This window comes from Sphingobium sp. (assembly GCA_035196065.1).
Lineage (GTDB): Bacteria > Pseudomonadota > Alphaproteobacteria > Sphingomonadales > Sphingomonadaceae > Sphingorhabdus_B > Sphingorhabdus_B rara.
Window position 1 is genome coordinate 1,931,018 of sequence record CP136575.1, and the last position, 461,373, is coordinate 2,392,390.

The following is a 461,373-nucleotide window of genomic DNA, read 5'->3' on the forward strand; positions in this document are numbered from 1 at the left end:
GGTTGCGCGATGTTGACGATAACGATCGGGAATTCGATGTCCGGATCGTTCTGCACCTTCATTCCGCTGAACGAAACGATGCCGGCAAGGATCAGTCCGACAAACAGGACGATCGGGACGACTGGATTGCGTATCGACCAGGCGGAAATATTGCGCATCGCGTTTCCTCTGTCTCAGGCCGGATCAGCGCGCGATCACGCCGGGCTTGACGAGTCGGGGATTGACGGTTTCGTCAGGGTTGAGGAAGCCGCCAGCATAAGCGACGACGCGCTCATTGCCCGTAAGGCCTTCCTGAACGATCAACCCGTTCGGCGTCACGTCACCGATTTTAACCTCTCGACGGACCACCTTGTTCTTTGCATCGATCAGATAGACATAGCTTCCCTTCTGATCGTTCTGTACGGCAGATTCCGGAAGCAGCGGCGCGGTGGTAGAGCCGGCCTTGATTTCGACATTGGCAAAACCACCCGGCTTCAGCGCACGATCAAAAGGCAGTGAAATGCGGGCGATGCCCTGGCGGGTTTGTTCGTTGATCATCGGCGCAATCTGCCAGATCGTGCCGTTGAAAACACGCTCTGTACCGACGGGGGAAACGCTGGCGGTAACGCCTGTCGAGAGGTTGGCAAGGTCGGCTTCGCCCAGTTGCGCCTGAAGTTCGAACTCGCCGCCTTGCGCAAGGCGGAACAGCATGCCGCTGCCTTGGCCAACGGTCTGGCCGGTTTCCACATTGCGTTCCAGAACAAAGCCGCCAACCGGCGCGCGAATATCAAGGCGAGCCGTGCGGGCCTGCATTTCGCGCAGTTGGGCATCAGCTACGCCCAGCCGCGCGCGCGCGCTGTCACGGTTGGCAGTTTTGCGATCGACGTCAGTTTTGGAGACAAAGCCGCGTTCAACCAGTTGCAGTGCACGGTCGAGTTCATTTTGAGCGAGGTTGAGATCAGCCCGAGCAGCGTTGATTTGAGCCTGCATGCCCGCAATCTGCTGTGTTTGGACCGAACGTTCGATACTGGCGAGAACCTGACCCTGCTGAACCCAATCCCCGGCATCAACATAGACGCGCAACACTTGGCCGCCTTCGCCGACGACCCCCACGGGAATTTCTCGGCGTGCGGCAAGAATGCCGGTCGCATTGATCTTACGCTCAACCACGCCGTTACCCGGTATGAGCACTGAAACCGTTTGAGCCTGCGACTGTTTGCCCTCAGCACCCGAGTCAGCACCGCTGCCGGCAAAAAAGAAATAATAGACGGCTGCGGCCAGCGCGATGACAACGACCAGCGCTACCGCAATGTTGCGACGCTTTTTGCTGTCGTCCAAGTCGCCGGAGCCGACATATCCATCGGCTGTTGAAATGGTAGTTTCAAAGTTCATCGTCCGGTCCAATCGGATCGCCCTTCGGGAGATTCTGGTTTTTGTTTTTGACAGGCTGTATTAGGTAAATAAATCACCCATAGCAAGCTAGGTTTACGTCCGTAGCTAGCGAACCTTAGCCGCTACGACGGCGCGAAAACATTAGAAAAAGCCACTGGACCAGAATTTTCGATGAACTGCATCAGAATGGCCGGCAATGCTCGACACTACCGGCCATAGATGTTCTACCCTAGAGTAGGGTCTTCAGGTTGAAGGTGGTGTACCACCCTTGTTATTGCGGACAATGCGATATCCGATCAGCAGGATAATTGAACCGATCACTGCGGCGATGAAGTCTGGGCCTTCGCCGGACGAATACCAGCCGGTCAGCCCGCCCAAAAGGCCCATCAATAGGGCACCGGCTATCCCAAGAATGATGGTGATGATAACACCGCCACCATCATTGCCAGGCATGAGAAATTTGCCAACCATACCGGCAAGGCCGCCGATGATGATCCAGCCGATCCAGCCATTTTCTGCAAAGAAATCCATATGTTTTCCTTCCTTCCCGTTGAAGGAGGCATCGTCCGGTTTTCGGGTAACGTAGGCAAGCGCAAAGTAACTGATTTTGGCGTGCAAATGTAAAAAATGCTCCCGGCATTTCTACCGGGAGCATGGCTTTTTTGGACTGGAATTGCAGATCAATATTTCTGCTGTCGCTCGTAAAGATCGCGATAATGCTGGATGCGTGTTACGCGCAGGCCCGGCATTCCCGAACGGTCAATTGCGCGCTGCCACGACGCAAATTCTTCAAGTGTCAGGCCATAGCGTTCGCATACTTCACTGACCGAAAGCAGTCCGCCGTTAACTGCGGCCACGACTTCAGCCTTGCGACGCACGACCCAGCGTGTCGTCGATGGCGGTGGCAGACTGTCGACCGTCAGGGGTTCGCCTAGCGGACCGATAACCTGCGCGGGGCGGATTTTCTGGTTTTCAATCATTCTGTCCTCGATGTTCCATGCCCCGCAAAGCGCCCGGATATTCCGGCTGGTCCGAATCTAGGAAACTGTCTTTGCCATTCGCTGAAGCGTTTCGGTTAACCGCGTCTTTATTGTTATCCGAAGCAAAGCCTTTGTCCGGAAAACCGGGAAGGAATGCGCCGCTAACAAAGCCGCGATCACGCTGCGAAAGCCCACTGAAAAACATGATCCGTCCAGCAATGCTGTTGCGATTTACCGAGGCAGGTGCTGGTACACCTGTTCCGGCGAGAGCGGTGGACCCGACCTGCCGATTGGCTGCATTCGCAACCAACGCGGCATAACGCCCTCGCGCAGCATCCCTCGCGGATGGAGCATGATTATGTGGAAAATCCAGTTTCATCGTCGACCGGATTACACACAGAGATATAACGTCTGGTAAAAAGGCGGTTCAAAAAGCGTTAGTCGAGGTTAACGGAAATTAGCATTTGCCACCTGATTTTCCGCTGTTTTCGGTCGAAATGCGGTCTGCGGTTCCCAAATCGGCAATTTCCGCCTATCGGGCGCACATGTCTGTTGATTTTTCTCCCGCCGATTTTCAACTGGGCGCCGACCTTCGGGGCAAGCGAATCGTTGTCGCCATGTCGGGCGGCGTTGATTCGTCGGTTGTTGCTGCGCTTGCGGCGCGTTCCGGTGCGGAAACGATTGGCGTAACACTGCAGCTTTATGATCATGGTAGCGCGGTCAAGCGCGCGGGAAGTTGCTGTGCGGGGCAGGACATTCGCGATGCGCGGTCCGTTGCCGACCGGTTAGGCATCAACCATTATGTCTTCGACCATGAGAGTCGTTTCCGCGATTCCGTGATCGATCATTTTGCGGACGAATATATGCGTGGTCGCACGCCCATCCCTTGCGTGCGCTGCAATATGGGGGTGAAGTTTACCGATCTATTCCGACTGGCAAAAGAACTGGGCGCGGATTGCCTCGCGACCGGCCATTATGTCAGACGGGTAAATGGAACGTCTGGACCTGAACTGCACCGTGCGCTCGATCCTGCGCGCGACCAGAGTTACTTCCTTTTCGCAACCACGATCGAGCAACTCTCTTATCTGCGCTTTCCACTGGGTGGAATGCCCAAGCCGCAGGTGCGGGCGATTGCGCAGGAACTAGGGCTCGTTGTTGCGAACAAGCCGGACAGTCAGGATATTTGCTTCGTGCCGGAGGGCGACTATGCATCGGTCGTTCGCAAGGTTCGGCCCGAAGCGGACAGCGATGGACCGATTGTCGATCTTCAAGGGCGAGAGCTGGGCCGGCACAAGGGCTTGATCCATTATACCGTCGGGCAAAGACGCGGTCTGGAGATAGGGGGCCTTGCCGAGCCCCTTTATGTTGTCCGGCTTGACCCTGAGAAGCAAGCTGTGGTCGTCGGACCGAAACGGGCGCTCGCAGTGTCGGCTGCCCGCATAATTGAGCCAAATTGGCTTGGCGCGGTTGAGGGCAGGGCGGTGATGGCTAAGGTACGCTCACTCGCAAAACCTGTGCCCGCAAGGATTGATGGCGAATGGCTGCGTTTTGATGCGGACGAATATGGTGTCGCGCCGGGGCAGGCGGCTGTGCTTTACGATGGCGATCGTGTGTTGGGCGGAGGCTGGATCGAGGAAACTGCCTCCGCGCTGGCGGATATTGCCGCCTGATTAATCGATCGCGTCAATTTCGGCCTGATTAAGCTGCAAACAACCGAAACTTCCCCGACGCTCGGCATAGGCTTCTGCAAGCAGCGGGATAGAAGCGCGAATACGCTGATTTTCGTCGTCGGCGGATAGACGCACCATTTCCATCCCCGGTTCGAAATCGCTTTCGCAGGAGGCAAGCTGTCGGCCTTCGATATAGCGGCAAGAGCAGGCAATATGTGCGCCATAGGAAGCGCCCAGTTTTGCCTGCGACTTGATGTGCGCAAAATTGAGGGCAAACCAAAGCCCCGCCAGCCCGATTAGCGCGGCGGCGGCATAGCCGATTTTCTTGCGCAGTGGCATCGGTATGTTCGCGCCGTGGTTTGAACTTGCGGTTGCCATTACATTCCTTCCTGGTGCATTCACCGTTCACGATGCCTAGATTCAAACTGCTGTACCATGCAACTGCGATTTCATTCATGCTTTCGGCGTGCGGGGAAAATGCGGATGTCGATCCGCTGCCAGCGGGGCCCGGAATCGAAACAATTGCTGCTGATGCTGCGCCCGGCCAGGAACGGCTCCGCTCGGCTATCGCACCGTTTTTCGAGGACCCGGCGCTGGCGGAAACCCGTGCGCTTGTTGTGATGCAAGGCGGGCGGATTGTCGCCGAACGCTATGCATCTGGTTATGGTCCCGAAACCCGGTTGATCAGCTGGTCAATGGCAAAAAGCGTTACCGCAACGCTGGTCGGCCTCATGGTTGCCGACGGGCTACTCGTTCTGGATGATCCGGCACCCGTTCCCGAATGGTCAAGCCCGGGGGATCCGCGCGCAAAAATAACATTGCGGCAGTTGCTGCACATGGCGTCAGGCCTTGATCACACCGAAATGGCCGAGGGCGAAAAACAAATCTACGATGCAGATACCACAAGATTACTATTCCTCGATGGGCGCGAAAATGTCGCCAGTTATGCTGAGAAACGTAATCTTGAGGCCCAGCCGGGTGGCAAATTTGAATATTCGACGGCCACTACGCATATCCTTGTAGACATCATGACACGGACATTGACCGACAGCCGGGATCCTGTCGTGCGCAAAAATACGATGCTCGATTATGCCCGTGGCCGTCTGTTTGAACCGCTGGGAATGAATAGCGCAGTTCCTGAATTTGATCGTAGCGGGACGATGCTGGGTGGAAGCATGATCCATGCAACGGCGCGCGACTGGGCCAAGTTTGGGGAATTTCTGCGTAACAACGGCTCGGTCCGTTCGGCGCAGATCATGCCAACCAGTTGGGCCCGCTTCATGAAAGCGTCAAGCGCGACGGACGCAGCTTATGGCGGGCAGCTTTGGCTGAACAAGCGTCGGCCTGCGGGAAGCGACCAGGTGCTGTTTCCCGGTAAGGCCCCGTCGGATGTGTTTGCTGCGCTAGGCCATCTTGGCCAGTTCGTAATCGTTTCGCCGCAGCATCGGCTGACCATTGTACGCCTCGGCAAAACGCAGGACGACCAACTCGATCCGATCAATGATCAGTTGGCGAAGTTGATTGCAATTTTCCCGCGATATTGAGGGGTGTCAGGCTTTGGCAACCGGTGCGTCGTCGCCTAGGTCTTCAAACCAGGCTTCAACCGGGCCCTTCAACATCAACTGCATGGGCTTTCCGTGACGATCACGACTTTTGCCGGCGGATACCTTGATCCAGCCTTCGGAAATGCAATATTCCTCGACCGTGGTCCGTTGCTGGCCCTTGAAGCGGATTCCGATGCCGCGCGAAAGTGCGGTTTCGTCGAAAAATTCGCTAAACGGGTGGATCGAAATCCGGTCGGGCGGCAGGTTGTTGCTGTCTGTCATTCCGCGCCTTTACCGTCCCGGCGCGGATTTTCAATAGGGGCTCAATCGAATGGCCACTTGGGCTTCACAAATTGCCGACGCGAAACAACCCCGTTTCAGTTCGTCACCGACGGTATGATCCACATTAGCGACATTGCGACAATCGCCAGAAACAGCGAAATGCCAAGAACATAGCGGACGCCATGTTCTTTCACACCGCCGCTGGCTTCGGTTTCTGTTAGTTCGTCATGATCATCTAAACGCTTCATGGTGCAGGGTCCTTCCCGAAACTGTCATCCAGAAGTATCAGAGCTATGTAGCAGCTTATTGGATCATTTGCGAATCGCTCGCAATATGCGCGATTACAAGGCGTTAGGGTCGCAAAATTCGGCGAACGGGATCTGGATGTCGCGGGTCGGATCAAAGTTGGATTTGCGCACCTCAAAGCGAGTCGAGCCGATTTTCTTCACCGCGTCCATGCAAAGACTGACCAGTTTGCAAGGCTTGTCCTTGCCGACGATAAGGACGCTGCTGTCATTGGCAAAAGATGGTGCGGCGCACGCACCCAAAGCGACAAAGGCGATAAACTCCTTCATGTTATTGCGATGCCATGCCAAGGGCGTGCAATGAAAGCTGGAAATTATGATGCAATAATATTGGGTGCAGGCGGCGCGGGATTGATGGCTGCCTTGACAGCAGGGCAGCGCGGGCACCGCGTGCTGGTGATCGACCATGCCTCTGGCCCGGGTAAGAAAATCCTGATTTCCGGTGGCGGCCGGTGCAACTTTACCAATGTGCACGCGACCAGCCAGAATGCGCAGGATCGCTATATTTCTGCCAATCCGCATTTCGCCAAATCGGCGCTGGGGCGTTATGAACCGCAGGATTTTATCGATCTTGTCGCGGCGCACGGCATCGCCTTTCACGAAAAGACGCTCGGCCAGTTATTCTGTGATGGCAGCGCGCGGCAGATCGTCGCGATGCTGATGGATGAATGTGACAAGGCAGTCGCCATGGGTGGCCGCGTTGATTTTGCCTTCGGCCTTGATGTGCGCGCGGTGTCGCATGATGGCAGCAATTTTGCGGTCGCCTATGGCAATCTGTCCGCAAGCGCGCCGCGTTTGATTGTTGCGACCGGTGGGCCAAGCATTCCCAAGATGGGCGCAACGGGCTTTGCCTATGATCTTGCGCGCCAATTTGGCCTGAAAGTTGTCGAGCCGCGGCCGGCATTGGTGCCGCTTACGCTGGGTGGTGACGATGTTTTGTTTCGCGAGCTTTCGGGCGTATCGGCAGAGGTGATTGCAGGTGCCGGCAAATCAGCATTTCGCGAAGCCGCACTTTTCACGCACAAGGGGCTGTCCGGCCCTGCCATTCTGCAAGCCAGCAGCTATTGGTCGAATGGTGATCCGATCCTGATCGATTTTCTGCCCGATGCCGATGCAGCCATGCTGCTCGCCGATGCCAAACGCGCCAATCCCCGTGCAACGTTGCGCTCGACGCTTGAACGGCATCTGCCTGCACGTCTGGCCGAGGCGCTGGCAGGGCAACTGGCAATGGCTGGTAATCTTGCAGATCAATCTGATCGCAAACTGGCGGATGCAGGCGCAAGGCTGGATAGCTGGATGTTCCACCCCAATGGCAGTGAAGGCTATGCCAAGGCCGAAGTCACCCGTGGCGGTGTATCCACTGACGGGTTGTCACAAAAGACGCTGGAAGCAAAAACGGTCCCGGGCCTCCATTTCATCGGGGAGGCCGTCGACGTTACCGGCTGGCTAGGTGGCTATAATTTCCAATGGGCCTGGGCGAGCGGTGTCGCCGTAGGCCAGGCCTTGTAACAGACGTCTGGTATCTTCGGCTGGTCGCCTCGCAAGGGCGCTTCAGCAACTATCATCGATCATCAATGCATCATTTCGGCGCCCTGAGGGTTGGCATCGCCACCACAACAAAAAGGGATACCGATATGAAACGTCTCGGCTATCAAGCAATATTTGCGTCTGCCCTATTGGGCGTCGCCATTACACCCGCTGCAGCTCAGGATCCGGATGAACATTGGGAAGGCGCCTATATCGGAGGCTCTTTTGGGCTTGGTGCCCAAAATAATGACCGTGGCGAGACCATATTGTTCGACACCAATCTTGACGGAACTTTCGGCGACACTGTGTCGACGTCGACCAGCGCTGCGGCTTTCGCACCCGGATTTTGCAACGGCGCGGCGGTAGGGACAGCGCCTATCGACTGTCGCGGCGATCGTGACGGTCTCGAATATTATATCAGGGCCGGTTACGACGCTCAAAACGGCAATATGGTTTATGGCTTTTTGGTAGATGGTGGCCGATCGGAATCCCGCGATAGCGTGAGTGCCTTCAGTTCGACCCCCGCATCCTACACTTTTACGCGAAAGCTCGACTATTCGCTCGGTGCACGTGCGCGCGTTGGTTATGCAGCACGCGGCGCCTTGTTTTACGTCACGGGCGGAGCGGCCTATGGCAAGATCAAAAACGGCTTCACTACGACCAATGCGGTCAACAGCTTCGCAACCAGCGGTAAGAACAGCAGTTGGGGCTATAGCTATGGCGGTGGGGCCGAGGTGAAAATTGCCCGCAATTTCTCTATGGGCCTCGAATATCTCTACACCAATTTCGTTGACGATAAATTTCGCGTCAATGTGGGTGCGGGCTCTGCGCCAGCAACCAATCCGTTCCTACTCATTAATCCGGCGGGAACAGCCATGCGCCGCAGTGACAGCGACTTTGATCAGCAGAACATCCGATTGACGGCTTCGCTGCGTTTCTGAAGCTGCGATACTGGTAAAACAAAAGGGCGCCGCACTGCGGCGCCCTTTTTGATATCAGGCCGCTTCCTTCTTCCGGCTGGCCTTCTTGCGCTCATGCGGGTCGAGTAGGGCCTTGCGGATGCGGATGTTTTTCGGCGTCACTTCGACCATTTCATCGTCATCGATATAGGCGATCGCCTGTTCCAGCGTCATGATCTTGGGCGGGGTGAGGCGGATGGCGTCGTCCTTGCCGGTCGAGCGGAAGTTGGTCAGCTGCTTCGACTTCATCGGGTTGACTTCAAGGTCTTCGGGCTTCGCATTCTCGCCGATGATCATGCCTTCATATAGCGCTTCGCCGGGCGAGACGAACAATATGCCGCGCTCTTCCAAGGGGCCGAGGGCGTATGCAACCGCTTCGCCATTGCCGTTCGAGATCAGCACGCCATTTTTGCGGCCTTCAATCGGGCCGCGATAGGGACCGTATTTTTCGAATAGACGGTTCATGATGCCCGTGCCGCGCGTGTCGGACAGGAATTCGCCATGATAGCCGATCAGGCCGCGCGAGGGAGCGCTGAACGTGATGCGGGTCTTGCCGCCGCCCGAGGGGCGCATATCGGTCATTTCACCTTTGCGCAGCGCCATCTTCTCAACGACGGTGCCCGAATGCTCATCATCCACGTCGATGACGACAGTTTCATAAGGTTCGGTGCGGTTGCCGTTTTCGTCTTCGCGATACAGCACGCGCGGGCGGCTGATACCGAGTTCAAAACCTTCGCGGCGCATCGTTTCGATAAGGACGCCGAGTTGGAGTTCGCCGCGACCGGCGACTTCGAACGAATCCTTATCTTCGCTTTCAGTGACCTTGATCGCGACATTCGATTCGGCTTCGCGTTCAAGCCGGTCACGGATCATGCGGCTGGTTACCTTGGTGCCTTCACGGCCCGCCATAGGGCTGTCGTTGACGGCAAAACGCATCGACAGTGTTGGCGGATCGATCGGCTGCGCCTGAATCGCCTCGGTGACAGAGGTGTCGGCGATGGTGTTCGATACTGTGGCCGTGGTCAGACCTGCGATCGAAATGATGTCGCCCGCGCTGGCTTCGTCGGTTGGCACGCGATCAAGCCCCTGGAAAGTCATGATCTTCGAGGCGCGACCGGTTTCAATAACCTTGCCATCCATATCAAGCGCGTGGATCGGCTGGTTGACCTTCACCGTTCCCGACTGGACACGGCCAGTGAGGATACGTCCCAGGAAATTGTCGCGGTCGAGCAAAGTCACAAGGAAGGAGAAGGGGGCGTCCACCTCCAGAGCCGGCGGCGGCACATGCTCGACGATCTTCTTGAACATCGGAGTCAGCGTGCCTTCGCGCAAATCCGGATTTTCGTTGGCATAGCCGTTGCGGCCCGAGGCATAGAGCACGGGGAAATCAAGCTGCTCGTCGGTTGCGTCCAATGAGACGAACAGGTCGAACACTTCGTCGAGCACTTCCTGGATGCGCTCATCGGGGCGGTCGATCTTGTTGACGACAACGATCGGGCGCAGGCCCAACTTCAATGCCTTGCCGGTCACGAATTTCGTCTGCGGCATCGCACCTTCGGATGAATCGACCAGCAGGATGACGCCATCGACCATCGACAGGATTCGCTCCACCTCGCCGCCAAAGTCGGCGTGACCCGGGGTGTCGACGATATTGATGCGCGTGCCTTCCCATTCCACCGAGGTCGGCTTGGCCAGAATCGTGATCCCGCGTTCTTTTTCCAGATCGTTCGAATCCATCGCCCGCTCTTCGACGCGCTGGTTATCGCGGAATGTACCGGACTGGCGGAAAAGCTGATCAACAAGGGTGGTCTTGCCATGATCGACGTGCGCGATGATGGCGATATTACGCAGGGACATTATCTTGCCTTTGGGAATAGGGGTGGTCAAAGCCACCGGATTGGGCGGGCCCTTAGCTGTTATTTCGCTGCGGCGCAACAAGCGTGCGATTCTGCAGGGCCATGACGGGCCCGGTTGCCAGCCCGGCAGGACTGGTTCATCAGGCCGACATGATCGCCCGCCTGTTCCCCGACCGTTTTGTGCTGATGCTTTTGGGTGCGATACTGCTCGGCTGGCTGATGCCGGCGACGGGCGGCGCCTTGGATGTCGCGCAGCGGATAAGCAATGTCAGCATTTTTGCGCTATTCTTCCTCCACGGCCTGCGTTTGCCGCGCAAAGAGGTTTTAGCGGCGCTGAAAAGCTGGAAGCTGCAGGTGGGGATGCTGGCATTCACTTTCCTGATCTTTCCGCTTGCAGGCTGGGGCCTTGCGCAAGCGGCTGGGTCCTTGCTGCCAGTCGCGCTGCTTAGCGGGGTGATGTATTGCGCGATGCTGCCCTCTACGGTGCAATCGGCGATCAGCTATTCCGCGATGGCGAACGGCAATATTGCAGGATCGGTTGTCGGCGCGGCGATATCCAATCTTCTTGGCATCATTGCTACGCCCTTGCTGGTCGCCGTCGTGATCGGGGCGGCAGCGGGCGTGTCGCTGCATAGCGAAACCATCATGCGCATTGCCACAATGCTGCTATTGCCATTCGCGCTTGGCCAGATTGCCCAATCCTGGATGGGTGCATGGGCAGTTCGGCAGAAAAGGCTATTGTCCTTTTTCGACCGGCTTGTGATTGTGATTGCGGTCTATGTGGCCTTTGCCGCGGCAGTTGCCTCGGGCAGCCTTGCAGCGGTCGATGGTGGCACTTTGCTTGTTCTTACGGTGGTGATCGGGCTGCTGCTGCTTGCGGCCTTTGCAGGATCTTGGGCCCTCGGTCACCTTCTCGGCCTGGATCGTGCCGACCGCACCAGCCTGATCTTCGCAGGCGCGCACAAGAGCATCGCGACCGGCGCACCTATGGCAGCGATCCTTTTTGGCAGCGGCGCAGGGCTGATCCTGTTACCGGCCATCCTTTACCATATGGCGCAGCTTTTGGTTTCAGCCCCGATTGCGGCCCGACTGGCTAAAGGCTCCTAAGCGCCTCTGCCGGACGCGCGGCGAGGATCGGCAGTGATCCTGCGATACCAAGGAGGAAGGTCAGCCCAGCCCCTCCCACAAGCGTCAGTGCCAATATCGCCGGGTCTGGGGCGAAATTGAAATCGAAAATCTGCACGACGACATACCAGGCCGCGCCCAACCCCAAGAGTAATGACAAAAGGCCGAGAATGACCGCGAGCAGACCATATTCAATCGCTTGCGCGCCCAATATCTGGCGGCGGGTCGATCCCAATAGCTTCAGGATCACACTGTCATAGATGCGCGACTGGCGCGCGGCGGCAATTGCGCCGACCAGCACCGCAATGCCTGCGAGGATCGCAATAGAGGCCGCCGCAGCGATTGCCTGCGCCATTTGCGTTAACAGGATCGACACTTGCCCCACAACTTCGCCGACTTCGATCAGCGAGGAGGATGGAAAGGCCGGGGGGATAGATTTGGCAAGCCGATCCTGCGCGGCTTTATCGACCGTCAGCGTTGCCACCATGTTGTGCGGCGCTGCATCAAAGGTTCCGGGCGAAAAGACCAGCGCATAGTTGAGGCCGAAATTTTCCCATTTCACTTCGCGGATCGAGGCGACTTTGGAGGCGATCTCTACCCCAAATACACTCACCGTCAGACTGTCGCCGACCTTGAGGCCCAGGGCGTCAGCGACATCCTTATACACCGACACCAACGGCGGACCGCTATAATCGGCGCCCCACCATTGACCTTCGGCAACAGCGCTGCCTTCGGGCACGGCGGCACTGTAGGTCAGCCCGCGATCACCCCGCAAAATCCATGCACCTTCCGGGATTTCGGAGAGGTCGGCGACCCGTTTGCCGGCAAATTCGACCACGGTACCGCGAAGGGCGGGGATCATGTTGATCTCGGCCTTGCTGTCTGCAGCGCGTACCATCGCTTCAAATTCGGCGCTGCGTTCACGCGGGATATCCAGCGCGAAGAAACTCGGTGCCTTTTCGGGAACCTGCGTCCGGATTTCGCTGGTAATGCTTGTCTGGATGGCCGCCAGCGTCACAAACAGCGTCAGTCCAAGCCCCAAGGCGACGACAAGCGCGCGGGTCTGCGCGCCCGGCCGGTGCAGGTTTGTCAGCGCAAGGCGGGGAAGCGGGGCCTTGGGCCGCGGCAGGCGCCGGGCAATGGCTGCCAGTGCCCAAGCGAGCAGCGACAGCAGAAGCAGCAAGGCGAGCGCCGCCCCGATGAAGGCGAGCGAAAATAGCGGCTCACGCGCCGTCACAACGGCGAGCAGGACAATCGCCGAAATGGCTGCTGCAACCATCAGGACTGTGCGCCGGTCGGGTCGCTGGCCAGCCTCGACGACCGAACGGAACAATCCCGCAGCTGGAACCGTGCGCGCCCGGGCCAAGGGGGGCAGGGCAAAGGCAAAGGCGATCATCAGGCCATAAAGCGCGCTGACTGCCAATGGGACAGGGTGGAATGAAAAGCCGGGAGCAACAGGCAATATGTCGCCTGCGACCCAGCCAATGACTTGCGGCATTAGGCTTCCAGCGGCCAGGCCCAGAATTATGGCACCGAGCGCTACAGTGAAAATCTGCAACATATAGATGCGGAAGATGACGCTGCTGTCTGCCCCTGTGACTTTGAGCGTCGCAATGCTGGCGCGCTTGCTTTCCAAATAGCTGCCGACGCCGTTTCCGACACCGATTCCTGCGATCACCAGCGCAGCCAGACCGACCAGCGTCAGGAACTGGCCCATACGTTCAATGAAGCGGCGGGTGCCCGGCGCGCCATTCGATCGGTCGGTGATTTCCCATCCTGCAGTTGGAAAGGCGGCCTCAAGCCGCTTTGCAACTTCGGTCGGGTCAGCGTCGACGGGCAGGCGGATGCGATACTTGCTTTCAAACATGCTGCCGGGCTGGATCAGGCCGGTGGAGGGGAGTGACGGCAACCCGATGATCGCGACAGGGCCAACGGTAAAGCCTTCGCCAAGGCGATCAGGCTCTTCTGCAATGATCCCGTTCACGCGAAACGGAGCTTCGCCGAACCGCACGGTGCCGCCGGGCTTGATGTCCAACCGGTTGGCAAGCGACGGACCGATATAGATTTCGCCTGCGCCGGGCCCGCTGACCGTGCGTCCATCGGTAAGGCGCAATTTGCCATAAAGCGGATAGGCGCCATCAACCGCCTTTAGTTCGGCGAGCACGCTGTCGCTGCCAATCGCCATGGCCCTCAGGCGTACCGTGTCCGAAACCCTGCCTTCGGCGGCAAATGCCTGTTTCTCTGCGTCGGTTGCTTCGCGTTGTGCGATGCCGATTTCGATATCGCCGCCCAATATGGTCTGCCCGCGGCCGGCCAATTCCTCGGCTATGCTCGCCGTTAGGCTGCCAATGGCAGCAAGCGTGGCAACGCCCAGAAACAGGCAGACTGCCAGCAACCTAAGCCCGCGTATACGCGCTGAAAGGTCACGTCGGGCAATCCGCCACAGCGCAGAAAATTTCATGCGTCCACCACCAGGCCATCCTGCATGGATATTACGCGGTCGCAGCGCGCGGCCAGTGCGGGGTCGTGGGTAATCATCAGCAAGGTTGAACCCAATTCTGCGCGCCGTTCAAACAAAAGGTCCGCAATCGCTGCGCCGGTTATCCCATCGAGATTTCCGGTCGGTTCGTCTGCGAATATGATCTTCGGATGCGCGGCCATGGCGCGTGCTATCGCCACCCGCTGCTGTTCGCCGCCTGATAGTTGCGATGGATAATGGGTCAGGCGATGGCCCAGGCCGACCGCTTCCAATTCGGTTGCAGCGCGACCGAACGGATCGTCAATCCCGGCCAGTTCCATGGGTACGGCAACATTTTCCAGCGCGGTCATGGTCGGTAGCAAGTGAAAGGCCTGCAATACGATACCGATCCGCCCGCGCCGCGCCCGCGCCAGCCCGTCTTCGTCAAGCTTGGTAAAATCCAGCCCATCGACCTGCACGGTTCCGCCGCTTGCGCGTTCAAGCCCGGCCAGCACCGCCATCAATGAACTTTTCCCCGAACCTGACGGACCAAGCAGTGCAACGCTTTTGCCGTAAGGCACGTCGAGGTCGACGCCGCGTAATATGTGAACGGGCGCTTCGGAAGAACCAAGCGTGAGGGTGACATTCGACGCGCGGATTGCCATATCCGCTTCATTATTGATTGGGGCGTGCAAGGAAGGAACCCTCATGCTGAAAAGACTAGCCCGATATGGGGCGTGTATAGCGCTTATCCAAGGGCTTGCCGCATGCGGGCAATCGCCCGTAGCGAACGAAGCCAAACAGGCTGAAAAGCCGGTGGAACAGGCGCAATATGACCAACTGGTCGTGGCTTTTGGTGACAGCCTTTATGCCGGATATCAGCTTGGCCCCAATGAAGGCTTTGCTCCGCAGTTGCAGGGGGCTTTGGGTTCAGCCGGTATCAATGCCCGCGTTCATAATGCCGGCGTTTCGGGTGATACCACTGCAGCAGGGCGCCAGCGTCTAACCTTCGTGCTCGATAATTTAGGCGAAAAGCCAGATCTTGTTGTTCTTGGCCTTGGAGGAAATGACATGCTGCGCGGCATCAAGCCGGAAGAGACGCGTACCAATCTGAAGGCGATGCTGGATGAACTGAAGAAGCGGAATATTGACGTGATCCTGACAGGGATGCTTGCGGCACCCAATCTGGGGCAGGACTATGCCCGCGCCTTTAATCCGATTTTTCCAGAGCTATCGAAAGCATATGGCGCCCCGCTTTATCCCTTTTTCCTCAACGGCGTGGTCGCCGATAGTGCGCTGATGCTGCCTGATAATATTCACCCAAATGCCAAGGGGATAGCGAAGGTTGTCGCCGGAATTGCGCCGTTGGTCGAAGCGGAACTGAAATAGCTGTTGCGAAGGTGTATTAAAAAAATAACACACCCGTAGCGGATTTGCTTGAAATCACTTTATTGCCAATCCATCTTTCTCCCCAGCTTTCCCAACAGGAGGATCGACAATGTCGACCGACACGCTGACTGCCACCGAAACCGAATTGAAGCTGACACCGCCTGATCCGGTTGCCGCGATCCAGGCCGAGCGCGCAGCTGGGCTGGTGCCCGTTGCCGACGAAGTGCAGACAAAACTGCAGGAAAAGGTCGAGGGATATATTAACGATCTGCTCGCACAGGATGTTAACAGCCCCGAATTCGGCAAGCGGGTCGATCAACTGACCAATATGGGTCGCAAGGAAATCATGGAGGCCGCAGGCCAATCCAACCGTTTCCTTGATCGGCCGATCCGGCAGATGGACGACCAGACCGGCGTGGGTGCGGATCTCGCCGAATTGCGGCGCACGGTTGAGGATCTTGATCCTTCCAAGCGCGGCAGCCTGACGACCAAGCAGAAACTTTTCGGCATCATCCCCTGGGGTAACAAGCTGCGAAACTATTTCGACAGCTACCAGAGCGCGCAGGGCCATATCAGCGCGGTCCTCGGCCGGCTTGCCAATGGCAAGGATGAATTGCTGATGGATAATGCCGCCATCGACGTGGAGCGGCAGAATCTTTGGAAAGCGATGGGCAAGCTGGAACAGATGATTGTCATTTCCAAACAGCTTGATGCCCGGTTGGAGGAAAAGGCCGCCGAACTCGAACTGTCGGATCCTGCCAAGGCAAAGGCGTTGCGCGAAACCGCGCTATTTTATGTGCGCCAGCGCCATCAGGATCTGCTGACGCAAATGGCAGTGACGGTCCAGGGCTATCTGGCGATGGACCTTGTGAAGAAGAATAATATCGAACTGGTCAAGGGCGTTGACCGCGCCTCTACCACTACGGTTGGCGCGTTGCGTACCGCAGTCACGGTTGCGCAGGCGATGACGAACCAGCGGCTCGTCCTCGACCAGATCACCGCACTCAACACGACCACAGCGAACATCATCGATGGTACTGGCCGGATGATGCGGGAAAATACAGCCGCGATCCACGAACAGGCTGCGGCGGCGACGATTCCGCTCGAAACGCTCAGCCGGGCCTTCCAGAACATCTATGACACGATGGACGCCATCGACACATTCAAGGTCAAGGCGCTGGAAAGCATGAAGCAAACATCGGATGCGTTGGAAAAGGAAGTCGAAAAGTCGAAGGGCTATATCGCGCGAGCCGAGGGCCAGAATCAGGCAAAGCTTGCCGCACAGGATCCCGGCCTGTTGAGCGCGCTGGAGGCCTGATTTGACCAGCCCAGCCTCGCAATCTGACGAAATCCTCCAAAGCGCGCGTCGATCGCTGCAAAATGTGCGGATGGGGCCGCCAATCGGCATGAAGTCGCGCGCGCTGCGCCGTGCCCATTTTTATGGGAAAGTTGCACGTGCGGCGATGGCGGTTGGCGTCTTGCTGGTTGGTGCAGGCATTGTCGGTGCGATTATTGACGGCATCGGTTTCTGGGGTGTGATGATCACCGGGGTGCTAGGTGCGGCGGCGGCCTATGTGTTGCTACGCTATCCCGACATGCCGATGCCGACGGTGGAAAGCCTGCGCCAGACCGATCTTGGCACGCTGGCGGGCAAGACGGAGATATGGCTGGAGGCGCAGCGGCCGGCGCTGCCTGCACCTGCCATCCCTATTGTCCAAGCGATTGGTCTGCGCCTTGATGCGTTGGCCTCCCAATTGCAGACGCTTGAAGAAACCAACCCCGCCTCGCGCGAAGTGCGCAAACTTGTGGGTGAACATCTTCCCGAGCTCATCAACGGCTATAAACGCATTCCGGAAACTCTGCGGCGGCAGGATAATGGCGGCAAGACGCCTGAACAGCAGCTGGTTGACGGCTTGACGCGCATCGATCGCGAGATTGAAACGATGACGAGCCAGATTGCGCGGGGCGAACTCGACAAACTCGCGACACGCGAACGCTTTCTCGAAATTCGGTATGATGGCGCTGGGGAGACGGCCTGAGGCCGGAATAATGGTTCCCCGGTAAGGATTCGAACCTCAATAGACGGAGTCAGAGTCCGTAGTCTTACCGTTAGACGACCGGGGAATGTGGGGGCCGCCATTAGGCAGAACGGGCCATGCTGTCAATGCGATCTGGCGATCAAAATGATCCTTTCTTTGGCTGTGCTTGAAAATTTAATCCTTTCGCGGTAGAGCGGTGCCTAGGTACCGACCTCACCTTTGGTGGTCGGATAAAAGATAAGAGAAGTAACGGCCATGGGCGATAGAATCGCACCATCGCCGCACAAGGGCGGAAAGGGCAAGGCTGCTCGAAAGAGAGGGCCAAACCGCCGGAAATCCGCCGATGCGGCACCAACGGGCGGAGCCTCGTGCGAAAAAAGCACGAGTAGCACTCCCAAATATTCTCACGACAATCGTTTTGATGGCTTTCCCGGTCGTGGAAGCTGGATCGGCAAAACCGCCTTTGCCGCACTCGATTTGGGGACCAATAATTGTCGCCTGCTGATTGCCCGTGCATCGCAGGATGGATTTACCGTTGTTGATGCTTTCTCGCGCGTTGTGCGCCTTGGCGAAGGGCTGGCAACGACCGGCAAGATGAGCGACGAGGCGATGGACCGTGCCATTGAGGCTTTGTCGGTTTGTGCTGACAAGTTGAAACGGCGTAATGTCGTGCTTGCCCGTTCTGTTGCGACCGAGGCTTGCCGGCAGGCTGTAAACGGCGCGCAATTTATCGAGCGGGTCAAGAAGGAAACCGGCATCGTCCTTGATGTGATCAGCCCCAAGGAAGAGGCGCGGCTTGCCGTCATGGGGTGCCATGCCCTTCTTGAACCGGGTGAGGGGCCCGCGCTGATTTTTGACATTGGCGGCGGTTCGACCGAGCTGGTGCTGGTGTCGACCAATGGTCTGGTGCCCGAAATTCTCGATTGGGCCAGCGTGCCCTGGGGCGTGGTATCCTTGACCGAAAGCGAGCCGCTGGAGGGCGAAGACGATGTTGCGCTGGGCGATGCCTATGCGCGTATGCGCCGCAAGGTTTCAGATGCCTTCGCGCCCTTTGCGGCGCGCTTGCCGATAGGCGAAGGGAGCCACCGGCTTCTTGGAACGTCGGGTACGGTTACAACGCTTGCCAGCGTCTATCTCAAGCTGCAGTCCTATGATCGAAAGCAGATTGACGGCCTGCATCTGCCCACATCGGCGATGCGCGATATCAGTCAGGAATTGGCTGCCTTGCCGCCCAATGGGCGCGCGAAATTCCCGACGATTGGCCACGAGCGGTCGGATCTGGTGGTCGCTGGTTGTGCAATCCTGGAATCGATTTTCGACATTTGGCCGGGGGAACGCCTGGGCGTTGCCGATCGCGGTATCCGTGAGGGTATCTTGCGGGCCTTGATGGCGAGTGACGCCAAGCGTCGCGACCGGCGTTGAAGCACGAACGGAGCCTTTCATGACCAAATTCACCTTTGGCGGTAACCTTTCGGGCCGCAGCGTTACCGGCAAAGAGCGGGTGAAAACCGCAAAGCGGCGCACGGCGCAATCTGCTCGTTGGCTCGAGCGGCAATTGAACGATCCCTATGTCAAACGCGCCCATGCCGACGGCTATCGCAGCCGGGCCGCTTATAAGCTGATCGAACTGGATGAGAAGTTCGGTTTCCTGAGAGGCAAGAAGGCCGTGGTCGACCTTGGCATTGCGCCGGGTGGCTGGGCGCAAGTTGTCCGCAAACGTTTGCCCAATGCGCGTGTGGCCGGAATCGACCTATTGCCGGTTGACCCGATACAGGGCGTCACCATCTTCGAGATGGACTTCATGGACGATGCCGCGCCCGATGCGCTGACTGACGCGCTGGGGCAGGCGCCAGACCTTATCATGTCCGATATGGCCGCCAATACCGTCGGGCATAAACAGACGGACCATTTGCGCACTATGGGGCTTGTAGAGGCTGCTACCGATTTTGCGGTGCAGGTGCTGCAGCCCGGCGGTGATTTTATCGCAAAGGTGTTCGCGGGCGGCACCGATCCTGAATTGCTAGCAATATTGAAGGCCAATTTCACCACGGTGAAGCACGCAAAGCCGCCTGCCAGCCGCAAGGGATCGGTCGAATGGTATGTCGTGGCGCAGGGGAAGAAGGGCTAGCCCTTTTTGCGTACCTTCTCGACTGCTGCCTTCAGCGCATCATAACCAACTGCGCCCTCGATCATTTGGTCGCCGATGAAGAAGGTGGGCGTTCCACCGAAACCGATTTGCTGCATCATCGACAGATTTGCATCAAGCTCCGCCTTGATCTCGGCCGAGGCGGCGTCCTTTTCGGCTTGGGCGATGTTCAGGCCTGCACGGGCGGCGGCTGCTCGAATGCTTTTCTCGCTCACCGGTCCGCCGGCAAAAAGGGCATCGTGAAAGGCTTTATACTTGCCTTGACGGGCCGCTGCTAAGGCCCAGCGCGCACCGTCGCGGCTGCTTTCGGCCAAGATCGGCACTTCGCGGAATATCACGCGAACATCTTTATTGCCTGCAATCAGGCGATCAATATCGGCCAAACTCGCCCGGCAGAAACCGCAATTATAGTCGGTGAATTCGACAATCGTGATTGCACCATCCGGGTTGCCTGCGACTGCGCCGGGAAAAGCCTTGGTCAATGCGCCACCGGCGGATTCGACCCGCTGCAAAACTTCGCGTTTCTGGAGGATCTGCACTGCCTCGGTGATGATCTCCGGGTTTTCGAGGATATAGGCGCGAACAATGGCTTCGGTCGCCGCGCGCTCGCTCTTGCTGATCCCCGCCGCTGCAATAGCCGCCTCTGCGTCGGATGAAGCGTCAGCGGCGACGTCATTTGTGTCGGACGCGCTGTTGCCCGCGAAGAGATAGACGCCGACGGCGGCAATGATGAGTACAGCAATCAGGCCCAGAAAAAGGGGTTTTCGATTGCGATCTTTGGGCTGTTCCATAAACTGAGCTTAGTTGATTTGACGCCGTGAAGCCACTGATATCGCCGACTATCTTTGGCGTTTGGACAGTCTTTGCACTTGCGCTTCGGCCACCAGCTTTACATCTTGCGCGCGGATCCAGTCATTGGAATATTCGGGCAGGCCTGCCATCGCCTTGGCCGCATTGGGCAGCGCAAGTTGTGGCGCACCCATCATCAAATAGCGTTCGGCACTGGCCAATGCAGCGCGCGGTTCGTCCCCCAACGCCTGATAGACCACACCCAGCTGGTACCAGGCAAAGGGGTTATTATTGTCCCGTGTAACTGCCGACTTCAGAACGCGCTCCGCCTCTTGCAACTTGTCAGGGTCTTCTGTTGCGATCAGTGCATGGCCCAGAATAGCCGCGATCAGGGGCTGGTTTCCGGTCAGTTCCGTTGCACGGCGTAGCGATGCCAGCGCCTCGGTCGGCTTTCCGGATTCGAGCAATATTTGGCCGCGTAGCTCAAGAAAATAAGGGTCATCGGGGTTTTTGGCTACCAATGCGTCGGCTTCGCGCAGCGCCTTGTCCGGATAGGCCGCCTTGTGCCAGGCATAAGCACGCGCATAATGGCCCGGCACAGTCAGGTCCGATTCCGGATAATCGCGCAAAGTGGCATTGGGTTCGGCGATATAGCCGAGCAGTTTGGCCTTCACTCGCTTGAAGTCAGCCTCCCATTTCGGGTGTAAGGGCGCCTCCCATGCAGGGTCTGCCTTGTAGGTGTCTTCCAATACGGTGATGCGTTCACCCGAAAGCGGGTGGGTGCGATCATAGCTATCAGTCTGAGGGATGCCGAGGCGAAATTCAAAATTTTGCAGCTTTTTAAAGAAGCTGATTGACCCACGACCGCTAATGCCGGCCGCTGAAAGATAGCGCGCGCCGGATGCATCGGCGACGCTTTCCTGAACCCGGCTGAATGCGAGGAATTTGCCCAGTGCTGCCTGTTGGCCCGCCTGCATGATCGCCATGCCCGCTTCGCCTGCGCCGGCGGCGACGGCTGCCGCTGCCAGAATCAGGCTGGCGATCGAGATATTGCCCGCCGCTTCGGCACCCTCGCTATAACGGATGACATGTCCGCCCTCGATGTGGCCAAGTTCATGCGCGATTACGCCCTGAACCTCATTCGCGGTTGTGGCCGCATGAATCAGGCCGGTATGTAGATAAACAGTCTGACCGCCGGCAACAAAGGCGTTGATCGATTTGTCGTTGATCAGGACGATATCGACATTGGCCGGTTCAAGCCCGGCCGCGCGGATCAGCGGTTCGGAAATTTCATCGAGAAAAGCCTCGGTTTCGGCATCGCGGAGGATCGACTGGGCATGGGCTGGCTGGAGTGCAATTGAAAAAAGCGCAAGCAGTGCCAGCAGGCGCGCAGTGAATTTTGCAGTTCCAGATTTAGACAGCATGGCTACGCTCTGATCGACGCCGGATGAATGACTGATGAAGCGTATAGGCCCGGCGCTGCAGATGCAATGCGCCGGGCCATATACCAGGCCCCTCAGCCAAAAGTGCGCTGCCACCAACCACGGCGTGGGCCGGACGTTTCATCGTCGGCTTCGGCCTCGTTTTCAGTCGCTGCAGCTTTCTTTGCAGAAGCGCGCGGCTTGCGTGTCCGCGTAGCGGGTGCTGCGGCAACTTCTTCTGCTTCCCCAGTTGCTTCGGCAGCAGGTTCCGCCGGAACGGGTGTTGCTTCATCCGTGTCCGCTTTTGCCTTGCTGCGGCGACGTGGCTTGGGCTTTTCTTCGGTCGGAGCAGCGACGGCTTCGGCAGTCTGCGGCTCCTCAGCGACAGCCTCGGTCTCGGCAACAGCCTTGCTCTTGCGTCCGCCGCGCCGCGGCTTGGCAACCGCAGGGACGGCCTCTTCGGCTTCAACAGCAGGTTCAACTGCTACTTCTGCCGCATCTGCATTCGCATTTTCTGCAGTCGCATCAGCCGCCACATCGGCATCGGCTTTCCTGCGGCGACCGCGCGACCGGCTCGGTTTGGCAGCAACCTCGCCTTGTTCGGGACCTTCGGCAACGGCGTCACCTTCCGGTTTGTCGCTAGCGACGACCTCTTCGGCTGCATTCTCGCCATCATTGTCGAGGGCAGGGCGGTCGTCACGATCGCGGTTGCGTCCGCCACGACGACCCCGACGACGGCGCTTGCGCTTTGCGTTGCGATCTTCGCGGCCACGATCATCCGCGCGATTTTCCTCGGCTTCGGCGTCCTCACCTTCAGCCTCATCCTCGAACTCTTCAACCTCGTCCTCATCATCATATTCGATGATAGGCGTCAGCAGTGTCGGGCGTTCGGGGCGGGGACCGGAAGCGGTGACAGCCATTTTCGCGCCTTCAACTTCGGCGTTCGGAAGTACTTCGACCTGAACATGATAACGGTCTTCGATCTCGGCGAGTTCGGTCCGCTTGTTGTTCAAAATATAGATTGCGGCTTCTTGGCTCGCCTGCAGCGAAATCTGGCTGCCATGGCCGCGTGCAGCCTCTTCCTCGATCAATCGTAGCGCTGAAAGTGCCGAAGAAGATGCGGTGCGCACCAGTCCGGTGCCTTCGCAATGCGGGCACTGCCGTGTCGAGGCCTCGAGAACGCCAGTGCGCAACCGTTGACGGCTCATTTCCATCAGGCCGAAGCTTGAGATGCGCCCCACCTGGATGCGCGCCCGATCGTTTTTCAGGGCTTCCTTCATCGCCCGTTCGACCTTGCGGGCATTGGAATGGTGATCCATGTCGATAAAATCGATCACGACCAGTCCTGCCATGTCGCGCAGACGCAGTTGTCGGGCTATTTCGCGCGCGGCTTCCAGGTTTGTCGAAAGCGCCGTCTGTTCAATCCCGTGCTCCTTGGTCGATCGTCCTGAGTTGATATCGATCGAAACGAGCGCTTCGGTGGGGTTGATGACGATATAGCCGCCCGATTTCAGCTGGACGACCGGATTGTACATTGCATTCAGTTGGTCTTCGACGCCATAGCGCTGGAACAGCGAAACAGGGTCGGCATAATGCTGCACCCGCTTTGCGTGGCTCGGCATCAGCAGCTTCATGAAATCCTTGGCGGCCTTATAGCCGTCGGTGCCTTCAACCAGAACATCATCAATGTCCTTGTTGTAGATATCACGGATAGCCCGCTTGATCAGGTCGCTGTCCGAATGGATCAGCATCGGTGCGGCTCCGCGCAACGTCCGCTCGCGGATTTCGTCCCACAGACGGGCAAGATAATCGAAATCGCGTTTGATTTCCGGCTTGGTGCGGGCAAGCCCTGCGGTGCGGATGATGCACCCCATGGTTGCCGGCAGGCTGAGATCGGAAATGATCGACTTGAGACGCTTGCGATCCGATGCGCTCGAAATCTTGCGGCTGATGCCGCCGCCATGCGACGTGTTGGGCATCAATACGCAGTAACGGCCTGCAAGGCTGAGATAGCTCGTCAACGCTGCGCCCTTGTTGCCACGTTCTTCCTTGACGACCTGGACCAGCAATACCTGGCGGCGATGGATAACGTCTTGGATCTTGTAGCGGCGGCGCAGGTTCATGCGGCGGGCACGTGCCTCGTCGCTGGCCTTGGGCGCATTGCCGCGGCCGCCCTTTCCACGCCGGCGACGATTGCCGCCGCGCCGACCGCGATCGCCATTATCATCGTCACCATTTGCGTCGGCGCCATTTTCGCCGTCCTCGTCGCCATGGGCTTCAAGGTCGGGTTCCTCGCCTTCGGACATGTCGATCGTGTCGATGCGGTCATCGCTGTCGACTTCGATGAAATCGGCGTCCTCGTCTTCGCGCATGTCCGAACGCATGATATCAGCCGGTTCGTCTTCCTCGGCTTCTTCCTGTTCGCGCAGTGCCGCTTCTTCGGCAGCTGCGGCAGCTTCCTCGGCGAGAAGGCGTTCGCGATCTTCCTTCGGAATCTGGTAATAGTCGGGATGGATTTCGCTAAAGGCAAGGAAACCATGGCGGTTGCCGCCATAATCCACAAACGCCGCCTGAAGCGACGGTTCAACGCGCGTCACCTTGGCGAGGTAGATATTGCCTTTTAGCTGTTTGTGTTCGGCCGACTCAAAGTCGAATTCGTCAATTACATTCCCGGTGACAACGGCGACCCGGGTCTCTTCCCGGTGGCGCGCGTCGATGAGCATACGCGTTTTCATTTTTAATTCTCCAGGCCGCAAAGCGCGCTCCTCCAAGGGGGCGCTGGGCGGCGATATTCACTGAAAGTGGAACGACGTCGGCTGCCGCAGCAACGTCTGACATCGTGATTGGTGCGAATGTGTCTGCTCCATGGGCACCGCGGGCGCGTATCGCGCGGGCGTAATTTACCGCCAACACACCGTACCCCGAAAGGCCGGCGGAAGGGGAAATTTCATGCGACATGTAACATCAACCTGTATTTCTGCTGTCAGGCAAGGCTGACGGCAAGTGCGAAGCAAATGCATTCATAATGATACCTTTGCTAATTGCTAGTGCTAGCAGGCGGCTGCAGCATCGGCAAGTGCATCATCATAATTTCTTGAAATGGCGCAAAAGGCCGGAAAGCCTGAACAGCCCGTTAACCGTTTCCGAAAACGCGATTTTTCGGAAGGGTGTTTAACGACGGTTTTATCATGAATTTTATAACGTGCCCCAATTCTTGCTCGACCGACGCCCGTCTTTTGAGACATATAGGAGTCATGTCGGTTCTATTCTTTTTGGCCGCTGCTATGGTGCCCGGATCTTTACAGGCCGGCCGGATCGAAAATGTCGCTGCTGAAGGCAATGCAGTTACGATCAAATTTGACGATAATGTAGCCGAAGCAAAGCTGTTCTCGCTCACAGGGCCGGAGCGCATAGCCGTTGACATCAGCGGTGCTACTATTGCCGCCGGCGCGCCGATGGCCAGTGAATTCGGATCGATCCGCCAGGCACAATTTTCGCCTGAGACCGCGCGGTTGGTTTTCGATCTAAATGGTCCTGCGGTCGTTTCCGATGCGCGTTTTTCTGCAGATGGCCGCAGCCTGACCATCGCTCTGCGTCCTGCCACCGAAAGCGAGTTTTCAGCAGCGTCGGCCCGGATGCCGCGTCGGATCGCTCCGATTGCGCAATTCCGTTCCGAACCGCCCAAGCGCCGTTATGAGGTTTCGGCCCCGATCGGTAAGGGGAATGCGCGCGGCTTGCCCAAAATCTCGGGTCCTGCCGACTCGCGTTTGCCGCTGGTGGTCGTCGATGCCGGGCATGGCGGCCATGACCCCGGTGCGATCAGCCCGGACAATGGCGCGCGGGAAAAGGATGTCACTTTGGCGATCGCCCGCGCAATCCGCGACGAACTGACCAAATCAGGGCGCGTACGCGTGGCCCTGACCCGGGACGGCGATCGATTTCTTGTGCTGCAGGATCGTTATGGAATTGCGCGGCGCATGAATGCCGACCTGTTCATTTCCATTCATGCCGATGCCGCGGAAAACCGCGAAGCCCGCGGCGGTACAGTGTATACGCTTTCCGAGGTCGCCTCCGACCGGGAAGCGCAGCGTCTTGCTGCACGCGAAAACAAGGCGGATATCATCAACGGTGTCAATCTGGGTGGGCAGGATAATGAGGTCTCGTCGATCTTGATCGACCTGACCCAGCGCGAGACGATGAACGTGTCTGCCGGCTTTGCCAAATTGCTGTTGCGTGAAGCACGTCCCAATATGTTGCTGCGCGGTACTTCGCATCGATTTGCGTCTTTCGTGGTGTTGAAGGCGCCCGATACACCGTCGGTTCTGTTCGAGACCGGCTATATCAGCAATGCAGAAGATGCCGCCTTCCTTGCCTCACGCGATGGCCAGCAAAAGGTTGCCCGTTCGGTGTCGAACGCGATCCAGGCGCATTTTGCGCGGCGCCTTGCGCAAAACTGACAACAGAGTGAATTAGACCTTCGACAAAATCGTCTGCCCGGCTTATCGGGATGCTATGGACGATTCCACAGAACCCGGCCTGACTTTGCGTGATCCGGATATGCCGGACGATGCACTTGGCCTCGGTCTGCCTGCCGCGCCGCCGCCAGCTGCCGCTGCATCGCCCTATCGTGTACTCGCCCGCAAATATCGTCCGCAGAATTTCGCCGAACTGATCGGCCAAGATGCCATGGTGCAGACACTGGGCAATGCGATCAAGCGCGGCCGCCTAGCGCATGCCTTTTTGATGACCGGGGTGCGCGGGGTCGGCAAGACGTCGACCGCCCGCCTGATTGCAAAGGCACTGAACTGCGTCGGATCAGATGGACAGGGCGGGCCGACAATCGATCCTTGCGGTGTCTGCGAACCCTGCCGTGCCATTGCGGAAGGCCGCCATATTGATGTGATCGAAATGGACGCGGCCAGCCATACCGGCGTCGATGACGTCCGCGAAATCATCGAAGCGGTTCGCTATGCGGCGGTATCTGCGCGCTACAAGATATACATCATCGACGAAGTTCACATGCTCTCCAAAAATGCGTTCAACGCGCTTTTGAAGACGCTTGAAGAACCGCCAGCGCACGTCAAATTCCTGTTCGCCACGACAGAGGTGAACAAGGTGCCGATCACCGTATTGTCGCGCTGCCAGCGTTTCGATCTGAAGCGGATCACCGTCGAGCTGCTTGCCAGCCATTTTACCGGAATTTGCGAAAAGGAAGGCGTAACGGCAGAGCCGGAAGCATTGCGCCTGATTGCGCAAGCCGCCGAAGGTTCGGTGCGTGATGGTCTTTCCATTCTCGATCAGGCGATCGCGCATGCTGATTTGGCGGCTGACGATAGTGGTGCCGAAGCGCAGGTCGAGGCCGCGCAGGTCCGCAATATGCTTGGTCTGTCCGATCGGGCCGCGGTGCGGCGACTATTTGCCTTGCTATTGGAGGGTGAGGCGCAGGCCGTTCTTGCGGAGGCGCGCCAGCAATATCAGTTGGGGGTTGAGCCGGCAGCAACGCTTTCTGGCCTGTTGCGCGAAGTTCACTTGGTTACGCTGTGCAAGATTGGCAGCCCGTCGGACCCTACGCTTCCCCAAGAGGCGCGCGCGCAAATCGAGGAATGGGCGTCTGCCTTGTCCTTCCCAAAGCTGCACCGCCTGTGGCAATTGCTGTTAAAGGGGCATGAGGAAGTACGCCATGCAAGCCTGCCGCTAGAAAGTTGCGACATGGCGCTGCTGCGTGTGCTGCATGGCGCGTCGATGCCCGATCCGGGTGAGCTTGCGCGTTTGTTGCAGGAAGGCGCGGGCCATGCCGCTCTTGCGCCGGCACCGGCAACCACGGCCAACATTCACGCCGATAATGGATCAGCGCCTGCATCGCAGATTCCAGCAGATTTTCGCACGCTCGTCGATGCGCTTGATCGGGGCGGGCACCCCAATATAGCAGCAACACTGCATGATGTTGTCAGGATTGTGGATTATGCGCCGCCACGGCTTGCCTATCAATTGGCCGGCCCTGTTCATCAGGGATTTGTTTCCGAACTGAACGATGCTCTTTTCCGTGTCACGGGTGCGCGCTGGGAAACGGCGCAGGAGGCGGGAGACGCTGCGCCCAGTCTTTACGAGCAAGAACAGGCCGAGCGCGCGGCACATGACAGGGCGATCCTTGGATCCCCGCTTGTCATGGCTGCGCTCGCTGCCTTCCCCGATGCGGAAGTGCAGGTCGAAGGCCGCAATATTTTTTCTCCCCATGAAGCAGAAGTCCGGAGCTTGAGAGCATGAAAAGCATCGAAGAAATGATGAAAGCAGCGCAGGAAGCCGCGCAAACCATCCAGAAGCAGATGGAAGAAGCACAGGGCAAGCTGGATACCATCGAGGTTGAAGGCGTGTCGGGTGGCGGCCTCGTCAAGGTGCGCGCAACGGCCAAGGGACGGATCATTGGCATTTCGATCGATGACAGCCTTGTTGTGCCTGCCGACAAGCAGATGATGGAAGACCTTATTGTCGCCGCTTTCAACGATGCGCGCGAGAAGGCGGATCTGGCCGGCAATGCCGAAATGGGCAAAATGACCAGCGGCCTGCCGCTGCCTCCGGGTTTCAAAATGCCTTTTTGAGGCGCTTTTCCCCAGCTTTTCTCCGATTCTGCCGGTTCCGCCGTTGAAAGCGTGAAAAAGGCGCTCATATTCACAACAAATGACCGCGCCGCCTTTCGGCGCGTTCCGGAGTGAATATGACCCTATCTATGCCCCTGTTGCCCCTGCGCGACATTGTTGTCTTTCCGGGGATGGTTGTGCCGCTTTTTGTGGGGCGCGACAAATCGGTCGTGGCTCTCGAAAAGGCGATGGCTGCAGACAAGGAGATTTTCCTTGTCACGCAGTTAGACCCTGCCGAAGACGATCCCGGTTATGATGATCTTTACACCGTCGGCGTGTCGGCCACGGTGATGCAATTGCTGAAATTGCCCGATGGCACAGTTCGTGTGCTGGTTGAGGGCAAGCAGCGTGCAAATCTGTTGCGCCTGCATGAGCGTTCGGCAGATTATGTCGAAGCCGAAATTGAAATGATTGGTAACGACCCGGTTGACGGGCCGGAAGCGACAGCTTTGATGCGTTCGATTGTCGAGCAATTCGAGAATTATTCGAAGCTGAACAAGAAGATACCAGCTGAAACCGCTGTCCAGCTTGCCGAAATTGACGATGCGGCCCAACTGGCCGATGCGGTTTCTGCGAACATCAATCTCAAGGTTTCGGACAAGCAAGCGCTTCTTGTTGAAACCGATCCGCTCAAGCGGCTCGAAATGGCTTTTGCCTTCATGGAAGGCGAGTTGGGCGTATTGCAGGTTGAAAAGAAGATCCGTGGCCGTGTGAAACGGCAGATGGAAAAGTCGCAGCGCGAATATTATCTGAATGAGCAGTTGAAGGCGATCCAGCGTGAGTTGGGCAATGCTGACGAAGACGGTTCGGATGAGTTGACCGAACTGCAGACCAAGATCGACACGCTGAAGCTTTCCAAGGAAGCAAAGACAAAGGCCCAGGCGGAAATCAAGAAGCTGCGTGGAATGGCACCAATGTCTGCAGAGGCAACGGTCGTGCGCAACTATCTGGATGCTTTGCTGAACATTCCTTGGGGCAAGAAATCGAAGCTCAAGCGCGATATAGCCAAGGCGCAGGAAGTTCTGGATGCAGACCATTTCGCTCTCGAAAAGGTCAAAGACCGGATCGTCGAATATCTGGCGGTGCAGGCCCGTACCAATAAGCTGAAGGGTCCGATTCTGTGCCTCGTTGGCCCGCCGGGTGTGGGTAAAACGTCGCTTGGTCAGTCGATTGCCAAGGCAACCGGCCGTGAGTTTATCCGGCAAGCGCTGGGCGGCGTTCGCGACGAAGCGGAAATCCGGGGGCATCGCCGAACCTATATCGGTTCGATGCCGGGCAAGATTGCAAGCAACCTGAAGAAAGCGGGTACGATGAACCCGCTGTTCCTTCTCGACGAGATTGACAAGCTGGGACAGGATTTCCGCGGCGACCCCGCGTCGGCTCTGCTCGAAGTGCTCGACCCGGAACAGAACAGCAAGTTCAACGATCATTATCTGGAGGTCGACCTTGATCTGTCCGACGTGATGTTCGTGACGACGGCAAACAGCATGAATTTGCCGCAGGCATTGCTTGACCGCATGGAGATCATCCGGCTTGAAGGCTATACCGAGGATGAAAAGCTGGAAATCGCCAAGAGGCACCTTTTGCAAAAGCAGGTTGACGCTCATGGGCTGAAGCCGGGCGAGTTTGAGGTAAGCGACGATGCACTGCGTGATCTGATCCGCTTTTATACCCGTGAGGCTGGCGTCCGTACGCTGGAGCGGGAGATTGCGAAGCTGGCACGCAAAGCGCTGCGCCGTATCTTGGAAGGCAAGGACAAGGCTGTGACAATCACGCCCGAAAATCTTGCTGATTTCTCCGGCGTCCGCAAATATCGCCATGGCGTGGGTGAGGAAGAGAACCAGATTGGCGCGGTGACTGGTCTGGCATGGACCGAGGTTGGCGGCGAATTGCTGACGATCGAGGCGGTGACTGTCCCCGGCAAGGGCCAGATCAAGACGACTGGCAAGCTGGGCGAGGTGATGAGCGAATCGATCCAGGCGGCGCTTTCATTCGTGAAGGCGCGTGCGCCCACCTATGGGATCAAGCCATCGATCTTCAACCGTAAGGATGTGCACATTCACTTGCCCGAAGGCGCTGTTCCCAAAGACGGACCATCGGCGGGTATCGGAATGGTCACGGCGATCGTCTCTACGCTGACCGGCAATCCAGTGCATCGCGACGTCGCGATGACCGGTGAGGTGACGTTGCGTGGACGGGTGCTTCCCATTGGCGGTTTGAAAGAGAAGCTGCTGGCGGCGCTGCGTGGCGGTATCAAGACGGTCCTAATCCCGATGGAAAATGAGAAAGACCTCGCGGAAATTCCTGCGAATATCAAAGAAGGTCTGGAAATCATTCCGGTCAGCCATGTTGATGAGGTGCTGGCTCGGGCGCTGACTGAGCCGCTTGCGCCAGTCGAATGGACCGAGGCGGACGAATTGGCGGCATTGCACCCGCCAACCGCTGCGATAGGGCCGATCGCACCGGTAACGCACTGAGCAGTAACGCGATTTTTGAAAGGAGGCGCATGGCTGAAAAGCCCGCGCCTCCTTTTTTACTCGGGCTCGCACATGCCTTCTGCCCATAGCTTTGGTCGGTTCGATTTGTCGGTTCGAAGCACTTATCGACAGAATATGCGTAAAATCGCGAAAATGCGCGGTTTCGTGCCGATTTTTCCTTTGACACGATAGGTGTTATCCTCCTTAGTCGAGGTCCGGACCGGCTGCGATTCAAACGCGGAGCAAGGTTCAGATGTTTTATAATGAGAGGGGGATCCCGAAATATGAATAAGAATGATCTCGTCGGCGCCGTTGCAGATGCAAGCGGTCTCAGCAAAACCGATGCGGGCAAGGCTGTGGAAGCAACCTTTGACGCCATCACCAGCGCCCTGAAAAGTGGCGGTGAAGTTCGCCTTGTCGGTTTCGGCACCTTTGCAGTTGCAAAGCGCAAGGCTTCGACCGGTCGCAACCCGCGCACTGGTGAAGAGATGAAGATCCCGGCTTCGAACCAGCCCAAATTCAAGGCTGGCAAAGCTCTCAAGGATGCCGTGAACTAAGCTTCACGCATTGGCGAAAACAAAAGGCGGGCCCGCAAGGGTTCCGCCTTTTTTTTGTTCGAAAAATTCAGGCTACCCGGGGAAGTTGGAACGCAAAGCTCCGCTGGTGAGCTTCTGTCTCCAGCGGATTGACCACGACCAGCCTAACCCGTTGTCCGGTGTAACGGACTTTGCCGACGCGGATCACACGCTCCGCAGCTTTGCCACGCGATGCGAGCACTTCTTCAATCCGCGAGCGATATTGCCCCATAGTGAGGGCGATTGCATAAGCTGAAAACAGAAATGCTGTGACGAACAGTGAGGCGACGAGCAGCGACATTATATTCTCCGAAATCTCTTATCTGGAACCAATGTTCTATATATGTTCTGTTCTGTCAACAACAAATTTTGTGGTTGTGCAGGCGGGCATGGGTCGATTACGGCCAGTTAAACCAATTCAGAGGGGAAATGGGCTCATGGGTATCGCTAAATTTATGATTGCGGCAGCGGCGGCTGTCGTTGCAACAGCCAGTGCGCAGGCGCAGGAATTACGCCCCGATCAGGCGGAGTTCCGCGAGTTATATGCCGAACTGGTGAACACCAACACCGCATTTTCGAACGGCAATTGCACCATTGCGGCCGAGCAATTGGCCAAGCGCATGTGGGATGCCGGCTATAGCAAGGATGATGCAAGGGTCATCGTCGTTCCCGGCTTTGAACGCGAAGGCAATCTTGTCGCTATTCTGCAGGGAACCTCGAAAACGCTGAAGCCGATGCTGTTGCTGGCACATATCGATGTGGTCGAAGCCAGGCGCGAGGATTGGACACGCGATCCCTTCACGCTGGTGGAAGAAGACGGTTTTTTCTACGCCCGTGGCGTGGCTGATGACAAGGCGCAGGCCGCCATGTGGATCGACAGCCTGATCCGCCTGAAAAAAGAAGGTTACAAGCCAAAGCGCACGATCAAACTTGCGGCGACATGTGGTGAGGAGAGTAATGCTGAGGCGCTGAACGGTGCGGAATGGCTGGCGCGGAACATGCCAGATGCGATTTCGGCCGAGTTTGCCCTGAACGAGGGCGGTGGCGGCCGCGTCGACAAAAATGGCAACCGTCAATTTCTGGCCATGCAGGTTGGTGAAAAGGCCACCCGTACCTTCGACCTTCAAACGACCAATCCGGGCGGCCACAGTTCGGTGCCCCGACCTGACAATGCTATCTACGATCTGGCCGAGGCCGTGGTTGCCATCAAGAATCTCGGTTTCCCGGTTCAACTCAATGCGACCACCCGGGCCTTCCTGCAGCAATATTCGGCCACCGCACCCGCAGCTGCGCAAAAAGCCATCGCTGATCTGCTGGCAGATGAGAGCAATGTTGCAGCGGGTGGCATTTTGTCAGCCGAGCCGGTGATGAATGCCACTTTGCGCACGACCTGCGTCACGACAATGTTGGAGGCCGGCCATGCCGCCAACGCCCTTCCGCAACGCGCGAAGGCGGTGGTCAACTGCCGTATCGTTCCGGGTATGTCGACCGAGGAGACCCAGGCTGCGATCGAAAAGGCCATTGCCAATCCGCGCGTCAAGGTAACGCTTCGCAAGCCGCATCGCCCGATGGCGGTGGCACCGCCACTCGACAAGCGCATCATGGACCCAGCGATGAAGGTGGCAGGCGAAATGTTCCCGGGCGTGCCGCTGATTCCGATCATGGCTACTGGTGCGACCGATGCAACGATGACAGCACTGATCGGCATTCCGACCTATGGCATCCCCGGCATTTTCTATGAAGCCGATGGCGGCGGTGTGCATGGTCTCAATGAACGGATCCGGACGAAATCAGTCTATGACGGCCGCGATTATCTGCACCGGTTGGTGAAGCTTTACGCGGAGAAATGATTGCGTGCCCCGGCAGGCTTGGTTTCAGGCGTGCCGGGTTTTCGCCATTAGCGGAAAGCCAGTTGTTTCCCGCCCAGATGTTAGTGACCTTGGTCGCCGGGCCGATTTTGGCTGTTCCGCAAGCAATATCGGCAGGGCAGTATTGACGTCGATACTTGACCTTTTGGTCGACTCCCGCTAACCGCGCGGCCATTCCACATGGAAGGCGCACATACCGGTGCCTGACGCAGTCTTAGGGCCAGTGTCGGGTTCTTGCCTTTCAGAGGACAAACCGGAAGGAGAAAGACTATGGCGGCACCTGTCGTCACCATGCACCAATTGCTTGAGGCCGGAGCACATTTCGGCCACCAGACCCATCGTTGGAACCCGCGCATGAAGCCGTATATTTTCGGCGCACGCAACGGTGTCCACATTCTTGACCTGTCGCAGACGGTTCCGCTTTTTGCACGTGCGCTCGATTTCGTATCGGCCACAGTTGCTCATGGCGGCAAGGTTCTGTTCGTCGGCACCAAGCGCCAGGCGCAGAGCCCGATTGCAGACGCAGCCCGCGCTTCGGGCCAGCATTTCGTCAACCATCGCTGGTTGGGCGGCATGCTCACCAACTGGAAGACGGTTTCGAACTCGATCAAGAAGCTGAAGACGCTTGAAGAGCAGCTCTCGGGCGATACTTCTGGCTTCACCAAGAAGGAAATCCTTCAGATGACGCGCGAGCGCGACAAGCTGGAGATGAGCCTTGGCGGTATCCGCGATATGGGCGGCGTTCCCGACGTGATGTTCGTGATCGACGCCAACAAGGAAGAGCTGGCGATCAAGGAAGCCAATGTTCTGGGTATCCCAGTCGTTGCAATCCTCGATTCGAACGTTTCGCCCGATGGTATCGCATTCCCCGTTCCCGCTAATGACGATGCGGCGCGTGCGATCCGACTTTACTGCGATGCCATTGCCACTGCGGCAACGCGCGGCAATGTCAGTGCAAAACAGGCTGCTGGTGTTGACCTCGGTGCCGAGGTTGAGCCTGTTGCCGAACCGGCGCTGGCTGAAGCAACTGAAGAAGCTTCGCCGGAAGCCTAATTCCATTGCGTCTCACCCCTGCGAAAGCGGGGGTGCATGGCCCGGTTAGTTCAAATCTACTGGCTGGCCATCAAGGGATAAATTAGTCGCCGGGCTGTGTAACCGCACCCGGCGCAATCACATTCGAAAGGACACAAAATGTCTGCAGTAACAGCCTCTGCCGTCAAGGAACTGCGTGAGCGTTCAGGCGCCGGCATGATGGATGCCAAAAAGGCTCTCGAAGAAACCAACGGCGATATGGAAGCCGCAGTCGATCTGCTGCGCGCCAAGGGCCTTGCCACCGCTGCCAAGAAATCGAGCCGCACTGCGGCCGAAGGTCTTGTCGGCGTAGCCGTCGACGGTACCAAGGGCACCGCGGTCGAAGTCAACAGCCAGACCGACTTTGTTGCCAAGAACGAACAGTTCCAGGATTTCGTCCGCAAGGTTACTTCGGTTGCGCTGGGCCTTGGTGCCAATGACGCCGAAACCATCCTCGCCGCAGCCTATCCCGAGGGTGGCAGCGTTCAGGAAGTTCTGACCAACAACATCGCCACCATCGGTGAAAACCAGGTAATCCGCCGTGCAAAGACCGTTTCGGTTTCGCAGGGCCGCGTGGTTTCCTATGTTCACAATGCAGCAACGCCCGGCATGGGTGCAATCGGCGTTCTCGTCGCGCTTGAAAGCAATGCCGACACAGCGACGCTCGACGGCCTTGGCAAGCAGATTGCAATGCACATTGCCGCTGCCTTCCCGCTGTCGCTCGACGAAAGCGGCCTTGATGCCGACACGCTGAAGCGCGAAGCTGCGATCGCCCGTGAAAAGGCAGCTGAGAGCGGCAAGCCTGCCGACATCGTTGAAAAGATGGTCGAAGGCGCGATGAAGAAGTTCGCGAAAGAAAACGCGCTTCTGTCACAGCTGTTCGTGATCGACAACAAGACTCCCATCGCCGACGTTATCGCGCAGGCGGCAAAGGGTGCCGGTGCCGACATCAAGCTGGTCGACTATGTCCGCTTCCAGCTTGGCGAGGGCATTGAAAAGGAAGTGTCTGACTTTGCTGCCGAAGTGGCAGCTGCGGTCGGCGCATAAAATTCGGGCTATCCCTGCTTTCGCAGGGATAAGCTCTTGGCGATATGGCGCTCCGCTCCTATAGCTGGGCGCCATAATTGCATCTGAAACTGCTTTGATGCACCAGCATGCCGGTGTTCAGCGCAAAGCCACATGCTGCGAACGGGATGAGGGATCATATGACCAAAGCCGGCTATCGCCGTGTTCTGCTGAAGCTCTCGGGCGAAGTGTTGATGGGGGATCAGCCATTCGGTATCGACCCTGATACCGTCGCCCGCGTTGCCGCCGAAGTGAAGGCTGCAAAGGACACGGGCCTTGAAATCTGCCTTGTCATCGGTGGCGGCAACATCTTTCGTGGCATGGCGGGGGCGGCCAAGGGCATGGACCGGGCGCAGGCCGACTATATGGGCATGCTCGCCACCGTGATGAATGCACTGGCGATGCAGAATGCGCTGGAACAGCTTGGCGTGCAGACACGCGTCCAATCGGCAATCGAAATGGATAAGGTATGCGAACCTGTGATCCGCCGCCGTGCTGAAAGGCATCTGGAAAAGGGTCGGGTCGTCATTTTTGCTGCCGGCGTCGGTGCGCCTTATTTCACAACCGATAGCGGCGCGGCACTACGCGCAGCAGAAATGAAATGCGACGCGTTGCTGAAAGGCACTTCGGTCGATGGTGTTTATGACGCTGATCCGAAAAAAGTTGCCACTGCAAAACGTTATCAAACATTATCTTATGATCGGGTATTGTCGGACAATCTGAAGGTAATGGATGCCAGCGCAGTGGCCTTGTGCCGCGATAACAGCATTCCGATCCTCGTATTTTCGATCCGCGAAAGCGGCAATATTTTGAAGGTGCTCGACGGAAGCGGCACCTATACCGTTGTATCAAGTGAAGGGAATTGAACCATGCCGCAATATGACAAGGCCGATGTCGAACGCCGCATGAAAGGTGCACTCGAATCGCTGAAAGGCGATCTTTCGGGCCTGCGCACCGGTCGCGCGAATGTGACGTTGCTCGATCCTGTGGTGGTTGAGGTTTATGGCGCGAATATGCCGTTGAACCAGGTGGCAACTGTCAGCGCGCCCGAACCGCGGATGCTCTCCGTGCAGATATGGGATCGTTCGAATGTGACGCCGGTTGAAAAGGCGATTCGTTCGGCCGGGCTGGGCCTCAACCCTATCACCGATGGCCAGACCATCCGTCTCCCTATTCCTGATCTGACCGCTGAACGCCGCAAGGAACTTGCAAAGCTTGCCGGCCAATATGCAGAAAAGGCGAAAATCGCCGTTCGCAACGTGCGCCGCGACGCCAATGACGCGCTGAAGACTGACGAGAACAAGAAGGAAATCAGCGAAGACGATCGCAAGCGCCTCGAAACCGAGGTGCAAAAGATGACCGACGATCAAATAAAGGCCATCGATGAGGCAACCGCTGCCAAGGAAAAGGAAATCCTGAGCCAGTGATCGGTTTCCGGTCCTCAAAGGCGAGGGCCGTTAAGGCCGCCGATCCCCAAACCAGCGGGGGCGGTGCTCATGGCGCGCGCCATGTTGCCATCATCATGGACGGAAATGGCCGCTGGGCGAAGAAAAAGCATCTTCCCCGTGCACTGGGCCACAAAAAGGGTGTAGAGACCGTCCGTGATATCGTGCGTCATGCGGCAACTACAGGCCTTGAGGCGCTGTCGCTTTACGCCTTTTCCAGCGAGAATTGGAAGCGGCCGGAGGACGAGATCAATGATCTGATGGGGCTGCTGCGCGGCTTTATCAAATCGGACATTGATGAATTCGCGGCCAATGATGTGCGGCTGAAAATCATTGGCAATTACAAAGCGCTGGCGCCCGACATTGTCGACATGATCGATGATGCACTGGCGCGCACCGCGCACAATCGGCGCACCACTCTTGCGGTGGCACTGAATTATGGCGCGCAGGATGAACTTGTCCGCGCGGCGCAGGCTGCTGCGGCAGAAGGCGTAATCAGCGCAGAGGCAATCGAACGGCATCTCGATACCGCGGATCTGCCGCCGCTTGATTTGCTGATCCGCACATCAGGCGAGCAGCGGCTATCCAATTTCATGCTCTGGCAGGCGGCCTATGCGGAACTGTGGTTTACCGGTACGCTTTGGCCGGATTTCTCTACAGCCGAATTTGATGCCGCGATTGCCGAGTTCGCACAGCGCGAAAGGCGTTTTGGCGGGCGATGATCGACGAGGTTAAACCGCGTTCCGACCTTGGGGTCCGCACACTTTCGGGTGTCGTGATGATGGGTGTGGCAGCGCTTGCGATCTGGATAGGGGGATGGGCTTTTCGCCTGTTCATCCTTCTTGTTGCTGTTGGGCTTTTGCGCGAATGGTTGCGCCTTGCCTGGAAGCTGCGCTCCGATATTGCAGGCCGCCTGGTCTGGGCATTTGGCGGGGTGCTCTATATTGGTCTTGCGACCGCAATCCTCGCCTTTTTGCGGGAGACGAGTGAACTTTACATGGTGTTGACCATCATCGGCGTCGTCATTGCAACGGATACTGGCGCCTATTTTGCGGGTCGCGCGATCGGCGGACCGAAAATTGCACCGAGGATCAGCCCGTCAAAGACTTGGGCAGGCCTTGCCGGCGGCATGGCAGCGTCGGCCGGGCTGATTACAGGTGTCGGCAGCTATGTCGAAAGCTTCGCGCTGTGGCAGCCCCTGCTTGGTGCGGCGCTCGCGATGATCGCTCAGGCAGGCGATTTTTTCGAAAGCTGGATGAAACGTAGGGCAGGCGTCAAAGATTCGGGCAGTCTGATACCGGGGCATGGCGGCTTGTTTGATCGGGCAGACGGTCTTTTGGCGGTTCTTTTCGCGGTCGCGTTAATCCTCGGCTTTGTGCATTTCGACCTTTTGTGGACTTCACTGGCGTGACGCGTTCGCTTTCCATTTTCGGCGCGACCGGTTCGGTCGGTCTTTCGACGCTTGATCTGGTGCGCCAGCATCGTGACAAATATCGCATTGTCGCACTGACGGCCAATGGCAACGCCGCCGATCTCGCCAAGCTTGCGCGTGAATTTGATGCTGAAATTGCGGTGGTCGCCGATGAAACGGCCTATGCCGCATTGGTTGAGGCCTTGGCGGGCAGTTCCACCAAGGCAGCAGCCGGCCCTGCCGCTCTCGTCGAAGCGGCGCAAATGGGCGCTGATTGGACGATGGCGGCGATTGTCGGCTGCGCAGGCTTGCCGCCCACCATGGCCGCGATCGAGGCCGGCAAGACGGTTGCTCTCGCCAATAAGGAAGCCCTGGTTTCTGCGGGCGATCTGATGATGGCCGCGGTCGAACGGTCGGGTGCAACTTTGCTCCCGGTCGATTCAGAGCATAACGCAATCTTCCAATGCCTTGCTGGCGGCCATATCGATCAGGTGCGAAAGATCACGCTGACCGCAAGTGGCGGTCCGTTCCGCACCTTCAGTCTGGACCAGATGCGTGCCGTCACGCCGGCCCAAGCCGTTGCCCACCCCAATTGGGATATGGGTGCGAAGATTAGCGTAGATAGCGCCACGATGATGAACAAAGGCCTCGAATTGATCGAGGCCCACCACCTGTTCCCGGTTGGCCTCGACCGGCTCGATATTGTCGTTCATCCGCAATCGGTCATCCATTCGATGGTGGAATATGTTGACCGATCGACGCTGGCGCAGCTTGGATCGCCGGACATGCGCATCCCGATTGCGAGCACGCTTGCCTGGCCGGCGCGGATAGAGACAAATAGCGAGCCGCTTGATCTGGCGCGCATTTCAAAACTCGAATTTGAAGTGCCTGATCTTGTGCGTTTCCCGGCCTTGCAGCTGGCGCGAACCTCCGCCGAACAAGGCGGGGCGGCCCCCGCCATTCTGAATGCCGCCAATGAAGTGGCTGTCGCGGCTTTCCTCAATGGCCAAATCGGTTTTCTCGACATTGCCAATGTGGTTTCGTCGACGCTCGACGGCTATTCGCCGAACGCCCCCCATTCGCTCGAACATTTGTTCAGCATTGATGCAGCAGCCCGCAGCTATGCGAAAAGCCTGATGGAAAAATTACCACATGCAGCTTGAATCGCCGAGCCTTCTCGTCACCATTTTCGCATTCATGATCCTGCTGGGAACGCTCGTCGTGGTCCATGAACTGGGCCATTATTGGGTGGGCCGCTGGTTCGGCGTGAAGGCAGATAAATTCTCGATCGGTTTTGGCCCGCAACTGTGGGGCCGCGTTGACAAGCGTGGCACGCTCTGGCGGATCGGCGCGCTGCCCCTTGGCGGATATGTGCAATTTGCAGGCGACATGAACCCGGCGAGCCAGCCCGACGCTCAATGGGCCGAATTGCCGCAGTCAGAACGCGACCAGACATTCCAGTCAAAGGCGCTGTGGAAGCGTGCACTGATCGTTTTTGCCGGGCCTGCGGTCAATTTCATTCTGGCGATCCTGATCTTGGCAGGCTTTGTCTATGTTTATGGTCAGGCCGTGAACCCGCCGGTGGTTGAATCTGTTGCTGAAGGAAGCGCCGCCGAGAAGATCGGCCTGCAACCGGGGGACCGTATTCTAGCTGTGAACGGCGTTGCCGTTGATAACTTCCCCGAACTGGCAACCGAAATTTCGGTCCATCCGGGTGAGACAATTCCGCTGCGAATTGAACGTGATGGTGCCGCCCGTACCGAACTGGCTGAAATCGGGACGCTGCGAGAAGTCGACCGTTTCGGCAATGAATATCGACGCGGCGTGCTTGGTTTGCCGATACCGCCGCCGGTGATCCGTGAAGTCAGCTTGATCGAGGCACCGTTTATCGCAACTCGAGAAACCGCCAACATCGTGCGTTTGACCGTAAAGACGCTTGGTCAGATCATCTCCGGCCGGCGGCCGATTACCGAACTGGGCGGCCCGTTAAAGATCGCAAAGGTATCGGGTGAACAGTTTGTTTTGGGGCTCAGCGCCTTTTTGTGGCTGACTGCGATGATATCAATTAACTTGGGGTTCATCAATCTGTTGCCAATCCCGATGCTCGACGGTGGTCACCTGCTGCTTTATGCCATTGAAGGCATAAGGCGGCGTCCCACGACTCCCGTCGTCCAGGAATGGGCTTTCCGCGCGGGTTTTGCTGTGCTGGTCAGTTTTATGCTGGTGGTCACGTTCAATGATCTCGCCTCATTCGGCCTGTTCGGCAAATGAGGCGTGGATAGAATATACAGATTGCTTGATTGCGAGCGGCGCTTGGGGCAATGCCCCAGAATATTTACCGTATGCGGGGCCAGAGGGAAGGTCGTCTTTCTATGAATAAATCTACGGTTACCGGCGCCAGGATGACTGCGTCGATCCTGGCGATCATGGTGGCAATGCCGATCTCCGTCGCATCAGCGCAGACCTCTGCGCCTGCACCTGCGCCCGCGGCACAGAATGAAACCATCCGTTCGATCAACATCGTCGGTACTCAGCGGCTCGAGGCGGATACAGTCCGGTCGTATATCCGTTTGCGCACCGGTCAGGTGTGGACGCAGGCGGCCGGCGACCAAGCGCTGAAAGATCTATACGCGACGGAATTGTTCGCTGACGTGAGTGTTCGCAACAGTGGCGGCGACGTGACGATCGAGGTGCGCGAAAATCCGGTAATCAACCGCATCATTCTTGAAGGCAATAAGCGGATCAAGAATGACAAGATCGAGCCCGAGATCAAGCTGGCACCGCGCCAGATCTATTCCCGGTCGAAAGTGCGCGCTGACGTTGCCCGCATTGTCGAACTGTACAAGCGGCAGGGCCGCTTTGCCGCACAGGTCGAACCGAAACTGGTCCAATTGGATCAGAACCGCGTCGATATCGTGTTTGAAATCACCGAAGGGCCGAAGTCGAAGGTTCGCCAGATCAACATCATCGGCAACGATCAGTTTTCCGATAATGATCTGCGCGGCGAAATGGTCACCAAGCAAGCGCGGCTGACGAGCATTTTTAGCTCGGGCACCAGCTATGATCCTGATCGCCTTGCCTTTGACCAGCAGAAATTGCGCCAATTCTATCTGACGCAGGGTTATGCCGATTTCCGTGTTGTTTCGGCTGTCGCGGAACTGACGCCTGACAAGCGGGACTTCATCATTACTTATGTGGTGGAGGAAGGGCAGCGTTACAAATTTGGTGACGTCAAGGTCGACAGCAAGATCCGCGATTTCAACTCGGACGCGCTGACGAAGAACCTGCGGATCAAAAAGGGCAGCTGGTATAACGCCAAAGAGGTGGAAGATACCGTTGAGGGGCTGACCGAGAGCGCTGGCCTGTTCGGCTATGCTTTTGCCGATGTGAGCCCGAATTTCCAGCGCGACAAGGACGCGCTGACGATGAGCATCACCTTTGAGATCGCGGAAGCGGAACGTGTGTTTGTCGAGCGGATCGACATCAACGGCAACACCGTGACGCAGGACAAGGTGATCCGCCGCGAATTCCGCCTTAACGAAGGCGACGCGTTCAACAGTATCCAGGTGAAGCGCACAACCGACCGCATCAAGTCGCTTGGCTATTTCCAGGAAGACCTTGAGGTTGAGCAGGAGCAGGGCAGCGGCCCGGATCGCATCGTGCTGACCACCAATGTCGAGGAAAAGGCCACCGGCGAATTGTCGCTTTCGGCTGGTTTCTCGTCGATCGAGAATTTCATCTTCCAAGGTGCGATCACGCAGCGCAACTTCCGCGGGAAGGGGCAGGAGCTGCGCGCGAACGTATCCTATTCCAGCTATTCAAAGTCCGTCGAACTGGGCTTCACCGAGCCTTATCTTTTCGATCGCTCAATCGCGCTGTCGGGCGATATCTTCCGCCGCGACCTGTCTAGCTTCAACTTCTTCAACAATGATCGCAACACGACTTACAAACAGGCGACGACCGGTTTCCAGATCCGCACGGGTGTGCCGGTTACCGAATATCTGTTCTTCCAGGCGCGTTATGGCATCAACTATGATGATATCTCGCTCGACCGGAACCTGTTCTTCAGCGATCCGGATGGCACCGGGCCATTGCCGCTCACCTGCGATCCTATTCTTGCAGGCCGCTTCTTGTGCGATGCCATCGGTAATCGCCTGACTTCTTCAATCGGCTACACGCTGGTCTATGATACCCGCGACAGCCGTTTGCGCCCGACGCGCGGTCACAGCGTTAGCCTGAGCCAGGATTTTGCCGGCCTTGGCGGCGATGTGAAATATATTCGGTCGCGTCTGTCGGCGAATAAATATTGGCGCGTGACCGACGGCGGCTTCATCTTCTCGATTTCGGGTGAGGGTGGATATATCCATCCGCTGGAAAATCGGGGATCTGCCGTGCAGGGCATTGATGATGTTCGTCTGACCGACCGTTTCTATCTGGGTGAACCCCAGATCAGAGGCTTTGACATTCGCGGCGTCGGTCCGCGGGTGCAGCGTATTTTCTTTGATGGCGCGATTGAGAATGGCGTCGCTGCGAACGTGCCGCGTTTGCAACGCAACCAGATCCAGGATGATTCCATTGGCGGCAGGGTTTATTATCTCGCCCGCGCTGAACTGGAAATCCCGCTGGGCAGCGGGGCCAAGGAACTGGGCTTGAGGCCATCGCTCTTCGTTGATGCCGGCGCGGTGTTCGATGTGACCCGTCCGCTGCTGCAATCGGTGCAGCGGCGCACTCAGGCGACTCTAACCGACCCCGGTCAGCCGCTTTACTATTTTGTAGATGCTACCGGCACGACGCCGGTGCTTCGCGAGTCGACGGACCGGCTCAACGCGGATGGTTCAGCCCGCTTGCCGGCGCTGCAATTTGAAGAACGCTTTTTCGGTGACAGCTGGAAGCCGCGCGTTTCGGTTGGTGTTGGCGTGAACTGGAATTCTCCCTTCGGTCCGTTCAGGATCGATCTCGCCAAGGCTCTCGTAAAGGAGCCGGGTGATGACACCAAGCTATTCACATTCAATGTAGGAACCCAATTCTAATGAACTTCAAATCAAAAAAGGTCGCCCTGTTGCTGGCTTTGTCGTCGGCTGCCACTCCTTTTGCTGCCAATGCCCAGGTTGCCGGTATCGGCGTTACTGAGCCCGTTGCTGTGATTACCAGTGCCAAGGCGTTGCAGCAGGGTTACAAGCAGATCGAGACGACCTTTGCATCGAACCTCGACCTGATCGACGCCCGCACGGCCGAATCCCAGCAGTTGCAGCAGCAGCTTGCAGTGCAGTTTGATGCCAATAAGGATAATCAGCTTTCGCCCGAAGAGCAGCAGAAGATGCAGGCTTCGAACAGCCCGTTGATCGCGCAGATCAATGCAAAGCAGGAAGAAATCGCAAAGCTGGTCCAGCCGATCCGCGCTGCGCAGATTTTTGTCGTCGATTCTGTCGATAAAAGCTATTTGCAGGCGCTGAAAGATGTTGTTGCCGCGAACAAGATCAATGTTGTTCTGGCGCCTGACGCGGTGCTGTGGGCCCCTGACGCGATCAATATCACGTCAAAAGTAACGCAACGTCTGGATGTGCTTGTTCCTGCGGTCTCGATTACGCCACCCGAAGAATATTCGGTCTCGCGCCGGGTGATGGCTTTGTATGAATCGGTGACACAGGTGCTGCAGGCCCGCGCGATGCGTGCAATGCAGCAGGCCCAAGCTCAGCAGGCTGCACAGCCTCAGGCACCCGCTGGAACGGCTGCGCCCGCACCTGCGCCGCAGGCCCCGCAGCCCGAGAGCCGCTAATCCAATATGGCCGGGTTCGAAAATTACGACGTCCGCCGGGTGATGGCGGTGCTGCCGCACCGCTATCCGATGCTTTTGGTGGACAGGGTAGAGCGGCTGGAAAAGGATGAACGCATCGTCGCGGTTAAGGCTGTGACGATGAATGAAGGCTTTTTTCAGGGGCATTTCCCCGGTCGTCCGATCATGCCTGGTGTGATGATCGTTGAGGCACTGGCACAAGCCGCCGGCGTGCTGGCGATGGAAAGCTTTGACCTCGCTGGTTCAGGAAAGCTGGTCTATTTCATGGCGATTGACAACGCCAAGTTCCGTGCGCCCGTTGAACCAGGCTGTCTGCTGCACCTTCATGTTGAATTCACTCAGAAGCGCCCGCGTGTCTGCAAATTTGCTGGTAAAGCAATGATCGGTGATCAGGTGGCTGCAGAAGCGGAATTCATGGCGATGATTGCCGATCCGCCTGCCTGATCAATAGGTTTTTCAGAAAACTTGCAATATCCGGCGACCGCCGTTAAGGGCGGCGCTTTCCATATCCTGGTCCGGTCGGAAACCGGGCCGCAACGGAGCCAAAGACATGAAAAGCGATATCCATCCCGACTATCACATGATCAAGGTGCAGATGACTGACGGCACCGTGTTCGAAACCCGCTCCACCTGGGGCAAGGAAGGCGACACGCTGCAACTTGACATCGATCCGACGTCGCACCCGGCATGGACCGGCGGCAACCAGCGCCTTTTGGACGCAGGTGGTCGCGTCGCTCAGTTCAACAAGCGTTTTGGCGGCCTTACGCTCAAGAAATAAGCTTGATTGCTACACTTTCGAACGGTGCCGGGTTGACGCCCGGCCTCGTTCCTACCTAAGGACGCGTCTGCCTTTCTTCAGGCGCTATGGCGACCGTAGCTCAGTTGGTTAGAGCGCTGGTTTGTGGTACCAGAGGTCGCGGGTTCGGATCCCGTCGGTCGCCCCATCATTCCCATTTTTAAGCTGACAAAGGCGCTGCGTAACTTTATTGCGCCGCCTTGTAATTTGACGCGACTCGCGAAGGAAAGCGACATGCCAGCGCTTTGGGACCTCCCCGATTTCGATGCCCATGAATCGGTGCATCTGTTCGATGACCTGAAAACGGGGCTCCGCGCCGTTATTGCAATCCATTCGACCCATTTGGGCCCCGCTGCCGGCGGAACCCGTTTCTGGCATTATGCAGACACGCAACTGGCTTTGACCGATGCGCTGCGTCTGTCGCGCGGTATGAGCTATAAGAACGCCATGGCAGGTTTGGCTGCTGGCGGCGGCAAGGCTGTGATTCTTGCCAATCCTGCCAAAACCAAGGCGCAGGACATGCTTGATGCCTTTGCCCGCGCAGTCGATTCGCTGGGTGGCCGCTATATCACTGCGCAGGATGTCGGCATGTCAGAGGCGGACATGGTCGCGCTGTCCGCCAATACCCGCCATGTTGCGGGGCTTCCGGGGCAGGGTGGCGATCCCGGCCCTTATACTGCGCGTGGTGTTTATCTGGGCATCAAGGCGGCGGCAAAACGTGCCTTTGGAAGTGACGATGTCACCGGGCTGCACATTGCGATTCAGGGTGTTGGAAGCGTCGGTGGCGGCGCCGCTCGCTATCTTGCAGTTGATGGCGCGAAATTGACGCTGGCAGATGTTGATACGGCACGTGCGGTGGCTCTTGCTGATGAGCTGGGCGCGCAAACCGTCGCCAGCGATACCGTGATGGCGGTCGAGGCCGATATACTCAGCCCGTGCGCGCTTGGCGCGATCCTGACTGAGGCAAGCGTTTCAGCGCTTCGTGTGAAGGCGGTCGCTGGTGGTGCAAATAATCAGTTGGCAACGATTGCTCAGGGCCGCCAGCTTGCCGAACGCGGAATTGTCTACGCGCCCGATTATGTGATCAACGCGGGCGGCATCATCAATGTGCTGCGGAATATTGACGGCGCAGACGATACCGCGATCAACGCCCGGATTGATAGCATTCCGGGGCGTCTGCATCAGATCTGGGACGAGAGCGAAGCCACTGGTGCCACGCCCGCTGAGGTGGCGGACCGGATTGCACAAAGACTTATCGGTCGTTGAGTCAAATCAATTGGCGACGGGTGCGGGCAATGCTAGAGGCTCACTCCGAGACATAAACATGCACCGCTTCGCAAATCCTGCTCGCTTTCTCGGCATCGCCAAGCCCCTGACTCCCCTGCTTTTGTGGGCGGGACTGGTGCTTGCTATTGGTGCCTGCGCCTGGGGTTTGACTATGGTTCCTGCCGAACGGCTTCAGGGGCATAGCGTCAAGATCATATTCGTCCATGTGCCTGCCGCCTGGCTCGGCATGGCGGGCTGGACGGGAATTGCCATTGCCAGCATCATTCAGCTTGTCTGGCGTCATCCGCTGGCAGGGGTTTCCGCGCGGGCCATCGCCGTGCCGGGTGCCATGTTCGCTGCGCTTTGCCTGATTACCGGTTCGATCTGGGGACGACCGACATGGGGCGTCTGGTGGGTATGGGATGGCCGATTGACGTCGATGCTCGTCCTCTTTTTCCTCTATCTCGGCTATATCGCGCTTGCCAATGCATCGAGCGAAAAAGGCAGTGTCAGCCGCACGGCTGCCGTTTTCGGGATCATCGGTGCCGTTAACATCCCGATCATCAACCGCTCGGTGGTCTGGTGGGAAAGCCAGCACCAAAAAGCGAGCATCACGCTTTCCGGTTCGACCATCGATGCCACCTATCTTTGGCCGCTGTTCGCCAGCGCGCTGGGCTTTTCACTATTGTTCGGTGCAATAACGTTGATGCGGATGCGCGCACAATTGGCCGAAATCCGGATCGAGGCGCGGATGCGCCGTCTGGCGGAGGATTGATATGGCTCATGGACCCTTCATTGCCGCTGCGTTTTTGATTACCGCAATCGGCGTTCTCGGGCTTTTGGCGCAGAGCTGGCTTGCGATGCGCAAAGCCGAGGCGTTGGCCGACGATTTGAAGAAATCCCGATGAAACCCAAGCATCAAAGGCTGCTTTTGGCGGTAATCGCCTTGCTGGCGTTGATCGGGGCAGGGCTGCTGGCGGCGTCTGCCCTTCGTGAAGAAGCGAGCTATTTTTACACGCCAACCACGCTTGCCGAGGCGGATGTTCCGGCAGGCCGTGCGATCCGGCTCGGTGGCATGGTGCAGCAGGGCTCGATCAAGCGTGAAGCCGATGGCGTGACCGTTTCCTTTGTCGTTCAGGATCGCGACAAGACACAGAATGTCCGGTACCGCGGCATTACGCCCGATCTTTTTGTTGAAGGATCCGGGGTGGTCGCCGATGGCAGGTTGGCCAGCGATGGCGTGTTTGTCGCGGACAGTTTGCTGGCACGCCATGATGAAAATTACGTACCGAGAGAGCTGGAAGATATCGACATGAGTGCGGCCCAGCATAGCAAGGATAGTCTAGCAGAATGATTGCCGAACTCGGTCTGGCCGCCCTTTGGCTTGCCGCGGCTTTTGCCGTGCTTCAGGCATTTGCAGGGATCGGGCATTGGCGCGGGCTATCGCCTGCGCTGGCGTCGCTGACCAAACCCGTTGCGGTTGTGCAAGGTGCGCTTTGCCTGTTGTCTTTCGGATGTCTGGTTTGGCTTTTCGCGATCACCGATCTTTCGGTCCTGCTCGTTGCAACCAACAGCCATGTCGATAAACCGATGATCTTCAAGCTGGCGGGCACATGGGGCAATCATGAAGGCTCTATGCTGCTTTGGGTCAGCGTATTGTCGCTTTCCGGCGCCGCTATCGCATTGTTCGAACGGCGCCTTGATCAGCAGACATTGGGAGCGGCACTTTTCGCGCAGGCCCTTGTTGCGCTAGGCTTCTTCGCATTCCTTTTGTTTTCGTCGAACCCGTTTGAGCGGCTCGACCCCGCACCTGCCAGTGGAGCAGGTCTGAACCCGTTATTGCAGGATATCGGTTTGGCGTTCCATCCGCCGACGCTCTATATCGGCTATGTTGGCCTTTCAGTCGCCTTTTCCTTTGCTGTCGCTGCATTAATGACAGGTCGGATTGGCCCTGCATTTGCGCGCGCGATGCGGCCTTGGGTGCTTCTAGCCTGGATTTTCCTGACCATCGGAATCGCTGCCGGCAGTTATTGGGCCTATTATGAACTGGGCTGGGGCGGATGGTGGTTCTGGGACCCTGTTGAAAATGCCTCGCTTATGCCCTGGCTTGCCGCAACTGCGCTGCTGCATTCGGTGGCCGTTCTGGCGACCCGGGATGCGTTGCGGGCATGGACGATCATGCTGGCGCTGGTTGCCTTTGCCATGGCAATGGCTGGAACCTTCCTCGTGCGTTCGGGGATATTGACCAGTGTCCACGCTTTTGCGGTTGATCCGGAACGCGGTGCCTTCATTCTTGGCTTGCTGCTGATCTATGTTGGTGGTGCCCTCGCGCTCTTTGCATTGCGTATCGGTGTCGTGCGTGAAGGCAAGACTTTCACCCTGTTGAGCCGCGAAGGCGCGATTGTGGGCAATAACATCCTGCTTAGCGTCATTCTCGCGATCGTATTGGTAGGAACGCTCTGGCCGCTCGCAGCAGAGGCGATGGGCGACCGTATTTCGGTAGGGCCGCCCTATTTCAACCGCACGACCGTGCCGATCGGTCTTGCGCTGATGGTCTTGTTGATAATCGGCCCGATGCTGCGCTGGCGCGGGGATGAGGCCCGCAGACTAAAAACGCTCGCGCTTCCTGCTCTGGCCTTTGGTTTGTTGACTGCCGGCCTGTTTGTAACGTCGCCCAGTGCCGGTTTCTGGTCGGTGTTGGCCCTTGCAGTGGCCATCGCGACCGCAGTCGGATCCTTATTGCCGCTTTATGGCAGAAACCTTCTGCGTACCCCGATCACCATGTGGGGCATGATCATTGCGCATCTGGGGATGGCGGTCAGCATTACCGGGATGGCAACCGAATCAGGCTGGAGCAGCGAAAAGCTGGCAGCAATGCGGCCCGGAGAAACGGTGACGATTTCGGGATGGCAGGCGCGGCTTGATGAAGTCCGCCCTGTCGTTGGCGAAAACTGGGTCGCACTTGAAGGCGTGTTGCGTGTCGAGCGGGATGGCAAAACGTTGATCATGAGGCCGCAATCGCGCCAGTTCATCGATCCTGAACAGCAGACGACTGAAGCCGCACTGCTCACACGTTGGGACGGGCAGCTTTATGCGGTGATAGCGGCGCCGGCAGAGGGTGAAATCCCTGATCGCTGGCAAATCCGGCTGTGGTGGAAGCCTTATGTGACCTTGATCTGGTATGGCGGGATATTGATTGCGCTGGGTGGAGCAATGGCTCTGGTCGGCCGATCGGGGCTGTTCGCCCGTTTGCGCCGCCGCCGCAAAAGCAATCCATGGAGCAATGCATGAAGCGCAACTGGCTGTTATGGGCGCCGTTCGCCGTTTTCGCCTTTCTGGGCGGGATTTTTCTGTTCGGCCTCGTCGAACCGAAGGATGAATATGTCCGGTCGCAACTGGTTGGAAAACCTTTACCGGAATTTGTGCTGCCCGCAGCGCTTGAGGGGGTACAAGGCCTGACGCATACCGATTTCGCCGATGGCAAGCCTCGGATGCTGAACATTTTTGCCAGCTGGTGTTTGCCGTGCCAAGCAGAAGCGCCGTTTCTGGAACAGATAAAGGAAGCTGGCGTCGAAATCCACGGCATCGCGGTGAAGGATAAGCCCGAAGATGTCAGCGCGTTTCTGGTTGAACATGGCAATCCCTTTGTCCGCATCGGTGCCGATATGGACATGCTGATGCAGTTGAAACTTGGATCGTCGGGTGTACCGGAAACTTATTTGATCGACGGTAAAGGGCGGATTATCCACCAGCATATCGGCGATATTCGCGCCGAGCATGTCGCGCCGCTTATTGAAAAGCTGAAGGCCGCAAAATGAAGCGGGGCATCGTCATCGGTGGCCTTATACTGTTGACGGCCCCGCTTGCCGCGCAGCAGGGTGCGCCGCCACCAAAGGCGAATGTGCAGCTTGAAGATCCGGTGCAAGAAGCACGCGCCCTTGAACTGATGGAACGACTGCGTTGCATCCAGTGCCAAGGCCAATCGATTCATGACAGCGACGCGCCGATCGCAGGCGCAATGCGCCATGAGGTGCGCGTGCAGATCGAAGCGGGCAGGAGCGATGCTGAAATCGAATCCTGGCTGGTGCAGCGTTATGGCGAATGGATAAGTTTCGTCCCACCAACGCATGGCAGCGGTCTGTTCCTGTGGATTATGCCTCTTCTTCTTCTGGCTGCGGCGTTGCTGGTGGCGCGCGGCCGTTTCCGGAAAGAAAAAAAATGAGTGGTTGGATCGCCATGGTACTGCTTGCCGCAATGGCCGGTGGGCTTGTATTGTTTGCGTCCAAGGCTCGGAAGCTGGTCTGGCAGCCATTGCTTGCGACTTTGTGCCTCGCGATGGCGGGTTTTGCCTGGCAAGCACGCCCGGCCTTGCCTTCGGTGCCAGCGAAATCCATCGAAGCAGAACGCGGCGCTGCCGATGCACTGTTGAAAATCCGCAGCGACATGGATGTTGGATTTGGTGTTGCGAAAATGTGGCTCGTCACTGCCGACGGCTTTGCGCGGAACGGCAATTACCGTGCGGCTGCAGGTTATCTTCAGGCAGGACTACGCGAGCATCCCGAGAATCCGGACCTATGGTCTGGCCTTGGGGTGGTGCTGCTTCTGGCAAGCGATGGCGAACTGACACCACCCGCGCAATTTGCCTTTGCTCGTGCGCGGGCGCTGGGCCCAGCCTATCCTGCGCCTGACTATTTTGAGGGTCTGGCGGCGCTTTTTGCACGCAAACCCGATGAGACGCTGACGAAATGGAGGGCCGTACTGGAGCGCGCGACTCCGAAAGCCAAGTATCGCACTGCTCTGGAGTCGCAGATTAGGGGGCTTGAAGCCATGCTGACGGCCTCCAACAATGCAGATTCTATGAATAGACCTTAAATAATTCAGATATTTAAGTGGAATTTATGGCCGCTTGCTTTCGTTTGTAAGTGTGGTGGAGAAGTGCTATTCGCCCGCGCTCGCTGACTTCTTATTGAATTTGGCGGTTGGACCATTGGTATCGCCTCGGGGGGCGCATGGCAGAAACACAGATCGAAACCGCCGATAATGGAAATGGTCAGCAAGGCCATGGCGGGCATGGCCAGAAAAAAGCTTCGATACTGACGCTTTGTGTCGGCACGGTCGGTGTTGTTTTCGGCGATATCGGCACCAGCCCGATCTACGCTTTTCGCGAAACCTTTGCCGGGCATCACCCGATCAATCCGGATCCCGTACATATTGTCGGCGTTCTCAGCTTGGTCTTCTGGTCGATGATGCTGGTGGTGACGTTCAAATATGTTTTCACGATCATGAAAGCTGGCAACAAGGGCGAGGGAGGTAGTCTGGCCTTGCTCGCGCTTATCAGTCGAAAGACCGAGGGCGAGAAATGGACCGCGCCGATCATCATGCTCGGCGTGTTCGCGACCGCCTTGTTCTACGGCGACTCCATGATTACGCCCGCAATGTCGGTGCTCTCCGCGACTGAAGGGCTAAGCTATGTCCATCCCGGGTTCCGCGAATGGGTGCTGCCGATCGCCATTGCCATATTGGTGAGCCTGTTTCTCATCCAGGCCCGCGGCACGGCCAAGGTTGGCGCCTTATTCGGCCCGATCATGCTGGTCTATTTTGCGACGCTGGCCGCGCTGGGGCTGGTCTACATCGTTCACATGCCTTCCATCATTTTGGAAACGCTGAACCCGCTCAACGCCATCTACTTCTTCTATATTGATGGCTTCCGCGCCTTTGTGGCGCTTGGCGCTGTCGTGCTCGCTATCACCGGCGCCGAGGCTTTATATGCCGATATGGGCCATTTCGGGCGCCGTCCGATCAAGATTTCCTGGCTGTGGTTCGTTCTGCCGGCACTGATGCTGAACTATATGGGGCAGGGTGCGATGGTGCTGTCACTCAGCCCTGCCGAAGCGCAGCAGGTGATCAAGGACCCGTTCTTCCTGATGCTGCCCGATGCACTGCGTCTGCCGATCGTTCTGCTGGCAATCATGGCGACGATCATTGCCAGCCAAGCGGTCATCTCGGGGGCATTCTCCCTGACGCAGCAGGCGATCCAGCTTGGCTTCATGCCCCGCCTTAGTATCCGCCACACCAGCGAGAGCGAGGCAGGGCAAATTTACATTCCGACGATCAACTGGGCGTTGATGGTTATGGTCCTCATGCTTGTGCTGGTATTCCAGTCGTCGAGCAATCTTGCCGCCGCTTATGGCATCGCAGTGACCGGGGCGATGTTCATCGACACCTGCCTGATTTCGGTCGTGCTGTTGTCGTTGTGGAAATGGCCGAAGTGGAAGGCACTCCCAGTGCTGGCGATTTTCTTCATCGTCGACATCGCCTATTTCGGGTCTAACTTGATGAAGGTGCCCAGCGGCGGATATTTCCCGCTCGTCGTAGGCCTTATCATTTTCACATTGCTGACGACTTGGTCGCGCGGTCGGCAATTGATGCGCGAGCGCATGGCAGAAGCGACCATGCCGATGGAAATTTTCATCAAGTCTGCTGCAGGAAGCGCACAGCGCGTGCCGGGTACCGCGATCTTCATGGCATCAGCCAGTTCGGGTGTTCCGTCGGCCTTGCTGCACAATATCAAGCATAACCGCATCTTGCACGAAAGGGTGATCATCCTGACTGTGGAAATTGCCGAAGTGCCTTTTGTAGACCCTGCCAACCGGACGAGTTGCAAGACCTTGGGTGAAGGCTTCTATCGTGTGATCATGCGCTTTGGTTTCCTTGAGGAAACCGATGTTCCAGCCACGCTGTCGACCGTCGATCTGTGCGGGCCACCATTTGACATGATGCACACCAGTTTCTTCCTATCGCGGCAGACTCTTATCTCTTCCAAGGTGCCGGGAATGGCGATCTGGCGTGAAAAAGTCTTTGCATGGATGCTACGCAACGCTGCCAATGCGATGGAATTTTTCAAATTGCCTACGAATCGTGTCGTTGAATTGGGCAGTCAGGTAGAGATTTGATCCATTTTGGATTGAACAGCGCCAAGCCGGTTGCAATAGATATATGCCAGCGATAAGAACAAAGATAGAACTATCGCTTGGATTATGACAGTGACATCTGCACCTCTCCTCAGTCTTTGCTTTGGCAAGTCCGAAGAGGAAGTGAGAAAAACTATATTGGCTGCTGTTGCCCGCAATCCTCTGCTGTTTCTGGATGAACATGCAGGGCGCGCTGGTCGCGATCAGACAGTCATATTTGAGGGTCTATCGTTCAAGCTGCAAATCGCGCGATCTCGCAAGCCAGCTTCGGCTCCCAAGACAATATTCATCTCGACCCAGCCCGATATGATCGCAACCAGTGTCGCTATCGAGCTCGGTCCCAATCTCGCTGGTGGCCTTCGCATCCCTGCGATTGTGAAGGCATATCTTGAGTTTGCCTCGATCCTGGCGTCGGAAATTGATGCTGCCGCTGTTCGTGTTCATGCTGCCAACCTGATCTGTGGCGTTGATTATTTTCTAGAGGCGGTAACCTCTTATGTTGCCGGCGGACCGTTTCCGGCACTGGCGCTCATTGCTTTTGATCCATTGGAAAGCGGTAAAGGGTTTCAAACCACCGGGCTTGCGGCTTTTTCTGGTCAGGAGCTTGCATTTGAGGCCGACACCATGCCCAAAAGCGAGATGATGCGCAGGGTTGTCCGGTTGGTGCATGATATCGCTGCCAATGGTCCAATTGCCCATGCTGAGACATTGCCCGATATCGACGAGGGTGCCTATATTGACGTGGTACCTCCTGATGCAGGCAGTTTGATGGTGTCGGCTTATCTCCGTTTTGGAGCAAAATAGGGATTCATCGCGGGACTGTTAACGCGCACAAGTTGGTTGTGAGCAACCAACACGTCCGTTCGCCAACAGCGATTTCCTTCCGCGAAGTGCGGGGGCGTTTTCCGGTTAGCGGGTTTCATTGCCATCACATCATTCCGATCGAGATTGTCGAGCGGCGCAGCCTTGCTGTTTTTTTCGGCCATGTCCGCGCCCACGGCTTTGATCCCAATGATTTCAGCATAAACGGCACGCATCTGCCCAGCACCGAACTGCAGGCGGCGGCTTTCGGGCTGCCGCTCCACAGGGGCGGGCACCCCCGCTACAATGAAATGGTCGGTGATATGATTGCGCCTTTGACGCGCATGGATCCGATGCTTGCCAGTGCTGGACTGCGGCAATTGCAATTCAGGCTGCGCACGGCACTCCGCCCGAATCGTGCAACACCCGTCATCAGGAGCAGGGGATGCTTCCCCGCAAATGCGGACTTCCGTCGCCTAGATGCCGCAGTGGACATGTTGTGGGGGACAGCAGCGCCAGTATTGGGTGCGCCTGACCCCGCAGTACTTTCCCGCTTGGCGATGCCTTAGCTGCGCAACCGCTCGATCGCTTGGGCGAGCGCGACGTAGAGTTTGCCAACATCCGAGGACAGGATGGTAACGCCAATGGCATTGCCGTCCCTTGTGCTCAACAAAACGCGCATCATGGCTTCAAAATCATGGATATAGCGGTTCACATTCTCGCGAAACTCGGCGTCATCATCATAATGGGCGCCGACCGCCTTTACTTCACCGCTATCGAGCAGACGCACCGCGCGGCGGGTGAACACTCCGCGATCACCTTTCAGATAGGCCGCCCATGACGTATCGGTGACATCGTTCGAGAGGATCTTGGCGACATCAATTGCCGCTGAATTTAGAGACTCTGTCAGCAGAGCCATACGCCGGGTAAAGCCTTCATCGTCGATCCCGGCAAAGCTGCCATGGGCCTGAGCAATGCGCTGTTCAAGATTGCCGACCATTTCCTGAAGCTGGGCAAGCTGGTCATGAATGCGTGTATCAATGGCATCAGAGAGCGTCAGATTGCGCTGCAACGCATCCTGCATAGCCGAATCCATCGCCTGCACTTGTTCGGCGACCGCCGCGGCGAGGGCGTCTTTATTGCGCTCACTGATCGAGCCTGCAATTTCATTGAGCTCATCCTCAACAATCTTGCGACTGGATTCGGCTGCCTGCCGCGTCGTTTCGCGCACACGCAACAGAGATGCGACAAGCTGGCCATTGGCAGTTTCGACCATGTCGTCGATGACCGTGCTTGTATGGCCAAGTGCGGCCGACAATGCATCAAGCTGCTCATGCCGCTGCCCCAATGCGGTATCGGTGGCCACTGACAGGTTTTCCACCGCGCTTTGCTGCTCAGCAACAAGCCCTTCGATGGCCGCAATGCGTTCCGACAGGGTAATGGTTCCTTGGTCGGCTGCCTCTATCTCGTCAGTCAGGGCGGCGAGGATGGAGCGGTTGGCATCAAATTGTTCGGCAATTTTCTCGATGGCTAATGGCACGACGCCGCCTGCATCCGCAGCAATGCGTTCCAATAGATCGATCAGGTTTTGCGAGGTCTTGATCAACTCACTGCTATGCAGCCGGTTACCTTCCAGCGCGCCGGACAGTTCGGTATTTTTCTCAACGAGCGCGCTGACCGCAAAGGCCAGTTTGGCAATGCGATCGGTGGCGTCACTATCCAGATCAGACAGGCTTTCGCGGCTTTGATCGATGAGTTCCGAAAGCCTTGCGGCTGCCTGGATCGACGCTTCATCTTGTTGAACGACCGTCGCGGTCAACCGTTCGCAAGCCGCCTGCATCGACGCCAATATGGCATCAAGTTGCTTTTCACTTTCTTCGAGGCGCCGGTCGACATTCCGCGTCGCATCGGAAAGCCGGCGCTCGATACTGGTGATATTCTTGTCAAAACCGTCGAATAGTGGCTTGGCCGCTGTCCGGCTGTTATCGACACTTGCCTGCAAACGTGCCGCAGCAATGGTCAAACGGCTTTCCAGGTCGACCGCAGACTTTGAAATATGGCTGCCAAGTGCCGTCATGGCGTCATTCGTTGTCGCTGTCTGACTGGCAACCTGCTGAAGCGTCGTCAATATCGCCTGAATTTGGGTATGGGCACTGTTGCCCGCGATGCCGATCTGATTGGTCGCGTCTTTCGCGGCGCTGGAAACAACCGGCAAATGGTTGCGCAATTGCTCCAGATTGGTGACCGCAGCATTGCTGGTAGCCTCAAGAATTCGGGCCTTCTCGTCGGCATCGCCAAGCGCGTGGCTCAATGTCTCAGCCGCTTCGGTCAGCCGCTGTGCAGAGACGCGGCCGACGCTTTCAAGTTCACGGGCATTTTCGGCAAGGAAGGACCGGGCGAGCGAAATCTCTCCGTTGATACGCTGCATGCGTTGTTCAAGCTGTTCGCTCTCAATCCGCAATTGCAACGCCGCATCTCCAAAACGGCGAACCTCGCGCCTACTCATGCGCATGGCAATCAACCAGCACACGCCAACCAGCGCCGCCGGCACCGACCATGATACGATCAGTTCGGATATCCGCGCCGGCGCGGGTATCGCACGCAATTCGGGAAAATGTGCCCAGATGAAGAAGCCGGTCCAGCCTAAAGCGGCGACGGTCAGCACTGTAATCAATAAGATCGTCGGCCAGTTGCGCGGCTGCGGTTCATCGACAGCCTCCCAGTCGATCGCATCCAGATCGGTCGTGAAAGCCTCGTCCCGATCGAGGTTCTCGATGCTTTGATCAGCTTCACTGGCGATCAATGCTGCGTCGTGCGAAGCAGTTCCATTGCCGGAACGGCTGAGATCGATGATTTTTGACCGAGCTGCCATGGTTGGTCATTTACCATATTTTTGGCGTATCGAAACGCAAAGTTAACGGCATGGGCGATATTGATCGATTATGTCGATGGATTATGGCGCTTTTGACACAGCCTTGAATCAGGCTTCGGGTAATGACCCGGCGCTTGCCGATGAATTGCGGCAGGTGTTTCTGGAAAGCGCATGGCGGCAGCTAGATCTTCTCGGCAGGGCGCGGTGCGATGCCAATTGGCAATATAGTTGCTATCGCCTGAAGGGGCTGGCGGCGAGTTTTGGTGCCATTGAGTTAATGCGGCTTGCCGATGCAGGCGGGGCGGGAGCGCCCGGCGATCCGGTTGTTATTCGCAGAATTGGAAAATGCATCACGGAAATTGAGGACTGCATGCCGGCTGGCCGCTGACGTCGTTGCGAAGTCCATCCATCGGATTTCGCTTGGCATTTCCGACTGTGTCGCCATATCGGGCGAATGTTTGACGAAATCGTCTCGACGTCCAAAATTGAAAAGGCATTGCTCTGCGTTGATGCAGCAACCGCGCAGGAACTGGCCGGTCGCACGGTGTTAGGACAGTCCGTTCTGTTCCATCAGATCAAGTTACTTGAACGCATTGGCGTCGAGGAAATTGCAATTGCAGTAGAGACGATACCTGCCGAATATCCGGGGTTGGTAGACCGACTGCGCGCCGAAGGGATGCATGTGTCGTTGCTGCGCAGTGGGGCAGAGGTTGCAGCCTATGGCCAGTCTGCGGGGCTTTATCTTGTTCAGGATGCCGCGATTTGGGCGAGCGCAGATATTCTTTCGGGATTCATGCAATGTAGTGCGCCTGTGGTCGCTGTTCTGCAGGAGGAGCCGGGTTGGGCCGCCTTCGAGCGAATCGACCTAAACCGTCGTTGGGCAGGCATCGCGGTCGTTGATGCGACATTGCTGAAGAACAGCAGCGCATTGCCTGATGGCTGGAGCCTTGGCTCCTTCCTGATGCGCAGCGCTTTGCAGGCTGGCTATCATGATACGATGATATCAGGCCAGGCCGGCACTATCTTGCTGTATCGGGCTTCGGCAGCCACGCAATCCGATCTGGAAATGCTCGCGCGTCCGAAACGCGCAACCAGCGGAATGGTTGAAGCTGCACTGGGCCAAGTTGCCGACAAGGGGCTATCGGTTCTGGGGCACCATGGCTGGTATCGCCCGCTTGCCCAATGGACAGGTGCCACAACTGCAGTTCTGGCGTTGGTTGCTAGTATATTTCACTATGTAACAATAAGTTATATTCTTGCCCTCATATCTGTTGTCGGGCTTTATTGGCGACGGCATTTGCAATCGTCGGAATACCGCAAGGAAGAGCCTTTGTGGCAAAGCGTCGCTGTGATCGCTATCTTGCTCGCAACCTTCGCTGTCCTTCTGTCCGCGGAAACTTACATCGGCGATGCCATTTTCCACTGCGCAGTCGCCGCCGGTCTGCTCTGGTTGCATCAGCGCAGCGTGCAATCGCGCCTCGGCGCTGAACTGTCGCCATTGGTGATCGTAGTTCTGCTGTTAGGCGGCCATCTTGCGGGTTTTGGTCTGTGGTCGGTGAAACTGGTAATTGCAGCCATGCTGGCGGCATTGTTGGTGTCGCAGAAGTTAAATCCAAATTAACTGTAAACCGCTAACGAGCACCAACGAAGATGCGGAAACGGAATCTGCCTTGATCCATTCCGAAGACAGGAATTGGCTGGCCGCGGGGCTAAGCGGTGCTGCGGCGATTCGGCTGCAGGCTGGCGATGTCGGCTGCGCACTGTTTCCGCAAAGCGGCACTGCACCCAATGAGGCGCTACTCGCGACCGTCAGGTTGACGCTCTACAGGTTGGTGGCGGGTGTGGAAACGCAGCTTATCGATGCTTCGGCGGCCGAGTATCTGCCCGCGAGTTGGGAGCCTTTGTGCACGGCAGGGTTGCTGCGCGACAATGGACTGATCGATTTTTGCCTCGCGCGGCATGCAGAGCGCCAGATCCGCCTGCGATTGGGCGAGGTGGCTTGGGGTTTTGAACGGCAACTGGCGGCAACCTTGCTACACGATGCCGACCCGATACTTTCGGAAGCCGCGGCGAATGTGTTGCGCGGCGAAAATCTGGAGTTGCAGGAAAGCCCGGAGGCGCTGACTTCACAATTACCAATCGATCTTGCCCACGCGCTTGCATGGAAAGTCGTAGCAGGTCTCCAATTTACAGATAGTCCGGTTTCGGCAACGCGCGGCGAACTTGTTAAATCCTGTCAGAAATTCCTGGCGGGCCATAATGAAGGCGCAACATTGCAGAATGCTGCTGCAAAACTTGTCTTTTTCCTGCCCGAAACACGCTTGCCCGATCTGCTTGATCCGTGCCGCTCTGGGCTTGCCATATTTGTAGCATCACTTTCCCGCACGACAGGCCTGCCGCAAGATCGGCTCTACCGCCTGTTGGATCATGATCATCCGGCAGCTGCAATGCTGGCATTGCGGGCATCCGGCCTGTCTGCCGATGCAGCGATTCATGCTCTTCAAGCACTTCGACACGGCCGCTTTGGCGATGATCGCTATGCCGTCAGCTATGATGAGCTTGCCGGAATAGCGCAGGCTGATGCGTCGGCTGCACTTTCCCAATTCATGTCTGGCGGATCGGATATCTGATGCGTCGGCCAGGCTTTCTCGCTTTCAGTATTGAGGCGCAAGTAGACGCCCACGGCAAGTTGTTGTCGGCTGATCCGCACCTTGCAAGGTTGCATCTGGCCAATGGCGGCATTGAGGGCGGCAAGCTTGCCATTCCGGGGCTCTTCAATCTTACTCAGCTCAGCTGGCGAACCGGGTCAACGCTGGAACGGCCGGTGCGTGCCGCAGACGGCGAACGTGACTTGATGCTTTGGACCAAAGCTGTTCGGAAAGACGACATCGTCCTGCTTTCGATTTCAGGCTGGCAGGAACAGGCCCCGTCTGCTGCCGTCCCATCTATGTCACATCAGGCGCACATTCGCGAACCAGCCGAGAGGCAGCGCGCCGACATGGCGCTAGATCAAAAGGGATATGTTCTTCAGGCGGCACCTTGGCTGACCAGGCAGTTCGGCGTCGCGATGGTTGCGCGCGAACTAGCGGATAGTTTCGAACGCGTTGATGGCGAGGCCAAACCGATCTGGGAAGCGGTGGCAGATCCGGTCCGCATTCGCTCTCGCCATACAGGCGAGGTCTATGATGTTTCGGCTTCACCGATCGAGACGGCTGATGGACGTGTGACAGGCTATGGGCTTACTTTTGCCGACATTCCCCATCAGGCCGAAGGTCAGGACTCGCCCGCTGCGCCAAAGCAGATCGGGTTTGGACGACATTTCGCAAACGCCGTGCGCCAGCCACTCAGCCGGATCATCGCGAACGCCGAAACCATCCGTTCGGTATCTGACGGACGGCTTCAGGAGAATTACCTCGCTTATGCGCAGGATATTTCGGCTGCAGCAACGCACCTAAACGAGTTGATTGGCGATCTGGAAGATCTGGACGCCATCGATCGCGAGGATTTTCGCGTCGCATCCGAACGGGTTGAATTGGGCGATATTGCCCGGCGTGTGGCAGGACTGCTGGCACTAAAGGCGGCGGATCATCATATCCACCTCGTCCTGCCTGATCCGGTTGCAAAGGTTGAAACAGTTGGCGAGTTTCGCCGAGTTTTACAGATTGTGCTAAATCTTGTCGGCAACGCAATCCGTTACGCGCCGGGAGGAAGCAGCGTTCATATCCGTTTGAGTAATCAGCCGCCGTCCATATCGGTTTGTGACGAGGGCAGGGGCGTTCCCATGGACGACCGGGAGCGGATTTTCGGGAAGTTCGAGCGTCTCGGCCGCAGCGGCGATGGCGGAAGCGGGCTTGGCCTTTATATTTCGCGGCGGCTTGCGCGCGCGATGAAAGGCGATATCGAGATCGCCGAGGCTCCGGAAGGCGGAGCGATGTTTACGCTCCACCTTCCGGCTTATTCGGCAAATTAGCGGCTTTCGACCGGGATATAGCTGCGCGGGGCAGGGCCGGTATAAAGCTGGCGTGGACGGCCGATCTTCTGACCGGGGTCCGAAATCATTTCATTCCACTGGGCCACCCAGCCGACGGTGCGGGCGAGGGCGAACAGAACGGTGAACATCGTGGTCGGGAAGCCGATCGCCGACAGGATGATTCCCGAATAGAAGTCGACATTCGGGAACAGCTTTTTCTCGATGAAGTAGGGATCGTTGAGAGCCATTTCCTCAAGCTGGAGCGCCACGTCGAAGATCGGATCACTGACCTTAAGGGCAGTCAGCACTTCGCGGACGGTTTTCTGCATCACAGTCGCGCGGGGATCATAGTTTTTGTAAACACGGTGGCCAAAGCCCATCAGGCGGAACGGATCATTCTTGTCCTTGGCGCGCTCGATATAATGCGGAATCTTGTCAGGTGTGCCGATTTCACGAAGCATATTCAGGGCCGCTTCGTTTGCACCACCATGGGCCGGGCCCCAAAGGCAGGCGATGCCGGCAGCGATGCAGGCAAAGGGATTCGCACCCGACGAGCCGGCAAGACGCACGGTCGAGGTTGAAGCGTTCTGCTCATGGTCTGCATGGAGGATGAAAATGCGGTCTAGCGCCTGTTCGACCGCCGGATGCACTTCGTAGGGCTCCGCTGGAACGCCGAACGTCATGCGCAGGAAGTTGCCGGTGTAGGACAGGCTGTTGTCAGGATACATGAACGGCTGACCAACCGAATATTTATAGGCCATGGCGGCGATGGTCGGCATCTTTGCGATCAAACGGTGGCTGGCGATCTTGCGCTGCACCGGATCGGCAATGTCGGTGGAGTCATGATAAAATGCTGAGAGCGCGCCGACTACGCCGCACATGATAGCCATCGGGTGCGCATCACGGCGGAACCCGCGATAAAATGTCGCCAGTTGTTCGTGCAACATCGTATGGCGCGAAATAGTATGGCTGAATTCGTCCAGCTCCGATTTCGAAGGCAGTTCGCCGTTCAGAAGAAGATAAGAAACTTCCATGAAGTTCGACTCTTCGGACAGCTCCTCAATCGAATAGCCGCGGTGAAGCAGCACGCCTTCGTCGCCATCGATATAGGTCAATTGGCTTTCGCAGCTTGCAGTCGAAGTGAAGCCCGGGTCGAAGGTGAAGCAATCGGATTGTGCATACAGCTTGCGGATATCGAGCACATCCGGCCCGACAGTACCCGAAATAACCGGCAGATCGATATTGGTGTTACCGATGCTGAGAGTTGCAGCCTTTTCAGTCATTATCATTCCATTCGCGAACCCGGCCGGGGAAAGCCGATAACCAAATCTGGCCAGTGGTGCAGTGCGATTCTATTTGCTTTTCATCGACTTGCATTCGCCACAGGCGGTGGGAGACGAAGACCGCATCATGCCCGGTTGATACCTGTCAAAAAGCGGTTGTCGGCGCTTCCATTGCGCAGTTTTGTGCGGCGCGTCAAGGGCGTCTGAAAGCGCTTGTTTATCGTTGAAAGACAAGGATAATGGGCGGGGTGGTGGCGTTTCGGTTTCCGGATGGATCGCGCCATGCCCAGCATCAATGAGACGGTTGAATTGGAGGCAGTGGGCATAAAGCCCTCGTCCTTCGGTCAACCGTTTCCAGCGGTGGATGATTGGCTCGATAGCGAGCGAGAGCAATTGCCGCTTTTCATTCCGGTGGCACTCGGCCTTGGCATGGCGCTTTGGCAGGTTCAGGGCGCAGCCGCCGCGCTCCCCCTGTTTCTGGTATGCGCAGGTTGCCTGTTTTTTGCAGCGTCAGCCGGCCACGAAACCCGCTTCGGATACTGCCTCGCCGTAGCTGCACTGCTGGTCGGCCTCGGCTTTGCGATAATCTCAGGAAAAGCGCACATGGTTGGTGCAACGCCGCTACAAAAACCATGGGTCGGCACCGTCATCGGAAAGGTCGAAAATGTTGAGGAAGTCTCGGCACGGGAGATGGTTCGTTTCCGGTTGCGCTTGAGTGAACATGGCGATTTGCCGGAGGTGGTGCGCGTCAATGTTCAAGAGGATGCGATAGGTTCAGATTTTGCGCCTGGAACGATCATCAAAGTGAAAGTCCGTTTGATGCCGCCGCCTGGCCCGCAACTGCCCGGCAGTTATGATTTTGCACGCACCGCCTGGTTTGCGCAGATCGGAGCGACCGGACGGGCTATCGGACCAATCACGCTTGTTGCCTTGCCCGAACGGGTTAGCAATTTCTGGAATGTTGCACGCAATGCCACGGCGGCGCGGATTGAACGCTCGCTTGGCCCCGAATCGGGTCCGGTCGGAGCGGCGCTGCTTGTCGGTGCCCGCGGGAGCATCAGCGAAGCCGACGCTGAGGCCTTGCGCAATTCTGGAATGGCGCACCTGCTATCAGTAAGCGGACTGCATGTAACGGCGGTTGTGGGCGCTGTCTTCATTCTGCTGTCCGGGCTGCTGGCGCTTTGGCCATGGCTCGCGTTGCGGTTGCCGGTGCCATTATTGGCCGCTGGTGGATCAGCATTGGTGGCAGTGCTTTACACGCTTTTGACCGGTGCGGAGGTTCCTACTGTGCGGGCCTGCATCGCCGCACTGCTAATCCTTATTGCCATGGCGCTTGGCAGAGAGGCGTTATCGATGCGCCTGCTCGCTGCGGGCGCAACCTTTGTTCTGCTCTTTTGGCCTGAATCGCTCGCTGGGCCGAGTTTCCAGCTGAGTTTCGCTGCGGTCGGCACGATCATCATGCTTCACAACAGCGGTTTTGCGCAGCGGTTTTTGGCCGGACGGGACGAAGCGATGCTGTTAAAACTTGGGCGCGGGCTTGTGGCGCTTTTGCTCACTGGATTGGCAATAGAGGCAGTGCTCGCCCCGATCGCGCTGTTCCATTTTCATAAGAGCGGTCTTTATGGGGCACTTGCGAACATCATTGCGATACCTGCGACGACATTTGTCGTGATGCCGGCAGAACTGCTGGGGCTGTTGCTCGATGCGATCGTGCCGGGGGCGGGTTCCCCATTCTGGTGGGTTGCATCGCAGGGAATCCAATTGATTCTGTGGATCGCCCATAGCGTCAGCGCTGCGCCAGGCGCGGTTGCGCTGCTGCCTGAAATGCCGCTTTGGTCCTTTGGTGTTGCCGCGATCTGTTTGCTGGTAATGGCGCTGCTCAAGACCCGGTGGCGTTGGGTGATGCTGATACCATGCAGCGTGGCGATTGTGGCGATGGTTTCGGCGCCGCGACCCGATCTGTTGCTCACCGGAGATGGCCAACATTTGGCAGTAAAAACCGACAAAGGCCAATTGGCGCTGCTGCGTGCGGGGGCAGGGGACTATGCGCGCTCAATTTTGGGTGAGACCGCGGCGATCGCAGGCGACGCTGTTCCACTTGATGACATGCCGGGTGCGCGCTGCAATGGCGACGGTTGCAGCTTCGTCCTAGAACGCGGGGGACGAAGCTGGCGCATCATCGCCATCCGATCTCGCTATATGCTGCCGGCAATGGAACTGGCGGCGGCGTGTCGGCGCGCAGATATTGTCATTAGCAGCCGGCGTTTGCCGTGGAGTTGCAAACCGCTTTGGCTGAAGGCTGATCGTGCAATGCTCGAACAAACGGGTGGTCTCGCCTTTTATCTTTCCCAAGGTCGAGTCACCACCGTCGCATCCGAAAATGCACACCACCCATGGTCGGCTTATGCGCCAGTCCGTATCGCGGAACGGGAAGCGGCGCGCAAAAAAGAAAGGGCGGCGAGAAATATCCCGCCGCCCAAAAGCTCACTCGAGATTATTGATCAGTGATAGCGGCGCAGCAGGCCGGCGAGACGTCCCTGAACCTCAACTTCATGCGGATCATAATATTGCGGATCATAGCTGCTATTTGCAGGATCAAGACGGATTTTCTGACCTTCGCGGCGCAGATATTTGAGCGTTGCTTCTTCGCCGCGGACAAGGGCGACTACGATTTCACCATCACGCGCAGTCTGGGTTTTGCGGATGAGCGCATAGTCGCCGTCGAGAATGCCAGCCTCGACCATGGAATCACCGGATACCTCAAGAGCATAATGCTCTCCGCTGCCGAGCAATGCCATCGGAACTGAGAGCGAATTCTGACCTTCCAACGCTTCAATCGGAACGCCGGCAGCAATTTTGCCATGCAGGGGAATTTCAATGACGTCGTTGGCGGCAACCGGAATGTGGCGCGCAGGTTGTGAATTGGCACGACGGTCTGCCAGACTGACAATCTTGCTGTTGACCGCCTCATCCTTGGGAAGAGGTCTGCTGCTTCCGCCTTCGGGCATTTTCACCACTTCAAGTGCGCGGGCGCGATTGGGAAGGCGGCGCAGAAAACCGCGTTCTTCAAGTGCGCCGATCAAACGGTGGACACCGGATTTGCTCTTGAGATCGAGCGCCTCTTTCATCTCTTCGAATGAAGGCGAAACGCCTGACGCCTCTAGCCTTTCGTGGATGAATGTAAGGAGGGCATGCTGTTTCGAGGTCAACATCATTTGTTCCTGCGCTGTTGAACAGATGTGGAACGATTAGGAAACAAAAGGGGTGGCTGTCAAGCCTTTCATCCAGAAGAACCAGAGCTATATTATCGGGTAATAGCCGACCTTCTGACCCGCTTGCACGGCGGGCGCAGAAATATCTCTTATTATCAGTGCATTAGATAAAGATAGCGCGGCCAGCATGGCGCTGTCATTTGCACCGACAGGCAGCAACTGCCCATCGACCAGACAGGCGCGCAAATGGTCCGTTCGCGGCCCGTTTGCGGGCAAATCCACACCCACAGGCGCGCTGAGTCGGAGTGGAAGCGGTGCAGCGCTGCCAGCCAGATGACGCACCAATGGCAGCAGCAGCAGGAATGCGGTGACAAAGGCTGATACCGGATTGCCCGGCAGGCCCAGCATGATGGCATCGCTCAACCGACCTGCAATGACCGGCTTTCCCGGACGCATCGCAATTTTCCAGAAATCGATATTGCCGCCTGCAGCCTTGAGAGCGGGAACGATCAGATCATAATCGCCCACCGACGCCCCGCCGGTGGTGACAATGATGTCATGGCCGGCAAGCACGGCAAAATGCCGGGTGAGCACCGCAAGATCATCGGGCACGGACGAAAATTCGGTGATATCAACCGGAAGGTCACGCAACATCGCGGCCAGCATGACGCCATTGGAAGAGGGTATCTGGTCATCGGCGCAGGGCAAGCCGGGCGCGATCAGTTCATCGCCTGTTGAAAGCAGCGCAATCTTCAGTCGCCGCCTAACCAGCAATTCCCCATGCCCCGCCATAGCCGCCAGCGCTAGGTGGCGGGCGTGCAACTCCGCCCCGCCAGGCACCAGGACCGCACCTTTTTGAAAATCACCGCCGGCGTGGCGCACATTATGCCCCGCCTTTTTGGAGGGTTCGCCAGTCAGCAGCACTTTATCGCCGTCGCGCGTGACATTTTCCTGAATGATAACTGTGTCGCAGTCATCGGGCATCACCGCGCCTGTGAAGATGCGCACAGCATCGCCTTGCCCGATCAAACCGGTAAAGCGCCGACCGGCGGCACTTTCACCGATCACCCGCCATGGGCCGTCGCCATCGGCAAAGCGTACTGCATAACCATCCATTGCCGAAAGATCGCAGGCTGGCTGGGTACGCAGCGCCAGCACATCCTCCGCCGCCCACCGCCCCGCGGCCTCTGCAAGGGGAACGCGCTCGGTTTCGACCGGGTCTTTCAGCGCAAAAATCCGCGCCTGCGCCTCTTCCAGCGCAATCATTCCGCGCGCCAGTCGCCCGATTTGCCGCCGCTTTTCGAAAGCAACCGTACATCTGAAATCACCATGGCTTTGTCGATCGCCTTGGCCATGTCATAAATGGTGAGGAGCGCGATCGAAGCTGCTGTCAGCGCCTCCATTTCCACTCCGGTCTGGCCGGTCAGCCGGGCAAGGGCGGTGACGCGGATGCCAGCTGCCTCAAATTCGAAATCGACCGCAACTTTGGACAGTGCGAGCGGATGGCATAGCGGGATCAACTCGCTCGTCTTTTTAGCCGCCATGATGCCCGCGATTCGCGCTGTCGCCAGCACATCGCCTTTCTTCACCGCGCCGTCACGGATAGCCGCCAAAGCCTCTGCCGACATGGTGATGCGTCCTTCGGCAATCGCTTCGCGCATCGTGGCATTTTTGGCGGAGATATCGACCATCGCGGCATTGCCGGCATCATCAAGATGGGTCAATTTGGTCATGCGCCGTTCAATAGCATATGGGTCGCATATTCAACATCATCTTGCCGCATCAGGCTTTCGCCGACAAGGAAGGTCCGCACCCCGCTTTGGGCCATGCGCATACAGTCGGCATGATTTGAAATGCCGCTCTCGCATACCAGCAGCACATCGTCCGACACCATGCCTGCCAAGCGCTCCGTGGTAGCCAGATCGACCTCAAAGGTCTTGAGATTGCGGTTGTTCACCCCGATCAGACGCGATTGGAGCCGCGTTAGCGCGCGCTCCATCTCTGCCTCGTCATGCACCTCCACCAGCACGTCTAGGCCCTGATCGCGCGCTGCCGCCTCGATCTCCGACATTTCAGCATCTTCCAGCGCAGCGACGATGATCAATATGGCATCGGCCCCCATCGCACGCGCTTCGGCGCATTGCCATGGATCGACCATGAAGTCTTTGCGGATCACGGGCAGGTCGCACGCCGCACGCGCCGCGATCAGATAATCCTCATGCCCTTGAAAATAGGGCGCATCGGTGAGCACTGAAAGACAAGCCGCCCCACCAGCCTGATAAGCGCGGGCATGGGCGGGCGGATCAAAATCGGCACGGATAAGGCCCTTGCTGGGGGAGGCTTTCTTGATCTCCGCGATCAGGGCGAAGCCGCTGGCGGATTTTGCGCGCAAGGCGGCCTCAAAGTTGCGCACAGGCATGGGCACAGACCAATGCGCCAAGCCCTGCAGCTTCCGCTGGGCAACTTCAAGGCGCTTTGTCGCGCAGATTTCGCTTAGCTTATCGGTCATTCAGTTTCGTCTGCCCATAGAATGATGCCGCGCACCACAAGTGCAAGGCCACTGAAAAAGCTAAGCCATGTCAGCCAGTTCAATTCGAGTCCCTGCGGCATATTGATACTGACAACACCGGCAATGTCAGAAATGGTGAAGATTATCGCACCAACAACCAAGGGCCAGAACGGGAATCTGCTCAGCATTGCAAGCCCCGCAACCACCAAAGAAAAAAGCGGAAATACCAGCTCAAGGGCAGACATATCCAATCCCTGTGTAGCATAAAAATGTATCGCCATCCCGACCAATGGAATGGCCAAGGCCCCTAGAACCGTGGTGAGGGTGCGCTTTTCGACAGACTGGCACTTCAAATAGCCAATAGCCGCGATGCAATGTGCAGTGGCGAAGATAAAGCCTGACACGAAAGCATATCCCATGGCCAATACTATGTCCGCAAGCCAAATGACCGCAAGGGAGAGCGTCAACAGCCGAACCGCCCGAGATTGCGCGACGACCCATGCGCTGATCACCAGTAGGCCAGTTGCGACTGCTTTCAATCCGATGATTATCGGCTTCGACCAGCTTGCAAATTCGTGCAATGCAACGCCAGATCGTCCTAGCGCTCCAGCCCAATAGATCAGGCCAAAGACGATGGCTGCAAACCAAAGATAAAGAGCGACGCGGTTGGCCTTACGCAATGGGATAGGGGTGCTGGTCATGCTTCGCCGTAGAATAGCGGATGAAAACTGACAATCGTCGCTGGCTCGGCTACGCCAAGCGGCAAAATCTGGTAAAATTCGGGAGGCTCTCCCTCGGGGGCAATGTCAGGGAAGCCCAACCAACCGAAACGGCTGTAGTAGGTGGGGTTGCCAACCAAGACGCAGCCAGCGGCGCTTTTCTCGCGCATCCATGCTTTGGCGGCTTCGATCATTTTTGTGCCAATGCCCTGTTTCTGTGTCTCTGGGGCAACCGATATTGGCCCAAGTGCAAACCAGCCTGGCGACTCGTCCGCTGCAAAGGCAGGCGTCAAAGTAAGCTGGCCGACGATTTTGCCATCCAGCTCTGCCACCAATGAAAGCGCCAGGGCCCCTGCTTTCCGGAAACGTGCAGGCAACAGTTGCTCGTCACCCCCCGCATAGGACATTGTCGCAAATGCGCGCTTTGTAACGTCGTGAATTGCCTGAATATCTTCCGGGCGCTCAGAGCGAATGAGGACGTCGGTCAAAACCGCACCCAGCAATCGAGCAAAGCTTTGGCCAAACCCTTGTCTATCACTTCCCGCGCTTCTTCTACACCCGAATGCCAGTCATCTGCATGGCCGGCGACCATCAGCGCCGCGGCGCTGTTGAGGAGGACGGCATCGCGATAGGCGGCATCTTGCGCAGTTTCCTGCATGCCGGCCAGCAGGCGGCGGAGAGCTAAGGCATTATATTGTGCATCCCCGCCCTTCAGCGCTTCGGCTTCATGGCGGTTCAGACCTGCGTCTTCCGGGCTTATCCTTGCTGCCATTTGGCCTAGCCGCACGACAGTGCTGGGCCCCGATATGGAGATTTCGTCCAGCGGTTCGTCGCCGGCCACAAGCATGGCATCCTCATAGCCCAGAAGTTCCAGCGCCCCGGCATAGACCGGCAGGAAATCGGGTCGGGCAACGCCGATCAACTGGCGTTTGACGCCAGCAGGATTGCAGGCGGGACCGCAGAGGTTGAAGATGGTACGTCGCCCGATGTCTTTGCGGATCGGGGCAAGGCGACCAAGGGCAGGGTGGTATTTCTGCGCAAAAAGGAAGGCGATGCCAAGGTCGGCAAGTGTTGCCTCGGCCGTTTCAGCAGCGCGGTCGAGATTCAGGCCCAAGGCCTCCAGCGTATCCGCGCCGCCCGCCTTGCTCGATGCCGCCCGGTTGCCATGCTTGGCAACTGGCACGTCGCAGGCGGCCACAACGATGGCGACTGCGGTCGAGACATTCAGACTATGCGCCCCGTCACCGCCCGTACCACAGACATCGATTGCACCTTCGGGTGCGGTGACACGGATCATCCGCGCACGCATCGCCCGGATTGCCCCTGCAATCTCTTCGGGCGTCTCGTTCCGATCTGCCATTTCGATCAAGACGTCCTTGATCTCTGCATCGGGCATTGCGCCGTCGAGCATCTGTCCGAACAGCGTTTCGGATTGGGTAAGGGAAAGGGTCATGCCGTCACACCCGTTCCTTTGGCGTCATTCCGGCGGCGCGCATGAAATTGGCCAACATCGCATGGCCATGTTCGGTGGCGATACTTTCGGGATGGAATTGCACACTGTGGATGGGAAGGTCGCGGTGGCGGAAACCCATGACATGGCCGTCGTCACTGGTCGCATTGACGATCAGACATTCAGGCACATCCTCTACAATCAGCGAATGATAGCGGGTGGCAATGAAGGGTGAGGGCAGGCCGGTGAAAAGCCCGCTGCCATCATGGCTGACGGGGCTGGTCTTGCCGTGCATCAACCCGCCGCGAACGACCTTGCCGCCAAAATGCTGGCCGATCGTCTGATGGCCAAGGCAGACGCCGAGCAACGGCATTTCCGCCTCGGCACAGGCGGCGACCATATCGAGGCAAATGCCTGCTTCATTGGGTGTGCAGGGGCCGGGGGACAAAAGAAAGGCCTGCGCGCCACTGGCAAGCGCCTCGGCAGCCGAAATCGCGTCATTGCGTACCACTTCCACCTCGGCGCCCAATTCGATCAGATAATGGACAAGGTTCCAGGTGAAGCTGTCATAATTGTCGATGACGAGGATTTTGTTGTTCATTGTCCGAAACCCGATTCTCCGGCGACGCGCACAGCTTCGCGCGCGGCGGCCATCAGAGCGCCTGCCTTGGCTTCGCATTCGCGTTGTTCATATTCGGGGTCGCTATCGGCGACGATGCCCGCGCCAGCCTGTACATGCAGCATGCCGTCCTTGACGATTCCGGTGCGCAAGACGATGCAACTGTCCATGTTACCGTCGGGGCTGAAATAGCCGACGCCGCCGGCATAGGCGCCGCGGGTTTCGGGCTCCAGTTCGGCAATGATCTCACAGGCGCGCACCTTGGGCGCGCCGCTGACCGTGCCTGCAGGGAAGCCTGCGAACAGCGCGTCGAGCGCGTCTTTGCCCTTGGCGAGCTTGCCGACTACGTTCGAAACAATGTGCATCACATGGCTGTAAAATTCGACCATATAGCTATCTGTAACAGTCACGCTGCCGCCTTCGGTGACACGGCCGACATCGTTGCGGCCGAGATCGAGCAACATCAGATGCTCGGCCCGTTCCTTTGGATCGGCGAGCAGGCTGTCGCGATTTTCGGCATCTTCCAGCGCAGTCTTACCGCGCGGGCGCGTTCCGGCGATTGGGCGGATGGTGACTTCATCATCGCGGACGCGGACAAGGATTTCCGGGCTCGAACCGATAAGGGCAAAGCCCGGCATATCCAGGAAATAGAGAAAGGGCGACGGGTTGATACGGCGTAGCGCGCGGTAAAGATCAACCGGCGGCAAGGTGAAGGGTAGCGAGAAACGCTGCGCCAGCACGACCTGAAAGATATCGCCTGCGGCAATATAGTCCTTTGCCTTCAGCACCATGTCGCGATAGCGCCCCGCGCCTAAAGCAGGCCGCGGCTCGGGCAGCGATGCAAGGCTTGCCTGTCTTTGGCTTGCGGGAACGGGCTGCGCCAGTTTCGCGGCGGTCGCATCGATCCGGTCATAGGCCGCCGCAATCGCACGATCCGGTTCACCGCTCTCGGGCCAGATCGGCGCTGCGATGTAAAGCCGGTCTGCAAGCCGATCGAACACCAGCACCACGGTCGGCCGCACAAACATCATGTCGGGCACGTCAATGGGATTGGCAGGCGGGCGAGGCAGTTTTTCAACGAGCCCGATCGTTTCATAGCCGAAATGGCCGACAAGGCAGGCAAAGGCCGGCGGCAGCCCTGCAGGCATGTCGATACGGCAGGAAGCAACAAGTGCACGCAGGCTGGCCAGCGCGCCTTCGCCGGTTGCTGTGAAACTGGCGCGATCGGTCTGCCAGTCGCGGTTGATTTCTGCCTTGTCGCCCTCGGCCCGAAACACAAGGTCGGGTGCCAGACCGATCAGGCTGTAACGGCCGCGCACCGCGCCGCCTTCGACCGATTCCAGGATGAAATCACCGCGTCCGGCTTCGAACAATTTGAGCGCTGCGGATACCGGAGTTTCGGTATCTGCGATCAATTCGCGCCAGACGATCGCGGCCTTGCCGCTGACAAGCTGTCTGCGGGCGTGGTCGATCGGGCGGTCAGGCTGAATATCGGTCATGCCCGCCCGTCAGCCTTACTGCACCGCGTCGCGATTGGTGAGGCGATTGCGCAGATCCTTGAGCGCATCGTCATTCTTGCTGACGCCGACTTCGGCGCGCGCGGCATTGATCAGCTGTGCGGCATATTCCTGTTGCAACAGGTCGAGCAGCTCCTGCTGGCGTGCGGCAAGCAGTTCCTTATTGCCGCTTGCATCGCCCTTGATCACCTCGTTCAGCTTGACAACGAACCAGCCACGATCACCACCGGCGTCGAGCGTTTTGGCCGTGCCCTTCTTCATCGCGAACATCATCGCGAGCGGCGGCGGCATTTGCTGGCCTTGGCGGTTAAGATCAGCGCGGCTGCCTGCAACCGATTCGACCTTGGGCAGCGCCACACCAACGGCCTGCATCGCCTCGGCAAGACCCTTGCCCGACAGCACGGCTTTTTGAACCTGTTCAGCCACCGACTTTGCCTTTTTCGCGCCTTCAGCCAGCGCCCATTGCTGCACGATGATATCGCGAACATCCTTGAGCGGCGGCGGTGCAGCTTCCTGGAAATCGGCAATGGAAATCATCGCAAACTTCTCGCCGGGCACGATCTCGATCAGCTGCGCTTCGCCATCGCTGTCCATTTCGAACGCGGCGGGAAGGATGCGCGCCATTTCGGCAATGGGCTTGTAACCGGGGGCAGCCGGGTTCTGGCCATTGGCAAAGAGCAAAGGTGTTGTTTCCACCTTCAGGCCATTGGCCTTGGCCATATCGGCAATGGTAGATCCGCCGGCAAATTCATCCTCGATTTCCGATGTCAGGTCAGAAAGCACCTCAACCCGCTTTTCCGCAGCGATGGTGCGCGCAATTTCCGCGCTGACCGAGGCCAGCGTGCGCGCCGGGATTTCCTTCACGGCATTGACGCGGACGACATACCAGCCAAGCCCGCCGCGAACCGGGGCCGCAGTCTTGCCGGCGGATGTGGCGAACACGGTGTCGGCGACGGCCTTGGAGGCGTTCGACGTCAAGGTTTCGCGGTCAATCCCATTGCTGACCGTAACGCTAAGGCCAAGCTCACGGGCGACGGCGTCCATTGACTGGCCAGCATTGATCTTGGCGAGCGCAGCCTTTGCCGCCGCTTCGGTCGGGAATACCAATTGGCTAAGATCGCGGGTCTGCGAAGCGGCATATTGCTTGGCATTGGCCTTGTAATAATCGGCAATTTCCTTGGTCGTGGCATCAGCCTTGTCGCCGATGATCGACGCGTCGAACAGAGCGTAACTCACGGCACGCTTTTCAGGAATGGTGAAGCGCGCGCTGTTCGCTGTGTAATAAGTCTGAAGCTGGGCGTCGGCAGGTGCGGTCCTGGGCAGGAATGCCTGTGCCGGAATTAGCGCCACATCGCCCGCCCGCTTTTCGAGGAGCAGCGAGGCATAAGGCAGGACATAGCTTTGCGAAACCGGTGCACCTGCACCTGCTGCGGGCAGGATTTGTTGGGCAAACAGATTTTGGCGGAAATCGTCACGAATCATTTCCTCGGTCAGATCAAGACCTTGCAGAAACGACGTGAAGGCTTGCTGGCTGAAACGGCCATCCGGGCCGTTGACGCCGGGCAGCTGGCGGATTTCGGAATCGACCAGTCGCTTGCTGACTGAAATGCCATGTTCTTCACCAAAGATTGAAAGTGCATAACGGTTGATCAGCCGGTCAAGCGTTGCATCCAAACCGCCGCTTTCGACAAATTGTGTCATGTCGAGCGTCGGATTTTCACGCCGCTCGGCGCGCAGTGCGTTCTGCAGCATATCGTCAAATTCGCCGAGGCCGATCTTGCGGTCGCCCACTTTGGCAACATGGCCGCCGCCAAGTCCGCCAAAGCTGCCCGAACCGGTGACATCGCTCAGCGCAAAGGCAAAACCCATCAAGACGACAAAGGCAAGCGCGATCGCTGCACCCCAACGCGAGGCCAACATTCTGCGGAAGGAACTGATCATGTCTGTCCTGACATTCTGGTTAAGGCGGAAACCGCGACGCTTTAGGCGGCGCGCGCGGGTCAATCAAGCGGAGAAGGGCAGAAGCAGAACAGCATTTGGTATCGGCGCGCCAATTTGCTAGCGCCACAGAATCAAATGAACGAAGCTGCTGGAGAGCTTGAAATGCGCAAATTGATCGCCGGAAACTGGAAAATGAACGGGTTGATGGCGGATGTCGCCCAAATCGAAGCCATTGCTGCGGCAGTCGCGCCGCATTCGGGAGTCGATACTGCGCTGTGCCTGCCTGCAACTTTGATCGGTCCTGCGGCGCAGAAGGTGCCATCCATGGTTATTGGCGGTCAGGACTGCCATATGTCGGTATCGGGCGCACACACTGGCTGCGTCTCGGCTGCCATGCTCAAGGATGCAGGCGCGGCGGTTACCATTGTCGGCCATAGCGAGCGCCGCGCAGCCCAGCACGAAAGCGACGCCGATATTCGCGGCAAGGCATTGGCGGCCAAGGCAGCAGGGCTATCGGCCATTGTCTGCGTTGGCGAGACAGAGGCAGAGCGCGATGCCGGATCGGCCGTTTCCGTGGTATTGAGCCAACTGGACGGTTCGCTTCCCGATGAGGCTGCATCGGCCTGGCTCGCGGTTGCCTATGAACCTGTATGGGCCATCGGCACCGGTCGAATCCCCTCGGCTGAGGATGTCGCCGAAATGCACGGCGCGATCCGTGCCAATCTCGAGGCACGTTTTGGCGCAGACGGTTCGGCCGTCCGCATTCTCTATGGTGGTTCGATGAATGGTGATAATGCTGCCGGGCTGCTTGCGATCCCCAATGTTGACGGCGGCCTTATCGGCGGCGCCAGCCTTGGCGCTGAAAAGTTTCTGCCGATCGTTGCTGCTGCTGCTGCTGCGGTTGGGGGCTGACTATGTCGAGCGGCGGCGGCAAGGGATGATAATGTTTGAAAATAGGTGCTGCCGCCCCTATGTGCGCTTCAACCGGGGCGTTTCCCCAGCTTAACATTCGGACAGGTTCATGGGTCTTTTTCACTTCCTACTCGTCGTTTTCGCCATCAACGCCGCCGCACTGGTGGGCGTGATCCTGATGCAGCGTTCAGAAGGCGGCGGTCTTGGAATGGGCGGTAGCCCTGCAGGCCTGCTGTCCGCGCGTGGCGCGGGCGATTTCTTGACAAGGACAACAGCGATCCTCGCGACGACGTTCATCCTGCTTGCGATTGCACTGGCTTTTGTTTCTGCAAAGCGTGGCACGCCCGGTGAGATTGACGAAAGCCTGCAGCGCGCGCCGGTGACCCAGCAGGCACCTGCGGGTCAAAACACACCGGCACAGGCTGCTCCTGGCCAGGCGGCACCCGCCGCTGCCCCGGCTGCACCGACCGAGGTCCCCCTCGACAAATAAGCGGGATAGGCGGAGCCCTCCGCCTTTTCCCCAGATTAATTGGGCAAATGCAGATTCATGCACTTGCCTAATCCCTGAAACACGTCTTAGGCCTTTTCTCCCATGGCGCGGTATATTTTCATCACCGGCGGCGTGGTCTCCTCGCTTGGCAAAGGTTTAATGGCTGCTTCTTTGGCGGCCCTTTTGCAGGCGCGTGGCTACAAAGTCCGCATTCGTAAATTTGATCCCTATCTCAATGTCGATCCGGGCACGATGTCGCCCTATCAGCATGGCGAAGTCTATGTGACTGACGACGGGGCGGAAACCGACCTCGATCTTGGCCATTATGAACGCTTTACGGGCGTTTCGGCGCGGCAGTCGGACAATGTGACATCGGGGCGAATCTATCGCGATATCATCGCAAAGGAACGGCGTGGCGACTATCTGGGCGCGACCGTGCAGGTCATTCCGCATGTCACGAACGAGATAAAGGCATTCGCCCAGGCCGATACTGACGGCCTTGATTTCGTGCTGTGCGAGATCGGTGGAACTGTGGGCGATATCGAATCGCTACCGTTCATTGAGGCGATCCGTCAGATGCGCAACGAACTGGGACGCGAGCAGACGGTTTTCGTCCATGTCACGCTCGTGCCCTACATCGCTGCCGCTGGTGAGCTTAAGACGAAGCCCACCCAGCATAGCGTCAAGGAACTCACCGCGCTTGGCGTGCAACCTGATATCCTGCTTTGCCGCTGCGAACATCCGCTGCCCGAGGGCGAGCGCGCGAAGATCGCAGCCTTTTGCAATGTGCGCAAAGAAGCCGTCATCCCTGCGCTGGATGCGAAATCCATTTATGCCGTGCCGCTTCAATATCATGCAGAAGGGCTCGACTATGAAGTCTTGCGTGCCTTTGGCATCACGCCAGGCATCGCGCCGGATCTGCGCCGTTGGGAAGATATTCTGGACCGGCAGCAAAATCCTGAAGGCGAAGTCACCATCGGTGTTGTCGGCAAATATGTCGGGCTGGCAGATGCCTATAAATCACTGAACGAGGCCTTGGCGCATGGCGGGTTTGCCAACCGGGTCAAGGTCAACATCAAATGGATCGATGCCGAACTCTTTGAAAAGGCCGATAGTGACATTGCGGCCGCGCTTGAGCCGATGCACGCGATCCTCGTCCCCGGCGGCTTTGGTGAGCGTGGTTCGGAAGGTAAGATTGCCGCTGTCCGTTTCGCCCGCGAACGCAAGGTGCCCTTTTTCGGCATTTGCCTGGGGATGCAGATGGCCTGTATCGAGGGTGCGCGGAACACCGCCGGCATAGCGAAGGCATCGAGCACCGAATTCGGCCAGACCGACGAACCTGTGGTCGGCATCATCACCGAATGGATGACCGAGGAAGGCCTGCAAACACGCGAAGCGGGCGGGGATCTGGGCGGCACGATGCGGCTCGGCGCCTATGACGCGCAGCTTACCGGAAACAGCCATGTGGCAGGGGTTTATGGCACCAGCGCCATTTCAGAACGTCACCGCCACCGTTATGAGGTGAACGCCGCCTATCGTGAGGCGCTGGAAAAGGGCGGTTTGATTTTCTCCGGCATGTCGCCTGATGGCCTGTTGCCCGAAATTGTCGAGCGCCCCGACCATCCATGGTTTATCGGCGTGCAGTTCCACCCCGAACTCAAGTCAAAACCCTTTGATCCGCACCCGCTGTTTGCAAGCTTCATCGCTGCGGCGGTTGAACAGAGCCGACTGGTCTGATCCCGTAAAGATTTAGCGCCATGGTCCTTCCCTTTGGCGGGTTCAGGACCATGGCGTCATGCTGTTTTGCGAAATTTGTTGGCTGCTCAGGCAGCTTCGCCAGCTTGCTTGTCACTGCCTTGCTCGACAAGCGTTGGCGTTGAAGATCCGATGGAGATTTTGCGCGGCTTAAGCTGCTCGGGAACTTCGCGCTCAAGGTGAACTGTCAACAGCCCGTCGGCAAGGTCTGCCGCTTTCACAAAAACATGATCTGCCAGCTGGAAACGGCGCTCGAAATTGCGGTTGGCAATGCCAAGGTGCAGGAAATCGCGGTTGTCATTGCCATCCAGCTGTTTCTTGCCGGCAACGACCAGCAGATTTTCCTGCGCAGTGATGTCGATCTCGTCGGGCTTGAAGCCGGCAACGGCAATCGTGACCAGATATTCGGTATCGGAGGTCCGCTCGATGTTGAACGGCGGGTAATTATCGCCCTGCGCGGCGCGCGTATTTTCCAAAAGATCGAACAGGCGGTCGAAGCCGACGGTTGTGCGGCGATAGGGCGTGAAGTCAAAACGTGTCATTCCAAATTCTCCAATCTGAGCAATTTGCGGTTTGAAAGCCTGCCTGTGCAGCGCTTTCTGGGTTGGTATTGAGGGACCGATTGGCTCCCTCAAACCGGGAAATGGGTTGGTGCCGCAAAAAAATCAAGGCCGCCCAACTGAAATTGGACGGCCCGATCGACGAAAACTCGTCTGGATCCTGCTGCCTCGCATCATGGCAAGGTCGTTGCGGGATCTATCCCCCTGAACCACGGCCATTCAGCGATGAAACCTTAGTCAGCGAGGTGAAAATGCCGGAAACTGGGGTATCCGCAACGATTCTCTGGATCGGATCAACGCTTTTTTGCCGACTGTGGCGTGGCTGCAACAATAGTGTAACAGGCGCGCGCCCCTTGCCTCGCCGACGGGGGCCGCCTAAAGACAGGGTCCTCATCCTGATGCCGGAACCGGACCGACATGATCCTCAATCGTTATGAACGCATGATTGCAAGGCGTTATGTGCTGCCGGGCAAGGGCGAAGGCTTCATCTTCCTCGTCGCCACGATCAGCCTTGTCGCTGTCGCACTCGGCGTTGCCGCGCTCATTATCGTGATGAGCGTGATGAACGGTTTTCGCGCCGAATTGTTTGACAAGATCGTCGGGCTAAACGGCCATGCCGTGGTCCAGGGCTATGGCGGTCGGCTGAACGATTGGCGCGACGTGTTGAAAGAGGTTCGGGCAACGCCGGGCGTGACCGAAGCCTCGCCGCTGATCGAACAGCCACTATTGGCGACGCATGAGGGGCGGGTCGAGGCCATTCTTGCCCGCGGCATGCAGGTTTCGGATATACGCTCCAATCCCACGTTGAAGGGCAAGACAGTGGCAGGCGACATGCGGCTGTTGCAACCGGGCAGCGAACGTGTCGCCATTGGCTCCCGGTTGGCGCAGAATCTTGGTGCGCGCGTCGGGCAAAGGCTGACGATCATCAATCCTGCAGGCCGAACAACGCCCTTTGGCACGGTTCCGCGCGAGATATCCTATGAAATTGCCGCTGTCTTTGAGGTCGGCGTCTATGACTATGACAAAGCCTTTGTCATCATGCCGATCGAGGATGCGCAGATATTGATGTTGATGGGTGACCAGATCGGGATGATCGAACTGACGACCACCGATGCCGATAGGGTGAATGATATATTGGCGCCGTTGCAGCCCAAGATAGCCGACCGGGCGTTGATCGTCGATTGGAAGAGCATGAACGCCTCCCTGTTCGAGGCATTGGCGATTGAGCGGGTAGCGATGTTCATTGTGCTGTCGATCATCGTGCTGGTTGCGGTGTTCAACATCCTGTCGTCGCTGATCATGCTGGTGCGTGCCAAGACCCGCGATATTGCAATCCTACGCACCATGGGTGCCTCACGTCAGTCGCTGCTCAAGATTTTCGTGACCGTTGGCCTGCTCATCGGTGCAGCGGGAACGGCAGCGGGCATGGCCCTTGGTTTTATTTTCCTGTTTTTCCGCCAGTCGATCGTGGCTGCAATCCAGTTTGTGACGGGGCTGGAATTATGGGATCCGTCGATCCGTTTCCTCACCGAACTGCCATCGCGCACCGACCCGTTTGAGGTGCTGGCGATTTGTGGCCTCGCGCTTTTCTTTAGCTTCCTTGCAACGCTCTATCCTGCGTTTAAGGCCGCCGGAACCGATCCTGTGCAGGTGCTTCGTTATGAATAAGACTGTCGCAGAAATGCGCGATGTCCGGCGCAGTTTCACCCAGGGCGAGGTGACGATCGAGGTGCTGCGCGGCGTCAATCTGTCGATCCGGGAGGGCGAATTGGTCGCCTTGCTCGGGCCTTCGGGGACAGGCAAATCGACACTTTTGCAAGCATTGGGGCTGCTCGAGGGCGGCTTTACCGGGTCGATCATGATTGACGGAGAGGAAATGCGCGACGCAGGCCCCGACCGGGCGACCATCGTGCGCCGGGAAAAGTTGGGCTTTGTTTATCAGTTCCACCATTTGCTGCCCGATTTCGATGCCTTCGAAAATGTCCTGCTGCCGCAACTGATTGCAGGCGTTGATCCGGAAGAAGCCGGCACCCGTGCTCGAGAACTATTGTCGACATTGGGGCTTGGAGCGCGGCTGGAGCATCGGCCTTCGAAACTTTCCGGCGGTGAGCAACAGCGCGTGGCCGTGGCTCGCGCCCTTGCCAACAAGCCCCGGCTTGTGCTGGCGGATGAACCGACCGGAAATCTGGACGAACATACCGCCGATATCGTGCTGGGTGAATTTATGGGTCTTGTGCGGGAACAGGGCTCAGCCGCGCTGGTCGCGACGCACAATGAACGGCTGGCAGCCAAGATGGACCGGATCGTCCGGTTGCATGACGGCATTCTGGCATAAAATTGCGGAGAGGAAGAGCAGATGAACGTTCATGATTTCACGGTCGATATGCCCGGCGGGGGCAAGCAGGATATGTCCGCCTATAAGGGCAAGGTTCTTCTGCTGGTAAACACGGCATCTAAATGCGGCTTCACCCCGCAATATAAGGGGCTGGAAGAACTGCACCGCAAATATGCCGATAAGGGGTTGGTCGTCATGGCCTTTCCCTGCAACCAGTTTGGTGCGCAGGAACCCGGCGATGAAGAAGAGATTAAGAATTTCTGCTCGCTCACTTATGATGTCAGCTTTCCGCTCGCCAAAAAGGTTGACGTCAATGGCGATGCTGCCGACCCGTTGTGGAAACATCTGAAAGACCAGCAGGCGGGGCTGTTGGGCACCCGCGCGATCAAGTGGAATTTCACCAAATTCCTTGTCGATGCCGATGGCAAAGTAGTGGGCCGCTATGGTCCGCAGGTTGCGCCGACTGCACTTGAAAAGGATATCCAGCGCTTGCTGGGCTGATACCGCTGTCGACCCCTGCTTTGTCCACAAAATAGCCGCGCCTTTTGATTGCAGAATCGGCGGCGCTGCACCACCTTGCCACCATGGCTTTCGCACCCTTCGTCCCGTTGCGGGTTTTTTCCGCTTACACCATGCTCGAAGGTGCGATTGAACCAAAGGCAATCGGCAAATATGCCAAGGGTCTAGGCTTTCCCGCTGTTGCGGTCACCGATCGTAACGGTCTTTACGGGGTGATGCCTTTTGAGGATGGCTGCCGCGGGGTTGGCGTGCAGCCGATCATGGGCTTGATGCTCGGCGTGGCCCGCCCGCCCGAATATAGCGGCGGTCAGGCGGTGCGCGATTGGATCGCGCTTTATGCGCAGAATGAGGTCGGATACCAGAATCTGTGCAGACTTACGTCGTTCGCGCATCTTGAAAGCCCGACCGACGGCGAAGCCCAGATCCGTTTTTCACAGCTGGAAGACCATGTTGATGGGCTGATCGCGTTGACCGCTGGCGGCGAAGGTGCGCTCGCCCGGCTGTTCGCCGATGGCCAGCTGGATAGCGCAGCCGAATATTGTACCCGGCTTGAACAACTGTTCCCCGGGCGGCTTTATATCGAGATTGCACGGCGCGGTAATGCGGTTGAAGACGCGGCCGAAGAGGCATTGATCGCGCTGGCCTATGAACGCGGCCTCCCTTTGGTTGCGACCAACCCTGCATGTTTTGCAGAGCCTGATTTCTACCCTGCGCATGACGCCATGCTCTGCATTTCCGACGGCGAATATGTTGAAAATAGCGATCGCCGCAAAAGCTGCCCCCACGCCTGGATAAAGACTTGGCAGCAAATGTCGGAATTGTTCGCCGACGTGCCAGAGGCGTTGGCCAATACATTGGTCGTGGCGCAGCGATGCGGAGTCGGCGCGCCGAAGCGCAAACCTATTTTGCCCAGCCTTGCCGGTGATCGCGCGGCGGAGGATGCGCAGTTGCGCCGGGATGCGCGTGAAGGGCTGATTGCTCGACTGGATCACGCCGGCATAGCCGCGGAGGATGCCCGAAAGCCTTATTTTGAACGGCTCGATTTCGAATGCGACGTCATCTGTTCGATGGGCTTTCCGGGCTATTTTCTGATTGTTGCCGATTTCATCAAATGGGCCAAGGCACATGATATTGCTGTGGGTCCGGGGCGCGGTTCAGGCGCAGGTTCGGTGGTGGCATGGGCGCTGACGATCACTGATCTTGATCCGCTGCAACTGGGATTGCTGTTCGAACGCTTTCTCAATCCCGAACGTGTGTCGATGCCCGACTTCGATATCGACTTTTGTGAAACGCGGCGCGGCGAAGTGATCCGTTATGTGCAGGAAAAATATGGCACGGGGCAGGTCGCGCAGATCATCACCTTCGGTAAGCTGAAGGCGCGTGCCGTGCTGCGCGATACTGGCCGCGTATTGCAGATGAGCTATGGCCAGGTCGACCGGTTGTGCAAATTGGTGCCAAACCACCCGACCGATCCGTGGGATCTGGAACGCGCCTTGGGCGGCGTTCCGGAACTTCGTGAAGAATATCGCCGCGATGAGCAGGTGAAGCGTCTGTTCGACCTTGCGATGAAATTGGAAGGGCTGCCGCGGCACAGTTCCACCCATGCTGCAGGCGTGGTGATCGGTGACCGCCCCTTGTCAGAACTGGTGCCGCTCTATCGCGATCCGCGGTCCGATATGCCGGTGACGCAGTTTGACATGAAATTTGTAGAGGCGGCGGGGCTCGTAAAGTTCGACTTTCTTGGGCTCAAGACGCTGTCGGTGCTGCAAAAGGCGGCACAGATGCTGGCGAAACGCGGCATCATCATAGAATATGACAAGCTGACGCTCGACGATACCGCGACCTATGAATTGCTGCAATCGGGCGATACCGTCGGTGTGTTCCAGCTTGAATCCGAGGGTATGCGGCGCACGCTGGCGGCGGTACGGCCGACCAATTTCGGGGACATTATTGCGCTCGTCTCCCTTTATCGTCCGGGTCCGATGGACAATATCCCGATGTTCGGCCGTCGCAAAAATGGCGAGGAGAAGATCGAATATCCGCATCCGCTTCTCGAAGGCATATTAGCGGAAACCTATGGCATCTTTGTTTATCAGGAACAGGTGATGCAGGCCGCGCAGATCCTTGCCGGCTATTCGCTGGGCGGTGCAGATTTGCTGCGCCGCGCGATGGGCAAGAAGATCAAGTCCGAGATGGACGAGCAGCGTACGATCTTCGTCAAAGGCTGCGCCGAGCATAATGATATCGATGCGACCAAAGCGAACGAGCTTTTTGACTTGATCGACAAGTTTGCAGGCTATGGTTTCAACAAGTCGCACGCGGCGGCCTATGCGCTATTATCTTATCACACCGGTTGGTTGAAACGGCATCATCCAGAAGCATTTTACGCAGCCTCAATGTGTTTCGATATGCACCAGACTGACAAGCTGGCGATATTTGTCGACGACATGCGCCGGTTGGGAACTGCGTGCCTGCCACCCTCGCTCAACCATAGCGAGGCGGAATTCAGCATAGAGGAAAGTGATGCCGGGCTTGCTGTGCGCTATGCGCTGGCCGGCCTCAAAAATGTCGGCGAAAAGGCGATGGAGGGTTTGGCGGCTGAGCGCGTGGCCAACGGACCCTATCGTGATCTTGATGATTTTGCCAACCGGACCGACCCTTCGCAGATCAACCGGCGAAGCCTTGAAAACCTTGTATCAGCCGGCACCTTTGATGCGTTTGAATCCAACCGTGCATCACTTTTCACGGGGATCGACACAATCCTTGCGACCGCACAGGCGGCTCGGGACCAGCGCGAAAGCGGGCAGGGCGGTCTGTTTGGCGGCGATGCTTCTGTTGGTGTAGGGCAGATGCGGTTTTCCAATGCCGAAAAATGGAGCGTCGCAGAAACTATGGAGCATGAGCGCGAGGCGTTCGGCTTTTACTTTGCGGCCCACCCGATCTCTCAGTTCACCCAGATTGCCAACAGTCATGGTGCGCAAAGCTATCTTGAAATTATCGACTGCGGCCCGATCCCGGAAGGCAGCCGCAAATCTGGAACAATGGCTGCGATGGTACAAGCGGTAAAATGGCGCGAATCGCGCCGCGGCAACCGCTTTGTTCAGGCCGAATTTTCAGATAGCAGCGGCCAGTTTCAGGCGAGCTGTTTCGATGAGGGCGTATGCGCCAGCCTTGCCGAATGGGCAAAGAGCGGTGAATGCATTTTGCTGACGGTTGAAATGGACCTGCCTTCAGGTGAGGAAATTCCTCGCATTGCCGTGCGCAGCGCAAAGCCGCTGGCGGGTCTTGTCGCCAACACCCAGTTCAAGATGTTGCTGGAGGTTGAGCATGTCGATGTCTTTGCCCGGCTGCAGCAATTGATCCTGCCTTTGAACGGCGGGCGCGGCGAAGTGGTGGCGCGGACGAAATTGCCGGATGGGGTGACCGCCGATATTGTGCTTGGCCGCAAATTCCGTCTTGACGTGGAACTGGTCGACAAGGTGAAAGGGATTGAGGGAGTCAGCCATGTCGAGCTGGCGCCGATCAAGCCGCATTTAATGAGTGTTCGCTAAGCAAAGCGAAACAGGGAGAGTGACTATGTTAGGTGGAATGCAGGACTGGGATCTTAGGGTCTCCCATCTGATAGATTATGCCGCGCGGGAGCATGGCACGCGCGAGATTGTGACGCGCTGGTCGGACGGCCGGATCGAACGTACCAATTGGGCAGGCGTCGCTGGCGAAGCGCGGCGCATGGCGCAGGCCTTTGTTGCCATGGGCATCAAGCCGGCTGACCGGATCGCTACTTTTGCCATGAACCACCATCGCCATCTGGCTGCATGGTATGGCGCGATCGGGTGCGGCGGCGTCATCCACACGGTCAATGTCCGCCTGTTCGACGAAGACCTGATCTACATCATGAACCATGCCGAAGACCGGGTGCTGATGTATGATGCCATGTTCCAGCCGATCATCGACCGTCTGAAACCGCATCTGAAGACGGTTGAACATTATATCGTTTTTGACAGCCCTGAATATGAGGCGTTGATTGCCGCGCAGGACGGCAATTTCGACTGGGTGTGGGGCGATGAGCGCGATCCGTGCATGCTCTGTTATACCAGCGGCACGACGGGCAATCCCAAGGGTGTGCTTTACCAGCATCGTTCGACGATGCTGCACGCAATGGCAGAGGTTGCGCCGACCATCTTCAGCCTGGCTATGACATCGGCCTTGCTTCCGATCGTGCCGATGTTCCATGCGGCAAGTTGGGGTCTGCCTTTTGCAGGGGCACTGGCCGGTGTGAAGTTCGTCTTTTCGACTACCAATGAAGCCGCCGTGCTGCACCAACTCATGCTCGAAGAAGGCATCACCCACAGTGCGGGCGTGCCGACCGTCTGGCTGGCGATGTTCCAGCATCTGGATGCAGAACAGGCGGCAGGACGTCGTTCCGATTTGGGCAAGCTGCAATTGGTCACCATTGGTGGCACAGCTGCGCCGCGTATGATGATCGAGCGGCTGATGAAGCAAGGTGTGCGCGTTTCCCATGCCTGGGGCATGACGGAAACCTCGCCCATCGGAACCATGGGTGCGCCCATTCCGGGCTGGGACGAGATGAACCTCGATCAGCAGATCGACGTTGTTTCCAAGCAAGGCAAGATTCCCTTTGGCGTCGAATTGCGCGTGATCGACAAGGACGGCAATGTCGCCCCGCGCGATGGCAAGACCGAGGGCGCGTTGCAGATTCGTGGGCCTTGGGTGATCAAGCGCTATTTCAAGGCAGAGGCGGATGCGACCGATGCCGACCAATGGTTTGATACCGGCGATGTCTCGGTGATCCACCCGGATGGCACGATGCAGATCACCGACCGCGTCAAGGATGTGATTAAATCGGGCGGCGAATGGATCAGCTCGGTTGAGCTGGAAAATGCCGCAGTGGGTTGCCCCGGTGTGGCACAGGCGGCTGCTATTGGCGTCTATCACCCGAAATGGGACGAGCGGCCGATCATCGTTGCCGTGAAAAAGCCCGGATCGGATTCACTGACCGAAGGTGATGTGATCGACTATTTGAAAGAACGGATTGCCAAATGGTGGCTGCCTGACGAGGTGCATTTCGTCGACAGCATGCCGATCACCGGGACAGGCAAGATCCAGAAGGCTGAATTGCGCAAGCTGTATAAGGATTATAAGCTGCGGAGCCTTGGCTGATGGCGGCCGAGGCTCATGTCGATCCAACGCGCGCGGCGTTCGATGCCTTCAAGGCGTTGCCGCGTGACGTGCCGATCAACATGCTGAACCTCATCCGCTATCGCGATCTTGCCGCCTATCCTGACGGCCATGACCATGCGGGGAAGGGCTGGAGCGGCGAACGCGCTTATCAGGAATATGGCAAGACAAGCGGGCCGATTTTTACCCGGGTGGGCGGTCATGTGGTCTGGCGCGGCGCGTTCCAGACCGTGTTGACGGGGCCGGCTGACGAACATTGGGATGCGGCCTTCATTGCCTTTTATCCGAATGCGGGTGCTTTCCTGGAAATGGTGACCGACCCGGATTACCGCCTTGCAGTCGTCAACCGTCAGGCGGCGGTGCAGACAAGCCGTCTCATCCGCTTTGCCCCGCTGGAAGGCGATCCAGACAGTTTTGCCTGATCAAAAGAGGGCCAACTGACCGTCGCTGCGCGGCGGCACGAACTGATCGCTGCGAAGCTGTATCTTAGTCTGATTGAGCCCATATTTGCGTGCGGCGATCCTGAAACGGGTCTGGATAAGATCTGCCCATGGCCCGCTGCCGCGCATCCGGCTGAAGAAGTTGGGGTCATTGTTCCGCCCTTCGCGGATTGAGCGGACGATCGCCATCACCTTGGCCGCACGATCGGGGAAATGGCATATCAGCCAGTCCTGGAACAGTGGCGCGACCTCATGCGGCAGGCGAAGGGGAATCCAGCTTGCGGTTTGTGCGCCCGCCTCTGCCGCGCGCTCAAGGATCGCTTCGATTTCATGATCGTTGATTGCGGGGATAACTGGCGCGACATTGACATGGGCAGGGATGCCCGCCTCGGCGAGCGCCCTTAACGCCGCCAACCGCTTTTCGGGTCGAGCGGTGCGCGGTTCCAATTTGCGATGCAGTGCCGGATCGAGCATCGTCACCGATATGGCGACCGTCACCAGACGCTTGGCCGCCATCGGGGCGAGTAGATCCAAATCGCGCAAGACGCGGTCGGATTTGGTGGTGATCGTCAACGGATGGTTCGCCTCTGCCAGCACTTCAAGGCATTGCCGCATGATCCGCCAATCCCGCTCGATTGGTTGATAGGCATCGGTGTTGGTGCCAAAGGCTATGGGCGTAGGGACATGGCCCTTTTTGCCTATTTCGATGCGCAACAGCCGGGCCGCATCCGGTTTCGCAAATAAACGGCTTTCGAAATCGAGTCCCGGCGACAGATCATGATAGGCATGGGAGGCGCGCGCATAGCAATAGATGCAGCCATGTTCGCAGCCGCGATAGGGGTTGACCGACTTGTCGAACGGAATGTCGGGTGAAGTGTTCCGGGCAATGATGGTCTTTGGCCGTTCTGTCGTAACCTCGGTTTTCAGAGGTTGGATATCCTCGTCAATCTGCGATCGTTCATCCAGCCAGTCGCCGTCATCTGTGCGTTGTTGCAGGTTGAAGCGGCGTGAAAGGCCGTTGACGGGCGCTCCGCGTCCAGCGACGAAATCGGGATAGCAGCTTTTTGACATGCCATGAGAATAGCAATCAAAAGAGAACATATAAAGAACATATTTCCCGACCTAGGCTATTGCGATTTCATATTCGCTGGGTGATATCCAAGGCAGAAAAGGGGGCACTATGTACAAACTAATTCTGGCCGCTGCGGCATCGATCAGCGTTTCAGGCGCCGCATATTCCAATGATGACAATATTTGCGAAAAAGGCCTGATCTGCGCTTCCGAGCCGGCAACGATCGTCGCTGCGATGCAGGAAGAGGGCTATCGCGCCAAGCTGGAAAAGGACAAGCGCGGTGATCCGATCATCCGCAGCGAAGTGAGCGGATATGAATTTGAGGTTTATTTCTACGGTTGCGTAGAGGGCAAAAACTGCAACACGATTCAATTCTACACCGGCTTTAGTGCAGAGGACGACAATACGCCTGACTATGCGAACAAGTGGAACACCGAAAAACGGTTCATAAAGGCTTATACGAACGAGAAAAAAGAACTGTTGCTAGAATATGATATTTCGACCGTGGGCGGAGTGAACAAACGCAATTTTGCCGATACACTCGACTGGTGGGCAACAATGCTGGGCGAGTTTTCCCAATTTGTTAAAGCGCAGAAGTCCAATACGAAATAAGGTGGCCGACCGGGCCGGCTCAGATTTCGCGCAGGCGCGGCATCAGTTCGACAAAGTTGCAAGGCCGGTGGCGGCTGTCGAGTTGGTGAACCAGGATTTTCTCCCATCCGTCGCGCACTGCGCCATTTGATCCGGGGAGTGCGAAGATATAGGTCCCGCGCGCCAGCACAGCACAGGCGCGGCTCTGGATCGTCGATGTACCAATGGTCTCGTAGCTGAGCATTCGGAACAACTCGCCGAAACCCGGAATATCCTTGCTCTTCACGCGGTCTAGCGCTTCTGGCGTGATATCCCGCCCGGTCAGCCCGGTGCCACCGGTAAGGATCACGCAATCGACATTTTCGTCATCGATATGCACGTGCAGGCGTGCCACCAGTTGCGATGTTTCGTCACGTTCGATCGCGCGATCGACAAGAATATGGCCTGCTGCGCTGATGTAATTGGCCAACAGATCGCCGCTGGTGTCGGTTTCAAAGTTGCGCGTGTCGGATACAGTGATCAGCGCGATGTTGATCGGCTTGAACGGGCGGCTTTCATCGAGCGGCATTGCTGCCTCCTGAAATACTGGCGGTACGGGGGATTCGAACCGAGGCGACGCGGCCATTTTGTGGCACTTTCGGCCAGAGATATTGGGCAAGCCCGGTCTTGCTGCCACCATTCTTGCCTGTCTGGATTTCATACATCCAATAATTGCGTAGGATCACCGACACATAGCCACGGGTTTCCCAGAATGGGATGGATTCGATGAACAATAGTGGATCACCATTGTCGCGAATTTCGCTGTTCCACCGCGTCACTGGCGTCGGCCCCGCATTATAGGCTGCGATCACCTTGGGCAGCAGTCCGCCGGTTGCGCTCATGTCACGCAGCCGTTCGATATAGCTTTGCCCATATTCAAGATTGACCGTCGGCCGGTCGAGATCGGAGGCGTTGAAAAAAGCGCCACGCGCGCGCGCCATTTCCTGCGCCGTTCCCGGCTTTACCTGCATCAGGCCGCGGGCACCTGCGCTGCTGATGACCGAGGTGCGGAACGCCGATTCCTGCAATGCGTGGGCATAGACCAGCGTCGGTTCAATCCGCCATCCCCCGGTCGGCGTCCAGCTTGGCATCGGATAGCGCGCCATCGGATCCAGATTTTCGCCCCGCGGGCCATAATGGCCTAGCCACAATTGCGTCGCGGGCAGATTAAGCGCACCGGCGAGCCGGGCGAGGGGGGCATGTTGGCCGGCATCGGCAATTCGGGCCTGATGGCGCAAGGCTTGATCGGAAAGGTCGGTCTTGCCGATAGCGGCAAGCGCGATGGCGCTGCGCACATTTTCTTTTGCGGTCAGCGCCTTCCAATCGGGTGCCACACGCTTCTGGACCTTGGCGGCAACCGCCTCCATGCCCAATGCTTCGGCAGCTAGAAGGCCGTAAAAGCTCTCCTGAAAGCGGGCTGCAGCCTGAAGCCGCGGTTGCACTTGCTGCGGCTGGCGCGCCGCCATGGCTGCGCGGCTGCTCCAGAACAGTGCAGCAGCACGCAGTTCGTCATTGTCGGCAATGCGCGATACGCGGTCAAAACCGGCAAAGGCTTCGCGATGATCGCCCAGCCGCCAGTTGGCGAGGGCGTGGACCCATTCGGCCTGCGTGCCCCATTCGCCGGCGATTGCGCGGGCAAGGCCGGCAACACGGCGAGCATTCACATCGTCATTTTCGATATAATAGGACCAGGCGACCCGGTAGCGCAGTTCGGCGATAGCTGCCTCATCAAGCAGTGCGACCTGTTCGTTCAGCAGGGCTTCTGCACCGGCAGGATTGTCCACCTTGATTTCCGCCTGCAGTTTTTCGCGTAAACCAGCAGCTGTGGCAACGCCATCAGGCAGGCCGCGCTTGGGTGCGCTGCCAAGGAAGGAAAAACGCCGCGTGCCGGGGCGCAACGGCAGGTCGGTCGCACCGCGCTTTGTCGCCATCCGTTCCAGCTGTTCGGCCTGGGGCAACCAAGGCGCATCGTTGAGTAAAGACTGAAGCTGTGCAGCCTCCACCTTGGGCGAACCTGCGGCGAGATATAGTTCCGCACGCGCCACATGCTGCATCGGACCGCGCGGGGCAGTATCGATCAAGCGCACCGCATCGGCCCATTTCTTGGCATCGATAGCGGCGAAAATGGCGGCAAAGCTCTCCCGCTCCTGCGCGCTCGGTTGACCACCAATATTGGCAAGTAAGTCGGGAGATACCGTTTGGCGGAAACTGTCGGTCGTTCCCGCGATTGCCGGCGTTGTGCACAACAGCGCAACAGCGGTAAGCGCGCAGCGGAAGGAGGCAGATTTGGTACCGATCACGGACGATCTTTCTTCACTATCGCCTGCAAATCCTGCCATGCTTGCGCTTTCAAGACAGGGCGCGCCAGCAGGGTCCGCGGGTGGAATGTCGCGACTGTCGCCATAGTGCGGCCATCTTGGTTAAAATCGGGTAAACCTGCACGCGCCGCCATCAATTCCTGACCCGTAAGCGCCGTGCTCACCGCAGTGCCGAGCAACAGCATGCGTTGCGGGCGCACGAGCGAAATCTGGTGCTGCGCGAATTTGGCGAGCAGGGGTAGGTCGGCAGGCGGCAACGCTCCGCTTGCAGGGCGGCTATGCGCCAGTGCCGTGATGTGCACTTGTCCGGAAAGATAGCCGCAGGCGGCAAACATTGCCTTCAATAATTTTCCTGTGGGGCCGTTACCCAATTGACCGGCAGCGATATCGGCCTCCTCCGGCAGATCGTAAATCACCATCAATTCCGGCTGAGCGATGGAAATGGGCGCGGCGATTTGCCGCCCATAGGCATTTCCGGGTAGCGCGGAATCACTGGATATTGCCGCCATCAACCCTTCAAATTCTGCGGGCCAAGCAATGGTCGGTGCTGGTATAGCGGGTGCAGCAGGAGGCGTTTTGGTCGATGCGGTTGCGCGAGCCACCTGCGCGGGTGCTGGCTCGCTTACTTCGGCAGCGTCATCCAGCCAGGACATCGGGTCATCGCCGCACAGATAATCAACCCCGGCGTCGCGCCACCAGGCGATGATCGAATCTGCAAGGATTTTTTCCCTATTGGGCTTTGCGACCTGCATATCGTTTTACAGTCACTGGTTGACGCGAAGGTCAATTGCTTGGCATGGCGAATCCTGCCAGTTGAGGCATATTCGAGACAGCCCGAAAGCAACGGGCAGAGAAGGAAGATCGGACATGAGCGAGCGGGAGTCGATGCCCTATGATGTGGTGATTGTCGGTGGCGGGCCGGCGGGCCTTTCAGCGGCCATTCGCCTGAAACAGATCAATCCCGATATCGCGGTCTGTATTCTTGAAAAAGGATCGGAAGTAGGCGCGCATATCCTTTCGGGTGCGGTCTTTGATCCCAAGGCCATTGATGAATTGCTGCCTGACTGGAAGGAACAAGGCTGCCCGATGGCCGATGTTCCTGTGACCGAGAACCATCACTGGGTGATGACCCGCACCGGCAAATATGCGATCCCGCACATCGCGACGCCGGGCTGGATGCACAATAAGGGCACCTATACCGGTTCGCTTGGCAATTTGTGCCGTTGGCTTGCTGGCCAAGCCGAAAATCTTGGCGTTGAAATCTTCCCGGGCTTTCCGGCTGCCGAAATCCTTTACAATGACGACGGGTCGGTAAAGGGCGTTGCGACCGGTGATATGGGTATCGCGCGCGATGGCAGCCACAAGGGCGACTATCAACCGGGCATGGAACTGCACGCAAAATATACCCTGTTTGCAGAGGGTGCGCGCGGACATCTTACAAAACAGCTGAAGTCCAAATTTGATCTTGAGCGTGATTGCCAGCCGCAGGTGTATGGTCTTGGCATGAAGGAATTGTGGGATATCGATCCCGACAAGCATGTTCCTGGCCGCGTAATCCACAGCCAGGGCTGGCCGCTTTCGGAAAGCGAAAGCTGGGGCGGCGGTTTTCTGTATCACCAGGCGAATAATCAGGTTGCCCTCGGCTTTGTCGTTGCGCTCGATTATCAGAACCCACACGTTTTTCCGTTCGAGGAATTTCAGCGCTGGAAGCAGCACCCCGAGGTCCGCAAGATCCTCGAAGGCGGAAAGCGTGTTTCTTATGGGGCGCGTGCCATTAACGAAGGTGGCTGGCAGTCGGTTCCGAAGCTTGCATTCCCGGGCGGCGCGCTGATTGGTTGCTCTGCCGGTTTCGTCAACGTGCCGCGCATCAAGGGCAGCCATACTGCGATGAAATCGGGCATGCTGGCAGCGGAAAGCATCGCAGTGGCGCTTTCGGCCGATCGTGCGCATGACGAATTGTCGGATTATCAGGCCAATCTCAACGAAAGCTGGATCGCCACCGAACTGAAACTGGTCAAGAACGCTCAGCCGGCGGTTGCCAAATATGGCGAAGCTTATGGCACGATGCTTGCCGGTGTCGATATGTGGATGCGTACCTTGAAAATCGGCCTGCCGATCGAGATGAAGCACCATGCCGATTATCAGGCGACTGGCCGCGCGGATATTTATCGCCCGATCAACTATCCCAAGCCTGATGGCGTGATCAGCTTTGATCGCCTGTCGTCGGTGTTCTTGTCGAACACCAACCATGAAGAAGATCAACCGGTGCATCTGCAAGTCCGCGATCTGGAATTGCAAAAGGTGAGCGAGTTGGGTGTGTTTGGCGGGCCTTCCACCCGTTATTGCCCCGCCGGCGTCTATGAATGGGTGACCGAAGCCAATGGCGATGCGCGTTATCAGATCAACGCGCAGAACTGTGTCCATTGCAAGACATGCGACATCAAGGATCCCAACCAGAACATCAACTGGGTGACGCCGGAGGGCGGGGGTGGCCCCAACTATCCCAACATGTAGGCTGCTGCTTGGCATCGCCGCCTTGGCGCTTTCGGGCGCGGCGGCGCATGCCGCGGCTGAAGCGCCCACCGACCTTTACTGGCATGGACAAAGGGCCGAAATTGCGCGACAGGATGAGAAGGCAATAGCCGCGTATCGGCGGCTGCTTTCCCGTTTGCCTGACAGCGCGGTGGCGTCTAGCCGCTTGTTCGATGCGGCGCTGCGCACCGGCAATATCGCTGAAGCCTTGCGTGCCCAGCGCGCTGCGGTCTTGGCCGGCAGCGCCGATGGGGACGCCCAGTTGCTGTTTTTTGTCGAGGCTTTTCGTGGTCGCAAATGGGATGTGGCCTCCAACGTGATCACCCAGTTGGAACGCGAAGGCGATTTTGCCTTCATGGTTCCGGTGATGAAGGGCTTGCTGGAACAACGACAGACGCGCAGCGGCGGGCTGGACCTTGATGATTTGCGAGAATCGCCTCTCGCCGCCTTTTATGCAGATGATCAGCTCATTTATGCCGATTTGGTGGCCGGTCGGCTGAAGCAGGCGCAGATGCGGCTACGTGCGTTTCGCGGATTTGACGAACCGCATGGCCGCGCGCTTGCGCTTTATGCGATAGCGGCGATGAAAAAAGGCGGTGAGGACGATTTTGCAGCCGCGCTGGAACGGCAGATCGGCGTTGAACCCGATCATCCGCAGGCAGGGCCTGTGACCCCCGAAATTGGCCTGGCTGCGCAATTTTCCCGTTTGGCACATGCGCTGGCTGAACAGAAACAGCCGGAAAAGGGCCTCTATTTCGCGCGCCTTGCCTATTGGGTCGCGCCCACCGATGACGCCGCGAAGCTAGTGTTGGCAGAAATGCTGGCAAAGCAGGGTGCGGTTGATGCGGCGCAGGCGATGCTTGCGTCGATAACTGAAAGCTCAGCTTTCTGGATGGCTGCGGTCGGCGTGAAGTTAGAGATAACGGCTGATCCCGCAAAGGCATTGGCGGTTGCGACTGCGGCAAGCACAGCCCGTCCGGCGGCGCAAAACCTCAAACTGTTTCGGGCACGCGCTCTGGAGCAAGCCGGTGACCGTAGCGCTGCGATCGCCATCTACCGCGAACTGACGGCACCTGCCGGCAATGGGGGTGGTTTGCGGCCGCGCGCTTATGTCTATCTGATGCTCGCCTCGGCGCTTGATGCGCAGGGGCAATGGCCAGACGCGCGCGCCGCATTGGAACAGGCGTTGCAGATTGAGCCGGTTAATCCGCAGACGCTGAATTATCTTGGGTATAGCCTGTTGGAAAGGCGCGAGGATATAGCGCGAGGTTTTGCGCTGGTTTCGCGCGCACACCAACTGGCCCCGCAATCTGCAGCGATCGCGGATTCGCTCGGATGGGCCTATTTCCTGACCGGAGACATAGAAAAGGCGATTCCGCTGCTTGAGGCTGCCGCCCAAGCTGAAGGTGGTGACGTCGCGATCAACGAACATCTGGGCGACGCCTATTGGCGCGTCGGTCGGCGGATCGAGGCGCGCTTTGCCTGGCGCGCTGCGGTCGTGCAGGCAAGTGGCGCAGCGAGTGATAGGCTGACCCGCAAAATTGACCTTGGCTGGAGTGAAGAGGTCGCCGCGCCTTGACCCCATCGCATGCGAGCGAAACGGCCTATGCCAAGATCAATCTGGCGTTGCATGTGCGCATGCGCCGGGCCGACGGTTATCATGAGTTGGAGACAGTCTTTGCCTTTGCCGAAGATGGCGACCGGCTGACCGTTGCCCCCGCCGAGGGCCTGTCACTGACGATCACTGGCCGCTTTGCCACAGGGCTGTCTGCCGATGCCGATAATCTGGTGTTGCGTGCCGCGCGCTTGCTGCAGCAACGCTGCGGTATAGGGCAGGGGGCAGCCTTCACCTTGGATAAGCAGCTTCCAGTTGCTGCTGGCATAGGTGGTGGCTCGGCCGATGCGGCGGCCGCGTTGCGGCTAGCGGCCCGCCTGTGGGGCCTTGATGCCACGCAGCTATTGACCGCCGATCTTGGCGCGGAACTGGGGGCGGATGTGCCCGCATGCATCGCGTCACAAACCTGCATTGGGACAGGGGTGGGCGAACAACTTCTGCCTTTCGCCGATGCCGCAATTTCGGGGCGTGCCGTCCTTCTCGTCAACCCGTTGATTGCCTGCCCGACAGGGCCTGTGTTTCGCCAATGGGACGGCATGGATCGCGGGCCTTTGGATTTTGCTTGCTGGCTTCATGGACGCAATGACCTGGAAAAGCCGGCGATAGCGCTCCACCCCGAAATTGCAGAAGTGCTGCGTCAGCTGGATATGACTAAGCCTGATCTGGCGCGCATGTCCGGCTCGGGCGCGACCTGCTTTGCACTTTATGCAAGTGTAGAGGCGCGTAATGATGCTCAACAGGCGATTGCGGCGGCTTGCCCGCAGTGGTGGACAATGGCATCATCGCTGAGATGAGCGAACCTTGGAATATCGTTGGAACGCCCCAGTCCGGCGGCATATTGATCATATGCGACCATGCGTCAAACCATGTGCCGCAGGATGTCGCGCTTGGCATCGATCCGGCTTTGCTGGAACAGCATATTGCCTATGACATTGGCGTTGCTGGCGTAGCCCGCTATCTGGTCGAACTTGTAGGGCATGCTGCCTTTCTGGCAGTCCATTCCCGTCTGGTTGTCGATCTGAACCGCTATCCGGGCGATGCGAGTGCGGTGCCCGCGTCAAGTGACGGACACATCATTCCCGGCAATGATCTGTCCGCCGAAGAACGGCAGCGGCGGCTTGATCATTATTTCCATCCCTATCACCACCGGCTTGAACATATTTTGGGAGAGGCGCGACCCCGGCTGATCCTATCGGTACACAGCTTCACCCCGCGTCTGGAAACCGATCCGCTTGCGGAACGGCCTTGGGAAATCGGCATACTCTATAATGATCATGCAACCGCATCGAGCTTTGCTATCGCCCATCTGGAGGGGGAGGGGCTGATTGTTGGCGACCAATTGCCCTATTCTGGCAAAATGCTGAATGCGACGATGAATCGACATGCTGAGGCAAATGACATTCCCTATGTCGGTGTCGAAATCCGGCAAGATTTGATTGTCGACGCCGCCGGACAGGAAAGATTCGCAGCAATTCTTGACGAAATGGCGCAACATGTTGCGGAAAGGCTTGCGTCTGAAGGGCTAAGCTGAATAGAGCCGAGCAGATATTGGCATCTCCCTGCCAGTCGGTTCTTCACTCCAGCGAGGCCCCATGACGCACACTTTCGACAAATCCAAACTGCCCAGCCGCCATGTTTCGGTGGGGCCTGAGCGTGCACCGCATCGCAGCTATTATTACGCCATGGGTCTGACCGAAGAGCAGATCATGCGCCCCTTTGTCGGGGTGGTGTCTGCCGGTAATGACAGCGCGCCTTGCAATACGGCGCTGGATCATCAGGCCGATGTCGCACGGCGGGGTGTTGATCAGGCAGGCGGGCTGTCGCGCCGCTTCAACACGATCACCGTCACTGATGGTATCGCCATGGGCCATCAGGGGATGAAAAGTTCGCTGGTTAGCCGTGAGGTGATTGCCGATTCAGTCGAGCTTTCAGTACGTGGCCATTGCTATGATGCGCTGGTCGGCTTTGCAGGTTGCGACAAATCGCTTCCGGGTATGATGATGGCGATGTTGCGGCTGAATGTTCCGTCGATCTTCGTTTATGGCGGGTCGATCTTGCCGGGCCGCTATCACGAAAAGGATGTGACCGTCGTTGATGTGTTCGAGGTTGTCGGCAAATATGCTGCCGGTGCCTGTCCGCTCGAGGAAGTGCATGCGCTGGAAAAAGTTGCCTGCCCCGGTCATGGCGCATGCGGCGGACAATATACTGCCAACACCATGGCCTGCGTGGCCGAGGCAATCGGGCTTTCGCTGCCCAATTCGAATATGGCACCCGCGCCTTACACCACGCGCGACCAGGTGGCCCATGCGGCAGGCACACAGATTATGGAATTGCTGGCACGCAATCTGCGCCCGCGAGAAATCTGCACGCGTGACGCGTTCATCAATGCGGCCCGTGTTGTTGCTGCAACCGGCGGTTCAACCAACGCTGCGCTGCATTTGCCGGCAATGGCAAGCGAGGCAGGCATTGATTTTGACCTGTTTGATGTCGCCGAAATCTTCAAAAGCACGCCCTATATGGCCGATCTGAAACCCGGCGGAAATTATGTCGCAAAGGACATGTATGAAGCGGGGGGCGTCTATATGCTCATGAAATCGCTTTTGTCCGAAGGTTTGCTGCATGGCGACTGTATGACGGTTAGCGGCAAGACATTGGGTGAAAATATCGACCAGATTACCTGGAACCCGGACCAAAAGGTCATTTACCCGGCCACCGCCCCGCTGTCGCCGACAGGCGGAGTAGTCGGCCTACGCGGTTCGCTTGCCCCCGATGGCGCGATTGTGAAGGTTGCAGGGATGAGCCGCCTGCAATTCACCGGCCCGGCGCGCGTTTTTGAATGCGAGGAAGAGGCCTTTGCTGCGGTTGAAGAACGGTCGATCAAGGAAGGCGAAGTCATCGTGATCCGCTATGAAGGGCCCAAGGGCGGCCCCGGCATGCGTGAAATGCTCTCGACCACTGCCGCGCTCTACGGGCTTGGTATGGGCGAAAAGGTGGCGCTGATCACCGACGGCCGCTTTTCAGGCGCAACACGCGGCTTCTGTATCGGCCATGTCGGCCCCGAAGCAGCCGAATGCGGGCCGATCGCGCTGGTCGAAAATGGTGACGAAATCGCTATCGATGCTGAAAAGGGGACAATCGACCTCAACGTTGCCGAAGAGGTGCTTGCGGAGCGGCGTAAACTTTGGAAGCCGCGATCGTCCGATTATGGGTCAGGCGCTTTGTGGCGCTATGCACAGACTGTCGGCCCTGCCTATAAGGGGGCTCTTACGCATCCCGGAGGCAAGGAAGAAAGGCATGTTTACGCGGACATCTAGTCTGGCAGCACTTGCTGCCGTCGCAACGCTTACGGCATGTGGTGAAGGCAACAGCCTTGCCGATGCAGAGCGTGGTGCTGCGGGCGATGCGGCGGCCGCGGGCAGGATAGAATGCGCGCTTGCAGGCGGCGCCGATTTTGAGCGCGTGTGCACTACGGAAACGCTTGCAGGCGAAAGGGGACGAATGCTGGTCATCCGGCATCCCGATGGCGGCTTTCGTCGTTTCGATATCCTGACAGACGGCCGTGGGCTCGCCCCGGCCGACGGTTTTGATGAAACCAGGATCAAGATCCTTGAAGGCGGCATGATTGAGGTGAAATCGGGCGACGATGCCTATCGCCTGCCTGCCGCGATCAAGGGGGCCGAGGAAAAGCCTGCCGCAAAATAGGCAAAGTCACCGCTTGCTAGTCGCGGCCTGCACGGGCAAGGCGCGACGATGGCTGAAGCACTAGATATCATCCGCATTGCGGCCCGGGGCGACGGCGTGACTGCCGATGGCCGGCATGTTCCCTTGGCAGCGCCGGGCGACCGATTAAATCCTGATGGCGGGCTGGTCCATGGCCCGCACCATGTAGAGCCACCCTGTCGCCATTTCCCTTTGTGTGGCGGCTGCGAATTGCAGCATATTGACGAGGAAAGCCTTGCGGTTTTCGTGCAGGAAAGGGTGCTCCACGCGCTTGCCTCCCAACAGGTGGAGGCCGAATCCGTGATGCCGGTGCATCTGTCGCCAGCGGCGACGCGCCGACGGATTGCGGTCCGTTCAGCATGGGCCGGTCGGAATTTCCAACTGGGGTTCAGCACGGAAAAAAGCCACCGCATAATCGATCTGCAGCAATGTGAGGTGATGGCGTCGGAGCTTTTCGCGCTGATGAAGCCATTGCGCGCCTTTCTTGCTCCACGCGTCGCGCAAAAGCGCAATGTCCAAGTGAAGCTGGCGTTGATCGATCAGGGCGTTGATCTGCTGATCGAAAACCTGACCATAGAGGGTCTGGAGGCGCATGAAGCATTATCCGCATTTGCGTCGGAAAACCGGCTTGCCCGTCTGTCACTTGATGATGGCTTTGGTCCCACGACATTGTGGGAGCCTGAGCCTGCAACGATCACGCTGGGCGGTGCGCCGGTCGCCTATCCACCCTATGCCTTTCTGCAGGCGACGCGTGATGGAGAGGCGGCGCTGATTGCGGCGGCACATGACGTGATTGGTGATGCGAAACTGGTTGCGGATCTGTTTGCCGGTCTTGGCACCTTTGCGCTGTCGATTGCCGAGGGACGTAAGGTCTACGCAGCGGAGGCTGATCGCGCGGCAACACTGGCGTTGAAAAGTGCGGCAGGCCATGCGCAGCGCAGCGTCTTTGCCGAGCATCGCGATCTTTTTCGCAGGCCGCTTGATAGTGCGGAATTGAACCGGTTCGGCGCGGTTATTCTTGATCCGCCGCGGGCAGGGGCCCGCGAACAGATTGGCCAGTTGGCATCATCACAAGTCGCCAAAATCGCCTATGTGAGTTGTAACCCCGGCAGCTTTGCCCGCGATGCCAAGCAGTTGGTCGATGCAGGTTATAGGTTGCAGCGGATCTGGCCCGTGGGCCAGTTCCGCTGGTCAACCCATGTCGAGTTGGTTGGCGAGTTCAGCCGTTAGAAGACCGCCAATATCGCGTGCAGTACCAATGCCATCAGCGCGAGGCTGGACAGCGTGAACAGCAAGAAGCGGCCTGCAACCTTGTTGACAAGCGACTGCCAGAGGCTGTGCGCAATGCGCAATCCAACATAGACCCATGCAATCGACGCATTAGCTCCACCCCCCTGGCCGATCATCGCCAGTACGATCGCCACCGCGTAAAACACCGTCGGCGCTTCGTGAAGATGGTTGTAATTATGTGCTTTCCATTGCGCACTGCCCGGAAGGATCGCGTCCAGCTTTGCCCCTGTCCAGCCCACATCGGCACCGGGCGCTCCATCCTTGGGCAATTTGCCAATGGCAGGAAGACGCGTTGCGTACATCCAGAGCCACATCAGCATCGTCCATCCCGCCAGGACGACGACCGGTTTCAAAATTTCAGCATTTTCCATAAATTCTCCTCCCCTTCGTTTGAATTCAGATTGTTGCGATCACCGCATGGATCGCCAAGGCGACAAGGCACAGCGATGATGCAAGGAATAAGGCAAAGCGCACGGAAACCTTGTTGATGCTTGCCTGATAGACCGAGTGGACGACGCGGATTGCGACATAGGCCCAGGCGAGGTTCACCATCAGAGGTGTCGCCGCATCGGCGAGATGCAGAATGATCACCGCAGCATAGAAAACTGTCGGCTGTTCCATCAGATGCGCATAATTATGCGAGGCCCATGCGGCCTGTGGTGTCAGCAACGGATCAATATCCTGACCGCGCAGCCCGGGCGCTGGCGGCGGGCGCTGCCCCAATTTGGATACTGCGCTAAAGCGGGCATAGGCCAGCCAGAACATCATCACCATCGACCATGCGACAAGTACCGCCGCAGGCGCAAGAATTGTACCACCCATATGAAAAACCCTCCCCGTTTTTGATACGGGAAGGGTGCTTCACTGACTGTAAATTGTCAAATGCAACTTGTTGCCATTGCAGGCCTTATTGGGCGGACCTTTTGCCTATCGCAACCACATTGCCGGCATCATTTGCCGCAATGCGGGTGTAGAGGCTGGCCATGGGCTCATCCTCGACGATGATATCTTCGGTGTCGCCAAAGCCGTTAAATTCGGTCCGCATTGCGCAGCCATAGGCGCCGAGCATGCCGACCTCAATATAGTCGCCTGCTTGCGTATCGGCGGGCAGGATGAACGGCCCTGCCATATAGTCCATGTCGTCGCAGGTCGGGCCGTAAAAGGCGAACTCGGCCATGTCGTCGCTGGCATTATCGCGGACAAGGTTGACCGGAAAACGCCAGGCAACATGGGCTGCATCAAATAAGGCGCCATAGCTGCCATCATTGATGTACAGTTCGTTCCCACGGCGCTTTTCCACGCGCACAAGTAGCGAGGCATATTCGGCGCACAGCGCACGGCCCGGTTCGCACCACAACTCTGCCGAATAGCTGATCGGCAGGTCTTCAAAACAGCGGTGGATCGTTTCGAAATAGCCTTCAAGCGCAGGCGGTTCCATGCCCGGATAGACCGAGGGGAAGCCGCCGCCAACGTCTACTACGTCAACGGTAACCGATGCCTCTACAATCGCGGCACGCACAAGTTCCATTGCCTCTGCATAGGCGGCAGGCGTCATCGCCTGGCTGCCGACATGAAAGGCAATTCCGAGGCTATCGGCCACCTGGCGGGTGGCGACGAGAAGGTCGGCAACCTCCGACGGATCGGCACCGAATTTCGCAGCCAAGCTTAGCTTTGCATGATCCGACGACACGCGGATGCGCACGCACAGTTCAAGGTCGGTCGCCAGCACGCCATCACTGGCGGTCGCGCGCACGATCTTTTCCAGTTCCTCGCGGCTGTCGAGGCTGAAGGTACGCACGCCGTGATTGTGATAGGCTTGGGCGATGGCACGCTCTGACTTCACCGGATGCATGAAGCACAGCTTCGCCTCTGGCAGGAATTTGTGCACCAACCGCACTTCGCCGAGCGAAGCCACGTCAAAATGCGTGATTCCAGCCGCCCACAGCGTTTCGAGAAGCGCAGGCGAGGGATTGGCCTTCACGGCATAAAGCGACTTGCCCGGAAACTTCTCAACAAAGAAGCGGGCGGCGCGCGTCGCAGCATGCGGGCGTAGGAGTGTTACGGGCTCGTCCGGGCGCAGGGCGCGGACTAGGGACGCAGCATCAGGATGTTCGTACAACTCAAGGGACCCCCAATAGTCTGTTAAACCGATAAAAAGCGAACAAGGCTGCCTTGCGGTTATTGGAAGTCCCCCTGGGGCAGCGGAGCGTGCCTATATGATTCGGGGGGGTATTTGTAAAGGGATAATAGACCCGTGTTGCGATCGGTAATTCGTCAGGAAAGTCGATCCCTGAACGTCTCCCACCCGAATTCCCGCACGCAGCGCAACTCGTCGGTTCCGCTGTTCCACAGCCAGATTGAGGGCAGGGGCACGCCGTTAAAGGTCGTGGTCTTCACCATCGAATAATGCGCCTGATCGAGGAAGGCAAAGCGCTGGCCGGGTTCTGCCGGGACAGGTAAGTGGTAATCGCCGATGATGTCTCCGGCGAGGCAGCTGGGGCCACCCAAGCGGATCGCGTTGCCATCCGCCAATTCACCCAGCATGGCGGGGCGGTAGGGGGCCTCTATCACGTCGGGCATGTGGCAGGTGGCGCTGATATCGGTGATGCCGATGGGCATGCCATTGTCAAACACATCGAGCAGTTCGCCGACCAATATCCCTGCGTCGAGGGCAATGGCTTCGCCGGGTTCCAGATAGACATCGCAGCCGGTTTCGGTGCGCACGGCCTTGATGAATTCGACCAGATCGTCGCGTTGGTAATCGGCGCGGGTGATATGGTGGCCACCGCCGAAATTGAGCCATTTCAGTTGGCCGAAATAGGGTGCGATCTCGGGCTTCAGGCTTTCCCATGTGCGTTTGAGAGGTTCGAAGTCTTGCTCGCACAATGTATGGAAATGCAGGCCCGATACGCCCTCAAGATGCTCTGGCCTTAACTGGCTTACAGGAAAGCCAAGACGCGAGCTGGGCTGGCAGGGGTCATATTTCGCGACCTCGCCTTCGGCATGTTCGGGGTTGATGCGCAGGCCGACGTCAGTTGTTTCGTCCAGATACTCCGTAAAGCGGACATGCTGCATCGGGGAATTGAAGATGACATGGTCGGAAATCGAAACGATCTCCGCCATGTCGGCGGCCTTGTATCCGGCGCAATAGGTTGCAATCTCGCCCTTGTAATAATCCCGGGCGAGCCGCGATTCCCAAAGGCCTGAACTGCACACGCCATCGAGATATTCGCCGATTACCGGTGCCAGCGACCACATGGAAAAGGCCTTCATGGCGCACAGCACCTTGGCCCCGCTGCGCGCCTTTACATCGGCAAGGATCGCAAGGTTCCGCCGCACCGCCGCCTCGTCCACGACAAAGGCGGGCGTTGGCACGCGGTTCAGGTCAAATCGGGCAAAGGCCCCGGGATCGCCGGCTCTGGTTTCCATCAGAAGTCCAGCGGCCCGTCCAGTTCCTTGATCTGCCAGGGAAGGCCGTGCTTGTTCAGCATTTCCATGAAGGGATCGGGATCAAACTGCTCCATGTTCCAAACGCCAGCGCCGGCCCAATTGCCCTGCACGACCAGCGCCGCGCCGATCATCGCGGGGACGCCGGTGGTGTAGCTGACTGCCTGATTGCCGGTTTCATCATAAGCATCTTCATGGTCGCAGATATTATAGATGTAGAGCGTCTTTTCCTTGCCATCCTTGCCTAGGCCAGTGGCGATACAACCGATGTTGGTCTTGCCCTTCGTCGTCGGGCCAAGGCTGGCGGGTTCTGGCAAAACGGCCTTCAGGAACTGCAGCGGAACGATTTCGACGCCATTATAAATCACCGGGTCGATTCGCGTCATGCCAACATTCTGCAGCACGGTGAGGTGCTTGATATATTCATCGCCGAAGGTCATCCAGAAACGAATGCGCTTGATTTCAGGCAGGTGCGTTTTCAGGCTTTCGATTTCCTCATGATACATGAGGTACATATTTTTGGGGCCGACGGCCTCAAAATCGAATTGCTGCTTCACCGACATGGGTGGGGTTTCAACCCAGTCGCCATTTTCCCAATGGCGGGCAACCGCAGTCACTTCGCGAATGTTGATTTCCGGATTGAAATTGGTGGCAAAGGCCTGGCCATGGTCGCCGCCATTACAATCAAGAATATCGAGTGTGTCGATCCGATCAAAATGATGCTTTTTGAGGTAGGTGGTGAATACGCTGGTCACGCCCGGGTCAAAACCCGACCCCAGCAGCGCCATGATCCCGGCGTCCTTGAAACGGTCCTGATAGGCCCATTGCCAGTGATATTCGAACTTGGCTTCGTCCTTGGGCTCATAATTGGCGGTGTCGAGATAGTCGGTCTTGGTCGCAAGGCACGCGTCCATGATCGTCAGATCCTGATAGGGCAGCGCCAGATTGACGACGAGGTCGGGGTTGATCGCCTCGATCAGCCGGATCAGCGCGGGAACCTCTTCGGCATCGATTTCATAAGTGTCGATTGAAACGCCCGTGCGCTCCTTTACCGATGCGGCGATGGCATCGCATTTGCTTTTCGTGCGGCTCGCAAGGCTGACATGCGAGAAGATATCGGCGTTCATTGCCATTTTGTGCACTGCGACCGAACCAACGCCACCTGCGCCGATTACCAAAACCTTGCTCATCTGATACGTCCTTCGACTTAAGATTCGTTATGGCGACGGCATATAGAGGGCTTTGATGACAGAACAAGAATTGCGCGATCCCAAACGCACACCCAGCCGTGCCGGCGTGTTGCGCGCGATGGAGAAAATCGCGCATATCCTTCCACCGACGCCATTATTGCCGCTAGAGGTTGATGGACGTACCCTTTGGTGCAAGGCAGAGATGCTGCAGCCCATTGGCGCCTTCAAGATACGCGGCGCTTGGCATCGATTGTCTGACCTGACCGAAGAAGAGTACAAGCGCGGCGTTGTTGCAGTGTCGAGCGGCAATCATGCGCAAGGCGTTGCTTGGGCTGCGCGCAGGCTGGGCATAATGGCAACGATCGTGATGCCGGAAAATGCGCCGCGCGCGAAGATTGAGGCGACGCGTGCGCTGGGTGCCCATGTCGTGCTCTACCAGCGTCCTGGACAGGATCGTGACGAAATTGCCAGGGGCATTGTCGCAGAAAGCGGCGCAACGATGGTACATCCCTTTGGTGATCCATGGGTGATTGAAGGGCAGGGGACAGCGGGCATCGAGGCCGAGGTGCAGTTGAAGGCACGCGGCATCGACGGGCCACTCCACATTATCGCCTGTTGCGGCGGCGGCGGCTTGTCAGCGGGGTTGGGGCTTGCCTGCCCTGATGCGACACTATCGATCGCAGAACCAGAAGGCTGGGATGATATCATTGCCTCAATCGCTGCCGGTGAGATAATCGGCGTTACCGATCAAGCGCATCCGACACCGTGTGATGCGTTGCAGACGCCGCGCACCTTCCCGATCAACTTTGCGGTGTTGAAAGAACGGGTGTCGAGCAGCGCGGTCGTCACCCCTGCGGAGGTTGCCCGGGCTATGCGTCTGGTATTCGAGCGTTTGCACCTGGTGGTCGAACCCGGCGGAGCTGCAGCGCTCGCTGCCGTGCTTGCGGGGAAAATCGAGCTTGTTGGAACGCCTGTCGTCACATTGTCAGGCGGCAATGTTGATCAAGGAACTTTTGTTCGCATGATCGGGGAAGTAGCATGATTGATAGACCGGTTGTTCAAGCCACCACCGCAGAGCATCAGGCAGTGATTGCTACTCTCGCCAATGCTTTCATGACCGACCCAGCGCTGAGCTATATCGTCCCGGACAAGGCAGCACGCGCGAAGATGCTACCAAAACTCTTTGAACTGTTGGTGCCGGCCGACGCAAAAGCAGGCACAGTCATGCGGTCCGGCAATGATGAAGCAGCAGCGCTTTGGCGCAATCCCGGGATGGCAAAGGATGCGGTTGGAACAAGCCTTGCTTTGATATGGAATATGTTCCGGATTTTCGGCCTTTCTATCGCACGAGCCAACAGCGTGGCGGATGCGATCGAGGCCCACCTACCGGAGGGGCGATATCACTATCTGCATTTTGTAGGCGTCCGCAGCGCGCATCAGGGCAAAGGCTGGGGCGGCGCAATCATTCGAGAGGGATTGGCCCGTGCTGATGCCGATGCTTTGCCAACGTGGCTCGAGACAGCAACTCCCGAAAACGTCCCGCTCTATGAGGGTCTCGGCTTTGTCACGCAGGTCGAATGGGATATCCCCAAGGGCGGGCCGCATTTTTGGGGAATGATGCGACCGGCGTAACAACTCCAGTTGCGGTTTACGCCGCCTCGGCCAACTGCAATTCCATCCGGCCCCAGATTTCGATCAGGGCCTCGGTCAGTTCGCGCATCATCTCTTCGCTATGCTGCGGGCCGGGCGTGAAGCGCAGCCTTTCGGTACCACGCGGGACGGTGGGATAATTGATCGGCTGCACATAGGCGCCATATTCGGCGAGCAGCGTATCGCTGATCTTTTTCGCCTTCACAGGATCGCCAATCATCAGCGGCACGATGTGCGTCTCGCTCATCATGACCGGCAGGCCGGCGTCGGCGAACAGTTGTTTCAACCGGGCTGCATTGGCCTGCTGTGCCTCACGCTCTTCGCTCGATTGCTTCAGATGGCGCACGGCTGCAAGCACGCCCGCAACCAATACCGGCGATAGCGAGGTTGTGAAAATGAAGCCGGGTGCATAGCTGCGGATGACATCGATGATTTTCTGATCGGCCGCGATATAGCCGCCCATCACGCCAAATGCCTTGCCCAGCGTTCCTTCGATGATCGTTACACGGTCTGATGCCTCATCGCGCTCGGTAATGCCACCGCCATGATCGCCATACATGCCAACCGCATGGACTTCGTCGCAATAGGTCAGGGCGTTATATTTGTCGGCAAGGTCGCAGATCGCATGGATCGGGGCAACGTCGCCATCCATTGAATAGACGCTTTCAAAGGCGATCAGCTTTGGCGCTTCTGGATCGTCAGCGGCCAGCAATTCTTCGAGATGCGCGACATCATTGTGCCGCCAGACGCGCTTTTCGCATCCGGCATTGCGGATACCCGCGATCATTGAGGCGTGGTTCAGTTCATCCGAATAGATGATGCAACCGGGCAGGACCTTGGCGAGCGTCGATAGCGTGGCTTCGTTCGAAACATAGCCCGAGGTAAAGAGCAACGCCGACGATTTGCCATGCAGGCTGGCCAGTTCGGATTCGAGCTGCACATGATAATGGGTGTTGCCGCCGATATTGCGCGTGCCGCCGGAGCCTGCGCCCACATCGTGCAGCGCTTCTTCCATCGCGGCGATGACTTTGGGATGCTGGCCCATGCACAAATAGTCGTTCGAACACCAGACGGTGATCGGCTTCGGCCCGTTATGCCCGGCAAAGCAGCGCGCATTGGGAAATTTTCCCTTGTTGCGCAAAATATCGATAAACACGCGATAGCGGCCTTCGGCGTGCAGCCGGTCGATCGCTTTGTCGAAGATCTGGTCGTAGTTCATGGCTGCCTTCGCCCTGTAGTTAAACGCCCCATAATGCCGGAAAGATTGGAAATCCAGCGCGAACGATTCGCATTTTTCGATCAGAGAGATGCAATATTCGCAACATTGTATTGCAGCAGTTGCGGGCCATAGGGTTTGAGCTGGATCAAATTACCGGTGGTGACAAACAATCCTGCGGCCGCATTTGCGGAAAATGTCTGGCCATTTAGAAGGTGGACGACGCGCCGCGCGATGCCGTCAGAGCCATCGACCAGTTCCAGATCCGGCGTCAAACCTTGGGCCATTGCCGCGCGGTGCAGTTCATCTGCGACGAGCGGGAAATGGGTGCAGCCCAACACAATGCGGTCCATGCGCTCTCCGCCCGCTTGGCTGGCCAGCCCTTCTATCGCTCGATCAAATATGGCGGGATCGGGTGTTTCGCCACGTAATTTTGCCTCTGCCGCTTCAACCAGATCGGGTGCGGCATGGCGAAGAAGCGTCTTGCCCTGCGCAAATTCGGATTCCAGCCGGTCGACATAGGCCTGCCTTATCGTGGCGCTGGTGCCGAGCAACCCGATCACGCCGGTACGGCTCTGTTCGGCCGCTGGCTTGATTGCAGGCACTGTGCCGACGACAGGGACACCCAAGACTGCCCGAGCATGGGAAAGCGCGATGGTCGATGCCGTGTTGCAGGCAATCACGATCAGACGTGGACGATACCGTTCGGATAACCGGCCCAAAAAGGCACAGACCCGCGTTGCCACCTCCATCTCGCTTTTCTGGCCGTAAGGCAGCCCTGCATAGTCGGCGGAATAGACAATCGGCGCGGTCGGCAGGGCAGCGCGGATTTTTGCAAGAACGGATAAGCCGCCAATGCCGGAATCAAAAATCAGGATGGGGGCGTCGCAATTGTCCATCGCAGGGCGGAATAGACCCGCGACCGGTGTGAGGCAACCGGCCTTGAGTGCATCACGCATAAGCGATAACCAGTTGCCAACAACAGGGAGTCGAACATGCCATCAGTCTGGATTGAAACGGGGACAGCCTTGGCGCTGGGTTATCTTCTGGGCTCCATCCCCTTCGGTTTGTTGCTTGCGCGTTTTGGCGGTGCAGGCGACATCCGCGAAGTCGGTTCGGGCAATATCGGTGCGACCAATGTGTTACGGACCGGCCGCAAAGGGCTGGCCGCCGCGACACTGCTACTCGATCTGCTGAAAGGTACGGTCGCCGTATTGCTTGCCGCGCATTTTTTCCCGGGGCTTGAAGTCATTGCCGCAGGTGCCGCCTTTTTCGGGCATCTTTACCCGATATGGTTGGGTTTCAAAGGCGGGAAGGGCGTTGCTACCTATGCGGGCATTTTGTTCGGGCTGAACTGGCCGTTGGGGCTGATTTATGGCGTGTGCTGGATCGGAGTGCTGCTTGCATCGCGGATATCCTCCTTGGGCGGACTGGTCGCAGCCGCCGTTGCTCCCATCGCCGCCGCATTCCTAGGGCAGACCCATTTGGTGATCCTGCTGGTGGCATGCAGCCTGATCGTGTTCTGGAAGCATCGCGAGAATATCCAGCGGTTGATGGCTGGCACCGAACCCAGAATCGGAAAGAAGTAAGGCGGCGCGGCGGATGGCCGAAGGCGATATCTTTGCAAGGCTGCGGCTGATCCGCACCGCGCAGATTGGGCCCGTCGGCTATCGTCAGTTGATCTCCCGCTTCGGTTCTGCGGCGAAGGCGCTCGACGCATTGCCCGAACTGGTCCAACGCAGCGGTGGCCGCCGTTTTACCATCGCGCCGGGGGCAGCCATCGAGGCGGAGATTGAACGTGTCGCGCGGCTTGGCGCACGCCATCTGTTTGTCGATGATGAGGGCTATCCCGGCCTGCTTGCCGAACTGGATAATGCGCCCCCCGTGATAACCCTGCGCGGTGATTCCGCCCTGTTGCAACGCCGGTCGGTCGCCATGGTCGGTGCGCGAAACGCATCTGCAGCGGGTTGCCGCATGGCGCAGACGATCGCGCAGGGGCTTGGCCAAAATGCCATCGTGGTTGTTTCCGGTCTTGCGCGGGGCATTGACGCCGCCGCGCATCGCGGCGCGCTAGCCACCGGTACGATCGGCGTGATCGCGGGCGGGATCGACTTTGTCTATCCGCCCGAACATTCGGAATTGCAGGAACGGGTAGCAGCCGAAGGATTGCTGATCGCCGAAATGCCGCCCGGCACGGAGCCGCGTGCCCGCCATTTCCCCTATCGCAACCGGATTATCGCGGGGCTGTCCGCCGGCACGGTGGTGGTCGAGGCTGTTCCCAAATCGGGTTCGCTGATTACCGCCCGGCTTGCCGGAGAGGCGGGGCGCGAAGTCATGGCTATACCGGGTTCCCCGCTTGATCCCCGCTCGCGCGGTTGCAATCAATTGATCCGCGAGGGCGCAACGCTGGTGCAAGACGCTTCGGAAATTGCAGAATTGATCGCGCCGCTCGATCATCGGGTGCAGCCCGCGCCCATGGCATCACCCCAGTTCGACTTTGTGAGCGATGCCGGCGATGCCGAACGCAGGGCGGTTTACGAACTGCTCGGACCCAATTTCGCAAGCGTTGATGATCTGGTGCGCATGTCCGGCCTTCCGACAGCCCAGGTGCAGATGGTGCTGCTCGAATATGAACTGGCCGGAAGGCTTGAACGTGGCGCGGGGGCAAGGGTGCGTTTGACAGGGTAATTTTTACCCGCTTGACGCAGCCAGAAGGGCCCCGCCATCATCGCGTGTACGTGAGAGCCAAGAAAAGAACAAAAAATCCATGAAGTTAGTTGTTGTCGAATCACCCGCCAAAGCGAAGACCATCGAGAAATATCTGGGTAGCGGATACAAGGTCCTCGCTTCCTATGGCCATGTGCGCGATCTGCCGCCCAAGGACGGTTCTGTCGATCCGGACAACGGCTTTGCGATGATCTGGGATAATTACCCCGACAAGGCCAGGCAGTTGAAGGCGATTGCCGACGAGGCGAAGAAGGCCGACAGCTTGATCCTTGCAACCGACCCTGACCGTGAGGGCGAAGCGATAAGCTGGCATGTTCAGGACGTGCTGCAAAACAAGAAGGCGCTTCCCAAAAATGTCGCGCGCGTAACCTTTAACGCGATCACCAAGGCGGCCGTCACCGAGGCCATGGCCAATCCGCGCGAGCTCGACCATGATCTGATCGACGCTTATCGCGCGCGCCGTGCGCTGGATTATCTCGTCGGTTTCACGCTTTCACCGGTTCTTTGGCGCAAGCTGCCCGGTGCAAAATCCGCCGGTCGCGTGCAGTCTGTCGCGCTGCGGCTGATCGTCGAGCGGGAGCGCGAGATCGAGGCATTCCGTGCGCAGGAATATTGGTCAGTTACTGCGCAGATGGAACATAAGGGGCAGGGCTTTGAAGCCCGCCTCATCCGTTATCAGGGCGAAAAGCTCGACAAGATGGCGTTAGGCAAGGAAGGCGAGGCAGAGGCCGCGCGTTTGGCTGTAGAGGCGGGGCATTTCTCGGTTGAAAGTGTCGAGACCAAGCCGGTAACGCGCAATCCCCAGCCGCCCTTCACCACCTCGACGCTACAGCAGGAGGCCGCCCGCAAGCTGGGTTTTTCGGCGAGCCACACGATGCGCATTGCTCAGAATCTCTACGAGGATGGCGCTATCACCTATATGCGTACCGATGGTGTGCAGATGGACGGCAGTGCCATTTCCGCGGCGCGCGGTGCGATCGCAAACCGCTATGACGCCGGATATCTTCCCGACAAGCCAAGGGTTTACCAGACAAAGGCGAAAAATGCCCAGGAAGCGCATGAAGCGATCCGCCCGACCGATTTTAATCGCGACAAGGTGGGGTCTGGCGATCATGCGCGGCTTTATGATTTGATCTACAAGCGGGCCTTGGCCAGCCAGATGGCCTCGGCACGGATGGAGCGGACCACTGTCGATCTGTCTGACGGCACGGGCAAGTTGGGCCTGCGTGCGACTGGGCAAGTCGTGAAATTTCCCGGATTTCTGGCGCTTTACGAAGAGGGCATGGACGACCGTGACGATGAAAATGGCGCGCTCCTCCCCGCGATGGACAAGGGCGATGTGCCTGCCAAAAAGGCCGTTGAAAAGGCGCAGCATTTCACCCAGCCACCGCCCCGTTATTCAGAGGCAAGCCTTGTCAAACGGCTTGAGGAATTGGGAATTGGCCGCCCGTCGACCTACGCATCCACCATTCAGGTCCTGAAAGACCGCGCTTATGTTCGAGTGGAAAAAAATCGTTTCTTTGCAGAGGAATCGGGGCGGTTATTAACAGCGTTTCTGGAACGTTTCTTCGACCGCTATGTCGCCTATGATTTTACCGCAGGTCTGGAAGACCAGCTTGATGAAATCAGTGCCGGCGATGCCAATTGGCAGCGTGTGCTTGAGGCATTCTGGCGCGATTTCAAACCCAAGACCGCAGAGGTCATGGAGCAGAAGCCGTCTGACATTACGGCCGAGTTGGACAAGTTCCTCGCGCCCTATCTCTTTCCCGAGCGCGAGGATGGAAGCGATCCGCGGCTTTGCCCCAAATGCGGCAAGGGCAAGTTGGCGCTACGTGGCGGCCGTTTTGGCGCTTTTGTTGCCTGTTCGGATTATCCGGAATGCAAGTTCACACGCAAATTTGCCCAGCCCGGCGGCGCCGACGGCATGACGTCAGATGGCCCGGAAGTGCTCGGCACGCATCCAGAAACCGGGCTTGAAGTCAGCAGAAAATCGGGACGATTTGGCCCTTATGTCGAAATGGGTGAGGGCAAGGAAGCGGCGCGCGCCTCCATCCCCAAGGATATTCCGGCTGAGGATTTCGGGCTGGAATGGGCGGTGAAGCTTTTGTCATTGCCGCGCACTATCGGGATGCATCCTGAAAGCGGGGAGCCCGTGACGTCCAGCATCGGTCGCTATGGGCCCTATCTCGCGCATCAAGGCAAATATGCCCGGCTGCAGTCGACCGCCGATGTTTTTGAAACGGGGATGAATGCTGCGGTGGTTAAGCTGGCAGAGGCTGCCTCTGGAGCAGGCCGTGCACGCGGCGGCGCATCGCGTGAGCCGTTGAAGGTGCTAGGCAAACATCCGCGAACCGATGCCGAGATTAAGGTGATGGAAGGCCGCTACGGCAATTATGTTACCGATGGTACGACGAACGCAACCTTGCCCAAGACAGTGACGGCCGATGCGCTGACGCTTGAAGAAGCGGCGCAGTTGATCGACGAGCGGGCTGCAAAAGGGCCGGCCAAGGGCAAAGCGAAAAAGAAAGCTGCACCCAAAAAGGCGGCACCTAAAAAAGCTGCGGCGAAAAAGCCGGCAGCCAAGAAAAAGGCAGACTAAGGCGTCAGGCCTGCTGAGATCGGGGCACCTTAGGGCCTACGCTTTGCCCATGAACAATTTTGCGGCCGCCCGGTTTCGATGCCGGGCGGCGGCAAATCAATCCACCCAGTCGAGCCCCATATCGCGGTAAACACCGCGATCTTCGTCCCACCCTGCCTTGACCTTGATGTGCAAGTAAAGGTGAACGGTGACACCCATAAGTTCAGAGATTTCCTTGCGCGCAGCGGCGCCTATGGCTTTAATCCGGCTGCCGCCCTTGCCAAGAACGATGGCACGCTGACTTTCGCGTTCGACAAAGATTTGCTGGTAGATTTCGACGCTACCGTCTGCGCGTTCCGAATATTTTTCGGTTTCGACCGTGCTGGCATAGGGCAATTCGTCATGCAACTGCAGATAGAGCTGCTCGCGCGTGATTTCGGCTGCGGCCAAGCGTTCGGAGGCGTCGGACACCTGATCTTCGGGGAAATGCCATTGCCCCTCGGGCATCACGCCTGAAATCGCGGTCTTCAATTCGGCAAGGCCGTCTGACGTCGCTGCGCTAACATAATAGACCTGCTCAAACGGGCACATGCCAAGCAATTTTTCGGTCAAGGCGAGAAGCTTTTCCTTCGCCGCAATGTCGACCTTGTTCAGAACCAGCCATTTCCTCTCCGGACGATGGACAAGGCCTTCAAGGATTTTTTCGACCTTCGGCCCTGCACCGCCGCGCCCGTCCACGACCATCAGGATCAGGTCGGCATCCGACGCGCCTTCCCATGCGGCCGCAACCATGGCGCGGTCGAGCCGTCGGTTGGGCGCAAAAATGCCGGGCGTGTCGACAAGGATGATCTGCGCATCGCCTTCAAGGGCAATGCCCATGAGCCTTGTGCGGGTCGTTTGCGCCTTGGGGCTGACAATGGCGACCTTCTGGCCAACCAGCGCGTTGGTAAGCGTCGATTTGCCCGCATTGGGGGCACCCAATATGGCGACATGGCCGCAACGCTGGCTCATGCGTTTTTCTCCAGAAAGGCTTTCGCTGCGGCGGTTTCGGCGGTTTGCTTGCTATTGGCCGTTGCAGCCACAGGTGCAAATCCCTTCACGCTTACCGTTACTTCAAACCGCATGGCGTGCGGGGGTCCTTCTTTTGCAGTCACTTCGTACACAGGCACCTTGCGATTATTGGCCGCGCACCATTCTTGCAGTGCGGACTTGGGATGTTTCGGGGCGGCTTTGGCCGATTCGAGCAGCGGACGCCAGTTGCGTTCGATGAAACTGCGCGCCTGATCGATGCCCAGATCAATGTAAATGGCGCCAATCAGCGCCTCGGCCATGTCGCCCAGGACATAATCGCTTTCGCGCGCACCATCATCGCGGGCCTGTTTCCCCAGCCGCATATGCGTTTGCAGGCCAATTGCGCGTGCGACATCTGCGCAGGCGCTGCCCGAAACAAGATTGTTGAAACGGTGCGAAAGCCGGCCTTCGGGCTCATCAGGAAAGCGGGCATAGAGCATTGATGCCACGATCAAGCCGAGAACCCGGTCGCCCAAAAATTCCAGCCGCTGGTAATGTGCCTCTCCGGTGCTTCCGTGCGTCAATGCGCGCTCGTAAAGACTGCTATCGCCGGGCTGTGCGCCGATCGTATCGGAAAGCCAGCGTGTAAAATCATCCATGGTCAAAGCTTCATCCCGATACGTTCCCAGCGCGCAGCCGAGAACCATGTCCAGGGAAGCAGCCAACGGGCCGAACCGTCGGTTGAAAAGACGATCCATTGTGCACGACCGATTAAATTATCGACCGGAACGAGCCCGATCCACACGCCGTCTGCGGGATAGCGACTGTCGGCACTGCGATCACGGTTGTCGCCCATCAGCAGAAGCTGGCCTTCGGGGACCATGATCGGGTCGGTATCATCGCCGCGCTGATACGGTTCGATATCAAGTGTGAGGATTGATTTGCCTTCGGGCAATGTCTCGCGAAACTGCGGGTATCGGCATTGCGAACCGCCATTTTTGGCAGGCTCTTCATATTGCGGTTTCCAGCAAGGGAAGGGCGTACCTTCCAATTCCGCTGCATTACGCATTCCCTGCGTCACCGGCGTAACAAAGTTGGCCACCGGCTGTTTCTTCACCGCCTTGCCATTAATCTCAAGTCGGCCAGCGCGCATTTGGATAACGTCACCGGGCAGTCCAATCACCCGCTTGATATAGTCGACATTCTTGCCCCCCGGGGCACGCACCACAACAACATCGCCGCGATCCGGCAGTCGTCCGAAAATCCGGCCCTCGAACAGATCGGGCGATAATGGAAAGCTGTAGCGGGAAATGCCATAGGGCCATTTGGAGACGACAAGATAGTCACCGATTAACAATCGGGGCTGCATCGATTCCGACGGGATACTGAACGGAGCAAAGACAAAGCTGCGGAAAAGAAGCACCAAAGCGGCAAGTTTTAGCAGGAATAGCCCATATTCACGCCATTCTGCGGCGCTGTTGCGGCCAGCGTCGCCGGCATGATTGGATGTTTCGTTAGTCAATGCTAATGCCCCGGCATTCGATTTCATAAGGCTGGTGCCTTCCAGCACTGGCCTTCTAATGGCCGACCACGCTAATGACCAGTGCCGAGATTCTCCGATCCAAGGAACATATATGACTGCTGCTAATTGGGCCGCCATTGATGGCGTAGCCGTAAAGCCCCTTCAAATACTGTTTGAAGAGGATGACGGTCGTGTCGAACGGATGACGATCGAGCAATCTGGACTGCATTTCGATTTCGCCAAGACCCATCTCCATCCGGCAATGATTTCTGCCTTTGCAGAGCTTGCGTCGGTCGTTGACCTCGATGGTGCGCGTGACCGACTTTTTTCGGGTGCTGTGGTCAATGTTACTGAGGGCAGATCTGCTGAGCACACCGCAGAGCGCGGAAATGGAGCAGCAGAGAGTGTTGCCCAGGCAAGGGCTTTGCAGGCCCGGATGCGCGGCCTGATTGATGTGATCGAAGCCGGAGCGTTTGGCGACATTCGCCATATCCTGCATATCGGCATTGGCGGGTCGGCTCTGGGTCCGAAATTGCTCATCGACGCGCTGGGCCGTGATGGTCTGCGTTTCGATACCAAAGTTGTCTCCAATGTCGATGCTTCGGCGCTGGCAGAGGCGGTACGCGGCATGGACCCGAAAGCGACGCTGATCGCCATCGCGTCCAAGACCTTCACAACCACCGAAACCTTGATGAATGCGGAAAGTGCGCTGGAATGGCTGCGCGATGGCGGAGTGGAAGATCCTTATGGTCAGGTCGTGGCTCTGACTGCGGCGCCCGACAAAGCGATCGAATGGGGTGTTGATGAAAGCCGCATCCTGCCCTTTGCCGAGAGCGTGGGTGGCCGTTATTCGCTGTGGTGCTCGATCGGCTTTCCGGTTGCTGCAGCGCTGGGCTGGGCGGCGTTTGAGGAGCTGCTCGAAGGTGCGGCCGAGATGGACCGGCATTTCCGCACCGCGCCCCTCGATCGCAATGCGCCCGTGCTCGCAGCCTTTGCCGATCTGCATTATGCACAAGCACGTGGTTGCCAGACACGGGCAATTTTTGCCTATGACGAGAGGCTGCGGCTCCTTCCCGATTATCTTCAGCAGTTGGAAATGGAATCCAACGGAAAGTCCGTGACCGCCGATGGCGCGCCGCTCGGGCGGCCCAGCGCGCCCGTCAGTTGGGGCGGGGTGGGTACAGATGCGCAACATGCGGTGTTCCAATTGCTGCATCAAGGAACGCACCTCATCCCGGTTGAATTTCTGGCGAGCAAGACGCCCGGGCATGATTTTGATCCGGGCCATCATGAAGCGCTGCTGATCAATTGCTTTGCGCAAGGCGCCGCCTTGATGCAGGGCCGTGCCAGCGATGACGGCGCGCGGTCCTATCCGGGTGACCGGCCATCAACGACCATCCTGATTGATGACGTCACGCCATCGATTGTCGGTGCGCTGATTGCATTTTACGAACATCGCACCTTTGCCAACGCCGTGCTGCTTGGCATCAACCCCTTTGATCAGTTTGGCGTTGAATTGGGCAAGGAAATCGCCAAGGGCATCGCACAGAACGGACCTGCAGGCTTTGATGCCTCGACAAGCGCGTTGATTGCGGCTGCAGGTCTGTAACCAGCTTAGGATGCTCAAGCGATGAACTATGACTTTGACCTTTTCGTCGTCGGTGCCGGATCAGGTGGCGTCCGTGCGTCGCGTATCGCCGCCAGCCATGGTGCGCGGGTTGCCGTGGCGGAAGAGTATCGCGTCGGCGGAACCTGCGTCATCCGCGGCTGCGTTCCCAAAAAACTGCTGGTTTATGGTTCGCATTTTGCAGAGGATCTGGCGGATGCCCGCCGTTTTGGTTGGGATACGACCGGCGCCACATTCGACTGGCCGACATTGCGCGACAATGTTGCCGCCGAGGTTGATCGGCTCGAAGGGCTGTACGGACAAACACTTGGCAATAACAAGGTGGAGATATTCCTCCAGCGGGCAACGGTCGCCGCGCCAAATCTTGTTCGCCTTGCCGATGGCCGTGAAATCAGCGCGAAGCATATATTGATCGCAACCGGTGCCTGGCCGGCAATCCCTGCGATACCGGGCGCCGAATATGGGATTACCTCGAATGAGGTCTTCCACCTCGAAAATCTGCCGAAACGCGCGGTTATTGCTGGTGCCGGCTATATCGCCAATGAATTTGCGGGCATCTTTCACGAATTGGGTGTCGAAGTGACGCTGGTGACGCGCGGCGACAAGATGCTGCGCAGCTATGATCAGGAAATTGTCGAAAAACTTGTCGGGATCAGCCGTGGCAAGGGCATAGACATCCGTTTCGATTTCAAATGCCCCGCTGTGCGCAAGCAGGCCGATGGATCATTGCTCATCGAAAGCGGCAATGGCGACGATGTTGAAACCGATTTGTTGCTTTTTGCCATCGGACGCGTGCCGAAAACCAAGGATCTGGGGCTGGAGGCTGCGGGCGTCGCGCTTGATGCTGATGGGGCGGTGATCGTTGACGCCCACAACGCCACCAATGTACCAAGCATCCATGCCGTCGGCGACGTCACCAACCGCGTTCAATTGACGCCGGTGGCGATCCGCGAAGGCCATGCCTTTGCCGATAGTGTTTTTGGCAACAATCCGCGCACGATCGATTATTCCGCCATCCCGACAGCCGTCTTTTCCAACCCGCCCATCGCCGGGGTGGGCCTGACCGAAGAAGAAGCGCGTGCAACGCTGTCCGACGTCAAGGTGTATAAAAGCGATTTCCGGGCAATGAAAAATGTCCTCGCTGGGCGCAATGAACGTGCGCTCTACAAGATGATTGTCGATGGTGCGACGGACAAAGTGATCGGGTTGCACTTGATCGGACCCGATAGCGCCGAAATCCTGCAGGCTGCCGCGATTGCGGTTAAGGCCGGTCTGACCAAGCAGGATTTTGACGATACCGTAGCGCTCCATCCCAGCATGGCCGAAGAACTGGTATTGATGAAATAGGCTTAGGCTATGCGGTAAGGCACCACGCTTCGCCGGTCAGGATCGACGATGATGTCACGGTCGCTGGGCGGAAAGGCGCGTTGATCGCAATCAGGGCGCGGGCAAAGCCGGCAACTGACGCCGATGCGCGTTGCGTTGCGTCCAGTAAGGTCAAGTCCGTCGGCATAGATAAATTCGCGCGCATGGTCGATTTCGCACCCCAAAGCGACGGCGTAGCGGCGCGGTGCACGTTCATAGCTGCCTGATGGTTTCACCAACCCCTTGGCCATTGAGACATAGCGCACGCCATCCGGCGTTTCCGCCAGCTGGACGAGGATGCGGTCGGGTATCGCGACGGCTTCATGCACGATCCATAAAGGGCAAGCGCCACCGAAACGGGCAAATTGCAGGCGGGTTGCCGAATGGCGCTTGGTGATGTTGCCGGCCATGTCGACCCGGCAAAAGAAAAAGGGGACGCCCCGGGCATTGGGGCGTTGCAATGTCGATAGCCGATGGCAGGCCTGTTCGAAACTGACGCCAAAGGCCTGACAAAGCCGGTCAATATCGTGGCGCATCATCCGCGCCTCTTCACGAAAGCGCGCATAGGGCATCAGGATTGCTCCAGCCGCATAATTGGCAAGGCCGACCGAAAGCAATTGGCGCGATGCCGGGCTGCGTAGCCGTGCAGCCTCCACCACGGCGCTAATTTCCTCGCGAAGCGCAATCGCGGCGAGTTGGTGCGCCAGTTGAAAGCGGCGGCTTTCGGCAGGTTGGCTCTGGTCGATCACAAGATGTCCCATTTGTGGATCGAAATCGCGCAAGCCTGAATTGTGCGAATAGAGCAATGAGATGGAGAGGGCGTTGCGGAGATAGAGTTCCAGCCCCTCAATGGCGGGCGTGAGTTGTGCGCCGCGCAGTCTGTCTCCTAATGCTTCGGCTGCCCGATCAAGCGGATCAACATAATTGCCGGCATTATGGAACCAGTCGCGCACCTCTTCCCATGGCAGGCGCGATCCGCCGGCATTTTCGCTGGATAGCGCCTCGTCCACAATCTGCAGGCGCTGACCGGCCTGCACATAGGCCTGGTGTAGTGCGACAAACTGGTCAGCCAATGCCGGTTGCTGTTCAGCGATGCGGGTGAGTTGATCTGCGGACAGGGGTTGGCTGAACAGTGGATCCGCCGCCGCTTCACGTAAAGCGGCAAAGCGACGGGTGGAGCTATCATCCTCATCGACATTCCAGTCGAGCGGAAAATGCCGCGCCAATATGTCCAAAAGGGCAGGGGTAAGTGGCCTGTCGTCATGTTCGATCTGCGAGAGATAGGAGACAGAAATGCCCAGCCGCTCTGCCATTTCGGATTGGCGCAGGCCATGTGCGGCGCGCAGAGCCTTTAGCTTCTCGCCGGCAAATAAGCGCCGCTTTGCCATGTCGCCTCTCCTTTGGAACTGAGCGTGTGTGACTGCGTTTAGCATTGCGGGAGCAGTTTTGCAAAATGAGAGTTTGCAACTTTGCAAATTCACATTGGACAGCGGTGATGAAATGCGCTTTCGAAACGTCAGTCACAGACGATGTGGGGTAAGAATGTCCGCAAATATCGCCGAATTGGAAAAACGTCGCGCTCAGGCCTTGTTGGGCGGCGGACAGAAACGCATCGATGCGCAGCACGCCAAAGGCCGCCTTACTGCGCGGGAACGGCTGTCGATCCTGCTTGATGAAGGCAGCTTTGAAGAGATCGACATGTATGTCGAACATAACTGCACCGATTTCGGCATGGAAGCGACCAAGTTTCCCGGCGATGGCGTGGTCACCGGCAGCGGCACGATCAACGGTCGCCTCGTCTATGTCTTCAGCCAGGATTTCACCGTTTTTGGCGGTTCATTGTCCGAACGCTTTGCGCAGAAAATGTGCAAGGTGATGGACATGGCGATGAAGGTTGGCGCGCCGGTGATCGGCCTGAACGACAGCGGCGGTGCCCGCATTCAGGAAGGCGTGGCGAGCCTTGGCGGCTATGCCGAGGTGTTTCAGCGCAATGCGCTGGCATCGGGCGTGGTCCCGCAGATCAGCGTGATCATGGGCCCTTGTGCGGGCGGTGCAGTCTATTCACCTGCGATGACCGACTTCATCTTCATGGTGAAGGATAGCAGTTACATGTTCGTCACCGGCCCTGACGTGGTGAAAACGGTGACCAATGAGGTGGTGACGCAGGAAGAGTTGGGCGGCGCAGTCACGCACACCAGCAAATCGGGCGTTGCCGACAATGCGTTTGAAAACGATATCGAGGCACTGCTTGCGGTGCGCGATTTCTTTGACCTTTTGCCCGAAAACAACCGCAGCGGCGTTCCCGAGCGGCCGACAATGGACCCGTGGAACCGTGAAGAGCCAAGCCTCGACACGTTGATCCCGGCCAGCGCGACCCAACCCTATGACATCAAGGAGCTGATTTCCAAGGTCGTTGATGAGGGCGATTTCTTTGAACTGCAGCCCAATTATGCTGCGAACATCGTGATCGGTTTTGGCCGGATCGAAGGGCGCACAGTGGGTATTGTTGCCAACCAACCGCTCGTGCTCGCGGGCGTTCTTGATATCAACAGCTCCAAAAAAGCCGGCCGCTTTGTGCGCTTCTGCGATGCCTTCGAAATTCCGATTATCACTTTTGTTGATGTTCCCGGCTTCCTTCCGGGCACGAGCCAGGAATATAATGGCATCATCAAAAATGGCGCGAAGCTGCTTTTTGCTTATGCCGAGGCGACCGTGCCAAAGATCACCGTGATCACGCGCAAAGCCTATGGCGGCGCTTATGACGTGATGGCGTCAAAGCATCTGCGCGGTGACCTCAACTATGCCTGGCCGACCGCAGAAATTGCGGTGATGGGGGCAAAGGGTGCGGTGGAGATCATCTTCCGTTCCGACATCGGCGACCCTGAAAAGATCGCCGAGCGGACCAAGGAATATGAAGATCGCTTCGCCAACCCGTTCGTGGCCGCGAGCAAGGGTTTCATCGACGAAGTGATCTACCCGCATTCCACGCGTCGGCGGATTGCGCTGGGGCTTCGTAAACTGCGCAACAAGCAGTTGGAGAACCCATGGAAGAAGCACGACAACATTCCGTTGTGAGGTATGGCGATGGAATGGCTTTGGGCGTTCTTTGGCTTTGTATGGACATATCTGGTTGGTGGCGCTGCTTTGTGGAGTTGGAGAGCGCCTGACCGCTGGGCGGAACGAGGTTTCGTAAATAATGGACTCGGCAACACGATTGTAATGAACGACAACCCTAGAGCCTTCCGTTGGGTAAGTTTTCAAATGAAAGTCTTTGCTTGTTTATTGGCAGCGATGGCGGTCGGCGGGGTAATTGTAACGATAGGATGGGTTTGGAAAGCATTATGAAACTAGGCCGTCTCAACCATATTGGCGTCGCAACGCCCTCCATTGCCGACAGCATCGTCTTTTACCGCGATGTAATGGGCGCGACGAAGATCCATGATCCGTTCGACCTGCCCGAGCAGGGCGTGAAGGTCTGCTTTGTTGATACACCGGGTGCCGATGGCGCGCTCAACGGCACGCAGATTGAACTGGTCGAGCCGCTGCCTGGAAACACCTCGATCCAGGGCTTCCTCGACAAGAACCCTGCGGGCGGGCAGCATCATGTCTGTTACGAAGTGCCCGATATTCATGTCGCGAAGGCTGAGTTTGAGGCGTTGGGTAAGCGCGTGTTGGGCGAACCCCGCATTGGCGCGCATGGGACGCTGATTTTCTTCGTCCATCCCAAAGACATGGGCGGGGTTTTGACCGAGATTATGGAGACGCCGAAGGAGCATTGATCCTTCACCCTCCCTTCCAAGGGAGGGACTTACAGTTTGGAGAGGACAGGAGAACGAGATGACCTACGAAACGATAACGGTGGATGTCACCGACAAGATTGCGACCATCACCCTCAACCGTCCGGAGCGGATGAATGCATGCAGCCTCGACATGGCGGGCGAAATCAATGACGCACTGTCAACTTTGGGTGATGCGCGCTGCCTGATCATCACAGGCGCGGGTCGGGGCTTTTGCTCCGGTGCAGACCTTCAGGCGCGCGGAGGCAGGTCAATTTCAGGCGGTGAGGGCAGCTACATTGCGCTGACTCGTCATTATAACCCCTTGATGGTCAACCTTGCCCGGCTGAATATGCCGATCATCACCGCCATCAATGGTGCAGCAGCCGGTGTCGGATGCTCGATCGGCCTTGCAGGCGATTTTGTGATTGCGGGTAAGAGCGGTTATTTCCTGCAGGCCTTCGTCAACATCGGCCTCGTCCCCGATGGCGGCGCAAGCTGGATGCTGCCGCGCATGGTCGGCAAGGCGCGCGCGACTGAGATGATGATGCTCGGCGAAAAAATCAGCCCGGAAAAGGCGCTTGATTGGGGCATGATCTACAAGGTCGTTGAAGATGCGGACCTGCTGGCTGAAGCCCGTGCGCTGGCCACCCGTCTCGCTAATGGCCCGACGCTTGCCTACGCCACGATGCGTAAGAACATCCTTGTCGCCATGGAAAACAGCTATTCCGAACAGCTCCTCGCTGAGGCTGAAGGGCAGCGGATTGCAGGTTCTTCGGAAGATGCGGTCGAGGGCGGCATGGCGTTCCTTCAGAAGCGCAAGGCTGAGTTTAAGGGACGTTGAATTGAATGATCCTTTCCCTTCCGGGGGAGAGGGAATTGAGGGTTAAGATGGCAAGCTACGACGACTGGAAAAAAGCGGCAGACAAAGAGGTCAAGGGCAAGGACCTGACCTTCCACACGCCCGAAGGCTTTGCGATCAAGCCGCTCTATACGGGTGAGGATGTCAGCGCCGATCCGGGACTGCCCGGCTTTGCGCCCTTCACCCGCGGCGTGCGCGCGTCCATGTATGCCGGGCGTTCTTGGACAATCCGCCAATATGCGGGCTTTTCCACTGCCGAGGAATCCAACGCCTTTTACCGGCGCAACCTAGCAGCCGGGCAAAAGGGACTGTCGGTTGCCTTCGATCTCGCCACCCATCGCGGCTATGACAGCGACCATCCGCGCGTCGTTGGCGATGTTGGCAAGGCAGGCGTCGCTATCGACAGCGTTGAGGATATGAAAATTCTGTTCGACGGCATCCCGCTCGACCAGATGTCGGTTTCGATGACAATGAATGGCGCGGTAATCCCGATCCTCGCCTTCTTCATTGTCGCGGGCGAAGAGCAGGGGGTGTCACAGGCGCAGCTTGACGGCACCATCCAGAACGACATCCTCAAGGAGTTCATGGTCCGCAACACCTATATCTATCCGCCCGAGCCATCGATGCGGATCGTTTCGGACATTATCGCTTATACCTCGGCCAACATGCCGAAATTCAACAGCATTTCGATTTCCGGCTATCATATGCACGAAGCCGGGGCGACGGCGGTGCAGGAACTGGCCTTCACCATTGCCGACGGCAAGGAATATGCAAAACGCGCCATGGCGTCGGGGCTGGATATCGATGCCTTTGCCGGGCGCCTCAGCTTCTTCTTCGGCATTGGCATGAACTTCTTCATGGAAGTCGCCAAGCTGCGCGCGGCGCGCACGCTCTGGTGGCGGGTTATGGACGGGCTGGGTGCCAAGGACGAACGATCCAAAATGCTGCGCACCCATTGCCAGACGTCGGGCGTGTCGTTGCAAGAGCAAGACCCATATAACAATGTCATCCGCACCACGGTGGAGGCGATGGCAGCGACCTTGGGCGGAACCCAGTCGCTCCACACCAATGCGCTGGACGAAGCGATCGCGCTACCGACGGACTTCTCCGCTCGCATTGCGCGTAACACGCAGATCGTACTCGCCGAGGAAAGCGGGATCACCAAGGTCGTCGATCCGCTGGGCGGTAGCTATTATGTCGAGGCGCTGACCCAGATGCTGGTCGATGATGCCTGGACAATCATCGAAGAGGTCGACGCCGCCGGCGGGATGACCGCCTATGTCGCCACCGGTCGCCCCAAGGCCATGATCGAGGAAGCCGCCGCTGCGCGGCAGGCGCGTGTCGACAAGGGCGAGGATGTGATCGTCGGCGTGAACAAATACCGCCTCGAAAATGAAGATCTGCTCCAGACGCTAGAGGTCGATAACCATGCGGTTCGGGATGCTCAGATTGCGCGGATCAAGCGGGTGAAGGCGGAACGGGATGCGTCGAAATGCCAGGCGGCACTCACAGCGTTGGCAGAAGGGGCAAAGGATAGCTCCAACCTCCTCGCACTTGCCGTCGATGCCGCCCGTGCCCGTGCCACGCTGGGTGAGATTTCGGATGCGATGGAGGCTGCGTTCGGCCGCTATGGCACCACGCCAACACCTGTGAAGGGCATTTATGGCAGCGCGCATGAATTCGACCGACGCTGGGCGCAGGTGCTTGATGGTGTAGCGGCCGTTGAACGCCGGCTTGGCCGCAAGCCCAAGTTGCTCGTCGCCAAAATGGGTCAAGACGGACATGATCGCGGTGCCAATGTGATTGCATCGGCCTTTTCAGACATGGGCTTTGACGTTGTCAGCGGGCCATTGTTCCAGACACCGGAAGAAACCGTGGTTCTCGCGCTTACCGAAAATGTCGACATTGTTGGCGCGTCCAGCTTGGCTGCCGGGCACAAGACGCTGATCCCTGAATTAATCCTATTGTTGAAGAATGAAGGCCGTAGCGACATCAAGGTGATCGCAGGCGGCGTCATTCCGCCGCAAGATTATGACTATCTGCGCGATGCGGGCGTGCAGGGCATTTATGGCCCCGGAAGCAATGTTGTCGAGTGCGCGGCAGATGTGCTGCGGTTGCTGGGGCACAATATGCCGCCTGCGGGAGAGGATGCTTGACCGTAAGAACCGACTGGACCCGCGAAGAGATCGCCGCCCTTTTTGATCTGCCGTTTGACGAGCTGGTCTTTCAAGCGGCGACCGTCCACCGCGCGCATCATGCCGTGGGTCAGATCCAGCTATGTACCTTGCTCAGCATCAAGACCGGCGGCTGCCCTGAAGATTGCGGCTATTGCAGCCAGTCGGTGAAGGCCGATAGCGGTGTTGAGGCGACCAAGCTGATGGAAGTGCAGGCTGTGCTTCAAAAGGCCGCACAAGCCGCTGACGCCGGTTCGCGGCGCTTCTGCATGGGTGCGGCATGGCGCAACCCTAAGGACCGCGATATGCCCGCGATTGTCGAGATCGTGAAGGGCGTGCGCGCGATGGGGATGGAAACCTGCATGACGCTTGGCATGCTTTCGCCAAAACAGGCGGATATGCTCGCAGAGGCGGGGCTCGATTATTACAACCACAATATCGACACATCGCCCGAGCGCTATAATGATATCATCACCACGCGGACGATGGACGACCGGCTCGATACGCTGGCCGAGGTGCGTCGCGCTGGCATCAATGTGTGCAGCGGCGGCATTGTCGGCATGGGCGAAACCCGCGCCGACCGCGTGGGCTTCATCCACACGCTGGCGACCTTGCCAGCCCATCCCGAAAGCGTGCCGGTCAACGCGCTGGTGCCGGTGAAGGGCACCGTGTTGGGCGACATGCTTGCCGACACGCCTCTGGCGAAGATTGACGATATCGAATTCGTCCGCACAATTGCGGTGGCGCGTATCACGATGCCGATGAGCATGGTGCGGTTGTCGGCGGGGCGTGAGTCAATGTCCGAGGCAACGCAGGCTTTGTGCTTCATGGCGGGTGCGAACAGCATCTTCACCGGCGACAAGTTGCTGACCGCCGCCAATGCAGGCGACGACAAGGACGCGGCATTGATGGCGAAACTGGGGCTGGTGCCTATGGAGGCAGAGGAACCGCTTAGGGCGTGTAAGGCGCTGGAGGCAGCGGAGTGATCGCAAAACTTACGAAATTGCTTGTTCTATCGGTTATTTGGTGGAGCTTTTCCGCGTTTGCCGTCCTGATTACAATCGTTGGACCCTGCGGTATGGGCCCTGACGCAACCTGCGCTACCCGCAGCTTCGTTCCAATCTGGCTACCGTTAATTGCGGCAGTTTCAGGATACGCCGCTCTTATATTTCTTATGTTACGACGTTGGAGTCGCTGATGTTCAAAAAAATCCTTATCGCCAACCGTGGCGAAATCGCTTGCCGGGTTATCAAGACTGCGCGCCGCATGGGTATTGCCACCGTCGCCGTCTATTCGGACGCCGATGCCCGCGCACCCTTTGTTCGCATGGCGGATGAGGCGGTGCATATCGGGCCTTCGCCTGCCGCACAGTCCTATCTGATCGCCGACAAGATCATCGAAGCCTGTAAGGCGACCGGAGCGGAGGCCGTGCATCCCGGCTATGGTTTCCTGTCGGAACGCACCAGCTTTGCCGAGGCGCTGAAGGCTGAGGGCATCGCCTTTATCGGCCCGCCGGTGAATGCGATTGCCGCGATGGGCGACAAGATTGAATCCAAGAAACTGGCGATGGCGGCGGGCGTCAATGTCGTCCCCGGATTTGTCGGCGAGATTGAAGATACCGAACATGCCGTGCGCATCTCGAACGAGATTGGCTATCCGGTGATGATGAAGGCCAGCGCCGGCGGCGGTGGCAAGGGCATGCGGCTTGCCTATAGCGAGCAGGAAGTGCGCGAAAATTTCGAGAGCGTGAAGCGCGAGGGCCTGAATTCATTCGGCGATGATCGCGTCTTTATCGAGAAATTCATCCTCAACCCGCGTCATATCGAAATCCAGATATTGGGCGACCAGCATGGCAATATCCTTTACCTGAACGAGCGTGAATGTTCGATCCAGCGCCGCCACCAGAAGGTAGTGGAGGAAGCGCCTTCGCCTTTCGTCACGCCCAAGATGCGCAAGGCGATGGGTGAACAATGCGTCGCGCTCTCTCGTGCGGTAGGCTATTATTCTGCCGGCACGGTTGAACTTATCGTTTCCGGCGCAGACCCGACCGGTGAAAGCTTCTACTTCCTTGAAATGAACACCCGTTTGCAGGTGGAGCATCCCGTGACCGAAGCGATCACCGGCATCGACCTTGTCGAACAGATGATCCGTGTGGCCGCCGGCGAGAAACTTGCCCTCACGCAGGATGATATCAAGATCGATGGCTGGTCGATCGAAAACCGCGTTTATGCAGAAGACCCCTATCGCGGTTTCCTGCCTTCCACCGGTCGGCTTACCCGCTATTGCCCGCCTGTCGAAGGCTGGACTGACGATGGCAGCGAGAATGGCCGTCGCGGCATTGATGGTATCCGCGTTGATGATGGCGTCTATGATGGCGGTGAAGTGTCGATGTTCTACGACCCGATGATTGCAAAGCTGATCACATGGGGCAAGACACGTGATGAAGCCGCCGACCGGCAGATTGAGGCGCTTGACCGCTTCGAAATTGAGGGGCTTGGCCACAATATCGACTTCGTCAGCGCGATCATGCAGCATCCGCGCTTCCGCTCCGGCGAACTCACCACCGGTTTTATTGCCGAGGAATATCCAGAAGGCTTTGTTGGTGCGCCTGCTTCTGAAGATCTGGTGCGTAAATTGTGCGCAATTGCAGGCATTGTCGCGACCCGCAATTCGGAACGCGCGCGCCATGTAGATGGCCAATTGGGCACGGTTCTTCCTGCGATCCGTCACTGGCAGGTGTCGGTCGATCAGCAGAAGCATGACGTCTTCGTCCATAATGGCGAAGTCACCGTAGATGGCGTCAAGATGGAGCTGGATACCGACTATGCACCGGGCGCACGGCTCATAAAGGCAGTGGCCGATGGCGAAAATATTGCGGTCAAGCTGGCTAAATCAGGCTCGGGTTTCAAAATGACCGCCCGGGGAGCAAGCCACAAGGTCGTCTGCTTGCCCGAACATGTCTCGCCGCTCGCCGAATATATGATCGAGAAGATCCCGCCCGATCTTTCCAAATATCTAATTTGCCCGATGCCTGGCCTGATCACCGCGATCCATGTCGAGGCTGGCGATAAGGTCGAGGCCGGGCAGCCGCTGGCAATTGTCGAGGCGATGAAGATGGAAAACATATTGCGTGCCGAAAAGGCAGGAACGGTGAAGAGCGTCAATGCAAAGGCTGGGGAAAGCCTTGCTGTGGATGCGATCATCCTGGAGATGGAATAACCGCGTGGCAGATGAGGTGCTGGCGATCAGAGCCGGTAACAGCATCTGCCATGTCGCGCCTGGCCTGGGCGGGGCGCTTGCATCGTGGGAAGTCGATGGGCAGCAAATGTTTCGCGCTGCTGCGGAGCAGGATATAGCCTCGGGCAATATTGCTGGCTGCGCATCCTTCCCCTTGGTTCCTTATTCAAACAGGATCGGCTTTGGACGGTTCGACTGGAATGGGCGGACCGTAAAGATTGAAGAAAATGCGATTTCGCGGCCACACGCCATTCATGGCGTTGGTTGGCAAGAGGCTTGGGCACCCGTTCATCATGGGGCGGCCGATCTAACGCTTCAGCTGGATTTCGCCGGCGATGCGCGCTGGCCTTGGCCGTTCCGTGCCGAACAGCAGATAGAGTTAATCGAAGACAGCCTCATTCTCCGCATGAAGGCGACAAATCTCGCCGACGAAATCGCCCCACTCGCCTTTGGACATCATCCCTATTTCGATGCCAAGGCCGCCAGTCTTCAGTTTTCGGCAGGCTTGTTTTACCAAAGCGGTGACGATCATTTGCCAAAGAGGGCGATCGCCCCCGCCGGCGAAGTGGATTTTTCTTACAAAAGAAGCGTTGGCGCATCCGCGATAGACAATGCCTATGCCGACTGGAGCGGTGTGGCGAGGGTTGCCTGGGAAGGGCGATCACATATGCTTCAAATCACATCGTCCCTTTCCAATGCCGTGCTGTACACGCCAAAGGGAGCCGATTTCTTTTGTTTCGAACCCGTGCCACATATCAATAACGCGCTTAACAGAGCCGATTGCACGATGCCGGCTATCGAGCCCGGATCAGCCTTTGAAGGTCATATCCGCTTCACAGCCATCCGGGTTTGAGCGCGTTTCCAACCCCGCAGATTGGAAAGAAAGCGGCGGGAAAGCCCGCCCCATGCACCGATCTAGCTATCGAGGATAGCTACGGCCCTGATCCAGCCTGCGCTGGCGCGTTCAATTTTCACGGGAAAGCAGCTGAACATGAAACCGGTTGCGGGAATTGCGGATAGGTTCGCCAGCTTCTCAATCTGATAATAAGGTTGGATGCGGCCTGCCTTATGCCCCTCCCAGATGATGGATGGATCGCGCTTTTCCGCCCAGCGTTTTGCAGTATGCGAAAAGGGTGCATCCCAACTCCAGGCATCGGTGCCTACCACCTGAACGCCGCGCTCGGTCAGGTAAAGCGTTGCCTCGGCGCCCATGCCGCAGCCCTGATCGGTGAAGTTGTCGGTGCCATATATTGCGCCGGACTGAACGAGAACGATATCGAGCGGTTGCAATTGATGACCAATCCGCGCGAGCTCCGCCTCCACCTCAGCAGCGCTGATGACATGGCCGTGCGGGCGATCCGAAAAGTCGAGTTTTACGCCGGGGCGGAAGAACAGGTCCAGCGGTGCCTCGTCGATCGACGGGGCAGGGGTGGCGCCACTATCGGTCGTCGAATGATAATGCCACGGCGCGTCCATATGCGTGCCATTGTGCGTGGAAAGCGTCAGCGTTTCGACCGCCCAACCCTCGCCATCGGGCAGGTCTTCGCGGGTTAGCCCCGGGAAGAACATCGCGATCTGCTCCCATGTGCTCTCATGCGTCATATAGGTCACTTGCGGACGCATGACGGGCGGGTCGGAAATCACATCATTGGTGATCGGGATCGACAGGTCGATGAAACGGCTCATGCAGGCAGCGCCCTTTCTTTATGATAGAGGACCATCGCGGCAGAGCGGCGCGCCATCGCAAGGAACATATCGTCGCCGCGATCAGTGCGCTCGACAACCATGGCTGCCGTTACGCCCATCAGAAAACCTGCAACCGAGGAACGGCAATAATCATCCTCGATATGGACCAGATCCTGTTCTCCTATGCCGCGTGCGAGCAGGCCATCGCGGTAGCGTTGTACCAGTTCGGTCTCGAGCAAGCCGCGGTTTTCCGGCTCAAATGCTGTGCCAGCATAGTAAGCAATATCGCCGACGCCCACACCGACGCCCGTGGTTTGCCAGTCGACAATGACGATAGGCTTTGCGGAATCGGCAGGGTTGAACAGCATGTTGTCGGGGCGGAAATCATTGTGCGTCAGGCAACGCGGGCTCAGTCGCCGCTCTGCATTGGCGTTGAGTTTTCCCAAAAAAGCCTCACCAACACGGCGCATGTCAGCGCTCACCCGATCGCCATAACGGTCGCAAAAGGAAGGCCAGAGCATGTTGAGCAGAACATCGCCATCAAGCGCGGGCGGCACAGCTTTGGTCCCATTGGGCCAGTCAAGCGTGTCAAGCATGGGGTCGCCCCACCAACCCGCATGGATGCTCGCGGCTGCATCAACAGCCAACAACGCCTCTGCGCGGGTCGGTTCGGCCAACTGGTTACCCTGCACATGATCAGGCAGGTCATGCATGATCAGGGTGAAGGCGTGGCTTTCATCGTCAAAGGCGATGTAGAGATGGTCAGGAACCGCCATCGGCCGCTTGCCCGCAAAGCTTTGGTAGAAGCGGCTTTCCCGCAAATAGGTAAGGTGCGATTTGCCGGTTGTGCGGCTGAGCTCGTCTTCGGATGGCAGCTTTGCGACCAGCGTCGGCGGGCAATTGCCGTGCTCGCCGGTGAAGCCCAATGTCAGGCGGTAAGTCGCGCCAACCTGGCCGGTGCCAATTCTGCGCGCCTCGACGGAGGACACTGTGACATCATGACCGCGCCCTCGGAGCAAATCGCTCAGCCATTCAGGAGTCAGATCTGTGAGCGTAAGGACCGGTTCGGTCATGCGCTCGCCCCGTCGATCAATCCCTTGAAGCCGCTGGGGCCATGCACGCCGATGACTAGCTGTTCGACAATGCCGATGCCATCCGCGCTTGCGCCGCCGCCTTCATGCCGGGCGCGTGCGACATGCTGGATGTGAAGGTGGGGCAGCAAGAGCGGATCGAGATCGGCGGGGCGGAAATCTTCCCGCGCAACCGCCAGCTCTCCCTTGAAACCTCCATGTGTCCATTCTGGGTGGCCATAGCCAAGACCTTTCATCATGAAGAGGTCGATCGGTTCCCAAGTAACGCAATGTTCACGCCCGCCATCGTCGCGCACATCCATTCGGGCTTGTGCGGCATGCCGCTTGCCCGGCTGCCAGCCGATATGGAAACGGTCATCATGCAGATGTTGCCCGCCTTCCTGATTGGCACCATCCATCATCAATGTCGCGCGCCGGTTCCATGGAACGCCTTTTTCGTCTTCATTGACATGGGCATAGAGGGACAGGTTTGGAAAATTGGTTGGTGCCCAGAGCCAGTAAAATTGCGGCATGACAGGCGGGACGACGGGTTGGGGATCTTGCGCACCGATTGGCCGGACGCCCCAGCTGCGATCACGCGTGCCAAATGCGCCTTCATAGCTTTCGCGTTTGCCATCAACCTCAACCCATCCGCTGACATGGCAATTCACGGTAAAACGGGTGAGATCCATGAACATGCGCGTACCGTTGCGCCGGGTGAAGCGGGGTTCCTGAATTGGTGCCGAACGGCCTTCGAACAGCAGATCGGCCGAAATGCCGTCATGGTTGTTGACTACCAGCCGGACCGATTTCAGCGGCTCAACCACTTCAATTCGGATAGGCCCACAATCCATGTCCATCCGCTCATATCCAAGGATGCGTGAGGCATGAACGCAATGCTGGGTGCCATCACGAATGATCGAAAAATGCGCGTCGGCAATATTGAGGTGGGGATAGACGCCAAATGCCGCGCCGAAATAGCCGGAGCCGTCGGATCGATACCCGCAAAAGAAAAAGCGATCGTAGAAATTCCGGTCGGTGCCCGAAAAGGCGATCGGTTCGGCTGTCTGGTGGATTGGATATTCGTCGCCCTTGGTCAGCATCATACTCTCCCTCGTTCTCCACAACGAACGTTAATCGCTCACTTAAACAAGCGCAACAAGGCTTGAACCGCGAAGCGTTGCAACTAAGAAGGAGACCAAGCAAAGTTTTAGGAGGGGCGAAATGGCGACCGCACAGACTGCGAATGAGGGCGTTATTGATCCTAAGCGGGACAGGCTGGTCATCACCGCCTCGTCGCTTGGCACTGTTTTCGAATGGTATGACTTTTTCGTCTACGGCATTTTGAGCGCGTTGATCGCCAAATTGTTTTTCCCTTCCGACAACCCGACTGCCGCCATGCTGGCCAGCCTAGCGGTGTTCGGCGCGGGTTTTGGTGTGCGTCCGCTTGGCGCGATTATATTCGGCTATCTGGGTGACAAGATCGGACGGAAATATACCTTCCTCGTCACGATCTCGCTGATGGGCGTTGCGACTGCTGCGATCGGCCTGCTCCCGACATTTGAAACGGCGGGTCTTTGGGCCGCAGGGCTGCTGTTGCTGCTGCGGTGCCTGCAGGGATTGGCGCTGGGCGGTGAATATGGCGGCGCGGCGATCTATGTCGCGGAACATGCGCCCAAGGGCAAGCGTGGGCAATATACCAGTTGGATCCAGGCATCGGTTGCGGGTGGCTTCCTCCTCGCTGTTGTTGTCGTACTGGCGACCCGCTCGATCATGACGCCCGAAGCGTTTGAGGCATGGGGATGGCGCGTACCCTTTCTGATCTCGGTCCTGCTTTTGGCCATATCGCTCTGGATCCGCTTGCAGCTTTCCGAAAGCCCGGTGTTCAAGGCGATGAAAGAAGCCGGCACGACATCGAAAAATCCCTTTGTCGAAAGCTTCCAATATCCCGGCAATATCAAGCGCATTTTGGTGGCGCTGTTCGGCGTCGCTGCCGGCCTGACGGTGATCTATTACACCTCTCAATTCGGTACGCTCTATTTCCTTACCGGAACTGCGCGTGTGCCGGAAACCGATGCGCTGGGCTATATGGCCGTCGGCGCGTTGCTTGCCGCCCCGCTCTATGTCGCGGCAGGCTGGCTGTCTGATCATTATGGCCGCAAGAAGATGCTGCTCATCGGCTACGCCTTGACCATGCTGCTCACCTTTCCGTTGTTCCACGCCATGGCAGATGCGGCAAATCCGGCTTTGGCCAAGGCAAGTGCAACATCACCGGTAACGATTGTGATGCCCGAATGCGACTGGAGCATCGTTGCCACCAAACAGACAACCGAATGCGGAAAGGCGCTTAATTTCCTTTCAAAGCGCGGGATCAGCTATGCAAAGGAAAGCGGCAGCGAGATTATTTTGAAAGTGGGCGCTGCCGAGGTCAAAGGCTTTGACGAAAAAGCCTATGTCGCAGCACTCGAAGCAGCCGGTTATCCTGATAAGTCTGATCCTGAACAGCGCAATCCCTGGATCATCATTGGCGCCGTTGCGGCGCTGGTTGCACTCTCGGCAATGACCTATGGTCAGGTTGCCGCTATCCTTGTCGAACTGTTCCCGGCCAAGATTCGCTATACCTCCATGTCGATCCCCTATCATATCGGCACAGGCTATTTTGGCGGATTCCTGCCCTTCATCTCGCAATATATCGTGGTGAAGACCGGCGGGGCGTTTAATGGGCTTTGGTATACCATCGGCGTAGTCGCGATGGCCTTCATCGTTTCGCTGTTCTGGCTGCCCGAAAACAAGGACAAGGAACTGGATTGAGCTTTTCTTCGCCTATCCGGCTGAGGCTCGATGGCGGGGCTCTGGCTGAAAACTGGAGCACATTGGCAAGGCTGAGCGGCAATGCGGCGACCGGCGCTGCCGTGAAGGCCAATGGCTATGGCCTTGGCGCGCGCGAAGTTGCTGCGCGGTTGTGGAAGGCCGGCTGCCGGGATTTCTTCGTCGCCCATTGGGCCGAGGCAGAAGCCATTGCAGACATCATACCCGCAGAACGGATCGCAGTGCTTAATGGTGCGGGTGCAGCGGATATTTCCGCAGCCATGCAATTGGGTGCGATTCCCGTGCTCAACACCCCCGCCCAGCTTTCTGCTTGGCGTCAGGCTCGCGGGGGGCGTTGCCATGTGATGCTCGACAGCGGGATCAACAGGCTGGGTATTGGTCCGGAACAGCTTAAGGCAGGGCTGTTGGACGGGCTTGATATCGACATATTGATGTCGCACCTTGCGTCCGCGGACGAGGATAGCCCCCAGAATCCCGCCCAATTGGCGCGATTTCAGAAAATGACCGCCGGCTTGCCCTACAAACGGAAGAGCTTTGCCAACAGCGCGGGTATCATTCTGGGTAGCGATTATCATTTTGACCTCACCCGGCCCGGTGTTGCGCTTTATGGCGGCATCGCGCGCGCCGAACTCGCCGGACTTATCCGTCCCGTTGTCGGCATCGAGGCCCGTGTACTTCAGCTCCGCTGCCTTCAGGCCGGCGATGCGATCGGGTATAATGCAACCCATAAATGCAATGCGCCCACACGGGTTGCAACAATCGCGATGGGCTATGCCGACGGCTATTGGCGGGGCTTCTCGTCAAAGGGCAGGGTGCGGACTGGCGAACATTGGCTCCCCGTGTTGGGCAGGGTGTCAATGGACCTTGTCACGATTGACGCCAGCGCAGCGCCCGGTCTTGCCGAGGGCGACTGGGTGGCAGTGGACTTTGATCTGACGGCTGCGTCAGCTGTGACCGGCAAGTCACCCTATGAATTGCTAACCGGGCTGGGGCAACGGGCCGAGCGGATCTGGGCCTGACCAACTGACATCGTAATTTCGGGTTTGAATGGGGCAGGTTGCTCCGCCGCGGCTTTTTAAATCTCCGGCGTTTAAGGACACAAAAAAAGGGCGCCACATGGGCGCCCTTTCTTTTTCAGGTTTTAAACCGCTTACCAGTTGGCGCTGAAGCCAAGGAAGAAGTTGCGGCCGAAGCTGTCGAACGGATCGCCACCAGCGGTACCGAGCAGGCCGAGCGGCGGCTGACGGTCGAGCAGGTTGCTAACACCACCGTACAGACGGAACTTTTCAGCAACGCTGAAGCCCACGCGGATGTCATGATAGATGACGTCCGGATACCATACCCGCGGGAAGGCGTCGGCATTGTTCGGCGCAATCTTGACCAGCGAACCGGCGGTGCAAGGCACTGCTGTACCGTTCAAAGTGCCACCCGTGTTCGGCGTCACACCCGAAGCCGGGCAAAGACCGGTGTAGGAGTTCTGCGTTTCGTAAGACGCAATCGTCTGCTTGCCGATGTAGCGCGCAGAATAGCGGATGTCGAAATCACCGAAATCATAGTCAAAGATGAAGCTGCCGGCCCACTGCGGGTCGCCAAGTTCGCTCAACTGACGGTTCGGTTCAGTCGGACGGGTCGGATCGGTGAAGTTGTTCAGCGCTTGAACGCGGGTTGCGATCAGGCTGAGACGGATCCGGTCACCATTGTCGAAGGTCTTACGATAGTCGAGATCGAAGTCCATGCCCTTGGTGCGCTGAGCCGCAAAGTTGACGCCGCCCGAAATCACAGCCGGTTCAGCGAACAGGCCGGTCGAGGGGTCACGATTGACGGTGGAGCAGAAGGGATTGGCAAGCGTTTCGCTATCATAGCAGAGGCTGATGATCGTCTGCGCACCGAGCGTAGCAATCAGGTCCTCAACCTTGATGTTGTAATAGTCGACGGTGAAGGTCAGGCCAGGGATGAACCGCGGCTTGATGACTGCACCAATGGTCAAGCTCTTGCCACGCTCTTCGGTCAGGGTCGGGTTGCCGCCTGATTCAAAACCGGTCGAGAATGCACGCGCCGTGCAGTTCACCCAAGGCGTACCGACAGTGGTACCGAAGGACGAACCGGCGCAAGCTGCTGCGGTTGCTGCAGTGATCGTGGTCGGAACGCCAGCGGCAGCACAGTTGGCTGCACGGTTCGGACCTGCGACGATGTTCACCGAGTCACAAGGATCGCTGATGAAGGCGAAGTTCTGCGACAGGGGCGAGAACAGGTCGCTCTGCGTCGGCGCACGGACCGAAGTCGCGTAAGCAGCGCGGAAGCGGATGTCCTCGATCGGAGCGTAGATGCCCTGGATGTTGTAGGCATAGACGGTTCCAACGCTGGCGCCAGCACCGCTATAGTCAGACACACGACCAGCAACATTGACCGACAGTTCCTGCGCGAACAGGGTGTCCTTCAGAAGCGGGAAGAAGACTTCACCATAAGCTTCCTTCACCTTCAGCGCAGGCGGACGGAAATCCTGGAGCGCGTTGAGGAAGGTACGGCCATCCGAGGTGATGTCGTCATAATCGACATTCGCCTTTTCTTCGCGATACTCGGCTCCAGCCGCGAATGCGATCGGACCGCCGGGAAGTTCGAACAGTTGCGACAGGTCACCACCGACAAATGCCGAACCAACCATCTGGCTGGCGAATTCGGTGTTGATGCTCGGACGATGCGAGAAAGCAATTGCTTCCGGCGTAGCGAGACCCGAACCGAAGATGTTGATCGGAACGCAATCCGGGCGAACGTTGGTCACGGCGTTGACGGCGCAGACCACATTCTGACCGGCAGCGTTGCGGGCAACGTTGGTGCCGGTGAAGCCGGCAGGTGCACGAACGGCATCAAGCGCGAGCAGATAGCCATCGGGGTTGCCGTTTTCGTCGAACAGATAGAGGTTGCGATCGTTGCGGCCAACGGCTTCGAAACGGCCATAGTTGAACGCGACTTCATATTTCCAGTCGTCGTTGAACGTGCCTTCAACACCTGCAACTGCACGATAGGTTTCGCGGGTTCCGAAGAACTTACGACCACCGAAATCGACGTTGAAGCGCGAAACGTTCAATGTGCCGGTTGCGGTGTTGGTGCAGACGCCGAAGCTTTGCAGCGTTGCGAGTGCAGCCGCGCTCAGGAAAGCGTTGCTGCAGCGCAGGTTGTTGCCGCCACCGAAGAAGCCGGGGATGGTGCCCTGCTGGAAGCTGGGCTGGCCTTCGCCGGATGCATTCACGCGAACATATTTGGCTTCGATGAACGGACGGAACGCATCCGAAACGTCAAAATGGCCGAGCACGTTGAACGCGTAACGATCAACTTCTGCAAGAAGGCTGCCGGTGTCGCGCAGGGTTGAGCCGATGCCGCCAATCTGGTTGCCGCTGCCGAAAGCAGAGAAAGCCTGGGTCGGGGTGTCGATGACAACATCACCAGCATCGTTGAAGCGCAGGTAACGGCGCGTTGCGCTCGAAGCTGCGTCAAGAGCACCGATGGTGCCAGCGTTGCTGATTGCAGCATTCTTCACGCCGCAGAAGAAGGTGTTGTCGGGGATGCCATCGCCCGCTGCCGGTTCGCCAGTTGCGATTTCCGAAGCGTTATATTGGCAACGACCGCTCAATGCACCGGTCAGCTCATCGCGCTGGCGGAAGTAAAGCGGCTGCTGACGGGTATATTCAACTGCACCCGTGATGTTACCACGACCGTCGGCAAAGTTGGTGCCGGCGAGTGCGCTGACAAAATAAGTTCCACGATCACCACGTGAAGAAAGACCGCTCTGGCCGTTCAGCTTGATGCCGTCGAAATCTTTCCGCATCACGAAGTTGACGACGCCTGCAACAGCGTCCGAACCATAAATGGCCGAGTTGCCGCCGGTGACGATGTCGATACGCTCAACAAGATCGATCGGAATGGTGTTGACGTCAAAACCATTGTCGCCGGGCGACGAAGTGACATGGCGGCGGCCATTGACGAGAACGAGCGTACGGTCAGTGCCGAGGCCGCGAAGGTCAAGAAGGCTGAGGCCCGCAGTACCGATGAAGCGGCTTGAGTTACCAGCCGAGAAGGTCGAGCGGAGCGACGGAAGGTCGTTCAGCGCGTCACCGAGCGAAACTTCACCCGTACCGGTGATGTCATCGACGGTTACCGAAGTCAGCGGAACCGCTGATTCGAGTGTCGGACGCGAAATGCGCGAACCGGTGACGAGAATGGGGGCGCTGCCCTCTTCCTCTTCGGCTGCGTCTTCGTCATCGTCACTGGACGACGCCGGAGGTGTCTGGTCGTCGGCCGACTGAGCCAACGCCGGAACGGCGGTAAACATTGCAAGACCGAGCAAAGAGCCGGTCACGAGCAAACGCGACTTCTTCATTCTTAGGAACTCCCCAGTTCGAGAATCAAATTTCCGTAATTTTTCGCCCTAAGACTAGAGCATGGGCGCGTGCAAGCGTCTTGGCCACTGCGATGGCCTTTTTGCAACGATGTTGCCAATGCGCCACACAGCAATAACACTGTGTGGATTTTGCGTGAGACAAGAAAGCTTCGCAACATCCCTGCCTGACGAAATTTCGTTTCAAATGATACGATAATGATATTCGGATGTTTCATTTGGTCGTTTGGGCATCCGTTCAGCGCAAATTCATTTTTTCTGCTCGAAAAAAAAGTGCTCTCAGCAAAGTTGCAACATTTGCGCCTTGCATGCGGTAATCGAGCCGGGTTTTGACGCTTTTCAGCGTTTTTGTTGCAGTGCACCACCGTCTGGTGCTAGGTGCCGCGCTCTTCGAGGGAAAACTGGAATGGCACGCAAAAGCGCAACCGTTGCGGATGGCGATCCGATCATCATCAAGAAATACGCGAACCGTCGGCTCTACAACACGCAATCGTCGAAATATATCACGCTGGACTTCTTGGCCGAGCTGACGCGCAAAGACGTTGAATTCAAGGTTGTCGATGCAAAGACGGGTGATGATATCACCCATAGCGTTCTGACCCAGATCATCATGGAAGAAGAAACCGGCGGGCAGGGAATGCTCCCCGTCAGCTTCCTGCGCCAGATCATCGCGCTCTATGGCGACTCGATGCAGGGGTTGGTTCCCCAATTTCTCGAAAGTTCGATGGACAATTTCCGCAAGAACCAGAAACAGGTTCAGAATGTGATCGAAACTGCGCTGACTTCTGGGCCTTTCGGACATATTGCCAAGCAGAATATCGAAATGATGCGCGCCGCACGCGATGCCTTCATGCCGAACCTTGGCGGTGGCAAGCAGGCCGGCGACGACAATATCGATGATCTTAAGCGGCAGATGGCCGAACTTCAGGCGAAGATCGACAAGCTGTCGCAACGCTGACACCTCGCCAGTTGCGATTGCGGCGGTGACCCGCTAGGGCCGGCGCCATGAAACACGCCTTATCCGTCACCCGCCAACAAAATTTCGCCGCCTGGTATCAGGAGGTCATATCCGAAGCCGATCTTGCCGAGGAATCGGGGGTTCGCGGCTGCATGGTTATCCGCCCATGGGGTTATGGCATTTGGGAACGCATCCAGAAATTGATGGATGCCGAAATCAAGAAGGCAGGGGTCGATAACTGCTATTTCCCCCTATTCATCCCGCTGTCTTTCTTTGAAAAAGAGGCGGACCATGTCGAAGGCTTTGCCAAGGAGATGGCTGTCGTAACACATCACCGCCTCGTCGGTGACGGCAAGGGCAAACTGGTCCCCGATCCGGAATCGAAACTGGAAGAGCCCTTGGTCGTGCGGCCGACATCGGAAACAGTGATCGGTGCCGCCATGAGCCGCTGGGTGCAAAGCTGGCGTGATCTGCCGCTGATGGTCAACCAATGGGCAAATGTCGTGCGTTGGGAAATGCGCACCCGTATGTTCCTGCGCACCAGCGAGTTCCTCTGGCAGGAGGGGCATACCGCGCATGTCGACCGCGACGACGCGATGAATGAAACCATGCGCGCCCTGGAAATGTATCGCGCCTTTGCCGAAGGCCCGCTGGCCATGCCGGTCATGGCGGGTGAAAAGCCCGAAAATGAACGTTTTCCGGGTGCCGTTGCAACCTATTCGATAGAAGCCATGATGCAGGATGGCAAAGCACTTCAGGCTGGCACCTCGCATTATCTTGGCACCGGCTTTTCTGAAGCCGCTGGCATTAAATATCAGGACAAGGAAGGCGGGCAGCAATTTGCCCATACCACCAGCTGGGGCGTATCTACCCGCCTGATCGGCGGCGTGATCATGACGCATGGCGATGATGACGGCTTGCGCTGTCCCCCGCAAGTTGCGCCTTGGCAGATTGTGATCGTGCCGATGTTGCGGGACGATGATGGCGATGCCGCCGTGCTTGAATATTGCCGTAACCTCTCGCGCGAACTTGGTTCGCTCAGCGCCTTCGGAGAGCCTGTGCGCGTCCTTTTGGATACCAAGGCAACAAAAGCGGCGAACAAGCGTTGGTCATGGGTGAAGAAAGGTGCGCCCCTGATCGTCGAGGTTGGCCCGCGCGATGTCGCCGACGGCAAGGCTGCGGTGCTGCGCCGTGACCGGCTTTACAAAGATGACGGTAAGCTTGCGACGGCCTTCACGCCGCGCGCCGAATTTGTTGCCGCTGCATCGGCAATGTTGGAGGATATCCAGTCCAATCTGTACAATGAGGCAAAGGCACGGCTTGACGGGAATATCCGTCGCGATGTCTCCGACCTTGCGGCGCATTATCAAGGCGATGAGGCCAAGTTTGCAGGCTGGGTCGAGGTGCAATGGGCCCGCCCTAGCGGCGACGCGCTCGACAAGATTGTCGAACAACTGAAAGCGCTGAAGTTAACGATGCGCAACGCGCCTTTGGATGCAGCGCCGGCCGACGGACCCTGTTTCTTCTCAGGCGCGCCAGCGGTGGAACGTATCCTTATTGGCCGGACTTACTGATTTGGCGCGAAAGCCGCGCCACCAGCCGGGACTTCCCACCCGCGAGCAGATACTCGAATTTATCGAGCAATCGAAAGAGCCGGCAGGCAAGCGGGAGATATCGCGCGGATTTGGCCTGCATGGCAGCGACAAGATCGCGCTTAAGGCTTTGTTGCGTGACATGACCGACGAAGGGCTGATCGATGCAGCTCCGGGCAGGGCCTTTCACAAGATGGGCGGGGTCCCGCGCGTTACTGTCCTCAAAATCGTCGATGTTGATGGCAATCAGTTGATCGCAATACCCGAACGGTGGGAAGCAGAAGGTGTGCCCCCACCCAAATTGCGGGTGATCGAACGCGGCCGCAGGGGCGCGTTGGGTATTGGCGATCGTATCCTTGCCCGCACTGAAGAGGCCGGCTCCAGCTGGATCGCCCATCCGATGAAGAAGCTTGCCAAAGCGAGCGAACAGATATTGGGCGTTGTCGAGGATGGAGGAAACGGCCGTTTCTGGCTGAAATCGACGGACAAAAAGGCCCGTTTTGACACTCCCCTTTTCGAATTGGGTGAAGCAAAGCCTGGCGATCTCGTCTTGGCGGAACTGGGCGGGCGCGCCGGACAGAAAAAGGCGAAGGTAACTGAACTGTTGGGTGATCCTTTTGCCCCCAAAAGTTTCAGCCTGATCGCGATCCATAAATTCGGCATTCCATTCGAAATTCCACAAGAAGTCGAGGATGAAGCCGCGACTGTCCACGATCTGCCGGTCACGGCTGAGCATCGTGAAGATCTACGTCACCTGCCCATTATCGCGATCGATCCACGCGATGCCCGCGATTTTGACGATGCTGTCTGGGCAATTGCTGATGACGACCCCAAAAATCCAGGTGGCTTTAACGCGATCGTCGCGATTGCTGATGTCAGCTACTATGTCCGTCCGGGAAGCGTACTCGATCGGGAGGCGGCTAAGCGCGGTAACAGTGTCTATTTTCCCGACCGCGTGGTGCCGATGTTGCCGCACGCACTATCATCGGATAAATGTTCACTGCGGGCAGGAGAGGATCGTGCAGTCCTAGCCTGCCATATGCAGATCGATGCTGGCGGTCATGTGACGTCATGGCGTTTCGCGCGCGCTATCGCCTGCATTTCTGCCAATATTCCTTATGAAGATGCGCAGGCTGCGATTGATGGCACATTGGATCACCCGATGCTCGAAAGTGCGCTCAAGCCATTGTGGGCCTGCTGGGCGCTTCTCAAAAAGGCTCGCGACAGTCGCAATCCACTTGGCATTGATATGCCCGAAAGGCGGATCGCGCTTGATGATAAGGGCAGGGTGATCGGCGTTGCTGTGCGCGCCCATCTTGATGCGCATCAGGTGATCGAGGATTTCATGATTGCCGCCAATGTGGCCGCGGCAAAGGCGCTGGAAGGCAAGAAATCGCCGCTTATTTATCGTGTCCATGAACCACCGGCGCGCGAGAAACTGGTCGCGCTGAAAGATTATCTCAAAACCTTCGATATTGAATTCACGCTGGGCCAAGTGATCCGCCCGTCCACCTTCAATGCGATTATCGCGAAGGTGCGGGATTCTGACGAGATATTGCCGCAAATCATGGAGGCGGTGCTGCGCAGCCAGACACAGGCTTATTATACTCCGCAAAATGCGGGCCATTTTGGCCTCGCATTGGGCAGCTATGCGCATTTCACATCGCCGATCCGCCGCTATGCCGACCTCATTGTTCATCGCGCACTCGTCAGCGCCTATGAACTTGAAATGCCGGCGCCGAAAGACAAGGTAATCAAGTCTGTTACAGGGCTTTCCTCGAAAGATTTCGAGCGGCTTGACGTCACATCGGAAATGATCAGCCGCGCAGAACGCAGGGCGATGGAGGCCGAGCGGGAGACGGTAGATCGCTATGTTGCAGCCTATCTTGCTGCGCAGATTGGCGAGATCATTGATGCCCGGATCACGGGCGTCCAGAATTTCGGCTTTTTCGCGACAGTGGAAGCGATCGGTGGCGACGGGCTCGTCCCTGTCTCGACGCTGGGTGCCGAACGGTTCAATTATGACGAATCCAGTCAGACATTGACCGGCGAAGAAAGCGGAGATGAGTATCGCCCGGGCATGCGTCTGAAACTCAGGCTGGCCGAGGCAAATCCGGTTTCCGGAGCGCTGCGTTTCGAATTGCCCGAAGGCGGAAGTTATGCCCCCTCCCGAATGGAGCGTCCGTCAGGTGTCAGGCACAAGGGTAAGCAGATAGCTGGCAAGCATATGGCAGGGAAGCGTGGACGGCCGGGTAACATCCGCCATCAGGGCAAGAAACGCCGCTAAATCAGCTTAGTTCGTCAATCTGTTCATCATTGAGCGACCCGGGAATGACCATTACCGGGCAGCGCATCGTGCCTGCATTATTGCCGGTGAAATGTGCTACCATCGGGCCGGGGTTACCCTGCGCCGCCGCACCCAGAACGAGCGCGGCGATTTCCGGATGGGCATCCAGCATGTCTTTCACGACCTCGACGCCTTCACCATCGCGGATCGTGATCTGTGGCTGCAAACCAAGTTCGTCAAAGATTGTACCCGCGGCTGTAGAGACAAGTTCTTCGGCCTTTTCGCGGTTTTCAGCCTCCATCGTGGCCTGCACGCCGCCCCATGCGACGAAATCCGCCTTTTCGATTAACGCAAGGATGTGCACTGCGCCGCCGGTTTTTGCCGCACGGCGCGATGCAAAGCGCAGCGCAAGACGCGCTTCTTCGCTTTCATCGATAACGACCAAATAGGTGCGCATGGTTGTTTCCCCGAAACCCCGCCCAATGTCATAAGACGTGAATTCGTATAGCCTGCGCGAAAATGGCTGGCTGTGCAAGCACAAGCCGCTTGACGCTGGGGAAAGCAAGCCCTTATGCCGCCCCGATATTCGAGACCATATTGACAGGATTCCTGCATGCCAATCGAGCTCAAAATGCCCGCTTTGTCCCCGACGATGGAAGAGGGCACGCTTGCCCGCTGGCTCGTTAAAGAAGGAGACAGCGTTTCGTCGGGCGATTTGATCGCCGAGATTGAGACTGACAAAGCCACGATGGAGTTCGAAGCGGTCGATGAAGGCGTGATTTCGAAGATCATGGTTGCTGAAGGTACCGATGGCGTGAAGGTCGGCACCGTTATCGCGCTGATTACAGGCGAAGATGAAGACGCCGCGCCCGTAAAGCCTGCAGCGGCTCCTGTTGCAAAGGCAGCAGCGCCAGCGCCCAAGGTTGAAGTGGCCGCCCCGCCGCCGACGCCCGCTCCAGTCAGTGCACCGGTTTCCGCAGCCTCTGCGGATGAACGTATCAAAGCCAGCCCCTTGGCGAAGCGTCTTGCGGCGGAACGCGGTATCGATCTCGCGACGCTGACTGGAACCGGTCCCGGCGGCCGTATCGTGAAGGAAGATGTCGATGCAGCCGGTTCTGGAACTGCATCTGCAGTTCAGGCAACGGCATCGCAGGCGCCAGTCGCGGCTGCCGCACCAGTCGCGCCAACTGTGGCGGCTGCACCTGCTGCAATCCCCGATTTCGGCATCCCGCACGAGGTGGTCAAGCTCAGCAATATGCGCAAAACAATTGCGCGCCGCTTGACCCAATCGATGCAAGAGGCGCCCCATATCTACTTGACGGTCGATATCCGCCTCGACGCGCTCCTGAAGCTGCGCGGTGAGCTCAACGCCAGCCTTGAAAGCCGCGGAGTGAAGCTGTCGGTCAACGATATGCTTATAAAGGCGCTCGCACTTGCGCTTATCCAGGTGCCTAAGTGCAATGTCTCCTTCGCGGGAGACACGATGCTGCAATATAGCCGCGCCGATATCAGCGTCGCAGTATCGATCCCCACCGGCCTGATCACGCCGATCATAGTCGATGCTGCGAACAAGTCGCTCTCAACGATATCGACCGAAATCTCTGCACTTGCTGCCAAAGCCAAGGACGGCAAATTGCAGCCGCATGAATATCAGGGCGGCACTGCCTCCATCTCCAATATGGGCATGATGGGCATCAAGCATTTCACCGCCGTCATCAACCCGCCGCAGGCGATGATCATGGCAATCGGTGCCGGCGAGAAGCGCCCCTATGTGGTCGACGATGCGCTGGCGATTGCGACCGTGATGAGCGCCACTGGCAGCTTCGACCACCGTGCAATCGATGGCGCCGATGGCGCCGAATTCATGAAGGTATTCAAGGAGTTGATCGAGAAGCCGTTGGGGTTGGTGGCGTAATATGGCAGATAATTACGACCTTATCGTCCTGGGCTCCGGCCCCGGTGGCTATGTGGCCGCTATCCGGGCTGCGCAGCTTGGGCTGAGAACCGCGATTGTCGAGCGCGAAAATCTCGGCGGCATCTGCCTCAACTGGGGCTGTATCCCGACCAAAGCGTTGCTGCGTTCGGCGGAAATCTATCACTATATGCAACATGCGGGCGATTATGGCTTGAAAGCGGAAAAGATCACCGCCGATCTGGATGCCATTGTCAAACGTTCGCGTGGTGTGGCGAGCAAGCTCAATCAGGGCATAGCCCATCTGATGAAGAAGAATAAAATCGACGTCCATATGGGCGATGGCGTGTTGAAGTCCCCCACGTCGGTTGCCGTGACCAAAGATGGTACTACAACCACGCTTGCAGCCAAGAATATCATCATTGCCACAGGCGCAAGAGCGCGGGATCTGCCGAAGCTGAAAGCCGATGGAAAGCGGGTATGGACCTATCGCCACGCGATGGTGCCCACCGAATTGCCGACAAAGTTGCTGGTCATTGGTTCGGGTGCCATCGGTATCGAATTTGCCAGTTTCTACAATGATCTGGGCAGCGATGTGACGGTTGTCGAGATGATGGATCGCATCGTTCCCGTCGAAGACGCCGATGTCTCAGCCTTTCTTGAAAAGGCACTGGCCAAACAGGGCATTAAAATCATGACCAAGGCGAGCATCAGCACTATTGCGGCGGATGACAGCGGCGTAAAGGCGACGATAAAGGACAAGGATGGCAAGGAAAACAGCCATGAATTCAGCCATGTCATCGTCGCAATCGGTATCGTGCCCAATGTCGAAAATATCGGGCTGGAAACGCTGAATATCGAGCCGGATCAACGTTACCACATCAAAACCGACGCGATGTGCCGTACAAATGTTCCGGGCGTCTATGCTATTGGTGATGTGATCCAGGGTCCATGGCTGGCGCACAAGGCGAGCCATGAAGGCGTGATCGCGGCCGAAGCCATTGCCCAAAGTCTCGGTAATATGGACGCGCACCCACATCCTATGGACCCGCGCAACATTCCGGGTTGTACCTATTGCCATCCGCAGGTTGCTTCCGTCGGGCTCACCGAAGCCAAGGCCAAGGAAGCAGGCTATGATGTGCGCGTCGGCAACTTCCCGTTCATCGGTAATGGCAAGGCCATCGCGCTGGGTGAAGCCGAGGGCTTCATCAAGACTGTGTTTGATGCAAAGACGGGTGAGCTTTTGGGCGCTCATATGGTCGGTGCCGAAGTTACCGAGCTTATTCAGGGCTATACCATCGGCAAGACCGCCGAACTGGTTGAAGAAGACTTCATGCATACCGTCTTCCCGCATCCGACGCTTAGCGAGATGATGCACGAGAGCGTGCTCGGAGCCTATGGCAAGATGCTGCATATGTAGGCCGATTTGACCGCCGATCGGTGTGTCACCCTGAACTTGATGCAGGGTCCACTTCGTCTCTCTGCGCTTCTGTTTGCGTTGCAAGATGGATGCTGAAACAAGGTCTGCCTGACGATTCTTGAGTTTGGGGGAAAGCATTGGCCAAAGGTACGCAGGATTTCACAGCCGATCCGCGCAACGAGCGCATATTGATCAACGTCAATGGCGTGCTGACACCGCGAGCTGAGGCGGTTGTTTCTGTGTTCGACAGCGGCTTCATGCTGGGCGACGGGGTTTGGGAAGGCATCCGGGTTCACAAACGCCGCATGGCCTTTTTGAAGGAACATCTCGACCGCCTTTGGGAAGGGGCCAAGGCGATCGCAATGGATGTCGGGATCAGTCGCGAGGAGATGGTGGCCCGGCTATATGATACCATCGAAGCGAACGACATGGATAGTTGCCATATCCGCTTGATGGTCACGCGTGGGGTGCGCTCAACACCCTATCAAGACCCCCGCGTAGTGGTTTCTCCCGCGACCATCGTGATCATCGCCGAGCATAAGGAACCGCACGCGGAGGTGATCGAAAAGGGCATCACGCTATTCACCGTTCATGTCCGACGCGGCGATCCAGCGGTGCAGGATCCTAAGCTCAATTCGCACTCCAAGCTCAACTGCATCACCGCCTGCATTCAGGCGACCGAGGCAGGCGCGAATGAGGGGCTGATGCTCGATCCCCACGGCTTTGTCGCCACTTGCAATTCAACGCATTTCTTCATCGTACGCAAAGGCGAGGTGTGGACCTCCACCGGCGATTATTGTCTCGGTGGCATAACGCGCGGCAATGTGATCCGCATCTGCCGCGAAGAAGGCATTCCGGTGTTTGAGAAAAACTTCTCACTGACAGAGGTCTATGGTGCGGAAGAAGCCTTTGTCACCGGCACCTTTGCGGGCGTTGTGCCTGCACATACCATTGACGGGCGCAGAATAAGTGAGGGCAGGGGCGCGATGGTCGAACGCCTGCAAACACTCTACAAGGCGCTTGTCGAGCGGGATATTGCGGGGTGAGCGTGCGGATCGCGATGTGGTCGGGGCCACGCAATATCTCCACGGCGATGATGCGAAGCTTTTCATCGCGCGCCGATTGTGCCGTCACCGATGAACCCTTTTACGGTGCCTATCTCAAACTGACCGGCGAACCCCATGCCATGGCGGATGACATCATCGCCGATATGAATTGCGACTGGCAGTCGGTTAGTGCGACCATGCGCGGGGCGATACCGGGCGGCAAGCCTGTCTGGTACCAAAAGCATATGTCACATCACATGGAGGGGCCGGTTGGCATCGACGACTTTCCCGATCATGTTCATGTTTTCTTGGTGCGCGATCCCGACCTGATGGTGGCTAGCTATCGCCAAAAGAATGAGCTGAAAAGCGCCGACCAACTCGGCTTTGCGCGGTTGGTGGAATATCATGACCGGATTTCAGATCGCCTGGGACGTGCCGCCCCCGTGGTCGATAGCAACCGGCTGCTCGTCGATCCGGAAAAAGGATTGCGCGCGTTATGCTCGGCAATCGGCATCGAATGGGATCCAGCAATGCTCAGTTGGCCCCAAGGGCCGCACCCGTCCGATGGCATATGGGCCACGCACTGGTACAATGCCGTATGGAACAGCAGCAGTTTTGGCCCGCCCACCAAGCCTACCGAATTGGGTGCGCGCGAACGGGCGATCGCCGATCAGTGCCGTGCGCATTATGAAACGCTTTGCCGCCATTGCATCTGACGCCTGATTTTCTGCTGTCCTATTCCAGACAAAATTGGCATCTGCTTGGGCATAATCTCTAAAATGAGGATGAATATATGAACGGCCGCAGCAAAGGAAAGCCGAGCTTTTTGGCGAAATGTCTGGGGGCATCATTTTTGACGCTCGCGCTGCCAATTTCGGCAGCCCAGGCACAGGATGCGGCGACGCAAGGCACCGTCATCACAGGTGCACGCATGCTAGACGTGCTGACCGGTAAGATGATCGACAACCCTGCGATTTTCGTCGGAGCCGATGGCCGTATCACGGGCATCGCCGACGCACGTACGGTCAAATGGGGCGGAAATGTTACCCATATCGACCTGGGCGATAAAACCTTGCTGCCCGGCCTGATCGACATGCATGTTCACCTCGACAGCCCGGCCGATATTGGCGGTTATCGCGGTCTGGAATTTACAGACAGCTTCTGGGGCATGACGGCAGTTGGCAATGCCCGTGCAATGCTTGACGCAGGCTTCACAACTGTGCGCAACGTCGGCTCCGACAATCGCAACGACATTGGCCTGAAACAGGCAATCGATAGTGGCTATGCCGTGGGGCCACGGATCGTTCCCGCCGGCTATGCCATTGGTGCCACCGGCGGCCATTGCGATTCGACCTTTCTTCCCCCCAGCCTTGAAAAACCGCAAGAAGGCATTGCCGACAGCGATGACGGCTTGCGTTATGAAGTTCGCCGCCAGCGCAAATATGGCGCCGAAGTGATCAAGGTCTGCGCGACAGGTGGCGTTTTCTCTCGCAATACCGAACCTGGACAGCAGCAATTGTCCGAGGGCGAATTGCGTGTGATCGCGGACGAAGCGCATCAATGGGGCTTGCGTGTCGCAGCCCACGCCCATGGCGCAGAGGGGATCAAGGCCGCGATCAAGGCGGGGATTGATACGATTGAGCATGCAAGCTTGGTCGATGATGAAGGAATCAAGCTGGCTGCGGCCCGTCCGCGCCCTGTCTGGTTTTCGATGGATATCTTCAACACTGAATATACCCAGGCCGAGGGCGCAAAAAACGGTGTGCTTGAGGATAATTTGCGCAAGGACCGCGAAGTCGCGCAGATCCAGCGTGATAATTTCCGCAAGGCCCACAAAGCCGGCGTGAAAATGGTCTTCGGATCGGATGCCGGCGTGATGCCGCACGGACAGATTGGCGGTCAATTCAAGACCATGATTGATTACGGCATGACGCCGCTAGAGGCGATCCAGGCCGCAACTCGCAACGGCGCACAAGCATTGGGCCGCGAAAAGGATGTCGGTGCAATTGCCGTTGGCCGTCTTGCTGACATTATCGCGGTGGATGGTGATCCGCTGGCCAATGTTCGCGAACTTGAGACTGTGGACGCCGTTGTAAAAGGTGGTAAACGGGTCCGCTAACGCATCAGGTTCAGGGCGCATTCAAGCGCAATCTGCATCATTGCAGGCTGCCCGTCCGCTGTGATATCGGATGTCCGGGAAGAATATCGTTCGCTAGAAACTGGGGAGCAACCGCATGTTTACAACTCTGGCGCTGGCCATGGCGCTCAACATGGCTGCAGCTAAGGGCGATCCTATGGATGACGCCCGCAAAGCATTGAACAACTGCCTTGTGAAAGAACATAATTCGGCTGTGCAGGCAAAAAAGGGGCCTTCTGAATTCAATGATGCAATTCAGGCCGCCTGTTTAACAGAGCGCAAGGCCTATTTCGACATATTGGTGAAGTCGGAGCGCGGCTACGGTTCCAAGCAAGCCGACGCTGAAAAATATGCCAATGAAGAAATCCAAATGATGGTCGACGGTGTTACCAGCGCTTTTGGCGAAAACCGCGACAATGGCGGGCAGCTCGCCGAAGAAAAATAAGGCCGCAAGGGGGCAGGGCGGTGTTCCGGATGAACCCGCCCGATGCTCCGTTTCCCTCGTTTAGGGTTCCGGTGATTTGCCGTTGGCAATCGCATTCGCAATAATTAGCATATTTGCCTGACCGGTCTTCCACCGCGCCGCGTCTTTGTTGCTGTTTCCGATGGCAAAAATGCAGGAATAAATGTTCCTGCGTCCTTTGTGTTTGCACGAATTATTAGTGTTTTCGTGAGATGGATCCAGAGAGACGACTGGTGGGTCCGTACCGATGGAAATGCTAATCACGGCAAGATCGATTGACGCAGCGCGGGCGGCATCAGAAAGCCGTGCCACAGAGGCTGAAGTCGACCAGCTTTCGCAGCGGAATTTTCTTCAGCACATTGCTCTAGCCAATGTCATCAACATCATACCGTTCGCTCTGGTAGCCATTTGCAGCCTTTATCTGCGTAACTGGGGTTTGATGACGATGTTGATTGCCCTCAACGCCGGATCGGTATTCGCAATGTTTCTGGTCAGTCGACGTCTCCAACGTTGCGCAGAAGAGAAACGCCAGGCCCTTTGGAACGTCTATGATTGTCTGGCATTTGTGTCAGGCGCGATCTGGGCAGGCATGATGTATCCAGTGATGGACATGCTGGGACGCGACATCGTGTCGCTTTTCGTCTGTGTCGTGATCATCGTGTCAATCGCTGTAACCAGCATCGTCGTCGCCTCTCAATGGCGCACATTCCTTAGTTTTCTAGCCGGCGTAATGCTCTGCCTGACCCCGCAAACGCTGGCCTATCTCGATACAATCGGACCGATACCGTTGATCGCCACAATCGGCCTTGCCCCCGCACTTATTGCTCTGGCCCATAGTATGCGGGTTCAGAACCGTCTGATCATCCGAACGCAGTTGGAAAAGCAGCAACTTGCGGATGATCTGGCGCACGCGTTGGCAGCTGCGGAATATCTGGCAAACAGGGATAGCCTGACAGGGTTGTACAACCGCAGGGCATTTGAGGATTTGGCTGGAAGGATCAGAAATGATGGTGCTGCAAATCCGTTGAGTCTCATCCTTGTGGATCTGGACCACTTCAAGAGCATCAATGATCAACATGGCCACGCCATTGGGGATAGCGTTTTGAAAAAGACTGCTGAACTGATGTCTAACGCAATAGGTCCATTTGATCTGGTCGGACGAGGCGATGGTGCGGCGGCGCGTTGGGGGGGCGAGGAGTTCATCCTTTTGCTGCGAAATTGCGCATTGGAGCAAGCGGCGGAATTGGCGGAGAAGCTTCGCCAGAACCTATCCGGTTTGCGCGACCCGTCATGGTCGGATGGTTTGTTGGTCACCGGTTCGTTCGGCGTTGTGCAATGGCAGGAAGACAGCCCATTGCACATGGCGATTAATCAGGCTGATGCCGCGATGTATGAAGCGAAAAATGCCGGCAGAAACAGAGTTCATCTCGGTGCAAACCGTTTGGCAGCGATGACCCTCTGACCACATATTGGCAGACCATAGTTGCGGATTCAGCGCGGGCCTCGCATCATCCCCCAAAATTGCGGACCGTCCGGCACCTGCCAGCTATGCATGATATGAAATCCGAGGGCGCGGTAGATCGGAATGTTATTCTCGTCCGCTGTCTCGAGATAGGCCTTGCACCGCGCGGCATCGGCCTGCTCCAGCCCCGCCCGAATGGCGGCCCCGCCAAAGCCTTTAGACCGGTGGCTCGAATGGCAGCCCGCATAATGCAGGTACCAATATTCCTCGACCGGTAGATGGGATTTGATCAGTTTCGCAACGAGCGAAGCGCGGCCAATCGCTGTGCCAAAGGCAAGCAGATAAGGCAGGCCAGTGCGGATTGCATCCCATTGGCTGTCCCTGACCAGGCCTGGCGTCCGCCATGCAGTGGCGGCTTCGGCGCCCGACGTCATCATGATGCTGCCAATTTTATGATCTTCGTCGACTATGATCCGGAACGCCTTTTCTAACGCCCGCTTTCGTGCGGTTGCATCGGGCACAATGAAGGAAAAGGCCGGCTCGTTAAAAAATGCATCTGATAGCGTTGAGACAATAGCGGGCTTGTCTATCGCGTTGGCGCGCCTGCATGTTTTTGCAGGCTCTGTTTCAACCGTTTGTTTTGTTGGGACATCGTGTCTGCCTGTAGCGTTGGGACACGTGCGTATTTTTGTAGTTGCTGCTTCAACCGAAGGCGTTGAGACAATGAGGGGGATACCCACTGCGTTGGCAGGGCTGCGTGGTTGCGCAGATGCTGTTTCAACTACCATCGGATCTCCTTTACTGAAGCCGCCGCATGATGCGTTTGTTGACACTGTCTACTGACTAACTTATGTGCGTAGACAGTGTCAACATCTTGGACATATCGATGGTACGTTTTTTTTCGGCAGTAACCGGGGTGGCACTCACCGCTTCGCCGATCATGGCACAGGAAATTGTCGTTACCGTCACAGGTGCCGAAGGTTCTACCGGCACGATCGGATGCAGGCTTTTCGCAGGGCCGCGTAACTTCCCCAACGGCCGTGCAACCGCTGGGGAACAGAGTGTTGCGCGTGGACCTGGCGGAGAAGCCTGCCGATTCAAAAATCTTGCACCAGGCACTTATGCGCTGGTTGTTGCAGCCTTGCCCGAAGGTCAGGAAGAAGTTACACGCGACATTCTTGGTCGGCCGAAGCAACCTTGGGGTGTTTCCAATAATGTGCGGCCTGCCATGCGTGCACCCCGTTTTCAGGAAGCTGCGTTTCAAGTGACTGCAGGACGGGTGACGCGTTTGACCATAAAGCTTTCGCGGTGATGTTATGGATGTAAGGCGCACGCCCGGCGATCTACGAGAGGCCTGCCTTGCCGAAGCCTTGGCGATTATCGAACAGGAAGGACTTGAAAAGCTCAGCCTGCGCGATGTGGCGCGGCGCTTGGGCGTTTCGCATCAGGCGCCCTATCGGCATTTCCCCAGCCGTGACCATGTCCTTGCCGAGATTGTTCGCCGGGCTTATGCCGATTTCGCTGCGGCGCTACGATCGGCGCCCGTAACGGACAATCCGGCGGGTGATTCCCTGGCGATGGGCTTCGCCTATGTTCAATTCGCCTTATCGCACCCGCTTCAATATCGGCTGATGTTTGGCGGCGCGTTGCCGGATCCGCATCAACATAGTGAAATGATGCACGGCGCCCGAGACGCCTTTGACGTGCTTAGGCACACGCTTGGTCGTGTATTTGCAGAGCGCCCGCAACCCTACGACCAGGAAGCAATTGATCGCGAAGCCATGTTTGTTTGGTCCAGCTTGCACGGTCTGGTCAGCCTGTTGCGCTCAGACGCGTTGAACACATTGGAACTCAGTCAGGAAACGCGCAGCGGCATTACAATGCATGCGCTGCAACGGATCGGCTTTGCAGTGGGGATAATACCAGCCGTGCCAACGTAGCTGAAAGGAGAGGTGAACGCATGAGCGAGATATTGAAGGGTCGCTGGACGGCCCGTCTTGACGAACCATTTGTCCTGTTCATCATCGGCATGCGTATCAACAAGCTTTGGCTGGTTCACCGGTGGTTGCCACTCATCATTCAAATGTCAGCGATGCTGCGCGAATTATACCCCCGCCCGGAGCTTGGTTTCATGGGGGGCAAGACTTGGTTCGGGCGCACAATCGTGCTGATTCAATATTGGCGCTCCTTCGAAGAGTTAGAGGCCTATGCAAAAGCCAAGGACAACAAGCATCTTCCTGCCTGGGCGGCCTTTAATCGCTTGATTGGCAATAATGGCGATGTCGGCATTTATCACGAAACCTATCGCATCGAGCCGGGGCAATATGAAAATGTATTCGTCAACATGCCGCCGACGCTGATCAATGCAGTTGCCCCAATGTCAGAGGCAAAAGGCGTGCACGCCTCTGCGCGGGGACGGATGGAACCGAGTAGGCCAAGCTGATGCCCGAATTTTCGCAGATGACGAACTGATTGCGCGGGCAAGCGCGACATTCCGTATCATTCAACCAGCGACGGGCAACCCGGGCTAACGCAAGCGGATAATTGCGTTGAAAAAAACCAAGGATAGCTGTCGGAAGCGACAGCATTTTTCGCAACTCAGTTTGCTGGCGGACAGGGTGGGATTCGAACCCACGGTGAGCTTGCACCCACGGCGGTTTTCAAGACCGCTGCCTTAAACCACTCGGCCACCTGTCCTTGCGCACGCCCGTTATGCAACTATTTGCGGTCTGGCAAGCGCTTGCGCGATGTCGGCGGTAGATTTAGGCGTCCCAACGTCATGTAACTTCTTGATGGCGCACGGCAGACTGGTGCAGTGATGCGACGGGCGGAGCGGCATTATTGGCGAGCCGGCTGCATCGATGCTATGCTCCGGCTATATTATGATGGGAGCGGCATGGGCGTGGCGAAAAACAGGCGGTCTTTTCCTTTTGGCGGGGCTTTGGCGGTTGCAGCATTTGCATTGGCCGGTCCGCCTGCAATGGTGAGCGCGCAAACTCCAACGGCCAGCCCTGCACAAAATGACAGCCATTCGCATGCCTTTGAGCAATATCTGCAGACGGTTCGTGCGCGTGCTGCGCGGGAAGGTGTGAGCAAGGCAACGCTCGACAGGGCGATGCCGTCGCTGGTCTATCTCCCCCGGGTGGTGCAGCTTGATCGCGGACAGCCCGAAACCACATCGTCAGCGCCGGCACCTCCGTTCGAACCTTATAAGCGGCGGCATGTCGATGCCGCGCGGATTAGCCGCGGGCGCGCCAAATATACCGAGCTGCGTCCATTGTTGCAGCGGATCGAAAATGAAACCGGTGTTCCCGAAGAGGTGATGATCGCGATTTACGGCCATGAAACCAATTATGGTGCGGTCATGGGCAATTTTCATGCCCCCGATGCGCTCGCTTCGCTGGCGTTTGAAGGTCGGCGGCGCGAGTTGTTCGAGGCGGAACTGATTGCTGTTCTTAAAATGATCGATCGCGGGGTTCCCTCTTATGCGATCACGGGAAGCTGGGCCGGAGCATTGGGTAAGCCGCAATTCCTGCCTTCGGTTTATTTGCGCCTTGCCGGCGACGGCGATGGCGATGGCTATGCCGACATCTGGAAGAGCGAGGTCGACGCCATGACGTCAATCGCCAATTACCTGCTTAACGCCGGTTGGCGGCGTGATGAACCTTGGGGTTTTGCCGTTGATGTGCCCTCATCGTTCGATCGAGGAAGCGTCAGAACCAATCTGGTCGCGCCTCGATGTGCCCGTGTATTTGCACGGCACAGCCGCTGGATGCGTGTTTCTGAATGGAAAAAATTGGGGTTGGTTCCGCAAAAAGGAGCCTGGCCCAATGACAATATGCAGGCCGCGTTGATCGAACCTGATGGTGAAGGGCGGACCGCTTATTTACTCGGAAGCAACTATCGCGCGATATTAGACTATAATTGCTCGAATTTTTACGCACTGTCTGTGGGATTGCTTGCCGATGAGGTACGGAATTAAAGTTGCACTCGCTGCCGGTTCAGCCCTGATGTTGGCTTCCTGCGGCGGGCGGGAAGAGGATATTGGTGCCATCCCAGTCGGCCAAGGCGGGCAAAGCGCTGCCGTGCAGGATTTTCCGGTAAAGTTGGGTGCGCCGTTCAACGTCGGCAACATTAGCTATACGCCCGAAGACACACCAAATTATGACGATGTCGGCTATGCCAGTTGGTATGGTTCCGAAATGGAAGGGCGGCCGACAGCGAATGGCGAGCCATTTGTGGCCGCCGGTATCAGCGGCGCGCACAAGACCCTGCCTTTGCCCAGCTATGTTGAAGTCACCGCCCTCGACACCGGGCGAACCATTCTTGTGCGGATCAATGATCGCGGACCCTTTGCCAACGATCGGCTGATTGATCTTTCCGAGGGTGCGGCGCGTCAATTGGGTCTGGTGGGGCAGGGCGTCGCCGGTGTGCGCGTCCGCCGGGTCAATCCGCCTGAACAGGATCGCTCTGCGCTTCGCGGCGGGTCTCCAGCAGCATCACGCATGGATACGCCTGAATCGCTGTTGAAGGTGTTGCGCGACAGGCTTTCAAAACAACCGCGCCCGGCTGCCATGGCACGGGCATCAACACCGGCAAGAACTGCTGGGCAATCTGTGTCACCCGCTTCGGCAGACAGTGGCGCGGGTAGTGATCGTTTTGTGCGAGAAGTCGCGGGAAGCCGCGCATCGGCGAACAGGCCTCCGGTTGCAGCAGCGCCTGCGGGCTATGTCGTCCAGATCGCTGCCTTTTCTTCGCGCGCATCGGCGGAAAGGCTTGCACGGCAATCGGGCGGAACGGTTTCGGCAAGCGCCGATGGACGTTTGTTCCGCGTGCGATATGGGCCATTTGAGAGTGAGGCAGAGGCCGAGAATGCGCTCAACGATGCGCGCCAGCGCGGCTATCCACAGGCGAGGCTGTTGCGCGACTAGCAAGCACTGGCGAAGCCGCCTTTGCCCCGCTAACAAGGCGACATGCGCGCATGTCTCTTCTTGCCCCTTTTGGCGATTGCTATCCCGGTAAAGGCCAACGCCCCCCTGCCGCAATCGACCGCGCCGATCGCCTATCTTGTCGATCTTAATTCGGGCACTGTATTGGTTGATCGAAAGAGTGGGAGGCAGGTGCCAACCGCTTCAATGGCCAAGATGATGACCGCCTTTGTCGCCTTTGAAGCGATCAAGGCCCGCAAAATCAGCCTTCAGACGGAGTATAAGGTCAGCGGCGCGACATGGATGCGCTGGAACAATCGGGGTTCGACCATGTTCCTGAAGGCGAACCAAAAAGTCTCGGTCGAAAACCTGCTTCATGGCGTACTTACGCTTTCGGGTAATGACGCATCCGTTGTTCTGGCTGAAGGCATCAGCGGCAGCGAAACCGCCTTTGCTGGTGAAATGAACGCGGCAGCGAAGCGGCTTGGCATGAAAGATAGCCGCTTTGGTAACGCCAGTGGCTGGCCTGATGGCGGCAAGACTGTTTCGACGGCCCAGGATCTATCGCTGCTCGCTGAACATATCATCGAAGACCATCCGCAGTTGTTCGAAATGTTTTTCGGACAGCGCAGTTTCCGCTGGGGCAATGTGGCGCAATCGAACCGCAACCCTCTGCTGGGTGCGGTGGCAGGCGCAGACGGCATGAAGACCGGGCATAGTTCAGAGGCGGGCTATTGCCTGGTGGGTACGGCCAAGCAGGACGATCGGCGTTTGCTGATGGTGATTGCGGGCCTGCCTTCTGCACAAGCGCGAATAGACGAGGCGCGGCTGCTGATGCGCTGGGGTTTTGACAATTGGGTCGAACAGCCCTTGTTTGCGCCGAACCAAATGGTCACCAATGTGCCGGTTCAATTGGGGGAGGCAATGGTTGTTCCTGTAGCAACGACGCAGCGCATTGCTGCGCTTTCACGCAAGGGGGCGATCGAGCGCCCTCGGATCAGCGTCAGTTATGACGGCCCCGTCAAAGCCCCAATTCGCAAAGGGCAGAAAATCGCGGAGCTCTCGCTGCTTTATGAAGGGGGCAAAGTACAACGCTTTCCGCTAGTCGCAGCGGATAGTGTCGAGCGTGCGAATTTTCTCGGTCGAGCCTTGAACGGCATGCGCCTTTTGGCAGAAAAGTTGTGATCATGGGTCGCTTCATATCGATCGAGGGCGGAGAAGGCGCCGGCAAGTCAACCCAGATCCGCATGTTGGCAGAGCGACTGGCTGCACATGGGCTTGCAGTTGACATCACGCGCGAGCCGGGCGGCACAGAGGGGGCAGAAGCGATCAGGGGATTGCTATTGGGCGGCGGTGACGACCGCTGGGGCGCAGAAGCCGAAGCGCTTTTGTTCGCCGCAGCGCGCAGCGATCATGTCGTCAAACGCATCAAGCCGGCGCTGGCAAAGGGTATTTGGGTAATATCCGATCGTTATCTGGATAGCAGCCGCGCGTATCAAGGCGCGAGCCTGGGGTTAAGCGATGCTGCCATCATGCAGTTGCACGCCATTGGCAGCGGGGGTTTTCTGCCTGAACGGACGATCATCCTTGACCTGCCCTTGGCGGATGCCCGGGAAAGGACGCAACAGCGCGACGGCGGCGAGAGCGACCGCATCGGCGGCCGTGATGATGCATTTCACCAGCGCGTACGCGATGCCTTTCTGGCAATTGCCGAGGCCGAACCGCATCGGATCCGCGTCGTTGACGCCCGCGGCACTGCAGACGACGTTGGCGACCGCCTGTTTGCGCAGATCGCGGATCTTCTGCCATGAGCCGGTTATTCGGGCATGACCGGCAATTGGCGCAATTCGTCAAGGCCGCTAGTAGCGGCAGGCTGCATCATGGCTGGATATTGTCGGGCCCGCGCGGGGTGGGAAAGGCCAGTTTTGCACGTGAAATGGCGCGCCAACTGGTCGATCCGCTGAACCATCACAGTTCAATGATAGAACAGCGAAGCCATCCCGATATTGTCTGGGTGCAAAGATTGCCCAAGGAGTTGCCGAAAGACGGCGAGCCCATAGATCCGGATGCTGAGCTGAAGCGAAGCATATCCATTGATCAGATACGCGAGGTTCAGCATCGTCTGACGACACGGCCGTCGATGGCGGACAAGCGCATTGTCATCATCGATGCTGCCGATGATCTGGAGCGGGGAGGGGCAAATGCCCTTCTAAAATCGCTCGAAGAACCGCCGCAGGGCACATATTTCCTGTTGATCAGCCATATGAGTGACCGTTTGCTGCCGACCATCCGGTCGCGCTGCCAGATGCTTCGGTTCGACCCGCTGAGCGACAATGACATGACATCGGCGCTGAACATCTTGTTGCCAGATGCGGGCTCAATCGAGATTGCGGCGCTGGTGCGAACCGGGCGCGGCGCACCGGGCGAGGCAATCCAGCTTTCGGGCATCGGTTTTGATGCCATTGAGCAATTGGCCGAAGACATATTGACCAAGGGTGACAGCAGCAACCAGATCCGCATGCAGATTGCCGAGAAGTTGTCGGTTAAGGCCGCACAATCGAGCTATGAAGCCTTTTTGCGCTATGTTCCGGGACGGATTGCTCGGGCGGCTTCTGATCTGCCGGTAAGTGATTTGCCGCGCGGTGTAGAGGCCTTCCAGGAAGCCGACCGCCTTGCTGCAAGAGCCATCGGGCTTTCGCTTGATAAACAGGCGGTCCTCCTCCAAATGGGCCATCTGCTCGCCAGCTTGGCGCAGCGCGGATGACATTTTGAACCTATTTTAAAAGCGGAACGATGCGCGAACCTTATTATCTGACTACTGCGATTGCCTATCCCAATGGTCGGCCGCATATCGGCCATGCCTATGAAGCGATAGCGACTGACGCAATTGCCCGTTTCCAGCGGTTGATGGGCCGCGATGTCTGTTTTGTGACCGGCACCGACGAACATGGTCTGAAAATGGCGCAGACAGCGCGCGATGCAGGGCGCGATACCCTTGAATTTGCAGATGAAATGTCATCCTATTTCAGGCAGATGTGTACAACTTTGAATATATCAAATGATGTATTCATGCGCACTAGCGACGCCGCGCACCATGCTGCCAGCGTGGCCTTGTGGAAAGCCATGGAGGCCAGCGGTGACCTTTATCTGGATCGTTATGAAGGTTGGTATTCGATCCGCGACGAAGCCTATTATGGCGAAGAGGAATTGGTCGACGGGGAGGGGGGCGTGCGTCTGTCGCCGCAAGGAACGCCGGTTGAATGGACCGTCGAGGAAAGCTGGTTTTTCCGCCTGTCGAAATATCAGGAGCCGCTGCTCGCGCTTTATCGCGACAATCCCGACTTTATCCGGCCTGAAAGCCGCCGTAACGAAGTTCTCCGTTTTGTCGAAGGTGGACTCAAGGATCTTAGCGTGTCGCGCACCAGCTTTGACTGGGGCGTGCCGGTGCCGGGTTCGCCCGGACATGTCATGTATGTTTGGGTGGACGCGCTGACGACCTATTTGTCGGGTATCGGCTTTCCGGATCGTGAGGGTAGCTTCGCCCGTTACTGGCCTGCCAATGTCCACATTATCGGCAAGGATATTGTCCGTTTTCATGCAGTATATTGGCCTGCTTTCCTGATGTCGGCCAATCTGCCATTGCCACAACAGATTTTCGGCCACGGCTTCCTTTTAAACCGCGGCGAAAAAATGTCGAAATCGCTTGGCAACGTCGTCGATCCGATCGAGTTGGCCAATCAGTTCGGGGTGGATGCGCTCCGCTATTTCCTGCTGCGCGAAGTCAGCTTCGGGCAGGATGGCACCTATAGCGCCGAGGCCATTGTCACCCGCGTAAACGCCGATCTTGCGAACAGTTTCGGCAATCTTGCGCAACGGACCTTGTCCTTCATTGCGAAAAACCTTGTGGGCAGGCTGCCGCAAAATGACGTCAAGACGGCAGAGGATTACGCGCTGACGGCTTTGATCGACGACGCCTGCATGAACGACGTTCCCGCCAACTTTGCCGCATTCAATTTTTCCGCCGGCCTCGATTGCTGGATGCGTGCGGTATTTGCCTGCAACCAATATATTGATGCCCAGGCGCCTTGGGCGTTGCGGAAGACCGATCCAGAGCGGATGGAGGCAGTGCTCGAAACGCTGGTTCGGGCGCTACGCTCGCTGGCGCTTGCGGTACAACCCGTGATTCCGGAATCCGCCGCAAAGTTACTTGATCAGTTGGGTATTGGCCCCAACGACCGTGATTTTGCGACTATCGCCAATCAGGATTATTATACTGAATTGGCCGCAAACGGCTTTCGCATTGCACCGCCAGCCCCCATCTTCCCCCGACTGGAATTGCCGCAGGAAGGTTGAGGTAGATGCTGATCGATTCCCATTGTCACTTGAATTATAAGGGTTTGGTCGAGCAGGAAGCGGATGTCTTGACGCGCGCCCGGGCCGCTGGCGTATCGGCAATGCTGAACATCTCAACCCGCGAGAATGAATGGGACGCGGTGATTGGCCTTGCAGAGCGTGAGGAAGACGTTTGGGCGTCGGTGGGCATTCATCCCCATGAGGCTGACCATCATGGCGATGTGACGGCGGATAAATTGATCAAGCGCGCCAGCCACCACAAGGTGATCGGGATTGGCGAGACAGGTCTTGATTATTATTATGACTATAGCGATCGCGAACAGCAGAAATCCTGTTTCCGGCAGCATATTATTGCCGCGCGTGAAACCGGCCTGCCGATCATCATTCACACACGTGACGCCGAAGAAGATACCGCGGATATACTTGCCGAAGAAATGGGGAAGGGGCGCTTTACCGGGGTCATCCACTGTTTTACCGCGAGTGCCGATTTCGCCCGCAAGGCGCTAGACCTTGGCCTTTATATATCGCTGTCGGGGATCGTGACCTTCAAAAATGCCCGCGATCTTCAGGATGTAGCCGCATGGCTACCCGCAGATCGTTTGCTGGTTGAAACCGATTGCCCGTTCTTGGCGCCCGTGCCGCATCGAGGAAAGACCTGCGAGCCGGCCTTTGTTGCCAGCACTGCGGGCTTTCTGGCAGATCAACGAAATATGTCTGTTGAGGAACTGATCGAGACAACCGGTCGGAATTTTTTCGATCTTTTTGCGAAAGCACGGCGCACTGAGGGCAAGGTAAGCTGATGGACGCGCTGGCTTCTCCCGAAGCTGTCTATGCGCTGCTTTTGATTGTGCTGATTGCTGCCGGTCTGATCGCGCGCCGTTTGCCTTTGCGGCAATATGCAAAGATGATTGGCGCCTGGATCGCAATATTTTTCCTGATTTTCGTGATCTTCAGCTTTCGCCCCGAAATGGCGATGATGTGGGATCGCGTTAAGGGTGAACTGACCGGCGCGCCACGGCAAAGCATGGAGGGCGATAAGCTGCGTCTGGTTCGTCAGGATGATGGGCATTTCTGGCTGCGGGCGTCAATCAATGGCGTCAATGCGGACTTCATGGTTGATAGCGGCGCTACGGTAACCGCCATGGGCGACGCTTTGGCGCGAAAGACCAATGTTGAACTCGATGGACGCAAGATCCTATTGGAAACCGCCAATGGCCAGATTGAGGCACGGACTGGTAACGTTGCCGAGTTCCGAATTGGTGATTTTCAAGTTGATGATCTTGACGTCGTCGTCGGGGACAATTTTGGTGACGTCAATGTTGTAGGGATGAACTTCCTTGACAGCTTTTCGAGTTGGAGGGTGCAACGTGACGTCATGGAGTTGACGCCTTAGGGAGAGCTCTCCTTAGGCATCGCGATTTTTGACTTAACATAATATATATTATCGTACTGAAAGATCGGCTTGATAACGATGCCCCCCCAGATTGAAAAACTTGCCGACATCATGAAGAAACTGCGCGATCCCAATGGCGGATGCCCTTGGGACCTTGAACAGAATTTTTCGACGATCGCGCCTTATACCATCGAAGAAGCCTATGAAGTTGCCGACGCCATTGAACGTGACGACATGGCCGCGCTGAAGGACGAACTGGGCGACCTTTTATTACAAGTCGTCTTCCACAGCCAGATGGCCAGCGAACAAGGCCATTTCTCGTTACAGGATGTCATCGATGCGATCAGCGACAAGATGCTCCGCCGACATCCGCATGTGTTTGGCGATGGTCGAGCGACCAATGCCAGCACGGTGACCGCCAATTGGGAAGCCATAAAGGCGGCCGAGCGTGCCGGAAAATCTACCGATACCAGCGCGCTTGCCGATGTGGCAGTGGCGCTGCCTGCCCTGATGCGTTCACAAAAATTGCAGAAACGTGCGGCGCGAACCGGTTTCGATTGGCCCGATATCGAAGGTGCAATTGATAAGGTGAATGAGGAAATTGACGAAATTCGAGCCTCTTCAACAGACGCGGAACGGTTTGAAGAGGCTGGCGACCTGTTGTTCGCAGCCGTTAATGTTTGTCGCCTGGCCGGGGTCGATGCCGAAGAAGCCCTGAAAGCGGCCAACCGCAAATTCGAGCGCCGCTTTCGTTCGATGGAGGCGCTCGCCGAAGGCCACTTCGAGCAGCTTGATCTCGACGGCAAAGAGGCACTGTGGCAGCGTGTTAAAACGGCCGAGAAAGCTTAATCTAAAACTATTTCAGGGAATTGCTTGCGGAACTTGCCCCATGATCTGGGCGGAAGCGAGGCCTGAATAATCAGCTTATCCCTGTCTTCCTTGACATTTTCAACCCGTCCGCGGGCATGAAGCCATGCAAGAATTTCGCCATTGCCACTATCGATTTGGAGGCAATGTTCCTCTCGACCTGTACCAATCCCATTGGCAAGCGCCGAAATGAACCGGTCAATCCCCTCGCCGGTCTGCGCTGAAATCAGGAAATGGCGGGGTGAATGGGCGGCCATCTGTGTCAGATCGTCATGCTGTTCGCTATCGAGCTTGTCAGCCTTGTTCCACAATTCGAATATGGGGGCAGCGTCTGGCTCATCGCTGTGGAGATCAAGGCCAAGGTCGCGCAAAATCGCCTCAACATCAGCCTTTTGCGCCTCAGTCGAAGGATGTGCGATATCGCGGACATGGATGATGATATCCGCGCTGGTCACCTCTTCCAGCGTCGCGCGAAACGCAGCGACGAGCTGCGTCGGCAAGTCTGAAACAAAACCCACCGTGTCGGAAAGGATCGCTTTTTCGATACCCGGCAAGCGCAACTCGCGCATGGTCGGATCGAGCGTTGCGAACAACATGTCTTCAGCCAGCACTTTGGCTTGCGTTAACCGGTTGAACAGCGTCGATTTTCCCGCATTGGTGTAGCCCACGAGCGCAATGGTCGGCCAGGGCGCCTTTTTCCGGCGTGCCCGATGGATGCCCCGGGTACGCTGAACCTCTGCCAGTTCACGGCGCAATTTCGCCATGCGGTCGCGTATCATGCGCCGGTCAGCCTCGATCTGCGTCTCGCCTGGGCCGCCCAGAAAGCCAAAGCCGCCCCGCTGGCGTTCAAGGTGGGTCCAGCTGCGAACCAGCCTGCCCGCCTGATAATCGAGATGCGCAAGTTCAACTTGCAGCCGCCCTTCGGCAGTTGCTGCACGCTCGCCGAAAATCTCCAGGATGAGGCCCGTCCGGTCAATGACCTTAGCCTTCACCTTGTCTTCGAGATTGCGTTGCTGGATCGGAGTCAGAGCACCATCGACGATCAGCAATGCGATTTCCCGCTCAGCAATGATCGAGGCAATTTCCTCTACCTGGCCGCCACCCAACAGCGTCGCCGCCTTGGGCGAGCGAACCCGATAATGTCGGCTTTGCAAAACATTAAGGCCGATAGCGGCGGCAAGGCCTGCAGCTTCTTCCAGTCGATATTCTGCGCTTTGCGAGGAGGTTCCCGCAATTTCAGGATATACAAGCAGCGTTGGCGTGCCGCGCGAAAAACCATCTTCCTCACTACGGTTGAAAAGGCTCAATCCCCTTCCCCGTCGGCTTCCTTGTTATACTCGGCGAGATTGACCGGACGCATCGGCTGAATGGTTGAAACGGCATGTTTGTAAACCAACTGCATCACGCCATCCCGTTCCAGCAATAATGAGAAGAGGTCATAGGCCGCGATCGAACCCTGCAGCATGACACCGTTTACAAGAAAGGTCGTCACCGGCTCCTTCTTGTCAAACATAGCATAAAGGAAAACATCCTGCAGCATGCCGGGCCGTTGATGTACATTGGCCATCATCTGCGTAAAGGCTGCGGAATCGGGCGATTGCGAAGGCATGATCGTCGAAATACTGTGCTTGTAGACCAGTTGCGACTGGCCATCGCGGCGCAACAGCAGCGAAAAATTGTCGAACCAAGTCACCACGCCCTGCAGTTTGACACCTTTGACAAGGAACATCGTAACGGGCGTTTTGGATTTACGCAGCGAGTTCAGGAACAGGTCCTGCAGGCCATTATTTTTTTCAGTCATTATCTTATCCTATTATGCTTTTGGGCTTGGATTTTTATTGCCTACAACGCCTTAGGCGGCGTCTGTTACAGTTATACCATCATCAAAGGCCGCAACGAACAGGAAAGTTGCGCCTAATACCAAAAATCCATCGGAACGTTTTGGCGTGTATCCGTCACATCTCCTCGTCGGCAAATTCTTCGCCATTTTTCCGTACGACGATCCCCAGCAGCTTCAGTTTGCGATGAAGTGCCGATCTTTCCATGCCGACAAAGGTAGCGGTTTTTGAAATATTCCCGGAAAAACGGCGGATCTGGACTTGCAGATATTCGCGTTCAAACGCCTCCCGCGCCTCCCGCAGCGGTGCACCCATCAGGGATTGGGCGGCATTTTCGGGCGATGAATAATTGCCGCTGACCTCGGTTGGAAGCATATCCGCCTCGATCTGCCCAAGGCGTTCGGCGGGTGCCAATATGATCGTTCGCTCGATTATGTTGCGCAATTGACGGACATTGCCGGCCCAGTCGCACGCCTGAAGCGCCGCAATCGCATCGTCTGCAATTTCCGGCGGTGGCACACGATGTTCTACCGCGAAACGCGCGGCATAATGCCGGGCAAGCGACGGAATGTCTTCTCGACGTTCAGACAGAGGAGGGATTGCGATCGGGACGACATTAAGCCGATAAAAAAGGTCTTCACGAAACCGCCCCAGTGCAATTTCATGCGCCAGATCGCGTGCCGTCGATGATACGAAGCGCACGTCGACGCGGACCGGACGCGTGCCGCCCACGCGGGTGAAGCTTTGATCGGTGAGCACGCGCAATATCTTGCCCTGCGTCGTTGCAGGCATATCTGCGACTTCATCAAGGAATAATGTGCCGCCATGCGCGCGTTCCAACATACCGGCCTGCAGCAACTGGCCATTTTCCTCGATACCGAACAGTTCCTCTTCAAACCGTTCGGAGCCAAGGCGGGCCGCACTAACCGACAAGAACGGGAACTCCGCGCGTGGGCTCCAGCTATGCAACAGGCGGGCCGCAACTTCCTTGCCGACACCTGCAGGGCCGGTGATCAGCACCCGGCTGCCTGTGCCTGCCACCTTTTTGAGCGTTGCGCGCACCGCATTGATTGCGGTTGATGTGCCGGTCAATTCCTCGGCCTGGCCAACCAGTGCTTTCAGCGTCGCATTTTCGGCCCGCAGTCTTTGCGTTTCGGTTGCCTTGGCAACCAAGTGAAGCAGCTTTTCCGCTTCAAACGGCTTTTCGAGGAAATCGACGGCCCCAGACGATATCGCCGCAACGGCGGTGTCGATATTGCCATGCCCCGAAAACACCACCACCGGGACGTTGGAATCCCGAGCCTTAAACAGTTTCAGCAGTTCAAGACCGTCCATCGACGAACCGCGCAACCATACGTCAAGGAGAACCAGTGACGGCAAACGGTCATCAAATGCGGCAAGGGCATCTTCAGCTGTGCCGGCACTTCGGGTTTCATAACCGTCATCGGAGAGCACGCCAGAAACAAGGTCGCGTATATCCTTTTCGTCATCGATTATGAGGATGTCGAGCGCCATTGAGGGTTCACTCCTGGTCGGGTTCGTTGGAAATGGTGATGGGCGGGTTTGCGAGGATCGAGAGCTTTTGCAGGTCGAACGTCATCCACAAGACCGCCCCACCGGCAAGATCATCTTCGAACCGCAGTTCGCCCATATGTTCTTCGACAATCTTGCTGACGATGGCGAGGCCAAGCCCGGATCCGGTTGCCCGCGTTGTCACATAAGGTTCGAAAATACGCTCACGCGAGTCAGGAAGCCCCTGCCCGTTATCCGCAAAGCGTAACAACAGTTTTTGCCCATCGCTGGAGATGTCGACGCTAATCCGCCCCTGAGGCCCGTCCGGCGCGTCTGCCAACCTACCACGGATCGATTCAACCGCGTTTTTAAGGATATTGGTTGCCGCCTGCCCGATCTGTCGCCGGTCCGCATAAAACAGAACCGGCTGTTCTGCGCGGTTGACGGTAAAATCGATGTCCGGATTTGCCACCTCGAACAAAAAGGCTGCATGGCCGACGATATCTCCAATATCCTCCTCACGGAAGACCGGTTTCGGCATTCGCGCGAAGGAGGAAAATTCATCAACAATGTTGCGCAAGTCACCAACCTGGCGGACAATTGTCCCAGTCAATTGGTCAACAATCTCGGCTTCTTCGCCCTCACCCTTGCCGAAACGTCGGCGCAGCCGTTCGGCGGCGAGTTGGATCGGGGTCAGCGGGTTCTTGATTTCATGCGCGATCCGGCGCGCAACATCAGACCATGCCGCCCGGCGCTGGTCCGATAACTGCTGGGTTATGTCCTCAAACGTCACAACCAGACCATTGCCGACGGCGTTCAGTTTGACCGCGAGTGTCTGCGGTTCGGCGCCATCACCGATCTGCACCACAGCCTGACTTTTTGCCTCTCGTCGCAGATCTTCAATATGGGGCGCAACTTCGGCAAAGGGTCGACCGACTATTGACGGACCATGCGGTGCCAACAGACGTTCAGCCATCGGATTGGCAAGTTGCACCATCCCTGCATCATCGACGCTCAAAATTGCAGAGGAAACCGATCCCAAAATGGTTTCGATGAAATTCTTGCGATCTTCGATCTGACGATTGGCGCTGATTAGGTTGCCCGTCTGGGTTTGCAACCGTTCGGTCATGCGATTGAAAGTGAGCGAAAGAAAGCCAACTTCATCCTTCGCACGCAGTTCTGCCTCTGGCACACGAACCGACAGGTCTCCATCGGCGATTTTTTGCGCGGCGCGGACAAGGTTGTTGACCGGGCTGACCAGCCGGTCGGCGACGAGCAGGGCAATCCAGACGGCAAGCGCGATGATCGCGAGCGATACGATATAGAGCGCTGCATTGAACTGGAACTGGAGCTTTCGTGACCGCGCCTCCATCGCGCGATAGTCCGAAAGGACGCTTTGCGCCTTTTCTCCCAACATGAATGACGGCACGGTCACCGTGCGGCTGGCATAGAGATAGGTGCGCGGCGCATCGAACAAGCGTTGCACCGCGACGATCCTGTCTGAATGTGCAGTGACAACCAGATCCTCACCCGCTTTCAACTTGGTCAGGTCAGCGCCGCTAATCCACTGCCTTTTGCCGCGATCATCGGGCGCGACGACGGCGATTGTTTGTTGCTGGCCCGATGGATCGACCTCGACAATGGCTGATTCGCTTAACTTGCGAAACAGCAACTGGTCATAATAGAAATTGAGAAACGCCGGATTGTTAGGTTTTGTGCGCTCCAAAGTGTAGCGGATGTCGCTTGCCATGGTGACAGTTTCGTCACCCACATCGCGCAGTTTTTCCTCATAATAGCCTTTGGCGAGCGCGCCTGCATTTTCGAGCATGCCCTGCGCCGAGTTCGAAAACCAGAATTGCACGCCGCTTTGGAACAAGACTGATGCGAAAATGGCGAGCACCAGCGCGGGTACCGCCGCAAGGAGCGAAAAGATAACGACAAGCCGCACGTGCAACAGTCCACCCTGCCCTTCGCCCAGCCCGGCCGCTCGTTTCAGCGCAACGCGGCGGCCGAACAGCATCAGTGCAATCGCAGCCGGCAGCAGATTTGCTACCAGCAACATGGCGGCGGCCAAGGGACTTAGCGGCTCGGCCTTTGGCGCCGCACTTGTCAGAACGAAGGTGGTCACGCCCGCCATCACCAAAAGCGCCGAAAAGCTGAAAAGCTCTAGGATGCGGATACGGCGTTCGTCGCCTAGCCAGCCCGCTGCGTCAGACAGCCGGCGACGCCAACTGGTATGTGCTTCCAAGGAACCGGGCTGAACCGTTGTTGCCATTAAGCAACTAATGCCAGCTTATGCGTTGCGCGAAAAGCACATTGTTGCAAAAATAACTCGCTTTGTCCGTTCAGGAGCGCGTTTCGCCGGTACGCGTCGCTCCAATCCCATAGTCAGACAGCTTTTTCCGAAGCGTGTTGCGATTGATACCGAGCATCGCAGCGGCGTGCAATTGATTGCCCTTTGCCTGCCGCATCACAGCCTGCAGAAGCGGCCTTTCAAACGCTGCTAGCGCGCGTGCATAAATTCGCTCGCGGCTTGAACCGCGCTGCTTCTGCTCAGCCATAAACTGCAAAACAGCTGCGTCGAAGGTGCAACCACCAATTGTCGGTTCCTGACCTTCGGCTTGCGGCAAGGCTATCTGACGAATGCTTGCTTCTGAAATCCGATCCTCACGTGTGTTGAGGGCGATGCGATAAACAAAATTCTTCAGTTCGCGGACATTGCCACGCCAGGGCATGGTGGTCATCAGTGCAATCGCATCATCGTCAATCTGCTTCGATGGCAGCCCTTCAGACGCCGCCAGCGACAAGAAGTGCCGGGTCAGCAGGCCAATATCCTCGGGCCGTGCGCGCAATGGGGGGAGTGCGACAGGAACGACGTTCAGCCGGTAATAGAGATCTTCGCGGAATTTGCCTTCCGCGATCAACGCCTCCAGATCCTGGTTGGTCGCAGCGATGATCCTGACGTCAAGCCGGATGCTTGCCTTGCCGCCAATACGGCTGATTGTGCCGCTTTGAAGGGCGCGCAGCAGGCGCGTTTGTGCATGATAAGGCATATCGCCTATCTCATCGAGGAACAGCGTCCCGCCCTGCGCTTGCTCAAACCGTCCAATTCCCTGCCCGACCGCGCCTGTAAACGCGCCTTTTTCATGGCCAAAAAGTTCAGCTTCGATCAGTTCAGCGGGAATGGCGGCCATGTTAACGGCCACGAATGGGCCAGTCTTGCGTTGCCCGAGGCTATGGATAGCCTCTGCCACCAATTCTTTGCCTGTACCGGACTCGCCAAGGATCAACACGCTAAGATCATTGCGCAACAGCCGGGCGACCATGCGGTACACATCCTGCATCGCGGCGCTTCGGCCAACCATCGGCATTGTCGCTTCGAGCAAGGTAGCGTTGTCGCTGCTGCTTTCGCTGCGACGTTTGGCAATGCCCTGTTTGACTGCCAGGATCAGCTCGTCCAGATCGAAGGGCTTGGGAAAATATTCAAATGCGTTGATTTCGCTGGCACGGACTGCGGTATCGAGTGTGTTTTGCGCCGACATAATGATGATCGGCATGTCAGGACTTAGCGCAATGACCTGATCAAGGCTCGATATCCCGTCGCGGTCTTTCAGCACGACATCGGTCAACATCAGATCATAGCGATTGGCTGAAAGCGCCGCATCGCGTGCACTTGCGCTTTCGCATATATCGACTTCTATTCCCTCGGATTCGAGCGCCGATCGCACAACCATGCCGATTGACGGATCATCTTCGACAATCAGGACCCTATCCGAATTCATATGTCATTCTTTCTGGCTGCAACGGGCAGGAATATCCGGAAAACTGTGCGGGCAGCCGCAGCGTCGCGCTCCACCGATATGCGCCCATGCATTTGGGAGAGATATTTGCGCACAATAGCAAGGCCGAGCCCCTGCCCCTCGCGTTTGGTTGTTACAAAGGGCGAGAAAATTTCGTTCTCAATATGCGGTGCGATGCCCGGGCCATTGTCGCTGATGGCGACCTCTACAGGCAATCGAAGCCCCTGATCGCCTTCGCTGCGAAGTGAAGCTCCCATAACAAAACGCGTGGTGATCCCGATCTGCGGGGCTTCCACGCCCGCCATGGCGTCAATGGCATTCTGGATCAGATTGATCAGCACCTGTACCATGGCGTCAGCCTCAATCTGCACGTCGGGCAAGGAGGGGTCATAGCTGATATCAATCAGCGGCATTTGGCGGTTCGCCGCACGTACCGAGCGAATTGCCCGTTCGATCAACTCATGGATGTTTTCTGCGCCCAATTGCCCCGGCATCACGCGCCCCAGATTCTGCATCTGGTCAAGCAATCGGGCTATCCGGTCGACTTCCTGCACAATCAGGTCAGTAAGCGGGGCCTGCTGGGGCTCTACGTTGCGGCTGAGCAATTGCGCGGCCCCCTTGATCCCGGCGAGCGGGTTTTTGATCTCATGCCCCAATATAGCCGGCGTCCCCATGGCCTGCATCTTGCCAGCGTCGGTCTGTTCACCGATCTGGTCGCGAACCGCTTGCCGAGGTACAAGCAGATAGAGCCGGCAATCCGGGTAACCGAGCGGTGTCGATATCATCAAGTCAACATAATTGGCCTGCGCGCCAGTCGTCTGAAAACGCATATTTTGCGCGCTGATATCGCTTTCGCGAACAGCGATCGCTCCATTAAGTCGATCGCTGGCAAATTGCAGCAGCGCGGGTGCAGGTTCACCGATCAATCTGCGGCGGCTGCGCCCGAAAAAGGCTTCTGCGGCTTCGTTGGCAAAAAGGATCGCATTGTCGGCACCAGAAAGCAGTAAGGGCAGCGATATGGTTGACAGCAAAAGCCCGTCTGGCGGGCGATCTGCCGCAGTCATAATGCTTTCAGGCGGCATCGCGCATCAGCAATGGTTCATAAAAACGGGCAAGTTCACCGAGCACTTGATCAGCATCTTCGATGCGGTTGACGTGGTTGCGAAACTCTGCCGACCCGACCAGTCCGCGTGTATACCATCCAATATGCTTGCGCGCGCACGGCACCCCGACCTGCCGGCCATAATGGTCCAACATCGCACGATAATGTTCAACGATCAGGGCATATTGAACGTCCAGCGATGGATCGGAAAGCCGCGTGCCGGTGTTGAACCAATGCATGACCTGTCCCAACAGCCATGGCCGGCCATAAGCGCCACGACCGATCATGACACCATCGGCACCACTTTGATCCAGTGCAGTGTCAGCGTCCTCGACATTGCAAATGTCACCATTGACGATGACGGGGATCTTCACCGCGTCCTTGACCTTGCGGACAAAGGCCCAGTCAGCACTGCCCTTGTACATCTGGTTGCGGGTGCGTCCATGCACGGTCACCAACTTCGCGCCAAGATCTTCGGCAATATGCGCAAGTTCAGGGGCGTTGAGGCTGCCATGGTCCCAGCCCATACGCATCTTGACTGTAACCGGCACTGAAACGGCTTTGACAGTGGCCTCGATCAGGCTTGCGGCGAGCGGCAAGTCGCGCATCAAGGCCGATCCGGCGTCGCCATTGACCACCTTCTTGACCGGGCAACCCATGTTGATGTCGATGATCGCCGCACCGCGATCCTCATTCAGCTTTGCCGCCTCCGCCATTTCCTTCGGCCCACATCCCGCGAGCTGCATGGAGACCGGTTCCTCGGACATGTGCCAAGCGGCCTTTTGCAACGATTGGCGCGTTTCGCGGATCATCGCCTGGCTGGCGATCATTTCGGTGACGTTCAAGCCCGAGCCAAAACGGCGGACAATCGTGCGAAACGGCATATCGGTGACGCCCGTCATCGGTGCCAGGACAACTGGACAGTCGATTTGTAGCGGGCCGATCTGGATCGGTTTAAGTCTCATCATGATACTCTGATGCTGTGACAGTCGGACAGACTGCCTAAAAATTAGGCAGCGCCCTAACGATATTCGGCTTGGCGTGCAAGGGGCGAGCGACTAAGCGCGCTGCATGATCAACGACAGGCCAATTGCTGCGATCATCGTTGCTGCCGGGACCGGAAGCCGCAGTGGCAGCGATGTGCCGAAACAATATCGGACGGTTTCTGGCAAGCCTATGCTTCGGCACAGTGTCGAAGCTTTTGCAGCACATCCAGCAATATCGCGCATCATCATTGTTATCTCTGATCGTCAAGCGCCTTTGGCGGAAGAGGCGCTTGCAGGGCTCTGCGGATTCGACCTGGTCATTGGAGGGGCCGAACGCAGGGATAGCGTAAGAAATGCGCTTCAACATCTTGAAAATAAAGAATTCACTGGATCAATCATGATCCATGATGCTGCGCGACCTTTTCTTTCTGCTGCCGTTATGGACCGATTGATCGCTGCCTTGGAAGAAAGCGAGGGCGCCGTACCAGCACTTCCCATCGTTGATAGCTTATCGCGCTGCGACAGTCATTTTCTGCGAGAAACCGTGGAGAGATCGGGACTTTACCGGATCCAGACCCCCCAGGCATTCCGTCACGAAGTCATTTTTGATGCTCACCGGCGCTGGAACCCCACTGAACCGGCAACTGACGATGCCCGCATGGCAATGGCGGCGGGCTATGACGTGGCGATTGTGGAGGGCGATGAGCGGCTGGCGAAATTCACTTTCGCCGATGACTTCATACGGGAAATAGGGCAATCGGCTCCCATGCAGGACGTGCGCACCGGAATGGGTTATGATGTTCACCGCCTCGCGGTAGGTGAAGAATTATGGCTGTGCGGGCTTCAGATAGCGCATGATAAGGGGCTTGCCGGGCACAGCGATGCCGATGTTGCGCTCCATGCGCTGACCGATGCAGTACTGGGCGCGGCCGCACTCGGTGATATTGGCGACCATTTTCCGCCCAGTGACGCCCAGTGGAAAGGGGCCAGTTCCGACCGTTTTCTGGCCCATGCTGTTCAGCTTGCCTCTGCTCAGGGTTTTGCATTGTGCCATCTTGACGTCACGATCATCTGTGAAGCGCCCAAGATAGGGCCGCATAAACAGGGAATGCGTGCCCGGGTCGCGGAAATCTGCGGCATCGCAATCGATAGGGTGTCGATTAAGGCGACAACCACAGAAAAGTTGGGCTTTACAGGGCGCGGCGAAGGCATTGCGGCGCAGGCTGTCGCAACATTGATCCGCGGTCAGACGGAGCAAACAGCATGATCAACCTTCTCCCGCCTGAAATTGCCGATCTTGCCGAGCATGTTATCGCCGAAAACAAGGCATCCGGACGCATGGTAAGTACCGCCGAAAGCTGCACTGGCGGATTGGTTGCCGCCGCACTGACGGAGGTGGCCGGCAGCAGCGCAGTTCTGCAATCGGGATTCGTCACCTATTCAAATGAAGCGAAGATAAGCCTTCTGGGCGTCAATAGCGAATTGATCGACACATTTGGCGCAGTGTCCATCGCGGTTGCCTGGGCAATGGCACAGGGCGCATTGAAGCGCAGCAGCGCCGACGTCGCGGTTGCGATCAGCGGCGTGGCAGGTCCGGGCGGCGGCACGCCCAACAAGCCCGTCGGAACAGTCGTTTTTGCATTGGCTGAACGGGGCAAGGACCCAGAGGATGTCGTTGCCGACATGATCCGTTTCGGTGAGGACAAAAGCCGCGCGGAAATCCGCATGGCGGCAACGCTGCGCGCGCTTCAGCTGCTCTTGCCGTCGCCGTAAAGAACGTCCGCCCGCTCGATAAAGGCTCCGGTCATCTTGCGCAGCGCATGATCGAAAAACTGGCCAGCCAGCGCTTCGAAAACACGGTTGCGGAATGAAAAGTCGACGGTGAAATCGACTATGCAACCTGTCGGCGTCGGTTCAAACAGCCATTGATTGTGCAGATGCCGCATTGGCCCGTCGAGATAATCAACCTCTATCTTGCTGTGCGGGTGCCGGATCACGCGCGACGTGAAGGATTCGCGCAAGGATTTGAAACCGACGACCAGATCGGCAAGCATTTCGGTTTCATTGTCAGAACGGATACGCACCGCTGCCACCCAAGGCAGGAATTCACCATAGCGGCGGACATCGGCAACAAGATTATACATCTGCACCTGGCTATAGGGCAGCGCGCGACGTTCGTGATGGTGCGGCACGCCCCTGCCCTGCCTCAACCGGCCTTGGCGAGCTGCGCCTCACGCGCGGCCTTCATTTTCGCAAAGTCATCGCCCGCATGATAGCTTGATCGGGTCAGTGGCGTGGCCGCCACAAGCAGGAAGCCCTTGGCGCGGGCAATTGCCGCATAGGCATCAAATGCCTGCGGGTTCACAAATTCGGCAACCTTAGCGTGTTTTGGCGTTGGCTGAAGATATTGCCCCATGGTCAGGAAATCGATGTCCGCACTGCGCATATCATCCATGACCTGATGAACTTCCATTCGCTCCTCGCCAAGCCCAAGCATCACGCCTGATTTAGTAAAGATCGAGGGATCATGGCGCTTCACCGATTCAAGAAGCCGTAGCGAGGCATAATAGCGCGCGCCGGGCCTGATGGTCGGATACAGTCTCGGTACTGTTTCGAGATTATGGTTATAGACGTCGGGGCGCGCCTCGATAATCGCCTCGACCGCGCTCTGCACCTTGTTGCGGAAATCCGGGGTCAGAATTTCGATCGTTGTCTTTGGCGTCATGAGGCGCAGGGCTTCAATCACCTTCACAAACTGGCTGGCACCGCCGTCGGGCAGATCGTCGCGATCAACCGAGGTAATGACGATATGTTCAAGCCCCATCTTCGCCGCAGCGATGGCAACATGTTCAGGCTCCATCGGATCAACTGCGCGCGGCATGCCCGTCTTGACGTTGCAAAAGGCGCAGGCGCGCGTGCACACATCGCCAAGGATCATCACCGTCGCATGCTTTTTGGTCCAGCATTCCCCGATATTCGGGCAAGCGGCCTCTTCGCACACAGTGTTTAACTTGAGATCGCGCATCAATTTGCGCGTTTCGTTAAAGCCGGCACTGGTGGGGGCCTTTACCCGGATCCAGTCAGGTTTGCGTTCGCGTTGTTGCGTGCGGACAGGCTTGGGATCGTTCATCGTCGTGCAGATAGCGATGCAATCCCGCCTTGCCAACAATTTCGCAGCGTCATAAGGCGCGTGGGCTAGCGGCTGAACGAAAAAGGGGGCGCCATGATCGTCGATACGTTGACTTCACCGGTCATCCTGTTCTTCGTGCTTGGTATCTTCGCCGCACTGATCAAATCCGACCTTTCGATACCCGAAGCCTTTGCAAAGGCGATGTCGATCTATCTGATGGCCGCCATCGGGCTGAAAGGCGGGATCGAGGTCGCTGAATCGGGTTTCACGGCCGAACTGGCTGCGGCCGCGGTCGCCGGCCTTGCCCTCAGTTTTTTCATCCCATTCTTTGCCTTTGCATTGCTGACACGTTTTGGCGGGTTAAGCCGCATCGACGCTGGCGCGGTTGCGGCACATTATGGGTCTGTCAGCGTGGTGACCTTTGTGACAGCGAAGGAGATATTGACCGGTCAAGGACTGTCACCAGCAGGTTATATGGTTGCCGTGCTAGCCTTGATGGAAACGCCGGCAATCATCAGCGGCCTTTTGCTTGCCCGCAAAGGACAAAATACGGCATCGGGCAATGGCAGTGGCGGGCTGCTTCATGAAGTTTTCGCAAATGGCTCGGTCGTCCTGCTGGTCGGTGCATTCGTGATCGGCTTGATCGCAGGCAAGGATGGGTTCGAACCCGTTCGTCCCTTGTTCGATACAGGTTTCCGCGGCGTGCTGTGCCTCTTCCTGCTCGACATGGGGCTAATCGCGGCGCGGCGGCTTACCCAGTCCAAGAAACTCAATGCGCGGCTAGTCTCGCTTGCGATACTGCTGCCTTTGATCAACGGCGGCCTTGGCGTTGCGATCGGCACGCTGATCGGCCTTGATATTGCCTCTGCGGCGGCCCTCGGAATACTGGCGGCAAGCGCGTCTTACATCGCCGTGCCCGCCGCGATGCGCATGGCCCTGCCAGAGGCGGACCCCGGCATTTATCTCGCCATGTCGCTCGGCATTACTTTTCCGTTCAACATCATCATCGGCATCTCGCTTTATACCCAGCTTGCCACTGCGATAGGATAATCCATGGTTGAAACCGTTTCGCGCAAGCGCATCGAAATCCTTGTCGACACGCCCCTCGTTCCGCGTGTTGTGAAACTGGCGCGGCAGGTTGATATTTCAGGCTGGAGCCTGATCCATGTAGACGCAGGCGAAGGCCGCGATGGCGCGTGGCAGCATGATGATGTGACCGGCGCAGGTGCAAAGACGATCGTGCTGATGATCGCGTCCGAGGCAAAATCGGCGGCCCTGGTTGACGCAATCGCGCCGCTGCTTGACAGTTATCGCCTGTTGCTGACCGTGGGCGATGTCCAGGTGGTGCGCGGAGAGCGTTTCTGATGCCTGAATTTGCCCATCTGGTAGACGGCTATCGCCGGTTTCGCAGCGGTTCCTATGTCGATCAGAAACAGCGTTATGACCAGTTGGCAAGTGACGGTCAGGCCCCGCCGGTCATGGTCATTTCCTGCTGCGACAGCAGGGTCGATCCAGCGACCATATTCGATACCGTCCCCGGGCAAGTCTTCGCGCTTCGCAATGTTGCCAATCTGGTGCCGCCCTTTGAAATCGGCGGCGGCTTGCACGGCACATCTGCGGCAATCGAATTTGGCGTACTCGGTCTGAATGTTAAGCATATCGTGGTTCTTGGCCACGCTCAGTGCGGCGGGATCAAGGCTGCGCTAGAGGGTGGCGATCTGGGCATGCCAGGCCACAGCTTCATCGATGGCTGGGTCGACATTGTTCGAGACGCCCGTGATGCCGTGGTCGCCAAGGCACCTGAAGATCCGCAGACCATGCTGGAATTGGAGGCAATCAAGGTCAGCCTCGACAATTTGCGCAGTTTTCCCTTCATTGCCGAGCGAGAAGAAGCGGGGCTTTTGAAGCTGCATGGTGCCTATTTCGGGATTGCACGTGGCGTGCTGTTCATATTGGATCGGGAAAGTGGCGAATTTGTTGCTGCTTGAGCCAAACCTGCGAAATAATCGCAAGGCCCCGATTTGTGATGAGTGCTTGATGTGACGGAAACCGGTTCTGTTCTGCCCGGCTTTTATGACGACCTGGCCGCTAGCCTGGAAGAGGCGCGATCATTGCTGGCAGAAGGTGCGAATAGCCGTCATTGTGCAGCACACACACCGGTGGTTGCCACGATCGGGTGTGACGGCATCCCGGCACAGCGGGTGATGATCCTGCGTGCCATGGATTGGAACGCAAGATCACTTCGCTTCCACACCGATCCGCGTTCCCATAAGACCGCGGAAATCATTACGAACGGCGCTGCATCGGTGCTCGTCTATGACCCGGGACCGAAAATACAGCTCAGGCTATCAGGTATTGCCCAAATCGAAACCGACGGCGCGGACGTGGATCAAGCTTGGCAAGAATCGACCTTGTTCGCGCGTCGTTGCTACCTGAGCGAAGCCGGACCGGGAACGGCGGTTGGACAACCTGTCTCGGGCCTCCCCTCATGGGTTGAGGGCCGCAGCCCCGTGGAATCGGAAATAGGATCTGCCCGAGCGAATTTCGCGATATTGCGCTTCAACTTTGCCCGGATCGAATGGCTTTATCTGGCCAATGCCGGCCACAGGCGCGCAATCTGGAACTGGGACTCAGTCGCCGGTCAATGGCAGGGCAGTTGGCTGATCCCCTAGCGGCGCGCAACCTTTCATATAGGCGTCGATCATCTGCCGCTGCGCCTCCGCAGCCGGAGCCAGATCATCACCACGTTGCGCCTCAAAATTGACATAGGCCTGCAATGGAAGGTTAAGCGCGACGTAATTGGATAGCGATCCATCGCTACGCCTAACCTTTTCGTGCCAGACATTGATGTTTTCGGCGTTAAGCGCAGCGCGGCATTTCTGATCGGCCGCCGCGATATCAGTCGCTGCGATATAAGGCAGGATCGCATAAACATCAGGATCGTCGAGCAATGGGTCTTCGCCTTGCCCGGCATGGCCATCTTCGCGGATGTCCAAACGTCCCCGCCGAAAGGCTGCAGCGTCCAGCATAGTTATATCGCCACGACCACCCTTGCCATCGCCCGAAAATCCGTCGTTATTGGTGTGCAATGCGATGATCGGCTGACCTTTGGGCAGTGCACTGAGGATTGCACTTGTGAAAAGCGGGGTACGTGCATCGAAATTACGATTGGGATCGCATGCGGCCACTGGCTTTGCGCGCACGCCGCATGGACCAAAACCTGTCTGGCGGCGCAAGCTTCCCGGACCGCTATTCACCGCTATTCCGACACCCCCATGCCGTTTCAACGCCGCGATCATCGCATCAAAGGCTGCGTTTTCGTCATCATGTGGAACCGCCCATAAAGGACCGACTGGTTGCGCCACATTTTCAAAGCGCAGCAAATGCCATTCAAAACCATTTTCAGAAAAGCGGCTCTCGCTGACATTGACCCCAGTCAGAAATTCGGGATCGGCGCGATGCCGATCAAGATCATCATCCTGAAGTGCCGCAATTTCAGGCTTAGCCAGCGGTTGCCAGTCTACGGCGACGCCCGCAGCCGATCCGAAGAAGAAAATGGCGGAAAGAGATACTGCAAAGCGCATGAACTCCCACTATAGCATCGAGACAGGGACAGAAAGCCTGAACAACAGGCACATATTTGGGGGATCGGATAATGTTGCAGTCAGGCGCTATTGCAAGTCTTGCCGTTTATTTTGCATTGATGCTGGGTATCGGCATTTATGCATGGCGCAAATCGACCGCCAGCAGCAGCGAATATCTGCTATCTGGGCGTCAATTGGGCCCGGCTGTAACGGCGCTGGCAGCCGGTGCATCGGACATGTCGGGCTGGTTGATGCTGGGCCTTCCCGGCGCGCTTTATGCGAGCGGCCTCGTCGAGGCATGGATAGCGATTGGTCTGTTCATTGGTGCGCTCGCCAACTGGATCATTGTTGCCCCCCGACTGCGCGAACAAACCGAACGTTTCGGCGACGCCCTCACCATCCCAGAGTTTCTGGGCAACCGGTTCAATGACAAGAGTCACATGCTACGTTTGACCGCAAGCATTGTGATCATCGTCTTTTTCGCGCTCTATTCTGCGTCAGGCCTCGTCGCCGGCGGAAAACTGTTTCAGAGCGCATTTGGCGCCGATTATCAAACCGGCCTATGGATCACCGCATCGGTGGTGGTTGCTTATGTCGTTTTGGGCGGCTTTCTTGCGGTCAGCCTCACTGACTTTGTTCAGGGCACGATCATGGCAATCGCACTTATTGTCGTTCCATTGATGGCATGGCAGGGATTGCCGGCGGGGCTTTCGGTCGGTGACACGCTGCGGGTGATCGATCCCAACATGACCAGCCTGTTTGCCGGAACCACTGCACTTGGCATCCTATCGACCGCTGCATGGGGTCTGGGCTATTTCGGGCAACCTCACATCATTGTCCGCTTCATGGCGATCCGTTCGGTCAAGGACATACCAATGGCGCGGAACATTTGCATGGCGTGGATGGCAATCACGCTTACGGGTGCGGTGCTGGTCGGGCTTATCGGTCGCGCTTATGTCGAGAGTAGCGGGCTAAGCGTTGCCGACCCGGAAACAATCTTCATTCTGCTGGCAGGCGAACTTTTCGCGCCCGTGGCAGTGGGCTTCCTTCTCGCTGCCATCCTTGCTGCGATCATGAGTACGATTTCGGCGCAGCTGCTCGTCACTGGCTCATCGCTGGCCGAAGATGTCTATCGCCTGTTCGTGCGCCGCGAAGCGAGCGAGGGTGAAATTGTGACTGTTGGCCGCCTTTCGGTGGTTGCCGTCGCGGGGCTTGCGATGCTTTTGGCAAAAAATCCGGAGAGCAGCGTCCTCAGCCTTGTCAGTAATGCCTGGGCCGGTTTCGGTGCGGCATTCGGCCCTGTAATCATTCTTGCGCTGACATGGCAGCGAATGACATTGGCCGGCGCAATGGCTGGGATGGTGACCGGTGCGTTGGTGGTGATAGGCTGGATTGCACTAGGCTGGAGCAGCGCGATGTATGAGATTGTCCCTGGATTTGTTGCCGCGATGCTAGCCATTGTTGGCGTCAGCCTTGCCGGGCAACGCTCCTAATCCAGTTCAGTTTCGATTGCTTCCATCTGTTCGTCCGAAAGGCCAAAATGATGGCCGATCTCATGGACCACGACATGGTTGACGAGTTCCGCCAGCGATAAGCCGGATTCCGCCCACTCATCCAGCAGCGGCCGCCGGAATAAAGTCACTGTGTCAGGTAATCCGGCAAAATCATCGAGTGATCTTTCACAGACCGGTCGTCCTTCATAAAGACCGGAGAGATCATAGCGGTTGGCGATGCCCAAATCATCGAGCAGTTCGGCCGATGGCCAATCCTCAACCATCAGGATGATGTTGGGCAGATGACTGGCAAATGGCTCCGGAATGCGCGTCAGCGCATCCCGAGCAAGCCGTTCGATATCTTCAAGGTTGGGCGCTCTTTCGCCCACCGACCTTAGCGCGTCAGCTTTTTGTAGCTGGTGCGATGAGGCTTCAGCGCATCTTCGCCCAATCGGCGGATCTTGTCCTCCTCATAGGCATCGAAATTGCCTTCGAACCATTCGACATGGCTGTCGCCTTCAAATGCAAGGATGTGCGTTGCCAAACGGTCGAGGAAGAAGCGGTCGTGCGAAATCACCACCGCGCAACCCGCAAAGCTTTCGATGGCTTCTTCAAGCGCAGCAAGCGTTTCAGTGTCGAGGTCGTTTGTCGGCTCGTCAAGCAGCAGCACGTTTCCGCCCTCTTTGAGCATCTTGGCCATGTGCACGCGGTTGCGCTCACCGCCCGAAAGCAGGCCGACCTTTTTCTGCTGATCTGCACCCTTGAAGTTGAAGGCGCCGACATAGGCGCGGGTCGGCGTTTCATGCTTGCCGACCTTCATATAATCGGCTCCGCCTGAAATTTCTTCCCAAACATTCTTGTTGGGATCCAGTGCATCACGGCTTTGATCAACATAACCCAGATGCACGGTTTCGCCTATGACGACTTCGCCGCTGTCGGGGGTTTCCTGTCCCGTGATCAACCGGAACAATGTCGATTTACCAGCGCCGTTCGGCCCGATGACGCCAACAATGCCGCCGGGCGGGATAGAGAAGGTCAGGTTCTCAAACAGCAATTTGTCGCCATAGGCTTTAGTCACACCGTTGACCTCGATCACCTTGCTGCCAAGGCGTTCTGGGTTCTGAATAACGATTTGTGCTTTGCCAACCGGGCGATTTTCGGCTGATTCAACAAGTTGTTCGAAGCTTTTAATACGGGCCTTGGATTTTGTCTGACGCGCCTTGGGCGACTGCCGGATCCATTCCAACTCGTCCTTGATGGCTTTCTGGCGGCCATGCTCCTCACGGGCTTCCTGCTCCAGACGCTTCGCCTTCTTTTCCAGATAGGTCGAATAATTGCCTTCATACGGGAAATAGCGGCCGCGATCGAGCTCGAGGATCCAGTTCACGACATTGTCGAGGAAGTAGCGATCGTGGGTGACGAGGATCACATTGCCCTTGTAATCGACCAGATGCTTTTCAAGCCATGCGACGCTTTCGGCGTCAAGGTGGTTGGTCGGTTCGTCGAGCAACAGAATGTCGGGCTTTTCGAGCAGCAGGCGGGTGAGCGCAATCCGGCGTTTTTCACCGCCTGACAGATTTTCCACCGACCAATCGCCCGGGGGGCAACGCAGCGCGTCCATCGCAATTTCCAGCTGGTTGTCGAGTGTCCAACCATCGACAGCATCGATCTTTTCCTGAAGGGTGCCCATTTCCTCCATCAGCGCGTCAAAATCCACGTCTTCCGGGGGATCAGCCATAATCATCGAGATTTCGTTGAAACGCTCGACCAGATCGGCGGTTTCGCGGACGCCATCCATGACATTTTGCTTGACCGTCTTGCTCGGATCGAGCTGCGGTTCCTGTGCCAGATAGCCGACCGTGATGTTCTCTCCAGGCCATGCCTCACCGGTGAATTCAGTATCGATACCGGCCATGATCTTCATCAGCGTCGATTTACCGGTACCGTTGGGGCCGACGATGCCGATCTTTGCATCCTGGTAAAATTGCAGGTGAATGTTGTTCAGAACGGGTTTTTGTGCGCCAGGGAAGGTTTTGGTCATCCCCTTCATGACAAAGGCATATTGTGCGGCCATCGGTCGTTTCTTTCGGTATCGCGATAAAAAGGAATTGCTCGGCCTCTAGCCAAGCATAACTCTTGCTGCAAGGTGGGAGATTGGCAGGCGCGCAAAAGCCGGTTAAGCGATTACGATGAACAACAGATATTTCGCGCTTTCGCTCGCCACGCTTTGCCTTTCCACCTCCGCCATAGCTGCATCAGATGATGCCAGCCCTTCGCAGAATGCGATGCGCGATACGCTGGCTTATGAAATCACCGAAGGGTTGACCACCGAGGTCGGCCAGCGTCAGGGCGGAACCGAAGCAGAGCAGCGCGGCCGTGACTGGGCAGTGGCGAAGCTGAATGCGCTGGGCTTTGCCAATGTCCGCGAAGAAAAGTTCGATATGCCGACATGGGTGCGCGGAGAGGAAAAGGCCTGGGTCATCAGCCCGTTCCAAAATGTGATGGCTGCCGCTGCCCTTGGCAATTCAGGATCGACCGGCGCAAAGCCTTTTGAAGGCGAAGTCATCTATTTCCGTACGCTTGACGATCTTGTCGCTGCGTCAGATGCGGGGGTTGCTGGAAAGATCGTGTTTGTTGATCACCAGATGAAGCGCGCGCAGGATGGCAGTGGCTATGGCCAATTTGGCCGCGCCCGCTTCATCGGCCCCAACATTGCTGCGAAAAAGGGTGCCGCGGCGATCCTGATCCGTTCGATCGGTACTGATAGTCATCGTGGACCGCATACCGGTAACACCAATTTCGAGGCCGGGGTAAAGCCCATTCCTGCTGCGGCCATTTCCAACCCCGATGCTGACAATCTGACCCGTCAGTTGATGCGCGCAAAAACGCCTGTGAAGGTGCGCCTGCTTTTGACTCCCCAGAATCTGGGGCAGCAGAAATCGGGCAATGTCATCGCCGAAGTGCCGGGCAGCGACCCCTCACTCCCGCCGATCGTTATCGCCTGCCATCTGGATAGCTGGGATCTTGGCACCGGCGCGATCGATGATGCGTCGGGCTGTGGTATCATTACTGCTGCGGCCAGCTATCTTCAAAACCGCCCTGCCCCCAAGCGTACCGTTCGTCTGCTTTGGGCAGGTGCCGAGGAGGTCGGCATCTGGGGCGGGAAGGATTATGCAGAAAAGCATAAAGGCACACCGCACGCGCTTGCGATGGAATCCGATTTCGGAGCCGATCGGGTGTGGCGAGTCGATTTCAAACTGCCAGATAGCGCAAAGCCGCTGGCCGACCGGATCGCATCAAAACTTGCTTCGCTGGGCATAACGCGCGGGAAAGATCCGGCAAGCGGCGGCGCCGATGTCGCGGCAATCATCGCCGCACAGGACCTTGCGGTAATTGACCTGCAGCAAGACGGCACGCGTTATTTCGATCTGCACCACACACCAGATGACACACTGGACAAGGTTGATCCCGAACAGATGCGCCAGAATGTCGTTGCCTGGACAATGGTGTTGGAAGAAGTCGCCAATTATGCGGGCGATTTGTCGATGGCACCGAAATCATGAAGATGCTTGCACCGCTTGTGCTGTTCCTGCTTGCCGGATGCGGCGTGCAATCCGCTTCGGACAAAGCCGGAACTGGAGAGGAAACCAGCACCGAAGCAGCCACTGACGAAGATCTGGATGCAGAGCAGAAAGATATTGAGGAAGCCGCCGACGAGGCCGCAAAGGTCGTGGAAGCTGATGCGGAGGAAGAAGTAGAGGCCGCCAAGGGCGAAGCCGAACAATAGCATTTTCCCTATATTCGCTCTTCAACCCTTCGCTTTAGAAGCATTTTGGGGGATGAGTTGGAGGGAAGATGACGCCGGCTTATCGAGCTGAGTTTAGCGCCAATTGGCGTGCCGTTATGGCAACAGCGCTAGGCCTTGGGGCCGGTGTTGCGCTCAGCATTTATCTCAACAGTCTTTTCCTGCCGCATCTCGCCCAAGAGTTTGGCTGGACCGAAGGGCAACTCGCTCTAACCGGCGTTGCCGCATTGGGCGCAACCGTTGGCGTGCTGATTTCAGGTCGTATGGCTGATCGCTATGGCGTGCGCCGTGTTGCGCAGATCGGTATCGTTGGAATGCCGCTGGTTTGGATCGCTTTTTCGCTAATGAGCGGCAATATCTACGCTTATTATGCGCTGTTCACACTTAAGATGTTTGTGGGAACTACCACGACATCGGTTGTTTACGCTCGGGTGACGGCCGAGCGTTTTACATCAGCGCGTGGCATGGCGCTCGCACTCGCCATTGGCGGTGGACCGTTGATAGGCGGGTTGTCCGCGCCGTTGGTCAACGCGGTCATCTATGCCGAAGGCTGGCGCACGGGCTATCTGGCCATCGCGGCGCTTAGCGCATTGCTGGGGATTGCGGCATGGTTGATGCTGCCCAAGGACCGTGGCGCGGCATTTCAGGGGACAACCCCTGCGTTGATTTCAACACGGCAAAGCTATGCGCTTCTAAGCAAGACACCGATGTTGTGGCTAATCTTAGTCGCAATGCTGCTCTGCAATTTGCCGGCATTGATGGTCAGCCTGCAAACGAAGCCGATGCTCGTTAGCCTCGGCGTTAATGCCACAGCCGTTGGCTACCTTGTTTCGGTTTACGCAGCTGGCGTGCTCGCCGGCCGACTGGGGTGCGGTCTTGCACTCGATCTTTACCCTGCGCATCGGGTCGCGACAGTAGCTATGGGGCTGCCGGCAGTCGGGCTTGCCTTATTGGTGATGCAACCTGACGCTCTATGGATCGTCGTGTTGGCGATGCTGCTTCTGGGGCTTAGCCAAGGCGCGGAAGGCGATATTGTTGCTTATCTGGTTGCAGGGCGTTTCACTTTTGCCCTTTTCGGCACCGTGGCCGGAATCATCACCGCCGCCATAGGTATTGCAGCGGCAATGGGCGGGTTGATATTGTCAGCCATGCTGAACGCAGGCGGCGGCTATGTTGGCTTTCTTATGCTTTCGGCGGCAAGCGTTGCTATCGGGGCGCTATTATTCCTCGCATTGGGATCGCCGGGCATGACTAGGAGGATCGGAGAGAATCTGCACTGACCGCCCTTGGCACATTCAGTTTGGGCTGCCATGCACCACCACATGAAACGCTTTTCGGCCGCTGTCCTTACAATTTTACTGGCCCTGAACGCCTGCGCGCATCCGCGACAGCAAGGGTTACAGGCGCAGTTTGAAAAGGGATTAGCCGCGCAGGCCAGTGCCACCGAAGCATTGCGGCTTTGGTGCGAAACGCGCGGCCTTGCAAAACCGGCGCAGATTATTGCGGAAATGGTACCGGGGAAGCAATTTGCTCCACCGGAAGACATCCATAACCTTCTGGACGTGCCCGTTAGCGAGCCTCTCGGCTATCGCCATGTGAAGCTAATCTGCGGGGATAAGGTAATGTCGCAAGCCCATAATTGGTATGTGCCCTCGCGGTTGACGGCGGAAATGAACCGCCAACTTGCTGAAACCGATACGCCATTTGGCAGGGTCGTATCCAGTCTCGGCTTCAAACGGAGGGGTATCGCCTCAACGCGACAGCGCGATCCGGCCTGCCCGAAAGGCACGATTCTCGCTAACCGTGCGATTCTCACTTTGCCCGATGGACGTGGATTGGCGATGGTTGTCGAATGCTACACGGAGGTCAATTTGCGGTGACGAGGCTTAACATTCGCGCCTGCGTCAACGTTACAAATTCAGCTCCAACCACCCGAAAAGGTGAGCCGTAAGCTGCAAAATAGAAAATAAGTGGTCGGGGAGACAGGATTCGAACCTGCGACCCTCTGCTCCCAAAGCAGATGCGCTACCAGGCTGCGCTACTCCCCGACACGGGAAAAGACTATAATCTGCTTCCAAACACTGGCGTTCAAAAGCGTGGTGGGCCCGGAGGGACTCGAACCCCCGACCTAGCCGTTATGAGCGGCCAGCTCTAACCAACTGAGCTACAGGCCCCCTGAGAACAGCGCCGATAGCGGAAGGCCGGTCTGAAAGGCAAGAGCCAAATGCGTCAGGCAAAGGCCAACTGTCGCAGTTGCGTCACCGTTACCGGTGTCACACCGCACTTTTCGAGATGGACGAAGACGGTTTCCCACCAGGAATAAAATTGCTCGAGGTCTGTATTGTTGCGAACATAGGGCGTGTGGCCGGGCGCGAGCGATGGTGAATGGAAGGAAAAGACCAACAGCGGCAGCTGCATCTTCAGCGCAACATCGATCGCCTGCACCGCCTTGCTCGCCGGGATCCCTTCAGGTGTCAGCGCGATCCGTTCCAAAAGACCGCTGCGCGCGAGCAAGGCCCGCATCGACGGTGTTTCAAAATAGCGGTCAAACATTGCCGTACCAATGGGACGCAACAATCCCCCGAAAACCGAAGTAAGGGGCAACTCCACCAGTTTACGGTCAATCGCCCAATAGGGCCGCAATGCCGCAGAAGTGAAATCGGGCCCACCCTGTGCCGAATAATCAAACAGCGACCGCACCGACGTATCGAAGGCAATATCGAGATCGATCAGCATCTCCGCAGTATCGGGACCGATGCCGTAGCGCCCGGCGCGATAGGCAACCGGCTTGGTCGCAAGGCGTTCCCGCACGATATCATGGAGCGCGCGCAGCTTTGCCCGCTCCAGCGGTTCGGGCAGGTTGCAGGCGTAGCTGTTATGACTGCTGACAACCTCGTCAAACGGCGGCGTCACCCAAGGATGGAGTTGCAGGCCGATCTCGGCCTTGTCGCGGCGCGCCAGATCACCGAACAGTTCAGCGCCCATTGGGTCGGCAGCGATCGGATAATCGACAAGGTAAAGCGGCTTCACCCCTCGGCCTTCGCACATCGCCTGAAAGCGCGGGATTGACGCGAGATGGGAAACCCCATGGGCGTCGCGGGAAAAAGGCCCGCTCCAATCAAATTCCTCTTCGGTGTCAACGGTTACAAGAAAGCGCGGGCCTCCCGCACCCATAAGGTCAAGCTTCGGGCCACCCCGAGGAAATGCCGGGGTTTCGACAATGTCTGCCGCCCCGCTATTTCCGATCATATCAGTCGCCCCCGGTGCCTTTGACATTGCGATCGCCATTCTGGATCGTAGGCAGGGTTAATAAGACTTGTTCCTTTTGAAAACGTAAATCGCCGCCTGCCTTACGTGCCAGATTGCGCACCAGCCGCAATGAAAAGCCAAGGCCGAGTAACGGCGACAGGTCAGAATTATCATAATGATCGTCGGCGGTCGCACCTGTACCCAGCAATTCCTCCTCGCTGAAGTGACGCAGCTTCTCAGGCAGGTCGAGGGTGAGGCAGTTCATCACCTGCGTTCCCAACAGCGTTTTGCAACGGCCATTAATAACCTCACCAGGCAAACCAGCGACGATGATGGCAGATATCAGGCGCGAGAACACCCGTTCGGCAAAATCGCGGTCGATCGCGAAGGGACGCACGGGATCGGCAAAGATCAGATTGACGATGACGCCGCTGGATTCGCTAATCGCAGCAAGCCGCTGGCGCAGGGTGCTGGCAAGCCATGCCCCATCGGTTTGCCCGGGATCGATTTCGAAATTACCGCTGTCGAGACGCGCGGCCGTCGAAATATCATCAAATCCACCAAGCAACTTGCGCGAATCAGCCAGTATTGCGCCGGCCAGCGCGCGATATTCTTCATCTACCGGGCCAAATAACTGCTGCTCGATAATCTCGGCAAAGCCCGAAATTGCCCCTAGCGGTGTGCGCAGTTCATGCACGATCTGCTGCATGCTTTCGCCCTGCCGTTTGCGATCGTCGATCGAAGACACAGCCTGTTCGTGAAGTTTCGGGCGGCGCATGATACCGCGAAAACCCCGGAAGCGCCCGGTCAATGCGTCAAAGAAGGGCGATGCCGTGATCCGCCAGTCGCCGTCGATTAACGGGCTGCCGCGCAAATTCATGCGCGCATTTTCCATCGGCATCCGCTGGGCAAAGGCAGCCGCGCCATAGGCGTCAGGGCCAGGCCCATGGTCATAAGCGGGGCGGGCGATATCGGTGCCAACAATCGCCCCACGCGGAGCACCCTCGACCCAAATGATCGTGCCGGAATCGTCGGTTTCGAAAGTGATTTCGGTTATGGGGCTAGCATAACCCTCTAATTCATCGTCACCGAGCGGCAACCGCGGAGACTCGCCCTGTCCGCGGTTCCGTTTCCATTCTTCGATGCGCTGAACGATCGCACCAATCTGCGAAACGGCCGGCCGTTCGACAGTCTGAATCGGGGTATCTGCAATCGGTTCTGGCAAAGACTGAGGTACTGATGCCGCAGCGGACAGTGGATCTGCAGATAGACGGAAATCGGCGCCGCCCCATGCGGCCAATGCCCTGCGGGTTTTTTGGCCAAGGTCTTTGCGGGCGCGCAAGAAACCACGCGCCCTAACGGGCAGTTCCGGTACCAGATCGCTCCATTCGTCGTCGCTAAGCCGCGCCGAGCGAATCGCTTCAGCAGCCACAGGCGGAGCATCGCCTGCGAGTAGTTGCAAAAGTGCTGGAGAACGTAGTCGCCCCGAAAGCATTGCTACGCCGGCGGCACGGTCCGCGACGCTGATCTGCAGGCCCAACCTGTGGGTTGCAACCAGACCCGCTGCAATTTTTTGCGGGGCGTGCCCGCTCGAATTTTGAGATATAATATCAATGAGTTGTCGCCAAACGCCGACGCTGGACGGGCCCGCTGATGCGGCCGCTCCCCGCAATGCCGTTTCTAGGCGATCGTCAATGCGCAACTAGCCTCTACCCGTGTTATATCCGACCCTGTCCGATATTTCGATAGCGCTCGGCAAACACTTCCAAAAGGCCGATTTTTGAGGCGTCACACTATGGGACACCAGTGTTTTTCCCAGTGCCGGTCGAGAACCAATGTCGAATTAAACAATTGCAAACTGCTATAATAATATTATTCAAAAGCGCCGGAAACTAATCGGGAAATATCAAAACATGGTAGCAATTGGTTTCGATGCGATCGATCTCAAGCTTTTGGCCGAACTGCAGGCGAACGGTCGCATAACAAATGTCGATCTGGCATCGAAGGTGGGGCTTACCGCGCCGCCATGTTTACGCCGGATGCGCACTTTGGAACAGGCTGGCGCGATCAAGGGCTATCATGCGGATATTGATCCGTCTGCGCTCGGCTATTCCATCATGGTGTTCGCGATGGTTAGCCTGAAAAGTCAGGCGGAGGCCGATCTGCGTGCATTTGAGGATCATGTTGGCAAATTGCCCAACGTCCGTGAATGCCACATGCTAAACGGCGAGATTGATTTTATTCTGAAGATCGTTGCGCATGATCTTCAATCTTTTCAGGAATTCCTGACATCGAAGCTCACTTCGGCTCCAAATGTTTCGAGCGTAAAAACGTCCTTGACGATCCGCACAGCCAAAGATGAGCCCGGGATCCCAATACCCCAAGAATAAGGCCCGCGACACACGCCGCGGGCCCCAAACTTTTACAGACTAGCTTTTGATCAGGCGGCAGGAGCGGCAGGTGCTGCTGCTTTTGCCATCTGCTGGTCGATATAGATTGTCCAATATTCCGCAATGCCCTTGCGCTTCTCTCCGCTGATCTGCGCGAGATCAGCTTTTGCACCGGCATAGTCGCCCAAATTGACCTTTGCGATTGCAAGGTTGGTCAATGCACGATCGGTCTGATTGACGCCGTCGCGGTCGATAATATTGCCCTTGGCGAGAGCGGCTTCGTAAAGCCCCTTGGCACGCGCAAACTGGCCGAAGGAAAGCAGATTGTCCCCAACCAGCAAAGCCGCAAAGCCCTTCGCATCAGCCTTTGCAGACTTTTCGTCTGCGTCCCAGCCAACCGAGAGTTCGGGTATGCGCGCCTTTGCACTATTGTAGATTTCAGAGAAGGTCAGATTGTTCTTGGAAATCGTGCCCTTGGCAAAACCTTCGTCAAGCACTGCAACCACCTCTGCAGGGTAACGGCGAGCGTCGGCATATTCGACATATTGCTTATATTCATGCTCAAAAAGGAGCGCGCTGTTGCGGCGCGCGAGGCGGAGCAGCGATAGAGATTCCTGACTGTCGAGGTCTGCAATCCGCTGATACTGGAAGATCGCGTCATGGAAAGTTTCCGCGCGCGGATCTGCCTTTAGCATTTCCCGACCCCAGTACAGGATCTTGCCATTATCCTTCAGACGTGTGGCGTAACTCACAGCTTGGGCATACCATTGCGTTTCCGCCTTGCCGCCACTTGCCTTGGCAGCATCAATTGCCTTTTGCAGCCAGTTGATCGCTTCTGGATAATTGTTCTGAAGGCGATAGGTGTTTGAAAGCTGGAGCTCGATGCTATTGCCTCGATAACCGCTGTTATAGGCCTCAAGCAGCTTCTTCTCGGCAGCCGGATAATCCTTGTCTTGATACAAGTACAAGCCTTGCTGCAATATGTAGACCGGAAGCATCTTAGGATCAGCAACCCCTGAGGCTACGACCATGTCGACACCTTTTCGCTGCAGACTCACGTCTTTCAGTTCCCGGCCAAGACTGATCGCAAAAATACCCGCCTCATGGCGGTCATCGGGGGTCGAAATAGCGGCTTCAGCAGCGGCAAAGGCTGTATTCGCCGCAGCGAAATCCTTTTTCTTGACCAACGCTTCCACGGCAGGCCGATAGGCACTTTCAAATGCTTTCGACAGGGTCCGCTTAACCGGCTTTGCTGCCTCTTCCTTTTTCTTCTTGTCGTCCTTCTGTGCATAGGCTGACGGAACAACAACCACGGCACCAAGCATGAAGGCTGCGGCAAATTTCGAAATGCGATTCATTCTACTCTCCAGATGAAAAAAGAAGCCAGCCAATCGCATAAATGGCGGCCCCAAAACGCGGGCATCCTTACGCGCCTAACCAAGCTTGCGCAATCGGGTTAGCGGCTTTCAGATGAATTGCCGTTGAATGAATGGGCGTTCGTCGGATTTAAGGCTGAATCTGTGGATAAACTGGTGAAAAGCGGCTCTTTGGAGGCTGGTTGGGTGGCTATTCCCCACCCCCTCGGCTAGGGTCTGACATCAAATAAAAGAACAGGAATTATACGGACGTGAGCGAAGAGAACCAACCGGTCGATCCCAAAGATGTTTCGCCGGTAGATATCACCCACGAAATGAAGTCGAGCTACCTCGACTATGCCATGTCGGTGATTGTCGCACGTGCCCTTCCCGATGTGCGCGACGGGTTGAAGCCGGTTCACAGGCGCATTTTGTTTGCGAGCCAGGAAGGTGGTTTTGTCGCCGGTCGTCCTTATCGCAAGTCCGCCAAGATCGTGGGCGACGTGATGGGCAATTATCACCCGCACGGCGATTCCGCCATTTATGATGCGCTGGCTCGCATGACCCAGGATTGGTCGATGCGCGTCCCGCTAATCGACGGTCAGGGCAATTTCGGTTCAATGGATCCCGACCCGCCGGCGTCGATGCGTTATACCGAAGCGCGCCTTAAAAAGGTGGCCAATGCATTGCTCGACGATCTGGACAAAGATACCGTCGATTTCCAGCCGAACTATGATGCCAGCCGCGAAGAACCCTCGGTTCTCCCTGCTCGCTTCCCCAATTTGCTCGTCAATGGCGCCGGCGGTATCGCGGTCGGCATGGCGACGAACATACCGCCGCACAATTTGGGCGAAGTGATCCGAGCTTGCCTTGCCTATATCGACAATCCGGCGATCACCATTGACGAACTGATCGAGATCATTCCGGCGCCCGACTTCCCCACTGGCCCGCTGATCCTGGGCCAAGGCGGCGCGCGCAATGCGTATCGCGAAGGGCGCGGCTCGATCGTGATGCGTGCCCGCCATGAAATCGAAGAAGGCAAAGGCGATCGCCGCTCGATTGTCTTGACCGCAATTCCTTATCAGGTGGGTAAATCCGGGCTGGTTGAAAAGCTCGCTGAAGCGGCAAAGGACAAGCGGATCGAGGGCGTCTCCGACATCCGTGACGAATCCAGCCGCAAGGGTGTGCGCGTCGTCATCGAACTGAAAAAAGATGCCACCCCCGAAGTCGTGCTGAACCAAATTTGGCGGCACAGCCCTGCGCAATCCAATTTCCCGGCCAACATGCTCGCCATCCGTGGCGGGCGGCCAGAGGTATTGACGTTGCGCGACATTATCGACGCATTCATCAAATTCCGTGAAGAAGTGATCACCCGTCGCACCAAGTTCGAGTTGAACAAGGCGCGCGACCGGGCGCACATCTTGCTCGGGCTGGTCGTTGCGGTTACCAACCTGGACGAAGTAGTAAAGATCATCCGCGGTGCCGCAAACCCCGCAGATGCGCGCGCGTCGCTGCTTGCGCGGCAATGGCCGATAGCTGAAATCGCACCCTATATCCGGCTTGTCGAGGCAATCGAGACTGAGGTGGAGGGTGACAGCTATCAGCTTTCCGAAACGCAGGTTCGTGCAATACTTGATCTGCGACTGCACCGCCTGACCGCGCTTGGCCGGGATGAAATTGGCGGCGAACTTAAGGAGCTGGCCTCCGAGATTGCCGAATATCTTGCAATTCTGGGCGACCGAGTGAAGCTTTACGCAGTGATGCGTGAAGAGTTGGAAGCGATCGACCGTGAGTTTTCAACCCCGCGCCTTTGCGAAATCGCTCCCAGTTGGGATGGCGTTGACGATGAAGACCTCATGGAACGTGAGGATATGGTCGTTACCGTTACCCATGGCGGCTATATTAAGCGCACCGCACTCGCCACTTTCCGTGCGCAAAATCGCGGCGGCAAGGGCCGTGCCGGCATGGCGACCAAAGAAGAGGATGCCGTCACCGAACTGTTCGTGACCAGCACGCACACACCGGTGCTCTTCTTCTCTAATATCGGAAAGGTCTATCGCCTAAAGGTATGGCGCCTGCCTGAAGGTGGTCCGTCAACGCGGGGTCGGCCGATGGTCAACCTTTTGCCTCTGGCCGAGGGTGAAACAATATCGAACGTTCTGACCCTGCCTGAAGATGAAGCCGAATGGGCTGGGCTTAGCGTCGTGTTTGCGACGGCGAAGGGTTATGCCCGCCGCAACAGCATGGATGCCTTTGCAAACGTGCCCAGCAACGGCAAGATTGCAATGAAGTTCGAGGGCGAAGATGCCGATGACCGTTTGATCGGCGTCGAACTGTTGACGCCCGATGACGACGTTCTGCTTGCCAGCCGCGCGGGCAAGGCAATCCGATTTGCCGCAGACGATATCCGCGAATTCCAGAGCCGGGCCTCCACCGGCGTGCGCGCAATGAAACTGGCGGCGGGCGATGAAGTGATATCGCTCTCGATCCTGCGTCGTGTTGGCACCACGCCGGAAGAGCGGGAAGAATATCTGCGCTTTGCCCCATGGAAGCCGGAGAAGGAGGGCGATCCCACTCTCTCACCTGAAAGGCTTGCCGAAATGGCGGAGCGCGAGCAATTCATTCTCACTGTTTGCGCCAATGGCTATGGCAAGCTGAGTTCGGCCTATGGCTATCGCCGCACAGGTCGCGGTGGTCAGGGCATAACCAACATCGACAATATCGAGCGCAACGGCCTCGTCGTCGCCAGCTTCCCGGCAACCAAGGGCGATCAGTTGATGCTTGTCACCGATCAGGCCAAGCTGATCCGCATGCCGCTAGAAAGCCTGCGCGTGCTTGGTCGTGGAACTGCAGGCGTGCGCCTGTTCAATGTCGACGATAATGAACATGTGGTCGGCGCGGCTAAGATCGAAGAGAGTGATGAGGCCGATGGCGTCGATGCTGAAGACAGCGGCGTCGAAACAGGTGATGCTCCACCGATAGCTGAATAGACCTAGGCCGGTCCAATACAGCAAAACTCTCTCCTCACGGAGAGAGGCGAGTTGGGCATCGCAGCGAGCGACGTGACCATTTCCCGGGGGCGTTCGCTCAGGGGCGGCAGCGGTTAGGCGTCACTATAATGGCCCCGCTTGACCATTGTCGTGACCACTCCGGTCGCCAGCATCAACACGCCGCCATAATAAAGATACCAGATCGCAAGGCTGACCCAGCCAGCCTCTGCGAGCGGACCCATGCGGGCAAATATTAGAAGGTCCGAAATCACGAATGCGACCGCACCGATGCCGACGCGATAACGCGGGAAATTGCTGTTCCACGCCATTGACGCCATGGCGGCTACGAACAGCGTATAGACCGCAGCCTGCATACCCCACATATGATCTATCGGCAGAAAAAAGGCGATAAGCGGCGCGACCAGTAACAGCGCGATCGCCAGCAGTTTCTGACTGAGCACCGGATGAACTCGCCGATGCCGAAGGAAAAGTGCGATGGCAACAACATGTCCGATGGCAAAGGAAATCGCCCCCCAGACCATATCGAGTTCGAGCAGCCCGTCACCCAATGCCCAGAACGCCATTACCGCCGCCAGCAAAACAAACTCGCCGCTATGATGTTTCCGCAAGGCGTACCCTGTTAGCAAACCGACGCCCGCCATCTTCCAGATAATCGCCGCATATTCGGGCAGGGCAAGCTGCCATGAAAATGGGTAGCTCAATCCGAACAATAGGCTGGCAAACAGCCAGGGGCGTTTATGAGCGAGATCTTTGGTCATTTGGCATTTCATCGCCGAGGCAACCCGCCAAGACAAGCGGAATCCATTCCGTCATGGAATCAGCGGTTAATCCCGGGCCGGCTCGTACGCCAATATCGCCGTGCAACCAGGTAGCGATACAGGCTGCATCGAACGCAGATCCACCTTGCGCCAACAGGCCGCATATCATGCCAGCCAGCACATCGCCCGATCCCGCGGTTGCAAGCCATGGTGCGCTATGCAGGTTGATGGCAAAGCGCCCGTCAGCCGCTGCAACAATTGTGTGCGCCCCCTTTAACAGGACAACCGCCCCTGCCCGTGCGGCAGCATCTCGTGCGGCCTTCACCCGATCTGCAAGGTCGATGTCGGGAAACAAGCGCGCAAACTCGCCCTCATGCGGGGTCAGCACTGCAGAACCATGGAGCATGGCGAAAAGCATTTCGGGCTTTGCCGCAAACACCGTTAGTGCATCAGCATCCAACACAATGGCAACGCGACGGAGCAGCAATGTGGCAACATCTTCGGCCACATCGTCTCGAACCCCTGCCCCGGGCCCTATGGCGATTGCCCGAACCCGGTCGTCAATTGCGTTAAAGCCTTCATCCCTTTCGCGCAGCATGATCGCAGTGACCTGTGCGGCATGCTCGTGCAAGGCATCACGGCTTCCGACGATCGTTACAAGGCCAGCGCCGACTGCGAGTGCTGCCTGCGCCACAAGTCGCGACGCGCCAGTTCGCAATATCGGACCGCTGATCACCATCGCGCTGCCACGGGCATATTTGTGCATGCCGCGCGTCGGTGGATGCAGATGGGGCCGTTCGATCACGCCTTCAGCTGAAAGGTTGCAACTGAAACTCATGGCCTGATCATGCGCCTTTTGCCTGTGCAGCCGCAAGCCTATTTGCTAGGCGCATCGCATTATGAAGCATGACGTCCATATCATCGGAGGCGGCCTTGCGGGCAGCGAGGCGGCCTGGCAATTGGCGAAGCGGGGCTTTCACGTGCGTCTGTCGGAAATGCGCGGATCGGGCGATATGTCCCCCGCGCACCAGACAGATGGGCTGGCCGAACTCGTTTGTTCCAACAGTTTCCGATCGGACGATGCCGATAACAACGCCGTGGGTCTGCTGCATCAGGAAATGCGGACGCTCGATTCCATCGTAATGCGCGCCGCCGAAGTGGCGAAGGTGCCTGCCGGTTCAGCGCTAGCGGTTGATCGCGATGTTTTTTCTGCCGAAGTCACACGGCTCCTGTCTGAACTCCCAAATCTTGAAATTGTTCGCGAACGGGTCGACTCTTTGCCCGCCGACGGGCTTACCATTGTTGCGACCGGCCCGCTGACCGCCGAGGCCCTGGCGCAGAGCGTGCTGGTAGCGACAGGTCAGGAAAGTCTGGCCTTTTTCGACGCGATCGCACCGATCGTCTATCATGACAGTATCGATATGGAAGTCGCCTGGTACGCCAGCCGTTGGGACAAAGGCGATGGCAAGGATTACATCAATTGCCCGATGGACAAGGAGCAATATCTTGCCTTCCATAAGGGGCTGATCGACGCCCCAAAGGCGGATTTCAAGGAATGGGAGAAGGACACGCCCTATTTTGAGGGCTGCATGCCCATCGAAGTCATGGCTGAGCGCGGGGTTGAAACGCTGCGGTTCGGGCCAATGAAACCGGTAGGTCTGGATAATCCCAAAACAGGGCGCTGGCCCTACGCCGTGGTGCAATTGCGGCAGGATAACAAACAGGGCTCAATCTGGAACATGGTCGGGTTCCAGACAAAGATGAAACATGCCGCGCAGGTTGAATTGTTCCGCACCATTCCTGGCCTTGAGCAGGCCGAGTTTGCTCGCCTTGGCGGATTGCATCGCAATACGTTCATCCGCTCACCGATCCTTCTCGACCGGCAGCTTCGATTGAAGTCCGCCTCGCACATCCGTTTTGCAGGGCAGATTACCGGCTGCGAAGGCTATATCGAAAGCGCTGCTGTCGGATTGATGGCAGGCATGATGGCAGCACATGAACTGGCTGGTCGTGAATTCACGGCACCACCGACAACCACGGCTTTTGGCGCGTTACTGGGGCATATCACCGGCGACGCAGAGGCCGACAGCTACCAGCCGATGAACATCAATTTCGGTCTGTTTCCGGCGCCCGAGGGCAAGGTTCACAAGAAAGAGCGCAAGGCCGCCCTCACCTCGCGCGCACGTGCAGATCTTGCTTGCTGGATAAGCGATCAGGGGATCAGCAGCGACATGCCGGCTTTGCAACCCGCTTAGGCCGGGTGTTCAGAAACTCTCTCCGGTTCAGGATTTTGTCGCCATTGCCATCGGCTTTTGCGAAGCGTTCGCCGGTTGCCGCGGCCCATTCTTCGAACGACAGAAGATTATTGCCGTCGCGGTCCAGCTTTTTGAAGTCCTTCGTCCGGCTCGACATCATTTCGATCCGGGAGACAAGATCGTCTCGGTTTCGGTCATAACGGTTGAAGCGCAATTCCTCCCGGCTCAATTTCGCCGCCGCTGGTGGATCGGGCGGCGGGGCTCCGAAAGCGGGCGCGTCCTCCGTTGGAGTGGGCAACTCAAGCGCCGCTGGCAGTTCAGGTGGTGCCTGAGGAATGATCGGGTCGGGCGCGGCCCAGCTTTGCCAGCCCCAATAGCCGATCGACGATGCGACAAGGGCAAGCCCCGCGCCAGCCATAAACTTTCTCACGGCCTAACATCCCGGCACCACCCTAGGTTGAACGCATATAGTGCGAAAAACTAGAAGCCCGTCAAGGCGTGCCAGAAAAAACGCAACATCGACAGGCGCGATGGTGATTGTTCGACAAGGCTGGCCCGAGCAAGAAGCGCAAACGCCCTGCCGCTTCGTGGCAGTGCAGGGATTTGGCTGTCTGCTAACGCACCAGACCAGGCCTGTCCGGCCAAACGCAAATTCTCTGCCTCGCCGGCGCGCCCTGCGAAATGAACAAAGACAGCATCACCGCGACCTTGCCTGTGACGCTCCAAAACTTTGGTATCGACCTGGTCCGGGTCAGCAACCTCTTCCCATGCATCAACAAGCAATTCCGCTGCCTGTGCGACCAAAGGCGCACCAGTAACCTCGAGCATGCTGATTTCTGCCAGCAACGGCTCGCCCTTGGGGCGTTGATCAGCTGGCTTGTTCAATGCTTCACGCCACCAGGCCAGCTTCATTCGCGTCAGTAACGGTTCACGGCCTGCGATCACGACCGACTGCATCCTTGCATCGAACAAAAGCAAAAACCGCAATTCGTTACGCCAAGAGATAGGCGCATGGCGCAAAGCAAGCAATTGCGGGGGTGTGAGTGCAGGGTCGCCAATAGTCATGTCGTGCCGGCAAAGCCCTGAATTCCAGCTGGATGCAAGCGAAAGCATATATTTACCATAGAGATTATCCGCAATTTACCATCCGTCGATTATTGCCTCCACTGTAACGTTGCATTTCCAGCCAGGGGCCGGCGGATGAAATTGCATAAACGGCCGGTAAAACGGCCAGGACCATTTGCGCGTTTGCGCAACTGCCAAGCAGGCAATGCCAGCCTGATCATTGCCGCGTCGGTCGTACCGCTTATCGGCATGATCGGTGGCGGATTTGACATGGGACGCATGTATGCAAGCAAAACGCGGCTGCAACATGCCTGCGATGCGGCAGTGCTGGCGGGCCGAAAGGCAATGGTGGGCAATAACTTTACCGCAGCGAATAAATCCACTGCTGAACGCTTCTTCAAATTCAATTTTCCAAACGGAAAATATGGAACGAGCTTTCCGGTCCAGAAAGCTTCCGGCGCCATTCCCGGAATCGCCTTTGACGCCGATAACGGCCGATTAGCGGCCAAGGCGCAGGCAATTGTACCAATGACGTTGATGTCGATGTTCAGTTCGTCCGAACGGTTGATCAGCGCCGAGTGCAAGGCAGAACTCAATCTGCCCAATTCCGATATCATGTTCGTTCTGGACACCACCGGTTCGATGCTCGGCACCAATCCCGGCGACAGCGCCACTCGTATCGAAAGCTTGCGGACGGCCGTTGGCGCTTTTCATTCGGCGATCACCAACGCCAATGCTGCAGGTGCGCGCATTCGCTACGGCTTTGTTCCCTACTCTTCCAACGCCAACGTCGGCTATCTGCTGAAACCGGAATGGATGGTCGACAACTGGACATACCAATCGCGCGTTGCCGACGGGATCGAAACCGAAAACAATGTCGCAGCGACGGGCACCTACAGCTATAACGATGGCTGGACGCCCGTTTCTGGCAATTGGGCCGATATTGCCCCGGTCCAACTGCCGGCAGGTTCCTGTACCGAGCCAGCGGATACCGTCGAATGGGGCGGCAGCGTAGTTGAAACACGCACCGAGGCCTATGCGGGCCCATCATCCGGCACCAAGACGATCGAAGTGCGGCAATGGACCGCAAATGGCATCGACTATTGGGTTGACCGTCAGACCCAGTCTCTCGAATCAAGCGTCGTTACAGCGGACTGCACGCTCCGCGGCCGCCGGTATAACAATTATGTCGAACAGTATAACTTCAATACGATACCCAGAGAAACGGCGGCTTCGAGCGCAAATGTCTTTTACTGGCTCTATCGTCCCGTTACATACAATGTCGCTGCCTTGCGTGGTTTGACGTCAGGTGGATCAATCGAAGCGCAAGTGGGCGACAACCACAGCATGCGCACCATCGCATGGCAGGGTTGCATCGAAGAACGACAAACCGTTCGCGCCGATGATTATGATCCGATACCCGCTGGCTCCTATGATATGGATATTGATCTAGTACCCGACCCCGGTATCCCAGCAACGCAATGGGCCCCTGCCCTGCCGCATCTTGTGTTTACCAGGACAGATCTGACCAATGCTGACAGTTGGGATGTGAACCCCGTTCGGTCGAAGTATAATTTCTCAAATCTCGGCGATTCAGGCTGGGCATCCTGCCCTAGCCGCGCGCGAAAGCTGGCAGAAATCGATGCGTCGATGCTGACTGCCTATATGAACTCGCTGCAGGCATCTGGTCCGACATATCATGATATCGGGATGATCTGGGGCGCTCGGCTGTTGTCGCCCAACGGATTGTTCGCAAACGAGAATAGCAGCGCCCCCAATGGAAATGCAATCGCGCGGCACTTGATCTTCATGACCGACGGTGAAACCGATACGCAGCCCTTTGCCTATGATGCCTATGGTTTGCCATCGCTCGATCGCCGCCGCGTCATGAACCCCACTGACAAGCCCACAAAGGATGACCAGGATGAACTGGTCGCAATGCGAACAGAGGCGATCTGTCGGTCGATCAAGGCAAAGGGAATTACGATCTGGGTGATCGCTTTCGGTACCGACCTTACCTCAATGCTCAGCGACTGTGCCAGCGAAGGCAAGGCCTTCCAGGCAAATAACGCCGCCCAGCTCAACGGTGCATTTGATGAAATCGCAGCCGGCATTTCGCATCTTAGGCTGACCCGATGACTCATGCTAAATCCGCAATAACCGCGTTAACAAGCGACAGCGAAGGAGCAACCATCGTCGAGTTCGCCTTTGTCGCACCTGTCCTGATCCTGCTGGTGATGGGCACGTTGGACATTGGCCATGCGATTTACACGCGATCAGTGCTTGAAGGCGAAATCCAGAAAGCGGCCCGCGCCTCGACCATGGAGACTGCGTCAATGGCGGTGCAACAGGCACAGATCGATGCCGATGTTGCAGCCATTGTCCGCAAGATTGCGGGCACAGACGCGCAACTGCAATTCGAGCGCAAGGCCTATGGCACCTATAAATCGACGCGGCGCAAAGCCGAAGAATATGTCGACACCAACAACAATGGCGAATGCGATGCTGGCGAAAGCTTTGAGGACAGCAATGGCGACGGCATTTGGAGCGACGACGCCGGAATAGCCGGCCAGGGCAAGGCTCGCGACGTTCAGCAATATACGGTCACGGTCCGCTATGATCGCAAATTTCCGACAAGTGCGCTGCTGGGATGGAGCGAGGGTGAAACCCTTATTGTCCGATCAGTGTTGCGCAACCAGCCTTTTAACGATGCAGCACCACCGGCGGTTGGCACATGCGATTGAACGGGAACAACATGTTGCAGCGCACCTCGGCCTTTATCGAAAAGCAGCGGATGCAGTGGAAAGCCCTCCGCCGCTGCCAAGCTGGCATTTCACTGACCGAATTTGCACTCGCTCTGCCCATTCTGATGGTGTTGGGCACAACCGGCCTGGAACTGGGTAATTACATAACCACCATGCGCAAGGTCAGCGATCTGACGGCGATGATGTCGGACAATGCCTCGCGTATGGGCGGTCAGTCTATTCTCGGCGCCAGGCCTATAACCGAAACTGAAATCAACGACCTGCTGGATGGCGCGGTATTGCAGGGTGGCCCGCTCGATATCCAAAGACATGGTCGGATCATCATATCCAGCATCGAGTTGAATGCCGACGGGGGCCAATGGATCCATTGGCAACGTTGCAAGGGTGATTTTGATTATACCTCACGAATAGGCTCCGCAGGTGACGGCGAAACCGGAACCGATTACGATTCCTTTGGCGAAGGCGAAGGCGTTGCAGCCTCGAACCAGAATGCGATCATGATGGTCGAATTTGCATTTGATTACAAAATGCTGGTTCCTGTCGTTGATCTTGATCTCGGCCCAATAACCGAAAGCGTTGCATTCAATATCCGCGATAAACGAGACCTGAGCCAGGTTTACAACCCGGACTCGGCCACCATTGCCAGTTGTAGCTGAGGGGCCGTCCAAACAATATTGACGAGGCTGTAACGATCCGCGTTAGACAATTGTTTAGACCCTCAATGCTATATCTCGCACCCTGACTTTAGCGTTCGACAAGGATGGGGCATGCCTTCAAAACATATATCCGCGAAGAAGCGAGGGTTTCTCGCATCGTTGTGCGCAGACCAATCGGGCAATACGATTGCGATGACCGCGGCGGCTACGTTTGTATTGATGGGTATTGTCGGAAGCGCGGTCGATATGTCGCGTTCCTATGCGGTCAAATCGCGGCTCCAGTCTGCCTGCGACGCCGGCGTTTTGGCCGGGTTGAAAGTGGTCGATGGTAACTGGACCGAGGACACCGACCAAAAGGCGAGCGCTGCCGCCGAACAAATGTTCAACGCCAATTTCAAGAGTGATGCCTGGGGCGCCAAAAATGTAAACGGCAGCTTCACCCCCGAAAGCAAAACGGCAACAGCCGATGTCCCGATGACAATCATGCAATTGTTCGGTCGGGAAAAGTCCGTGATCAGCGTCGAATGCTCGGGCGAACTGCAATTACCCAATGCCGACGTCATGTTCGTCCTAGATACAACGGGATCGATGGACTCTGTCATTCCCGGAGATCCAAGCAACACACTGAAAATCGATGGACTGAGGGTCGGGGTCAACTGCTTTTACGAGATCCTCGCGCGTCAGGACAACCCGGCGGTGACGAACGCCCAGTGCGACTATGACGCCGGTGAGGAGCCGTGGAACAGCGAAATCGATGAAAGCATCCAGCTTCGCTTTGGTTTTGTACCCTATTCGCAGATGGTCAATGTCGGTCGGCTTTTACGCCCGGAAATGATGGTGGACGTTTCCAACTATCAAACGCGCGTTCCCAATATTACCACCCAGCAAACCTGGACGAATGGCACAGCAACGCCGGTTAGCTGGAACAATGATTGGACGCCTGCCGGCATTCCAGCGAGTTATTACACGCGCCAAAGCTCGACCGGCTTTACCGACCAGACCACCAATGCAGCGACTGAACAGGGTACATTGGCGCCACGCCTCACGTCCGTTACCAGTAATGCACAATGTAACAGCCAGAACAATCTTGCCGGCAGCGGTTCGCAATTGGTGGCGCTCAGCCTTTCCGGTGGATCGCTGACGACCTCGGGCGGCACAAGCTGGACGCCGGCTGCCCCGGTGCATCCCCAAGGCCAGCAGAGCGCCATTTCCACGCAATCGCAAACGATTACAGTTACGCAATGGCGCTATATTTGGGAAACGCGTTTAAGCGTGACCGGATGCTTCCTGGAACGGCGTAACCACAGCTCCACCTATTTGAGATCGCAAAGCGGGTCCTCAACCCGGCCCGTGATCTGGACCGAGCGGCAAGTTGTGTCCAGCTGGACCTATCGCCAGAACCCCGTTGATGTCAGCACCCTGAAAAATGCAAATGGGGGGTTCAATGCCGACATCACCTTGCCGTTGAACGAAACTACCATCAACAATGTTCGTCTGTCAGGCCAATCAGGTACCACCAGTATCAGGGTGATCGCGCCGCGCACGATCACATGGCATGGTTGTATCGAGGAACGTCAGACCGTCCGCGTGCCCAATGGCACAACGCCTGCGGAACATTGGAGCCCGGTTCCGGAAGACGCGCTCGACATGCGCTATGATATCGCATTCAACCAAAATAATGACGCGACGCGCTGGCGCTTTGCCCTTCGCGATCTGGTTTGGGGCCGCACGTCTGGGGGCAGCAGGACAACTGCACCGGTTGTCGGCAACGCGTCGATGGCAACCAATTTCAGCTGGGCTTGCCCGGTTCCAGCGCGCAAGCTTGATAAATACACTGCGGACGACCTGAACGGCGACAATATTTCCGACGGTGCGAAAAGCTTCGCCGATTATGTCGCCACGCTCGATCCCGGCGGGAATACCTATCACGATATCGGCCTGCTATGGGGCGCGCGCCTGCTTTCACCCAACGGGGTGTTTGGAAGCCAAAATAAAGTCGCACCCAATGGCGGCCCAATTAACCGCCACATTGTGTTTATGACCGACGGTGAAACCGTCAACAGCGCGACAAACTACACGTCCTATGGGCTTGACTGGTATGATCGCCGGCAAACCGATCCAGGGTCGGCCCCGCTGAACTCGCTGCTTCAGGCTAACAACGATGCCCGCAGCAATGCGCTGTGTACCGCGATCAAGAATGAAAATATCGAACTCTGGGTGATCTATTATGGTTACGCCGACAATGCCACCTATGCCAGGCTGAAGAACTGTGCGACCGACGATAAGCATTTCGTCGAAGCGCAAAGCACCAGCAATCTGGTAAAGGCGTTCAAGGAAATCGCCAAATCCATCGCGGATCTGCAGTTGACTTCGTGATGGCTGCAACTGCCTCGAAACCCGCGCACACCCTTGCCTTGTTAAAGGATGAACTCGGCGCGACCATCTCTGAATTTGCGGTGGTCGCCCCCGTGTTCCTTTTGATGATGATGGGTACGTTTGACGCCGCCCATACAATGTATGTCCGCGCTGTCATGCAAGGCGCAGTATATAAGGCGGCACGCGAGACTGCGTTGAAAGCGGGTCAAAAAGAATTGCAGCAAATTACGATCGACAATGAGCTGAAAGACCAGATCCGCCTGCTCGTCCCCAAAGGTGCGACAATCAATGATCCTGTCCGTTCCAGCTACAAGAATTTTGCTGATGCGGCTAAATCGGAAGGCGAACCCGTCAACGATACCGTAACTGCGAATGGCGTTTGCGATCCGGGCGAAAGGTACGAAGATCGCAACGGCAATGGCCAATATGATGCAGCAAATACCGGCCAGGGTGGTGCGCGTGATATTGTCCGCTATTCGATCACGGTCAGCTATAAAAGCTTCTTCCCGATGCCCGCTGGCCTTGGGGAGCGGGAATTGACTGCAACCTCGGTGATCGCAAACCAGCCATTTAGTGATCAGAAAACCCGTCCCGAACTCGACTGTCCAGACGATTGAGCGGTGCAATCATGACCTTTAAAGATAATAAATCAGGCCTCGTGCCGTTCGCGCAAAATCTAGCCAGCGACCGAAGCGGACTTGCGCTCACCGAATTCGCCTTTTCTCTCCCCATCATGCTCAGCCTGATGGTGGGCGGGGCCGAACTCAGCAACTATGCCGTGGTGCAAAGCACAATTTCACAGCTTGCTGTTCAGGTCGCCGACAATGCCACGCGCATCGGCACCAAGGATCCATCTCAAATTTATTATGTCGCCGAATCTCAGATCAACGACATATTGGACGGTGCTGCATTGCACGCCGGCAACCTCGACATCTATGGCACCCACCAAGAAGGCAATACAACCGTCGGTAATGGGATGATTGTCATTTCAAATGTCTCTGAAATGCTTGAAAAGACAAATGATGGCAAATCGCAATATGAAATAACCTGGCAGCGATGCCGCGGCGCTGCGGACTATGAACCGCAATATGGAAAGTTCGGCGAAGCCAGTGGCACCGAGATGCTTGAAGGCATGGGGCCTAACGGACAAAAGGCAACACCGCCTGACCGCAACACCGATATGCTATTTGTCGAAATCCATTATCGCTACCAGCCGATCTTTTTCACGCCCAACGCGATCCGCAGCTATTCGGATATCCGCATGTCCGCCTCAATGCTGGTTCGCGACAACCGCAGTTCCGATCTGCCCTCAGCCAATGCGACAGCATATGCATGCGCCTGAATCCCGGCCAGTTTAACGGCCTAGGAGTTTCCTTACACCCGCGGCAATTTTGTCCGGATTGACCAAAGTCGCCCGTTCCAGATTGGCTGCATAAGACATAGGGACATCTTCATTGGTGATGCGCACAACCGGTGCATCCAGATCATCGAAGCCATGTTCCATACAGATCGCCGCTATCTCGCTCCCGATCGAACAAGCGGGCCAACCCTCTTCTGCAACAACGAGCCGGTGTGTTTTGGCAAGGCTCGCCAAGACTGTCTCACTATCAAGCGGGCGTATCGTCCGCAGATCGATGACTTCTGCATCAATCCCCTCGGCTGACAATTTTTCAGCAGCATCCAACGCCATGCCTACACCGATCGAATAAGACACGATCGTCACATCACGGCCTTCACGCACAATGCGCGCTTTGCCGATTGGCAGGACATAATCGTCAACTGCAGGCACCTCGAAGCTGCGGCCGTAAAGCAATTCATTTTCGAGGAATACCACCGGATCCTCGCAGCGAATGGCCGCCTTGAGCAATCCCTTGGCATCAGCTGCATCATAGGGCGCAATCACGATCAGGCCCGGAACATGCGCATACCAGGGCGCGTAATTCTGACTATGCTGGGCACCAACACGCGCAGCCGCGCCATTGGGGCCACGAAACACGATCGGACAGCGCATCTGACCGCCAGACATATAGTTTGTCTTTGCGGCAGAATTGATGATGTGGTCGATCGCCTGCATGGCGAAGTTGAACGTCATGAATTCGATGATTGGACGAAGCCCACCCATCGCAGCGCCCGTGCCAATACCGGCAAAGCCATATTCGGTAATCGGCGTGTCGATCACCCGGCGCGGTCCGAATTCGTCCAGCAAGCCTTGGGTCACCTTATAGGCGCCCTGATATTCGGCGACTTCCTCTCCCATTACAAAGATGCGATCGTCACTCCGCATTTCCTCGGCCATGGCGTCGCGCAATGCTTCACGCACAGTCAGCGTAGCCATTGCTGTGTCTGCGGAGACCGCTGGTTCGACCTTCACCGGGGCAGGCGTTTCTGGCTGCAATGCCGGTTTAGGCGCATCAACGGCTTTTTTCGACGCGGCAACGATCGGGTCGGCCGTCGTCTTCGGGGCAGCGGCTTTTTCCTCACCCTCTTCCGAAATCAATGCGATCACCGTGCCAACTTTCACCCCGTCGCTGCCTTCAGCGACCAAGATCTGGGAGACAATGCCTTCGTCCACCGCTTCGAATTCCATTGTGGCCTTATCAGTTTCAATTTCAGCCAGAATATCGCCTGACGACACGCTGTCGCCTTCCTTCACGAGCCAACGGGCAAGCGTACCCTCTTCCATCGTTGGCGAAAGCGCCGGCATTTTGAGCTCGATCGCCATCAGTAATTCTCCACCAAAACGTCAGTATATAGTTCGGAAAGATCCGGTTCTGGCGCCTGTTCGGCAAATTCAGCGGACGCATTGACGATGGCGCGTATTTCCTTTTCTATTGCCTTCAGACTATCTTCGGCAACGCCCATCGCCAGCAATTCATCTTTGCAGCCATCGATGGGATCGGATTTCTCTCGCACAGCCTGAACCTCGTCGCGGCTGCGATACTTTGCTGGATCCGACATAGAGTGACCGCGATAGCGATAGGTTTTCATTTCGAGCAGGATCGGCCCTTTGCCGCTCCGGACCCAATCAAGCGCCACCTCTGCAGCTCCACGCACGGCTAGAACGTCCATGCCGTCAACCTGCAGCCCCGGGATACGGAAGGATTCGCCACGACGATATAGTTGATCCTCGGCAGAGGCGCGATTGACGCTCGTCCCCATGGCGTACTGGTTATTTTCGATCACGAAGATGATCGGCAGCTTCCACAGCTCCGCCATGTTGAAGCTTTCATACACCTGCCCCTGATTTGCGGCGCCATCGCCGAAATAGGCAAGGCACACGCCGCCGTCATTGTTATATTTGTGTGCAAAGGCGAGACCCGCGCCCAGCGAGACTTGGGCACCCACAATACCATGGCCGCCATAGAATTTATGCTCGGTCGAGAACATGTGCATCGAACCGCCCTTACCGCGTGAAATCCCCGCAGCGCGACCGGTCAATTCGGCCATGATGATGTTGGGATCAATACCATAAGCAAGCATATGGCCATGGTCGCGATATCCTGTAATCACGCTATCCTTGCCCGGTGTCAGCGCGGATTGAAGGCCGATAGCGACGGCTTCCTGACCGATATAAAGATGGCAGAACCCGCCGATCAGCCCCAGGCCATAAAGTTGGCCCGCCTTTTCTTCAAACCGGCGAATAAGCAACATCTGCCGATAGAATTCGAGCAATTCGTCACGCGTCGGCTTGAAACGCTCGGGCGCTTGCGGCCGTTCGCGATTGGCAATTGCATCGCCGGAAATCGATGCCGCCTTGCCTTTTGCTGTTTTGGGCGCTGGGGTCTTTGCCAAGGGAGTCGTCCTCTCACGGGAATCTTGATTGACGTTAGGGCAAGCGCCTAGTCAATCACTGTAGCGCTGTGAAGAACTTTCGATCAAAGTAACCCACTTGCATAGCTATGCCTGCGGGCAGTTATTTTTCGTTATTCAGCGGAATGACGATTTCATCGGGGGCAACAACGTTGAGTTCTTTGCGCATCAACTCGCCCGCAAGGTCCGGATCGACATTATCACGGTCAAGCAGCCGTTGCCGGTTGCGCAACGCATCCCGCTCTTTTTCAAGCGCTGCCAGTTCCTTGCTGCGCTCGTTGATTGCGCTTTTATAATCGGCCCAGGCCAGAATGCCGGTAGGTCCAAGCAATGCATAAGCAGCAATCAGCAACAGCGCCACCAGCGCAGATACAGTGACCAGTTTCGCCCGAAATTCATCGGGATTCGTCTTTCGCCGGGGCCGTGCCATGATTTTTCATACCATGACAGCAGTGCCTTGCGCAATCACCGGAAAATGGATCGTCCGGCGTAAATCGCGCTGGAGCCAAGTTCCTCTTCGATGCGGATCAACTGATTATATTTCGCCAACCGGTCCGAACGTGCGAGGCTTCCCGTCTTGATCTGCCCGCAATTGGTCGCGACCGCCAGGTCGGCAATCGTCGAATCCTCAGTCTCGCCCGAACGATGCGACATGACTGCCGTGTAACCCGCGCGGTGCGCCATAGACACAGCGGCCAGCGTTTCGGACAATGTGCCAATCTGGTTGACCTTTACCAAAAGCGAGTTGGCCAGTCCTTTTTCGATGCCCATTGCAAGCCGCTTCGGATTGGTGACAAACAGATCGTCGCCCACCAGTTGGACCTTGCCACCGATCATGTCCGTAACGGCCTTCCAGCCTTCGAAATCGTCTTCGGCCATACCGTCTTCGATCGATTTGATGGGATAATCTGCGCATAGATCGGCGAGATATTGCGCCATCATCTGCGGATCAAGCGACAGGCCTTCGCCGGAAATTTCATATTTTCCATCACGGAAAAACTCGGTTGCGGCGCAATCGAGCGCCAACACGACATCTTCGCCAGCCTTGAAACCCGCTTTATCGATCGACGACATGATGAAATCGAGTGCGGCACGGGTAGAGGAAAGATTGGGAGCAAACCCGCCTTCATCGCCGACCGCAGTTGCCAAGCCCTTTTCATGCAGGCCCTTTTTCAGTGTGTGGAAAATTTCCGCACCCCAGCGCACCGCCTCGGAAAGACTGTCAGCGCCTACCGGCATGATCATGAATTCCTGGAAATCGATCGGGTTGTCAGCATGTTCGCCGCCATTGATGATATTCATCATCGGCACCGGCAGAACCTTTGCGCTGACCCCGCCGACATAGCGATAGAGCGGTAGGCCACGGGCATCTGCCGCGGCCTTCGCAACCGCCAGACTGACGCCGAGGATGGCATTGGCGCCAAGGCGTGACTTGTTCTCAGTGCCATCAAGCGCGATCATCGCCGCGTCGATATCTTCCTGATCCTCCGCTTCATATTCGGTCAGCAGCGGGTCAATTTCATTCAGAACCGCCTCGACCGCCTGCTGTACGCCCTTGCCAAGATAACGCCCCTTGTCGCCATCGCGCTTTTCGACGGCTTCGTGCGCACCTGTCGATGCGCCGGAAGGGACTGCAGCGCGGCCAAGACTGCCGTCTTCAAGAAGCACATCCACCTCAACAGTGGGATTGCCGCGGCTGTCCAGAATTTCGCGGGCGTGGATATTGATGATGGCGGTCATTTCATGCTCCTGGGCAGTTTTGTTGCCGCGCCTCTAGTCGTTATCGTCCATGCATGCAATTGCCTGCACCATTATCAAGCCAACCCACCAGCCAAAAACGGAGCAAAATTTTGCTGCTTTAGTTGACTAAAGCACCTTCCATCCCAATATTGGGTAGATTGTCCCGCAAAGGAGGATGAACATGCCCACTCCCAAGAAACCAGCGACAGCATCCAAAGCCGAAAAATCGGCCAAGCCTGCGCCACGAAAAACTGCAAAGCCTAAGGCGGCTGCGGCAAAGACACCCGCAAAAACAAAGCCCAACCGCGGCAAGGTGGAGGGTGAAACCATGACCGGCGTGAAAAATGAATTTGCCAATCTGAAAGGCAAGGCAGGCGATCGCGCCCGTGAAGCCGCCGACCGCGGAAAGGAAAAGGCGAGCGAGGCGCTTGGTGGCATCGGCAAGATCCTGCGCGACAGCGCCGGCACCATCGATGAAAAGGTCGGCGCTGAATATGGCGAATATGCCCGCAAGGCAGCTGACGCGGTCGATGAATTTGCCGGCAAGCTTGATGCCAAGCAGGTCGACGATATGGTCGAAGATACGCGGCAGTTCGTTCGCAAAAGCCCTGCTGTTGCCATCGGCGCGGCTGCTGCGATCGGCTTTGTTTTGGCGCGGCTCGTTCGTTCGGGCCGCGGCTGAAGCCAAAAGCGCTTCACCTGACCCTGCAACGCCGTTAATGGCGTGGAAGTCATGGAAAAAAACGCCCCCCCTGCCGATGTGACAGAAGGCGAGGTTATCTCGCCGCTGGGGCAAGTGCGCAACCTGATTGAGGAAGTTCGCGCGCTTGCAGAGGTAGAGGTTGACTATGTCAAGGCGCGTATCAGCTACAGCGGCGGCATTCTCCGTAAAGCCGGGCTATTCGCGTTGCTTGCACTGTTGTTTCTTTCCAGTGCGGTGATCGCCCTTATCATTGGCCTGCTCCTGATTGCGGCCAGCTATTGGGGCCCGATCGTCGCCACGCTGTTAGTCGTCGCCTTGTTTGCGGCTGCCGCCCTTGGTGCAGCGCTCTATGCTCGAAACACCGCGCGAAAACTTAAGTTCGAAGAAGATGCGGGCCATGGCTGATTCAGATCGAGAAATCGTGCGGGAATTGGATCAGGCTCGAAAGGCGATGCGTTCCTCGGTCCTTGCAGATGTGCAGCAGGCGCGACATGACCTTCAGCCTCGCGTGATTGCAGCCCGTTGGGCGGAACGGCAATTGAACCGCGCCGCAAGGGGTAAGGCCAATGCCGCGCAAACAATAACAAATAATGCGCCTGCAATCGGCGCCGGTATCGCGGCGGTCTTGTTATTCGCCGCACGCAAACCCATTTGGAAATTGTTCCAGCGCCTCGGCAACCGGCGCCTCCCAAGCAAGGATGATGTGCAATGAGCAAGATCGGTGATAATCTGAAGTCTGCTACTGGCGCTGCGAAGGAAAATCTTGCGGCTGCAAGCGAAAAAGCACGCGAAGCGGGCTCAGCCGCGCGGCGTTCGGCAACGAACGCAGCTGAAAAGGGCAAAGCCGCCGCTGCACGAAGCGCTGAGAAATCGCGCCAACTGGCCAAAAAGGCAGGCAAGGCATCAAGCGAAGGCATCGACAAAAACCCTCTGGCCATTGTCGCCGGGGGCCTTGCGCTTGGCGCAATTGTCGGAATGCTGCTTCCCAAAACCGAGCGCGAGGCCAAGGTTCTGGGTAAGGCCGGTAAGAAGATCAACGAAACTGCCAAACGCGCCGTTGACGCGGCAAAGGATGCTGGCAAGGAGAAGGTGAGCGAAGTCGGCCTTGATGGCGATGCCATGCGCGCGCAGTTTCGCGATCTGGTTGGCAAGGCCACCGAGGCGGTCAAAGCTGCCGGTAAGGCGGCCGCAGAGGAAGCGCGCAAACGCGGCTGAGATTGGGACTGGTTTTTGCTAGGCATTGCCGCTAATGGCGCCGCCAAGCCACACCGGCATCTCCCTATCAACCAAGGAATTGGCAGCAATGGCTGAGGCAAAACTGCATCTTGTTTTCGGCGGCCGCGTCAGCGATCCGCAAACTCTCGATTTCAAGGAACTCGACAAGCTCGACGTCGTCGGAATCTTTCCCAACTATAACGAAGCTGAAGAAGCTTGGCGCGCCGCCGCACAGCGGACCGTTGACGACGCCGAAATGCGCTATGTCGTCGTCCATCTGCATAAATTGCTGGACCCCGACCATCCCAGCAGCTGACGATCAGGCGTTGCGATAGCGCCAGTTGAGCAGCGGCCAGGTCAAGATAAGACCGGCGACAAACCCGCCAATATGCGCCCAGATGGCAATGTTCAGGCCTATGCCCGGGCCTGCAAAGCCGAGCATTAGGTTGAATGCCACCCAGCCGACCAGCAATTGCCCGGCATGAACCAATTTTCCGGGGATCGCCCCCCAATTGCGAGGGCGATTACGCGGGAAGAGCATCATATGAGCGGCGAACAAGGCCGATATCGCACCGCTTGCTCCAACGACGGGCAGCGGCGATTGCGGATTGGCAGCAACTTCTGCGGCGGCGGCGGCGGCAATGCCTGCTGCGTAAAGCAGAGCATAGGCCTTGCTACCAAGCACGCGCTCGATATTCGCACCAACCATCAACAGCATCAGCATGTTGAGCGATACGTGTAATATGCCGCCATGGAGAAATGCTGAACTGATCGGAGTGAGCCACACGGGCAAAACAAAGCCGACGTCGCCCAATATGGCGTCACCCAGCGTGAACCTTGCCGGGATCAATGCCCCTGCAATCGTAACAGCCGAATAAAGACCCGGAATAAGGACGACCAAAGCCAGCGCGATATTCACGCCTGCGATAAATTTGGTGACTGGTCCGGCAGTTGCGCGCATCGCCTGTTACTGCCTGATTAGGCTGATCAAATAAACTCGATCTTCTCGACGAGGTAATATTTGTCGCCAGATGGAACCGTAACCTCAATCTCTTCTTCGACCTGACGGCTGATCAAGGCACGACCGAGCGGCGAGTTATAGCTTATCCGGCCCTTTTTGGCATCAGCCTCGGCTTCGCCAACAAGCTGGTAACGCACGGGCTTATCATCTTCATCGATCAACGTCACCGTTGCGCCGAAAACAATCTTGTCTCCAGACAGGGTGGTCGGATCGATGATCTGGGCACGGCTGATCTTGTCTTCCAGATCGGAGATCGATGCCTCAACCTGGCCCTGGCGTTCCTTAGCCGCGTGATACTCGGCATTTTCCGAAAGATCGCCATGCGCACGCGCTTCTTCAATCGCCTCGACGATTTGCGGGCGCTCCTCACGTAGCCGCTTGAGATCTGATGTCAGCTTCTCAAAGCCCTCTGCCAGCATCGGCACTTTATCCATCGTAGCCATGCGTTTACATGTCCTTCGCAGTCAAAACGTCCTTGAGGGCTGGAAGGCCAGCCCGCAAATTTTCAGCATTAGGGGAAGTGCTGTCAGACCTTATGATAGTCTTGAAGTGGGCAAACTTCAAGTTTTCTCATACGCAGCGCCTCAATGGCCTGTGTTGCAGCGATGGAAGCGCTTGCCGTGGTGAAGTAACTTACCTTGTTCATCAGTGCCGATCGGCGGATGTCTTCGCTGTCTTTCAACGACTGCCAACCCTCGGTCGTGTTGAACACAAGGGCGATTTCGCCGTCGATGATTTTGTCGACAATATGCGGACGACCCTCGGCCACCTTGTTCACACGCTCGACGTTGATGCCCTGTTCAGCGAGATAGTCAGCCGTGCCGCCGGTTGCGCAGACGGTAAAGCCAAGCTCGATCACCTTTTGCACCGCAGCCACGATATGGGGCTTGTCGCTATCCTTTACGGAAACAAACAGCTTGCCCGATTGCGGCAGGACGACCCCTGCCCCCAGCTGCGCCTTGGCAAAGGCCGTTGCAAAATCACGGTCAATTCCCATAACTTCGCCGGTGGACTTCATCTCGGGGCTTAGTACCGGATCGACACCCTGGAACCGGGCGAACGGGAAAACTGCCTCTTTGACCGCAATATAATCGATGTCGAGATCAATGGCGGGCAGGTCTTTCAGCTTTTCGCCTGCCATCACGCGCGCCGCAATCTTCGCAATCGGCGCGCCAATCGCCTTGGCAACAAAAGGAACCGTACGTGAGGCGCGTGGATTGACCTCGATCAGATAGACCGAACCGTCCTTGACCGCGAACTGTGCGTTCATCAGGCCTTTGACCTTCAGATTGCGCGCCAGCAATTCCGCTTGACGGCGTATTTCGGCAATGATCGCATCGGGCAGGCTATAAGGCGGCAAGGTACAGGCGGAATCGCCGCTATGGACCCCCGCTTCCTCGATATGCTGCAAGATGCCAGCCACAACGACATCATCACCATCGGCGACACAATCGACATCAACCTCAATGGCATCGCGCAGATAGCGGTCGATCAAGACCGGGCTATCGCCGGAAACGCGCACGGCGGTTTCGATATAGTTTTCGAGTTGCGCCTGCGTGTCGACAATCTCCATCGCCCGGCCACCAAGCACATAGCTGGGGCGCATCAACACCGGATAGCCGATGCTATCGGCGACTTTGATTGCCTCTTCACGGCTACGCGCAATGCCGTTTTCGGGCTGTTTCAGCTTCAGCTTGTTGATCAGCGCGGCAAAACGCTCACGATCTTCGGCAAGATCGATCGCATCGGGCGAGGTACCGAGTATCGGAATACCAGCCTCTTCAAGCGCCTTTGCAAGGTTCAGCGGGGTCTGCCCGCCAAATTGCACGATCACGCCCTTCAACTTACCGCGCTGCTGCTCGACATGCAGGATTTCGAGCACATCTTCTGCGGTCAGCGGCTCGAAATAGAGGCGGTCGGACGTGTCATAATCGGTTGAAACCGTTTCCGGATTGCAGTTGACCATGATCGTCTCATAGCCAGCTTCCTCCAGTGCGAAGCAGGCATGGACGCAGCAATAGTCAAACTCGATCCCCTGCCCAATGCGGTTCGGGCCACCACCAAGGATGACAACCTTTTCGCGGTCCGAAGGCTGTGCCTCACATTCAGGCGCTCCAAAGATCGGCGCTTCATAGGTCGAATACATATAAGGCGTCTTCGCCTCGAACTCCGCCGCGCAGGTATCGATCCGCTTGAACACGGGGCGCACGCCCAGCTTGTGACGGGCCTTGCGCACCTCTGCCTCGGTAATTCCGCCTGTCATGGCGACAATGGCGTCGCGGATCAGGCCCGAACCGTGACGGATCGCGCTTTCCATGCCCGGGCGGACATGCGCAGATTCCAGTGCGAGGAAGGCAAGCCGCTTATCCGAAAAGCCCATGGATTTCAGGCGGCGCATTCCTTCGGCATCCTGCGGGATGCCATTGGTCTTCACCTCTTCCTCGGCTGCGATGATTTCGGCCATGCGTTCAAGGAACCAGGGATCGAATTTGGAATATTGGTGCACTTCGGCAACCGACATGCCTTCGCGCAAAGCTTGCGCCGCGACAAGCAAGCGGTCGGGCGTCGCACGGGTCAGCGCGGCGGCCATCTCATCCTTGGAGGCACCCTTCAGCGCATCGACATAATTGAAGCCCGAAAGTCCGGTTTCAAGGCCGCGCAGCGCCTTTTGCATGCTTTCATGGATGTTCCGGCCGATGGCCATGACCTCGCCGACCGATTTCATCGCGGTCGAGAGAATCGCTTCCGAACCCTTGAATTTTTCAAAGGCGAAACGCGGTATCTTGGTGACGACATAATCGATCGTCGGTTCAAAACTGGCGGGCGTTGCGCCGGTAATATCATTCTCGATCTCGTCGAGCGTATAGCCAACCGCCAGCTTTGCTGCGACCTTGGCAATCGGGAAGCCGGTGGCCTTGGATGCGAGCGCAGATGAACGCGACACGCGCGGGTTCATCTCGATCACGATCAACCGGCCATCCGCGGGATTGACTGCGAACTGTACGTTCGAACCACCTGTTTCAACGCCAATTTCACGCAACGTCGCGATGCTCGCGTTGCGCATGATCTGATATTCCTTGTCGGTCAGCGTCAGCGCAGGCGCGACAGTGATCGAATCGCCGGTATGCACACCCATTGGATCGACATTTTCGATCGAGCAGATGATGATGGCATTGTCCTTTTTATCGCGGACAACCTCCATCTCATATTCTTTCCAACCCAAAAGCGATTCTTCGATCAGCACCTCGGTCGTCGGGCTGGCATCAAGCCCGCCGGTAACGATCTGGATAAACTCTTCCCGGTTATAGGCAACGCCGCCGCCGGTGCCGCCCAACGTGAAACTGGGACGGATGATTGACGGAAGGCCGGTGCGTTCGAGCACAGCCAGCGCCTCTTCCACCGTATGCGCAATGCCTGAACGCGCGCTTTCCAGCCCGATCTTGTCCATCGCATTGCGGAATTTGATGCGGTCCTCGGCCTTGTCGATCGCCTCTGCATCGGCGCCAATCATCTGGCAGCCATATTTGGCAAGCGTGCCATCGTTGAACAGGGCGAGCGCGGTGTTGAGCGCAGTCTGCCCACCCATTGTCGGCAATACCGCGTCAGGCCGTTCTTTCTCGATGATCCGAGCGACGATTTCGGGCGTGATCGGCTCGATATAGGTCGCGTCGGCCATGTCCGGATCGGTCATGATCGTAGCCGGATTCGAATTGACGAGGATGATGCGATAGCCCTCCTCGCGCAGCGCCTTGCACGCCTGCGTACCCGAATAGTCAAATTCGCACGCCTGCCCGATGACGATAGGGCCAGCGCCGATGATGAGGATGGATTGAATGTCAGTGCGTTTGGGCATAAAATTAACTCATCATCCCTGCAAATTTCTCAAAGAGATAATGGCTGTCCTGCGGGCCGGGGCTCGCTTCGGGGTGGTATTGCACGGCAAAGGCGGGTTGGTCGGTCAGTTCGAAACCGCAATTGCTGTCGTCAAAAAGGCTGGTGTGCGTTGCGCGTGCGTTGGCTGGCAATGTTTCTACATCCACAGCGAAACCATGGTTCATTGATGTGATCTCGACCGCGCCATCGGACAGGCGCTTAACCGGATGGTTGGCGCCGCGATGCCCTTGATGCATCTTTTCGGTCTTCGCACCCACGGCGAGGGCGAGCATTTGGTGGCCAAGGCAGATGCCGAACACCGGCTTTTTCGTCTCCAGCCATTGGCGGATCACAGGCACGGCATATTCGCCGGTCGCCGCCGGATCGCCGGGTCCGTTCGAAAGGAACAGCCCGTCGGGCTGGTGCGCCATGATCTCTTCAAAACTGGCGGTGGCGGGCACGACAGTCACGTCGCAGCCGGTGTCGACCAGATTGCGCAATATGTTGCGCTTGATACCATAATCCAGGGCGACAACCTTCTTGCGGCCCTTGGCAGGCGTGACATAGCCTTGGCCCAATGCCCAAAGACCCGCGTCCCAGCCATAGGTCTGCAGCGTCGTTACATCCTTGGCGAGGTCGAGCCCTTCCAGCCCTGACCATGCATTTGCCTGGGCGAGCAAGGCGGGAATATCGAACGTGCCGTCGGCGCTATGGGCAATCACCGCGTTGGGCGCGCCTTTCGTGCGGATCAGCCGGGTAAGCGCGCGGGTATCGATGCCCGAAAGCCCGATCCGGCCATTGGCTGTCATCCAGTCGCGAAAATGTTGTGTGCTGCGGAAATTGGAAGGGCCGGTGACATCCTGACGAACGATTGCGCCCAGCGCATGCGGGTTGTTCGCCTCAATATCCTCAGGATTTGTGCCGACATTGCCGATATGCGGAAAGGTGAAGTTGATGATCTGCCCGGCATAGCTGGGATCGGTCATCACTTCCTGATAGCCTGTCATTGCGGTGTTAAAGCAGACTTCGCCAACCGCGCTGCCTTCTGCACCAAAGCCCCTGCCCCAGATCAGATCGCCACTTGCCAAAACCAATACGCCTGTCGCTCCGGTGGGCGCGCGCGTAGTGGTAGGGTCAGCCATGGTGGCGTCCTTTTTCAATAGAGTTTCTGGCGATGTCGCTAAGGCACCGCGCCTAGAGGCGGATTCCCACTACGTCAATGCCAAGCTTCGCGTTTCCACAGCTAAAACCAGACCCGTGCCGCCATGAACGTGTTTCGCGGTGCATTTTGCCTTTCTTGCTCTGGCTGTGCTGCACAATGGACGCTGAAACAAGTTCAGCATGACGTTGCGCTGATGTTTGGCTATTGCCTCTATCATTCACATTGAACCCGAGAGAAACCATGATTCGAGAAGACCTAAAGGCCGCCCAGATCGCCTCAATGAAGGCAGGCGAGAAGGAAAAGCTCGCCGCGGTGCGCCTGATCCTTGCCAAGCTGAAAGACCGTGACATCGAACTGCGCACACAATCCGCCCCGGCAGATGACGATGCCGTGGTCGTCGAAGTGTTGCAGAAAATGGTGAAACAGCGGCGTGAATCCATCGCCCTTTACGAACAGGGCGGGCGGCAAGAACTGGCCGATCAGGAAAAAAGCGAGCTTGCCGTTATCGAAGGCTTCCTTCCCGCGCAGATGAGCGAAGAGGAAACCAACGCCGCGATCGAGGCGATCAAGGCTGAACTGGGCGCTAGCAGCGTGAAGGATATGGGCCGGGTGATGGCCGAACTGAAAGCCCGCCATGCCGCTAGCCTCGACATGAGCAAGGCGAGCGCGCTGGTGAAGGCAGCGCTTAGCTGACATAAGGGCTGAATGACCCTCACCCCGCAATGGCTTGATGAACTGCGCGCGCGGACAACGCTGTCCGCGTTGCTAGGCCGCAGCATGAAGCTGACCAAGGCGGGACGCGAATATAAGGGCTGCTGCCCATTCCATAATGAGAAAACCCCCAGTTTTTACGTCAATGACGAAAAAGGCTTTTATCACTGCTTTGGTTGTTCGGCGCATGGCGATGCGATCCGCTGGATGACCGACCAGCGCGGCCTATCCTTCATGGATGCGGTCAAGGAACTAGCCGAGGGTGCGGGGATGCAATTGCCGGCGCCTGACCCGAAGGCCGCGGCAAAAGCGGAGCGGGCGAACAGTCTGTATGACGTCATGGCGGCGGCCCAACAATGGTTTGTCACCCAATATCAGGGGCTCGAAGGCGCAGCTGCGCGTGCCTATTGCGAACGGCGCGGGCTATCGGCTGAAACAATCAAAACCTTTGGAATAGGTTTTGCCCCAGACAGTCGTGGCAAGCTGAAAGACGCGCTCAAGCAGTTTGGCGAAGACAAGCTTGTCGAAGCAGGTCTGTTGATTTCGGTGGATGGCAAAGACCCTTATGATCGCTTTCGCGGCCGACTGATGATCCCTATCCGCGATCCACGCGGCCGTGTAATTGCCTTTGGCGGCCGCATATTGGGCGCGGGCGAGCCTAAATATCTGAACTCGCCCGACACGCCTTTGTTCGACAAGGGACGCACCCTTTACAATCTCGACAGGGCATCAGCGGCCTCGCGGGCTTCGGGGCGCGTGATCGTTGTCGAAGGCTATATGGACGTAATCGCATTGGCGCAGGCCGGCTTTGAAGAAGCTGTTGCGCCGCTGGGGACCGCGCTTACCGAGCAGCAAATCGCAATGTTGTGGCGGATGGTGCCCAAACCCTTGCTATGTTTTGATGGCGATTCCGCAGGACAGAAAGCATCATTTCGTGCAGCGGAACGTGCGCTTGGCGGCCTGAAACCGGGGAATAGCCTCGAATTTGTGACCCTGCCCGAGGGCCAGGACCCCGACGATGTAGTCCGTTCGGCAGGACCGCGCGCCTTTGCCGACCTGATCGACCAGAGCGAACCACTGGTCGATCGTGTCTGGAAAACCGAACTGGCGGCAGCACCGGTATCTACACCCGAAGACCGGGCAGGCCTTAAACAAAGGCTTGGCGTACATTTGGCCGCGATTGCCGATGGCGAAATCCGCCATCACTATGCGGAGGCATTTCGCGAACGCTTCGACATGCTATTCCGCCGCGCGACGCCCAACTTTGCGCCCTCTGCGCCGCGAAAGGGCCCATGGCGGCCGAATACACCTCCCCCGGCCTCTGCTGAGGCAAAGGCAATCGGACATCAGGGACCGGATCTTCTCTTTCCAGCAATTCTTGCCGCACTGCTGCGAGACCCTGCGCAAATATTGCGCCATCAGGAAGTATTGGCGGGCTTTACACCGCGCGATCCCGGCCATGCGCGACTGCTTTCGGCCATGCTCGATTGCGCCCTATCGCGCCCCGCCAAAGAAATGCTTGATAGTACAGCCTTGCTTACCATATTAGGAGCAGATCTGTATAATATGGCTCAAGCCTTGTTACAGGGTAGCGGAACGGCCTTTGGGTTTAACCGTTTATCGCGTGACGAGGAATTGGCTGGGGCTGCGGCGACCAGTCAACTGGATGAAGCGATCCGGTTGATGAAGCAGCGGCCCGAGTTGGAAGCGGCACTGCAAAGGGCAACCGAATTGGCGAGCACTGATCTCAATGAAGCCAATTACGCCGAACAGCAAAGGCTGCGCCAGGAAAAGCAGGATTTTGACGCTCGTCTCGCTGCGCTTCTGCAGCGCGAGGATGCGATTTGAATATGACGGGGAAAAGATAAATTGGCTACGCAACCCGAAATGGAAGATGGCGCTGGCGGCGATGCCCCACTGATCGATCTGAACGATGCACAGGTAAAGAAGCTGCTCGCAAAGGCCAAGCGTCGCGGCTACCTTACCTATGACGAGTTGAATGAAGCTTTGCCGCAGGACCAGATGTCGTCCGAACAGATTGAAGACGTTATGTCTGCGATCAACGACATGGGCGTGCAGATTGTTGAAAGCGACGAAGCTGGCGACGATGCCGATGACCGTGAAGAAGACGATGCTGACGCCGAAGCTGTAGAGCATATCGGCGAAAATGATCCGCGTTCGCTGACCTCGACAGTCAAAAAGACCGGCACCGGCGACCGTACCGATGACCCTGTGCGCATGTATCTGCGCGAAATGGGTGCAGTCGAATTGCTCTCGCGCGAAGGCGAAATCGCGATTGCCAAGCGTATTGAGGCCGGCCGCGACACGATGATCCTTGGGCTTTGCGAAAGCCCGATCACCTTCCACGCGATTATCGAATGGTCTAACGCGCTGAATAATGGCGAAATGCAGCTGCGCGAGATACTCGATCTTGATGCCATGCTCTCCAAAGAGCCCGCACCCGAAAGCCTGACCGAAGACGGTGAGGAAGAAGATGACGATGGCGAAATCAGCGAGAAGACAGCTGGTCCTTCCTATAAGGAAGAAGAAGATATTGAAGAAGAGCCGAGCGCGTCTGGCGACGAGGATGATGACGACTATACCGAGCGTCGCACCCGTCCTGTAGAAGAGGATGAGGAAGACAACACCCTCAGCCTCGCGCAGATGGAAGAGGCGTTGAAGCCTGCTGCGCTGGAACGCTTCGCCAAGATCGCGAGCCTGTTCAAGCAGTTTTCGAAGACCCAGAGCGACCGCATGATAGCCATGGCTTCAAGCGGAGAGTTTCCCAAAGCTTCGGAAAACAAATATCAGAAATTGCGCGAAGACCTGACGGCGGAAGTCGAGAGCGTGCAGTTTCATGCCAACAAGATCGAGTATCTGGTCGATCAGCTATATTCGTTCAACCGCCGCCTGACCGCACTTGGCGGCCAGATGTTGCGCCTTGCAGAGCGTCATAAGGTTCCGCGTAAGGATTTCCTCGACCGCTATATGGGCCATGAGCTTGACGAAGGCTGGCTGGAAAGCGTTGCGGCGCTCGACAAGAAATGGGCGAAGTTTGCCGAGAATGAGATCGACTCCGTAGAGCGCATCCGCAGCGAAATCGCCGATATTGCTGCGAATACCGGCATGAGCCTCAACGAATTCCGCCGAATCGTGAACATGGTGCAGAAGGGCGAGCGTGAGGCACGGATCGCGAAAAAGGAAATGGTCGAGGCAAATCTGCGTCTCGTGATTTCGATCGCAAAGAAGTACACGAACCGCGGTCTACAGTTCCTTGACCTCATTCAGGAAGGCAATATTGGCCTGATGAAGGCGGTCGACAAGTTCGAATATCGCCGCGGCTACAAGTTCAGCACTTATGCAACCTGGTGGATCCGGCAGGCGATCACCCGCTCGATCGCCGATCAGGCGCGGACTATCCGTATTCCGGTGCACATGATCGAAACGATCAACAAGCTGGTGCGGTGCAGCCGCCAATTCCTTCACGAGCAGGGCCGCGAACCCACGCCAGAGGAAATGGCCGAGCGTCTTTCCATGCCGCTGGAAAAGGTTCGCAAGGTGATGAAGATCGCCAAAGAACCGATCAGCCTTGAAACGCCAATTGGCGATGAGGAAGATTCGCACCTCGGTGATTTCATCGAAGACAAAAATGCGATCATTCCGGTCGATGCTGCGATCCAGGCGAACCTGAAGGAAACGGTCACCCGCGTCCTTGCCAGCCTGACACCCCGCGAAGAGCGCGTGCTGCGGATGCGCTTCGGCATCGGCATGAATACCGACCATACGCTTGAAGAAGTAGGTCAGCAATTCAGCGTTACCCGCGAACGTATTCGCCAGATTGAGGCCAAGGCATTGAGAAAGCTCAAGCATCCTAGCCGCAGTCGCAAGATGCGCTCCTTCCTCGATCAGTAAAAGAAATTGCGGGCCCTTCGGGGCCCGTAAACGTTCCATTTACGCTCTATCTGCTAAACCATCGGGCCTCTTCCCATTCAGGGTTAGGTCCGTTTCGGAGTGCATGATGGAATCGATAGCAAAAGCTGCCGATCGCTATGGCGAGGATTACCTCGACAACATACTACGTTGCGGCAGCACGGAACTGGTAGCGCCGCTTCTGGCCTTTCTTTCGAAAAGCGAGACTTCGGATTCGCTGCGTCATGTCGTCAAGATCAGCAGGCCGGCACTCAAAGCCGATATCGCGCATTACCTTAACGTCAACTTTGGTCGCCATCCTGGCCTGGTCGATTATGCTGCTGCCAAGATTGTCGATCCTGCTGCACAGAAATGGCTGACACAGGCCGTTGAAGGCTTCGCAAGCGAAAGCGACTTCCTCAACCGTTTGACGGTAGCGGCAGGGCCGATCTATCGCCAAGTCGGTCAGGAACGCGTCAACGCCATGGCCGAAAACCAGATGCGTAGCCTTGAACTTCTGGCCAATTCGGAACGCGAAGGCTGCCCTGCCGGCGCGGTGATCGCCTTCGTTGTCGACTGGCAGTCAACACGGCCGATGGTCAATCATATCGCTGTCGAATTGTCGTTAGAGATACCAGAATGTCTCTTGCCCGCCCGCGCCGACACGATCGCGCTCATCAAGCATTTGGCTGCAAAGCCCTCTGTGCAAAGGGCCATGGCATTTGGCAGTGATCAGGCCCTGGCCCAGCAACGCGGGCTTTGGCAGCTTATCAGTGCCCGCCATCAGGCATTGTTGGCAGCAGGCTGACACCCCGCACCAAAAGCGTGTTGCCAAGTCTGGTAAGGCTGCTTATCGCTTAATCGTACGATTAAAATGATAAGGGTTTTCCATGCGCTTTGATGGCACTCAAAATTATGTCGCAACCGATGATCTGAAGGTGGCTGTAAACGCCGCTGTAAAGCTGCGTCGCCCGCTATTGGTCAAGGGTGAACCCGGCACCGGCAAGACAGTTCTCGCCCAGGAAATCGCCAAGGCGATGGATGCGCCGCTGATCGAGTGGAACATCAAATCGACAACCAAGGCGCATCAGGGCCTTTACGAATATGACGCGGTGGCCCGTCTGCGCGACAGCCAGTTGGGCGATGAACGCGTTCACGACATTCGCAATTACATCAAGCGCGGCAAGCTGTGGGAGGCTTTCACATCTGAAAAGCTGCCCGTGCTGCTGATCGACGAAATCGACAAGGCCGATATCGAATTCCCCAACGATCTGTTGCAGGAATTGGATCGGATGGAATTCTACGTTTACGAGACGCACGAAACCGTTCGCGCGGTAGAGCGTCCGGTCGTGATCATTACCTCCAACAATGAAAAGGAACTGCCCGACGCGTTCCTTCGCCGTTGTTTCTTCCACTACATTAAGTTCCCAGACCGCGAGACGATGCAAGCCATTGTCGACGTCCACTTCCCGGGCATCCAGAAGATGTTGGTCTCGAAAGCCATGGATATCTTCTACGATATCCGTGAAGTTCCAGGCCTGAAGAAAAAGCCTTCGACATCCGAACTGCTCGACTGGCTCAAACTGTTGTTGCACGAGGATATGCCGCTCGACGTCCTGCAGAATCGCGACCCGACCAAGGCTATCCCGCCGCTCCATGGCGCTTTGCTCAAGAACGAGCAGGATGTGATGTTGTTCGAGCGTCTTGCGTTCATGGCGCGCCGCCAAGGCAATTGACCCATAGAGTGGCTGGCAAGCTCAACTTGCCAGCCACAGCATGATTTCCAAATTGATCAATCCAGCCCGGACGGTTCGACATGTTCTTCTCTTTCCTTGACGAATTGCGCGCTGCCGGCATTCCTGCTTCGTTGAAGGAGCATCTCGCCCTGCTGGAGGCGCTTGACGCTGATGTGATCGAGCAGAGCCCCGAAGAATTTTACTATCTGTCACGCGCTGTGCTCGTGAAAGACGAGGCGATGCTCGATCGCTTCGACCAGGTATTCAACAAGGTCTTCAAGGGCCTCCTCTCGAATTACGAGAAGGCTGAGGCCGATATTCCGGAAGAATGGTTGAAGGCTGTTGCAGAGAAATTCCTGACCCCAGAAGAAATGGAAGCGATCAAATCGCTCGGTTCGTGGGAAGAGATTATGGAGACGCTGAAAAAGCGGCTCGAGGAACAGCAGAAGCGCCACGAAGGCGGCAACAAATGGGTCGGGACGGGCGGCACATCGCCCTATGGCAATAATGGCTACAACCCTGAAGGCGTCCGCATCGGGGGCGAGTCAAAGCACAAGCGTGCCTTGAAAGTCTGGGAAAAGCGCGAGTTCCAGAATCTGGACAACACCAAGGAATTGGGAACCCGCAATATCAAGATCGCGATGCGCCGCCTGCGCCGTTTCGCCCGTGAAGGGGCAGCTGACGAGCTTGATATTGACGGCACGATCCGCGGCACGGCGCGTCAGGGCTGGCTCGATATCCAGATGCGTCCGGAACGGCGCAACGCAATCAAAGTGTTGCTGTTCCTTGATGTGGGCGGTTCAATGGACCCGTTCATCAAACTCTGCGAGGAACTGTTCAGCGCGGCGACGGCGGAGTTCAAGAATCTCGAATTCTTTTACTTCCACAACTGCGTCTATGAAGGCGTTTGGAAAGATAATCGCCGCCGCTTTGCCGAACGGACCCCGATGTGGGAAGTGCTGCACAAATTCCCCCATGACTATAAGCTGATCTTCGTCGGCGATGCGGCGATGAGCCCTTATGAAATCAGCCATCCAGGCGGCTCGGTCGAACATTTCAATGAAGAGGCAGGCGCAGTGTGGATGCAGCGGATGGTCAATACCTATCCATCAACAGTCTGGCTGAACCCGACGCCCGAGGCGCATTGGAACTATTCGCAATCGACCAAGATCATCAAGGAACTGGTGAAGGACAGGATGTATCCCCTGACACTTGAAGGCCTTGACAGTGCGATGCGCGAATTGGTTCGCAAGAACGGCTAAGGGGCTACGCCGCCTTTAGCTATAGCTATCAACCGCATGAAATAGCGTCGTAATCTGCGCATGTTCGCTTTCGTCCAATTCGGGACGCCAGATATCAAAGATCAGTACCAGCCTGTTTCGGTCGCTATTGTTCCACGCCTCATGTTGGACAGTGTCATCAAAAATGATGACCTTGCCCTCCTGCCACTCAATTGTGCGATCACCGACCCTGAAGCCACAATCAGGCGGCACCACCAATGGCAGATGGCAAATGTAGCGGCAATTGATCATGCCCGTATGCGGTGGGATCCGCGCACCAGGGCGAAGCAGCGACAACATCACTGACGGCGCGCGTCGTCCGATATGGCATAAAGGGATATGCCGCATCACGGCATCGAACAATTTCGGGCAAAGCGCGACATGGTCGTCGACCGCAGCGCCATTTTCCCAAAGGAAAAGCGTGCTCCAGTCCGGATTTTCGAGCATGCCATGCACATCACCCTGGGGCCGTTGCAGATCGCGTTTCACATAGGGGCGAAAATCGGCATGCCCTTCGAGCAAAGCAACCGCCTCATCACGCAGGGCCGGAAACTCGGCTTCCAATTTGGAAACCCAATCAAAGTTCGCAGGATCAGCGAACTGTACATAAGGCAGTTCGGGATAATAATGCACCAGCGGGGTCTGCGGAAACTGACGATACTCCGGCGGCCGTTCGCGTTCTCCCAGCATCATTTCCAGCGATTTCTGGAATCTGGGATGCCGGTTTGCGACGGAGAAGCCAGCTGCATCCAGCGAAGCAAGCAGATGATCGCGGAAACGAGCGTCAAACCATGCGCTCATCCGCGCGCAGCGCTCGGCCGCGTCTGCTTCCGTCCGGTTGCTGGCACCGCGTTGTTGGATCAAGCGTGCAATCGCGCGATAAAAGCTCGCTGCCGCCTTTCCATCCCCGGCATGAAAGCGGCCGTCAGCCTTGGCGAGCATGGCTTCGAGATCGAAATGATTGCTCTGCAATCGCGCATCCGCTTCGGCATCGGAAATCGCCGGAACGGGAACCGGAGGATGACCTTGCATCATTGCTTGTCCAGTTCGCGGTTGAGATGCAGGCTCGCCCGCCAAAAGAAGAAAGACGGGATCAACCCTAGCAAGGCTGCACCATAAAGCACCCAGCGCACGCTATCTTCACCGGCCATTGGACGGAAACCGTCGGAAAGCATTCCAAAGAACAGCGGCCCCAGCCCCAGACCGATTAGATTCTGGGCAAAGAGCAACACTGCCGCCGCCATTGCGCGTGCACGCAGCGGGACAAGACCCTGTGCGCAGCTATAGGCTGGCCCGACATAGAGCGCGTTCAATAAGGTCGGCACCATGATCAGGATCAACGACAGCCACCATTGTTCAACCCAATAGGACCAGATGGCGATCGGTATCGCGACGATCATCCCAATGGCAGGCGCCGTCAGCACATGGCGCCGGTTTTCTTTGCCGAAACGATCAGCCAGATAGCCGCCCGCCCAGGTACCGGCGATACCGGCGATGCCGCCGCCAATTCCAAACCAGAAACCGACTTCTCCGGGGGACAATTCATGCGTGCGCTGGAAGAAAATTGTCGTCCAGGTTGCCTTGCCATAGCTGAGGAAAGCTGCGGCAGCACCGGCAATTGCCATCAGCACAAAGGCGCGCGACTTCAAAATTTCCTTCAACGCTTCTTGCGTCGAAATTGCCGGCTTGGGTGTGGCCGCCTGCATCTGGGCACTGAAACGCGGATCGCGCAGCACGACCAACACGATCACCGCCAGCAAAATTCCTGGTAAGCCGGCCACCAGAAAGGCGGTGCGCCAGCCATAGGCATCTGCCACCAATCCGCCGATCAACATGCCCAGCAATGAACCGATCGGAATACCCAGCGAATAGAAGGAGATCGCCGAGGCCCGTTTTTCTGGCGGCGCCAGGTCCGCAATCAGGGAATGTGCTGCTGGCGTGCAGCCTGCTTCGCCCACGCCAACACCGATGCGCGCCAACAGCAATTGCACGAAATTCTGGGCCATACCGCACAGCGCGGTCATGCCCGACCAGATAACCAGCGCAACTGAAATGAGCCTGACACGGTTGGTCGTCGGCTTATCGGCATAGCGCGCAATCGGAATACCCAAGAACGTGTAAAAGGCGGCAAAGGCAATGCCCGTCATCAGGCCGATCTGGGTATCACTCAGCCCCAAATCGCGTTTGATCGGTTCCGCCAATATGTTGACGATCTGCCGGTCCAGAAAGTTGAAAATGTAAACGACCAGAAGCACCCAAAGGGTAATGCGCAATGTCGACTTGTCGGGGGCAGTCCCGGCAGGGGCAGTTGCGGTCATGTGGTTCTCTCTCCTCAATAAAGGAGAAAGCGCCGCCTCTCCTCTTCCCACTTTTCTTCGTCGACCCGCGCCAGTGCGTCAAGCTCCATTGGCGTCGCCGCCGGATCATCGACCCACAGGCGAAGCGCCGGGCCGCCGTTGATCACATCAATCGCCAGAACGTCATTGGTATATTCATATTTGAAATCGGCGCCGCGCCAGATCGGATAGTCAGGATAGAGGTTGCGGATCGCCTTGAATGCGAGCGCCTGCAGCCGCCATGGCTTGAATGCTGCATGATCATAAAAACCGCCCTCTGCATGGATGTGAAGTCCGTGGCATAATTTGCCCGCATGCTTATGAAAGGTTGGCTCGAACCAAATCTCGCGCAGCTTGCATCCTGCAAGCCATTCCGGCGCGAGCCTTTCCATCTCCGCTCCAACAGCGCTGGCATCAATATCGGGCGCGCCAAACAGTTCGAGCGGACGCGTTGTTCCCCTGCCCTCGCTGAGGGTTGCGCCTTCAACCATCACCGTTCCGGCATATGCGCGTGCCATGTTGAGGTTCGCCGCATTGGGGCTGGGGTTCACCCATATCCGTTCATCGGACGGCCATCCAAATCCGGGCGCGTCATCCGGGCGATACCCCTGCATCTCTATTACGCGATAATCGACATCGATCTTGAAATGGTCGATGAACCAATGGCCAAGTTCACCTAGCGTCAGACCATGGCGCATTGGGATCGGGCCCGCCCCCACAAAACTCTCCCAGCCTTCAAGCAAGGTGAGCCCTTCGACCGGACGACCTGCGGGATTCGGGCGATCAAGAACCCACACCGTCTTGCCATGGCGCGCAGCCTCTTCGAGCATGTAGAGCAACGTGGTTATGAACGTGTAGATGCGGCAACCCAAATCCTGAAGATCGATCAGCACAACATCAAAAGTCGACATCATTTGCCCGGTCGGGCGGCGTACCTCGCCATAAAGGCTGAACACCGGGATGCCGTAGATCGGATCAACATAATCATCCGATTCAACCATATTGTCCTGCTTGTCGCCTTTCAGCCCGTGCTGGGGCCCGAAAGCAGCAGTGACATTGATGTCGCCCAGCGATACCAGCGCGTCGAGCGAATGGTCCAGCCCTGCCGTGACCGAGGCCGGATGGGCCACGAGCGCAACGCGTTTGCCGGTCAGGTCGCGGCGCAATTCAGGCTCTGAGAGCAGGCGGTCGATACCGAATGTAATCATGGCCTGGCTGGTGCCGCAAGATTTGGCGCAAAGCAATCGGGATGATGAAAATCGGGATTTCCGCACGGATGGGCCAGCGCCCAATAGGATTTTGTTTCATCTGTCTCATGAAGCACGGCGGAAAGCCCGATCTCGCAAGATGCGGTCAATAGACTGGGTAATGCCAGCGTCACTTCAAGAGTGGCCCCCATATCGCTGGATGTGCAATGGATGTCAGGGCGCTGCATCGGCCACTCGGCCATGCCTTCCCGATAGCCGGAGAAGCGGTAGGCGGCCCATTGCGTCGATGGCGAGAAATTGAATTCAAAATAACCGCGTTGATCCGGGTGGCGCACAAACAGTTCGAAGCAGGTCGTTTGCCAGAGACCGTCGGCCCGCGGACCATTGGCCACATAGGCCGGCAAAATCAGGCTACCCGGTTCACAGTCGACGTGAAAACGCAGGTCCATTCGCCCGCCCGGCTCGAAACCATAGGTTACATCAACTCTGCCCGCCTTGGATGCAGGCGTCGCCGGATGACATAGCATCGAAACATTGGCCAATTTGAAACTCCGTGCTAGGCGCGCTGCCACTATGTCCAGCTATCAGTCCGATCTTCTGCGCCTACTCGAAGCGCGCGGCTATATCCACCAGCTAACCGATGCCGGCACGCTTGATGCGTTGGCAGGCAAGGAAATCATTCCGGGATATGTCGGCTTCGACGCTACCGCACCGTCGCTGCATGTTGGAAATCTGGTCTCGATCATGCTGCTGCGCCGCTTACAACAGGCCGGCCACAAGCCAGTGGTCGTGATGGGCGGCGGCACTACGCGCATCGGCGACCCCACCGGCAAGGACGAAGTCCGCAAGATGCTGACCGACGAGGCTATCGAAGCCAATATCGCGTCGATCCGCACCGCGTTCGAGCAATTCCTGACTTTTGGTGATGGTCCCACCGACGCAGTGATGGTCAACAACCATGATTGGCTGGGCAAGCTGGGATATATCGAAATGCTGCAAAAGGTTGGCACGCATTTCACCGTCAACCGGATGCTATCGTTCGATTCGGTTCGGCTCCGCCTTGAGCGCGAACAGCCGATGACCTTCCTTGAATTTAACTACATGATCCTTCAGGGCTATGATTTCCGTCATCTCAACCAGAACATGGGCGTTCGGTTGCAAATGGGCGGAAGCGACCAGTGGGGCAATATCATCAACGGCGTTGAATTGACACGGCGGATGGACGGGGTCGAAGTTTTCGGCCTGACGACCCCGCTCATCACAAAATCCGACGGTACCAAGATGGGCAAATCGGTTTCGGGAGCGGTTTGGCTCAACGAAGCGCAACTCCCCGCTTATGATTATTGGCAGTTCTGGCGCAACACCGACGACCGCGATGTGGGTCGGTTCCTGCGCCTGTTCACCGATATTGAACTGGACGAGATTGCGCGGCTTGAAGCACTTGGCGGATCCGAGATAAACGAGGCGAAGAAAATCCTTGCTGACGCAGCCACTGCGCTTGCCCGCGGCCCGCAGGCAGCTGTTGATGCAGCCGAAACTGCAAGGCGGACATTCGAAGAGGGTGTCGGCGGCGCTCATCTACCCAGCATCACGGTTGCCGACGCTGCCATATCGCTGGTTGATGCGATGGCAGCACTAGGCCTTGCTGTATCGAAGAAAGAGGCGCGCCGTCTGATATCTGGCGGTGGTGCTCGCGTAGACGATGTGCAGGTTCAGGACGAGAACCATATGATCACGGCAGGACCGGAACCGATCAAGGTTTCTGCGGGGAAAAAGAAACACGGGATGCTGCATTTTTCCGCTTAAGGTAAATGAAGGCAGTCCCGACTTTACCCTTTGTTTGTAAAATTCTGCCAGACGGAACCTGTGACCTTTGTGAAACAGGATTTGGCTTAAATGGTGCAGCCCGCAATCGACCAGAATTTTGACCTTCGCCGCGCGGCCCGCCATCGCGCGAGTTTCGAGGCACTGGCCGATAGCAAACGGCATGGCGAGCAAAGCGTGCACATTGCCAATGTGTCTGCACATGGCTTTATGATCGATAACAATGTCGTTTTCGAACATGGCGATCGCATTGAACTGCGCCTACCTGTCGTCGGCCGCATTGAAGCGCATCTGATCTGGTCGGTCGACGGCCGCGCCGGTTTCCAGTTTGAACGCGTTATCCGCCTTCCCGAATTTCTCGCGCTTGTTGAAATCCTGACGCCGAAGCTCCGCTAACCGCCGCGCAGCGTCGCCACGCCGGCATCGCGTTCAAACAGATAAAGCGCCGTTCGCGCCGCTTGACCGCGCGGACCATCCAGCCCGCCATCACGATCAACCAGCAGCCGCGCATCATCGGACGCAGCGCCGATCCAGCGGCGCACCTGTTCATCGGTTGCGACCCGAAACGGGCTATCGCCGGACTGGCGCGTGCCGAGCATTTCGCCAGCGCCGCGCAGTTTCAGATCTTCTTCGGCAATGCGAAAGCCGTCATTGGTCTCCCGCATCAAAGCGAGGCGCGCCCGCGCCGTTTCGCTGACCTGTGCCGCTCGCACCAATATGCATGTCGATTTCGCCGCACCACGGCCAACGCGCCCGCGCAGCTGGTGCAGCTGTGCGAGCCCGAATCTGTCTGCCGATTCGACCACGATCAAGCTGGCATTTGGAACATCAACGCCAACTTCAATCACTGTCGTCGCGACCAGCAACCGGGTTTTCCCGGCGGCAAAGGCTTCCATCACAGCGTCTTTTTCAGGGCCTTTCATCCGGCCATGGACTAGCGCGACCACATCACCAAAACGCTGGCGCAGCATCGCGGCCCGTTGTTCGGCCGCGGCAAGTTCACTCCGCTCGCTTTCTTCCACCAGCGGGCAGACCCAAAATGCCTGTTGGCCGCTGGAAAGGTGGCGGGCAAGGCCGTCAACCAGTTCGGGCAAGCGCTCTTCTGATATCACCCGCGTTTCCACCGGCGTGCGACCGGGTGGCATTTCATCAAGCCGTGACGTGTCCATCTCCCCATAAGCGGCCAGTGCAAGACTGCGCGGTATAGGGGTCGCGGTCATCACCAGCAGATGCGGCACCCCCTGCCCTTTGCGCGACAGCATCAGGCGCTGGCTCACGCCAAAGCGATGCTGTTCATCGATGATCGCCAATGCCAGCGAACGATAGGTGACGGCTTCCTGAAAAATCGCATGGGTGCCCACCAATATGTCAATCGAGCCATCGGCAAGCCCCATGAGCACTGATTCCCGCACCCGCCCCTTGTCGCGCCCGGTAAGGATCGCAACATTCACAGGTAGACCCGCCAATGACGCCTGCAGGCTGGCATAATGTTGTCGGGCAAGGATTTCGGTCGGCGCAAGAAAAGCGCCCTGCTTTCCGGCTTCTACCGCGCGAAGCAGGGCATGCAGCGCGACCATCGTTTTTCCCGAACCAACGTCGCCCTGCAACAGTCGCAGCATCGGCCGGGGTTGGGCCATATCGCCCTCGATTTCCGATATCACCCGCTGCTGCGCACCTGTGAGAGCAAAAGGCAGGCGCAATTGCCCGACCAGTCGCCCGTCGCCTTCAACAGCCGTGCCGCGCCGCTTGTCCAGCGCCGCGCGCACAAGCCGCATCGCAAGCTGGTTGGCAAAAAGTTCATCATAGGCCAGGCGGTCGCGCACCGCCTCTTCATCCTTGCCATGGACTTGTGCCACCGCGGTTGACCAAGCGGGCCAGCGATGCTCGGCAAGTAACGAAGGTTCAATCCACTCCTCCAGCTCTGGCACCCGCTCGAGTGCCTGGCTTGCAAGCGCATGCAGCCGGTTGCTTGTCAAACCTTCGGACAGTGGATAGACAGGCTCAACTAATCCGACCGACGCACTGCCGGGTTCCGCGATATGATCTGGGTGCACGATCTGCAACTCATCGCCATAGCGCTCTAGCTTTCCAGAAATGACGCGCGTGGCTCCCACTGGAAGCTGCTTTTTTGCCCAATTTGCAGTGCGCCCGAAGAAAGTCAGTGTCAGATAACTGCCTTCACCATCAACACCAAGGATGCGCAGCGGGCTTCGCGCACTGCCCCCCGAACGATGCTGCGCGATGGCAAGGGTCACGATGATATTCTGCCCGACATCTGCAACGTCGAGCATGTTGACCGCCTTGCGATAGGTCCAACCTGACGGAAAATGGTAGAGCAGGTCTTTCACCCGCTTCAACCCAAGACGGTCGAGCGGCTTTGCAAGCCCGGGCCCCACGCCTTTCAGCGTTTCGATTTCGGCAAATAACGGATTGAGAATGTTGGGCCGCATGGTTAGGGCCGCTTATAAAGGCGTAGCGCCATCAATCCACTATCTTCGAAAGCCAATATGGACAGGGACGCCTATCTTCGCAAACTGCACTTCCGCGCGCACCATCGTGGTACGCGCGAAGCAGACGCAATTGTCGGCGGCTATTTCGACCAGCATCACTCCAACTGGAGTGAAAGCGAATTTGCGTGGTTCGAAGAGTTCATGGAAGAGCAGGATGCTGACATTATCGGCTGGGCCATGCGCACCATCGCAGTGCCGGCACAGTGGCAAGGGCCGCTGATGACCGCATTGCAGCAGCTCGATTTCGTGCAACTTCCGGCTGGGCTGGGTAACGCGGACTAAGGACATGGCGGATATCCAGCGTATCTTGCGGGCCGATCGCCCGCTGACGCTTGCGTCAGTGCCAGCGGGGTTCACACCACTGCTACTGGCAGACCTTGCGCGCGGTTCCAAGGGAATGACCGTTTACGTCGCTCCCGATGAAGCGGCGATGCGCAGCCTTGCGGAAACAATTCCCTTTTTCGCACCCGAGATTGAAATCTTGCAGTTCCCCGGCTGGGATTGCCTTCCCTATGACCGCGCCTCGCCTTCGACGGTCATCACCAGCCAGCGGATGGCGACCCTAGCCGCGCTGCAAAGCCCCGCTCTGGGGAAGCGGCTGTTGCTGACCACCATTGGCGCCCTGATCCAGCGCGTGGTTACGCCATTTCGCATCCGCCAGACGGGTGCGATCCTTGCCTCAGGCGTTTCAATCAGCCGCGAACGTTTGGCTACTTTGCTGCAATCCAACGGCTATTTCCGCGTTGATACCGTTGCCGAACAAGGCGAATTTGCGCTGCGCGGCAGCCTTGTCGACCTGATCCCTGCCGGCAGCGAGGCAGGTCTGCGGCTCGACTTTTTCGGCGACGAGATTGAGACGATACGTTCCTTTTCCCCGCAGGACCAGCGCAGCACCGGTATAGTCGAACGTTTCGAACTGCTTCCGGCAGTCGAGACATTGATGGATGAAGACGCCGTCCGTCGATTCCGCACCCAATATCGTGATCTGTTTGGCGGCACTGCGACCGGCGACCCGCTTTATCAGGCTGTGTCCGAAGGCAGGCGTCTTGCCGGAATGGATCACTGGCTCCCGCTTTTCGAAGACCGGATGGTAACATTACTCGACCATCTTGGGAAAGATCCGCTTATCATTCGCGATCAGGCAGCGCTTGCCGCGGGCGAAGCCCGGTTCGAGGCAATTGCTGATTATCACGCCAACCGTGAAAAGGCGCAGTCCGCAAGCCCGGGAAGCTATCGCCCACTGGCACCGCAAAAGCTTTATCTGACGAGCGCCGAATTGCAGGCCTTGTGCGATGACCATCGCGCCCATCTGCTCACGCCGTTTCCAGCCCCAGAAATGGCTCAGGTTGTTGATTTCGGGATCTCGGCGGGGCGGGATTTTGCGCCCGAACGTGCCCGTAAAGACAATGTGTATGAAGCAGTTGCCGCCTATTTGAAGGAAAGCCAGCGCGCCGGGCAAAAGCCGATCATCGCCAGCTATTCCCGCGGTGCGCGCGAACGGTTGAAAGGTCTGCTGTCGGATCATGGCGCGCCGAAACTTGCCGAGGCTGATGGCTGGCAGGCCGCACTTGGCACAGCGACCAGCAAGACCGTCGCAATGGTCGTCTTGCCGATCGACCATGGCTTTGCCACGCCCGACGTCGCGCTGCTTTCAGAACAGGACATATTGGGCGACCGGCTCGTCCGCCGCCGCAAATCAAAGAAAAGCGCCGACGCGTTTCTGGCCGAAATGGCCGCGCTTACGCCGGGTGACCTGATAGTTCACGTCGAACATGGCATCGGCCGCTATGAAGGTCTTGCCTCCATCCCGGTCGGTCAAAGCCCGCATGATTGTGTAACGTTGGTCTATGCGGGCGGCGACAAGCTTTATGTACCGGTTGAAAATATCGACGTTCTGTCGCGCTATGGCAGCGGCGGCGAAGGTGCGGTCGGCCTCGACAGACTGGGTGGCGAAGCGTGGCAGCGGCGCAAGGCGAAGCTGAAAGAACGCATCACCGCGATCGCGCATGAACTTATTGCGACGGCCGCCCAACGCGCGCTTCGCCCCGGCGTTACGATGGAAATTGATCCGTCGGCCTATGCATCGTTCGTTGATCGCTTTCCTTATTCGGAAACCGAAGATCAGGACCGCGTCATAACCGAGGTGCTCGACGACCTTGCCAGCGGCACACCGATGGACCGATTGGTTTGCGGCGATGTCGGCTTTGGCAAGACGGAGGTTGCAATGCGCGCCGCCTTTGCAGCGGCCATGTCCGGCTATCAGGTAGCGGTGATTGCGCCGACCACCCTGCTCGCCCGGCAGCATTTTTCCAATTTCGTCGAACGCTTTGCGGATACGCCTTTGCAACTGGGCCGGCTGTCTCGCCTCGTTCCCGCAGCAGAGGCCACCAAGACCCGCGATGGCCTTGCCGACGGATCGATCGATATCGTGATCGGCACCCATGCGGTTTTGTCCAAGACAGTGAACTTCAAACGGCTGGGTTTGGTCATCGTTGATGAGGAGCAACGTTTTGGCGTCAACCACAAGGAACAGCTGAAGGCACTGAAAACCGACGTTCATATGTTGACGCTGACGGCAACGCCCATTCCGCGCACCTTGCAAATGGCTATGTCGGGCCTTCGCGAATTGTCGGTGATCCAGACCCCGCCGGTCGACCGGCTCGCGGTGCGCACCTATGTCATGCCTTGGGACGAGGTCGTGATGCGCGAAGCCTTGCTGCGCGAACATTATCGCGGCGGGCAGAGCTTCTTTGTCGTCCCACGCATTTCGGATCTGCCGGAAATCGAGGATTTCATTCGGGAACAGGTGCCCGAGGTGAAGTTCGTCACCGCGCATGGCCAGATGTCCGCCGGGGAAATCGAAGAGCGGATGACCGCCTTTTATGACAAGCGGTACGACGTTCTGCTGTCGACAACGATCATCGAAAGCGGTCTTGATATTCCGAGTGCAAACACCCTTATCATCCACCGTGCCGACCGGTTCGGATTGGCGCAGCTCTATCAGTTGCGCGGTCGCGTCGGGCGATCAAAACTGCGCGCCTATGCCTATCTGACGCAGCCGGTGGACCGTGTACTCAACGAGACCGCTGAAAAGCGGCTGAAGGTGTTGAGCGATCTCGATAGCCTCGGCGCTGGTTTCCAGTTGGCAAGCCATGATCTTGATATACGTGGGGCCGGCAATTTGGTGGGCGATGAACAGTCCGGCCATATCAAGGAAGTCGGCTTTGAATTATACCAGTCGATGCTCGAAGACGCGATTCTTGAGGTTCGGGCCGAGAGCCAGGGGCTTGCCAAACCACGCGAAGGTTTCAGCCCACAAATCACCATCGATGCACCAATCCTGATCCCCGAAGATTATGTGCCAGACCTGTCGGTACGCATGGCGCTTTACCGCCGGCTCAACGATCTGGACGGCGCGCTGGAAATCGAAGGTCTTGCTGCCGAAATTGCCGACCGCTTCGGCCCTATCCCCGAACCGACGCAAAACCTGCTCAAACTTATCGAGATCAAGCAAAATGCGCTCGTCGCGCAGGTATCAAAGATCGAATGCGGCGCACGCGGCGCGCTTGTTAGCTTCCATGAAGACCGCCCGCCAAATGTTGCGGGCCTCTTGGCTTATGTCGAGCGACTGGGGGCGACAGCTAAGCTTCGCCCGGACAGCAAGCTGGTGATCACCCGCAACTGGCCCGATCCTGCCAGCAAGCTCAACGGATGCCTGCAATTGTCCAAGGGGCTCGCCGGCCTCGCGCGGAAGGCAGCCTAGGCGTTCCGCGCCGTTCGCCCTTGCGCCTCGGCAAGCGCGAATCCTGTAAAATCGTCGGGCGCAAGCGGCTGCGACCGGAGATAGCCTTGGAAGAAATCGCACCCCTCTGCGCGCAGCACCTCCAGTTCGGCTTGGCGCTCGACGCCTTCGGCGATGATCTGCAAGTCCAGCGCATGGCCCATGGCTATGATCGCACGCACGATGATGCGGTCCTTACCCTGACCATCAATGTCAGGGACCATCGCCTTATCCAGCTTCAGATAATCGATGGGTAGGCGCTTCAGATAGGCCAGGCTGGAATAGCCGGTCCCGAAATCGTCGAGTGCGATGCGGATGCCGCGCTTCCGCAAAACCTGCAACTGCGCCGACGCAAGATCGATATCGCGCACAAGGCTCTCCTCGGTCAGTTCCAATGTCAGCCGGTTCGGCGAGAAACCTGAGGCCGCAAGCATGTCGAACAGATGGCGTGCATAATCATCGGTCAACTCGCCAGCGCCCATATTGATTGACAGCCGCAGCGGTTCGAGCGCGGCAGGCCAGTTCGCTGCGATGGCAATCGCCTTCCGCTGCACCAGATCTGAGAGCTCTTCGCGAAGATCGCACCGATCAGCTGCTGCAAACAGCTGGGCAGCGCCAAGTTCACCGAAATGCGGGTGCGCCCAACGTGCGAGAACCTCTGCACCGGTCAGTTGACCGTTCACGACAGAAAATTGTGGCTGCAATAAAAGGGCAATCTGTCCCTGCTCGATCGCGCCGCGCAAATCGCGGTCAAGCGTCGCATTGGCCACCATATTCTCAGCTGTCAGCGGCGCCGCAAGTGCATATTTCCGCCCTTTGTGCGCATAGGCGGCCGCCAAGGCCGATTGCGCACGCTGGAGCAGTATAGAGCCTGATTGTCCTGGTACGGCTGCCGCCATGCCGATTCGCGCGCTGATGTGGATCTCAACGCCTTGTGGACCAACATCACCTGACACGGCCGCCAGGAATTTTCGCGCCACAGCCTCGGAAACGCCCTTGCCATTGGGATGGCCGATAATCACCAGAAACTCTCGACCGGGCATGCGCGCGACCATGACGATGTTTTCGACCGAAGCAGCCGCCTCGGCTATCCGTCTGCCAACGGCATTAATCACAACATTGCCAACATCGCGGCCGTGCAGGTCATTAATCTGTTTCAGATCGCGAATGCCGAGCAGTAAAAGTGTCGCCGACCGGCCCGCACTCGCCTCGAAAGCGGACAGCCATAAATGCGCATCGCGCGCTGGTGCGATTCGGATAGTGGGAATCAGGGCGCGGACAGGCATTTCAGCCGCATAGCACTAAAATCTTTAGCAAGCATTGCCAGCATCATATCCGCGCATTAGGTGATTGGCATGCGCGACGGATTTGGACGCCAGATCGACTATTTACGGATATCGGTTACAGACCGGTGCAATTTCCGTTGCCATTATTGCATGCCCGAACAGCAGACCTTTCTGCCGCGGATTGAATTGCTCGATTATGCCGAGATAGCCCTGCTATCCGACCGGTTTATCGATCATGGCATTCGCAAGATTCGGCTGACCGGCGGGGAGCCGCTTGTGCGGCGTGATATTGGGCTGTTGATGCGGCAGTTGGGAACCCATGTCGCGACTGGACGTCTTGATGAATTGACACTCACGACCAACGGCAGCCGCCTGCGCGCCCATGCCGACGACATCCTGGCCGCCAATATCCGCCGGATCAATGTCAGCCTCGACAGTCTTCACGCCGACCGATTTGCCACAATCACACGGGGCGGGCAGTTGAATGAGGTGCTCGACGGCATAGCTGCAGTCCGGGCGATGGGCATAGCTGTACGCATCAACATGGTTGCTCTGCGCGGCATCAATGAGGACGAGATCGTCCCTATGGTGCGCTTCTGCGGTGATAATAGCCTCGACCTTGCGGTTATCGAAACGATGCCTCTAGGCGACGGCGTAGCTGGCCGCACGGATCACTTTATTGCGCTTGAAGAGTTTTGCGCACCGCTTCACGCGCATTGGAAACTGGATTCACTGCCGCACCGCACCGCCGGACCGGCACGATATTGGCAAATTGAACCCCTCGGCGTTCGATTGGGTCTGATCACGCCGATGAGCGACAATTTCTGCGACGATTGCAATCGCCTGAGACTGACCACTGATGGCAAAATTTACATGTGCCTGGGATCGAGCTTACATGTCGATCTTCGCGCAGCCATCCGCGAAGAAGGCGTGGCAGGGGTTGATCGCCTTTTGCAAAAGGCACTGAAATTGAAACCCGAACGCCATGATTTTGAACGCCAAATGACCGATCGGTCGCTCCGTCTTGCCCGCCATATGAATGCGACCGGCGGATGAGCCGTTTTGCCCGCCTCGCATTGGTGGCATCTGCTGGTGAACCCGCCCGCGAAGCCGAACGCCAGTTGCGCGAGTTGCATGATTTTGTGCCGATTGAGGATGCCGATGCTGTCATCGCCCTCGGCGGTGATGGCTTCCTGCTGCAATTGCTGCACCGCCTGCTTGAACAACGACGCGATCTTCCCGCCTATGGGATGAATCTGGGCACCATCGGCTTTCTGATGAACAATTGGCGTCCCGAGGAATTGCTAAATCGGTTAGAGCGCGCAAAGAGCATTTCAGTGACGCCGTTGATGGCGACGGTTGAAACCACTTCTGGCCAGCGCTTCTCGCTTCCGGCGATCAACGAAGTATCGCTGCTTAGGGAAACCCGGCAGGCCGCCAAGCTGCAGATCGATGTCAATGGCCGTACAGTTTTGGACGAATTGATCTGCGACGGCATATTGGTCGCCACGCCAGCGGGCTCGACCGCCTATAATCTTTCGGCCAATGGACCGATTCTCCCGCTCGACAGCTCGCTGCTCGCGCTGACACCGATTAGTCCATTCCGGCCGCGCCGCTGGAAAGGCGCAATCTTGCCGGATCGCTATGTCGTGCGGCTTACCATAATGGAAAGCGGCAAACGCCCGGTCAGCGCCGTCGCAGACCAGCGCGAAATCCGCGATATTGCGTCGGTCGAGGTTGAACTTGATCGCAATCGTTCGCTCACATTGCTTTTTGATCCCGAACATGCGCTCGATGATCGCATCGCAATGGAACAATTTGTCACCTGAGGCCTTGCATTTTGTTTCCGGCCAAGCCATAGGCGCGCCTGCCCGATGCAATCGGGCTGCTCCCCGGTAGCTCAGCGGTAGAGCAACCGGCTGTTAACCGGTTGGTCGGCGGTTCGAATCCGTCCCGGGGAGCCAGTTTTTTCCAGAAAATCAGATGGTTTGCAAAAGCAGCCGGATAGCGGCGTAGCCGACCAATATTGCGGTTACGCGGCGCAGCCATTGTGGCGGAAATAAGCGGATTCCAGCCATGCTGCCTAATTGGCCACCGATCAGCACGGCAAGCAGCAATGGCCAATAGCTTGCTGCCGGTTCAGCAAATGATTCGATACCGCCCTTGGTCAGTTGTCCAGCAAGGCCGGTGATCGAATTCACCAAGATGAAGAGCGAAGCAAAGGCTGCGATTCGCCGTTCATCCGCCCATCGGATGAGGTGCAGCACAGGGGCCATGAATATGCCGCCGCCAATGCCAGAAAGTCCTGCAAGAAGCCCCACAACACCCGAAAGGCCTAGAACTACCGGCTGGGGGAGCTTCATGCGCGACAGACGTTGCTGCGGCAGCAGAAGAGCAATGGCAGATAGCAGCAACGTTCCCCCCAGGATCAGGAGGAAGGTCTGTTCCTTCAGTGGCGTAAGCCCTCCGATAAAGGCCATGGGCGCTGAAATGGCCAGCATCGGCGCCATGATCTTCCAGTCGATCAAGCCGGCGCGCCAGAAACGGATGGTACCGCCCGTGACCACGACGATGTTGCAGCAAAGCGAAATGATCGGGATCAGCTTGGGCTCAATCCCTGTAAGCGTCAGGATCGCCGTATAGGACGATCCCCCGCCAAAACCGACAGACGCATAGATGAGCGCAATAATGCCAAACAGCAGGGGCAGTATCGCGCTCATATCAACAGCCGATCAGAATGATCCGTGGCAGTGCTTATATTTCTGGCCAGACCCGCACGGACAGGGATCATTGCGACGGATGTTGGGATTGCTGGCAAAGGGATCGCCCTCGCCCGGATCCATCGCGACCTGCCGCGCCGGAATGGATGCGCGGATCAGGCCCAAATCTGCGCCGTCCACATCGCCGCTATCATCCTCACCGGTCAGCGGATCGAAATGGGTGGTTAGAAAATCGGGCAGTTCCGGCAGATCGCCATCCATCGACGGTGCCTGCACTACAAACTCGTTGGTCAGCATCGTTTTCACGATGTCCTCACGGATCGCAGTCAACATGCGTTCGAACAGACCAAAGCTCTCGGCCTTATATTCGTTGATCGGGTTTTTCTGCGCATAGGCGCGCAGATAAATGACCTGACGCAAAGCATCGAGCGTCGAGAGATGCTCTTTCCAATGATGGTCCAGATTCTGGAGCAGCACCTGCTTTTCAATCTGGCGGAACAGCGTTGCGTCGATGGCGGCACGCTTTTCAGCAAGCTTTGCCACCGCTGCATCGGCAAGGCGTGTTTCAACGATTTCGGGATCGATTTCTTCTTCGGTCAACCAGCCATCAATGTCCGGCTTCATGCCAAGAATTTCGTCGGTACGTCTCTTCAGGCCATCAACATCCCATTGTTCGGGATAGGTTTCCGGCGGGCAGTTTTCGCCGACAATTGCATTAACGGTTTCTTGCAGCATATCGTCGAGGACATCATCGACCGCATCGGCATCCATGATGTCGCTGCGCTGTTCGTAAATGACCTTACGCTGGTCATTCATCACCGTATCATATTCAACCAACTGCTTACGGATGTCGTAGTTGCGGGCCTCGACCTTTTTCTGCGCGGTTTCGATCGCGCGCGAAAGCCATTTACCGCCAATGGCTTCGCCATCTTCCAGCGAACTGTTCATCATCTTGGCAAACAGCGTTTCAGATCCGAAAATGCGCAGCAGATCATCCTCCAGGCAGAGGTAGAAGCGCGAAAGGCCGGGGTCACCCTGACGGCCAGAACGGCCACGCAGCTGGTTATCAATACGGCGGCTTTCATGCCGCTCGGTTGCCAGAACGAAAAGCCCGCCTGCCTCAAGCACCTTGGCCTTTTCAGCCTCGATTTCGGCCTTGATCGCCGCAAGCGCTGCCTCACGTTCCGCGCCTTCAGGCATTTCGGCGAGTTCGTCGTCGATGCGATATTCAAGGTTACCGCCCAGTTTGATGTCGGTACCTCGGCCGGCCATGTTGGTGGCGATTGTTACCGCACCGAGGCGGCCTGCCTGCGCAACGATACGGGCTTCCTGTTCGTGGAAGCGGGCGTTGAGGACCGCATGCTCGACGCCTTCCTGGTTCAGATATTCCGACAGAAGCTCCGATTTCTCGATTGAAACCGTGCCGACCAGAACGGGCTGGCCGCGGTCATTCGCTTCCTTGATCGTTTTGGCAATTGCAGCGAACTTGTCTGCGGTATTTTTGTAGAACTCGTCATTTTCGTCGATCCGCTGCACCGGCACATTGGTCGGGATTTCGACGACGTTCAGTTTGTAAATGTCGAAAAATTCCTGCGCCTCGGTCGCAGCCGTGCCTGTCATCCCCGAAATCTTGGGGTACATGCGGAAATAATTCTGGAATGTGATCGTCGCCAGCGTCTGGTTTTCGGGTTTGATCGGCACACCTTCCTTGGCCTCGACGGCCTGGTGAAGGCCGTTCGACCAACGGCGGCCATCCATCATACGTCCGGTAAATTCGTCGATGATGATCACTTCGTCATCTTTGACGATGTAATCGGTATCGCGCTTGAACATCACATTGGCTTTGAGCGCTTGGTCAAGATGATGCACGACCTGCGTATTTTCATAATCATACAGGTTGCTGCCGATCAGAAGGCCCGCGCCTTCGAGCAGGCGCTCCGCCTTTTCGGTGCCATCTTCAGTCAGCATCACGCTGCGCTGTTTCTCGTCCTTCTCATAATCGCCTTCATCCAGCTGGAGAACGACTTCATGGACGGCGCGATACAGTTCTGACTTGTCGTCGGTCGGGCCCGAAATGATCAACGGCGTACGCGCTTCATCGATCAGGATCGAGTCGACCTCGTCAACGATCGCATGGTTGAACGGGCGCTGCACCATCTGGTTGCGCTCATGCTTCATATTGTCGCGAAGATAGTCGAAGCCCAGCTCGTTATTGGTCGCATAGGTGATGTCGCAATTATAAGCGTCGCGCCGCTCATTCTCGGTCAGATTGGGCACGATTACGCCGGTGGAAAGGCCAAGATAGCTGTAGATCTGACCCATCCATTCCGCGTCACGCTTTGCGAGATAGTCGTTCACGGTTACGACATGCACGCCCTTGCCTTCGATGGCGTTGAGATAGGTGGCGAGCGTTGCCACCAGGGTCTTACCTTCACCCGTGCGCATTTCGGCGATTTCGCCGCGATGGAGCACGATGCCGCCTACCATCTGCACGTCGAAATGGCGCATACCGAGCGTGCGCTTCGATGCCTCACGCACCGTCGCAAACGCCTCTGGCAGGATGTCGTCAAGGGTTTCGCCAGCCTGCAGGCGTTCGCGAAAACGCTCCGTCTGTGCCTTCAGTTCATCATCGGAAAGCGCGGCTATCTGGTCTTCAAGAGCGTTGATCTTGCCAACAATCTTCATGATTTTCGCGACATAACGGTCGTTCGACGAACCGAACATGGATTTGGCAATTTTGCCGAGCATAGGGAGAGCCTTTGAATAGGTAATGGTTGTTCCGCTGTGAAATCACAGGGCAGTTCATGTGAAGAAGGCGCATATAGCGCCAGCGAGGTTTACTCGCGCGCGCGCTCAGCCCTGCTGACGGGCGTAGACAGAGTGATGCTGCGAACCATCGCCGGAACTGCAGCCATATTCTGATCAAGCAGCCTTGACTCAACGCGGCTTGGCAGCACCTGACTGGTGTGCACGGCCGCAACAGCTGCCATGGGCTGCATCAACTGGACCGGAGAAGCAGCGTTGGTCTGCGCAGCTGCGGAAACCGGACGCGCAGCTTCCGCTGCCGTGAACCCGGTCAACAATGCAACAATATAAAGCAGCAAACGCATTATGGGCGAAACCCCTGTCTTGATTTGTATATAGGGTTGACTTGCACTTGCGTCCATCCCCATTGCGACCCGCATATAGTAGCGGAAGTCTGTTTAAATGATGTCAACATCCCCTCTTGCCCTGCCCTTCCCCGACATGCCCGAAATTGGCGGCGTGACGAAGCGCGTGGCACGGGCTCGGTACAAGGATTGGGATCGCTGCGATCTCACTTATGTCGAATTGTGCGAAGGCACGGCGGTAGCAGGGGTGACGACACGCAATATCTGCTGCTCGGCCGAGGTCGAACTGTGCCGCGACAATTTGAAAGGAGGGCTGGCGCGCGCGCTGGTCGTCAATGCCGGTAACAGCAATGCCTTCACCGGCCATCGCGGGCGTGAAGCCGTTGACGCGATAACCGCGCAGGTGGCCGCCCATCTTGGATGCGCCCCTACCCAAGTCTTTGTATCATCGACAGGCGTGATCGGGGTGCCCCTCCCCAAGGACAAGGCAGAAGCCGGCCTGAACGCCGCCTTCACCGCTGAAACTTGCAGTTGGCAGGATATCGCCGACACGATCGGCACCACGGATACGTTCGCCAAGGGTGCAAGCGCGAGCGCGATGGTCGGTGGCAAGCGGATAGAGATAGTCGGCGTCATCAAGGGGAGCGGCATGATCGCACCCGACATGGCAACGATGCTCGGCTATATCTTCACCGATGCGGCAATCGAGCCTGGCTTTCTTCAACATCTGCTCAGCACAAGCAATGGCGCGACCTTCAACTGCATCACCGTAGATAGCGATACTTCGACGAGCGACACCGTTCTCGCCTTTGCGACTGGCAAGGCAGGCAATGCCCCTCTCACCTGCTTCGACGATGCCGGCGCAGATGCTTTTGCCTCCGCGCTGCATGATGTCTGCCGCCAGTTGGCGCATCTTGTCGTACGTGATGGCGAAGGTGCGCAGAAGTTCATCGAAATCAACGTCACAGGCGCCGTTGCAGATGATAGCGCGCGCCGCATCGCGCTCGCCATTGCAAATTCACCACTGGTAAAAACCGCGATCGCAGGCGAAGACGCCAATTGGGGCCGGGTCGTGATGGCGGTGGGTAAGGCCGGCGAACCTGCCGATCGCGACCTGTTGTCTATCCGCTTTGGGGCAACGCTGGTCGCGCAAAATGGCCTTGCCATCGAAGGCTATGATGAGACCCCGGTTGCTGCGCATCTCAAGGGTCAGGAAATCCGCATCGGCGTCGATATCGGCCTCGGGTCAGGCAGCGCCACCGTGTGGACCTGCGACCTGACCCATGGCTATATCAGCATCAATGCGGATTATCGCAGTTAGAGCGCGGCTTCGAGCCAGCTCTTGATTGCGGCCTTGGGCGCTGCGCCGACCTTTGTCTCAACAATTTCGCCATCCTTGAACAGGATCATGGTAGGAATGCCGCGAACGCCATATTTGCCCGGCGTGTCCGGATGATCGTCAATGTTGAGCTTGGCGATCGTCACCTTCTCGCCCAGTTCCTCGCTGATTTCTTCAAGGCTGGGGCCGATCATCTTGCACGGGCCGCACCATTCGGCCCAGAAATCCACGAGCACCGGCTTGGAAGAGCCAAGCACTTCGGTTGCAAAATCATTGTCGCCAACTGCTTTGGTAGCCATCAAAAATACTCCTTCTTTACCTATGATTGTATGGTCCGCGACGGCCCGTTGCAAGACGGACGCGCCAAAGTTTTGCTTTGTCCGTTCAAACAGGGCGATGCGGGGCAAGATCGTTTTGGTTCAGTGCGATCATCGCAGGTGCATGGGTGTAAAGCAGTGCGGCAGATACTTTGTGTTCCGGGAATATCCGTTCGACCGCGGCAACATAATGCGCCATCTGCCGCAATTCCGATAGCGGCACATCTGCAGCCGAGCCCGGAACCCGTCGCGATGTCTTGAAATCAACGATCCTGATTTCGCGATCCACTGCCACCAGTCGGTCGATACGCCCCGACACCACCGTCTGCCCTACCAAGGCGGCAATCGGAACCTCCGCCCGGGCATCTGCGGAAAACAAGGAAATCCAGCGCGGATCATCAACAAGCTTCAATATCTGACCGATCATCTCGCCATGATCATGGTTGCGCGATGTATCCCGCATGAGCAGCCATTGGGCCGCGTCCTGCTCAAACCGGTCGCGGCGGTCGGCAACGAACCGCTCTATCAAGCCGTGGATTAACTTCCCGCGCTCGGCAGCAAAACGCAAAGCTGCAATCGCCGGCTTGTCGCCCGTATCGCTATCGTCAAGTTGCGAAGGTGCGAGCGGGCGTGGAGGCTGCGCTTCGGGCGCGGCAGCATCGATCAGCCATTGAGGAAGTTCCCTTTTGGGCGTGATGTTCGAGGTTGATCCAACACGGGCCGCAGCGCCGTTGTCCAAAGCCCCCCGATACAAACGCGAACGATATCCGCTGACATCCTCGATCATATGTGCGCCAATGGCATCCAATGCGCGCTCAACCGCGCAATACCAGCTATCCGGCTTTGGCGCATCTTGCTTTGCGCCCAGACTACCGGCCATGATCAACCTTTCCTCGGCACGGGTAAGCGCGACATATAACAGCCGGTAATGCTCGTTCATCTCGCGCGCTTCACGCTCTTCCTCAATCTCGGCGAGTAGGCCGATGCGCAAATCCTTGTCGATACGCAGCAACGGCAGGTTAAGCCCGTCGCCAATTGGCAGACTAGTGCCGGGGTCGCGATTACCACGGGCTTCAGGGTCAACGGTGACATCTGCCAGAATGACGACCGGCGCCTGCAACCCCTTTGCGCCATGAACCGTCATGATCTGCACTTCATTGCTTCCAGCAAGGCGTTCGCGTTTTATTTCGCCGGGATTGCTTTCAAACCAGTCGAGGAATTGCTGCAAAGTGCCGCTGCGCGATTGTTCGAATTCAATTGCGAGGTTGAGAAACTCCTCGATTGGAACGAGCACTTGCTCGCCGAGCCTTGCGACAAATTTCTCTCGTCCCCGCGTCGGGCCGGATAATATCTGTTCGATGAACTCGAACGGCGTCGTGAAATCCGCACTCGCCAATAGGGCGTGCAATGGCGCCAGATCATCTGCCAGGCTTTCGTCGCGCCGCAGATGCTGCCACATCGAAATCCGCTCGGAACGATAGCCATGATCAAGCAATTGCTGCTGCGTCCAACCCAGCAGAGGCGATACCAACAGGCAGGCGAGGCTCAGATCATCTTGGGGCTGCAGGGCAAAACGGATGGCGGATAGCAGATCCTGTACCGCCAGTTGTTCACCAATCTGCATCCGGTCAATCCCGGAAACCGGCACATTCAACGTGTGCAGCCGGGCAACCAAAAGCGATGCGACCTCGGTACGTTTGCGAAACAGCACCATGATGTCGCCTGGGGTCAATGGCTTGCCGCTAGCCAAAATCGGGCGCTCATCGACCAGCGCCTTGATCCTTTTTGCTAGGATAGCGGCCAGTTCGCGCTTCTCCGGGCCAAGCCATTTCTCCTCGTCGCTGTCACCTTCGTCATTTTCGTTGGCGGCCGCAGACAGGATGGGCTCGATTAATTCAACCGAGCCAATGTCGGGTTTTTCGCTAATATGATCGTCGATGTAATCCATCAGGCCGAAACGCGCATGGCCCAGCGTATTGATCACCCCATTGACCAGCCCGAGAATGGGCTGGGTCGAGCGGAAGGAGCGCGACAGCGTCAACTGGCTGAGTTCGCGTTCCTGTTCGGCAAGGCGCATGGCATAGCGCTCGCCTGCCTCACGATAGCGGGCAGGATCGGTGCCCTGGAATCCATATATCGCCTGCTTGAAATCACCGACCGCAAAAATGGTCCGCGGCTTTTCGCCCTTCGCGCCTTCGCCTGCAAAGAAATCGCCCGAAAGCGATTCGATGATGGCCCATTGGCGGGCATTGGTATCCTGCGCCTCGTCGACAAGGATATGGTCAATCCGCCGATCCAGCTTATAGCGCACCCATTCGGTCATGCCGTTGGTGGTCAGCAGATCGGCCGCCTTGTTGATCAAATCATCGAAATCGACCAGACCGCGCGCACGCTTGGCCGCTTCATAGCGCAGTGCAAAGGCCTTGCCGGCAAACAGCGCATTGGCAAGGCGGTCGGCATAGCGCGCTAGCGCCACCTTTTCGCTCAACGCCTTGGTCCATAGATGCAAGTCTAACGCAATGAACGCATATTCATCGTTGCCCGGCGTAAACCCCTTGGTGGCGTTCATCGGTTCGCCGTCGCCCTTCGTCCAGCAGTTATGGATCAAGTCAATCGCCAGTCCGCGCCCGATCGGGTCCATTTCCAGCCATTGCGCTATCTTGTTCGCGCGTTCTCGCCCGCGGCTTGTGCCCCATTCGACGTTAAGCTCATATACCGCCCGGATAGACGCAAGGTCGATGACTTCATCGCACAGCAGCGACGCGACCAAATCGTCGGTGTTCCCCTCCATGTCCAGGCCCAGATTGGCGCGCACAAAGGTCAACAGCCCCTGCCCTTCGGGTAACTCGCGCATGGTTGGCAGCACAGCGGCACAGCGTTGCAGGAAACTCCATGCACCATCTTCGCCCCGTTCCATGCTCAACTGGCGCAAACTATCCGGGATGAAACCGTCGCCGCTACGATCTGCTTCTTGCGCGATTTGCGCGAGCACCTCTTTCTGCAAGTCGGCCTTGGTGCGATCATCCAGCGGCTCGAACCCCGGCATGATGCCCGCCTCTTCCGGAAAACTGGCAAGAAGTGATTGGCAGAAACTGTGGATCGTCATGATCTGCAGGCCGCTGCCCGGCGCATCCAATATGTCGGCAAAGAGGCGCCGTGCATGATCGCGGTCATCGGGATCGGATGGCGCTCCAATTGCCTCCAATTCCCAAAACAGCTGATCATCGGGCATCATCACCCATTTGGCGAGCTTGCGATTGATCCGCTCGGCCATTTCGGCGGCGGCTGCCTTGGTGAAGGTCAGGCAGAGGATCTCCTCAGGCTTCGCGCCTGACAGCAGCAGGCGGATCACCCGACCCGACAAGACCTGCGTTTTGCCAGAACCTGCCGACGCGCTCAGCCACACATTCGCATCCGGGACCACCGCCGATTTCTGTGCCGCGGTGAAGTGATCAATATTGGGCTTCTTTTCAGTTGCCATTATCGGCCTCGTTCCAACTGACGCTACCCAGCCATTCGTCAAGCCGCATCAACTGTTCATAATCCTTATACACGGCATAATCGGGTTTCAGCTTGGCCTTGAACGGCGCATTACCGGTGATCCACCGACCGATGGCGGCGCTCGCCTCTGCCTTGGCGAATTCGGTGAAGCTGGCCGTGTCAGGTTCACCCTCTTTGGGTTTTTTGGCCAAGGGCGAAGCTGTATAGCCGAAATCGCCATTTTGCTTTGCAAGCGACCAATATTCGAAGCCCGCGACCTTCCCGGAAAGCCCTTTGACCGCGCCGGCTTCGACAAGCGCGCCGCTCAACCCAAGTTGCAAGGCATAGCCTGCGGCCACCTTGTTTTTCGCAGGCGGGCTGCCCGTCTTATAATCGACGACCACCAATGTGCCATCCGACTGCCTATCTATGCGGTCGATACGGCCATGGACGCGGATGCCCGCAATCTCGCCTTCGGCCCTCGATTCAAATGTTTCAATCTGCCGGCCCTCAGCGCTATTGGCGGCAACTTTTGCCGCAACCCAGCGCAAACCCGCAATGATGCGCGGCTGCCACAAGAGCCGAAGGGCAGGAGCAACGCTACTATCAGTGAGCGCGGCTTCAGCAAAGGCGACCAGACTGTCGGGATCGCGTTGCCCTGATTTCGTCCAATCCTCGATTATCTTGTGAACCAGCGTGCCCTTCCAAGCCGGATCAGGGGCTGCATCCACCGGCTTCAGCGCATCAAGCTTCAAGATATTGCGCGCATAGAAGGCGTAAGGATCTGCCTTTAGCATATCCATTTGCGTGATCGAAATGGCAACCTTGCGTTGCTCCGCTAAGGGCAAAGGCTCGGGTCGCGCATGCGGCAAGACAGGCCGCACCGGGTGGTCCAGACGACGTGCCAAGTCCAGCGCCACTTCCTCATCTTGCAGGCCTTCGCCAAACAATGCCTGAATACGAAGCAGAAAGCGCGAGGCTATGGACGGACCGGAACGGTCGCGCTTTGCCCGTGTCAGAACAACCTCCGGCGCACCCAATGCACTGCCAAGATCATGCGCGGACAACCCGATATTGCGGTCCAACCCCGGCAAATCGAGTTGCCGTCGCAAATGCGGCGCCAGCCATGGGTCCGGCTGAGGCAATTGCGGCCATGTGCCCTCATTCAGCCCGGCGCAAATCAGCAGATCGGCCGATTGCAGACGGGCTTCAAGCAGGCCGAAAATGGATACACGCGGGTGGCGGCCATAAGCGGGCCGGATGGCAATGTCGGCGAGCATTGTCTCGAACAGGTCGGGCCAGGCTGTGACTTGCCCATCCGACAAAAGTTCCAGTTCCTGATCACCCAGCGCTTCGACAAATTCGGCCAAGCGCCGTCCCGCTGCGCCTTTCCAGATCGTTCCATCCGTCAGCTTGTCTGCAAGACCTGTCACGGCATCAAGATGGGCGCGAAGGCTCCGCCGGCTGGCGTCGGCATAAGGGCGCATAATTGTTTCGGTTTCCGACCACCAAAGCGCCAAATCGGGTTCGGCGCGCTTGGCTGCAATATTGTCGGCTATGATCCGGGCAATTGCATCAATACCCGCCAGCAATTGCGGTCCGCGCAGCAACAAATCGAGCGCACGCACCCGATCCAGCCATGCAAGACGTGCCTCGCCTGCCCTGACCAGCGGATGTTTGAGAACAGACAATAATATGACCGGCGCGAATTGTCCGGCAAGCATTTGCGATACCGTCAAGAAAAGGGCGCCAACAGGCTCCTGCGCCAATGGACGTCCTGCGCTATCATCGGCCTCAATGTTCCATCGCTTCAGCTGGGCGGCGACCCGTGATGCGATCTCGCGATCGGGTGTGACCAGTGCAACGCGTTTGCCTTCTGCCTCAACCGACTGGCGGATCAGAACCGAAATGGCGCGCGCTTCTTCGGCGCTGTCTTCGGCTTCAAGCAAGCGGACATTGTCGATCGTCCGGCGCGCACGTGAAAGGTTCCGCCATGCGACCGTTTGTTGGGGCAGGCAGAAGATATCCTGCATAGCTTGCGCAGTTTTGGGCGGCATTTTGCTGAATAAATCAACCTCGCTTCGATCAATCCCCATGCGATGCAGCAACAATTTGAGATGATATTGCGGATGGGTTTCCCGATGCGGCGCGCGGGGCGTATCGCCCGTCTGATCCGTTGGCTTCGCGAGATCACCAAGTGCTTCCCAATCATTGGCATCCAACTGCAAATCCACATGCGGCAGCAATACCAACCCATTGGGCAGCCGGGCAATCTGGCCGAGCAGAGATGCAATTGCAGGGGCCGCCGTGGTAATGCCCGCGGCAATGACTGGCGTCGTTGGCGGACACGCCTTCAATCGCGCAGACAGACGATATAGCAAGGCATTGCGCCGCGCGGCGGGGGCCATCAATCCCTTAGCGGCCAGCCAGCTTTCACTTTCGCGACACAGCGATTTCAACGATCCATAAGCGGTCGACCAATGGGCAGCGAGGTCTGCATTGCCATGATCGAAATCCACATCGGCAAGCGATTTTTCTTCTACATCCAATGTATCCAGTGTCTGGACCAGCTGCTTTGCCAGATGCAGCGCCTCGGTCGCGCTGGCATCGCTTCGGTGCCGACGGACACATCCGGCCAGATGCAAAAGCCGCTGCATGTCATCGACGGCAGGAAGCGGGGGCGCATCGTCGAAAGCCAGCGGATCGAGCAATGGCCCCAATTTTTCGTCCAGCGCCAGATCGCCTATCGCCGCCATCCGCGGCAGCACCAAACCGGTCTCGGCCGAGCGCACAAAGGCAGATGTTAGCGCCGATACCGCTCGATTGTTTGGAAGCAGGATGAGGACATCTGCCATGCCCAACAGATCGCCGCGATAGCGGTCAACCAGCCAGTTGGACAATGCCGTCGAAAGATCTGTCCCGACCGGGACGGTTTGTACCCGAGTTCGGATTGCGTCAGCCATTTACCGTCAATGCCGCCTCGGTCGGCGCTATCGCTTGCGGTGATCCGATGTCGAACCAGTCGCCCTGATGGACGATGCCATATAGTCGCCCTTCGGCAATCGCCCGATCCCAAAGCTTGTTCGTTGAAAAAGGCCCTTGCGGCGCATCGCGCAAAAGGCGGTGGCTCAACAATTGATTGCCGGTAAACACAAAATCCGCCTCTGGATTATCGCCGCGGCGAACAAGCCGTTGCGACCCATCCAGATTGAAATCACCCTTTCCAGAATGGCAAAAGGCGCGGTCTTTTGGAACGAGCAGAAGAAGACCATCCATCCGCGCATCATCCCAAGCCTTGGCCAGACTGACAAGAGCGTCTTCCGCGCCCTCCTCGGTCCAGATCGCATCGCTGTTGATGCAGTAAAAGGGATCAGCTGCGATCTTGGGTGCAGCCTTCACAAGCCCGCCACCGGTTTCGAGCAATAGATCACGCTCATCAGAAATAAGGATATCCAGATCTTGCGCATGCGCGGCCATATGCGCCTCTATCTGATCGGGCAGATAGTGGACGTTGACGACGGCCTTTGTCACCCCTGCCCGGCGCGCCTTGTCAAGCACATGGTCCAGCAGGGCCTTCCCCGCCACCTTGACCAGCGGTTTCGGACAATTTTCGGTCAGTGGGCGCATCCGCGTGCCAAGACCCGCCGCCATCACCATGGCCGTATCGACGATCATGCAACGCGATCCAGCGGCGACGATGCCCTGATTTCTTGCGGGATAGTGCGATCAAACCAGTCGCGCAGCTTCACCAGGCCGGGATGGGCGAGATCGCGTTCCAATAGCCCCCACATGCGCGGTAGGAAGGACAGATAGCGTTCCTTGCCATCGCGCTTCCACAAGCGCGTGAATATGCCGATAATCTTGGCATTACGCTGCGCACCGAGCAACGCATAATGCAGATCGAAATCGGCGGACACGGTCGCTTCGCATCGATAATGCTCGAGCATCGCCGCCTCAAGCTCGGGCGAAACATCACGCCGCGCATCCTGCAGAATAGACACCAGATCATAGGCTGGATGTCCGGCAAGCGCGTCCTGAAAATCGATCAATCCCTGTTCGCCATCAGACAGCAGCATGATATTTTCGGCATGGTAATCGCGCAGCACCGTCACCTGCTGCCATTTGCTATCGCACAAGGGCAGCAGCGCTTCCCGCCACATCGCTTCATATTCTGCAACGTCAGTTGCGATCCCCATGGCCGGTAAATACCATTCGGCCAGCAATGCCGTTTCACGCAGATAAACCGCGGCATCATAAGCGGCCAGTTGTGCAACAGGCGCCTTCGCCAATCGAACCAGCGTATCGACCGCATGGGTATAGATCGCCACTTCGTCTTCCGGATGGGCGTCGATATGCTCACGCATGCGGTCGTCACCAAAATCCTCGATCAGTATCAAACCACGCGCAAGGTCTTCGGCCAATATCTGCGGCGCACGAAACCCGGCACCACAGAGATATTTTGCCACATGCAGAAAGGGCCGCGGATCTTCATGCGGGGGGGGCGCATCCATCAACATTGCCGTTGCACCATTTTCCGCGCGAATGCGGAAATAGCGACGGAAAGACGCATCGCCCGCCAATGGTTCGATCGCGGCATCGCCCCATGCTGCAGCTTCAAGAAACGGCTTCACCCCTTCAGGCAATCTCACGGTCAACTCTACTTCCTCTTGTCTTTGATAGTCACCTGCCGCGCCCCGCCCGCCAGAGGCAGGATCTCGATTGCCAGATCAGGCTGCAACAGTTGCGCTCCGCCCTTTTCCGGCCATTCGACCAGCAACACTGCCCGATCGTCATCAAACAAGCCGAGTTCGTATAGATCCTCGGGATCATCTAGCCGATAAAGATCGGCGTGAACAACGGGGATGCGCATTCCGGCTTCATCATATTGGTGGATAATCGCAAAGGTCGGGCTGGACACATCACCTTCAAATCCAACTGCAGAGATGATCGCCTTGGCCAGCACGGTTTTTCCTGCGCCAAGCGTGCCCGACAGCGTGACAAGATCGCCCGCTCGCAGGCCATCGGCAATCTGCACGCCAAGGCGATGCATTGCTTCTTCGTCGGCAATGATCATGCAGACGGCGCCGTTCTGGGAAGGCGCACTGCAACGGTGGTTCCTTCGCCGGGACGGGATTCAATTTCAAATTGGCCGCCATGCAGTTCAACCAGCTTTCGCGCCAATGGCAGGCCAAGCCCCCTGCCGCTGGTCGCCGGTTCGGCACCCCCGCCCTTAAAATCATCAAGGACCCGCGCCTGTTTCTTCATGTCCATTCCGGGGCCATTATCCGAAACAACAATCGTCACCCCGCTGCGGTCACCCGCCGCATGAAGAAGGACGCGCACGCCTTCTCCGCCATAAGACAAGGCGTTCCCGACCACTGCATCAAGCACCTGCTTCAACCGCCCGACGTCACCCTGCACAATGCCTGCATTAGGCTTTACATCAATAACCAGCGATGCCTTGCGCGACCGGGCGAGTTCTGCAGCGCTTGCTTCAACATTCGTGACAAGATCTGCAACCGATACCGGCTTGCGCGCAACGGGAAGCGCGCCCGCCTCGCCTTGCGTATAATCCAAAACGGCATTGATTTGCTGAGTCAGCCGTTCAGCCGATTTAGAGATAGCCTCTACATATTCCTTGGCCTGCGGCGGCAATTCGCCAGCAACACCTTGCTGCAAAAGATCCGCAAATCCGCCAATCGAAGTCAGCGGCGTGCGGAATTCATAGCTCATATTCGCAAGGAATTTGCCCTTGATTCTGTCCGCCTCAGACAATGCAGAATTGCGTTCGCGCAAAGCCTGCTCGATCTGCACACTGTCGGTCACGTCCAGCATGGCGAACAGCGCGTTGCCATCGGGCAACGGCACGGTGGAAAGCTGGAAAATCCGACCATCGGCAAAACCAATCCGGCTTCGGCGGGGTTGCCGATTGGAGATCGTCATTTGCAGCAATTCTCGCAATATCGAGATATGGGCCGGCTGTTTTAACTCGCCCGCGAGTTGGGGCAGAAGTTCATCAAAACGCGGATGCTTGGCGAGCACCTCTTCCTCAAGCTTCCATGTTTCGGCGAACAGCCGGTTCCAGATGGTCAGCTTGCCATCGCTGGCGAACACGGCGACGGTTTCAAAAAGATTGTCGAATGTGGCCGTACGCACCCGTAGAAGCGTGTCGCGTGCACTGGCCAATTGTGCCTGCTCGGTGCGATCCTCGAAAATCAGCAGCAGGCCGCCATCCGGCGTCGGCTGCGCGACGAGCCGCAGGTGCGTGCCGTCGGGAAGCAACCAATTCTCTTCAACCGGCGCGGCCATATAGAACCAATGCTCACGCTCCAACTTCCATTCAGGAAAATCGCGCACTTCGGGCATTTTGCCATTGTCGCGCATCCTGTCGAGGACGCGGGTGAATTCAGGCGTTTCGGCGAGCCATTCATCGCGAAAGGCAAATATCCGCTGAAATGGCAGATTGGCAAAGACCAACGCCTTTCCAGCTCCAAACTGGGCAACGCCTGCCGACATTTTATCGAGCAGGTTGCGCTGCGCCTCGGCCTGGCGGCGGTTGGTGGCCAGCGCATCATTCAATTCCTGAACATCGATCGCGATGCCGCCAATGCCGATCTCACCCATCGGGATATCGAAGGTGCGGAACTGGCGGCGCTGCCCCTTGACCGTGGTTGCAACCAGTCGTTCGATCGCGCCCCCGCTTTCATTCGCCCGTGCGGCTACGGCCATCGGATGCTCTGCGCCAAGCCCCTCAATCAGTTCGACGCCTTCATCAACAACATTATCCGCATTCGCCGCGCCAACGGCGTCGGCATAGGCCTTATTGACGAAGGTCAGATGAAGGTCGCTGCCACGATGCCACATCGGAAGCGGCGAGGCTTCGATCAGGCCTGCCAATGCCTCAAATGCGTTACGCGCCGAACGCGATTCCCCCTCAAGCTTTTCGAGATCAAGCACGATCTCGGTAAGATCATACAGCCAGAGGACGGCGGCCCCTTGCGGATAGATTTGCGCATCGGCCGTGTCGATCCGCGCCATCAGCCGACGATTGGAGTCCGGAAGCGCCAACCGTCTGACCCGCGTCTGCCCTGTTCGCTGGGCCGCACGAACATCCTCCTGCAACCCCTGCCAGTCAGCCGCAACGTCGCCGATGGACAGTTGAGTCGTGAGTTCGGATATCGATGAGAGCCGATCGACACCGATCATTTTCCAGAACCTGTCGGATGCCTCAATCGCGCCGTCATTGCGGATCACAGCCGGAAGCGACGGCGATGTTTCAATCAGTCGCACGAGCCGGCGCGAATTGTTGATCATCGCTTCGGCCTTGCGGCGCACGGCAAGGCCTTGCCAAACCGCCCAACCGGCGGCGATCAGCCAGACACCCAGCAGCAGCCCGACCAAAGCGGGAACCAGGCCATGGCCTGCCATCACCTTATCACCGCTTGCATTTGTGCCATGAAAATTGCGGTGCAACGAAAGGCCGTCGGAAGCAACAAAAAAGGCCCGCACATGGCGGGCCCTTCTTTGCGTTTCCTGTTACCGACCGATCAATAGCGGTAATGATCGGGCTTGAACGGGCCTTGCTGGGTCACGCCGATATAGGCAGCCTGCTTCGGCGACAGGGTCGTCAGCTTCACACCCAGCTTTTCAAGGTGAAGCGCAGCCACCTTCTCGTCGAGATGCTTGGGCAGAACATAAACCTCGTTCTTATATTCGTCATTCTTGGCGAAAAGCTCGATTTGGGCCAGCACCTGATTGGTGAAGGACGAGCTCATCACAAAGCTGGGGTGGCCGGTGGCGCAGCCCAGATTGACCAGACGGCCCTTGGCAAGGACAATGATCTGCTTGCCATCAGGGAATTCTACAAGGTCAGTGCCCGGCTTCACTTCGGTCCATTTATAATTGTCGAGCGCTGAAATCTGGATCTCGCTATCGAAATGGCCGATGTTGCAGACGATCGACATCGGCTTCATCGACTTCATATGTTCGGCGGTGATCACATCTTCGTTGCCGGTGGCGGTCACAAAGATATCGCAACGCTCAACCGCTTCTTCCATGGTGACAACTTCATAGCCTTCCATCGCCGCCTGCAGGGCGCAGATCGGATCAATTTCGGTGACCATGACGCGCGCGCCGCCCTGGCGCAGCGAAGCGGCCGAGCCCTTGCCGACGTCACCAAAACCGGCAACGCAGGCAACCTTGCCGGCAAGCATGACGTCAGTCGCGCGGCGGATGGCATCAACCAGCGATTCTTTGCAGCCATATAGATTGTCGAACTTCGACTTGGTGACGCTGTCATTCACATTGATCGCGGGGAAAGGCAGCTTACCGTCCTTGGCGATCTGGTAAAGACGATGGACGCCCGTGGTGGTCTCTTCCGAAACGCCCTTAATGTTCTTCACGCTTTCCGTGAGATATCCCGGCTTCGCCTTGAGGAAGGCGTTGAGCGCGCGGACAAATTCAATTTCTTCGGCATTGGATGGTTCAAAAAGCGTCTCACCCGCTTCGACCCGGGCGCCCCAGAGCGCAAACATGGTGGCATCGCCGCCATCGTCGAGGATCAGGTTGGTGGTGGTGTCGTCGCCCCAATCAAAGATGCGGCCGACATAGTCCCAATAGTCGGCCAGGCTTTCGCCCTTCACCGCGAACACCGGAATGCCTGCGGCGGCAATGGCAGCGGCGGCATGATCCTGCGTGGAAAAGATGTTGCAGGTCGCCCAACGCACTTCTGCACCCAGATCGACCAGCGTTTCGATCAGCACCGCAGTCTGGATCGTCATATGCAGCGAACCGGTGATCCGTGCACCCTTCAACGGCTTTGATGCACCATATTCCTTGCGCAGCGCCATCAGGCCCGGCATTTCGGTTTCGGCAATCTTGATTTCAGCCCGTCCGAAATCGGCGAGCGAAAGGTCGGCAATCACATAATCTGCGGCCACGGGAAAACTCCGGCTAGGGGATTGGAATTGCTTGCCCCCTAGCGGAGATGTCCGCAGAAAGCAATCTCAATATAAAGATTGCTTTATATGGTATAGGCTCAACGCCGTGACGCGATCGCCACGGAACAATTATGTGCAGCCTGTCGTGGTACGCCTACAATTTCATCGGCCAAACGCGCCAATGCGCTGGCTTCCTGCCGAACACGGGAAAGCTCGTTCGACAGCTTTGCGAGCTTCGCACAATCAGGACTGCCGTTCCCGCCACCATAATAGTTGGACAGCGCAATCATGAATCGGTCCAGCTCTTCGAAAGCGGCCTTTTCGCCCATTGTCCTGGCATAACGCGCTTTGATGATATTGTGCTGGCTCGCCAGTAAATCATTATTCTGACGCACAAACCGGTTGTAGTCGCTCAAAAAGTTATCGCTCCCGAACCGGCAACGAAGTGCCGAAACCATGAGCATCTGGTTCATATTGGCGATGCGTGCTGCATCTTGCTCGGCGTTGGTCCAACATGCCTGTGCCGGTGTCGCCACCAGCGAAGCAGTCAGTAAAACCGCCGCGATACTCGCTGTAAACTTCTTCATTTCAACACCCCTCCAGCAACCGTGGAAAGGCGACAATGCGGGAGCGTGTTTACCGAAATTTCAACCTGTGTAATGAAGCAAAATTAACCATGTGGCCTGTTGCCCCAATGTCACGTCCGAACAACAAGCGGACCTTGGAACCGACAAAGACAATCCCTATTTGCATGAAGCACACATGCCATTATGCGGCAGACGACGCTCATAATTTGGCCAAGGAAGGAAATGCCATGACGATCAAAGTAGGTGATAAACTCCCCGACGTGAAACTGGTGAAGGCAACGGCAGAAGGACCGCAGCCTGTTCAAAGCTCGGATTATTTCGCTGGCCGCAAGGTTGCGCTTTTCTCGGTTCCGGGTGCCTTCACGCCGACCTGTTCCGCGCGCCATCTTCCCGGCTATGTTGAAAAAGCGGATGAACTGAAAGCCAAGGGCATTGATGAAATCGCCTGCACCGCAGTCAATGACGCCTTTGTTCTGGGTGCATGGAACAAGTCGGGCGGTTCGGACGCCATCACCATGCTGGCAGACGGCAATGGCGATTTTGCCCAAGCCGTAGGACTTACCATGGACGGTAGCGGTTTCGGCATGGGCAAGCGCGGACAGCGTTTCTCGATGATCGTCAATGATGGCGTTGTCGAACAGTTGAACGTCGAAGCTCCGGGCGATTTCAAGGTCAGCTCCGCCGACCATATGCTTGGTCAGCTCTAAACTCAGGCTGAAACAACCATAAGGCGAAGTGGTTAAAGCCATGATGCCAGCGTTAGGGCGGGGTCATTCCCGCCCTTTTTGCTTGCCAAAAGACGTAGAATAGGGAAACCGTCTTCATGGCTACAGAAAAGACACAAGACATAATCCGCCAGATTACTCAGCGTTACGATGCATCAGTCGAACGCCTGCGCACCGCACTTGCCGCTTATTTGAAAGACCGTACCGCGCCTAACGCGGTGGACCGCGCAAATGGTGCTTTTGCTTATCCAGAACTCGTGATCCGTTATGACGGCGTTGAAAAATCGAGCGGCTCAAACCTCGCATTTGGCCGCCTTGAAAAACCCGGCACTTACCGCATCACGTTGACCCGTCCTGAAATATTCGGTGACTATCTGGAAAGCCAGATTGAACTTCTGGTCGAACAATTCGAAATCCAGATGGAGGTTCACGCAGGACGGCAGGAAATCCCCTTCCCTTATGTGCTCGACGGGCTCGATCTGGGCGACGTTTCACCAACCGAGCTATCCAAATATTTTCCGGCAACCGAGCTTGCGCATATCGGTGACGAAGCCGCTGACGGCCTGCTGATTGCAGATGAAAACGGCCTGCCCCTGTCACTTTTTGACGGATTGCGCACCGATTTCTCGCTCGCCCGGCTCAAACATTATACGGGAACCCCGCCGGAGCATTTCCAGCGCTATATCCTCTTCACAAACTATAATCGCTATGTTGACGAGTTTGTTGCATGGGCGTGCCAGCAGGTCGGCAAAGGACGCTACACGGCACTCTCAGGTGCAGGCGGGCTGTATGTAGACGAATCTACAGAGGACCATGCGCAGTTGGTTGCCGACAGCACATGGCGCAAGCATCAGATGCCGGCCTATCACCTGATGGCCGATGGTGAGACTGGGATCACGTTGGTCAATATCGGCGTCGGCCCTTCCAATGCGAAGAATATCTGCGACCACCTTGCCGTGTTGCGTCCCGAAGTCTGGCTGATGATCGGCCATTGCGGCGGCCTGCGCGATACGCAGCGGATCGGCGACTATGTGCTTGCCCACGCCTATTTGCGCGACGACAATATTCTCGACCGCGTTCTTCCGCCCGAAATCCCCATCCCGCCCATTGCCGAAGTGCAACAAGCACTCGAAGCTGCAGCCGTGCAGGTATCGGGAACCAGCGGTGCAAACCTGAAACGCAGGATGCGCACCGGAACGGTTGTGACTACCGACGACCGCAATTGGGAATTGCGCTATACCGACAGCGCACTGCGCTTCTCCCAGTCGCGTGCGGTTGCAATCGACATGGAATCGGCAACGATTGCGGCGCAAGGTTATCGCTTCCGCGTGCCCTATGGCACCCTGCTGTGCGTCTCGGACAAGCCACTGCATGGCGAAATCAAACTGCCGGGTCAGGCCAACCGGTTCTATGAAGAGGCGATTGCCGCACATCTGCAGATCGGCATCCAAACCTGTGAATTGCTGCGCGAAGCCGGCAACAGCCTGCACAGCCGCAAATTGCGTGCATTTAACGAACCCCCTTTCCGTTAAGGACCTACATGGACGATTGCCCCCCTTTATCCCGTTCGATTGCTGGCCGTGTGGCCATTGTCACTGGCGCTGCGGGCGGAATGGGGCGGGCAACCGCGCTGTTATTTGCAGCGGAAGGCGCCAAGGTTGCCGTGTGCGATCTTGATACCGCCGGATGCGAGGCAGTGGTGGCAGAAATTGGCGCGGCTGGCGGGACGGCACTGGCCTGCCCGCTTGACGTTGCCGATCATGATGCAATCAAGCTGAATGTAGAAAAAATCACCGGACATTTCGGCGGCATCGATATCCTCGTCAACAATGCAGGAATTTCCGCATTTTGCCCGCTCGATGCTGGCAACGAATATGACATGATATGGGACCGCGCGCTTGCGATAATGCTGACCGCGCATCAGCGCATGGTGCGCGCCGCCCTGCCATGGTTGCGAAAGAGCGACGCTGCGCGCATCGTCAACATCGCCTCAACCGAAGGGCTGGGGGCCACGCCGGGCGATACGCCCTATGTCGCTGCAAAAACGGGCGTTACGGGGCTTACCCGCGGACTTGCCGTCGATCTGGGCAAGGAAGGCATCACCGTCAATTGCATCTGCCCTGGTCCTATCCGCACCGGCATGACCGACAAGGTCAGCGAAGCGGACAAAGCAGTTTTCGCCAATCGCCGCACGGCGCTGCGCCGCTATGCCTGGCCTGAGGAGGTTGCGCACATGACGCTCAGCCTTGTCCTGCCCGCGGCAAGCTATGTTACCGGGGCCGTCATCCCCGTTGACGGGGGGCTGACGGCCCGGAACGCCTAACCGAGATATAGTCCGCTCAGTTGCCTTGGTAGAAAGCGACTTGGGTGAAGTTGATAGACTCAACGGGAACGCCGTCGACCATTGCTGGCCGAAGTTTCAAAGAGCGGCACAGCTTCCACTTTGCAGCATTATCCAATGCTTGATAACCGGAGGTTGCAGCAATTGTGCAATCTCTCGCTTTACCGTTCACGCCGACGATGAGCCGGACGACAACTGTCCCCTGTTCGCCATTGACCAGACTATTGCTAGGATAATCATCCGTCGAAATCGGCGGTTTTCCTGATAGCGATTGCGGGGGAACGAAGCCCGCTGGAACATCGGCTATCCAAACGGGAGCTTTGGAAATGACAGGTTTGCTCGCGGCGCGAAAAATGACCGTTTTGCATGCCTGTTTGTCTGCCAATGCGCTTCCGCTCGTTTTTGTAACAATGCAATTATTGGGCCCGAGGATATAGCCATTACTCACAAATTTAACTTCGGCCTGAGCTTCTTTAGGTTCGGCTACACCCGCTGGGACACTGACCAAAAACATCGAGTATTGGTCCTCTGTCGCGTGCAGAGCTGCTGCGGCTAAGCACACTACAGAAGCGAATTGCATGCTTCTTACCATCCCTTTTTTTGGCCCTTATTCTGCTGCTTAAGCCAATCCATCAGCGGCTTGAAATAATCGAGCATCGCCTTGCCTGACATTTCGCGGCTGCCGGTGAAGGCTTCCAACGCATCGGGCCAGGGCTTGGACGCGCCCATTTCGAGCATCGCGTTGAGTTTCTTGCCGACATCCTTGTTCCCATAGAATGAGCAGCGGTGCAGCGGCCCCTTCCATCCGGCTGCGTCGCAAGCGGCCTTGTAGAATTGGAACTGCAGGATGCGCGCGAGGAAGTAACGCGTATAGGGCGTGTTCCCTGGAATATGATATTTAGCACCCGGATCGAATGCATTGGCGGGCCGTTCAGCGGGCGGAACGATACCCTGATATTGGCGGCGCAAATCAGTCCATGCCTTATTGTAATTGGCAGGCGCGATCGAACCGTTGAACACGCCCCAGCGCCATTTATCGACCAGCAGGCCAAAAGGCAGAAAGGCCACCTTGTCCATCGCCTGACGCAAAAGCAGGCCGGTATCCTTGTCCGCACTCGGTACCTTGTCCTTGTCGAGCAGGCCGATCTGAACAAGATATTCGGGCGTGATCGACAGGGCCACGGCATCACCAATCGCCTCATGGAAACCGTCATTCGCGCCGTTCAAGTGCAGATAGCTCTGCTGGTTATAGGCGCGCTGGTAGTAATTGTGGCCGAGTTCGTGATGAATCGTCACGAAATCACTCGAATTGACCTTGATGCACATCTTGATGCGCAGATCGTCGACATTGTCGATATTCCACGCAGACGCATGGCAAACCACTTCGCGGTCACGCGGTTTCAGGAATTGCGAACGCGCGTAAAAACTTTGGGGCAGCGGTGCAAAGCCGAGTGAAGAGAAAAAGCCCTCTCCAATCTTCACCATGCCGATCTCGTCGATATTCTTCGCCTTCAGCAGATCGCCAATATCATAGCCGATATCGCCCGAACCCGCGGGCGCAACAATATCGTATATGTTGCCCCATTCCTGTGCCCACATATTGCCGAGCAAATCCGCCCGGATCGGGCCGGTCTTGGCCTGCACTGCATCGCCATATTTGGCGTTCAGCTTTCCGCGTACAAAGGTGTGCAGCTCGTCATAAAGCGGCTTCACTTCCAGCCACAGCTTGTCGGTCAAATTGGCAAACTCATCAGCTGGCATGTCATAGCCCGAACGCCACATCGCGCCGACATCCTTGAAGCCAAGCTCGGTCGCGCCGTCATTGGCAATTTCGACCATCCGGGCGTAATCCTTGCCCATCGGTTGGCCGACATTGTCGTGCCAACTGACCCACATTTCCTTCAATTCTTCGGGGTTCCGGCTGGCGCCCATTTCGGCTTCGATGTCGGAGCCGCTGATAGGCTGCCCCTTCAGCATGCCCTTGCCCTTGCCGTAAGAGGATTGCAGACGGGTGCCGATGGTCGCCAGCTCGGCTGCCGCGCCCTCGCGCGTCGGTGCGGGCAAGACAAGGCCGCCGCGCAATATATCGAGTTTACGCCGGGTCTCGGCAGTCAGCCCGGGTACAGCCTGATATTTGGCCGCTTCAAGTGCATATTGAACCGCTTTTTCGGTGCCAACCTCGCCATATTTCGCTGCCAGCGCATCCGTATCGTCGATGATATAGGTTGCGTTGATCCATGCAACGCGGCCGCCCTCTATCGAAAAGCCGAACAGGTCTTTTTCGGCTTTCGCAACAAAAGCCTCTGCATCGGCGACAGTCGGCGCATTTTCCTGCGCCATGACCGGTGTGGCCATCAGCGCGGCTGATAGCGCCAGTGTTGATATAAATTTCTTCATTTCGAAACTCCCCGAACAAAATCTATGCAGACGCACTGCGCTTGCGTCGGATGCAGGTCAAGACGGACGGTCTGCCCTTCGCCGAAGCCAGAGCGCCACTGGCAGAGCGGACAGCGTGATCATGAAAGCGATCGACTTGATCGGCCGCGCCGCCGCCGCCAGCGCGGCAAAACTGTCCGTGCCTTGGCCTTCCAATAACTGGATGAACTGGCAGATTGTTTCCGAATAGTCGCTGACGATGAAAACCACCGCCGCGCCCAGAACCACATTGCCCAACCGCCGCACCCGGGGCGAGGCATGGCCGCGCAGCATCTGCCCGCCCGTGGCTGCACCTATGCCATATATGGCAATGAAGATCAGATCGATCGCCATGCTGGTCTGTGCCAGCCAGAGCACGCCATCGGCCTGCCACTGTTGCTGGATCAGATTGACCTTCGCCGCACTGGCTGCCGCCTGATGATCGCTAATCCCGAAGGGCGCGACTTCGTTGGAAAGCGAGGGGTTGATCGCAATCATCACCGCGAGCAGCAGCAATCCGCCAAGCCATAGCCGCCAGAAAGTTTTTTCCTGCGCAGATTCGCCCGCTGTCGTCATGATGCCAGATACTCCACCATGGCCTGCCCCAATTCGGGCTTGGTCACTGCGCTCATATGATTGCCCGGAACAGCGATCAATGCAGCCTGAGGCAGCACATCTGCGAGAGCGGCTGCAGACCCATTGTCGTCGTCGTCGTCCCCGCAAATCACGCCCACCGGAAGGTCGAACCCGGCGAGTGCCTCCACCGGCGTATCGACAAAGCTGTCGAGGATATTGAGCAGCGCAACCGGATCGCCGCCCGTTGTCTTCAAAAATGCCTCGACCATGAATGCCGCCGATCCGCGCGGATGTTCGCCCAAATGGGTCAAGACATGGCGGAAATGGCTTGCCCGCGTCCCGGTATCGGTCAGCCCCTTCAGGCCCATCCCTGAAATGATGGCCTTGCGCGGCCGACAACCGCGGGCAAGCATCCGCGCCACGGTGCGCCCACCAAGCGAATAGCCGGCAAGGTCGAAATCCGCGAGCGCCAGATGATCGAGCAACGCAAACTGATCATCCGCCAGAATATCGCGTCCATAAAGTGCGCGATCATGCGGCTTGTCGCTATGCCCATGTGCGCGCAGGTCAGGCATGATCACGCGATAGCCCGATGACGCCAGCAAGCCGGCATGGCCGTAGCGGATCCAGTTGGTATCCGCATCGCTCATATAGCCATGAATAAGGATTAGCGGACGCCCTTCCCCCAGTTCCTTTACCGCAATCTCGACGCCATCATGCGCGGCAACCCGATATTCCCTCATTTGTCAGCCTTTTTCCATCTTTCGACCAGTGACGGATATTCATCGCAGCGCATCCTGTCGAGCGCGCGCGTATCAAGCCATGCCTCATGGATGGACTCTGCGCCGAAATGGCTGGTGGGGATGAAACCATCAGGATCGTCCAGGCTGCCCAAAGTGACATCGCATCTTTCGGCGTCGGGATATTCGAACCCCAAAGGCGTCCCGCACCTGCTGCAAAAGGGACGCTGCGCAATCGGCGAGCTGGCATACCAATCCGGCTCCGACAGCCATTGCCGCTGCTCCTTGCGCATGTTGACGAAAGCCGCAGCCACGCCACCGGTTGCCCGCTGGCACATCCTGCAATGGCAAAGATAGGCGTTGCGGTTCTCGAGCGTGAGCGCATAGCGCACCCTTCCGCACTGGCACCCGCCGGTGAATGTTTCGGTCATTGTGCCGGGATACAAGGAAATCCCAAGCGCACAAGCGCATTGCATATAATAAGCATTGCTATTATATCGTTTGCTATGAGTGAAGATCTTGGTTTTCTGATCGGCGACACCGCGCGACTGATGCGGCGTTCATTCGACGAACGTGTCCGAACCCAGGGCATGACCCGCGCGCAGTGGCGCGTGCTGGGGTTGTTGTTGCGCTTTGGCGGCAGCACCCAGGTAACCCTTGCCGAAATGATGGACGTAGAACCTATCACCGCGGCGCGAATGATCGATAGGCTGCAAGAGGCGGGTCTGGTCGAGCGCCGCGCAGACCCTGCGGACCGGCGTGCCTGGCGTATCCACCTCACCGAAAAAGGCGAATCGAAACTCGAAGAACTGCGCCCGACCGCCCTTTCGCTGTATGACGATGCAGTCAGCGGGCTGAACCAGACGCAGCAGGCAGAGCTGGAAACAATGCTAAATATCATACGATCGAATCTGACACGCAAATCTGCGGAGACCACCCATGGCTGAGGCTGACGCACGGATCGAAAGCATGGCACAGGCGGAAACAGGTCAAACGGACAAGCCGATGCGCAAATGGCTGCGCCTTGCATTGCTGCTGTCGCTGCCTTTGGTGCTGCTTGTCGGCGGAATCGTCTACTATCTTGCCAATGACCATTATGTTTCAACCGACAATGCCTATGTGCAGCAGGAAAAGGTTTCGGTTGCATCTGAAATTGGCGGCCGCATTGTCGAAGTTGCGGTAAGCGAAAACCAGCATGTCGTTGCAGGCGACCTTCTGTTCCGCATCGATCCAGAACCGTTCCGTATTGCGGTCGCACAGGCAGAGGCCTCGATTGCCGCTGCTCAGGTGAAGGTCATCACGATGCAGACCGATCTTGGCAACAGCAGCGTCGATATTGACAGTGCGCGCGAAGATGTCGCCTTTTATACCGAGGAATTCAAACGCCAATCGGCGTTGATGGAGCGCGGTTTTACGACCAAGGCACGTATGCAGGCCGCTGAACATGCCTTATCCGAAGCGCGCAGCCGGCTTGCCCGCGCCGAAGGCGATGCCCGCATGGCCCGCGCAGCACTGACCACAGGCGCTGCTGCACCGGGTATCAATCCCGGCGTTCTTTCGGGCCAAGTGCAGCGGGATAAGGCGCTGTTCGATCTTGGCAAAGCAGAAGTCCGCGCCCCTGCCAGCGGCATAGTAAGCCAGGCGGAACGTCTGCAATTCGGTCAAATGATGGTGCAGGGCTTGCCTGCGCTTACTATTGTCACCGATGGCAATGGATGGGTTGAGGCCAATTTCAAGGAGACCGATCTCGCCAAAATGCGGGTCGGCCAGCCTGCCGAGCTCCGTTTCGATGCCTATCCCGATTTGAAATTGAAAGGCCGCGTTGCCAGCATCGGTGCAGGAACAGGATCGGAATTTTCTGTGCTGCCCGCACAAAATGCCAGCGGCAACTGGGTCAAAGTCACCCAGCGCGTCCCCGTGCGCATCGAGATCATAGGAAAATCAAGGCGGCAAATGATAGCCGGACTGTCTGCGCATGTCCGCATCGACACCAGCAAATAATCTGCCTCAGCCGGGCACGGCTGCCCTGCCTGTCAAGCATCGCGGGTTGCTGACGCTTGCCGTGATGGGCGCATCAATTGTCCAGATCCTCGATTCAACAATCGCCAATGTAGCCATCCCGCACATGCAGACCAGCCTAGGCGCATCGATCGACAGCGTCACTTGGGTACTCACCAGCTACATTCTTGCAACCGCTGTGACCATGCCTGCTGCGGGCTGGCTATCCGACAGGGTCGGCTCGCGGCGGCTGTTCCTATTTGCCGTTGCAGGCTTCATCGTTGCATCCATGCTCTGCGGCATTGCAACCAACCTGACGCAGATGGTCCTATTCCGTGTTTTTCAGGGAATTTGCGCAGCCTTTATTGGCCCGCTTTCGCAAACCATTTTGCTCGACATCAATCCCCCTGAACGCGCGCCCAAGGCGATGCAGATCTGGGGCATGGGAATTATGATTGCCCCGATTTTCGGGCCTATGATCGGAGGCTGGCTGACCGAAAGCTACAATTGGCGCTGGGTATTTTTTATCAACCTTCCGATTGGAATACCGACGCTGCTGATCCTCTGGTGGCTACTGCCCTCGCGCAAGATTACCGACCGGAAACTTGATGTTTTCGGTTTCGCAATGCTTGCGCTCGCGCTCGCCTCGCTGCAACTGATGCTTGACCGGGGACAGCATGAAGACTGGTTCGAAAGTTGGGAAATCATCATCGAACTGGGTGTAGCGATCGCCGCTTTCTGGATGTTCGTCGTCCACAGCATGACACGCAAAAACCCGCTATTTGATCCGGCTGTGATCGGGAACAGCAACTTTCTGACGGCGATGATGTTTGCGGCGCTCATCGGACTAATGATGATCGGCACCTTCGCCCTCCTGCCGCCAATGCTGCAGACTATCTACGGCTATTCCGTGATCGACACCGGCGTCTTGCTGGGCCCGCGCGGCGGCGGCATATTGATTGGAATGGTAGTGGCCGGACGCCTGATCAACCATCTCGACATCCGCTGGATCATCTTCATCGGATTTGCACTTGTGGCTGCGTCGATGTGGATGATGACAGGCTGGACCTTGGAGATGGGCGGATACGAGATCGTAACCGCCGGTCTTGTACAGGGGGTTGGCATGGGAATTACCTTCATGCCCACAAATGTCGTCGCCTTTTCAAAGATCCCCCTGTCTATGCGGACTGATGCGTCCAGCGTTCTTTATCTGGCACGCAGCCTCGGCGGCAGTCTGGGCATTTCAATCAGCGTGACAATGTTGACCCGGAGCATGCAGATCAACCATGAAGAACTGGGCAGCCATATCACTTCCTCCAGCTTTGGTATCATCGACCCTGCAACGGCGGATCGCTGGGGCGGGTTGGGCGATGTTGCCTTGCGGATCATAGACATGGAGATCAACCGACAGGCTGCCATGATCGCCTATCTCAGCGATTTCCAGTTGTTGTTCTATATCGTTCTGGCAATCATGCCGCTCGTGCTGCTGGTGAAACCGGTCAATCCATCTGCGCCCCTGCCACCGCCGTCAGACCATTAACATCGGCTCAGCCACTCCATCGGCTGCGCGGCACGCCCTGAATATATAACAGCGCGGTAAGATCATTGTGCCGAATGGCAAAGTTCGCCTTGGCCTCAAGCGCCGGCTTTGCATGATAGCTGGCGCCAATTCCGCCGCCCGCAATCGCCGCCTCGATCATCGGTAAATCATTGGCACCATCACCGACTGCAAGGATGTGGCCGGGGTTGATGCCAAGCCTCGCTGATGCAGCAAGCAATTGCCGCGCTTTTTCCGCAGCATCGACAATCGAACCCGTTACCGTGCCGTCAAGCAAGTCGCCCGAGATGCCAAGCCGGTTGGCAGCCATGCTGTCAAAACCTGCAATATTGGCCACTGCCGCGACAAAGTCGGTGAACCCACCAGAAACCAGCAGGCCATGGGCACCCCAACCGCGCATGGTGGCCAGCAATTCGGCAGCGCCGGGCGTCAATCGCACCCTATCATCGATGCACTGCGTTATGTTGTCCCGGTGCAAGCCTTTTAAAAGCGCGACGCGGGCACGCAATGCACCCTCAAAATCAAGCTCCCCTTGCATCGCGCGTTCTGTAATCTCGGCAATCTCGGCCTTGATCCCGGCATAATCGGCCAGTTCGTCGATGCACTCGACCGTGATGATGGTGCTGTCCATATCGGAAACGAGCAACATCTTGCGGCGTGCAGCAACAGGCTGAACCGCAATATCTGCGGCGGTTTCCATGGGGCTTAACGCGGTACGTCCGCCTGTAAGCTCGCCTTCAAAGCCAATATCAGCAGCATGATCGGCATCGAGCCATTCAGGATCAACGGGCTCAAGCCCAGCCTCACGCAGACGGTCAGCTGCTTCAGAAAGCATGCCATGGTTCAGGCGATCTGCCGCTATCAGTGTGGCGACATTTGTGGAAGAAGCTGCGGGCATGACGAATCCGATGAAGAGGCTGGGCGTTATTGCCGGTCCTACAGCAAGCGGCAAGACCGCATTGGCATTGCGACTGGCCCAGCGCCACGCTGTGACGATCATCAATGCCGATAGTGCGCAAGTCTATGCCCACTTGCCCGTTCTGAGTGCACAACCGACAGCTGCCGAAATGGCGCAAGTCCCGCACCGGCTGTTCGGGTATCTTGATGGGCGCATTACCTGCTCGGCCGCGCAATGGGCAGCAGACGCCAAGACGGAAATTGCCCTGGCATGGGATCAAGGCCGTTTACCGCTGCTGGTCGGCGGGACGGGCCTTTACCTTCGAACTTTGCTGGATGGCATTGCCCCCATCCCCGAAATTGATGCCGATATACGCGCTCATGTCCGCCAAATGACCCTTACCGAGGCTCGTGAAGCGCTTGCCGCTGAAGATGCATCCTCGCTGGCACGCCTTTCCGGCAATGATGACAGCAGAATAAAACGTGCGTTAGAGGTAGTCCGTGCCACCGGGCGGAGCATCCTTGCCTGGCGTGAAGCGAAAAGTGGGGGCATTGCGGCAGAGGTTGATCTTTCGGCGTTGGTCCTGCTTCCGCCGCGTGATTGGCTTCACGAACGTTGCGACAGGCGCTTTACCGCCATGATGGACGGTGGCGCAGTCGCAGAGGTGGACGCATTGCTCAAATATGATCTTCCCGCCGACGCACCGGTGCTGCGGGCAATCGGTGTGCCCGAAATTGCAGCGATGCTGCGCGGTCATATTGACCGCGACGAAGCGGTTGTGCGTGGTCAGGCTGCAACTCGCCAATATGCAAAACGGCAATATACCTGGTTCCGCAATCAACCTCCGGATGATTGGACGCGGCATGAAGAGGCATTTAATGACTCTAAAATCGAACAAATTGAAAGATTATTACGTATTTAAGGGTTGACATGCCATTTTCTAATCCGTAACGAGCCCGCTCTTGCCAACCTTGCTGCGTCGCAACATAGGTCAGCTTCTTCTGGATGAAGGATGGTTTTGTGCCCGAAAAAAGCGGCGCCGACATATTGATCGAAGCCCTGCTCGCGCAGGGTGTGGACACCGTTTTCGGATATCCCGGCGGCGCTGTGCTGCCCATTTATGATGCGCTTTTCCAGCATTCAAAAATCCGGCACGTCCTCGTCCGCCACGAAGCCGGCGCTGCCCATGCAGCAGAGGGCTATGCGCGCTCGACCGGAAAACCGGGCGTCGTTCTTGTCACATCCGGCCCCGGTGCTACAAACGCCGTCACCGGCATCGCCGATGCATTCATGGACTCTATCCCCTTGGTCATCCTTACCGGCCAGGTTGCAACCAACCTGATCGGCTCCGATGCTTTCCAGGAAGCCGACACCATCGGCATCACGCGGCATTGTACCAAGCATAATTATCTCGTCAAAGATCCTGCCGAATTGGGAACGGTCGTTGCCGAGGCTTTCCATATCGCAATGCACGGTCGCCCTGGCCCTGTCGTCATCGACATTCCCAAAAATGTGCAGGTGGCCAGCGCGGAATTTGATCGGCACAGCCAAAAGGTTCCGCAACGTTACCAACCCCCAGGCGATGCTGATTTCGCCGCAGTTACGCAGGCGGTTGAATTGCTCGCCAAGGCAAAGGCGCCGATTTTTTACACCGGCGGGGGCGTCATCAATTCCGGGCCAGATGCTAGCGTTGCTCTTCGTGAACTTGCCGCCCTTGCGGGAGTTCCTGTCACATCGACCCTGATGGGCCTTGGTGCATTTCCGGCATCTGATCCGGCTTGGCTTGGCATGCTCGGCATGCACGGCACATATGAAGCCAATATGGCTATGAACCAGTGCGACGTCATGGTCTGCCTCGGCGCCCGTTTTGATGATCGTGTGACAGGTCGGCTCGACGCATTCTCGCCAAACAGCATCAAGATCCATGTCGATATCGATCGCAGTTCGATCAACAAGACAGTGCGCGTCGACCTGCCCATCGTTGCCGATGTCGGCAAGACGATCCGCCAGATGATCACCGTCTGGAACAGCCGCAAATTGCAGGGCGCAGATCTCTCTGAATGGTGGGCGCGCATTAAAGGCTGGCGGTCGGTCGGATCGCTGAACTATCCATCAAGCGACGCCGAGATCATGCCGCAATTTGCGATCGAGCGGCTTTACCACGCCACAAAGGACCGGGCACCGGTAATCACCACCGAAGTCGGCCAGCACCAGATGTGGGCGGCGCAGCATTTCCATTTTCAGGACCCCAATAAATGGCTGACCAGTGGTGGGCTTGGCACGATGGGCTATGGCTTGCCTGCGGCGATCGGCGCACAAATGGGCAACCCCGACGCGCTTGTCATTGATATCGCTGGCGAAGCTTCTATCCAGATGAACATCCAGGAAATGGGTACGGCCACGCAATATCGCCTTCCGGTCAAGGTGTTCATCCTCAACAATGAATGGATGGGCATGGTGCGCCAATGGCAGCAATTGACCTATGAAAGCCGCTATTCGGAAAGCTATTCTGACAGCCTACCCGATTTCGTTGCGCTGGCAGAGGCTTATGGCTGGAAAGGCATACGCTGCGATGATCCGGCAAAGCTGGATGATGCCATCGCGGAAATGCTCGCTTACAACGGCCCGGTCATGTTCGACTGCCGTGTGGCCAAGACTGCCAATTGCTTTCCGATGATCCCCAGCGGCGCTGCCCACACCGAAATGATCCTCCATTCAGATGAGGTTTCGGGCACGATGGATGATGAAGCAAAGGCATTGGTGTAATCATGCGGATCAAGCAGGAAATAGCCGAACGGCATGTGCTAACGCTCACTGTCGACAATGAGGCGGGCACGCTGGCGCGTATCGCCGGCATGTTCACAGCACGTGGCTATAACATTGACAGCCTTACTGTGGCGGACATTACCGAAGACCATAAGGTGAGCCGTATCACGATCGTCACCAAGGGCCCGCCGCAAATGATCGAGCAGATCATCGCGCAGTGCGAGCGCCTGATTCCCGTTCATAAGGTCACCGACCTCACCGATGCCGGCCCACATGTCGAACGCGAACTCGCACTCGTCAAGGTTTCAGGAACCGGCGACAAGCGGGTGGAGGCCATGCGCCTTGCCGATATATATCGAGCGCGCGTGATCGATGCGACGGTTTCCAGCTTCATCTTCGAAATCACAGGCGGACCGGACAAGATCGACACTTTCGTCGCGCTTATGCGAGAAGTCGGGCTCGTCGAAGTCGGCCGCACCGGGATTGTCGGGCTCATGCGTGGAGCCAATGCGAGTTAGATTGAAAACTAAACCATAGTGCTGAGCCTGTCGAAGCACGTCCTGCCGCGAAGCGCCCATCGACAAGCTCGGGATCGCGGTGTTTGAATAAGGGAAAGCGAGAACATGAAGGTTTATTACGACGCCGATTGCGACCTTGGACTGATCAAGGACAAAAAGGTCGCCATTGTCGGCTATGGCAGCCAGGGCCATGCCCATGCTCAAAATCTGCGCGACAGTGGCGTCAAGGAAGTCGCAATTGCGCTTCGTCCCGGCTCGGCCACTGCAGCCAAGGCTGAAGGTGCAGGCTTCAAGGTCCTCGCCAATGCCGAAGCAGCGGCATGGGCCGATGTGGTAATGATCCTTGCTCCCGATGAACATCAGGCAGCGATTTACGCGGACGATCTGCACGCCAATATGAAGCAGGGTGCCGCTCTGGCCTTTGCCCATGGCCTCAACATCCATTTCGGCCTTATCGAGCCCCGCGCCGATCTCGACGTGATCATGATCGCACCGAAAGGTCCGGGCCATACCGTGCGCAGCGAATATCAAAAAGGCGGCGGCGTGCCCTGCCTGATCGCTGTCGACAAGGACGTATCGGGCAATGCCCATGACGTTGCGCTTGCCTATGCAAGCGCTGTCGGCGGCGGCCGTTCGGGCATCATTGAAACCAACTTCCGCGAAGAATGCGAAACCGACCTCTTCGGTGAGCAGGCCGTGCTCTGCGGCGGCATCACCCACCTTATTCAAGCCGGTTTCGAAACACTGGTGGAGGCTGGCTATGCGCCTGAAATGGCCTATTTTGAATGCCTCCACGAAACCAAGCTGATCGTCGATCTTCTCTATGAAGGCGGCATTGCCAATATGCGCTATTCGATCTCGAACACCGCTGAATATGGTGACATCACCACCGGTCCGCGCATCATCACCGAAGAAACCAAGTGGGAAATGAAGCGTGTTCTTGAAGACATTCAGTCAGGCCGCTTCGTCAAGAATTTCGTGCTCGACAACCGCGCCGGCCAGCCCGAACTGAAAGCTGCGCGCAAAGCTGCGGCTGCGCATCCCATCGAGGAAACAGGTGCTCGCCTGCGTGCGATGATGCCTTGGATCGCCAAGAACAAGCTGGTCGACAAGGCGAAGAACTAATCATCCTGTCGCAACGGGATTGACATGCAAAGGGATGCAGCAACACTGCTGCATCCCTTTTTATTTGGAGCCTTACGATGCGCAAAGCCCTGCTAGTCCTGCCCCTGATTCTTGCTGTCCCACTTTTCGCGCAGCAGGATAAACCAACTCTGCCCGGCATTGCCGATGCCGCACGGGTAGCCGCAGGCACCTACGCCGTCGATGCAAACCACAGCCAGATAAACTGGCAGGTCAATCATTTTGGCTTTAATGATTATTTCGGCCTGTTTGGCGATGTGAAGGGGACGTTGCAAATCGACCCGGCAAATCTTTCTGCCGCCAAGGTCGATGTGACCATCCCCATCGCCTCGGTCGCGACATCAAGTCAAGGGCTGACCGATCATCTAAAGACGGCAGACTTTTTCAACGTCGCCACTTACGAAAGCGCCCGGTTCGTCTCGACGAATGTGATGGTCGATGGACAGAAAGCGACGATCAAAGGCGACCTGACCATGCTTGGCGTGACCAAGCCCATCGAGTTAGAAGCCCGCTTTGAAGGGGCTGGCGCCAATCCGATGAACAAGAAGCAAACGATCGGCTTTCACGCCGTGTCCACGCTTCGCAGAAGCGACTGGGGCATGAGCAAATATGTGCCGATGGTGGGCGATGACGTGAAACTGCGGATCAGTGTCGCTTTTGAGAAGCAGAATTGATCAAATGATTTGGCCCCCCGACACAGCGAGGGGGGCCCATATGCTTACCAGCCCCGGTGGTAGATAGCGTCGAGCCGCGCCTTGGCTTCGCGATATTCCGCCTCAAGCCGGTCAACCATTTCCGCCACCGATTGCACGTTCTTGATCGCACCAATGCCCTGACCGGAACCCCAGATATCCTTCCAGGCCTTTTTCTCGGTATTGCCACCTGATCCGAAGTCCATTGTCGAATAATCGCCCTTCGGAAGATTTTGGGGGTCCAGACCAGCTGCACGGATCGACGGCGCAAGGTAATTGCCGTGAACGCCGGTAAACAGGTCCGAATAAACGATATCGGATGCCACCCCTTCGATAATGCCCTGCTTGTAACCTTCGACTGCATTGGCTTCTTTGGTCGCAATAAAAGCACTGCCCATATAACCAAAGTCGGCGCCCATCGCCTGCGCACCAAGGATGGAAGCGCCATGGCCAATCGAGCCAGACAGCGCGATAGGGCCGTCAAACCACTCGCGGATCTCGCGCACCAGCGCAAAGGGAGAAGTGACGCCGGCATGGCCACCTGCACCGGCAGCAACGGGGATAAGCCCGTCGGCGCCTTTTTCGACGGCCTTGCGGGCAAAGCGATCATCGATCACGTCATGCAGCGTGATCCCGCCCCAAGCATGAACGGCCTGGTTCAGTTCCTCACGCGCACCCAAAGACGTAATCGTGATTGGCACCTGCCATTTGGCACAAGTGGCAATATCCGCCTCAAGCCGGTCATTCGATTTATGGACGATCTGGTTTACGGCATAGGGTGCTGCCGGACGATCGGGATTGTCCCTGTTATGCGCCGCCAATTCTTCGGTAATCTGGTGCAACCATTCGTCGAGCAGCGTCTGCGGTCGGGCATTGAGCGCCGGAAAACTGCCGACAATGCCGGCTTTACATTGTGCGATCACCAATTCCGGGCCGGACACAATGAACAGCGGCGATCCGATGAGCGGAAGGCGAAGATTGTCGAAAATCGGCGGTAAGGCCATGATGTGCGAATCCTTTTTAATCGATCGATTAAAGCCCGTTAACCCCGCTTTTAAAGGGCTGTCAAACTGGCGAAATTACTATCCCCTTGCCGTAGGGTCAGGCGCTGTTGATCGCGCTCAAAATCGCTCGGACGCTCGCGGTCGCAACGTCCTGACTGATTCCGGCACCGAACAATATCGGTCCGTCACCAATCCGGCATTCGACATAAGCCGCGGCGCGCGCGTCAGTACCGTGGCCAATCGCATGTTCGCTATAATCGATGATATGCAGGGGACCGCCGAGAGAAGGTTCCAGCGCATTGGCAAGGCTCGAAATCAGGCCGTTGCCGCGCCCGTTAACGGAGACTTCCTCGCCATCGATGCGCACCTTGCCAACAAACATCCGCTCATTCGATTGCCGCGTACTCTGGCTTTCCTGAAAGTCGATCAGGCGGAAACGGCCGTCACCCTTCAGGTGATAACGGCTTTCAAACGCGCCCCAAATATCAGTCGCCGTTAACTCGCGGCCGGTTGTATCGGAAAGTTCCTGCACTGTGGTCGAGAAATTGGCTTGCATGCGCTTCGGCAACTTCAGTCCATAATCCTGCTCCAATACCCAGGCAACACCACCTTTGCCGCTTTGCGAATTGACGCGGATCACCGCTTCATAGCTGCGGCCAAGATCGGCAGGATCAATTGGCAGATAGGGAACGCGCCAATACTCATCATTCTGCCGTTCCTGTGCAGAAAAACCCTTCTTGATCGCGTCCTGATGACTTCCCGAAAAGGCGGTGAACACCAGTTCGCCGGCATAGGGGTGGCGCGGATGCACCGGCAACTGGTTGCAATATTCGACCGTCTGGATCACCTCATCGATATCGCTGAAATCCAGGCCAGGGTGTAATCCTTGCGTGTACATGTTGAGCGCGACAGTGACCAAATCGACATTGCCGGTACGCTCGCCATTGCCGAACAGACATCCTTCGACACGGTCCCCCCCCGCCAACAGGCCAAGTTCGGTTGCAGCGATACCGGTGCCCCGGTCATTATGCGTATGCAGACTGATCACGACGCTATCGCGATTCGGGATGTGCCGCGCAAAATATTCGATCTGATCGGCATAGATGTTGGGCAGCGATGCCTCGACCGTTGCCGGCAGATTGAAGATAATCGGCTTGTCCCGCGTCGGCTGCAAAACGTCCATAACGGCGGCACATACCTCGATGCTAAAATCGATTTCGGCCGTCGAAAATGTTTCGGGGCTGTACTCAAAATGCCAATCCGTCTGCGGATATTTTGCCGCCTGTTCGGCAAGGATATTTGCGCCTTCGATCGCGATTGCCTTCACACCAGCCTGATCAAGGCCGAAAACAATTTCCCGCCATGCCGGGCTGACGGCATTATAAAGATGAACGATCGCTTTTTTCGCGCCCGCCATAGCTTCGAACGTCTTTTCGATAAGATCACGTCGTGATTGGGTCAGGCTCTGTATCGTAACATCGTCCGGAATACGGCCGCTATCGACCAGATTGCGGATGAAATCGAAATCGGTCGCGCCGCTACTCGGAAAACCGACCTCAATTTCTTTGATGCCGACTTTCAGCAAGAGATCAAAAAAGCGCGTCTTTTTCTCTGCCCCCATAGGATCGATCAACGCCTGATTGCCATCGCGTAGGTCAGTAGAAAGCCAGCGCGGCGCCTTATCTATGGTCCTGTCGGGCCATTGGCGGTTGGGCAGGTCAATTTGTGGGAAAGGCCGGTATTTGCGGCTGGGGTCATTCAACATGCTATGCTCTCAAATGCTTCTGGTCAGGCGGGGCCCGAAAGTTTTTTGGCTGGTCAAAAGGCCCTTAGGCGGTGGCCCGGCATGGCCGAGCAACATTGCGCGCCTAAGGGCGCGTAAGTCGGATAAGAAGCGAGAGAGCAAAAAGCGCTTTCATAATGTCGCCGCTTTTTCACACAAAATTGCGTGCGTCCAGCGAAAAGCGAAATTTATCCGGTCGGGCTGTTCTGCGACACTGGCGGATTGATGATGAAGTCGAAACTATGGCGATCAACCCAGCCATAAATGTAATTTACGTAAAACAGTCCAAACAGAACCGCCGACAAGCCGGTCGTGCGCAGCAGGATCAAGCCGGGGCGAAAATTGCCCGGCGCGCTGTCCGCTTGCCCTGGCGTCTTTTCAAGACCCAGTTCCTCATGGGTGCGAATGCCAATTGGCATCACGACAAAGGCACTAAGCACCCAGAAAAGCAGGTAGATTGCTAATATTGATACCCAGTTCATGCCGTTTCCACCACCAACACTTCCACGATAGGTTTCTTACCTGTCCAACTAGTCGCTACACGGCGAACGGCAAGACGTAGATTCTCCCGTAGACTGACCAAATCTCCACGCCAGTCGCGTACTGCCTTTTCGGCTGCGCGACAGGCCTCATCAAGGAAATCGTCAATATCTTCCTCAATGGGAACACCTAACAACCGGATGACCGGCTCACCCAGCAGTTGGTTCTTGCTGCCTAGGGCAACCGCGACGCTTATTACACCATACCATGACAAGCGCCGGCGCTGGGCGATCGTCTCACCATTGGCGGCGATGATGGTATCGCCATCAAGCACAAGCCGACCGGTTCTTTCGCGGCAGAGAATTTCAGGGCCACGTGGCGCAAGCCGAACGACGTCGCCATTTGACTGGACAATGGCCTTGGAGATGCCCTGCTGCAAACCAAAACGCGCCTGCTCCGCCATGTGCCTGCGCTCGCCATGGACAGGAACCAGAATTTCAGGGCGCACCCATTCATAAAGTTTCGCAAGTTCGCTGCGGCCGGGATGGCCCGAGACATGCACATGCGCCTGTTTCTCGGTGACCATTATAATGTTCCGCCGGGCAAGCTGGTTCATCACATGGCCGATCGCCATTTCATTGCCGGGAATCTGCTTGGAAGAGAATATCACCGTGTCGCCTTCTTCCAGCTTCACAGGATGGTTTCCTTCGGCGATCCGGCCAAGCGCAGCTCTTGCCTCGCCCTGACCACCCGTCGCTACAACCATCACCTGATTGCGCGGAAATGCATCAACCGCGTCCATATCAACCAGTTCGGGCAAATCCTTCAGATAACCGGTGGCCTGTGATGCTTCGACAACGCGGTGAAGCGAACGCCCGGCGAAACAAAGCTTGCGGCCGCTTTCGCGGGCCACATCAGCCAGTGTCTGCAACCGTGCCGTGTTAGAGGCGAAAGTGGTAACGACCACCCTACCCCGCGCACCGGTCACATGCTTCAGCAGGTCCGCATGTACGCTTGCCTCGCTGCCGCTTTCCTTATCGTTGAAGACGTTGGTCGAATCGCAGACCATCGCCAGCACGCCCTCGTCACCAATTCCGGTCAGCGTTGCTGCACTTGCCGGCTCGCCAATCACGGGGTTCTCGTCCAGCTTCCAGTCGCCGGTATGGAAAACACGGCCATGCGGCGTATCAATAACAAGCGCGCTCATCTCTAGGATCGAGTGCGCCAACGGCACAAACCGGATGTTGAACGGTCCAAGGTCGATCATGCCCTCCATCGGGACGACGTGCAGATCCACCTCGTTGGTGAGCCCTTGTTCAACAAGCTTTCCACGCACCAGTTCAGCAGTAAAGGGCGTCGCGTAAAGCGGGACACCAAGATCAGCCGCAAGATATGGCACGGCGCCGATATGATCTTCATGGCCATGCGTCAGGACGATGCCAAGCAAGTCCTTCTTACGCTCTTCGATAAACTCAAGGTCGGGCATGATCAAATCAATGCCTGGATAATCTTCATGGCCAAAGGTGACGCCAAGGTCGACCATCAGCCATTTGCCATTGCAGCCGTAAAGATTGGCATTCATTCCAATCTCGTCCGACCCGCCAAGGGCAAGGAAAAGCAATTCGTTTTTGGGAGTTGTCATGCCCCGCCTTCGCGGTTTGCGTAGAGATTAGCAAGCCCGCGCAGGGTGAGATCAGGCTCAACTCGGTCGAAAAGATGGCTGTGCTGTTGAAACAGCGCAGCAAGGCCGCCTGTAGCAATCACCTTTACCGGCTTTCCGATCTCTTGCTTCATGCGCGACAGTAGCCCTTCGATAAGCCCGACATAGCCGAAATAGATTCCGATCTGCATTTGCCCGACCGTATCACGACCGATTACGCTGGCGGTTGGCGGCGGTTCGATGGCGATGCGTGGCAGCATGGCGGCGGCATTATAGAGCGCATCTAGCGACAAATTGATCCCCGGCGCGATACTACCGCCCAGATAGGAGCCGTCGGCACCGATATGATCGAAGGTTGTGGCCGTTCCAAAGCTGATGACAATCTTGTCGGTTTCCGGCTCCAGCGCCTGCGCGGCAATGGCGTTGACCGCGCGATCCGCCCCTAGAGCGCGCGGTTCGTCCACTTTTAGCGCAATTCCCCAGTTGACCGGTTCCCTTCCCGCAACGAGCGCATCAATGCCGAAATATTTCTGGCTGAGAACCTGCAGATTGTGCAGCGCCCGCGGGACAACCGTAGCGATGATCATCGCCTTTACGTCGCTGCGCGCATGGCCCTCCATGCGAAGCAACTGATCGAGCCAGACCGCATATTCGTCGGCAGTTCGACGGGCGTCTGTGGCAATGCGCCATCGTTGCACGATGTTGCCACCATCATCGACCAAAGCGAATTTGACGTTGGTATTGCCATTGTCGACAGCGAGAAGCATCGTTCTAAACCTTCGTCAGATAAGGAAGATATCGGCGGCGTGAATGGCACGGATTTCACCATCCGCCAAGCGCAGCTTGAGCGCACCATCATCTGCCAGCCCCGCAAACAAACCCTCCAGGCAATCACCATCTGGCAGGTTCACCCTCAGTGCAGAACCCTGTCGGTGCGCGGCGCTTTCCCATGCGCGCAGCAGATTGCTCAAAGGCTGCTGGCGCCATTGCAAAAGCCTGCGCGCAAGATTGTCCGCCAATATCTCACAAACCGCCTGTGCATCGGGCGGATTGGCACCTCGGCTGGACAGATCGGCGGTTGGCCTATCGGGCAATAGCGGGTGGTTAAAAAGATTGATGCCAAAACCAGCGATAATTGCATCGTTCGCCCGTTCAAGCAAAATGCCGCACAATTTCGCGCCATCGGCGGTCAATATGTCATTCGGCCATTTGATCTGCACCGGAATATCCGGAGCCGCGGAAGCCACCGTATCAAAAGCGGCAAGTGCGGCGACGAAAGCCAGACTCGCCGGTGCCGGATCCGAAACGCTAATACGAATGATCGTGCTGGCATAGAGATTGCCGACGGGGCTCTCCCATTGCCGCCCCATGCGACCGCGGCCGCCATCCTGCCGATCTGCGCGCAACCAAAGCCCCTCGGGCGCACCAAGTGCGGCACGGGCGAGCAAATCGGCGTTGGTCGAGCCTGTCAGCGCGACCTGCTCGATCAGTCCGGTCAGAATAGAGTTCCCGCTGCCTTTGCCGCGACGACACCCAAGGGGACGATCGCGAAATAACCGAGCGGCGATACCGCAAGTGCAAGCACTCCTCCGGTCACGCTCAACATTTTGTCATCAGCATCCGCAACATTGTCAGCCGCTTCGTCAAAATACATGACCTTGACGACCTTGAGATAGTAGAACGCGCCAATGACCGAGGCGGCAACGCCAATCACGGCCAACGGGAATAGGCCAGCAGCAATGGCGGCATTAAAAACCAGCAGCTTCGGCCAGAAACCGAAGAGTGGGGGAATGCCGGCAAGGCTGAACATGAACACAGCGAACGCGGCTGCGAGCATCGGCTGGGTTTTCGAAAGCCCGGCAATATCCGCCAATCCTTCCTTCATCTCACCATCGCGGCCTTTAAGCTGCATCAAGCAGATGAAACCGCCCAGCGTCATCACGACGTAGACGACAAGGTATACCAACATCGCGGCAACGCCGTCTTCGGTCGCGGCGGCAAGGCCGATCAAAAGGAAGCCAACATTGTTGATCGAGCTATAGGCAAGAAGACGTTTCAGGCTGTTTTGACCGATAGCACCGACTGCACCGATAATGATCGACATTAATGCGACCACCATGATGATCTGTTGCCAAGCCTGAACCTGGTTTCCAAAGGCTTCGATCGTGATGCGGATCAACAAAGCGCTAGCCGCAACCTTGGGCGCGCTGGCGAAGAAAGCCGTAACCGGCGTGGGTGCACCTTCATAAACGTCCGGCGTCCACATATGGAAAGGCGCGGCGCTGATCTTGAAGGCCAGGCCGGAAAGCACGAAGATCAAGCCAAAAAGTAGGCCCATCCCGATCTCTCCATCCATGGCAGTGCCGATGGTTTCGAAATCGGTCGACCCCGTAAATCCGTAGATGAGCGACATGCCAAACAGCAGGATGCCGCTGGCCAATGCGCCAAGCACGAAATATTTGAGGCCTGCTTCAGCCGAGCGGCCGTCATTGCGGGCAAAGCTGGCAAGCACATAAGCTGCAAGGCTTTGCAGCTCGAGTCCGATGTACAGCGTTACTAGATCGGTCGCCGAAACCATCACGCCCATGCCCACAGCGGACAATATCACAAGCACCGGATATTCACCGCGCATTGCGCCCATCTTCTCGAGCGCCCTGGGCGCAATCATCAACGCAATTGCTGCTGCGAAATAGATAAGGACTTTGGCGAAATTGCTGAACGCATCGGAGCGGTAAAGCCCTTCAAAAGCCTCGGCATCCGTGCCTGCGGCGAAGGCCTGCCCGGCAAAGACAGCCGCGCCAACCAGCGCCGCCACGGCAAGTACACTAACCAAGCGGCCGGCTTCATTGCGCCAGGCAGCAAGCAACAGCAGCGCAAGGCTCGAGAAGCTGAGGACCAGTTCCGGTCGTACCAGCGCAAGCGAAGTTGAAAGGTCCATTAGTGAGCGGCCCCCTCGGCCGATTTAGCATGTTCGCCGCCGTCATGCGCCTGAACGCGATATTTGGCAGTGGTCTTGTCATTTTCCTTGAGCTTGCTGTCGCCCGCAGGTGCTGCACGCTCTATCCGCTCCACAATCATCGCTACATCACGGCGGATCGGCGACAGAAAGCTTTCGGGATAAACGCCCATCCAGAGCACGACGGCAGCAATCGGAGCAAGCAGCCACATTTCACGCCGATCCAGATCGGACATCGCGGCGGCATCGGCATTCACCTGCTCACCAAATGCGATCCGGCGATAGAGATAGAGCATATAGCCCGCTCCCAATATGATTCCGGTGGTCGCGATCAAAGTGGCCCAGGTCGAAACCTTATATGCACCGGCCAGCGAGAGGAACTCGCCGACAAAGCCGCTTGTCCCTGGCAAGCCGACGCTCGCCATGGTGAACAGCATGAAGAACAGCGCATATTTCGGCATGTTCACCGACAGTCCGCCATAACGGCTGATTTCGCGGGTGTGCAGGCGGTCATAAATGACGCCAACGCAAAGGAACAGCGCGCCAGACACCAGGCCATGGCTGAGCATGACGATGATCGCACCTTCGATACCCTGTTGGTTGAAGGTGAACAGGCCGACGGTGACGATCGCCATGTGCGCGACCGACGAATAAGCGATCAGCTTTTTCATGTCTTCCTGCACCAGCGCAACTAGGCTCGTATAGACAACGGCTACCATCGAAAGGCCAAAAACCAGCCAGATGAACTGGGCGGACGCTTCCGGGAACATCGGCAGCGAGAAACGCAAAAAGCCGTAGCCACCCATCTTCAAAAGCACGCCGGCAAGGATAACCGAGCCGGCAGTCGGAGCCTGAACGTGTGCATCAGGCAGCCAGGTGTGGACGGGCCACATCGGCATTTTTACAGCGAAGGATGCAAAGAATGCGAGCCAAAGGATGGTCTGCGCCTCAGGCGGGAAATCGTAATTCAGCAGCGTCGGGATATCGGCAGTGCCAGCCTGTTGGATCATCCACAGCATCGCCAGCAGCATGAACACCGAACCGAGCAACGTGTAGAGGAAGAATTTGTAACTGGCGTAGATACGATCCTTACCACCCCAGATGCCGATGATCAGGTACATCGGTATCAGGCCAGCTTCGAACATGATGTAGAACAGCAGCAAATCCTGCGCCGCGAACACACCGATCATCAGCGTTTCCATCAGCAGGAAACTCGCCATGTAGAGACCGACACGTTCGGTAATCGCACGCCAGCTGGCGCCAATGCAGATCGGCATCAGGAACACCGAAAGCATGATGAGCATAAGCGAGATGCCATCAATGCCCAGTTTCCAGCCAATCGGGCCGAAAAGCATGGCCTTTTCAACAAACTGCCACTGCGCGCCCGCCGGATCATAGCTGGCCCACAACCAGATACCGAGCAGCAGGTTGAACAACGTTGCTGTCAGCGCGATGACACGCGCCATTTCCGCACGCATGAAAAGGCATGCCAGCGCGCCGACCATCGGCACGGCGAGCATGATCGAAAGAATGGGGATTTCTGCTGCGTTCATTACGCTTGCACCATAAGCCAGCTGATTGCAGCCACGAGACCGAGCAGCATCACCAGCGCATAAGTATAAAGATAGCCCGACTGCATGCGGACAGCGAGACGGCTCGTCAGGCTGACGGCAAAGGCCGAGCCATTGGGGCCAAAGCGATCGATAATGCCGACATCGCCACCCTTCCAGAACAGGCGCCCGAACCAGAAGGCCGGCTTGACGAAGATCAGGTTGTAGAGCTCGTCAAAATACCATTTGTTGAGGAAGAATTTGTAGAGCGGTTCGAAATGGCGCGCAACGCTAGCGGGCGCGGTTTCCGAACGGATATACATCATCCAGGCAGTGAACAGGCCAACCAACATGGCGACTGTCGACGCCAGTTTCACCCACAACGGCACATCATGCATGGCATGAATCAGATGCTCGTTAAAATAGAGCGTCGATGCAGCCCAGAAGGCCTTTCCGCCTTCTTCGGAATAGATGAAATCATATTTGAAAACATAGCCGGCAAAGATCGCGCCCAGCGTCAGAACGCCCAGCGGAACCAGCATCGGCCAGGGGCTTTCATGCGGATGATAGCCAGCGGTTCCATCGCTTGCGCCATGGCCCTCATGGCCATACCCATGATCATCATGCCCATGATGCGCGTCGTGGACGGCATGCTGGATATGCTCCGATTTTTCCCAACGCGGCTTTCCGAAAAAGGTCAGGAAGATAAGGCGCCAGCTATAAAAGCTGGTAAGCAAGGCTGCGAGCACACCGATGAAGAAGGCATAACCATGCCAGGGGGCAGTTGACGCGTAAGCGGCCTCGATAATGGCATCCTTCGAATGGAAACCGGCAAATCCGCCAATGCCGACAATGCCGACACCAGTGATTGCAAGCGTACCCATCGTCATCGCAAAGAAGGTCAGCGGTATATGTTTCCGCAGGCCGCCATAATAGCGCATATCCTGTTCATGGTGCATCGCATGGATCACCGAACCTGCGCCAAGGAACAGCAGAGCCTTGAAGAACGCATGGGTGAACAGGTGAAACATCGCCGCGCTATAGGCGCCGACACCCGCCGCAAAGAACATGTAGCCCAACTGCGAACAGGTTGAATAAGCAATCACGCGCTTAATGTCATTTTGGACCAAGCCAACGGTCGCAGCAAAAATCGCGGTCGTTGCGCCGACGACAGTGACAACGTTCAGTGCAAATTGGCTGGTCTCAAACAGCGGAGACAGGCGGCATACCATGAACACGCCGGCGGTGACCATCGTTGCCGCATGGATCAGGGCAGACACAGGCGTCGGGCCCTCCATCGCGTCCGGCAGCCATGTGTGCAGGCCGAGTTGCGCTGACTTGCCCATCGCACCGATGAACAACAAGATGCACAACAGGCTCATCGTATCGACGCGAAGACCGAGGAAGCCGATGCTTGATCCGGCCTTTTCGGGTGCGGCGGCAAGAATTTCAGGGATTGAAACGGTGCCGAACAGCCAGAACACGCCAAAAATGCCAAGCATGAAGCCGAGATCGCCGACGCGGTTGACGACGAACGCCTTGATCGCTGCGGCATTGGCGCTCGGCTTTTTATACCAGAAACCGATCAGCAGATAGGATGCAAGACCAACGCCTTCCCATCCGAAGAACATCTGGACGAGGTTGTTGGCGGTCACCAACATCAGCATGGCAAAGGTGAATAGCGAGAGATAGGCGAAGAAGCGCGGTTGATCCGGATCCTCTTCCATATAGCTCCAGCTATAAAGGTGGACGAGCGCCGAAACGGTCGTGATCACCACAAGCATCGTCGCGGTAAGGCTGTCGACGCGCAATGCCCAATCGAAGGTCAGCGTGCCCGATTGGACCCAAAGCATCACCGGCTCCACATAGGCCTTTTCATTGCCCGACAGAAACGCGATGAAAATGGGCCAGCTAAGGCCGCAGGCAAGGAACAGCCCGCCCGTAGTGACCAGCTTTGCTGCAGTCGCCCCAATGAAGCGCTGGCCCAGACCGGCGATCAGCGCGGCCAGAAGCGGCGCGAAAACGATGATTTCTATAGCCGACACTGGACCGGTTACCCCTTCATCCGGTTGACGTCGTCAACGGCAATGGTGCCGCGACCGCGGAAGTAAATGACAAGAATGGCAAGCCCAATGGCCGCCTCGCCAGCAGCAACGGTGAGCACAAACATCGCGAAAACCTGCCCGACCAGATCGCCGAGAAAGGCACTGAAAGCGACAAGGTTGATGTTCACCGACAACAGGATGAGTTCGATCGCCATCAGGATGATGATCACATTCTTACGGTTGAGAAAGATGCCAAGCACGCCCATCACGAAGAGGATCGAACTGACCACCAGATAATGTTCAATGCCGATGCTCACAGCTCTACCCCCTGCCCAACGGGCTGATTGACGTTGCGCGTCGCATCCTGCGGACGGCGCTTGTTCTGATCGGAGATATTCTGGACCAGCATATCCTTGCGCTGACGATGGGTCAGAACGATTGCACCCACCATCGCGACCAGAAGGATCAGGCCGGCAGTCTCGAACAGAAAGATATACTTGCTGTACAGCAGCGCGCCGATTGCCTCGATGTTTGACCGGTCGGCAGGCACGGCCGAGGCAATCGAAGTACCCAGTTCAACGGCACCGGCGCGATAGGCGCCAATGCCCAGCACCAGTTCGATAAGCAGCACGATCGCGAGCAACATGCCCAGCGGCAAGTTGCGCATGAAACCCGCCCGCAATTCGGCGAAATCGATGTCGAGCATCATGACGACAAAGAGGAACAGCACCGCAACCGCGCCGACATAGACGATGACCAAAAGCATCGCGATGAATTCCGCACCGACCAGCACCATCAGGCCAGCAGCATTGAAGAATGCAACAATCAGCCACAACACGCTATGTACGGGGTTACGCGCAAAGATCACCATCGCGGCAGATGCGATGAGGATCGCGGCAAAGATGTAAAAAGAGACGACCTGTATCACGACGCGGCCCCTTATCGATACGGCGCATCGGCGGCAAGGTTCGCGGCAATCGCACGCTCCCACTTATCGCCATTAGAAAGAAGCTTCGCCTTATCGTAGAGAAGTTCCTCGCGCGTTTCGGTAGCAAATTCGAAATTCGGGCCTTCGACAATCGCATCGACCGGGCAGGCTTCCTGGCAGAAACCGCAATAGATGCACTTGGTCATATCGATGTCGTAACGCGTCGTGCGGCGGCTGCCATCATCACGCGGTTCGGCCTCAATTGTGATGGCCTGTGCCGGACACACCGCCTCGCACAGCTTGCACGCGATGCAGCGTTCTTCACCATTGGGATAGCGGCGCAGCGCATGCTCACCACGAAAACGTGGTGAGAGCGGGTTCTTTTCGAACGGATAATTCACCGTTGCCTTGGGCTTGAAGAAATACTGCAAGGTCAGCCAATGCGCCTTGATGAATTCCCAAAGCGTAAAGCTTTTGATGAGATGGGCGATAGTGGTCATGCGAAATGCCCCGTGAACATCAGATAGCCTGAAACGATGCAGACCCATAGCAGAGAGATCGGCAGGAAGACTTTCCAGCCCAAGCGCATCAGCTGGTCATAGCGGTAGCGCGGCACAGTGGCCTTCACCCAGGCGAATATGAAGAAGATGATCCAGATTTTGAGGAAGAACCAGAGGATACCGGGAACCATATAGAGCGGTGCCCAATCAACCGGCGGCAGGTAACCACCCCAGAAGAGGATCACGGTCAGCGCCGACATCAAGAGGACGTTGGCATATTCGCCGAGCCAGAAAAGCGCGAAGCTCATCGAGCTATATTCGGTCTGGTAACCCGCGACCAATTCGCTTTCCGCCTCAGTCAAATCGAAGGGAGCGCGCGCAGTTTCCGCCATCGCGCTGATCAGGAACATCACAGCAATCGGGAAGAGCAGCGGATTGAGGCCGAAGGCGTTTATAAAGCCAAGCACATGGCCGCGCTGCGCCTCAACGATACCGCTGACGTTGAACGTCCCAGCCCAAAGCACGACGCAGATCAGGATGAAGCCGATTGAGACTTCGTAGGAAATCATCTGCGCCGCAGCACGCATCGCCGAAAAGAAGGGATATTTGGAGTTGGACGCCCAACCCGAAATCACGACACCATAAACGCCTAGGCTGCTGATCGCGAGGATATAGAGCAGACCGACATTGATGTTCGACAAGACTACGCCAGCACCGAACGGGATCACTGCCCATGCCATCAGCGCAACGGTGAAGGTAATGATCGGGGCAATGAGGAACAGGCCGCGGTTCGAAGCCGACGGAATGATCGTTTCCTGAAGGAAAACCTTAAGGCCGTCTGCGAAGGACTGAAGCAGACCGAACGGGCCGACAACATTGGGGCCGCGGCGCAGCGCAAACGCCGCCCAAAGCTTGCGTTCGGCATAGATGATCATCGCAACGGCCAGCATCAGCGGCAGAGCGATCAAGAGGATGCCAGATATCGTCGCGGTAAACCACGCCCATTCATAGGACATGCCGAGGGATTGGAAGAATTCAGTCATTCTGCCGCCTCCAGAAATTCTTCGCCATGCACCAGTTCAGCCGAGCAGCGCTGCATCGTCGGCGATGCGCAACAGATGCTGTTGGTCAGATAGAAATCCTTGATAGGGTAATCGGCGATCTTGCCGCTGACATCAGCCGGTAATTTGGGTTCCGACCAGCCATAATCAGCCAACCCTTCCTGCCCGAGTGTGGGCACAGCCTGCGCCATGGCATTACGCAGCGCATCAAAGCTGTCAAAGGGCAGACGCTTGCCAAGAACATCGGACAGGGCCCGGAAAATCGCCCAATCCTCACGCGCGTCGCCCGGCGGGAAGACCGCACGTTCGCCGCGCTGAACGCGCCCTTCAAGGTTCACATAAGTGCCGCCCTTTTCGCTATAAGCAGCGCCCGGCAACACGACATCGGCATGCTTTGCGCCATTATCGCCATGATGGCCGACATAGACCTTGAAGGTCTTGGCGAAGAGGCCGTAATCGACCTCATCCGCGCCGAGAAAGAATGCCAGCTTGGGCTTTTTCGCAGCGAGCGCCTTGATCCCGCCATCAAAGGCATAGCCAAGCATCAATCCGCCCATCCGCGCAGCAGCGAAGTGGAGGACGTTGAAGCCATTCCAACCGTCTTTGACCAGCTTGTACTTCTTGGCAAACGCAAGCGCAGCGCCGTGCACGCCTTCATAACGCAGCGCGCCACCACCAACGATGATCGCCGGGCGCTCTGCACCTTTCAGCGCGTCGGCCAAAGCCTTGGGGGCTTTGGCGAGCGCAGCCAGATCATCGCCCAGCCATTCAACCTTGTAGGTCAGATCGGTCTCGGGCCCGATGGCAAAAACCTTCGCACCCTTTTTGCGGACAGCTTTCTGGATGCGGGTGTTTACCAACGGCGCTTCACGACGCAAGTCGCTGCCCACCAGCAGGATCACATCGGCATTTTCGATACCTGCGATCGTGGTGTTGAAATTCACCGCAGACAGCGACGATGTGTCATAGGCAAGGCCGGTCTGGCGACCTTCTAGCATGGCCGAGCCGGCCAGCTCACGCGCGGCAAACATGGTTTCGCAATCGACCATATCGCCTGCCACCACAGCGGCTTCGTCCGACCAAACTGCCTTGATCGCGTCAAATGCTTCCTGCCAGCTGGCGGCAACCAATTTGCCATCCTTGCGGACATAGGGCTTGTCGAGGCGGCGATGGGTCAGGCCGTCAACGGCATGGCGCGTCTTGTCGTGCGCCCATTCTTCGTTGACGTCTTCGTTGATACGCGGAACCGCGCGCAAGACCGCCCTGCCCCGGCTATCGAGGCGGATGTTCGTGCCCACGGCGTCCATCACGTCGATCGCGGGGGTCTTTTTCAGTTCCCAAGGCCGCGCTTCAAAAGCGTAAGGCTTGCTTGTCAGCGCACCGACCGGGCACAGATCAATCACATTGCCTGAAAGTTCGCTCGTCACCGCCTTTTCGAGATAGCTGGTGATCTGCATATTCTCGCCGCGATAGATCGCACCGATTTCCTCGATGCCCGCAACTTCTTCGGCAAAGCGGACGCAGCGGGTGCACTGAATGCAGCGGGTCATCACCGTCTTGACGATGGGGCCCATATATTTCTCGGTAACAGCGCGCTTATTTTCATCATAACGCGATGCACCGCGGCCATAGGCAACCGACTGATCCTGCAAATCGCATTCGCCGCCCTGATCGCAAATCGGGCAATCGAGCGGGTGGTTGATGAGCAGGAACTCCATCACCCCTTCACGCGCCTTTTTGACCATTTCGCTGTCGGTGCGGATTTCCTGTCCCTCTGCGGCGGGCAGCGCACAGCTTGCCTGCGGCTTAGGCGGCCCGGGCTTCACCTCGACCAGACACATGCGGCAATTGCCAGCGATGCTCAGCCGTTCGTGATAGCAGAAACGCGGGATTTCTTTTCCGGCCAGTTCGCAAGCCTGCAGGACGGTTGCGCCTGCCGGAACTTCGAGTTCAACGCCGTCTACGGTTACCTTTGGCATAACTTACTCCGCCGCCTCCAGCATCTGGCCGCCATTGGCATCGGCTATGCGGCGTTCGATCTCGGGCCGGAAATGACGGATCAGGCCCTGAATCGGCCATGCCGCCGCGTCGCCCAGCGCGCAAATAGTGTGGCCTTCAACCTGCTTGGTCACCTGGAACAGGGTGTCGATTTCCGACACATCGGCATTGCCTTCACGCAGCCGTTCCATCACGCGCCACATCCAGCCTGTGCCTTCGCGGCAGGGCGTGCACTGGCCGCAGCTTTCATGCTTGTAGAAATAAGACAGGCGAGCAATCGCGCGGACGATATCGGTCGATTTGTCCATCACGATCACTGCTGCAGTGCCAAGGCCAGAGCCAAGTTCACGCAGACCGTCAAAATCCATCGGCGCGTCCATGATCTGCGCGGCCGGAACCAATGGAACCGAAGAACCGCCGGGGATCACAGCTAGCAAATTGTCCCAACCGCCGCGGATGCCGCCGCAATGCTTTTCGATCAGCTCGCGGAACGGGATGCTCATCGATTCTTCGACAACGCATGGTTTGTTCACATGGCCCGATATCTGGAAAAGCTTGGTACCCTTGTTATTTTCACGCCCGAAGGAACTGAACCATTCGGCCCCGCGACGCAGGATGGTCGGCGCAACCGCGATCGATTCAACATTGTTCACCGTCGTCGGGCAGCCATAAAGGCCTGCACCTGCCGGGAAAGGCGGCTTCAGACGCGGCTGACCCTTTTTGCCTTCCAGGCTTTCGATCATCGCGGTTTCTTCGCCGCAGATATAGGCGCCGGCACCGCGATGGACGAAGACATCAAAATCATAGCCGGACTTGGCGGCGTTCTTGCCGATCAGGCCAGCGGCATAGGCCTCTGCCACTGCGGCTTCGAGGACTTTTGCCTCATAAATATATTCACCGCGAATATAGATATAGGCTGCACGCGCACGCATTGCGAAGCCCGCGACCAGCGCGCCTTCGATCAGTTTGTGCGGATCATGGCGGATGATTTCACGATCTTTGCACGAACCAGGTTCGGATTCGTCAGCATTGATAACGAGGAAACTGGGCCGTTCCGGCGTCGGGTTCTTGGGCATGAAGCTCCACTTCATACCCGTCGGGAAGCCAGCACCACCACGCCCGCGCAAACCCGATGCCTTGATGACATCGATGATCGCGTCTGGCCCGGCCTTGAGCAAGTCCTTCGTCTTGTCCCAGTCGCCACGCTTTTGCGCCGCTTTCAGCCCCCAATCCTGAAAGCCGTACAAATTGGTGAAAATGCGGTCTTTATCCTGAAGGCTCATTTCCATGCCTTCCTATAATCATGGTTGGCGTCGACCATTTCGTTCAGCGTCGTCGGGCCGCCTTCAGGGCAGCTGACTTGACGGTCAATCTGCGGGCCGATCTTCACCGGCTTTCCATTGGCAAGCGCATCGAGCAGCGCCGACATGCTGTCATAGGTCAGGTCTTCGAAATTATCGTCGTTGATCTGCACCATCGGGGCATTGGCACATGCACCTAGGCACTCGACTTCATTGAGCGTAAACAAGCCGTCAGGCGTCGTTCCGCCCTTAACCAGCCCCTTATTCTTGCACGCAGCCATGACATCGTCGGAACCGCGCAGCATGCAGGGCGTCGTCCCGCAGACCTGCACATGATAGCGGCCGACGGGCGCCAGATTGTACATGGTGTAGAAGGTCGCAACCTCATAAGCGCGCATATAGGGCATGCTGAGATAGGCAGCGACATATTCTATCACCGGAACAGGCAGCCAGCCTTGTGTATTCGTTTCTGCGCCGACCTGCCGCTGAGCCAGATCGAGCAGCGCCATCACAGCCGACTGCTGACGCCCAGCGGGGTAGCGAGCAACATACATTTCTGCGGTCTTCTTGTTTTCAGCCGAAAAGGCAAAACCGCCCCATTTGGCGCGGGTTTCGGCTTCGTCAGGAATGTGGGCAGCTTCGGCCATTATCGGACAAACTCCACGCGCGACACCTTGTCGCCTTCAAAACTGTAAATCGACACGACTTCGAACGGTTCGGCATTTGCAGAACGAAATACGCGCTCGTGCAGCGCAACAAATTCACCCAACTCATAACCCTTCAGGATTTCGGCGCGGTTCTCCGGATATTCGGCGAACATAGCCTTCAACCCGCTGCGCGTACCTTCCTTGCCTTCACGGACAACGGCACCGCGATAGCCGGCTTCGCAAGCATCATCGGTCATCAACGACACATACGCGTCTGCATCCTGCGCGTTATAATACGCGATCATCTGTTCAGCGATGGCAAGTTTGCTCACCGGTCACACTCCCCGAATACGATGTCGAGCGCGCCAATGATCGCAGTCGTATCTGCCAGCATATGCCCCTTCGACATCATGTCCATCGCCTGCAAATGGCTGAACGCGGTCGGGCGGATCTTGCAGCGATAGGGTTTGTTGGTGCCATCCGAAACCAGATAGACGCCAAATTCACCCTTCGGACTTTCGGTAGCGACATAGACGCTGCCCTCGGGCACATGAAAGCCTTCAGTGTACAATTTGAAGTGATGGATCAGCGCTTCCATCGACTGCTTCATCTCGGCGCGCTTCGGCGGCACGATCTTGCGATCATCGCTCGACACCGGGCCTTCTGGGATTTGCTGCAGGCACTGTTTCATGATGCGGATTGACTGCCGCACTTCCTCAACGCGGACCATGAAGCGGTCATAGCAATCGCCCTTGGTGCCAACGGGAATGTCGAACTCCATCTTCGCATAGACATCATAAGGCTGTGACTTGCGGATATCCCAGGGGATCCCCGCACCGCGGATCATCGGACCTGAAAAGCCCCATTTAATCGCGTCTTCCTTGCTGACAAAGGCGATGTCGACGTTGCGCTGTTTGAAGATACGATTGTCGACGACGAGCGACATTGCATCCTCGAACAAGCGCGGCAAACGGTCGTCCAGCCAGTCAGCAATGTCGGTGAGCAGCTTCAGCGGAACATCCTGATGGACCCCGCCGGGGCGGAACCATGCGGCGTGCATGCGCGCGCCCGATGCCCGTTCGAAAAAGCCCATGCAATCTTCGCGCGCTTCATAGAGCCAGAGGCCTGGCGTCATCGCACCGACATCCAGCGCATGGTGCGCAAGGTTGAGAAGATGGTTGGAAATGCGTGTCAATTCTGCGAACAGCACACGCAGATATTGCGCCCGCAGCGGCACTTCGAGATTCAGCAGCTTTTCAACAGCCAGCACATAGCTATGTTCCATCGCCAGTGGCGAGGCATAGTCTAGTCGGTCAAAATAAGGCAGCGCCTGCAAATAGGTTTTATGCTCAATCAGCTTTTCGGTGCCGCGATGCAGCAAGCCGATATGCGGATCAAGCCGTTCGATAATCTCGCCGTCCAATTCCATGACGAGGCGGAGAACGCCGTGCGCCGCAGGGTGCTGTGGACCGAAATTGATCGTGTAGTTCTGGATGACTTCATCGCCCGTTGTCGGCGCGAGATCTTTCTGGAGGCTCATTTGCTTGCTCCCTTCTCGTCACCAGGCAGCACATAATCTGCGCCTTCCCAAGGGCTCATGAAATCAAAGTTACGGAAATCCTGCGGCAGTTGCACCGGCTCATATTTCACGCGCTTTTCCTCTTCGGAATAACGCAGTTCGGTAAAGCCGGTCAGCGGGAAATCCTTGCGCTGCGGATGGCCGACAAAACCATAGTCAGTCAGGATGCGGCGCAGATCGCTGTTTCCAGCAAACAACACGCCATACATGTCGAACACTTCGCGTTCGAGCCAGCCTGCTACCGGCCAGATGCCTGTAACCGAAGGCACCGGCACATCTTCATTGGTTGCGACATGAACGCGGATGCGATGGTTCTTGGTAAGGCTGAGCAGCATGTAAACAACCTCGAACCGCGGGTCGCGATCGGGCCAGTCCACGCCGGCAATTTCCATCAATTGCTGATACGCGCAAACATCGCGCAACTGGGTCATCGCCTCGACAAGGCGATCAGCCTTCACATGAACCGCGATTTCACCATGCGCTTCCTCGACACCGAGCAAATCCTTGCCAAGCGCCTTTTTGATCGCGGCGACTTCACCCTTGGGGGCATGAATGGCGGGGGCAGGACTGCTCATCGTTCAAGCGTCCCTACGCGGCGAATCTTACGCTGCAACTGCATGATGCCGTAAAGCAGGGCTTCTGCGGTCGGCGGGCAACCGGGCACATAGATATCGACCGGTACGATCCGGTCGCACCCGCGAACAACACTGTAGCTATAATGGTAATAGCCGCCGCCATTGGCGCAGCTGCCCATCGAAATCACATATTTGGGTTCCGACATCTGGTCGTAAACCTTGCGCAGTGCCGGGGCCATTTTGTTGCAGAGCGTGCCAGCAACAATCATCACGTCCGACTGGCGTGGCGATGCGCGCGGCGCGATACCAAACCGTTCAAAATCGTAACGCGGCATATAACCATGGATCATCTCAACCGCGCAGCAGGCCAGACCAAAGGTCATCGGCCACAGCGAGCCGGTGCGAGCCCAGTTGAACAGATCTTCTGTCGAAGTGACGACGAAACCCTTTTCGTCCATCTCGCTCGACAGATCATTGAAAAATTCCGCGTCAGGCGCACTGCCCGCTGCCGGCGCTTGCTGGATTACTCCCATTCGAGCGCTCCCACTTTCCAGGCGTAAATAAAGCCGATCACCAGTTCAAAGAGGAAAATCATCATCGTTCCCCAGCCAACCCAACCGGTATCACCCAAGCTAACTGCCCAAGGGAAGAGGAAGGCAGCTTCCAGATCAAAGATGATGAACAGAATAGCGACCAGGTAGAAACGTACGTCAAACTGGCTGCGCGAATCCTCGAACGCGGGAAAGCCGCATTCATATTCGGCCAGCTTCGCCTCGCTCGGCTGGTGCGTACCCGTCAAGCGGGCAACACCCATCGGCAAGAAGACGAAAAGGCTCGACAATCCCAGCGCGAACACCAAGAAAATCATGATCGGCAGATATTGCGACAGATCAGTCACGCGGCGCATTTCCAGCTATAGTTTTACTCCAGCGCGCCCTAGACAGGGGCGGCGGCAGAGGCAAGTGCAAAGGCGCTTATTTTGGATGAGTTTTCCGCAGAAAAGCTTGTTGCGAACCAGTCGCAGAAACTTAACGGATACCGTCAACCAACAGCTTGTGCAGCTTGCTGTGCAACTGATCATTGGCTGCCAAGACCTGCGCGTCAGCGATAATCGGCGAACGTCCGCGATAATCGGTAACGAAGCCCCCAGCCTCACGCACCAACAGGCATCCTGCCGCCGTATCCCATGGCGAAAGATCGCTTTCCCAAAAAGCGTCGAAACGTCCGGCTGCTAACCATGCAAGATCAAGGCTGGCCGCGCCAAAGCGGCGAATGCCGGCAACTTCAGGGGCAACCGAGGCATAAATCTTGCCCCATTCTTCAAAATCGCCATGCCCCTTATAGGGTACGCCGGTCGCAACCAGCGCTTCATTAAGCTTGCGCCGCGCGGATACACGAAGCCTTTTGTGCCCAAGCCATGCGCCCTTGCCACGCTCTGCCCAAAAACTTTCATCGGTAATGGGGTTATAAACCAGCCCCATGTAGAGATCGCCCCAACCCGAACCATCGGGCTTCGGATCCTGTACCGCAATTGAGATTGCGAAATGCGGTATGCCGTGCAGAAAGTTGCTGGTGCCATCCAGCGGGTCGACGATGAAGCGCGGCTTGCCAGGCGCGCCAGCAATGTCGCCGCTTTCCTCCATCAGAAAACCCCAGTCAGGCCGGGCTTTTTCCAGCTCTCGAAACAGAGTGTCTTCGGCCTGCTTGTCCGCCTTTGACACGAAATCCGCCGGTCCCTTCATGGACACCTGCAGATGTTCGATCTCGCCAAAATCTCGGCGCAGCTTGCTACCCGCCTTGCGGGCCGCTTTTTCCATGACGGACATCAGGCCCGATAATGCTGGCATGCTATATACTCCATTCCCGCAGGCCGAGCGACAGACCTAAGCCAGTCACTCAGCAGAGCGGGAGAAATTTTCCGGAAGGGTATGCCTTCCCCGACCCCGCCCGCATAGGGACGGAGCAATTGAATCAATCCGCCTTGCGGACATATTCCCGTTCGTAAACGTCAACGACAATACGCGTGCCCGAGCTGATGAATGGCGGAACCATCACGCGGACGCCATTGTCGAGGATTGCAGGCTTGTAGCTGGAAGATGCAGTCTGGCCTTTGACGACAGCATCGGCTTCAACGATCGTGGCTTCAATGGTGTCGGGCAAGGCAACCGAAAGCGCCTCATCATCATACATTTCCATGACGACATCCATGCCGTCCTGAAGGAAGGCAGCCGCGTCACCCAGCAAGTCAGAGGGCAAGGTCACCTGATCATAAGTTTCCTTGTCCATGAAAACCAGATTATCGCCTTCCGCATAAAGATATTGGAAGTCCTTCTGGTCAAGGCGAACCCGCTCAACGGTTTCAGCCGAACGGAAACGGACGTTGTTCTTACGACCATCGCGCAGATTCTTGAGTTCGACCTGCATATAAGCACCGCCCTTGCCGGGCTGCGTATGCTGGATCTTCACTGCACGCCAGATGCCACCTTCATATTCGATGATGTTGCCCGGACGAATTTCGACGCCGCTGATTTTCATGAGATAACTCGCTTGACTATGGAAAGAGCTTGGCACGCAACACGGGCCGTTGGCGGCGCCTTTAGCGGCGAGCGCGACTTTAGGCAAGCAGCGCGTTGAACGCCTTTACCGCCGCAGCCGGACCATCAGCATAGTTCCAGACGCCTGAACTGACCGCAATGAAATCCGCGCCGGCATTAATCACTTCGCTCGCATTTTGGGTGGTGATGCCGCCAATGGCGACGCAAGGCACTTCGGTGAATTGCGACCAGAGCTCGACCGTTTCGATCTCGGCTTGATGCTTGACCTCTTTGGTGCTGGTCGGGAAGAACGCGCCAAAAGCCACATAATCTGCGCCGGCCTCGGCCGCCTCCATCGCCAGATGACGGCTATTGTGGCAGGTGACGCCGATCTGGGCATCGCGGCCCAATATGTCCCTGGCCTCACGCGGATCGCCATCCTCTTGCCCCAGATGGACACCATCTGCGCCAATCCGCTTTGCCAGAGAAATACTGTCGTTCACGATGAATGCGACATCATGGCGCGCACAGATTTCCTGCAAAGGCGTGGCCAGTTCGGCCGCCTTGTGCTGGTCGATGCCCTTCACGCGAAACTGGAAAGCGGCGACTGGTCCGGCTGTCAGCGCCTCTTCAAGACGCACGGGAAAATCTCCATCAACGTTGAGCGGGGATATCAGGTAAAGCTGGCATTTATAATCTGTCATGACCCGCCCTTAGCAGACTTGCACAAGGAGGAAACCGTCCCATCCTTTGCTGCCGACTGTTTGCAACACAGTGGCATTTAGGCGCGGATGGCGCGAAACATGTTCATACAGCCTTCGCGTACCCGCAACGCGAGGGTCATTATTGGCTTCATCCACAATCGCGCCACCGCGCACAACATTGTCAACAATAATCGTCGTACCCGATCGGCCTAGCCGAATGGCCTCTTCAACATAATTGGCGCTGCCCTGCTTGTCGGCATCGATAAAGACAAAATCGAAAGGATCAGCGGGCTGCATCGCCGCCAGGCTGTCTTTCGCAGGCCCGACCCTGATCTCGACCTTGTCTGAAAACCCTGCCCGCGCCAGATTCTCTGCGGCAACACCCGCATGTTTGCGATCAACCTCTAGCGTCAGCAAGCGGCCATCTGCAGGCAGCGCTCGTGCCAACCATATGGTAGAATAGCCACCCAGCGTGCCAATTTCGAGGATGTGCCGTGCACCGGCCATCTGGGCGAGAAGCATCAGCATCTTACCGAGCGCCGGAGAAACATCGATGGGCGGCAAGTTGTTGGCGGCGTTGTTTTCAAGCGCCGCCTTTAGCACAGCATCGCTGCCAAGCAGCTTTGCCTCGATAAACTGGTCAACCTCGGTCCAGCTGGCGTCGCTCATGCAACGCCCGTGCGAGACCGATTTGACACTGTCAAGCGATGGACGCGCGGTAAATGGCTTCGATCGCTTCATCGAGCGATGCGTCAAATTCATCGTCGCTCATCTGATAGCGCAGGTCTTCGAGAAGTGCGCGGCTGAACGAGGCAATGATGCCATGATTTTTCGCAAGCTCAGCGCATGCTTCAGGGCGCTTATAACCGCCCGAGAGCGCAACCACGCGGAGCACCTTGGGGTGATTCACCAGCGGATCGAACTTACCGGCTTCGACCGGAAGCGACAGTTTCAGCATGACCTGCTGGTCAGCACCCAGCGCATCCAATTGCTTGAGAATTTCTTCCAGCAGAATCGCATCGCATTCGGCGCGCGTCTCGCTCTTGATGTTCACCTCAGGCTCGATCATAGGCATCATGCCATGCGACAAAACCTGTTGGCCAATTTCGAACTGCTGCGCGACAACGGCTGCGATCCCGTCCCGGTTGGCCGAATTGATCACCGACCGTTCTTTGGTGCCATAAACGCCGAGCGCCTTTGACCGTGTGAGCAGCGCATCAAGCTCTGGCATCGGCTTCATCATCTGCACGCCATTGGCCTCGTCTTCGAGACCTTTGTCGATCTTGATGAATGGTACCACCCCCTTTGCGATCAACGCAGCCGGCGTCGGCTTTCCATCGACCTGACCATCCATGGTACGTTCGAACAGGATTGCACCAATGACCCGATCACCCGTGAAAGATTTCGACCGGATAATCCGCGAACGCATTTCATGAATGAGGCCAAACATTTCCTCTTCGCTCGACCAGGCGCTTTCATCAACACCATAGCCAGCAAGCGCCTTGGGCGTCGATCCGCCGCTCTGGTCCAATGCGGCAATAAAGCCTTGGCCGGCGGCAATTTTGGCGGTCATGTCAGCGCTGTTCATGGAAGCTCCCTGTGTCAGATGCATACGTATGTCCGACGCATTAACGTGAATGGCGCGATTCCGCAACCGGCACTAGAAACCGAAAATATCAGCTTTTTTGAAGTGCTTTCACGCCCGGCAATTCCTTGCCTTCCATCCATTCGAGGAAGGCCCCGCCGGCGGTTGATATGAAGCTGAAATCTTCGGTCACACCGGCATGGGCCAGCGCAGCAACAGTATCGCCTCCGCCTGCGACCGACACCAGCGAACCTTCTTTCGTCAGGGCCGCCGCGGTTCGGGCCAATGCAACGGTCGCCATGTCGAAAGGCGCAATTTCAAAGGCGCCCATCGGGCCATTCCACACCAGCGTGCGGCAGGTTTTCAGCACATCGGCGAGCGCCTCGACCGCGGTAGGGCCGACGTCGAGGATCATCTCATCTTCGGCAACTTCATGAACATTCACCGTGCGGACGGGCGGGTTGGCACGAAATTCTTTCGCCACCACGACGTCATAGGGCAGATGCACGGTGCAACCTGCTACATCGGCTGCCTCCAGAATCGCGTTCGCCGTATCAGCCAGATCATGTTCGCACAGCGACTTGCCTACATTAACGCCGCGCGCCGCTAGGAATGTATTGGCCATGCCGCCACCGATGATCAGATGGTCAACCTTGGTCACAAGATTGTTCAGCACATCAAGCTTGCTCGAAACCTTTGCACCGCCGACCACAGCGGCCACGGGATGCTCGGGGTTGCCAAGTGCTGCTTCCAACGCCTTCAACTCGGCTTCCATAGAGCGACCGGCATAGGCTGGCAGAAAATGTGCCAGGCCTTCCGTGGTCACATGGGCACGATGCGCCGCTGAAAAGGCATCGTTCACATAGAGATCACCATTGGCGGCGATCGCCTTGGCAAGCTCAGGATCATTCTTTTCTTCACCGGGCCAGAAACGGCTGTTCTCTAGCAGTGCAACATCACCATTGGCCATGATATCAACCGACTGTGCGACCACGTCGCCAGCGATTTCGGGCACGAACATGACCTCCCGACCTAGCACTTCCTGCAAGGCATCAAGCGTCATCGAAACCGACATTTCGCTGTGCTTCGCACCCTTTGGACGGCCAAAATGGGCCAACAACAGCACCTTTGCCCCCTTAGCCGACAAATCATTGACCGTCGGAGCCAGCGCGTGAATTCGCGTCAGATCAGTGACCCGACCATCCGCCATGGGAACATTGAGGTCAACACGCACCAGCGCACGCTTGCCGCTGAGGTCACCCAGATCGTCAATGGTATTGAAGCCCATAAGTTCACTCCCTCAGCCGGGCAAAGACTGGCTCCTGCCCGATATTGTCCCTGCCGACATCCCGCTCTGGGCTGCCCTAGCTTGGCCAGCCCCAACGCGGATTTCGGTTAGATCAGCTTTGCCATCACGCCGGCAGTATCGACCATGCGGTTCGAGAAACCCCATTCATTGTCGTACCAGCTGACCACGCGGGCAAGCTTTCCTTCGAGAACGGTTGTCTCAAGGCTGTCGATTGTCGAACTGGCCGGGCAATGGTTATAATCGATCGAAACCAGCGGCTCATCCGAATAAGCAAGCACGCCCTTCAGCGGGCCCTCCGCTGCAGCCTTCAGCGCGGCGTTCAGTTCTTCTGCAGTGGTATCGCGCGACGGTGTGAAGGTCAGGTCAACAAGGCTGACATTGGGCGTCGGCACGCGAATTGCCGAACCATCCAGCTTACCCTTCAGTTCAGGCAGTACTTCCGCAACGGCGCGGGCGGCACCAGTTGTCGTCGGGATCATAGACATGCCAGCGGCACGGGCGCGGCGCATGTCACTGTGAATCTGGTCAAGGATCTTCTGGTCGTTTGTATAAGCATGGATCGTGGTCATCAGGCCGCGCTCAATCCCGACGGTTTCATGCATCACCTTCGCCAAAGGAGCGAGGCAGTTGGTCGTGCAGCTGGCATTGGACACAATGGTGTCCGATGACGTCAAAACGTCATGGTTAACGCCATAAACAACGGTTTTGTCGACATTTTTAGCCGGTGCGGAGATCAAAACGCGTTTGGCGCCGGCGGTCAGATGCTTGCCGGCACTTTCACGATCCGTGAAGAAACCGGTGCACTCAAGAGCAATGTCGATGCCGTTGGCGCCATGCGGCAGATTGGCAGGGTCACGTTCGGCAGTGACATGGATGCGCTTACCATTCACGATAATGTCGTTGCCGTCGGCTTCAACCGTACCGGGAAATGCGCCATGGACACTGTCACGCTTGAAAAGCAGCGCGTTTGACTTGGCATCGGCCAAATCATTGATGGCCACCAATTCGAGATCATGGTCGGTCCGCTCAAGGATCGCGCGCGCCACCAGACGGCCGATACGTCCGAAACCGTTGATCGCAACTTTGGTAGTCATATCAAATACTCCCTTTAAGCCATTAATTTTGAATGGATTTTGGAAACAATATTCTCAACCGAGAACCCGAAATAATCATAAAGTGCTTCGGCTGGCGCAGATGCCCCGAAACTGTCGATGCCGATATTGATGCCATTGGGGCCGGTGTAGCGCTGCCAACCCAGTGTAACGCCTGCTTCGATCGATACAATCAGAGCGTCGGACGACAGCAGATCGGCCCTGTAGGCTGCGTCCTGCGCATCGAATAATTCCCAACTCGGCATCGAAACCACGTCCGCGCCCTGTCCTTGTGCTTCAAGCGCATCGGCAACCTTGGTGGCAAGCTCGACTTCAGATCCGGTAGCGACCAGAACCACCTTGCGCGGTGCCGCAGCGGCGCGCAGACGATAGGCGCCAAGCGCACAGCGGTTTTCGGCGGCTTCGCTGCGCAGTTGCGGCAAATTCTGTCGTGACAGAGCGAGAAGCGAGGGGCCATCGGTGCGATCTAGCGCCAATGCCCAGCATTCGGCGGTTTCGACGGCGTCGCAGGGCCGCAGAACCAGCAGGTTCGGCATCGCCCGCAAGCTGACAAGATGCTCGACCGGCTGGTGGGTCGGGCCGTCCTCGCCAAGGCCGATGCTGTCATGGGTCATCACATAAACAACACGCTGATGCTGGATTGCGGAAAGGCGAATGGCGTTGCGGCAATAATCCGAAAACACCATGAATGTACCGCCATAGGGGATGATCCCGCCATGCAACGCCATCCCGTTCATGGCCGCCGCCATCCCGAATTCGCGAATGCCATAATAGACATAACGACCCGAATAATCCTCGCGCGTCATGGCAAGTGTGGATTTGGTCTTGGTATTGTTAGAACCGGTAAGATCTGCAGACCCGCCGACCAATTCGGGCAGCGCAGCGGTCAGCGCTTCAAGCGCCATTTCCGATGCTTTGCGCGTGGCCACCTTTGCCGGGTTGGCAAGCAAATTATCTACATAGCTGCGGATCGCGCCATTGCCATCAACCGCACCGCTTAAACGGCGTGCGAACTCATCCTTTGATGAGCTTGATTCAAAACGCTTTTGCCAGTCGTCGCGCGATGCGGAACCGCGCTGTCCAGCGGCCCGCCAAGCATCGAGAATATCGGCAGGCACCTCAAAGGGAGGATATGCCCAGCCCAACTCGGCGCGGGTCGCGGCGATTTCATCTGCGCCTAACGGCGAGCCATGGGTTGCCGAAGTCCCCTGTTTATTGGGCGATCCCTTGCCGATCAGCGTACGGCAGGCGATCAGCGAAGGACGATCATCGGCAAGCGCGGCGTCAATCGCCCTTGAAATATCTGCAAAATCATGACCGTCACAACTTTCGACATGCCAGCCAGTTGCGACGTAGCGCGCGGCAACATCTTCGCTGGTGGAAAGGTCGGTGCTGCCATCGATGGTAATGCGGTTGTCATCCCAAAGAACGATCAGCCGCCCAAGCCGCAAATGGCCGGCAAGACCGATAGCCTCATGATTGATGCCTTCCATCAGGCAGCCGTCACCGGCGATCACCCAGGTGCGGTGATCGACCAGATCATCGCCAAATTGACCGTTCAGATGCCGTTCGGCCATCGCCATGCCGACTGCCATGGCAAGCCCCTGCCCCAGCGGCCCGGTGGTCGATTCAACCCCTTCAAGCTCCGTATTTTCCGGATGACCGGCGCATGGGCTGTGCAACTGACGGAAATTGCGAATGTCATCGATGGTCGGCTTTGCATAGCCGCTGAGATACAGGGTCGAATAGGCCAGCATCGAGCCATGACCCGCCGAGAGGACAAAGCGATCACGATCCGGCCATTTCGGCGCAGATGCGTCATATTTCAGATATTTGCTGTAAAGAACGGTCGCCACATCGGCCATGCCCATGGGCATCCCTGGATGTCCGCTATTCGCGGCCTGAACGGCATCCATTGACAGCGCCCGGATTGCGTTGGCCATCATCTGAAGATTGGCGGACATGCAAACTACCCCTTCACCGCGTCGCGGCGCGGCGCCTTTACAAGCATTTTTCCAGTTGACCGCACGAGTCGGTTCGCGCCCCCTTTGCGGAGCGCAATGGGCAGGGTCAACCCCATGCCGCGACAAATTCCCTCCAAGCGCCGTTGCCAAAAGCGTCGAATTTGTTAGTTTCCGCGAAGAACGGGGTGCAAGCTATGGCAGATCAATTATTGATGCAGGCAATTGGCAGGCTTGAAAGAGCCGTTTCCAAACTTGAAAATACACCCTTGCCCGCGAACGCGGTCGACAACCCGGACCTTCTGCGCCGTCATGATGCGTTGAAGGCGGCTGCGGGTGATGCCATTGCGCGCATTGACAGCTTGCTGGCACAACAAGGGCAAGCGAATGGCTGAAGTCCGTCTCACAATTGCAGCCCGCGAATATATCGTCACCTGTCGCGATGGCGAGGAAGGACGTCTAGTCGAACTCGGCCAGATGGTGGATGCGAAGGTACGTGAAGCCGGGGGTAGTGCCGGCGGATTGAACGAAAGCCGCCAATTGCTGTTTGCTGCGCTCCTACTGGCAGACCAGTTACACGACAATGGTGGCAATTCAGCGTCAGGTAAGACAAGTGCGGGCATTTCAGCCGAACTTGCGACGCAGATGGCGCAAACCATCGATAAACTAGCCGCACGCGTCGAATCTTTTGCCGCAGGGCTTGAGGAACAGGCGACCTCTGCCTAAATGGGAGGTGGCGGGACTGCCCGGCACGAACTGAAGCGAACATCCCTGAGGCGATAAATCAATCCTTGGGAGCTGTCCCTGCTCTGGCCACTATGGTAACATGGGGGTCAGGGATATATGGTGCCCACCTGACGTACTGGCGTCAGAGGATATTCCGGGAAACGACCCATGGTGGTTCCGTCACAATTACAAAGGCTTCCCATGTGACTTCACAGGATGACAAGGCCTCTCTGCGCCGTTTTTTCCGCACCCGCCGTACCCAATTTGTACAATCCATGACCGATCGTGAACGCGCGCTCGCCTTTGGCAAGATGCCGTCGCCGCTCGTCCGATTATGCACGCCCAAAAAGATTGTGGCAGGTTATGTCGCCGTCGGGTCAGAGGTGGATCCATCACGCCTATTGGCAGAGGCAGAGGCGCTGGGCTGCACGCTCGCCCTGCCCCATGTGACCAGCCGCGCCGCGCCGATGCGATTTCTCCGATGGGAGACCGGCATGCCTCTTGTCGAAGGCCCTTTCGGTCTTTCACAGCCTTTGGAGGACGCAGAACCGGTCGTTCCCGATATCGTGCTTGTGCCGCTTCTGGGGTTTGACGACGAATGTATGCGTCTTGGTCAAGGCGCCGGCCATTATGACCGCGCGCTGAGTCTGCTGGATGATGCCGTCGCCGTCGGTCTCGCTTGGTCCGTGCAGCATTCCGAACATTTGCCCATTGACTCGTGGGACGAACCCATGGACGCAATTCTAACCGAACAGAGCTGGATAACGCGATGAATCATCCCAATCCCCCGCCCCCGCCCACCTGGCGCAAACCTGCGGGCGTTTTCGCAATGCTATCTTTGATTGCAGTGGTGTCGCTGATCGTGGTCAGTCTATCCGACACGATCGGTGCGTTGCCGATATGGGCGCAGTCGCTCATATACCTGTTCGCCGGAACAATCTGGATTGCCCCGTTACGGCCATTGATGATCTGGATGGAAACCGGAAAATGGCGCGAGTGACGGGGCTCGAACCCGCGACCTCCGGCGTGACAGGCCGGCGCTCTAACCAACTGAGCTACACCCGCTTGATGCGGTGAGCGCGCTGTTAGAAGGGGCTGCTCCGACTGTCAACAGCGAGAATGCGGCAAGCTAAATTTTTGTCGACAATTTAACGACAAAGCCGCTGCCCGATTGCTCAAAAACTTGCCGCTCGGTTTACCATTTACATTCGATTTTACAAAAATCGACACGATATCTGGCATTTTTACCTATTATTTTTCGTCACTTATCTACTTAACGCTCCACTCCCCCCCTTAACCTTTTCTTGACCCTCTTTTGAGATAAGAGCGGCATGAAAAGGACCGCTTTCTACCCCTCATCGCACCGCAGCGCATTTTTGCGCCCCGGTCGCCTGTCTGTAATCACGCTGCTCGCAAGCGCCGCCTGCATCACGCAACCTGCGTTTGCAGCGGGTACGCTTGCCGGCACGAACATCGAGAATATTGCCACCGCCAGCTTTGATGTTGGAGCAGGCACCGTGGACATCCAGTCCAACGCTGCGGTGATTCTTGTCGACGAATTGCTGGACGTAACCGTCACCAGCAGCGATCCCGGCGATGTCGCCACAACCAATGGCGCGACCAATACTGCTCTCACTTATCGGGTAACGAACAATGGCAACGGCCCTGAAAGCTATCGCCTGACGCCCAATGTCGCCAATGGCGGCGACGATTTCGATCCCGTCTTTGCGCAGATCGTTATCGATGCGAACAACAACAATGTTTATGATCCCGGCGTTGACACTGTTTATGTCGCCGGCACCAATGATCCACTATTGGCACCCGACCAAGGTGTTACAATATTCGTCTTGACCAACATTCCGGCGACGCAGACCAACGGGCAGCGTGCCAATGTCAGCGTCACTGCAGCCGCAACCACCGGCACGGGTGCCCCGGGCACGACCTTTGCCGGCCAAGGCCAGGGCGGCGGCGATGCTGTTGTTGGCACCAGCGGCGCAGAAGGGGAAGCCAGCGGCTTTCTGCGCGTCGATGCGGCCTCTGTGGCGCTTGCCAAGTCGGCAGCCGTTGTCGATCCATTTGGCGGAAGCAACGCGGTTCCGGGTGCAACAATCACCTATACCATCACAGCAACCGTAAGCGGTGCGGGCAGCCTGACCAATCTGGTCGTCAACGATCCGATCCCTGCGGGCACCACTTATGTCGCCGGCAGTCTGGCGTTGCAGTCGACTTTGCTGACCGACGCGGCCGATGCTGACGCCGGCAATTTCAACGGTTCGCGGATTAGCGTCGCCTTGGGGAATGTCCCGGCGGGTCAGACGCGCACCATAACTTTCCGGACGGTAATCCAGTGATCAAATATGCCATAACTGCACTCATCGCGACCCTAGCCGCGCTTCCCGCCTTCGCGGGACCGCTCGAGCTTGCCAGCGATGTTTTCGTCGAGCGCGCGCAAAAGCGTGCCGATGGCAGCGTTGCGACCGTGCTCGAAGCGCCGAAGCTGGTGGTTCCTGGCGATCAATTGGTCTTCATTGTCCGTTATAAGAACACAGGCACCGCGCCGGCTTCGAAGCTGAGCGTAACCAATCCGATACCGCAGGCCGTGGCTTTCTCGGCAACTGCAGACGGCACCGAAATCGTTTCGATCGATGGCGGCAAGAGCTGGGGCTTTTTGTCGCAATTGAAGGTGCCGATGGCGAACGGCTCGTTCCGCACCGCGCTGCCGTCTGACGTGACACACTTAAAATGGAATTTGAATCAAACGCTTGCTGCGGGTTCCGCAGGCAAGCTTGTCTTTCGGGGGGTCGTCAGATGACCCCCCACCGAAACCGCACCGATTGCTGCGGCAAAAGCAATCGCACTTAACGCAACCGGAGAATAAGCATGACCAGTAAGCTTAGAACCCTCGTTGCCTCAACTGCACTTGCCGCGGTTATCGGGGTTTCCTCCCCGGCTTTCGCAGTAGGGACCAATCAGGGCACCGATATCACCAATAGCGTAACCGTGAACTACCAGGTCGGTAGCGTCGCGCAAACGCCTGTCACCAGTAACACCGACATGTTCGAAGTTGACCGCAAGGTTGCCTTCACCGTTGTCGAACGCACAACCATCGGGACGACTTCGGTCAATCCGGGCCAAACCGTGCAACAGACGGCGTTTACGCTGACAAACCTGTCGAACGATATTCTCGATTTCGACCTGACAGCGGCCAACTTGACCACAGGGACGGCAACCCCGCGCGGAACCGACGCCTTTGACGTCACCAGCCTGCTGATCTGCCTGGATGCGGACAATAACAACGTCTGCGATGCTGCAGCAACGGCAACGCTATCGGTGAACGATCTTTCGGCCACAACCGGAAGCAACAGCATCAACGTGCTGGTGCTCGGCAACGTTCCCTTGACCGCCACAAACGGCCAGATTTCGGGCGTTCGCCTGACCGCGACTGCACGGTTCAGCAATGGCACGGCCTTTGTTCTCGCCGGTCCCGGCCAGAACATCTCGACCGACGCAAATGCCAACGTCGCAAATGCCGTCGATACCGTCCTTGCCGATAGCGGCCGTGATGGCGTCGAATCCGCACTCGATGACTATACCGTTCAGGCAGCGACGCTGAGCGTCTGGAAATCGAGCCGTGTGGTCAGCGATCTTGTAAGCGCCAGCAATCCGAAGGCCTTGCCGGGCGCAACTGTCGAATATTGCATTTCGGTTCAGAATAGCGGCGGTGCTGCGGCGACCAACGTGGCAATCGAGGACATACTTCCGGCTAATACGACTTATGTCGCGTCGTCGATCCTCCTCAACGGCACTGTTACCGGCCATGGCACGGCTGCCCAAGCCTGTTCTGCAGGCACAGCCGGAGGCAGCTTCACGGCCACGCCTTCGCCACGGGTCAGCGGCACGCTGGCCAGTGTGGCCGGCGGTGGCGGCGTCAGTGCACTGATCTTCCGCGTCACAATCGACTGATAAAGAGCAGGCGGGGGAGCGGTTTACCCGATTCCCCGCCTGTTTCGCAGATAATGGTGTTAACCAAACTTATCAGACAGCGCGCAGGAACGCTGGCGGCAGCAAGCCTTATGGCTGCCGCCTGCCTTCCCGCGCATGCGCAATCCTTGCCCGATACAATCAGCAATGTTGCGCAGGCGGAATGGACTGCGGGCGGCCAAACACTGATCCGGCCCTCCAACAGTGTCGAAATCGCTGTCAAACGGGGCAGTGGACAAGGTGCGAAGCTCGAACTTTACCGATTTGCTGGGGCAAATGGGACGGAGACCACCAATTTAGCGCCAACTATGTGCCAAGGCACAAATGGACCGGTGCCGGTGGCCTTGCACGGCGTATTTGCCGATTTGCCAACCAACCCCGCCGTCCTGGCCCGCACCACGTCTATCCGGGCGGGCGAGCCGTTGGTGCTCAAGATCACCGCGCCAAACAAAAATATCAATCCGCGCAGCATTGACAGTTTCAATGCAGACGTCAGAGCCGACGATGGCGATGTCGAACGTCTGACATTCACCGAAACAGCGCCCAATTCCGCTATTTTCATGGCGATGATCAATACGAGCGCGATTCCACCCGCGTCGGTCGCCGGCGACTGCGTTTTGTCAGTCAGGCCGGGCGCACAGCTCAGTTTGGAACTTGATGACGTCCAAAGCGGCAACGTCATCGATCAGGGCCAGGTCGATATTCTTGTCGATCCCTTTGGCCTAACTTTCGACAGTGCCGATGGCGCGCCTGTAGATGGCACCCAGGTCACAATTGTCGATGCCGCGACCGGTGCGCCAGCACAGGTGTTTGGTGACGATGGCGCATCCGCCTTCCCCAGCACCATCATTACAGGCAGCACGGTAACCGACAGCGGTGGTCAAACCTATGTTTTTGAACCAGGATTCTACCGATTCCCGTTCTTAAGACGTGGCGACTACCGGCTGATCGTGTCCCCAGTGGCACCCTACACCCACCCATCAGTGGCGACCCCTGCCGAAATCTCGGTACTGACAAGGCCCGATGGCGGGCGATTTGTGATCGCCCCGGGATCTTATGGTGGTATCATCACGCTGAATGATCCGGCCCCGGTGCGTATCGACATTCCACTCGATCGACCCGGCGATAGCCTGCAATTGCAAAAATCGACCTCGGCGACCACGGCGATGCCCGGCGATGTCGTGCAATATCGCATTGAAATCCGCAATCCGGACCGGACGCGCACCAGCGGACCGGTGACTGTTACAGATTTATTGCCTGATTCCATGCGTTTACGGGTTAACAGCCTGCGCTATAACGGCACCCCAATCGCGCCTGTCGCCAGCGCGGATGGCAAGCAATTTTCCGTCACCCTGCCCCCTTTACCTGGCGCCGGAACGGGACTTTTGACCTATCTGACGGAAGTAAGGATCGACGCACGCCCTGGCGATGCCGTCAATCGTGCTTCGGCACGCGATAATCGCGGGACTAGCAGCGAAATCGCCGACGCATCCGTGCGCATCATACGCGATGGCATCAGCGAGCGTTTCACGATCGTCGGCCGTATCACAGACGGTGGCTGTGGTATCAATCCGCGGCAGGCGAAGGGTATAAGCGGCGTTCGCGTGATGCTGCAGGATGGCACCTACACCATTACCGACGTCGATGGCCGCTACCATTTCGAAGGCGTAATTCCGGGGCTCCATGTCGTGCAGGTTGATCCGTCAACTTTCCCGCTGGATCGGGCCCCAATCAACTGTGCGAAAAACAGCCGCAGCGCAGGAAGTGCGATATCGCGCTTCGTCGAAGGCCGCGGCGGCAGCCTGAAACGCGCGGATTTCCGTGCACATGCGGTCGCCCCACGCGCCAATTCGGTCCGCCAGATCGCACGTCCGGTCGAACAAAATGCGGAACAGCGCAGCATTGCCGGTGGTGAGAAAGACTGGGTTGCGGGGCAAGTTCCCGGAACCGAATTCCTATTCCCGGGCGTCGGACACAACCCGCCGGTTCCCGCGATCCGTGTTGCATTCAAGCATGCCCGTAACGAACGGATTGAGCTTTCCCTCAACGGAAAACCTGTCGATCCATTGAACTTCGACGGTATCAAGCGTGGCGCCGAAGGGCAGGTCAATGTCAGCACCTGGCGGGGTGTCGAGCTGGAAGCCGGCACAAACAAGCTTGTCGCCCGAGTGCTTGACGCAAATGGAGCGGAAACGGGCAAGTTTGAACGCGAAGTGCATTTCGCGACGCCCGCAATCCAGGCCCAGTTTATCAAGGAAAAATCGCTTCTGCTCGCCGATGGCGTCAACCGCCCACGTATCGCCGTGCGCTTGACAGACCGCACAGGCAAACCGATTCAGCCCGATGCTGTCGGCGCATTCAGCGTCAGCGACCCCTATCGCCCGGCCGTCGAAATCGATGCCCAGCAGGCCAACCAACTTTCAGGTCTGGAACGTGCAGCACCCGTGTGGCGCGTGATCGGGGAAGACGGGATCGCCTATATCGAACTCGAGCCGACCACGGCATCGGGCACTGTGGCGATCAGCTTTGACTTCCTCGACGGACAGGTGAAGCACAGCCAGCGCGTCGAAACATGGCTCGATCCCGGTGATCGCCCTTGGACCGTCGTCGGCTTTGCCGCGGGCACCATCGGTTTCAACAAGCTGGAACAGGGCCTTGAGGATCTGGCTGGCGATGAAGACCCGCTGAATGTCGATGGTCGCATCGCCCTCTATGCCAAGGGCCGAGTCAGCGGCAAATGGCTGATGACGCTCGCCTATGACAGCGACAAAAAGGCCGATGACGCCCGCTTTGCCGGCACCATCGATCCGCGCCGCTACTACACGGTCTATGCCGACCGCAGCGAACAGCGCTATGACGCGGCATCGATCCGCCGCCTCTATCTGAAGCTGGAGCGGCCGCAATTTTACGCGCTGTTCGGCGACTATCAAACCGGCATCGATGAACCCCAGCTTGCGCGTTATCAGCGCAGCTTCAACGGCATCAAGGCAGAGTATCGCAGCGATGATGTGCATGCACAGGTCTTTGCCGCAGATACGCCTTACCGCTATCGTCGCGATGAAATCCAGGGCACCGGCCTTAGCGGGCCCTATGCGCTAAGCGCGCGCGACATCTTTGCCAACAGCGAGCGGATCACACTTGAAACCCGCGATCGCCTGCAATCAAACATCATTGTCGAACGCAAGCAGCTGATGCGTCACATCGACTATGATATTGATTATGCGAGCGGCACGTTGCGGTTCCGTGAACCGATCTTGTCGCGCTCTAGCGGTCTCGATCCGCAGTTCATCATCGCCGAATATGAAGTCGATGGCGTTGGCGAGCGTGTGAACAATGCCGGCGGACGTGTGAAATGGCAATCGGCTGACCAGAATCTGCAAATCGCCGCGACCGCGATCCATGACGAGACTGACAGCGACAAAACCAATCTTGTCGGTGCTGATATCCGCTATCGCCCTGCAGCCGGGACGGAATTGCGCGCTGAATTCGCCGCGACCGATGGCCAGGCCCGTGCGCGTAGTGCAACACCCGATGCCGGCGGCGCCAGTGCGTTGCTGCTTGAAGCAGAACATCATGGCCCGAAATTCGACCTACTCGGCTACTACCGCCGCCAAAGCGCTGGGTTCGGCGTGGGGCAGACCAATCGCAGCGAATTGGGCGCCGAAAAATTTGGCCTCGACACGCGCTATCGCCTGACGGACAAGCTTTCGATCTCGGCGCTTGGCTATCAGGAAAACTATCTCGACAACAATGCCCGCCGGATCGCAGGCACGGCAGAGGTCGAATATCGCAACGCCGACGCGTCGCTGCGCGCCGGTCTGACCCATGCCAATGACCGGCTGGACGATGGCACGACCAACCAGTCAACATTGGCCCGGATCGCAGGTTCGTACCAATTGACCCAAAAACTGGAGGTCAGCGCGCAGACGGAATTTGCCATTGGCGGCCAGGACGAGAGCATTGACTTCCCTGCCCGTCACAGCGTCGGTGCGCGCTATGCAATCCGAAACGACATCGCATTGATCGGCAGTTATGAAATTGCCAAGGGCGAGAAGGTTGATGCCAAAACTGCCCGCATCGGTTTCGATATCGCACCATGGAGCGGCGGCCGCATCCTAGCGAGCGCGAACCAGCAGGATATCGGCGAATTTGGCGCACGAACCTTCGCTTCCTATGGCCTTGCCCAGTCGTTCCGCATCAACGACAAATGGTCGCTCGATTTCACCCTTGATGGCAATCAGACCGTCGGCGGCTTTGATCGCAGCGACGTGATCAATCCACTACAGCCGGTTGCTTCGGGCGGATTCCTGGGCAGCGACGGGACGCTGAGCGAAGATTTCGTCGCAGTCACTGGCGGCGCAACCTATCGTGGCGATGACTGGAGTTGGACGGGACGAGCCGAATGGCGCGATGGCGACACCACGCAGCGTTATGGCTTTACCACCGCGATCCTGCGCGAAATCGGCGAAGGCCGCGCCGTTGGCGGTACCTTCAACTGGTTCAAGGCGCAGCAGCAGGGCGGCGCGCAGACCATGACAGCTGACGCAGAAATCAGCTGGGCCCATCGCCCCGCCGACAGCCAATGGGCATTGCTCAACAAAACCGAATTTCGCAATGACGCCGTGAAGAATGCAGTCGCCGGCTTGCCCGGGCCGGTTGGCGGCGCACCGTTGCTGGTCAGCGGCGATGTGAAATCCGACCGCGTAATCAACAGCCTGTCGGTCAACTACACGCCGATCGACCAACGAGACGGCAATTTCATCGAGCGCGGTGAATATGCACTGTTTTGGGGCACGCGCTATACCAGCGAACGTTTCGGCGAAGACGATGTCAAAGGCTGGAGCAATGTGATCGGCGCCGACCTGCGCTTTGACCTTTCCGACATTGCCGATATCGGTGCGTCGGGAACGGTGCGCGTCGGCACATCGGGCAAGACTGTTGCCTGGTCGGGTGGCCCAACGCTGACGGTAACGCCTTTTGAAAATGCCAATGTCACGATCGGCTATAACTTTGTCGGCTTCAAAGACCGCGATTTCGAGGAAAGCCGCTACACACGCAGTGGCCCGTTCCTCACATTCAAGCTGAAGTTCGACCAGACCAGCCTTGCCGGATTCAAATTCTGATCGGCCATTGCGTCCTCAATGGGACGGAATGAACGTCAATCAGCGAAAAGCAGAACCGGCGTTTCGATCAGTTTCTTGACTGCTTGCACGAAACTTGCCGCATCCCAGCCATCGACAACGCGATGATCGCAACTGATCGACAGATTCATCAATTTGCGTGCCTCGATCGTATCGCCGACAAACATGGGCCGCTCGACAATCTTGTTGGGGCCGATGATGGCTACCTCAGGCCGGTTGATCACCGGGGTCGTCGCAATTCCACCCAGCGGGCCAAGCGACGTGATCGTCAATGTTGAACCTGATAATTCCTCGCTTTTCGCACTGCCATTGCGCACAGCCCCAGCCAGGCGGACGATTTCCTGCGCCAATTGCCACACATTGCGATCTTGGGCATCGCGGATCACAGGCACGACCAGACCGGCGTCGGTTTGTGTTGCCATGCCCAGATGCACCGACCCATGGCGGGTCACTATGCCCGCCTCGTCGTCATAACGGGCATTGATCATCGGAAAATCAGGTAATGCCTTGCAGATTGCAACGATCAGGAAAGGCAGCATGGTCAGCTTCGGCCTGTTGCCCCGATTGGCGTTCAGATCCGCACGCATGCCTTCAACTGCGGTTACATCAAATTCTTCGACATAGGAAAAATGCGGAATGTGGCGTTTTGACGCAGCCATATTCTCGGCGATACGGCGGCGCATCCCGATGACCTTGATTGTCTCGTCAGCACGCTTTGCCGAACCGCCCGGCGCACGATAACCCTGCCCCGCACCATAGTTCAGATAGGCATCAAGATCGGCATGGCGGATATGGCCACCCGACGTCTTGACGTCATTCAGGTCAACCCCAAGATCGCGGGCACGGGCACGGACCGCCGGCGATGCAGTAATTTTCTGCGTGGTTTCCGGCTCAACCACAGCATTTGATTGCACAGGAACAACGTCTGACATGTTCTTGGCGGGCTGCATCTGCGGTGGTGCGGAAGGTTCGGGCGCGGCGACTGCCTCAGGCTCGGCCTTTCCATATTCCCGCGCTTCATCGGCGGCATCGCCTTCGGTCTCGGTCTGGATCTCGACAAGCATGGAGCCGATCGCGATGACATCGCCCGCCTCTCCGGCGACGGCGGTGACGATACCGGCCACCGGGCTTTCCATTTCGACGGTCGCCTTGTCGGTCATCATGTCAGCCAATGGCTGGTCTTCTTCGATCCGGTCGCCCACTGCGACATGCCATGCAACGATTTCGGCTTCGGCAATGCCTTCACCAATGTCAGGAAGCTTGAAGACAAATTTGCCCATGACGTCAGTCCTTCATGATCTTTTCAATCGCGCTGCCAATGCGCACCGGGCCGGGAAAATAGGCCCATTCAAGGCTATGCGGATAGGGCGTGTCGAAACCGGTAACACGTTCAACCGGCGCCTCGAGGTGATAGAAACATCTTTCCTGGACAAGCGAGGCCAGTTCCGCGCCAAACCCGCTCGTTCGGGTCGCCTCATGTACGATTAAACATCTACCCGTTTTTTTCACTGAGTTTTCAATTGCCTCAATGTCTAATGGTAGAAGTGTTCTTAAGTCTATCACCTCAGCGTCTACGCCCATTTCTTCGACAATCGTGCGGACAACATGCACCATTGCGCCATAGGTCAGCACAGTGAGCGCATCGCCCGCGCGCACGATAGCGGCTTTGCCCAGTTCGATCCGGTAATAATCCTCAGGCACCGCGCTGGCCGCATGTTTTGACCATGGCTCTACCGGCCGATCATAATAGCCGGTGAAAGGGCCGTTATAGATGCGCTTCGGTTCAAAGAAGATCACCGGGTCTTTATCCTCGATCGCCGCGATCAGCAGCCCTTTGGCGTCATAAGGATTGGACGGGACCACTGTCTTGATGCCGCAGACATGGGTGAAGAGGCTTTCCGGGCTCTGGCTGTGCGTCTGACCGCCAAATATGCCCCCGCCAAAGGGCGAACGCACCGTCATCGGGCAGATGAAGTCGCCGGCGGAACGATAGCGCAGCCGCGCCGCCTCGCTGACCAGTTGGTCAAGCCCGGGATAGATATAATCGGCAAACTGGATTTCAGGAACGGGACGCAAGCCATAAGCAGCCATCCCCACGCCGACGCCGATAATGCCATTCTCACTGATCGGCGTATCAAAGACGCGGGTTTTCCCGTGTTTCTGCTGAAGGTTCGCAGTCGCACGAAAGACTCCCCCGAAATAGCCGATATCCTCACCCATCAGGACAATGTTGGGATCACGTTCCAGCATCAAATCGAGCGCGCTGTTGATCGCCTCGATCATGTTCATCGTCTTGGTCACGGCCATTATTTCGGCTCCCATTCAGGGCCGAATTTGCGATGCTGCTCCTCTAGCATCTGGGCGCATTGTTCCTTCAAATGCCAGGGCATTTCCTCGAACACATCCTCGAACATTGTTTCGAAGGGCTGATGCAAGCCATGGCCCAATATGCCATTGGCCTCGGCCTGTTTCTGCGCAGCCTTCACCAGATCGGTCAGTTCGGTCTGCAGCGCGGAATGCCGTTCTTCATCCCATTCGCCGAGAATGATCAAATGCTGTTTGAGCCGCTCCACAGGATCACCGAGCGGCCATTTTTCAAATTCCTTGGCTGCGCGATAGGCGCCCGGATCGTCAGAGGTAGAATGGCCCTCGGCGCGGTAGGTAAAATATTCGATCAGCGTGGGGCCGTTATTCGTCCGTGCCCTGTCCGATGCCCAGCGCATGGCCGCAAAAACCGCCAGCGGATCATTCCCATCAACCCGCAGCGCAGCAATACCATAGCCGATACCGCGTGCCGCAAATGTGGTGCGTTCACCGCCGGCAATCCCCGAAAAGGACGATATCGCCCATTGGTTGTTCACCACCTGCAAGATGACCGGCGCATTATAGACCGCCGCAAAGGTGAGCGCGCTGTGAAAATCGCCCTCGGCAGTCGAGCCCTCCCCGCACCATACGGCAGCGATGCGGCTGTCCCCGCGCGAGGCACTGGCCATCGCCCAGCCCACGGCCTGCGGATATTGCGTCGCCAGATTGCCTGAAATGGTGAAAAAGCCATATTCAGGCGCCGAATACATGATCGGCAGCTGCCGACCTTTCAGATGATCACTGCGATTGGAATAAATCTGGTTCATCATCGCCACGATCGGATAGCCACGGGTGACCAATATTCCTTGCTGGCGATAGCTTGGAAAGCACATGTCATCGCTGGCCAGCGCCATGGCTGTGGCGACCGAAGTTGCCTCCTCACCCGTCGACTTCATGTAGAAACTGGTTTTGCCCTGGCGCTGTGCGCGGAACATGCGATCATCAAACGCCCGGGTCAGCATCATGTTGCGAAGCATCATGCGCAACTGCTCAGGCTCCAGCCCGGGGTTCCAGCTGCCCTTTGCCTGATGATCGTCGTCAAGGACGCGGACGAGGCCATAGGCAAGATCCCGTATCGCAGACGGCATGGCCGCCTCATCAGGCTTTGGCATGGAATCTACAGGCGGGACGCCGATGTCGCTAAAATCCGCTTCATCGCCTGGACGGAATTTGGGCTCAGGGATATGCAGCCGCAAGGGCGCCAGATTGGGCTTGCTACCTGTCATAGATTCCTCTCGTTCCCGCTGAAGGGCTCCGTGCGAATCAGATTTTAATGTTGTTCGCCCTTGTTACTTTATTTCAATCCACATATTAGGTCAATATAGCTGTCCTAAACCGCAACAGGTGCTGCAATATGGGCCTGCGGTTGATAATCCAGCACCTCGAAATCCTCTATTTCATAGGCAAAGATGCTCTCCGGCTTGCGGAGCAGATGCAGCTTCGGCGCGCCATGCGGCTTGCGGGACAGCTGTTCCTCAACCAGTTCACCATGGTTCATGTAAAGATGCACATCGCCGCCCTGCCAGATCAGCTCGCCGGGCTCATAGCCGCATTGTTGTGCCAACATCCTGATCAGCATCGAGGCTGCAAAGACATTGAAACCGAAACCAAGACCGAGATCGCAGGATCGCTGAAAGAGCAATCCGCTCAAAACTCCATCGGCCACATGGAATTGATAGGTCTTGTGACAGGGGGGCAACGCCATCCGGTCAAGCTCGGCGACATTCCAGCCTTCAAAGATGTGCCGCCGGGATCCCGGATTGTTTTTAAGGCTTTCGACCAGCAGGGCGATTTGATTGATGCCCTTATCTGCGCGGCGATAAAGCCCCTCGCCCGCTGCTTCATAACGCGGCCAGTTAACCCATTGGGCGCCATAGACTGGTCCCAGATCGCCCCATTTCTCGGCAAAGTCGGCATCGTCGACGATCCGTTGCTCAAATTCTTCCTGGCTATGGGCTTCACCCGTTTCCTGGCGATAGCGTTGCAACGGCCAGTCGGTCCAGATGCGCACCTTTTGCTGCAACAAAGTACGGATATTGGTGTCGCCTGTAAGGAACCAGAGCATTTCACGTGCAGCGGTTTTCCAGAATATCCGCTTCGTCGTCAGCAACGGCACATTGTTATCGGCCAGCGAAAACCGCATCGTCGCACCGAATAATGAACGCGTGCCGACCCCTGTCCGGTCCTGCTGAACGGCGCCTTGGGTCCATATCCTGCGCATCAGCTCCAGATATTGGTCTTCATAATGCGCCATTTACGAGCCACTTTCTTGCCGATTCTTATTACAAGCAAGCTATGCGCACCGCATTGCCACGGCAATGGCAAGTTTTGCGCATCTTTGCGCTTGAAAGCCGCGAAACGCCCTTCTATAGGCGCGGCCTGCCTTGTTACCGGAACCCGTTCCGGCACGGTCGGGGAGTAGCTCAGCCTGGTAGAGCACTGTCTTCGGGAGGCAGGGGCCGGAGGTTCGAATCCTCTCTCCCCGACCATTTTACATCATTTTTCAAATTTCATCCTGTTAACCATTTCTTGATAGTGGATGGCTATCGCGTTTTGGATGCAAGCGCGCATAGTCATTGTCGACGACAGGTCCACGAACCTGCGCATTTATGCGCAGTTTGTTGCCATGATGGGCCCAAATTTTTCCTCCAAATGCTTCCAAAGCGCCGTCGATGCGCTGCGCTGGCTCGAAACAGAGCCAGCAGATTTGTTGATCGTCGACTATCGCATGCCGGAAATGAATGGCGCAGATTTCATTCGCGCCATCCGCAGCAAAACGAGCGGCCGGAATGTGCCGGCAATCGTCATCACCGCACGACAGGATCGTGAATGCCGGATCGCAGCGCTTGACGCAGGCGCGACCGATTTCCTCCAGAGCCCGGTGACCGACAGCGAATTTCGCGAACGCGCGCTTTTGCTGATTGGCCAGCACCGCAAGAGGATCGAACTAGAACAGCGGGCTGCCGAGCTCTCATCAGATGATGCCAAAGACGAGACGGCGAACGGCAAATCGATGCTCGAGCAGATTATCGATACAACGCCGATCCTGATCAACGCGACCGATCGCAACGGCAAATTCCTGTTCATGAACAGCTATCAGTCGGCAATGTTCGGCGTTGAACCCGAACTGCTTGTCGGGCGTCCGATAAGCGAGATGCTCGACCCGCCACTTGCCGAGCGCGAACTGCGTCGCAACGCGCTGATCCTCGAAAGTGGGCAATCAATCCCGAACTATGAAGAAGTTTTCGATAGCGAGGGAATCGAACTAACCTTCCACTGCAACAAATCACCGCTTCGCAACAAGGAAGGCCAGATCATCGGGGTGCTCACGTCCGCACTCGACATCACTGCCCGCAAATTTGCCGAAGAACATCGCGCCCACCTCGCATTGCATGACATGCTCACCGGCCTGCCCAACCGGGCATTGCTCGCTGAAAACATGCGCCACGCGATTGAAGAATGCGCGACGACGGACAGCAAGGCCGCCTTGCTGCTGGTCGATCTCGACCGGTTCAAGGTTATTAACGACACACGCGGTCACCAGACTGGCGACATGCTGCTGCGGCAGGTGGCGGAACGGATCAACGGGGCGCTGGGTGCCAATGAACTGGCGGCCCGCATTGGCGGCGACGAATTCGCACTGATCCTGCGCAACATTGAATCGATCGAAGACGTAAGCCATCGTTGCCAAGCATTGCTGACGCAGATCGGCCGCCCCTATTCGCTGGGCGGCGTAGATCAGTTGATCGGTGCCAGCATCGGTATCGCCATCATTCCAGACGATGGCAATTCACCTGATGAACTGCTGCGCGTCGCCGATCTTGCCATGTATGAAGCGAAATCGAACGGCCGGAATTGCCACTGTTTCTTTTCACCGCAATTGAACCAGATCGCCCAATTCAATGCCGGCGTCGAAGCAGACCTACGCCGGGCGATTGATCGCGATGAATTCTTTCTTGAATATCAACCAATTGTTGATTCAAGTTCAACTGAAATCTGCGGCTTGGAAGCCCTTGTGCGCTGGCAACATCCAACGCGCGGTCGTTTGATGCCCAGTGAGTTTCTCCGCGTTGCCAATGATTCCGGATTGATCGACCGCATCGGCACATGGGTGATTGATGCCGCCTGCCGACAGATTTCGGCGTTCGAAAAAGAGGGCATCAACCTGCCCCATATCGCAGTCAATGTATCGCCACGACAATTTCAGTCGATCAATATTGCAGCGGAAATCCTGAATGCCATGGAGCGGCATAATGTCGCATCGGACCGGATCGTTGTTGAAATCACCGAGGAATTGTTGCTCGATCAAAGCCCCGATCTGATGCAGCAACTTATCGAGTTGCGCAGCAACGGCATCGAGCTTTCGATCGACGATTTCGGCACCGGCTATTCATCGCTGCAATATCTGCGCGATCTGCCGGCCAACCGCCTGAAAATCGACCGGACGTTTATTGCCCGGATCGAACAATCCAGTGTCGACCGCGCCATCATCTCAACGATCGCGCATCTTGCTCACGCGCTTGATATGCGCGTGGTGGCCGAAGGCGTTGAGAATGAAACACAAAAATCGCTGCTCCGCGCAGCCGGTTGTGATGAACTTCAGGGCTATCTCTTCGGCCGGTCGCTATCCGTCGACCAGTTACAGGAAATGTTCGCACCCGTTCATGCGGCACGGAGCAGCATGTAATGGCGCGCTTTTTCCCCCGAAAACCGAAACTGGACCCGGAACAGGAAATCCTGCTCAACCGGATGGTGATGGGTGGCAGCGCGGCACTGGCGGTTAGTCTGTTCATGACCGACGGGTTCATCCTGTCGTCCTTCATCATCTATCTGACGCTGAACACCGCGCTTTTTCTGATGCACCGCCAGAGCATCTGGCCGCAGGAACGGCGCTGGGTCGCCGCGATCATGCTGGACATCGGCATGGCATTCGCCGTCATGACGCGATCAGCGGAAACTATGTCCTTTTTCTATCCGCTTTTCCTTTGGGTTATCCTGGGCAACGGGTTCCGTTTCGGCGTCCGCTATCTCTACATTGCCTCCACACTCTCAGCGATCGCATTTGGGACCGTGGTTCTTACAACCAATTACTGGGCGACGAACCAGATATTGGGGATCAGCCTGACCTTGGCCTTGATCATCATACCCCTGTATTGCGGCACGCTGATCAAAAAACTGTCCCGTGCAAAGGAAGAGGCCGAAACAGCGAACCGCGCCAAAAGTTACTTCCTCGCCAGCGTCAGCCACGAGTTGCGAACACCGCTCAATGCCATCATCGGTTATGGCCATCACCTGAAACAGGTGGGCCTGCCCAAGAACCAGCATGATATGGTTGATGCCAGTGTGCTCGCAGGTGAACATCTGCTCCATTTGATCGACCAGTTGATCCAGATTGCACGCAGCGATTCAAACCGCGCAGAGGTGATCCGCCGTCCCATGCGCCTGACCGACATCATGACCGAAATTCGCGATATCATGATCGTCCGCGCAGACGAAAAATCGCTGGCGTTACAGATATCGGCCGAACCGTTGAGCGACCAGTTGATCGATGCACCTGCGGAAATCATCCGCAATATCCTGCTGAATCTTACCGGCAATGCCATCAAGTTTACCGAGGCAGGCACTGTCGCGATCAGCGGCGGGATCAACACTCAGGGGGAAACGTCCGAAATATGGTTTGCGGTTTCGGATACCGGCATCGGCATATCGCAAGACGCAGTCGGCCGTATTTTCGAACCATTCCAGCAGGCCGATGATACCGTGATGAACCGTTTTGGCGGCACGGGCCTTGGCCTCGCCATTTGCCAGCAGCTTGTACAGCAGGTTGGCGGAAACATCCGTGTCGACAGCAGCATCGGGCTTGGCAGCCGCTTTACCGTGACAATTCCCGCAAATATTGCACACGAAATGGCTACCGCCGACAGCGATGAAATGTCGGGCGACGAACATACGCGCATCCTTGCCATTGGTCGCTTCGACGCCGATTTACTTGCCCGCGCGCAATCCGCCGGAAACTTCCTGGTCCGCGCAAGTGCGTGCCCGGATGCATCCGCGCTTGCCGACGCGATCGCCCAAGTTGATCTATCCGAATATGATCTTGTCATGCTCGACCAGCATATCGCGCAAGGCATCAAACAGGACGATCCGGTTTGGGAAAAATTTGACAAGGCAGAACTCAGCACGGTTCTTGTGTCCAATGACAGCGTCCCCGATCTTTCCGAAGTTTCAATCCGCGCAGCATTTGCATCGATCATCCCCCCCGATGCAGGCTTTGACGAATTGCGCAGCGCCATCCGGATCGGCCGTTCGTTCGCGCATCGGGTGCACTTCGATGATACCCGCGCACCAGAAACGCCGGCACCGACAAAGCGAACGGGCCGCAATATCCTTGTCGCGGACGATAACCGCACCAACCGCAACATCCTGGCCACAATATTGGAAGCAGCCGGCCATCAGGTCGCCCAAGCATGTGATGGCGATGAGATGCTCGATATTCTTGAAACAGAAACGTTCGATCTTGTGCTGCTCGACGTCAACATGCCGCGCCTGAACGGCATCGATGCCTGCAAGATGTGGCGGCAGATTGAAGGCGGACGTGAGCACCTGCCGATCATTGGTGTGACCGCCGATGCGACCAGCGAAACTGAAATACGCTGCCTTGATGCTGGCATGGATATGCGCCTGACCAAACCGATCAACGCGAAACTCCTGCTAGAGACTATCGATTCGATATGCAGCGCCGGCGACGCTTCCGCCTCGACCGCAGACATCAATGATCCGCTGGGCAAAGTGGTGGCATTCCAGCCAGTTGCGAGCCGCAGCGAGACGTCGCCCGCACTCGACCCAGCCCATATCGAATATCTGCGGTCAATCGGCGATGCCAGCTTTGTCGCCAGCATGTTCGAAGGCTTTGAGGAAGACGCAGCCGACAGCCTTCACCTAATGAAGGAAGCGTTGAACTGCGCCGATCCCGAGAAATTCCGCTTTGCCGCGCATGCTTTCAAAAGCAGCGCCACCAACATCGGCGCGACGCGCATGGCGGCATTGGGCGCAAAACTCGAAAAAATTACCGAAATTGATTTTGACACCAATGGTCGAAACTATCTGGCGACCATCGAGACAGAGTTGCAGCGAATTACAACTGAGGCCGCCTTACTAAGTGATGGCGGCAACCAGGCAGCAGCCGGCTAAAATACTTGGCTATTATACCGCCGACAAGGAACGGCGAATCCGTCTGTCCTGCGCATCAGCAAGGCGTTCCATCTTCCGGACATCAGCCTCCGTCAATGTTAAGGCTGTCTCTGCCCAGATGTTGGTAATCTCCAACAATTCTTCGAGTTCAACCGGATTGGAAACCCGCCGCGCGCGGTAAACCGCCCTTTCGGCTGCAAATCGGTTGGAATTCCGGCGGCAGTAATCGACGATGGCATTTTCGCCCTCGCCATCTTCAGCGAGGATATCAACGATACCCATGTCATGAAGTTCAGCAGCGGTGTAGATCTTGCCTTCCAAGATGAACTTTTCGGCCATTTTCCGTCCGACCCGCCGACGCAGGAAGCTGTAGGCGCCCATGCCGGGAAAAAGGTTGAATACGATTTCCGGCAAGCCAAGACGTGCGCTGCGTTCCGCGACCAAAATGTCAAACGCCAGGGCATGTTCAAAACCGCCGCCAAGCGCGTCACCCTGTACCAGCGCCATGGTGATGATCGGCGCACCGAATGCGTTGTAATTGGCATATTGCATCCGCACGCAAGTTTCAGCGTAGCGGCGCATCGCGGCCAGGTCGCGGGAACGTATACATTCGGCAAAATGACGCAAATCGCCGCCCAGATTGTAGATGCCCGGGGTTTTCGAACCGCATACAAAGTAACGCAGATCATCCGGCCCGCCATTTGCGGGGCGCCCATAATTATCGGCTAGCCAATCCTGAACCTGCTGAACCTCTGCACCGAGGCTGTAGGTATAGCTGGGGCGACCGACCTGATTCATAAAACACCAGAAAATCTGGTCGTTGCGGTCGTGGCGCAGCAATATCTCGTCGAAATGGCGTCCCAAAATCGAAGCGCCAAACTGTTCGCCTGCACCGAATTGCGGTTTTACCAAGTCGAGAAACGAACGCTGAATACCGTCAGAAAGACGGGTGTAGGTAGCCATAATGCCCTCGTACAAGACGAACAAAATGCCTGGCCACCCCAACCGGCACTTGGTGCTTTACCATATTTTGCCAGCTTTCCACGTAAAAAATGCTGACGGCCAAAATAGCGACGCAACTGTGACGTTTATGCCATTAGGCCAGCGCCCTAATCTGGTTTGTCCGATTGGACCTTTGCCGCCCTTATTCTTGTGCCGGCACGAACCGTCTGGCGAGGAAGCCTTTTTAGGCCGCCGACCATTGCAGCATGCCGTCATCGCGCCGGCGCACCTGCCCCGGGCTACCGACAGGCTCTGTCTTGCCATTGGTCAGGAAGTCTATCATCGCCTCATCCTGCGCAGGCACTGTTGCCAGCAGCCGCTTGCCCTCAGGCGTGAGGCCGACGACGGTTCCGACCCGCACCGATCCGTCACGCTTGTAGAATAGGGTATATGTTTCGATCGTTGCCGGACCTTCATAGCCAGCATCAACGTCGGGGACTGGCCCGCGCAACGCCTTCGCTGCCTCGTTGCAGTCGAAATCATGCGGGAAGACCGCCTCTGGCAAAGGCGTGCTGGAGATGACGATGCCGTGGTTGTGCGTCGCATAGCCGCCATTGGCAAACAGCAACGCAGTGCCGGGATCACGCCGCAGCTTGTCAACCATAGAGGCGACAGCATGGCTCATATAATTTCCGATGGGGCCACCGCCGAAAGTAAGTCCGCCAAAGGCGGTAATCGGACGATCCACCGGCCAGCCGATCACCCGGCGGGCCATTTTCGGGATGCATGGAAAGCAGGAATACAGCTCAACATCGGTCAGATCCTCTGTGCCAAGGCCATTGCGCCGCAATGTTTCCTGTAACGTAACATCAATGGCCGATGATGAGGCATATTGATCGCGCTTGAGCAGATTGTGCGGCGTGTGTGCAGCCGCTCCCATACCGATATGGATGATGCGATCATCGGCAATCCCTGCGGCGCGCGCGCGGGCAAGGCTGGTCACGATAAAGGCAGCACCTTGGTTCACACTGCTATTGGCGACCATGCGTTTCTGATAGGGAAATGCGATCGGCCGGTTATCAGCTTCCGGCGACGTGATTGCATCGGCCGTTATTGCCGTCTGGATCCAAGCATTCGGATTTCCCGCAGCAACGTCGGACATGCCTGCCCAGATCACTCCGGATTCAGCCTGCGCCTCTGCAAGCGACTGCCCCCAGGCTGCACGGGTGGCATTTTCATAAAGCGGATAGACGTCGGTAGGCGCAACCAATCCATATTGCGCAAGATGCGCCGTGGAACCAGGCTCCGGAGCCACTTTCGCCCCGCCGCTCTCGGCCACCTTGCGCAGAAAATCCGGCTTTGCGCCATCCGTTCGAGCCGCAGCAGCACGCTGCCCTGCAGTCCGCAACGCTTCTCCGCCCAATATCGCCGCGACCTGTATTTCGCCGGCCCCAATCCGGTTCGCTGCCTCGTTCAAAAGCTGGATCGGGCTTTCACCGGTCGGATGCGGCGTCTGCTCGACATGGGCCGGCGCAATGCCGAAATGATCAGCGATTAGTTGCGCACAATTGCCCAATTGCGCGAAACTGATCTGCGCAACAACAGCCAGACTATCGAGTTGCCCGATCCATCCGCCGCCGGCATCGGTATCCGCGCGAGACAGCGCCTCGATCATCAAGCCAAGCGAATCATGAACACAATCACGGTCGTTGAACTGGCCAACGCCGACAATGACGGGGGTAAGAGCCGGATTTTTCATGTCGGCTCTATCGCCCGACACAACGGCTGGACGCAATGACAAAATTAACCGTGCAATTAAAACGGTCCACCTCGCAAACCGCCAAAATTGACAGTCGCAGTTTCATGGTATCGGCCTAGGCTATCCGTGAGAGGAGTTGGGCGATGGGAAAGACCACTCACAACACATTTTGTCGTTTCTGCCACGCAAATTGCGCGATGCTTGCCGATGTAGAAGATGGGCGAGTTGTTGCCGTGCGGGGCGATCCCGACGATCCGGTGTTCGGCGGTTATACCTGCATAAAGGGGCGTCAATTGGTAGAGGCGCATTATTCGCCTGAGCGTTTGACCTCCTGCCAGATACGTGACGAGGCTGGCAATTTCAGACCGATTGCGACCGAGGCAGCACTTGATATCATCGCTGCAAAACTGCGCGGAATTATTGATAAGCATGGGCCGCATGCGGTAGCCATCTATGGCGGCACCTATGCATTCCAGAACAGCGCAGGCGTTGCGACCGCGACAGCATTTGCGCAAGGCATTGGAAGCCGCAACATCTACACCAGTGTCACACTCGATCAGCCGGCAAAGGTCTATACCACAATGCGTTATGGCATGTGGGAAGGCGGCATGCACAGCTTCGACACCGCCGATGTCTGCTTCATGATCGGTAACAACCCGCTGGTATCGCATTACGCCCCCCCGGGGTCATTGCCGCCATTTTCACCTTCGCGTCGTCTGCGCGATGCGCAGGAGCGTGGGCTGAAACTGATCGTCGCAGACCCGCGCGAGAGCGATGTTGCCCGTCTTGCTGATATCCACCTGCCAGTGCTGCCCGGGGAAGATGCGGCACTGCTGGCGGGGATGATCCATGTGATCATCGACGAAGGGCTTTACGACCGCAATTTCGTTGGCGCCCATGTCGACGGCTTCGAAGAATTGGCATCGGCGGTGAAGCCATTCACGCCCGAAATGGCGGGGGCGCGCTGCGGCGTGGAAGCATCGCAGATCGTCGAGGCAGCTCGCATGTTCGCCACCGCGAACAGAGGTGTAGCCAGCACCGGTACCGGGCCTGAAATGGCCGGAAACGGTACATTGACGGCATGGCTTGTTGCATCGATCAATATCATCTGCGCGCGTTTCTGTCAGGAAGGCGAACTCTCCTCGATTCCGCGCGTCTTCACAACCAAGACGCCGCGCCGAGCGCAGGTTGGCGCACCCATCCCGCTATTTGGTGAGGGTTTCCCGCAGTCGCGCTTTCGCAACCTTACGCATCTCGGAACCGAGATGCCGTGCAATGTTCTCGCCGATGAAATCCTGACGCCGGGCGAAGGTCAGATCCGAGCGCTTATCAACATCGGCGGCAACCCAGTCGTCGCCTTTCCCGACCAAGAAAAGATCACGCGGGCGCTCGATAGTCTTGAACTGCTGGTAAGTGTAGATGTCCGAATGGCACAAACCGCGAAACGATCACATGTTGTGCTGGCCCCACGCATGTGTTTGGAGCGCGACGACATTAGCAACCTTTCCGAATGGTGGTATGAGGCGCCATATGCCCGCTACACGCGCGCATTGGTTCCGCCACCCGGCGACCTGATCGACGAATATGCGATTTTGTGGGGCTTGGCGAAACGTCTTGGCACGGGCTTGCCGCTCGCGGGCGGCCCCTGCCCGATGGACGCATTGCCCGACAAGGCAAGCTTTCTCGATCTGATGGCTGCCGGTTGTACGGTGCCTCCTAGCAAGGTGCGCGACGACACGCCTGACGGCAAGGCGATTATCTATGACGATCTTCACCCGCGCGTTGAAGCACCCGACCCAGACACCGCACATAAATTCCAGCTTGCCGCGGGTGCAATGCCCTCAATGCTCGACGCCTATCGCCTTGATGCAAAACCAAACCAAGGCTTCGATTTCCGTCTTGTTTCACGCCGCACCAAACATCGCTTCAACTCAACCGGCGGACATTTGTCGGCATTAAAGGCAAAACGGACCACCAACCCTGCGCATATTCATCCGGACGATCTTGCTGCATTGGGGATCGCGGAAGGCGCGTTGGTGCGGATTGCGTCACCGGCGGGGACAGTCATTGGCGTAGCGGAAGCCTCGGTCTCAATCCGCCGTGGAATTGTGTCGATGGCCCATGCATGGGGTGATGCGGGCGAGGATGGTAGTGCAGTGCGCGAAATCGGCACCGGCACGAACCGGCTTGTCAAGGAAACCGTCGACTATGATCCGATCACTGGCCAGTCGCTGCAAAGCGCGATACCGGTGCGGATTGAGGCCATCTGAACGGGAAGCCTACAGAGACAATAAACCCGTGATTTCCGCCAAGGCGGGGGTAACGAATAGAAATGAATGGGAGTAATTTGTGGCTGAAAATCGCCGTTTCATACTGCAGCGCCGCCCGAGCGGGACACCGACTGCCGAGGATTTTGCATTGGTCAGCGAGCCGTTGCCGGAACTGGCCGACGGCCAATTCCTGATCCGCAACCATTATGCCTCGCTCGATCCGGCCATGCGCGGTTGGATGGATGACGCACCCAGTTACATGCCCCCGATTCCGCTCGGCACCCCGGTACGTGCCTCGACAGTTGGCGAAATCGTCGCCAGCAAGTCGGCCGAGTTTCCCGTGGGTGCATGGGTGTCCGGCCTCAATGCGATCGAGGAATATTCGATCGGGATGGCGGGCGGTTTTTCTCAGATTGTCGATATTTCTATCGTGCCCTCGCCGACAAATTTCCTTTCGGTTCTGGGTGCCGTCGGGATGACGGCCTATTTCGGATATCTCGAGGTTTGCCAGCCGAAGCCGGGGGACGTAGTGCTGGTTAGCGGAGCTGCCGGAGCGGTCGGCTCGCTCGTCGGACAGATCGCCAGGATCAAGGGTGCTTCCAAGATTATTGGGATCGCAGGCGGACCAGAAAAATGCGCACGGCTGATCGAACGTTATGGCTATGATGCCGCAATCGACTATCGCGGCAAGTCAGTCGATCAGCTCACCGCAGCGATAGCCGCAGAGGCGCCCGATGGCGTCAATGCAATCTTCGAAAATGTCGGGGGCGATATCCTCGATGCCGAACTCAACAATCTCGCCATGCATGCGCGGATCGGGCTGTGCGGACTGATAAGTGAGTATAACAATCCTGGCGAGAAAACCGGTGCGCGCAACATCTGGCAACTGATCGTGAAGCGCGCAACCATGCAGGGCTTACTTGTGGCGGATTATGTTCCCCGCTTTGGAGAAGGCATAACAGAGATGGCAGGCTGGCTGCGTGAGGGCCGCCTTGTGTTTGACGAGCATGTCGATGAAGGCATCGACAATGCCCTTCCCGCGTTCCTGCGGCTTTTCAGCGGCACAAACGACGGCAAGATGATCCTGAAACTTTCGTAAGGAACAGGAAATGCACGCCCAACAGATTGTGGAAGATTTCATCGCGGCTTGGAACCGTATGGATATTGCCGGCGCCTTCGCAATGATGGCCGACGATGCTGTGTGGCACAACATCCCTATGGGACCAGCCAAAGGCATGTCGGAAATTCAGGCTGTTATGGCACAATTCCCGCCGACAGAGGGGATTGAATTCATCACGCACCATATCGCTTCCAACGGCAATGTCGTCTTGACAGAACGCACTGACAAATTCCTGATCGACGGAAAATGGCGCGCCCTTCGGGTCATGGGCACGTTTGAGATCAACGATGCGGGTAAGATCCAAAATTGGCGGGACTATTTCGACATGGCCGAAATGCAGCGGGAGTTTGCCTGATGACTATCGCACGCGGACGCGATCTTAATGGACGAAAAGCCGTGGTTACCGGAGCCGCATCGGGAATCGGCGCAGCTGCGGTTGCGCGGTTGCTCGATGAAGGCTGCACGGTACTCGCGGTCGATTTGCACTCTGATGGGCTGGCTGGAACGCACAATCTGGCAACCGACGTCGCCAATGCAGCGTCGATAGCAGCGGAAGCGGCGGCGAAACTGGGCGGTTGCGACATATTGATCAACAATGCCGGCGTATGCCCCGCTGGCGCTTATGAAGACATGACCCAGCAAATGTGGGACCTGGCTTTGGGCGTAAACGTGACGGCGGTGATGGAACTGACGCGCGCCTGCCTGCCGATGCTCAAGGCATCGCATGCCGCAAGGGTTATCAACACCGGATCGATACTATCACGCTATGGTGATGCAGGCCTTGTCGCCTACGCCACTTCGAAACATGCCGTATTGGGGCTGACCCGCGCACTCGCAATGGAATTGGGACCATATGGCATTACCGTCAATTGCGTGCAGCCCGGCGCAATCGAAACCGGCATGACCCGGCCAATGTTCGACAGCAATCCGGATTCAATGACCTATTACACCAGCCGTTCCGCACTTGGCCGCATCGGCCAGCCTGAGGATATCGCCGATGTGATGACGTTCCTTGCCACCGATGATGCCCGCTTCATTACAGGTCAAGGCATCATGGTCGACGGCGGAGTGATGGTGCATTCATGACCCTAGCAAATTCGCCCGTTAATGCCCTGCCTTCTTCATGGCATTTAACAGTTGAGGAGAGAGTCGCATGACCGACATGAGTTCGCCGCCCAGTTTCATGGACCCGGAAGTGATGCAGAATCCCTTTCCGATGTACCAATGGGCTCTGGCCAATTCGCCGGTAATGGAAATTCCCGGCACCGGCATGAAAATTGTCATGAGCTATGACATGTGTTCCGAGGCGACCGGGCGGGTAGAGGAGTTCTCGAACGACTTCACTGGCGCAATCGCCGGGGCGATGGCGGAGGATCCCGAGGTCAAGGCGATCATCGAAAAAGGCTGGCCTCAAATCAACACCTTGCTGACCGCGGACCCACCGGTACACACCCGTTTCCGCAAGCTCGTCAACCTTGCCTTCTCAATGCCGCGCGTCAATGCGCTTGAAGACGGCATCCGGGCAAAGGTGAACCGCCTGATCGACGGTTTTATCGACAAGGGCGAATGCGAAATTGTCAGCGAATTCTCGGTCAGCCTGCCCGTGCAGGTCATCTGCGAGCAACTCGGTTTCGAACTTTCCGAACAGGCGAATGTGAAGCGCTGGTCCGATGCCTTCGCCGACCGGTTAGGGCACATGATCTCCAAAGAGCGCGAACTGGAATGCGCGCACGAGGTCGTCGAATTTCAGCATGCCGTAAAGGCTAAGATCGATGCCCGGCGCGCAACGCCCACCGACGACCTGCTGTCGGATATCGTCAATGCACGGATTGACGGCGAACGGCCGCTGGATGACGCCGAAATCCTGTCGGTCGCACAGCAGCTGATGGTTGCCGGGAATGAAACGACGACTCATTCGCTAGCCGGGGGAATTGTGCATCTTGCCCAAAACCCGGACGCTCAGGCAAAAGTCCGCGCCAATCCGGCAATTATTCCTAACATGATTGAGGAAGTCTTGCGGCTCGATACGCCCACAGCGGGAATGTGGCGTGTGGTCAAAAAGGATTGCAGTCTTGGCGGTCACGATTTCAAAGCGGGCGAAATGATCATGCTGCGCTATGCGGCGGCCAATCGCGACCCGGCAAAATATGCCGATCCAGATCGTTTCGATCCCGAAAGGCAAAATGCCCGCACACACCTCGCCTTTGGCAAGGGTATCCACATGTGCGTCGGCAACATGCTGAGCCGAAAGGAAATGACAGTTGCCTTCCAACAACTCCTCGCCCGGCTTGACGACATTCGCATAGCTGACGGTGCCGAACTCAAGGTTTCACCCAACCTCCTTTTGCGCGGTTTGATCTCAGCCCCAATCACATTCCGGAAGATCGCATGAACTTTGACCTTGACGACAATCAGCTGATGTTTCGCGACACGGTCGAGCGTTTCTGCGCGCCGGTCGATGTTGCGCGGCGGCACACGATGCGCCGTATGGACGGAGGATTTGACCGCAATCGCTGGAAGGACCTTGCCGATCTGGGACTCGTGGCCCTTGCCCTTTCCGAAAGCGACGGCGGCCTCGGCGGATCATTGCTTGATTGTGCCATAGTTGCGCAGGCGATGGGACGGGGTCTCGCAGTCGAACCCTGGACCGAATGCGGATTTCTTGCAGCCCGGCTGCTCGCTGGCAGCGCATATGTTGCGGGAATAAGCGACGGTTCCCAGATAGCCGCCTTTGCCTTTGCCGAGCCGCAGGGGCGTTATGTGCTTGAGGCAAAGTCGGTCAGTGCACAGGGTGGAAGGTTGAATGGCGAAAAAACCTTCGTGCTGTCAGCCGCTTCAGCCGATCTGCTGATTGTTAGCGCGCAAGAAGGGGGCGTCACGAAGCTCTTCGCCGTCGATGCCCGTGCGGACGGGGTCGATATCCGTTCTTATCCGGTGGTTGATGGCAGCCTTGCGGGGGTCGTGACTTTCCGCAATGTCGCAGCACAACCCGTTGCAGATATGGCCCGCATCGAAAGCGCGGTAGACGAAACACGCCTGATTGCGGCAGCCGAAATGGTAGGCCTTGCCAAGCGCTTGTTCGATGACACACTTGAATATGTGAAGACACGCGAGCAGTTTGGTCAACCCATCGGTCGTTTTCAAGTTATCCAGCACCGCCTGGTCGATGCCTATGCGAAGCTGGAAGCCATGCAGTCATCGCTTTATCGAGCCTTGCTACTGCCCGGTCAGGATCGAGCCGCAACCAAGGCTTTCATTGCCGAAAACGGACAATGGATAGCCGAACAGGCAGTCCAATTGCATGGCGGCATGGGAATGACCGACGAACTGACAATAGGTCATGGCGTCAAAAGGCTGCTGCTGCTGTCCAAACTGTTCGGAGATCCTGCATCCGCTATCGCCGCCATGGCAAAGGCCGCATGATATGACGGGCCTCAAACCGCTTTCCGATGGTCTTTGGATCGACGAGCCCGAACCGCGGCTAATTGGCGGCCAGCGCAAAAGCGATGGCAAAATCATTTTCCCGATGCCAACCGGTGACGCTGCCTCGGCCTATGATGCCGTGCTCCTCTCGCGGACCGGCAAGCTCTGGTCCTGGACCATCCAAGGGTTTGAACCCAAGGCCCCTTATGCAGGGCCGCAGCCGTTCCGTCCCTTTGGTGTCGGCTATGTCGAATTGCCGGGTCAGGTGATTGTCGAAAGCAGGCTCACTTCGATTACAGGCCTGAGGATCGGCATGGACATGGAACTGGTAATTGAGGATTTTGACGGCGAGCGCGCGTGCTTCGCCTTTGCCCCAAAGGAAAGCGCATGAGCGACGTCTGCATCATCGGCATCGGCATTCACCCATTCGGCCGAACCGAAGGGCGTAGTGGCCGTGACCAAGGCGTTTTCGCGGTCAAGCAGGCGCTATCCGATGCAGGGCTGGATTGGTCGGACATAGAAATCGCATATGGCGGATCCAGTTCAGCCGGTGCGGCCGACGTTATGGTGAACGAACTCGGCCTTACCGGCGTTCCGATCATCAACGTGGCTAATGGCTGCGCAACGGGCGGATCATCACTGGCTTCGGTTTATGGCGCGATCGCCAGCGGCGAATATGACGTCGGCATGGCCGTTGGCTTTGACAAGCATGATCGCGGTGCCTTCAATGCCAAGCCGTCGGAATATGGTTTGCCAGACTGGTATGGCGAGGCCGGGTTGATGCTAACCACCCAATTCTTCGCTCTGAAACTCCAGCGTTATATGTCGCTGCACGGAATTTCCCAGCGCACATTAGGGCTGGTTGCCGAAAAGGCGTTCGAAAATGGCTCCAAATGCGAACATGCCTGGCGCCGTTCCCCAGTTGATCTCGATACGATCCTAAATGCACCGATGGTCAACGATCCGTTGACAAAATATATGTTCTGCTCGCCCGCAGAAGGTGCGGTGTCATTGATCCTGGGAACAGAGAAAAAGGCCCGCGAACTGGGCAAACCCGTCATCCGGCTGAAAACGTCGGTGATGCGCACGCGCCCGCCCGGATCATTCGAGGTCTTTGCTCCATCGCTCGATATTGACCGCGGAGTATCGCCGACCGTTCTCGCCTCGAGAGCAGCCTTTGAAAAAGCGGGCATTGGCCCCGAAGATATCGACGTCGCCCAATTGCAGGATACCGAAAGCGGTGCAGAGATTATGCACATGGCAGAGAATGGCTTCTGCAAGGATGGCGAACAAGAAAAATGGTTCGCCGAGGGTAGGACCAAATTGAACGGAAAGCTTCCGGTCAATACCGATGGTGGCTGCCTTGCCTGCGGCGAACCGATCGGTGCATCCGGGCTGCGGCAAGTTTACGAAAATGTCGTCCAATTACGCGGACATGGCGGCGCGCGTCAGGTGTCTGGCGCACCGAAAACTGCCTACACGCATGTTTATGGCGCGCCGGGCGTATCTGCTGTTACAATCATGGAGTGCTGAGATGCCGAATATGCAGGGGAAAGTCGCGTTGATCAGCGGCGGGGCCGAGGGGATTGGCGGAGACATAGGACGGCAATTCGTCGCGGCAGGAGGCAGCGTGATGCTGGCTGACATCCAGTCCGAAAAGGCTGCAGCCCACGCCCAGTCCCTTGGTAATGCTGCAGCGAGCACCTCGCTCGATGTCGCGCAACTCGACCAGTGGGATGCAGCCGTTGCCGCAACCACCGCGCGTTTCGGGAAGATCACGCATCTCTTCAACGTCGCCGGCATTTCGGAGCCGGGAAGTGTGGAGGATGTCCCGCTCGACAGTTGGAACCGTACGCTGGCGATCAACCTCAACGGCACATTTTACGGCTGCCGCGCAGCACTTCCAGCGATGGCAGCCAGCGGCGAAAGCGGTGCGATTATCAACATTGGATCGATGCTGGCGTTGCGCGTCGGCGCCGGCTTCATTGCCTATTGCGCCACCAAAGCGGCGGTAACAGCTATGAGCAAGTGCGTAGCACTTCATTGCGCAGAAAAGGGATATCCGATCCGGGTGAATACGGTCCATCCCGGCGCGATCCGCACGCCGATGTTCGAACGCTATCTTACCTTGTTTCCAAGCGTTGAAGAAGGGGAAGCAATTTTCGCAGCAAACCATCCAATGGGCCGGGTCGGCGAAGCCGAAGAAGTTGCGCGCGCCTGTCTATTCCTAGCTTCCGATGAAGCGAGCTTTACCACTGGCGTCGATTTCACCGTCGATGGCGGCGGCACTATCAGGGCTTGATGCATATGGGACGTATCGACGCACATTTTGTTGCTGCAGGCAAATATCATGATATCGATTTCGCGCGGCTTGAAGTGCTGAAGTTGCTGGCCGAGCATCAAAACATCCGAACCACCGTTGCGATGGATTACAGCAACACCGAACGGCTCTCAGCTTGCCAGTTCCTCGTGACCTACACATGCGATGTCCTGCCAACCCCTGAAGAAGTCACAGCAATCAAGGCGTTTCTTGACAAGGGTGGGCGCTGGCTCGCGCTACACGGCACCAATTCGATCCTGCGTTTTGTCGAAGGCGGCGTCGATTGCCCGGAAGAACGGGACGATCTGATGGAAGTACTCGGCACCCAGTTTAAGGCACATCCTCCGATCGGGCCGTTCCGCGTCGAAATCAGTGACCGAACCCACGCCTTGACCAAAGGCCTCGAAGATTTCGATGTGATCGACGAACTGTATATCACAAAGACCAAGGCGCCGATCCAGATATTGATGCAAACCCGCTTCGATGGCGAAGCGACCGGTTTCGTCGAAGCGGATTATGACAATGTCGTGGTACCGATCCTTTACCTACGTCAACACAGCAAAGGCGCAGTGCTTTACAATACGCTAGGGCATTGCCGTAGCCATTATGATGTGATTGAACTGATGCCTTTCTGGGAGCATCCCGAACGATGCGGCTGGAACTATCCGGTATATTACGAAACATTGCGCCGCGGTATCTGCTGGGCGATGGGGGAAATTGACTGATGGACATGAGTTTCAGCGCTGAAGACCTCGTTTTTCGCGAGGAGGTCCGCGCCTTCTTGGATGACAAGTTGAACAGCCGATTGCGCGAAGGCGCCTTTGCCACCCCCAGCGTGTTTGTAGAACCTGACATCACGCGCGAATGGCAAGCGATCCTGAATGAGAAAGGATGGCTGGCGACCTTGTGGCCCGAAGAGGATGGCGGTCCCGGATTCACACCCACGCAGAAATACATCTTTGAAAAAGAATGCGCTTTGGCAGGCGCCCCGGCCCTGCCCGTTCTCGGCCTGAAACTGGTTGGCCCGGTCATTTGCAAGTTCGGCACGCCCGCACAAAAGGCCCAATTCCTGCCGCGAATCCTTTCTGGAGAAGATTATTGGTGCCAGGGCTATTCGGAACCAGGTGCAGGCTCAGACCTAGCGTCGCTTAAGACCCGGGCCGAACGGCAGGGCGATAAATACATCGTCAATGGCTCCAAAATCTGGACCACCCACGCACACCACGCCAACTGGATATTTGCGCTGGTCCGGACCAACCCGGACGCGAAAAAACAGGAGGGAATTAGCTTCCTTTTGGTTCCGATGGACCAACCCGGCGTTAGCGTAACCCCGATCGTCACCATCGCCAACGACCATGAAGTCAACGCGACCTTTTTCGACAATGCCGAAACCGGCGTCGAAAACCTGATTGGTGACGAAGGCCAGGGATGGACCATCGCAAAATATCTACTCGAAAATGAACGGGGAGGATCATGCGCGGCACCGTCATTGCTCGCCGAAATCGAACGGGTCGAACAATATGCGAAGCGCCAGCCCTCGGGTGTCAATGGCGCGATGAATCATGACGTCGCTCTGATGCAACGTCTAGCGCGGCTGCGGCTCGAAACCGAGGCATTTGAAGTCACCGAACTCAGGATCCTCTCCGAACTGGCCAAGGGACGTCCTGCAGGTCCGCAAACCTCGCTGATGAAGCTCACAGCATCAAACCTGCGGCAGGCGATCAACACGATCACGGTAGACATGTTCGGATATGACGGTCTGCAATTGCCCACCAGCCGCCCGCTTTATGGCAATGAAGCGCCCGAGCCTGTCGGTGGACGCGAGGCCCAACTGGCAATGCCGACCTGGCTCAACGGCCGAGCTTGGACGATTTTCGGTGGATCCGACGAGGTGCAGAAAACGATCATCGCCAAGCAGGTTCTCGGGCTTTAGAAAAAAATCGTATTCACAGCAGCGTTCGATCTGATAGCATCGGAATCGGAGAGAGAGAGGGCAGGCCTTGACCTGCCTTCCGGAGAGTAAAATGCGCTGGCCAAATGACCTGCTCGACAGTGTCACTATACGTGAGCTGAAAGATATCCGTCCGGCCTCAATGGCTTTGAACACCGTTGCACAGCAGCATGCCTTCCGCGTTGCGGTGACACCCGACATCGCTTCCCCCGACCAGTTGACGGATGCAAATGGTGGGGTGATGAATTCAGATGTCTTCGGTTGGAACAAGGAAGGCGAACGCTGGTGGGAAGACCGGCGTCTTGCACTTGTGTCACCATTGCCCCGGGCCTGTCGCTACGAAAGCGAAGCCTTTTGGTGCAACGAAGATGGCGCGCGGACATCATTTCCCAACAAATATCTCGATGCGCTGAGTTTTTCCGATTTCAAGAAATTCGTACTGGCACCCTCAGCAATCGTTGTGCCGGTCCATCTATCCTTTGGTCAGATCGCCGCAGCCAGCTTCACGCCGGTTGATTATGGCTGGCGCGACCTCTCTGCACAATTTGCCGAAAAAGGCGAACTGTTGGCAGCTCTGGCACGCCGGTATCTTGCCAGCTACGCGATGATAGCAAAGACACAGAAATGGATCCCGTCCGACTGTCGTCTGTCAAAACGCGAGGTCGAATGTCTGCGCTTCGCCGCCATTGGCAAGACCGACCGCGAGATCAGCATGATCCTTGAACTGAGCCATGCAACGGTGCGCTATCATGTGCAGCGCGCCGGCGAGAAATTGAACGCCGTCAACCGCAGCCAGGCTGTGTTCAAGGCCGGGCAACTGGGTTATCTGGGGGCTGCGGCCTAAATCGGCTCCCGTCAGACCCCCATCATGCCAGCGTTGGTTGCACCATCAATGGCAAACTCGCTGCCTGAGATGAACGCTGCTTCGTCTGATCCAAGATAGGCAACAAGCGCTGCGACTTCATCCACCTGCGCCATGCGCCCCATCGGCGCCATCGATTCAAACTGTGCGCGAGCCGCCGCCGGATCGGGTGTGGAATCAATGACGGCACGGATCATCTCGGTTTCGACAACACCGGGATGAATTGAATTGCATCTTATGGCTGTTTTAGACTGCGCACAATGTACCGCAGTGGATTTAGCAAGAGCGATAAGGGCGCCCTTAGTAGTTGAATATGCAACGTAATTTCCGAGCGGTCGCTGCGCATTCATTGACGAATTGAGGATGATTGAACCCTTGGGCCCATCAGGGTTGGTGCGCATCAACCGCACGGCATGCTGCACGGTGAGCATCACGCCGGTCAAGTTCACTGCAAGGATCGATTGCCAACCTTCAAAGCTGACATGCTCAATATCGCCATCCCCTTTTTCGGTGCCCGCATTGGCAAAGGCGATGTCCAAGCGCCCGAATGTTTGTGTAATGAAATCCATGACCGAAGGCCAACTGTCCGGATCCTCGACCCGCTGGGGAACGAAGTGCGCGCCGGTTTCAGCACATATTATGCGCGCTGCAGACTCGTTGGAGCCTGTAAAGACAACCTCTGCTCCTTCTCGGCGGAAGTGACGCACCGTTCCGGCACCGATCCCAGAAGTTCCGCCCGTAATCAGCGCCACCTTACCTTGCAGTCCCATAACCCCTCCTTATCCCAACCTGCGAACAGGATCACTTCCGTCCCAGCCCTCTGAAGCCGCCTTGATCATCGCAAACAGTCCCTCGCTGCCGCTTGCCGGCTGCAATATTTCAACGATCGTGCCGGGCCCGCCACCGCTATCGACATAAAGGACTGCTCCGTCCGGATCGACGCGCCCCTCAACTAAAACTTGTGCCCCGACGTCTTCCGACAACTTCCGTGCCGTTGCGATGTCATCTGTCAATACGCAGACATGGTGCATCCCCTGCCCTTTTGCTCCGCGATAGATGCTGGGCGCATCGTTTTCCTGCCGGATTAGTTCGATTTGGACATCGCCCCAATAGGCCAGAGCAATTGAAAAGATGCAATGATTGGGTTCTCCCAGATAGCGACTGTCGGGAAGATGAATATTTTCAATCAGGAAGAAAGGGCCCACGCCCATCACCTCCGTCCAGTATGTAATCGCAGCGTCGAAATCTTCGGGAACAAAGGCGATTTGCATCACCGGTCCGATGGCAGCTAGGCCTTTCAAAACGTCACCCTCCTATCCAATGCGACAGCTTGCACGGTCGACCGACAGTGGCATGATGTCATACAGAGAGACACTGGGAGTTTTAAGAGGAATGAGCGACCGCGATCCCGAAATCGCCGTCGACTGGCAAACGCGCAGGCGCGAAATGGCCCGCAATGGCCTGCGCCGCATGGTGGAGCTGGTCGCCGCGAAGGAAACCGATCGGGCGGCAGGCCCGCTGCCCCTGCACAAGGGTGTCTATATCGACGAGGAAAGGTTTGAAGCCGAGCGCCAAAAGCTTTTTCTGGCACAGCCCGTTGTGGCTGGTCTTTCCGGTGACATTCACGAACCGGGCGATTTGCTGGTATTTGATGCCGCTGGTCCCTCGATCATCGTCCAGCGTGGGAAAGACGGCATTGTGCGGGCTTTCCGCAACATGTGCACCCATCGCGGAGCGAAACTGGTGGAGGAAAACGAGCCATGGTCGGGGCACCGGTCACGGGTCACCTGTCCCTTCCATGCTTGGACCTTTGATTCAGCAGGAAAGCTTATCGGTCAACCGTCGAAAACCAGCTTTGAAGGCTGCGAGATTGGCGCGCGCAACCTGCTTGAAATCCCGTGCACAGAACATCTCGGCCTGATCTTCGTCCGGGCCGGAGGTGGCGACCCGATAGATGCTGCAGCGCATCTCGGCGGCTTTGCCGACCTTCTCTCGGCGTTAGAGCTGCATCGCGCGCGTCCGGTCAAGAAAGGTATTTTGACCGCCGATTCAAATTGGAAGTTCGCGCTCGATACCTATTCCGAAGGTTATCACTTCTCGGCACTCCACAACACAACCATCGGCCAGACCCATTATAACGATGTCGCCTCGGTCGACCGGTACGGGCGGCACCATCGCATCGGTTTTCCCGATAACAGCATCGGAAAACTGATCGGCACGCCCGAAGCGGAATGGCCTGAAACCGATTATGGCGGTGTCCACTTCCTGTTTCCCAACACGGTGATTTTCTTTGGTTCGATCGAACCCGGCAAGTTCTTCACCCAAGTGTTCCGCCTCTTCCCCGATGGAGTTGGCAAGACCCGCTGCCAGTTTGCGGTCTATGCTCCCTTCGGCGTCGAAAGCGAGGCGCAGCGCGCGATGTGCGAAATGGCCTATGATGGCACTGCGATGGTGGTGCAGACCGAAGATTATCGCGTGGCATCCGCGGGATATGCAAATTTGCTGGCGGCGCCCGATGACTTTCACGTCATTCTCGGATCGAATGAAAGCGCCGTTCAGTCCGTCCAAATCCATATTGCCGAGGCAATCGGCATGCCTATAAACTGAGGAAGCTGCACCATGGCCGACAGAGACCCTAAAATCGCCGACGCCCGCTGCCCGGGACCAAGCTATACCGATATGCTGAATGCGGATACGCGACGAGCACCCGATTATCTGCTACTCGAATCCACCCAAGACCTTGATAACGACGCTCTATCGACCGACCGCTATACCTCGCCAGCGTTCAAGGCACTCGAAGACGAGAAAATATGGCCGAACATATGGCAATTCGCTGCACGCGAAGAAGACATGCCCGAACCCGGCGACAGCGTAGTTTATGAATTGGGTGACAAGAGCTTCCTGCTTGTGCGGCAAAAGGATGGATCAGTCCGGGCATTCTACAATGTCTGCCTGCATCGCGGTCGCAAACTGCGTACCGAAAGCGGCCCTTCGATCCAGCTTCGCTGCCCGTTCCATGGCTTTACTTGGCATAATGACGGCAGCCTGAAAGAAATTCCGTGCAACTGGGATTTCAAGCACCTGGAAGAAAAGGACCTATCGCTTCCCGAACTGAAGGTCGAAAGCTGGCAGGGCTTTATCCTGATCAGCGAAAATCACGACCTGCCGCCGTTCCGTGAGTGGATCGGGCCTGGCGTCGAACATTATGACAATTGGCGGCTTGAAGAATGCTACACTGGCGCATGGGTCGGCAAGGTCGTTCCGGCAAACTGGAAGGCCGTCGCTGAAGCCTTCATGGAGGCGTGGCATAGCGTCGTCACCCACCCGCAGATCCTCGGCTTCACCGCCGATGCCAACACTCGGTACGACCTATATGGCGACCATATGAACCGGGCGATCACGGCATCGGCGGCGCTTTCCCCGCATTTGAAGGGCAAAGATCAGATGTATGTGATCCAATCGCTTGCCGACTTTACCGGCGCTGCAGGTGATGCCCGATCGCGGCGCGGCGGCGTCGAAGCGAGTCAGGACTTGCGCGGTTTCGATCCGGAAGACCCTTGGCTTGCGCGCAAATTGTTGGCCGAAGGCAATCGGGAATCCTTCGCCAACCAGAATGGGCATGATTATTCGAGCTATACCGACAGCGAGATGCTCGACAATCTGACCTATAACATCTTCCCCAACTGGTCGCCTTGGGGCGGGATGGTGCCGAACATTGTCTACCGTTGGCGCCCTTGGCACGATGCAGACCATTGCCTGATGGAAGTACGCATCTTGCTGCGTACACCCAAGGGCGAAAAGCCTCCTAAGACAGCTCCTATGTTCATGGTGCCGGACGGCGAACCTTTCGCCGCAGCAAGCGACCTGATCGGTGGAGCCTTGGCCGGCGTATTCGATCAAGACATGGAAAATCTTCCCTATGTGCAGACTGGGATGAAGGCGTCGAAAAACAAGGCAATTGAACTTGGTCATTATCAGGAAAGCCGCATCCGGCATTTCCACCAGACGATGGACAAATATCTGAGCGGCGAATTGCCGAAATAGTTGAAAAGGCCCTCATTCGCCGCAATGCGGCGTGAAACTGCTTTTGCTGGGCCAGTTCGGATTGTAGCAGGCCGTGGCCTCGCGGCTTACTGTTGCTTGATGTAAGGCGCGGCGTCACCCTTCCAGCGCCCCCTCGACGAGGGGGCGTTTTCAGAACGAAAGCCCCAGCCTGTGGAACTCACCCTCGGAAATCGAACCGTTCTCATTACCGGTGCCTCATCTGGCATCGGCGCGCATTTTGCCAAGGTGGCGGCAGCCGCGGGCGCGAATGTTGTGCTGGCGGCGCGGCGAACCGAATTGCTTGACGGCATCGTCGCCGAAATAACGGCACAAGGCGGAAGGGCCATCTCGGTTGCTATGGATGTTGCCGACAAGGATTCGACCGTATCAGCATTTGACGCGGCAGAAGCGGCCTTTGGGGCTGTAGACAGCGTGATCGCCAATGCCGGAATGGATGCGCATACCCCCTTTTTCGACCTCGAGCCCGAGGAATTCGATCGGGTAATGTCGGTTAACCTGCGTGGCGTTTTCCTGACCGTGCAGGAAAGCGCACGGCGTATGATGGCCAATGGCGCGAAGGAACGGCAGCATGGCCGGATTGTCATTGTCTCGTCGATCACCGCCCAAGCGATTGAACCTGGCCTTGCCCCCTATTCCGCATCCAAAGCGGCGGTCCTGCAAATGGGTAAGGTGCTGGCCCGCGAATGGGCTAGCAAAGGTATCAACGTAAACAGCATCTTACCCGGCTATATCGTAACCGGCATCAACCAGGACTGGTTCGCAACCGAAGGCGGCGCACGTCAGGTGCAGCGCTTTCCGAGGCGACGGGTGATGGAGATCGACGCGCTCGACCCGATGCTGCTCTATCTTTGCTCGGATGCATCGCGATTTGTCACCGGTGCCGCCTTTACGGTCGACGATGGACAGTCGCTCTAGATCGATTTCATATCTGGCCCGGCAATGCGCGCAACCTCGCCCGCATCGAAATAATGGATCCGCATTTCGGTCATCTTGCCATCGGAGTTGAAACGGGTCACTTCGGTGACATGCTGGCTGAACCGCTCACCGCTCGCCCTTGAAGTCATGCTGAAGTGGAGCAAAGCGACCGTGTATGTTTCGCTGCCCAGCAAATCGATCCACTCAACTTTCGGTGCTTCCCAATAGGCCATGACATGGGCGTGGAGCCTGCGTAGCGCGTCTTTACCATGCCACTCGCCGCCATATGGAAGGCTTGGCGGCTCATAGATTAAGAAGTCGTCGGTAAAGAAGTTTTCGACAATATCCCAATCGCCCTGCTGAACATGGGCATACATCAACCGCGAGGCTTCAAGCGGAGACACCGGCTATTCGATGGTCGCGACCAATGTACCTACCGGATAAGCCTCGCCCTCAGGTGCCAACACCCGGAGCACGCCCGCGACCTGCGCTTCCACCTCGGTCGTGGTCTTGTCGGTTTCGATTGTATAGATCACGTCACCGACCTGCACTTGCTCTCCATCTTCGAACATCCATTCGGACAGCGTCATTTCGGTCGCAGACATGCCAATCTTGGGGATCCGTATCTCGGTTGTCATCTGCCTAAACTTTCCAGCTCATCGCCGTACGGATGGCATCTTTGATGCCATCCTTGGTCGGGATCCAAGCCTGTTCCAAAACATTGGCCATTGGCACGGCAGAAAAGGCGCCACCGATCCGCTGCACCGGTGCCTTCAATTGGCCGAACAGCGCTTCGTTGATCCGTGCGGAAACTTCTGCGCCGGTCCCATATGACTTGACTGCTTCGTGCAAAACCACTGCACGCCCAGTCTTGCGGACCGATGCCAACACCGTTTCCTCGTCAAAAGGTGCGATGGTGCGCAGGTCGATAACTTCGACTGACACACCCTCTTCAGCCATCTGGCCTGCAACTTCAAGTGCATCAAGGACAGTACGGCCATAGGTAATGATCGAACAATCACTGCCCTCGTTCGCGACGGCAGCCTTGCCGAGCGGAACGACATGATTGGGGCCAGGATCATCCGACTGCAGGCCATAACAGAGAATATTCTCGATGAAGATCACCGGGTCGTTGCAGGCAATTGCTGCGCGCATCAGCCCCTGCGCATCCGCCGCATTCGACGGCGTGACGATTTTGAGGCCCGGTACATGCGCGAACCAAGCTTCCAGCATGTCGCTATGCTGCCCGCCAAAACCGACACCGACGCCGGTCGTGGTGCGGAGCACCAGCGGAACATTGGTCTGCCCGCCAGACATGAAGCGCAGCTTCGCGGCATGGTTGACGATCTGGTCCATGCAGACCGTCACGAAATTCATCAGCATGATTTCGGCAATCGGGCGGAAGCCAGCTAGCGCCGCACCCACACACGCCCCCATGATGGCCTGTTCGGAAATCGGCGTGGCACGGATGCGGTGCTCGCCATATTTTTCAGTGAGGCCAGCTGAAATCTTGAATACGCCGCCGCCCTGTTTGGCCGCGACATCCTCTCCCAGCAGGATCACGCCTTCATCTTCGGCCATGGCCTCGTCAATTGCGCGATTGATCGCCTGACCAAGTGCTATTTTACCGGTCATGCCGCGATCTCCTCTTCAAACACGTCGATCCTCAATTCATCGGCTCCCGGGAACGGGCTGTTGAACGCAAACTCCGCCGCCGCATCGAGTTCAGCCTCTATCTGCCCCACAATGGCGTCCAATTCGGCTTCGGTGAACTGGTGGTCGAGCATCAACTTACGCAGCTTTGGTAGCGGGTCTTCTGCGGCCATCTCGGCGAGATGTTCCTTGGGCATGTAGGAAAAATCTGCGCCGAAAAAGTGCCCCATCATCCGGTAGCACATAGCTTCCAGCAGCACCGGTCCCTTGCCCGAGCGCGCATGTTCGACCGCCTCCACAGCGGCGGCATGCATCGCTTCAGCATCATTACCGTCAACCTTAATCCCCTTCATCCCGTAGGAGCCAGCGCGGGTGACAATAGTGTCGACCTTGGTATGGTCGGCAAAGGCTGTATGCTCGCCATAGCGATTGTTTTGGCAGAAAAAGATCACTGGCAGCTTGTAAAGCTGAGCCATGTTCAGAGCTTCATGGAAGGCACCGATATTGGTCGCGCCATCGCCGAAGCAACAGACCGTGACCTTGCCGTCACCGCGATTTTGCGATGCCAGCGCAAGGCCATTGGCGATAGGCAGGCCTGATCCTACGACGCCGGTAGTCACCATCACACCCGTCGCCGGATGAGTGATGTGCATTGAACCGCCCTTGCCCTTGCAGGTCCCCGTCGCCCGTCCCGCAATCTCGGCATAGAGCAGATCAAAAGGCACACCCTTGGCGATTTGGTCGTGCTGGCCGCGGTACGTCGTCACGAGATAATCGTCAGTGTTGAGCGCCGCCATCATCGCCGCAGTGACAAGTTCCTGCCCGCGATAAGTGTAATAGAGCGTTGCCAGCTTTCCACTGATGATCAGCGAACGAAACTTCTCGTCCGACCGGGCGCACCGCATAGTGCGCGTATAGATGTCGAGCAGTGTATCCCTGTCCATCGATTGACCCTCTCAAAGACCGTTTTTGGGGTTAGCGGAAATTTCCGCGCTCGGTCGGCTTGCGACCCGTGCCTGCCACGCCTTCAAATTGTTGCAACCTTCGGGGATCGGCTGTCCCACCGTCCCGCCAAATTCAACAAAAGAAAACAGCAATATATCTGCCAGAGTGAAACGGTTGCCACAAAGATAATCCTGGCCGGCCAACCGGATATCAGCCTTTTCAAGACCATCACGGGCATAAGCCTTGTTCCCGTCTGACGCTTCGGGCACGCAAAGCATCCGCGGCTGGAACATGGGCAGACCTTCGGCGCTGCGAAAGCCATTCGTCATCGGAACAACGATTTGCTGGTCAACCCAGCGGATTGCCGCCCGAGTCTGAGCCCGCTCTTCGCCGTTGCTGCCAATCAACGGCGGAGAAGAAAACCGCTCTTCAAGATATTCACAAATCGCGACCGATTCATCAAGAAAGCTGCCGTCGTCCAGTTCCAAGCATGGCGATCCGCCGCGCGGGTTTTTGGCAAGGAAATCGTCCTGGCGGTTCTCACCTGCCAGTATATCGAGGAAGATCCGCTCGATAGTGATACCCTTTTCGGCAATAAACATAGCTGCCATGCGAGGATTGGGGCCCACCGACTGGTAAAGCCGCATCAGAACTGCACCCTTTTGGTAAAGCCACCGTCGACAACAAGATTGACCCCGCTTGTGTAACTCGATGCAGAGCTGGCTAGAAATACAATCGCACGTGCAACTTCGTCCGGTGCGCCCAATCGGCCCATCGGCATTTGTGCCACTGTGCCATTGTAAAAATCTGGCATCGCACCTTTGATCATTTCCCAGTTGCCCGTGGGATACTCAATCGGACCCGGCGTAACGGTGTTGACGCGAATGCCCTTGGGCGCAAGCGATTGGCTGAGCTGCGAGGCATAAGTGATCAACGCGGCTTTCAGGGCATTGAATGCTTGCGGCATGATGAAAGTCTCGACCGCTGCGGTCGACGACATGAAGATAATCGAACCGTTACCCGAAGCCTCCAACGCGCCTTCAAGCGCCTCGAGGCCGAGCACCGCGCCCATGATGTCAATTTCAAAACCTTTGTGCCAATCCTGCGTGGCCCCCATGCCCGACGAGCTTGCGGTGTGTATGAAAATGTCGCATCCGCCCAGCTTTTCCGCTGCATCCGCAAGCCAGGCTTTGTAGCCTTCTGGATTGCCATTCATATCAAAAGCAGTGCCATGGGCCGTACCCTTGTTTCCGGCAACAGCTTCGAGCGCGGCATCGATTCGCCCTTGATCGCGCGAGAAAAAGGCAACATCGGCACCCTCGGCGGTGAACAGTTTGACGGTTTCAAGGCCAATACCGTGCGCGCCGCCGTTCATGATGACTTTTTTACCAGCAAGGCCCAGTTCCATATCGTCTCTCCTTCGCTCCAATGACCCCATCAATATGCCTGATGCGATCCTGCTTCTGAATGAGCAAAAATGATGGGGCACAGCGGTTTTGATAGTTTCGGCCCGGACGCTTTCCCCATAGCCTCATATCAGCAAGGGGAGAGACAGACATGGCATTTACAGGACCGTTGGAGGACCAAATCGCCATCCGGGCGCTGAACGACAGCTATTGCGACGCTGTGTTCCGTCGCGACGCGGCCGATTGGGGATCGAATTGGGCGCAAGATGCGCATTGGCATTTGATGGGCCAGCAGGTGGAAGGCCGGGATGCGATCGTGGCGCTTTGGGACGGTGCAATGACGAATTTCACCTTTGTTGCCTTTTTTGCGCAAATGGGAGCGCTGTCTGTTGACGGCGATCAGGCCCAGGGCACCGTCTACACGCACGAGATTCTTGAAAGTGCGGATGGTTCGATATCGCGTCCCGTCGGCCGCTATGATGACCGCTATCGCCGTATCGACGGCCAATGGCGGTTCCAAGAAAGAAACTTTAATTTTTTGAAGGGTTGAGAACATGACAATAGTGATTGCGGGCGAGGTTGATTTCCCCCCCGAAAACCGCGAGCCAGCACTCGCCGGTGCCAAGGCACTGATCGACATGGCGCTCGCCGAGCCAGGATGTCGCCATTATGCATGGACCGCAGACCCCCACGATGCGGGCCGAGTGCATGTTTTCGAGGAATGGGACAGCGCTGAGGAATTGCAGGAACATCTTGAAGGCGAAGCCTATCTCGGCATGCTCGGGCACTTGGCGGGTTATTCGATCCTGAATGCCAATACCCGCAAATATCGTTGTGACCTGCAAGAACCGGTCTACGGTCCCGATGGCAAGGCCACCGCAACATTCCTGACCGCAAAGGATTGAAAATTATGGCCAATCTATCCAAAAAAGTTGCCGTTGTGCTGGGCGCTGCCGGGCGTGACAATATGGGCCAGCACATTGCGCGTGCATTTGCCGATGCAGGCGCCAAGGTTGTTGTCGCCGGGCGTCATCAGGACGAACTGCAGCGTTTTTCCGGCAGCATCGCCGGTGACTGGCTGACATGCGACATCACCAGCAAAGCTGATGTTGAAGCACTCGCCGCCACCACTGTCGAACGCCATGGCAAGGTTGACATTGCAGTGAATGCGACCGGCTGGGGTCTGATGAAGGGGCTGCATGACGTCACTGACGAAGAACTTGAGCAGATGGTCGCGCTGCAATTCAAAGGCGTGCATTATTTCTTGAGCGCATTTGTGCGTGCGATGGTCGATGGCGGGTCGCTGATCCAGATTTCATCGGCAACCACGCAATGCATAATCGACGATCATGCCGCTTACATTGGGACGAAGGCAGGCAGCGAGGCAATGATCCGCTGTATCGCAAACCAATATGGCCCGCAGGGCATCCGCGCGAATATCATTTCGCCTGGCTTTACCGAAAGCCCGATGACCGCCGGCGCCTTTGCGACGCCTGGGCTCGCCAATGCATTTACCAAGGAATATCCGCTCGGCCGCCTCAACACGTCCGAAGATATCGCGCGCGCCGCGCTTTGGGTGTGCAGCGATGAGTGTTTTATGAGTGGGCAGAACTTTCAGGTGAACGGCGGACTGACGTTGCGCCGCAATCCCCGCCCTGAAGAAATCGGTGCGGCGGTCGCATCAGCCATGGCCGGCGCGGGCGGGCCGCACTGATGGCAGACGACGACCAACAGACCCGGAGCGGCGGCTGCCTTTGCGGCGCAGTGCGCTATACAACGGCTTGGCCGCCCCTCTCGGTAGCTACCTGCCAATGTGCCAATTGCCAAAAGCAGGCCGGATCCTCGATCTCGATTCTTGCAATGGTGCCGGCTGCGGGACTGAAAATCACCGGTGATCTAAAGACCTATGAAGATCATGGCGATAGCGGCGGAACCGTGTTCCGCAAATTCTGCCCGAATTGCGGGTCGCCTGTCATCAGCGACATTCCTGGGATGGAGGCGCAGGGCGTCCGCGTCGTCAAGGCAGGCACACTCGACGACCATTCGGGATTGAACCCGCAAATGCACTTTTGGACCGATAGCGCGCAGGACTGGATGGTTCTGCCCGAGGGCGGCTTGAAAATGGAAAAGCAGTAAATCTTCCCCTCCCCTTTACGGGGAGGGAGAAGGTCACAGCTTGAGCAATTGCTTGCCTCTATTTGCGCCGACAAACAGGCGCTGCAGGGTTGCGGGGGCATTTTCGAAACCGTTTTGGACATCCTCCCGATATTTCAACCGACCGTCATTGATGAGGCTGACCATCCGTTTCCGAATGCCGGGAAACTCATTCATCCAGTCAATTACGATGAAGCCTTCCATCCGTGCCCGGCGGAAAACGAGGTTGAAATAATTTTCTGGCCCAGCCGGCAAGGTGCCGGTTTCATAGCGGCTGATCCCACCGCAAATCACCACGCGCGCATGGGTTGCTATCTGGCTGAGCATGTCGTTCAAGATCGAACCTCCGACATTGTCAAAGATGACATTGACGCCATTGGGCGCAAGCGCCTTAATCTGGTCACGGATTGGTCCTGCCTTATAGTCTATGGCGTGGTCATATCCTGCCTCTTGCGTCAACCAGGCACATTTTTCGGCACCGCCAGCAATGCCGATCGCCGTGCAGCCGGCAATCTTGGCAAGTTGCCCAACCACTGATCCGGTCGCGCCTGCAGCACCCGATACCAGCACAACATCGCCAGCGACCGGCTGCCCAATTTTGAAGAGGCCACACCAGGCAGTCATGCCGGTAGTGCCAAGGATCGACAGCATTGCTGTGGGCGGCAGTCCGGGCTCACATATGTTCAGCCCTTCGCCATTGTGCACCACATATTCCGACCAGACTGAGGTTCCGGCGACCACGCTGCCAACTGGGAAGCGGCCGGCATTGCTTTGGACGACCTCCATGATCGATGATCCGCGCATCACATCACCGATCGCCATAGGAGCGACATAGTCGGCAACATTTTCCATCCAGCCCTTTTGCGCGGGATCAAACCCCATGTAGAGCGTCTTGAGCAGCATCTGTCCGGGCCCCGGTGCCGGCAAATCTGTCGTCACCAGCTTCAAATCATCGTCGGCGATCGGCCGTCCACGGGGGTGGCCATTTAGTTGCCATTGGCGGGTTTGGGTCATTACATAGCCTCTTGGTAAAGCGGGTTATCCGCAGAATAATAATTGCAGTGAAAACCCGAAGGCACACGGAACGGGATACGTACCGTCGCCAAAGGGCCTGCAGCGATATCCTTTGCAGCAAAAATCGCCAGTTCACTCGCCGGTGCGTTTGCGCGGTGCACGATGCTCATCGCATAGCCGTCAGCTTCGTCGGTTGCCCCGATACGTGGTGCGAAAACCAGTTCGCCTGCGGCCGATCCTGCGCCGAAATGATAAAAGTCCTCGTGACCGCTCTCGGTATCGAACCGCAGCACAGCGTCCATCCCTTCAACCCGGCCGTCACGCGACTTGAGGTTGATGTTCGCGAAACTATGACGGGTTTTCCGCGTCATCAGCCGGTCATCCGGGCGCGGAAACTGGATATCGCGATCGTTCAGAACCTCTTCCTTCATAGACGCCGACGCAATATCGATTGTCCAACGTCTCAACGATTGCTGGGTGTCGCCATGGGTCAGCCTGTTGCCGTCCTGGTCGGGGAAAAGCGCGGTGCCGTTCGCGGCTGCAACATCGGCAAATATCCTACCATTTTCTTCCCAGACATTAAGTTCGTGGAACATGTGGCGTGGGTCGAATTCGAACCAGCGCACATCTTCGGCGCTGCCTTCGCGCGGCATGATCGCCAACTTGGTTGGGCGACCATTATTCCAAGCGGTCATCGGTCCACCCTTCATGAACCGCTGCAGGTCGGAATCGATTGGGATGATCGGAAAGACGACCCAGTTTTCAGTCAGGAAAAAGGTATGTACCAGCGCCATATGCGGGACAGGAATGTTCACCGCATGCCGCACCACGCCTTCGCGGGTCGTGATCGTATATTGCAGCTCGGCAGGGCCCATATAGCCGTTAATCATCGCCCCGATGTTGATTAACTCGCCTGTCGCATAATCAACCTTGGGATGCGCCGAAAAGGTTGTCGCGATCTTGCCGCCATAGTCATGTTCGCCGATGGTTCCGAGATCATGTGGTCCCATCACGACAGGGCGCGCACCCTCCATCAACGCCAACAATTTGCCACCATGAAGGATGATGTTGGTATTGGCGGTATTGTAGGTCTTGCCCTGAACGCTGGGATCGGAGGTCATAGGATTGCCGAACATACCAAAAAGTCGCTTGCCAGCGGCTTTTTCAAGTTCGAATTTTTCCGTTCGCACCCACCTGTTTGTCATCGAGACGCGGCCGTCAGCGATGTGAAAAGCATAGACCATGCCGTCGCCATCAAACCAGTGATAGTCACCTTCACGCGTCGGATAGAGCGGCTCGGGCCCGTTGCGGTAGAATACCCCTGAAAGATCGGAAGGGATCTCGCCATCGACGATCAAGTCCGGCGCGCTCGCTTCAAACCGCACGGGTTCATGATGCCCGGACAGATAGGGGTGGTCGAAAAAAGCCTTGGTCATCGCTGTCTCCTCCAACAAAAAGGGGCACCTCCATCTGCCATGGAGGTGCCCCGATTATCGCCTGTTCTTTTTGATCAGAATTTGAGGCCAAGTTGCACGCCCGCGGTGCGCGGCTGACGTGCAGTGCCGAAAGTGAACAGACCTGCAACCGGCAAGGTTGCGGAAAGCCCCTTGTTGTTCGTCAAGTTGCGACCGAACACCGCCAGGCTCAATTCCTCGCCATTGCCGCCAATGGGGAAGGTGTAGCCAAGCTGCGCCGTGAGGTCTTCACGATTCTCGGTCTGGCAGCGATCGTCATTGCGGATCGCTCCCGGGATGCGCGGCGGGTTCAAGCCCAGGCAGGTCTGGTATTTGCTCTGGAAACGCAACTGCGTCGAGAAATCCAGTGTCCCTGCCCCGATATCACGGCTGTAGTTGAAGCCCGCTGCCCACTGCACCTTGGGCGCACGGCGCAAGGTCAAGGTCGACACATCGTCCGGGATGCCGTCTGCCGCACTGCCAGCAGTCAGGCCGACCACATCGTTGAAGAAGCGGTTATACTTTGCATCGGTGTAAGAGAATGAAGCATTGAAGGTCAGCTCGTTGGAAAGCTGCGCCGTCAGTTCGGCTTCAAAGCCCTTGATATCGGCCGACGATGCATTCTTCACCACGGTTTCCTGCGGGCTCGAAGATCCCGGAGGTGCAGGCTGGACGACCTCTTCCTGCTTGTTGTCATATTTGGTGTAATAGAAGGCAAAGTTGGTGCGCAGCATGCGATCGAGCCAATCGGCCTTCAGGCCGACTTCATAGGCATCAACAAGCTCCGGGTTGTAGGGGCCAAGTGTGGTCGGGCCAGATGAACGACCGTTAAAGCCGCCCGAACGGAAACCACGGGACAAAGATGCGTAGAGCAGCTTGTTGTCGCCAATTTCGTAATCGAGGTTGGCCCGATAGGTCATTTTCCCGAAGCTTTCGCTGCCGTTGCAATTATTTGCTGCAGCGTAGCGTGGCAGGACAACACCCGGGGCCGGAGACACGGTCCCGACCACCCCGACACATTCCACGCCGGTAAAGCTCGGCAAAGTGAAACCAACAAGTGCACCGATACGGCCATAATTGTTGAAGATGCTCTTTTTATCGCGGGTGTAACGTGCGCCGACGCCCAGCTTCAGCTTGTCAGTCAGGTCGATGCGGGCATCGACAAAACCGGCATAGGATTTGGAAGAATGGTCGACAACCTGGCGAAGCACCGCAGTCGATCCCTGACCCAGCACCACACCGAAATTGGTTGACTGGTCAAGCTGATAGCTGCTGTCAAAAAAGTAACCGCCGACCAATAGGTTGATACCGTCGCTTACATCGCCGCCAATGCGCAGTTCCTGGCTGAACTGTTCATATTGCTGTTGACGGAGCGTGTCGAAGAAATTGGCCGAGCTGGCGTCGAAATCCTGCCGCACCGATTCATCGTTGCTGCGCCAGCCCGTCACCGAGGTCAGTGTGAAATCACCCCCGAGATCGACGTCGATCGTGCCACTGATGGCATCGGTGTCATTGCTGACCGGCGTCGCGATTGACGAATAGGTCTGGTACAGGCCTGCAAAGCCGCGGCCGCATTCAGCAGCGGGCGAGAAGCCCGGCGCACCTGCGGCGAGGCAGATAAGGTCCTTGCCGCGCTCCGAAAGCGGGGCAACGATGGTTTCACCGCGCTCACGCATATGCTCATAGGTGATTTGCGCAGTGATGCCCTCCGAAGGCTCAATCAAAGCGGTCACACCCCCGGTGAGCACTTCATATGCCCCTTCGCGCTTGTTCTTGGTGACGTTGCGGTAGTAGCCGTCGGTCTTGTCATAGAAACCGAATGCCTTGAGCGCGATGACATCGCCGAGCTTACCGCTATTGACAATAACACGGCCGCGTTTTGTGTTAAAGGTCGAATAGGCGGCCTGCGCCTTCAGTCCGGCATCCTCAGTGGGCTTGGTACGGGTGACGCTGATCACGCCGCCGATGGTGTTCCGGCCGAACAGCGTTCCTTGCGGCCCGCGAAGCACCTCAAGGCGCTCCATGTCGAACGAATCAAGCAGCTGGCCGGTGTTGGTACCGATGAAAACGCCGTCGACAACGACGCCGACCGCCGGATCGAAGCTCTTTTCAATATCCTCAAACGAAATACCGCGGATTGAGATCGCAGCTGCACTCGGGCCCGCCCCCACGCTGTCAACGACAAGGCTGGGCACCCGGCCAGCAAGATCACGAAGGTCCTCCACGGTCGCAGAATCGAGCATCTCCTGATCAAGCGCTGTCACGGCGATCGGCACATCCTGGATGCTTTCCTCTCGCTTCTGTGCGGTAACAACGATCTCGCGAATGCCTTGCTGCGAATCGTCCTGCGCCTCTTGGGCGAACGCAGGCGTTGCAAGCGCAAAAGCCATCGCCCCCGTTGACGCCAAAACCAATAGCGACTTCGTCATAACAGTCTCCTCCCGACATGTGGCGCTGGTATCCCATGCGCCAATCTTCTCTCCGGCCAGCAGACTGTTGGAAGCGGCTCAAATCAACAACCGCCAAAAGTGAGAGGGGCACAACCGGTGCTAATCCAAGAAACCGTAACGTAAAGCAGCGCCAACAACAGACGGCAGACCGACTTTGCCCCCGCAATTGATTCAGATCAAAGCGGCAACGCCGACACCATGCCACGGGTTGAACCGGAACCGCGATAGGCGCGGTTCGGGGAAGTTTTATGGAACAGATATTGGCACGTGGCGGCGCGTGGCTTGCCGCCGCATTTCTTGCTCTTTTGGCAATGGCCGCAACAAACGACTGGGCGTTTTCCGTCCACATGGCGATTGTCGCCATTGCGGCAATGCTGGCCCTTTTGGGGTCAACCAGCGGTTTTGACTTTGTTACGCAGCGCTTCCCTGCGCTCTCGCCGCAAAAGGCCTCCACCTATGATGACGATCTCATCCGCTGGGGCGTCATCGCCACGATTTTCTGGGGGCTAGCCGGGTTTCTCGCCGGGCTCTTAATCGCGTTACAGCTCGCCTTCCCGGCGCTCAATTTCAATCTTGAATTCACCACTTTCGGACGCTTGCGGCCACTGCACACATCTGCGGTGATCTTTGCGTTCGGAGGCAATGCGCTGATCGCCACCAGCTTTTACGTGGTGCAGCGCACGTGCCGGGCGAGGCTCGCCTTCCCCAGCCTCGCCCGGTTTGTCTTCTGGGGCTATCAGCTCTTCATCGTGCTCGCCGCCACCGGTTATCTGCTCGGTGTCAGCCAGGGCAAGGAATATGCAGAGCCCGAATGGTATGTCGATCTGTGGCTGACCATAGTCTGGGTCTCCTATCTGGCGGTATTTGTCGGCACGTTGGTAAAGCGCAAGGAACCGCACATCTATGTGGCCAACTGGTTTTACCTCGCCTTCATCCTGACCGTGGCTATGCTGCATGTCGTCAACAACCTGTCGCTGCCTGCAAGCCTTGTCGGCACGCAAAGCTATAGCGTGTTTGCAGGCGTACAAGGCGCGCTAGTGCAATGGTGGTATGGCCATAATGCGGTCGGATTTTTCCTGACCGCAGGCTTTTTGGCCATGATGTATTATTTCGTCCCCAAGCAGGCGGAACGGCCGGTTTACAGCTATCGCCTGTCAATCATCCACTTCTGGTCGCTGATCTTCCTCTACATCTGGGCCGGGCCGCACCACCTGCATTACACCGCCCTGCCTGATTGGGCGCAGACGCTGGGCATGGTGTTTTCGATCATGCTGTGGATGCCCAGTTGGGGCGGCATGATCAACGGCCTGATGACGCTGAACGGTGCATGGGACAAGATCCGCACCGATCCAATCATCCGCATGTTCGTGATGAGCTTGGCCTTCTACGGCATGTCGACCTTCGAAGGGCCGATGCTGTCGATCAAGGCCGTAAACAGCCTGTCACACTATACCGACTGGACGATCGGCCATGTCCACTCCGGCGCGCTGGGTTGGAACGGCATGGTCACCTTTGCATGCCTTTACTACCTCGCACCCCGCCTGTGGAACCGCCAACGCCTTTACTCGCTGCGCATGGTCAACTGGCACTTCTGGCTCGCCAGCGCCGGCATCGTTTTCTACGCCGCCGCAATGTGGGTATCGGGCATCATGCAAGGCCTGATGTGGCGCGAATATGGGGCTGACGGTTACCTCGTCTACTCCTTCGTCGAAACGGTCGACGCCATGTTCCCGATGTATCTGATCCGCGCTTTTGGTGGCCTGCTGTATCTGATTGGTGCCCTGGTGATGACGGTCAACATCTGGAAGACCATCATTGGCGGCCCGCTGCGCGAAGAACTGCCGATGACTGAAACCCCCCACAATCCCGAAGCGGACCGCCCGGCGGTTGCCGTGCCTGCCGAATAAGGAGCGATAGCAATGGCGTTACTCAACATCGACCATGGCAAGCTGGAACGCAACGTTGCCCTGCTTGGCCTGTTCGCGCTGATCACGGTGGCGATTGGGGGCCTTGTTCAGATCACCCCGCTTTTCTGGATAGATTCAACCATCGAAAAAGTGGACGGGATGCGCCCCTACACCCCTCTCGAACAGGCAGGTCGTAACATTTATATTCGCGAGGGCTGCTATGTTTGCCACAGCCAGATGATCCGTCCCTTTCGGGATGAGGTCGAGCGCTATGGTCCCTATAGCCTCGCGGCCGAGAGCATGTACGATCACCCCTTCCAATGGGGATCGAAACGTACCGGCCCCGATCTTGCCCGCGTTGGCGGACGTTATTCGGATGAATGGCATCGCATGCACCTCAAGGACCCGCGCAGCGTGGTCCCGGAATCTATCATGCCACCTTATGCTTTCATGGCCGAACGCGATTTGGATACAGGCGATATGTCGGTCCAGTTAAAAGCGCTGAGCCATGTGGGTGTGCCCTACAGCAAGGAAGCCATTGCAGAAGCCAATGCCGATCTGCGGGCACAGGCCGATCCCAATGCCGACAGCGCTGGCCTTACAAAACGCTATGCGAAGGTTCAGGTCCGCGATTTTGACGGAGATCCTTCGCGGATCACCGAAATGGACGCCCTTATCGCGTATCTGCAGATGCTGGGGACGCTGGTCGATCACAAAAAAGCGGCAGCGCAGCAAGTGCGCAACGCGGAGGTGACGAAATGACCTACGAAACCGCACGCCACCTTGCCGACAGTTGGGGACTTTTATTCACCATGCTCCTTTTCGTGGGGCTTGTCGGATGGACATTCCGCAAAGGGGCAGGTCGCGTCCATCACGACGCCGCCAACATGATCTTCAAGGAAGACGACAATGGCCAAGACACACACTGACAGCGACAAACGCATCGACCAGCCTACGGGCACCGCATTTGTCGGGCATGAATGGGATGGGATTGAGGAACTCAACACACCCCTCCCCCGCTGGTGGCTGTGGACCTTTTATCTGACCATCATCTGGTCGCTGGCCTATGTCATCCTCTACCCAGCCTGGCCGCTGATCCATGGCGCGACCGAAGGCGTCCTCGGCTGGACCAGCCGAAGCCAGTTCGCCGATGAAATGGTCAAAGCCGACGCCAAGCGTGCGCCATTGGTCAATGCTCTGGCGGCAATGCCGGTGGAACAACTGGTCGCCGACCAGAAACTATATCAGGGCGCCGTTGCTGGCGGTGCGGCCGCGTTCAAGGTGCATTGCGTCCAATGCCATGGATCAGGCGCGTCGGGATCAAAAGGCTATCCCAACCTGAACGACGACGATTGGCTGTGGGGCGGAGACATTGCAGCGATCGAATATACTTTGCTGCACGGCATCCGCAATCCAGATCATCCCGAAACCCGCGCATCGGCCATGCCCGCCTTTGGGGGGATACTCGCGCCTGCAGAAATCTCGGCTGTCGTCAGCCATGTGCAATCCCTGTCCGGCAAGGCAAAACCGAATACACAAGGGGCCCAGTTGTTCGCCACCAATTGCGCATCGTGCCATGGCGTCGATGGCAAGGGTCTGCGCCAATTTGGTGCACCCAATCTGACCGACAATATCTGGCTTTACGGCGGCAATCCGGCAACGATCACACAAACCGTCCGCCTCAGCCGCCAAGGCGTGATGCCGCGCTGGAACGACAAACTTGATCGGGCGACGATCAAGATGCTTGCCGCCTATGTCCACTCACTGGGCGGCGGTGAAGCCGTGCCGCCCCCCGTCGTCGCTGCCAAAAGGGAGGCGAATGGGGCCAATGGCCAACCTTGAAGATCTGACAGGCCTTAGCGATCCTCTCTACGAAGCGCGCAAGGGCGTTTATCCAAAGGCGGTCGACGGTTTCTTTCGCCGGTTCAAATGGGCAATCATGGCAGTCACGCTTGCCATTTATTATGTCACGCCATGGATACGATGGGATCGGGGTCCCTACGCCCCCGACCAAGCCGTTCTGGTCGATATGGCCAATCGTCGTTTCTACATGTTCAATATCGAAATCTGGCCGCACGAATTTTATTATGTCGCCGGACTTCTGATCATGGCCGGTGTCGGCCTGTTCCTGGTCACCAGCGCTGTCGGGCGCGCATGGTGCGGCTACGCCTGTCCGCAAACCGTCTGGACCGATCTGTTCCAGCATGTCGACCGCTTTGTCGACGGGGATCGCAACGCCCAGATCCGCTTGAAAAATGCGGCATGGGGCCCGGAAAAAATCGCAAAAAGGCTGACCAAATGGGTGATCTATCTGTTCATCGCCTTTTGGACCGGCGGCGCATGGATCATGTATTTTGCAGATGCACCAACGCTGACCCGGGATTTCTGGTCCGGCAATGCTGCACCGGTGGCCTATGCCACGGTCGCCGTACTGACTGCCACAACCTTCATTTTCGGCGGCTTCATGCGCGAACAAGTTTGCATCTATATGTGCCCCTGGCCGCGCATCCAAACCGCCATGATGGACGAAAAGTCGTTGATCGTCACCTATCGCGATTGGCGCGGCGAGCAGCGCGGCTCGGTCAAAAAGGCCGAGGCACAACCCGGCGAATTTGGTGACTGCATCGATTGCAACCAATGCGTCGCAGTCTGCCCGACCGGAATCGACATTCGCGAAGGACCCCAGATCGGCTGCATCACGTGCGCCTTGTGCATTGATGCCTGCGACAAGGTGATGGAACAGGTTGGCCGTCCGCGCGGCTTAATCGACTATCTGACGCTGGACGATGTCGCGACCGAAAAGGCGGGCGGCAAGGCACAGTCTGTCCTCAAAACCCTCTTTCGCGCGAGGACGCTGGTCTATTTCGGGATCTGGAGCGCAATTGGTCTCGCCATGCTGTTCACGCTCGGGCAACGGACCCGGCTGGACCTTACTATTCAGCATGATCGCAACCCCTTGTTCGTCCAGCTTTCGGACGGGGCGATCCGCAACAACTACACCGTCAAAGTTCGCAACATGGAAACCCGTCCCCGGGAAGTAGAACTGGTGATCAAGGGACTGCCCGATGCGGTCGCTTGGACCACAAACGGCAGCCGCGAAACTGCATCACATAGGGTGAAGGTCTCGGTCGCACCGGACAGCGTGCAAAAAGTAAGGCTGTTCGTGGCGGCCCCCTCTGCCGGCCCTGCCCGCACCGACTTTGAAATCGAGGCAATCGCTCTCACCGGCAATGAGCGGGGCGATAGCGACAGCGTGCGTTTCGAACGGCCGGAGAATAAACAATGATCCAAATGACCCCCAAACCCTTTACCGGATATCATATGGCGGCGATCCTGATCGGATTTTTCGGCATTGTGATCGCCGTCAATATTTACATGGCAAAACAAGCAATTGGCAGCTTTGGCGGCACGGTCGTCGACAATAGCTATGTTGCCAGCCAACAATATAATGGCTGGTTGGAACAGGCCGATCGCGAAGCGAAGCTGGGCTGGACGGCAACGGTTACCAAATTCGACGATGGACGGATTTCGGTCATGGTCAGCGACCATGGCGTACCCGGCAAGGATTTTGTCGTGCGCGCCAAAGCCGAACATCCGCTGGGCCGGACCCCCGCGCGCAATTTGCAATTCCAGCCGGACGAAATCGGCCGCTATGTTTCGCTTGCCCCCGTGCCGGACGGGCGGTGGCTGCTGCAGGTCAAGATCAGCCGTGATGGCAACCATTACAAAATGATCGCGGACGTGCAATGAACGCCCCGCCCCCACCCGCAGCAATAACGGCATTGCCGGAAACATATTTCGCGATCCCGGGAATGCGCTGCGCTGGCTGCATTTCCAAACTGGAAACAGGCTTGCCGCAGGTTGCAGGGATTGTCGCCGCACGGGTCAACTTCACATCGAAGCGCATAACAATCAGCCATTTGCCCGAAACCACCATTCCCGACATTCAGCGGGCGATTGCCTCGCTGGGTTTTGAATCGCAGCCCTTGGGCAACGAAATCACCGCCCTTTCTGACAATAGCAGCCGCGACCTGCTGAAAGCCATGGCTGTCGCCGGTTTTGCCATGATGAACATCATGCTGCTGTCAGTATCGGTCTGGTCGGGAGCAGATGGCGGCACGCGCGATCTGTTCCACTGGCTTTCAGCGCTGATCGCTTTGCCGACCATAGCCTATTCAGGGCAGCCCTTTTTCCGTTCAGCATGGGGTGTGCTGAAACATCGCCGCACCAATATGGACGTGCCGATCAGCATCGGCGTTGTCTTGACAACGGCGCTGTCGCTGCACGAAACCTTTGTCAGTGGGCCACACGCCTATTTCGACGGTGTAGTGATGCTGCTCTTCTTCCTGCTGACTGGCCGCTGGCTGGATAGCGTGATGCGCGATCGGGCCCGCGACGGGGTCACCGCATTGCTGAAACACAAGGCAGCGGGCGCGCTAGTCCTTTCCTCCGACGGCACCTCCAACTGGGTGGCAGCCGATGCGCTCCGCACCGATATGGTCATGCTCCTGGCCGCCGGTGAACGGCTTGCGGCCGATGGTGTCGTCACCAAGGGAAGATCGCATTTCGATCTCGCGCTGTTGACCGGGGAATCGACGCCTGTGACGGCAAACGAAGGCGATGCGGTTTATGCCGGCACACTCAATATCGATATGCCGGTTGAAATCCGGATCACCGCTGCGGGGGCCTCAACTGTGCTCGCCGATATTGCCCGGATGATGGAAGATGCCGGCCAATCCAAATCGCGTTATGTGCGGATCGCCGACCGCGCCGCGCGCTGGTACGCGCCGGCCGTCCATCTTTTGGCTTTGCTGAGTTTTGCAGGCTGGATGCTTGCCGGTGCCGGATGGCACCAATCGCTGCTGATAGCCGTCGCCGTGTTGATCATCACCTGCCCCTGCGCGCTTGGCCTTGCGGTTCCCGCGGCGCAGATCGTCACCGCCGGTGCATTGATGAAACGCGGCATATTGGTGAAGGACGGTTCGGCGCTCGAACGACTGGCAGAGGTTGACCGCGCCCTGTTTGACAAAACCGGAACCTTGACGGTGGGTCGGCCCGAAATGGTCAACCTCGAAACTCTCCCCGTCGCCGACAGACCCATGGTGCTGGCGTTGGCGCGGGCAAGCCGGCACCCGCTAAGCCAGGCGATACGCCGCGCGTTGGAAGCCAAAAGCGAGGCCGCCGCAGCATTGAACGACATTCGCGAAATTGCAGGACATGGCATGGAGGGATTTGCCGGTATAGAAAAGGTTTGCCTGCAACGTCCGAACACAAGCGGCACCGACCCATCGCTTGCGGTACAATATATGCGTGGTTCATGCCCTATCGCGCTGCTGAAGTTTGAAGACCGGCTTCGCCCCGATGCTTTGGACAGCCTGCGGCAATTGCACGATCTAGGGATTGATAGCAGCATCGTCTCGGGCGATCGGGCAAATGCAGTGCAACCTGTCGCCCACGCGCTTGGCCTGACGGCGCAAACCGGCATGCACCCCCAAGACAAGCTCGACACGATCGAAAGACTGCGTGCAGCGGGCCACAAGGTGCTGATGATCGGTGATGGATTGAATGATGGTCCAGCGCTTGCTGCAGGCCATGCCTCGATGGCACCGGCTTCTGCGAGCGATGCGGGCCAGAACGCCGCGGACGCCGTTTTCCTGGGCGACAGCCTTTCCCCTATCCCTATTGCCGTTCGGGCGGCCCGCGCAACACAACGGATTGTACGGCAGAATTTCATCCTCGCAATCGGCTATAACATAATCGCAGTGCCGTTGGCCATTGCGGGCCTTGTCACGCCCCTGATCGCCGCGCTCGCAATGTCCGGTTCGTCGATCATTGTCGTCGGCAATGCATTGCGCTTGAAAGGGGCCGCAAAATGACCGGAATAGCGTTACTGATCCCGATCGCACTCGGCCTTGGCCTATTGGGTCTCGGCGCCTTTTTCTGGTCTTTGAAAAGTGGCCAGTTTGATGATCTGGACGGCGCAGCGCTTCGGATCTTGATCGATGATGATGGCCCCGCCGATGTTTGAACAGGGGACGCAACTTTTAGTCGCCCTGATATCCAGCCTGGCATTGGCAGCGCCTGCCCCGGTGGCAGGACAAGGCCGGATGATGATCGTGCCAACCTGCATGGGCGGGAGCAGCCGCATCGATATTCCAGCCGATCCGTCGATGCCGACGGGGCATGAATGCTGCAAGAAAGGCTGCCACGCAGCCGGCGACCGGCGTAAAAAACAACAGGGCCAAAACGAAGGCTGCTGTTGAATCACCAGAAGCTTAGCTGGATTTCAGTTGCCCCAGTCTTTCATAGGCAAAGTGACTTTGCCTGCCGCCCAAATGCGCGGCCCATTAGAACCGTTCTGCCCAAAAAAGAGGCGGGACTTACGTCCCGCCCCAGCTGGAGGAGCTGTTATCCCAGCGTCAGAGCTTGAAGCCGACGCCTACGCCGAACACGAATGGATTGATGTCCACGCCCACGCGTTGAATGCCAGCAGCGGTGGTGCGCAGCCGTGCATTGGTATCAAGGTCGATATATTTGACGTCGAGGTTCAGGAACATCTTCTCGTTCAGATCAATATCGATCCCGGCCTGCGCGGCCCAGCCAAAGCTGCTCGAAAGATTAACATTTGTCTGGCCGACTGCAGCCTCAAGGCCGTTCGACGCTTTTTCCTTGTAGAACAAAGTCCAGTTGACCCCGGCACCCACATAGGGGCGCGCCTTGGCTTCGGGCGCAAAATGATATTGCAGCGTTAACGTAGGCGGCAGCACCCAGGTAGAGGCCAGCTTGCCGATGGTACCGGTCGTGCCGGTAGTGCCTGAAATGCTGTGCTTGGTCGTCGCTGCGATCAGTTCAACGCCGAAATTGTTGGTCAACATATGCGTGATGTCGACTTCGGGAGCGACGGCATTGTTGACGCTGACCGTTTCGGCCGGAAATGCGGGCGTAATGCCGGTCGAGTCTTCATTCGGCGCCACCATGATGCCACGGACGCGAATGAAGGTGTCGCCAGCTTCGGCCATCACCGGGGTTGCCGCCATGCCGGCGAGCATCAGAGAAAGGGCGGAGAGGGCTTTTGACTTACTGCTCATATCATACTCCCTGTGAGCGTTTGTTCATGCTTTTCCGCATGTGTTGACGCCGATCAGCCGATAGAGAGGGCACCAACGAACCAGCCCGGTCAAAAGGGGCACAAGCCCGATCCAACCCCATGCTGTTTTCGGCCCAACGAAGACCAGAGCAATCAGCACCACACCCAAAATGATGCGTGCAATCCGGTCGGCATTTCCGATGTTGGCATTAGCCATTTGGGTTCTCCTGCGTCTTGATCGACACAGGCTTATTCAGCGCTGCAGCTCAGCATTGCATTGACCTCGATCAATGATTTTACCGCTGCAGCAACGACAAGGGGCGTCATGTGGCCATATTATCCAGACCTCCTGTCACGGCAGGTGCCTCGCTATACCAGCTATCCCACAGCTGCCGAGTTTCATGATGAGGTCGGGGAGGCTGCAATGGAAGATGGCCTCGCAAAGGTGAAGGTCGGCACCGGCGTATCGCTCTACGCCCATATTCCATTCTGCGAAAAGATCTGCTGGTATTGCGGATGCAACACTGGCGCGACCGGACACAAACAGCGGCTCGACAGCTATCTGACCGCGCTGGAAAAAGAGATTGAAACGGTTGCTGGGCTATTGAATGGCCGTGCCATGGTTAGGCGGCTTGCCTTTGGCGGCGGCAGCCCCAACGCTATCTCTCCCGTCGATTTTGTCCGCCTGTGCGACCGTATCCAGACATTGCTCAAACCCGATTATGAAGAAGTGTCGATCGAGGTTGATCCGCGCAATTTCAACGCCGAATGGGCATTCACCCTTGCAGCTTGCGGCCTCACCCGCGTCAGCATGGGGGTGCAAAGCTTTTCCAACCACATCCAGCGCGCCATCGGCCGCATCCAGCCAAAGGAACTGATGGCGCAGGGTGTTGCCGATCTGCGCCGAGCCGGCATCGACGCAATCAATTTCGACCTGATTTACGGCTTACCCGGCCAAACACTCGCCGATCTGGAAGATACACTCACCGAGACACTGGCGCTGCGTCCAAGCCGGATCGCACTGTTCGGCTATGCCCACTTACCCCATATGATCCCGCGCCAGCGCCGGATCGACGGCAGTCAGTTGCCCGGTTTGCATGAACGCTTCGAAATGGCAGCGCTCGGCTATGGCTATCTGACCGCTGCCGGATATGTGCCGATCGGTTTTGATCACTTCGCGCTTCCCGAAGACGCACTCGCCATAGCCGCAGCAGAACAAAGGGTGCATCGCAATTTTCAAGGATTTACGGATGATACCCACGATATTCTTGTCGGACTGGGTGCCAGCGCGATCAGCCTTTTTCCTGATCGCATCGTACAGAATGAAAAGAATAATGGCCTGTACCGGTTACGGACCCATGCGGGCCGACCGTCGGCGTCACGCGGCATATTCCTGACCAGCAACGATCGGGAACGCGCCCGGTTGATCGAAGGCATATTGTGCGAAGGCCGCAGCGGCCCGATAGCACCAGAATTGATCGCAGAGGTGACCCCTGCCCTTAAGATTTTTATCGAGCGTGGATTGATCGACCTTGGCAACGAAGGCATCATATTGACTGATCGCGCGCGCCCCTATGCCCGCACCATCGCCGCTAGCTTTGACGCTTTCCGCAGCGCGCAGCCTCGTCCGGCCAGCCTCGCGGTTTAACTTCAAGCGGGCACGTCAATCGCGGCTGTCGCCGTTGCAAATCGGTTAAACCGAAGTGCTTTGTCGTTAACCATTTGCAGGCACCGAATCGCTAACCCTTCCGGGGTATATGTAGTGGATGGCTATGGTCCATCCTCGCCGGCGCAGCCCTTCCTTTTGGGGCGATCATCGGGCAGTTATTGCTCTGGTTGCTGCGGCATTCATAAGCCTGCCTGCCCAGGCGATGGCGCAGTCGACCGATCTTTCGGCAAACGGCATTTCGACGGATCGCTGCAATCTTCCGCTGCCTGCCCTGCCGGCACAGATAGCGATATCGCCGCTTGGCAATGTTGAACCAGCTGCGAGCCCTTGGTCGGCAAGCAATGTCGAAACCACATCAGGCGGCCAGTTCAGCAGGCTGGACCAAATGCGGCTTGCTCAAGCTGGCAGATCCTCAGTTTCCATAACGGCACCCGCAGTTGCGATTGCACCGACAGGGTTGCCCCAGACGGCTCGTAATGCATGCTCGCAAACGTCGGCATTGCTGCTCCGGCCTACCTCTGCAACGACGATAGCGGTTCCGGAAAATGCCATCCTGGGTTCAATGTCGATTGCGATAGAGAGCACACCGTTCGATCAAAAATGGTCGGCGGTAAACGCAAAGCGAGGCAGCACAAAAGTAGCGCGCCTGTTGGGCACCACCGGCGCACCTCGTGTCAGCGGATTGGCCGCGCAGGTCGAAGCCGTGAACCGCTGGGTGAACCGCAACATCGAATTTGGCGAAGACCGGGACATTTATGGCCGCGCCGATTATTGGGCGACTGCCAGCGAAACATTGCAGCGCGGTGCCGGCGATTGCGAAGACTTTGCCATTGCCAAGATGGAACTGCTCTCCGCGCTCGGCATAAAGCGAGACAAGATGCGGCTGGTAGTTGCGCGCGACCTTGTCAGAAATGCTGATCATGCGGTGCTGGTGGTGACATTGGCAGATCGTTGGGTGATGCTCGACAATATGACGGACCGCCTGCTCGATGCACAGCAAGCCAATGACTACCGCCCGATCATGTCGTTCAGCCAAAACGGCAAGTGGCTCCACGGCTATACCGATCCACCGACCCCGCCGGTCCGGATGGCGACAAACGACAATATCGATCGCCCTTCGGTGAAGAAACCGGGCAATGTCTGGACGCTGGTTACGCCGCGGCCATCGCCGATTTTCTCACTAACCCTGCTCAGCGTTCGATCAGCATTCCCGACCTGGATCTTTGCCAGAGTTTGAGCCGTTGACCGACGGCTTCCGTGCAGAGGATGGAGAAGAATGGCGGAGAGGGAGGGATTCGACTATTCCGCACCCTATATCACTGAATTTGCGTTGTTTCTTCTTTGTTGATTGAGTGCTTTCCGTACCACTTTTCCGTACCCTTCACAAGCGGGGAAACGGGGCTAGCCACCAAACACCACATATAGCTAGAGAACCGGCTGCACCCCAAACTGTACGCTATTGCACAGAGAACCAGCTGCACCCCAAAACCCACTCTATTGCACAGATACACCGGCTGGGCTGGGAGCATGTCGCCGAACACCCCCTATTGCACAGAGAACCGGCTGGGCTGGGAGCATGTCTCGACCAGCGGCAAGCGGCGGGAGTTAGGCATCGGGTCAGCACGAGTAGTTGGCTTAGCAGATGCCCGCACTTTGGCCGCCGAAGCCTTCAGGCTTATTTCTAGCGGGATTGACCCCAAAGATCAGCGAGATGCGGAGAAGCATAACCGCTTAGTTGGACTGAAACATAAGCTGACCTTTGAACAGGTGGCTTCCCAATGCATCGCCGCAAAGCAGCACGAGTGGAAAAACAAAAAGCACCAGCACCAGTGGAGCGCTTCGCTTGAAACCTACGTGTATCCGGCGTTGGGTAAGGTTCCAGTCGACCAGATTACGATGGAGCAGGTGCTCGCTGTTCTCGAACCCATCTGGATGACGAAAACAGAAACAGCGACCCGTGTCAGGCAGCGCATCGAGACGGTTCTTGATTGGGCAAAGGCCCGCAAACTGCGGTCAGGCGATAACCCTGCGTCATTAAAGGGCGGATTGGGCCAATTGCTGCCCAAGGCTAGCAAGATCGCGAAGGTAAGACACCAGCCAGCCCTACCATATCAGCAGATACACGCCTTTGTGCAGGCGCTGCGGGCCAAGAACGGGATTAGCCCCAAAGCCTTTGAGTTCTTGATACTAACTGCTGCGCGTTCCGGTGAGGTGCTGGGCCAAATGGGATGAAATCGATCTTGCCGCAAAGGTTTGGACCATACCTGCGGAGCGCATGAAAGCTGGTCGCGAGCACCGCATTCCCCTTAGTGCAAGGGCGGCAACTATCATTCAGGAAATGCTGGCAGGTCGGCAGTGTGATTTCGTGTTCCCTGACCCAAGCGGCAAAAAAAGGCATGTCGAACGGCGCATTGCTTGCGGTCATTAAAGGAATGCCCGACTACGCAGCATATGTGCCACATGGGTTCCGCTCAACGTTCCGGGACTGGGCTGCTGAGACCACCAACTTTGCGAACGAGACCCTCGAACTGGCATTGGCACACTCAATCCGTGACAAGAGCGAAGCGGCGTATCGTCGGCAAGACCAGCTAGAAAAGCGTGCCAAGCTAATGGAGCAGTGGGCAGGCTACATAGCGCACAATCCCTACGATGCGAAAATGGTCCTTTTTCGAAACCAAAGAGGTTAACACTGATGGCCCGCCGTCCTAATCGAAAGTCGGATCTTCCTTACAAACGTCAACTTACTGCCCTTGCGGATAAGCTTGACGCTTCGAGCCTCTCAGATGCAGAAAAGTTGCAAATCAGCGGTCTTCTAAGAAAGCTGGCTGCCGGACGTACTGTGGATGACGGATTGGGTATCATCCCCAGTCCGGGGCGACCCGAAACTGCTGATGTGTTTCAACGCGCTTGGGATGTCGCCATACTCTCTAACCCGAAAGAGCATTGGGGTGGGGGTCTCTCCATTGAGGAAGCAATCCAGCAGGTCGCAGACGCGCACTGTTTGAGTGTACATACCGTCGAGGAAAACTGGAAAACTTGGGAAGCTCGAGCGATACGAGATTTCGTGAGGCGTAATGTGGTCAATCCGCTGGAGCTACCATTTGGAGATTAATTTTCCGGGGGGGGGACGACGTCAGACAATTTCCCCCCGCGATTTGCGGCATAAACCCGAACAAAATGCAGACCTCTTTAACTGTTAAAGGATCTGAAGATGTTCGAAGTTACTGCCGTAAATCCTCCTTCTATGCGGGTGATCCGGCCTTCTGAAGCTCGCGATCGTGTGGGCGTTAGTCGCGCTAAGTTTGCGGACATGGTCGCCAAGGGGCAATTTCCTAAACCGTTTACTATCATCCCCGGCGGCCGTGCTGTTGGTTGGCTCGAGCGTGATGTCGACGCGTGGATCATGGATCGTTGCGCTTCAACGCAGGAGGCGGTGTAATGATCTGGCCGATTTCAGAGACGCAGCAGCGTAACGGCATGATTGAAGGCTGGGGTGTCTTGGCGGTTGGTCAGGATAATCCCATCCATCTTCGTGCAATTTGGGGTAAGGGTGTTCCTGATCCTCAGCCCATTAAGAACATCACGTTTACAGCGACGAGATATCCAAGCTTGGTAGACCGTCAGCGCGCTTTTGAAGATAGGGCGCTTTTGCTCAATCAGCAGGGCTATAACGTCTACACCTGCTTCAACCTCATCAGCCCCGAATTCCGGGGGGATGAGCAAAACGGCCTGTCTGTAAAGGACGCTGACATCATTGGCCGCCGTTATCTTCTGGTGGATTTCGATCGCGCAATGACTAGCCAGCCTGCTACCGACGATGAGATCGATGAGATATTCAAAGTGGCGTACGAGCTAGAGAAAGATGCGTTTTTTAGCAAAGGCCTTAACCCCCTAACGGTGAACTCGGGCAACGGCGTGCATATTTACCTTCCTGTCGACTTGCCGAACGACGATGCGAGCAAATTGCTTTGTCAAAAGATGCTGCAAGCAATGGCCCGCAAGTATGACACTGATAATGTGAAGGTCGACACGGGGGTGTTCAACGCGTCCCGCATCACGAAGATGCCCGGTACTATCGCGCGTAAGGGTATCGAGGCGCCCGACGATACTGGCATCCATGAGCGCTACTATCGTATGGCATCGGTGTTGTCATGAAGCCGTTGTCCCCTGAGGAATTCCAGCAAATGCTGGATGGCTATCAGTCGCAGGGATTAGGGAACGGGGGCGCAGTTACTGCGCCCCCTAGTACTTTGCCCGCTGCAAAACCGCTTTCGGCACTTGGTCGCATGTTTGCAAACTCGAGCAAGACGGATGTTGCTATTCTTGAAGACGCACTTTCCTTCGTTTCTTCCGATGTTGAGCGTGGGAATGGCTACATTTTCGGGCCAGATGGTCAGCCTGTCGTTGGCTACTGGTTCGGTGTTATGCTCGCGGCTCGTCGTGAATACGGAGATGCAGCAAAAGAAGTGATGCGCAGCTGGTCGCAAACAAGCCCTCGCTATACCGATGATGGCTTTGAACACGCTTGGAAACAGTTCGATCCGAACCACAAAAAGCCAATTACTATCGGCTCATTGTTCATGCTCGCTAAGTCCAAGGGTTGGCTGGGGAAGGCGCCTGCGCCCTCCGTACCTTCTGTGCTGCCCCCGAGTGGCTCCCGCTTCCGTCTTCTCGACCGTGCAGCAATCATGGCCATCCAGCCGATCCAGTGGCGCGTAAAGGGGTTGCTGCCAACTACGGGCATCGCCGCAATCTTTGGTCCGAGCGGTTCAGGTAAGTCGTTTCTGGCCAAGGACCTCGGGGCATGCATTGCATTGGGCCAAGACTGGTTTGGGCATCGGACAACGCCGTGTGACGTCACTTACGTTATGCTTGAAGGTGAGGGAGGGTTGCGTAACCGTGTAGAGGCTTGGGAGGCGCACAATGGCAAGCGCCTGCCTTTCGGCTTCAAAGCCATGCCTCAGCCTTTCCAACTGGCCGAGCCGGAACAGGTCGATGAGCTTGCCGCGCTCCTTCCTCCATGGGGCGTTGTGATCATCGACACTTTTAACCGAGCAGCACCGGGGTTGGACGAAAACTCTAGCCAAGACATGGGCCGCATTCTTGCGGGCATGAAGCGTCTACAGGAAATCACAGGAGGGCTGGTATTGGTTGTTCACCATACCGGTAAAGATGCATCTAAGGGAATGCGCGGCCATAGCTCTCTGCTTGCTGCACTAGACGGCTCCATCCAGGTGGAACGCAATGCTACCAGCCGCTTCTGGTCTGCTGCGAAGGTTAAGGATGGTGAAGATGGCAAGCAGGTTGCCTTCCATTTGCACCGTGTGGTGCTGGGTACCGACGCAGACGGTGATGAAATCAGCAGTTGTGCTGTGGGTCCTGATACCGGTGCGATCTTCCGTAAGCCTGAACCTAAAGGTCAAAGTCAGAGGCTTGCTCTCTCAACTATACGGCGTTCGCTGAGCACCTCATCCGATACCGGACAGGCTGGGTGCGATACACAGACACACTGCATCAAAGTCGAGGATGCCATCGCTGGCGTCGCATTCACGCTGACAACTAAAGCGTCCAACAAACGGACTAATGAAGCTCGGCGGCTTGTCACCGCCTTAACCTCAGGGGGCTACTTGCAATCTGGCATTGACGGCAGTGGAGAGGCTTGGCTGTGGCAGTGAACGAGTGTCCAGAAAAAGGTGTCCAAAGTCCAACCCCTATAGGGGGTTTGGACTTCTTGGACTTGGACCGCTTGAAAAAATATCCAGAAACTAAGGTTTTGGACTTTTTGGACACCCCCCGACTCTGTTCGTGCTTTGATGAGGTCAGCGAACAATTCAACTAGTCCCCGTCCAGGACGCACCTCGGCAGATGTAATGTAAGAAATCAGACCGATGCCCCTTCCAAACATCCTCTCCGGCAAAACAAAACGCTGTAAAGCCAAGTGCAAGGCACGGGGCGACCAATGCCGCAACCCAGCCGCTTATGGAATGATGGTCTGCCGCTATCACGGTGCTCGTAAGCCGGAAACTATCACGCGAGGCAGCGAGCACTGGAATTTCCAAAACGCAGGCCAAACGAAGCCTGAACGTCAGGAGCGCCATGAGATGGCGGTTTTTTTCCACGAGACTGAAGAGCTGATGTTCGCACTCAGAATGGTGGCACCGGGATCGACCCGGACAATGGGAAGGAAGCCAGTAAAACGCAACGCATGACGAAGACCGGCTATAAGTCGCTCCAGAGGGTTCAGATCCGTATGTCTTCGACTGAAGATAGGCATTGATCCATCAGTCTTACCAGCTAAAATCAAACTTCGAATAATGAGAACGAAATTGGGGGTATTGTTAAATGGCAGAAGACATAGACGTTGCGATCGTTCTGACATTATTGCCATTACTTTTGGGATTTTTAGCTTACCACTATCAGATGCGGTCAGATGACGGCAGATGGCGCAAAAGAAAATATTTCGCTTTAGGCTCCGCAATAGGTTTGGTTTGGGGGCTGTCTAGCTTACTGAAAGAGTACGTCGAACTTTGGTATCGCTTTGATGAACTGTCAGTTTCGGCTGCTAGTGAAGCGTTCTTATTCATCACACTTTTTGTCGTCCTTTTTGCCGCAATATTCGGAGGAATTGGCTATGCCATTGGCATCGTCATGGACCGAACCAAAGGACCAAAAGTCTGATTAGAGAACACGCCTTGTCAAAGGCGCTTGACCTCGCAAACGAGGACATCCTAGATTAGATACAGGTCTAGGCCCGTTAGACAGGATTACAGTGATGTCGGTTATTATAAGCTGGGTTTTCGCCCTTTTTTCGGGACGCTTCATTTTTAGACGGCTATATCGCAAAGATAAAGGCCATTCGGTTGTAAGATACTATACAGTCGGCGCATTTTGCATTTCTTATGTTCTTACGTTTGCTATGTATGTCTTTCCAGCGCTAGTATTCGGGATATCCATCCCGACGCGCAGTGATGCAAGCTACGAAGCGAGCGTAATGGCTAGCCTATCTATTTTTGTTTTCATGGCGTTAATTTTTACGCTTTTCGGCTTCGGTTTCGGAAAATTGAAGGAAAAGTTTGGAGAAGATAGGCGGAGGGATTGACGCTTACTCGCGAAGCAAGGCTGAGATTACAACACTATCTTGCAGTGTATTCAGTCAAAACAGCGCCTATTTTATTAGAGACCCATACAAAAACAGTCTTTCCCGCCGCTCCTAGATGACAGTTATCAAAGTAGGCGCTTCCCTTAGTTAGCTGGACATCAAAAAGATGCGTCTCGGCGCCATGGGCCTTTGCGATTTCAACGAAACCTGCAGCAGGATAAACCGTTCCTGAAGTACCAATAGCCGCGAACAGATCGCATTTCTCCAACGCCTCTTCAATCTGGCGCATATGTCGTGGGGCCTCTCCGAAAAGCACAATATCGGGACGAAGCGCGTCGCGTTCGCATACTGGGCACGCTCGATTGCCTTCCAGCCTACCGTACCTTGGACCTTGCCAACCGCACTCCATGCAGAAAGTGGAATTGAGTTGGCCGTGCATGTGGATTACACACTCCGACCCAGCACGTTCGTGCAGGTCGTCCACGTTTTGCGTCACCAACAAGAATTGACCCTTGCCAGCTTTCTGCCAATGCCGTTCAAGCTTCGACAAGGCATTGTGTGCTGGGTTTGGCTCGGCTCGCGCGTTATCTGCTTTTCGTTCGTCGTAGAAAGCGCAGACTGCATCTGGATTGCGTTCGAGAGCATCCGGGGTGCACACATCTTCAATACGGTGACCATTCCAAAGACCGTTATTACCTGTAAATGTTGCAAGCCCGCTTTCGGCAGATATGCCTGCGCCCGACAGTATGACTATATTCATCCGGCTTTGATGGCTGACACCCCCTCTTTGCGCAACAAACTTGTCCAAACACGTGAGTATCTACATATTGCAATCACCAGAAGGCGATTGGAGTGGCTGAACGTGGGGAAAGTCAAATGATGTCAAAAAAATTCGTCACGGTTTCCGTTTTCTGCATTGTTGCCTCTGCTTGTTCAGGTGGAACGAAAGAGGAATGCGCCCGATGGATTCTCGAAAAATCCGATATACTTAATACACCAGAATTATACGATCACTGGCTGAAAGCTTGCCAGGACGCTGGTGGCGCAAAAAATATCGAAAGTGCTATTCTCTCGATGCCCAAAGAGAAGCCCAAAGAAGATGTCTGCGTCGTCTTCGATTCAGGACAACCCGAAGTGGTTGAGTGCGAAGGTCAGAACAAAAAGTAGTTTGCATTGTGGTATACTTTTAGGATGCACGAGCATTGCAAACGTCTGAACCAAAGCAACGGTACCAAGCGCGGCTAACTCCGAAGCCAATTCCAGCGGTTGTGGTACTTAATCGGCAGCGCACAATAACATGCACCAAGGAACTGTGGGTCCCATACACAAGAAACGGGGGTGCCACCCCGGTGGGGTCTGGCTGGTCAGGTTTTTACGTGGGGGTGGGGGCGCCGTTTAGTGCGAAGCGCGCGCCGCCTAGCCGTCGCACAAAGGTGGGTAGAAAGGTGGGTAAGATTCCCTAGCGATCCATATGATATTGAAATTATTGGGTATATGGCGGAGAGGGAGGGATTCGAACCCTCGGTACGATTACTCGCACAACGGTTTTCGAGACCGCCCCGTTCGACCACTCCGGCACCTCTCCGCACATGTCATGGGCTTGGTCTTGGCCATTCTCAGGCCTGCCCGTGCGACAGAGCGCGGCCATTAGCGAATGATTTGCACTTTGCCAAGCGGTAGCTTGCACAAAAGCGGAAAGGTCACGATATTGGGAGCATGACACCGAGTCCCCCAATGCCCGAGATTGCAGAAGCGCGTTTTTCAATTGGCGAAGTGGTGCGCCATCGCATCTTTGATTTCCGCGGTGTTGTTTTCGATATCGATCCGGTCTTCGCGAATAGCGAGGAATGGTATCAGGCGATCCCCGAAAGCGTGCGGCCATCCAAGGAACAGCCCTTTTATCATCTGTTCGCGGAAAATGCCGAGAGCAGCTATATCGCCTATGTCAGCCAGCAAAACCTGCTGCCTGATGCCGAAAACGGACCCGTAAACCATCCATCAATCGAAGGTTATTTCGAATCCTGGGGCGGAGGGCGGTATCGTCTGCCGGCCATGATGCGGCAATAGCCATCACCCCGGCGGCATAGCCCTTATCCATTGTTCTAGAAGGGCAACGCCTTCGTCATGGACGCTGGCGCGGCCTAGTTCGGGCATGGCAATGCCGGGGTCAGTGCTTTTCATCCGATAGATCAGGATCGACCGTTCGGGATGGCCCGGATCAATCGCAAAATCGAAATTGCCCGCACCCCTGCCCGCAGCCACCGGGCGCTTGCCGATGCCTAACGAGGCCGGCGAACCTAGATGGTCGTCATAAAACAGCCCGGAATTGGAGGCAGAGCCACTGGGTTTGTGGCAATGACCGCAATTGACGCGCAGATAGGCGCGCGCGCGCGCATCCACCGTTCCCGATTTTGGATCATCCCATTTCGCCTCTAGCGGCCGTGGAGGTAGCGGCGTCAGGGCGCGTAAGGCAAAGGCCGCTTCTGCCTTTTGGCTTTGAAACGATAGGTTCGACCAGACAGGGCCGACCGGCATCAACTGATCTTTCGAGGAATGGCATTGTTTGCACTGGTTTTTATTGGGCACCGCATAGTTGATCGCCATTGCTGTGCCATCGGGCTTTTTGAACGCCACCGGCTTGCGCGCACCGCCAAGCTTTAACTCGGCGTCACTGCCATCATCTTTCCAGACATAAGGCAGCGCCACCCAACCATCCGCACGATGCAACAGCAAGCGTGTCTCGATAATCTTCAGCCGGCCTGCGGCATCATGATAGCCAAAGCTTTTGATCAGCGCGCTGCCGACCGGAAATTGCAGGCGGCCATCGCTAGCGATGCTATAGGACGCGCCAGGTGGCAGATAGAGGAAGCGCTGCTTTTCTGCATAGTCGGTGAAAAGCGGCGTGCGCAGCGCATAGGGCAGCAGTGCTGGCGAGGGCCGGTCTGCGCCGCCGGTGAAAAACCCGAATTGCGACAATAAGGGCGGATATGCAGGCGCGGTGATCGCCGCCGTATCAATCGCCGCCGGCTTCCCCTTTACCGATACCGACAGCGCAAGGCAGGCAAGCGCAGCGAGCAGCAAACGCATTAACGAACCGCGGCCTCCATCGATTCCGGCAGGACGATCCGGGGCAATTCGGCCGGAAGGTCGCTGCTTGCCGCCAGCATCGCAGGCTGCGCGCTTTCGGGAGAGGCCGCAAGATCAGCAAGGCCCAGCGAGAGCACAGGAACAGTATCAGCAACCATCGGCTTGGCCGCATCGCCGCCTGCACCATCCCAGAAAATCGGAGGCAGACTTCCGCCGAGTGCGGCTGCTATCTGCGCGCTGCCCGGAAATTTCGGATCATATCCAGCCTTGTCATGCTGATTGCCCCAAATCGCGACGCCCTTTGCGATCGGATCATAATTGGGGTCCTGTTGCGGATAGCGATAGCCAACGACCATCACATTGGCGGTACCATTCTGGCCGAGCATATTGTCGAAGACATGCACATTGCGGTTGGCCATCACCATCACGCCGGTGCCGGTTGGGACATTGGCGACAATATTGCCCTTGGGCGCGAAATTGGGTGTCGAGTTATCAACCACGACATTTTCAAAAATCCGGACATTGCGACCGCCCATTTGCGGCAGGTTCGGCAGGTCAAACACCAATATGCCGCCGGTATTGCGGGTTGCCAGATTGTCATAGACGTCAGCGTCATAGCTGTTTTCAATCTCTATCCCGGCGACATTTTCCATCGCGACCGAATTGCGGACGATGATGTTGCGCGACTGCCCGACATAGATGCCGGCATCCGACGCGCCACGCACCAGCACGCTATCGACCAGCACGTCGCGGCTTTCGACCGGATAAATGCCATAGGCACCGTTGGTTTCCTTGGGCCCGCCGGTCCATTCGACGCGCAGTTGGTAATAGACAATCCGATCAGCACCCTTGGATTTGATCCCATCGCCCTTGCTGTTCTCAACGGCGAAATCGCGCAGGATCACATCGTCGGATGTTACCAGCAACCCTTCACCGGCACCCAACTGCCCCGTAAAATCAAGGATAGTCTGCCCGCTACCCTGCCCGCGCACGGTAACCTTTGGCACATCGAGCGAAAGCCCGTCGGTTAACTGATAGCGACCGCTGCCAAGCTCAACCACATCACCGGGTTCGGCGGTGATCAGCGCTTCCTGCAGCCGCGATTGTGCATCAGGCCCGGGGGCAACGGCAATGGTTTTGGCCGCAAGCGGCGACGAAATCGTTGCAAGGGCCGCAACGCTGGCCAAGATCCTCATCCTCATGCGCCAAGGATGCCCGATGAAATCAAGATTGCCAAGAGCCATGCGGCACTAGAACAAGGATGGTCACGATAGTGTGGCCATTGCCTAGGGCGCGTCGCCGAAAATCCAGTCTACGCCGGCATCCGCATGGATTTCCGCGCTGTCATAAATGGGTAGGACATTGGCTTTGGTATCAACAATCATACCCAATTCGGTGCAGCCCAGTACTACGGCATCCGCACCATCCTTATCGATTTCGGTGATCATCGTTTTCAATGTGCGTTCCGAATTGCGCACGGCCTGCCCGGCCATCAATTCTTCATAGATGATCCGCTCCAGCTCGGCGACGTCATTGGCTTCCCATGGCAAAAGCGTGACGCCATGTTTGACGAGGCGTTGGCGATACCAACTTTCGGCCATGACATTGCGCGTACCGATCAACGCCGCGCTTTCAACCTTGTTGGCCTTCATCTTCACACCAACCGCATCGGCGATATGGAGCACAGGCACGGACACCGAAGCCGCCACCCGGTCATGCACTTTGTGCATGCTGTTCGCGCCGATCAGGATTGCGGTTGCGCCGCCATCCTGCAATCTTTTGGCCGAAGCGACCAGCACGTCGCCGACCCGATCCCAATCCTGCTCGGTCGTAGCCCGCGCAATGTCACAGAAATTAAGGTTGTCGAGGATCATGGGCGCGCTGCACATCGCGTTGGCCCGGCGCTGCACCTGTTTGTTGATCCGGCGGTAGTAAAATTCTGTCGAATACCAGCTCATGCCGCCGATCAGACCGATTTTGCGCATTTTCCAACCATCCTTCAAAACAAGATCGCCGCCCCTGCAAAGGCTGGTGCCCATCACGTCCACGGCTTGAACCGAAGGGCGAGATAGGCTCCAGCCTTCGCTGGAGCGGCGTATTGCTCAATTCAATAGCGTGAAGCTAATCAGTGCTGCAAGGCCTTCACAATATCGTCGACCATCTTCTTCGCATCGGCCAGCAACATCATCGTCTGGTCCATGTAAAAGACATCATTGTCGACACCGGCATAGCCGACGCCGCCCATGCTGCGCTTGATGAAAAAGACAGTCTTGGCCTTGTCCACATCAAAGACCGGCATGCCGTAAATGGGTGAGCTTTTGTCGGTCTTTGCCGCGGGGTTCACCACATCGTTGGCGCCAATGATGAAGGCGACATCGGTTTGGGCGAATTCGCTGTTAATGTCCTCCAACTCGAACACCTCGTCATAAGGCACATTCGCTTCGGCGAGCAGCACGTTCATATGGCCCGGCATGCGCCCTGCTACGGGATGGATCGCATATTTGACGCTGACGCCCTCTTTCTTGAGGAGATCAGCCATTTCACGCAGCGCGTGCTGCGCTTGCGCCACTGCCATGCCGTAACCGGGAACGATGATCACGCTTTCGGCCTGTTGCATCATATAGGCGGCATCCTCTGCGCTGCCGCGCTTCCAAGGGCGCTGCTCTTTGGCTTCGCCGCCGCTGGCCGATGCCTCGGCACCAAAACCGCCAGCGATCACCGAAATGAAGCTGCGGTTCATCGCCTTGCACATGATGTAGGACAGGATCGCCCCCGATGAGCCCACCAGCGCACCGGTGATGATCATCGCGCTGTTGTGCAGCGTGAAACCCATCGCCGCCGCTGCCCAACCCGAATAGCTGTTCAGCATCGACACCACGACCGGCATGTCCGCCCCGCCAATCGGGATGATCAGCAGGAAACCGATCAGGAAAGAGAGGACGACAATCGTCCAGAACACCCATTCGGTGCCGCTAGTCGGCAGTATCGCGAAATAAGCCGTAAGTCCGATGATCGCGAGCAATGTGCCCAGATTGATCACATGGCGGCCCGGCAGCATGATCGGCGCACCTGACATCTTGCCGGCCAGTTTCAGGAAAGCGATGACCGATCCTGAAAAGGTAATGGCACCAATGGCAACGCCAAGGCCCATTTCGACACGGCTAACGGTCAAAATCTCGCCGCTTGCGTCAAGGATGCCAAAGGCTTCCGGGTTGAGATAGGCAGCGACGCCCACCAGCACGGCGGCAAGGCCAACAAGGCTGTGAAATGCCGCCACAAGCTGCGGCATATCGGTCATCGCGATCTTGCGCGCAATCACCCAGCCAATAGCGCCGCCCAGGGCAATGGCCGCCAGGATTTCCGGCAGCGCCGCGACTTCATGCGTGACCAAAGTGGTGACGACGGCGATCAGCATCCCCGCCATGCCAAAGCGGTTGCCCCGCCGCGACGAGGCTGGTGAACTAAGGCCCCGCAGTGCGAGAATGAAGAAGACCCCGGATACGAGGTAGGCAAGCATGGCCCATGCGGGAACGGCTGCATGTTCCATGATCAGTTCGCTCCCTGTTGTGCTTCATCGCGCGCATTATCCCGCAGCGCGATATCTTTTCCGAACGTGTAGCCCATCACTACAATGACGACCAACGCTACCCACCAACGCTTCTGCGAAAGCAACGTCTTGAACTGATCAAGCGTCATGGGTCACTTGTCCTTTTTCTTGTACATGGCGAGCATCCGTTCCGTGACGGCAAAACCGCCGAAGATATTGACGCTGGCGAGAACCACCGCAATCAGTCCGAGCCACTTCGCACCCGGCGCGCCACTCGCCGCCGCCGCAATCAGCGCGCCGACGATGATCACTGATGAAATCGCATTGGTCACCGCCATCAGCGGCGTATGCAGCGCCGGCGTGACCGACCAGACAACATAATAGCCGACAAAGCAGGCCAGCACGAAGATCGATAGGATTGAGATGAAGTCCATTCACATATTCCAATCTTTTGGCAGTGCACTGGGCGATGCGCCGTTGAACATGCCGTTGCTGCTCCCCAGAAACAGCATCGCGGGGTCGATCGCCAGATCGATCACCGCCTCTTTGCCGACCACGCTTTGCATCGTGACCGACATGTTAGCGAACGACAGTTTTGCACCATCGCGCTGCGACTCGGCATAGAGCAATTCGCCTATGTGATTGCCTTCACCCTTCTTCAGCCGCACTTCGACGCCGAACTTTTCGGGTTTGCGGCTTCCGACCAGTGCAAAGGTCACGCGATAGAGCTTCGGGACGGCTCCGGCGGGCGCGATTGCATAGGTGATTGGGCGCGCCATTTTCGTCGCCGAGCTCAGATTGCCCGACGGCGTCAACGCGCTGCCATATTTGTCGAACACGGTGAAGGCCGCTTCGAACTGCCCGTCATGATCGGCATCGATGAAGCAAGGCCTCTTGTCGAGCGCAGGGATGAAAAGCGATTTCGCGGCATTTTTGCCGGACAGATCCTTGGCGGTGCAATAGGCCGTTTGGCCATCGGCCTGATACACTTTGAAAAGCAATGTCCCGGCAGTGACTTGCTTGCCGGGTGCCCATTCGGCGTCGCCGGCGATCTGCACCACGCGCGCGGGCACGAGCTGCATTTCGAGGAATGGCTTGCCGAACGGCACTGTGCGTGTTTCCGCTGTCGCCGTCGATTCCAGTGTCCACACCGACGTCAGAGGTTCGGCTGCGACCGGCACGGTTGCAAAGGCAGCTGCAACGGCAGCAATCGATGCCAGCGCTTTCAACCCAGCAGCCTCTCGTTGACCACCTTGCCATCACGGGTCAGCCGGATCGCATCGCCAATCTCCTCATCAAGGACCGGCTTGCCGGCCTCCTTGTCCCAAAAGGCAGAGAGGAAGTTGAACAGGTTGCGCGAAAATAATGCCGAGGCATCGGCAGGCAAATGCGCGGGTGTGTTTGTGTAGCCGATGATCTTGACGCCATGTTTGATCACGACCTCATCCGGCTTTGATCCTTCGACATTGCCGCCCTGCGCGACCGCCAGATCGAAAATCACGCTGCCGGGTTTCATACTGGCAATCTGTGCATCGTTGATCAGGCGCGGCGCTGCACGCCCCGGGATCAGCGCGGTGGTGATCACAATATCCTGCTTGGCAATGTGCGCCGATACCAATTCGGCCTGCGCCTTCTGATATTCGGGTGACATTTCGGTAGCATAGCCGCCTGCGCCCTCACCCTCGATACCCGCCACACTTTCGACGAAAATCGGTTTCGCGCCAAGGCTTTCAATTTGTTCTTTGGTTGCAGAGCGAACATCGGTTGCCGACACAACGGCACCCAGACGGCGCGCGGTTGCAATGGCCTGAAGCCCGGCGACGCCAACGCCCATGATGAAGGCCTTGGCCGCGGTAATCGTGCCTGCGGCAGTCATCATCATCGGAAAGGCGCGGCCAAAGGCACCTGCGCTATCGATCACCGCTTTGTAACCGGCAAGATTTGATTGCGAGGACAATATGTCCATTGATTGCGCGCGAGTGATACGCGGCATGAATTCCATCGCCAGCGCTTCAAATCCTGCGGCGGCATAAGCATCCACCCGGGCGCGCTGTCCAAATGGATCAAGCCCAGCGACCACCCATGCGCCCTTGGCAGCGCCTTTCAGCGATGCAGGTTCCGGCCCTTGCACGCCAAGGACGATGTCGGCGCCCGCAACCGTCGCGGACAACGGCCCTACAGTCGCGCCCATCGCTGCATATTCGGTATCGGACACAGAAGCTGAAACACCAGCCCCCGCCTCTATCGAAACGCTGGCACCGAGCCCGATGAATTTCTTCACTGTCTCCGGCGAAGCCGCCACCCGGGTTTCGCCGGCGGCGGTTTCCTTCAATACAGCGATTTTCACCACGTCAGGCGATGATCAAGATGACAAGAAGGGCAACCGCTGCGGAAATGATCGTGCCCCATTTGAACAGCGAAAGGAAACCGGTGTAGGTTTCGTTTGCCGAGCGCATGTCCTGATTACCAGCCAATTTGTCCTCCATGATGTTTTCGGGCGATTGCCCCTATGGAGACAGGCCATAACGACAAGCGCGGCAACGCTCAAGCGCAACGGTGTGAGAAAATATCTCCAATGCTTAATCGCCTCTTTACCCATTGTTGTTACCGCAACGCTTCACCAGTGCGCACATGGAAGCGGAATGCCGGAACGAGACACACGATTGCTGATGCTTGTCGATGATGAGCCTGCCCAGTGCAGGCTTGTGTCGGCGATCGCCGGCCGTGCAGGCTGGCGCACCATTTTCGCCCGCGATGCCGAAACCGCCATTGCGATGCTCGGCACGCAGGAAGGGATGATGCTTGACGCAATCATCCTCGATCAATGGGTTCCCGGATCCGACGCGGCATCACTGATTGCCGAGTTGAAAGCCCGCCGCCCTGCCCTTCCCGTCCTGCTTTTGACTGCGATTGGATCGACCGACAGCGCGATTGAAGCGATGCGCGCGGGCGCGGCAGATTATATCATCAAGCCTGTGGCTGCCGAACGACTGATCGCAGCGCTCAGCCTTGCCGCCGAACATGCGAAAGATTTTGGCGAGCTTCAGCCGCTCACCGAAAAGATCACTCACCCGTTGGGTTTTGAGGAAATCATCGGTTCCGCGCCCGCATTCCGCACCGCCTTAGCGATTGCCGCAAAGGCTGCGCGCAGCAAGGTTCCGATCTTCATCGAAGGTGAAGGCGGCGTCGGCAAAGAGGTGGTGGCAGACGCGATCCACGCCGCAAGTCCGCGCGCGCGCATGCCGCTGTTGAAGATCAACTGCGGCGCAATCGCGCCAAATCTTCTCGATTCGGTGCTTTTCGGGCATGAAAAAAACGCCTTCACCGGCGCATTTGACCGGCGCGTGGGCATGGTCCAGCAGGCCGATGGCGGCACGATCTTCCTTGATGAAATCGATCATCTGACGACCGAAACACAGGTGCGCCTCGTTCGCCTTTTGACCGAGAATGAAATTCAGCCTCTGGGCTCTCCGCATAGCTACCGGATCGACGTTCGCGTGATTACCGCCTGCGACAATGATCTTTCGCAAAAATTGCGCGATGGTGATTTCCGCGAAGACCTGTTCTATCGGATCAACGTCGTGCAACTGCATATCCCGCCCTTGCGCGAACGCACTGCAGACATTCCCGCTTTGGCCCGCCATTTCCTCGGACGCATGGCGAGCCAACCGGGCTTGCGCAGCTTGGGCATCACCGATGAGGCATTATCGCTTTTGAAAGCCTATGATTGGCCGGGCAATGTCCGCCAGTTGCAAAGCGCCTTGTTCCGCGCCGCCGTATTGTGCGACCGGGACGCGCTGACGCCGGAAGAGTTTCCGCAGATCGCCGCCATGGTCGGAAAAAATGGCGCCAACCTGTCGCAGATGAGCGAAGGCATTGGCGTTTCACTTTACGAACAGGATGGCAATTTACGACCGCTTGAGGAAATCGAGGCTGATGTCATCCGCCTTGCCATCGGCCATTATCGTGGCCGCATGACAGAAGTTGCCCGCCGTCTGGGTATCGGTCGCTCGACGCTTTACCGCAAACTCGCCGATCTGGGTATCGATAGCAACGCCGCCTAGCCGCGACCGGCTATCTGGGTCGTCAGCCACCAACCAGCAAGCGAAGCTGATCCGGTCAGGAATGTGCCCCAGATGATATCGAGGATCGTGACCTTAAGGCTCCATGTCTTGAGCACGGCGTAGCTCGTCAGATCATAGGTCATATAGCAGAAGAAACCGAGCAGCGCGCCCCACACCAAGGCGGTCTGCCATTTGCCGCTGTGCAGTGCGGGCCCAACGGCAAAGATCATCATGCCCAATATATAGAGCAGGTAAAAGGCGATGGCGGGCCCCATACGGAAGCCACCCTTATATAGAATATCGCCAATTTCGGGCTGGTAGAGCCGGCCATACATGGTGCGCAACCAGACGCTGTCGATCAGCGCAAAAGATATTCCGGTTGCGATATAGCCGATAAGATATTTGGCGATCATGCTGCTCTCCCTCACCCAATGCGCAAATATTGCTCTTGCGGGGGCAGACCTGCAATGCGGCGTTTACACTGTGCTGTGCTATTCAGCTGATGGCACTGAGCGCTGCATCCCGCAGCCCGCGCCAGACATGGATCGCCTGCACCGTTTCCGGCACATCATGCACACGAACGATATGCGCGCCCTGTTCAACCGCGCGCATCGCAAGAAAGATCGAACCGCCCAACCGTTCGCTCGCCTCAGCTTCGTTCGATAATGCCCCGATCATCCGTTTCCGGCTGGCCCCGAACAGGATCGGGCAACCAATGCCGTGAAACAGCGCCAGATGGTTGACCAGCGCCAGATTGTCAGCAAGCGACTTGCCAAAACCTATGCCCGGATCGATCAACAGGCGTTGGCGATCAATGCCTGCTGCAACCAATGCCTCAACGCGCTGCTCCAGCCAGTCATACACATCGCAAACAACGTCATGATAGCCGTCATTCTTGTGCGGATCGCTGCCCTGACTGGGCGCATGCATCAAAACAATCGGGCAGGACGATGCCTGTGCCACCTCAAGCGCACGGTCATCATATAGCAGTGCCGAAATGTCGTTGATCATTCCAGCGCCAGCCCCCAGCGCTGCCTGCATCACCGCGGCCTTGCGCGTGTCGATGGAAACCGCATGGCCGGCGCGCGCCAAGCGGGCAATCACCGGTTCGATGCGCTTTATCTCATCCCCCTCCCACACCAGCGGTGCGCCGGGACGGGTGGATTCACCGCCTACATCAATGATTGCGGCCCCGGTGGCGGCCATCGTCCCGCCAGTTTCGGCAACAGAGTCGGGATCTTCACCATGCTTTCCGCCGTCGGAGAAGCTGTCAGGCGTGCAGTTGAGGATGGCCATCACGCGCGGCTGATCAAGCGGAATGTTGCGATCACCCATGGCAAGAGGCCGGCGCGGCGAAACACAATTTGTGAACTGTTTGCGCGCGCGGTATTCCAGATCATCTGGCAACTTGGCCAGTCGGCCATCCAAATCAGCCAGTGCCACCAGCGTGCGGGCGATGCGTTTGCCGAATTCGGTTTCTATCAATTCCAACGCGGAGAAATATTGCATCGTCCCTGCAAGCCGTGCGACCTGCCCGTCAAAACCGACGGGCGTATCGACAAAGCCGCAGGGGCGAAGATAGATACGTCTCACGGCTCATTCGCGAGGAGATAGGTCTGACGCAGATCGTCGATCGACTTCATCTCTCCGGTCCGTGTCTGATAATACCAATAGGTCCAGCCATTGCAGCTCGGCGCGTCCATCGTCATCGCACCGATCTTGTGAATGGAGCCATATTTATCGCCCCATTTCAACGAACCGTCAGCGCGAATGATCGCGCCAAAACGGCGCTTCTTGTCCATCAGTTGTGAACCTGGGCGGATATAACCATTTTCGACCAGCTGGCCGAACGACACGCGCGGCTGCGATTTGGGCGATTGCATCGTCGAAAGCGACGATTCATCGAGTGGCAAGGCCATTTCGATGCGTTCTTCGGCAACCTTGCAATATGTGTCTTCCCGCTCGCAACCGATCCAGTGGCGCTGCAGGCGCTTCGCCACCGCACCTGTTGTGCCGGTTCCGAAAAAAGGATCGAGGACGACATCGCCCGGATTGGTGCAAGCGAGCAGGATGCGGTAGAGCAGTGCCTCCGGCTTTTGCGTCGGATGCGCCTTTGTGCCGTTCAGTTTCAGCCGTTCCTTGCCGCCGCAGATCGGGATCACCCAATCAGACCGCATTTGCAATTCGTCATTCAATGTCTTCATCGAACGATAATGGAATGTGTAGCGGGCCTTTTCGCTTTTCGCCGCCCAGATCAGCGTTTCATGCGCATTGGTGAAGCGCGTGCCCTTGAAATTGGGCATCGGGTTCGATTTGCGCCAAATGATATCGTTGAGGATCCAAAAGCCTTCATCCTGCAGCGATGCACCGACGCGGAAAATATTGTGATAGCTGCCGATGACCCACAAAGTGCCATCAGGCTTCAAAATGCGACGCGCCTCGGCCAGCCATGCCTTGGTGAAGGCGTCATAAGCGGCAAAGTCGGAAAATTTGTCCCATTCATCGTCAACCGCATCAACCTGGCTGCCATCGGGGCGATGCAAATCACCGCCCAATTGCAGGTTGTAGGGCGGATCAGCAAAGACCATGTCGATGCAGGCATCGGGAAGCGATCGCATCGCTTCAATGCAGTCCATTTTGAGGATGGAATCGAGCGGAAGCGTCTCTTTATCGGTCAGGACCACCGTCTTGGCTGCAGCCGGTTTGGTCTTGATCTTCTCCAACACACCCATTTCAAACGCGCTCCCATTCTCAAACAAGCGACCGGAATGAGTCGGATTTGAGTCTGGGTCAACAAGTTTTCCACAGGCAAAGCCTATGAGATTCCGTGAGATTCAGCCCATTTGGGGGGAACGAAAGGAGTCCGTCACAACATATAGAGTCTGGCGATTCCCGTCGGACTCAACCCCTAGTGGTGTTGCTGCAAAGACTCACAGGTCAAATTTTACATTCTGTTACAGAAGAATGAGCTGGGCGACCGGCGAAAAACTCGTCCGGTGCAGCGGCGTAGGGCCAAGTCGGCGTAATGCCTCCAGATGCACAGCCGAACCATAGCCCTTGTTGGTGGCCCAGCCATAGCCCGGATGGACCGCGTCATAACTGCGCATCAACCGGTCGCGATGTTCTTTGGCGATGATACTTGCCGCTGAAATGCAGGGATGCAGCGCATCCCCGCCGACAACCGCCTCTGCAGGGTAGCGCCATTTCGGCAGGCGGTTGCCATCCACCAAAACCTGCATCGGTTCGCATTGCAGAGCGTCCACTGCCCGCGTCATTGCAAGCATCGTCGCCTGCAAAATGTTGATCCGGTCGATCTCCTCAACCTCGGCGATGCCGATCGCCCAGCGGCAGTGTTTCTTGATCAATGCCTCAAGCTCAGCCCGGCGTTTGGCGCTCAGTTTCTTACTGTCGTCAAGGCCGTCTATGCCTTGATCGCACAGGATCACTGCCGCAGCGACAACAGGCCCGGCAAGCGGGCCCCTGCCTGCTTCGTCAACGCCAACGATCATATGCGCCACGGCGGATAGCGCCGATTTTCTCCGGCGCTGTAGAGGCAGATCATATTTCCCGCAGGATCGAGCAGTCGCGCCTCGCGCCAGCCCCATTCCTCATCACGCGGCAATTGTTCAAAGGCAAAGCCCTCGCTTGCCAGTTCACTAACCCATGCGTCCAAGCGCTTGCTTTCGAAATACACCGTCGCCGATGGGGCAATTTCGTCACCGGCGTGGATCGACAGGGTCACGCCATTGGGGGCCTCGAACCGGGCATAGCCGTTGGCCGGGCTTGCGACGATCTGTTGCAGGCCCAATGCCCGGTAAAAGTCGACCGAACTTGCATAATCGCGGCAACCCAGCGTCACCTGATTGAGCGACGGACCTGCAACCATTGCATCCTCGCGGACCGATCCGTGCCCCATCGGGCCATGGCCCTGACCCAGTCCGGGCGCATCATGCAAAGCAAGGCGGACAAAGAGGCGCGCGCGCTCCACCGATTGCTGCAACGATAACCCCTGCCCCAAGCCGGTCGCAATCGCACTGGCCAGCGTGCAACCGGTGCCATGGGTGTTGCGGGTTTCGATCCGCGCATCGGTCCATTCCACGCTCTGGTCGGGCGCGAGATCGAGCCGATCAACAATATGGTCGCCCTCGGCATGGCCACCCTTGATCAGCAAGGGATAGCGTTTTTCGAGCAAGGCATCGCGCCCGCCCAAAGCCTCTAGCTCCGGAAGATTGGGTGTGGTCAGCGCGGCAATGCGCATCAGCCGTTCAAAAGCTGCAATCGTCGCATCATCGGCAAGCATCGCCCCGCTGGTCGCCACCATCACCGGGTCGAACACAATCGGGCAATTGAGTTCGGAAAGACTGTCTGCAACGGCGTGGGCAGTTTCGGCACTGCCGATCATGCCGATCTTGACGGCATCGACGCCAAGGTCACTGACAACGGCTGCAATCTGATCGATCACCATCTGCGTCGGCACCATATGCACTGCATCGACGCCGAGGGTATTCTGTGCCGTGATCGCCGTAACGGCCGTCATGGCATGGCCGCCAAGCATGGTGACCGTCTTGATATCAGCCTGTATCCCCGCACCTCCCCCGCTGTCCGAGCCAGCAATGATCAGGATGCGTGCGATGCTCATGGCTTATGCTTCCGTTCGGTTGAGGCAGGATATTTTTTCAGTAATTTGGCGCTGCGCGTTGGTCGGTCGAGCAATTCACCACCGCAATTGGGGCAACGTTCGTCCAGCGCATCGGCGCAGTCGGCGCAAAAGGTGCATTCGAACGAGCAGATGAACGCCCCGCCATGCTGCGCCGGCAGATCGGTGCCACAGCGTTCGCAATCGGGGCGCATCGCCAGCATCAGGCCGCTGCCTCCTCAACCGCGGTACAGATACGCTCGACAATGGCGCGCACCTGCTTGGCATCATCGCCTTCTGCCATCACGCGGATGACAGGCTCGGTTCCTGAAGGCCGGATCACCAGTCGGCCATTGCCTTCTAATTCGCGTTCGGCATCGGCAATCACCGCCTGAACACTTGCCTTTTCCAGCGGCTTTCCGCCTGCGAAACGGACATTCTTCAGCAGTTGCGGCACAGGATCGAAATAATGCAGCATCTCGCTTGCCGGATTGCCGGTTTCGACAAGGCAGGCGAGCACCTGAAGCGCCGCGATCGTGCCGTCACCCGTGGTCGCATGGTCGAGCAGGATCATGTGTCCCGATTGCTCGCCGCCGACATTCATGCCCCGTGCGCGCATCTCTTCCAGCACATATCGGTCGCCCACCTTGGCGCGGACCAGTTGCAGATGTTGGCTTGCCAGATAGCGTTCAAGGCCGAGGTTCGACATCACCGTCGCGACAATGCCATCACCGCGCAACAGGCCGTTGCGGCTCATCGATGTCGCCAGCAATGCCATAATCTGGTCGCCGTCGACCACCCTACCCTTTTCGTCGACCACGATCAGCCGGTCGGCATCGCCATCCAGCGCAATGCCAATATCGGCACCTGCCGCGACCACGGTTTCCTGCAACGTCGCCGGATGGGTCGATCCGATCCGGTCATTGATATTCTTGCCATTGGGGTTGACGCCAATCGCCGTCACCTTCGCGCCCAATTCCCAGATTGCGGCAGGCGCGACCTGATAGGCAGCGCCATTGGCGCAATCGAGCACCACATGCAGTCCGTCAAAACGGACATGTTCGGGAACGGTCGTCTTGACCGCATGAATATAGCGCCCACGCGCATCCTCAACCCGGCGGGCGCGGCCAATGTCCATCGATTTGGCGAGCAGTGGCGGCTGATCCAGCAGAGCCTCAATCGCCAGTTCATCCTCGTCGGACAATTTGAAACCATCAGGACCGAACAGCTTGATTCCATTATCTTCATAAGGATTGTGGCTGGCCGAAATCATCACGCCCAGATCGGCCCGCATGGATCGGGTCAGCATGGCAACTGCCGGCGTCGGGATCGGACCGAATTGCACCACATCCATGCCGACGCTGGTGAAGCCCGCAACAAGGGCATTTTCAACCATATAGCCAGAAAGACGGGTATCCTTGCCAATCACGACGCGGTGCTTGTGATCGCCGCGCAGAAAGTGCGCGCCCGCCGCCTGGCCAACCTTCATCGCCATTTCCGCAGTCATTGCGCCGGCGTTGGTCCGTCCCCTGATCCCGTCGGTTCCAAAATATTTGCGCGCCATATTGATCCTTGATGCAGTGCGGCCAGCCCAGTTTACGGCAACACTTGTTGCGTCACTCCCTTGCATAGGGTGCGACACGCTGGCAAGACCCCAGCGCATGTCGAACGCAACCCGTATCCTGATCGCTCTGGCCCTTGGCCTTACCCTTGGCATAATCGCAGCGGCACAATTGCCCAAAGTTGGCGATACGCTGGCCTATTGGCTGGATATTACCGGCTCGCTCTGGCTCAACGGCCTGCGAATGACCGTGGTGCCGCTGGTCGTTGCCCTGCTGGTAACCGGGATTGTAAAAAGTGCTGAAGCCGCGCGCGCAGGGCCGATGGCGGCGCGCACAGTGGCTTGGATTGTCGCGATGATGACGCTGTCAGCGGCGATGGGCGCGCTTTTGACCCCATTGTTCCTGACGATCTGGCCGATGCCCGCTGAAAGCGCCGAAGCGCTGCGTGCAGCGCTCACGACTGCGCCAGCCGTTGCCGAACAGCCTGCCTTGCGCGACTTTATCGTGGCATTGGTACCAACCAATCCGATCGCCGCTGCAGCCAATGATTCCATCCTGCCTCTGCTGATCTTCACGCTGGTCTTTGCCTTTGCCGTGACGCGACTGAACCAGGAACCCCGTGCCCAGATGGCCGGTTTTTTCAGTGCCTTGGCCGATGCGATGGTCATCGTGATTGAATGGGTGCTGAAACTGGCTCCTATTGGTGTGTTCGCGCTCGCCTTTGTCGTGGGCGAACGCTCCGGCCTCGCGGCACTGGGCGCACTGGGCCATTATATCGTCACCATGTCGATGGTCGGCATTGTGATCGGCGCCTTCGCCTATCCGGTCGCGGTGTTCGCCGGAAAGGTCAAATTCACCGATTATGCACGGCAAATCGCCCCGGTGCAGGCCTTTGCCGTTTCCACCCAATCCTCGCTCGCCAGCCTGCCGCTGATGCTGAAAAAGGCCGAGGCGCTGGGCGTAAGGGAATCGACCGCAGGGCTTGTGCTTCCGATGGCGGTTGCACTGCTGCGCGTCACCGGGCCCGCCATGAACCTTGCCGTCGCACTCTATGTCGCCAACTGGTTCGGCGTGCAGCTTGACGGGTTTGACTATGCCTTTGCAATCTTCATTGCGGCACTCACCTCGATGGGCGCGGTCAGCCTGCCCGGCACGGTCAGTTTCGTGACATCAATCGCGCCGATCTGCCTCGCACTGGGTATTCCTGTTGAACCATTGGCGCTTCTGATCGCAGTTGAAACGCTGCCCGATATCTTCCGCACCACCGGCAATGTGCAGATGGACGTCGCGCTTGCCACCGCCATTGAGGCACCCGAAAAGGACAAAGCCAATGCTGTATCGTAATCTGGGTAACGACCTGAAGGTTAGCGCCATTGGCGTTGGCTGCATGCCGATGATCAAGGGCGGCAATATCGTCTATGGCAGTGATGCCGATCCTGACGAGGCGATCAAAACGATCCACCGTGCGATCGATCTGGGCATCACCTTTTTTGATACCGCACAGATTTACGGCCCTTTTCAAAATGAAGAACTGGTCGGCGAAGCGATCAAGGGCAAGCGCGACGGACTGGTGATAGCGACCAAATTCGGTTTCCAGTTCGATGGCAACAAGATTGTCGGTGTAGACGGATCCCCGGCCAATGCCCGCATGTCGGTTGAAGGCTGCCTCAAACGGCTCGGAATTGATTGCATTGATCTATTCTATCAGCACCGCGTCGATCCCAATGTGCCGATCGAGGACACCGTCGGCGCGATGGCCGACCTCATCAAAGAAGGCAAAATCCGCCACATCGGGCTGTCCGAGGCTGGCCCTGCGACGCTGCGTCGCGCCGCCGCCGTTGCACCTATCAGCGCACTGCAAAGCGAATATTCGCTGTGGGAGCGTGACGTGGAAGAGGAAATTTTGCCGGTCTGTCGCGAACTGGGCATCGGCTTTGTGCCCTATTCGCCGCTCGGCCGCGGTTTCCTGACAGGATCGATCCGCAGCCTGGAAGACCTGCCCGCCAATGACTGGCGTCGCAGTGACCCGCGCTATCAAGGCGAGAATTTCGCCACCAACCTACAAGTGGTCGATAGGGTCGGAGAAGTGGCGGCAAAGCATGGCGCGTCACACGCACAGGTCGCCCTTGCTTGGCTGATGGCACAGGGTGACGACATTGTACCGATCCCCGGCTTCAAGCGGCGCGCAACCATGGAGGACAGCGCAAAGTCTGCCGACCTCATCCTCGATGCTGACGACCTTGCGAAACTGGAGGCGGCTGCACCGCGCGGCTGCACTGCAGGGCCACGCTATGGTGAGGCAGGAATGCGGATGGTGCGTTTATAACCAGCGATAGATGCCGGCACCGGCATAGCCGAAAAAGCTGTGCCCCCAGGTGGCGAGCAGCCAGAAAACCGTGCCGATCAGCAGGATGCGCGGTTCGATGCGGGACAATTGTGTGAGGCGCGGCAAGAAACTGGTCTGCGTTTCCCATTTCGTCCAGGCGCTGCCAAGAGCGGCTTCTTTCTTCCTGTCCTGACCATAAGAGCCTGCGAGCGCAAGGAAGACGATACTGCCGACCAAGACAAAGCTGTCGGCACGCGGCGCGATGAGCATATGGGCCACTCCCCACAGTGCAAATCCCCACATCATCGGGTGGCGCGTTACCCGAAACACGCCCGTCGGCACTTTTGCGGCCAATGAACGGATAGCATCGCCCTGCGGATCAGGCAGCGCGGGATTGCCCCGCAAGGAGCCGACAAAGAGGATTGCGGCAAGCAGTGTGAGCAGGCTGGCAACGACCCATATCGCATCAGTCGGCGCCCAATAGAGCGGCCCGGCCTCAACCCGACGATATGCCCAAGCCATCCAACCAAAGCTAACCAGCGCAACCAGCGAATAAAGGCCAAGAAAGCCCTTTTCACCCATACGCCCGACAAGCGGTGCGCGAAGCGGGTGAGAGAGGAGAAAATGGCTGCCCACAAACAGTGCGCAGGCCGCGATCAACGATGCAAATCCGTCCATTTCATCTCCTCTCCTCCCCTTATCGGGATCAGTAGTCGTACGCCTTGGGCAGGCTCCCTTCGGCCGGATTGCGATAACGATCGCGCAAACGATCCTGTCGGTTACCCAGCGGCTGTTCGACACCGTCGATAAACACCGTAGTGGCAGCACTTGAAAGTTCAAGCGGATCGCCATCCCAGACCACGACATCAGCCGCGCGTCCGGCTTTCAAACTGCCGAGACGATCAGCCACGCCCATGATTTCGGCGGGAGCCGAACTGATCGCAGCAAATGCCTCGTCCCAACTCAGACCGGTCGCACCGGGCACCTTTTGCAGCGACACAAGGTTTCCTGCATATTGCGGTGTGTAGCGCAACTGGTGCGAATCCCGGTCGTTGATCATGCCAATGGCGACCTTGACGCCAGCCTTTTTCATGCGGCCAATATTGGATTGCGTTGCGCCCAACATCTCAAAGGTTGCCGGCAGATCGTTGAGCGCAGAGGCGATCACAGAGATGCCCGCAGCGGCCAGCTTGTCGGCAACACGCCAGCCTTCACTTGCGCCGACGAACACCATCTTCACAGCAGGAAAATCGCGCTTCAGGTCGATCAGACGCAGCATGTCATTCGCTGCCTCGACATGGATCAGCAGGCGGGTTTCGCCGCGCAGCACCGACTGCAGTGCACGGGCGTCTTCCTTTTTCAGCAGATCATCGTCAAAGGCATCGCTGCCTGCAGCATGATCCTGCGCCTCGCGCAGCATCGCGCGGAAATGCAGATGCGTTCCCGCACGGCTACCACCCGAAACTTCGGCTCCTTCTTCACCAAATTCGGCGAACTGGAATGCCCGTGCGCGGGTAACCGGTTCAGCATCGGCACCCAGATCGGCAATGGCACCCTGGCCGGCAAAAATGCTGGGGCCGCCCTCGGGTGCGACAACAGCGCGCGTGACGCCCGCTGTCCGGTTTACTGCGATGGGCGAACGGAAGGGATCAATGGCAGGGGCGATATCGATCGCTGCGGAAAAACCGCTGCGGCCGCCGCTCTTGTCATTGGTGCCATTGACGGCATCCACCTCGGCAAGGCCGACACGGCTGAAGCCGGCAAAAATGCCGGGCGTCACCCATTTGCCGCGGGCATCGACAGTGCGGGCATCGGCGGGAATGGCAACATTGGCGCCGGCGGCGACAACGGTGCCGTTGCGGATGAGCACGGTTCCACCCTCAATCGGTGCGGAACCATCGCCGATCACCAGCTTGCCACCGGTGATGGCAACGGTTTCGGCATGGGCGGCTGTGGTTGCAGCAATCAAAGCTGCGGTTGCGAGAAGGAAACGCTTCATTTCACGTCTCCCTCACCCGGTTGGCCCAGCTCGAAATCGCTGACGGGCCTCCGCTTCGGATTGTTGGAATCGAACAGCAGCGCGCCATCGACCCAGACCTTTTCAGGACGGCTATAAACGCTCAGCGGATTGCCGTTCCACAGCACGACGTCGGCCATCTTGCCGGGCTTCAGGCTGCCCGTCATTGCATCAATGCCCAGCGCCTTGGCGGGGTTATAGGTCAGCCAACGAATGGCATCGGCGTCCGAAATCTGGAAACCCATGCGGCGGCCATTGGCCAGCGCCTTGGCGGCTTCCTGATTCAGTCGCTGGATCTGGTTTTCATCGTCGGAATGGATGATCGTGCACGCGCCGGCATTTTGCAGGATCCCGGCATTTTCGGGGATGGCATCATAGGCCTCCATCTTGAAGCCCCACCAATCGGCCCATACTGCCGAACACACACCATTTTCGCGCAGCAAGTCGGCAATTTTATAGCTTTCCACGGCATGGTGGAAGGTCGATACCTTATAGCCAAATTCCTTCGCCATATCGAGGACGATCGCCATTTCGTCGGCGCGATAGCAGTGGTTCTGGATCATGATATCGCCGTCCAGGACGCCTGCCAGCGTTTCCATGCCAACGTCACGGGTGAATTCCTTGCCGGAATCACGCTTCTTCCGGTAATCCTGTGCCTTGATCCAGGTCTGGCGATTAACCGCAAGGTTGCCCATGCGCGTCGAAGGCATGCGCCCTTTCGCGCCATAAACGCGCTTCGGATTTTCACCGCACGCCATTTTCAGGCCATAAGGAGCACCCGGGAATTTCATCCCCTGCATCGTGCGGGCATAGACATTTTTCAGCACGACCGTGCGGCCGCCCATCAGATTTGCCGAACCTGGCAGAACCTGCAGCGACGTTACCCCGCCATTGGCAAGCGCGCGGCTGAAACCGGGATCCTGCGGCCAGATGCTATGTTCGGCCCAGACTTCGGGGGTTGTCGGGCTGGTCGCTTCATTGCCGTCGCTATGTGCCTCGACCGAGGGGGTGGGATAGTCACCCAGATGCGAGTGGATGTCGATGATGCCCGGCGTCACAACCTTGCCGGTGCCATCGATGATCGTCGTGCCTTCGGGAATGGCGGTATCCGCACCCCCGACGCCGCTGACCTTGCCATTGGCGAAAAAGACCACCCCATTTTCGATCCGCCCGCCTTCGCCATCAAAGATGGTGACGTTGCGGATCGCCGTCGCCACACCCGGATAGGGCTTGTAGGTCGACGGATAGGGGTTTTTGTCAAGCGTGAGCGGCTTTTCTGCCGGCACAGCCGAGGCACTTTTGGGCGCCTCGCTGGTGTTCGAACAGGCGACCAACGCCAACGGAGCGGCCAGGATCGACCAGCGGAAATTGCTCTTCATATGCTTACGCTGCCTTCTCTTCTGCAGTGTCTTCGTCCTTAAGCGTGTCGAGGTGCATCAGGCGTTTCACCAGCGGTGATACCAGAAGCACGACCACGCCGATGGCAATGGTGATATAGCCGATCTGTTCATAGACGCTGATCAGGCCCTCACGGGTCATTTCACCATCATGGCCACCCGTTGCCGCGCCGATGACGCCAGCTAGGAAGTTTCCGCCCGCAGTCGCGAAGAACCAAGCCCCCATAATCAGCGACGCCATGGTCGCTGGCGCAAGCCGGTTCATCGCCGACAGCCCGACTGGCGAGAGGCACAGCTCTGCCGTGGTGGCGAACAGGTAAAAGGCGAAGATGAACAACACCGGCACCAGCGTATCGGAACCAACGCTGTTCGCACCCCAGACGAGCACGAGGTTGGCAAAGCCGATCTGCGCCAGCGCGATACCGAATTTGGCAGGGGTCGAAGGCTCCAGCCCACGTCGACCGAGCCACACCCACAGGCCGGCAAAGACCGGACCCAGCAAGATGATGTAGATCGGATTGATCGACTGGAAGATCGACGCCGGCACGCCCTGACGATCGACAAAGCGGTCGGTGAACAGGTTCATGCTACCACCGGCCTGCTCGAACAGCGCCCAGAACAGGGGCTGCAACGCCAACAGGAAGAGAATGGCATAGATGCGGTGCCGCGCCTCTACATCCAGCTTGAACGACTGGAGCAGCACATAGCCGAGCAACAGCACGCCAAGGCCAAGCAGCAACCAGCCATAAAAGCCCTGATACTGGATCAGCAGCCAGATACCGGCAACAGCGGCAAGGCCGACGCCATAAATGCCATATTCGGTCGACTTGGTCATAGGTGCCGGCGCTTCGCCGCGGCCCATCAGCAACGGCTTGCCGAACACAAAGACGATCAGGCCGAGCAACATGCCGAGACCGGCTGCGCCAAAGCCATAGGACCAGCCATAGGTTTCACCAAGATAACCGGCAAAGATCGTACCGATCGCGGCGCCCACATTAATGCCCATATAGAAGATGGTGTAGGCACCGTCGCGACGCACATCGGTGCGCGGATAGAGTTGACCGACAATCACCGAGATATTGGCCTTGAGGAAGCCCGAGCCCACAATGATGAAGGCCAGCGCCAGCCAGAATATGTTGATCGCGGGATCCGCCTGTTTCACCAACGGGTCGGTAACGCCCGCCAAACCTTCAAATGCCATCAAAACATGGCCGAAGGTCAGCAGGACCGCACCGAATGCCACCGCCTTACGCTGGCCGAGATACCGGTCAGCAAGCCAACCGCCAAGAACCGGCGTGATGTACACAAGGCTGGTATAGGCGCCATAGATCAGGTTCGATTGGCCGTCGGAAAAGAGCCAGTGCTTTGTAAGGTAAAGGATAAGCAGCGCGCGCATCCCATAATAGGAAAAACGCTCCCACATCTCTGCGAAAAAGAGAACGTAGAGACCGCGCGGATGGCCGGCAAATTCCGGCTCCTTGCGCGTCGCGATATATGCCCCGCCAAGCAGGAAGAAACCCAGCACCGCAGCCGCGATCGCTGTGATCCAGTCCTGCTCCTGCCAAAGCGCAATGTCTTTCAGACCCATGTGCAATCCCCTCGAGAATCTTTGAATAGGCGGTCTTCGCCGCCTGTTTCCCTGATCCGACACCTAACTGAAAAATCGGGTCTGTGAAGAATTTTGTTGCGCTTGTTACTGCTTTTCGACGAACGGTTGGGTCATGTTCAATGATCGATCCAGCTTGCCCGCCTATCTTGCCAGCCGCCGTTCGGCCAAACCGCGTGATATGGTCGCGCCCGGCCCCGATGCTGCACAGCTTGACGCCATCCTCACCCTTGCCATGCGCACGCCCGACCATGGCAAGTTATTTCCATGGCGTTTTGTGAAGGTGAATGACCGTCAGGCTTATGCTGCCCTGCTGGAACGCGCCTTCCTTGCCGCCAATCCCGACGCCCGCGCTGCGCAGGTCGAGGCCGCGATAGCCGGCGCGCATCAGGCACCAACGCTGGTCATCCTGCTTTACGCCCCGCAAGAAAGTGCAAAGATTCCCGAATGGGAACAGATGCTGAGTGCGGGCGCAGTCGGCATGAACCTGATCCACGCGGCGCAAGCGCATGGATTTGTCGCCACCTGGCTCACCGGTTGGATTACCTATGATGAAACTGTCCGCACCGCGCTTTGCGAAGGCAGCGAACGCATTGCCGGCCTGTTCTATATTGGCAGCCCGGGGCAGCCGTTGGAAGAACGGCCGCGCCCTGAATTTGCAGCCATGGTGAGGTCTTTTCCCTAAGGCCGGAAACTTGACGCGCCCTACTGTGTTATGGCAGTAAGGTGGTCATGAAAGTCGATAGCAAACCCGTCTATCTGAAACTGCGCGACGAAATCGCCGCGGCCATCCTCAATGGCCGTTTCAGCGAGGGCGATATGCTTCCTTCGGTTCGCGCTTTTGCGGCGCAGCAAGGGGCCAATCCGCTAACAGTCGCCAAGGCCTATCAATTGTTTCAGGATGATGGCCTTGTAGAGGTGAAGCGCGGCGTCGGGCTGTTTGTTGCCAATGGCGCCGTGGCCCGTTTGCGCAATGCCGAGCGCGACAATTTCCTGAAAAATATCTGGCCCGGTGTTGTCGCGCAAATGCAACTTGCCGGCATCCGCCCTGAAGAGCTGCTCGAACTCGCTTAGCGCTCGGTGGCAATCGCGGCTTTATATTCGGCCGCGACTTCGCGATCCTCGGGCATCAATTTGGCCGCCTTGCGCAACAGATCGCGCGCAGCCCGCGCCTCTCCCGACTTGAGCAGCATATTTCCATAGACACGGGTGGTCATCGCATTTGCCGGATCGGCGCGATAGGCCAACCGCGCCATGCGCAGCGCCTCTGCATTGCGCCCCAGCCCTGAAAGCGTCCGCGCGATATTGGCATTGAGCGCGGCATCCCCCCAACCGATGCGCAAACGCGCCTTCAGCAACCAGGGCAAGGCCCCTGCCCAATCACCGCGATCGATCAAATGATAGCCGAGCATGCGCGCAGCAATCATGTCGCTGGGATTATAGGCAAGATAGGCGGCGATAACGTCTCCGGCTTTCTGGCTTTGCCCCTCAGCCCGATAGGCTGCGGCCAGCCGCTGCATCACGCCGCGCGAAAACTGAACCGCACGTGCCTTTTCATAGGCGCTGATCGCGGCGCCATCATCACCAGCCAGCCGAGCAATATCACCCGCCAATATCTGGGCGTCGGCAACGCCATCATTGCCCTGAACCAGCAGGGCTGTCGCCGAGCGCGCCTCTGCTATTTGGCCATTGCCAAGCAGATGACGGATATGCGGGATCACGGCCGGTGCACTTGCCGGGTTGCGAGCCGCATCCTGCGCTGCGGCAGCAGGCGGCGTGCTTTCCCGCAACAGCCGGCCTTGCGACGCAGACGGAAAATAGGCCGCATCCAAGGGCCCGGCGGCAAGATCGCGCCGGCCGCGCGCCTCTTCAATCCGGCCGAGCAGACGGCTGGAATAGCTGCCTTCCAATAGCGGCACCAATGCCGCCCGGGCGCCATCCTGATCGCCAGACCGATGCAGCGCCCGTGCCAGCAACTGTGCGACCTGCCCGTTGCGCGGCTGTGCCGACGCCAGCCGCGCCAATATGTCGACCGAATGGTTGAAATTGCCGAGTTCATATTCGCAGATTGCCCGCAGCAATTGTGGCCCCGGTAGCGCGGCATAGCCATCTGCGATCTTGTCGATCAGCCGGTGAGCGAGCCGATAATTGCCCGCCCGGGCAGCAAGTGTGGCCTGCATATAATAAGCGCGCGGATTGCGGTTATCGAGCGACAATATTCTGCGCGCCTGCGCCAACATATCGCGATTGCGACCCAAATCGCCCAGCGTCGCGGCATATTCTTCAAGTAAGGGCACATCATTGGGATCAATCTGCAACCCGCGTTCAAACCATGGAATGGCCGCCGCAAGGCCAAATTGCGATCGCACCAGCCGCCCGCGCAGTTCAAGTGCGCGCACATTTGCTGGATCGAGCGCAACCGCACGATCCAACGCCGCTATTGCACCACCCTTATTGGCGATCACCATCCGCAACCGGCCGATTTCAGTCCATAACAGACTATCGTCGGGCCAAATTTGCAATGCCCGATCAAAGGTGGCGGATGCCGCGGCGCTGTCGCCCATATCCATTTGCGCGCGGCCAAGAATGCGCGCTGCATAAGCCCCATTGCGACGGTCAACCGGGTCAGCGGCAATCGTTGCGATGGCATCGGCGGGCCGCCCCTCCATCCATTCGACATGCGCAAGCAAATGGGCGTAGCGGCTGCGCGGGACGCCGAGTGCGCCGACCTTTTCCAGTTGTTCGCGCGCCGTGATCGGGTCAAACAGCTGCAAGGCGGTTTCGGCCAACGCCAGCCGCGCTTCGGGCCAGTTTCCATCGGCAGCAACGGCATTCATCAACTCGACGCGCGCCGGCCGCCAATCGCGTCGGGCCAAATAGCCCTCGGCACTTTGATAGGCCTCTATCGCTGCCGGTGATGCCTTAACCGGTAAAGACGCCGAAACCGGGTGCAGCAGCAGCAAACACGCCGCCATCGCCGACAGCAAAGCTGCGGAACGGAGGCGCGGATGGGCTGGCATCAGGCATGGATCTCATATTGCTTGAGCAGATCATAGAGCGTCGGTCGGCTGATCCCCAACAGCTTGGCGGCGTTGGAAATATTGCCTTCAGTCCGCGCAATGGCCCGGCCGATTGCCTTGCGGTCAGCCGCTTCGCGTGCTGCCTTCAGGTTCAACAGGCGGTCATCCTCATCCACATTATCAAACTGCAGATCATCGACGGTGATGAATTTGCCGTCAGCCATAATCACAGCGCGTTTTACCCGATTTTCCAATTCGCGGACATTGCCCGGCCATTGCCACTGGTCAATCGCCGTTAGCGCGCTGGCAGCAAAGCCTTTGATGGCCGGATTCATCTCCCGCGCAAAGCGGTTGAGGAAATGCTTGGCAAGCAGCACGGAATCACCGCTGCGTTCTGCCAATTGCGGGATGGGAACGCTGATCTCGGCAAGCCGATAATAGAGATCGTCGCGGAACGTCTTGTCGGTGATCATCTGGTGGAGATCGCGGTGCGTAGCGCACACGATGCGCACATCGACTGCTATGGGCTTGCGTCCGCCAATCCGTTCGACTTCGCGTTCCTGCAGAAAGCGCAGTAGCTTCACCTGCAACGCCAGAGGAATATCGCCCACTTCGTCCAAAAAAAGCGTGCCGCCATGGGCGAGTTCAACCTTACCCTCGGTTGTCTTGACCGCGCCGGTAAATGCACCTTTTTCATAGCCGAACAGTTCGGATTCAAGCAGGTTTTCGGGAATCGCGCCGCAGTTAATCGCAACAAAGGGCTTGTGCCGCCGGTCGCTGGCTTCGTGCAGTCCGCGGGCAAGCAATTCCTTACCGGTCCCGCTCGCACCCAGCAGCATGACCGAGGCCCCCGTATTGGCGACCCGTTCGATCGTGCGCGCCGCTTTCAGCATCTCCGGCGCTGCGGTAATCAATGTACCGAACAGCGTTTCGCCATCCTTGCCCGGTTCCTGCATCTGCCGGTTCTGCAGTTCAAGTTCGCGGACATGGAAGGCGCGCTGCACGATCAGGTGCAACTGGTCGATGTCCACCGGCTTCTGGTAAAAATCCCACGCCCCCGCCGAGATCGCGGTCAGTGCGCTTTCCTTGGCATTATGGCCGGATGCGACAATCACCTTGGTGTCGGGTTTCAGCCGCAATATCTCTTCCAACGCGGCAAAACCCTCCGTCACGCCATCGGGATCGGGCGGAAGGCCCAGATCAAGGGTCACGACGTCGGGTTCCTCCATCCGCAGGATCGCCATCGCCTCTGCACGGTTCGCGGCGCAATAGACCTCGAAATCCTCATAGGCCCATTTCAACTGGCGCTGCAGCCCCAGATCATCTTCGACGACCAGCAATTTGCGCATTGGTTTTTCCAGCATCTAGGCGGCCTTTTCAATTTCGGCGGTGTCTTCAGGCTTGTCTGCCACGGGCAGTAACAATGTCATTCGCGTGCCTTTGCCGACGCGGCTGTCGACATGCAGATGACCACCCAGCGATTGGGCAAGCGCCCGGGCCTCATAAGCGCCAATGCCGAAGCCGCCGGGCTTGGTCGATTCAAACGGTTTGAACAGCTGGTTCGCCACAAAGGCCTCGGTCATGCCGCAGCCCTTGTCGCTGACGCGGATCGCGACCCAATCATCCTGGCGCGACGCGCTGACCCGGATGGGCGAGCCGTCTTCGGTGGCATCAATCGCATTCTGCACGAGGTGGTTGAGGATCGTTTCCACCCGGCCCGGATCGGCAAAGGCGGAAAGGCCCGGCGAAAAATCGCTCTCAATCGGATAGATCAGCCGCTTGTCATGGATCACCGATCCCACGGCCTTTTCGACATCAAATGCCGCCATGGCAGAATGGCGCGCCTGGCTATGCTGCGAAAGACGAGCGAGCAGATCGTTCATCTTGCCGACCGACGATTTCAGCGTCTCGATCATATCCGCCTGGAATTCCGGCTTCTGCGCATGCTTTTCGGCGTTGCGCGCAAGGATGCTCAACTGGCTGACCAGATTCTTGATATCGTGCATCACAAAGGCAAAGCGGCGGTTGAACTGTTCGAACTGGCGGCTTTCGGTCAGCGCCTCCTGGCTGGTTGCCTCGGCCAGATAGCTGGCCAATTGCCGCCCGACGACCCGCATCATGTCAAGATCTTCCCAGTCGAGCCCGCGCTTGACCGGCGGATTGGCCAGAACGGCAACGCCGGCAAGCCTGCCAAAATGCACCAGCGGAACGACAACCCAGGCCCGCGCCTCATCATATAACCATTGCGGGATCGCCCTATGGTCAACCATGGAATCGCTGCCGTCGCGCACCGATTCCATCAGCAGGATATGCCCCGTCCGTTCCAGGAACGGCACCGTCTGCGAATTGCCGGCATAGGTCGGAACGTCGGCCGTCGGCCAGTTCCAACGTGCCTGCAGGACCAGCCGGGATTCGCTGTCTCGCGTCAGCAACAGCCCGCCCGGTGAATCGAAAATGTCGGCAAGCGATTTGACGACCCGTTCATGGAAGGGCGCAGCATCGCTGGGAAAGCCAATGGTTTCGGCAAAGCGCATCCACTCCGTGCGATAATCATAGCGGTGCTGGAAGAAGTTCTTGGCGATTACGACATTCAACCAGGCCCGGAACTTGCCCGACGGAAGGATCATCATCGCCGCCAGCGACATGCCAATGATCAGGCTGATCTGCGCAAGCCTTACATAAGTGCCGCCGACCAGTTGAAGTGCCGTCGCCAGCAAAAGCATGATCAGCAGATAGGCACCGATGGCCAACAGCGATACCGACTGGAAAGTAACCGAACGCGACAGCCGGATACGCCACTGGCTGTTGCGCCGCGTGCCATAGGCAAACACCGGCGCCAAAAGGCTGAACGCGATACCGCGCATGGCGATCAGTTCGGACGGCTGGTCGTTGGTCAAATAGCCGATAGTGTTGAGGTTAAGGTCATAGGTCCATGCCGCCGCCAGCGCCGCCATCGGCAGTTGGATACCCCAACGGGCGTCGGGCGCAGAAACGGTGTATAGATTATGCACCAGCACCAATGCGCCGATTGCAAAAATCATGCGCAGCAATTGCATTGTCTCGATCGACGCAGCCGCAGCAGCGGCGCTGCTCGGCGCAAACGCCAGGATCGCCGCATCCACCAATGGCTGCATCAGCAGCACAAGCAGCAACGCCCCATAGAGCATCGAAATGGTCTGCGGATGCTTATGGCTTTCGCCGCTTTTCAGCAGTGCAAAAAGAAAGCCAAGCCAGCCAAGATTGCGCGCGGTTTCACCAAAGGATGCCCATTGGCTATATGGCCCGGCCAGCACCGTTGCCACGCCCCAAAAGGCGGTCAGGGCAAGCGCTGCGATCAGCGATAATTGTTGGCGATTGCGCGTGCCAAACTGATGGAACACCCAAATGGCAAGTGCGGCATAGAGAAAGCCGACTGCGGCATGCCCCCAAAATCCGGCCAAGGCGAGTGCGGCCCCCATGTCAGCGCACCCCATCCGGCCAAAGAATGACCCGCGCCGTTTGCAGCAGGATCAGAAGATCAAGGAAAGGCGTATAGTTTTTGGCGTAATAGAGATCATATTCCAGTTTCTGACGGCTGTCGTCGATTGACGCGCCATAGGGATAGTTGATCTGCGCCCAACCGGTGATGCCGGGCTTCACCATATGCCTCTCGGCGAAATAGGGCAGTTGCTGTTCAAGGTCGGCCACAAATTCGGGGCGTTCGGGACGCGGCCCGACAAAACTCATTTCCCCTTTCAGGACGCACCAGGTTTGCGGCAATTCGTCGATACGAAATTTGCGGATAAACCATCCGATACGGGTGATGCGGGGATCATCCTGCGCCGCCCATATGGCCTTGCCCTCGGCCTCTGCATCCTGCCGCATCGAGCGCAGCTTGATGACGTTGAACGGCACGCCATAACGGCCCACACGTTGCTGCCGGTAAAAGGCAGGGCCACGGCTTTCCAGTTTCACCAATAGAGCGAATAGCAGGATAATCGGGAAAGTAAGCGCGACCAAAATTGCGCTGGCAACAACGTCAAACAGCCGCTTGGCGATGCCCGACAAACGACGGCCAGACGAAAAGCCGTCCGAAAAGATCAGCCAGCTGGGATTAACGCTATCAAGATCGACACGCCCGGTTTCACGCTCAAGAAAGCTGGAAATATCATTGACGTGCACACCTGTGGTCTTGATCCGCAGCAAATCCTGCAACGGCAAGGCATTGCGCCGCTCTTCAAGCGCCAGAACGACTTCGCTGGCGCCGAGGCGCACGACAAAATCGGCAAGATTGTAAATCGCAGAACGGTTGATGGCTTCGGGAATGATCCGCTTCGCCTCGTCCATCGCGATGAAGCCGACGACCATGAATCCCGAACCTGCGCGTGCTTCCAGATCCTTGATGCGCTGGGCCCTTTTGCCGGCCCCCAGCACCAGCAATCGGCGCTTGAAACTTTCGCCGCCAATCAAACGACCAAGGATCAGGCGGCTCAACGCCAGATATCCGAATGCCAGCCCCATGGCGTACAGCGAATTGGACCGCCAGAGCGTCATCCCCGGCATGGCAAATGCCATAATGGCCATGAAGATAACGCCCAGCGATACAGCAACAATCAACCGCGCAATTGCAAAGCGCAACGATTGCAGCGATTCCTGACTATAGACACCAACCGACACTGCGGCGAGCTGCACAGATGCGGCAAATGTGATCAACGGCCAGAAGCGGTTACCGATATAATCGACCTGCATGCCAATCTGGTTGGCGCGGATGACCCAAGCGGTTTCTGCAGCGGCGATCAGCAGGCACAGGTCCACCAGTGCCAGAAACAGCACTGCATAGGGAACATAATGCTTGAACAGCCTTATCATCGGGGCGCACGCACCTCTTTCTTGCCTCAGCTCTAGAGAGCAAAGGTAAAGTGTCGATTAATTTTACACTTTGTCGCAAAGCCTATCATTTACAGGCGTTTGCGGGAACTAAGGACTGTCCCCGATGTTGCCACTCGTCCATTGCGGCTATTGCGCACCTGATCTAGGATTCAATGCATGAACATCATTCCCGTCATTTTGTCAGGCGGTGGCGGCACACGGCTTTGGCCAATGTCGACGCCCGATCGGCCCAAACAGTTTCTGGCGCTGACCGGCGCGCCGACAATGTTCCAGATGACCTTAAGCCGTGTGATCGACGGATCGCGTTTCGATGCACCCATTGTCGTGGCCAATGCTACACACTCCGCACTGGTCGAAAATCAGATGACGGCGGCCGGCGTCAATGATGGCAGGATCATTTATGAACCCAGCGCCCGCAACACCGCGCCCGCAATTGCTCTGGCTGCGTTGGCCGCATCAGACCGCGGCGCACCGATGCTGGTGATGCCCAGCGATCATATCATTGCCGATGTCCCTGCATTTCATTCCGCGATCACTGCTGCCTTGCCGTTGGTCGAACAAGGCTGGATGGTCACTTTCGGCATAGAGCCGACCGGGCCCGAAACCGGTTATGGCTATATCCGCATCGGTGAAAACCTTACCGACGCGGTTGCCCGCGTCGACAGTTTTGTCGAAAAGCCGGATGCCGCGACGGCGCAGGCAATGCTCAATGCCGGAAACCATGCTTGGAATGGCGGCATTTTTCTATTCCGTGCCGACATCTATCTGGAAAATCTTGCAAAGCTGGCGCCCGAAATGCTGCATGCAGCAACAATGGCGATCGACAAGGCCGAACGGCGGGGCAATGCAATCTATCCCGATGCGGACGCGTTCGCTGCATCCCCTTCCAACAGCATCGATTATGCCGTGATGGAGAAAGCTGAACGCGTTGCCGTCGCGCCGGTTGCCATGGGCTGGTCGGACGTGGGAAGTTGGGATGCTCTATACGAAATCGGCGAAAAAACCGAAAATGGAAACCATATCACCGGCCCAGCCCGGCTGATCGAAAGCAGTGGCAATTTAATCCACAGCGATGGGATCCGCATTTCTGCAGCTGGCATCGACGATCTGATCATCGTCGCGACCGGCAATGAAGTGATGATCGTGCCGCGTGGCGGCTCGCAAATTGTCAAAAAGCTCAGCGAGTCCTGACCGAGCAAGGGCCAGAGGCTTATTGCGGCTCATCCATCGCCCAGGTGAAGGGCGTCAGCGCACGTTCGCGATCATTGAAAACCAGTACGCGCCCAACAGGCGGCGCACTGCGTTGCGGGCAATCCGGGCGGGTACAGGCTTGGCAACCAAGACCTACGCCAGTTGCTCCCGGACCGGCCAGATCAAGTCCGCGTGACGCCGCCAAGCTCGACGCAAGACCAGCGTCCAAGCCAAGGCCGACGGCAAATTCCGCACGAATGCCCCCTGCCCGCCCGGTCTGCGGCTGCACTGTGCGCGCAAGCGTGAACCAGCGCGAGCCATCCTCTAGTTCGACAAGCTGGCGCACCAATTGGCCCGGCCGGTCAAAGCTATTGTGCAGCGACCAAAGCGGGCAGCGCGCGTCGTTTTCAACGAGCGGCGAACCGCTTGCCCCAGCATAACGTTTTGAACTGACGCCAGCCCGGTCAATGCGGATCATGAAAAATGGCAGGCCGCGCGCGCCCACCCTTTGCAACGTGGTCAGCCGGTGGGCGACCTGTTCAAAACCTGCCCCGAAGCGCCGTTGCAGCAATTCAATATCATAGCCTGTGGCGTCGCAGGCGCGCAGGAAACGGGCGTAAGGCATCATCAATGCCGCGGCAAAATAGCCGACCAGATGGCGGCGGTACAGGCGTTCGCTTGCCCGTTCGGCAAAATCGGCACCCTTGACCAAGGCATCAATCTCGGATCGTGCCTCAAGCAGCGCAAGCTCGCTGGCAACGGCGAAAGTGCGACTTGCGGGATCGAGCAATTCGGAAAGCTGGAGTTGTCGTGCATGCAGGTCCAGCCGCTTCAACCGGTCGGGAAGGACGTCCACTGGCAGGATGCGGATCGAAAGCTGGTGCTTGATGCGCAGCCGTTCGGCAATCGCACCATAAAGATCGGCATTGCCCAACCGCAATTCATCGGCCAACGCCTCGGCCTGCATGTCCAGATCAGCGAAATGGTTGCGCCACCGTTCGATTTCGCTGCGGACTGCGGCAATCGCATCGGCTTCGCGGGCGCCGCCTCCACCCGACAACCGGTCAAACGCGCGTGCAAAGGCTTCGGCAGCATCGGGGGCTGCGGCGATCCAATCCTCGATCTGGATACGGTCAAGTTTCAGATCGGCAAAAATTGGGTCAGCCAGCCGCCGCCTGATCGCCTCCACGCCGCCGCCGGGGGTAGCGCCAGTCAGGCTGCGCGCATCAAAATCGAAACGCTGTGCCAGCCGCAGCAATATCGCCGCGGTCAAGGGACGCTGGTTGCGCTCAATCAGGTTCAGATAGCTGGGCGAAACCGCCAGCGCCTCTGCCATGGCGGTTTGCGTCAAACCATTGGCGCGCCGAATGCGGCGTACGGCATGTCCGGCGTAAAGTTTTTGCTCACTCATGGCGGAGTTATGTCAATTTATTTACAACATGACAAGGTTGAACGCAATTTCGACCACTGCAACACAATATAATTTACAATTTTTTCTCATGAGCAGCCGTGAACATAGCTAGGGTTCTTCTGTATTAGACCTCCCAAGCAAGGATTTGTCAAAATGGCTTATCAGGAAGAAATCGCAACCGCTGGCCAGATCATTGGTTCACACAATGGTACATGGGATTCAATCAGCCCCGAAGCTGTCGCCCGGATGCGCATTCAGAATCGCTTCCAGACCGGCCTCGACATCGCCCGCTACACCGCCAAGATCATGCGTGAAGATATGGCTGCCTATGATGCCAATCCCGCTCAATATACCCAGTCACTCGGCTGCTGGCACGGCTTCATCGCGCAGCAGAAATTGATTTCGGTGAAGAAGCATTTTGGCACCACCAAAAAGCGCTACCTTTATCTGTCAGGCTGGATGATCGCCGCACTGCGCAGCGACTTCGGCCCCCTGCCCGACCAATCCATGCACGAAAAGACGAGCGTCCCCGCATTGATCGAGGAACTCTACACCTTCTTGCGCCAAGCGGATTCGCGCGAACTGAACCTTCTCTTCCGCGAACTCGATAATGCCCGCGAAAATGGCGATGCAGCGAAGGAAGCCGAACTGCTGGAGAAGATCGAAAATTACGAAACCCATGTCGTTCCGATCATCGCCGATATCGATGCCGGCTTTGGCAATGCAGAAGCAACCTATTTGCTCGCCAAGAAGATGATCGAGGCTGGCGCCTGCGCGCTGCAGATCGAAAACCAGGTTTCGGATGAAAAGCAGTGCGGCCATCAGGACGGCAAGGTTACCGTTCCGCATGAGGATTTCCTGCAGAAAATCCGCGCCTGCCGCTATGCTTTCCTCGAACTCGGCGTTCCCGACGGCATCATTGTCGCCCGCACGGACTCGCTGGGTGCAGGCCTCACAAAGCAGATCGCCTTTTCAAAGGAACCGGGCGATTTGGGCGATCAGTATAACAGCTTCCTCGATTGCGAAGAAATCGATGCCTCGCAGATCGGCAATGGCGACGTGGTCATTACCCGCAATGGCAAGCTGTTGAAGCCAAAGCGCCTGCCCTCAAATCTTTTCCAGTTCCGCTCGGGAACCGGCGAAGATCGCTGCGTCCTCGATTGCATCACGTCGCTGCAAAATGGTGCCGACCTCATTTGGATCGAAACCGAAAAGCCGCACATCGAACAGATTGCCGGTATGGTGGATCGCATCCGCGAAGTCGTGCCGAACGCGAAACTGGCTTACAACAACTCACCAAGCTTCAACTGGACGCTGAATTTCCGCCAGCAGGTCTTCGATGCCTGGACAGCCGAAGGCCGGGACATGGCGGCATATGACCGCGCCAACCTCATGAGCGCAGTCTATGACGAAAGCGAACTTGGCGTAGAGGCGGATGAGCGTATCCAGTCATTCCAGCGAGAATCGGCAAAGCGGGCGGGAATCTTCCACCACCTGATCACCCTGCCAACATATCACACAGCAGCCCTCAGCACTGACAATCTTGCCAAGGATTATTTCGGCGAGATGGGCATGCTGGGTTATGTCGCAGGTGTGCAGCGCAAGGAAATCCGTCAAGGAATCGCATGCGTCAAGCACCAGAACATGTCCGGTTCGGACATTGGCGATGACCATAAGGAAGCCTTTGCCGGTGAAGCCGCGCTCAAGGCCGGTGGCAAGGACAATACAATGAACCAGTTCGCCAACGCCGCCTGAAACCTTCAGTAAGGAGCAAGCAAATGACAGAACCACCACGTTCCCGTGCCGTGCTTTCAACCGAAGATTTCAAGCTGATTCGCAAGGCGCTTGAAAACTACATCCCCACCATCAGCGATGGTGAGGAAAGCAAGAAATTTGCCCGCCTGTATCACCGATTGGGCAGCGCAATGGGCCGCTGAAATCCGAGTTTTCCTGGGGAGGAAAAACTACCTGATGCCGTCGGCAGAAATGCCGGCGGCTTTTTCTTTGCTCGCGCCGTTCAACCATTCGTTAAGCAACATCGGCTAGGGAAATGCCAAGAGTTATTGGTTGATCAGGTATCGCGATGGACAACATCCTTAAATATATTCTCGGCGTTTTGGGCGTTGCTGCGCTGATCGCGCTGGCAATTCCGGAAAATGCCGGAAAACCGAAGGATGACCCTTCAACGCTGAAACCGATTGCACCCGCTCCTATTGCATCGACCAACGGCCCTATTCCTCCTGCCACCACCGACGAAGCCGATAGCGACGACGACGCGATGGAAGATTGGGAAGACGACTATCGGTCCTTTGGCCAACCGATGAACGACGCACAGCCAGCCGGTTCGGAAGGCAATTCGTCGAACAGCGAAAACGTCGCCAGCCCCGGTAGCATTCCCATCGGGCCTGCCGGTTCGCCGTCAATTGCCAGTGGCAACAGCGAAACCGGTCAAGTCAGCGAGTAAAAGCCTTATTTCGGCATAAGATCCAGTGCAGCCGCCGCCATGGCTTCTGAAGCCGTAGCGATCACCTTGTCGGCCTCAGGCGCCCAGAAAGGCGAATGCAGCGACGGCAAGGATTTTCCGCCCTTCATCGCGGCGTCATAATCGGCTTGCGGCACGCCACCGACCCAGAAGATCAGGCTTTGCACATTGGCCTTGTCCGCACGATAGAACTGGCTGAAATCCTCACCACCCATAACAGGCTTAGTTTCGATCACGCGATCCTTGCCGAAGCGCTTGGTGAATGATTCGACAATTCGGCCGGTAAGCGGTTCGGTATTGTAGGTCGCGGGCGTGAACTCAGCTTCATTGACGAAAACCTGGGGCATCTTCTCTTCAGGCATACCGGCAGCAATGGCTTCGCCCTTGGCTATCCTGCGGATGCCATCAAGCAGCAACTTGCGGGTCTCGTCGGAATAACTGCGCACAGTTAGCAGCATCGTCACTTCATCGGAAATGATGTTATGCTTCGCGCCACCATGGATTGCCCCCACGGTCACAACCGCCGCATCCTGCGGATCGACTTCACGGCTGACCAGCGTCTGTAGCGAAGAGACAATACGGGCCGCCAATACAACCGGGTCCTTGGTCGTTTGGGGATAGGCGCCATGACCGCCGACGCCCTTCACCTTGATATCAACGCTATCGACATTGGCGAGCGCCCAGCCGCTGGAATAGCCGATCGTGCCAGCCGGAAACTGCGCTGCGTCATGGAAGCCGATGACATAATCAGGTTTGGGAAAGCGCGTATAAAGGCCGTCATCGAGCATAGCCTTTGCACCTGCGCCGATTTCTTCGGCGGGTTGCAGGATCATCACCAGGGTGCCGGACCATTTGTTCCGATTGGCGACAAGCTGCCGCGCGGTGCCAACCCATGCGGTCATGTGTGTATCATGACCGCAAGCGTGCATGATGCCCGACTCGGTACCCGACTTGCTAACGCCGCGCTTTTTGGAGGCATAAGGAAGCCCTGTCTGTTCCTCCACCGGCAATCCGTCCATGTCGGCACGGATCATCACGACCGGGCCGGGGCCGTTTTTCAGGACAGCAACGACGCCCGTCTGGCCAACCTTTTCGGTTACTTCAAAACCCAGTCGGCGCGCCTCTGCAGCAAGCTTTTCTGCCGTGCGAAATTCCTGAAAGCTGAGTTCGGGATTGGCGTGCAGGTCGCGATAGATTTCCATCAGCGACGGCATATCCTTTGCAATCGCCTCACGCAGCGCATCGGCACGCACCGGCGCAGTGATCGTCAGTGCAAGTGCAGCGCCAAGTAGCCATTTCATCTTCATAATCTCTCTCCCTGATCCGATCCGTTATTGGGCGGTCCAGCCGCCGTCCATTGATAGATTGGCGCCGGTAATGGCGCTTGCCTCATCCCGGCAGAGGAACAGCGCCATCGCGGCAAGCTGCTCCACCTGCACGAATTTCTTCTGCGGCTGTCCGGCGAGCAAAACATCATTGATTACCTGATCACGCGTCAGCCCTCGGGTTTTCATTGTGTCGGGGATCTGGTTTTCCACCAGCGACGTCCAGACATAACCCGGGCAAATGCAGTTGACTGTGATGCCTTGAGTGGCAACCTCAAGCGCAATCGTCTTGGTAAAGCCGGCAATGCCGTGCTTTGCGGCATTATAGGCGCTTTTATACGGCGATGCGACAAGGCTGTGCATCGACCCGGTATTGATCACCCGGCCCCAGCCTTTCTCCTTCATGCTCGGCAACGCCGCCTTCGTCGTGTGAAACGCACTCGAAAGGATGATCGCGATGATCGCATCCCATCTGTCTTCGGGAAATTCATCGACCGGGGCAACATGCTGGATGCCGGCATTGTTGATCAGGATATCGGGCGCTCCAAGCCGGGCGGTACAATCCGCCACCATCGCGCGGATTTCGTCTGGCCGCGTCATGTCTGCGCCCGAATGGAGCGCACCTGCATTGCTGGTGCGGATCAATTCTTCGACATAGCCTTGGATTTCGGTCGCATCGCCGAAACCATTGATCATCACATTCGCGCCTTCCGCCGCAAGACCGCGGGCATAAGCGAGGCCGATGCCGCTGGTCGAACCTGTGATCAATGCGGTCTTGCCTTTGAGGAACATGTAAAAAGCCCTTATCTGCGAAGCGGAAACACGGCTTACTTCCTTGCGCTTTTCCGACAAAACCGCAATGCTCGATCGCAGCCGGTCAGGAGATTTCCTATGCGTCTCGACGACATCGATCCCAGTGGCAATATCAACGATCAGGGCGCAGGCGGCGGCAGCTTTAGCGGTGGCGGCGGCATGGGCGGCCTTATTCTCGGCCTACTGCCCTTGTTATTCGGTCGCAAGCTGGGGTGCGGAACCCTCCTGATATTGGGCGCACTCGCCTTTTTCATGTTCAGCAGCGGCGGCATTAATCTGGCGAGCGGGCCGGCCACGCAGGTCGGCAACGAAGCATTGGGAAGCGGCGCCAATAAAAGCTGTGACACCAAGAGTGAGCTTTTTGCCTGCCGGGTGTTCACGCTCGCTGAAAGCAGTTGGACCGATATCTTTGCGCAGGCAGGAGCGCGTTACCAGCCGGCCAAGCTGGAATTTTATCAAGGCGGTGGCCAATCGGGCTGCGGCGCGGCACAGGCCGCAATGGGGCCGTTCTACTGCCCGGCAGATCAGGGCATCTATCTGGACACCACATTTTTCCAGCAACTGGACCAGATGACCGGCGGTCAGGGCAATGATTTTGCCTATGCCTATGTCGTTGCGCATGAAATGGGCCATCATATCCAGAATATCACCGGCATCGCCGATCAGGTTCGGGAGGCGCAGGCACGCGTCAGCCGAGCGGAGGGCAATGCCCTGCAAGTCCGAATGGAATTGCAGGCGGATTGCTATGCCGGCGTATGGGCGGCACGTAACGCAGAACGGATCGAGCCCGGCGACATTGAGGAAGGCATGCGCGCCGCCAATGCGATCGGCGACGACACGCTGATGAAGCAAGCTGGTCGCGCACCTGTAGAAAGCATGTTCACCCATGGCACGTCGCAGCAACGCGTGGCGGCACTGCAGCAGGGTTTGAAAAGCGGTGATCCGAATAGCTGCGACTTTTTCCGGGGCGTCCTCTAAGAAAAGGATTGTCGGCTCAGCCGATCAACGCCATCACTTTCCAATTAGTTCGGGTTGAAGAAGGATCGCCTCGGCCAGCGCCGTCGTGATCGACGGGGGTGGGTTTTGAAGCTTTCCGATTGCCATAATGTAGAGGATTTTCGCCAGCTTGCCCGGCAGCGCCTGCCCTCGCCCGTGTTCAATTATATTGACGGGGCCGGTGATGACGAAGTGACGAAGCGTCGCAACAGTTCGGCCTTTGACGATTGTGACCTTGTACCAAATGTTCTGGCAGGCGTTGCCGATATCGACATGACGACGACGGTGATGGGGAAAAAGATCGGCATGCCGCTGTTCCTTTCACCCACCGCACTGCAGCGGCTGTTCCATTGGCAGGGCGAACGTGCCGTTGCCGTTGTTGCCGAACGCTTCAACACATGGTTCGGCATATCAAGCCTTGCGACGGTCAGCATTGAGGAGGTGGGCGCAGCGATCAAGACCCCCAAGATGTTTCAGCTCTATATTCACAAAGACAAGGGGCTGAACCGGTCGATGGTCGAGCGGTGCAAGGCAGCGAATTTCGATGCTATCACGCTGACGGTAGATACCATTGTTGCAGGCAATCGCGAACGCTGCCTGCGCAGCGGCTTCACCTCCCCGCCGCGTTTCACGCCTGGATCGGTGCTCAGCTATGCAACGCACCCGACATGGGTTGCCAACTATCTTTTCCGCGAAAAGTTCAGCCTGCCCAACCTTTCCACCCATGTTAGTGAAGGCAGCAATGTTGCCGTATCGGTGGCCGACTATTTCAACACCATGCTCGACCAGTCGATGGACTGGAAAATGGCCGAAGCTATTCGCGCCGAATGGGGCGGGCAATTCTGCCTCAAAGGCATCATGTCGGTGGAGGATGCAAAGCGCGCGGTCGATATTGGCGCAACGGCAATCATGGTATCAAACCATGGCGGCCGGCAGCTTGACGGGTCACGATCGCCTTTTGACCAGATCGCCGAAATCGCAGATGCGGTTGGCGGTCAGGTGGATATTATCTGCGACGGCGGCGTGCGGCGTGGTACCCATGTGCTGAAGGCACTGGCAGCGGGTGCCACCGCCTGCTCAGGTGGCCGGCTGTACCTTTATGCTTTGGCCGCGGCCGGCGAACCCGGTGTCGAGCGCGTTGTCGGAAAGCTGCGCGACGAGATCGAACGCGGCATGAAACTCATGGGCGTCCGATCCGTCGCGGAACTGAACAGCTCTATGCTGCGCTGGCGTTAGCCTCGTCAACCAATTCGCGCTTGGCAGACCAATCAATCTGCCGTGTAGCCCACATCACCACTGCCAGCGCCACAAAGAGTAGCAGCGATCCGATAAGCAGCGAATAAGCCTCCAGGTTAAGTAGCACATAGAGCGTTGCGTATAGCCCGACCAGCAAGCCGCCAATTACTCGGGCCCGGAGCCAGCTTTTCAGCACAGCGGCCGAATAGGTCGTCAGCAAACCGGTAATCGCGGCTGCGGCAATCAGATAGGCAATGGTGAAACCAACAACCTCGGCAAAAGCGAGTAGAAGCACGAAGAACAGCACCAGCCCTGCCCCGGTCAGCAGATATTCCGCAGCCGCCACCCGTGCGCCGCCAACCACGTCAAACATCAGAAAGGCGAGGAAGGTGAAGCCGATGAACAGGAAACCATATTTCACCGACCGGTCCACCTGGCTGTAAAGATCAACCGGTTCGATCAATCCGATGGTTGCAGCTTGCGAAGGACCGCCCACGACAGGTGCCGAGCGCGAGCTTTCTGAGACGACCATCTCATATGGCTGCCCGACAATCGGTGGTGCATTGTCTTCGGTCGCAACGATCGACTGGCCGAGGGCCAGATTCGTAACAGCATGGCTGGATGTGAAACCATCGGACTTGACGGTGCGACGAACCGGCAGAAATTCGCCTGCAAAGCTTGGGCTTGGCCATGTTGATTTAACATCCCAGCTGGTTTCGCCACCCCGGGGAACGAGCGTTAGCGATTCATTTCCTCGAATTGCATATTCATAGCCAACGTCGATCGGGGCCGTGCCGCTCCAGTCGAAAAAGGTGAAAAAACCCGAATTGTTTGACGCTGCAAGGCCTTTACCAGGCTGCAAGGCCAATTGCTGGCCGTTGACCATAACCTTGCTATCTTTCTGCAGCCCGCGGGCATCCGATATGCCAAAGCGCAGTTCGGCGCTCGCCAGATCCAGATTTTGGCGGGGTATTCCGTATCGTGCAAAGTCCGCTGGCAACGCAAAGCGAGCCTTTCCGCTATTCCGCGCCACAAAGAGAACGCTTTCATAGATGGATTTCTTCTTACGATCAGGCTTCAGTTCGGTTGTTACAGCATTGGTCTCCGGAGCCAGGAAAAGCTCCTTTTTGACCCGAACCGAGCGTGTGGTTTCCCTGCCGTTTTCGTTCACCGTCTCAACGCTGATGGTTGTGTAGGGAATAACCAGCACCGGTCCGACAATCACCTGCGGCCCGCCCCATCCCGCCGCGATCGAGGCCCGGGCGGTTGCCGCCTGCGACTGCCGGTCGGATGACAGAGCATACACCATCAACAGAGGGATCACGAGGACGATGCCTACAAGCCCCGCAAAGAACAGCTTGAATCCCGGAGATCGCTCGGTTGCCATTAGATAAGCTCCTCTAAACTCAGTTCATCGATGAAAATGCACATTTCATCTGCGATTTTTAAGCTGAACGGCAGGTGAATGTTTGACTATCGAGCTGTGCTGGCAAGAAACCATAATGCCACCGCCGCAATCAAAAGGGCACAAATCTTGCGGAGGATGATTGCATTCCTCCCCCTTTCAAACCAGCCATGCACCTGCCCGGCAAGCAATGCGAGAATGAGGTGCACAAGCGTCGCAACGGCGACATAGGTTGCCGAAAGCAGTAAGGTCTGCGGCATGACCGGCGCAATATTGTCGACATAATTGGGCAGGATCGCGATAAAGAAAAGCGCCGCTTTCGGGTTCAACAGGTTGAGGAACAACCCGTGGCGGAACCAGCGTACATTGCCATTATGTGCATGCTCAGGCGAAACATCACCCATGCCCTGCCACGCCTTCCAGGCGAGCCACAGAAGATAGGCTGCCCCCGCATAACGCAGCAAGGCGAACAAATAAGGTGAGGCTTGAGCCAGCTCCGCCAGCCCGAAAGCAGCTACCATTCCAACAACGGCAAGCCCCAATGCGATGCCTGCAGTCGCAGCCAGCGCCGCCCGCTTGCCAACGCTGGCACCAGTCAAAGCAATCCAGGCCATATTCGGACCAGGTGTAAGCTCGATCAGAATAGCGGTGAACAAAAAGGGCAAGAAGTTGGCGGTGAACATTTGACCATCCTATGGCAGCGGCACGCGGCTGTCGATTGCGCTTGGCAATAGCCGGGCCCAATGCCTAGATGTGCGCCATGCACCGTTATTCGATCCTTGATCTTGTTCCCGTCACCGAAGGCGGCTCAGTTGGGCAAGCGCTGGCCAATGCTGCCGACCTTGCAGCCCATGCCGAAAGTCTTGGCTACACCCGCTATTGGGTTGCCGAGCATCATGGCATGAAGGGCATCGCAAGCGCAGCGACCTCGGTCGTTATCGGCCATATCGCTGCTGCGACCAAAAGCATCCGCGTCGGCGCCGGAGGCATCATGCTGCCCAATCATGCGCCGCTGGTGATAGCCGAGCAATTCGGCACACTCGATGCACTTTATCCCGGCCGCATCGATCTGGGGCTCGGCCGGGCACCGGGCAGCGATATGCGCGTGGCGCAAGCAATTCGTCGCAATCTGGATAGCGATCCCAATGCTTTCCCGCGCGATATCATGGAATTACAAAGCTATTTCGCCGATGATGGCCGCACCGGGCTTAGCGCCACTCCGGGCGCGGGGGCGGATATCCAGCTCTACATTCTTGGCAGCAGCCTTTTTGGCGCGCAGGTGGCGGCACATATGGGCCTGCCCTTTGCCTTTGCCAGCCATTTCGCGCCGCAGATGCTCGACGAAGCATTACAGATCTACCGCAACCTGTTCCGGCCCAGCAAGATGCTCGACCGGCCATATGCCGTGGCGGCCATGAACGTGATCGCAGCCGATAGCGATGAAGAAGCGGCGTATCTCGCGACATCGATCCAACAAAGCTTTGTCGCGCTGCGCACCGGCAATCCACGCCAGATGCCGCCGCCTGTCGAGGGTTATCTCGAAACGCTGCCCCCCGGCGCGGTTGCAGCCCTGCAGGATGTACTCTCTTGCAGCGCCATTGGTTCGGCGGAGACGGTAAATGCAGGGATAGAGGCATTCGCCAAGCGCACCAATGCCGACGAGATCATCGTTGCAGCCTCAATCTTCGATCATGAAAAGAGGAAGCGGAGCCTAGCGATCACCGCAAGCGCATTTGAGGCAGTCGCAGCCTGATCGGGGCGCTTATCGTCAGTCGCGATTTCCGCAGCCGCTTATTGTTTCACAAATGAAAACCCCGGCACGTGGCCGGGGTGGTCATTTGATGCTGAATTGAAATCCGGGATCAGTAAACGCGCGCCTTCGGCGCAATATACTCCACCTCGTCGGTCAGCGTATAATCATGAACCGGGCGGTAATCGAGCTTCACCTTGCCGCCCTTGCCGCCCCAGCCATCGAACCAGCTGACAGTATGCTTCATCCAATTCTTGTCGTCGCGGTCTGGGAAATCCTCATGCGCATGGGCGCCGCGGCTTTCCTTGCGGGCATTGGCGCTTTCCATCGTGCAGACTGCCTGCGCCATCAGATTGTCGAGTTCCAGCGTTTCGACCAGATCGGTGTTCCAGACGAGGCTGCGGTCGGTGACGGCCACATCCTCAAGCCGCTTGTTGACCTTGGCCATTGCCTCGACGCCTTCGGCGAGCAACGCACTATCACGGAACACAGCAGCGTGCCGCTGCATCGCCTGCTGCATTTCGGCGCGCACCTGTGCGGTTGGCGAACCACCCTTGGCGTGGCGGAAATGGTCAACGCGGGCCAGTGCCAGATCAGCCGAATCTTGCGGCAATGGGCGGTGCGGTGCGTTAGGCTTCAGATTGTCCTTGAGGTGGAGGCCGGTGGCACGGCCGAATACGACAAGGTCGATCAGCGAGTTGGAGCCAAGGCGGTTTGCCCCATGCACCGAAACGCAAGCCGCTTCGCCAACGGCATATAGGCCGGGCACGATAACTTCGGGGTCCTTACCCTTTTTGGTAACGACCTGGCCGTGGAAATTGCACGGAATTCCGCCCATATTATAGTGTACGGTCGGGCAGACCGGCAAAGGCTGGCGGGTCAGATCTACACCGGCAAAAATCTTGCCACTTTCGGTGATGCCCGGCAGACGCTCAGCCAGTACTGCTGGATCGATATGGTCGAGATGCAGGAAGATATGATCCTTGTTCGGACCAACGCCGCGACCTTCGCGGATTTCCAGCGCCATTGAGCGTGACACAACGTCGCGCGATGCCAGATCCTTGGCGGACGGGGCATAGCGTTCCATGAAACGCTCACCTTCGCTGTTGGTAAGGTAGCCGCCTTCACCGCGCGCACCTTCGGTAATGAGGACGCCCGCACCATAAATGCCGGTAGGGTGGAACTGCACAAACTCCAAATCCTGCAGCGGCAAGCCAGCACGCAGCACCATGCCGCCACCGTCGCCAGTGCAGGTATGGGCCGATGTCGCGGTCTGATAGACGCGGCCATAGCCGCCAGTCGCCAGCACGACGGCATGTGCCTTGAAACGATGGATGCTGCCGTCGTCCATGCACAGCGCGATCACGCCGCGACACTCGCCATTTTCCATGATCAGGTCGAGTGCGAAATATTCGATGAAGAAATCCGCGTCATATTTCAGGCTCTGCTGATAGAGCGCGTGCAGCATCGCATGACCGGTACGGTCAGCAGCGGCTGCGGTGCGCTGCACCGGCGGGCCTGCGCCCATATTCTGCATATGGCCGCCAAAAGGACGCTGATAGATGGTGCCATCGGCGTTGCGCGAAAACGGAACCCCGGCATGTTCCAGTTCATAAACCGCAGCCGGGGCTTCACGCACCATATACTCGATCGCATCCTGATCACCCAGCCAATCCGACCCTTTGACGGTATCGTACATGTGCCAGGTCCAGTGATCGGGCGAGTTGTTGCCAAGGCTGGCCGCAATGCCGCCCTGCGCCGCAACAGTGTGCGAACGGGTCGGAAACACCTTGGTGATGCAGGCTGTTTTTAACCCAGCCTCTGCCGACCCCATTGTCGCACGCAGGCCAGAACCGCCGGCGCCGACAACAATGGTGTCGTAGGTATGATCGATGATCTTGTAAGCGGGAGAAACGGTCTCTGACATCAGGCGGGCGCTCCGGTGAAGGCATGTTTGGCGACCATGAAGATGCCGAAGGCAGCGGCGCCGATTACATAAAAATGAAGGATGGCGATCGCGGCAAATTTGCTGCCCTCGTCATGAACATAATCTTCGATCAGGATCTGCAAGCCAAGGCGAACATGGCTGAAGATGCTGACCAGCATGAGGATCATCGGCACGGCAACTAGCGGCTGTGCCAGCCAGGCTGCGACGGTTTCATGCTGGAAATTCGGCAACAACAGCAATGACAGCACCAGCCAGCCGGTCAGCAGCAAGTTGCTGAGTGCGCTGACGCGCTGCTTGATCCAATGCTCACTGCCATGCTTGGCAGAGCCCAGTCCGCGAACGCGACCCAATCCGGTTCCATTACCCATTGTCAGACCCCCAGAAAACGCGACGCGACAAGCAAAGCGACCAAAGCCGTTGCCGACAACGAAACGATGAAGACAGCAATCGACCAGGTGCGATTCTGCGTCAGTTCATATCCCGCGCCTACATCAAGCAGCAAATGGCGAACGCCCGATGCGACATGCTGGAAAAAGCTGAATGTGATCCCCAGCGCCGCAATACGGAAGAACCAGTTGCTGGCGATTTGTGCAGTCGTCGCTTCATCACCGGCTGCAACAACCCATGACTGGAAGGTCGCATAGCTCTCGGGTCCGCCGGCAATGGAGGCAAGCCACCAGAGAAGCGTGAGCATCCCCGCTGTCGCCAAAACAAAACCTGTCGCGCGGTGGAAAATCGAAACCGCCATATGCGGTCCCCATTTATAGACCTGCAAATGCGGCGAAATCGGCCGTTTAGAATTCTGCGCCATTGGCAATGATCCCTGTTCTGCTTTGCGATGCTCTTTACCGAGTTGGTCGCCCTGTGCAAGCGCTGGCTGTTCCATTTTCAGTAAGCGCGAATAACAGAGGGTAAACCAGCGGCAGTTGCATGTAAGCAGGATCCGGGTCCATCAGGCAAATGCCCGCAAATTTGCTGCAAATCTTTCGCACCGAGGTTGAATTTCGCGTGCTGCTGTGAAAAGCAGCGACCATGACTTTACATATATTGGTAACCGGCGGTTCGCGCGGCATTGGTGCAGCAATTGTCGATGAATTAAGCGACGACAATGTGCTGGTGCACGCAACCTCCAGCGCGGATGGCGACCTTTCCGATCCGGCGGCCCCTTCCCAGATCTGGGAGGCCGCGATGGAACAGATAGGCGGCCGGATTGACATATTGATCAATAATGCTGGTGTTTTTGAACCCAATCCGATCGAGAGCAGCGATATCGAATGGCTCGATGGCTGGGAACGGACCATGGCGATTAACCTGACCGCATCGGCACAATTATGCCGTCTTGCCGTCCTTCATTGGCTGGAACGCGGCCAGGAAGGGCGCATCATCAATGTCGCCAGCCGCGCCGGCCACCGCGGCGATAGCCCGCTGCACTGGCACTATGCCGCATCAAAGGGCGGCATGTTGGCAATGACCAAGACGATCGCGCGGGGCTATGCCTCGAAACAAATCTACGCCTTCGCCATCTGCCCGGGCTTTACCATGACCGGCATGGCCGACGATTATCTTGCCAGCCGGGGCGGCGACAAACTGCTCGCCGATATTCCGCTTGGCCGCGTCGCAATGCCTGAAGAAGTGGCCACCATGGTCCGTTTCTGCGCGTTGGAGGCCCCGCCCTCGATGACGGGCGCGGTTCTCGACGTGAACGGCGCCAGCTATGTTCGCTGATGCATTTATAGCATGAACTGGCTGGTCACCCTGCCCTGCACCCGTGCAGAGGCCGAAGCGCTGCATGAGGATGATGAGTGGCTGGCATTGCTTGAACCGATGCCAACCGTCGTGGCCGAAGAGGTAGAGGCGTTCAATGACCTTGCTTGGCAGGTCAAAGCCTATTTTGCGGAAGAGCCCGACCAACAGCTGATCGCCGCGATACAGGCAAGGCTGCCGAGCGCGGCCGGGCCTTTGCCCATGGCCGAGAAACTGCCCGACGAAGACTGGCTGGTGATGAGCCAGCAGAGCCTTGTTCCGGTCCATGCCGGGCGCTTCTACGTCCATACATCGACCAATAAAGGCGTGGTTCCGGACGGTGCTACTCCCTTTTTAATAGAGGCCAGCCGCGCCTTTGGCACCGGCGGTCATGAAACAACCAGCGGCTGCCTGGCCATGCTCGACCGGATGAAGCGCGCTGGCAGAAGGCATGATCATATCGCCGATATCGGTACCGGCACCGGCCTATTGGCGTTTGCTGCACGCCACCTTTGGCAACGCGCCTATGTCACCGCATCGGATATCGATCCGGTCAGCGTCGAAGTGACCATGGGCAATGCCGCCGACAATGGCGTACCGCTTGGTCTCTCGATCGGTGAAGTTGCCTTATGCGCCGCCACTGGCACCGACCATGTCCTGATCCAGCAACGCGCGCCCTATGATCTTGTCATCGCCAACATCCTGGCTGGCCCATTGATCGAACTCGCGCCATCCTTTGCGGCAGTCACCGGCGATGGCGGTTCGCTGATCCTTGCAGGTCTACTCGACACACAGGTAGACGGTGTGTTGCGTGCCTATCGGAGCGAGGGTTTTCGTCTGCAGATGCGGCATGATACCGGCGACTGGCCTTGCCTCTGGCTGATCAAGCGTCGACGCTATCGCTGGCAGCGGCCAATCCGGGCAGACGGACGCACAAGCCAACCACCGGGCGATTTCGGCACGTGGTAACTGGCCATAGCGGCCGCTTCACCGCCGCCGCTGGGCATATTGTTGCGTCCCGCGGGTAATCACCTCATCACTTGGGACGACATCGGCAATCGCTATGTCAGGCAGCCGTTCCAACTGGGCATAGAGCGGAGCGAAATCTGTTTCGACCGTCACTTTCAAAAGATGCTCGATTGACGGAATGACGAAATAATTCTGCTGATAATCGTCAATCCGATACGCGCTGCGCATCAGCCGCAGCAGATCGAAACGGATACGATTGGGGCTGGGATCATCAAGCGCGAAGAGGCTTTCACCATAGCTTGAGACGATCCCCGCACCGTAAATGCGCAGACCGCCAGCTTCCTCGATCAGGCCAAATTCAACCGTGTACCAGTATAGCCGAGCCAATTTGTGCAGCGCGCCAAAACCCAGACTACGCAAACCGCCCTTGCCATAAGCCACCATATAATCGGCAAAGACCGGGTCGGCGAGCATCGGGACATGACCAAACACGTCGTGAAAGACATCTGGTTCCTGCAGATAATCCAGCTGTTCGGGTGAGCGGATGAAATTTCCAGCAGGAAAGCGGCGATTCGCCAGATGGTCGAAAAACACCGCATCCGGAACAAGACCGGGCACCGCAACAACTTGCCATCCGGTCGCTGACATCAACCTTGCATTGAGCGCACGATAATCGGGAATGCCCGGCTGTTCCAGCTTGAGCAGGTCAATTCCGCGCATGAAAGCATCGGCCGCGCGCCCAGGCAGCATTGCCGACTGTCGGGCAAACAGCCTGTCCCACATCCCATGCTCATCTGCGCTGAATCGCTCCCACTGCTGCGGGATCGTCCAGTCGGCATTTGCGCCCTGCGGCGGCGTGTCATAGACATGGGTCACATCGGCCATGGAATATAGTTACACTTGAAACTTTTTCGGATCAACAGCAGGATAAGCGCATTGCGTGCCCTCATTGGATGGCCGCTATTGCTTCTGGGCCTCTATTTCACCGCAGCATTGGCAGGCAGTTTCATTCCCGCCAATAATGGCTGGCGCGAGCCGCAAGACGGAATTCCAATTTTCGTCGAGACTAATGGTGTTCATGTCAGCCTTGTTGTTCCCATGGCGGCGGCGGGTGAAGACCTTTCCAACCTGGTCGCTCCCCAACATCTCACCAATCGCGACCTTTACGGCACCCATGCGATGATCGGCTGGGGTCATAAGCGCGTGTATCGCAATGCACGGACTTGGGCAGATGTTCAAAGCGGCGATATTGGCTCGGCGATCATCGGGTCGGACGAAACGACGCTGCATGTCTATCATCTGGTCGATCCCCAACCGACCAGTTTCCGCAAACAGTTTACCGTGAGCACCGCGCAATATCATTCAATCATCCGCGACATTCGCGCGACGTTCCGCCTGATTGACGGGCGCAGCAAAGCCTATCCCGCCTATGGCCCCGACAATCTGTTTTACGACAGTCACGGCCATTATTCGGCGATCATCACTTGCAATGAATGGACGGGATCAATCTTGCGCCGCGCAGGTGTGCGCATGGGTATTTGGACGCCGATGCCCGGCGGCGTGATGCACTGGTTCGATTAGCCTGCGGCAGCGACGATTGCGGCCCAGGCGGCTTCATCGATAACCTCTATCCCCAGTTCCTGCGCCTTTTTAAGTTTCGACCCCGCACCCGGCCCAGCCACCACCAAATCGGTTTTGGCGGATACCGAACCGGCGGCCTTGGCGCCTAAAGCTTCCGCCTGTGACTTCGCCTCGTCACGGCTCATGGTTTCAAGTGCACCGGTAAAGACGATGGTCTTGCCCGTCACTGCCGAAGCGCGGCTTTCAACGATATAGTCAGGCGGCGCGACCTCACTGAGCAAATCTTCCCAAACTGCAACATTATGCGGTTCGTGAAAGAAATCCTGCAACGCCTCCACAACCGCAGGTCCGATGCCGTCAATCTGCGTCAATTCGGTCGCGCCTTCATCCGAAGTTGCCACTTCGCGCAGGCGGGGTAGTGCGACAAAACTCTTCATCAAGTCACGCGCGGTCACTGCACCCACATGGCGGATGCCCAGTGCAAACAGCAATCGCGCCGCATCGGGTTGTCTTTTGGCCTCAATCGCTGCCAAAAGGTTATCCACAGACTTTTCCTGCCAACCTTCGCGCGCCAAAATGTCGCTACGCCGCCGACGCAGGCGAAAGACATCCGCCGGACTTTCCAACCAGCCTTGTTCAAAAAATTCTTGAATCGTCTTTTCGCCGAGCCCTTCAATATCGAGCGCAGCGCGGCTGACAAAATGCTTCAGGCGCTCCACCCGCTGCGCCGGGCAGATCAGGCCTCCAGTGCAGCGCACGTCGACCTCGCCCTCTTCGGCTACCGCCTCGCTGCCACATTCTGGGCAATGATCGGGGAAGGAATACGCTATGCGCGATTCCTCGCGCGATAGATTGTCGACAATCTGGGGGATGACATCCCCTGCCCGCTGCACCTTCACACGATCACCGGGGCGTACGGCAAGCCGGGCAATCTCATCGCGGTTATGCAGTGTAACGTTGGAGACAACCACACCGCCGACGGTGACGGGCTTCAGCCGCCCGACAGGGGTCAGCTTGCCGGTCCGCCCGACCTGAATGTCGATCGCTTCCAGCGTCGTTTCGGCCTGCTCCGCGGGAAATTTATGCGCAATCGCCCAGCGCGGAGCCTTGGCAACAAACCCCAGACGCTCCTGCCAATCGAGCCGGTCCACCTTATAGACGACCCCGTCAATATCATAAGGCAGATCGGCGCGCTGCGCCTCGATGTTGCGATAATGGCCAAGGATCGCCGCAACATTCTCCAGACGGATCAGCAAAGGCGACACCGGAACGCCCCAGCCTACCATAGCCTCCATCACACCAAATTGCGTGTCTGCGGGCAAATCACTCGCCTCGCCCCAGCCATGGGCAAGGAAGCGCAATGGCCGGGACGCGGTAACATTTGCATCCTTCTGCCGTAACGAACCTGCTGCCGCGTTGCGCGGATTGGCGAATTGCCGCGCCTTTTCGGGATCGTCGGACTCTGCCAGCAACCGGGCATTGAGCGCTTCGAAATCGGCCTTTGCCATATAGATTTCGCCGCGAATCTCAAAAATGGCGGGAATAATTCCGGAAAGCTGCTGCGGGATATCCGCGATCGTCCGCACATTGGCGGTCACATCCTCACCCACCTGTCCGTCACCGCGCGTTGCCGCCTGCACCAGTACGCCATTTTCATAACGTAGCGAGCAGGACAGGCCGTCAATCTTGTCCTCTGCGGTCAAGGCGACCTGTGCATCAACGGGAAGATTCAGGAAACGGCGTACCCGACCGACGAAATCCTCAACATCCTCATCTGCAAAGGCATTGTCGAGGCTCATCATCCGCTTGGCATGGGCAACCTTCGCTAGTGGCGATGCCTCGACCGCTGCGCCCACTTGAGCATTGGGGCTATCGGCGCGAACAAGATGCGGAAAGGCGGCTTCCAGATCATTATTCCGCCGCACCAGCGCATCAAATTCAGCGTCCGAAAGTTCGGGCGCATCGTGGGCGTGGTAAAGCTTGTTATGATGCGCAATCGCCTTGGCAAGGCGCATCAGCTCATTTGCCGCTTCGGCTTCGGACATATTCAGGCCACTCATGGTCAACGATCCGATGGCCGCGCGATGTCAAACTCAACCCGGAACAACCGACCAGGACGCGCCAGTTCATAGGTCAGCTTTGCTTTCGGTTCGATTTCGAATGCCCAAACATTGGTGGTTGATATCTGGCGCCCTTCGCGAACGAACATGGTTTTCGAAAAAGCATCAGCCGGAAATTCCTGCCGCGTCGATGTACCTGTCGAAACAGTATCGCCACCATATTGCGAAACGGGATCCTCGCTGCCATCTCTCAGCAAATGCCGGTGCTTTAACCGCAACCCATCGCCAACCCGGCTGATGATCCATGTCCGCGAACGGTCCTCGCCGACGTCGAAGCCAATCCGGATTTCCTTGTCACTGCATTCACGCACATGTGCACGCATATCGGCATTGGCAAAGGCGACGTCGCTTGCGTCACCGGCAACCAGCCTACCCGGCAAGCTTTTGCCGCACAGCATCGACAGATTTTCAAAGAAACCTTGTGATGGGGCCGGAGGCGTTGTTGCGCAAGCCGCGAGCAACAAACAAGGCAAGATCACAAACCGTTTCACACGCTCTCCATCAACCGCGCGGCCTGTGCGCGGGCTTCATCGGTGATTTCCGCACCCGACAGCATGCGTGCGATTTCATGGCGACGCCCATCGGCGTCAAGGCGGGTAACGCCGGTGCGAGTGACGGTGCCCTCGCTCGACTTGGCGATGAAATAATGCGCCTGCCCCTTGGCCGCGACCTGCGGGCTATGGGTGACGGCTAGAAGCTGTTTACCTGCGATTCCGTTGCTGCCATTGGCAAGCCGCGAAAGCCGTTCGCCGATGGCAGAGGCAACTGCCCCGCCGACCCCGCGGTCGATTTCGTCGAAAATGATCGTCGTCGCCCCGCCTTCTTCGGCCAGCGCAACTTTCAGCGCGAGGATAAAACGTGACAATTCGCCGCCCGATGCAATCTTGGCGAGTGGCGCAAAGGGCGCTCCCGGGTTGGTGGAGATCAGAAATTCAATGCGGTCCATGCCGTGCACGGTCCACCGGTCTTCGCCGAGGCGTTCAACCTCGGTCCGAAATTGTGCAGCGTCAAGTTTGAGCGGGGCGAGTTCAGCGGCGACTGCCTTGTCGAGCCTGGCTGCGGCAGCGACGCGCGATTGAGACAATGCTTCGGCGGCAGAACGATAGGCAGAAGCTGTTCGGGTGACTTCAGCTTCCAGCTTTGCCAACCCCTCCCCGCCTGCTTCAATCGCATCCAGCTTGGCCGCCAGATCATCTGTCAATTGCGCCAATGTGTCGGGTTGGACATTATGTTTGCGCGCCAGCCCGCGCAGTTCGAACAGCCGCACCTCGATTGCATCGAGACGCGCGGGATCGAAACTCAGCGCATTGGTTGCCGCAAGAAGTTTATCCTCGGCTTCGCTCGCCTCGATCACTGCCCGATCCAGCGCGGTCAGTGCCTCTGCCAGCAAGGGATGTTCGCTGCCCAACCGGTCAAGACGACGCGCTGCGCTACGCAGCTTTGCAAGGCCACTATCTGAACCGTCGAACGCTTCCAGCACGGTGCGCAAGTCTTCGGCGATTCGTTCGCCCTTTTGCATTGTGGCGCGCTCGGTCGCCAATTCTTCCTCTTCGCCGGGCTGAGCTGCAAAGGCGCGCAATTCGCCCACGGCATGTTCCAGCCATTCACGGTCACGCGCCGCATTTTCCAGCGCCTCGCGGGCGGCATCAAGCCGGGACTTTGCATCCTGCCATGCTGCGAACAAGGACGCGACGCCCTGGGCATCACAGCGGCCGAAACTGTCGAGCAAGGCGCGGTGGCCGCGCGCGTTCAACAGGCCGCGATCGTCATGCTGCCCGTGGATTTCAACAAGCTGCGTCCCCAATTCGCGCAGCAAGGCAGCGGAACAGGGCTGATCATTGATGAAGGCCTTGCTCCCTCCATCGGCGCGAACGGAACGGCGGATCAGCAGCGGCTCGCCGCTTTCCAGCACTATGTCATTGTCGCTCAACAGGGCAATCGCCGCTGACGGCGCGTCGAAACTGGCAGTGACCTGAGCCCGTTCCGCACCTGCGCGAACCAGCCCGCTATCGGCGCGTACGCCCAACGCCAGACCCAGTGCGTCGAGGAGAATGGATTTGCCGGCGCCGGTCTCACCGGTAAGCACGCCCAGGCCTTGCTCGAAAGCAAGGTCCAGCGCTTCGATCAGCACTACATCGCGAATGGAAAGCCCGGTCAGCATCTCAGTTCATCACCTGTTCCCAGCGATACCGTCAGCACCGGGCGAAGTCGAGACAGCTTTCAGCAATCATTGGCTTTTCAGGCAATAGCCCAAGCCGAAAATCAGGCGCCCGGCGCGTGCTTCTGCATCAGATCGTAAGCGCGCTGATACCATTTGTTTCCGGGATAGTTTGCCCCCAGAACCGCCGCCGATTTACGCGCCTCTTCAGGAACGCCCATGGCAAGATAGCTTTCGGTCAGCCGATAGAGCGCTTCGGGCGTATGCGTTGTCGTCTGATATTTGTCAGCGACTTCGCGGAACCGCAGGCTGGCAGCGAGCCAAAGTGCACGGCGTTGATAGAATCGGCCGATTTCCATTTCTTTGCCGGCCAGATGGTCGTTCACAAGATCAATCTTCAGCCCGGCGTCTGCGGCATAGCGGGTGTTGGGATAACGGCGCTGCACCTCGCCCAATGCGGCCAGTGCCTGCTGGGTAATTTTCTGGTCGCGTGTGACGTCGCTGATCTGCTCATAATAATTCAGGGCGATCAGATAATAGGCGTAAGGCGCGTCCTTGTTACCGGGATGGATCGACAGGAAACGGCGCGCCGAAGCGGTCGATTCGGTGTATTTCTGCGCCATGTAATAGCTAAATGCGCTCATCAGCTGCGCACGGCGCGCCCATGGCGAATAAGGATGCTGGCGCTCCACCTCGTCAAAAAGCGCGGCGGCCACCTGATAATTACCGGCATCAAGCTTTTCCTTGGCGGCGGTATAAAGCGTATTCACGTCACGGGCGACATAGCGCGTGTCCGCTCCACCACGGCCACCCCCGCCCCCGAGCATTGCGCAGCCCGAAAGCAACAGTGCGGATGTGGCAAGGACGATCGGAGCGATAAGCTTTTTCTGCATGGTCATCCCTTAATTGCACTTGGCTCCGCCGCCAAGGATTTTCGCCCCTGTCGCTGGCGGAAGCTGTATCGCCGCTGAATGGGGCCATCGCAGAGGCCCTCCAGAGCCGCGCCTGTGGCCAGCAAGACCATAAGACAGACACAAAAAAGGGCCGCCGATGGCAGCCCTTCCTTGTTCGATTATGGAAGGATCAATCCTTCAGAAAATCCGGAACATGGTTCGGGTCACCGCCCTCGCCACCTTCAGAGCGTTCGCGGCGCGGGCCACGATCACGGCCACGGCCGCCATCACGCCCACCATCACGGCCGCCACGATCACGACGGGGACCGCGATCACCACGATCGCCACGATCGCCGCGTTCACGCGGTTCGCGGGGCGGACGGGTGTCTTCCAGTTCTTCGCCGGTTTCCTGATCAACAACGCGCATCGACAGGCGAACCTTGCCACGCGGATCGATCTCGAGAACCTTGACCTTCACATCCATGCCTTCGGAAACGACGTCGGTTGGCTTTTCGACGCGCTCATTGCGCATTTCGGAAACGTGGACGAGGCCGTCCTTGCCACCCATGAAGTTTACGAACGCACCGAAATCGACGATGTTCACGACCTTGCCGTCGTAGATCTTGCCGACTTCAGCTTCTTCAACGATGCCCGAAATCCACTTACGGGCAGCTTCGATCTGCGACAGGTCGGACGAGCTGATCTTGATCAGACCTTCATCGTCAATGTCGACCTTGGCACCCGTCTGGGCCACGATCTCGCGGATCACCTTGCCACCGGTGCCGATGATGTCGCGAATCTTCGCCTTGTCGATCTGCATCGTCTCAATGCGCGGCGCATGGGCCGAAAGCTCGCTGCGCGTTGCACCCAGGGCCTTGTTCATTTCGCCAAGGATATGGGCACGACCATCTTTCGCCTGCGTCAACGCCGCTTCGAAAATCTCGCGGGTGATGCCAGCAATCTTGATGTCCATCTGCATGGTAGTGATGCCAAGTTCGGTACCACCGACCTTGAAATCCATGTCACCCAGATGGTCTTCGTCACCAAGGATATCGCTCAGGATCGCGAAATCTTTGCCTTCAAGGATAAGGCCCATGGCGATACCCGAAACCGGGCGCTTGATGGGAACGCCAGCGTCCATCATCGCAAGGCTGCCACCGCAAACCGACGCCATCGACGACGAACCGTTCGATTCGGTGATGTCGCTGGTCAGGCGGATCGTGTAGGGAAACTCGTCCTTGGTCGGAAGCACGGGGTGCAGCGCTCGCCATGCCAGCTTGCCATGGCCAACTTCGCGGCGGCCGGGCGCACCGAAACGACCAACTTCGCCAACCGAATAGGGCGGGAAGTTATAGTGCAGCATGAAATGCTCATAATGCAGGCCGTTGAGGCCGTCGATCATCTGCTCTGCATCCTTGGTGCCAAGGGTACAGGTGGCAATCGTCTGCGTTTCACCACGGGTGAACAGAGCCGAACCGTGCGCACGTGGCAGGAAATGCGTTTCGGCGACGATCGGACGAATCTGTGTCGTCGTACGGCCGTCAATACGCTTGCCAGTCTTCAGGATCGCCCCACGGACGATATCGGCTTCCAGCTTCTTGGTGAGCTTGATACCCGCCATTACCTGCTGGGGGCCCAGACCGTCTTCGGCAAGCATTGTCTTCGCCTTATCGCGTGCTGCGTTCAGGGCGTTCGAACGTTCCGACTTGTTGGTCAGCTTATAGGCCGCTTCAATATCCTTGCCGATCAGCTTCTTCAGCTTGTCTTTCAGCTTGGCATTATCGTCGCCAGCGTCGAGCTCCCAAGGATCCTTGGCTGCCTGTTCGGCAAGCTTGACGATCGCCTTGATCACTTCGCGGCAGGCATCATGCGCAAACATGACGGCGCCGAGCATGATTTCTTCCGAAAGCTCATTGGCTTCGGATTCAACCATCATCACCGCGTCATAGGTTGCCGCAACGACCAGATCGAGGTCACCTTCGGCAACCTGTTCGTCGGTCGGGTTGAGGATATATTCGCCGTTGAGATAGCCGACGCGTGCTGCGCCGATCGGCCCCATGAAGGGAACGCCCGAAATGGTCAGCGCAGCCGAAGCGGCGATCATCGCAAGAATATCGGGTTCATTTTCGCCATCATAGCTCAGAACCTGAGCGATAGCGTTGATTTCGTTGTAGAAACCTTCGGGGAAAAGCGGACGGATCGGGCGATCGATCAAACGCGAAACCAGCGTTTCCTTTTCGGTCGCACCGCGTTCACGCTTGAAAAAGCCACCAGGAATGCGGCCAGCTGCCGAATATTTTTCCTGATAATGCACGGTCAGCGGGAAAAAGTCCTGCCCGTCCTTTACCGACTTTGCAGCGGTGACCGCGCAAAGAACCACGGTTTCGCCAAGGGTCGCGATAACTGCGCCGTCGGCCTGACGGGCAACCTTGCCCGTTTCCAGAGTGAGGGTCTGTCCGCCCCACTCCAGCGATACTGTCTTTACATCAAACATGGATTATTCCTTGTAACCCTTCCGCCCTATTGCGCGAAGGGGCCTCTTTTTTCCGGGTAGTCCGTCCCGGTCCGGCTGGGGCATTTACCTGCCCCTTGCGGCTCGCCTGCCTCATTGCAGGCCCGCCCCAATCTTTGCTTATGGTCCCTGCGAGCACGATCATGCGCGCTCAAAGCAAACCCCATATGCGAGAAGCGGCCCAAAAGGGCCGCTCCGAAATCTTATTTGCGAAGACCAAGCTTCGAAATCAGCGCATTGTAGCGATCCACATCCTTGCGCTTCAGATAGTCCAGAAGCGAACGACGCTTGTTGACCATCTGCAGTAGGCCACGACGGCTGTGATTGTCCTTGTGATGATCCTTGAAATGCTCGGTCAGCGCCTTGATACGATCGGTAAGGATCGCAACCTGGACTTCCGGCGAACCGGTATCGCCTTCTGCGCGGGCGTTGCTCTGGATCACTTCGGCTTTGCGTTCTGCCGTAATAGACATGTTTTTTCCTTCGAACATCGTGTTTTAAAGATTAAAGCCACGAACGGATCTTAACTCACCGCCGATGTGCTCCACCAAGGCAACAGGTCGTAAATCCGGCCCACGCCCCCAATATAGCCCATCTTTCGTGGCAACCCCGGTCAAGACGCGACCCTGACGGATCGCCCTTGCCGCATCCGGGGAGAGATCAAGAGCCGGGATGTCGACCAGCCCTGCCTCCAACGGCAAGATAATGTCTTCTAGGGGCGCGCCTTTACCGATTTCGTTGAGTTTGTCCAGCGAAATCGCCTGAACAAGGGCGAACGGCCCGGCCTGTGTGCGGCGGAGCATGGTGACATGCCCTACTGTGCCGAGCGCATAGGCAATATCTCGCGCGAGCGAACGAATGTAGGTACCCTTGGAGACATGTGCGGACAGCGTGACTGCCGCGACGGTATCCGCGTCCCGGCTAGCGGACGAAGCGGCAATGCACAGCGACAAGATCGTCACACGCCGCGCCTTCATCTCGACCGTTTCCCCGGCCCTTGCGCGATCATAAGCACGCTTACCGTCAATCTTGATCGCAGAGAAAGCGGGCGGAATCTGATCGATCGCACCGGTAAACTCTGGAAGAACCGCCATGATCTGATCAAGCGTTGGCCGTACATCCGAAGTCAAAACCACCTCACCCTCGGCATCCAGCCCTGCAGTTTCCTCGCCGAAGCTGATGGTGAAATCATAGGCTTTGGACGCATCAAGCATACGGCCACACAATTTGGTCGCTTCGCCCAAAGCGATTGGAAGCACCCCGCTCGCCAGAGGGTCCAGCGTCCCGCCATGGCCGACCTTAACCTTGCCATGGCCCGCTTCGCGCAGATTGCGCTTTACTGCGGCAACTGCCTGGGTCGAGCCAAGGCCTACCGGTTTGTCCAAAATGATCCAGCCATGCATGGGCCGGCCATGGGGAGCGCTGCCCGGGCTGTCAATCCTTGGGGGCGACGGCCTTGCGCCCCTCTTCGCGGGCTGCCTTGCGCAGTTTCAGGCGCTCCTTGCGCGGCAAGGGCTTTTCGGCGGTAACAAGGCTGGCAATTGCGCAGCGGTCATCACCGGTCACAACCGCGCCGAATTTGTCAAAATTGGTCGAGCCGCGCGTGTCGAAACCGATTGCCATCGCATGATCGAGCCGTGGGCAAGACCCGATGAAGCTGGCATAATACCAGCGGCGCTGGCGATCCTCGATCCAGATACCGCGATCTTCGTTAGTTTCGAAATCACGAATGCCGCCGCTGTCGGCAAAGGGTATGCTCGCCTCCACACCATATTCGGGCCAAGCAGGCGCCCCGTCTTTCCCTGCAAAGACCGCACTGGTCATAATGGTCGCAAACAGCGTTGCGGTGATCATCTTTCGCATGATGATATCATGTACTTTCCAAGCTTAACGCTGCATGAGCGGCCGAATCTTGTCGCGCCTCCATGAAATGCTTGCGGCACATTGCAACATAACGGTCGTTTCCGCCGATTTCGGTCTGCTGCCCGTCAATCACCGCGCGCCCTGCACCATCCACGCGCAGGTTCATCGTCGACTTGCGCCCGCAATGGCAGACCGCCTTCAACTCGACCAATGTGTCGGCGAGTCCAAGCAGTGCTGCCGAGCCTGGAAAGAGATCGGCGGCAAAATCGGTACGAAGACCATAGCAGAGTATGGGAATATTCGCCTCATCGGCAATCCGCGCCAATTGCAATACCTGTTCGCGGGAGAGGAACTGCGCTTCGTCGATCATCACACAGGCAAGCGGCCGGCCTTCATGTTCCGATGATATGGCGACCAGCAGGTCGGTTTCGGGCGTGAACTTGTGCGCTTCGGCGCGAAGCCCGATGCGGGATGTAACATAGCCCTGCCCGTATCGGTCATCGAGCGCCGCCGTCCAGACCATCGTTTCCATCCCGCGTTCGCGATAGTTGAAATCGGCCTGCAGCAATGTGGTCGATTTGCCTGCATTCATCGAGGAATAGTAAAAATATATTTTGGCCACACTGATGCCTGTCTTTGGTTCATGGACGAGTCATCCGCTATCTGCCATGTTGGCCAAGGATCGCAATCAGGGAGACAAAGAATGCAGTGGAAAGCTGCCCGATGGGCGATCGCGGCCGCACTGCTTTTTGGCGCAGCCATTGCCGGCGCGACGTCATCCTATAATTTCACCATAGATGCCGGGGCCAGTTCGGTCGACGCCAAGGTGGCTTTCATGGGGATTGGCAATCGCAAGGCGCTGTTCCCCGCAGTGCGCGGCACCGTTGCGCTCACGCCCGACGCGATGGACCGGATCAACCTTGATGTCATGATCGATGCGACGCAGCTGCGCGCCGATGACAGTCTGACAACCAACCGTTTGAAAGGCGATGCCTTTTTCAACGTGGCAAAATATCCCACCGTCCGCTTTCAAGGCACCGATCTATCGATGGCGACGCAGACCAGCGGCATCGTGCGCGGCAATTTGACGGCGCGCGGCGTTACCCGCCCCGTTACCCTGAATGTCAGTTTTTCCGCTCCCCCGTCGACCACTTCGCTAAAGGAGCCGATCCGGCTGACGGGCGTTACAACGATCAACCGCAAGGATTTTGGGATGACGGCCTATTCGTTGATTGTCGGAAAAAAGGTGACGATCAGCATCCGCACCAAATTGGTGCCGGCTTAATCCTCGTAGTCGGCCAAATCCTGTGCGACCTTCGGGTCGGAAAGCAGGCGCTCGATATTGCTGGCTTCGTCAAAGCTTTCATCAGCAAGAAATTTAAGCTTGGCCGCATATTTCATGCGAACGCGGGTCGCGACTTCGCGCTGCAAAAAGGCGGTGTTGGTGCGCAATGCTTTGAGCACATCGGCTTCATCTGCACCCAATAAAGGCTTCACGAAAACCGTTGCGTGACGAAGATCGGGCGACATGCGCACTTCGGTGATGCTGACGCTATGGCTGGTCAGCACATCATCATGCACCGCGCCGCGCGCCAAAACATCAGACAACACATGGCGCACCTGTTCGCCAACGCGCAACAGACGGACCGAACGCCCTTCAGGGGTTTCGTTATGACGTGCCATCAGTCCTCCTGCCCTGGCACCGGCGTGGGCAAAGCTGTCGAGGTGGCGCGCGCATATAGCGTTGTCCAACTTTCGTCCCACAATTCGCCTTCAAGAAATACCGCACGACGTCCGCGACGGATAACGCGCCCCTTGCCCACAAGCGGCCCGGGCGGGATCAGCTTGAGCAAGGTCATCGCGATTTCAAGGTTGAGTGGAGCCTCTTTGCCTTTGCTGGCCTGAACATGCGCCCAGCCCATGGCTTCATCAAGAAATCCAGCGACCAAACCACCCTGCACCCCGCCGCGCGGTGTGATGAAGCTATCCGGCGCAAAGAAACGCATGGTAATTGTCTCGGTGACGGGATCGAAGTCGATAAACTTCGCCCCCATCAGCTCGACATGCGGACCGCCATTTCCCAGAAACTCGCTCACAGCGTGCGTTCGCGCTCCTCGACTTCAAAGATTTCGAGCATATCGCCCGCTTTGATGTCGTTCGTATCCTGAAGAACAACGCCGCATTCAAGCCCGGCGCGCACTTCATCAACATCGTCCTTGAAGCGACGCAGCGAGGCAATGACCGTCTTCGAAACGATAACATCGTCGCGGGTAAGGCGCGTGTGATAGCCCTTGCGGATATGGCCTTCGAGGACGAGCAGACCTGCTGCTTTGTCCTTCTTCCCTGCGTTGAACACGTCCTGGATCTTCGCGCGGCCAACAACGGTTTCGATGATTTCGGGGCCAAGAATGCCGGCCATTTCCTTGGCGACATCTTCGGTAAGGTGATAAATCACGTCGAAATATTTGAACCGCGTCTTTTCGCGCTCCGCAATCTCGCGGGCCTTCGCATTGGGACGGACGTTGAAGCCGATGATCGGTGCCTTGGACGCATTGGCCAGGTTCACATCGCTTTCGGTGATTGCACCGACACCCGACTGCAGCACGCGGACCTTGATCTCATCGGTCGAAATCTTGTGCAGCGCGTTGACGATCGCTTCGACTGACCCCTGCACATCCGCCTTGACGACGACTGCATATTCCTTGGCGCGATTGGCCGAGAGAGCCGAGAACATATTGTCGACCGAGACCGGTGCCTGCGTGGTCCGCTTCAGCTTTGCCTGTTCCTTGCGGAAAGCAGCAACTTCGCGGGCGCGGGCTTCGTTTTCAACGACAGTCAGGATCTCGCCAGCACCGGGAACGCCCGAAAGACCAAGGACTTCTACCGGCATGGACGGCGTTGCCAGCTTCACCTGCTGACCCTTGTCATTGATCAAGGCACGAACCTTGCCCGACTCTGCGCCGACAACGAAAACATCTCCGGTCTTCAGCGTACCGCGACGCACCAGCAAGGTTGCGACCGCGCCGCGTCCCTTGTCGAGCTTCGCTTCGACCACCACCGCTTCAGCGGTACGATCCGGATTGGCTTTCAGTTCCATCAGCTCTGCCTGCAGCGCAAGCTTTTCAAGCAGATCGTCAAGGCCGGTCTTTTTGAGGGCGGAGATTTCGACATCCTGCACTTCACCGCCCATTTTCTCGACCACGATTTCATGTTCGAGCAGACGTTCGCGGATGCGCTGCGGGTTAGCACCATCCTTGTCGCACTTGTTGATCGCAACGATCATCGGCACGCCGGCAGTCTTGGCGTGATTAATCGCCTCGATCGTCTGCGGCATGATGCCGTCATCAGCGGCAACGACCAAGATGATAATGTCTGTGACCATCGCACCGCGTGCGCGCATTTCGGTAAAGGCCTCGTGGCCCGGCGTGTCGAGGAAAGTGATCAACTCACCGCCCTTTGCCTTCACCTGATAGGCACCGATATGCTGGGTGATGCCGCCGGCTTCGCCAGCCTGCACCTTCGCCCCGCGCAGCGCATCAAGAAGGCTGGTCTTGCCGTGATCGACATGGCCCATCACGGTCACGACCGGCGGACGCGCCTTCAGCGTTTCGGATGCATCAACGTCGTCGTCATGTACGATATCGACGTCAGCGTCGGAAACGCGGGTAATATTGTGGCCAAATTCGGTGACGAGCAGTTCGGCTGTATCCTGATCGATCGTCTGAGTCAGCGTCACCGGCATGCCCATTTTGAACAGCGACTTCACAAGGTCGCTGCCTTTTTCGGCCATACGGTTTGCAAGTTCCTGCACAGTTATAGCTTCGGGAACGACAACGTCACGTACCTGTTTGGGCTGCGCATCGCGCTGCATGCCCGACATGTGCGAACGGCGTTCCTTTTCACGCGCGCGCTTCAGCGCAGCGAGTGAGCGGGCACGTGCACCTTCATCATCGTCAAGCGCACGCGTAACGGTCAGCTTGCCTGACTGGCGGCGATTGTCCGCCGCGCGATCGCGGCTCGGCTTGTGCGGTACCTTTTTCGCTTCTTCGCGCTCGCGCTCCACCGGAGCAGGCGGGCGCTTCGGCGATTCCACGGGTGTAAAGCGGCGCGCCGGCGGCGGCGAAGCCTGCCCGGCTTCGGCGGCGACAGGCTGGTCAGCGGGAGCCGCTTCGACAGGCGCAGCCTCTGGCGCAGCTTCGGCTGCAACCTTGGGGCCTTCTGCCGCTTCACGGCGATTCTCTTCCGCACGGCGCCGTTCTTCCTCGGCAGCGCGCTGGCGCTCTTCCTGTTCGCGGCGATTGGCTTCTTCGGTAAGACGCAGACGATCTTCCTCGGCCTCACGCTGCAGGCGCGCAACGCGCTCCTGCGGGGTTTCTCCGCTTGGAACAGGCGAACGGGCGGGCGCAGCTGCAGGCGGCGGCGGGGGTGGTGGCGGAGGTGGCGGCGGCGGAGCAGCAACCTCGGCTTCGGGGGTATAGCCCGGCTTGCCGACAAGCTTCTTGCGCTTCACCTCAACCACAACCTTATTGGTGCGGCCGTGGCTAAAGGTCTGCTTCACTTCACCCGACTCGATCCGGGGTTTGAGACCAAGCGGCCTGCGACCCAGTGTCGGTTTGTTTTCGTTTTCGTCACTCATGTAAACAGACCTTGCCTTTAACTATCCGTATTGCGCGGCGCATTACCTGCACGGACGTTCGCCGAAGCGACGCCGGGCGCGTTACTGCATCCGATGAAATAAAGCCAGCGGTCGAGATGATGTTTCACCCGTTCCGCCGCACGTTCGTCCGTGATTGCTACATGCACGGCGTTTCCCCGTCCCAATGCGGCCGAAAGCGCATTACGGTCAACCGGAAGTTTGACCCCGGTCTTGCCGCTGCCTTCTTCGCCAAGGCCGACACGCCAGCTTTGATCGCGTTTGCCTCTGCCATCATCGCTTGCGTCTTCCGCATGAAGCAACAATGCCACAGCGCCTGAACGGGCCGCTGCATCAACCTTTTCAGCGCCGGACACCAGATTGCTGGAACGCGCCTCCAGACCAAGACGATCCATCGTCGCCTTTTCAAGGCCAGACCGGATCCGTTCGGCAAGATCATCGGGAATAATGATCTGCGAAATCTTGAATGCGCGCTTCAACTGGCCCGAAAGCTTGCCTTTCGTTCCGGCCGCTTCGAGTTCGTCTGCCGGCACACCGATCCAAGCCCCGCGACCGGGGGCCTTGCCGTGAATATCCGGCATGATCTGGCCATCAGGACCAAGCGCAAGCCGAACGAGCAGGTGCTGTGGCACCCGCTCCCCCGACAATATGCACTTCCTTACAGGAGCGTGAGGGTCCTCATTGGGAGGTTTCCGCGGCAATGGCGTCCTCCCCATTGGCTTCGGGCTCATCATCGAACCAGTGCGCACGCGCGGCCATGATGATTTCATTGCCCTGTTCTTCGCTCAGCCCAAAGCTGGCGAGGATACCCGGCTTTTCATCGCCACGGTTGCTACGACGGTTATTGTCGCTGCGGCGTTGCTCGGTACGACCTTTCTGGACCAATTCGTCGGTCGCGAGATCGGCAAGGTCATCCAGCGTCTTGATGCCGGCCTTACCGAGCGTGACCAGCATGGCTTCGGTCAGATGCGGCAGTTCACCCAGTGCATCTTCAACACCCAATTCGCGACGTGTGGTGCGTGCGGCCTCTTCCTTGCGATCCAGCGCTTCGATCGCGCGGTTCTGCAACTCTTCGGCGAGCTCTTCGTCAAACCCTTCGATGCCGGCGATTTCATCGACGGCAACATAGGCGACTTCCTCAAGCTCGCTAAAGCCTTCTGCCACCAGCAACTGGGCCAGTGTTTCATCGACGTCGAGTTCCTGCTGGAACATTTCGGACCGCTCGACAAATTCCTTCTGGCGCTTCTCGCTCGATTCAGCCTCGGTCATGATGTCGATCGCGCGGCCGGTAAGCTGGCTGGCGAGACGGACATTCTGGCCGCGGCGGCCAATTGCAAGGCTCAACTGGTCATCAGGAACGACAACCTCGATACGACCTTCTTCCTCATCGATGACCACGCGGCTGACGGTTGCCGGCTGCAAGGCGTTGACGATGAAGGTCGCGGCATCATCCGACCAAGGAATGATGTCGATTTTTTCGCCCTGCATTTCCTGAACGACGGCCTGCACGCGGCTACCCTTCATACCAACGCAGGCACCGACCGGATCGATCGAGCTATCATAGCTGATCACGCCGATCTTGGCGCGGCTGCCCGGATCGCGGGCTGCGGCCTTAATTTCGATGATGCCGTCGTAAATTTCAGGCACTTCCTGCGCGAACAGCTTTTTCATGAAATCGGGATGTGCGCGGCTGAGAAGGATTTGCGGACCGCGATTTTCGCGGACAACCTTCAGGATCAGCGCACGAACGCGATCGCCATTACGAACGACTTCGCGTGGAATCTGCTGGTCGCGGCGGATCACACCTTCGGCGCGGCCCAGATCGACAACAACATGGCCGAACTCCACCGATTTTACGACGCCGGTAATGACTTCGCCAGCACGGTCCTTGAATTCTTCATATTGGCGCTCGCGCTCTGCATCGCGAACCTTCTGGAAGATGACCTGCTTGGCGGACTGCGCATCGATACGACCGAGATCAACCGGCGGCAAAGGATCGACGATAAAGTCGCCAACCGCAGCACCTTTTTGCAGCTTTTCAGCCTGTTTCAGATCGACCTGCTTGAAATAGTCATCGACTTCTTCGACGACTTCGACGACGCGCCACAGACGCAGATCACCGGTCTGGGTATCCAGCTTGGCGCGAATATCATTTTCGGCACCGTAACGGGCGCGAGCCGCGCGCTGGATCGCTTCTTCAAGCGCTTCAACGACGATCGCCTTGTCGATCATCTTCTCGCTGGCCACGGCATTGGCAATCGCCAGCAGTTCAGCCTTATTTGCAGCTATGGGTGTCGCCATCGCTTTAGTCTTCCTGTTCCTGTTCGGTGGTTTCGTCGTCAATTTCGTCTGCGCCGCCGATATCGATCGGGGCAGTCGACGCAATCAGCCGGTCTGTCAAGACCAGCTTGGCGGATTCAATCTGGGTGAAGGCAATCTGATGTCGGCCGCCATCATCAATCAACACGGTATCGCCTTCGACGCCGATCAAATCGCCGCGAAAGCGTTTGCGTCCGTCGGAAAGCTCGGCAAGCTCGATCCGGGCTTCATGCCCTGCCCAGTCGGCAAAATCCTTCAGGCGGGTCAGCGGCCGGTCGATGCCGGGGGAGCTTACCTCAAGGCGATAGGCCTCTTCGATCGGGTCAAGCTCGTCAAACTTGTCGGAAATGCGGTGTGACAATGCCGCGCAATCATCAATATTCAGCTGCCGCGTTTCGGGGCGCTCTGCCATGATCTGCAATGTCGGTTCGTCACCCTTGATCCAGGCAACGCGCACCAGATCAAAACCCAGCGCCTTGGCTTCGGGTTCAATCAGGGTGCTCAACTGTTCAAGATCAGGCATGTCGTTCCAGAATTATATGCAACAAATGAAATGGCGGAGAGCGCCGGCCCCTTTCGGCGCCAGCCCCTTCAGTGTCTAACAATGTCGGGATAAAGCCCAACTAGGCGCATGATCGACAAAATGCAAGGGGGAGTTGCGACGGCGATAGTCGATACCCATTTTCCTGTTCAGGATGTTTCCAAGGAGAGTTTGTCAATGAACCGCATCACCCTTCTCGCGGCTTCGGCCCTGTTCGCAGCGGCATGCAGCCCGGCGCCTGTCAACGCGATCGAAAAATCGTCGGACTTACCGTTTGATGTCAGCGTACAAGCCGATTTCGATGAGCCCTGGGCGATGACATTCGTTCCGGGCACGGCCTATGCACTAATCACCGAGAAAAAAGGCAAGCTGCTTCTTTGGCAACCCGATGGCCTGATCGCCGAAGTCGGCGGGGTCCCCGCGGTTGATTATGGCGGCCAGGGCGGGCTTGGCGACATCATCCTCGCCCCGGATTATGCAAAGACCGGTCATGTCTATCTGAGCTGGGTAGAGGCTGGTGAAAATGACACGCGCGGTGCCGTAGTCGGCATGGCCAAGCTTGACGTAAAGAGCGATAAACCCGCGCTGTCAGACCTGAAAATCATCTGGAAACAAAATCCGAAGGTCACCGGCCGCGGCCATTATGGCCATCGCCTCGCCTTTTCGCCCGACGGCAAATATCTTTTTATCGCATCGGGTGAGCGTCAGAAATTCGATCCGGCGCAGGATATGAACGGCAATCTGGGCAAGGTGCTGCGACTCTACCCCGATGGGTCGGTTCCGAAAGACAATCCCTTTTACGATGCCGCAAATCCAGTGAAGTCCGAAATTTGGTCATTGGGTCATCGCAACCCGTTGGGTCTTGCATTTGATAACAAGGGTCAGCTCTGGAACCAAGAAATGGGCCCGGCGCATGGCGACGAACTGAACCTTGTTAAAAAAGGCGCAAATTACGGTTATCCGAAGGTCTCCAATGGCGACCATTATGACGGCAAGATCATCCCCGACCATGCGCCGGGTGACGGCTTTGAAGCGCCTGCGGTTTATTGGAACCCTGCCATCTCGCCCGCGGGACTGATGTTCTATGACGGCAAACTGTTCCCGGCGTGGAAGAATTCGATGTTCATCGGCGGGCTCAGCGCTAAATCTCTGGTGCGCGTGCAGATCAAGGGCAACAAGGCCGAAAAAGCCGACGAATGGGACATGGGCGCACGCATCCGTGAAATCGAACAAGGCCCAGACGGTGCCGTCTGGATATTGGAAGACGGCATTCGCGGGTCGCAGGGGCGCCTGTTGAAACTGACGCCAAAGAAATAAGGCACAGCGGGGTCAGCCGGCGGGGTTCGTCCCCGCCATATCCGCAAGGAAGCTGCGCACCCGCTTTGCGTTCACGCCAAGATCGCTGACGCCGACACGGCTGATGGAACGCATGTCGACAATGCTGCCACTGCCATCTTCGGTCGGACGGATGCGGACAACGACGTCATCCTTGAAACGGAAAAAGCGGGTGGTGTCGGTGGCTTCAAGCCGGCCCTCGACCGGATCAGCGACCGCGATTGACCAGCCGCGCAGCTGAGCGAGCCGTTCGGCCTTGGCCACAGCCTCTGCCAAGGGCATGGCGATACGGACCGAACGGATATCGCCATATGCTTTGGCATGGATCGCGGCCCAGCGCTGCAACGGGTTCATGCCGCGCATTTCGGGATCCTCTGCGCCCGGTATCTGGTCGAGATAATCTGCTCGCAATGCCAGCGCCTTGAACTGCGGCGGATCGGCAAGGTCAGTGGAAATGTCATGGATCGCCGGCACGGTGCGGGCGGTATAGGCAAAGCTCAACAGCCAAAGCGCGAGCGCGCCGCCCAGCGCCATTCCGATCCAGCGTATCGGACGGGGTGAAACCCGGCCCTTGCGCCGCGCCCACCAGCCTATACCAACGCCAATCAGCAAGGCGGCGATCGCCACACCAAAGGCGGCCATCAACAACAGAAAACCAAAGCGGAATTCCCAAAGCCCCCAACCGGAACCGAGGCCAGCCAGAAGCGCCAAAAGGATCGATCCAGCGCCGAGAACAAAGACGGTAATGCCGCCCCAATTTCTGCCTTTCATTGGCGAAGTTGCCGCCTTGTCAGGGGCTGCGGTATCCGCCGCAGACTGTGCAGGCGCCGCCTGTGCTTGGCTCGCTGGTGATGCGACGTCCGGCCTGTCTTCGCTTTGCATGTCTTTTTCTCCGCCCTGGGTGTTAAGACGAATTTAGCCCAAGCCCACGAAAAACCAAACGAATTCGCATCGCACGGAGTTCCTTGGCTAAGGCGCAAAAATCATGGACAAAGCCTGCCTCCACTGACAAGGCCGACGGCATGTCCGATGTAAATAGCCCCCGCGCCCGCACCTTTTCGGCCCTTTCGCGCTTTGGCGCGCATCTCTGCCGTCGGGCGCTGGGCATTGTCCCGGCACTGCACGCATAGGCCCGTTGATGGCGTTCAAAACCCTGCCGCTTTCTGCCGTACCCGCGCCTGCGATAGAGCATCTGCTTGACCTTGCGTTCGGGGATGACCGGAAATCGCGCACCGCCTATCTGTTGCGAACGCGCGGCAGGATCATGCCCTCGCTGTCATGGGCGGTCATGGATGGCGAGGACATCATCGGTGCGATCCAGTGCTGGCCGGTGCGCATCGGCGCATCGCGCCTGGTGCTGGTTGGCCCGGTCGCCGTGCGTCCCGACCATCAAGGTGCAGGTATCGGCCATCAGTTGATGCATCTGATGCTGGATCAGTCTCGCAATCTCGACAATCCTGCGATGGTGATGATTGGCGACCTGGAATATTATAAGCGCTTTGGCTTCTCGGCGGACGCGACGGCAGGATGGACCCTGCCCGGCCCATGGGATCCGCATCGCCTGCTTGCCCGCAACACCGAAAATGCGGGGCTGCCGATCGATGGAATGATAGAGGAGGATTGCGATGCCCTATGACGCACCCCCCGATATCGGGCAATTAAGCCTTGCCCAGATCGCGGAGCTTGTCGCCGCACGCAAATTGCCGCCTGTTGACCGGTGGGCCCCAGAAAAGACCGGCGACAGCGAAATGTACATCGCCGCTGACGGCCGCTGGTATCATCAAGGTGGCGAAATCCGTCGACCGGCAATGGTGCGCGCCTTTTCAAGCCTTTTGAAGCGCGAGGCAGATGGCGGATACTGGCTCGTCACCCCGCAGGAAAAACTGCACATAAAGGTCGAAGATGTGCCCTTCATCGCGGTCGAGGCGACAAGCGAAGGCAAGGGCGAAGACGCGCGCATCGCTTTTCGCCTGAACAGCGATGATCTTGTTTTTGCGGGCCCCGATCACGGGATCGAGATGCGCCTGTTTGAAGGCACCGATGTGCCCTATTTGCATGTGCGCGGCGGCCTGTGGGCGCGTGCATCACGCCCGCTTTATTATGAAATGGTCGAACGCGCGCTTTCCGAAAGCCCGGATCATCCGGGCGTGTGGAGCGGAGGCATTTTCTATCCACTGGTGCCTGCCGCATGACCTGGAAGGCCCAATTCCGTGAGGCATTGCACCCTTCGCGTGCCATCGAGGTAGAGGATGAACGGGAATTCCCCCGACATCGCGGCGATTATCGCGCGGCTGCTGTTCTCGTGCCGATCACGGACCGCAGCGAGCCAGGCGTTATCCTGACGCAGCGGCCAGACTGGCTGCGCAGCCATGCAGGGCAAGTCGCCTTTCCCGGCGGCAAGATTGACGAGACCGACGAAAATGCCGTGGCCGCTGCGCTGCGCGAGGCGGAGGAGGAAATTGCCCTGCCCCGCCATCTTGTTGAGGTGTTAGGACATGCCGACGAATATCGCTCCGGCAGCGGTTATCGGATCACTCCGGTGATTGGCGTCGTGCCAGCGGATGTTCCCTTGGCACCCAATCCCGAAGAGGTTGCGGAATGGTTTGAAGTGCCGCTCGCAATATTGTTTGATCGCGCCAATTACGCCCAAAGACATGTCGAGTGGCAGGGGCAGAGGCGCAGTTATTATGACATGGAATGGCAGGGCCGCCGCATCTGGGGCGTCACAGCAGGCATCATCGCCAATCTGGCGCGGCGATTGACGGGGGCATCATGACGCGGCTTCCCGACACCGAATGGCTCAACGACCCCGCTTTTCGCAAAGTGGTCGACAGCCTGCGCGTAGATGGCGCGCCCCCCAGAATAGTTGGTGGCGCGGTGCGCGATGCCTTGCTGGGCCTTGCTGTTTCAGACGTCGATCTTGCCACGCCGTTGCTGCCCGAAGACATTGTTCAGCGATTGGAGGCTGCGCGGATCAAGGCCGTGCCGACCGGTATCGACCATGGCACGATCACCGCCGTTTCAGACGGCCGAACATTTGAGATCACCACCTTGCGCCGAGACGTGGAAACCGACGGACGGCGCGCCACCGTCGCCTTTTCAAGCGACTGGCAGGAGGATGCCGCGCGGCGCGATTTCACGATAAACGCTCTTTATGCCGACCCCGACGATGGCAAGATTATCGACTATTTCGGCGGGCTGGCCGATCTCGAGTCAGGCCTTGTCCGCTTCATCGGGGATGCCGGGCAACGCATTGCCGAAGATCATCTTCGCATATTGCGGCTGTTCCGGTTCCACGCCCGTTTCGGCAAGGGCCCGATCGATCCTGACGCGCTGTCGGCGGCGCGGGCAAATGCCAGCAAATTGATGGCCTTGTCACGTGAACGGATCGCAGACGAATTGCGCAAATTACTCGCCGTGACAAATCCTGCCCCTGTGGTTTCCGCAATGGTGGATGCCGATATTTTTTCGGCCTTTCTACCTGAACTTGCAACCGGCGCCGCGCTGCGCCTTGCCCGTCTGGTCGATCGTGAGCACACCGCCGATATTGCCCCCCTTGCCGTCCGCCGGCTCAGCGCATTGCTCCCGACCGACCCGATGCTGGTCGAAAAGATTGCCGCACGGCTGAAACTGTCCAACAGGATGCGTGCCGATCTTGCCGTCCTTGCCAAGACAGACCATGGCGTCACAACAGCACGTCAACTCGCCTACCGTCTGGGCACGGGCAATGCGCGCAGTCATATCCTGTTGCATCATGGCGATGAGGGACTCGGCGAAGCACTTGAAGCGCTTCATGGCTGGGAACCGCCGCAACTGCCGATCAAAGGCGGAGATCTGATAGAGATGGGAATGCGTCAGGGGCCGATGGTTGCGCGCACGCTGCAGGCGATTGAGCGGCAATGGATCGAAGAGAATTTCCCCACCCAATCCCGGACGCGTGAAATCGCCGAGCGACTTGTGGCAGAGGCTTTGGGTTCAATGCCCGGCTGATTTGCCGGCCGAAATCAATCGAAACGGTTGTTGCGCGGAAAGCCCTGCGGCGGCAGCCGTCCAGCCGCGCCGCGCGCAACGCGCCATTGCGTCAGGTCCGTCTCGGTGCGGGTCCGGTTTCCTTCTCCGCCCATCGCCCAGCTCAGCCCCTCGCTCAGGCGGAAGCATTTCGCATCGGAAAGGCCGCCATCCTTGTAGCGTTGCAGGGTGACGCCCTGACCCTTCGCCATTTCGGGCACTTCGTTCAGCGGAAACACGACAAGTTTGCGGTTATCGCCGACCACCGCAAGATAGCGGTCATCAATGCCATCAGCGGGCGCAGCGGGCAGCAGGCGCACGACCGTCAATCTTGTTCCCGGCTTCAGCGTCACGACGCCGCGGCCCTTGCGGGTTTCGGCAACGACATCTTCCATCTTGCAGACAAACCCCTTGCCGGTCGATGCCGCAAGCAAAATGCGTCCGCCTGCCATAACGGGGATCAGCGTAAGGATGTCATTGCCCGCCTCGATATCGATCATCGTACCCAATGGTTCGCCAAATCCGCGCGCACCGGGCAGCTTATCAGCTCCGATCGTGTAAAAACGGCCATTTGCGGTTACGACAAGGATCTTGTCGGTGGTCTGCGTATGGAAGACCTGCGCCAGCGCATCGCCTTCCTTGAATTTATACTCTGCCTTGACGGACAGATCGGCATGGCCCTTCATCGCCTTGATCCAGCCGCGCTTAGACAGAATGACGGTCACCGGCTCGCGTTCGACAAATGCTTCCAACGCGATTTCACGCGCAGGTGCGGCCTCGATCAACGACGTACGGCGGCGGCCCAGCGCGGTTTCCTCTGCATAGCCAGCGCGCAATTTGGTCAGATCTTTCTTGAGCCGCGTGCGCTGCCGCGCGGGGCTTTCGAGCAGCTTCACCAGTTCCTCGCGCTCGGCCGTCAGCTCATCGCGTTCGCGGCGCAATTCCATTTCTTCAAGCTTGCGCAAGCTGCGCAGGCGCATGTTGAGTATCGCCTCGGCTTGTCGGTCATTCAGGCCAAATTCTGCCATCATCACCGGCTTGGGCTCATCCTCGGTTCGGATGATCTCGATGATCCGGTCAAGATTGAGATAGGCAATGATATAACCGTCGAGCAGTTCGAGGCGGTTATCGATCTTCTCAAGGCGATGCTGCGAGCGGCGGACCAGCACGTCAATCTGGTGTGTCAGCCATTCGCGCAGCACTTCGCCCAACCCCATGACACGCGGGACGCGATTGGCATCGAGCACGTTCATGTTAAGACCGAAGCGGGTTTCCAGATCCGTCAGACGGAACAGCGCATTTTTGAGGTCTTCAGGGTCGACATTGCGGCTCTTGGGAACCAGCACGATGCGAATTTCGGCATCGGATTCGTCGCGCACATCGTCAAGGATCGGCAGTTTCTTGTCGGCGATAAGCTGCGCGATCTGCTCGATCAGCTTGCCCTTCTGAACCTGATAGGGGATTTCGGAAATCACCAGCTGCCAGGTGCCGCCGGGCAGTCGTTCAATCCCGGCATCGCGGTCTGCCGTTTCCTTTGCGCTTTCGGCATGGAAGCGCGCCCGCAACCGCAACGCGCCGCGGCCGCTTGCATAGGCAGCGCTAATCGTCTCGCGGCTGTCAACCAAGACCCCCCCGGTTGCAAAATCCGGACCCTGGACGATCTGCATCAATTGTTCATGACTGGCCTTGGGCTCATCAATCAACAGCATCGCCGCATCGATTATCTCGGCCGCATTGTGCGACGGAATGCTTGTCGCCATGCCGACCGCGATCCCGCTTGCACCATTGGCCAACAGGTTGGGGAAAAGACCGGGCATGACTTCCGGTTCTTCATCCTCGCCATTGTAGGTCGGGCGGAAGTCGGCGGCATTTTCATCAAGGCCGGCCATCAGCTCAATCGCCGTCTTGGTCAGCCGCGCCTCTGTGTACCGGTAGGCAGCGGCATTATCACCGTCGATATTGCCGAAATTGCCCTGCCCGTCGACAAGCGGATAGCGCAGCGAAAATGTCTGCGCGAGGCGCACCATCGCGTCATAAACCGATTGGTCGCCATGCGGGTGATATTTACCGATAACGTCGCCGACAACGCGCGCGCATTTCTTATAACCATTGGCCGGATCAAGCTTCAGCTGCCGCATCGCCCACAAAAGGCGGCGGTGCACAGGCTTCAGACCGTCGCGCAGGTCAGGCAATGACCGTGCCGTAATCGTCGACATGGCATAGATCAGATAGCGCTCCGACATTGCAGCGTCGAACGGCGCGTTGACAATCTGGTCAAACGGATCCTCGGCAGGGATGTCGGTGTCGGTAATATCGGACATTGCCGCCGCGATAGCGGCACAGAGAGTCCGCGCAAAGCACCTTGTGCATCAATCCACAGATTTGTGATCATCGCCACATGCTGCTAACGGCGCGGGCGACTCCAACCCTCCATAAGAAAGCCTGCACATGGTCCCCCGCTACGCCCGCCCCGACATGGTCGCCATTTGGGAGCCAGAGAACCGGCTGAAAATCTGGTTCGAAATTGAGGCCCATGCAACACAGGCGCTGGCCGATCTCGGCGTTGTTCCCCAATCGGCGGCAGAGGCGCTTTGGAAATGGTGGGCTACCAACCCGTCCATCGACGTCGCAGCCATCGACGCGATCGAGGCAGTGACCAAGCATGACGTGATCGCTTTCCTTACATGGGTCGCCGAAAAGGTTGGTGACGAAGCCCGCTTCATGCATCAGGGCATGACCAGCTCGGATGTGCTCGACACCTGCCTTGCCGTGCAACTGGCGCGCGCATCAGACCTGCTGCTTGCCGATCTTGACGCGCTGCTGGAGGCCATTAAGCGCCGTGCCTTTGAACATAAAATGACGCCGTGCATCGGCCGCAGCCATGGCATCCACGCTGAACCGGTGACCTTTGGCCTTAAAATGGCGGAAGCCTATGCCGAATTTTCGCGCTGCAAGGATCGCCTGATCGCCGCACGCAAGGATGTCGCCACCTGCGCAATTTCGGGCGCGGTCGGTACCTTCGCCAATATCGACCCCCGCGTCGAAGAACATGTCGCAGAAAAACTCGGCCTGTCGGTTGAACCTGTCTCGACGCAGGTTATCCCGCGTGATCGCCATGCCATGTTCTTTGCGACTTTGGGCGTCATCGCTTCGTCAATCGAGCGTCTTTCCGTCGAAATTCGCCATTTGCAGCGTACCGAAGTGCTGGAAGCGGAAGAATATTTCTCGCCCGGCCAGAAAGGCTCGTCGGCAATGCCGCACAAGCGCAACCCTGTATTGACCGAAAATCTGACCGGACTTGCCCGAATGGTGCGCAGCTATGCGATGCCGGCAATGGAGAATGTCGCACTCTGGCATGAACGCGATATCAGCCACAGCTCGGTCGAACGCTATATCGGCCCCGATGCGACGATCACGCTCGATTTCGCACTCGGACGCCTGACCGGCGTTGTCGACAAGCTGCTCGTTTATCCCGAGCGGATGCAGAAGAATTTGGACAAGATGGGTGGCCTCGTCCACTCGCAGCGGGTTCTGCTTGCACTCACCCAAGCCGGCGTCAGCCGCGAAGACAGCTATGTTCTGGTCCAGCGTAATGCGATGAAAGTCTGGGAATCAGACGGCCAATTGTCGTTGCTCGAACTGCTGAAGGCGGATCCCGACGTAACCAAGGCGCTGTCTCCTCAAGAAATTGAGGAGAAGTTCGACCTTGGCTATCATCTGAAACATGTCGACACGATTTTCGCGCGGGTTTTCGGGTAAACCGTCGCCTGCACCCAGACAGGGGCCGCAAAAGGTTGACGCCTAAACCGTTGGATAAACCGACCGCGGCCCCAGCCTTCGTTGGGGCGACATGTTAACAGGGCTGGAAACCTTGCCCCCCTTCCCTTAAGCTGTTTACAAACAAGCCAAGGAGAAGCTGCGAATGTCGTTCCTTAAAACCCTTTTCTGGGTCATTTTCGTTACCGGCTTTGCTGTTTTTGCGATCAACAACTGGCAGCCCGTATCGATGAAATTGTGGAACGACCTGTGGCTGGAAAGCAAGCTGCCTGCCGTGATCGCCGCAAGCTTTTTGCTCGGTTTTCTGCCACTCTGGATCTGGCATCGCACCGTGCATTACCGGCTGAACCGCCGGATTGCGACATTGGAAAGCGGAGCAAAAACCATGGCAGCGAATTTCCCGGCCCCCACTGCAACGTCGGAGAGCGCGGCATGAGCAATCCACTCTACGTCGCAATCGACACCCCTCGCCTGGACGACGCGCTCGATCTGACCCGCCGGATCAAGGCACATGTCGGCGGGGTGAAACTGGGCCTCGAGTTTTTCTGCGCCAATGGCCATCATGGCGTGCATGAGGTGCAGAAACTCGGCCTTCCGATTTTCCTCGACCTCAAGCTGCATGATATCCCCAACACCGTCGCCAAGGCGATGCAGGCGATCAACGTGCTCGAACCCGCAATTGTCACCATCCATGCCAGCGGCGGGCGCGCAATGATGGAGGATGCCAAGGCAGCCGCCGGTTTGCATACCAAGGTTGTTGGCGTCACCGTGTTGACCAGCCTTGACGACCATGACCTCAACCGTGTCGGCGTCGACGATGCCCCCGACATTCAGGTCGCAAGGCTCGCCGCACTGGCGCAAGAGGCCGGGCTCGACGGCATTGTCTGTTCAGGCCATGAGGTAAAGGCTGTGCGCAAAAGCTGGAAGGACGGTTTTTTCGTTGTCCCCGGCCTGCGTCCCGCAGGGGCAGCCATGGGCGATCAAAAACGCGCCGTAACGCCGCGCCAGGCCCGCGATGACGGCGCCTCGGTGCTTGTGATCGGTCGCCCCATTACCAAGGCTGAAGATCCTGATGAGGCCGCCCGGGCGATTGTGGGGACGCTTTAAGTCATTTGCACTCCCCGTCATGCTGCACTTGTTTCAGCATTCATCGCGCCGCCGCGACCCAAATTGTATTAGGAAAAATGGACCCTGGAACAAGTTCAGGGTGACGCTTCTGGGGAAGTTGCGCTAGGCCTTACCCATGCAAACCCAAATCAAGATCTGTGGTCTGACAAGCGAAGCCGCCATCGACGCTGCGGCCAAGGCGGGCGCGAGCCATATCGGGCTGGTGCATTGTGAACCAAGCCCGCGCCATGTCAGCCTGGAACAGGCCGCTGCCTTGCGTATGCGCACGCCGCCCGGGCTCAAGATCGTGCTGCTGCTGGTCAATGCGGATCCCGAACTGACCCAGAAGGCTATTGAGCGCGTCCGCCCGGACGTGGTGCAATTCCATGGCAGCGAAACCCCCGAATGGCTGCAGATCGTTCGCGAACAGATGAAGGTCGAGGTGTGGAAGGCGCTGGGCGTCAAAAGCCGGGAAATATTGCTACGTTGCGACCGCTTTGTCGGCGCCGCCGACCGCTTGCTTTTCGACGCACCGGCGCAGGCGCTTCCGGGCGGAACCGGAACACGTTTCGACTGGTCGCTGCTGCGCGAATTTGACCATCGCCTGCCGTGGGGGATCGCCGGCGGCCTGACACCGGACAATGTCGCAGAGGCGCTACGCGAAACCGGCGCGCAGATGGTCGATACCTCTTCCGGAGTTGAAAGCGCACCGGGCGTCAAGGATGTGGACAAGATCGCCGCATTCTGTAAGGCGGTCCGCGACTACGCCCATTAACCCGTTCGCCTCGAGCGTAGTCGAGAGGCCATTCTTTGCTGCACGGCGTTTCGACTTCACGCGACACGAACGGAACCGAGATAGATATGAACGCTACCGTAAATTCCTTCATGAACCAGCCTGACGAGCGGGGCCATTTCGGCCAGTTCGGCGGCCGTTACGTCGCCGAAACGCTGATGCCGCTGATCCTTGATCTGGAACGGGAATATCGCGCGGCGCAGGCCGACCCCGAATTCCATGCGCAGCTCGACGATCTGCTGAAACATTATGTCGGCCGCCCTTCCCCGCTTTATTATGCCGAACGGCTGACCGAGGAATTGCGCAAGGATGCGCCCGCCGGAAAAGGCGCGCAAATCTGGTTCAAGCGCGACGAGCTGAACCACACCGGCGCGCATAAGATCAACAATTGTATCGGCCAGATCCTGCTCGCCATGCGCATGGGCAAGACGCGTATCATCGCAGAGACCGGCGCTGGCCAGCATGGCGTCGCCACCGCCACCGTCTGCGCGCGCTTTGGCCTGCCCTGCACCATCTTCATGGGCGCGACCGATGTAGCGCGGCAGGCTCCGAACGTGTTCCGCATGAAGCTGCTTGGGGCAGAGGTGATTCCGGTGACCGCCGGGGCCGCGACGCTCAAGGACGCGATGAACGAAGCGCTGCGCTATTGGGTCGCCAACGTCCACGACACTTTCTACATCATCGGCACCGCTGCAGGGCCACACCCCTACCCCGAAATGGTCCGCGATTTCCAAAGCGTGATCGGCAAGGAAGCCCGCGCCCAGTTGCTCGAACGCACCGGTCGCCTGCCCGACCTGCTGGTCGCGGCGATCGGTGGCGGCTCCAATGCAATCGGCCTGTTCCATCCCTTCCTCGATGACGCCTCGGTCAAGATGCTCGGCGTTGAAGCGGCTGGCCATGGCCTTCAGAAAGAACATGCGGCCAGCCTCGCGGGTGGTGCCCCCGGCATCCTCCACGGCAATAAAACCTATCTGCTGCAAGATGAGGACGGCCAGATCACCGAGGGCCATTCTATCAGCGCCGGCCTCGACTATCCCGGCATCGGCCCCGAACATGCCTGGCTGCGCGACATTGGCCGGGTTGATTACACCAGCGTTACCGACACCGAGGCTCTGGAAGGCTTTCAGCTGCTCTGCCGCACTGAAGGCATCATCCCCGCCCTCGAGCCCGCCCACGCCATCGCCGCACTCGCCAAGGTCGCGGCGACCATGGACAAGGACCAGATCATCCTCGCCAATCTGTGCGGTCGCGGCGACAAGGACATTTTCTCGGTCGCGGAGCATCTGGGGGTTAAGCTGTGACTCACCTCGACCCAAAAAGGCTTTCTGCTGCCTTCGCCAAGTCGCACCCAGCGCTCGTTACATTCGTGACCGCCGGCGACCCGAGCGTCGCCGCTACCCCCGCCATCCTCGACGCACTCGTTGCGGGCGGCGCGGATGTCATTGAACTGGGGATGCCGTTCACTGACCCGATGGCCGATGGCCCGGCGATTCAGGCAGCGAACATCCGCAGTCTGGATGGCGGAACCAAGACAGCGGACATCTTCCGCCTCGCCACCGATTTCCGTGCGCGCCATCCGGACGTGCCACTGGTGCTGATGGGCTATGCCAATCCGATGACGATCCGCGGCCCAGAGTGGTTTGCGGACCAATGCGTCAAGGCAGGCGTCGATGGTGTGATTTGCGTCGACATACCGCCAGAAGAAGATGTCGAGCTTGGCCCTGCCTTGCGCGATGCGGGCATCAGCCTGATCCGCCTTGCCACGCCGACCACCGATTTCGCGCGCCTGCCAGCCGTACTCGATGGATCGAGCGGATTTCTCTATTATGTCTCGGTCGCCGGCATCACCGGGATGCAACAGGCCGCACAGGCGAGCATCGAGGATGCTGTCGCTCGGCTCAAGGCAGCCACCGATATTCCCGTCGCGGTCGGCTTTGGCGTGCGCACCCCCGAACAGGCGGCTGCGATTGCACAGGTCGCCGATGGGGTTGTTGTCGGCTCGGCGATCGTTGAAATCATCGCCGAACATGGCCGCGAAGCCGCTGGTCCGGTACGCGAATATGTGGCAAGCTTGGCCACTGCCATCAAAGCATCAAGAGGCTAAAAAATGAACTGGGTCACCCGCGTCCGCAACGCCATTCCCTTCATCGCCAAGCGCGAGACGGTCGAAACGCTTTGGCACAAATGCAAGGGATGCCAGTCGATGATCTTCCTCAAGGAATATGAGGAAAATCAGTCGGTCTGCCCGAAATGTGACTATCATGGCCGCATCGGCCCGGCGGAGCGTTTTGCCGCGATCTTCGATGATGGTAGCTTGCGCGTGCTGCCCATGCCCAAGGTTGCCGAAGACCCGTTGAAGTTCAAGGATACCAAGAAATATCCCGACCGGATCAAGGCCGCACGCGCGCAAACGGGTGAAACCGACGCGATGATCAGCGGCCATGGCAAGATCGACGGGCAGCCCGCCGTCGTCAGCGTGCAGGATTTCGCTTTCATGGGCGGATCGATGGGCATGGCCGTGGGAGAGGCCTTTGTCGCCGCCGCGCAGGAAGCGCTGGTCAACAAATGCCCCTATATCATCTTCACCGCGGCAGGCGGCGCACGGATGCAGGAAGGCATTTTGTCGCTGATGCAGATGCCGCGCTCAACCGTCGCGATCCAGATGCTGCGCGAGGCAGGCCTGCCCTATATCGTCGTGCTGACCGACCCGACCACCGGCGGCGTGACGGCCAGCTATGCGATGCTCGGCGATATCCAGATTGCCGAACCGGGGGCACTGATCGGCTTTGCCGGACAGCGCGTGATCGAACAGACGATCCGCGAAAAACTGCCCGAAGGATTCCAACGCGCCGAATATCTGCTCGATCATGGCATGGTCGATATGGTGACCCACCGGCATGAGCTGAAAGCTACGCTGTCGAATCTGATCGGCTATCTGATGGCGTCGAAAAAGGCTGCGTAGTTCCCGACCTTGGCTGATTTCGCAAAATCCGATTCCCCTGCCGTACAGGCCCAACTGGACCGTCTGACGGCATTATCGCCGGGGCGTGATACGCTGGGGCTGGAGCGGATAGCGGCCTTGTGCGCCCGGCTTGGTAATCCGCAAGATCATCTTCCCCCGGTGTTCCATGTCGCAGGGACCAATGGCAAGGGATCGACCTGCGCCTTTCTGCGCGGTGCGATCGAGGCCGCGGGGCTCAGCTGCCATGTCTATACCAGCCCGCATCTGGTGCGCTTTAATGAACGCATCCGCGTGACGGGACGGTTGATCGACGATGCGCAGCTAGCTGCACTGCTATCGGAAGTACTCGATCATGCCGAAGGCCTGATGGCCAGCTTTTTCGAAGTCACCACTGCCGCCGCTCTCCTTGCCTTTTCGCGCACGCCTGCAGATGCCTGCATCATCGAGGTCGGGCTGGGCGGCCGGCTGGATGCCACCAATGTCATTGCCAAACCGGTCGCCTGCGGCATTGCCTCGCTGGGGCTGGACCATGAAGGCTTCTTGCTGACACCCGAAGAGGGTGTACCCGAAATGCCTCCGTTCGACAGGATCGCCTTTGAAAAGGCCGGGATCGCGAAACAGGACGTTCCCCTGCTCTGCCAGAAATATTCGCCCTCGATGCTGACCGCGGTTGCGGGGCAAGTGATGCGGGCAGGTGCCACCCTGCTCGACCGGGGCGATAGCTGGGATGCGGCAATCTATGACGGCCAGCTTCATTATCGCGACGCCATGGGTCGACTGAGCCTGCCCCTGCCCCGTATGCCCGGCGCGCATCAGGCCGATAATGCCGCGCTCGCCATTGCCATGTTGCGGCACCAGAATGCGGTGAAGCTGCCCGACAGCGCGCTTGCAGCGGCAATGGAATGGACGCGCTGGCCCGCGCGTATGCAGAAACTTGCGCCAGGCCCGCTGACCGGATTATTGCCAGCAGGCTCCGAAGTCTGGCTGGATGGCGGCCATAATCCCGATGCGGGCGCGGCAATTGCCAAAGCGCTGGCCGATAGCCCGCCATTGCATGTCATCTGTGGCATGTTGTCTAACAAGGATGCAGGGAATTTCCTGCGTCCCTTTGCAGACCGGATTGCGTCGTTTCACGCGCTGCCCATTCCCGGCCATGAACATCATGCGCCTGCCGATCTCGCCACCTTTGCGCGCGACGGACTGTCAATTGCGGAAACCGGCACGGCAGAAGACATTGTCGCAGCGGTGCAGCAGCTTGCAGCACGCGGCGAAACGGTGACGTTATTGATCTGCGGTTCGCTCTATCTTGCCGGAGAGGTTTTGCGCGCAAACGCGCAAATCCCCGATTGATCGAGCATCAGGCGAGCGCCTTGCGCTTCCATGCCAGTGCCGAACCTGCGGCGAAACAGGCAAGCGAAGCATAGAGCCACATTGCGTCAGCCTCCAGCTGTTGCGACAGCAAGACACCAACCAGCCCTGCCAGCACCATCAGAAAACCCGCAATGCGGAGCCCACCGACAGGCTCTTTCAGCTTTGTTTCGTCAACACCCACGGCCTGACGCACGCCTTCAACAACATAGCCTTTGCTCCACAACCGCCACAATAGCAGCATCCCCGGAACTGCGGCGACAATGGTGAAGCCCCAGAAGCCGATCCAGCCTGCCTTTTCCGCAACCCAGCCTGCCGGGCCCGCCATGAAGGTGCGTCCAACCCCTGCGAAAGAAGAAAGCAAGGCAAATTGCGTTGCGGTGTAGGCGATGTTCGACAGACCCGACAAATAGGTCGCAAACACGGTAAGCCCGATACCGCTGGTGCTGTTTTCGACGACAATGGCCGCGACCATCATCCAGTAATTATTGCCGGTGGCAGCAAGCAGCATAAACATGGCGTTCGAGAACATCATCATTAAGCCGGAGATAAGCAGCGCCCGTCCCATGCCAAGCCAGAGGATGAACGGAGCACCCAGCGCCGATCCGACAATCAGCGCGCCAAAGCCCCAAAATTTGCTCGCCGAGATATAATCAAGGTCAGAAAAACCGAGCTGCACGATCATCGGACTAAGCATTGCCTGCCCCATGGCATCGCCAACCTTGTAGATAAGGACAAAGCCGAGGATCAGGAAAGCGCCATGGCGGGTCAGGAATTCACGGAACGGATTGATCACCGCCTCGGTCAGCCATTGCCCCGGTTTCATTCCCGCGACATCGGCATAACGATCGACAAACTTGCCCGGACCGACCCAAAGCGCACCCAAAATCGCGGGGATCACTGCAAGCGAGGTGAGGCCATAGCCCAGCGCCCAGCCCAGTCCCAGACCTTCCTGTGACGCGACATAGATTGTGCCTGCCCCTGCGATCAGGTTACCAGTGCGATAGCCGAATTGGTTGGCCGCAGTGCCATGGGCGAATTCATCTTCCTCAAGTATCTCGATACGATAGGCGTCGATCACAATATCCTGCGTGGCAGAGAGGAAGGCGGTAATCAGCGCCCACACAAAGAAGGGACCGAGATGGCCAGGCTGCGGATCGGTAGCACCCAATTGCCAAACGGAAATCACTAGCAATCCCTGGATCAGAAACAGCCAGCCGCGCCGCTGTCCGAATGCCTTGGTCAGGATCGGCAAATGCAGCTTGTCGACCAAAGGCGCCCAGAGGAATTTGATCGTATAAGGAATGCCCACCATCACCGCGAGGCCGATGGTAGTGGTGTCCAGCCCGACCTTGGCCAGCCAGAAGGTCAGTGTGGCGACCAGCAAGGTCAGGGGAAAGCCGCTCGAAATGCCGAGCAAGAACGCCACTGCCGGGTTTTTCCGCAAATAGGGGCGGAACCGCTCGTTCGTTAGCGCGATAAAGGCAATGCCCCCTAAAATCGCAACAAAGATGATAAAGCGTATCAGATCAACCGACATGCGCGCCCTTCCCTATTTTCCCATTGCGCTTTGCCTAACGTGCTTTTTCTGAATGACCAGTGACTTTTGCGCGGCTCTGCGCCAAAGGGCGCGCATGGCACAGCCTCCGAAACGTCCACCTGCCCGCCCATCCGGCCCCAAGTCCGGCCCTGCGCGGCCGCCCCGGCTTCGCTGGGACGCAAAGCCTGCGCGAAAGCCGCGTCCCGCCGCCGCCGCTTCGAAGGGCACACTTGAGCGTAAGGATGGCGAAGAACGCATTGCCAAACTGCTCGCGCGCGCAGGGGTCGCCTCTCGGCGAGAGATTGAACGGATGATAGCCGACGGTCGCATCACCCTGAACGGAGAGAAGGTTGAAACGCCGGCCACGCTGCTCAAGTCGCTGAACGGTGTCGCAGTTGACGGCCAGCCGGTGAAGCAGCCCGAACCAACCAAGCTTTTCCTGTTTCACAAACCGGCCAATTGCCTGACGGCTGAACGGGATTTTTCGGGGCGCAAAACCATTTACGACATCTTGCCTGCGGATTTGCCGCGGCTGATGCCAATCGGTCGGCTTGACCTTAACACCGAAGGGTTGCTGCTGCTAACCAATGATGGCGAGTTCAAACGCCAGATGGAACTGCCCTCAACCGGCGTCGAGCGCACCTATCGCGCGCGCGCCTTTGGCGACATCAGTCAGACACAACTTGAAGAACTGATCCACGGCATCGAGATTGAAGGCGTGCGCTATGGCAAGATCGACGCGAATCTTGAACGGCGTACCGGCCGCAATGGCTGGCTGGAGATGACGCTGACCGAAGGCAAGAACCGGGAGGTTCGCCGCGTCCTCGAACATTTCGGGCTGGAGGTTAGCCGCCTGATCCGCACCCGTTATGGCCCGTTCGTGCTGGGTGATATGGCCCCGGGCGAAGTCGGCGAAGTCCGGCGCGTCGACTTAATCGAATTCAGGAATACACTGAAAGCATGAGGATCATTTCTGGCACCTGGCGGTCCCGGCCGTTGGTCGCACCCAAAGGCGACACCACCCGCCCTACCGCAGATCGCACGCGCGAAACCCTGTTTTCGATGCTGACCAGCCGACTTGGATCTTTTGAGGGCATCAAGGTGCTCGATCTTTTTTCCGGCTCCGGCGCGCTCGGGCTAGAGGCGCTATCGCGCGGCGCAGCGCATTGCACCTTTGTCGAGCAGGATCGCCCTGCACTGGATGCACTTGAAGGCAATATTGCAAAGCTGGGGGCTTCCCGTCTTTGTGAAGTCCGCCGCGGATCAGTGCTGTCGCTGGGCCCTGCCCGTGACAGTTTCGACCTGATCCTGATGGATCCGCCTTATGGCACAGGTGCCGGGCAAGTCGCCCTCGACAAACTTGCCCGGCTGGGCTGGATTGCGCCGGGGGCGTGGATCAGCGTGGAGACCGGAAAGCGTGAGGATATTGAGGTGAAGGGCTTTGTCATCGATACCGTGCGCGATATCGGCAAGGCACGGATCACCCTTTTACGCTTGGAACCCGAACCGGCATGACAGCGACGCCCAAACTTGACGGCACCGGCTGGATGCTCATCGCTATCCTCTCCATCCTATGGGGTGGTTCCTTTGTCATGATCGAAATCGGTCTGCGCAGCTATCCCCCGCTGACCCTTGTCTTTGCCCGTGTCGCATTGGCGGTTCCACCCATGTTGCTGGCGATGCGGCTGATGGGGGAGCGTCTGCCCCGCGATTCGCGCAGCTGGGTACTGTTGACGGTTGTGGGTGCATTGAACTGTGCCCTGCCCTTCTCGCTGTTTTTCTGGGGACAGCAATATCTGGACAGCGGCTATGCCTCGATCCTCAACGCCACAACCCCGCTTTGGGGGGTCATCGCCGCGCATTTTCTGACCAGCGATGAAAAGGCGACGCCCACCCGCATCCTTGGCGCCCTTGTCGGCATGGCCGGGATCGTGGTGATGGTCGGACCAGCAGCAATGAAGGGATTGTCGGACAATCTGCTCGCGCAAATCGCCTGCCTTGTCTCCACGACCTTTTACAGTTTTGCCGCGATATATGGACGCCGGCTTTCGCAAAGCGCGCTGACGCCAATATCGGTCGCCACCGGGCAGACGATAACAGCGTCACTGATCATGCTGCCGATCATGCTTATGGTCGACCAGCCTTGGGGCATGGCGATGCCAAGGCTCGATGCGACGATGGCGGCGCTCATGCTTGCGCTGATATCGACAGCACTGGCCTATACGCTCTATTTCCGCCTGATCGACCGGTCAGGCGCATCCAACGCGCAGCTTGTCGCCTTTCTGATACCCGTATTCGCGGTGCTCCTCGGCAGCCTGCTGCTCAACGAAAAGCTGACGGCCGGGCAAGCCGGCGGCGCTGTGCTGATTGCCGCCGGGCTTGTGATCCTTGACGGGCGGCTATTTCGCCGGGCGTAGCATCCACAGGCCGACAAGGCTGAACAGCGCGATCCCGGCGAGATAATAGCCGACATATTCGAGGCCCGATTCCGACAGCTTCAGCGCGATATTGGGGGCCAGTGCGCCGCCCAATATCCCAGCCGCGTTAAAGCAGATCGATGCCCCGGTGTAGCGGACACGCGCGGCAAACAGCCCCGGCAGCCACGCACCAAGCGGCCCATAGACCAGCCCCATGACGAACAGCAGCAGCGAAAGATACATGCCCGTCAGGAACAGGTCTCCGCTGCCCAGCCATGGCGCGGTCGTGAAGCTTGCGCCAACCAGCGCCGCACATCCGATCGCCAAAACGCGCGCCGGACTGGTGCGGTCCGCCCAATATCCCGACACGATGATGCCCGCTGCCATGAACAGGATCGAGACGAGTTGGATGCCCAGAAAGGCCTCGCGCTCGATACCCAGCTTTGTCGTGCCATAGCCCAGTGCAAAAGCGGTCGTGAGGTAGAAGATCGCAAAGCAGGCGATCGCTGCAAATGTGCCGCCGAACAGTTGGCGTGGGTGGGTGCGGATCACCTCTGCAACCGGCACGCGCGGCGGCGGCGCCTCTTCCAGAGCGGCGGCAAAGGCGGGCGTTTCAGTGAGACGCAGGCGAACCCACAGACCGATGCCGACCAGAAACGCACTCAACAAAAACGGAATGCGCCAGCCCCATTCACGGAAATCGGCATCGCTAAGTATCAGGCCGAGAATGAGGAACAGGCCGTTCGACAGAATGAAACCGACGGGCGCGCCCAATTGCGGGAACATGCCGTAACGCGCGGCTTTACCCGCAGGTGCATTTTCGACAGCCAGCAATGCCGCCCCGCCCCATTCGCCACCAAGACCAAAGCCCTGGCCGAAACGCAACAGGCAGAGCAATGCCGGCGCGATCCATCCAGCAACAGCATAGGTCGGCAAAAATGCGATCAGGAAGGTCGACACACCCATGATCATCAACGATGAGACAAGCGTCGCCTTGCGCCCGATGCGATCTCCATAATGGCCAAACACCAGCGCGCCAACCGGCCGGGCGATAAAGGCCAAGGCAAAGGTCAGCCAGCTTTGCAGCAGTTGCGCCTCGGGGCTGGATGTCGGAAAGAATAACGGCCCAAAGACCAGCGAAGCTGCGGTCGCGAAAATGTAGAAGTCGTAAAATTCGACCGCTGTCCCGGCCATCGCCGCACCCAAAATGCGCCGGTGCGACGGCCCCTGCTCGGTCGCGGCTCCACCTGCTGATATGGATGTCATTATTGCTCCCCCGTTTAGTTTACAATTGTGCTGACACCGACGGCGACGAAAGGAAAGCGGAAAAGTGCATTGCCCTTCGATCATCCGTTCCCTAATCGTTCGCGCGTGACTCACCCCTCCCCCGCTCCTTTGCCGCCATGGTTGGACGGCCTTAATACGCCGCAACGCGAAGCCGTGCTGACGACCGAGGGGCCGGTGCTGGTTCTTGCCGGCGCGGGTACAGGCAAGACCGCAGCGCTAACCGCGCGGCTTGCGCATATCATCGCCGAGCGGCTGGCCTGGCCATCTGAAATTCTTGCGGTCACCTTCACCAACAAGGCCGCGCGCGAGATGAAGGAGCGGATGGGTCGGATGATCGGCGATGCCGTTGAAGGCATGCCATGGCTCGGCACCTTTCACGCGATCGGTGCCAAGATGCTGCGCCGCCATGCCGAGCTTCTGGGCTTGAAAAGCAATTTCACGATCATCGATGTCGACGATCAACTCCGCTTGCTGAAACAACTGATCGCGGCGGCGGATCTGGACGAAAAACGCTGGCCCGCGCGCGGGCTGGCCAGCCTGATCGACAAATGGAAGAATAAGGGGCTCACCCCGGATCAGCTCGATGCCGGGGAAAGCGCGCTTTACGCCGATGGCAAGGGCCAGGCGATGTACACGCTGTATCAGGCAAGGCTGCGCGAACTGAATGCCTGCGACTTTGGCGACCTGTTGCTCCACAATCTCACGCTGTTGCGCACGCACCGCGATGTGCTTGCGGAATATCAGCGCCGATTCAAATATATCCTCGTCGACGAATATCAGGATACAAATGCGGTCCAATATCTCTGGC

At 57.5% G+C, this 461,373-nt stretch carries 434 protein-coding genes and 9 tRNA genes (2 of these 443 only partly in view); 235 read left to right on the plus strand and 208 right to left on the minus strand.

Annotated features, from left to right (window positions below; genetic code table 11):
* The 5 genes from RSE16_09255 to RSE16_09275 form a co-directional block, all read right to left on the minus strand.
* Positions 1-158, minus strand: partial view of an efflux RND transporter permease subunit gene (locus RSE16_09255; protein ID WRH74905.1) — the 5' portion only. The gene continues 3,064 nt to the left of window position 1, outside the view; only the first 158 of its 3,222 coding nucleotides appear in the window; it begins with the start codon at positions 156-158; its stop codon lies beyond the left edge, outside the window.
* A 25-nt stretch (positions 159-183) separates the two neighbouring features.
* Complete coding sequence (locus tag RSE16_09260) at positions 184-1,371, minus strand: efflux RND transporter periplasmic adaptor subunit (GenBank protein WRH74906.1); 1,188 nt, start codon at positions 1,369-1,371, stop codon at positions 184-186.
* A gap of 243 nt (positions 1,372-1,614) precedes the next feature.
* The gene (locus tag RSE16_09265; GenBank protein ID WRH74907.1) at positions 1,615-1,902 is read right to left on the minus strand and encodes a GlsB/YeaQ/YmgE family stress response membrane protein; all 288 of its coding nucleotides are present in this window, start codon (positions 1,900-1,902) and stop codon (positions 1,615-1,617) included.
* A gap of 149 nt (positions 1,903-2,051) precedes the next feature.
* A complete protein-coding gene (locus RSE16_09270; GenBank protein ID WRH74908.1) occupies positions 2,052-2,351 on the minus strand; it encodes a DUF1153 domain-containing protein in 300 nt (99 codons plus the stop codon).
* Positions 2,344-2,730 (minus strand): hypothetical protein, encoded by a 387-nt coding sequence (locus tag RSE16_09275; GenBank protein WRH74909.1) that lies wholly within the window; start codon positions 2,728-2,730, stop codon positions 2,344-2,346. Before RSE16_09275 ends, RSE16_09270 begins: the two co-directional genes overlap by 8 nt.
* 166 nt (positions 2,731-2,896) lie before the next feature.
* Here RSE16_09275 and mnmA point away from each other — a divergent pair, with 166 nt between their 5' ends.
* The gene (gene mnmA, locus RSE16_09280; GenBank protein WRH77334.1) at positions 2,897-4,021 is read left to right on the plus strand and encodes a tRNA 2-thiouridine(34) synthase MnmA; all 1,125 of its coding nucleotides are present in this window, start codon (positions 2,897-2,899) and stop codon (positions 4,019-4,021) included.
* Here the strand turns inward: mnmA and RSE16_09285 are convergent, their stop codons facing one another.
* On the minus strand, positions 4,022-4,399 hold the full coding sequence (locus tag RSE16_09285; protein WRH74910.1) for a hypothetical protein: 378 nt from the start codon (positions 4,397-4,399) through the stop codon (positions 4,022-4,024).
* A 32-nt stretch (positions 4,400-4,431) separates the two neighbouring features.
* Between RSE16_09285 and RSE16_09290 the strand changes: the two genes are divergently transcribed.
* Positions 4,432-5,565, plus strand: a complete 1,134-nt coding sequence (locus tag RSE16_09290) for a serine hydrolase (protein WRH74911.1) — start codon at positions 4,432-4,434, stop codon at positions 5,563-5,565.
* 6 nt (positions 5,566-5,571) lie between these two features.
* On the opposite strand, the gene RSE16_09295 is transcribed toward RSE16_09290, so the two are convergent.
* The 3 genes from RSE16_09295 to RSE16_09305 all read right to left on the minus strand — a co-directional run bounded on the left by RSE16_09295 (position 5,572) and on the right by RSE16_09305 (position 6,422).
* On the minus strand, positions 5,572-5,847 hold the full coding sequence (locus RSE16_09295) for a DUF3297 family protein (protein ID WRH74912.1): 276 nt from the start codon (positions 5,845-5,847) through the stop codon (positions 5,572-5,574).
* Between the two features lie 95 nt (positions 5,848-5,942).
* Positions 5,943-6,095, minus strand: a complete 153-nt coding sequence (locus RSE16_09300; protein WRH74913.1) for a hypothetical protein — start codon at positions 6,093-6,095, stop codon at positions 5,943-5,945.
* A gap of 93 nt (positions 6,096-6,188) precedes the next feature.
* Positions 6,189-6,422: a DUF4424 family protein gene (locus RSE16_09305; protein ID WRH74914.1), complete on the minus strand. Its 234-nt coding sequence runs from the start codon at positions 6,420-6,422 to the stop codon at positions 6,189-6,191.
* A gap of 30 nt (positions 6,423-6,452) precedes the next feature.
* On the opposite strand from RSE16_09305, the gene RSE16_09310 reads away from it, so the two are divergent.
* Complete coding sequence (locus RSE16_09310; GenBank protein ID WRH74915.1) at positions 6,453-7,661, plus strand: aminoacetone oxidase family FAD-binding enzyme; 1,209 nt, start codon at positions 6,453-6,455, stop codon at positions 7,659-7,661.
* A 125-nt stretch (positions 7,662-7,786) separates the two neighbouring features.
* Positions 7,787-8,620 (plus strand): outer membrane beta-barrel protein, encoded by an 834-nt coding sequence (locus RSE16_09315; GenBank protein ID WRH74916.1) that lies wholly within the window; start codon positions 7,787-7,789, stop codon positions 8,618-8,620.
* A 54-nt stretch (positions 8,621-8,674) separates the two neighbouring features.
* Here RSE16_09315 and typA read toward each other — a convergent pair whose 3' ends face one another.
* A complete protein-coding gene (gene typA / locus RSE16_09320) occupies positions 8,675-10,495 on the minus strand; it encodes a translational GTPase TypA (GenBank protein WRH74917.1) in 1,821 nt (606 codons plus the stop codon).
* A gap of 101 nt (positions 10,496-10,596) precedes the next feature.
* On the opposite strand from typA, the gene RSE16_09325 reads away from it, so the two are divergent.
* A complete protein-coding gene (locus RSE16_09325) occupies positions 10,597-11,601 on the plus strand; it encodes a bile acid:sodium symporter family protein (protein WRH74918.1) in 1,005 nt (334 codons plus the stop codon).
* Here RSE16_09325 and RSE16_09330 read toward each other — a convergent pair.
* The gene (locus RSE16_09330) at positions 11,588-14,080 is read right to left on the minus strand and encodes an FtsX-like permease family protein (GenBank protein WRH74919.1); all 2,493 of its coding nucleotides are present in this window, start codon (positions 14,078-14,080) and stop codon (positions 11,588-11,590) included. The two genes, RSE16_09325 and RSE16_09330, sit on opposite strands and share 14 nt — an antisense overlap.
* Positions 14,077-14,742: an ABC transporter ATP-binding protein gene (locus RSE16_09335; GenBank protein WRH74920.1), complete on the minus strand. Its 666-nt coding sequence runs from the start codon at positions 14,740-14,742 to the stop codon at positions 14,077-14,079. Before RSE16_09335 ends, RSE16_09330 begins: the two co-directional genes overlap by 4 nt.
* Before the next feature lie 43 nt (positions 14,743-14,785).
* Between RSE16_09335 and RSE16_09340 the strand changes: the two genes are divergently transcribed.
* The 3 genes from RSE16_09340 (at position 14,786) to RSE16_09350 (ending at position 17,505) form a co-directional block, all read left to right on the plus strand.
* A complete protein-coding gene (locus RSE16_09340; protein WRH74921.1) occupies positions 14,786-15,466 on the plus strand; it encodes an arylesterase in 681 nt (226 codons plus the stop codon).
* 109 nt (positions 15,467-15,575) lie between these two features.
* Positions 15,576-16,784, plus strand: a complete 1,209-nt coding sequence (locus RSE16_09345; protein ID WRH74922.1) for a toxic anion resistance protein — start codon at positions 15,576-15,578, stop codon at positions 16,782-16,784.
* 1 nt (position 16,785) lies between these two features.
* Complete coding sequence (locus RSE16_09350; GenBank protein ID WRH74923.1) at positions 16,786-17,505, plus strand: hypothetical protein; 720 nt, start codon at positions 16,786-16,788, stop codon at positions 17,503-17,505.
* A gap of 11 nt (positions 17,506-17,516) precedes the next feature.
* On the opposite strand, the gene RSE16_09355 is transcribed toward RSE16_09350, so the two are convergent.
* Positions 17,517-17,590, minus strand: a tRNA-Gln gene (locus RSE16_09355).
* 170 nt (positions 17,591-17,760) lie between these two features.
* On the opposite strand from RSE16_09355, the gene RSE16_09360 reads away from it, so the two are divergent.
* On the plus strand, positions 17,761-18,927 hold the full coding sequence (locus tag RSE16_09360; protein ID WRH74924.1) for a Ppx/GppA phosphatase family protein: 1,167 nt from the start codon (positions 17,761-17,763) through the stop codon (positions 18,925-18,927).
* Between the two features lie 19 nt (positions 18,928-18,946).
* Entirely contained in the window at positions 18,947-19,633 is a 687-nt protein-coding gene (locus RSE16_09365; protein WRH74925.1) for an RlmE family RNA methyltransferase, read from the plus strand.
* Here RSE16_09365 and RSE16_09370 read toward each other — a convergent pair.
* The 3 genes from RSE16_09370 to RSE16_09380 form a co-directional block, all read right to left on the minus strand.
* Positions 19,630-20,442 (minus strand): DsbA family protein, encoded by an 813-nt coding sequence (locus RSE16_09370; GenBank protein WRH74926.1) that lies wholly within the window; start codon positions 20,440-20,442, stop codon positions 19,630-19,632. The genes RSE16_09365 and RSE16_09370 overlap by 4 nt on opposite strands.
* 48 nt (positions 20,443-20,490) lie before the next feature.
* Positions 20,491-21,864, minus strand: a complete 1,374-nt coding sequence (locus RSE16_09375) for a M48 family metalloprotease (protein ID WRH74927.1) — start codon at positions 21,862-21,864, stop codon at positions 20,491-20,493.
* 92 nt (positions 21,865-21,956) lie between these two features.
* Entirely contained in the window at positions 21,957-24,596 is a 2,640-nt protein-coding gene (locus tag RSE16_09380) for a ribonuclease E/G (GenBank protein ID WRH74928.1), read from the minus strand.
* A 549-nt stretch (positions 24,597-25,145) separates the two neighbouring features.
* Here RSE16_09380 and RSE16_09385 point away from each other — a divergent pair.
* The 5 genes from RSE16_09385 (at position 25,146) to RSE16_09405 (ending at position 31,530) form a co-directional block, all read left to right on the plus strand.
* Positions 25,146-26,318, plus strand: coding sequence for an N-acetylmuramoyl-L-alanine amidase (locus tag RSE16_09385; GenBank protein ID WRH77335.1), 1,173 nt, complete (start codon positions 25,146-25,148; stop codon positions 26,316-26,318).
* Between the two features lie 55 nt (positions 26,319-26,373).
* Positions 26,374-28,125, plus strand: coding sequence for a DNA polymerase III subunit gamma/tau (locus RSE16_09390; GenBank protein ID WRH74929.1), 1,752 nt, complete (start codon positions 26,374-26,376; stop codon positions 28,123-28,125).
* On the plus strand, positions 28,122-28,457 hold the full coding sequence (locus RSE16_09395; protein WRH74930.1) for a YbaB/EbfC family nucleoid-associated protein: 336 nt from the start codon (positions 28,122-28,124) through the stop codon (positions 28,455-28,457). Before RSE16_09390 ends, RSE16_09395 begins: the two co-directional genes overlap by 4 nt.
* Before the next feature lie 116 nt (positions 28,458-28,573).
* Positions 28,574-30,973, plus strand: a complete 2,400-nt coding sequence (gene lon, locus RSE16_09400; GenBank protein WRH74931.1) for an endopeptidase La — start codon at positions 28,574-28,576, stop codon at positions 30,971-30,973.
* A 284-nt stretch (positions 30,974-31,257) separates the two neighbouring features.
* Positions 31,258-31,530 carry an HU family DNA-binding protein gene (locus tag RSE16_09405; GenBank protein WRH74932.1) on the plus strand — a complete coding sequence of 91 codons (273 nt, stop codon included), beginning with the start codon at positions 31,258-31,260 and terminating at the stop codon, positions 31,528-31,530.
* A 67-nt stretch (positions 31,531-31,597) separates the two neighbouring features.
* Here RSE16_09405 and RSE16_09410 read toward each other — a convergent pair whose 3' ends face one another.
* A complete protein-coding gene (locus RSE16_09410; GenBank protein WRH74933.1) occupies positions 31,598-31,849 on the minus strand; it encodes a hypothetical protein in 252 nt (83 codons plus the stop codon).
* A 136-nt stretch (positions 31,850-31,985) separates the two neighbouring features.
* Here RSE16_09410 and RSE16_09415 point away from each other — a divergent pair, with 136 nt between their 5' ends.
* The 25 genes from RSE16_09415 (at position 31,986) to RSE16_09535 (ending at position 54,605) form a co-directional block, all read left to right on the plus strand.
* Complete coding sequence (locus RSE16_09415) at positions 31,986-33,398, plus strand: M20/M25/M40 family metallo-hydrolase (GenBank protein ID WRH74934.1); 1,413 nt, start codon at positions 31,986-31,988, stop codon at positions 33,396-33,398.
* Between the two features lie 288 nt (positions 33,399-33,686).
* The gene (gene rpsB, locus RSE16_09420) at positions 33,687-34,469 is read left to right on the plus strand and encodes a 30S ribosomal protein S2 (GenBank protein WRH74935.1); all 783 of its coding nucleotides are present in this window, start codon (positions 33,687-33,689) and stop codon (positions 34,467-34,469) included.
* 138 nt (positions 34,470-34,607) lie between these two features.
* Positions 34,608-35,534, plus strand: coding sequence for a translation elongation factor Ts (gene tsf, locus RSE16_09425; protein WRH74936.1), 927 nt, complete (start codon positions 34,608-34,610; stop codon positions 35,532-35,534).
* A gap of 158 nt (positions 35,535-35,692) precedes the next feature.
* On the plus strand, positions 35,693-36,418 hold the full coding sequence (gene pyrH, locus RSE16_09430; GenBank protein WRH74937.1) for a UMP kinase: 726 nt from the start codon (positions 35,693-35,695) through the stop codon (positions 36,416-36,418).
* Between the two features lie 3 nt (positions 36,419-36,421).
* A complete protein-coding gene (gene frr, locus RSE16_09435) occupies positions 36,422-36,979 on the plus strand; it encodes a ribosome recycling factor (protein ID WRH74938.1) in 558 nt (185 codons plus the stop codon).
* 89 nt (positions 36,980-37,068) lie between these two features.
* Complete coding sequence (uppS, locus tag RSE16_09440) at positions 37,069-37,719, plus strand: polyprenyl diphosphate synthase (GenBank protein ID WRH77336.1); 651 nt, start codon at positions 37,069-37,071, stop codon at positions 37,717-37,719.
* On the plus strand, positions 37,716-38,408 hold the full coding sequence (locus RSE16_09445) for a phosphatidate cytidylyltransferase (protein WRH74939.1): 693 nt from the start codon (positions 37,716-37,718) through the stop codon (positions 38,406-38,408). Before uppS ends, RSE16_09445 begins: the two co-directional genes overlap by 4 nt.
* The gene (locus tag RSE16_09450; GenBank protein WRH74940.1) at positions 38,405-39,571 is read left to right on the plus strand and encodes a 1-deoxy-D-xylulose-5-phosphate reductoisomerase; all 1,167 of its coding nucleotides are present in this window, start codon (positions 38,405-38,407) and stop codon (positions 39,569-39,571) included. The genes RSE16_09445 and RSE16_09450 overlap by 4 nt, the downstream gene beginning before the upstream one ends.
* Complete coding sequence (gene rseP / locus RSE16_09455; protein WRH74941.1) at positions 39,561-40,679, plus strand: RIP metalloprotease RseP; 1,119 nt, start codon at positions 39,561-39,563, stop codon at positions 40,677-40,679. Before RSE16_09450 ends, rseP begins: the two co-directional genes overlap by 11 nt.
* 101 nt (positions 40,680-40,780) lie before the next feature.
* Complete coding sequence (bamA, locus tag RSE16_09460) at positions 40,781-43,438, plus strand: outer membrane protein assembly factor BamA (GenBank protein WRH74942.1); 2,658 nt, start codon at positions 40,781-40,783, stop codon at positions 43,436-43,438.
* The gene (locus RSE16_09465; GenBank protein ID WRH74943.1) at positions 43,438-44,184 is read left to right on the plus strand and encodes an OmpH family outer membrane protein; all 747 of its coding nucleotides are present in this window, start codon (positions 43,438-43,440) and stop codon (positions 44,182-44,184) included. The genes bamA and RSE16_09465 overlap by 1 nt, the downstream gene beginning before the upstream one ends.
* A 6-nt stretch (positions 44,185-44,190) precedes the next feature.
* Positions 44,191-44,646, plus strand: coding sequence for a 3-hydroxyacyl-ACP dehydratase FabZ (fabZ, locus tag RSE16_09470; protein ID WRH74944.1), 456 nt, complete (start codon positions 44,191-44,193; stop codon positions 44,644-44,646).
* Positions 44,647-44,752: 106 nt separating this feature from the next.
* Complete coding sequence (gene rpmE, locus RSE16_09475; protein WRH74945.1) at positions 44,753-44,980, plus strand: 50S ribosomal protein L31; 228 nt, start codon at positions 44,753-44,755, stop codon at positions 44,978-44,980.
* A gap of 89 nt (positions 44,981-45,069) precedes the next feature.
* Positions 45,070-45,146 (plus strand) — tRNA-His (locus RSE16_09480).
* A gap of 86 nt (positions 45,147-45,232) precedes the next feature.
* Entirely contained in the window at positions 45,233-46,264 is a 1,032-nt protein-coding gene (locus tag RSE16_09485) for a Glu/Leu/Phe/Val dehydrogenase dimerization domain-containing protein (GenBank protein WRH74946.1), read from the plus strand.
* 58 nt (positions 46,265-46,322) lie between these two features.
* Positions 46,323-47,039 (plus strand): heme ABC transporter permease CcmC, encoded by a 717-nt coding sequence (gene ccmC / locus RSE16_09490; GenBank protein ID WRH74947.1) that lies wholly within the window; start codon positions 46,323-46,325, stop codon positions 47,037-47,039.
* A gap of 1 nt (position 47,040) precedes the next feature.
* On the plus strand, positions 47,041-47,172 hold the full coding sequence (gene ccmD, locus RSE16_09495; protein ID WRH74948.1) for a heme exporter protein CcmD: 132 nt from the start codon (positions 47,041-47,043) through the stop codon (positions 47,170-47,172).
* Positions 47,169-47,618 (plus strand): cytochrome c maturation protein CcmE, encoded by a 450-nt coding sequence (gene ccmE / locus RSE16_09500; GenBank protein ID WRH74949.1) that lies wholly within the window; start codon positions 47,169-47,171, stop codon positions 47,616-47,618. Before ccmD ends, ccmE begins: the two co-directional genes overlap by 4 nt.
* Complete coding sequence (locus tag RSE16_09505) at positions 47,615-49,555, plus strand: heme lyase CcmF/NrfE family subunit (GenBank protein WRH74950.1); 1,941 nt, start codon at positions 47,615-47,617, stop codon at positions 49,553-49,555. The genes ccmE and RSE16_09505 overlap by 4 nt, the downstream gene beginning before the upstream one ends.
* Positions 49,552-50,082, plus strand: coding sequence for a redoxin family protein (locus tag RSE16_09510; GenBank protein WRH74951.1), 531 nt, complete (start codon positions 49,552-49,554; stop codon positions 50,080-50,082). Before RSE16_09505 ends, RSE16_09510 begins: the two co-directional genes overlap by 4 nt.
* Positions 50,079-50,486: a cytochrome c-type biogenesis protein gene (locus RSE16_09515; protein WRH74952.1), complete on the plus strand. Its 408-nt coding sequence runs from the start codon at positions 50,079-50,081 to the stop codon at positions 50,484-50,486. The genes RSE16_09510 and RSE16_09515 overlap by 4 nt, the downstream gene beginning before the upstream one ends.
* Complete coding sequence (locus RSE16_09520; protein ID WRH74953.1) at positions 50,483-51,136, plus strand: tetratricopeptide repeat protein; 654 nt, start codon at positions 50,483-50,485, stop codon at positions 51,134-51,136. The genes RSE16_09515 and RSE16_09520 overlap by 4 nt, the downstream gene beginning before the upstream one ends.
* Positions 51,137-51,273: 137 nt before the next feature.
* Positions 51,274-53,217 (plus strand): potassium transporter Kup, encoded by a 1,944-nt coding sequence (locus RSE16_09525; GenBank protein WRH74954.1) that lies wholly within the window; start codon positions 51,274-51,276, stop codon positions 53,215-53,217.
* A gap of 90 nt (positions 53,218-53,307) precedes the next feature.
* Positions 53,308-54,039 carry a hypothetical protein gene (locus RSE16_09530; GenBank protein WRH74955.1) on the plus strand — a complete coding sequence of 244 codons (732 nt, stop codon included), beginning with the start codon at positions 53,308-53,310 and terminating at the stop codon, positions 54,037-54,039.
* Positions 54,040-54,077: 38 nt separating this feature from the next.
* The gene (locus RSE16_09535) at positions 54,078-54,605 is read left to right on the plus strand and encodes an AHH domain-containing protein (protein ID WRH74956.1); all 528 of its coding nucleotides are present in this window, start codon (positions 54,078-54,080) and stop codon (positions 54,603-54,605) included.
* On the opposite strand, the gene RSE16_09540 is transcribed toward RSE16_09535, so the two are convergent.
* On the minus strand, positions 54,602-56,908 hold the full coding sequence (locus RSE16_09540; GenBank protein ID WRH74957.1) for a hypothetical protein: 2,307 nt from the start codon (positions 56,906-56,908) through the stop codon (positions 54,602-54,604). The genes RSE16_09535 and RSE16_09540 overlap by 4 nt on opposite strands.
* A 70-nt stretch (positions 56,909-56,978) precedes the next feature.
* On the opposite strand from RSE16_09540, the gene RSE16_09545 reads away from it, so the two are divergent.
* From RSE16_09545 to RSE16_09560, 4 genes are all read left to right on the plus strand, one after another.
* On the plus strand, positions 56,979-57,296 hold the full coding sequence (locus RSE16_09545; GenBank protein WRH74958.1) for an Hpt domain-containing protein: 318 nt from the start codon (positions 56,979-56,981) through the stop codon (positions 57,294-57,296).
* A gap of 66 nt (positions 57,297-57,362) precedes the next feature.
* Positions 57,363-58,529 (plus strand): hypothetical protein, encoded by a 1,167-nt coding sequence (locus tag RSE16_09550; protein ID WRH74959.1) that lies wholly within the window; start codon positions 57,363-57,365, stop codon positions 58,527-58,529.
* 49 nt (positions 58,530-58,578) lie between these two features.
* Complete coding sequence (locus tag RSE16_09555; protein ID WRH74960.1) at positions 58,579-59,538, plus strand: hypothetical protein; 960 nt, start codon at positions 58,579-58,581, stop codon at positions 59,536-59,538.
* Positions 59,538-60,878, plus strand: a complete 1,341-nt coding sequence (locus tag RSE16_09560) for a HAMP domain-containing sensor histidine kinase (GenBank protein WRH74961.1) — start codon at positions 59,538-59,540, stop codon at positions 60,876-60,878. The genes RSE16_09555 and RSE16_09560 overlap by 1 nt, the downstream gene beginning before the upstream one ends.
* Here RSE16_09560 and RSE16_09565 read toward each other — a convergent pair.
* Complete coding sequence (locus tag RSE16_09565) at positions 60,875-62,161, minus strand: citrate synthase (GenBank protein ID WRH74962.1); 1,287 nt, start codon at positions 62,159-62,161, stop codon at positions 60,875-60,877. The two genes, RSE16_09560 and RSE16_09565, sit on opposite strands and share 4 nt — an antisense overlap.
* 282 nt (positions 62,162-62,443) lie before the next feature.
* Here RSE16_09565 and RSE16_09570 point away from each other — a divergent pair, with 282 nt between their 5' ends.
* Positions 62,444-64,669, plus strand: a complete 2,226-nt coding sequence (locus RSE16_09570; protein ID WRH74963.1) for a ComEC/Rec2 family competence protein — start codon at positions 62,444-62,446, stop codon at positions 64,667-64,669.
* On the opposite strand, the gene lexA is transcribed toward RSE16_09570, so the two are convergent.
* From lexA to RSE16_09620, 10 genes are all read right to left on the minus strand, one after another.
* Complete coding sequence (gene lexA / locus RSE16_09575) at positions 64,663-65,373, minus strand: transcriptional repressor LexA (protein ID WRH77337.1); 711 nt, start codon at positions 65,371-65,373, stop codon at positions 64,663-64,665. The two genes, RSE16_09570 and lexA, sit on opposite strands and share 7 nt — an antisense overlap.
* A gap of 87 nt (positions 65,374-65,460) precedes the next feature.
* Positions 65,461-66,639, minus strand: a complete 1,179-nt coding sequence (locus RSE16_09580; protein ID WRH74964.1) for a molybdopterin molybdotransferase MoeA — start codon at positions 66,637-66,639, stop codon at positions 65,461-65,463.
* Positions 66,636-67,106 carry a cyclic pyranopterin monophosphate synthase MoaC gene (gene moaC, locus RSE16_09585; GenBank protein WRH74965.1) on the minus strand — a complete coding sequence of 157 codons (471 nt, stop codon included), beginning with the start codon at positions 67,104-67,106 and terminating at the stop codon, positions 66,636-66,638. Before moaC ends, RSE16_09580 begins: the two co-directional genes overlap by 4 nt.
* The gene (gene trpC / locus RSE16_09590) at positions 67,103-67,882 is read right to left on the minus strand and encodes an indole-3-glycerol phosphate synthase TrpC (GenBank protein WRH74966.1); all 780 of its coding nucleotides are present in this window, start codon (positions 67,880-67,882) and stop codon (positions 67,103-67,105) included. The genes moaC and trpC overlap by 4 nt, the downstream gene beginning before the upstream one ends.
* Positions 67,879-68,562 (minus strand): hypothetical protein, encoded by a 684-nt coding sequence (locus RSE16_09595; GenBank protein ID WRH74967.1) that lies wholly within the window; start codon positions 68,560-68,562, stop codon positions 67,879-67,881. Before RSE16_09595 ends, trpC begins: the two co-directional genes overlap by 4 nt.
* 17 nt (positions 68,563-68,579) lie before the next feature.
* Complete coding sequence (locus RSE16_09600; protein ID WRH74968.1) at positions 68,580-69,089, minus strand: N-acetyltransferase; 510 nt, start codon at positions 69,087-69,089, stop codon at positions 68,580-68,582.
* Positions 69,086-70,054, minus strand: a complete 969-nt coding sequence (gene trpD / locus RSE16_09605) for an anthranilate phosphoribosyltransferase (GenBank protein WRH74969.1) — start codon at positions 70,052-70,054, stop codon at positions 69,086-69,088. The genes RSE16_09600 and trpD overlap by 4 nt, the downstream gene beginning before the upstream one ends.
* A gap of 4 nt (positions 70,055-70,058) precedes the next feature.
* Positions 70,059-70,652 carry an aminodeoxychorismate/anthranilate synthase component II gene (locus RSE16_09610; GenBank protein ID WRH74970.1) on the minus strand — a complete coding sequence of 198 codons (594 nt, stop codon included), beginning with the start codon at positions 70,650-70,652 and terminating at the stop codon, positions 70,059-70,061.
* Positions 70,649-72,169: a chorismate-binding protein gene (locus RSE16_09615; GenBank protein WRH74971.1), complete on the minus strand. Its 1,521-nt coding sequence runs from the start codon at positions 72,167-72,169 to the stop codon at positions 70,649-70,651. Before RSE16_09615 ends, RSE16_09610 begins: the two co-directional genes overlap by 4 nt.
* 15 nt (positions 72,170-72,184) lie before the next feature.
* Complete coding sequence (locus RSE16_09620; GenBank protein WRH74972.1) at positions 72,185-74,128, minus strand: SurA N-terminal domain-containing protein; 1,944 nt, start codon at positions 74,126-74,128, stop codon at positions 72,185-72,187.
* A 135-nt stretch (positions 74,129-74,263) separates the two neighbouring features.
* Here RSE16_09620 and tpiA point away from each other — a divergent pair, with 135 nt between their 5' ends.
* The 3 genes from tpiA to RSE16_09635 all read left to right on the plus strand — a co-directional run bounded on the left by tpiA (position 74,264) and on the right by RSE16_09635 (position 77,267).
* Entirely contained in the window at positions 74,264-75,040 is a 777-nt protein-coding gene (gene tpiA, locus RSE16_09625) for a triose-phosphate isomerase (protein ID WRH74973.1), read from the plus strand.
* Between the two features lie 109 nt (positions 75,041-75,149).
* Positions 75,150-75,530 (plus strand): preprotein translocase subunit SecG, encoded by a 381-nt coding sequence (gene secG, locus RSE16_09630; GenBank protein WRH74974.1) that lies wholly within the window; start codon positions 75,150-75,152, stop codon positions 75,528-75,530.
* Between the two features lie 102 nt (positions 75,531-75,632).
* A complete protein-coding gene (locus RSE16_09635) occupies positions 75,633-77,267 on the plus strand; it encodes a CTP synthase (GenBank protein ID WRH74975.1) in 1,635 nt (544 codons plus the stop codon).
* Positions 77,268-77,353: 86 nt separating this feature from the next.
* On the opposite strand, the gene RSE16_09640 is transcribed toward RSE16_09635, so the two are convergent.
* Positions 77,354-77,827 (minus strand): Hsp20 family protein, encoded by a 474-nt coding sequence (locus RSE16_09640; protein WRH74976.1) that lies wholly within the window; start codon positions 77,825-77,827, stop codon positions 77,354-77,356.
* A gap of 435 nt (positions 77,828-78,262) precedes the next feature.
* On the opposite strand from RSE16_09640, the gene RSE16_09645 reads away from it, so the two are divergent.
* The 6 genes from RSE16_09645 (at position 78,263) to RSE16_09670 (ending at position 86,320) form a co-directional block, all read left to right on the plus strand.
* The gene (locus tag RSE16_09645; GenBank protein ID WRH74977.1) at positions 78,263-79,513 is read left to right on the plus strand and encodes a lipoprotein-releasing ABC transporter permease subunit; all 1,251 of its coding nucleotides are present in this window, start codon (positions 78,263-78,265) and stop codon (positions 79,511-79,513) included.
* Positions 79,506-80,180: an ABC transporter ATP-binding protein gene (locus RSE16_09650; GenBank protein WRH74978.1), complete on the plus strand. Its 675-nt coding sequence runs from the start codon at positions 79,506-79,508 to the stop codon at positions 80,178-80,180. Before RSE16_09645 ends, RSE16_09650 begins: the two co-directional genes overlap by 8 nt.
* 21 nt (positions 80,181-80,201) lie before the next feature.
* On the plus strand, positions 80,202-80,681 hold the full coding sequence (locus tag RSE16_09655) for a glutathione peroxidase (protein WRH74979.1): 480 nt from the start codon (positions 80,202-80,204) through the stop codon (positions 80,679-80,681).
* A gap of 83 nt (positions 80,682-80,764) precedes the next feature.
* Positions 80,765-84,250 carry a DNA polymerase III subunit alpha gene (gene dnaE / locus RSE16_09660; GenBank protein WRH77338.1) on the plus strand — a complete coding sequence of 1,162 codons (3,486 nt, stop codon included), beginning with the start codon at positions 80,765-80,767 and terminating at the stop codon, positions 84,248-84,250.
* A 25-nt stretch (positions 84,251-84,275) separates the two neighbouring features.
* Positions 84,276-85,880 carry a long-chain fatty acid--CoA ligase gene (locus RSE16_09665; protein ID WRH77339.1) on the plus strand — a complete coding sequence of 535 codons (1,605 nt, stop codon included), beginning with the start codon at positions 84,276-84,278 and terminating at the stop codon, positions 85,878-85,880.
* Entirely contained in the window at positions 85,880-86,320 is a 441-nt protein-coding gene (locus RSE16_09670; GenBank protein ID WRH74980.1) for a DUF1330 domain-containing protein, read from the plus strand. Before RSE16_09665 ends, RSE16_09670 begins: the two co-directional genes overlap by 1 nt.
* Here the strand turns inward: RSE16_09670 and RSE16_09675 are convergent, their stop codons facing one another.
* Positions 86,321-87,409 (minus strand): PA0069 family radical SAM protein, encoded by a 1,089-nt coding sequence (locus RSE16_09675; protein ID WRH74981.1) that lies wholly within the window; start codon positions 87,407-87,409, stop codon positions 86,321-86,323.
* Positions 87,410-87,518: 109 nt separating this feature from the next.
* Between RSE16_09675 and RSE16_09680 the strand changes: the two genes are divergently transcribed.
* Complete coding sequence (locus tag RSE16_09680; protein ID WRH74982.1) at positions 87,519-88,022, plus strand: YbjN domain-containing protein; 504 nt, start codon at positions 87,519-87,521, stop codon at positions 88,020-88,022.
* 19 nt (positions 88,023-88,041) lie between these two features.
* On the opposite strand, the gene moaB is transcribed toward RSE16_09680, so the two are convergent.
* From moaB to RSE16_09695, 3 genes are read right to left on the minus strand one after another with little or no spacing between them, the layout of a single operon-like run.
* Positions 88,042-88,569: a molybdenum cofactor biosynthesis protein B gene (gene moaB / locus RSE16_09685; protein ID WRH74983.1), complete on the minus strand. Its 528-nt coding sequence runs from the start codon at positions 88,567-88,569 to the stop codon at positions 88,042-88,044.
* Positions 88,556-90,379: a lytic transglycosylase domain-containing protein gene (locus tag RSE16_09690; GenBank protein WRH74984.1), complete on the minus strand. Its 1,824-nt coding sequence runs from the start codon at positions 90,377-90,379 to the stop codon at positions 88,556-88,558. The genes moaB and RSE16_09690 overlap by 14 nt, the downstream gene beginning before the upstream one ends.
* Positions 90,337-91,110, minus strand: coding sequence for a uracil-DNA glycosylase family protein (locus RSE16_09695; GenBank protein WRH74985.1), 774 nt, complete (start codon positions 91,108-91,110; stop codon positions 90,337-90,339). The genes RSE16_09690 and RSE16_09695 overlap by 43 nt, the downstream gene beginning before the upstream one ends.
* 115 nt (positions 91,111-91,225) lie before the next feature.
* Here RSE16_09695 and RSE16_09700 point away from each other — a divergent pair, with 115 nt between their 5' ends.
* From RSE16_09700 to RSE16_09730, 7 genes are all read left to right on the plus strand, one after another.
* Positions 91,226-92,872 carry an electron transfer flavoprotein-ubiquinone oxidoreductase gene (locus tag RSE16_09700; protein WRH74986.1) on the plus strand — a complete coding sequence of 549 codons (1,647 nt, stop codon included), beginning with the start codon at positions 91,226-91,228 and terminating at the stop codon, positions 92,870-92,872.
* A complete protein-coding gene (locus RSE16_09705) occupies positions 92,847-94,469 on the plus strand; it encodes a tetratricopeptide repeat protein (protein ID WRH74987.1) in 1,623 nt (540 codons plus the stop codon). The genes RSE16_09700 and RSE16_09705 overlap by 26 nt, the downstream gene beginning before the upstream one ends.
* On the plus strand, positions 94,466-95,299 hold the full coding sequence (locus RSE16_09710) for a 4-(cytidine 5'-diphospho)-2-C-methyl-D-erythritol kinase (GenBank protein ID WRH74988.1): 834 nt from the start codon (positions 94,466-94,468) through the stop codon (positions 95,297-95,299). Before RSE16_09705 ends, RSE16_09710 begins: the two co-directional genes overlap by 4 nt.
* Positions 95,296-96,036: an N-formylglutamate amidohydrolase gene (locus RSE16_09715; protein ID WRH74989.1), complete on the plus strand. Its 741-nt coding sequence runs from the start codon at positions 95,296-95,298 to the stop codon at positions 96,034-96,036. Before RSE16_09710 ends, RSE16_09715 begins: the two co-directional genes overlap by 4 nt.
* Positions 96,037-96,097: 61 nt before the next feature.
* Entirely contained in the window at positions 96,098-97,819 is a 1,722-nt protein-coding gene (ilvD, locus tag RSE16_09720) for a dihydroxy-acid dehydratase (GenBank protein ID WRH74990.1), read from the plus strand.
* Positions 97,800-98,207 carry a hypothetical protein gene (locus tag RSE16_09725; protein ID WRH74991.1) on the plus strand — a complete coding sequence of 136 codons (408 nt, stop codon included), beginning with the start codon at positions 97,800-97,802 and terminating at the stop codon, positions 98,205-98,207. The genes ilvD and RSE16_09725 overlap by 20 nt, the downstream gene beginning before the upstream one ends.
* 48 nt (positions 98,208-98,255) lie before the next feature.
* Entirely contained in the window at positions 98,256-99,455 is a 1,200-nt protein-coding gene (locus RSE16_09730) for a class I SAM-dependent RNA methyltransferase (protein ID WRH74992.1), read from the plus strand.
* Here the strand turns inward: RSE16_09730 and RSE16_09735 are convergent.
* The 5 genes from RSE16_09735 to RSE16_09755 form a co-directional block, all read right to left on the minus strand.
* A complete protein-coding gene (locus RSE16_09735; GenBank protein ID WRH74993.1) occupies positions 99,452-99,886 on the minus strand; it encodes an MAPEG family protein in 435 nt (144 codons plus the stop codon). The two genes, RSE16_09730 and RSE16_09735, sit on opposite strands and share 4 nt — an antisense overlap.
* A gap of 25 nt (positions 99,887-99,911) precedes the next feature.
* The gene (locus tag RSE16_09740) at positions 99,912-100,337 is read right to left on the minus strand and encodes an MAPEG family protein (protein ID WRH74994.1); all 426 of its coding nucleotides are present in this window, start codon (positions 100,335-100,337) and stop codon (positions 99,912-99,914) included.
* An 85-nt stretch (positions 100,338-100,422) separates the two neighbouring features.
* Entirely contained in the window at positions 100,423-101,634 is a 1,212-nt protein-coding gene (locus RSE16_09745; protein WRH74995.1) for a type III PLP-dependent enzyme, read from the minus strand.
* 155 nt (positions 101,635-101,789) lie between these two features.
* Positions 101,790-102,944 (minus strand): carboxynorspermidine decarboxylase, encoded by a 1,155-nt coding sequence (locus RSE16_09750; protein ID WRH74996.1) that lies wholly within the window; start codon positions 102,942-102,944, stop codon positions 101,790-101,792.
* Positions 102,944-104,152 carry a saccharopine dehydrogenase family protein gene (locus RSE16_09755; protein WRH74997.1) on the minus strand — a complete coding sequence of 403 codons (1,209 nt, stop codon included), beginning with the start codon at positions 104,150-104,152 and terminating at the stop codon, positions 102,944-102,946. The genes RSE16_09750 and RSE16_09755 overlap by 1 nt, the downstream gene beginning before the upstream one ends.
* A 55-nt stretch (positions 104,153-104,207) precedes the next feature.
* Here RSE16_09755 and RSE16_09760 point away from each other — a divergent pair, with 55 nt between their 5' ends.
* Together RSE16_09760 and RSE16_09765 are read left to right on the plus strand one after the other, a co-directional pair.
* Entirely contained in the window at positions 104,208-105,194 is a 987-nt protein-coding gene (locus RSE16_09760) for a pyridoxal-phosphate dependent enzyme (protein ID WRH74998.1), read from the plus strand.
* A complete protein-coding gene (locus RSE16_09765; GenBank protein WRH74999.1) occupies positions 105,191-105,784 on the plus strand; it encodes a GNAT family N-acetyltransferase in 594 nt (197 codons plus the stop codon). The genes RSE16_09760 and RSE16_09765 overlap by 4 nt, the downstream gene beginning before the upstream one ends.
* A gap of 16 nt (positions 105,785-105,800) precedes the next feature.
* Here RSE16_09765 and hemA read toward each other — a convergent pair whose 3' ends face one another.
* Positions 105,801-107,021 (minus strand): 5-aminolevulinate synthase, encoded by a 1,221-nt coding sequence (hemA, locus tag RSE16_09770; protein WRH75000.1) that lies wholly within the window; start codon positions 107,019-107,021, stop codon positions 105,801-105,803.
* Positions 107,022-107,101: 80 nt separating this feature from the next.
* On the minus strand, positions 107,102-107,917 hold the full coding sequence (gene murI / locus RSE16_09775; GenBank protein ID WRH77340.1) for a glutamate racemase: 816 nt from the start codon (positions 107,915-107,917) through the stop codon (positions 107,102-107,104).
* 96 nt (positions 107,918-108,013) lie between these two features.
* Here murI and plsY point away from each other — a divergent pair, with 96 nt between their 5' ends.
* The 3 genes from plsY (at position 108,014) to topA (ending at position 112,344) form a co-directional block, all read left to right on the plus strand.
* The gene (plsY, locus tag RSE16_09780; protein WRH75001.1) at positions 108,014-108,607 is read left to right on the plus strand and encodes a glycerol-3-phosphate 1-O-acyltransferase PlsY; all 594 of its coding nucleotides are present in this window, start codon (positions 108,014-108,016) and stop codon (positions 108,605-108,607) included.
* Between the two features lie 13 nt (positions 108,608-108,620).
* Positions 108,621-109,706: a DNA-processing protein DprA gene (gene dprA / locus RSE16_09785; protein ID WRH75002.1), complete on the plus strand. Its 1,086-nt coding sequence runs from the start codon at positions 108,621-108,623 to the stop codon at positions 109,704-109,706.
* A gap of 79 nt (positions 109,707-109,785) precedes the next feature.
* On the plus strand, positions 109,786-112,344 hold the full coding sequence (gene topA, locus RSE16_09790; protein ID WRH75003.1) for a type I DNA topoisomerase: 2,559 nt from the start codon (positions 109,786-109,788) through the stop codon (positions 112,342-112,344).
* Positions 112,345-112,440: 96 nt separating this feature from the next.
* Here topA and era read toward each other — a convergent pair whose 3' ends face one another.
* From era to lepB, 3 genes are read right to left on the minus strand one after another with little or no spacing between them, the layout of a single operon-like run.
* Positions 112,441-113,334 carry a GTPase Era gene (gene era / locus RSE16_09795; protein ID WRH75004.1) on the minus strand — a complete coding sequence of 298 codons (894 nt, stop codon included), beginning with the start codon at positions 113,332-113,334 and terminating at the stop codon, positions 112,441-112,443.
* Positions 113,331-113,993, minus strand: coding sequence for a ribonuclease III (gene rnc / locus RSE16_09800; protein ID WRH75005.1), 663 nt, complete (start codon positions 113,991-113,993; stop codon positions 113,331-113,333). The genes era and rnc overlap by 4 nt, the downstream gene beginning before the upstream one ends.
* A 2-nt stretch (positions 113,994-113,995) precedes the next feature.
* Entirely contained in the window at positions 113,996-114,856 is an 861-nt protein-coding gene (lepB, locus tag RSE16_09805; GenBank protein WRH75006.1) for a signal peptidase I, read from the minus strand.
* A 112-nt stretch (positions 114,857-114,968) separates the two neighbouring features.
* Between lepB and pgi the strand changes: the two genes are divergently transcribed.
* Together pgi and gorA are read left to right on the plus strand one after the other, a co-directional pair.
* Positions 114,969-116,465, plus strand: coding sequence for a glucose-6-phosphate isomerase (pgi, locus tag RSE16_09810; GenBank protein ID WRH75007.1), 1,497 nt, complete (start codon positions 114,969-114,971; stop codon positions 116,463-116,465).
* Between the two features lie 21 nt (positions 116,466-116,486).
* Positions 116,487-117,830 carry a glutathione-disulfide reductase gene (gorA, locus tag RSE16_09815; protein WRH75008.1) on the plus strand — a complete coding sequence of 448 codons (1,344 nt, stop codon included), beginning with the start codon at positions 116,487-116,489 and terminating at the stop codon, positions 117,828-117,830.
* Positions 117,831-117,832: 2 nt separating this feature from the next.
* On the opposite strand, the gene RSE16_09820 is transcribed toward gorA, so the two are convergent.
* Positions 117,833-119,236 carry a short-chain fatty acyl-CoA regulator family protein gene (locus tag RSE16_09820; protein WRH75009.1) on the minus strand — a complete coding sequence of 468 codons (1,404 nt, stop codon included), beginning with the start codon at positions 119,234-119,236 and terminating at the stop codon, positions 117,833-117,835.
* Between the two features lie 154 nt (positions 119,237-119,390).
* On the opposite strand from RSE16_09820, the gene RSE16_09825 reads away from it, so the two are divergent.
* The 8 genes from RSE16_09825 (at position 119,391) to RSE16_09860 (ending at position 128,750) form a co-directional block, all read left to right on the plus strand.
* Positions 119,391-120,923 carry an acyl-CoA carboxylase subunit beta gene (locus RSE16_09825; protein ID WRH75010.1) on the plus strand — a complete coding sequence of 511 codons (1,533 nt, stop codon included), beginning with the start codon at positions 119,391-119,393 and terminating at the stop codon, positions 120,921-120,923.
* 9 nt (positions 120,924-120,932) lie between these two features.
* The gene (locus RSE16_09830) at positions 120,933-121,193 is read left to right on the plus strand and encodes a hypothetical protein (GenBank protein ID WRH75011.1); all 261 of its coding nucleotides are present in this window, start codon (positions 120,933-120,935) and stop codon (positions 121,191-121,193) included.
* Positions 121,190-121,627, plus strand: coding sequence for a methylmalonyl-CoA epimerase (mce, locus tag RSE16_09835; protein WRH75012.1), 438 nt, complete (start codon positions 121,190-121,192; stop codon positions 121,625-121,627). Before RSE16_09830 ends, mce begins: the two co-directional genes overlap by 4 nt.
* Positions 121,628-121,685: 58 nt before the next feature.
* On the plus strand, positions 121,686-122,468 hold the full coding sequence (locus RSE16_09840; GenBank protein WRH75013.1) for an enoyl-CoA hydratase-related protein: 783 nt from the start codon (positions 121,686-121,688) through the stop codon (positions 122,466-122,468).
* 47 nt (positions 122,469-122,515) lie between these two features.
* Positions 122,516-124,642, plus strand: a complete 2,127-nt coding sequence (gene scpA / locus RSE16_09845) for a methylmalonyl-CoA mutase (GenBank protein WRH75014.1) — start codon at positions 122,516-122,518, stop codon at positions 124,640-124,642.
* Positions 124,639-125,646 (plus strand): biotin synthase BioB, encoded by a 1,008-nt coding sequence (bioB, locus tag RSE16_09850; protein ID WRH75015.1) that lies wholly within the window; start codon positions 124,639-124,641, stop codon positions 125,644-125,646. The genes scpA and bioB overlap by 4 nt, the downstream gene beginning before the upstream one ends.
* Before the next feature lie 211 nt (positions 125,647-125,857).
* Positions 125,858-127,879 (plus strand): acetyl/propionyl/methylcrotonyl-CoA carboxylase subunit alpha, encoded by a 2,022-nt coding sequence (locus RSE16_09855; GenBank protein WRH75016.1) that lies wholly within the window; start codon positions 125,858-125,860, stop codon positions 127,877-127,879.
* Positions 127,880-127,883: 4 nt separating this feature from the next.
* Positions 127,884-128,750 (plus strand): aldose 1-epimerase, encoded by an 867-nt coding sequence (locus RSE16_09860; protein WRH75017.1) that lies wholly within the window; start codon positions 127,884-127,886, stop codon positions 128,748-128,750.
* A 62-nt stretch (positions 128,751-128,812) separates the two neighbouring features.
* On the opposite strand, the gene RSE16_09865 is transcribed toward RSE16_09860, so the two are convergent.
* The 3 genes from RSE16_09865 to RSE16_09875 are packed head-to-tail and all read right to left on the minus strand — an operon-like array spanning position 128,813 to position 131,759.
* Entirely contained in the window at positions 128,813-129,583 is a 771-nt protein-coding gene (locus RSE16_09865) for a cyclase family protein (protein ID WRH75018.1), read from the minus strand.
* Complete coding sequence (locus tag RSE16_09870; GenBank protein ID WRH75019.1) at positions 129,580-130,656, minus strand: aminoglycoside phosphotransferase family protein; 1,077 nt, start codon at positions 130,654-130,656, stop codon at positions 129,580-129,582. Before RSE16_09870 ends, RSE16_09865 begins: the two co-directional genes overlap by 4 nt.
* Positions 130,653-131,759, minus strand: coding sequence for a hypothetical protein (locus RSE16_09875; protein WRH75020.1), 1,107 nt, complete (start codon positions 131,757-131,759; stop codon positions 130,653-130,655). Before RSE16_09875 ends, RSE16_09870 begins: the two co-directional genes overlap by 4 nt.
* 118 nt (positions 131,760-131,877) lie before the next feature.
* Here RSE16_09875 and RSE16_09880 point away from each other — a divergent pair, with 118 nt between their 5' ends.
* Both RSE16_09880 and alr read left to right on the plus strand, forming a co-directional pair.
* A complete protein-coding gene (locus tag RSE16_09880) occupies positions 131,878-133,464 on the plus strand; it encodes an MFS transporter (GenBank protein ID WRH75021.1) in 1,587 nt (528 codons plus the stop codon).
* Positions 133,461-134,501, plus strand: a complete 1,041-nt coding sequence (alr, locus tag RSE16_09885; protein WRH75022.1) for an alanine racemase — start codon at positions 133,461-133,463, stop codon at positions 134,499-134,501. Before RSE16_09880 ends, alr begins: the two co-directional genes overlap by 4 nt.
* 131 nt (positions 134,502-134,632) lie before the next feature.
* On the opposite strand, the gene RSE16_09890 is transcribed toward alr, so the two are convergent.
* Entirely contained in the window at positions 134,633-137,857 is a 3,225-nt protein-coding gene (locus tag RSE16_09890; protein WRH75023.1) for a TonB-dependent receptor, read from the minus strand.
* Positions 137,858-138,281: 424 nt separating this feature from the next.
* On the opposite strand from RSE16_09890, the gene phaR reads away from it, so the two are divergent.
* The 3 genes from phaR to RSE16_09905 are packed head-to-tail and all read left to right on the plus strand — an operon-like array spanning position 138,282 to position 142,712.
* Positions 138,282-138,833 carry a polyhydroxyalkanoate synthesis repressor PhaR gene (gene phaR, locus RSE16_09895; protein WRH75024.1) on the plus strand — a complete coding sequence of 184 codons (552 nt, stop codon included), beginning with the start codon at positions 138,282-138,284 and terminating at the stop codon, positions 138,831-138,833.
* A gap of 47 nt (positions 138,834-138,880) precedes the next feature.
* A complete protein-coding gene (proS, locus tag RSE16_09900) occupies positions 138,881-140,407 on the plus strand; it encodes a proline--tRNA ligase (protein WRH75025.1) in 1,527 nt (508 codons plus the stop codon).
* Positions 140,391-142,712, plus strand: a complete 2,322-nt coding sequence (locus tag RSE16_09905; protein ID WRH75026.1) for a VacB/RNase II family 3'-5' exoribonuclease — start codon at positions 140,391-140,393, stop codon at positions 142,710-142,712. The genes proS and RSE16_09905 overlap by 17 nt, the downstream gene beginning before the upstream one ends.
* 1 nt (position 142,713) lies before the next feature.
* On the opposite strand, the gene RSE16_09910 is transcribed toward RSE16_09905, so the two are convergent.
* Positions 142,714-143,169 (minus strand): universal stress protein, encoded by a 456-nt coding sequence (locus RSE16_09910; protein ID WRH75027.1) that lies wholly within the window; start codon positions 143,167-143,169, stop codon positions 142,714-142,716.
* A gap of 156 nt (positions 143,170-143,325) precedes the next feature.
* Between RSE16_09910 and RSE16_09915 the strand changes: the two genes are divergently transcribed.
* The 7 genes from RSE16_09915 to RSE16_09945 all read left to right on the plus strand — a co-directional run bounded on the left by RSE16_09915 (position 143,326) and on the right by RSE16_09945 (position 151,152).
* On the plus strand, positions 143,326-144,627 hold the full coding sequence (locus tag RSE16_09915; GenBank protein WRH75028.1) for a pyruvate dehydrogenase complex dihydrolipoamide acetyltransferase: 1,302 nt from the start codon (positions 143,326-143,328) through the stop codon (positions 144,625-144,627).
* Position 144,628: 1 nt separating this feature from the next.
* Positions 144,629-146,044 (plus strand): dihydrolipoyl dehydrogenase, encoded by a 1,416-nt coding sequence (gene lpdA / locus RSE16_09920; protein ID WRH75029.1) that lies wholly within the window; start codon positions 144,629-144,631, stop codon positions 146,042-146,044.
* 137 nt (positions 146,045-146,181) lie between these two features.
* Positions 146,182-147,090: an aminotransferase class IV gene (locus RSE16_09925; protein ID WRH75030.1), complete on the plus strand. Its 909-nt coding sequence runs from the start codon at positions 146,182-146,184 to the stop codon at positions 147,088-147,090.
* Positions 147,087-147,806: an HAD family hydrolase gene (locus RSE16_09930; protein ID WRH75031.1), complete on the plus strand. Its 720-nt coding sequence runs from the start codon at positions 147,087-147,089 to the stop codon at positions 147,804-147,806. The genes RSE16_09925 and RSE16_09930 overlap by 4 nt, the downstream gene beginning before the upstream one ends.
* Before the next feature lie 77 nt (positions 147,807-147,883).
* A complete protein-coding gene (locus tag RSE16_09935; protein WRH75032.1) occupies positions 147,884-149,209 on the plus strand; it encodes an amidohydrolase family protein in 1,326 nt (441 codons plus the stop codon).
* 115 nt (positions 149,210-149,324) lie between these two features.
* Positions 149,325-149,672 (plus strand): hypothetical protein, encoded by a 348-nt coding sequence (locus RSE16_09940; GenBank protein WRH75033.1) that lies wholly within the window; start codon positions 149,325-149,327, stop codon positions 149,670-149,672.
* A 265-nt stretch (positions 149,673-149,937) separates the two neighbouring features.
* Positions 149,938-151,152: a GGDEF domain-containing protein gene (locus RSE16_09945; GenBank protein ID WRH75034.1), complete on the plus strand. Its 1,215-nt coding sequence runs from the start codon at positions 149,938-149,940 to the stop codon at positions 151,150-151,152.
* Positions 151,153-151,181: 29 nt separating this feature from the next.
* Here the strand turns inward: RSE16_09945 and RSE16_09950 are convergent, their stop codons facing one another.
* The gene (locus RSE16_09950; protein ID WRH75035.1) at positions 151,182-151,673 is read right to left on the minus strand and encodes a GNAT family N-acetyltransferase; all 492 of its coding nucleotides are present in this window, start codon (positions 151,671-151,673) and stop codon (positions 151,182-151,184) included.
* 1 nt (position 151,674) lies between these two features.
* Between RSE16_09950 and RSE16_09955 the strand changes: the two genes are divergently transcribed.
* The 4 genes from RSE16_09955 to RSE16_09970 are packed head-to-tail and all read left to right on the plus strand — an operon-like array spanning position 151,675 to position 153,595.
* Positions 151,675-151,995 (plus strand): hypothetical protein, encoded by a 321-nt coding sequence (locus RSE16_09955; protein WRH75036.1) that lies wholly within the window; start codon positions 151,675-151,677, stop codon positions 151,993-151,995.
* Positions 151,996-152,038: 43 nt separating this feature from the next.
* A complete protein-coding gene (locus RSE16_09960) occupies positions 152,039-152,464 on the plus strand; it encodes a DUF2141 domain-containing protein (protein WRH75037.1) in 426 nt (141 codons plus the stop codon).
* Positions 152,465-152,468: 4 nt separating this feature from the next.
* Positions 152,469-153,092, plus strand: coding sequence for a TetR/AcrR family transcriptional regulator (locus RSE16_09965; GenBank protein WRH75038.1), 624 nt, complete (start codon positions 152,469-152,471; stop codon positions 153,090-153,092).
* Positions 153,093-153,112: 20 nt separating this feature from the next.
* The gene (locus RSE16_09970; protein WRH75039.1) at positions 153,113-153,595 is read left to right on the plus strand and encodes a DUF4188 domain-containing protein; all 483 of its coding nucleotides are present in this window, start codon (positions 153,113-153,115) and stop codon (positions 153,593-153,595) included.
* 164 nt (positions 153,596-153,759) lie between these two features.
* On the opposite strand, the gene RSE16_09975 is transcribed toward RSE16_09970, so the two are convergent.
* Positions 153,760-153,849 (minus strand) — tRNA-Ser (locus tag RSE16_09975).
* 283 nt (positions 153,850-154,132) lie between these two features.
* Here RSE16_09975 and RSE16_09980 point away from each other — a divergent pair.
* The 9 genes from RSE16_09980 (at position 154,133) to mazG (ending at position 162,675) form a co-directional block, all read left to right on the plus strand.
* On the plus strand, positions 154,133-155,134 hold the full coding sequence (locus tag RSE16_09980) for a lytic murein transglycosylase (GenBank protein ID WRH77341.1): 1,002 nt from the start codon (positions 154,133-154,135) through the stop codon (positions 155,132-155,134).
* Between the two features lie 28 nt (positions 155,135-155,162).
* A complete protein-coding gene (locus tag RSE16_09985) occupies positions 155,163-156,083 on the plus strand; it encodes a septal ring lytic transglycosylase RlpA family protein (protein WRH75040.1) in 921 nt (306 codons plus the stop codon).
* A 42-nt stretch (positions 156,084-156,125) separates the two neighbouring features.
* Positions 156,126-157,265: a D-alanyl-D-alanine carboxypeptidase family protein gene (locus RSE16_09990; protein ID WRH75041.1), complete on the plus strand. Its 1,140-nt coding sequence runs from the start codon at positions 156,126-156,128 to the stop codon at positions 157,263-157,265.
* Entirely contained in the window at positions 157,262-157,891 is a 630-nt protein-coding gene (gene tmk, locus RSE16_09995; protein WRH75042.1) for a dTMP kinase, read from the plus strand. Before RSE16_09990 ends, tmk begins: the two co-directional genes overlap by 4 nt.
* On the plus strand, positions 157,888-158,844 hold the full coding sequence (locus RSE16_10000) for an AAA family ATPase (GenBank protein WRH75043.1): 957 nt from the start codon (positions 157,888-157,890) through the stop codon (positions 158,842-158,844). The genes tmk and RSE16_10000 overlap by 4 nt, the downstream gene beginning before the upstream one ends.
* Positions 158,845-158,873: 29 nt before the next feature.
* Entirely contained in the window at positions 158,874-160,433 is a 1,560-nt protein-coding gene (metG, locus tag RSE16_10005) for a methionine--tRNA ligase (protein WRH75044.1), read from the plus strand.
* A gap of 5 nt (positions 160,434-160,438) precedes the next feature.
* Positions 160,439-161,233 carry a TatD family hydrolase gene (locus RSE16_10010; GenBank protein WRH75045.1) on the plus strand — a complete coding sequence of 265 codons (795 nt, stop codon included), beginning with the start codon at positions 160,439-160,441 and terminating at the stop codon, positions 161,231-161,233.
* Entirely contained in the window at positions 161,233-161,826 is a 594-nt protein-coding gene (locus RSE16_10015) for a TIGR02281 family clan AA aspartic protease (GenBank protein ID WRH75046.1), read from the plus strand. Before RSE16_10010 ends, RSE16_10015 begins: the two co-directional genes overlap by 1 nt.
* Before the next feature lie 78 nt (positions 161,827-161,904).
* Positions 161,905-162,675, plus strand: a complete 771-nt coding sequence (gene mazG, locus RSE16_10020) for a nucleoside triphosphate pyrophosphohydrolase (GenBank protein ID WRH75047.1) — start codon at positions 161,905-161,907, stop codon at positions 162,673-162,675.
* Here mazG and hflX read toward each other — a convergent pair.
* The 7 genes from hflX to dusB form a co-directional block, all read right to left on the minus strand.
* Positions 162,672-164,000, minus strand: coding sequence for a GTPase HflX (gene hflX / locus RSE16_10025; GenBank protein ID WRH75048.1), 1,329 nt, complete (start codon positions 163,998-164,000; stop codon positions 162,672-162,674). The genes mazG and hflX overlap by 4 nt on opposite strands.
* Positions 163,997-164,494 carry an RNA chaperone Hfq gene (gene hfq / locus RSE16_10030; protein ID WRH75049.1) on the minus strand — a complete coding sequence of 166 codons (498 nt, stop codon included), beginning with the start codon at positions 164,492-164,494 and terminating at the stop codon, positions 163,997-163,999. The genes hflX and hfq overlap by 4 nt, the downstream gene beginning before the upstream one ends.
* Positions 164,495-164,648: 154 nt before the next feature.
* Entirely contained in the window at positions 164,649-166,046 is a 1,398-nt protein-coding gene (locus tag RSE16_10035; protein WRH75050.1) for a sigma-54 dependent transcriptional regulator, read from the minus strand.
* Between the two features lie 7 nt (positions 166,047-166,053).
* Positions 166,054-168,318: an ATP-binding protein gene (locus tag RSE16_10040; GenBank protein ID WRH75051.1), complete on the minus strand. Its 2,265-nt coding sequence runs from the start codon at positions 168,316-168,318 to the stop codon at positions 166,054-166,056.
* Between the two features lie 70 nt (positions 168,319-168,388).
* Complete coding sequence (locus RSE16_10045; GenBank protein WRH75052.1) at positions 168,389-169,825, minus strand: sigma-54 dependent transcriptional regulator; 1,437 nt, start codon at positions 169,823-169,825, stop codon at positions 168,389-168,391.
* Positions 169,822-170,907: an ATP-binding protein gene (locus tag RSE16_10050; GenBank protein WRH75053.1), complete on the minus strand. Its 1,086-nt coding sequence runs from the start codon at positions 170,905-170,907 to the stop codon at positions 169,822-169,824. Before RSE16_10050 ends, RSE16_10045 begins: the two co-directional genes overlap by 4 nt.
* A 7-nt stretch (positions 170,908-170,914) precedes the next feature.
* On the minus strand, positions 170,915-171,913 hold the full coding sequence (gene dusB, locus RSE16_10055; protein WRH75054.1) for a tRNA dihydrouridine synthase DusB: 999 nt from the start codon (positions 171,911-171,913) through the stop codon (positions 170,915-170,917).
* Between the two features lie 103 nt (positions 171,914-172,016).
* On the opposite strand from dusB, the gene RSE16_10060 reads away from it, so the two are divergent.
* Both RSE16_10060 and RSE16_10065 read left to right on the plus strand, forming a co-directional pair.
* Positions 172,017-173,198: a bifunctional 2-C-methyl-D-erythritol 4-phosphate cytidylyltransferase/2-C-methyl-D-erythritol 2,4-cyclodiphosphate synthase gene (locus RSE16_10060; protein ID WRH75055.1), complete on the plus strand. Its 1,182-nt coding sequence runs from the start codon at positions 172,017-172,019 to the stop codon at positions 173,196-173,198.
* A complete protein-coding gene (locus RSE16_10065; protein WRH75056.1) occupies positions 173,195-173,704 on the plus strand; it encodes a CinA family protein in 510 nt (169 codons plus the stop codon). Before RSE16_10060 ends, RSE16_10065 begins: the two co-directional genes overlap by 4 nt.
* On the opposite strand, the gene RSE16_10070 is transcribed toward RSE16_10065, so the two are convergent.
* Together RSE16_10070 and lipA are read right to left on the minus strand one after the other, a co-directional pair.
* Positions 173,680-174,123, minus strand: a complete 444-nt coding sequence (locus tag RSE16_10070) for a type II toxin-antitoxin system RatA family toxin (GenBank protein ID WRH75057.1) — start codon at positions 174,121-174,123, stop codon at positions 173,680-173,682. The genes RSE16_10065 and RSE16_10070 overlap by 25 nt on opposite strands.
* 14 nt (positions 174,124-174,137) lie before the next feature.
* A complete protein-coding gene (gene lipA, locus RSE16_10075; protein ID WRH75058.1) occupies positions 174,138-175,061 on the minus strand; it encodes a lipoyl synthase in 924 nt (307 codons plus the stop codon).
* A gap of 93 nt (positions 175,062-175,154) precedes the next feature.
* On the opposite strand from lipA, the gene RSE16_10080 reads away from it, so the two are divergent.
* From RSE16_10080 to RSE16_10095, 4 genes are read left to right on the plus strand one after another with little or no spacing between them, the layout of a single operon-like run.
* A complete protein-coding gene (locus RSE16_10080) occupies positions 175,155-176,111 on the plus strand; it encodes a sodium-dependent bicarbonate transport family permease (GenBank protein ID WRH75059.1) in 957 nt (318 codons plus the stop codon).
* Between the two features lie 3 nt (positions 176,112-176,114).
* Positions 176,115-176,426: a transcriptional regulator gene (locus RSE16_10085; protein WRH75060.1), complete on the plus strand. Its 312-nt coding sequence runs from the start codon at positions 176,115-176,117 to the stop codon at positions 176,424-176,426.
* On the plus strand, positions 176,426-177,049 hold the full coding sequence (locus tag RSE16_10090) for a carbonic anhydrase (GenBank protein ID WRH75061.1): 624 nt from the start codon (positions 176,426-176,428) through the stop codon (positions 177,047-177,049). Before RSE16_10085 ends, RSE16_10090 begins: the two co-directional genes overlap by 1 nt.
* A 51-nt stretch (positions 177,050-177,100) precedes the next feature.
* The gene (locus RSE16_10095; GenBank protein WRH75062.1) at positions 177,101-177,733 is read left to right on the plus strand and encodes a pyridoxamine 5'-phosphate oxidase family protein; all 633 of its coding nucleotides are present in this window, start codon (positions 177,101-177,103) and stop codon (positions 177,731-177,733) included.
* Here RSE16_10095 and RSE16_10100 read toward each other — a convergent pair.
* On the minus strand, positions 177,692-178,645 hold the full coding sequence (locus tag RSE16_10100; GenBank protein WRH75063.1) for a hypothetical protein: 954 nt from the start codon (positions 178,643-178,645) through the stop codon (positions 177,692-177,694). The two genes, RSE16_10095 and RSE16_10100, sit on opposite strands and share 42 nt — an antisense overlap.
* A 71-nt stretch (positions 178,646-178,716) precedes the next feature.
* Here RSE16_10100 and putP point away from each other — a divergent pair, with 71 nt between their 5' ends.
* Complete coding sequence (gene putP, locus RSE16_10105) at positions 178,717-180,138, plus strand: sodium/proline symporter PutP (protein ID WRH75064.1); 1,422 nt, start codon at positions 178,717-178,719, stop codon at positions 180,136-180,138.
* Here the strand turns inward: putP and RSE16_10110 are convergent.
* Positions 180,135-180,527 (minus strand): metallopeptidase family protein, encoded by a 393-nt coding sequence (locus RSE16_10110; protein ID WRH75065.1) that lies wholly within the window; start codon positions 180,525-180,527, stop codon positions 180,135-180,137. The two genes, putP and RSE16_10110, sit on opposite strands and share 4 nt — an antisense overlap.
* A gap of 5 nt (positions 180,528-180,532) precedes the next feature.
* A complete protein-coding gene (gene ettA / locus RSE16_10115) occupies positions 180,533-182,212 on the minus strand; it encodes an energy-dependent translational throttle protein EttA (protein WRH75066.1) in 1,680 nt (559 codons plus the stop codon).
* 115 nt (positions 182,213-182,327) lie between these two features.
* Here ettA and RSE16_10120 point away from each other — a divergent pair, with 115 nt between their 5' ends.
* The 4 genes from RSE16_10120 to RSE16_10135 all read left to right on the plus strand — a co-directional run bounded on the left by RSE16_10120 (position 182,328) and on the right by RSE16_10135 (position 185,823).
* A complete protein-coding gene (locus tag RSE16_10120) occupies positions 182,328-183,701 on the plus strand; it encodes a M28 family peptidase (protein WRH75067.1) in 1,374 nt (457 codons plus the stop codon).
* Positions 183,698-183,925 carry a hypothetical protein gene (locus RSE16_10125; GenBank protein WRH75068.1) on the plus strand — a complete coding sequence of 76 codons (228 nt, stop codon included), beginning with the start codon at positions 183,698-183,700 and terminating at the stop codon, positions 183,923-183,925. Before RSE16_10120 ends, RSE16_10125 begins: the two co-directional genes overlap by 4 nt.
* Positions 183,926-184,041: 116 nt before the next feature.
* On the plus strand, positions 184,042-185,223 hold the full coding sequence (locus RSE16_10130; protein ID WRH75069.1) for an MFS transporter: 1,182 nt from the start codon (positions 184,042-184,044) through the stop codon (positions 185,221-185,223).
* A 42-nt stretch (positions 185,224-185,265) separates the two neighbouring features.
* Complete coding sequence (locus RSE16_10135) at positions 185,266-185,823, plus strand: hypothetical protein (protein WRH75070.1); 558 nt, start codon at positions 185,266-185,268, stop codon at positions 185,821-185,823.
* Positions 185,824-185,914: 91 nt separating this feature from the next.
* On the opposite strand, the gene RSE16_10140 is transcribed toward RSE16_10135, so the two are convergent.
* The 4 genes from RSE16_10140 to RSE16_10155 all read right to left on the minus strand — a co-directional run bounded on the left by RSE16_10140 (position 185,915) and on the right by RSE16_10155 (position 188,732).
* Positions 185,915-185,991: transfer RNA gene (locus RSE16_10140), tRNA-Pro, on the minus strand.
* A 49-nt stretch (positions 185,992-186,040) separates the two neighbouring features.
* A tRNA-Ile gene (locus tag RSE16_10145) sits at positions 186,041-186,117 on the minus strand.
* Positions 186,118-186,172: 55 nt separating this feature from the next.
* Entirely contained in the window at positions 186,173-187,219 is a 1,047-nt protein-coding gene (locus tag RSE16_10150; GenBank protein WRH75071.1) for a polysaccharide deacetylase family protein, read from the minus strand.
* Complete coding sequence (locus tag RSE16_10155) at positions 187,194-188,732, minus strand: histidine kinase dimerization/phospho-acceptor domain-containing protein (protein ID WRH75072.1); 1,539 nt, start codon at positions 188,730-188,732, stop codon at positions 187,194-187,196. The genes RSE16_10150 and RSE16_10155 overlap by 26 nt, the downstream gene beginning before the upstream one ends.
* Positions 188,733-189,105: 373 nt before the next feature.
* Here RSE16_10155 and RSE16_10160 point away from each other — a divergent pair, with 373 nt between their 5' ends.
* Positions 189,106-189,582, plus strand: coding sequence for an Lrp/AsnC family transcriptional regulator (locus RSE16_10160; GenBank protein ID WRH75073.1), 477 nt, complete (start codon positions 189,106-189,108; stop codon positions 189,580-189,582).
* 50 nt (positions 189,583-189,632) lie between these two features.
* Here RSE16_10160 and RSE16_10165 read toward each other — a convergent pair whose 3' ends face one another.
* Entirely contained in the window at positions 189,633-190,940 is a 1,308-nt protein-coding gene (locus RSE16_10165; protein ID WRH75074.1) for a tetratricopeptide repeat protein, read from the minus strand.
* A gap of 269 nt (positions 190,941-191,209) precedes the next feature.
* Here RSE16_10165 and gyrA point away from each other — a divergent pair, with 269 nt between their 5' ends.
* Positions 191,210-193,927, plus strand: coding sequence for a DNA gyrase subunit A (gene gyrA, locus RSE16_10170; protein ID WRH75075.1), 2,718 nt, complete (start codon positions 191,210-191,212; stop codon positions 193,925-193,927).
* Between the two features lie 113 nt (positions 193,928-194,040).
* On the opposite strand, the gene RSE16_10175 is transcribed toward gyrA, so the two are convergent.
* A complete protein-coding gene (locus RSE16_10175; GenBank protein ID WRH75076.1) occupies positions 194,041-194,706 on the minus strand; it encodes a lysoplasmalogenase family protein in 666 nt (221 codons plus the stop codon).
* A complete protein-coding gene (locus tag RSE16_10180; GenBank protein ID WRH75077.1) occupies positions 194,684-195,544 on the minus strand; it encodes an NAD(P)H-hydrate dehydratase in 861 nt (286 codons plus the stop codon). Before RSE16_10180 ends, RSE16_10175 begins: the two co-directional genes overlap by 23 nt.
* 61 nt (positions 195,545-195,605) lie before the next feature.
* Here RSE16_10180 and trmFO point away from each other — a divergent pair, with 61 nt between their 5' ends.
* Positions 195,606-196,961, plus strand: a complete 1,356-nt coding sequence (gene trmFO, locus RSE16_10185) for a methylenetetrahydrofolate--tRNA-(uracil(54)-C(5))-methyltransferase (FADH(2)-oxidizing) TrmFO (GenBank protein WRH75078.1) — start codon at positions 195,606-195,608, stop codon at positions 196,959-196,961.
* Here trmFO and RSE16_10190 read toward each other — a convergent pair.
* Positions 196,927-197,391 carry an EF-hand domain-containing protein gene (locus RSE16_10190; GenBank protein ID WRH75079.1) on the minus strand — a complete coding sequence of 155 codons (465 nt, stop codon included), beginning with the start codon at positions 197,389-197,391 and terminating at the stop codon, positions 196,927-196,929. The two genes, trmFO and RSE16_10190, sit on opposite strands and share 35 nt — an antisense overlap.
* Before the next feature lie 50 nt (positions 197,392-197,441).
* Positions 197,442-198,026, minus strand: coding sequence for a hypothetical protein (locus RSE16_10195; protein WRH75080.1), 585 nt, complete (start codon positions 198,024-198,026; stop codon positions 197,442-197,444).
* 135 nt (positions 198,027-198,161) lie between these two features.
* Between RSE16_10195 and RSE16_10200 the strand changes: the two genes are divergently transcribed.
* The 6 genes from RSE16_10200 (at position 198,162) to RSE16_10225 (ending at position 205,165) form a co-directional block, all read left to right on the plus strand.
* Positions 198,162-200,165, plus strand: coding sequence for a pilus assembly protein TadG-related protein (locus tag RSE16_10200; protein ID WRH75081.1), 2,004 nt, complete (start codon positions 198,162-198,164; stop codon positions 200,163-200,165).
* On the plus strand, positions 200,162-200,770 hold the full coding sequence (locus RSE16_10205; protein WRH75082.1) for a TadE/TadG family type IV pilus assembly protein: 609 nt from the start codon (positions 200,162-200,164) through the stop codon (positions 200,768-200,770). Before RSE16_10200 ends, RSE16_10205 begins: the two co-directional genes overlap by 4 nt.
* Positions 200,767-201,447 (plus strand): hypothetical protein, encoded by a 681-nt coding sequence (locus tag RSE16_10210; protein ID WRH75083.1) that lies wholly within the window; start codon positions 200,767-200,769, stop codon positions 201,445-201,447. Before RSE16_10205 ends, RSE16_10210 begins: the two co-directional genes overlap by 4 nt.
* A gap of 111 nt (positions 201,448-201,558) precedes the next feature.
* Positions 201,559-203,823, plus strand: a complete 2,265-nt coding sequence (locus tag RSE16_10215) for a pilus assembly protein TadG-related protein (protein WRH75084.1) — start codon at positions 201,559-201,561, stop codon at positions 203,821-203,823.
* On the plus strand, positions 203,823-204,440 hold the full coding sequence (locus RSE16_10220; protein WRH75085.1) for a pilus assembly protein: 618 nt from the start codon (positions 203,823-203,825) through the stop codon (positions 204,438-204,440). Before RSE16_10215 ends, RSE16_10220 begins: the two co-directional genes overlap by 1 nt.
* 11 nt (positions 204,441-204,451) lie before the next feature.
* Positions 204,452-205,165 carry a TadE/TadG family type IV pilus assembly protein gene (locus RSE16_10225; protein WRH75086.1) on the plus strand — a complete coding sequence of 238 codons (714 nt, stop codon included), beginning with the start codon at positions 204,452-204,454 and terminating at the stop codon, positions 205,163-205,165.
* A 12-nt stretch (positions 205,166-205,177) separates the two neighbouring features.
* Here the strand turns inward: RSE16_10225 and RSE16_10230 are convergent, their stop codons facing one another.
* From RSE16_10230 to eno, 4 genes are all read right to left on the minus strand, one after another.
* A complete protein-coding gene (locus RSE16_10230; GenBank protein ID WRH75087.1) occupies positions 205,178-206,545 on the minus strand; it encodes a pyruvate dehydrogenase complex E1 component subunit beta in 1,368 nt (455 codons plus the stop codon).
* Complete coding sequence (gene pdhA, locus RSE16_10235; GenBank protein WRH75088.1) at positions 206,545-207,615, minus strand: pyruvate dehydrogenase (acetyl-transferring) E1 component subunit alpha; 1,071 nt, start codon at positions 207,613-207,615, stop codon at positions 206,545-206,547. Before pdhA ends, RSE16_10230 begins: the two co-directional genes overlap by 1 nt.
* A gap of 121 nt (positions 207,616-207,736) precedes the next feature.
* Positions 207,737-208,063 (minus strand): septum formation initiator family protein, encoded by a 327-nt coding sequence (locus tag RSE16_10240; protein ID WRH75089.1) that lies wholly within the window; start codon positions 208,061-208,063, stop codon positions 207,737-207,739.
* 35 nt (positions 208,064-208,098) lie between these two features.
* Entirely contained in the window at positions 208,099-209,373 is a 1,275-nt protein-coding gene (gene eno / locus RSE16_10245; GenBank protein ID WRH75090.1) for a phosphopyruvate hydratase, read from the minus strand.
* Between the two features lie 181 nt (positions 209,374-209,554).
* Here eno and RSE16_10250 point away from each other — a divergent pair, with 181 nt between their 5' ends.
* The 5 genes from RSE16_10250 to RSE16_10270 all read left to right on the plus strand — a co-directional run bounded on the left by RSE16_10250 (position 209,555) and on the right by RSE16_10270 (position 211,607).
* Positions 209,555-210,055 carry a hypothetical protein gene (locus RSE16_10250; protein ID WRH75091.1) on the plus strand — a complete coding sequence of 167 codons (501 nt, stop codon included), beginning with the start codon at positions 209,555-209,557 and terminating at the stop codon, positions 210,053-210,055.
* Between the two features lie 51 nt (positions 210,056-210,106).
* Positions 210,107-210,481, plus strand: a complete 375-nt coding sequence (locus RSE16_10255; GenBank protein WRH75092.1) for a phage holin family protein — start codon at positions 210,107-210,109, stop codon at positions 210,479-210,481.
* Positions 210,474-210,788, plus strand: a complete 315-nt coding sequence (locus tag RSE16_10260; protein ID WRH75093.1) for a hypothetical protein — start codon at positions 210,474-210,476, stop codon at positions 210,786-210,788. The genes RSE16_10255 and RSE16_10260 overlap by 8 nt, the downstream gene beginning before the upstream one ends.
* Positions 210,785-211,291, plus strand: a complete 507-nt coding sequence (locus tag RSE16_10265; protein ID WRH75094.1) for a hypothetical protein — start codon at positions 210,785-210,787, stop codon at positions 211,289-211,291. Before RSE16_10260 ends, RSE16_10265 begins: the two co-directional genes overlap by 4 nt.
* 88 nt (positions 211,292-211,379) lie before the next feature.
* On the plus strand, positions 211,380-211,607 hold the full coding sequence (locus tag RSE16_10270) for a DUF4170 domain-containing protein (protein ID WRH75095.1): 228 nt from the start codon (positions 211,380-211,382) through the stop codon (positions 211,605-211,607).
* A 3-nt stretch (positions 211,608-211,610) separates the two neighbouring features.
* On the opposite strand, the gene RSE16_10275 is transcribed toward RSE16_10270, so the two are convergent.
* The 4 genes from RSE16_10275 to carA form a co-directional block, all read right to left on the minus strand.
* Entirely contained in the window at positions 211,611-212,252 is a 642-nt protein-coding gene (locus RSE16_10275; GenBank protein WRH75096.1) for a rhomboid family intramembrane serine protease, read from the minus strand.
* A 26-nt stretch (positions 212,253-212,278) separates the two neighbouring features.
* Entirely contained in the window at positions 212,279-212,755 is a 477-nt protein-coding gene (greA, locus tag RSE16_10280) for a transcription elongation factor GreA (protein ID WRH75097.1), read from the minus strand.
* An 83-nt stretch (positions 212,756-212,838) separates the two neighbouring features.
* The gene (carB, locus tag RSE16_10285) at positions 212,839-216,165 is read right to left on the minus strand and encodes a carbamoyl-phosphate synthase large subunit (protein WRH75098.1); all 3,327 of its coding nucleotides are present in this window, start codon (positions 216,163-216,165) and stop codon (positions 212,839-212,841) included.
* A 4-nt stretch (positions 216,166-216,169) separates the two neighbouring features.
* The gene (carA, locus tag RSE16_10290; protein WRH75099.1) at positions 216,170-217,327 is read right to left on the minus strand and encodes a glutamine-hydrolyzing carbamoyl-phosphate synthase small subunit; all 1,158 of its coding nucleotides are present in this window, start codon (positions 217,325-217,327) and stop codon (positions 216,170-216,172) included.
* Positions 217,328-217,587: 260 nt separating this feature from the next.
* Between carA and RSE16_10295 the strand changes: the two genes are divergently transcribed.
* The 6 genes from RSE16_10295 to RSE16_10320 all read left to right on the plus strand — a co-directional run bounded on the left by RSE16_10295 (position 217,588) and on the right by RSE16_10320 (position 224,965).
* Positions 217,588-218,040: a GatB/YqeY domain-containing protein gene (locus tag RSE16_10295; GenBank protein WRH75100.1), complete on the plus strand. Its 453-nt coding sequence runs from the start codon at positions 217,588-217,590 to the stop codon at positions 218,038-218,040.
* A gap of 12 nt (positions 218,041-218,052) precedes the next feature.
* Positions 218,053-219,906 (plus strand): DNA primase, encoded by a 1,854-nt coding sequence (dnaG, locus tag RSE16_10300; GenBank protein WRH75101.1) that lies wholly within the window; start codon positions 218,053-218,055, stop codon positions 219,904-219,906.
* Positions 219,907-219,945: 39 nt separating this feature from the next.
* Positions 219,946-221,970: an RNA polymerase sigma factor RpoD gene (gene rpoD, locus RSE16_10305; protein WRH77342.1), complete on the plus strand. Its 2,025-nt coding sequence runs from the start codon at positions 219,946-219,948 to the stop codon at positions 221,968-221,970.
* A gap of 103 nt (positions 221,971-222,073) precedes the next feature.
* Positions 222,074-222,775, plus strand: a complete 702-nt coding sequence (locus tag RSE16_10310) for a hypothetical protein (protein ID WRH75102.1) — start codon at positions 222,074-222,076, stop codon at positions 222,773-222,775.
* An 82-nt stretch (positions 222,776-222,857) separates the two neighbouring features.
* On the plus strand, positions 222,858-223,703 hold the full coding sequence (locus RSE16_10315; GenBank protein ID WRH75103.1) for a MoxR family ATPase: 846 nt from the start codon (positions 222,858-222,860) through the stop codon (positions 223,701-223,703).
* Between the two features lie 80 nt (positions 223,704-223,783).
* On the plus strand, positions 223,784-224,965 hold the full coding sequence (locus tag RSE16_10320) for a VWA domain-containing protein (protein WRH75104.1): 1,182 nt from the start codon (positions 223,784-223,786) through the stop codon (positions 224,963-224,965).
* Positions 224,966-224,980: 15 nt separating this feature from the next.
* Here RSE16_10320 and RSE16_10325 read toward each other — a convergent pair whose 3' ends face one another.
* Genes RSE16_10325 through RSE16_10340 form a run of 4 tightly spaced genes read right to left on the minus strand, consistent with a single transcriptional unit; the run spans position 224,981 to position 229,069 of the window.
* Positions 224,981-226,018: an aspartyl/asparaginyl beta-hydroxylase domain-containing protein gene (locus RSE16_10325; GenBank protein ID WRH75105.1), complete on the minus strand. Its 1,038-nt coding sequence runs from the start codon at positions 226,016-226,018 to the stop codon at positions 224,981-224,983.
* On the minus strand, positions 226,015-227,301 hold the full coding sequence (locus RSE16_10330; GenBank protein ID WRH75106.1) for an MFS transporter: 1,287 nt from the start codon (positions 227,299-227,301) through the stop codon (positions 226,015-226,017). The genes RSE16_10325 and RSE16_10330 overlap by 4 nt, the downstream gene beginning before the upstream one ends.
* A 14-nt stretch (positions 227,302-227,315) precedes the next feature.
* Positions 227,316-228,524, minus strand: coding sequence for a DUF1343 domain-containing protein (locus RSE16_10335; GenBank protein ID WRH77343.1), 1,209 nt, complete (start codon positions 228,522-228,524; stop codon positions 227,316-227,318).
* On the minus strand, positions 228,524-229,069 hold the full coding sequence (locus RSE16_10340) for a DOMON-like domain-containing protein (protein ID WRH75107.1): 546 nt from the start codon (positions 229,067-229,069) through the stop codon (positions 228,524-228,526). The genes RSE16_10335 and RSE16_10340 overlap by 1 nt, the downstream gene beginning before the upstream one ends.
* 31 nt (positions 229,070-229,100) lie before the next feature.
* Here RSE16_10340 and tyrS point away from each other — a divergent pair, with 31 nt between their 5' ends.
* Positions 229,101-230,333 (plus strand): tyrosine--tRNA ligase, encoded by a 1,233-nt coding sequence (gene tyrS / locus RSE16_10345; GenBank protein ID WRH75108.1) that lies wholly within the window; start codon positions 229,101-229,103, stop codon positions 230,331-230,333.
* Positions 230,334-230,423: 90 nt separating this feature from the next.
* Positions 230,424-230,747 carry a PilZ domain-containing protein gene (locus RSE16_10350; protein ID WRH75109.1) on the plus strand — a complete coding sequence of 108 codons (324 nt, stop codon included), beginning with the start codon at positions 230,424-230,426 and terminating at the stop codon, positions 230,745-230,747.
* Here RSE16_10350 and recG read toward each other — a convergent pair.
* Complete coding sequence (gene recG, locus RSE16_10355; protein WRH75110.1) at positions 230,744-232,801, minus strand: ATP-dependent DNA helicase RecG; 2,058 nt, start codon at positions 232,799-232,801, stop codon at positions 230,744-230,746. The two genes, RSE16_10350 and recG, sit on opposite strands and share 4 nt — an antisense overlap.
* A gap of 57 nt (positions 232,802-232,858) precedes the next feature.
* Here recG and RSE16_10360 point away from each other — a divergent pair, with 57 nt between their 5' ends.
* On the plus strand, positions 232,859-233,143 hold the full coding sequence (locus RSE16_10360; GenBank protein ID WRH75111.1) for a succinate dehydrogenase assembly factor 2: 285 nt from the start codon (positions 232,859-232,861) through the stop codon (positions 233,141-233,143).
* A gap of 4 nt (positions 233,144-233,147) precedes the next feature.
* On the plus strand, positions 233,148-236,624 hold the full coding sequence (gene mfd / locus RSE16_10365; protein ID WRH75112.1) for a transcription-repair coupling factor: 3,477 nt from the start codon (positions 233,148-233,150) through the stop codon (positions 236,622-236,624).
* Here the strand turns inward: mfd and RSE16_10370 are convergent.
* Complete coding sequence (locus RSE16_10370; GenBank protein ID WRH75113.1) at positions 236,621-237,928, minus strand: GGDEF domain-containing phosphodiesterase; 1,308 nt, start codon at positions 237,926-237,928, stop codon at positions 236,621-236,623. The genes mfd and RSE16_10370 overlap by 4 nt on opposite strands.
* A 69-nt stretch (positions 237,929-237,997) precedes the next feature.
* On the opposite strand from RSE16_10370, the gene moaA reads away from it, so the two are divergent.
* The 3 genes from moaA (at position 237,998) to RSE16_10385 (ending at position 239,892) form a co-directional block, all read left to right on the plus strand.
* Entirely contained in the window at positions 237,998-238,984 is a 987-nt protein-coding gene (gene moaA / locus RSE16_10375) for a GTP 3',8-cyclase MoaA (protein ID WRH75114.1), read from the plus strand.
* Positions 238,981-239,757 carry an NAD kinase gene (locus tag RSE16_10380; GenBank protein ID WRH75115.1) on the plus strand — a complete coding sequence of 259 codons (777 nt, stop codon included), beginning with the start codon at positions 238,981-238,983 and terminating at the stop codon, positions 239,755-239,757. Before moaA ends, RSE16_10380 begins: the two co-directional genes overlap by 4 nt.
* A 60-nt stretch (positions 239,758-239,817) precedes the next feature.
* Positions 239,818-239,892: transfer RNA gene (locus RSE16_10385), tRNA-Asn, on the plus strand.
* 15 nt (positions 239,893-239,907) lie between these two features.
* Here RSE16_10385 and RSE16_10390 read toward each other — a convergent pair.
* The 3 genes from RSE16_10390 to RSE16_10400 form a co-directional block, all read right to left on the minus strand.
* Positions 239,908-240,648 (minus strand): sulfite exporter TauE/SafE family protein, encoded by a 741-nt coding sequence (locus RSE16_10390; GenBank protein WRH75116.1) that lies wholly within the window; start codon positions 240,646-240,648, stop codon positions 239,908-239,910.
* Between the two features lie 12 nt (positions 240,649-240,660).
* Complete coding sequence (secA, locus tag RSE16_10395) at positions 240,661-243,396, minus strand: preprotein translocase subunit SecA (GenBank protein ID WRH75117.1); 2,736 nt, start codon at positions 243,394-243,396, stop codon at positions 240,661-240,663.
* An 89-nt stretch (positions 243,397-243,485) separates the two neighbouring features.
* A complete protein-coding gene (locus RSE16_10400) occupies positions 243,486-243,758 on the minus strand; it encodes a hypothetical protein (GenBank protein ID WRH75118.1) in 273 nt (90 codons plus the stop codon).
* Positions 243,759-243,855: 97 nt separating this feature from the next.
* Here RSE16_10400 and argJ point away from each other — a divergent pair, with 97 nt between their 5' ends.
* On the plus strand, positions 243,856-245,079 hold the full coding sequence (gene argJ, locus RSE16_10405) for a bifunctional glutamate N-acetyltransferase/amino-acid acetyltransferase ArgJ (GenBank protein ID WRH75119.1): 1,224 nt from the start codon (positions 243,856-243,858) through the stop codon (positions 245,077-245,079).
* Here argJ and trxA read toward each other — a convergent pair.
* The 9 genes from trxA to RSE16_10450 form a co-directional block, all read right to left on the minus strand.
* On the minus strand, positions 245,076-245,396 hold the full coding sequence (trxA, locus tag RSE16_10410; protein WRH75120.1) for a thioredoxin: 321 nt from the start codon (positions 245,394-245,396) through the stop codon (positions 245,076-245,078). The genes argJ and trxA overlap by 4 nt on opposite strands.
* Before the next feature lie 85 nt (positions 245,397-245,481).
* The gene (gene addA / locus RSE16_10415; protein ID WRH75121.1) at positions 245,482-248,895 is read right to left on the minus strand and encodes a double-strand break repair helicase AddA; all 3,414 of its coding nucleotides are present in this window, start codon (positions 248,893-248,895) and stop codon (positions 245,482-245,484) included.
* Positions 248,885-251,857, minus strand: a complete 2,973-nt coding sequence (addB, locus tag RSE16_10420) for a double-strand break repair protein AddB (GenBank protein WRH75122.1) — start codon at positions 251,855-251,857, stop codon at positions 248,885-248,887. The genes addA and addB overlap by 11 nt, the downstream gene beginning before the upstream one ends.
* Positions 251,850-252,569, minus strand: a complete 720-nt coding sequence (locus tag RSE16_10425; protein WRH75123.1) for a nucleotidyltransferase family protein — start codon at positions 252,567-252,569, stop codon at positions 251,850-251,852. Before RSE16_10425 ends, addB begins: the two co-directional genes overlap by 8 nt.
* A complete protein-coding gene (locus tag RSE16_10430) occupies positions 252,566-253,543 on the minus strand; it encodes a phosphotransferase (GenBank protein ID WRH77344.1) in 978 nt (325 codons plus the stop codon). The genes RSE16_10425 and RSE16_10430 overlap by 4 nt, the downstream gene beginning before the upstream one ends.
* A gap of 8 nt (positions 253,544-253,551) precedes the next feature.
* The gene (gene tsaE / locus RSE16_10435) at positions 253,552-253,968 is read right to left on the minus strand and encodes a tRNA (adenosine(37)-N6)-threonylcarbamoyltransferase complex ATPase subunit type 1 TsaE (protein WRH75124.1); all 417 of its coding nucleotides are present in this window, start codon (positions 253,966-253,968) and stop codon (positions 253,552-253,554) included.
* Positions 253,965-256,403, minus strand: coding sequence for an ATP-binding protein (locus tag RSE16_10440; protein WRH75125.1), 2,439 nt, complete (start codon positions 256,401-256,403; stop codon positions 253,965-253,967). The genes tsaE and RSE16_10440 overlap by 4 nt, the downstream gene beginning before the upstream one ends.
* Before the next feature lie 38 nt (positions 256,404-256,441).
* A complete protein-coding gene (gene ahcY, locus RSE16_10445; protein WRH75126.1) occupies positions 256,442-257,833 on the minus strand; it encodes an adenosylhomocysteinase in 1,392 nt (463 codons plus the stop codon).
* Between the two features lie 98 nt (positions 257,834-257,931).
* Positions 257,932-258,420, minus strand: coding sequence for a hypothetical protein (locus RSE16_10450; GenBank protein WRH75127.1), 489 nt, complete (start codon positions 258,418-258,420; stop codon positions 257,932-257,934).
* A 227-nt stretch (positions 258,421-258,647) separates the two neighbouring features.
* Between RSE16_10450 and RSE16_10455 the strand changes: the two genes are divergently transcribed.
* From RSE16_10455 to RSE16_10465, 3 genes are all read left to right on the plus strand, one after another.
* Positions 258,648-259,127 carry a peroxiredoxin gene (locus RSE16_10455; protein ID WRH75128.1) on the plus strand — a complete coding sequence of 160 codons (480 nt, stop codon included), beginning with the start codon at positions 258,648-258,650 and terminating at the stop codon, positions 259,125-259,127.
* A gap of 116 nt (positions 259,128-259,243) precedes the next feature.
* Positions 259,244-260,677: an AMP nucleosidase gene (locus RSE16_10460; GenBank protein ID WRH75129.1), complete on the plus strand. Its 1,434-nt coding sequence runs from the start codon at positions 259,244-259,246 to the stop codon at positions 260,675-260,677.
* Positions 260,678-260,685: 8 nt separating this feature from the next.
* A complete protein-coding gene (locus RSE16_10465) occupies positions 260,686-261,468 on the plus strand; it encodes an SDR family NAD(P)-dependent oxidoreductase (protein ID WRH75130.1) in 783 nt (260 codons plus the stop codon).
* 16 nt (positions 261,469-261,484) lie between these two features.
* Here RSE16_10465 and RSE16_10470 read toward each other — a convergent pair whose 3' ends face one another.
* Genes RSE16_10470 through RSE16_10490 form a run of 5 tightly spaced genes read right to left on the minus strand, consistent with a single transcriptional unit; the run spans position 261,485 to position 265,648 of the window.
* Complete coding sequence (locus tag RSE16_10470; protein ID WRH75131.1) at positions 261,485-262,066, minus strand: energy transducer TonB; 582 nt, start codon at positions 262,064-262,066, stop codon at positions 261,485-261,487.
* A 5-nt stretch (positions 262,067-262,071) separates the two neighbouring features.
* Positions 262,072-263,883 (minus strand): M2 family metallopeptidase, encoded by a 1,812-nt coding sequence (locus tag RSE16_10475; protein WRH75132.1) that lies wholly within the window; start codon positions 263,881-263,883, stop codon positions 262,072-262,074.
* A 57-nt stretch (positions 263,884-263,940) separates the two neighbouring features.
* Entirely contained in the window at positions 263,941-264,477 is a 537-nt protein-coding gene (locus tag RSE16_10480; GenBank protein ID WRH75133.1) for a hypothetical protein, read from the minus strand.
* Positions 264,474-265,220 carry an alpha/beta fold hydrolase gene (locus tag RSE16_10485; GenBank protein ID WRH75134.1) on the minus strand — a complete coding sequence of 249 codons (747 nt, stop codon included), beginning with the start codon at positions 265,218-265,220 and terminating at the stop codon, positions 264,474-264,476. Before RSE16_10485 ends, RSE16_10480 begins: the two co-directional genes overlap by 4 nt.
* Entirely contained in the window at positions 265,217-265,648 is a 432-nt protein-coding gene (locus RSE16_10490) for a GFA family protein (GenBank protein ID WRH75135.1), read from the minus strand. The genes RSE16_10485 and RSE16_10490 overlap by 4 nt, the downstream gene beginning before the upstream one ends.
* Positions 265,649-265,723: 75 nt before the next feature.
* On the opposite strand from RSE16_10490, the gene RSE16_10495 reads away from it, so the two are divergent.
* From RSE16_10495 to RSE16_10505, 3 genes are read left to right on the plus strand one after another with little or no spacing between them, the layout of a single operon-like run.
* Positions 265,724-266,164 carry a MarR family transcriptional regulator gene (locus RSE16_10495; GenBank protein ID WRH75136.1) on the plus strand — a complete coding sequence of 147 codons (441 nt, stop codon included), beginning with the start codon at positions 265,724-265,726 and terminating at the stop codon, positions 266,162-266,164.
* Entirely contained in the window at positions 266,157-267,218 is a 1,062-nt protein-coding gene (locus RSE16_10500; protein ID WRH75137.1) for an HlyD family secretion protein, read from the plus strand. The genes RSE16_10495 and RSE16_10500 overlap by 8 nt, the downstream gene beginning before the upstream one ends.
* Positions 267,193-268,755 carry a DHA2 family efflux MFS transporter permease subunit gene (locus tag RSE16_10505; GenBank protein ID WRH75138.1) on the plus strand — a complete coding sequence of 521 codons (1,563 nt, stop codon included), beginning with the start codon at positions 267,193-267,195 and terminating at the stop codon, positions 268,753-268,755. Before RSE16_10500 ends, RSE16_10505 begins: the two co-directional genes overlap by 26 nt.
* Positions 268,756-268,762: 7 nt before the next feature.
* Here the strand turns inward: RSE16_10505 and serB are convergent, their stop codons facing one another.
* A complete protein-coding gene (gene serB / locus RSE16_10510) occupies positions 268,763-269,671 on the minus strand; it encodes a phosphoserine phosphatase SerB (protein ID WRH75139.1) in 909 nt (302 codons plus the stop codon).
* Here serB and miaA point away from each other — a divergent pair.
* The 5 genes from miaA (at position 269,670) to RSE16_10535 (ending at position 274,772) form a co-directional block, all read left to right on the plus strand.
* Positions 269,670-270,593, plus strand: coding sequence for a tRNA (adenosine(37)-N6)-dimethylallyltransferase MiaA (miaA, locus tag RSE16_10515; GenBank protein ID WRH75140.1), 924 nt, complete (start codon positions 269,670-269,672; stop codon positions 270,591-270,593). The genes serB and miaA overlap by 2 nt on opposite strands.
* Before the next feature lie 83 nt (positions 270,594-270,676).
* Positions 270,677-272,437 carry an acetolactate synthase 3 large subunit gene (locus RSE16_10520; GenBank protein ID WRH75141.1) on the plus strand — a complete coding sequence of 587 codons (1,761 nt, stop codon included), beginning with the start codon at positions 270,677-270,679 and terminating at the stop codon, positions 272,435-272,437.
* A gap of 2 nt (positions 272,438-272,439) precedes the next feature.
* On the plus strand, positions 272,440-272,955 hold the full coding sequence (ilvN, locus tag RSE16_10525; protein WRH75142.1) for an acetolactate synthase small subunit: 516 nt from the start codon (positions 272,440-272,442) through the stop codon (positions 272,953-272,955).
* 105 nt (positions 272,956-273,060) lie between these two features.
* Entirely contained in the window at positions 273,061-274,080 is a 1,020-nt protein-coding gene (gene ilvC, locus RSE16_10530) for a ketol-acid reductoisomerase (protein WRH75143.1), read from the plus strand.
* A 77-nt stretch (positions 274,081-274,157) separates the two neighbouring features.
* Positions 274,158-274,772, plus strand: a complete 615-nt coding sequence (locus RSE16_10535) for a YceI family protein (GenBank protein ID WRH75144.1) — start codon at positions 274,158-274,160, stop codon at positions 274,770-274,772.
* 44 nt (positions 274,773-274,816) lie between these two features.
* Here RSE16_10535 and RSE16_10540 read toward each other — a convergent pair whose 3' ends face one another.
* The 29 genes from RSE16_10540 to tkt all read right to left on the minus strand — a co-directional run bounded on the left by RSE16_10540 (position 274,817) and on the right by tkt (position 304,065).
* Positions 274,817-275,794 carry a nitronate monooxygenase family protein gene (locus RSE16_10540; GenBank protein WRH75145.1) on the minus strand — a complete coding sequence of 326 codons (978 nt, stop codon included), beginning with the start codon at positions 275,792-275,794 and terminating at the stop codon, positions 274,817-274,819.
* A gap of 97 nt (positions 275,795-275,891) precedes the next feature.
* Entirely contained in the window at positions 275,892-277,559 is a 1,668-nt protein-coding gene (gene leuA, locus RSE16_10545) for a 2-isopropylmalate synthase (protein ID WRH75146.1), read from the minus strand.
* 206 nt (positions 277,560-277,765) lie between these two features.
* Complete coding sequence (locus tag RSE16_10550; GenBank protein WRH75147.1) at positions 277,766-278,059, minus strand: DUF1467 family protein; 294 nt, start codon at positions 278,057-278,059, stop codon at positions 277,766-277,768.
* Positions 278,056-279,699 carry a ribonuclease J gene (locus tag RSE16_10555; protein WRH75148.1) on the minus strand — a complete coding sequence of 548 codons (1,644 nt, stop codon included), beginning with the start codon at positions 279,697-279,699 and terminating at the stop codon, positions 278,056-278,058. The genes RSE16_10550 and RSE16_10555 overlap by 4 nt, the downstream gene beginning before the upstream one ends.
* Positions 279,696-280,484, minus strand: coding sequence for a type III pantothenate kinase (locus RSE16_10560; protein ID WRH75149.1), 789 nt, complete (start codon positions 280,482-280,484; stop codon positions 279,696-279,698). The genes RSE16_10555 and RSE16_10560 overlap by 4 nt, the downstream gene beginning before the upstream one ends.
* Before the next feature lie 15 nt (positions 280,485-280,499).
* Positions 280,500-281,219: a biotin--[acetyl-CoA-carboxylase] ligase gene (locus tag RSE16_10565; GenBank protein WRH77345.1), complete on the minus strand. Its 720-nt coding sequence runs from the start codon at positions 281,217-281,219 to the stop codon at positions 280,500-280,502.
* Complete coding sequence (gene nuoN / locus RSE16_10570) at positions 281,213-282,655, minus strand: NADH-quinone oxidoreductase subunit NuoN (GenBank protein ID WRH75150.1); 1,443 nt, start codon at positions 282,653-282,655, stop codon at positions 281,213-281,215. The genes RSE16_10565 and nuoN overlap by 7 nt, the downstream gene beginning before the upstream one ends.
* Positions 282,655-284,226, minus strand: a complete 1,572-nt coding sequence (locus RSE16_10575) for an NADH-quinone oxidoreductase subunit M (GenBank protein ID WRH75151.1) — start codon at positions 284,224-284,226, stop codon at positions 282,655-282,657. The genes nuoN and RSE16_10575 overlap by 1 nt, the downstream gene beginning before the upstream one ends.
* Complete coding sequence (gene nuoL / locus RSE16_10580) at positions 284,226-286,268, minus strand: NADH-quinone oxidoreductase subunit L (protein WRH75152.1); 2,043 nt, start codon at positions 286,266-286,268, stop codon at positions 284,226-284,228. The genes RSE16_10575 and nuoL overlap by 1 nt, the downstream gene beginning before the upstream one ends.
* A gap of 8 nt (positions 286,269-286,276) precedes the next feature.
* Positions 286,277-286,579 carry an NADH-quinone oxidoreductase subunit NuoK gene (nuoK, locus tag RSE16_10585; protein ID WRH77346.1) on the minus strand — a complete coding sequence of 101 codons (303 nt, stop codon included), beginning with the start codon at positions 286,577-286,579 and terminating at the stop codon, positions 286,277-286,279.
* A 2-nt stretch (positions 286,580-286,581) separates the two neighbouring features.
* On the minus strand, positions 286,582-287,196 hold the full coding sequence (locus RSE16_10590; GenBank protein ID WRH75153.1) for an NADH-quinone oxidoreductase subunit J: 615 nt from the start codon (positions 287,194-287,196) through the stop codon (positions 286,582-286,584).
* 11 nt (positions 287,197-287,207) lie between these two features.
* Positions 287,208-287,696 carry an NADH-quinone oxidoreductase subunit NuoI gene (nuoI, locus tag RSE16_10595; GenBank protein ID WRH75154.1) on the minus strand — a complete coding sequence of 163 codons (489 nt, stop codon included), beginning with the start codon at positions 287,694-287,696 and terminating at the stop codon, positions 287,208-287,210.
* Entirely contained in the window at positions 287,693-288,739 is a 1,047-nt protein-coding gene (gene nuoH, locus RSE16_10600; protein ID WRH75155.1) for an NADH-quinone oxidoreductase subunit NuoH, read from the minus strand. The genes nuoI and nuoH overlap by 4 nt, the downstream gene beginning before the upstream one ends.
* The gene (gene nuoG, locus RSE16_10605) at positions 288,736-290,736 is read right to left on the minus strand and encodes an NADH-quinone oxidoreductase subunit NuoG (protein ID WRH75156.1); all 2,001 of its coding nucleotides are present in this window, start codon (positions 290,734-290,736) and stop codon (positions 288,736-288,738) included. The genes nuoH and nuoG overlap by 4 nt, the downstream gene beginning before the upstream one ends.
* Before the next feature lie 3 nt (positions 290,737-290,739).
* Positions 290,740-292,038 (minus strand): NADH-quinone oxidoreductase subunit NuoF, encoded by a 1,299-nt coding sequence (gene nuoF / locus RSE16_10610; protein WRH75157.1) that lies wholly within the window; start codon positions 292,036-292,038, stop codon positions 290,740-290,742.
* Positions 292,035-292,703: an NADH-quinone oxidoreductase subunit NuoE gene (gene nuoE / locus RSE16_10615; protein WRH75158.1), complete on the minus strand. Its 669-nt coding sequence runs from the start codon at positions 292,701-292,703 to the stop codon at positions 292,035-292,037. Before nuoE ends, nuoF begins: the two co-directional genes overlap by 4 nt.
* Positions 292,703-293,008 (minus strand): nuclear transport factor 2 family protein, encoded by a 306-nt coding sequence (locus RSE16_10620; GenBank protein WRH77347.1) that lies wholly within the window; start codon positions 293,006-293,008, stop codon positions 292,703-292,705. The genes nuoE and RSE16_10620 overlap by 1 nt, the downstream gene beginning before the upstream one ends.
* A gap of 23 nt (positions 293,009-293,031) precedes the next feature.
* Positions 293,032-294,243, minus strand: a complete 1,212-nt coding sequence (locus RSE16_10625; protein WRH75159.1) for an NADH-quinone oxidoreductase subunit D — start codon at positions 294,241-294,243, stop codon at positions 293,032-293,034.
* Entirely contained in the window at positions 294,240-294,857 is a 618-nt protein-coding gene (locus RSE16_10630) for an NADH-quinone oxidoreductase subunit C (GenBank protein ID WRH75160.1), read from the minus strand. The genes RSE16_10625 and RSE16_10630 overlap by 4 nt, the downstream gene beginning before the upstream one ends.
* The gene (locus RSE16_10635; protein ID WRH75161.1) at positions 294,854-295,390 is read right to left on the minus strand and encodes an NADH-quinone oxidoreductase subunit B family protein; all 537 of its coding nucleotides are present in this window, start codon (positions 295,388-295,390) and stop codon (positions 294,854-294,856) included. The genes RSE16_10630 and RSE16_10635 overlap by 4 nt, the downstream gene beginning before the upstream one ends.
* Complete coding sequence (gene ndhC, locus RSE16_10640) at positions 295,381-295,755, minus strand: NADH-quinone oxidoreductase subunit A (GenBank protein ID WRH75162.1); 375 nt, start codon at positions 295,753-295,755, stop codon at positions 295,381-295,383. Before ndhC ends, RSE16_10635 begins: the two co-directional genes overlap by 10 nt.
* Positions 295,756-295,885: 130 nt before the next feature.
* Positions 295,886-296,704 (minus strand): inositol monophosphatase family protein, encoded by an 819-nt coding sequence (locus tag RSE16_10645; protein WRH75163.1) that lies wholly within the window; start codon positions 296,702-296,704, stop codon positions 295,886-295,888.
* A 124-nt stretch (positions 296,705-296,828) separates the two neighbouring features.
* Complete coding sequence (efp, locus tag RSE16_10650; GenBank protein WRH75164.1) at positions 296,829-297,392, minus strand: elongation factor P; 564 nt, start codon at positions 297,390-297,392, stop codon at positions 296,829-296,831.
* A gap of 79 nt (positions 297,393-297,471) precedes the next feature.
* Positions 297,472-298,095, minus strand: a complete 624-nt coding sequence (thiE, locus tag RSE16_10655; GenBank protein WRH75165.1) for a thiamine phosphate synthase — start codon at positions 298,093-298,095, stop codon at positions 297,472-297,474.
* 9 nt (positions 298,096-298,104) lie between these two features.
* The gene (locus RSE16_10660) at positions 298,105-298,764 is read right to left on the minus strand and encodes an O-methyltransferase (GenBank protein WRH75166.1); all 660 of its coding nucleotides are present in this window, start codon (positions 298,762-298,764) and stop codon (positions 298,105-298,107) included.
* A 31-nt stretch (positions 298,765-298,795) separates the two neighbouring features.
* Positions 298,796-299,683 carry a fructose bisphosphate aldolase gene (locus RSE16_10665; protein ID WRH75167.1) on the minus strand — a complete coding sequence of 296 codons (888 nt, stop codon included), beginning with the start codon at positions 299,681-299,683 and terminating at the stop codon, positions 298,796-298,798.
* A gap of 88 nt (positions 299,684-299,771) precedes the next feature.
* Complete coding sequence (locus RSE16_10670) at positions 299,772-300,968, minus strand: phosphoglycerate kinase (GenBank protein WRH75168.1); 1,197 nt, start codon at positions 300,966-300,968, stop codon at positions 299,772-299,774.
* Positions 300,969-301,075: 107 nt separating this feature from the next.
* Positions 301,076-302,083 carry a type I glyceraldehyde-3-phosphate dehydrogenase gene (gene gap, locus RSE16_10675; GenBank protein WRH75169.1) on the minus strand — a complete coding sequence of 336 codons (1,008 nt, stop codon included), beginning with the start codon at positions 302,081-302,083 and terminating at the stop codon, positions 301,076-301,078.
* A gap of 14 nt (positions 302,084-302,097) precedes the next feature.
* Complete coding sequence (tkt, locus tag RSE16_10680; protein ID WRH75170.1) at positions 302,098-304,065, minus strand: transketolase; 1,968 nt, start codon at positions 304,063-304,065, stop codon at positions 302,098-302,100.
* A 194-nt stretch (positions 304,066-304,259) separates the two neighbouring features.
* Between tkt and RSE16_10685 the strand changes: the two genes are divergently transcribed.
* The 4 genes from RSE16_10685 to RSE16_10700 all read left to right on the plus strand — a co-directional run bounded on the left by RSE16_10685 (position 304,260) and on the right by RSE16_10700 (position 305,788).
* Complete coding sequence (locus RSE16_10685) at positions 304,260-304,457, plus strand: hypothetical protein (GenBank protein ID WRH75171.1); 198 nt, start codon at positions 304,260-304,262, stop codon at positions 304,455-304,457.
* Positions 304,450-304,788: a cell division protein ZapA gene (locus RSE16_10690; protein ID WRH75172.1), complete on the plus strand. Its 339-nt coding sequence runs from the start codon at positions 304,450-304,452 to the stop codon at positions 304,786-304,788. Before RSE16_10685 ends, RSE16_10690 begins: the two co-directional genes overlap by 8 nt.
* A 203-nt stretch (positions 304,789-304,991) precedes the next feature.
* Complete coding sequence (locus tag RSE16_10695; protein ID WRH75173.1) at positions 304,992-305,561, plus strand: 5-formyltetrahydrofolate cyclo-ligase; 570 nt, start codon at positions 304,992-304,994, stop codon at positions 305,559-305,561.
* Complete coding sequence (locus tag RSE16_10700; GenBank protein WRH75174.1) at positions 305,558-305,788, plus strand: DUF2842 domain-containing protein; 231 nt, start codon at positions 305,558-305,560, stop codon at positions 305,786-305,788. Before RSE16_10695 ends, RSE16_10700 begins: the two co-directional genes overlap by 4 nt.
* Here the strand turns inward: RSE16_10700 and RSE16_10705 are convergent.
* Positions 305,777-305,853, minus strand: a tRNA-Asp gene (locus RSE16_10705). The genes RSE16_10700 and RSE16_10705 overlap by 12 nt on opposite strands.
* 266 nt (positions 305,854-306,119) lie before the next feature.
* Between RSE16_10705 and RSE16_10710 the strand changes: the two genes are divergently transcribed.
* The 4 genes from RSE16_10710 (at position 306,120) to RSE16_10725 (ending at position 313,892) form a co-directional block, all read left to right on the plus strand.
* The gene (locus RSE16_10710; GenBank protein WRH75175.1) at positions 306,120-307,139 is read left to right on the plus strand and encodes a hypothetical protein; all 1,020 of its coding nucleotides are present in this window, start codon (positions 306,120-306,122) and stop codon (positions 307,137-307,139) included.
* A complete protein-coding gene (locus tag RSE16_10715; GenBank protein WRH75176.1) occupies positions 307,136-307,600 on the plus strand; it encodes a hypothetical protein in 465 nt (154 codons plus the stop codon). Before RSE16_10710 ends, RSE16_10715 begins: the two co-directional genes overlap by 4 nt.
* A 68-nt stretch (positions 307,601-307,668) precedes the next feature.
* Positions 307,669-308,751: a DUF11 domain-containing protein gene (locus tag RSE16_10720; GenBank protein WRH75177.1), complete on the plus strand. Its 1,083-nt coding sequence runs from the start codon at positions 307,669-307,671 to the stop codon at positions 308,749-308,751.
* A 110-nt stretch (positions 308,752-308,861) separates the two neighbouring features.
* Positions 308,862-313,892 (plus strand): hypothetical protein, encoded by a 5,031-nt coding sequence (locus tag RSE16_10725; protein WRH75178.1) that lies wholly within the window; start codon positions 308,862-308,864, stop codon positions 313,890-313,892.
* Positions 313,893-313,927: 35 nt separating this feature from the next.
* Here the strand turns inward: RSE16_10725 and RSE16_10730 are convergent, their stop codons facing one another.
* From RSE16_10730 to thyA, 4 genes are all read right to left on the minus strand, one after another.
* A complete protein-coding gene (locus RSE16_10730; GenBank protein ID WRH75179.1) occupies positions 313,928-315,190 on the minus strand; it encodes a dihydrolipoamide acetyltransferase family protein in 1,263 nt (420 codons plus the stop codon).
* Positions 315,191-315,194: 4 nt separating this feature from the next.
* Positions 315,195-316,199 (minus strand): alpha-ketoacid dehydrogenase subunit beta, encoded by a 1,005-nt coding sequence (locus RSE16_10735; GenBank protein ID WRH77348.1) that lies wholly within the window; start codon positions 316,197-316,199, stop codon positions 315,195-315,197.
* A gap of 17 nt (positions 316,200-316,216) precedes the next feature.
* Positions 316,217-317,500, minus strand: coding sequence for a thiamine pyrophosphate-dependent enzyme (locus RSE16_10740; protein WRH75180.1), 1,284 nt, complete (start codon positions 317,498-317,500; stop codon positions 316,217-316,219).
* 104 nt (positions 317,501-317,604) lie between these two features.
* Entirely contained in the window at positions 317,605-318,528 is a 924-nt protein-coding gene (thyA, locus tag RSE16_10745) for a thymidylate synthase (GenBank protein WRH75181.1), read from the minus strand.
* A gap of 158 nt (positions 318,529-318,686) precedes the next feature.
* Here thyA and RSE16_10750 point away from each other — a divergent pair.
* The 3 genes from RSE16_10750 (at position 318,687) to RSE16_10760 (ending at position 323,465) form a co-directional block, all read left to right on the plus strand.
* A tRNA-Pro gene (locus RSE16_10750) sits at positions 318,687-318,763 on the plus strand.
* Positions 318,764-318,831: 68 nt separating this feature from the next.
* Positions 318,832-320,961 carry an EAL domain-containing protein gene (locus RSE16_10755; protein WRH75182.1) on the plus strand — a complete coding sequence of 710 codons (2,130 nt, stop codon included), beginning with the start codon at positions 318,832-318,834 and terminating at the stop codon, positions 320,959-320,961.
* Entirely contained in the window at positions 320,961-323,465 is a 2,505-nt protein-coding gene (locus tag RSE16_10760) for a response regulator (protein WRH75183.1), read from the plus strand. The genes RSE16_10755 and RSE16_10760 overlap by 1 nt, the downstream gene beginning before the upstream one ends.
* Positions 323,466-323,477: 12 nt before the next feature.
* On the opposite strand, the gene RSE16_10765 is transcribed toward RSE16_10760, so the two are convergent.
* Both RSE16_10765 and RSE16_10770 read right to left on the minus strand, forming a co-directional pair.
* On the minus strand, positions 323,478-324,428 hold the full coding sequence (locus RSE16_10765) for a crotonase/enoyl-CoA hydratase family protein (protein WRH75184.1): 951 nt from the start codon (positions 324,426-324,428) through the stop codon (positions 323,478-323,480).
* A gap of 223 nt (positions 324,429-324,651) precedes the next feature.
* A complete protein-coding gene (locus RSE16_10770) occupies positions 324,652-326,166 on the minus strand; it encodes an acetyl-CoA acetyltransferase (GenBank protein WRH75185.1) in 1,515 nt (504 codons plus the stop codon).
* 143 nt (positions 326,167-326,309) lie between these two features.
* Here RSE16_10770 and RSE16_10775 point away from each other — a divergent pair, with 143 nt between their 5' ends.
* The 12 genes from RSE16_10775 (at position 326,310) to RSE16_10830 (ending at position 338,094) form a co-directional block, all read left to right on the plus strand.
* Entirely contained in the window at positions 326,310-328,436 is a 2,127-nt protein-coding gene (locus RSE16_10775) for a molybdopterin-dependent oxidoreductase (GenBank protein WRH75186.1), read from the plus strand.
* 79 nt (positions 328,437-328,515) lie between these two features.
* Positions 328,516-329,535 carry an NADP-dependent oxidoreductase gene (locus RSE16_10780; GenBank protein ID WRH75187.1) on the plus strand — a complete coding sequence of 340 codons (1,020 nt, stop codon included), beginning with the start codon at positions 328,516-328,518 and terminating at the stop codon, positions 329,533-329,535.
* Between the two features lie 10 nt (positions 329,536-329,545).
* A complete protein-coding gene (locus RSE16_10785; GenBank protein WRH75188.1) occupies positions 329,546-329,911 on the plus strand; it encodes a limonene-1,2-epoxide hydrolase family protein in 366 nt (121 codons plus the stop codon).
* Positions 329,911-330,642: an SDR family oxidoreductase gene (locus tag RSE16_10790; protein ID WRH75189.1), complete on the plus strand. Its 732-nt coding sequence runs from the start codon at positions 329,911-329,913 to the stop codon at positions 330,640-330,642. The genes RSE16_10785 and RSE16_10790 overlap by 1 nt, the downstream gene beginning before the upstream one ends.
* Positions 330,643-330,709: 67 nt before the next feature.
* Positions 330,710-331,948 (plus strand): cytochrome P450, encoded by a 1,239-nt coding sequence (locus tag RSE16_10795; protein WRH75190.1) that lies wholly within the window; start codon positions 330,710-330,712, stop codon positions 331,946-331,948.
* Positions 331,945-332,979, plus strand: a complete 1,035-nt coding sequence (locus RSE16_10800; GenBank protein ID WRH75191.1) for an acyl-CoA dehydrogenase family protein — start codon at positions 331,945-331,947, stop codon at positions 332,977-332,979. The genes RSE16_10795 and RSE16_10800 overlap by 4 nt, the downstream gene beginning before the upstream one ends.
* 1 nt (position 332,980) lies before the next feature.
* The gene (locus RSE16_10805) at positions 332,981-333,370 is read left to right on the plus strand and encodes an OB-fold domain-containing protein (GenBank protein WRH75192.1); all 390 of its coding nucleotides are present in this window, start codon (positions 332,981-332,983) and stop codon (positions 333,368-333,370) included.
* Positions 333,367-334,512, plus strand: a complete 1,146-nt coding sequence (locus RSE16_10810; GenBank protein ID WRH75193.1) for a thiolase family protein — start codon at positions 333,367-333,369, stop codon at positions 334,510-334,512. Before RSE16_10805 ends, RSE16_10810 begins: the two co-directional genes overlap by 4 nt.
* Position 334,513: 1 nt before the next feature.
* Positions 334,514-335,281 carry an SDR family oxidoreductase gene (locus RSE16_10815; protein ID WRH75194.1) on the plus strand — a complete coding sequence of 256 codons (768 nt, stop codon included), beginning with the start codon at positions 334,514-334,516 and terminating at the stop codon, positions 335,279-335,281.
* Between the two features lie 5 nt (positions 335,282-335,286).
* Complete coding sequence (locus tag RSE16_10820) at positions 335,287-336,024, plus strand: ThuA domain-containing protein (protein ID WRH75195.1); 738 nt, start codon at positions 335,287-335,289, stop codon at positions 336,022-336,024.
* The gene (locus RSE16_10825) at positions 336,024-337,232 is read left to right on the plus strand and encodes an acyl-CoA dehydrogenase family protein (GenBank protein WRH75196.1); all 1,209 of its coding nucleotides are present in this window, start codon (positions 336,024-336,026) and stop codon (positions 337,230-337,232) included. The genes RSE16_10820 and RSE16_10825 overlap by 1 nt, the downstream gene beginning before the upstream one ends.
* A gap of 91 nt (positions 337,233-337,323) precedes the next feature.
* Positions 337,324-338,094, plus strand: a complete 771-nt coding sequence (locus tag RSE16_10830) for a helix-turn-helix transcriptional regulator (protein ID WRH75197.1) — start codon at positions 337,324-337,326, stop codon at positions 338,092-338,094.
* An 11-nt stretch (positions 338,095-338,105) separates the two neighbouring features.
* Here the strand turns inward: RSE16_10830 and RSE16_10835 are convergent, their stop codons facing one another.
* Both RSE16_10835 and RSE16_10840 read right to left on the minus strand, forming a co-directional pair.
* Entirely contained in the window at positions 338,106-338,882 is a 777-nt protein-coding gene (locus tag RSE16_10835; protein WRH75198.1) for an SDR family oxidoreductase, read from the minus strand.
* Positions 338,883-338,891: 9 nt separating this feature from the next.
* Positions 338,892-339,413: a VOC family protein gene (locus RSE16_10840; protein WRH75199.1), complete on the minus strand. Its 522-nt coding sequence runs from the start codon at positions 339,411-339,413 to the stop codon at positions 338,892-338,894.
* Between the two features lie 91 nt (positions 339,414-339,504).
* Here RSE16_10840 and RSE16_10845 point away from each other — a divergent pair, with 91 nt between their 5' ends.
* The 3 genes from RSE16_10845 (at position 339,505) to RSE16_10855 (ending at position 343,092) form a co-directional block, all read left to right on the plus strand.
* Positions 339,505-340,719 (plus strand): SRPBCC family protein, encoded by a 1,215-nt coding sequence (locus tag RSE16_10845; GenBank protein WRH75200.1) that lies wholly within the window; start codon positions 339,505-339,507, stop codon positions 340,717-340,719.
* Positions 340,720-340,731: 12 nt separating this feature from the next.
* Positions 340,732-342,156: an aromatic ring-hydroxylating dioxygenase subunit alpha gene (locus RSE16_10850; protein WRH75201.1), complete on the plus strand. Its 1,425-nt coding sequence runs from the start codon at positions 340,732-340,734 to the stop codon at positions 342,154-342,156.
* A gap of 171 nt (positions 342,157-342,327) precedes the next feature.
* Positions 342,328-343,092, plus strand: a complete 765-nt coding sequence (locus RSE16_10855; protein WRH75202.1) for an SDR family oxidoreductase — start codon at positions 342,328-342,330, stop codon at positions 343,090-343,092.
* On the opposite strand, the gene RSE16_10860 is transcribed toward RSE16_10855, so the two are convergent.
* From RSE16_10860 to RSE16_10885, 6 genes are read right to left on the minus strand one after another with little or no spacing between them, the layout of a single operon-like run.
* Entirely contained in the window at positions 343,089-343,496 is a 408-nt protein-coding gene (locus RSE16_10860; GenBank protein ID WRH75203.1) for a nuclear transport factor 2 family protein, read from the minus strand. The two genes, RSE16_10855 and RSE16_10860, sit on opposite strands and share 4 nt — an antisense overlap.
* A gap of 3 nt (positions 343,497-343,499) precedes the next feature.
* Positions 343,500-343,730, minus strand: coding sequence for a lipoyl domain-containing protein (locus tag RSE16_10865; protein ID WRH75204.1), 231 nt, complete (start codon positions 343,728-343,730; stop codon positions 343,500-343,502).
* A 4-nt stretch (positions 343,731-343,734) separates the two neighbouring features.
* Positions 343,735-344,727, minus strand: a complete 993-nt coding sequence (locus RSE16_10870; GenBank protein ID WRH75205.1) for an alpha-ketoacid dehydrogenase subunit beta — start codon at positions 344,725-344,727, stop codon at positions 343,735-343,737.
* A complete protein-coding gene (locus RSE16_10875; GenBank protein ID WRH75206.1) occupies positions 344,724-345,689 on the minus strand; it encodes a thiamine pyrophosphate-dependent dehydrogenase E1 component subunit alpha in 966 nt (321 codons plus the stop codon). Before RSE16_10875 ends, RSE16_10870 begins: the two co-directional genes overlap by 4 nt.
* 12 nt (positions 345,690-345,701) lie before the next feature.
* Positions 345,702-346,337, minus strand: coding sequence for a glutathione S-transferase family protein (locus RSE16_10880; protein WRH75207.1), 636 nt, complete (start codon positions 346,335-346,337; stop codon positions 345,702-345,704).
* Complete coding sequence (locus tag RSE16_10885; GenBank protein ID WRH75208.1) at positions 346,337-347,098, minus strand: SDR family oxidoreductase; 762 nt, start codon at positions 347,096-347,098, stop codon at positions 346,337-346,339. Before RSE16_10885 ends, RSE16_10880 begins: the two co-directional genes overlap by 1 nt.
* Before the next feature lie 149 nt (positions 347,099-347,247).
* On the opposite strand from RSE16_10885, the gene RSE16_10890 reads away from it, so the two are divergent.
* The 4 genes from RSE16_10890 to RSE16_10905 are packed head-to-tail and all read left to right on the plus strand — an operon-like array spanning position 347,248 to position 349,232.
* The gene (locus RSE16_10890) at positions 347,248-347,646 is read left to right on the plus strand and encodes a nuclear transport factor 2 family protein (protein WRH75209.1); all 399 of its coding nucleotides are present in this window, start codon (positions 347,248-347,250) and stop codon (positions 347,644-347,646) included.
* Between the two features lie 4 nt (positions 347,647-347,650).
* Positions 347,651-348,001, plus strand: a complete 351-nt coding sequence (locus RSE16_10895; protein WRH75210.1) for an antibiotic biosynthesis monooxygenase — start codon at positions 347,651-347,653, stop codon at positions 347,999-348,001.
* Positions 348,002-348,006: 5 nt separating this feature from the next.
* Positions 348,007-348,810 carry an SDR family oxidoreductase gene (locus RSE16_10900; GenBank protein WRH75211.1) on the plus strand — a complete coding sequence of 268 codons (804 nt, stop codon included), beginning with the start codon at positions 348,007-348,009 and terminating at the stop codon, positions 348,808-348,810.
* Positions 348,810-349,232, plus strand: a complete 423-nt coding sequence (locus RSE16_10905) for a GFA family protein (GenBank protein ID WRH75212.1) — start codon at positions 348,810-348,812, stop codon at positions 349,230-349,232. Before RSE16_10900 ends, RSE16_10905 begins: the two co-directional genes overlap by 1 nt.
* A 33-nt stretch (positions 349,233-349,265) precedes the next feature.
* Here the strand turns inward: RSE16_10905 and RSE16_10910 are convergent, their stop codons facing one another.
* From RSE16_10910 to RSE16_10920, 3 genes are all read right to left on the minus strand, one after another.
* Complete coding sequence (locus RSE16_10910) at positions 349,266-350,264, minus strand: NADP-dependent oxidoreductase (protein ID WRH75213.1); 999 nt, start codon at positions 350,262-350,264, stop codon at positions 349,266-349,268.
* Positions 350,264-351,700, minus strand: coding sequence for a carotenoid oxygenase family protein (locus tag RSE16_10915; GenBank protein ID WRH75214.1), 1,437 nt, complete (start codon positions 351,698-351,700; stop codon positions 350,264-350,266). The genes RSE16_10910 and RSE16_10915 overlap by 1 nt, the downstream gene beginning before the upstream one ends.
* Positions 351,701-351,774: 74 nt before the next feature.
* On the minus strand, positions 351,775-354,147 hold the full coding sequence (locus RSE16_10920; protein ID WRH75215.1) for a TonB-dependent receptor: 2,373 nt from the start codon (positions 354,145-354,147) through the stop codon (positions 351,775-351,777).
* Positions 354,148-354,416: 269 nt separating this feature from the next.
* Here RSE16_10920 and ccoN point away from each other — a divergent pair, with 269 nt between their 5' ends.
* Genes ccoN through ccoS form a run of 8 tightly spaced genes read left to right on the plus strand, consistent with a single transcriptional unit; the run spans position 354,417 to position 362,103 of the window.
* Positions 354,417-356,075, plus strand: a complete 1,659-nt coding sequence (gene ccoN, locus RSE16_10925) for a cytochrome-c oxidase, cbb3-type subunit I (GenBank protein ID WRH75216.1) — start codon at positions 354,417-354,419, stop codon at positions 356,073-356,075.
* A gap of 12 nt (positions 356,076-356,087) precedes the next feature.
* Positions 356,088-356,837 carry a cytochrome-c oxidase, cbb3-type subunit II gene (gene ccoO, locus RSE16_10930; GenBank protein ID WRH75217.1) on the plus strand — a complete coding sequence of 250 codons (750 nt, stop codon included), beginning with the start codon at positions 356,088-356,090 and terminating at the stop codon, positions 356,835-356,837.
* Positions 356,834-357,004 carry a cbb3-type cytochrome c oxidase subunit 3 gene (locus RSE16_10935; GenBank protein ID WRH75218.1) on the plus strand — a complete coding sequence of 57 codons (171 nt, stop codon included), beginning with the start codon at positions 356,834-356,836 and terminating at the stop codon, positions 357,002-357,004. Before ccoO ends, RSE16_10935 begins: the two co-directional genes overlap by 4 nt.
* A complete protein-coding gene (ccoP, locus tag RSE16_10940) occupies positions 356,985-357,917 on the plus strand; it encodes a cytochrome-c oxidase, cbb3-type subunit III (protein ID WRH75219.1) in 933 nt (310 codons plus the stop codon). The genes RSE16_10935 and ccoP overlap by 20 nt, the downstream gene beginning before the upstream one ends.
* Positions 357,904-359,361, plus strand: coding sequence for a cytochrome c oxidase accessory protein CcoG (gene ccoG, locus RSE16_10945; GenBank protein WRH75220.1), 1,458 nt, complete (start codon positions 357,904-357,906; stop codon positions 359,359-359,361). Before ccoP ends, ccoG begins: the two co-directional genes overlap by 14 nt.
* Complete coding sequence (locus RSE16_10950; protein WRH75221.1) at positions 359,358-359,825, plus strand: FixH family protein; 468 nt, start codon at positions 359,358-359,360, stop codon at positions 359,823-359,825. The genes ccoG and RSE16_10950 overlap by 4 nt, the downstream gene beginning before the upstream one ends.
* Entirely contained in the window at positions 359,822-361,951 is a 2,130-nt protein-coding gene (locus RSE16_10955) for a heavy metal translocating P-type ATPase (protein ID WRH75222.1), read from the plus strand. Before RSE16_10950 ends, RSE16_10955 begins: the two co-directional genes overlap by 4 nt.
* Positions 361,948-362,103, plus strand: coding sequence for a cbb3-type cytochrome oxidase assembly protein CcoS (gene ccoS, locus RSE16_10960; protein ID WRH75223.1), 156 nt, complete (start codon positions 361,948-361,950; stop codon positions 362,101-362,103). The genes RSE16_10955 and ccoS overlap by 4 nt, the downstream gene beginning before the upstream one ends.
* 391 nt (positions 362,104-362,494) lie before the next feature.
* On the opposite strand, the gene RSE16_10965 is transcribed toward ccoS, so the two are convergent.
* Both RSE16_10965 and RSE16_10970 read right to left on the minus strand, forming a co-directional pair.
* Positions 362,495-363,163 (minus strand): OmpW family outer membrane protein, encoded by a 669-nt coding sequence (locus tag RSE16_10965; GenBank protein ID WRH75224.1) that lies wholly within the window; start codon positions 363,161-363,163, stop codon positions 362,495-362,497.
* 24 nt (positions 363,164-363,187) lie between these two features.
* Complete coding sequence (locus tag RSE16_10970) at positions 363,188-363,379, minus strand: DUF2892 domain-containing protein (protein WRH75225.1); 192 nt, start codon at positions 363,377-363,379, stop codon at positions 363,188-363,190.
* Between the two features lie 108 nt (positions 363,380-363,487).
* Here RSE16_10970 and hemN point away from each other — a divergent pair, with 108 nt between their 5' ends.
* The 10 genes from hemN (at position 363,488) to RSE16_11020 (ending at position 371,509) form a co-directional block, all read left to right on the plus strand.
* Positions 363,488-364,810, plus strand: a complete 1,323-nt coding sequence (gene hemN, locus RSE16_10975; GenBank protein ID WRH75226.1) for an oxygen-independent coproporphyrinogen III oxidase — start codon at positions 363,488-363,490, stop codon at positions 364,808-364,810.
* A 124-nt stretch (positions 364,811-364,934) separates the two neighbouring features.
* Complete coding sequence (locus RSE16_10980) at positions 364,935-366,068, plus strand: transglutaminase-like cysteine peptidase (GenBank protein WRH75227.1); 1,134 nt, start codon at positions 364,935-364,937, stop codon at positions 366,066-366,068.
* Between the two features lie 290 nt (positions 366,069-366,358).
* Positions 366,359-367,063 carry a hypothetical protein gene (locus tag RSE16_10985; protein ID WRH75228.1) on the plus strand — a complete coding sequence of 235 codons (705 nt, stop codon included), beginning with the start codon at positions 366,359-366,361 and terminating at the stop codon, positions 367,061-367,063.
* Positions 367,064-367,227: 164 nt separating this feature from the next.
* Positions 367,228-367,518 (plus strand): hypothetical protein, encoded by a 291-nt coding sequence (locus RSE16_10990; protein ID WRH75229.1) that lies wholly within the window; start codon positions 367,228-367,230, stop codon positions 367,516-367,518.
* 5 nt (positions 367,519-367,523) lie between these two features.
* Positions 367,524-367,943, plus strand: a complete 420-nt coding sequence (locus tag RSE16_10995; protein WRH75230.1) for a hypothetical protein — start codon at positions 367,524-367,526, stop codon at positions 367,941-367,943.
* 99 nt (positions 367,944-368,042) lie between these two features.
* Positions 368,043-368,270, plus strand: coding sequence for an AlpA family phage regulatory protein (locus RSE16_11000; GenBank protein ID WRH75231.1), 228 nt, complete (start codon positions 368,043-368,045; stop codon positions 368,268-368,270).
* The gene (locus tag RSE16_11005) at positions 368,270-368,986 is read left to right on the plus strand and encodes a hypothetical protein (GenBank protein WRH75232.1); all 717 of its coding nucleotides are present in this window, start codon (positions 368,270-368,272) and stop codon (positions 368,984-368,986) included. The genes RSE16_11000 and RSE16_11005 overlap by 1 nt, the downstream gene beginning before the upstream one ends.
* Positions 368,983-370,506, plus strand: coding sequence for an AAA family ATPase (locus tag RSE16_11010; GenBank protein ID WRH75233.1), 1,524 nt, complete (start codon positions 368,983-368,985; stop codon positions 370,504-370,506). Before RSE16_11005 ends, RSE16_11010 begins: the two co-directional genes overlap by 4 nt.
* A gap of 213 nt (positions 370,507-370,719) precedes the next feature.
* Positions 370,720-371,040, plus strand: a complete 321-nt coding sequence (locus RSE16_11015; protein ID WRH75234.1) for a hypothetical protein — start codon at positions 370,720-370,722, stop codon at positions 371,038-371,040.
* A 133-nt stretch (positions 371,041-371,173) separates the two neighbouring features.
* Positions 371,174-371,509 carry a hypothetical protein gene (locus RSE16_11020; GenBank protein ID WRH75235.1) on the plus strand — a complete coding sequence of 112 codons (336 nt, stop codon included), beginning with the start codon at positions 371,174-371,176 and terminating at the stop codon, positions 371,507-371,509.
* 455 nt (positions 371,510-371,964) lie between these two features.
* On the opposite strand, the gene RSE16_11025 is transcribed toward RSE16_11020, so the two are convergent.
* Positions 371,965-372,690: an NAD-dependent deacylase gene (locus RSE16_11025; protein ID WRH75236.1), complete on the minus strand. Its 726-nt coding sequence runs from the start codon at positions 372,688-372,690 to the stop codon at positions 371,965-371,967.
* A gap of 92 nt (positions 372,691-372,782) precedes the next feature.
* Between RSE16_11025 and RSE16_11030 the strand changes: the two genes are divergently transcribed.
* Positions 372,783-373,097 (plus strand): hypothetical protein, encoded by a 315-nt coding sequence (locus RSE16_11030; protein ID WRH75237.1) that lies wholly within the window; start codon positions 372,783-372,785, stop codon positions 373,095-373,097.
* A gap of 328 nt (positions 373,098-373,425) precedes the next feature.
* Here the strand turns inward: RSE16_11030 and RSE16_11035 are convergent.
* A tRNA-Ser gene (locus tag RSE16_11035) sits at positions 373,426-373,515 on the minus strand.
* Between the two features lie 149 nt (positions 373,516-373,664).
* On the opposite strand from RSE16_11035, the gene hspQ reads away from it, so the two are divergent.
* Positions 373,665-373,997, plus strand: coding sequence for a heat shock protein HspQ (gene hspQ, locus RSE16_11040; GenBank protein WRH75238.1), 333 nt, complete (start codon positions 373,665-373,667; stop codon positions 373,995-373,997).
* Positions 373,998-374,000: 3 nt separating this feature from the next.
* Here the strand turns inward: hspQ and RSE16_11045 are convergent, their stop codons facing one another.
* The 9 genes from RSE16_11045 to RSE16_11085 form a co-directional block, all read right to left on the minus strand.
* Positions 374,001-375,017, minus strand: a complete 1,017-nt coding sequence (locus RSE16_11045; protein WRH75239.1) for an SO2930 family diheme c-type cytochrome — start codon at positions 375,015-375,017, stop codon at positions 374,001-374,003.
* Positions 375,017-376,213 (minus strand): parallel beta-helix domain-containing protein, encoded by a 1,197-nt coding sequence (locus tag RSE16_11050; GenBank protein ID WRH75240.1) that lies wholly within the window; start codon positions 376,211-376,213, stop codon positions 375,017-375,019. Before RSE16_11050 ends, RSE16_11045 begins: the two co-directional genes overlap by 1 nt.
* 90 nt (positions 376,214-376,303) lie before the next feature.
* The gene (locus RSE16_11055; GenBank protein ID WRH75241.1) at positions 376,304-377,002 is read right to left on the minus strand and encodes an amino acid racemase; all 699 of its coding nucleotides are present in this window, start codon (positions 377,000-377,002) and stop codon (positions 376,304-376,306) included.
* A gap of 140 nt (positions 377,003-377,142) precedes the next feature.
* Positions 377,143-378,564 (minus strand): NAD(P)(+) transhydrogenase (Re/Si-specific) subunit beta, encoded by a 1,422-nt coding sequence (locus tag RSE16_11060; protein WRH75242.1) that lies wholly within the window; start codon positions 378,562-378,564, stop codon positions 377,143-377,145.
* Positions 378,565-378,566: 2 nt separating this feature from the next.
* Complete coding sequence (locus RSE16_11065; protein ID WRH75243.1) at positions 378,567-378,713, minus strand: hypothetical protein; 147 nt, start codon at positions 378,711-378,713, stop codon at positions 378,567-378,569.
* Positions 378,714-378,716: 3 nt separating this feature from the next.
* Positions 378,717-378,998, minus strand: coding sequence for an NAD(P) transhydrogenase subunit alpha (locus tag RSE16_11070; protein WRH75244.1), 282 nt, complete (start codon positions 378,996-378,998; stop codon positions 378,717-378,719).
* Positions 378,999-379,793 carry a hypothetical protein gene (locus tag RSE16_11075; GenBank protein WRH75245.1) on the minus strand — a complete coding sequence of 265 codons (795 nt, stop codon included), beginning with the start codon at positions 379,791-379,793 and terminating at the stop codon, positions 378,999-379,001.
* Positions 379,790-380,911: an NAD(P) transhydrogenase subunit alpha gene (locus tag RSE16_11080; protein WRH75246.1), complete on the minus strand. Its 1,122-nt coding sequence runs from the start codon at positions 380,909-380,911 to the stop codon at positions 379,790-379,792. Before RSE16_11080 ends, RSE16_11075 begins: the two co-directional genes overlap by 4 nt.
* Positions 380,912-380,915: 4 nt before the next feature.
* On the minus strand, positions 380,916-381,038 hold the full coding sequence (locus RSE16_11085; GenBank protein ID WRH75247.1) for an aa3-type cytochrome c oxidase subunit IV: 123 nt from the start codon (positions 381,036-381,038) through the stop codon (positions 380,916-380,918).
* A gap of 168 nt (positions 381,039-381,206) precedes the next feature.
* On the opposite strand from RSE16_11085, the gene RSE16_11090 reads away from it, so the two are divergent.
* Positions 381,207-382,628 (plus strand): sigma-54 dependent transcriptional regulator, encoded by a 1,422-nt coding sequence (locus tag RSE16_11090; protein WRH75248.1) that lies wholly within the window; start codon positions 381,207-381,209, stop codon positions 382,626-382,628.
* Here RSE16_11090 and RSE16_11095 read toward each other — a convergent pair.
* The 7 genes from RSE16_11095 to glmM form a co-directional block, all read right to left on the minus strand.
* Positions 382,625-383,041 (minus strand): DUF2177 family protein, encoded by a 417-nt coding sequence (locus tag RSE16_11095; GenBank protein WRH75249.1) that lies wholly within the window; start codon positions 383,039-383,041, stop codon positions 382,625-382,627. The genes RSE16_11090 and RSE16_11095 overlap by 4 nt on opposite strands.
* A gap of 82 nt (positions 383,042-383,123) precedes the next feature.
* Positions 383,124-384,221, minus strand: a complete 1,098-nt coding sequence (gene folP / locus RSE16_11100; GenBank protein WRH75250.1) for a dihydropteroate synthase — start codon at positions 384,219-384,221, stop codon at positions 383,124-383,126.
* Entirely contained in the window at positions 384,218-385,360 is a 1,143-nt protein-coding gene (locus tag RSE16_11105; protein ID WRH75251.1) for a site-specific DNA-methyltransferase, read from the minus strand. Before RSE16_11105 ends, folP begins: the two co-directional genes overlap by 4 nt.
* A gap of 222 nt (positions 385,361-385,582) precedes the next feature.
* The gene (locus tag RSE16_11110; GenBank protein WRH77349.1) at positions 385,583-386,137 is read right to left on the minus strand and encodes a ribonuclease HII; all 555 of its coding nucleotides are present in this window, start codon (positions 386,135-386,137) and stop codon (positions 385,583-385,585) included.
* Positions 386,134-387,267 carry a bifunctional hydroxymethylpyrimidine kinase/phosphomethylpyrimidine kinase gene (gene thiD, locus RSE16_11115; GenBank protein WRH75252.1) on the minus strand — a complete coding sequence of 378 codons (1,134 nt, stop codon included), beginning with the start codon at positions 387,265-387,267 and terminating at the stop codon, positions 386,134-386,136. The genes RSE16_11110 and thiD overlap by 4 nt, the downstream gene beginning before the upstream one ends.
* Positions 387,264-387,488, minus strand: a complete 225-nt coding sequence (locus RSE16_11120; protein WRH75253.1) for a DUF1272 domain-containing protein — start codon at positions 387,486-387,488, stop codon at positions 387,264-387,266. The genes thiD and RSE16_11120 overlap by 4 nt, the downstream gene beginning before the upstream one ends.
* Positions 387,488-388,828 (minus strand): phosphoglucosamine mutase, encoded by a 1,341-nt coding sequence (gene glmM, locus RSE16_11125; protein ID WRH75254.1) that lies wholly within the window; start codon positions 388,826-388,828, stop codon positions 387,488-387,490. The genes RSE16_11120 and glmM overlap by 1 nt, the downstream gene beginning before the upstream one ends.
* Before the next feature lie 97 nt (positions 388,829-388,925).
* On the opposite strand from glmM, the gene RSE16_11130 reads away from it, so the two are divergent.
* Entirely contained in the window at positions 388,926-390,170 is a 1,245-nt protein-coding gene (locus RSE16_11130; protein WRH75255.1) for a cation:dicarboxylase symporter family transporter, read from the plus strand.
* Positions 390,157-391,152, plus strand: a complete 996-nt coding sequence (locus tag RSE16_11135) for an aldo/keto reductase (protein WRH75256.1) — start codon at positions 390,157-390,159, stop codon at positions 391,150-391,152. Before RSE16_11130 ends, RSE16_11135 begins: the two co-directional genes overlap by 14 nt.
* Here RSE16_11135 and RSE16_11140 read toward each other — a convergent pair.
* The 4 genes from RSE16_11140 to RSE16_11155 are packed head-to-tail and all read right to left on the minus strand — an operon-like array spanning position 391,147 to position 396,148.
* Entirely contained in the window at positions 391,147-391,830 is a 684-nt protein-coding gene (locus RSE16_11140; protein WRH75257.1) for an NnrU family protein, read from the minus strand. The genes RSE16_11135 and RSE16_11140 overlap by 6 nt on opposite strands.
* A 28-nt stretch (positions 391,831-391,858) precedes the next feature.
* Positions 391,859-393,151 (minus strand): amidohydrolase family protein, encoded by a 1,293-nt coding sequence (locus RSE16_11145; protein WRH75258.1) that lies wholly within the window; start codon positions 393,149-393,151, stop codon positions 391,859-391,861.
* A complete protein-coding gene (locus RSE16_11150; protein WRH75259.1) occupies positions 393,148-394,548 on the minus strand; it encodes an amidohydrolase in 1,401 nt (466 codons plus the stop codon). Before RSE16_11150 ends, RSE16_11145 begins: the two co-directional genes overlap by 4 nt.
* Positions 394,549-394,552: 4 nt before the next feature.
* A complete protein-coding gene (locus RSE16_11155) occupies positions 394,553-396,148 on the minus strand; it encodes a peptide MFS transporter (protein WRH77350.1) in 1,596 nt (531 codons plus the stop codon).
* Between the two features lie 139 nt (positions 396,149-396,287).
* Between RSE16_11155 and RSE16_11160 the strand changes: the two genes are divergently transcribed.
* Positions 396,288-396,857 carry a nitroreductase gene (locus tag RSE16_11160; GenBank protein WRH75260.1) on the plus strand — a complete coding sequence of 190 codons (570 nt, stop codon included), beginning with the start codon at positions 396,288-396,290 and terminating at the stop codon, positions 396,855-396,857.
* A 47-nt stretch (positions 396,858-396,904) separates the two neighbouring features.
* The gene (locus tag RSE16_11165; protein ID WRH75261.1) at positions 396,905-397,246 is read left to right on the plus strand and encodes a GntR family transcriptional regulator; all 342 of its coding nucleotides are present in this window, start codon (positions 396,905-396,907) and stop codon (positions 397,244-397,246) included.
* Here the strand turns inward: RSE16_11165 and RSE16_11170 are convergent.
* The 4 genes from RSE16_11170 to RSE16_11185 are packed head-to-tail and all read right to left on the minus strand — an operon-like array spanning position 397,243 to position 404,040.
* On the minus strand, positions 397,243-399,192 hold the full coding sequence (locus RSE16_11170) for a tetratricopeptide repeat protein (GenBank protein ID WRH75262.1): 1,950 nt from the start codon (positions 399,190-399,192) through the stop codon (positions 397,243-397,245). The genes RSE16_11165 and RSE16_11170 overlap by 4 nt on opposite strands.
* Entirely contained in the window at positions 399,192-400,556 is a 1,365-nt protein-coding gene (gene prsR / locus RSE16_11175) for a PEP-CTERM-box response regulator transcription factor (protein WRH75263.1), read from the minus strand. Before prsR ends, RSE16_11170 begins: the two co-directional genes overlap by 1 nt.
* On the minus strand, positions 400,557-402,650 hold the full coding sequence (prsK, locus tag RSE16_11180; GenBank protein WRH75264.1) for a PEP-CTERM system histidine kinase PrsK: 2,094 nt from the start codon (positions 402,648-402,650) through the stop codon (positions 400,557-400,559). It lies immediately after the preceding gene.
* 1 nt (position 402,651) lies between these two features.
* Positions 402,652-404,040 carry a TIGR03013 family PEP-CTERM/XrtA system glycosyltransferase gene (locus RSE16_11185; GenBank protein WRH75265.1) on the minus strand — a complete coding sequence of 463 codons (1,389 nt, stop codon included), beginning with the start codon at positions 404,038-404,040 and terminating at the stop codon, positions 402,652-402,654.
* Positions 404,041-404,217: 177 nt separating this feature from the next.
* On the opposite strand from RSE16_11185, the gene RSE16_11190 reads away from it, so the two are divergent.
* Entirely contained in the window at positions 404,218-405,252 is a 1,035-nt protein-coding gene (locus tag RSE16_11190) for a mannose-1-phosphate guanylyltransferase/mannose-6-phosphate isomerase (protein WRH75266.1), read from the plus strand.
* A 19-nt stretch (positions 405,253-405,271) separates the two neighbouring features.
* Here the strand turns inward: RSE16_11190 and RSE16_11195 are convergent, their stop codons facing one another.
* The gene (locus RSE16_11195) at positions 405,272-406,663 is read right to left on the minus strand and encodes a short-chain fatty acyl-CoA regulator family protein (GenBank protein ID WRH75267.1); all 1,392 of its coding nucleotides are present in this window, start codon (positions 406,661-406,663) and stop codon (positions 405,272-405,274) included.
* A gap of 153 nt (positions 406,664-406,816) precedes the next feature.
* Here RSE16_11195 and RSE16_11200 point away from each other — a divergent pair, with 153 nt between their 5' ends.
* The 3 genes from RSE16_11200 (at position 406,817) to RSE16_11210 (ending at position 409,127) form a co-directional block, all read left to right on the plus strand.
* On the plus strand, positions 406,817-408,418 hold the full coding sequence (locus RSE16_11200) for an isocitrate lyase (GenBank protein ID WRH75268.1): 1,602 nt from the start codon (positions 406,817-406,819) through the stop codon (positions 408,416-408,418).
* 23 nt (positions 408,419-408,441) lie between these two features.
* Positions 408,442-408,600 (plus strand): hypothetical protein, encoded by a 159-nt coding sequence (locus RSE16_11205; GenBank protein ID WRH75269.1) that lies wholly within the window; start codon positions 408,442-408,444, stop codon positions 408,598-408,600.
* Positions 408,601-408,746: 146 nt separating this feature from the next.
* Positions 408,747-409,127 (plus strand): hypothetical protein, encoded by a 381-nt coding sequence (locus RSE16_11210; GenBank protein WRH75270.1) that lies wholly within the window; start codon positions 408,747-408,749, stop codon positions 409,125-409,127.
* Between the two features lie 5 nt (positions 409,128-409,132).
* Here the strand turns inward: RSE16_11210 and RSE16_11215 are convergent, their stop codons facing one another.
* Both RSE16_11215 and RSE16_11220 read right to left on the minus strand, forming a co-directional pair.
* Positions 409,133-410,452: an amidohydrolase gene (locus tag RSE16_11215; GenBank protein WRH75271.1), complete on the minus strand. Its 1,320-nt coding sequence runs from the start codon at positions 410,450-410,452 to the stop codon at positions 409,133-409,135.
* A 24-nt stretch (positions 410,453-410,476) separates the two neighbouring features.
* A complete protein-coding gene (locus RSE16_11220; protein WRH75272.1) occupies positions 410,477-411,262 on the minus strand; it encodes a 3-hydroxybutyrate dehydrogenase in 786 nt (261 codons plus the stop codon).
* Between the two features lie 99 nt (positions 411,263-411,361).
* Between RSE16_11220 and RSE16_11225 the strand changes: the two genes are divergently transcribed.
* Positions 411,362-412,261, plus strand: a complete 900-nt coding sequence (locus RSE16_11225) for a neutral zinc metallopeptidase (GenBank protein ID WRH75273.1) — start codon at positions 411,362-411,364, stop codon at positions 412,259-412,261.
* 105 nt (positions 412,262-412,366) lie between these two features.
* Positions 412,367-413,515, plus strand: coding sequence for an alpha-hydroxy acid oxidase (locus tag RSE16_11230; GenBank protein ID WRH75274.1), 1,149 nt, complete (start codon positions 412,367-412,369; stop codon positions 413,513-413,515).
* Here RSE16_11230 and creD read toward each other — a convergent pair.
* Both creD and RSE16_11240 read right to left on the minus strand, forming a co-directional pair.
* On the minus strand, positions 413,496-414,902 hold the full coding sequence (creD, locus tag RSE16_11235) for a cell envelope integrity protein CreD (protein ID WRH75275.1): 1,407 nt from the start codon (positions 414,900-414,902) through the stop codon (positions 413,496-413,498). The genes RSE16_11230 and creD overlap by 20 nt on opposite strands.
* Before the next feature lie 86 nt (positions 414,903-414,988).
* Positions 414,989-415,603, minus strand: coding sequence for a LysE family translocator (locus tag RSE16_11240; protein WRH75276.1), 615 nt, complete (start codon positions 415,601-415,603; stop codon positions 414,989-414,991).
* A gap of 77 nt (positions 415,604-415,680) precedes the next feature.
* On the opposite strand from RSE16_11240, the gene RSE16_11245 reads away from it, so the two are divergent.
* A complete protein-coding gene (locus RSE16_11245; GenBank protein ID WRH75277.1) occupies positions 415,681-416,673 on the plus strand; it encodes an LLM class flavin-dependent oxidoreductase in 993 nt (330 codons plus the stop codon).
* A gap of 109 nt (positions 416,674-416,782) precedes the next feature.
* Here the strand turns inward: RSE16_11245 and sdhA are convergent, their stop codons facing one another.
* From sdhA to sdhC, 3 genes are read right to left on the minus strand one after another with little or no spacing between them, the layout of a single operon-like run.
* Positions 416,783-418,597 carry a succinate dehydrogenase flavoprotein subunit gene (gene sdhA / locus RSE16_11250; protein WRH75278.1) on the minus strand — a complete coding sequence of 605 codons (1,815 nt, stop codon included), beginning with the start codon at positions 418,595-418,597 and terminating at the stop codon, positions 416,783-416,785.
* Positions 418,597-418,986: a succinate dehydrogenase, hydrophobic membrane anchor protein gene (gene sdhD, locus RSE16_11255; protein WRH75279.1), complete on the minus strand. Its 390-nt coding sequence runs from the start codon at positions 418,984-418,986 to the stop codon at positions 418,597-418,599. Before sdhD ends, sdhA begins: the two co-directional genes overlap by 1 nt.
* Positions 418,987-418,988: 2 nt before the next feature.
* Entirely contained in the window at positions 418,989-419,429 is a 441-nt protein-coding gene (gene sdhC, locus RSE16_11260; GenBank protein ID WRH75280.1) for a succinate dehydrogenase, cytochrome b556 subunit, read from the minus strand.
* Between the two features lie 221 nt (positions 419,430-419,650).
* Here sdhC and RSE16_11265 point away from each other — a divergent pair, with 221 nt between their 5' ends.
* Together RSE16_11265 and RSE16_11270 are read left to right on the plus strand one after the other, a co-directional pair.
* Positions 419,651-420,343 (plus strand): SDR family oxidoreductase, encoded by a 693-nt coding sequence (locus RSE16_11265; GenBank protein ID WRH75281.1) that lies wholly within the window; start codon positions 419,651-419,653, stop codon positions 420,341-420,343.
* 12 nt (positions 420,344-420,355) lie between these two features.
* A complete protein-coding gene (locus RSE16_11270) occupies positions 420,356-421,330 on the plus strand; it encodes a 50S ribosomal protein L11 methyltransferase (GenBank protein ID WRH75282.1) in 975 nt (324 codons plus the stop codon).
* Positions 421,331-421,348: 18 nt separating this feature from the next.
* On the opposite strand, the gene phhA is transcribed toward RSE16_11270, so the two are convergent.
* A complete protein-coding gene (gene phhA / locus RSE16_11275) occupies positions 421,349-422,215 on the minus strand; it encodes a phenylalanine 4-monooxygenase (protein ID WRH75283.1) in 867 nt (288 codons plus the stop codon).
* 51 nt (positions 422,216-422,266) lie between these two features.
* Between phhA and RSE16_11280 the strand changes: the two genes are divergently transcribed.
* Positions 422,267-422,911 carry a DUF2459 domain-containing protein gene (locus RSE16_11280; GenBank protein ID WRH75284.1) on the plus strand — a complete coding sequence of 215 codons (645 nt, stop codon included), beginning with the start codon at positions 422,267-422,269 and terminating at the stop codon, positions 422,909-422,911.
* On the opposite strand, the gene ligA is transcribed toward RSE16_11280, so the two are convergent.
* From ligA to RSE16_11325, 9 genes are all read right to left on the minus strand, one after another.
* The gene (ligA, locus tag RSE16_11285; GenBank protein ID WRH75285.1) at positions 422,908-424,971 is read right to left on the minus strand and encodes an NAD-dependent DNA ligase LigA; all 2,064 of its coding nucleotides are present in this window, start codon (positions 424,969-424,971) and stop codon (positions 422,908-422,910) included. The two genes, RSE16_11280 and ligA, sit on opposite strands and share 4 nt — an antisense overlap.
* A 2-nt stretch (positions 424,972-424,973) precedes the next feature.
* Positions 424,974-425,522, minus strand: a complete 549-nt coding sequence (locus RSE16_11290) for a hypothetical protein (GenBank protein WRH75286.1) — start codon at positions 425,520-425,522, stop codon at positions 424,974-424,976.
* Complete coding sequence (gene recN, locus RSE16_11295; GenBank protein WRH75287.1) at positions 425,519-427,192, minus strand: DNA repair protein RecN; 1,674 nt, start codon at positions 427,190-427,192, stop codon at positions 425,519-425,521. The genes RSE16_11290 and recN overlap by 4 nt, the downstream gene beginning before the upstream one ends.
* A gap of 101 nt (positions 427,193-427,293) precedes the next feature.
* Entirely contained in the window at positions 427,294-428,088 is a 795-nt protein-coding gene (locus RSE16_11300; GenBank protein WRH75288.1) for an outer membrane protein assembly factor BamD, read from the minus strand.
* A gap of 184 nt (positions 428,089-428,272) precedes the next feature.
* Positions 428,273-430,576, minus strand: a complete 2,304-nt coding sequence (gene pnp / locus RSE16_11305; protein WRH75289.1) for a polyribonucleotide nucleotidyltransferase — start codon at positions 430,574-430,576, stop codon at positions 428,273-428,275.
* 221 nt (positions 430,577-430,797) lie between these two features.
* On the minus strand, positions 430,798-431,067 hold the full coding sequence (rpsO, locus tag RSE16_11310; protein ID WRH75290.1) for a 30S ribosomal protein S15: 270 nt from the start codon (positions 431,065-431,067) through the stop codon (positions 430,798-430,800).
* A gap of 24 nt (positions 431,068-431,091) precedes the next feature.
* Entirely contained in the window at positions 431,092-431,997 is a 906-nt protein-coding gene (truB, locus tag RSE16_11315) for a tRNA pseudouridine(55) synthase TruB (protein ID WRH75291.1), read from the minus strand.
* 31 nt (positions 431,998-432,028) lie between these two features.
* Positions 432,029-432,457: a DUF6491 family protein gene (locus RSE16_11320; GenBank protein ID WRH75292.1), complete on the minus strand. Its 429-nt coding sequence runs from the start codon at positions 432,455-432,457 to the stop codon at positions 432,029-432,031.
* A gap of 7 nt (positions 432,458-432,464) precedes the next feature.
* Complete coding sequence (locus RSE16_11325; protein ID WRH75293.1) at positions 432,465-433,079, minus strand: thymidine kinase; 615 nt, start codon at positions 433,077-433,079, stop codon at positions 432,465-432,467.
* 81 nt (positions 433,080-433,160) lie between these two features.
* Between RSE16_11325 and RSE16_11330 the strand changes: the two genes are divergently transcribed.
* Positions 433,161-433,742 (plus strand): YceI family protein, encoded by a 582-nt coding sequence (locus tag RSE16_11330; protein ID WRH75294.1) that lies wholly within the window; start codon positions 433,161-433,163, stop codon positions 433,740-433,742.
* On the opposite strand, the gene rbfA is transcribed toward RSE16_11330, so the two are convergent.
* Genes rbfA through rimP form a run of 6 tightly spaced genes read right to left on the minus strand, consistent with a single transcriptional unit; the run spans position 433,739 to position 439,953 of the window.
* A complete protein-coding gene (gene rbfA, locus RSE16_11335) occupies positions 433,739-434,140 on the minus strand; it encodes a 30S ribosome-binding factor RbfA (protein WRH75295.1) in 402 nt (133 codons plus the stop codon). The two genes, RSE16_11330 and rbfA, sit on opposite strands and share 4 nt — an antisense overlap.
* Positions 434,140-434,553: a PaaI family thioesterase gene (locus RSE16_11340; protein WRH75296.1), complete on the minus strand. Its 414-nt coding sequence runs from the start codon at positions 434,551-434,553 to the stop codon at positions 434,140-434,142. Before RSE16_11340 ends, rbfA begins: the two co-directional genes overlap by 1 nt.
* Positions 434,550-437,093 carry a translation initiation factor IF-2 gene (gene infB, locus RSE16_11345; protein WRH75297.1) on the minus strand — a complete coding sequence of 848 codons (2,544 nt, stop codon included), beginning with the start codon at positions 437,091-437,093 and terminating at the stop codon, positions 434,550-434,552. The genes RSE16_11340 and infB overlap by 4 nt, the downstream gene beginning before the upstream one ends.
* A gap of 17 nt (positions 437,094-437,110) precedes the next feature.
* A complete protein-coding gene (locus RSE16_11350) occupies positions 437,111-437,758 on the minus strand; it encodes a DUF448 domain-containing protein (GenBank protein ID WRH75298.1) in 648 nt (215 codons plus the stop codon).
* Between the two features lie 31 nt (positions 437,759-437,789).
* On the minus strand, positions 437,790-439,412 hold the full coding sequence (nusA, locus tag RSE16_11355) for a transcription termination factor NusA (protein WRH75299.1): 1,623 nt from the start codon (positions 439,410-439,412) through the stop codon (positions 437,790-437,792).
* Between the two features lie 4 nt (positions 439,413-439,416).
* On the minus strand, positions 439,417-439,953 hold the full coding sequence (rimP, locus tag RSE16_11360; GenBank protein WRH75300.1) for a ribosome maturation protein RimP: 537 nt from the start codon (positions 439,951-439,953) through the stop codon (positions 439,417-439,419).
* Positions 439,954-440,148: 195 nt separating this feature from the next.
* Here rimP and RSE16_11365 point away from each other — a divergent pair, with 195 nt between their 5' ends.
* Positions 440,149-441,288 carry a PQQ-dependent sugar dehydrogenase gene (locus RSE16_11365; protein ID WRH75301.1) on the plus strand — a complete coding sequence of 380 codons (1,140 nt, stop codon included), beginning with the start codon at positions 440,149-440,151 and terminating at the stop codon, positions 441,286-441,288.
* Between the two features lie 12 nt (positions 441,289-441,300).
* Here RSE16_11365 and RSE16_11370 read toward each other — a convergent pair whose 3' ends face one another.
* The gene (locus tag RSE16_11370) at positions 441,301-442,077 is read right to left on the minus strand and encodes a DUF1499 domain-containing protein (GenBank protein WRH75302.1); all 777 of its coding nucleotides are present in this window, start codon (positions 442,075-442,077) and stop codon (positions 441,301-441,303) included.
* 367 nt (positions 442,078-442,444) lie between these two features.
* Here RSE16_11370 and RSE16_11375 point away from each other — a divergent pair, with 367 nt between their 5' ends.
* From RSE16_11375 to RSE16_11390, 4 genes are read left to right on the plus strand one after another with little or no spacing between them, the layout of a single operon-like run.
* The gene (locus tag RSE16_11375) at positions 442,445-442,942 is read left to right on the plus strand and encodes an N-acetyltransferase (GenBank protein ID WRH75303.1); all 498 of its coding nucleotides are present in this window, start codon (positions 442,445-442,447) and stop codon (positions 442,940-442,942) included.
* Positions 442,932-443,498: a DUF1285 domain-containing protein gene (locus RSE16_11380; GenBank protein ID WRH75304.1), complete on the plus strand. Its 567-nt coding sequence runs from the start codon at positions 442,932-442,934 to the stop codon at positions 443,496-443,498. The genes RSE16_11375 and RSE16_11380 overlap by 11 nt, the downstream gene beginning before the upstream one ends.
* Positions 443,495-444,082 carry a CoA pyrophosphatase gene (locus RSE16_11385; protein ID WRH75305.1) on the plus strand — a complete coding sequence of 196 codons (588 nt, stop codon included), beginning with the start codon at positions 443,495-443,497 and terminating at the stop codon, positions 444,080-444,082. Before RSE16_11380 ends, RSE16_11385 begins: the two co-directional genes overlap by 4 nt.
* Entirely contained in the window at positions 444,079-445,296 is a 1,218-nt protein-coding gene (locus tag RSE16_11390; GenBank protein ID WRH75306.1) for a CCA tRNA nucleotidyltransferase, read from the plus strand. The genes RSE16_11385 and RSE16_11390 overlap by 4 nt, the downstream gene beginning before the upstream one ends.
* Before the next feature lie 14 nt (positions 445,297-445,310).
* On the opposite strand, the gene parC is transcribed toward RSE16_11390, so the two are convergent.
* A complete protein-coding gene (gene parC, locus RSE16_11395) occupies positions 445,311-447,635 on the minus strand; it encodes a DNA topoisomerase IV subunit A (protein ID WRH75307.1) in 2,325 nt (774 codons plus the stop codon).
* Between the two features lie 127 nt (positions 447,636-447,762).
* Here parC and purB point away from each other — a divergent pair, with 127 nt between their 5' ends.
* The 8 genes from purB to RSE16_11435 all read left to right on the plus strand — a co-directional run bounded on the left by purB (position 447,763) and on the right by RSE16_11435 (position 455,303).
* Positions 447,763-449,073 carry an adenylosuccinate lyase gene (gene purB, locus RSE16_11400; protein ID WRH75308.1) on the plus strand — a complete coding sequence of 437 codons (1,311 nt, stop codon included), beginning with the start codon at positions 447,763-447,765 and terminating at the stop codon, positions 449,071-449,073.
* A 163-nt stretch (positions 449,074-449,236) separates the two neighbouring features.
* Positions 449,237-449,527 carry a DUF1049 domain-containing protein gene (locus tag RSE16_11405; protein WRH75309.1) on the plus strand — a complete coding sequence of 97 codons (291 nt, stop codon included), beginning with the start codon at positions 449,237-449,239 and terminating at the stop codon, positions 449,525-449,527.
* On the plus strand, positions 449,524-450,198 hold the full coding sequence (pyrF, locus tag RSE16_11410) for an orotidine-5'-phosphate decarboxylase (GenBank protein WRH75310.1): 675 nt from the start codon (positions 449,524-449,526) through the stop codon (positions 450,196-450,198). The genes RSE16_11405 and pyrF overlap by 4 nt, the downstream gene beginning before the upstream one ends.
* Before the next feature lie 136 nt (positions 450,199-450,334).
* Complete coding sequence (locus RSE16_11415; GenBank protein WRH75311.1) at positions 450,335-450,973, plus strand: phosphoribosylanthranilate isomerase; 639 nt, start codon at positions 450,335-450,337, stop codon at positions 450,971-450,973.
* Positions 450,974-451,059: 86 nt separating this feature from the next.
* Positions 451,060-452,292 carry a tryptophan synthase subunit beta gene (gene trpB / locus RSE16_11420; protein WRH75312.1) on the plus strand — a complete coding sequence of 411 codons (1,233 nt, stop codon included), beginning with the start codon at positions 451,060-451,062 and terminating at the stop codon, positions 452,290-452,292.
* Positions 452,289-453,095 carry a tryptophan synthase subunit alpha gene (gene trpA / locus RSE16_11425; GenBank protein ID WRH75313.1) on the plus strand — a complete coding sequence of 269 codons (807 nt, stop codon included), beginning with the start codon at positions 452,289-452,291 and terminating at the stop codon, positions 453,093-453,095. Before trpB ends, trpA begins: the two co-directional genes overlap by 4 nt.
* 3 nt (positions 453,096-453,098) lie before the next feature.
* Positions 453,099-453,953 carry an acetyl-CoA carboxylase, carboxyltransferase subunit beta gene (gene accD, locus RSE16_11430; GenBank protein WRH75314.1) on the plus strand — a complete coding sequence of 285 codons (855 nt, stop codon included), beginning with the start codon at positions 453,099-453,101 and terminating at the stop codon, positions 453,951-453,953.
* A 9-nt stretch (positions 453,954-453,962) separates the two neighbouring features.
* On the plus strand, positions 453,963-455,303 hold the full coding sequence (locus RSE16_11435) for a folylpolyglutamate synthase/dihydrofolate synthase family protein (protein WRH75315.1): 1,341 nt from the start codon (positions 453,963-453,965) through the stop codon (positions 455,301-455,303).
* A gap of 7 nt (positions 455,304-455,310) precedes the next feature.
* Here the strand turns inward: RSE16_11435 and RSE16_11440 are convergent, their stop codons facing one another.
* Positions 455,311-456,861 carry an MFS transporter gene (locus RSE16_11440; GenBank protein ID WRH75316.1) on the minus strand — a complete coding sequence of 517 codons (1,551 nt, stop codon included), beginning with the start codon at positions 456,859-456,861 and terminating at the stop codon, positions 455,311-455,313.
* Between the two features lie 94 nt (positions 456,862-456,955).
* Between RSE16_11440 and RSE16_11445 the strand changes: the two genes are divergently transcribed.
* Genes RSE16_11445 through RSE16_11455 form a run of 3 tightly spaced genes read left to right on the plus strand, consistent with a single transcriptional unit; the run spans position 456,956 to position 459,278 of the window.
* Positions 456,956-457,825: a pseudouridine synthase gene (locus RSE16_11445; GenBank protein WRH75317.1), complete on the plus strand. Its 870-nt coding sequence runs from the start codon at positions 456,956-456,958 to the stop codon at positions 457,823-457,825.
* Positions 457,822-458,376: a 16S rRNA (guanine(966)-N(2))-methyltransferase RsmD gene (gene rsmD / locus RSE16_11450; protein WRH75318.1), complete on the plus strand. Its 555-nt coding sequence runs from the start codon at positions 457,822-457,824 to the stop codon at positions 458,374-458,376. Before RSE16_11445 ends, rsmD begins: the two co-directional genes overlap by 4 nt.
* Complete coding sequence (locus tag RSE16_11455) at positions 458,373-459,278, plus strand: DMT family transporter (protein ID WRH75319.1); 906 nt, start codon at positions 458,373-458,375, stop codon at positions 459,276-459,278. The genes rsmD and RSE16_11455 overlap by 4 nt, the downstream gene beginning before the upstream one ends.
* Here the strand turns inward: RSE16_11455 and RSE16_11460 are convergent.
* Positions 459,261-460,544, minus strand: coding sequence for an MFS transporter (locus RSE16_11460; protein ID WRH75320.1), 1,284 nt, complete (start codon positions 460,542-460,544; stop codon positions 459,261-459,263). The two genes, RSE16_11455 and RSE16_11460, sit on opposite strands and share 18 nt — an antisense overlap.
* 105 nt (positions 460,545-460,649) lie before the next feature.
* Here RSE16_11460 and RSE16_11465 point away from each other — a divergent pair, with 105 nt between their 5' ends.
* Positions 460,650-461,373: the beginning of a UvrD-helicase domain-containing protein gene (locus RSE16_11465; protein ID WRH75321.1), read on the plus strand. It continues 1,565 nt past the right edge of the window; 724 of the gene's 2,289 nt are visible here — the first part of the coding sequence; the start codon lies at positions 460,650-460,652; its stop codon lies off the right edge, out of view.

What these genes read in the sequence shown, in the direction of transcription:
- RSE16_09260 (WRH74906.1), bottom strand. Translation starts at nt 1,371, where the DNA reads ATGAACTTTGAAACTACCATTTCAACAGCCGATGGATATGTCGGCTCC.
- RSE16_09265 (WRH74907.1), bottom strand. Translation starts at nt 1,902, where the DNA reads ATGGATTTCTTTGCAGAAAATGGCTGGATCGGCTGGATCATCATCGGC.
- RSE16_09270 (WRH74908.1), bottom strand. Translation starts at nt 2,351, where the DNA reads ATGATTGAAAACCAGAAAATCCGCCCCGCGCAGGTTATCGGTCCGCTA.
- RSE16_09275 (WRH74909.1), bottom strand. Translation starts at nt 2,730, where the DNA reads ATGAAACTGGATTTTCCACATAATCATGCTCCATCCGCGAGGGATGCT.
- mnmA (WRH77334.1), top strand. Translation starts at nt 2,897, where the DNA reads ATGTCTGTTGATTTTTCTCCCGCCGATTTTCAACTGGGCGCCGACCTT.
- RSE16_09285 (WRH74910.1), bottom strand. Translation starts at nt 4,399, where the DNA reads ATGGCAACCGCAAGTTCAAACCACGGCGCGAACATACCGATGCCACTG.
- RSE16_09290 (WRH74911.1), top strand. Translation starts at nt 4,432, where the DNA reads ATGCCTAGATTCAAACTGCTGTACCATGCAACTGCGATTTCATTCATG.
- RSE16_09295 (WRH74912.1), bottom strand. Translation starts at nt 5,847, where the DNA reads ATGACAGACAGCAACAACCTGCCGCCCGACCGGATTTCGATCCACCCG.
- RSE16_09300 (WRH74913.1), bottom strand. Translation starts at nt 6,095, where the DNA reads ATGAAGCGTTTAGATGATCATGACGAACTAACAGAAACCGAAGCCAGC.
- RSE16_09305 (WRH74914.1), bottom strand. Translation starts at nt 6,422, where the DNA reads ATGAAGGAGTTTATCGCCTTTGTCGCTTTGGGTGCGTGCGCCGCACCA.
- RSE16_09310 (WRH74915.1), top strand. Translation starts at nt 6,453, where the DNA reads ATGAAAGCTGGAAATTATGATGCAATAATATTGGGTGCAGGCGGCGCG.
- RSE16_09315 (WRH74916.1), top strand. Translation starts at nt 7,787, where the DNA reads ATGAAACGTCTCGGCTATCAAGCAATATTTGCGTCTGCCCTATTGGGC.
- typA (WRH74917.1), bottom strand. Translation starts at nt 10,495, where the DNA reads ATGTCCCTGCGTAATATCGCCATCATCGCGCACGTCGATCATGGCAAG.
- RSE16_09325 (WRH74918.1), top strand. Translation starts at nt 10,597, where the DNA reads ATGACGGGCCCGGTTGCCAGCCCGGCAGGACTGGTTCATCAGGCCGAC.
- RSE16_09330 (WRH74919.1), bottom strand. Translation starts at nt 14,080, where the DNA reads ATGAAATTTTCTGCGCTGTGGCGGATTGCCCGACGTGACCTTTCAGCG.
- RSE16_09335 (WRH74920.1), bottom strand. Translation starts at nt 14,742, where the DNA reads ATGGCAATCCGCGCGTCGAATGTCACCCTCACGCTTGGTTCTTCCGAA.
- RSE16_09340 (WRH74921.1), top strand. Translation starts at nt 14,786, where the DNA reads ATGCTGAAAAGACTAGCCCGATATGGGGCGTGTATAGCGCTTATCCAA.
- RSE16_09345 (WRH74922.1), top strand. Translation starts at nt 15,576, where the DNA reads ATGTCGACCGACACGCTGACTGCCACCGAAACCGAATTGAAGCTGACA.
- RSE16_09360 (WRH74924.1), top strand. Translation starts at nt 17,761, where the DNA reads ATGGGCGATAGAATCGCACCATCGCCGCACAAGGGCGGAAAGGGCAAG.
- RSE16_09365 (WRH74925.1), top strand. Translation starts at nt 18,947, where the DNA reads ATGACCAAATTCACCTTTGGCGGTAACCTTTCGGGCCGCAGCGTTACC.
- RSE16_09370 (WRH74926.1), bottom strand. Translation starts at nt 20,442, where the DNA reads ATGGAACAGCCCAAAGATCGCAATCGAAAACCCCTTTTTCTGGGCCTG.
- RSE16_09375 (WRH74927.1), bottom strand. Translation starts at nt 21,864, where the DNA reads ATGCTGTCTAAATCTGGAACTGCAAAATTCACTGCGCGCCTGCTGGCA.
- RSE16_09380 (WRH74928.1), bottom strand. Translation starts at nt 24,596, where the DNA reads ATGAAAACGCGTATGCTCATCGACGCGCGCCACCGGGAAGAGACCCGG.
- RSE16_09385 (WRH77335.1), top strand. Translation starts at nt 25,146, where the DNA reads ATGGTGCCCGGATCTTTACAGGCCGGCCGGATCGAAAATGTCGCTGCT.
- RSE16_09390 (WRH74929.1), top strand. Translation starts at nt 26,374, where the DNA reads ATGGACGATTCCACAGAACCCGGCCTGACTTTGCGTGATCCGGATATG.
- RSE16_09395 (WRH74930.1), top strand. Translation starts at nt 28,122, where the DNA reads ATGAAAAGCATCGAAGAAATGATGAAAGCAGCGCAGGAAGCCGCGCAA.
- lon (WRH74931.1), top strand. Translation starts at nt 28,574, where the DNA reads ATGACCCTATCTATGCCCCTGTTGCCCCTGCGCGACATTGTTGTCTTT.
- RSE16_09405 (WRH74932.1), top strand. Translation starts at nt 31,258, where the DNA reads ATGAATAAGAATGATCTCGTCGGCGCCGTTGCAGATGCAAGCGGTCTC.
- RSE16_09410 (WRH74933.1), bottom strand. Translation starts at nt 31,849, where the DNA reads ATGTCGCTGCTCGTCGCCTCACTGTTCGTCACAGCATTTCTGTTTTCA.
- RSE16_09415 (WRH74934.1), top strand. Translation starts at nt 31,986, where the DNA reads ATGGGTATCGCTAAATTTATGATTGCGGCAGCGGCGGCTGTCGTTGCA.
- rpsB (WRH74935.1), top strand. Translation starts at nt 33,687, where the DNA reads ATGGCGGCACCTGTCGTCACCATGCACCAATTGCTTGAGGCCGGAGCA.
- tsf (WRH74936.1), top strand. Translation starts at nt 34,608, where the DNA reads ATGTCTGCAGTAACAGCCTCTGCCGTCAAGGAACTGCGTGAGCGTTCA.
- pyrH (WRH74937.1), top strand. Translation starts at nt 35,693, where the DNA reads ATGACCAAAGCCGGCTATCGCCGTGTTCTGCTGAAGCTCTCGGGCGAA.
- frr (WRH74938.1), top strand. Translation starts at nt 36,422, where the DNA reads ATGCCGCAATATGACAAGGCCGATGTCGAACGCCGCATGAAAGGTGCA.
- RSE16_09445 (WRH74939.1), top strand. Translation starts at nt 37,716, where the DNA reads ATGATCGACGAGGTTAAACCGCGTTCCGACCTTGGGGTCCGCACACTT.
- rseP (WRH74941.1), top strand. Translation starts at nt 39,561, where the DNA reads ATGCAGCTTGAATCGCCGAGCCTTCTCGTCACCATTTTCGCATTCATG.
- bamA (WRH74942.1), top strand. Translation starts at nt 40,781, where the DNA reads ATGAATAAATCTACGGTTACCGGCGCCAGGATGACTGCGTCGATCCTG.
- RSE16_09465 (WRH74943.1), top strand. Translation starts at nt 43,438, where the DNA reads ATGAACTTCAAATCAAAAAAGGTCGCCCTGTTGCTGGCTTTGTCGTCG.
- fabZ (WRH74944.1), top strand. Translation starts at nt 44,191, where the DNA reads ATGGCCGGGTTCGAAAATTACGACGTCCGCCGGGTGATGGCGGTGCTG.
- rpmE (WRH74945.1), top strand. Translation starts at nt 44,753, where the DNA reads ATGAAAAGCGATATCCATCCCGACTATCACATGATCAAGGTGCAGATG.
- RSE16_09485 (WRH74946.1), top strand. Translation starts at nt 45,233, where the DNA reads ATGCCAGCGCTTTGGGACCTCCCCGATTTCGATGCCCATGAATCGGTG.
- ccmC (WRH74947.1), top strand. Translation starts at nt 46,323, where the DNA reads ATGCACCGCTTCGCAAATCCTGCTCGCTTTCTCGGCATCGCCAAGCCC.
- ccmD (WRH74948.1), top strand. Translation starts at nt 47,041, where the DNA reads ATGGCTCATGGACCCTTCATTGCCGCTGCGTTTTTGATTACCGCAATC.
- ccmE (WRH74949.1), top strand. Translation starts at nt 47,169, where the DNA reads ATGAAACCCAAGCATCAAAGGCTGCTTTTGGCGGTAATCGCCTTGCTG.
- RSE16_09505 (WRH74950.1), top strand. Translation starts at nt 47,615, where the DNA reads ATGATTGCCGAACTCGGTCTGGCCGCCCTTTGGCTTGCCGCGGCTTTT.
- RSE16_09510 (WRH74951.1), top strand. Translation starts at nt 49,552, where the DNA reads ATGAAGCGCAACTGGCTGTTATGGGCGCCGTTCGCCGTTTTCGCCTTT.
- RSE16_09515 (WRH74952.1), top strand. Translation starts at nt 50,079, where the DNA reads ATGAAGCGGGGCATCGTCATCGGTGGCCTTATACTGTTGACGGCCCCG.
- RSE16_09520 (WRH74953.1), top strand. Translation starts at nt 50,483, where the DNA reads ATGAGTGGTTGGATCGCCATGGTACTGCTTGCCGCAATGGCCGGTGGG.
- RSE16_09525 (WRH74954.1), top strand. Translation starts at nt 51,274, where the DNA reads ATGGCAGAAACACAGATCGAAACCGCCGATAATGGAAATGGTCAGCAA.
- RSE16_09540 (WRH74957.1), bottom strand. Translation starts at nt 56,908, where the DNA reads ATGGCAGCTCGGTCAAAAATCATCGATCTCAGCCGTTCCGGCAATGGA.
- RSE16_09545 (WRH74958.1), top strand. Translation starts at nt 56,979, where the DNA reads ATGTCGATGGATTATGGCGCTTTTGACACAGCCTTGAATCAGGCTTCG.
- RSE16_09550 (WRH74959.1), top strand. Translation starts at nt 57,363, where the DNA reads ATGTTTGACGAAATCGTCTCGACGTCCAAAATTGAAAAGGCATTGCTC.
- RSE16_09560 (WRH74961.1), top strand. Translation starts at nt 59,538, where the DNA reads ATGCGTCGGCCAGGCTTTCTCGCTTTCAGTATTGAGGCGCAAGTAGAC.
- RSE16_09565 (WRH74962.1), bottom strand. Translation starts at nt 62,161, where the DNA reads ATGACTGAAAAGGCTGCAACTCTCAGCATCGGTAACACCAATATCGAT.
- RSE16_09570 (WRH74963.1), top strand. Translation starts at nt 62,444, where the DNA reads ATGCCCAGCATCAATGAGACGGTTGAATTGGAGGCAGTGGGCATAAAG.
- lexA (WRH77337.1), bottom strand. Translation starts at nt 65,373, where the DNA reads ATGTTGACCTCGAAACAGCATGCCCTCCTTACATTCATCCACGAAAGG.
- RSE16_09580 (WRH74964.1), bottom strand. Translation starts at nt 66,639, where the DNA reads ATGATTGCGCTGGAAGAGGCGCAGGCGCGGATTTTTGCGCTGAAAGAC.
- moaC (WRH74965.1), bottom strand. Translation starts at nt 67,106, where the DNA reads ATGACCAAATTGACCCATCTTGATGATGCCGGCAATGCCGCGATGGTC.
- trpC (WRH74966.1), bottom strand. Translation starts at nt 67,882, where the DNA reads ATGACCGATAAGCTAAGCGAAATCTGCGCGACAAAGCGCCTTGAAGTT.
- trpD (WRH74969.1), bottom strand. Translation starts at nt 70,054, where the DNA reads ATGACCCTTTCCCTTACCCAATCCGAAACGCTGTTCGGACAGATGCTC.
- RSE16_09610 (WRH74970.1), bottom strand. Translation starts at nt 70,652, where the DNA reads ATGAACAACAAAATCCTCGTCATCGACAATTATGACAGCTTCACCTGG.
- RSE16_09615 (WRH74971.1), bottom strand. Translation starts at nt 72,169, where the DNA reads ATGACCGATATTCAGCCTGACCGCCCGATCGACCACGCCCGCAGACAG.
- RSE16_09620 (WRH74972.1), bottom strand. Translation starts at nt 74,128, where the DNA reads ATGATCAGTTCCTTCCGCAGAATGTTGGCCTCGCGTTGGGGTGCAGCG.
- tpiA (WRH74973.1), top strand. Translation starts at nt 74,264, where the DNA reads ATGAACGAAGCTGCTGGAGAGCTTGAAATGCGCAAATTGATCGCCGGA.
- secG (WRH74974.1), top strand. Translation starts at nt 75,150, where the DNA reads ATGGGTCTTTTTCACTTCCTACTCGTCGTTTTCGCCATCAACGCCGCC.
- RSE16_09635 (WRH74975.1), top strand. Translation starts at nt 75,633, where the DNA reads ATGGCGCGGTATATTTTCATCACCGGCGGCGTGGTCTCCTCGCTTGGC.
- RSE16_09640 (WRH74976.1), bottom strand. Translation starts at nt 77,827, where the DNA reads ATGACACGTTTTGACTTCACGCCCTATCGCCGCACAACCGTCGGCTTC.
- RSE16_09645 (WRH74977.1), top strand. Translation starts at nt 78,263, where the DNA reads ATGATCCTCAATCGTTATGAACGCATGATTGCAAGGCGTTATGTGCTG.
- RSE16_09650 (WRH74978.1), top strand. Translation starts at nt 79,506, where the DNA reads ATGAATAAGACTGTCGCAGAAATGCGCGATGTCCGGCGCAGTTTCACC.
- RSE16_09655 (WRH74979.1), top strand. Translation starts at nt 80,202, where the DNA reads ATGAACGTTCATGATTTCACGGTCGATATGCCCGGCGGGGGCAAGCAG.
- dnaE (WRH77338.1), top strand. Translation starts at nt 80,765, where the DNA reads ATGGCTTTCGCACCCTTCGTCCCGTTGCGGGTTTTTTCCGCTTACACC.
- RSE16_09665 (WRH77339.1), top strand. Translation starts at nt 84,276, where the DNA reads ATGTTAGGTGGAATGCAGGACTGGGATCTTAGGGTCTCCCATCTGATA.
- RSE16_09670 (WRH74980.1), top strand. Translation starts at nt 85,880, where the DNA reads ATGGCGGCCGAGGCTCATGTCGATCCAACGCGCGCGGCGTTCGATGCC.
- RSE16_09675 (WRH74981.1), bottom strand. Translation starts at nt 87,409, where the DNA reads ATGTCAAAAAGCTGCTATCCCGATTTCGTCGCTGGACGCGGAGCGCCC.
- RSE16_09680 (WRH74982.1), top strand. Translation starts at nt 87,519, where the DNA reads ATGTACAAACTAATTCTGGCCGCTGCGGCATCGATCAGCGTTTCAGGC.
- moaB (WRH74983.1), bottom strand. Translation starts at nt 88,569, where the DNA reads ATGCCGCTCGATGAAAGCCGCCCGTTCAAGCCGATCAACATCGCGCTG.
- RSE16_09690 (WRH74984.1), bottom strand. Translation starts at nt 90,379, where the DNA reads ATGGCAGGATTTGCAGGCGATAGTGAAGAAAGATCGTCCGTGATCGGT.
- RSE16_09695 (WRH74985.1), bottom strand. Translation starts at nt 91,110, where the DNA reads ATGCAGGTCGCAAAGCCCAATAGGGAAAAAATCCTTGCAGATTCGATC.
- RSE16_09700 (WRH74986.1), top strand. Translation starts at nt 91,226, where the DNA reads ATGAGCGAGCGGGAGTCGATGCCCTATGATGTGGTGATTGTCGGTGGC.
- RSE16_09715 (WRH74989.1), top strand. Translation starts at nt 95,296, where the DNA reads ATGAGCGAACCTTGGAATATCGTTGGAACGCCCCAGTCCGGCGGCATA.
- ilvD (WRH74990.1), top strand. Translation starts at nt 96,098, where the DNA reads ATGACGCACACTTTCGACAAATCCAAACTGCCCAGCCGCCATGTTTCG.
- RSE16_09725 (WRH74991.1), top strand. Translation starts at nt 97,800, where the DNA reads ATGTTTACGCGGACATCTAGTCTGGCAGCACTTGCTGCCGTCGCAACG.
- RSE16_09730 (WRH74992.1), top strand. Translation starts at nt 98,256, where the DNA reads ATGGCTGAAGCACTAGATATCATCCGCATTGCGGCCCGGGGCGACGGC.
- RSE16_09735 (WRH74993.1), bottom strand. Translation starts at nt 99,886, where the DNA reads ATGGAAAATGCTGAAATTTTGAAACCGGTCGTCGTCCTGGCGGGATGG.
- RSE16_09740 (WRH74994.1), bottom strand. Translation starts at nt 100,337, where the DNA reads ATGGGTGGTACAATTCTTGCGCCTGCGGCGGTACTTGTCGCATGGTCG.
- RSE16_09750 (WRH74996.1), bottom strand. Translation starts at nt 102,944, where the DNA reads ATGGAAACCAGAGCCGGCGATCCCGGGGCCTTTGCCCGATTTGACCTG.
- RSE16_09755 (WRH74997.1), bottom strand. Translation starts at nt 104,152, where the DNA reads ATGAGCAAGGTTTTGGTAATCGGCGCAGGTGGCGTTGGTTCGGTCGCA.
- RSE16_09760 (WRH74998.1), top strand. Translation starts at nt 104,208, where the DNA reads ATGACAGAACAAGAATTGCGCGATCCCAAACGCACACCCAGCCGTGCC.
- RSE16_09765 (WRH74999.1), top strand. Translation starts at nt 105,191, where the DNA reads ATGATTGATAGACCGGTTGTTCAAGCCACCACCGCAGAGCATCAGGCA.
- hemA (WRH75000.1), bottom strand. Translation starts at nt 107,021, where the DNA reads ATGAACTACGACCAGATCTTCGACAAAGCGATCGACCGGCTGCACGCC.
- murI (WRH77340.1), bottom strand. Translation starts at nt 107,917, where the DNA reads ATGGACAATTGCGACGCCCCCATCCTGATTTTTGATTCCGGCATTGGC.
- plsY (WRH75001.1), top strand. Translation starts at nt 108,014, where the DNA reads ATGCCATCAGTCTGGATTGAAACGGGGACAGCCTTGGCGCTGGGTTAT.
- dprA (WRH75002.1), top strand. Translation starts at nt 108,621, where the DNA reads ATGGCCGAAGGCGATATCTTTGCAAGGCTGCGGCTGATCCGCACCGCG.
- topA (WRH75003.1), top strand. Translation starts at nt 109,786, where the DNA reads ATGAAGTTAGTTGTTGTCGAATCACCCGCCAAAGCGAAGACCATCGAG.
- era (WRH75004.1), bottom strand. Translation starts at nt 113,334, where the DNA reads ATGAGCCAGCGTTGCGGCCATGTCGCCATATTGGGTGCCCCCAATGCG.
- rnc (WRH75005.1), bottom strand. Translation starts at nt 113,993, where the DNA reads ATGGATGATTTTACACGCTGGCTTTCCGATACGATCGGCGCACAGCCC.
- pgi (WRH75007.1), top strand. Translation starts at nt 114,969, where the DNA reads ATGACTGCTGCTAATTGGGCCGCCATTGATGGCGTAGCCGTAAAGCCC.
- gorA (WRH75008.1), top strand. Translation starts at nt 116,487, where the DNA reads ATGAACTATGACTTTGACCTTTTCGTCGTCGGTGCCGGATCAGGTGGC.
- RSE16_09820 (WRH75009.1), bottom strand. Translation starts at nt 119,236, where the DNA reads ATGGCAAAGCGGCGCTTATTTGCCGGCGAGAAGCTAAAGGCTCTGCGC.
- RSE16_09825 (WRH75010.1), top strand. Translation starts at nt 119,391, where the DNA reads ATGTCCGCAAATATCGCCGAATTGGAAAAACGTCGCGCTCAGGCCTTG.
- RSE16_09830 (WRH75011.1), top strand. Translation starts at nt 120,933, where the DNA reads ATGGAATGGCTTTGGGCGTTCTTTGGCTTTGTATGGACATATCTGGTT.
- mce (WRH75012.1), top strand. Translation starts at nt 121,190, where the DNA reads ATGAAACTAGGCCGTCTCAACCATATTGGCGTCGCAACGCCCTCCATT.
- RSE16_09840 (WRH75013.1), top strand. Translation starts at nt 121,686, where the DNA reads ATGACCTACGAAACGATAACGGTGGATGTCACCGACAAGATTGCGACC.
- scpA (WRH75014.1), top strand. Translation starts at nt 122,516, where the DNA reads ATGGCAAGCTACGACGACTGGAAAAAAGCGGCAGACAAAGAGGTCAAG.
- RSE16_09855 (WRH75016.1), top strand. Translation starts at nt 125,858, where the DNA reads ATGTTCAAAAAAATCCTTATCGCCAACCGTGGCGAAATCGCTTGCCGG.
- RSE16_09865 (WRH75018.1), bottom strand. Translation starts at nt 129,583, where the DNA reads ATGAGCCGTTTCATCGACCTGTCGATCCCGATCACCAATGATGTGATT.
- RSE16_09870 (WRH75019.1), bottom strand. Translation starts at nt 130,656, where the DNA reads ATGACCGAACCGGTCCTTACGCTCACAGATCTGACTCCTGAATGGCTG.
- RSE16_09875 (WRH75020.1), bottom strand. Translation starts at nt 131,759, where the DNA reads ATGATGCTGACCAAGGGCGACGAATATCCAATCCACCAGACAGCCGAA.
- RSE16_09880 (WRH75021.1), top strand. Translation starts at nt 131,878, where the DNA reads ATGGCGACCGCACAGACTGCGAATGAGGGCGTTATTGATCCTAAGCGG.
- RSE16_09890 (WRH75023.1), bottom strand. Translation starts at nt 137,857, where the DNA reads ATGAAGAAGTCGCGTTTGCTCGTGACCGGCTCTTTGCTCGGTCTTGCA.
- phaR (WRH75024.1), top strand. Translation starts at nt 138,282, where the DNA reads ATGGCACGCAAAAGCGCAACCGTTGCGGATGGCGATCCGATCATCATC.
- proS (WRH75025.1), top strand. Translation starts at nt 138,881, where the DNA reads ATGAAACACGCCTTATCCGTCACCCGCCAACAAAATTTCGCCGCCTGG.
- RSE16_09910 (WRH75027.1), bottom strand. Translation starts at nt 143,169, where the DNA reads ATGCGCACCTATTTGGTCGTTATCGATGAAAGCGAAGAAGCGCGTCTT.
- RSE16_09915 (WRH75028.1), top strand. Translation starts at nt 143,326, where the DNA reads ATGCCAATCGAGCTCAAAATGCCCGCTTTGTCCCCGACGATGGAAGAG.
- lpdA (WRH75029.1), top strand. Translation starts at nt 144,629, where the DNA reads ATGGCAGATAATTACGACCTTATCGTCCTGGGCTCCGGCCCCGGTGGC.
- RSE16_09935 (WRH75032.1), top strand. Translation starts at nt 147,884, where the DNA reads ATGAACGGCCGCAGCAAAGGAAAGCCGAGCTTTTTGGCGAAATGTCTG.
- RSE16_09940 (WRH75033.1), top strand. Translation starts at nt 149,325, where the DNA reads ATGTTTACAACTCTGGCGCTGGCCATGGCGCTCAACATGGCTGCAGCT.
- RSE16_09945 (WRH75034.1), top strand. Translation starts at nt 149,938, where the DNA reads ATGGAAATGCTAATCACGGCAAGATCGATTGACGCAGCGCGGGCGGCA.
- RSE16_09955 (WRH75036.1), top strand. Translation starts at nt 151,675, where the DNA reads ATGAAGGAAAAGGCCGGCTCGTTAAAAAATGCATCTGATAGCGTTGAG.
- RSE16_09960 (WRH75037.1), top strand. Translation starts at nt 152,039, where the DNA reads ATGGTACGTTTTTTTTCGGCAGTAACCGGGGTGGCACTCACCGCTTCG.
- RSE16_09965 (WRH75038.1), top strand. Translation starts at nt 152,469, where the DNA reads ATGGATGTAAGGCGCACGCCCGGCGATCTACGAGAGGCCTGCCTTGCC.
- RSE16_09970 (WRH75039.1), top strand. Translation starts at nt 153,113, where the DNA reads ATGAGCGAGATATTGAAGGGTCGCTGGACGGCCCGTCTTGACGAACCA.
- RSE16_09980 (WRH77341.1), top strand. Translation starts at nt 154,133, where the DNA reads ATGGTGAGCGCGCAAACTCCAACGGCCAGCCCTGCACAAAATGACAGC.
- RSE16_09985 (WRH75040.1), top strand. Translation starts at nt 155,163, where the DNA reads ATGTTGGCTTCCTGCGGCGGGCGGGAAGAGGATATTGGTGCCATCCCA.
- RSE16_09990 (WRH75041.1), top strand. Translation starts at nt 156,126, where the DNA reads ATGCGCGCATGTCTCTTCTTGCCCCTTTTGGCGATTGCTATCCCGGTA.
- RSE16_10000 (WRH75043.1), top strand. Translation starts at nt 157,888, where the DNA reads ATGAGCCGGTTATTCGGGCATGACCGGCAATTGGCGCAATTCGTCAAG.
- metG (WRH75044.1), top strand. Translation starts at nt 158,874, where the DNA reads ATGCGCGAACCTTATTATCTGACTACTGCGATTGCCTATCCCAATGGT.
- RSE16_10010 (WRH75045.1), top strand. Translation starts at nt 160,439, where the DNA reads ATGCTGATCGATTCCCATTGTCACTTGAATTATAAGGGTTTGGTCGAG.
- RSE16_10015 (WRH75046.1), top strand. Translation starts at nt 161,233, where the DNA reads ATGGACGCGCTGGCTTCTCCCGAAGCTGTCTATGCGCTGCTTTTGATT.
- mazG (WRH75047.1), top strand. Translation starts at nt 161,905, where the DNA reads ATGCCCCCCCAGATTGAAAAACTTGCCGACATCATGAAGAAACTGCGC.
- hfq (WRH75049.1), bottom strand. Translation starts at nt 164,494, where the DNA reads ATGACTGAAAAAAATAATGGCCTGCAGGACCTGTTCCTGAACTCGCTG.
- RSE16_10035 (WRH75050.1), bottom strand. Translation starts at nt 166,046, where the DNA reads ATGGCGCTCGACATCCTCATAATCGATGACGAAAAGGATATACGCGAC.
- RSE16_10040 (WRH75051.1), bottom strand. Translation starts at nt 168,318, where the DNA reads ATGGCAACAACGGTTCAGCCCGGTTCCTTGGAAGCACATACCAGTTGG.
- RSE16_10045 (WRH75052.1), bottom strand. Translation starts at nt 169,825, where the DNA reads ATGAATTCGGATAGGGTCCTGATTGTCGAAGATGATCCGTCAATCGGC.
- RSE16_10050 (WRH75053.1), bottom strand. Translation starts at nt 170,907, where the DNA reads ATGACTGCGGCAGATCGCCCGCCAGACGGGCTTTTGCTGTCAACCATA.
- dusB (WRH75054.1), bottom strand. Translation starts at nt 171,913, where the DNA reads ATGATGAGACTTAAACCGATCCAGATCGGCCCGCTACAAATCGACTGT.
- RSE16_10060 (WRH75055.1), top strand. Translation starts at nt 172,017, where the DNA reads ATGATCAACGACAGGCCAATTGCTGCGATCATCGTTGCTGCCGGGACC.
- RSE16_10065 (WRH75056.1), top strand. Translation starts at nt 173,195, where the DNA reads ATGATCAACCTTCTCCCGCCTGAAATTGCCGATCTTGCCGAGCATGTT.
- lipA (WRH75058.1), bottom strand. Translation starts at nt 175,061, where the DNA reads ATGAACGATCCCAAGCCTGTCCGCACGCAACAACGCGAACGCAAACCT.
- RSE16_10080 (WRH75059.1), top strand. Translation starts at nt 175,155, where the DNA reads ATGATCGTCGATACGTTGACTTCACCGGTCATCCTGTTCTTCGTGCTT.
- RSE16_10085 (WRH75060.1), top strand. Translation starts at nt 176,115, where the DNA reads ATGGTTGAAACCGTTTCGCGCAAGCGCATCGAAATCCTTGTCGACACG.
- RSE16_10090 (WRH75061.1), top strand. Translation starts at nt 176,426, where the DNA reads ATGCCTGAATTTGCCCATCTGGTAGACGGCTATCGCCGGTTTCGCAGC.
- RSE16_10100 (WRH75063.1), bottom strand. Translation starts at nt 178,645, where the DNA reads ATGCGCTTTGCAGTATCTCTTTCCGCCATTTTCTTCTTCGGATCGGCT.
- putP (WRH75064.1), top strand. Translation starts at nt 178,717, where the DNA reads ATGTTGCAGTCAGGCGCTATTGCAAGTCTTGCCGTTTATTTTGCATTG.
- ettA (WRH75066.1), bottom strand. Translation starts at nt 182,212, where the DNA reads ATGGCCGCACAATATGCCTTTGTCATGAAGGGGATGACCAAAACCTTC.
- RSE16_10120 (WRH75067.1), top strand. Translation starts at nt 182,328, where the DNA reads ATGAACAACAGATATTTCGCGCTTTCGCTCGCCACGCTTTGCCTTTCC.
- RSE16_10125 (WRH75068.1), top strand. Translation starts at nt 183,698, where the DNA reads ATGAAGATGCTTGCACCGCTTGTGCTGTTCCTGCTTGCCGGATGCGGC.
- RSE16_10130 (WRH75069.1), top strand. Translation starts at nt 184,042, where the DNA reads ATGGCAACAGCGCTAGGCCTTGGGGCCGGTGTTGCGCTCAGCATTTAT.
- RSE16_10135 (WRH75070.1), top strand. Translation starts at nt 185,266, where the DNA reads ATGAAACGCTTTTCGGCCGCTGTCCTTACAATTTTACTGGCCCTGAAC.
- RSE16_10150 (WRH75071.1), bottom strand. Translation starts at nt 187,219, where the DNA reads ATGTCAAAGGCACCGGGGGCGACTGATATGATCGGAAATAGCGGGGCG.
- RSE16_10160 (WRH75073.1), top strand. Translation starts at nt 189,106, where the DNA reads ATGGTAGCAATTGGTTTCGATGCGATCGATCTCAAGCTTTTGGCCGAA.
- RSE16_10165 (WRH75074.1), bottom strand. Translation starts at nt 190,940, where the DNA reads ATGAATCGCATTTCGAAATTTGCCGCAGCCTTCATGCTTGGTGCCGTG.
- RSE16_10175 (WRH75076.1), bottom strand. Translation starts at nt 194,706, where the DNA reads ATGACCAAAGATCTCGCTCATAAACGCCCCTGGCTGTTTGCCAGCCTA.
- RSE16_10180 (WRH75077.1), bottom strand. Translation starts at nt 195,544, where the DNA reads ATGAGTTTCAGTTGCAACCTTTCAGCTGAAGGCGTGATCGAACGGCCC.
- trmFO (WRH75078.1), top strand. Translation starts at nt 195,606, where the DNA reads ATGAAGCATGACGTCCATATCATCGGAGGCGGCCTTGCGGGCAGCGAG.
- RSE16_10195 (WRH75080.1), bottom strand. Translation starts at nt 198,026, where the DNA reads ATGACTATTGGCGACCCTGCACTCACACCCCCGCAATTGCTTGCTTTG.
- RSE16_10200 (WRH75081.1), top strand. Translation starts at nt 198,162, where the DNA reads ATGAAATTGCATAAACGGCCGGTAAAACGGCCAGGACCATTTGCGCGT.
- RSE16_10205 (WRH75082.1), top strand. Translation starts at nt 200,162, where the DNA reads ATGACTCATGCTAAATCCGCAATAACCGCGTTAACAAGCGACAGCGAA.
- RSE16_10215 (WRH75084.1), top strand. Translation starts at nt 201,559, where the DNA reads ATGCCTTCAAAACATATATCCGCGAAGAAGCGAGGGTTTCTCGCATCG.
- RSE16_10220 (WRH75085.1), top strand. Translation starts at nt 203,823, where the DNA reads ATGGCTGCAACTGCCTCGAAACCCGCGCACACCCTTGCCTTGTTAAAG.
- RSE16_10225 (WRH75086.1), top strand. Translation starts at nt 204,452, where the DNA reads ATGACCTTTAAAGATAATAAATCAGGCCTCGTGCCGTTCGCGCAAAAT.
- RSE16_10230 (WRH75087.1), bottom strand. Translation starts at nt 206,545, where the DNA reads ATGGCGATCGAGCTCAAAATGCCGGCGCTTTCGCCAACGATGGAAGAG.
- RSE16_10240 (WRH75089.1), bottom strand. Translation starts at nt 208,063, where the DNA reads ATGGCACGGCCCCGGCGAAAGACGAATCCCGATGAATTTCGGGCGAAA.
- eno (WRH75090.1), bottom strand. Translation starts at nt 209,373, where the DNA reads ATGACCGCCATCATCAATATCCACGCCCGCGAAATTCTGGACAGCCGC.
- RSE16_10250 (WRH75091.1), top strand. Translation starts at nt 209,555, where the DNA reads ATGCCCACTCCCAAGAAACCAGCGACAGCATCCAAAGCCGAAAAATCG.
- RSE16_10255 (WRH75092.1), top strand. Translation starts at nt 210,107, where the DNA reads ATGGAAAAAAACGCCCCCCCTGCCGATGTGACAGAAGGCGAGGTTATC.
- RSE16_10260 (WRH75093.1), top strand. Translation starts at nt 210,474, where the DNA reads ATGGCTGATTCAGATCGAGAAATCGTGCGGGAATTGGATCAGGCTCGA.
- RSE16_10265 (WRH75094.1), top strand. Translation starts at nt 210,785, where the DNA reads ATGAGCAAGATCGGTGATAATCTGAAGTCTGCTACTGGCGCTGCGAAG.
- RSE16_10270 (WRH75095.1), top strand. Translation starts at nt 211,380, where the DNA reads ATGGCTGAGGCAAAACTGCATCTTGTTTTCGGCGGCCGCGTCAGCGAT.
- RSE16_10275 (WRH75096.1), bottom strand. Translation starts at nt 212,252, where the DNA reads ATGCGCGCAACTGCCGGACCAGTCACCAAATTTATCGCAGGCGTGAAT.
- greA (WRH75097.1), bottom strand. Translation starts at nt 212,755, where the DNA reads ATGGCTACGATGGATAAAGTGCCGATGCTGGCAGAGGGCTTTGAGAAG.
- carB (WRH75098.1), bottom strand. Translation starts at nt 216,165, where the DNA reads ATGCCCAAACGCACTGACATTCAATCCATCCTCATCATCGGCGCTGGC.
- carA (WRH75099.1), bottom strand. Translation starts at nt 217,327, where the DNA reads ATGGCTGACCCTACCACTACGCGCGCGCCCACCGGAGCGACAGGCGTA.
- RSE16_10295 (WRH75100.1), top strand. Translation starts at nt 217,588, where the DNA reads ATGATTCGAGAAGACCTAAAGGCCGCCCAGATCGCCTCAATGAAGGCA.
- dnaG (WRH75101.1), top strand. Translation starts at nt 218,053, where the DNA reads ATGACCCTCACCCCGCAATGGCTTGATGAACTGCGCGCGCGGACAACG.
- rpoD (WRH77342.1), top strand. Translation starts at nt 219,946, where the DNA reads ATGGAAGATGGCGCTGGCGGCGATGCCCCACTGATCGATCTGAACGAT.
- RSE16_10310 (WRH75102.1), top strand. Translation starts at nt 222,074, where the DNA reads ATGATGGAATCGATAGCAAAAGCTGCCGATCGCTATGGCGAGGATTAC.
- RSE16_10315 (WRH75103.1), top strand. Translation starts at nt 222,858, where the DNA reads ATGCGCTTTGATGGCACTCAAAATTATGTCGCAACCGATGATCTGAAG.
- RSE16_10320 (WRH75104.1), top strand. Translation starts at nt 223,784, where the DNA reads ATGTTCTTCTCTTTCCTTGACGAATTGCGCGCTGCCGGCATTCCTGCT.
- RSE16_10325 (WRH75105.1), bottom strand. Translation starts at nt 226,018, where the DNA reads ATGATGCAAGGTCATCCTCCGGTTCCCGTTCCGGCGATTTCCGATGCC.
- RSE16_10330 (WRH75106.1), bottom strand. Translation starts at nt 227,301, where the DNA reads ATGACCGCAACTGCCCCTGCCGGGACTGCCCCCGACAAGTCGACATTG.
- tyrS (WRH75108.1), top strand. Translation starts at nt 229,101, where the DNA reads ATGTCCAGCTATCAGTCCGATCTTCTGCGCCTACTCGAAGCGCGCGGC.
- RSE16_10350 (WRH75109.1), top strand. Translation starts at nt 230,424, where the DNA reads ATGGTGCAGCCCGCAATCGACCAGAATTTTGACCTTCGCCGCGCGGCC.
- recG (WRH75110.1), bottom strand. Translation starts at nt 232,801, where the DNA reads ATGCGGCCCAACATTCTCAATCCGTTATTTGCCGAAATCGAAACGCTG.
- RSE16_10360 (WRH75111.1), top strand. Translation starts at nt 232,859, where the DNA reads ATGGACAGGGACGCCTATCTTCGCAAACTGCACTTCCGCGCGCACCAT.
- mfd (WRH75112.1), top strand. Translation starts at nt 233,148, where the DNA reads ATGGCGGATATCCAGCGTATCTTGCGGGCCGATCGCCCGCTGACGCTT.
- RSE16_10370 (WRH75113.1), bottom strand. Translation starts at nt 237,928, where the DNA reads ATGCCTGTCCGCGCCCTGATTCCCACTATCCGAATCGCACCAGCGCGC.
- moaA (WRH75114.1), top strand. Translation starts at nt 237,998, where the DNA reads ATGCGCGACGGATTTGGACGCCAGATCGACTATTTACGGATATCGGTT.
- RSE16_10380 (WRH75115.1), top strand. Translation starts at nt 238,981, where the DNA reads ATGAGCCGTTTTGCCCGCCTCGCATTGGTGGCATCTGCTGGTGAACCC.
- RSE16_10390 (WRH75116.1), bottom strand. Translation starts at nt 240,648, where the DNA reads ATGAGCGCGATACTGCCCCTGCTGTTTGGCATTATTGCGCTCATCTAT.
- secA (WRH75117.1), bottom strand. Translation starts at nt 243,396, where the DNA reads ATGCTCGGCAAAATTGCCAAATCCATGTTCGGTTCGTCGAACGACCGT.
- RSE16_10400 (WRH75118.1), bottom strand. Translation starts at nt 243,758, where the DNA reads ATGCGTTTGCTGCTTTATATTGTTGCATTGTTGACCGGGTTCACGGCA.
- argJ (WRH75119.1), top strand. Translation starts at nt 243,856, where the DNA reads ATGATGTCAACATCCCCTCTTGCCCTGCCCTTCCCCGACATGCCCGAA.
- trxA (WRH75120.1), bottom strand. Translation starts at nt 245,396, where the DNA reads ATGGCTACCAAAGCAGTTGGCGACAATGATTTTGCAACCGAAGTGCTT.
- addA (WRH75121.1), bottom strand. Translation starts at nt 248,895, where the DNA reads ATGGCAACTGAAAAGAAGCCCAATATTGATCACTTCACCGCGGCACAG.
- addB (WRH75122.1), bottom strand. Translation starts at nt 251,857, where the DNA reads ATGGCTGACGCAATCCGAACTCGGGTACAAACCGTCCCGGTCGGGACA.
- RSE16_10425 (WRH75123.1), bottom strand. Translation starts at nt 252,569, where the DNA reads ATGATCGTCGATACGGCCATGGTGATGGCGGCGGGTCTTGGCACGCGG.
- tsaE (WRH75124.1), bottom strand. Translation starts at nt 253,968, where the DNA reads ATGATCATTGCCGACGAAGAAGCAATGCATCGCCTTGGCGTGCAGATT.
- RSE16_10450 (WRH75127.1), bottom strand. Translation starts at nt 258,420, where the DNA reads ATGAAGAAGTTTACAGCGAGTATCGCGGCGGTTTTACTGACTGCTTCG.
- RSE16_10455 (WRH75128.1), top strand. Translation starts at nt 258,648, where the DNA reads ATGACGATCAAAGTAGGTGATAAACTCCCCGACGTGAAACTGGTGAAG.
- RSE16_10460 (WRH75129.1), top strand. Translation starts at nt 259,244, where the DNA reads ATGGCTACAGAAAAGACACAAGACATAATCCGCCAGATTACTCAGCGT.
- RSE16_10465 (WRH75130.1), top strand. Translation starts at nt 260,686, where the DNA reads ATGGACGATTGCCCCCCTTTATCCCGTTCGATTGCTGGCCGTGTGGCC.
- RSE16_10470 (WRH75131.1), bottom strand. Translation starts at nt 262,066, where the DNA reads ATGCAATTCGCTTCTGTAGTGTGCTTAGCCGCAGCAGCTCTGCACGCG.
- RSE16_10475 (WRH75132.1), bottom strand. Translation starts at nt 263,883, where the DNA reads ATGAAGAAATTTATATCAACACTGGCGCTATCAGCCGCGCTGATGGCC.
- RSE16_10480 (WRH75133.1), bottom strand. Translation starts at nt 264,477, where the DNA reads ATGACGACAGCGGGCGAATCTGCGCAGGAAAAAACTTTCTGGCGGCTA.
- RSE16_10485 (WRH75134.1), bottom strand. Translation starts at nt 265,220, where the DNA reads ATGAGGGAATATCGGGTTGCCGCGCATGATGGCGTCGAGATTGCGGTA.
- RSE16_10490 (WRH75135.1), bottom strand. Translation starts at nt 265,648, where the DNA reads ATGACCGAAACATTCACCGGCGGGTGCCAGTGCGGAAGGGTGCGCTAT.
- RSE16_10495 (WRH75136.1), top strand. Translation starts at nt 265,724, where the DNA reads ATGAGTGAAGATCTTGGTTTTCTGATCGGCGACACCGCGCGACTGATG.
- RSE16_10500 (WRH75137.1), top strand. Translation starts at nt 266,157, where the DNA reads ATGGCTGAGGCTGACGCACGGATCGAAAGCATGGCACAGGCGGAAACA.
- RSE16_10505 (WRH75138.1), top strand. Translation starts at nt 267,193, where the DNA reads ATGTCCGCATCGACACCAGCAAATAATCTGCCTCAGCCGGGCACGGCT.
- miaA (WRH75140.1), top strand. Translation starts at nt 269,670, where the DNA reads ATGACGAATCCGATGAAGAGGCTGGGCGTTATTGCCGGTCCTACAGCA.
- serB (WRH75139.1), bottom strand. Translation starts at nt 269,671, where the DNA reads ATGCCCGCAGCTTCTTCCACAAATGTCGCCACACTGATAGCGGCAGAT.
- RSE16_10520 (WRH75141.1), top strand. Translation starts at nt 270,677, where the DNA reads ATGAAGGATGGTTTTGTGCCCGAAAAAAGCGGCGCCGACATATTGATC.
- ilvN (WRH75142.1), top strand. Translation starts at nt 272,440, where the DNA reads ATGCGGATCAAGCAGGAAATAGCCGAACGGCATGTGCTAACGCTCACT.
- ilvC (WRH75143.1), top strand. Translation starts at nt 273,061, where the DNA reads ATGAAGGTTTATTACGACGCCGATTGCGACCTTGGACTGATCAAGGAC.
- RSE16_10535 (WRH75144.1), top strand. Translation starts at nt 274,158, where the DNA reads ATGCGCAAAGCCCTGCTAGTCCTGCCCCTGATTCTTGCTGTCCCACTT.
- RSE16_10540 (WRH75145.1), bottom strand. Translation starts at nt 275,794, where the DNA reads ATGGCCTTACCGCCGATTTTCGACAATCTTCGCCTTCCGCTCATCGGA.
- leuA (WRH75146.1), bottom strand. Translation starts at nt 277,559, where the DNA reads ATGTTGAATGACCCCAGCCGCAAATACCGGCCTTTCCCACAAATTGAC.
- RSE16_10550 (WRH75147.1), bottom strand. Translation starts at nt 278,059, where the DNA reads ATGAACTGGGTATCAATATTAGCAATCTACCTGCTTTTCTGGGTGCTT.
- RSE16_10555 (WRH75148.1), bottom strand. Translation starts at nt 279,699, where the DNA reads ATGACAACTCCCAAAAACGAATTGCTTTTCCTTGCCCTTGGCGGGTCG.
- RSE16_10560 (WRH75149.1), bottom strand. Translation starts at nt 280,484, where the DNA reads ATGCTTCTCGCTGTCGACAATGGCAATACCAACGTCAAATTCGCTTTG.
- nuoN (WRH75150.1), bottom strand. Translation starts at nt 282,655, where the DNA reads ATGGACCTTTCAACTTCGCTTGCGCTGGTACGACCGGAACTGGTCCTC.
- RSE16_10575 (WRH75151.1), bottom strand. Translation starts at nt 284,226, where the DNA reads ATGAACGCAGCAGAAATCCCCATTCTTTCGATCATGCTCGCCGTGCCG.
- nuoI (WRH75154.1), bottom strand. Translation starts at nt 287,696, where the DNA reads ATGACCACTATCGCCCATCTCATCAAAAGCTTTACGCTTTGGGAATTC.
- nuoH (WRH75155.1), bottom strand. Translation starts at nt 288,739, where the DNA reads ATGACTGAATTCTTCCAATCCCTCGGCATGTCCTATGAATGGGCGTGG.
- nuoG (WRH75156.1), bottom strand. Translation starts at nt 290,736, where the DNA reads ATGCCAAAGGTAACCGTAGACGGCGTTGAACTCGAAGTTCCGGCAGGC.
- nuoF (WRH75157.1), bottom strand. Translation starts at nt 292,038, where the DNA reads ATGAGCCTTCAGGATAAAGACCGCATTTTCACCAATTTGTACGGCTTT.
- nuoE (WRH75158.1), bottom strand. Translation starts at nt 292,703, where the DNA reads ATGGCCGAAGCTGCCCACATTCCTGACGAAGCCGAAACCCGCGCCAAA.
- RSE16_10620 (WRH77347.1), bottom strand. Translation starts at nt 293,008, where the DNA reads ATGATCGCGTATTATAACGCGCAGGATGCAGACGCGTATGTGTCGTTG.
- RSE16_10625 (WRH75159.1), bottom strand. Translation starts at nt 294,243, where the DNA reads ATGAGCCTCCAGAAAGATCTCGCGCCGACAACGGGCGATGAAGTCATC.
- RSE16_10630 (WRH75160.1), bottom strand. Translation starts at nt 294,857, where the DNA reads ATGAGCAGTCCTGCCCCCGCCATTCATGCCCCCAAGGGTGAAGTCGCC.
- RSE16_10635 (WRH75161.1), bottom strand. Translation starts at nt 295,390, where the DNA reads ATGGGAGTAATCCAGCAAGCGCCGGCAGCGGGCAGTGCGCCTGACGCG.
- RSE16_10645 (WRH75163.1), bottom strand. Translation starts at nt 296,704, where the DNA reads ATGCCAGCATTATCGGGCCTGATGTCCGTCATGGAAAAAGCGGCCCGC.
- efp (WRH75164.1), bottom strand. Translation starts at nt 297,392, where the DNA reads ATGAAAATCAGCGGCGTCGAAATTCGTCCGGGCAACATCATCGAATAT.
- thiE (WRH75165.1), bottom strand. Translation starts at nt 298,095, where the DNA reads ATGACAGATTATAAATGCCAGCTTTACCTGATATCCCCGCTCAACGTT.
- RSE16_10660 (WRH75166.1), bottom strand. Translation starts at nt 298,764, where the DNA reads ATGAGCGACGCCAGCTGGACCGAGGTTGACCAGTTTATCGAGGCAAAG.
- RSE16_10665 (WRH75167.1), bottom strand. Translation starts at nt 299,683, where the DNA reads ATGAACAGCGCTGACATGACCGCCAAAATTGCCGCCGGCCAAGGCTTT.
- RSE16_10670 (WRH75168.1), bottom strand. Translation starts at nt 300,968, where the DNA reads ATGGGCTTCAATACCATTGACGATCTGGGTGACCTCAGCGGCAAGCGT.
- gap (WRH75169.1), bottom strand. Translation starts at nt 302,083, where the DNA reads ATGACTACCAAAGTTGCGATCAACGGTTTCGGACGTATCGGCCGTCTG.
- tkt (WRH75170.1), bottom strand. Translation starts at nt 304,065, where the DNA reads ATGTCCGCCAATCTTCAGATGATGGCCAACGCAATCCGGGCGCTGTCA.
- RSE16_10685 (WRH75171.1), top strand. Translation starts at nt 304,260, where the DNA reads ATGGCAGATCAATTATTGATGCAGGCAATTGGCAGGCTTGAAAGAGCC.
- RSE16_10690 (WRH75172.1), top strand. Translation starts at nt 304,450, where the DNA reads ATGGCTGAAGTCCGTCTCACAATTGCAGCCCGCGAATATATCGTCACC.
- RSE16_10700 (WRH75174.1), top strand. Translation starts at nt 305,558, where the DNA reads ATGAATCATCCCAATCCCCCGCCCCCGCCCACCTGGCGCAAACCTGCG.
- RSE16_10710 (WRH75175.1), top strand. Translation starts at nt 306,120, where the DNA reads ATGAAAAGGACCGCTTTCTACCCCTCATCGCACCGCAGCGCATTTTTG.
- RSE16_10720 (WRH75177.1), top strand. Translation starts at nt 307,669, where the DNA reads ATGACCAGTAAGCTTAGAACCCTCGTTGCCTCAACTGCACTTGCCGCG.
- RSE16_10725 (WRH75178.1), top strand. Translation starts at nt 308,862, where the DNA reads ATGGCTGCCGCCTGCCTTCCCGCGCATGCGCAATCCTTGCCCGATACA.
- RSE16_10730 (WRH75179.1), bottom strand. Translation starts at nt 315,190, where the DNA reads ATGGGCAAATTTGTCTTCAAGCTTCCTGACATTGGTGAAGGCATTGCC.
- RSE16_10735 (WRH77348.1), bottom strand. Translation starts at nt 316,199, where the DNA reads ATGAACATGATCGAGGCGATCAACAGCGCGCTCGATTTGATGCTGGAA.
- RSE16_10740 (WRH75180.1), bottom strand. Translation starts at nt 317,500, where the DNA reads ATGACAGGTAGCAAGCCCAATCTGGCGCCCTTGCGGCTGCATATCCCT.
- thyA (WRH75181.1), bottom strand. Translation starts at nt 318,528, where the DNA reads ATGGCGCATTATGAAGACCAATATCTGGAGCTGATGCGCAGGATATGG.
- RSE16_10755 (WRH75182.1), top strand. Translation starts at nt 318,832, where the DNA reads ATGCAAGCGCGCATAGTCATTGTCGACGACAGGTCCACGAACCTGCGC.
- RSE16_10760 (WRH75183.1), top strand. Translation starts at nt 320,961, where the DNA reads ATGGCGCGCTTTTTCCCCCGAAAACCGAAACTGGACCCGGAACAGGAA.
- RSE16_10765 (WRH75184.1), bottom strand. Translation starts at nt 324,428, where the DNA reads ATGGCTACCTACACCCGTCTTTCTGACGGTATTCAGCGTTCGTTTCTC.
- RSE16_10770 (WRH75185.1), bottom strand. Translation starts at nt 326,166, where the DNA reads ATGAAAAATCCGGCTCTTACCCCCGTCATTGTCGGCGTTGGCCAGTTC.
- RSE16_10775 (WRH75186.1), top strand. Translation starts at nt 326,310, where the DNA reads ATGGGAAAGACCACTCACAACACATTTTGTCGTTTCTGCCACGCAAAT.
- RSE16_10785 (WRH75188.1), top strand. Translation starts at nt 329,546, where the DNA reads ATGCACGCCCAACAGATTGTGGAAGATTTCATCGCGGCTTGGAACCGT.
- RSE16_10790 (WRH75189.1), top strand. Translation starts at nt 329,911, where the DNA reads ATGACTATCGCACGCGGACGCGATCTTAATGGACGAAAAGCCGTGGTT.
- RSE16_10795 (WRH75190.1), top strand. Translation starts at nt 330,710, where the DNA reads ATGACCGACATGAGTTCGCCGCCCAGTTTCATGGACCCGGAAGTGATG.
- RSE16_10800 (WRH75191.1), top strand. Translation starts at nt 331,945, where the DNA reads ATGAACTTTGACCTTGACGACAATCAGCTGATGTTTCGCGACACGGTC.
- RSE16_10805 (WRH75192.1), top strand. Translation starts at nt 332,981, where the DNA reads ATGACGGGCCTCAAACCGCTTTCCGATGGTCTTTGGATCGACGAGCCC.
- RSE16_10810 (WRH75193.1), top strand. Translation starts at nt 333,367, where the DNA reads ATGAGCGACGTCTGCATCATCGGCATCGGCATTCACCCATTCGGCCGA.
- RSE16_10815 (WRH75194.1), top strand. Translation starts at nt 334,514, where the DNA reads ATGCCGAATATGCAGGGGAAAGTCGCGTTGATCAGCGGCGGGGCCGAG.
- RSE16_10820 (WRH75195.1), top strand. Translation starts at nt 335,287, where the DNA reads ATGGGACGTATCGACGCACATTTTGTTGCTGCAGGCAAATATCATGAT.
- RSE16_10825 (WRH75196.1), top strand. Translation starts at nt 336,024, where the DNA reads ATGGACATGAGTTTCAGCGCTGAAGACCTCGTTTTTCGCGAGGAGGTC.
- RSE16_10830 (WRH75197.1), top strand. Translation starts at nt 337,324, where the DNA reads ATGCGCTGGCCAAATGACCTGCTCGACAGTGTCACTATACGTGAGCTG.
- RSE16_10835 (WRH75198.1), bottom strand. Translation starts at nt 338,882, where the DNA reads ATGGGACTGCAAGGTAAGGTGGCGCTGATTACGGGCGGAACTTCTGGG.
- RSE16_10845 (WRH75200.1), top strand. Translation starts at nt 339,505, where the DNA reads ATGAGCGACCGCGATCCCGAAATCGCCGTCGACTGGCAAACGCGCAGG.
- RSE16_10850 (WRH75201.1), top strand. Translation starts at nt 340,732, where the DNA reads ATGGCCGACAGAGACCCTAAAATCGCCGACGCCCGCTGCCCGGGACCA.
- RSE16_10865 (WRH75204.1), bottom strand. Translation starts at nt 343,730, where the DNA reads ATGACAACCGAGATACGGATCCCCAAGATTGGCATGTCTGCGACCGAA.
- RSE16_10870 (WRH75205.1), bottom strand. Translation starts at nt 344,727, where the DNA reads ATGACCGGTAAAATAGCACTTGGTCAGGCGATCAATCGCGCAATTGAC.
- RSE16_10875 (WRH75206.1), bottom strand. Translation starts at nt 345,689, where the DNA reads ATGGACAGGGATACACTGCTCGACATCTATACGCGCACTATGCGGTGC.
- RSE16_10880 (WRH75207.1), bottom strand. Translation starts at nt 346,337, where the DNA reads ATGCGGCTTTACCAGTCGGTGGGCCCCAATCCTCGCATGGCAGCTATG.
- RSE16_10885 (WRH75208.1), bottom strand. Translation starts at nt 347,098, where the DNA reads ATGGAACTGGGCCTTGCTGGTAAAAAAGTCATCATGAACGGCGGCGCG.
- RSE16_10890 (WRH75209.1), top strand. Translation starts at nt 347,248, where the DNA reads ATGGCATTTACAGGACCGTTGGAGGACCAAATCGCCATCCGGGCGCTG.
- RSE16_10895 (WRH75210.1), top strand. Translation starts at nt 347,651, where the DNA reads ATGACAATAGTGATTGCGGGCGAGGTTGATTTCCCCCCCGAAAACCGC.
- RSE16_10900 (WRH75211.1), top strand. Translation starts at nt 348,007, where the DNA reads ATGGCCAATCTATCCAAAAAAGTTGCCGTTGTGCTGGGCGCTGCCGGG.
- RSE16_10905 (WRH75212.1), top strand. Translation starts at nt 348,810, where the DNA reads ATGGCAGACGACGACCAACAGACCCGGAGCGGCGGCTGCCTTTGCGGC.
- RSE16_10910 (WRH75213.1), bottom strand. Translation starts at nt 350,264, where the DNA reads ATGACCCAAACCCGCCAATGGCAACTAAATGGCCACCCCCGTGGACGG.
- RSE16_10915 (WRH75214.1), bottom strand. Translation starts at nt 351,700, where the DNA reads ATGACCAAGGCTTTTTTCGACCACCCCTATCTGTCCGGGCATCATGAA.
- RSE16_10920 (WRH75215.1), bottom strand. Translation starts at nt 354,147, where the DNA reads ATGACGAAGTCGCTATTGGTTTTGGCGTCAACGGGGGCGATGGCTTTT.
- ccoN (WRH75216.1), top strand. Translation starts at nt 354,417, where the DNA reads ATGGAACAGATATTGGCACGTGGCGGCGCGTGGCTTGCCGCCGCATTT.
- ccoO (WRH75217.1), top strand. Translation starts at nt 356,088, where the DNA reads ATGGCGTTACTCAACATCGACCATGGCAAGCTGGAACGCAACGTTGCC.
- RSE16_10935 (WRH75218.1), top strand. Translation starts at nt 356,834, where the DNA reads ATGACCTACGAAACCGCACGCCACCTTGCCGACAGTTGGGGACTTTTA.
- ccoP (WRH75219.1), top strand. Translation starts at nt 356,985, where the DNA reads ATGGCCAAGACACACACTGACAGCGACAAACGCATCGACCAGCCTACG.
- ccoG (WRH75220.1), top strand. Translation starts at nt 357,904, where the DNA reads ATGGCCAACCTTGAAGATCTGACAGGCCTTAGCGATCCTCTCTACGAA.
- RSE16_10950 (WRH75221.1), top strand. Translation starts at nt 359,358, where the DNA reads ATGATCCAAATGACCCCCAAACCCTTTACCGGATATCATATGGCGGCG.
- RSE16_10955 (WRH75222.1), top strand. Translation starts at nt 359,822, where the DNA reads ATGAACGCCCCGCCCCCACCCGCAGCAATAACGGCATTGCCGGAAACA.
- ccoS (WRH75223.1), top strand. Translation starts at nt 361,948, where the DNA reads ATGACCGGAATAGCGTTACTGATCCCGATCGCACTCGGCCTTGGCCTA.
- RSE16_10965 (WRH75224.1), bottom strand. Translation starts at nt 363,163, where the DNA reads ATGAGCAGTAAGTCAAAAGCCCTCTCCGCCCTTTCTCTGATGCTCGCC.
- RSE16_10970 (WRH75225.1), bottom strand. Translation starts at nt 363,379, where the DNA reads ATGGCTAATGCCAACATCGGAAATGCCGACCGGATTGCACGCATCATT.
- hemN (WRH75226.1), top strand. Translation starts at nt 363,488, where the DNA reads ATGTGGCCATATTATCCAGACCTCCTGTCACGGCAGGTGCCTCGCTAT.
- RSE16_10980 (WRH75227.1), top strand. Translation starts at nt 364,935, where the DNA reads ATGGTCCATCCTCGCCGGCGCAGCCCTTCCTTTTGGGGCGATCATCGG.
- RSE16_10985 (WRH75228.1), top strand. Translation starts at nt 366,359, where the DNA reads ATGTCGCCGAACACCCCCTATTGCACAGAGAACCGGCTGGGCTGGGAG.
- RSE16_10990 (WRH75229.1), top strand. Translation starts at nt 367,228, where the DNA reads ATGTCGAACGGCGCATTGCTTGCGGTCATTAAAGGAATGCCCGACTAC.
- RSE16_10995 (WRH75230.1), top strand. Translation starts at nt 367,524, where the DNA reads ATGGCCCGCCGTCCTAATCGAAAGTCGGATCTTCCTTACAAACGTCAA.
- RSE16_11000 (WRH75231.1), top strand. Translation starts at nt 368,043, where the DNA reads ATGTTCGAAGTTACTGCCGTAAATCCTCCTTCTATGCGGGTGATCCGG.
- RSE16_11005 (WRH75232.1), top strand. Translation starts at nt 368,270, where the DNA reads ATGATCTGGCCGATTTCAGAGACGCAGCAGCGTAACGGCATGATTGAA.
- RSE16_11010 (WRH75233.1), top strand. Translation starts at nt 368,983, where the DNA reads ATGAAGCCGTTGTCCCCTGAGGAATTCCAGCAAATGCTGGATGGCTAT.
- RSE16_11015 (WRH75234.1), top strand. Translation starts at nt 370,720, where the DNA reads ATGCCCCTTCCAAACATCCTCTCCGGCAAAACAAAACGCTGTAAAGCC.
- RSE16_11020 (WRH75235.1), top strand. Translation starts at nt 371,174, where the DNA reads ATGGCAGAAGACATAGACGTTGCGATCGTTCTGACATTATTGCCATTA.
- RSE16_11025 (WRH75236.1), bottom strand. Translation starts at nt 372,690, where the DNA reads ATGAATATAGTCATACTGTCGGGCGCAGGCATATCTGCCGAAAGCGGG.
- hspQ (WRH75238.1), top strand. Translation starts at nt 373,665, where the DNA reads ATGCCCGAGATTGCAGAAGCGCGTTTTTCAATTGGCGAAGTGGTGCGC.
- RSE16_11045 (WRH75239.1), bottom strand. Translation starts at nt 375,017, where the DNA reads ATGCGTTTGCTGCTCGCTGCGCTTGCCTGCCTTGCGCTGTCGGTATCG.
- RSE16_11050 (WRH75240.1), bottom strand. Translation starts at nt 376,213, where the DNA reads ATGAGGATCTTGGCCAGCGTTGCGGCCCTTGCAACGATTTCGTCGCCG.
- RSE16_11055 (WRH75241.1), bottom strand. Translation starts at nt 377,002, where the DNA reads ATGCGCAAAATCGGTCTGATCGGCGGCATGAGCTGGTATTCGACAGAA.
- RSE16_11060 (WRH75242.1), bottom strand. Translation starts at nt 378,564, where the DNA reads ATGGAACATGCAGCCGTTCCCGCATGGGCCATGCTTGCCTACCTCGTA.
- RSE16_11065 (WRH75243.1), bottom strand. Translation starts at nt 378,713, where the DNA reads ATGACGCTTGATCAGTTCAAGACGTTGCTTTCGCAGAAGCGTTGGTGG.
- RSE16_11070 (WRH75244.1), bottom strand. Translation starts at nt 378,998, where the DNA reads ATGGACTTCATCTCAATCCTATCGATCTTCGTGCTGGCCTGCTTTGTC.
- RSE16_11090 (WRH75248.1), top strand. Translation starts at nt 381,207, where the DNA reads ATGCCGGAACGAGACACACGATTGCTGATGCTTGTCGATGATGAGCCT.
- RSE16_11095 (WRH75249.1), bottom strand. Translation starts at nt 383,041, where the DNA reads ATGATCGCCAAATATCTTATCGGCTATATCGCAACCGGAATATCTTTT.
- RSE16_11105 (WRH75251.1), bottom strand. Translation starts at nt 385,360, where the DNA reads ATGGGTGTGTTGGAGAAGATCAAGACCAAACCGGCTGCAGCCAAGACG.
- RSE16_11110 (WRH77349.1), bottom strand. Translation starts at nt 386,137, where the DNA reads ATGATCGTTGGCGTTGACGAAGCAGGCAGGGGCCCGCTTGCCGGGCCT.
- thiD (WRH75252.1), bottom strand. Translation starts at nt 387,267, where the DNA reads ATGAGCATCGCACGCATCCTGATCATTGCTGGCTCGGACAGCGGGGGA.
- RSE16_11120 (WRH75253.1), bottom strand. Translation starts at nt 387,488, where the DNA reads ATGCTGGCGATGCGCCCCGATTGCGAACGCTGTGGCACCGATCTGCCG.
- glmM (WRH75254.1), bottom strand. Translation starts at nt 388,828, where the DNA reads ATGGCGCGCAAATATTTTGGAACCGACGGGATCAGGGGACGGACCAAC.
- RSE16_11130 (WRH75255.1), top strand. Translation starts at nt 388,926, where the DNA reads ATGTCGAACGCAACCCGTATCCTGATCGCTCTGGCCCTTGGCCTTACC.
- RSE16_11135 (WRH75256.1), top strand. Translation starts at nt 390,157, where the DNA reads ATGCTGTATCGTAATCTGGGTAACGACCTGAAGGTTAGCGCCATTGGC.
- RSE16_11140 (WRH75257.1), bottom strand. Translation starts at nt 391,830, where the DNA reads ATGGACGGATTTGCATCGTTGATCGCGGCCTGCGCACTGTTTGTGGGC.
- RSE16_11145 (WRH75258.1), bottom strand. Translation starts at nt 393,151, where the DNA reads ATGAAGCGTTTCCTTCTCGCAACCGCAGCTTTGATTGCTGCAACCACA.
- RSE16_11150 (WRH75259.1), bottom strand. Translation starts at nt 394,548, where the DNA reads ATGAAGAGCAATTTCCGCTGGTCGATCCTGGCCGCTCCGTTGGCGTTG.
- RSE16_11160 (WRH75260.1), top strand. Translation starts at nt 396,288, where the DNA reads ATGTTCAATGATCGATCCAGCTTGCCCGCCTATCTTGCCAGCCGCCGT.
- RSE16_11165 (WRH75261.1), top strand. Translation starts at nt 396,905, where the DNA reads ATGAAAGTCGATAGCAAACCCGTCTATCTGAAACTGCGCGACGAAATC.
- RSE16_11170 (WRH75262.1), bottom strand. Translation starts at nt 399,192, where the DNA reads ATGCCAGCCCATCCGCGCCTCCGTTCCGCAGCTTTGCTGTCGGCGATG.
- prsR (WRH75263.1), bottom strand. Translation starts at nt 400,556, where the DNA reads ATGCTGGAAAAACCAATGCGCAAATTGCTGGTCGTCGAAGATGATCTG.
- prsK (WRH75264.1), bottom strand. Translation starts at nt 402,650, where the DNA reads ATGGGGGCCGCACTCGCCTTGGCCGGATTTTGGGGGCATGCCGCAGTC.
- RSE16_11185 (WRH75265.1), bottom strand. Translation starts at nt 404,040, where the DNA reads ATGATAAGGCTGTTCAAGCATTATGTTCCCTATGCAGTGCTGTTTCTG.
- RSE16_11190 (WRH75266.1), top strand. Translation starts at nt 404,218, where the DNA reads ATGAACATCATTCCCGTCATTTTGTCAGGCGGTGGCGGCACACGGCTT.
- RSE16_11195 (WRH75267.1), bottom strand. Translation starts at nt 406,663, where the DNA reads ATGAGTGAGCAAAAACTTTACGCCGGACATGCCGTACGCCGCATTCGG.
- RSE16_11200 (WRH75268.1), top strand. Translation starts at nt 406,817, where the DNA reads ATGGCTTATCAGGAAGAAATCGCAACCGCTGGCCAGATCATTGGTTCA.
- RSE16_11205 (WRH75269.1), top strand. Translation starts at nt 408,442, where the DNA reads ATGACAGAACCACCACGTTCCCGTGCCGTGCTTTCAACCGAAGATTTC.
- RSE16_11210 (WRH75270.1), top strand. Translation starts at nt 408,747, where the DNA reads ATGGACAACATCCTTAAATATATTCTCGGCGTTTTGGGCGTTGCTGCG.
- RSE16_11215 (WRH75271.1), bottom strand. Translation starts at nt 410,452, where the DNA reads ATGAAGATGAAATGGCTACTTGGCGCTGCACTTGCACTGACGATCACT.
- RSE16_11220 (WRH75272.1), bottom strand. Translation starts at nt 411,262, where the DNA reads ATGTTCCTCAAAGGCAAGACCGCATTGATCACAGGTTCGACCAGCGGC.
- RSE16_11225 (WRH75273.1), top strand. Translation starts at nt 411,362, where the DNA reads ATGCGTCTCGACGACATCGATCCCAGTGGCAATATCAACGATCAGGGC.
- creD (WRH75275.1), bottom strand. Translation starts at nt 414,902, where the DNA reads ATGGCAACCGAGCGATCTCCGGGATTCAAGCTGTTCTTTGCGGGGCTT.
- RSE16_11240 (WRH75276.1), bottom strand. Translation starts at nt 415,603, where the DNA reads ATGTTCACCGCCAACTTCTTGCCCTTTTTGTTCACCGCTATTCTGATC.
- RSE16_11245 (WRH75277.1), top strand. Translation starts at nt 415,681, where the DNA reads ATGCACCGTTATTCGATCCTTGATCTTGTTCCCGTCACCGAAGGCGGC.
- sdhA (WRH75278.1), bottom strand. Translation starts at nt 418,597, where the DNA reads ATGTCAGAGACCGTTTCTCCCGCTTACAAGATCATCGATCATACCTAC.
- sdhD (WRH75279.1), bottom strand. Translation starts at nt 418,986, where the DNA reads ATGGGTAATGGAACCGGATTGGGTCGCGTTCGCGGACTGGGCTCTGCC.
- sdhC (WRH75280.1), bottom strand. Translation starts at nt 419,429, where the DNA reads ATGGCGCAGAATTCTAAACGGCCGATTTCGCCGCATTTGCAGGTCTAT.
- RSE16_11265 (WRH75281.1), top strand. Translation starts at nt 419,651, where the DNA reads ATGACTTTACATATATTGGTAACCGGCGGTTCGCGCGGCATTGGTGCA.
- RSE16_11270 (WRH75282.1), top strand. Translation starts at nt 420,356, where the DNA reads ATGAACTGGCTGGTCACCCTGCCCTGCACCCGTGCAGAGGCCGAAGCG.
- phhA (WRH75283.1), bottom strand. Translation starts at nt 422,215, where the DNA reads ATGGCCGATGTGACCCATGTCTATGACACGCCGCCGCAGGGCGCAAAT.
- ligA (WRH75285.1), bottom strand. Translation starts at nt 424,971, where the DNA reads ATGAGTGGCCTGAATATGTCCGAAGCCGAAGCGGCAAATGAGCTGATG.
- recN (WRH75287.1), bottom strand. Translation starts at nt 427,192, where the DNA reads ATGCTGACCGGGCTTTCCATTCGCGATGTAGTGCTGATCGAAGCGCTG.
- RSE16_11300 (WRH75288.1), bottom strand. Translation starts at nt 428,088, where the DNA reads ATGACCATGCAGAAAAAGCTTATCGCTCCGATCGTCCTTGCCACATCC.
- pnp (WRH75289.1), bottom strand. Translation starts at nt 430,576, where the DNA reads ATGTTTGATGTAAAGACAGTATCGCTGGAGTGGGGCGGACAGACCCTC.
- rpsO (WRH75290.1), bottom strand. Translation starts at nt 431,067, where the DNA reads ATGTCTATTACGGCAGAACGCAAAGCCGAAGTGATCCAGAGCAACGCC.
- truB (WRH75291.1), bottom strand. Translation starts at nt 431,997, where the DNA reads ATGCATGGCTGGATCATTTTGGACAAACCGGTAGGCCTTGGCTCGACC.
- RSE16_11320 (WRH75292.1), bottom strand. Translation starts at nt 432,457, where the DNA reads ATGCGAAAGATGATCACCGCAACGCTGTTTGCGACCATTATGACCAGT.
- RSE16_11330 (WRH75294.1), top strand. Translation starts at nt 433,161, where the DNA reads ATGCAGTGGAAAGCTGCCCGATGGGCGATCGCGGCCGCACTGCTTTTT.
- rbfA (WRH75295.1), bottom strand. Translation starts at nt 434,140, where the DNA reads ATGGCACGTCATAACGAAACCCCTGAAGGGCGTTCGGTCCGTCTGTTG.
- infB (WRH75297.1), bottom strand. Translation starts at nt 437,093, where the DNA reads ATGAGTGACGAAAACGAAAACAAACCGACACTGGGTCGCAGGCCGCTT.
- nusA (WRH75299.1), bottom strand. Translation starts at nt 439,412, where the DNA reads ATGGCGACACCCATAGCTGCAAATAAGGCTGAACTGCTGGCGATTGCC.
- rimP (WRH75300.1), bottom strand. Translation starts at nt 439,953, where the DNA reads ATGCCTGATCTTGAACAGTTGAGCACCCTGATTGAACCCGAAGCCAAG.
- RSE16_11365 (WRH75301.1), top strand. Translation starts at nt 440,149, where the DNA reads ATGAACCGCATCACCCTTCTCGCGGCTTCGGCCCTGTTCGCAGCGGCA.
- RSE16_11370 (WRH75302.1), bottom strand. Translation starts at nt 442,077, where the DNA reads ATGAAAGGCAGAAATTGGGGCGGCATTACCGTCTTTGTTCTCGGCGCT.
- RSE16_11375 (WRH75303.1), top strand. Translation starts at nt 442,445, where the DNA reads ATGGCGTTCAAAACCCTGCCGCTTTCTGCCGTACCCGCGCCTGCGATA.
- RSE16_11380 (WRH75304.1), top strand. Translation starts at nt 442,932, where the DNA reads ATGCCCTATGACGCACCCCCCGATATCGGGCAATTAAGCCTTGCCCAG.
- RSE16_11385 (WRH75305.1), top strand. Translation starts at nt 443,495, where the DNA reads ATGACCTGGAAGGCCCAATTCCGTGAGGCATTGCACCCTTCGCGTGCC.
- RSE16_11390 (WRH75306.1), top strand. Translation starts at nt 444,079, where the DNA reads ATGACGCGGCTTCCCGACACCGAATGGCTCAACGACCCCGCTTTTCGC.
- parC (WRH75307.1), bottom strand. Translation starts at nt 447,635, where the DNA reads ATGTCCGATATTACCGACACCGACATCCCTGCCGAGGATCCGTTTGAC.
- purB (WRH75308.1), top strand. Translation starts at nt 447,763, where the DNA reads ATGGTCCCCCGCTACGCCCGCCCCGACATGGTCGCCATTTGGGAGCCA.
- RSE16_11405 (WRH75309.1), top strand. Translation starts at nt 449,237, where the DNA reads ATGTCGTTCCTTAAAACCCTTTTCTGGGTCATTTTCGTTACCGGCTTT.
- pyrF (WRH75310.1), top strand. Translation starts at nt 449,524, where the DNA reads ATGAGCAATCCACTCTACGTCGCAATCGACACCCCTCGCCTGGACGAC.
- RSE16_11415 (WRH75311.1), top strand. Translation starts at nt 450,335, where the DNA reads ATGCAAACCCAAATCAAGATCTGTGGTCTGACAAGCGAAGCCGCCATC.
- trpB (WRH75312.1), top strand. Translation starts at nt 451,060, where the DNA reads ATGAACGCTACCGTAAATTCCTTCATGAACCAGCCTGACGAGCGGGGC.
- accD (WRH75314.1), top strand. Translation starts at nt 453,099, where the DNA reads ATGAACTGGGTCACCCGCGTCCGCAACGCCATTCCCTTCATCGCCAAG.
- RSE16_11440 (WRH75316.1), bottom strand. Translation starts at nt 456,861, where the DNA reads ATGTCGGTTGATCTGATACGCTTTATCATCTTTGTTGCGATTTTAGGG.
- RSE16_11445 (WRH75317.1), top strand. Translation starts at nt 456,956, where the DNA reads ATGGCACAGCCTCCGAAACGTCCACCTGCCCGCCCATCCGGCCCCAAG.
- rsmD (WRH75318.1), top strand. Translation starts at nt 457,822, where the DNA reads ATGAGGATCATTTCTGGCACCTGGCGGTCCCGGCCGTTGGTCGCACCC.
- RSE16_11455 (WRH75319.1), top strand. Translation starts at nt 458,373, where the DNA reads ATGACAGCGACGCCCAAACTTGACGGCACCGGCTGGATGCTCATCGCT.
- RSE16_11460 (WRH75320.1), bottom strand. Translation starts at nt 460,544, where the DNA reads ATGACATCCATATCAGCAGGTGGAGCCGCGACCGAGCAGGGGCCGTCG.